The organism is Sphingobium sp. TomTYG74 (genome assembly GCF_055393875.1).
The window spans coordinates 1,956,854-2,370,000 of sequence record NZ_AP027341.1 but is presented as its reverse complement, the minus strand read 5'-3'; the positions used below and the strand labels follow the sequence as shown (position 1 = coordinate 2,370,000).

The following is a 413,147-nucleotide window of genomic DNA, read 5'->3' as shown; positions in this document are numbered from 1 at the left end:
GGCATCATGCTGCTGCTGAACGGCGGACTGGCGCTGGCGCAGTTGCTGATCGCGCCCTGGGCGGCGGACTATTATGACCAACCCATGGTCGGGGATCTGCTGCGGGTACAGGCGCTGCTCTATCTATCGACGCCGTTCATATCGATTCCCGAAGCGCTGATGGGGCGGGCACTGGATTTCAGGCGACCAGCGCTGGTCAATCTGGTGGCGGCGATAGCGTCGGCAGCCGTGGCGCTGGCGGGCGCGCTATCGGGATGGGGCGTGTGGACGTTGGTATTTGCACCGATGGCGGGATTTTGGGTGAAGGCGGTGGGCTATATATTCGCCACCGGCTTCCGGCCGATTCCCAGCTTCGATTTTAGGGGCACAGGGGCAATGGTCGCTTATGGCGCATCTCTGCTGGGCGGCCAGCTCTTCTGGATCGTGCAGAGCCAGGCGGACATTTTCATCGGAGGCCGCGTGCTCAACGCGCACCGGCTTGGCCTCTATGCCGAAGCCCTGTTCCTGACGCAGATTTTCGTGTCGAAATTCATTCCACCCCTCAATGACGTCGCCTTTCCCGCCTATGCGCGCATGCAGAAAGATCCGGGGCGAATCGCCTGGTCCTTCTGCAAGGCGGTACGGCTGCTGCTGCTCATTTCCTGCCCGGTTTATCTGGGGATGGCGGTCACTGCCGAGCCCCTGGTGGAAACGCTTTTCGGAACGAAGTGGCTGGAGATGGCGCCCTTCGTTTCGGTCTTGGCGCTCGCCATGCCGTTCATGACGTTGCAAGTCATGTTCGCGCCGGTCAGCAATGCGTTGGGACGGCCCGGCACGACCGCGCGAATCGCTGCGGTGGGCGCGGTTCTGATGCCTGCGGCGTTTCTGATCGGCATTCAGTTCGGAGCAATTGGCCTGGCGTGGGCGTGGCTGGGCGCCTTCCCCATCCTGACGATCGTTACAGCGCGCCTCGCCGGGGGGCCGATGGGGCTCCGACTGTCCGACCTGATTCGGGCGGCGGCTCCGGGGCTGGGTTGTTCTATCCTGATGGCGGGCGCGGTCATGGCTATCGATTCGCAACTGCCCCCTATGGCGGCGCTGGCGCGGCTGAGCTTACTGGTCCCGGCGGGCGGCCTCGCTTTTCTGGCCGCGCTGATGCTGTGTGCACGCGGGACGCTGATGGAGCTGGTCAGCCTGGTGATTCGGCGAGCGCCACCCCTGCCCGCTGCCGAATGAATCAGGCCGACTGGATATAGTCGCGCAAAGCCGCCGCTTCCGATTCGATGCTGTCGATCCGGAACTTGACCAGGTCGCCTATGGAAACGAGTCCGATAAGGGCTCCATCAACGACGACAGGCAGGTGTCGCACCCGCTTCTTCGTCATCAGCGACAGACAGTGAATCACCGGCGTCTTGTCGTCCGTGGTGATGGCAGGCGCCGTCATCACCTCACTCACTTTGCGTTGCAGCACGGCCGCCCCGTCCCGCGCGATTTGATGGACGAGGTCGCGTTCCGAAAATATGCCCAGCACTTCCCCGTCACCAACAACAGGGACGCAGCCGATCCGCCGTTCGGACAATAATTGAACCACGGAAAGAACGCTGTCGTCGGGCCGGACCTGAGTGACTTCGCGTCCCTTTCCCTGCAGAATCGCGGTGATCGTCATGCCCCGTCTCCTTGCCGTTCAGACATTATGCCTCAGTCCCTTGATGATCCCACTTTCGCTCCCCAAAGAAAAGAGATGAGAAACAAACAGGGCCTCGATGATCCTCTGATTGCCGCGACCGCATGGGGACGGTTCCGCCGCATCATGTTATGGATGGCGGTTGGTGGCGCGCTGTGCGTCGGCGTTGCACTTGTCTGCTTGCGGATATGGGCTGGACCTATGCCCTTCCACATGATCCTTGCCACCATCATCGGGGTTTGGTTGACCTTCATGCTGGGGACCGGATTGATGGCGCTCGTGTTCCTGTCGAGCGGGACAGGACACGACGATCAGGTCATGGACCCGCTGATGGACGAGGTATCGATCGATGACTGAAAAAAGGGGCGAACTGGTTCTGCGGGTGGTTCCCGGCATCACCCAGATCAATACCAACGGCCATATCTTTGGTGGATGGATATTAAGCCAGATGGATATCGCGGGCGGCATCGTGGCGGGCCGACTGGCCGAAGGAGCGGTGGCGACGGTCGCGATCGATGGAATGAAATTCATATCGCCGATGCTGCTGGGCGATATCGTGACGGTCTATGCGCATGAGGAACGCCGCGGGCGGACCTCGATGGGCATTCGTGTCGATGTGGTGGCGACGCGCGGCGCGGATCAGCAGCAGATCGACCTTACCAGCGGCCTCTTCACCTTCGTCGCGCTGGACGACCAGCATCGGCCCCGCGTTTTGCCCACGCGCTGAATTGCCGCTGGTCGAATATGAAAAAGGGAGCGGCGCTAACGCCACTCCCTTTAATTCTATCCCGCCGCTTGTCCGAGGCAGAACGCTAGATCATTCCGCCGCTTCGGCAGCCGGGCGCGCGCGACGAGTGCGCTTGCGCGGCGCTTCCTCTGCGGCTGGCTCGCTGTCATTGTCGGCACGAGCAATCGATGGCGGCAGGACGGAGAGATCCAGTCCTTCGCTGCCCTCCGACTTCGCCGTATCGGCCTTGCGGGGACGGCCCCGGCGGGCGCGGGGCGCTTCGGGCGCTGCCGCAACTTCCGCTTCGGGCTGAGGCTCGGGCGAGCGTTCCGCCACAGGCGCGGGAGCTTCCGGCGCTTCCATTTCCTGTCGCTCGGCGGCTTCATAGGCAGGGCGGTCCCGGCGAGGCCGATCCCGACGATTCCGGTCGCGATTATCCTGCTGGTCGCGCGGCTGATCCCGGCGACGATCGCCTTCATAGCCACGTTCGAAATGCTGCTGCTGCGGCTCGCCACGATTATCATCGCCCGCATATTCCGGAGCGTCGAAATCATCGCCTTCATAATCGCCATTATCTTCCGGACGGCGGTAGCGCTGCTGCTGCTCCTCCTGCCGGGCGCGATTGTCGGCCAGCACGCGGAAATAATGATCCGCGAACTGCAGATAATATTCCGCATTCACCCGGTCGCCCGCCATCTGGGCGTCACGAGCCATATTCTTGTATTTTTCCAGAAGCTGGACCGCGTTGCCGCGTGCGCGGCTATCAATCCGGTTGCCGCTATCGCCACCGCCCCGGTTACCGCCGCTGGGACGTCCGTTATTGTTGTTCCGGCCGCGATTCCGGCGACCGGCCTGCCTGTTGTTGATCAAGACCTGGTCCTTGCGTTCACTTTGCCATCATTCACTGAAATCATCGGTCAGTCGCTATCCTAAAGCACGGCCTGCTTATCAGGCCGGGTAGGGCTCCGCCGGACAGGGACTGCGCGACAGCCCTTGCCCTTACGCTGCCAGAGGCGCCTGCGCAGCAGCGCCATCGTGACTTTGAAGGAGCGGGAAAACGGCCTTTTCTCAGCTAAGCCCCACAGGGCAGATCCTCAGGATAATGCCGTCCCTGCACCTCATGTAGTGTCTTTGGCGGGATAAACCAAGCGAATTTCACTTGCGCCCGAGCAATTCCGGCGCGTTCGGTTCGTAGGCTGATCAGCACGGGGATCGGCGGCGCTCAAAGCTGCGAAGGAGGAGTAGCGACAAGGCAACGATCATGCCCCGCCATGTCCTTGCGCACGGCCACGCCAAGTCCCTGTTCCTGAAGCAGGGCGGAGACGCTTTCTCTCTGGTCATAACCAATCTCGATCGCCGCCATGCCGCACTCGGCCAACAGCCGCGCGATCATGGGCGCGATACGCCGATAGTCGTCCAGGCCGTCGGCACCGGCGAAGAGGGCGCTTGCCGGTTCATGCAACACGTCGCCCGCAAGGTCGGCATCGCTTTCAATATAAGGCGGGTTAGCCAGGATGAGATCGAACCGTTCAGCTATCCCCTCAGCCCAGTCGCCCAGTTGAAAGGTTGCGCGCCCGGCAAGCCCAAGATGTTCGGCATTGGCCCGGGCAACGGCGAGCGCAGCGGCGGAGCTGTCCACACCGATGCCGGTCGCCTGCGGCCAATGATCCAAGGCCGCGAGCAGCAGCGCGCCCGATCCGGTGCCTAGGTCCAGAATTCGTGCCGGTGCGCGCCCCTGGAGATGGTCAATCGCGGCCTCGATCAGCGTTTCGGTGTCCGGACGCGGGATCAGGACATCGGGCGTCACCCGCAGGCTGATCGTCCAGAAATCGCGCACGCCGGTGATGTAGGCGATGGGTTCGCCTTCGACCCGTCGGTCAACCAGCGCGCTAAAGCCGGAAGGCACCGTGAGGTCTTGCTGGCGAAGCAGCAACTCATTGCGACTGATGCCCAGCGCGTGGGCGAGCAACAGTTCCGCGTCGAGACGCGCTGTATCACTGACATTTTGAAGCAAGGCAGCCGCATCGCGAAGCGCCTGGGCGATGCTCACCCGATGCCGTCCAGTTGAGCGAGGCGCGCGGCCTCATCCTCGGCGATCAACGCGTCGATGATTTCAGCGAGCCCCGGCCCTTCCAATATTTCAGGCAGCCGGTGCAAGGTCAGGTTGATGCGGTGATCCGTCACGCGGCCCTGCGGGAAATTATAGGTGCGAATGCGTTCGGACCTGTCGCCCGACCCGACCATCGCCTTGCGCGCGCCCGCCTGCTCGCTTTGCGTGCGTTCCCGCTCCGCTTCGTAAAGCCGGGCGCGCAGCACCTGCATGGCCTTGGCCTTGTTCTTGTGCTGCGATCGTTCGTCCTGCTGCGTCACCACGATGCCGCTCGGCAAGTGCGTGATGCGCACGGCGCTGTCGGTCGTGTTCACATGCTGTCCGCCTGCGCCCGATGCCCGGTAGATGTCGATCTTGAGGTCGCCGTCGGCGATCTGCACATCGACCTCCTCGGGCTCGGGCAACACCGCCACGGTCGCGGCAGAGGTATGGATACGCCCACCGCTTTCGGTGACAGGCACGCGCTGCACACGATGGACGCCGCTTTCGAACTTGAGCTTGGCAAAGACGCCGATGCCGGTGATGCTGGCGACGACTTCCTTGAAGCCGCCAACTTCGGCAGCATTGGCGGAGATCATCTCCATCTTCCAACCCTGTGCGTCGGCATAGCGCTGATACATGCGGAAAAGGTCACCGGCGAAGAGCGCGGCTTCATCCCCACCTGTCCCGGCACGGATTTCCAGCATGGCCGGACGCGCATCGGCCGCATCGCGCGGCAGCAATTGCAGGGCGAGCGCCCGTTCGGCGCCCGGCAGCTGGCTCTTGATCAGCTGCATTTCCTCCTGCGCCATCTCGCGCATCCCGGCGTCAGCATCGGCATTGTCGCCGCCCGCCATATATTCGAGTGCCTGAAGCTCCTGCCGAAGACGCCGCACCTCATGCGCGGCGCGGGCCACCGGCTCAATCTCGGCATATTCCTTCGACAGCCGCACGAACTCCTCGGGCGCGAGGTCCGCGCGCGTCATCGACGCCTGCACCTCGTCCCGGCGCGCCTCGATCTGCGCGATGCGTTCGGCGGAGATTTGCATTAGAGAGGACGATCAGCCCAAAGAGTCACTGGTTTGCGCTCTATCTGCAAATCGTAGCATGCTCCAAAGAGAGATCTAAGCGCTTCGTCCGATGGCATCTCTATTTGAGGATACTTCGCATAATAGCGTACTCGGAGACTAGGCCGACCTTCCATTCCCGGAGACAAGGAAAGCGCAAGATCGGGATTTTTGAACTTGGTTGCCTTTTCCCAACGCTTCTTTGGCGAACCGGTCGAAGTTATCTCGCAGGACAATCCTGATCGCCAAATCTTGCTAGCCACGTCAAAGCTACATGAGATCAAATCGTCTGATTCCACGATAACTGCTACGTTGATCTTGGCCTGCTCCGGCGCATCCACCAGCATCGCCAGCCGCTCTATCCCCGCGGCCCAGCCGACGGCCGGGGTCGAGGGACCACCGAGATTTTCGATCAGCCCATCATAGCGCCCACCGCCCAACACTGTGCCCTGCGCACCCAGCCGATCGGTGATGAATTCGAAAGCGGTGTGACGGTAATAATCAAGGCCGCGCACCAGACGCGCATCGCGTTCCCACGCCACACCTGCCGCATCAAGGCCCGCCGTCACCTTGCCGAAGAAGTCGCGCGCTTCATCGGTCAGATAGGCGTCGATATCCGGCGCGCTGTCCGCCACCGGGCGGTCGCGCGGGTCCTTGCTGTCGAGGATACGCAGCGGATTGCGATGCAGACGGTCGAGACTGTCCTCCGACAGCTGATCGCGATGCGCTTCGAAATGGGCGACCAGTGCGGCGCGCCACGCGTCACGGCTGGCCGCGTCCCCCAGCGTATTGAGGTTCAGCGTGACGCCTTCAGATACGCCAAGCTCGCGCAGCAACTGGTCGGCAAAGACCAGCAGTTCAATATCCGCCCCCGGCTCGCCCGCGCCGATGATCTCGGCGTCCAGCTGGTGGAACTGGCGGAAACGGCCCTTCTGGGGGCGCTCATAGCGGAAAAGCGGACCGTGGGTCGCGACCTTCAGCGGCGAATATTGTTGCCAGCCTTCAGTGATATAGGCGCGCGCGATCCCAGCGGTGAACTCGGGACGCAGGGTTATACTGTCGCCGCCACGATCATCGAACGTGTACATTTCCTTGGAAACGACGTCGGTGCTTTCGCCAAGCGACCGGGCGAACACCGCCGTTGCTTCGAAGACCGGCACTTCAACGCGATGAAAGCCATAGAGCCTGCGGACCCGGTCAAAGGTCGCGACCACATGCGCGAAACGTTCCTGGAACGCCTCCGCCGTACCCCCCAGCATGTCTTGCGTGCCGCGCACCGGGCGCGGGGTTTCAATTTTCGCCATGGGGATGCGCCTTTAACGGCAAAGAAGGCTCAAGGAAACGCGCTTTTTTTGTCAGATAATTTCGTCGCTGTTCTTCGCGGTGGACGCATAGATTTTGGTTCGTCATGCTGAGTTCATGAGGCAATTCCTGCCACGTCTTTCACGGAGACAGCCATGATCCGCAGCCTTGCTGCCGCCTTCCTGCTTTCCACAGCCATCATCAGCCCGCTCGCCGCTCAGGATGCCGTAAGGTCAAGGCCGACCGCCCTGCGGGTGAATGACGCCAGCCCCGCGCCGCGCGACATCCCCTACCCCGGCGGGACAATCCGGCTGGAGGTGGACGCGACCGACACGACTCAGCGAATCCTCCGGGTGAAGGAGCATATCCCCGTCGCGTCGAGCGGGCCAATGACGCTGCTGGTGCCCGAATGGCTGCCGGGCAACCATGCGCCGCGTGGCCAGATCGAGAAGATCAGCGGCCTCACCTTCACCGCCGATGGCAAGCCGATCGGCTGGAAGCGCGATCCGCTCAACGTCTACGGATTCGTCGTCGACGTTCCGCAGGGCACGCGGGAAATCACCGCTTCCTTCCAGTTCCTGTCGGCAACGCAGTCCAGTCAGGGGCGCGTCGTCGTCACGCCCAAGATGCTGAACATCCAGTGGGAGTCGGTCTCGCTCTATCCCGCAGGCTATTATACTCGGCAGATTCCGGTTCAGGCCACGGTGACCTATCCCGATGGCTGGCAGGCGGCCACCGCGCTGCGTGGGCAGAAGACCGGATCGACCGTCGCTTATGAGACGATCGACTATGAAGCTTTGCAGGATTCGCCGGTATTCGCCGGACGCTATTTCAGGCCGGTGGACCTGGGCCATAATGTCACGCTGAATATCATCGCCGACGATGCCGACGAGTTGGAGGCCAAGCCCGACCAGATCGCCAAGCACAAGAAGCTGGTGGATGAAGCTGGCGCGCTCTTCGGCACTTATCATTTCGATCATTATGACTTCCTGTTCGCCATCACCGACGAGATGGGTGGCATCGGCCTCGAACATCATCGCTCGTCCGAGAATCAGGTCGAGCCGGGCTATTTCAAGAAGTGGGGCGATGGCGAGGCGCTGTTGGACCGCAACCTGCTGCCGCATGAGTTCACCCATAGCTGGGACGGCAAGTTCCGCCGCCCGGACCTGCTCTGGACGCCCGACTTCAACGTGCCGATGCAAGACAATCTGCTGTGGGTCTATGAAGGGCAGACGCAATTTTGGGGCTATGTGCTGGGCGCGCGGTCTGGCCTGTTCAGCAAGCAGGAGACGCTGGACGCCTACGCCCATATCGCGGCCAAGCTGGACACGACGCGCGGCCGCGAGTGGCGGCCGATGGAAGATACCACCCACGACCCGATCATTTCCGCTCGCCGTCCCAAGGGGTGGACAAGCTGGCAGCGGTCGGAGGACTATTATAATGAAGGGCTGATGATCTGGCTGGAAGCAGACGCGATCATCCGCAAGCAGACACGCGGGGCAAAGGGCCTCGACGATTTCGCCAAGGCTTTCTTTGGTATCAATCCCGGCGATTGGGGTCAGGTCGTCTATAATCGCGACGATGTCATCAAGACGCTGAACGGAGTTGCGCCCTATGACTGGGCCGGATTCTTCGCGCGATATGTCGATAGCACGACGCGCGAGACGCCCAAGGGCGGCTTTGCCATGGGTGGCTACAGGCTGGTCTATGGCGACACGCCCAACGCCTTCACCAAGGCGGCCGAGGGCAAGAATATCGACCAGAGCTTCGGCGTTGGCCTGATCGTGAAGGGGGACGGCGAAATCTCCAACGTCGTCTGGGACAGTGCCGCTTTCAAGGCAGGGCTGGCAGTCGGCACGAAGATCGTCGCGATCAACGGAGACGAATATTCCGGCGAAGTGTTCAAGGCTGCGCTGAAGGCTGCCAAGCCGATGCAGATCATCGTCAAGCAGGACCGATATTACCGCACTTTGACGCTCGCTTATTCCGGCGGCCTGCGCTATCCGCGCCTCGAAAAATCAGGAGAGGGTGAAGGCAGCCTCGATCGGCTGCTCAAACCAAGGACATAATCACCCGCAACGCCAATTTGCATCAAAAGGCTTAGTCCCATGAATATCGAACTGATCCCGGTCGGCGACGATCCGCCCAACAGCCTGAACGTCATCATCGAAGTGCCGATTGGCGGCGAGCCTGTGAAATATGAATTCGACAAGGCGTCGGGCGCGCTGTTCGTCGATCGCATCCTGCACACGCCAATGCGTTATCCGGCCAATTACGGCTTCGTGCCGCACACCCTGTCGCCCGATGGCGATCCGCTAGACGCGCTGGTCATCGCCCGTTCGCCCTTCGTGCCGGGATCGGTCGTGCGCGCTCGTCCGATCGCCGTGCTCAACCTGGAAGATGAAGCGGGTGGCGACGAAAAGCTGGTCTGCGTTCCCGACAACAAGACCTTTCCCTATTATAGCGACGTCGATGAAAAGGACGATCTGCCCGGCATCGTGATGGAGCAGATCGAACATTTCTTCACCCACTATAAGGATCTGGAAAAGCAGAAGTGGGTGCGCATCGGCACTTGGGGCGGCGCGGAAGACGCCCGCCGCATCACGCTGGAAGCGATCGAGCGCTATCAGGCTGACAAGAAGGCCGCGTAAGCGCCGTAGAGAGAGATAAGGGGTCGCGCGGGAGATGTCCTGCGCGGCCTTTTTTTTGTTCATCCCTCAACAGCAAAGCCGTCATGCCAGCGAACGCTGGCATCTCAGGAGGGGCGGGCGAGCTGGTCTGAGATCCAGCTTCCGCTGGGATGACGTTTCGAGCAGAGGGAGTCTGCCCCCCCCCCCCTTAAATCAGCCGATCCGCCTCCAGCGCCGCCGCCAGCGAATCGCGCCCGCGCGGCAGACGGGCGTGGAGCCGTGCATCCGCTTCCGCCAGCCGCTCCACCCCCACAGTCAGCTGCTCCTCAGGCAATGTGAAGGGCAGACGCAGGAAGCGCTCGAACGCGCCGCTCACGCCAAAACGCGGACCCGGCGCAACCCGCACGCCATGGCTTTCGGCAATCGCGGCTAGGGCAGTCGCTTCGGCGCGCGGTAGCTCGGCCCAGAGCGACAAACCTCCCGCAGGCGATTCGATACGCCAGTGCGGCAGATGCCTGTCGATCTCGCTGATCAGATGGTCCCGGCGGGCGCGCAGCAAGTCTGCCCGCGGCCCCAATCCCTCATCACTGTCGATCAACTGTGCGACGGCAAGCTGCTCCACCACCGGACTGGCCATATCCATTGTCGTGCGCAGGCGGCCGAGCGCCGCGATCGTCTGCGGATCGGCGCGAATCCAGCCGACGCGCAGTCCGCCCCAGAAGATCTTGCTCGCGGATCCCATGGTGATGACCTGACGCCCCGACGGATCATGAATCGCCACAGGGGGTGGGGCGAGAAAATCGAGCCCCATCGCCACCATGGTTTCATCGATAATCAATGGCGTGTGCGTACGCGTGGCCGCTGCGACCAAGGCGCGCCGGGTCGCCGGGTCCATGCTGCGGCCGGTCGGGTTGTGAAAATCCGCGATAACATAAGCAAAGCGCGGGCTGGTCTGGCGGAACGCCGCCTCCATGGCGTCAATGTCCCACCCTTGCGCGGGCAGGCCGACCGGCACGGGCACGACATGCGCGCGCTGCAACGCCTGAATGACATTATGATAGGTCGGATGGTCGATCACGGCCCGGTCCCCCGGCCCCGTCAGCCACTGCAGCAACAAGGCAAAGCCCTGCTGTGCGCCGTTGGTGACGATGATCTGGTCAGGGCTGGTGGGGCAGCCGCGCCGTTCGAACTGCGCGGCGATTGCGCGGCGCAGCGGCGGCAGGCCGAGCGGATCATAGCCAAGTTCGCCCAGAAAGGCCGGCAGGGCTTCGACCGCCGCCTGGCAGGCGCGCCCTACCCCCGGCGCGGCGGGCAGCGCGGCATGAGTCCAGTTGAGGATGTTCCCGCCAATGGGCAGGTCCAATTCAGGCGGTTCGGGATGTATCCGGCCGGGCGGCAGGCGCGTGACGCTGCCCGAACCCTGACGGCTTTCCAGATAGCCTTCATCACGCAACCGGTCGAACGCAGCCGCGATCGTCGTCCGGCTAAGGCTCAGCGCGGCGGCCAGTTCCCGTTCGCCCGGCAGGCGCACGTTCAGCCCTACCCGTCCATCCAGCACCAGCATCCGGAGCGCGTCGGCCAGTTGGCGATAGGCAGGTTCGGCACTCTCCGCGACCCGCCAAGCGCCCAGCAGTCGAAGCAGCGAGGGCGGACGAAGAGCAGAATTGGACATGGAACCGACTCTTTCTGATCAGAAACAGAAGTCCACTTAGAAACCACAGGCCACTTTGTAAAAGGCCAATGCAGCTTCAGTGCGTCAACCGGCCACCAACCGGATCGACGCGCTCGACACCCAGCCGCTAAGGCACGGCCCGGCATAGGCTTGCTTCCGATCGACCGGCTCGGACAGACCGCAGTCGGCCGACGGCTGCGGCACGACGACCACCCCAAGCCACTTTTGGTCCAGACTGCGGGTGCACACGAAGGCTCTCGCTCCTTCCGCCAGACGTCCGATTTCCTGCGCCTCGGCAAAAGGCGCGGCACGGATAGCCAGCCCTTGGGCGCCGACGCGAACCGCCTGCCCCATCGCGCCACAGGCATCCAGTCGCGGGCCATCCTCGCCAATGATCACGGGGCGCGTGATCTTCGCTTCCAGCCGGGTTTCAGGCATGTCGTCGCGCGGCGCTCCGGCGATGGAACTGTTGGGCAACTGCTCCAGCACGTCGCTGCTGTCGGAACAGGCGCCAAGCATCAGAAACAGGGGGACGATAGCGCGCATGCGTCCCTGATAGACCGGCCCATCCTCAAGCGGAAGCAGGCATGTTTCGCTTTAGTTTCTTTGGGGCTTTCCCTATATGCTCGGGCATGAGCGAGGAAAGTCAAAACAGCCCCAACAGCAACGCCTATGGCGCCGACAGCATCAAGGTCCTGAAAGGCCTGGACGCCGTACGCAAGCGGCCCGGCATGTATATCGGCGACACCGATGATGGCTCGGGCCTGCACCATATGGTGTTCGAGGTCAGCGACAATGCGATCGACGAGGCCCTGGCCGGACATTGCGACCGCATCCTGATCACGCTCAATCCCGATGGGTCGGTCAGCGTCGAGGATAATGGCCGGGGCATACCAACCGGCATCCACAAGGAAGAGGGCGTGTCGGCGGCCGAGGTCATCATGACCCAGCTGCACGCGGGCGGTAAGTTCGAAAATACCTCGGACGACAATGCCTACAAGGTATCGGGCGGTCTGCACGGCGTGGGCGTGTCGGTTGTGAACGCGCTCAGCGAATTTCTGGACCTCAACATCTGGCGGGACGGCAAGGAGCATTATATGCGCTTTGCCTATGGCGATGCCGTCGCGCCGCTCAAGGTCATCGGCGACGCGCCTGAAGGCAAGAAGGGCACGCGGGTCACTTTCCTCCCCTCGACCGAGAAGGTGCCCGGCGACGGTGGCACCTTCAAGAACCATACCGAGTTCGACTTTGAAAAGCTGGAACATCGCTACCGCGAACTGGCCTTCCTGAACTCCGGCGTGCGGCTGTTCCTGGTCGATGCCCGGCATGAGGAGAAGAAGGAAGTCGAACTATTTTATGAGGGCGGGATCGCGGCCTTCGTCAAATATCTTGATCGCAACAAGACGCCGCTGATGCCCGATCCGATCGCGATTTCGGGCAGCCGCGACGACGTGACCATCGACGTCGCGCTGGAGTGGAACGATTCTTATTATGAGAACGTCCTCTGCTTCACGAACAACATCCCGCAGCGGGATGGCGGCACGCACCTCGCCGCCTTCCGCGCGGCGCTGACCCGTACCCTCAACAATTATGCCGACAAGTCAGGCATGTTGAAGAAGGAGAAGGTGTCCCTGACCGGCGAGGACATGCGCGAAGGCTTGACCGCTATCGTGTCGGTCAAGCTGCCCGATCCCAAATTCTCATCGCAGACGAAGGACAAGCTGGTCTCCTCCGAAGTGCGTCAGCCCCTGGAAAGCCTGATGGCGGACAAGATGGCGGAATGGCTGGAAGAGAATCCGGGCCATGGCAAGATGATCATCCAGAAGGTGATCGACGCCGCCGCCGCCCGTGAAGCCGCGAAGAAGGCACGCGAACTCACCCGGCGCAAGGGGGTGATGGACATCGCCTCCCTTCCCGGCAAACTGGCCGATTGTCAGGAACGCGACCCCGCCAAGTCCGAACTCTTCCTGGTCGAGGGTGATTCGGCAGGTGGTTCGGCCAAGCAGGGGCGCAATCGGCACAATCAGGCGATCCTGCCTTTGAAGGGCAAGATCCTGAACGTCGAGCGCGCGCGTTTCGACCGGATGCTGTCGTCCAAGGAAGTCGGCACGCTCATCCAGGCCATGGGCACCGGCATCCGCGACGATTTCAATCTGGAAAAGCTGCGCTACCACAAGATCGTCATCATGACCGACGCCGACGTCGACGGCGCTCATATCCGCACGCTGTTGCTGACCTTCTTCTACCGCCAGATGCCGCAGATCATCGAGGCGGGGCACCTCTACATCGCCCAGCCGCCGCTCTATAAGGCGACACGCGGCAGGTCGGAGGTCTATCTCAAGAACGAAGCCGCGCTGGAGCAATATCTGGTCGACAATGGCGTCGATTCCATGGCGCTGGAAACGACCGGCGGCATGCGTTCGGGCGAAGACCTGCGTTCGCTGATCGAGCACGGCCGCCGGATGCGCGCGGTGATGCGCTATGTGCCGCGCCGCTACAATCCCGCCATCATCGAGGCGCTGGCCATCAACGGCGCGCTCGATCCTGAACTCGGCCATGAGCGCCAAGCGGAACGGCTGACGGCCACCGTCAAGTGGATGGACGCGCAGGATGACGAGGGCCGCTGGAGCGGCCGCATCGCCGAAGAAGGCGGCTTCCATTTCGAGCGGCTCTGGCGCGGCGTGACCGATCACCACATGATCGAACATGGCTTCATCGGCTCCGCCGAAGCGCGCAAGCTCCACTCCATCGCCGCCGAAGAAGCCGACAGCTATCGCACCACCAGCCGCCTTGTCACCGCAAAGGCTGCGGCCGCTGCCGAAGAGGCGGGGGAAGACGATCTGCCGGTGGTATCCAAGGGCGCGGTCGTCGTCACCCGGCCCAGCGAATTGCTGGAAGCGGTGCTGACGGCAGGTCGCAAGGGCCTCGCCATTCAGCGTTATAAGGGTCTGGGCGAGATGAATGCCGAGCAGTTGTGGGAAACCACGCTGGACCCCGACAACCGCTCAATGCTGCGCGTCGAGGTCGAGCAGGCGGACGTCGCCGACGAAATCTTCACCCGCCTGATGGGCGATGTCGTCGAACCCCGGCGCGAGTTCATTCAGGATAATGCCCTGAACGTCGCCAATCTGGACGTTTGATTCTGATAAGTTGAAGCGGCTCTTACAGCCGCTTCAACTTATCAGCCGGACAGCGGTCAACGACCATTTGGACGCTCCGCCCGGAGGGTCGCAGGTGTTCGTGATCGTCGCGTTTCCGCTGAAGGACAGCCGCAGCGCGACCATCTGAAAGCAGGTGAGCGACATGCCCGATGTGCCGTTGAAGGTCAGCGTATCGTTCGGGAAATAGAAGGCGCCACTGAGGGTCGAATTGGAATTGCCGTTGACTTGGCAGCACTGATTGCTCGCTGCCGCCCTGCTGTCCCGATAGATGGTGATGCCGCTATAGGTGCCGCTGGTGGATTGAGAAAGATCAACCTCCGCCCCACCGTTGATGTCCATCGTCGCGAAACTGTTCGCATTGTTGGGCGTGGTGCTGGTCAGCACGAACGTGCAGCCCGCACAGCTAAGATGCCCCTGAGCGCCGACCTGCAGGCCCGCATTGTTCGCCCCATTGGCCAGATAGTAGACGCCCGGCTTCAGCGTCAGGGTGCCTTGGACATTGATCGTTCCGTAGCAGCCCGGGGCGTAAGGACTTCCGCTGCTGCTATCGACTGTCGTCCCCGATGAAACATCAATGACGTTCCAGTTGCTGCCGTTCTTGCATTTCCCATTGGAAACGTCGTTGGTGCTAGGATCTAAGCTCATACCGGCAAACGGATCGGTCAGCGCCGCATGGTTGGGCATCAGCACGGTGCCGGGGGCGAAGGCGGTGGACGAGGGAATGCCGCCCATCGCGACGAGCGGCGAAACCTTGACCGTCGGCTGACCGTTCACGTTTATTGCATTATTGCTGGTCGAGTTGGTGCCCGCGCCACATCCCAGATCAAGTGTCGAGTTGCCTGCAAAGGTTATCCCGGTGTTGTTCCCATTCTCCTTGGCAAAGAAGCAGACCTTGCCATCGGAGACGACTGCCGCCCGGGCTTCGGCGGCCACGGTGGACGTGGACTTTCCAAACAATGCCATCAAGGCGGTAGGCTGGGTACTGACCAAGCGCACATACATTGCGGAGGTATAGGTAGTGCCACCGCTGGTCGTATAGGATCCCGGCGTGATCGTAGCGGTCGCGCCAGGGACGAGAGCGTTCTGCGTCAACGCCTTGTTCGCCTGGGCGGTGGCGGTGCTGTTCCCCTGACTCTGGTAAAGCGAATAGGCGCCTGCCATCGCCGCGGAGTCGGCCTCCCGTTGCAATTCCCGCTTCACATGCGAAAGCTGCATGGTGTGGACGCCAAGCCCCGCCGCTCCGATCATGACGGGAAGCGCCAGCGCCGTCAGCATGAGCGCATTGCCCCGCGCGTCGGACCAAAGCGTGCGAAGACGGGACAAGCAATTGAGGAATGGCATCGTCAGCTCCTCGGCTCTAGCTCGTGACATAGGCTCTGCGCGTTTCGGACAGCGCGATCGTCTTGCTGCCGAGCAGGAAGTTCACGGTGACATTGTAGCCCATCGTTATGGTGACATAGTTGGGCTTCGAGCTGGTCGTGAACGTGACGGTCGGCGTAACGATGTTGGCCGGGTTCATCCCAAACTGGTTCGACGCTATTCTCGCCTGTATGTCGGCCTCACTCGGCTTGGGCCAAGTGGTCGCATAACGCGCAGCATCCTCGACGGTGCTTCTGAGCCCAGCCTGCGCATAGAAGAGTATCCCCAGCGCCGGGATCCCGACCAGCATGCCCAACAGGACAGGCGCTACCAGCGCGAATTCGAGTACACCTGCGCCACGGCAATCGCACGCAAGCTGATGGAGAAGGCGAAAAAACCGTGTCATTGGATTCTCAGAACCCCCGTCGCGGAAATCGGCACGACGCCATTCGAGTTGGCCAGCATCTTCGCCAGCGACCCGAGCGCAAAGGATGGCGTGAAGGTTGTTGAAATCTGAATCTGCGTGTAGCGAGCTGTTTCGCCGGAGGCGCAGGGATTGGCATTGGCGGTCCAGGTAGTCGCCGTGCCCCCGCACTCAAGTGTCTGAGTGACTGTTACGGCACTGGTCGGCACATCCGCCTGCGCTGCCGCCTGCGCCTGAATGTCGGTTGCGACGACGTCCGTGCCGCCCATCCATGACATCTCCAGACCGCGATTGACGGCTTGTTGGATTTTCATCTTGGCCGCGCCGTAACGGGCCGCATCGACCGTGCCCATGAGGATGATGGCCAAGAATGGCGCAACCAGCGCCGTTTCAACAAGGGCGATGCCTGATGTCTCGGCCCCGAGTCCGGTCAACAACGCCCGGAGAGGCGCCCGATCGGCGGCAGACGTGAGACAACGCGGCGAATCGGCGCTCGCCTCGCTGCGCAACAATCGGCCAAACATAGAAGGACGCATTGAAAATCCCCTTCGCTCGGGGATTTTCTACTCAACACATGCTGTTCATTTGCCTAAACAACATGGTTAATCATCTGCTAAGATGCTGTTTATGCTTTGGTATATATCCGAGGGTATATTAATTAACGGTAAAGAGGCGAGGGACATATGAAGGCATGGCTGTTCGTTGCAGGCGCCCTTCTGCTCGCGGGTTGCGGCCGGAAGGAAGACATGGGTGAACATCGTGCGAAAGATACGCCAGTCGCGGAAACGCCCATTTTGAATCAGCAGGCGGGTCATGACGAACCCGTAACTTTCTCCGATGCGCCAGCTCCGCAACTTCCCCCAGAAAGAGTGAGCACCGAACCTCTCAGCGACCAGACACGCTATCGCGCTCTGGGGACCGAACCCTTTTGGGCGGTAACGGTCAAAGGATCGGTTGCCACGCTGGAGCGCCCGGACAAGGCGCCCGTTCATGTCTCGGTCAACCGGACGGATGACGGCCGCGCCGTACGGTATCTGGCGGACGGATTTTCGATGACGGTGACCGACGGACCATGCAACGACGGCATGAGCGACGCACATTGGGCCGACCGCGTCGCGCTGTCTTTTGGTGAAGGAACGTTGAAGGGCTGCGGCGGAGTGCGCGAGGACTTCTAGTCCGTCCGCATCGCCTCTGCCACAAGTGCCTCCGCTTCCATCAGCAAGGCATCCTCCGCCGCCGCCTGCGCCACCTGTTCTCGGCCGATCAAGATCAGCACCGGCACCGCCAGCGGGCTTACCCGATCCAGATCGATATGCAGCATGGTTGCCGATGCGCGATCGATCAGGTCGCCCAGCCGCCCGACATCGGTCATACGCGCGCGGGCGTCGGCCCAGGCCGCCTTCAACAGCAAATGATCCGGCTGATATTTGCGCAGCACGTCATAGATGAGGTCGGTTGAGAAAGTGACCTGTCGCCCGGTCTTTCGCTTGCCGGGATGCTGGCGTTCGATCAGGCCCGCGATAACGGCGACGTCCCGGAAGGCGCGTTTCAACAGGCTCGATTGTTCGACCCATTCGACAAATTCATGATCCAGAATGTCGGCGGAAAACAGGCTCTGCGGGTCCGTCACGGGTTTCAGCCCATAGACGGCGAGCGCGTAATCATTGGATACGAAACCCAGCGGCATCAAACCCTGCGCATCCATGCGGCGAGTGAGCAGCATGCCGAGCGATTGGTGCGCATTCCACCCCTCAAAACTGTAGCAGATCAGATAATGCCGCCCCTCATGCGGGAAGGTTTCGATCAGCAGCTGTCCCGGCTCAGGCAGGGCTGAGCGATATTTCTGCACCTCCAGCCACTCCCGCACATCGTCGGGGAAGCGGTGCCATTCTTCCGGCTCGGCCAGAAAGTGCCGCACCCGGTCGGCAAGCCGCGTGGACATCGCCATGCGCGTGCCGCCCCAAGCGGGCACCCGCGCCTGCTTCGACGTCGCGCGCACGACCAGGTCGGTGACATCCATACGCACCACTTCCAGCGCCATGCCGGAAAAGAAGAAGCTGTCACCGGGCCGCAGCGTCGCGGCGAAACCCTCCTCCACCGTCCCGAGCTTGCGGCCATTGGCAAACCGGACATCCAGCACCGGCTGGTCGACGATGATCCCGGCATTCATGCGGTGCTGCTGAATGAAGCGCGGGTGAGACACGCGCCATATCCCGTCCGCATCATGGGTCAGTCGCTTGAACCGGTCATACGCCCGCAGCGCATAGCCGCCCCCTTCGATAAAATGCAGGACGTTGGCGAACCCCTCATCGGTGAGCGCACTATAGGGGGTGGCTGATCGGATTTCCTCCAGCAACTCTTGTTCCGCGAACGGCGCGGCGCAGGCGAGCGCCATCACATGCTGCGCCAAAACGTCGAGGCTGCCGGTACGAAAGTCATCGGCATCCCGCTCCCCCGCCTCCACCGCGTCCAGGGCCGCGCGCGCCTCAAGATATTCAAAACGGTTGCCCGGAATGATGATGGCTTCGCTTGGCTGGTCCAGCCGGTGATTGGCTCGGCCGATGCGCTGGAGCAGGCGGGACGATCCCTTGGGCGCGCCCATCTGGATCACGCAATCGACATTGCCCCAATCGACGCCCAGGTCGAGGCTCGCCGTCGCGACGAGCGCGCGCAGCCTGCCATCGGCCATCGCATTTTCCACCTTGCGCCGGGCCTCCACCGACAGGCTGCCATGATGGATGCCGATCGGCAGGTTCGCCTCATTCGCGGTCCAAAGCTCCTGGAAGATGAGTTCCGCAAGTCCACGCGTGTTGCAGAAGACCAAAGTCGTCTGCCGCCGCTCGATTTCGGCCATGACTTGCTTTGCGGCATATTTGCCGGAATGCCCCGACCAAGGGATGCGCCCTTCCGGAATCAGAATCGCGACATCGGGATCAGCACCCTGCTCCCCCATGACCGGCGTCACGCTGTTGATGTCGCCATCGGGCGCGAGCCATGCGCGATACGCATCGACATCCGCCACCGTCGCGGACAGCGCGACACGGCGCAGCTCGGGATTGATCCTCTGCAACCGCGCAAGCGACAGGCTGAGCAGATCGCCGCGTTTTTGGGTGGCGAAGGCGTGGACCTCATCGATGATCACCGTCTTCAACTGCGCGAACATCAGGAAACTGTCGGGGTAGCTGAGCAGCAGCGAGAGCGATTCGGGCGTGGTCAGCAGTATCTGAGGCGGCCGCGCCCGCTGCCGCGCCTTGCGATCCGAAGGGGTGTCGCCCGTGCGCGTCTCGACCCGGATCGGAAGCTCCATCTCCTCGATCGGGGTGAGCAAATTGCGCCGCACATCGACCGCCAACGCCTTCAGCGGCGACACATAGAGGGTATGAAGACCCTCGGCCGGTTCTTCGATCAGGTCGGCAAGCGTCGGCAGGAACCCCGCCAATGTCTTCCCCGCCCCCGTGGGCGCAACGAGCAGGGCATGATCCCCTGCCCTTGCGGCTGCCAGCATATCGATCTGATGGCTGCGCGGCGACCATCCGCGCGCGGTGAACCATTGCTCCAGGGGTTCGGGAAGGCGTTGGTTCATATCGATGAATGTAGGAACGCGCGCCGCCCCTGTCACGATCCCGGCGCGATGTCATGACGATAACATAATTGCCGGAATGGCTGGTCTCTTTCCCTCCGAAAGGCGTTACACTCGAGGCATCATAAAAGGGCGGCAAAGGCCGCAAACGCAGGAGAAGCAGCGATGACCGGCGAGACAGAGGCCGACCTTTCAGGCGCCGAGCCCCCGCGCAAGCGCCGCCGTGCCAAGCCAGCCATCATGGAGATCAGCGGACGCAAGCTGAAGCCCGCGACGCTGATGATGGGCCATGGCTACGACCCGATGCTGTCGGAAGGATCGCTGAAGCCGCCCATCTTCCTCACCTCCACCTTCGCCTTTGAAAGCGCCGCCGCAGGCAAACGGCATTTTGAAGGCGTCACCGGGATCAGACCCGGCGGTGCGGAAGGGTTGGTCTATTCCCGCTTCAACGGCCCCAATCAGGAAATTGCCGAAGACCGGCTGGCGGTGTGGGAGGAAGCGGAAGACGCCCTGCTGTTTTCCAGTGGCATGTCGGCCATCGCGACCACGCTGCTCGCCCTCGTCCAGCCCGGCGATGTGATCGTCCATTCCGCGCCGCTTTATGCTGCCACCGAATCTCTGATCGGCCGCATCCTCGGCAAGTTCGGCGTGCAATGGCTCGATTTCCCCGCCGGTTCGACGGAGGAGGAAATCAGCGCGGTTATCGAACGGGCAAAGTCGCTCGGCCGCGTCGCGCTCATCTATCTGGAAAGCCCGGCCAACCCCACCAATGTGCTCGTGGATGTAGAGGCGGTCGTGGCTCGCCGCGACCATCTCTTCGCCGGAGAGGCGCATTTGCCCCCGGTCGCGATCGACAACACCTTCCTCGGCCCGCTCTGGCATCATCCGCTTGCCCATGGCGCGGACCTCGTCATCTACAGCCTCACCAAATATGCGGGCGGCCATAGCGACCTTGTAGCTGGAGGCGTGCTGGGACCAAAGGACCTCATCAACACGATCCGGCTGATGCGCAACACGATCGGCACGATCCTAGACCCGCACAGCGCCTGGATGCTGCTCCGCAGTCTCGAAACCCTCGAACTGCGGATGAGCCGGGCTGGGGAAAATGCGGCAAAGGTCTGCGCCTGGCTGAAAGACCAGCCGCAGGTGGAAAAGGTCGTCTATCTTGGCTTCCCCGAAACGGAACGACAAGCCGATATCTACCACCGCCACTGCACTGGCGCGGGATCGACCTTCTCGCTTTATCTGAAGGGTGGCGAGGCTGAGGCTTTCGCCTTCCTCGATGCGCTGAAGATCGCCAAGCTGGCCGTCAGCCTTGGCGGCACGGAGACGCTCGCAAGCCACCCGGCGGCGATGACGCACCTGTCCGTGCCCGCCGAGCGCAAGAAGGCTCTGGCGATAACCGACAATATGGTGCGCATCTCGATCGGCTGCGAGGATGCCGACGATCTGATCGCAGACTTCGCGCAGGCGCTGCGGGCCGTGGGATGAGCGGCAGTCGGCCTATCGTCCTGGTGGGACAGCCACTGCTGGGGCCGTTGCTGAAAATCCTTTCACCCTTCTATGACGCCCAACCGTTGTGGGAGGATGAAGGTACCCAGCGGCGAGCCGATGCCAAGGCCATAGTCTGGGCTGGCGAATTCCCGCTTTCCGTTGCTCTGCTCGACGCCATGCCACAGTTGGGGCTCATCGCCTGCTTCACCGTCGGCTATGACGGCATCGATCTGGAGGAAGCGGAAAGGCGCGGCATAGCCGTCACGCATGGCGCGGACGCCAATGCCGAGGACGTCGCCGACCATGCGATCGGCCTGATGCTCGCGCATCGCCGCGCGATCGTCGAAGGCGACCGGCAACTGCGCGCGGGCCTTTGGACAGCCGAATCGGACAGGCTTACCCGTTCCATGAATCAGACAAGACTTGGCATCGTGGGCATGGGCCATATCGGGCAAGCGGTCGCCCGGCGAGCGGAAGCGATGCGGATGCAGATCGGATGGTGGGGTCCACGCGACAAGCCGGGCTCGCCCTGGCAGCGATCCGAAAGTCTGAAGGCTCTGGCCCAGGACAGCGACATATTGCTGGTCGCCGCCCGCGCCGACAACAGCAATCGCGGGTTGATAGATGCTGACGTCATGGACGCGCTCGGTCCCGATGGACTGCTCGTCAATGTCGCGCGCGGGCAACTGGTGGATGAAGAGGCGTTGAGGCGGGCCTTGCGTCAGGGAAGACTGGGCGGAGTGGCGCTGGACGTGTTCCAGCAGGAACCTACCCCCGCCAACCTCTGGAAGGACGTCCCAAACTGCGTCCTGACGCCGCACATCGGCGGCGCCACGCGGGAAGCGGTGGCCCGCATGGCTGCGATGGTGTTGGCGAATCTGGAAGCCTTCTTCGGCGGAAAAGCTCTGCCGAACCGGGTCACTTCTCGCTGAACCGGGCCTACGCCCAGTCCACCCGCGTCCACCCGCGCTTCGCCGCCAGTCTGGCCAGCGGCTTATGCGGATTGGAAGCGAAAGGCATGTCGGCGAATTCCAGCATTGGCGCATCGGACACATGGTCGGAATAGGCGCGAATCTGGGCATGGTCGCGGTCGATCGCTTCCGCCGCCATCCACGCCTTGATCATCCGCAGCTTGCCGGTGTCGTAGCAATTCTCGCCCGCAATCTTGGCGCGCACATACCGCAGGTCCTGGCTCAGATGGTCGGTCGCGATCACCGCGTCGAACCCCAGCCTGCGGGCGATCGGTTCCACATAGAGGCGGTAGGATGCGGTGGCGAGCACCAGCCGGTATCCATCGGCCCTGTCCCGTGCGATCTGCTCAAGCGCCCCGGCGCGAACATTGGTCGCAACAACCTTGGCCGCATAGCTTTCGACGTGCGGCATCAGCCTGGCGCGCTCGACATTATAGCCGATCATCAGCGCCTGATTCAGCTCCTTAAGCCGCTGCCGACTGATGAGCCTCATCACATAGGCGAGCATCAGCAGGACGACGCAGGGCAGCAGCACCAGCCGCCATGGCGCCAAGCCTTTTGAAACATGTATCAGGAAGCCAGTATAGGTGCCCGAAAAGGTCACCGTGCGGTCCATATCGTATATTGCCAGACGGTGCGTCATGCCGTTTCCGAAACTTTTGCGCCTTGCTATCGTTCTACCGTGCGGATGGGCCGTTTCGGCTTGCCGTGCAACCGATAATGGACCACTAAACCGCCTTGATGAATAAAGCCGCCGATCTTGTCGAAGAAACGCGCGATGGCGGTGCTGTCATTCGGCTTCTGGGGCATCTTTCCATTGCATGCCTGCATGATCTGCCCGCCCGCCTTGATGCGGTGACAGGGCCGATCACTGCCATCGACCTGTCCGGCGTTGACCATATGGACACGATCGGCGCCTGGACCGTGTACCGCACCGTCAAAAGGCTGGGCTGCGACGTTAGCGGCGGCAACGAAGACGCCCGGCGCCTGATCGAGGCCGTGGGCAAGCTCGACGAACCGGTCAGCATCAGGCCCGATTATGTGCCTCCGCTACAGCGCGTGATCGGCCAGATCGGCGAAGCGGTGGTCAACGCCTTCACCACGCTTCTCGGACTCCTCGGCTTTTTCGGCGCGACCTTGGTGGCGAGCTGGAACGTGATCCGGCATCCCAGCAAGTTCCGCGTCAACGCCGTCGTGCAGCGGTTCGAGGTTGTCGGCGTCTCCGCGCTCGGCATCATCGGCCTCATGAGCTTCCTGATCGGCATCGTCATCGCCCAGCAGGGATCGGTGCAGCTGCGTCAGTTCGGCATGGAGATGCTGACGATCAACCTCGTCGGCCGCCTGACCTTCCGCGAACTCGGTGTGCTGATGACGGCGATCATGGTCGCGGGCCGATCCGGCTCAGCTTTCGCCGCGCAGCTCGGCACCATGAAGCTGACCGAGGAAGTGGACGCGATGCGCACCATCGGCGTGTCGCCCATGGAGGCGCTGGTCCTGCCCCGGACGCTGGCGGTTGTCATCATGATGCCGCTGCTTGGCTTCTATTCCTCCATCGTCGCGGTGATCGGCGGAGGGTTCCTCTGCGCCGTCTCACTAGACATCCCGCCGATCACCTTCATCCAGCGATTGCGAGAGGTGGTGCCGATCACAGACCTTTGGGTTGGCTTGCTCAAAGCCCCCGTATTCGGCATCATCATCGCGCTTTCCGGCTGCTTCCAGGGCATGCAGGTAAAGGGCAACGCCGAGGAAGTCGGGCTGCGGACCACCGCTGCCGTGGTCCAGGCGATCTTCCTGGTAATAGTGATCGACGCCTTTTTCGCGGTCTTTTTCACCTGGCTGGGGTGGAACTAATGGCCGAGGAAGAAGAAGCCGCTGCCGAAGAGGCGCGCGTCAACAAGGCTGTCGAGAAGAGCGACATCGCCATCTCAGTGCGCAACCTGAAGAACAGCTTCGGCGATCAGGTCGTGCATGAAAATCTCGACCTCGACGTGCGCAAGGGCGAGATATTGGGCGTCGTCGGCGGCTCGGGCACCGGCAAATCGGTATTGATGCGCTCGATCATCGGCCTCCAGACACCCGATGAAGGCGAAATCCACGTATTCGGCGAATCGATGATCGGGCGTCTGGATGACGAGGCGCTGGCCATCCGCAAGCGCTGGGGCGTTCTGTTCCAGGGTGGCGCCCTCTTCTCCACCCTTACGGTGGCCGAAAATGTCGAGGTGCCGATCCGCGAATATTATCCCAATATCGGGCCGCAACTGCGGGACGAGATTGCCGCCTACAAGATCCGGCTGACGGGTCTCCCCGCCGAAGCTGGTCCCAAATATCCCGCCGAACTTTCAGGCGGCATGAAGAAACGGGCGGGCCTGGCCCGCGCGCTGGCGCTCGACCCCGATCTGCTGTTTCTTGACGAACCGACTGCCGGGCTCGATCCGATCGGCGCAGCAGCTTTCGACGATCAAACGCGCAAGCTTCAACAGACGCTTGGCCTCACCGTCTTCCTCATTACCCATGACCTCGACACGCTATATTCCATCTGCGACCGCGTAGCGGTGCTGGCGGACAGAAAGGTCATCGCGGTCGGCACCATTGATGAGCTATTGGCGACCGATCACCCCTGGATTCAGGAATATTTCAACGGTCCTCGCGGCCGCGCCGCAACGGCGGCCGTGACCCGCGAACGGGAAAAGACGGCGGCACAGCCATCGGACGGAAGGCGATAATATAATGGAAACCCGCTCCAACCATGTGCTGGTGGGCACGGTCACATTGCTGCTGCTGGCGGCGATCATGGTCGCCGCCTTCTGGTTCTCGCGCCTCTCCGAAGGCGACAACATGGAATATGACATCTTCTTCAAACAGTCGGTGAATGGCCTCGCCAAAGGGTCGAGCGTCAATTATTCCGGCGTTCCGTCTGGTCAGGTCGAAAAGATCGAGCTTTGGAAACGCGACCCCAGCTTTGTAAAGGTGCGCATCTCCGTAAAGGAAGGCACGCCGGTACTTCAGGGCACGACGGCGACGATCGCGGGCGTCGGATTCACCGGCGTCAGCGAAATCGTGCTGGACGGTGCTGTAAAGGGTGCTCCACCCATCACCTGCCCCGAGGAAAATCCCCTGTCCGCCTGCCCCGACGGTATCCCGGTCATTCCGACCAAGCCAGGGGCGCTTGGTGAACTATTGAACAACGCGCCGCAACTGCTGGAGCGACTCTCGACGCTGACGGAGCGTTTGACCGAACTGCTGAACGACAAGAATCAGCAATCGATCGCGGGCATCCTCGCCAATGTCGAGCGCGTGTCGGGCGCCCTCGCCGATCGCAGCCCCGAAATTGCTGCCACCCTTGCGGAAGCACGCATCGCGGTCCAGCGCACGGGCATAGCGGCGGAACAGATCGGCAAGCTCGCCGCGACCACGGACTCGATGCTGACCGAAGAAGGCAAGCCGCTGATGGCCGACTTGCGCAAGAGCGTGCAGTCCGCCACCCGCAGCATCGAGACGCTCGACAAGACGATCGCCGAAGCACAGCCAGGCGTGCGCGCGTTCAGCAACCAGACCATGCCTGAAGTCAATCAACTGGTGCGTGATCTGCGCGAAATGTCGCGCGCCTTCCGCGGCGTTGCCGAAAAACTCGATCAACAGGGCGCGGGGTCGATCGTTGGATCGCCCAAACTGCCCGATTACAAGCGATGAGAGGGACCGCGATGACGTTCCACAAGAAACCTGCCGCCCTTCCCATCATGCTCGCGCTAGCCGCAGCGCTGTCAGGTTGCGTTTCCTTCGGCGGGAAGCCGCCCGAACGGCTGCTGTCACTCGACGCGGCGCAAAAGGTCGCTCCCGGTACGCTCCGCAGCGCCACCGCAGGGACAACCATCACGGTCGCCGATCCGGAGGCGCCCAAGCTCCTCGACACCGTACGCGTTCCGGTGCGCACATCGCCCACATCGCTCGCCTATGTCACGAAGGTGCAGTGGGCCGATACGCCGCGTCATCTGTTCCAGAAGCTGCTGTCCGAAACGATCGCCGCCAGCAGCAACCGCATCGTGCTCGATCCCGGTCAATATTCGGCCGATGCGGGCCAGCGCCTGATGGGTGAGCTGGTCGATTTCGGCGTAGATGAAGCAAGCAACAGCGCCGTGGTCACTTATGATGCTATCCTTGCGGGACCCGGCGGCACCGCGATCGCGCGGCAGCGGTTCACCTCCAGCACCCCCATAGGCGGCAAGATCGATGCGACCACCATCGGCGCTCCGCTTAACAGCGCCGCGAACAAGGTGGCGGCCGACGTCGCGACATGGCTGGCGGCCAGCGGGCGCTAAGGGACGATCCGCCATGCTGAGCCTGCATCAGCATGGCGCATTCCGCCTCAATTGAGGCTCTTGCTCACCTGCTCGGTGACATCCTTTGACAGGCCCGGCTGACCCAAGATTCGCTGCAATTCGCCGCGCATCAGGGCGGCCCTTCCCTCATCGAAGCGCCGCCACCGCCCCAGCGGCGGCACCAGCCGCGCGGCGGTCTGCGGATTGAGCTTGTCGAGCGCGATGATGCAGTCGGCAACAAGCCGATAGCCCTTGCCCGACCTATGATGGAACGCCCATTGGTTGCCAGCGAAGGCACCAAAAAGCGAACGGACCCGGTTGGGATTGGCCAGAGTGAAGTCCGGGTGCCGCCCCAGCTCCTCCACCAGATCGACGGTATCCGGGTGGGAAGCAAAAGCCTGCGTCTGGAACCATTTGTCCAGCGTCAGCGGATCATCCCGGTAGCGGTTATAGAAGATGTCAAGCGCCGCCTCCCGCTCGTCACTGCGGCCGTTGGCAAGGGTCGCAAGAGCCGATTGCCGCTCCGTCATGTTATCGGCTTCGTCAAATTGGGAGAAGGCCAGCGCCGCAGCGTCCGCCGCGCCTGAAGTGACCAGATAGACCAAGGCGCCGTTGCGCAGCTTGCGCGCGCCCTTCGCCGCCGAGGAAAGTGAAAAGCCGTTCGCCCTGTTTCGCGCATGCACGTCGCGCCAAAGGGGTTCCAACTCGCGGCCGATCCGGCGCTGCAACGCATCGCGAGCCTCATGGATGGCATCCGGATCGACCTGCGCCATCTGATCGCCCAGATAGGCTTCGCTCGGCAAGCGAATGGCTTCCGCGATGAACGCCCCATCAAGATTCGGGTCGGTGACGGTATCCCGGATCGCCGTGATGATTGCCGCCGCATCCAACGCCTGCCCGGCCACATGGCCGACCAGGGCATTGACCATCAACTGCTGCATCGCTTCATAGCGGGCGAACGGGTCGTCATCATGCGCGGACAGGAAAGCCAGATCGGCCTGACTCCTGTCTGTTTCGACGATCACCGGTGCTGAGAAGCCACGATTGATGGACAGAATCGGCGCAGCAGCAAAGCCCTTGAAGGTGAAGCGCTGCTGCTTCTCGGTCACCATCAACAGTGTCTCGCCCGCACTTCCGCCACTACCGCGATCGAACAAGGCTGTACGAAGCGGGAGGGCGAACGGAAGCTTTTCCGCCTGGCCCGGTGTCGGCGGCGTGTTCTGCTCCAACAACAGCTCAGCGGTCTGGGTGACGGGATCATGCGTCAGGCTGGCCCGGACATGGGGCGTCCCGGCCTGCTCATACCAGCGGCGGAACTGGGTAAGGTCCACCCCGCCCCCCTCTTCCATCGCCCGGACGAAATCCTCGCAAGTCGCCGCCTCGCCATCATGCCGCTCGAAATAAAGGTCGGTCGCGGCGCGGAAGCGGTCCGGCCCCAGCATCAGCGCGATCATCCTGATCAGTTCAGCGCCCTTGTTATAAATGGTCGCCGTATAGAAGTTGCTGATTTCCATGTAGGATTCTGGCCTGACCGGATGGGCGAGCGGGCCTGCGTCTTCCTGAAACTGCGCCGCGCGTAGCACCCGCACATCCTCAATGCGCTTGACCGCTTCGCTGCCCATGTCCGCCGAGAAGTTCTGATCGCGAAAGACGGTGAAACCCTCCTTCAATGAAAGCTGGAACCAGTCCCGGCAAGTGACGCGATTTCCCGACCAGTTGTGGAAATATTCATGCGCCACCACGCCTTCCACGCCGTCATAATCGGCATCCGTCGCGGTCTCAGGATCGGCGAGAATGTAGCGCGAATTGAAGATGTTAAGCCCCTTATTCTCCATCGCGCCAAAGTTGAAATCCGCCACGGCGACGATGTTGAAGACGTCCAAGTCATATTCGCGGCCATAGACGCGCTCGTCCCAAGCCATGCTGTTCTTCAACGCCTGCATGGCATGCCCCGTCCGCGGCAAGTCGGCTTCCTTCACCCAGATGCCCAGCTTCACCTCGCGCCCACTCATCGTCACGAAGCTGTCGCTGTTGCAGGCAAGGTCGCCCGCCACGAGCGCGAAGAGATAGCAGGGTTTGGGATATGGATCGGTCCATCGTGCCCAATGCCGCCCACCGGAAAGTTCGCCCTGCGCGACCGGATCACCATTGGAAAGCAGGATCGGATAGCGCGCCTTGTCCGCCTCCATTCGAACGGAATAGCGGGAGAGGATGTCCGGCCGATCCGGGAAGAAGGTGATCCGGCGGAATCCCTCCGCCTCACACTGGGTGCAAAGCAGCCCGCCGCTGGCATAAAGGCCCATCAGCTTGCTGTTATGCTCAGGAGCAAGCTCCACCAGCGTTTCCACCTGATGAACGCCGCCGGAAAGCGGGATGACCAAGGCGCCGCCATCCATCTTCCAATCACCCGAGCCAAGGGTACGGCCGTCCACCTTCACTTCGACGGGCGTCAATTCATCTCCGTCCAACCTCAGCCCGCGATCATGCTTACCATTGCGACTGACGCTCAGCCTTGCCCTTACCGTCGTACGCGCGGGGTCCAAAAGGAATTCCAGCTCGATCTCGGGGACGAGCCAGTCGGGCGGCCTATAGTCCTGACGTCGAACGACAATAGGCGCGGAAGCATTTGCGGATTGAATGTCAGCCATTCCGGCAATCTAGAGCATTTTCCGGGCAGGTGGTATCACCCGCTCGCCCGGAAAATGCGAAAAACAAGAGTTAAACCGAGCTTTTCCGGGCAGAGCGGCGGCGCCTGCTGACTTAGACAGCGCGCTAATGAAATGACGCACGATCCAAGGCAGCCTTTACCGGATCATATCCGGGCAAGGCTCCGTCAGATGCCAGCGGTGCGCGGCTGATCATGCCGCGCTTGATTTTTCAGATGCGCTCGCCGGACAGGCGCTGACACAGCATGTCAAGCTGGTCGAGGGTCGAATAACGCAACGACAGCGTGCCGCCCGCGCCCTCCCCATGTCCAATGTCGACTTTAACGCCCAATATATCCGCAAGATGCTGTTCAAGCGCCGCGATATCGGGGTCTTTGCTGACCGTTCCCGACGAGGCCCGGCCTCGGGGTGCCGCCCCTTCCCCCTTTTTTGAGCGGCGCACCAAGTCCTCGGTATCGCGCACCGACAAGCCCTTGGCCTCAACGGTCTTCGCCAGCGTCTCACAGTCCGGCGCGCCGATCAGTGCCCGGGCATGACCCATGGACAGCTTCTGCTCAACGACCTGTTGCTGCACAGAGGCCGGAAGATCGAGCAGCCGGATAAGATTGGCGATGTGGCTGCGCGACTTGCCAACGATACGCCCCAGCGCTTCCTGGCTGTGATTGAAGTCCGCGATCAGCTTGCGATAGGCTTCCGCTTCTTCGATCGGGTTCAGGTCTTCACGCTGGATATTCTCGACCAGCGCGATTTCCAGCGTTTCGGCTTCGTCAAAATCGCGGACAATCGCCGGAATACGGTGCAATTGCGCGCGCTGCGCCGCTCGCCACCGTCGCTCCCCCGCAACGATTTGAAATCCGCCACCATGGGGGCGCACGATGATCGGCTGAATAACGCCGCGCTTGCCGATGCTATCCGCCAGCTCCGCCAAGGCACCTTCGTCAAAATGACGGCGGGGCTGCTCCGGATGCGGCTGGATCAACGCGACTTCGATGCTCTGAATAGCCTTGGTCGAAGCGGAAACGGCCAGTGGTGCGACCGGCTCTTCTCTCGTTACGTCGCCCAGCAACGCTGAAAGGCCCCGTCCCAGTCCATGAGGACGCTTGATAACCTTCAGCTTTTCATCATTCTCGTTGCTCAAGCCGCAACCTCCTGTGGGGGCAGACGCGAAATCAATTCACGGGCGAGGCGCATATAGGCCTCCGATCCGGAACAGCGGAAGTCGTAGATGAGCGCCGGAACGCCATGGCTTGGCGCTTCCGAAAGCCGGACATTCCGGGGGATGACCGTTGAGAACACCAAGTCGCCCAGACAGGCGCGGACGTCATCCGCAACCTGATCTGTGAGGCGATTACGTCGGTCATACATGGTGAGCGCCACACCCATGATCGAAAGACCCGGGTTGAAACGGCCGCGAATGCGCTCCACCGTCTGCAATAGCTGGGACAGGCCTTCCAGCGCGAAGAATTCACACTGAAGCGGAACGAGCAAGGATTGGGCAGCCACCATGGCATTGATAGTCAGAAGGCCGAGCGAAGGTGGACAATCGATGAGGCAGATATCCCACCTGCCTGCCTGTGCTTCGCTAAGCACCCGCTCAAGTCGGTGGGTCCGTTCCTCATATTCGATCAGTTCGATCTCGGCCCCCGACAAATCTTGCGTCGCCGCAATGATGTCGAGTTTAGGCACGCGGGTCGGCAGGATCGCATCTTCGATCCCGCAATTCCCGACGAGCAGATCGTAACTGGACCAGGTGCGATCGGATTGATGAACCCCCAATCCTGTTGAAGCATTCCCTTGGGGATCGAGGTCGATCAACAACACCCTCAGGCCAGTAGCAGCAAGCCCGGTTGCCAAGTTGATCGCAGTCGTGGTCTTCCCCACCCCACCCTTTTGATTCGCAATGGCGATACGGATCATTTGCGACCTTTCTTGCCCCTTGGCGCTACCGACTGCGCTATGATGATTGCGCTTTCCGGGTCGGTGATGCTGCGTTCCACGTGAAACACACCTTGCCACGAGGATCGCGCCGCCTCCAGTTCATTCTGCGCATTACGCCCCTTTGGCAACACCCAAAGGGTTCGATTATCGGACAAATGGAGCGCCGAGGGGAAGAGGCGCTCCAACGGCGCATAAGCGCGCGCACTGATTACCGCCGCCGCCTTTGAGGAAGCACCTTCCACCCGCCCGCCGTAAACTTGAGCATTCCTAATGCCAACCCTGTCGACCACCTCATTTAGGAAATCTATTCTTTTACGCCGCGATTCTATCATCAGCACAGGTCGGTCGCTCAAGATGGCAACCACGATAGCCGGCAAACCCGCTCCCGATCCAAGGTCGATCCAAAGACCATCACTCGCGCTATCGGCCAATGTCAAAAGCTGAGCCGAATCCGCAATATGCCTCGCCCAGACATGATCACGCGTGGACTCCGCGATCAAATTCTGCTGATCCATCTCGGACAGCAACATTTGCACATAGTCGTCCAACTTCCCCCATGTTTCACGTGAAACGGGGAAGCGCTGCTCCAGCCATGCCTTCGCTTCATCCTCCGTCATGCGGCTTGACGCCGAACATGCACTAGCAACGCCGCCAACGCCGCCGGAGTGATCCCTCGAATCCTCCCCGCCGCCGCAAGCGTATCGGGGCGAGCCTTATCAAGCCTCTCGATCATCTCGCTCGACAGCCCGCCGATTGCCCGGAAATTAAAGTCGGCCGGGATCGATACCCGCTCGTCGCGTCGCAAGGCCGCAATCTCTGCCGCCTGGCGTTCGAGATAGGGAGCGTAATGGGCGTCCTCCAGAATTTCCTCCCGGAGGCTCTCGTCTACTGATGTAAGCGACGGCGCCAAGCCGAACAGCAATTCCCGCTGGACTTCCGGAAACCGCGCCCATTCAAACAAGGTTCTTCGCGAGCCGTCCTGTCGGACATTCGCACCGGAGCGTGCAAGCTGGGTAGCGCTCAGCTGCTGCCCCAACTCCTCATCCACGCTGGCGCGCTGCAAAGCCCGCCGATCATAATGCGCAAGCCGCTCCTCGCCCAATATACCATGCACCCGGCCAACCTCTTCCAGCCTGCTTCCGGCATTGTCCGCCCGAAGCCGCAACCGATATTCCGCCCGCGCGGTCAGCATGCGGTAAGGCTCAGTCACGCCTTGCAGCACCAGGTCATCGACCATGACGCCGATATAGCTGCTCGCCCGATCGAGGATCATCGGCGCATCGCCCTTGGCACGCGCAGCCGCATTCACACCGGCTACCAGCCCTTGGGCCGCCGCCTCCTCATATCCCGTCGTGCCATTTATCTGCCCCGCACAGAACAGGCCGGGCACGTCTCGCATCTCCAGACTGTGGTCCAACGCGCGCGGATCGATATGGTCATACTCCACCGCATAACCGGGCACCACAATCTCGGCGCGCTCCAGCCCAGCCATCGACCTCACCATCTGCTCCTGCACATCGGCAGGCAGGGAGGTGCTGATCCCATTGGGATAAACCAGATGGCTTCCCAGCCCTTCCGGTTCCAGAAAGATTTGATGCCCGTCACGATCGCCGAAGCGGATCACCTTGTCCTCGATGGAAGGGCAGTATCGAGGACCGCGCCCTTCGATCGCCCCGCTGAACAATGGCGAGCGCCCCAGCCCCCCACGGATGATCGCATGGGTCGCATCATTGGTACGCGTGATCGCGCAGCTCAACTGCGGCAGCTGCCGCCCTGCGGAGAGGGCAGACATCGTCCAATCCCCCGCATCAGATGGCTGCTCCTCCAGAACTCCCCAATTGATAGAGCGCCCATCCAGCCTTGGCGGCGTCCCGGTCTTCAGCCGCGCGATTGGCAGACCCAGCCCGCGAAGCTGAACACCCAATACCGTTGCCGCCCGCTCCCCGGTTCGACCGCCCGTCAGCGTCTCCTCGCCCCGGAACAATTTGCCGCCCAGAAACGTGCCCGTTGCCAACACAATGGCGGGCGCGGACAAGTGGCGTCCGTCTGCCAGCTCCAGCCCTTCGACCTCGCCATTCTCCAACAGCAGCGCGGCGGCCTCACCCTCGATGATTTCGATCCCGCGCTGGGCATCGATCATGCGGTGAATGGCGGCCCGATAATGGGATCGATCGGCCTGCACGCGCGGCCCCTGAACGGCCGCCCCCTTGCTGCTGTTCAACATCCGATAATGTATGGCAGCGGCATCGGCGGCACGCGCTATCAAGCCATCCAGCGCATCAACCTCCCGCACCAAATGACCTTTGCCTAAACCCCCGATCGCCGGGTTGCATGACATTGCTCCCACCGTTGCCTTTTCGAAGGTGAGGAGTGCGACCCGCGCACCTTTCCGAGCAGCCGCAGCCGCAGCCTCGCACCCGGCATGGCCACCGCCAACCACTATCACGTTAAATGTCTGCATGCCCGCGCCCATATCAGAGTTGTGGGCTTGCGGTCAAAACTGTTCCACGTGGAACAGTGCTCATTTTCCGATGCAAAATCCTGCAAAGAGCCGGTCGAGCATATGCTCAGTACTTGCCCGCCCCGTCAGCGCATCGATCGCCGCACGTGCATGACGAAGTTCTTCCGCGACAATGAGAAGGTCTGCTTGCGGCAAAGCATTTTCCAAATGACCGAGCAGCAGCGCAACGCCCTCCCGCTGCCTTTCATGCAAAGCATATTCGCTTGCGCCCGGCAGCAATGCAGCCGCTCGCTCCAGAAGCAAGGCGATGAGGGTATCCATTCCCTCGCCCGTCACCGCCGATATGGGCAAGCCATTTGTTACCGCATGCCGGTCACATTGGGCGCCCACAATTATTGCGTCGGCGCGCGGCGCTTCGTCCGGATCGCCAAGCCACAATATGATGTCGGCACTGTCCAGAGCCGCCCGAGCCCGGTCTATGCCGATCGCCTCAATAACGTCCGATGTCGCCTCTCTCAAGCCCGCAGTATCAGTGAACAGAAAAGCAGTGCCACCTAGCGCCGCGGGCACTTCGATGCGGTCGCGCGTCGTACCCGCGACATCGGACACGATCGCCGCCTCCCGCCCCACCAGCGCATTCAACAAAGTGGACTTCCCCGCATTGGGTGGCCCGGCCAGCACCACCCGGATGCCATCCCGCAAACGCTCGGCCGACGGCGCACTTAGCGCAGACCGCACCTCCTCGATGAGCGTAGCGATGCCGGAGCCGATGCGTTCCTCGGCCCCATGTTCAGGCACGTCATCCTCATCGGAAAAATCGAGCGCTGCCTCCGCCATGGCGGAAAGATCAAGCAAGCTCCTTTGCCACTGCTCAAGCCGATGGGAAAAATGCCCCTCGGACATGAGCAAAGCCGCGCGCCGTTGCTGCTGAGTTTCGGCGGCGAGAAGGTCGGCCAGCCCCTCGACCTCATTGAGATCCATGCGCCCATTCATAAAGGCCCGGCGGGTAAACTCACCCGGCTGGGCCTGCCGCACGCCTTCAAAGGACCTGAGCGCATCCTCCAGCCCCGCAACCACAGCCCGCCCGCCATGGCAATGCAGCTCCGCCAGGTCTTCGCCGGTCGCAGTGCCGGGGCCAGGAAACCAGAGGACAAGCGCGCGATCGAGAGGAGCCCCGTTGCGCGGGTCTTTCAGCAAAGCCAGCTGCGCCCGCCGAGGTTCGGGAAGATGCCCCGCAAGACCCTGCAGGGCGGCGGCGGCGGCGGAGCCACTTATCCGAATGACCCCGATCCCTGCCGGTGGCGCACCACTCGACAGGGCGAAAATCGTGTCCGCCATTAACGGCTCAGGACTTGTCGCCATTCTTCCCGGCAACGCCAGAAAGGCCGATGTCCATCATCTGCCGGAACAGACGCATCCCCGCATCCCCTAAGGGAGAGAAGCTTTTGAACATCGTTTCCATCTGTTCGGCGCTGGCGATGCCGTCAAAGCTGTCCAGCATCGTTTTCACATATTTGTCGTGAATGGGCGTGACATCGGGCAGGCCCAGAAAAGCCCGCGCCTCGGTTGGGGTGCAATCTACGTCGACCGTTACTTTCATCTTGCGCACCTTCAGTTGCGAGCCATCGTCGTCATGCCGCAACATGGCCCTCAAACGCAAATAATTTGGTCATAGTAGCGTTGGCGGTTCTTCAAAACCCGCTTATCCTTCAAACATAGTGCAGCGAACGAGAGGACATCAGCCATGGGATCATTTACGCCAATTTCGACCCTTGAGGGCGATGCGCAATTCGACACCTATGTCGCTCGACCCGGCGGCACGCCGCGCGGGGCGATTATCGTCATTCAGGAAATCTTCGGCGTAAATGAAGGCATTCGCCGCAAATGCGATAATTGGGCGAGCCAAGGCTATCTGGCCCTCGCGCCCGACCTGTTCTGGCGTGACACTCCGCACGTCGAACTGGACGCCGATGTTCCAGAGCAATTTCAGGCGGCAATCGGCCACATGCAAAAGCTGGATCAGGACCTCGCCATCTATGACATTGAATCGGCAATCAAATTCGCTCGGGCGGAACTGGGTGGCACCGGCAAGGTCGGCGTGGTCGGCTACTGCCTTGGCGGGCGGCTGACCTTCATGGCCGCCTGCCGGACGGATGGCGACGCCTTTGTCGGCTATTATGGCGTGGGCATCGACAATCTTCTGGGCGAGCAGCATGCTATCGGCAAACCCGTCTTGCTGCACATTCCCACCGCTGACGGCTTCGTGCCGCCGGAAGTGCAGAAGACCATGCATGACGGCCTGAAGGACAATCGCCACGTGACCCTTCACGATTATGAAGGGCTGGACCATGGCTTTGCCGCTGAAATGGGCGCGCGCCGGGTCGAGGATGCCGCGCAACTCGCCGATCAGCGCACAGCCGATTTCTTCGCCACGCATCTCTGATCGACGCGCCGCCCATGACACAAGCCTGGCGCATGATCGTCCGCGCGACCGGTGGTCCGGAGGTGATCGAGCGGGAGTATTTCGATCCCGCCCCTCCGGCCGAGGGTGAGGTGCTGATCGCTCAGGATGCAATCGGCCTGAACTTTATCGACACCTATCATCGGTCGGGCCTCTACGCAGCGTCGCTCCCCCTCACCCTCGGCGTTGAAGGAGCAGGCTATGTCGCGGCCTTGGGAGCGGGTGTCAGCGGGCTGGCGATCGGTGACAAGGTAGGCTCGGCGGGCGGCATGGGCGCCTATGCCACCCATCGCACGGTCGCCGCCGATCGCGTCATAAGGATCCCGGACGAGATCGGCACGGATGAAGCAGCCGCGATGATGTTGAAGGGCATGACCGCCTGCTTCCTTGCGGAGGATATACTGCCACTACGTCCCGGTCAGGTCGCTCTGGTCCATGCCGCCGCCGGTGGCGTAGGCTCCGTGCTCGTGCCCTGGCTTCGGGACAAGGGCGTCGTGGTCATCGCCCATAGCGGGTCGGCGGAAAAGGCTGCAACGGTGCAGGCCGACCACAGCCTGCACTGCCCGTTAGCCGACCTTTCCGATCAAGTGCGCGCCCTTACGCACGGACAGGGTGTAGACATCGTCTATGATGGCGTGGGGAAGGATAGCTGGAGCGCGTCGCTTGGCTCGCTCAGGCGCCGTGGCATGATGGTGAGCTATGGCAATGCGTCTGGCCCCGTACCGCCGGTCAGCCTGCTGGAACTCAGTCGCGCTGGGTCCCTCTATGTGACCCGTCCCACCCTGTTCGACTATATCGTGACGCAGGAGGAGCTGAAGCATGTCAGTGACCGCCTGTTCGATCGCATGCTGAGGGGCGTCGTTCGCGCCCATATCGGCCAGCGTTTCGCCCTTTCGCAGGCTGCGGACGCACATCGGGCGCTGGAAGGGCGGCAGACCGTCGGTAGCACCATCCTGGTGCCATAGACGCGCTGAAGAAGTCTGAAAACGGGTCGAGCAGGCGGCGGGCATCCAAGCCCGCCACCTGCTCGCCTCAATCACACAAAGAGGGTCAGAATGCCGACCTGATGGTCGATAACGCCCTCATAGATCATCTTGACGGCGACATAGATGATGACCGCCAGACCCAGATAAGCGATCCACCGGAAACGCTCGATATATTTGGCGATGATATTCGCCGCGATACCCATCAGGGCGACCGACAGGACAAGGCCGATGATCAGGATGCCAGGGTGATCACGCGCCGCACCCGCGACGGCCAGCACATTGTCCAGGCTCATCGATACGTCGGCTACCGCGACGGCCCAAGCGGCGGCTGCGAAGCTCTTCGCCGGGCGCAACCCGGATATGTCATCGTCGCTGGGGTCATCGGGCGTGTCCGCGCCCCGCTTCGGGTGCAGTTCACGCCACATCTTCCAGCTGACCCAAAGCAACAGCAAACCGCCTGCCAGGATCAGGCCAACGATCTGCATCAACTGCGTCACGACCAGAGCAAAACCAATACGCAGCACCAGTGCGGCGATGATGCCGATCATGATGACGCGCTGGCGCTGCTGCGGCGGCAAGCCTGCCGCAAGCGCGCCCACGACGATCGCATTGTCGCCTGCCAGCAGGATGTCGATCATCAACACCTGGCCAAAGGCTGCCAAGGCAGCCGGAGAACCAATATTGCTGAAATCGTTGACGATGTGCCCCCAAATATCGGCGGGCGAACCCAGTCCCTGCGCGGCGGCGGCGGCAGTTGTAAGAAGGTCGATCATAACGGCCTGATATAACTCCGCTTATTGGTTCATCGAATCGAAGAAATCTTCGTTGGTCTTGGAATCCTTCATCTTGTCGAGCAGGAATTCCATCGCATCGACCGTGCCCATCTGCATCAGGATACGGCGCAGCACCCACATCTTGGACAGCTTGGCCTTATCGACCAGCAATTCTTCCTTGCGGGTGCCCGATTTGCCAACGTCCAGCGCCGGGAAGATGCGCTTGTCCGCGACCTTGCGGTCCAGCACGATTTCCGAGTTGCCGGTGCCTTTGAACTCTTCGAAGATGACTTCGTCCATGCGGCTGCCGGTATCGATCAGCGCGGTGGCAATGATCGAGAGCGAACCACCTTCCTCGATATTACGCGCGGCGCCGAAGAAGCGCTTGGGACGCTGGAGCGCATTGGCGTCAACGCCGCCCGTCAGCACCTTGCCCGACGAAGGCACGACGGTGTTGTAGGCACGACCGAGGCGGGTGATCGAATCGAGCAGGATCACCACATCCTTCTTATGTTCCACGAGGCGCTTGGCCTTTTCGATCACCATTTCGGCGACCTGCACATGGCGCTGCGCCGGTTCGTCGAAGGTCGAAGACACAACCTCGCCCTTCACGCTGCGCTGCATGTCGGTGACTTCTTCCGGACGCTCATCGATCAGCAGGACGATCAAGAAGACCTCAGGGTGATTGTCGGTGATCGCCTTGGCGATGTTCTGCAGCAGAACCGTCTTACCCGTACGCGGCGGCGCGACGATCAGCGCGCGCTGCCCCTTGCCCTGTGGCGAAACGATGTCGATGACGCGGGCCGATTTGTCCTTGACCGTGGGGTCGAGCGTGTCGAGCACCAGCTTTTGCGTCGGATAGAGCGGCGTCAGGTTGTCGAAGTTGACGCGATGCCGGACGACATCCGGGTCATCGAAGTTGACGGAGATAAGCTTCGTCAGCGCGAAATAGCGCTCGCCATCCTTGGGCGCGCGGATTTCGCCTTCCACCGTATCGCCGGTGCGCAAGCCGAATTTGCGGACCTGGTTGGGCGACACATAGATATCGTCGGGACCGGCAAGGAAGTTCGCTTCAGGCGAGCGCAGGAAGCCAAAGCCGTCGGGCAGCACTTCGATCGTGCCCTCACCCATGATCTGCTCGCCATTTTCCGCCTCAGCCTTGAGGATCGCGAACATCAGGTCCTGTTTGCGCAGGGTCGATGCGCCTTCGACGCCCAGTTCTTCCGCCGTGGTGACCAGATCGGCGGGTGATTTCTTCTTGAGGTCTTTAAGGTGCATTCGACTTGAGTCCGATGACGAGAGATGAAGATTGGAAATACGAAAAAGGAGAGTCGCCCGGTATGGAAAACACGGGACTCCGGCGCTGGACGGCCGGGATAGACCGTCCGCGTTTAGCGATCAGCGCCCCCCAAAGTCAAGGTGTCGCTTGGCCCCGCCTAGCTGGAAATGCTGGCCCCCGCCGCCTTCATCGGCAAATGGTGCAGCAGTTGCGGCAATGGACCGGCCTTGGCGATCCATGCTATGACTTGGCGCTCTAGCTGAAGAGGCGAAGGGCGTGAAAAAGCCTTATCTCGTCCCTGCAATGGCCATGCTGCTGATCTGCCCGCCTGCCACCGGTCAGCCGGTCCCTGCGGCCGATCCGCCCGCCGTGGTCCGCACCCTCTCCACCAGTGACGACCGCGTATCCATCCCCATCCACATCGATGGACGCGGCCCCTGGAACTTCATCGTCGATACCGGATCGCAGCGCACGGTCATCTCCCGTGATCTGGCCGATCGCCTCGCCCTGCCCGCCCGCCGCCACGTTACTATCGTCAGCATGGCGGGTCGCCAGGAAACGCGCACCGTCGCCGTTCCGCGGCTCGGCTATGGCGCGGAAACGGTTGATGGCATCGAAGCGCCCGTGCTGGAGGGTGACCATCTCGGCGCGGCTGGGCTGCTCGGGCTCGACAGCCTGCATGCCAAGCGCCTCCTGCTCAATTTCCGCACCGGCCGAATGGAAATCGGCGCCAGCCGTCCCTCATGGCGTGACCCCAATGCCATCATCGTCGAGGCACGGCGCCGCAAGGGGCAACTGATCCTGCTGCATTCCGACGCCAATGGGTTGAAGGTCAACATCATCCTCGACACCGGCACCCATCTGAGCGTCGGCAATCTTGCCCTGCGCGACAAGCTGATCCGCAAGAAACGCGCCCCGGCGATGAGCCAGATCAGCCTGATAAGTGTGACGGGCGAGACTTTGACCGGTCAGCTTGGGCAGATCGGCAGGATTCGCATGGGATCCATCGTTCTTACCAATCTGCCCGTCATGTTCGCCGATGCTCAGCCATTCAGCGAACTTGGCCTGCAGGACAAGCCCACTTTGCTGCTCGGCATACAGGCTCTCAGGATGTTCGATCGTGTCGCCATCGACTTTGGCCGGGGCAAGGTCGATTTCATGATGCCGGATGTCGGCGCGTCTGATCCACGGCGCCTGGCCGCCGCACTTCGCCAGGCCGGTTAACGCGGCGGGGGCCGCTGCCGTTCACGGCCCAGCACCTGATCGATCCACTGCTGATCCAGCCGAGGTGGCGTCGTGCGGGCAGGAGGCGCCTGATCAACGGACTGATCGTCCTGTTCGCCTTCATCCTCTCGCTGCTGCGGGTCCTGGCCGATCGGCAATCCATTTTCATCGACCATCATGCCCCCGCCCGTTCCATTATCGGGCGCGCCATAATAGGCCTCGTCGTCGGGCTCCAACTGCCATTCCGGCAGCGTCACCTGCGTCTCGAACTGCTCGACCGGGCGGCGCGACACGGCGACCTTCATATAGTCGGCAAAGGCATGAGCGGGTGCGCGGCCGCCCTGCAAAACACTCACCGGCCGCGCATCGTCCCTGCCCATCCAGACGCCCGTAGTGATGCCGCTGGAAAAGCCCAGGAACCAGCCATCCTTGTTGCTGCTTGTGGTGCCGGTCTTGCCCGCAACCGGTCGGCCGATCTGCGCCGCCTTGCCCGTGCCCGTACTCACCGCCGTCTGCATCAGGTCCGTCATCCCCGCCGCTACCCAGGGCGCGACAAGCACGCGGCTGGTATCATCCTGATGCTGGTAGAGCAGCCGCCCGTCCGCCGTCGTCACCTTGGTAATGCCATAGGGCGTCACCGCCACTCCCTTGCGCGCGATGGAGGCGAAGGCGCGCGTCATGTCGATCAGGCGCACGTCTGACGTGCCCAAGACCATCGAGGGATGCGTATTGATCGGCGTCGTCACGCCAAAGCGCCGCGCCATGTCCGCCACAGTCGGAAAGCCCACCTCGACGCCCAACTGCGCGGCAACCGTGTTGATGGAGTAAGCGAAGGCCGTACGGACATCGATGTCGCCGGAAAAGCGCCCGGAACTGTTGCGCGGGCTCCAACCGTTGATCGTCACCGGCTTGTCCGTGACGCCGGTATCAGGCGTATAGCCCGCCTCCAGCGCCGCCATATAGACGAAAATCTTCCAGGCCGAGCCCGGCTGTCGCGTGGCGGTCGTCGCCCGATTATAGTTGGACGTCACATAGTCGAGCCCGCCGACCATCGCCCGCACCGCGCCATCGCGATCGAGCGAGACCAGCGCGCCCTGCGCACCCCCCGGCACATTGGCCTGGATCGCCGCCGTCGCCGCCTTCTGCATGCCCAGATCGATGGTCGTATAGACTTCCAGCGGCTCATTGGGCTCGTCCACCAGCACATCAAGTTGCGGCAGTGCCCAGTCGGTGAAGTAGCGCACGCTGTTTTGCGGAGGCTCGGGCGCCATCTTGACGTCGTTCAAGTCGATGCTCGCCCGCTGCGCCGCGCTGATCGCACCATTTTCCTGCATCAGTTCCAGCACGACGCCCGCACGGCCGATCGCCGCTTCGGCATCGGCGGTGGGCGAATAGCTCGACGGCGCCTTCACCAGCCCCGCGATGATCGCCGCTTCCGGCAGGCTGAGCGCAGCGGCGGGGTGGCCAAAGAATTTGCGGCTGGCAGCGTCGATGCCATAGGCTCCGCCGCCGAAATATACCTTGTTGAGGTACAGCTCCAAAATCTGCCGCTTGGAGAATTTCCGCTCTAGCGCCAGCGCCAGGATCATTTCCCGTACCTTGCGGCCCCAGCTATAGCTGTTGTTGAGGAAGATGTTGCGCGTCACCTGCTGGGTGATGGTCGACGCGCCCTGCCAGCGGCGGCCCTTGCCACGATTCTCCAGCGCGACCCAGGTCGCGCGCGCCATGCCTATCGGATCGACGCCGGGATGCAGATAATAGCGCTTGTCCTCGGTCGAAATCATCGCATCGACCATCACCGTCGGGATCTGGTCATAGGCCATCCACCGGCCAAAGCTCGGCCCCAACGACACGATCACGCTGCCGTCGGCGGCATGGACGCGGATCATCTGTCCGTTGGGCGATGATTTCAGCGATTCATAATCGGGCAGCGACTGGTAGGCGATCACCACCGCCACGACGATCGCGAACAAAGCGCCCACCGTCGCGACCAGCCCGAACTTGATGCCCCGGATCAGCCACCGCTTCGCGCCTCCGGGCGTGTCCTTGCTCTTGCCTGCTCGTGCCATCTACATCGCCCGGATACGCGCTAAGGGATCAAGCCACCAGCGCAAAAGGGGCGCTGACAACCTTGTGATCTTGGTTCTCAAGAGAAGCGACGCTTTACCGGCGATGAATGATTATTCAACCTCGTCGCGCGGCTTGAAGTCCAGCGACGCACTGTTCATGCAATAGCGCAGGCCGTTGACGCCCGGACCATCGGGAAAGACATGGCCCAAATGTCCGTCGCACTTGGCGCAACGCACTTCAGTGCGGATCATGCCGTGGCTGCTGTCGCGAATCTCCTCCACCGCGTCGATATCGACCGGCGCGGTAAAGCTCGGCCAGCCAGAGCCGCTGTCATATTTTTCCTCGGCATCGAACAGTTCAGCTCCACAACCGGCGCAAAAATAGACGCCGTCGGCCTTGTTACTGTTATATTTGCCGGTAAAGGCCCGCTCCGTCCCCGCCTCTCGCAACACATGAAATTGTTCGGCAGAAAGGCGCTCGCGCCATTCGGCGTCAGTCAGGTTGAGCTTGTCCATGGCCGCAATATGGCGACGGCACTTCCTGCGATCAAGCGCTTAGGACGCGCTACTAGAGAGCCACGTTATTGGCGTTCGTACATCTTATAGTTTTTTCTACGATCATCCGCGACAGTGAGCAACGGGTATCGTTCAACCCAACGCTTGGAGGAGATACGCTCTTGATAGACTAACAATCTCTGCGTGGCGAAAACAGGTGTCGGTCTTAATTTCAGACCAAATAGGTCGCTCAGTCCGAATGGCGAGTTAACTTCAATCTCGTCATCTCCGCCGAAGCGAGCCGCGACGGCGGTGGCGGTTTCGGGCCAATGCCCCATAGCATCAGCTACCGATCGGTAAGGACCATCTCCGTTGCGAAGATGCATTCGCGCCTGATTTTTCACTGACCACGTCAAGCAAGGCATATGAGAGCGAAGCGCATGCTCGATGCAATGGTCGGTTTCCTCATCGGACGGGTCGGAGGCAAACCACACAACATCGACGTCTCCACAGGGCGGACGTATCCCATAACCGTGAAGATAATCCCATATGGCATCACGGACAAGGCCTGCCCCGATCCAACAGTCAGGAAGCCTCAAGGCAGCAACCGCCTTCAATGCTTGCCGCCTCAGCCTATCGCTATTCAAAACTGTCTTGAAAACAGCGATCTGATCCATAGCGGCCATTTTTGACGGTGGATGCAGGCTTTGCAAGCTGTCCGCCCTACCGCTCCCGCGCCGCCTGTCGCGCGATGGCGAGCAATTCGTGCCGTACCATCAGGTCGCCAAGGCCCCTGCCCGACCGGCTCGCTCGCTCTGCCTGCGCCAGCCGCTGGATCACGCGGGCGATGCCATGCGCATCCCACAGCCGCACCTGCCGGGTGACGACGCCCTTTTCCTTCCAGAACACCTGCTTGCCCGCCGCTTCGACGGCTCCTTCCAGCCGTCCGCTATCATCGAAGGAGGCGCGGATATTGGCGAGCAGCATCGCGCGGGTCAGTAGTGGCCGCAGCACCGCCGCCATCGCGGTCCCTGCCTCAGCCAGACGCCCCAGTTCCCGATGCATGGCGCGCAAATCGCCTCCCAGCACGGCGTTGACCAGTGGCGCCGCGTCCGAATCGGGATTGTCGGCCGACAGGGCGTCCAGCGCTTCCGCCGTCGCCTCGGCTGGCCGATCCGGCGCGGCGTCCAGATAGAGGATCAGCTTCTCAATCTCGCCGCCCATCAACGCGCGGTCGCCATTGGTCAGGTCCACGATCCGCTTCGCCAGCTCGGCAGGCAGGCGCAGTCCGCCGTCCCGCGCGATCGCGACGGCAATCTGCTCTGCCTCCCGCGCATCGGGCTGATAAGAGGCGAACGCCATGGCCAGCGGACTGTCGAGCGCCAGCTTCAACAGCTTGGACGTACCCTTCAGCGCCCCTGCGGTTGCGATCACCGGGTTGCCTGCCGCCAGCGCTTCGAACAACGCCGTCACTGCGGGCAGCGACTCCTCGCCCATGCCGTTGACGCGTATCCAGCGCCGGCCACCGAACATGGAAAAGGACGCCGCCTCGTCCGCCAGCCGGGCGGGATCGTCCCGCAAAGTCGGCCCATCCAGATCGACGCGCTCAGCCTCCGGCCCCATCGCCCGCTCAAGCCGCTTGCCCAGCGCCGCGCTGCCCGCCTCATCGGGTCCGTAGAGCAGGAAGAAACGGATATCGGCCGGGGGTGCGTCCAGCGCCTTTTCAATCTGGCCGCGATTGGCCTTCAACGCTTCTGGTCCCTCGCTGCAAACAGCGCCAGCCGGGAGACGATCTGGTCCGCAATCGTCTGCGACAGCCGTTCCAGCGCGGTATCTTCCGCCGCGATGGTCGCATATTCGCTGGACGTGACGTCGATGCCCGCGTCCGATCCCGCCGTATCGTCGATCACCTGCGCGCCGGTGGCGGCATCGATCAGCTGATAGCGCGCCCGCAGCGTCCGCCGTTCGCGCGTAATCGCCTGGTCAGCGCGCAAGCCAAAGCCGCTGATCTGGTCATCCAGCTTCACCACCAGCCTGTAACTTGGACCGGCGCCACTCATCGGGGACAGGCGGTCATTGAGCGCATTGCGGACCAGCCAGCCGCCCTTGCCCTCGATCGGCGCGACCTCGACATTGCCCAGCTTCTGCGCGACCGCGCCATGACTGCCGCCACTATAGACGGGACGCAGACCACAAGCGGAGAGGATGACGGTGGCAGCGAGCAGGGGCAAAATGCGCTTCATGGGACACTCTCTACCCGTTCGGGCTGAGCCTGTCGAAGCCCTGTTCTTCTTTTGAAGAAAAGAGAGCCCTTCGACAAGCTCAGGGCGAACGGTTCGTTGTTAAATGACTAGGTTGACCAGCCTGTCAGGCACCACGATCACCTTCTTCGGGGTCGCCCCGTCCAGCGTCCGCGCCACATTGGGCGCTGCCAGGGCGAGCCGTTCCAGCTCATCCTTGCTCGTCCCCTTGGGCACGGTGATGGTGTCGCGCAGCTTGCCCATAACCTGGCAGGCAATCGTCACCTCATCCTCGACCAGCAGCGCCGGATCGACCTGCGGCCAGGCTGCGTCGGCAATCAAGCCTTCCTCGCCCATATCGGCCCATGCTTCCTCGGCCAGATGCGGCGTCATCGGCGCGACCAGCAGGGCCAGCGCCCGGATTGCTGCGCCACGGCTGGCCGAAGGCTTTGCCTTTTCGACCGCATTGGTCAGCTCGTAAATCTTCGCCACCGCCTTGTTGAAGGACAGCGCCTCGATATCCTTGGCGATGCCGTCGATCGTCTGGTGCAGCTTACGGTCCAGCGCCTTGTCCTCACCCTCGGCCGCCTTGTCCGCCTCTCCAAACAGCCTCCACAGCCGGTTGATGAAGCGCCACGACCCTTCGATGCCGCTCTCCGTCCACGGCAGGTCGCGCTCAGGCGGACTGTCGGACAGCATGAACCAGCGCACCGCGTCCGCGCCATATTGGGCGATGATGTCATCGGGATCGACGACATTCTTCTTGGACTTGGACATTTTGATCACACGGCCAACTTCGACCGGCGATCCGTCCGTTACCAACGTAGCCCCATCGGCCGTTCTGCGAACTTCGTTAGGCGAATAAAACTCGTCGATCGTCAGCATTTCAGCCGCGTTACCAGCAGCATTCGTAACGTCTACAAGCTTGGTGCGGTAATAAGTCTCGTGCGTCACCATCCCCTGCGTGAACAGGCCCGTGAACGGCTCGGCAAAGCCCAGCTGCCCCATATGCTGAAGCGCCCGCGTCCAGAACCGCGCATAGAGCAGGTGCAGGATCGCATGCTCCACGCCGCCAATATATTGTCCCACCGGCAGCCACTTCTCGACCGTCTCACGATCGAAGGGCTTGTCCTTGGGCTGGCTGGCGAAGCGGATGAAATACCAGCTGGAGTCCGCAAAAGTATCCAGCGTGTCCGTTTCACGCCGCGCCGCCTTGCCGCATTTCGGGCAATCGACATGCTTCCATGTCGGGTGACGATCCAGCGGATTGCCCGGAATGTCGAAGCTGACATCCTCCGGCAGCACCACAGGCAGCTGGTCCTTGGGCACGCCCACGACCCCGCAATCCTCGCAATGGATCACCGGAATCGGCGTCCCCCAATAACGCTGGCGCGACACGCCCCAGTCGCGCAGGCGGAACACGGTGGTGCCGTTGCCCCAACCCTCACCCTCGGCGCGGCGGATGACTTCAGCCTTCGCGTCCTCGACGCTCATGCCGTTGAGGAAATCGGAGTTCACCATGCGACCCGGCCCGGCATAGGCTTCCTCGCCAATGCCCTTGTCCTCATCCCCCTCGGCCGCGACCACGCGTTCCACGGGCAGCATATATTTGCGCGCGAAGTCGAGGTCGCGCTGGTCATGCCCCGGCACGGCCATGACGGCGCCCGTGCCATATTCCATCAGCACGAAATTCGCGACGAACAGCGGCAGCTTGGCACCAGTAAAGGGATGGATCACCGACAGGCCGGTGTCATACCCCTTCTTTTCCTGCGTCTCGATCTCGGCGGCGGCGGTGCCGCTATGACGGCATTCTTCGGCAAAGGCAGCGAGCCCGGCGTCCTTCGCCTCCAGCGCCAGCGCCAGCGGATGGTCCGCCGCGATCGCCGCAAAGCTCGCACCGAAGATCGTGTCCGGCCGGGTGGAGAAAACGTCCAGATCGCTGATCCCGTTCACCGCCTGATCCAGCTTAAAGCTGAACTGCAAACCGACTGACTTGCCGATCCAGTTCTCCTGCATCAACCGGACCTTTTCGGGCCACTGATCCAGCGTCTTGAGGCCGCTCAGCAGATCGTCCGCAAATTGCGTGATCTTCAAAAACCACTGGCTGAGTTTTCGCTTCTCAACCGGCGCACCGGAGCGCCAGCCCTTGCCATCGATCACCTGCTCATTGGCCAGCACGGTCATATCGACCGGGTCCCAATTGACCGCCGATTCCTTGCGATAGACGAGCCCCGCCTCCATCATGTCCAAGAACAGCGCCTGCTCCTGCCCATAATAGTCCGGCTCGCAGGTCGCCAGCTCGCGGCTCCAATCCAGCGCGAAGCCCAGCTTTTTCAGCTGCGCCCGCATCGTCGCGATATTGGACCGCGTCCAGTCGCCCGGATGCACCTTCTTTTCCATCGCCGCATTTTCGGCGGGCATGCCGAACGCGTCCCAACCCATCGGATGCAGCACCTCATGCCCCGTCATCCGGCGGAACCGCGCCAGCACGTCACCCATCGAATAGTTGCGCACATGGCCGATATGAATGCGCCCGGATGGATAGGGGAACATCTCCAGCACGTAGCTACGCGGCTTGTCGCTGGTATCCGACGCCTTGAACGTCTGCTTCTCGTCCCAAACGGCCTGCCAGCGGGCATCGGCCTCAAGCGGGTTGAAGCGCCTTTGCATTTACTCACGTCCCCAAAATGCATGCGGGCTGAGCTCTTCCAAGCCCAGCCCCCGGTTGCTTAAGAAATTGGATGAAAGGAAGGGCTTAGCCTGCGATCGCCATGCGGCGCAGGTCACGCGCCTTGGTCAGGATGATCTCTTCCAGCTTCTGGACCGTGGCAGCCTGCACCGGCGCATCGACCCACTGTCCGCCCTGATTGACCTGACGGCTGGCCGCAACGCGCAGCGCATCGGCGCGCAGATCCTGGTCCAGGATCGACACCGTCAGCTTCATCCGTTCATTGGGCGAATTCGGATTGGCGTACCAGTCCGTCACGATCACGCCGCCGTTGGAATCCGTCTGCACCATCGGCATGAAGGACAGCGTGTCCAGCGTCGCCCGCCACAGATAGCTGTTGACGCCGATCGTCGTCACCTTGGACGCGGCCAGATCGGCCTTGGGACGTTCCTTGGCCCCGCCGCCGCATGCAGCGAGCGGCAAAAGCGCGGCCAGCAGCAGACCGGCGGAAACAGAAACGGGTAGGCGGCGGACCATCAGGGCATGTCCCATATTGAAGAAAAACGCCCCGCTTCTATAGAGAAGCCGTGGCAATGGGCAAGGGGGCCGTGGCAGCAGTTGCAACGCTTGGCCGCCAGCCGCGTTTTGGACTCTGTGTGTTCCGTGCAACAGCCCGGACAAAAAGGTCATGACGTACTACCCATCGCGGCCCGACGGGTGTACAAGTTTTGAAAATAAGTCGGTGGGGAAGAGATTCGCGTTATGCGCATGAATAGGGGATATTTGGCATTGGCAAGCGCGGCAGTTGCCGTCGCTGGCTTTATGCTGTCTCCCGCTATTGGCGCCGCGACCGATCTCGCCCGGCTACGCGCCGACGTGCCCGTGTCCCTTGGCGCTCTGGGCAGCATTTCCTCCTTCACGCCGACGACCAAGGACCCGCGCCTGGCTGCTGCCTATGCCCGGATCGCAGCGTCGGCTGGCCGTCAGAATTTCCGCTTCACACCCACCAGCGGCTCGCTCAGCGGGCAGCGGTCGGTGACGGTGATGGTCCGCGCCGCCGATCTCAACGATCGCGTTACGGTCAGCCGCACGATCGACCCGGTCGGCATCGCCCCCGTCGCCTTCAGCCTGAACAATGCGCATAACTGGCGCAAATTCGCCCTGCCCGAAGCTGTGGGCCGCAAGGAGCTGGACCCGGTTTCGATCGAGCAGATGGCTGGCGCAAAGAATTTCTCGCTGGATCAGGGAGCCAAGAACCGCTTCAGCACCAAGGTGATGATCGAAAGCCGCCGCGATCCGGGCACGGCTGTGCGCCCCAATGCGGACAAGGATTATTCGCTGGATCTCGCCAGCTCCTACTCGCTGACGCGCAACCTGAACGTTACTGCGGGCCTCCGCTACAACAACAGCGTGATCGGTCGGCTGACCCCCATGACCGACGAGCGGCAGGATAATCAGGCCGTCTATCTGGGCACCGTGTTCAAGTTCTGATCTTGAGAGCTGATACGCAGCTTCTGTAAATCGCTATCCGGGTTAAGGCCATTTGGTCCTTCGACCGTGACTGCTTCCACAGATAGCTATTGCCACTCCTTCGTCATCCCAGCGGACGCTGGGATCTTGTGAGGCTGGGCCGAGCGCCCGCACCATTTGCAGGATAATCTTTTGTGCCTGATTGCGGCCTGTCCGCTTCGCTGGCACGTTTGCTCAAATGACGTGGTGATGGGAGGTACAGCTTTGAGTGATATTGATCCTTATGCTGCTGGACGCTCTCTCCTTGGTGAAATGCACCGTTTGTCTATGCCCACCGCAATCGACCTCAAGGTCAATTTCGAGTTGGGTGGCGCCCGGCAGTTTGTCGCCATCCGGGGCACTGATACCGCTAACCCGCTGATTCTGTTCATTCATGGCGGCCCGGCATCAACTGAGCTTCCAATTGCCTGGACATACCAACGGCCGTGGGAGGATTTTTTCACGGTAGCCCAATGGGATCAGCGGGGCGCCGGTCTTTCCTTTCCGCTCAATGAGCCGGAGACGCTCGGCCCGACATTGACGTTTGAACGTTACTGCGACGATGCAATTGAACTCATCGAGCTACTCTGTGCTCGCTATGAGAAGCAGAAGGTCATCATCGTTGGCCACAGTTGGGGGTCTGCCGTCGGACTTGCCGTTTCAATAAAGCGACCAGATCTCGTCCACGCTTATGTCGGCGTGGCACAGGTGATAGATTTCCTGAAAAACGAGCGGGAAGGATACGCTTGGACTTTGTCCGAAGCGGCCAGAACCAAAAACGCCGACGCGTTATCAGAATTGAATGCAATTTCACCATATCCACAAGAACATGCCCTTGATCTCGAAAAAACCAGGGTCGAGCGGAAGTGGGTCCGCAGCTTTGGCGGCTTCGCTGCATACAGAGATGACACCAACTTTCACTCGCATTCCTTCCTGCTTTCGCCAGCGCACAGCATTGCTGACGGCCAAGCCATCGGGGCAGGCTTTTCGTTCACCATGCCTCGCATGTGGCCGCAATTAGCAACGATTAGCTTTTCGGGCGTGAAGCATATTAAGGTTCCCATCCTGCTCTTCCTCGGACGCCACGATCGGGTGAGTTTTCCCCACATCGCGGAACAATGGCTTGCAGACTTGGATGCCCCATTCAAGGAATTGGTGTGGTTCGAGCGGTCTGCTCATCTTCCAATGTTCGAAGAACCCGGCAAATTCTTGGCCGCGCTGGTGGAGCGCGTAGGCCCGCTAACCACGTAAGCTCGCGGTAGGGCACTCGCGAATGCATTCAGCCGACATCATCCCAGCACGCATCCCCCCCCCCCCGTCAAACCATCAATCGCCGCCCACCCCGAAGCACCCAGTCCTTTCAATATCCGCCGATGCCCCGCGCAAACGCCTCCCAAGGCAACGACCGGCATCCCCGCCCTATGCGCCAACGCCGCGAATCCCACCCGTCCCAGCACCCTTCCCCCCGGATGCGACCGCGTGGCAAAGAGCGGCGACAGGAAGATAAGATCCGCCCCCGCCCGCTCGGCTACCCGCAACTCCCGCGCATTGTGAACGGCCAAGCTGCGCAACAAAGGCCGTGCAGCCCACCCGGCGCCTCGCCCATGCCAGCCATCAGCACCCCAGGCCGCCGCCTCCCGCGCCGGTCCCGCCAACAGCAGCTTCAAGCGCCGCCGCCGTGCGATCTCCGCCACCCGATCAAACAGCGCCCGCCGTTCACGCGGCCCCGTGCGATAGTGCCGGAACAGGATTCCCCCCCGCCCCTTCGGCAACCGGGCGGCACTTGCCAGCAGCACCTCGGACGAAACGCGCTCGTCCGTCACCAGCCAGACAGAGGGCATATTTTTAGCGTAGCGGGCTCTCATCGCCCTCGCCTATAGCAGCGCCCATGACGACCGACAGCATCGAAGCCGCGAACCGCCTGAACGCCGTGCGTGAAACCATGGGCCGCGCCGCTCGCCTCACTGGCCGCACCGCCGATGACATCACCCTCATCGCTGTTTCCAAGACACAGGATGCTGCCGCCATTCAGCCGCTGATCGCTGCCGGGCAACGCGTCTTTGGCGAGAACCGAGTTCAGGAAGCGCAAACCAAATGGCCTGCCCTCCGTGCGGAAACGCCGGACATCGCCCTGCACCTCGTCGGCCAGCTTCAATCCAACAAGGCCGCCGACGCCGTCGCCCTGTTCGATGCCATCCATTCGCTGGACCGCCCTTCCCTGCTAACCGCGCTCGCCAAGGCGATGGACGCAGCGGGCAAGCAAGTCCCCTGTTTCATTCAGGTCAATATAGGCGCGGAAGAGCAGAAGGGCGGCTGCCCGATCCCGGAAACTCCGTCCCTGATCCGCGCCGCGCGCGATGCCGATGTTCCGGTCGCAGGCCTGATGTGCGTGCCCCCCGCCGATGTGGAGCCCGCCCCCTATTTCGCACTCCTCGCAAAGATCGCCCGCGATGAAGGTATCGATCAGCTGTCCATGGGCATGTCAGGCGATTTCGAAACGGCGATCATGCTGGGCGCGACCCACATCCGCGTGGGCACCGCCTTGTTCGGCGAAAGGCCCTCCCCCGCCCGCCCTGTTCCGGCGAGCGGGAGAGGCATGATCAGAAACTCCCGCGAAGCGTGATGCCGTAGGTGCGGGGTTCAGCCAGATAGGCCGAGATCAGCTGGTTCGCCATCGGCGCGCCAAGGGCGAACTGCCCAGTCGTTGAAGTCGCCGGGCTGCTCGATTGCAGCGGGCTGCTGAACGCCACTTGGGTATAGTCCTGGTTGAAGATATTCTGGCCCCAGAATTCCACCGCCCAGCGCTGCTGCGGCCCACGGATACCAACACGCGCGTTGAACACCGCATAGCCATCCTGCCGCTTTTCCGGAAACAGGTCCGACCCTGTGTTGAAGTCGCTCGTCATGCGCCCATCGACGTAGAATAGCGCCGACAGACCCGTAGAGCCGATCTCCGGCGTCCAGGACGCGCTGACGGTCGTCACTATTTCGGGCGCCTGACTGTTGATCGATCCGGGCAACAGGAACAGCGCCGGATCAAGCGGCACTGATCCATCGCCGCTGCCGACCAGCCGGTTCGCAAACTTCGCCCGCGCATAGGTCAACCCACCCGCCAGACGCACATTGCGCACCGGCGATGCCGCCAGTTCCAGCTCGACGCCCTGGCTGATCAACCCCGGCCCCACATCGCCGCTGTCGCAGGCGCCCGCTGACAGCGAACCGTCGCAGCCATTGATAGTCTGGACCACAAAGCTGGTGCCGTTGAAGGTGTTCAGCTGGAAATTCTTGAACTCCTGCCGGAACGCCGCGATGTTCACGCTCCACTTGGGCTGGGTATATTTCAGGCCCACTTCGAACGCGTCGACCTTCTCCGCGGCAAAGCGAAGGCTCGTCACATCGGCATTGCTGCGCGGTGAGAAGACGGCGGGAACCGGGTTGAGCCCGGTCGATCCCAACTGGAACCGATCAAGGTTGTAGCCCCCGGCCTTATAGCCCTTCGAATAGCTGCCATAGACCAGCATCTCGTCTACCGGCTTCCACGACAGCACCGCCGTCCCGGAAAATTCACCATCGCTGATCCGATCATTCAGGTTCAGCGCGTTGAGCCCGGTCGAACCGTTGCCAAGGCAACCCAGCGTCAGGATGCCGCCTGCCAGCGCCGCTGCCTGGCCAAGGGCTGGTGTGGTCGCCAGCGTGGGCAGGCTCGTCCCCTGCAATGCCGCGCAAATTGCGTTGTTATTGTCGAAATCGGCCGAAAAACGCTTGCTTTCATGCGTGTAACGCAGGCCCAGCGTCAGATCGATCTGCTTGGTGATGTGGATGATATTATGCGTGAAGAGCGCCCAATTCTCGCTCTTCTGACGGTAGACCGAAGCAACATCGCCGGTCCCTGCCGGAATGGCCGCGAGCGCGCGTAGCCCATTGCCCAACCCGGTGGAAATCGCCCCGGCCTGCCCTGCTCCGACCGCTGGTGTCAGCGCCGCATTCAGCTGCGCCTGCGTACCGGTGATCAGCGCCTGCGTCGCAAGGCCACTGCCGCACGCCGCCAATTGCTGCGCCGTCAGGTTGCTGTTGACCCCCGCCCCCGCCATCAGGCGGCACGCGGCAAAGCGGCCATAGTCCGCGCCGAAGACAATATTGTCCTCCAGCGTCAGCTTCTCATGCGCATAATAGCCGCCAACCAGCCAGTCGAGCACCTCGCCAAAGGAAGAACCCTGCGCCCGCAATTCCTGCGTGAAGGTGCGGAACTGACGATAGGTATTGGGATCGCGGTACAGCAGGTCCGCCCCGCTATAATCATAATCGCCATAATCCTGGCTCTTATAATTGCGATAGGCGGTGATGCTGGTCAGCTTCGTGCCGCCCAGATCATAATTGACCTCACCCGACAGCCCCCAATCCTTGACCTTGCTGACATAGTCGCGCCCGGGCGTGATCGTCAGTTCGCGGTCATAGGGATCGGCCGCGAACACGCTGCCCTGCCCCGCCAGGATCGCCGCGATGCGGTTGAACGGCGCGGTGCTGTATCCGCCCCCCGCGACCGGCTGCCGCTCACGCGTTTCGATATAGGCCGCGCCGCAGCAGCTCTCGTCGCGGTTGGTATAATCGCCGATCAAGCGGATCGACAGCGCGTCATTGGGCTCGAACAGCGCCTGTCCGCGCAGAAAATAGCGATCGCGATCGTTCGTATCGCCGACCTTGTCGCCGCTTGCATCCACAAGGTCATAAAAGCCATCGCGCTTCGACCACACGCCATCCAGGCTTAGCGCCAGCTTGTCGCTGACCGGCCCGGTGATGCGCCCAGCAAGCCGCCAATAATCATAATTGCCGTATGTGACCTCGGCCTTGCCACCCAGTTTGAATTCGGGCGACTTGCTGATGACATTGATCATACCCGCCGAAGCGTTGCGCCCGAACAGCGTACCCTGCGGCCCGCGCAGCACTTCAACCCGCTCGATCTCGCCAAGCTCGTTAAGCCCCGCACCCGTGCGGGAACGGTAGACGCCATCGATGAACAGCGCGACCGAGCTTTCAAGGCCCGGATTGTCACCGACCGTACCGATGCCGCGAATACGGGCGGACGCATTGGCTTCCGACCCCGTCGATGACACCAGCAGCGATGGCGCAAGTTGGTTGAGCGCGCGGATGTCGCTCGCGCCGCTATTCTGCATCGCCTGCGCTGATACGGCAGATACCGCGATGGGCACGTCGGACAAGGGGCTGGGGCGGCGCGTCGCGGTGACGATGATGATGCCTTCATCCTCTACCGCAGTGCCCTGTGGAGGAGCATCCTGCGCCTGCGCATGAGACATCGATCCGGCCAGCGCGATCATGCCAGCGGACAACAGCCAGAGATTCTTCTTGTTCATGAGACCCTTTCCTCTCCTGCGGCGCATGATTTTCCCATGTCGACTTCAGGAGTGCGATTATGCGGACACAGCAGGCCGAAGGCAAGGCAAGCCAGCCTTTCCAACCTTTTGCGCCCGGCGTTTGACCTTATTACAGGCCACTGTGGTTTAGCAGCAACAGCTTAACACCGCGTTTCCGTAGCGTGACTAGCCAAGCGGAAAGCGCAGCATTCTGTCCGCGACCGGCACCATCGCCATGGCGCCCGGACCCACCGCGCGGCGGATTTCACCATGGCTCGCATCCAGTCCCCCGGTCAGCGCACCCAGCGCTGGCAGGATCAACTTTGACGATGATCCCACGAAGCAGCGCCGCGATACCCTTCGGCCGCGCACCGACAGCCGCAATTTGGGGTGGAAATGCCCTGAAATCTCAGGTCGCGGATCAACCGGATCAGCCTCATGCCGAAGCCAGATGCCATCGACCTCGGCCTCCACCAGGCGCCGCCCGCCCGGCGTCGCATCCATGCCCGCATCGTGATTCCCGGTGATCCACAACCAGTCGAGCCGCGCCGTCAGCGCCTCCAGCCGCTCACGCGCCCTGGACGGCAGCCGCGTCGCCCCATCGGCATCGTGAAAGCTGTCACCCAGCGACCAGATGGCCTTTGCCCCCGTCCGCGCCACCAGCGCCTCGATCACGTCCAGCGTCGCCTGACTATCATGCGGCGGCAGGAACTGGCCGAACCGGCTGAACCAGCTCGCTTTCTCAAAATGCAGGTCCGCGACCAGCAACGCCGATCGCGCGGGCCAGAACAGCGCCGCTTCAGGCAAAGCCAGAAACTCGTGACCCGCGAACGAAAAGGGAACCATCGCCCGCCTATGCGCGCTCGCGCCCGCCCTTTCAAGAGGGCCGCGAAGTGGCTATGGCGCCCGCCATGGCTCCGCCCTTCACCATCGCCGCGCTCTACCGCTTCGCCAGCTTCGCCGATCCGCAAGCACTGGGGGCACAGCTGCGCGACCTCTGCGCGCAGCTTGGCACATGCGGCACGCTGATCCTCGCCCGCGAAGGTATCAACGGCACCGTCGCGGGCAGCGAGCAGGCAATCGATGCCCTCCTCTCCCATATCCGCACCCTTCCGGGCTGCGCCGATCTGGACGTCAAATTCGCGACGGCGGACGAACCGCCCTTCGCCCGCATGAAGGTGAAAGTGAAGGCGGAGATCGTGACTCTGGGCGCAGGCGATCTCGACCCCGCCTCACAAGCCGGGCGCTATCTTGACCCCGCCGAATGGAACGCTTTGATCGCTGACCCCGACACGATCGTCATCGACACCCGCAACGCCTATGAGGTGGCGGTCGGCAGCTTCGAGAGCGCGATCGATCCCGGCACGCGATCCTTCCGCGAATTCCCCGCCTGGTTCGACCGCTTCGCAGAGCAGCTCCGGGAAGAAGGTCGCGAACCCCGCATCGCCATGTTCTGCACCGGCGGCATCCGCTGCGAAAAGTCCACGGCGCTTGTCCGCTCACGCGGCTTTGAGGATGTCTATCATCTGCGCGGCGGCATCCTGCGTTATCTGGAAGAAATGCCGGAAGAACAAAGCCGCTGGCAGGGCGACTGCTACGTCTTTGACGAGCGAGTGTCGGTCGGCCACGGCCTCACCCCCGGCAATCATATCATCTGCCGCGACTGCGGCCTCGCCCATCAACCTGATGCCGCGCATATATGCCCGGCGGGTGACGCCGCACCCTAAACCGTATAGCGGTGCAGCCCCGCCCCATGCTCCCGTAACCACGCACGGGCAGGCTTGGGGTCCTCCCCCAATATCCGCGCATGGGCGGCATGGAACGCCGGGCTGTGATTCATGTGCAGCAGATGCGCGAGTTCATGCGCCACCGTCGCGCGCCGAACATGCGGCGGACACAGGATCAGCCGCCAGCTATAGCGGATCGCCCCGCTCGACGCGCAACTCGCCCAGCGGCTGCGCGGATCGCCAATGCCGACCGAAGCCACGATCAACCCGTGATCGCCCGCCATCGCATGGCTCTCCTCTTCCAGCACCGCCTTCGCCCGCGCCTTCAGCCAGCGGAGCACACGCGGCCCGACCGACTCGCGCACGCCCCCCAGCATCAGCCGATCACCCTCAATGCGCACGGTACGCGAAGCCTCCGCCATCCAGCAGATCCGCACCTCCCGCCCTTCCAGCGGAAAGCATGTCCCATCCTCCAACCGCACCGTTGCAGGCAGCGCCGCCATCTGCGACCGGACCCAGCCCTCATGCCCCTGCGCCCATCCCAGCGCCCGGTTGAGATTGGCCCGCATCGGCAGTGACAGCCGCAATTCCCCGCGCGCATGATCCAGCGACAGGCGGTAGGCCTTCGCCCGCGCTGAACGGCGGATTCTAACCGGAACGGCAATGCCATCGACAGTGATGCTGCTGTCAGAGTTCCCGGTCGACAAGATGATTTTCCCAGTCGCCCGCATCCGCCTCAGCGATCGTCCAGCCGCGCACGGACTCCTTGGCGCGGTGCACCGCCTCCCGGTCGCCGCTGATCAGATAGTGCCAGGACGGCAACGGCTTGCCCTCACCCCGCAGCCGATAGGCACAAGTGCGCGGAAGCCAGCTGATCGTCTTCACCTTTTGCGGGGTCAGCCGAACGCAATCAGGCACGAAGCGCCGCCGTTCGCTATAATTGCTGCACTGTCCGCTATGCCGGTCGAGCAGGCGACAGGCGACGTTGGTCGGATAGACGCGCCCGGTATCCTCATCCTCCGCCTTGTGCAGGCAGCATTTGCCGCAGCCATCGCACAGCGCTTCCCACTCCGCGCGGTCCAGCTTGTCGAGGGGCTTTTCCCAGAAGTTCAAACCGTCACTTGACCCATTTTTCCAGGAAGGCGCGCACATTGTCTCGCCCTCCCTCATCTTGGTCCGGGGTCCCCGGATCGTCCACCGGAACCAGCGCCACCGGCTGGCCGTCCGGCCCAAACAAATAGGGCGTGCGAGTGTGACTGACCAGATACTCGCTGTCGCCCTTCACTTGTTCCTTATTAGCGATGACGACGAAATCCTTCGCCACCTTCGCGATCTCCTCCGGCGTCCCGGTGAGGCCGATCAGCTTGGGGGGAAAGGCCGCGACATAGGTCTTCAGAACGGCGGGCGTGTCACGCTCCGGATCGACGCTGATGAAGATCGGCTGCACTTTCGCCGCCCGCTCTGCATCCGCCTTCTCGAACTGCGAAAAGCCCTGCGTGATATGCTGCAGGTCCAGCGGGCAGACGTCGGGGCAATAGCTGTAGCCGAAATAGACCAGCCGGTACTTGCCCTTGAAATCGTCCCAGCGCACCTTCTTCCCGTCCTGGTCGGTCAGGGTAAAAGGCGCGCCGATACGTGCCCCGGCCAGATCGCCGCGCGTGCTCTCGGCCTCGCTTGATGCATTGCCGCCCGCACCCATATTACAGGCGGCCAGCAGGGCGGTGAGCGGCAGGATGAAGGATCGGATCGCTTTGTTCATGGCGCCGCCAGCCATGCCCTGCTATGGGCGCTATTGCAAATGCCAACGGGGCTTAATGACGATGATGAAGGCTTTTCCGGCTTGGATCGGCGCGGCGCGCGCAGCAGCTCTGGCGCTGACATTGCTCTCGCCAGTCGCGGCCCAGGCGCAATTTTCGGACAGCTATAATTTCCTGAAGGCAGTCAAGGACGCCGACGGGCAAAAGGTCACCGACCTTATCCAGAAGCCGGGATCGACCGTCATCAACAGCCGCGATGTGACCAGCGGCGAAACCGCGCTGCACCTCGTCATCGCCCGTCGCGACAATACCTGGCTGTCCTTCCTGCTCGCCAAGGGTGCCAATCCCAACCTTGCCGACAATCGTGGCAATACCCCGCTCATGAACGCGGTGCAGGCGCGGTTCGAGGATGGGGTCCGCACCCTGCTCGCGGGCGGTGCGCAAATCGACAAGACGAATGGCAGCGGCGAAACCCCACTGATCCGCGCCGTCCAGCTGCGTGACGTAGGGCTCGTCCGCCTGCTCGTCGCGCAGGGAGCGAATGCGGACAAGCGTGACACGATCGCAGGCATGTCCGCGCGCGACTATGCGGAACGGGACGCGCGCACCTCCGGGATTGTCGAAGTGTTGGCGGCATCAAAGCCAAAGGCCGCGCCTTCGGGGCCGGTGCAGGGTCCGACTTTTTAAGAGCATATCTCTCCCAGCCCCATTCAATTGAGCCGGTTTTAGAGAATCGTGCCCTGTAACAGGCTTACCTAACCCCGTTCGCCCTGAGCCTGTCGAGCCGAAGGCCGGCGAAGCCAACGGCTCTACTTCTTTTTAGGAAGAGTCAGCCCGAACGGGGTGGGGTGCTTCAGATAAAGGCACGATGCTCCACCCCCCTCGCCCGACACACCTTGTCTCACGCCCTCCACCTTCCCATCTCCTCTCCATCATCCTGAGCCCGGAGAGGCGACCATGGAGCGCAAGAACGACATCGAGAAAGCCTGGGAACAGGCCCTCGGCAATATCTTCCAGCCCTATACGCATGCGCCGCATGAAACGAAGAAGGCGCTGGAGTCATTCCATAGCGGCCTCACCAACAGCAGCTATGACATACGCCGCCACATGGCGCGGACAGCAGCGCGGCAGGGATCGACGGCGCTCCACCGCTTCCTGGCCGATGAATATTGGGGCACGCACCCACGCTGACGCCTATGATGGACGACCTTACGTCACCATCCCAGTTCGGCGGCATGATCGGGATCAGCCAGTGCGGTCAGCCGCCGCGCCGCCCGCCTTGCAAAACGCAGAGTCTCCGCTTTCCGCCGCGCCGCCGCCAGCGGTTCCACCGGCGCAGGCCGCAGCAGTTCGGCATCATATTGATCCGCGACGATCAGGCCCGTGCGCGCTGGCCATAAAGCCTCGCTATCAAACAGCGACAGGTCAAAGCCGGAAGGCACCGCCCAGAAAAAGCGATCGCAATAGTCGAGATAATCCGGCCATTTCATGTCACCCAGCAGGTCGGCACGGCTGCACTTGATCTCGACGATGCTGATCCGCCCCGCGCTGTCCAGCGCCATGATGTCGGCGCGGCGGCCATTGGGCAACGGCACTTCCAATATCCCGCTCATGTCGTGGCGGAAGAACAGCCGCAACGTGCCACGCGCCACGGCCAGCGCCGTGCCATCGGTCAGGGGAGAGCAGTCCCGATCAGGGGCGGGCATGGAAGAAACCGGACTCATGTCCATATCTTAGAACAAGAAGGGAACAAAAGAAAAGGCCGATTCAGTTTCCTGAACCGGCCCGCTGTCCTTGTGATGTGCGACCCGAGGATCAGCGATAAAAAATATGATTGTCGATCGAGGCCAGCTGGCGCTTGCCCCAGCCTGGGGAAACACGGCGGGCATGGAAAAACAGGGCGCCTTCGGCCTTGCTGTTCCAGCTGTCCTGCATCGCGATCTGCGCGATCGCGACAGCAGCACGCCAGCTTTCGCTGGCCATCGGGATGGTCGGCATGCCACGGCCACGGACGAAGCTGAACTGGCCTGGCTGATAGACGACGCCACACATGCTGTTGGCGAAACGCCCCGACTTCACGCGGTTGATGATGACACGGGCAACGGCCAACTGGCCTTCCAGGCTCTCGCCCTTCGCTTCGAAATAGACAGCGCCGGCGAGGCACTTCATGTCGCTATCCAGCTCCTCGGCTTCGCCATGCGCATCGACCAATGCGGCCAAATTGTCGGCGCGCACATCGGCGCTATCGGAAAGATTGGCCAGCGGCTGGGCGACTTCGCGCGGCGCGGCGAAAATAACAGCGGGCTTGGAAGCCGCCGGAGCTGTATTCAGCTCTTCATTCCCCGGAAGGGATACGACCGACGGAGCGACTTCACTAGCGCTCGACATATCGGCCGCTGTAACCGCGACGGTGGCGGTCAGGGCAAATGCCGCGGCAGTCGCGGCCTTCAAACGAAAACTCATTACAACTCAGAAACATGCGGTTCTTGGCCAGGGACGTCGGGAAAAACCCCATCACATAATCGACGTCAGGCCGCCCCCCGTCTGCGTGTTTACCTCCCCCGCCCCCCACGGGCGAATTTGGCAACCTGCGCGTTAAGCGTTGGGTGGGGCCAGTGCCTTTGCACCCGTTCAGAGTCAATGATTAACAGATCGTTTCAGCGGCGAACCGTTCCGCATCCGCGATATCGAGTTCCACGACCCACAGATCGGGGTCTGATCTCCGACGTCTCGCTATATATTGATTGAGGGAATCACTTCCCTCCTCCGGCGCGGGTCCGCAACGCTCCAGCCTATATCCACCGGCAAAGTCGGAAACCCGTTCGAACAGGCCCATAGCCTGCCCTCTTTCAGCGGTTTCGATAAGGATTGCGCCGCTAATCTCATCGCCCTTGACCAGCACCGTGGCAAAGCCCCCCAACCCGGCCGCGCGCCTTACCAGCACGCCGACCAGCATCGCGCTGGTCAGCCGGTCAGCCTGCATAGCCCGGCAGCGAAGACAGTGGAAATTGCGACCGCATGAAGGTGCCCGTTCCCCGGCCCACCTCTTCGCCGTCCATATCGATCAGGCTCGCTTCGGCGACGAACACCCGCCGCTTGCCGCTGATCCACCGCCCTTCGGCACGGATCCGGCCCGGCCCGATCGGGCGGGTGAACAGCAGGTTGAAGGCGGTCGTCAGCAGGAATCGATCGCTGACGAGGCTGTTCGCCGCATAAAAGGCGGCATCGTCCATCATCTTGAAATAGACGGTGCCATGAACCGCGCCCGCCGCGTGGAATTGTTCTTCATCGACATCGAACTCGATGATCGACCGGCCCGCCTCGGGAATCGTCAGCTCCGACCGGAACATCCGGTTGATCGGCGCGGAACGGTAGAGATTTTCCAGCGCACGGAAATGCGCCGCCTCGCCGCTCGGCGCGCCGTCCACCTCAGGCGGCGTCACGCGCTTCGCCACCGGCTAGCAACGCGTGCAGCGCCTCGGCCGACTTCGCCCCGCGCAGCCGCGCAACATGCCCCTCATCGCGCAGGTAGCGCGACACGCGGGCCAGCGTCTTCAGATGTTCCGCGCCGCTGTCGACCGGTGAAAGCAGGGCGAAAACGACGTCGACCGGCGCCTCATCGACCGCGTCAAAGCCAATTGGCGGATCGAGCAGCACGACGACGCCTCTCATCCGGTCCAGGCCAGGAATCTTGGCATGCGGGATGGCGACTCCGCCGCCAAAGCCGGTCGATCCCAGTCGTTCGCGCTCGAACAGCGCTTCCGATACGGCGTTCGCGTCTAGACCATAGGCGGACGCCGCCAGTTGTGCGATTTTCTGGAACAGCGGCTTCTTGCCGTTTGTCGAGACGTCCGTTGCAAGTGCATGCGGCGCGACGATGTCGTTGAAATGAACCATGACCAACCTGGAACAGCCGGAAGCGCGCTGCCCCTTAAAAACCGCGCTTGTCCGGGGATATAAAGCCCGGCCCCATAGGCTGCCTGCCGCTCTGGGTCAATGGCAGCCCGGGGCCGGACCCCTGTGTCAGGCACCTGTCAGGCGCGCGCTTCCAACCGCGGTTCCACCCATCCGATCGTTCCATCATGACGGCGATAGACCATGTTATAGGCGGATGTTCCGGCATTCAGGAACAGCAGCGCGTTGGTATTGCGCAGATCCAGCATCATCACCGCGTCAGATACGCTGGCTTCAGGAATATCGACCCGCGTTTCCGCCACGATCAGCGGCGCGTCGGCCGGTTCCTCCTCCTCCGGCGACGAAGCAAAGATGGTATAGCCCGCGCCGTCCAGCCCATTCAGCTCATATCCATTGGCCCGCTGAGCCTCTGCCGCCGCGGCTTGGGGGTGACGGTCCTTCAGACGGCGCATATACCGCCGCAGCTGCCGTTCGATCTTTTCCGCAGCCTGGTCGAACGCCGGATGCGCTTCCTGCGCTTCACCGGACCCTTTCAGGATCAGGCCGGTCATCACATGGCAGACGATATCGCAATGGAAGGCGCCGTGCGGCGCGGGCCGGAACGTGACATGAGCGGAAATCGTGCGCGAAAAATATTTCTCGGCCATGGCCTCCAGCCGGGTCGCAACATGCTCCTTAAGAGCGTCGCCCGTATCGACCTGATGCCCGGAAACACGAATATCCATATGCCTTCTCCTTGTTCTTGCCGGGCTGCAGGAGGCAGTCCGGGTGGGCGAAGCGTGAAGGGCAGTATGTCAGCCAGCCTTCAAGCCTCCTCCAGCCAGAGCGGCTTTTCCAGCGTCGCGACAAACGCTGCATGCCTCTCCAGCTCCATCGCGCTGGCCGCAAAGACCCGCGCGGGACGAACAGGGCGAACCGCGATACCGCTCGCAAGTTCCACCCGAATGGCGTCTTTATCCTCCTCTTGTGCAAGACCGAGGCCGATCTGACGGCCGCCGGTCAGTTCGATATACAGCTGCGCCAGCAATTCGGCGTCCAGCAAAGCGCCATGCTTTATGCGATGACTGCGATCGATGCCGTACCGGGTGCACAGCGCGTCCAGGCTATGCTTGGCGCCCGGATGCATCTGCCGCGCGATCGCGACCGTATCGATCATCCGGTGCATGCCGACTTCGGGCAGGCCGCACAGCTTCAGCTCATGGTTGAGGAAGCCGAAGTCGAACCGCGCATTGTGCGCGACCAGATGGCTGTCCTCCAGAAAATCCAGCAGCTCCTCCACCCCATGGGCGAAAAGCGGCTTGTCCTTCAGGAATATGTCCGACAGCCCATGAATCGCCTCGGCGGCGGCGGGCATCGCCCGCTGGGGATTATAATAAGCATGGAAGGTGCGGCCGGAAGGCACCCGGTTCACGAGTTCGATGCAACCGATTTCCACGAGCCGGTCGCCCGATACAGGGTCAAATCCGGTCGTTTCGGTGTCGAAAATAATCTCGCGCATGGACCTCTTCACACCGACTCTGCCGGGTTTTTCCTTATCGGCCTGTCTTTGATCCAAGGCAAGCCGCCAAGCGCCTCACCTGTGCCCGTGTGGCGGCAAATGTGGTGCCTGTATGGACGATATAGTCAGCCCGCCGCCGTTTTTCAGCATCGGGAGTCTGCAAGTGCAGGATTCTGCGAAATTTCGCCACCGTCATGCCCTTGCGCGCCAACACACGCTTGCGCTGCTTCCAGGCAGGCGCCGTCACGACGATGACTCCTGCCAAAGTCCGCTCCATATGGCTTTCGAACAGCAGCGGAATATCCAGCACGACAAAGGCGCGCGAGCGGTGGCGGCGCAGGAAAGCCATCCGCTCTTCCTTGACCGCCGGATGGACGATCGCTTCCAACGCCTTCAATTCTTGCGGATGTCCGAACACCGCCGCGCCCAGCTTCCCGCGATCCACACCCTCCGGCCCCGTCGTTCCGGGAAAACGCGCCTCGATGGCGGGCAACAGCCTTCCGCCAGGTCCCTGCAAACGATGCACCTCGGCGTCCGCATCGAACAGTGGCACCCCTTCCCGCCGCAGCATGGCGGCGACGGTCGACTTCCCCATGCCGATCGATCCGGTCAGCCCATAGATCTTCATGGCCTTCAGGCTGCCAGCAGCAGCGCGCGCAATTCATCGTCCCGGTCGCGTGGCGCCTGCGCATCGAAGAAAATATCGAACGCCAGCGCGGCCTGCCCGATCAGCATCTCCAGCCCATCCAACGCTTTCAAACCTTGCGCCCGCGCCGCCTTGAGCAGCTCGGTCTCCAGTGGCGCATAGACGATGTCATAAACCGTCGCATCGCGGGCCAGCGGCGACAGATCAAGATCAAGCACCGGTTGCCCCACCATGCCGAGCGAACTGGTGTTGACCAGCAGATCGGCCGCCGGAAGCGGATCGCCCATGCCGATCACCCGTCCCTTGACCTTCGCCCGGTCCAGCAACGCCTGCCCCTTGGCCGCATCACGCACCATGACGCTGATGTCCTCCACCCCCAGACTCGTCAGCGCAAACAGGATCGCCCGCGCCGCACCGCCCGCGCCGACCAGCACGGCGCTTGTCCCCGTCCACTTGTCGCGCAGCAGCGGCTGAAGGAATCCGCCCGCATCAGTATTGGTGCCGATCAACGGCCCGCCGGTCTCGCTGGCGATCGTGTTCATCGCCCCGATCCGCTCCCGAACGCCGCCCGGATCGTCGGTATAATCCATCACCGCGATCTTGTGCGGGATGGTGACATTGCACCCCAGCCAGTCCGGATCAGCCCGCCGCTCCAGGAAATAAGCGGACAGCCCCTCCGCCGTCACATGGGTCTTGCGATATTCCGCCTCAATCCCCAGGCAATCGAGCCAGAAATTATGGATGAGCGGCGATTTGCTGTGCGCGATCGGATCGCCGATCACTTCTGCATAGGGGAGATTGTCGGTCATGCTGGCAGAACGCCCCGCACACGCAGAAAGTCAAGCAGCGGCAGCAAGGGAAGCCCCTGAATCGCAAACTGGCTACCCTCAACCTTGCTGAACAGTTGGACGCCAGGCCCTTCGATCCGGTAATTGCCGACACACCAGCGGCAATGCTCCCATTCCTCGTCTAAATACTTAGCTATGAAACTATCTGACAACGTCCTTACCGTCATCCGCACCCGCTCGACGTGCCGCCAGATCGGTTCGCCATTCAATGCGATCACCGCCGCGCTATGCAAATGATGCACCCGCCCCGACAAGGACCGCAAGATTTGCTCCGCATCAGCGCGATCCACCGCCTTGTCGATCATGCTGCCATCATCCAGGCTCAACGTCTGGTCGCAGCCTAATATCAACCCGCCCGGCACCCGGCGCGACACCCGCAACGCCTTCAATTCCGCCAACGCATCAGCCAGAGCGCGCGCATCCAGTCCATCACCGCGCAGCGCTTCCTTCGCCGCCTCTTCATCGACACCGGGCGACATGGCCTCGAACGGCACACCCGCCGCCTGCAACAACGCCCGACGGCTCGCGCTTTGCGACGCCAGCACGATCATAGGTCACTCCCCTCCGCCAATACGCGGTCGTTGAACAGGTTGATGATCGCCGCCGCCGCTTCCTCGATCGATCGCCGCGTCATGTCGATGACCGGCCAGCCATTGTCCGCGAACATCCGCCGGGCAAAAGCCAATTCCTCCTGCACCTTATCCAGATCGACATAGCTGGTTTCCGGCGCCTGATTCAGCGACAGCAGCCGATTACGGCGTATCTGCACCAACCGCTCGGGACTGACCGTCAGCCCCACAACCATCGGATGCTTCAACCCATAAAGGCTACGCGGTGGCGGCGACTGCACCACCAGCGGAATGTTGGCCGTTTTGTACCCGCGATTGGCCAGATAGATGGAGGTCGGCGTCTTGGACGCGCGCGACACGCCCGCCAGAACGATGTCGGCCTCCTCCCAATTTTCATGCCCCACGCCATCGTCATGGGCGATGGTGAACTGGATCGCCTCGATCCGCGCGAAATAGGCTTCGTCTAGGATATGCTTACGCCCCGGCCGATTGCGCGTTTCCTGTCCCAAAATGTTGGAAAGCGCGTCCGTCACGCTGTCCAGCGCCGCAACATGCGGCAGGCCCAGCGCCCGGCAACGCGTCTCCAGCCGCCGCCGCAGCTGATGATTGGACAATGTGAAAAGCACCAACCCCGGATTAGCGGAAATCTCCTCCATGATCCGGTCGAGATGGACATCCGACCGCACCATCGGCCAGAAATGGCGCACCGCTTCCACATTTTCGAACGCGCCGATCGCGGCCTTGGCGATATTTTCCAGCGTCTCGCCGGTGGAGTCAGACAACAAATGCAGATGGATACGGGACATGACGCATATCTCTGTGGGGAGCCTGTGGATAAAGCAAGGGATAGGTTGCGGGCAAAACTACCCCTTTTGGGTAGTACCCATTGGCCGGAATCTTATCCACATGCCCTCAACAGGCCCTCATTTTCATCCACAGCCTGTGGATAGCGTGGATGACCCACACTGACTCGGTCCCGAATCCTTAGCGCTGGAGAGTCAAGCTGTTGGCAAATCCGGGCGCTGCGCATAAACCCCGCTACCAACTGCCCTACTATCTCCATCATCCTTTTAAGAATCTAAATAAGAGAGTTTATGACGGGACCAGATATCGGCCTTTCCGCTGGGCCTTCCAAGCCGCTGCTTTCCGTCCTTAAGGGGGAATGCCTTAGCCCACCGCCCATGTGGCTGATGCGCCAGGCGGGCCGCTACCTGCCCGAATATCGCGCCTTGCGGGCTGAAAAGGGTGGATTCCTCGAACTGGTCTATGACAGCCCCACCGCCGCCGAAGTCACGCTTCAGCCGCTGCACCGTTTCGGATTCGACGGCGCGATCCTCTTTTCCGACATTCTGATCGTGCCCTATGCCATGGGCCAGGATCTCTGGTTCGAGACGGGAGAGGGGCCACGCCTCGCCCCGATCCTCAGCGAAACCGATCTCCCATCACTCAAACCTGCTCTGAACCGCTACGAGGCCATCTATGAGACCGTCCGGCAGGTAAAGGCGGCGCTGGACCCGTCTGTCACTTTCCTCGGCTTTGCGGGCAGCCCCTGGACCATCTCGACCTATATGGTCGCCGGGCAGGGCAGTAAGGATCAGGGCGCGGCTCGACGCCTCGCCTATCAGGACCCTGAACGCTTCGGTGCGATCATCGACGCGATCATTGAATCTACCGTCACCTATCTCTCCGGCCAGATCGAGGCAGGGGTAGAGGCGGTGCAACTGTTCGACAGCTGGGCAGGCAGCCTCGCGCCGCTCCAGTTCGAACGCTGGGTGATCGAACCCAACCGGCGGATCGTGGAAAAGCTCAAAAGCCTTCATCCCAATATCCCCGTCATCGGCTTTCCCAAGGGCGCGGGCGCCAAACTCGCCGATTATGCGGCGGGTACGGGCGTCGATGCGATCGGCGTTGATGAAACCATCGATCCGCACTGGGCCAATCGCGTCCTGCCACAGGGCTTGCCGGTACAGGGCAATCTCGATCCGCTGGCGCTGATCGCCGGGGGCAGGGCGGTCGAACAATCGATCGACAATATCCGCGCGGCTTTTGCAGACCGTCCGCATATCCTCAACCTTGGCCATGGGATTCTTCCCGACACGCCCATCGCCCATGTCGAAGCGTTGATCGCCTATGTCCGGCAAGGAAAGAGAAGCTGATGCCCTATCTCGGAGCCGCCTATCTGTGGGTGAAGGCTGCCCATGTCATCTTCGTCATCTTCCTGATGGCCGGATTGTTCATGATGCCGCGCTTCTTCGTCTACCATCACCAATGCCCGGTGGGATCGGACGAGGACCGCAAATGGATCGATCGCGAGCGGCGCCTGCTCAAGATCATCCTCAACCCCTCGCTGATCCTCGTCTGGATCTTCGGCCTCATGCTGATGGTCGAAATCGGCGCTTGGCATTTTGGCTGGTTCCACCTGAAACTGCTCTTCGTCCTTGGGCTTTCCGCCTATCATGGTTGGATCGCAGGCTATGCGAAGAAGCTCGCCAGGGGTGAGCGCCCCTTGCCGGAGGGGAAGCTCCGTCTCATCAACGAAGTCCCCGGCATCGCCGCCGCGGTGATCGTCGTCGCGGTGATCGTCAAACCCTTCTGACACAAACTCCAACGCCGTCATGCCAGCGCAGCCCTGATCACGGGCAATCACCCCGCCCGTTCGGGCTGAGCTTGTCGAAGCCCTTTTCTTCTCTTGAAAGCAGGCCCAACGCGCACCGCATCTAACTAATTTCGCATGTCTACCGACATATTGTCCTGACGAAAGCCGCCGCTTATTTCCCTCGCCAAAGAATAAGGAGAGAGGGTCGTGACCAGCTTCGTTTTGCGGGCTTTTGGCGTGTTCAGCCGCCGCCGCTATATTCGCCAGCGCCTTGAAGAGATCAGACGGGAAAATGCAGGCTCAGGCGCCAGCAGCTTCACCGTGACCATGTAGGGAAGGGGACGGACGTCCCTACCGTTCAGGCCGGATCGACCGCGATATTGTCGATCAGCCGCGTCCGCCCCAATTTCGCCGCGCCCAACAGCCGCGCCGGACGATCCAGCACATTCATTGGCTCCAGCGTCACCGCATCGCACAGCGTCACATAATCAATGGGATCAAAGCCATGTGCGGCCAGCATCGTGATCGCCTTGGCAATCGCCGCCTCGACGCTCGCGCCCTTCTCCATCTGCCGCGCCGCTTCACCCAGCGCGCGGGGCAGGGCGAGCGCGTCCTTGCGTTCATCCTCGGTCAGATAGGCGTTGCGCGATGACAGAGCGAGGCCGTCCTCGGCCCGCTGCGTCGGTACGCCGATGATCTCGATCCGCATATCAAGGTCGCGCACCATCTGCCGGATCGTCGCGAGCTGCTGATAATCCTTCTCGCCGAACAGCGCGACATCGGGCTGCACCTGATTGAACAGCTTGGTGACCACCGTCGCCACCCCGTCAAAATGCCCCGGCCGAGCCGCGCCATCGAGTCCCTCGGTGACACCCGAGACAGAAATATTGGTCGCATAGCCCGCCGGATACATGACCTCGGCCGTCGGCGCCCACAGCGCATCGACTCCTGCCGCCTGGCACATCTGCGCATCCTTGGCTTCCCGGCGCGGATAAGCGTCCAGATCCTCATTGATCCCGAACTGCCGCGGGTTGACGAAGATCGACACCACCACATGCCCCGCATGCCGACGCGCTTCCTCGACCAGCGCCATATGGCCTTCATGCAGCGCGCCCATGGTCGGCACCAGAGCAACAGGCCGCCCATCGCTTTTCATCGCATCAATCGCGGATCGCAGGGAAGGAAGGTCACGCAGGGTTTGCACGGGACGAGGGGCTCCGATATGGCAGGGGTACGGGGACTATCCTGCTAAAGGCACGGCCCGGCAAGTGGGTCAAGAATCGTTGCGGCAATAAACGGGGTTATCAATGGGTCCGAACACCCAAACGCATCATATCGTCTTCGCCAATGAAAAGGGTGGGACCGGCAAATCGACCACCGCCGTGCATACCGCGATCGCCTTGACCGCGCTCGGCTACAAGGTCGGTATGATCGACCTCGATCCGCGCCAGCGCACTGTCACGCGCTACATGGAAAACCGCGCGGAAACGGCCCGCCGCCGCAACATCGACCTGCCCGCGCCTGACTTCGCGGTGTTGAAGGGCGACACGGTCGAGGCGCTGGAGGAAGAATCCGCCGCCGTCGCCGAGGGCAAGGATTTCCTCGTCGTCGACACCCCCGGCCGCGATGACCTGTTCGCCCGCCACATGGCCGCCCGCGCGAATACGCTGGTGACGCCGATGAACGACAGCTTCGTCGATTTCGACCTGATCGGCCAGGTTGACGCGGAAACCTTCAAGGTCCGCCGCCTGTCCTTCTATTCCGAACTCATCTTCGAAGCGCGCAAGACCCGCGCGAAGGCGGATGGCGTATCGATCGACTGGGTCGTGCTGCGCAATCGTGTCCAGCATCATGACGCCCGCAACAAGAAGCGCGTGGGCGACGCCCTCATGGAACTGTCCCGCCGCGTCGGATTCCGCGTGATCCCCGGCCTGTCGGAACGCGTCATCTTCCGCGAACTCTTCCCCTCCGGCCTTACCCTGCTCGACAAGGGCCATCTCGGCGACCTCGGCGTCAGCCACATCGCCGCCCGCCAGGAATTGCGCGAGATGGTGTCCGGCCTCGCCCTCCCCGCCCGTGAGGAAAATTCGCCGGTCGATCTTCTCGGCGCGGCCTGATGGGCCTTTTCGCCTTTCTTCTTCTCGGGCTGGCCGCCTGGCTCATCTGGACGGGACGTTTGCAGCGCATGAGTGTGAAGGATGGCATGGTTTTGGGCGGCGCGCTCGTCGGCGCGGTCATGGCGGCCAAAGGCAAGCCGCTCGCCGGAGCGCCCCTGCTCCTCGGCGCGGCGCTTTTCTTCCTGAACCAGTCGCAGCAGAAGAAAAAGCGATCCGCCGCTCCCAAAACAGCCCCCGACGCCCCCAGCATAGCAAGAGCGCGCGCCCTGCTCGGCGTGCCCGAAGATGCCGATGAGACCATGATCCGTACAGCCCACCGGCGTCTGATCGCCTCGGTCCATCCCGATCGCGGCGGCACCGAAGCCCTTGCGGCGGAAATCAACGCAGCCCGCGACCTGCTACTCGCCGAGCCCGAGAAAAAAGAAGCCGCCCGCCGCCGCTAAGGCTGTAGAACAGAACCCATGGCCCACCGCTTCCATCCCTCGCTGCTGCGCGAATATGACATGCGCGGCATCGTCGGCAAAACCATGGGAGTGGAAGACGCCTACGCGCTGGGCCGCAGCTTCGGCACGATCGTCAGGCGCAAAGGGGGATCATCGGTCGCGGTCGGCTATGACGGCCGCCTCAGCTCACCGATGCTGGAATCGGCCGTGGTCGATGGCCTTACCGACAGCGGGATCGACGCGCTGCGTATCGGCCTCGGCCCCACGCCAATGCTCTATTATGCCGAAGCGACGCTCGATGTTGATGGCGGCATCCAGATAACCGGCAGCCATAATCCCGCCGATCACAATGGCTTCAAGCTGGTACTTGCGCATGAAGCCTTTTTTGGTGCGGACATCACCAAAGTTGGCGCCATCGCGGCTGCGGGCGATTGGGAACAGGGCAGCGGCAGCCGCTCCACCATCGACATCATGGACCGCTATGTCGCCCGCCTGATGGAAGGGTTCGACGGCGGCGCGCTCCGCATCGGCTGGGACGCAGGCAATGGCGCCGCAGGCCCCGTCGTGGACAAGCTCGTCCAGCTGCTCCCGGGTGAGCATCACACGCTTTTCACCGAAATAGACGGCAATTTTCCCCATCATCACCCCGACCCGACAATCGAGGCGAATCTGGACGATCTGCGCGCCCTTGTCCTTGCCAACAACCTCCATTTCGGACTGGCATTCGACGGGGACGGCGACCGGATCGGCGTGGTCGATGGGCAGGGGCGCACAATCTGGGGCGACCAGCTGCTCTCCTTGTTCGCCGAACCCGTGCTGCTGGACAGGCCCGGCGCCACCATCGTCGCCGATGTGAAATCAAGCCAGGCTCTGTTCGATCGCGTGGCGGCGCTGGGCGGCACGCCGCTGATGTGGAAGACCGGCCACAGCCTCATCAAATCGAAGATGAAGGAAATCGGCAGCCCGCTGGGTGGCGAGATGACCGGCCATATCTTCTTCGCCGACGATTATTATGGCTTCGACGATGGCCTTTACGCGGCCGTGCGCCTGATCCGGCTGGTGAGTCGCCTTGGCAAGAGCGTGACCGCTCTTCATGACGCGCTGCCGCCGCTGGTAAACACACCCGAATTGCGGTTCCCGGTCGATGAAGACCAAAAATTCGCGATAGTCGCAGAGATCGTCTCGCACTTGCGGGCGGAAGGTGCGAGCGTCAACGCCATTGATGGTGCCCGGGTCACGACCGAAGATGGCTGGTGGCTGCTGCGCGCATCCAACACGCAGTCGGAACTGGTGGCGAGAATCGAATCGACGAATCAGCAAGGGCTCGATCGTCTGCGAGCCGATCTTTTCAGCCACTTGTCCAAATCAGTGCCAGATTTTCCGGGTTGAACCGCGGCGCCAAATGCGACCATTCCCGAATATCCGCCCAATCGGCTTTCAGCTTTCCGCTACGGATTCTACCCAAATTTTAACAGTTGCAATAAACGCAACCGTATACTTGTTTTTCGCAGTTGCGAAAGAAATCGTCGCACCGCAAAAGGAACGGGCCTTTCAGGCATCCTCTCCTAAAACTTTCCAAGCCGTCCTTCGGGGCGGCTTTTTTTTTCGTCAGACATGCCAGAGTGCTTGGCGAACGGGAAATTAACCATATTGCTGCCATAGAGCGCGATGATATTGCGTGCCCGGCGCCGCAACGGGGTTAAAAAAAGGGGGAATTGCATGTTTTCAGGCCGCCGCACTGCTGCCACCACTTTATTGTTTGCGGGGTTTCTGGCTCTTCCCATGCCCGCACTCGCCGGCGGCTTCTACCTTCAGGAACAATCGCCCAAGGAAACGGGCCGGGCCTTGTCCGGGGCTGGCGCGGCGGCGGACGATCCGTCCGCACTCTATTTCAATCCCGCCGCGATCACCGAACTTCCGGGCGTGCAATTATCGACAGGTGTGATCGCGCTATTCCCTACCGCACAGCAATCAAACCAGGGGAGCGACCGCACCGTGCCGGGCCAGTCCGGCGTAAACGTTCCGGTAACGGGCAATTCGGGCGGCAATCCGTTTCATAAGGTGATTCCGGTGCCCAGCTTCTATGTCACGGGTCAGGTAACGGACCGGCTGTGGCTCGGTGTCGGCGTCAACGCCCCGTTCGGGCTGAAGCTCGATTATGATGACGGCTTTTTCGGCCGCTATGACTCGCTGCACACCGACCTTAAGACTTACAATCTTCAAACGTCTGCCGCCTACAAGCTCGATGATCACTTCTCGATCGGCGGCGGGGTGGACGTCCAATATGTGAAGGTCACACTGACTAACGCCCTGCCGCAGCTTTCCCCGTTGATCCCCACGGACGGCTTGGCCACCGCCAAGGGCAATGACTGGAGCATTGGTTGGAATGCGGGGCTTTTCTACACCGATGGCAGGACCAATTTAGGGCTCTCCTATCATTCGGGTATCGGCCACGATATCACGGGCACGCAGACCCTTTCAGGCCTTCAGAGCCTGTTGGCATCCCAGAATGGCAGCAGCGACCTCACCGCGCCGCTTGAACTTCCCGATATCGTGACGGTCGGCTTCATGCATCGGCTGACGCCCAGCCTTCGCGCCATGATCAGCGCGCGCTGGTATAATTGGTCGGTCTTCAAATCGATCGCGATCACGGCGGCTGGCCGCACCTCCGTCAAGGAACTGGATTACAAGGACAGCTATAGCGTCAGCCTGGGCGGCGAATATGACATCAGCCCGGCCCTTACCCTGCGCGCGGGCACGATGTTCGATCGCTCGCCCACCAATCCTCAGCATTTGACGACGCGGGTCCCCGATGGCGATCGGACCTGGTTGTCGGCTGGTGCGACCTATAATATCTCGCCCGCCCTTTCGCTGAACCTCAGCTATGCGCATAATTTCGTGGAAGAGGCGACGGTCAATCGTCCCGACGTCTATTATGCCGGGACTGCGGCGGCGACCACCGTCACCACCCGGTCTCGTACCAGCGGCAATGCCGACCAGATCGCCGCATCGGTGACGGCGCGCTTCTAACTTGGCTCGTGAATCACTATAGGGGCTCCATCAGCACGGAGCCCCTAATTCATGTCCGACCATAATCCCGGCCTGCGTCCCTGGCGCGACATCGCCCGTCGCCCATGCCGCCAGATCATGGTGGGCAATGTGCCCGTCGGCGGTGGCGCGCCCGTCAGTGTGCAGACGATGACCAACACGCTGACGCATGACGTCAAGGCGACGATCGACCAGATCCGCCGCTGCGAGGATGCAGGCGTGGACATCATCCGCGTATCCTGCCCGGACGAGGAATCCACCGCAGCGCTCAAGCAGATCGTGCGTGCCGCCCGCGTACCGATCGTCGCCGACATCCATTTCCACTATAAGCGCGCGCTCGAAGCCGCTGACGCAGGCGCGGCTTGCCTCCGCATCAATCCCGGCAACATCGGGTCGGAAGCGCGCGTCAAGGAAGTGGTCGATGCCGCCAAGTCCAATGGCTGCGCGATCCGCATCGGCGTCAATGCGGGCAGCCTCGAAAAGGACCTGCTCGAAAAATATGGCGAACCCTGCCCGGAAGCACTGGTCGAAAGCGCGCTCGATCATATCAAGCTGCTCCAGGACCAGGACTTCCACGAATATAAGGTGGCGGTAAAGGCGAGCGACGTCTTCCTCGCCGTCGCCGCCTATATGCAGCTCGCCGACGCCGTCGACTGCCCGCTCCATCTTGGCATCACCGAAGCGGGCGGCCTGATCGGCGGCACGGTCAAAAGCGCGATCGGCATCGGCAATCTCCTCTGGGCCGGGATCGGTGACACGATCCGCGTCTCCCTCTCCGCAGAACCGGAAGAGGAAGTGCGCGTCGGCTATGAAATCCTCAAATCCCTTGGCATCCGCACGCGCGGGGTCAAGGTCATCTCCTGCCCCAGCTGCGCGCGTCAGGGTTTCGACGTCATCCGCACCGTGCAGGCGCTGGAGGAACGGCTCCAGCATATCCACACGCCACTATCGCTCTCGGTGCTGGGCTGCGTCGTCAACGGCCCCGGCGAAGCGCGTGAAACCGACATCGGCCTCACCGGCGGCGGCGCGGGCAAGCATATGGTCTATCTCTCTGGCCTCACCGACCACACCATTCAGGACGAAGGCATGATCGACCATATCGTTGGGCTGGTCGAAGCCAAGGCGGCGGAGATCGAAGCGGCCAAGCTCGAGGCGGAAGCGACCGACGCAGGCCGGGCAGAAGCGGCGGAATAGGGCAGGGGGCATCCCGCCGCACCTAGCCCACTCGCCGCCGTCACCTTTATGGGTAAGGCACGGTCCTTCAAGCCACCCCACCCTCCCGTTCGGGCTGAGCCTGTCGAAGCCCTTTCCTTCTTCTCTTTCCCCCGCTCGAAAGTGCCGAGCGCCATGACCGTCACCCCCATGCCATGAACCCATGACCCAACCCCGCTCCCTCGCCATCCCCTTCGCGGTCTGCTGTGTCGCCGTCCTGCTTTTCGCCATCATGGACGCGGCGATGAAGGGATTGAGCCTCTCCATCGGCCTCTTCAACGCCCTGTTCTGGCGCGCGCTAGCCGGAACGCTGCTCGGCCTTGCGATCATGCTGCCGGGCCGCCACCGTTGGCCAACCAAGCCGGTCCTGCGCCTGCATATCCTGCGCGGCTGTGTCGTAACGCTGATGGCCAGCCTCTTTTTCTTCGCGCTGATGCGCATGCCGCTCGCCGAAGCCATCGCGCTGTCCTTCATCGCGCCGCTCATCGCCCTTTATCTTGCCGCGCTGCTGCTGGGCGAACGGATCGGTAAGCGCGCCATCAGCGCCTCTCTCCTCGGGCTCGTCGGCGTCGCGGTGATCCTGTCGGGCCGAATGCAAGACAGCTATAACTGGGACGCCCTGCTTGGCGCCGCCGCCGTGCTGATTTCGGCGGTCCTTTTCGCCTGGAACCTCATCATCCAGCGGCAGCAGGCGCAGCTTTCCTCCCCCGTCGAAGTCGCCTTCTTCCAGCATTGCGTCATGCTCATCCTCTTTGGCCTGTGCGCGGCAGCCGCATGGGCCGCGCCGACTCTCGTGCCGCTGCAACTTGACCTGCCCCGGCCGGGTTCCTCTTTGCTGATCGTCGCCTGCGCGGGTTTCGCCTTCACCTCGCTCGCCGCCTTCGCCTGGGCCTATGCGCGGGCAGAGGCGCAGCACCTCATCCCGGTCGAATATACCGCCTTCATCTGGGCAGCGATCATCGGCTGGCTCGCCTTCGGCGAACGGCTGACCCTCACCACCCTCGCGGGCGCGGCGCTGATCGTCGCAGGCTGCCTCCTCGCCCTGCGCGCATCTCCGCCAGCGCAAATGCATGAAGGAATCACATGATTCGTGTTTCGGCGGGAATCGCGTTTTTGTCGCCACTTCATTCATGACTTTCCCACGACCAGCCGAAACGCCGGACTCTTGACGCGGACTCCCCGCTCGGCGCATTGTGCCGGAACGGAACATTTGGGGGACATTCAAAAGCCATGGCTGTCAGCCGCGGAGCCAAGCGCACGCCGGAATGGCGCGAAATGCTGAAACGCAGCCTCATCCGCAGCGGCGCGCTGATCAGCGCGATCGCGCTGATGCTGGCGACCCTGTTCCTTGCGCTCGCGCTGCTCAGCTTCCGCCTGAGCGACCCGTCGATGATGACCGTCGCCGACAATCAGGTGCAGAATATCATGGGTTGGCCCGGCGCCTGGGTCTCCGCCTTTCTCTTCACCCTGCTCGGCGTACCCGTTGCGCTCGTCCTGCCGCTGCTCGCAATCACTGCCCGCCGCCTTTGGGGTGATCAGGACATGACCGGCTGGAAAGGGCAGTTCGGCAAATGCTTCCTCGGGATCATCCTCATCGGCATCGCGCTCGCGATGTTCCAACCTGACTCGCTCATCGATCTCCCGTCGGGCTGGGGCGGGCTCATCGGCCTCGCGACCGCCAACGGAGTCCGCAGCCTGACGTCCGCCGCGCCCGCCGCACAAGGTTGGATCACCGGCATCCTCGTCGTCCTGATGCTGCTTGCGGGCTTCTTCACCTGGTATCGCAGCCTTGCGCTGGAAAAGCCGATCCTCGCCTTGCGTCGCCCAACCCTACCGCGTCTCAACCTTCCCAAACCGGCGCTCGCTTTCGCGGGCGGCGGGAGCGTTACTGCCGACGCGCAAGATGACGATGACGAAGCGGGAGAACGCGTCATCGCTCCCCGTCGCGCGGTGTCGAACGAGCCCAAGCCGCCAATCACCATCCAGACTCCCAAACCCGCGCCCGCCCAAAGGCAAATGGCGCCCGTTTCTCAGGATGACCTGTTCGGCAATAGCTCGCTGCCCTCGCCCGACCTGCTTAATCCGATACCCGCAAGCCAGTCGCAGAAGATCGACAAGGCTGCTCTGGAGCGCAATGCCCGCTTGCTCGAATCCGTCCTCGACGACTTCCATGTGAAGGGCAACATCGTCGAGGTGCGCCCCGGCCCGGTCGTCACCATGTACGAACTGGAGCCCGCGCCCGGCATCAAGGCGAGCCGCGTCATTGCTCTTGCCGACGATATCGCCCGCAACATGTCCGCGCTCTCGGCCCGCGTCGCGACCATCCCGGGCCGCACCGTCATCGGCATCGAACTGCCCAACGCCAATCGCGAGGGCGTGTCTTTCCGCGAGCTTATCACCTCCGAACAGTTCGTGCAGGACGCGACTCTGCCGATCATTCTCGGCAAGAATATCTCCGGCGAACCGATCATCGCGGATTTGGCCCCCATGCCCCACCTGCTGATCGCGGGCACCACCGGCTCGGGTAAATCGGTGGGCCTCAATGCCATGATCCTGTCGCTGCTCTACCGCATGACGCCGGACCAGCTGCGCCTGATCATGATCGATCCCAAGATGCTGGAACTGTCGACCTATGACGACATCCCGCATCTGCTGTCCCCGGTCGTGACCGAGCCTGCCAAGGCGATCCGCGCCCTCAAATGGGCGGTGGAGCAGATGGAAGACCGCTATCGCATGATGGCCTCCATTTCTGTCCGCAACCTCGCCAATTATAATGAGAAGGTCCGGGCCGCGAAAGCCAAGGGCAAGCCGCTCGGCCGCCGGGTGCAGACGGGTTACGATCCCGAAACCGGCAAGCCGATTTATGAGGAAGAACAGCTCGACTTCCAGCCGCTGCCGCAGATCGTGGTGGTGGTCGACGAACTCGCAGACCTGATGATGACGGCGGGCAAGGAAGTCGAATTCCTGATCCAGCGCCTGGCGCAAAAGGCGCGCGCGGCTGGTATCCACCTGATCCTCGCGACGCAGCGCCCATCCGTTGATGTCATCACCGGCGTCATCAAGGCGAACCTTCCGACCCGGATCAGCTTCTTCGTGACGTCAAAAATCGACAGCCGTACGATCCTGGGCGAACAGGGTGCCGAACAGCTGTTGGGTAAGGGCGACATGCTCTACATGCACGGCGGCAAGGGCCTGATGCGTGTCCATGGCCCCTTCGTGTCCGACGACGAGGTGCGCGTGGTGGCTGACCATTGGCGCGCGCAAGGACAGCCGGATTATATCTCGGCCGTGACCGAAGAACCGGAAGAAGGCAGCTTCGCGCTCGACGGCGTGGATCTGGGCGATGACAGCCCCGACGCGCAGCTGTTCCGCAAGGCATGCCAGCTGGTGTTTGAAAATCAGAAGGCTTCGACGAGTTGGCTGCAGCGTCAGCTCCGCGTCGGCTATAATTCGGCTGCGCGCCTCATTGAGCGGATGGAAGAAGAAGGGCTGGTCGGCCCTCCGAACCATGTCGGCCGACGTGAGGTGCTGCGCGATGAAAATGGCAATCCGCTATGACGATTGCGTCAAACGCAATCGAACTGGCCGTCTATGCATTTGCGAAAAAGACCAGCGCCGTTCAATAAGATCGGGCCTTTCAGGCATCCTCTCCTAAAAACTTTCCGGCTGGTCTTCGGACCAGCCTTTTTTTTGTTCGCCGGGCGAGCTACCCCACGACTGCAAGTGGCCCTGCAGGGTTCGGAGATCAGGAACGCATCAGTTCACAATGGGTTCAACGCCTGATCGCTACTCCTTGACCTCTCAACAAAGCGGAGAAGAATGCATGAAGCGCTTGTTTGCGCCACTCGCCCTGGCCCTGGCCGCCGCACCGTTGTTCGTTCCAGCCGCGCCCAGTGCCGCGCAGCAGTCGCCGGACGGCATGGACCGGGTGAATGCCTATATTCGCGGCGTCACCACGATGACCGCCGATTTCGTGCAGACCGACCGCGCCGGTCAAACCCTGACGGGCAAACTGACAATCAAGCAGCCCGGCAAGGTGCGGTTCCAGTATCAAAAGGGTGTACCCTTGCTGATCGTCGGCGACGGCAAGGCCTTGACCATGATCGACTATGAAGTCCGTCAGGTACAGCGCTGGCCCATCGGCAGCTCGCCTTTGGGCGCCTTGCTCGATCCGAAAAAAGACCTGTCACGTTATGGCAAGCTGATCCAGACCGGCGATCCGAAGGTGATCAGCGTTCAGGCACGCGATCCCAAGCGGCCGGAATTCGGGACTATCACGATGATCTTCGAACGGGATTCGGCCGGGCCTGCGGGTCTTCAGCTTTACGGATGGGTAGCGCTCGATTCCCAGAATAACCGCACTAGCGTGCGCTTGTCGAACCAGCGTTATGGCGTCCCGGTTGCGAATTCCGCCTTTCGTTGGACAGACCCGCGCCCGAAGGGTCGCGTAGCCGGGGGGTGAAACGGGCCTGGCATGAGATGGATCGTGCTCACCTGAATCTTGTTCATCTTCGGCTCATATCCGGAACCCTAATAAGAACTCCACGGCGCGAGACGAAGTCCGGGATTTCCCCCCTGTTACTCGGAACGCAGCTCTCGCCGCAAAGCGCTTCAAGGGCGCGATCGAGACCCCCGTTCCATGCCCCCGGAGCGGGGGTCTTACTTTGCCAGCGGCAGGTCGGCGCAGAGCCAAGCTTGCGAAGCCGTTCGCAGGCCCTTAGGGGATCAGCATGCCGAAAACACTGAGCATTGCATCCTGGAACATCAACAGCGTCCGCGCCCGGATCGACATCGTCGAACGTTTCCTGACCGAAGAAGCACCAGACCTTCTTTGCCTTCAGGAAACGAAGGTGGTGAATGAGATATTTCCCACCGACATGTTCAGGCGTCTGGGCTATGTTCATCAGGTGCTGAATGGCCAGCGCATGCATCATGGCGTGGCGATCATGAGTAAGGTGCCCATTCATGAGGATGACCGGCTCGATTGGCAGGCCAATGGCGAAGCGCGTCATGTCGGCGTCCGCCTGGACAACGGCGTTCGCATCGAAAATGTCTATGTTCCCGCCGGAGGCGATATTCCCGACCGAACAGTCAATCCGAAGTTCGGTCAGAAACTCGATTTCATTGAGCGCATGATTCAATGGTCCTCCCAACTTGAGGACAAGCCGACGATCCTCACCGGTGACTTCAACATCGCGCCCATGGAATGCGATGTGTGGAGCCATAAGCAACTGCTCAATGTCGTCAGCCATACGGCGATCGAATGCGAACTGTTGGCCCGGTTGCAGGAATCGAACAATTGGATCGATATCGGCCGCCAATTCTTTCCCGCTCCGGAGCGGCTTTATACCTGGTGGAGCTATCGCGCGCGGGATTGGGCGGAATCGGATCGTGGGCGCCGACTGGATCATATGTGGATGACGCAGGATGTTGCCGCAAAGGCGATCGGGCACCGTGTTGTCGAACCGGCGCGCAGTTGGACCAAGCCATCGGATCATGTCCCGATCATCACGGAGTTCGCGTTCTGATGGACCGTCTGCCATGAACGGGCGCGCCGCTGCCCGCGCGATTGACGCTCTGCGCCGTGGTTGGGCGGTTACCGTTCGTGCGACTGACGGCGCCATACGCGTCATGGCGGTCGAGGGCGCGGATTCGGTGACGCTGAAGACTTTCGATCCTGCGGGCAAAGCGGACATATTGATAGCAGCTGCCCGGGGCGAGACATTGAAGCTCGCCAACCAGCTGGCAGCGGCTGATCCCGACATGCCCGTGCTGATCGCCCGCGCGCCATGGATCGATGGCGATGTTGCTACCGCGATCGCTGACCCGGTACTCGACCTCGCATCACCTTTGAAGGGACCTTTTGCGGCCAAGCCCCTTGCCGCGCCGCTGGCGGCTAAGGCGACGCTCAAGCTCGCCCGGCTGGCGGGTATCCTGCCTGCCTTCTTTTTGGGACAGGAAGGAGAGACCGAGGCCGAGGTCAGTGCCGATGACATAGACGCTTATGATGACGCTGCTCATCTTGCCATAGCGACGCGCGCGCGGCTGCCGGTGTCAGCCAGCGAGACCGCCGAGATCATTGCCTTTCGCAGTCCGGACGAGCCACGAGAGCATGTCGCCCTGATCGTTGGGACGCGCGACTCCTCGCCGCCGGTCATCAGGCTGCACAGCGAATGTCTGACGGGGGACGTGCTGGGCAGCCTCAAATGCGACTGCGGGCCTCAATTGCATGAGGCGCTACACCGGATCGCCGACTCCCGCTGGGGCGTGCTGCTCTATCTGCGGCAGGAAGGGCGCGGGATCGGCCTCATCAACAAGTTGCGCGCTTATGCCTTGCAGGATCAGGGGTTCGATACCGTCGATGCCAATGTCCGCCTTGGCTTTGCCATCGACGCGCGTGATTTCTCGGTCGCGGCGCGCATGCTCAAGCTGCTGGGCATCGAAGAGGTGCGGCTGCTCACCAACAATCCCAAGAAGGTCGAGGGGCTGGAAGGCGCGGGCATCAAGGTGGCCGAACGCCTGCCCATCATCTTGCCCGCCAACCCGCACAATGAACAATATCTGGCGACCAAGCGCGATCGTACCGGGCATCAACTGTGACCACGATCCATGTGAACAGCGCCGCCGGGCGGTTTCGGTTCGGCACGCTGGACATCCCATGCACGCTGGGCCGGAGCGGCGTGTGCCCGGCGACCACTAAGCGGGAGGGGGACGGCTACACGCCGCTGGGTGTCTGGCCGCTGCGAGGCGTTCTGCTGCGGCCGGGAAAGGCGGAGCCTGCCGCAATCCGGCTTCCCTGGCGCTGGGTGAGGGAAGGTGATGGCTGGTCTGACGATCCTGCTGATCCCGCCTACAATCGGCCAGTGCATCTGCCACGAGCATTTTCGGCGGAATCGCTCCTCCGCGGCGATGATGCCTATGATGTGATCGTGGTGCTGGGGCATAATGACGCGCCGCCGGTGCCGGGGCAGGGCAGTGCGATCTTTCTTCACCTGTCCGAAGGGCGTCCTACGGCGGGCTGCATCGCCATTGATCGCGACGATATGCTGAAACTGCTGCCGTTGCTGGCTCCGGGCGACGTTATGGAGATCATCTAAGGCAGGTCAGGCCTGCTCCAGAGCCTCGCCAATCTCACCGCCAGCCGATTCGAGCAACCGCCGCTCCAGGGTCTGGATACGTGCCTTGCTCTCGATCTTGCCACCCAGAAGGTCGGTCACATAAAATGTATCGACCGCGCGTTCGCCATAGGTGGCGACATGGGCGCTATGCACAGTGACCTTCGACTGGAACAATGCGTTGGCAAGGCTGAACAGCAGGGCCGGGCGATCGCGGGCATTGACCTCGATCACCGTAAAGCGGTTGGACGCCTTGTTGTCGATCAGCACATTGGGTTCGATCCGGAATGCTTCGGCGCGGGTGCGGGGCAGGGGGCGCGCTTCCAGCTTCGTGATCATGCGGTGGCGGTTCGCCAGCGAATCCTCGATCGCATTGCGGATGCGGGTCAGCTGTTCCGGGCTATGGAAAGCGCCGCCCAACGGGTCTTGCACAAGGAAGTTGTCGATGGCGACGCCGTCACGCGTGGTATGGATGCGCGCGTCGATGATATTGCCGCCCGCCAAATGGATCGCGCCGGCGACCCGGTAGAATAGGCCCGGATGGTCAGCGGCATATACGGTGACCAGCGTGGCGCCGCGCTGCGGATAATATTGCGCGGCAATCGACAAGGGCGAATCCCCGGACGCCAGGATATGCTGCGCATTGTGGATCAGTATGTCGTCAGGCTCGGCAATCCAATAGGATTCGGGCAGGCGCTTGCTCAGCTTCTGGAAGTCGGCCTTCGACATGCCGAGCGCTTGGCGCAGCGATTCCTGCTTGGCGGTGACGCGTTCGCCGCGACCCTTTTGCTTGTGGCCAAGCCGCAGCACTTCCTCGGCGGCTTCATAAAGGTCGCCCAGCAGCTGGCGTTTCCAGCTATTCCATACGCCGGGACCCACGGCGCGGATGTCCACGACAGTGAGGCAGAGCAGCAGGCGCAGGCGCTCTGGGCTTTGCACCACCTCGACGAAATCGAGGATCGTCTTGTAATCGGCCAGATCACGCTTGAAGGCCGTTGCCGACATCAGCAGGTGATGGCGCACCAGCCAGGCGACGGTTTCCGTTTCGGCCGGCGTCAGGCCAAGGCGCGGGCAGAGATGGTCGGCTACTTCAGCGCCGAGCACGCTATGGTCGCCGCCACGGCCCTTCGCGATGTCATGCAGCAGAACCGCAACATAGAGCACCCGGCGCGACACCAATTTGCCCATGATCTCGGTGGACAGCGGGTGGTCTTCCACCAGATCGCCCTTCTCCACGCGGGCCAGAAGCCCAACTGCGCGGATGGTATGCTCGTCGACCGTGTAATGGTGATACATATCGAACTGCATCTGCGCCACGACGCGGCGAAAATCGGGAATGAACCGGCCAAACACCGTCGATTCATTCATCCAGCGCAGCACCGTTTCCGGATCGCGGGTCGATGTCAGCACGTCCATGAAAGCGGCGTTGGCGCGAGCATCGCGGCGGATTTTTGCCGTGATCAGACCTGCGTCCCGGCTGGCGGTGCGCATGGCGCTTGGGTGGATGCCCAGCTCATGGCGATCAGCCACCGCGAAGATTTCGAGCAACCGCGCCGGGTCCTGCTGGAAAAAGTCGTCGCTTGGCAGCGCGAGCCGACCACGGTCCAGCACGAAACCATCCAGCTTCTTGGGACGACGGAATATGGACGGAATATAGCGCCGCCCCTTCGCCGCCAACTGGTCGTCCAGATGCGCAAGGAACACGGCCGTAAGGTCGCCCACGATTTTTGCATTCAGGAAATAATAGCGCATGAAGCGCTCCACGCCAGAGCGGCCCTGCCGCCCCGTGAAGTGCATCCGCGTGGCGGTTTCCAGCTGCAGATCGAACGTCAGGCGATCTTCGGCCCGCCCCGTGATCATGTGCAGATGGCATCGGACAGCCCAGAGAAAATCCTCGGCCTTCTGGAATTGCCGCAGTTCCAGATCGGTCAGCAGGCCCACATCCACCAGTTCGGCGACGGACTTCACCCGATTCACATATTTGCCAATCCAGAACAGGGTGTGGAGGTCGCGCAGCCCTCCCTTGCCTTCCTTGACATTGGGTTCAACGACATACCGGCTATCGCCCATGCGTTTGTGCCGCTCGTCCCGCTCTTCCAGCTTTTCGGTGACGAAGGCGCGTGCCGTCCCCTGCATCACCTCAGCGTCGAACCGCTTGGCGGTGTCCTCGTACAGCGCCCGGTCGCCCCAGACATAACGCGCTTCGAGCAGTGCCGTGCGCACGGTCAGATCTGCCTTGGCCATGCGCATCGTCTCATCGATCGACCGGCTCGAATGCCCGACCTTTAGGCCCAAGTCCCAGAGCGAATAGAGCATGGACTCGATAACCTGCTCGGTCCAGCCGGTGGGCTTCCAGGGTGTGATGAAGGCGATATCGACGTCGCTATGCGGCGCCATCTCGCCACGGCCATAGCCGCCGACGGCCATCAGGGTAATGCGCTCGCCCGTGCTGCGATTGCTGGCGGGATAAAGATGATGCGTCGTTGCATCGTAGAGCAGGCGCAGAATCTGGTCGATCAGGAACGCAAAGGCGGTCACGGCCTCGCGTCCGCGCGTGGGTTTTGCCTCCAACCGCTTCGCGACATCGACGCGTCCGGCGTCCAGCGCGGTCTTCAGTTCGCGGACCACCAACCCCCGCAGTTTCGCGGGATCGCCCCGATGCTCTTGCGCCAGCGTGTTAATGCTGTCGGAAATCGCGCGCCGGTCGATGATGGAACGGCGAGAGCCAAGGGAGGGGAACTGCATGACCATGGGCTCAATCTAGTGTCCGCTGCTGGCGGCGGCCAGTTGTTTCAGTCGATAAAGCTGCTCCAGCGCCTCACGGGGAGAAAGAGCATCGGCATCGATTAGGTCGAGCGCGGCGCGCAGGGCATCGACCGCTTCCTCTTCCTGCGCCGCAGCGGCGGCGAAGAGGGGAAGGTCGTCCAGGCCCGCTGCGATGCCGCCGGTCTTCGCCCGGCCCGCTTCCAGCCGGGTCAGCACATCCTTGGCCCGCTTGAGAACAGCGGGCGGAAGTCCCGCAAGCCGCGCGACGGCGAGGCCATAGCTGCGGTCGGCTGGTCCCTCCGCGACCTCATGAAGCAGAATGAGATCGCCTTTCCACTCGCGGGCACGCACATGATGAAGCGATAGCGACGAGAGAGTCTCGGCCAGCCGTGTCAGTTCATGATAGTGCGTCGCGAACAGGCACCGGCAGCGGTTGACCTCATGCACCGCCTCGACGACCGCCCAGGCGAGGGCCAGCCCATCATAGGTGGATGTGCCGCGCCCAACTTCATCCAGAATGACGAAGCTGCGTTCGGTCGCCTGCGAAAGGATAGCGGCGGTTTCCACCATCTCGACCATGAAGGTCGATCGCCCGCGTGCAAGGTTGTCCGATGCCCCTACGCGACTGAACAACCGATCGACCAATGTCAGCGTCGCCGACTGAGCAGGCACATAGCTGCCAGCCTGCGCAAGAATCACGATCAGCGCATTCTGCCGCAGGAAGGTGGATTTGCCGCCCATATTGGGGCCAGTCACCAGCCAGAGCCGGTCTTCGGCCCCTAGACAGCAATCGTTGGCGACGAAGGGCTGCCCTTCCTTCCGCAGCGCGTCCTCGACCACCGGATGTCGGCCGCCAATGATCTCAAGGCACGGTTCGCCGCCCTCCTGGGGTAGAAAATGCGGCCGCTGCCAGCCCCCTTCGGCGGCGCGCTCCGCCAGCGCTGCGGCAACGTCGAGCCGGGCAAGCGCATCAGCGGCCAGCGCGATCTCCGCCTTGCGAGCCAGGGCGGTCTCGACAAGATCCTCCAGATGCGCGGCCTCGGCCACCAGCGCATGGGCACCCGCCTGCGCGACCCGCCCGGCCTGTTCATGCAGGTCGACCGAATTGAAACGCACCACGCCCGCCAGCGTCTGGCGATGCGTGAAGCCGCTGTCCGGCTGCATCAGTGGATCGGCGGCGCGTGCGGGCACTTCGACATGATAGCCAAGCACGCCATTGTGCCGAATTTTCAGCGATGCGATGCCGGTGCGCTCGCGATAGCTTGCCTCCAGAGCAGCGATCGCCCGCCGTCCGTCGCCTGCCATCCGCCGCAGTTCGTCCAGAGCCGGATCGTAGCCGTCAGCAATATATCCGCCGTTGGCCGTCTCGGTCGGCGGGCTGGGGACCAGTGCCCGCGAGAGGCTGTCCACCAGTGCTCCGTGGCCATCGAGGGCTGGCAACAGTTGCTGGAGCAGCGGCGGTTGATCCGGCAATCGCCCAAGTCTTTCGCGCAGCATGCGCGCTTCATTGAGCCCGTCGCGCAGCTGTCCCAGATCGCGTGGACTGCCCCGGCCCACGGCGATGCGCCCCAGCGCACGCCCTACGTCGGGAAGCGCTCTTAGCGCGACACGCAGCTGGTCGCGCAGCAGCGGGTCGTCATGGAGGAGCTGTACCAGACCCAGCCTCGCCTCGATCAGGCCTTGATCCATCAACGGCGCCGACAGGTCCTGCGCCAGCAGCCGGGCGCCTGCGCCCGTGACCGTTCGATCCACCGCGCCCAACAGGCTGCCCGCGCGCGCGCCGCTCATCGTCGCGCTGATCTCCAGGCTTTCCCGGGTGGCCGCGTCGATCGCCACATGGGCGCCGCTCGCCTTGCGCACGGGGGGCGCCAGAAAGGGCAGGGTGCCCTTGCCCGCATGATCGAGATAGGAGACAAGCCCGCCCATCGCGGCCAGCTCCGCCCGGCTGAACTGGCCGAATCCGTCGAGGGTAGCCACACCGAACAGCCGCTTGAGTGCTGACTCCGCCCGATTGCTGGAAAAGGCCGCACGATCGAACGGGTGAGCTTCGGGTAGATCGAGGGCGAGGCCGTCGGGCACGACGATCTCGCTCGGCCGCAGCCGCGCCAGTTCGGCGGACAGATCGCTGGTCCGCAGCGTCAACGTTTCAAAACGCCCGGTGGAAATGTCGGCTGCGGCTATCCCGATCTCGCCTGCGCCATCGCCGCCCGTCTGGGCCAGCGCCACCAGCATATTGTCGCGCCTGGAATCGAGCAGCGTTTCCTCGGTCAGCGTTCCCGCCGTGACGTAGCGCACGATGGCGCGGGTCACGAGAGCCTTACTGCCCCGCGCCTTGGCCTCTGCTGGCGTTTCGGTTTGTTCGGCGATGGCCACCCGATGCCCCGCCTTGATCAGCCGGGCCAGATAATTTTCGGCGCTGTGCACGGGCACGCCGCACATGGGGATCGGCGCGCCGCCATGTTCGCCCCGGCTGGTGAGCGCGATGTCCAGCGTCGCCGCGGCGGCCTTTGCGTCGTCGAAGAACAGCTCGAAGAAGTCGCCCATGCGGTAGAAGAGCAGGCAATCCTGCGCCTCAGCCTTCAGCGCCAGATATTGCGCCATCATCGGCGTCGGCTGGGTCGCGGCGTTTTCCTTGGGGCTGTGCATGACCGTCAGGCGATAGCCGCAAGCGGCAGTTCAGGAAAGGGCGTGAAAAAACGTGCCGCTCGCGCTTGCCGACAGGTCGGGCTTGCCGCTAGGGCCTGTTTACTGGGTAAAGAGGGGCGGATGCGTCATGGCTGATAAGTCGAGTGTGGAATTTTCCGAGCGCGAGGCGCTGTTCTTCCATTCGACTGGCAGGCCCGGCAAGATCGAGATCATCGCGTCGAAGCCGATGGCGACGCAGCGTGACCTCAGCCTTGCCTATTCTCCCGGCGTCGCCGTGCCGGTACGCGCCATCGCCGCCGATCCGCAGACCGCCTATGACTATACGGCAAAGGGCAATCTGGTCGCGGTCATTTCCAATGGCACGGCTATCCTCGGCCTTGGCAATCTGGGCGCGTTGGCATCAAAGCCGGTGATGGAAGGTAAGGCGGTCCTGTTCAAGCGTTTTGCCGACGTGGATTCGATCGATATCGAACTCAAGACCGAGGACGTCGACAAGTTCATCGATGCGGTGGAGCTGATGGAGCCGAGCTTCGGCGGCATCAACCTTGAGGATATCAAGGCGCCTGAATGCTTCATCATCGAACAGACTCTGAAAGAGCGGATGAACATCCCGGTCTTCCACGACGACCAGCATGGCACCGCCATTATCGCCGCCGCTGGCGTCATCAATGCCGCGATGCTGACCGGGCGCGACCTTAAGGACATGAAGGTCGTGGTGAATGGCGCGGGCGCGGCCTCCATTTCATGCACCGAACTGATCAAGGCGATCGGAGTTTCGCACGACAATGTCATCATGTGCGATAGCAAGGGCGTGATCTACCAGGGCCGTACCGAAGGCATGAACCAGTGGAAGTCGGCGCATGCGGTGAAGACCGACGCTCGCACGCTGGGGGAAGCGATCAAGGGCGCTGACGTGTTCCTCGGCCTGTCCGTCGCGGGCGCGGTATCGCAGGAGATGGTGAAGGCAATGGCGGAAAAGCCGATCATCTTCGCCATGGCCAATCCCGATCCGGAAATCGCGCCTCCCGAGGTTCTGGAAGTTCGCCCGGACGCGATCGTCGCTACCGGCCGGTCGGATTATCCGAACCAGGTCAACAATGTGCTGGGCTTCCCTTTCATTTTCCGGGGCGCTCTGGACGTGCGCGCGACGGGCATCAACGAACCGATGAAGGTAGCAGCGGCGCATGCCATTGCCGAGCTGGCTCGCGAACAGGTGCCGGAGGAAGTCGCCAAGGCTTACGGCCGTTCGCACAGCTTCGGTCCCGATTATATCATCCCGGCGCCCTTCGACCCGCGTCTGATGGAGGTTGTTCCGGTAGCGGTCGCGCAGGCGGCGATGGAAAGCGGCGTCGCGCAAAAGCCAATTTCCGACATGGCCGCCTATCGCCAGTCGCTCAAAGGCCGATTGAATCCGACCACTTCGGTCCTCACCACGGCCTATGAGGTCGCCAAGGCCAATCCCAAGCGCGTCGTGTTTGCCGAAGCGGAAGAGGAAGTGGTGCTGCGCGCCGCCATCCAGTTCCGTGACCTTGGCTATGGCATCCCCGTTCTGGTCGGCCGGAACGAAGTCTATGACAAGCTGAAGGCGCTCGGCGTCCGCGATCCTGAGAGTTTTGAACTGCATAACAGCGTTAATTCGCCTCTGGTGCCCGAGATGGTGGATACGCTCTACAGCCGGTTGCAGCGGCGCGGCCATCTTCGGCGCGACTGCGAACGTATGGTCAATCGTGATCGCAACATCTTCGGCACCTTGCTTGTCAGCATGGGTCATGCCGATGCGATGATCACGGGCGTGACTCGGCCCTTCGCCCAGACTCTGCGCGAGGTGAAGCGCGTCATGGACCCGGTGGTGGGGCGCACCGCTTTCGGCATCCATATCATGGTGTCGAAAGACAAGACGGTGTTCCTGGCCGATACGACCGTTAATGAGCGGCCATCCGCCAGCGAACTGGCCGACATCGCGGAGGGCACTGTCGCGGTCGCACGGCGCATGGGTCATGACCCGCGTGTCGCCTTCCTCTCCTACTCCAATTTCGGCAACCCACCGGGCGGCCATCTGGAAAATGTCCGCGATGCGCTGACGGTTCTCGACGGCCGAAATGTCGACTTCGAATATGAAGGCGAAATGACCGCTGATGCGGCGCTTAATCCCGCGGTCATGAAAAATTATCCCTTCAGCCGTTTGTCTGGCCCAGCCAATATCCTTGTCATGCCCGGCCTGCAGTCAGCCAACATCTCCGCGAAACTGTTGCGCGAACTGGGCGGCACGACGATGATCGGCCCGATGCTCGTGGGCATGGAGAAATCCGTGCAGATCGCGACCATGGCGTCCAACGCATCCGAACTGCTGACGCTGGCGGTACTGGCTTCGGCAGGGGTGGCTCTCTAAAAGTGGGTCAGGGGGGGCTCAGCCCTGCCGCCAGGGGCTAGTGTGCTGGCGCGACTGCCCCTCCCCAAGTGGATAGCCGCTCTATCGCCATAGCCAGGGGGCTTACGGCTCCTTAACATGGGTGGGGTAGGGGATTGGCGATGACTGTCCTGCTGATCACCGTCGATACAGAATTATCCTCACTGTTCCATGAGCGGGGCATGAGCCTGGACGACAATATCCGCTTGTCCATCCAGGCGGAGTCGCAGGGGCGGGCCTATGGCATCGGCTGGCAGATGGCCGAACTGGAAAGGCATGGCCTCAAAGGCGTGTTCTTCGTCGATCCGATGCCCGCGCTGGTTTATGGAACCGAGTTTTTGAAGCCCATCGTCAACTCGATTGTGGATCGGGGGCATGAGGTGCAACTGCACGTTCACAGTGAATGGCTCCGCTGGGCGCGCCACTCCCCTGTCGAAGGGAGGGTTGGTCGCAATATCGGTGACTTTTCGATGGCAGATCAGGTCACATTGCTACGCTTGGGCAGGCAATGGCTGGAGCAAGCCGGAGCGCCTTGCGTCACCGCGTTTCGGGCGGGCAATTTTGGGGCCAATGACGATACGCTGCGCGCCCTCGCTCAGGCTGGCATGCTATGGGACAGCAGCGTGAATCCTGCCTATCATCGCTATGGCTGCCGCATCAGCGGCGCTCGCGACCAGATCGCTCCCACACGCAGCTTCGGCGTCAATGAACTTCCCGTTTCGGGCATCACCGACCGGCCCGGCAGCTTTCGCCCCGCGCAAATCTGCGCGATGTCGGCGACAGAGATGCGTACAGGGATGCGTCACGCATTGCGCGAGCAACATGCGGCTTTCGTCGTCGTGACCCACAGCTTCGAAATGCTGACACGCGACCGCCAACGTCCCAATCACGCGGTGATGCGCCGTTTCACCGCTCTCTGCGCCGAGGCCGCCAAACTGACCAGCCTACACGTTTCCGGCTTCCGTGGTCTGTCGCTCAGCCTGGCAACAGAAACGAACTCTTCGCACAATCTTGCTCCATCCGATCGTCTTCGTACCACGAGCCGGATGGTGCAGCAGTTGTGGGCCAGCTGGCGCTACGAACGCCGCTTCATACCGGCCTGAATCCTGCTCGGATTAATGGATTATATGGCCGACAGTTATGGCGGAGACGGAGTCCGCAGTCCGCCATACTCTACCATTCTCAAACATTATCAAAGTCGCTATTTAATAATGACTTATCTAAATTCTGTTCTCGGGCATTCTCTTTCCAGATCGCCCATTCCCAAAAAATATGTGGGGCGTTATGTAGGGCGCAAATGTTGGACGGAATGTTGGTTTTATGAGCGGATTCAAACCTGCGGGGATGCATCGAGAAAAGCGGCTTACCGCCGCCACCGTTCGGACTGTTACAAAGGCTGGCCTTCATGCGGACGGCAACGGGCTCTACCTTAAAGTTGACCCCGGTGGTTCGAAGCGTTGGATCCAGCGCCTCGTCATAAACGGGAAGCGCCGCGATATAGGGCTAGGCTCTGCTGCCCTTGTAAGCCTATCAGAGGCCCGAGAGGCAGCCATTGAGAATAGAAAGAGCGCTAGGGCAGGAGAAGACCCTCTAGCGGCTAAAAGGCTCTCACAGGCCATCTTAACGTTCAAGGAAGCTGCCGAACAGGTCCACGCGCTTAACAAGCCCACTTGGCGCAATGACAAACACGGCGACCAGTGGATCAATACCTTGGAGAAGTTCGTCTATCCCTTCATTGGCGGCAAGCGTATCAGCGCGATCACCAGCGCCGATGTATTATCTGCGCTGTCTCCTATCTGGAACACCCATCCAGAGACAGCGAGGCGCGTAAAACAGCGTATCGGAACCGTGATGAAGTGGGCCATGGCAAAAGGCTGGCGCAGCGACAATCCCGCCGATGCGGTATCGCAGGGGCTATCTAAACATGATCGCTCCAAGGTTCAGCATCGCAAGGCTTTGCCCTACGATAAGGTAGCAGACGCGATTGATATCGTCCGCGCCAGTGATGCCGGGGTAACCACGAAACTAGCCTTTGAGTTTTTGGTCCTGACAGCGACCCGGTCGGTCGAAACCCGCGAAGCCCGGTGGAGCGAAGTCGATCTTGAAAAGAAGCTCTGGACGATACCGGGCAACCGTATGAAGGCGAAGAAGGAGCATCGCGTCCCCCTCACTGATCGCTGCCTTACGATATTGAAGCAAGCGAAGTCCCTGAAACAGTCCAATTCCGACCTGATATTTCCGGGAACGAGAGAAGATAAGCCACTTTCCGATATGACCCTGTCGAAGCTGATGAAGGAGCTGGCGATACCCGCCGTACCACATGGCTTCCGTTCATCGTTCCGGGATTGGGCCGGTGAAACGACCGCCCACCCGAGAGAGGTTATCGAACTAGCTATGGCCCACCGTATTAAAGACAAAGCCGAGGCTGCCTATGCCCGATCCGACCTGTTGGAAAAGCGCCGTGCACTGATGGATGACTGGTCAACGTACGTTTCGACGTCTTCAAAGCACACCAATTAATTCCATTTCTAAAAGCCGCGTTTTTAGATTTGACATTAAGTAACGCATTGATATTAGACAATTTTCCTCGTTGACGCGACGCGATTCGCGATGCATAGACGCGCTCATCAAAGATGATGAGGCAAACGATGGATGATGATCGATATATAAGGCGACCAGAGGTTGAAGCCCTTACCGGGCTATCGCGGGCGTCCATTTACAGGATGATGGCCGAAGGGGCGTTTGTGCGGCCCTACCGCATTGGAAAGCAGGCTGTGCGATGGCGCTATTCCGAAGTTCGAACGTGGCTAGCACAACGTCCGCAAACCGGCGGTGGTTGGCTTTTAGGCTAACGCCCTCTTCACTGGTGCCAATATGCAGGACAGAAATTACTTTGGCGAACGCATTAAACGTGACCGCTATGCCAAGTAGGTTAAACTTAGAAATGTGCTGGCAGAGCGACTGATTGATATATCCCGGCCTCCTTCAAGGCCGTCAGGGCGATGTATACCTTCATTTTAAATGAACAGCATTTGCTTAGTTCGGCTAACGATCGCATTAGAACAGTAATAGATTCTCTGACGCCGTAAAGTTATTTGAGATTTAAAGCCTATTCTAGCATTTATTGGATATTTTGGCTACTTGGGTAGCCAAGTCCTTCAAATCGCGCTCTAAGGGCCTTCTACGGGCAAAATAGAGCATGTTTGTCCGGTAGGCTGGCGTCCGCGAAGGGCGGTTAGTGAACGGTCGGTTTAGGTGCTGGATAACCCGCATCCGGTTCACCGGGCCTGCGCTAACTTATTTCGATGCTTCGCTTCCACGCGAACTCCGCGAATGCCCAAGCGTCCTGAACACCGAAGAATAGAGCTAATGCAATGACGGCTAGCATAGCAAACGCAAATGGAGTTAAAAAGACCAAGTAGGCCGTCATAGACCACCATGCGTGACGCTTCACCTGCCTAGGGTTGCGGCGCACCATTTTCTTAGTCTTTTCATTTTTATAGGGGCGCTTGGCAACGCTTAAGAGAAATCTAAGTGTTCGCTGGTTAGATTTCATGGGTAGCATTGCACTACCTTGAAATGTTGCCTCTACAAAGTTCCAAAAGTGATAAAGGAACACTAAGGAAATTCCGCCTCGTATTACAGCGACGTCTTTTATCACCACTTTCAGCCCCCCGGCATCAAATTCCGAAGGCTTGATTTCCAATAAATGCGAAAGAAGCAAAACTAGTCCAAAGAAGAGAGCTCTCGTTTGAAGACGTATTGATTCTTTCCTGTATTCGGCCCCTACGGTAGAATAATGATCGACTGCCATGTATTCACGCTCCCCCAGCGCCCGATGTTGTGCTAATTTTTTTGATGAAATTCAATCGCTATATAGCCCTAGGTGAGCTTCGGAATTCCTTCCTCGAATTGCTGATCCACCAGCCGTACCAACCTTCCTAATTGGTTTTGTAATGGCTGTTTTGCGTGAGTTCTCAATCCGGCCCTTGTTAAGTTTTAACTTAGCCACACATTCATTTTCGGAATTTTAACCCGGATATTAATTCTGCGCCTAAATATAGGTGTAACTTACCTAAACAAAATCCCTCCTTACCCGGCCTGCCGAGGCACCGGACTTACAGCGGGGAATGGTTTCGATCTTAAAGGCAACGCCTTCGGCACTTCGTTCACCGGAGATTTCATTTGGAGAGGTATAACGTAGGAAAAATGGCATAAAATGATAATTACTTTACCCATCCCATAATATATTTAAATAAATATTGTAAAAAAATGCAATAAAAATTTGCACTAATCCTTTACTGAAAATCAGATTCCTTTAATTTCCGATCATCTAAGGAAATTTAGGTGTTTTTCCATTATATATATGGATTTTCACCTAGATTTTGATTTTGAAAAGGAAATTTATGGTTCTTAATGATTTTTGTTCTGGTTTAAGTATTTCTGATTCTGAAAGTTCTTCTTCATGGCTTTCCCTATCTCCAAAACCATTCCCGGCTAAGCCTTTTTCAAAGGCATTCGCTGCCCTGCAAGAGGTCATGGAAGAGTGTCTTCATTCCCGGTGTAAGACCGGCTTCCATGTGTTCTCCGGTGATCCCGGCAGCGGGAAAACGACAGCCGTTCATGGCTTTGTTAGCCGATGGAAACAGGCAGGCTTTCCCGGCGGTGGCAGTATCATCGTCATGCTTGGCACCTTCGATGAAATAGACAGCTACCGGCGCGGGTGTGGCCTGGGCGATTTCGATTTTGCCTGTGTGTCGGCGGATGCAAAATATAACGCCTTTGGGCTTGGTCGGGATCGTGCTGGCGAGGCGCGGGTGTTGTTCACCACGCATGAACAGGTCCGGCGGCGCATGTTCGAATTTGATGGTTTTGAAGGGATTGATCTATTTCATTATCAGGGCAGGCCCAGAAGTCTACGGTTCTGGGATGAAGGCTTGAACGCTGCGCTTCCTGTGTCTTTTAGCCTTGAAGCTGTCGATGCTCTTCCTGCCTTCTTAAAGGGGGTAAAGGGTAGCGCGGACCTGATCGATGCCGTGCGTCTGTTCAGGTTAAACGCTGCACTGCGGAAGGCAGGTGATATCATTTCCATACATGCCGATGTGGGCGACCTTGCCCGGAATATGGTATTGGCATTGAAGGACGTGAACGTTCCCGCCGATATTCTTAGAGCCTTGGAAGGGCTGTCCCATTTAGCAGGGCAACAGGCTGTGTTGCGGCGCGCGAACTTTCATAAGAACGGTGACCTTGATGGGCTGGTGATCGTCGGCGCAGGCCAGCGGCTGCCCGATGATCTGGCACCCCTGATAATTTTGGACGGTTCTGCACGGCTTCGTCCATCCTATCGACATTGGGCTGACCGATGCAGCAGCGTCACCTTCCTCCCCAAGGCGCTGGCTGACTATTCTTCCATGCAACTGCACTGGTGGAACAAGGGCGCGGGTAAGACCTTGCTGGCTGATCCGGTGGAACGGGAAAAAATCGTAAATGTTGCCGTCGATCTGTTGAACGGTAGCGGCGAGGAATGGTTGGTCGTCCACCAGAAGAAGGTTGATCCCTATCTGACCAATCCCGGATTCGGTGTCGCGGACGAAATCAGGGCCAAGCTGGACGATGAAGTTAAGGTGCGCTTTGTCCATTGGGGTAAGCATCTGGCTAGCAATGCCTACCAGCATATCAGGAATGTCCTGATCATCGGCGGCAACGATTATGCACATGAAAGCTACGAGGCCATCTACATAGCGGCGACCGGCAAGCTGACGGACATAGATAACGGCTCGGTGCGGACCATTGGTGCCCATGAGTTCGCCCACCATGTCTATCAGGCTGCTTGCCGGTCAAACCTGCGCAATATGGATCATGAGACTGCTGGTGCAGCAAAGGTCTATCTGATCGCCGCGAACAGGAGTGCACGCCAAGAAGCCCTTGAAGAAGCCTTTAAAGGCTGCGCCATGCATGACTGGCTTCCGGTCACGAAGAAGCCGACCAAGAAGGACAAGGCCGTTATCGATGCCATATTGGCGCTGTTCGAAGATGGACGCGACCATATCAGCACCAAAGAAATCTGGATGGCCTGCGGGGCTAAGGATGCCAGCTATCTAACGGGCATTTGGAAGAAGCCTGTCGTCGTCCAGTTCATGGCTAACAATGATATTAGCAAGATCGGTAACAGGTTGAAGAAGGCAGCCAAACTGGAACACACCCTTCATTGAAGGAGAGGTGTGAGGACAGGTTTTTCGGGTTCCCGACTGTGAATCGATAGGGAAAAGGGGTGTGTTGGTCCAGTAGGACATCACCCCTTTTCATTCTTAGTGATCTATACCTTCGCGCTTTGAATGCGATACCACCAATCATCAGCAAAGCGCGGCGGATCGAATTGGATCTTGAGGCGAGGCATGTTGATATCCTTCAACCCTAGGACGAGCAGAGGATCACCCTTCACGACCACTGTTTCTTGTCGCTCCACCCTTCGATACTCGATCTTGTCCTTGCCGTTGAGGCCGCTCGCTGCGCCAACTGCTGCACCAACTGGTCCTAGTAGGACTCCGCCAACAACAGCACGGCCAACGGTGGAACGTTTCTGTTTGGTGGCTACGGGCACCTTATCATGATGGGTGATTGTCTTGGTCGTATCCGGCGTCACGATATCGAACGACAGGATCGAACTAACCTCAAAGTTCTTTTCAAGTAGGGGAGATATACCGTTCTCCTCACGCTTGTACGTCGCGTAACGTATGGAGAGGCCGTCATCTGACATAGCGATGAACCCATGGTCGCCGTTAAGCTTGGCTGGCGTATAATCCCATCCCCTCATGTGCGTAGCGGCGAAGGCTTTAATCTGTTCGTCCTGCTCTTGCTGTTTTCGTTCTTCCTCTTCGCGCGCTCGCCTTTCCCTTGGGGCTGCCCATAAATAAAGCGAGAAGCTAATCGCTGCCACGAACAAGCCCGCTTTGATAATAAATAGAAGGATAGCTTCCATGTCGCCTTACCCCCTGACCATAAAGGTGGCGCTATCATCGGAGCCATCGGAGTAGCGCTGGTGGATGGTTACGTTGTCGCCGTCGAGGTTGTAGGTGATCACTTCATCATCAGGATGATTGCGCCAGCGTCCCGGACCTGAACCGGCGAAAGCATCGACCGCCCTCCACATGACCCGTTGCCCTTCCAATCGGCAATCGTCCTTCCAGATGGTTCCATCGTCGGGGCGCTTGTACTGAATGCGAACCATACCACCATTGTTGCTCTTCACCTTCATGATAGCAGGGTCTTTACCCATCATGTGGGCCACGGCGGCACGACAGATACGGGCAAGATCGGAAGAGGAAACCGCTTGTGATGCAGGTTGTCCGTCCGTCATTGCTAAAGTTGCATCAGCGTCTGCTAAGGTTGCCTGTGCATTGGTATTGGCTGCTTCGGCGGCGGCTATAGCCGCATCGACCGAGTTGTCCGTGCTGGTATCGGAGCAGCCAGTCGCGGTCATCGTGATGGCAATGCTCAAGCAATGTAGGATTCTCATCTATGCCCCCGTTCGATCTTGGAGGCGTTAACCCGACCGCAGCCGGGTGTTGGAATCCCTGTAGGTCACAAGGCCCTGCGCTTTTAGGCAGAACCTTGGACAGCACGCAGGCACCCGGCCAAGAATGCTTGACCGGTTGACCTAACGAGGGGATTCCACGCCCCACAGTCGGGACTCACCGACTGCGCTATCCTGATGACGTAACAAGCCGTTGGCGTAAATACCTGTTCTTTCTGCTTACCGCTTCCAAACCCTGGCAGCCCTAACCAACGCCGCGACGCTGGTGATGATCGCGCCTATGCAAGTTGAGCTTAACCTTAGCAAGCAATAGAAGTTACAGCTTACAGAGCATGCACAAAGCCAAGCCAAGTGAGCCGAGCTACAATCACTAAAATATAAATCGCACACAATATAGCTAGTAGAATGAATCTATTATGAGCAATTGCTACAAAATTTATGCTTTCTACGTTAAACGAGCCGCGACGCGTCACCCTTTGAATAACAGACGTCTTATTAATTCTGTTACAAGACATTGCTGAAAGTATGTCCTGATGCTTTGTCTCAAGCGCGATCGTAATCTTTGACCTAGCAGGCATTCTTTTTATATCAACTTGGCAGTGGCTAATCTCATCGATGCGAGCGGATGAGGCAACGCCTCCATCGTAATGTATAATTTGCAGCGAAGTTATCTCGTTGCTCGATTTTAGGGGGTAGATGTGGAGGCGCAATTCTTCATAGACATCGCGCCTCGCCGATAAATTAATGAGCCACCGTTTGGATCGCCCGCTGGCGCTGGATGACCGCGTCATGAACTGTACGTCGAGAATGGACCTCGGATCAGGTATCGCGGAAAGGCCTACAAACGAGAAAATAACAGCTAAGACGCTGGCGAGCGCCTGAATCCAGTCGGGAATGCCTACGAATGAAGAAGGACCGGGAATTAACGCCGAGAGCGCCTGATTAAGCGTATCGGTTATCTCTGGGTACCGGTTGTTTATGAGCGCGAGTGCCACTACCAGCAAAACCGCGCAGCCTACCGCTTTGAATAACGTTCGTCCCCGCATCCAAGCACTTAATTCTAGTCAGCCGAGAATGGCAATTCCTTCCTCGGAGAATAGATGGCTCACAAGCTCTAACCTGTCGGCCCCATCCGTAAACCTGTCCTTCCTAAGCTTACAACATACCCTCTTGCTATCTGCGCCATAGCTCATAATGTAACGGTATCTTATGAGCGAGTCGAAGAGGGCGCAATGAGCAAGCTGGCATATTATCGGGTATCCACCGGCGACCAGTCGATTGAAGGCCAGCGGAATTCCCTTGCCGGTCCTTTCGACAAAGAATTTTCTGATGAAGGTGTGTCAGGTGCTATCCCTGCCGCTGATCGTCCGGGGTTTGCTGCGCTGCTTAATTATATCCGGGAAGGCGATACCCTTCATATTGCTGCTATTGACCGTTTAGGTCGCGACGCGCTCGATATCCAAGCCACTATAAGGAAGCTGATCGAAAAGGGTGTAACGGTTGAAGTGCTTGGCCTTGGACCCATTGCTAAGGGCGTTGGGGAATTGGTGGTGGCAGTTCTGGCGCAAATTGCAGATATGGAGCGCAACAGGATCAAGGAACGCTGTGACGCCGGTAGAGAGGCTGCAAGGGCTGCTCTAGCAGCTACAGGGCGCACTCATAGGGGCAAGATCAGCCTTGGGCGTCCTTTTTCTGCGGATGCTGCCCATGTGGTGCAGTGGCGCAAAGACAACAGCGCCAGCATCAAAGGAACCGCAAAGCATTTTAGTTTGTCGGAGGCAACGGTGAAGCGTTACTGCGCAGCCGCCACATAAATGATCATGCGGATGCAATCTTAGCCGATCTATTGACCTTTTCTTGCAATCTACAAAAATGAACAGAAAGCTTCAACACTAACATATAAAAGCCAGTGTTATTTAAAGTAAATAACTTTTCTCTGCCTTCGCTTTCATTATGCGTATTCCAAGGTATTGAATGCGCTTCATCAAATCTCGCTATGTAATCGTCCGTGAGCGGTCCACCAGACGGCAAGAAGAAAATAGTAGTTATCTTCTGCGCCCTAATCGCTGACATTTTTTCCTTAATGATATTATCTTTAAGACCGTTCTTTCTTAAAACGCTCTCAAACGTCGATAATTTCACTAAAGGAACAAAAGTTATTCTAGTTGGTGTGTCTCGCCTGTTATTAGGGTCTATATCGCATGAGTTCGAGAGGACCAATCCTGAGATAGATTGCAGATCATTTTTATCGAAACGATATATTTTAAATCCGCGCCATCCATCCCCTTGAAGCATGTCAGCAGCGAATTCATTATTGTGATCACTCAAAAAGTAGTTTGCTTCACCGCCCTTAGAAATGATCCTAAGTTCTTCGACGAGAATCTTCTGATCCTCAGCCGTGAGATAGTGAGGTATTTGTTGTTTAAGGCTGTCTATATCGAAGCTCATGCCGGGCTTTAGGACTCATAAAGCTCGTCAATGTTGGCATCCCAGATCGCCTCTATATCGCTTCCCAACGCCTGCTGTCCTAGGAGCAATTCTGCATATATAGAAGCGATCTCTTTCGAGAATATATTGCGACTGGCCTCTATTCTGTTCTTAATGTCGCCCATGAATGGACTATAGGAGGGCATGTTCTGCACCATAGTGTAAGGCGCATTATGATGCTCCGGCCAAGCTACGTGACCAATTGCGAGTGCCGCACTAACCGCTAAGATTCTAGTGACGGTTTCCGTTGGCGAGGTGCCAGAGCTAACAATATTATTCATAGATCGGCCCCATAGCGTTCACTGCTTCATCTGTAAGGCAATCGAAGAACTGAATTTTGTTCGCTTTTCTGAGTTCGTCTACACTTTGTTCAACGATATCAGCAAAAGCACCAAAATCCGGGAAGCTAACATTCCTTATCGAGTCAACATCGACAACAACGCCAAACAATGACTTTCCATCTGCTAGAACAGCCTGCGCGCCAGTCGCAATAGAAATTAAATGAAGAAGTCCATTTTCTTCATTTCTCTCTATTCTAAGATTTATATTGTCATCCAGCTTTTCGGACGACCCGAGTTGCAAAGAGATATTAATCTTAGAAAGCTGCTCAGAAAGCGTGGGAGCTTCAATAATATTGACGTATTTAATGGAGTAACGCTCTACACCTCCCGGTATAGCAAATGATGCTACCTGCTTCGTGATCTCAACAATCTTGTCTTTAAAGGCAGGCCATTTAGGATAGGGCAGCTTGCAGCTAATAGTGAAGCTGCGATCACTGACGGAGATAAGATACTGCCCCAGGTCCAAGCGGGACACTGGCATGAATTGAAGGTTCGGATCAGCAGCGCGCATCGGATGCGGGAATTCTGCGGCAGGTAGCCGCTGAATCACTGGCTTGGGATCAATCACGCCGAACAGCGCACCCGGCAGAATGTCTGCGAGGGGAGGCGTTCCGTTAAGGCGAACCTCAAAGATAGCATCGACTAACGGTTCGCGTTCCAGAACCTTTGGTAGCCGTAGCATTAGGGGGGCCTTCTCCGCTTTGCATCGCAACTCTAACGAGACAACGAATCGACCGCAAGAGTCTTGCGAGAATCGGAATCGCTAGAGAGTCAATATCCCTGAGATTATTGAAAACAGGTTTATGAGCGCGGCCTCTATCATGGAGGAGAATCCGTGTCACCTGTCATCCCGATACAAAAACTACGGGGACTAACGCTTGGACTCCCCTGTCCTTGATTCGGAAAAAGGCAGTTAAACGCAATTTGTTGGGCGCTATGTGGGGTGAGTTTTCAGCGAGGCACAAAAATCCATTAAAAACAACACTTTAATGGAAAAGGTGGCGGAGACGGAGGGATTCGAACCCTCGGTACCGTATTCACAGTACGACGGTTTAGCAAACCGTTGGTTTCAGCCACTCACCCACGTCTCCAAACATGGCCTGAACACCCGCTTGGGGCGGGACAGCGGCTAGGCGAGAAGCGCTATAACGGCGGCTTTCACGCAAGGCAACGGGTGTATGCCAGGAAATTCTACAAACTTGTCCGCAGGATTCGTTCCAGCCCGGAATCGACTCGGGTCGCCGTTCGTTCATTGTCGTTTCAGCTTGCTTTCCGATAATCTGATAGTTGGTCGAAGAGCGGAAAATTCGGGGAGTAGCGGGCATGATCGGGATTTTAAGGCGTGCGGCGGCTCGCAATGTGCGGCGCGGTGCGATGGCATTCGCCGCTGCGGGTATGGTGTTCAGTCCCATTGTTGCGTCGGCGCAGGTGCGCACGGTCGATCCCAACACTGCGATCGACGCGGACCTCGCGCCCGTTCCGCCCGCGAACAGCACCCCGACCGACCCCGGCGTCGATCACAGCGTTCCGCCCCCCAGCAATACGGCGCCGGATTATGCCCCGCCTGCGGCGAACAGCACCGCCACCGGCGCGCCGGTAACGTCCAACTCGCCCCCTGCCGCCTTGAGCCCGAGCGAATCCTATCAGGAAGATGACCTGATCGGAGCGGCCGAGGGCGTCTTTGGCAAGGGGGCCGAAGGGCTTGCCGGCATGATCGAGAAGATCCTGAAGGATCAGGGCCGTCCCAACGCCTATATTGCCGGGCGGGAAGCATCCGGCGCCTTTGTTGTTGGCCTGCGCTATGGATCCGGCACGCTCAACCATAAGGTGGAAGGCAAGCGGGAGGTCTATTGGACGGGGCCGTCGATAGGCTTCGACGTGGGCGGCAACGCAGCCAACACGTTCGTCCTGGTCTATAATCTCTACGACACGCAGGACCTTTACCACCGCTTCCCCGCAGCCGAAGGCACGGCCTATCTCGTCGGCGGCTTCACAGCCAGCTACCTGCGTTGGGGCAGCGTCGTGCTGATCCCGATCCGCCTGGGCGTGGGTTATCGGCTGGGCATCAACGCTGGCTACATGAAGTTCACGGAAAAGCGGAACTGGCTCCCCTTCTGATTGGGTTCAAAGAACAAAGCTGAGCTGCTGGCCTCCCTCGACCGGCTCTTCGGCGTCGAGATTATGCACGCCAAGACCCAGCAGCCGAGCCCCCATGGGTAGCGGCAGCTGGGCAAGCAGCAGGGCACGCGCTGTTTCCGCAAGGAGGTCAGGCGACCGAACTGGGGCGCTCATGCTTTTCGACCGTGTGATGATCCGGAAATCGGCGAATTTGATCTTCAGGACGATGGTGCGGCCATAGGCGCCGCTCTTCTCGATCCTGCCCCATAGGCTTTGCGAGATACGGTCTATTTCGACGACCAGCGCGTCCTGCGTTATCAGGTCGTCGAAAAATGTATCCTCGACACTGACGGATTTTCTTTCCTGCCGTTCATGGACCGGCCGGTCGTCCTCTCCCCGCGCGGCACGATAATAGAAGGACGCAGCGCTGCCGAAATGCTGCTGCAGGAAAGGCAGGTCCCGCGCGCGAAGGTCGGCGCCGGTCTCAATCCCCAACGCCTGCATCCGCCGCGCCGTCACCGGCCCCACGCCATGGATGCGCCGAACAGGCATCTCCGCCATGAAGCCTGCTCCTTCGCCGGGCCGAACGACGCAAATGCCATCGGGTTTGTTCTGATCTGAAGCGAGTTTGGCTATCAACTTGTTGTAGGAGACGCCCGCCGAGGCGGTAAGACCCGTTTCTTCTCGGATCATGCGCCGGATTTCCTGGGCGATGACGGTTGCAGAGGCCAGGCCCGGCTTGTTCACCGTCACATCCAGATAGGCCTCATCAAGCGAAAGCGGCTGAATGATGTCGGTGAAGCGGATAAAAATCTCCCGCACCTGAGCCGAGACGGCGCGATACACCTCGAACCGGGGCTTCACGAACAGAAGGTCCGGACAGAGCCGCCGCGCCCGCGCGCCGGGCATGGCCGATTTCACGCCAAATGTGCGAGCCTCGTAGCTGGCGGTGGCAACGACCCCTCGGGGGCCGCCCCCACCCACGGCGATCGGCTTGCCCCGCAACGCCGGGTCATCCCGCTGTTCAACCGACGCATAAAAGGCATCCATGTCGATATGGATGATCTTGCGCGGCTCGGAATCCATGGCAGGGGTTTATGCCACAGCAGGAACGAAAGCGAAACGCGGAAGGCGTCGTCAGGTCAGGACTTCTTGTCCTTCAGGGACTGGAGGACAGCGAAAGGACTGGCCTGTTCTTCCGACAGGACGCCCGCTTCCCGCAGATAGGAGTCCGCGTCGGCAGAACGGGGATAGGGCGTCATGGCCAAGGCCATGGTTTCGGCGACCGCTTCCCCCATGTCGATCGTTTGCCCATCAAAGCCGATGACGTCGCAATCCTCCGAATCTATCTCCAGCTCTTCGTCATCGCCTTCATCGCCGCGCTCCGCGACGAAGCGCAGCAGGAATTCGGTGTCGATCTTCTCGGGCACGGCGACGCCGGTAGCGACACAGGGCTGGGCCAGCTCCGCCCGCACGCGCCCGCGTGCCTCGATGCCGCTATCCTTTTCGCTCAGTGCATAATCGGCTTCAAGGCGGCTGAGCGATAGCAGATTGAATCGCTTCGCCAGTGCCTCTCGCTCGTGGGCGTCGGCGGTGATGGTAACCCCTTGCGCATGTCGCGCGATCTGATCGGCGCGCACTGGGCGAGAGAATTCGGGTGCCGGGTTGCTCATCCAAGATCTCCGGTCAGCAAAGCGTCCAGCGGCAACGCGGAAAGCCGAACCCAGCGCGATCGCAAGCGAGATTCGACATGGGTCAAAGCGTCACCACCCGGCGTCGCGCCACGATACAGGTTGCGCTCCAGCGCTTCCCGCAACTCCGCCTCGCCCAGTAGTGCCGCCTTATAGGCTGACAGCCTGCCGCCCAGCGCGCTCACCATCCGGCCGATATGCTTGCCCACCACGACGTCGCCCACGCCTTCCTGACGCAGCTGGCCATCCATGTCGTCGACGAACAATTCGGTCAGCCAGACGCTTTCCTGCGCCGCGCCGAGTGCTTCCATCCGCATCAGCACCTCGGCGAGGATGGCAACGATCATGTCGAACCGCCCGTCCATCGTGTCGGGCACCTGGCCTTCCATGTACCAGTGCGGCTGACGGCCCTCATTGACGATCGCCTGATAGAGCGGCTGTATCGCGTCCTTGGGATCGGTTCGCGCGAACAGGCGCTGAAAGAGGTTTGGCATGTCGAAGCAGTTTCCTGGCTGAGCTGAGCGGAGGCCCCCTTGCCGGGGGTCGCGCATTTCCATATTGATCGGCGGGCCGCGCGATGCAATGGCGGCTTTGGTTTTCGCGTTTTCCCGGGACCTGTCCCGGCAGGAGAAGTTCATGCGTCAGTTCAGCCGACATCTGTTGCTCGCCGTCGGCCTTGGCGCGCTTGTCCTCGGTACGTCCGCCTGCACCCGCATCCGGACGCACCAGGGTTATCAGGTGGACAAGCTGCTGGTCGATTCGATCCAGCCGGGCATCGACAACCGCGCCTCCGTGGAAGGAATGCTGGGCCGACCCAGCTTCACCGCGCAATTCGGTGATCAGGATTGGTATTATGTGTCGCGCGACATGCGGGCACTGGCCTTCTCCAATCCAAAGCCGGTGGCCCAGACCGTATTGCATGTCCGTTTCGACCCCGCAGGCAACGTGATCGCCGTGGATCGCATGGGTCTTGAGCAGGTCGCCAAAATATCGCCTGCGGGCGACAAGACGCCGACCCTTGGCCGTCATCGCAGCCTGTTCGATGAGATTTTCGGGAACATCGGCGCGGTGGGCGCCGGTGGCATGGGCGGCGGCGGCGGTGGCAGCAATACCGGCGGCGGTCCTAACGGTTCCTAAGGACAGGATAGCAAGGCTGTCCGGGGGCAACGCTCCCTTTTAGCGAAGCCTTATTACCGGATTCCCCCTAACGGCAGTGGCAAGAAAGCCTCGCCTTCGCGAGTCTCGAGCAGGCTTGCGTGCCAGTGTCGGTGACATCGGAAAATTCCGGCGATCCAAGTCATTGGACTCGTTTGAAAACATGGTTAATTTTTCGCGTTAACAAATAGAGACTCGCAACGGCGACGGCTCAGGCATATGCTCGATTAGTATCGTCCGCCGTAAGACTAAAGTAGTATATCTCGCGCTGCACGTACGGCATACTACATAAGGTTAAAGTCAGAATATAACGCATTAACAGTTTGTTAGCGAATTCTGGCACTAACCCCAAATTTCCGCGAGCAGTTCAGGACTCTGGCCGCGCAAATATGCTAGTCATAACTCGTTGAAACGAAAAGAAAGGGTCGCACTGCAGGCATTTGGAAACTGGTCTTTCACGCTTCGTTTGGGGCCTGCTAACGAAGGTGGAAGGGATCATGAGGGGAATACCCAATGGCTTACCCAGTCAATGTGCGTCTGTTGTGCGGTAATGCAATTGTTAGAGAAGGGCTTAGCCGGATTCTCACTGAACGAGATTTCCGGGTTAACCAATATCCCAATATTGCCGCTGCACTCCAGAAGGCGGAGGTGCCGGAAGAAGATACCGGGCCGTCGCTGCTCCTGGTCGATAATGGAACCGAAGAACTTGATGCGGACAGCGTTGCCGTCCTTCAACGGCGATTCCCCTCTTCCTATCTGGTGGTTCTGTCCGACCGGTTCGATTTTCAGACGATGCTGAAGGCCTTCCGGCTTGGTGCAATGGGCTATATCATCAAGGAAATCAGCTGCGACCGCCTGGTGGCGACGCTGCATCTGGTGGCGATGGGCGAACGGGTGCTCCCACCGCAACTCGCCGATGAATTACAGTCGCGGCCGACACTCACGGACGCGTTGGAGGTTGAACGGCCAGTCGATGCCGCCAGCCTGTCGGATCGCGAGCTGGAAATCCTGCGCTGGCTGATCATGGGATGCCCCAACAAGGTGATCTCCAAGAGAATGGAGATCAGCGAGGCGACGGTGAAGGTCCATGTGAAGGCGGTGCTGCGCAAGCTGCGCGTGAAGAATCGCACGCAGGCTGCGATCTGGGCAGCCAATCATGGAATGCGTGGACGGGTGCCGGAGGTAGAGCCGGTAGTGCCAGTGGAGGTGACGATCCCCCATCCCGCACAGCTGCCGCCGCTTGAATTGGCTGCCATGCCGCTCAGCCGTGCCTGAACTGGACCGTGGCCCGAAAAGGGCTGCGGTCAACCCCCTCATGAATTCTGATGAGGCTCCTGCGCGCAAACGCAGGAGCCCTCAGAAGCCCGAGGCAGGGCAGGGCTTCGGCCTGTTGAACAATAGCAAAAGCTGCTATGCTGACCCCGTCCAAGACTCAAGGCGGGAGAGGCCCCATGGCTACGCGCTGGACCATCATGGGCAAGGAATTTGTCCACTGCAATTGCGCCTATGGTTGTCCCTGCCAGTTCAATGCGCTGCCGACGCATGGACATTGTCAGGCCGTTGCCGCGATCGACATCGAACAGGGTCATCATGACGACACCGACCTGTCCGGCCTGCGCATCGGCTTGATCGTCGCCTGGCCGGGACCGATCCATGAAGGTCGGGGCGAAGCCGTCCCGATCGTCGATGAACGGGCGGACGCCGCCCAGAGGGAAGCGTTGCTGCGCATCATGAGCGGGCTGGACACGGTGCCCGGCGCCACCTTCTTCCAGGTTTTTGCCACGACCTACACCAAGGTGCACGATCCCGTATACGCGCCCATCGACCTGCGGGTGGACATTGACGGCCGATCCGCCCGGCTGGCTGTTCCGGGCTGGATCGATGCCCGTGGCGAGCCGATCGTCAACCCAGTGACGGGAGAAGCCCATCGCGCGCGCATCAACCTGCCGCAGGGTTTTGAATATGATGTGTGCGAGGTCGGTCGCGGTTGGGCGCAAACCCAGGGGCCGGTCGATGTGCAGCTCAGCGATTCCCATGCGCAGTTCGCCGAGCTTCACCTGACCGAGAGTGGCGTTGTCCATTAGGTCGGTGCCTCCATCAGATGGCGGCCCTTCCGTTGTCCATCAACTATTGTCGCGAAATAGCCTGATCGTCGGAGCGGCGCTGTTGCTGCTGGTGGTGATGGCCTGGATGTGGCTGCTCTCCACGCCGGACGCCTCCATGGCGGACATGGCGGGGGCAGGGATGGCGGACATGCCGATGGGCGCGATGCCCATGGCCATTCAGCCCTTGTCGCCCAGCTATTTTCTCGCCGCCTTCGCCATGTGGTCGATCATGATGGTCGCCATGATGCTTCCTTCCGCCGCGCCCATGATATTGCTGCATGCGCGGATCGATCGAGCGACCAGTCACCATGCGCGTTTGCTGCACAGCCTTATGGTCATGGGCTCTTATCTGCTCATATGGATAAGTTTTTCAGCGATCGCGGCTGGTGCACAGGCCCTGCTGCTGCATGGTGGCTATTTGTCCGCCGCGACCTTGTCTCTGGGTGGTCGCCTAGGCGCTGCTGGCCTGTTGCTGGTGGCGGCTCTCTATGAATTGACGCCCGCCAAGCATCGCTGCCTGGAAAACTGTCAGTCGCCGCTCATCTTCATTCATCGCTACTGGTGCCCCGGTGCAGGCGGCGCGTTCCGGATCGGCATGCGGCATGGACTTTATTGTCTGGGCTGCTGCTGGGCGCTGATGCTGCTGCTGTTTGTGGGTGGCGTCATGAATCTCGCCTGGATCGCATTTTTCACATGCCTGGTCGCAGCCCAGAAGATGGCGCCGCCGCGCTGGCGGTTGGATCGGTGGACCGCTGCATTCCTGTTTTTCGCGGCACTGTTTGTCGCGCTTCGCTGACGACGGGTGAGCCGCGCGGCAACGGGGCCGGACCGGAGCAACCGCTGCGTCGCGCAGCAGTTGCTCCGATGCGGGACTGTCAGCCGATGGTTTCTTCGAAAATAGCCATCGTGCGTTCGAACCGGGCGAACAACTCGTCAAGCTCTTCGGCGGTGATGATAAGCGGCGGGCAGAAGACGATCGTATCGCCCAGCGCCCGTACGATCAGGCCCTGCGTCAGCCCGATTTCGACCAAGCGCGCCCCGGCCTTTACTGCGGGATCGAAGCTGGTCCCGTTTTCAGGATCGGCATAAAGCTCGATCGCGGCAACGAGGCCTACGCCACGCACTTCACCGACATATTTACGGCCTTCATAACTGCGCAGCGCCTTCCAGAATTGCGGCATCAATGACTGCACATGGCCGACGACATTATCTTCTTCGTAGATTTTGAGCGTTTCCAGCGCGATGGCGCAACTCACCGGATGGCCCGAATAGGTGAAGCCGTGGCCGAAGGTGCCGATGGTGCCGCTGTTCCGGGCGATGGGCGCATAGACCTTCTCATTCACCATCACGGCGGAGATCGGTGCATAGCCGGATGACAGTCCTTTCGCCGTGGTGAGGATATCGGGCTTCATGCCGAAAGTGGTCGAACCGAACATCTCACCCGTCCGGCCATAGCCGCACACCACTTCGTCCGCGACGAGCAGCACGTCATACTTCGCCAGTACCTTCTGGACCTTTTCGAAATAGGTCGCTGGCGGAACGAGCACCCCGCCCGCGCCCATGACCGGTTCGGCGAAGAAGGCGGCGACCGTCTCCGGCCCTTCCTCCAGGATCAGCTTTTCAAGATTGTCGGCGAGGCGGGTCGCGAAATCTTCCTCGCTTTCGCCAGGTTCGGCATAGCGGAAGTAATGCGGGCAATCGGTATGCAGAATATTATGGATGGGCAGGTCGAAATCGCGATGATTGGTGACAAGCCCGCTCAGGCTGGCCGACGCCACGGTAACGCCGTGATAGGCGTTGCGTCGGGCGATGATCTTCTTCTTCTCCGGCTTGCCGATGGCATTATGATAATACCAGATCAGCTTCACAGCAGAATCGTTTGCTTCAGATCCGCTGTTGGCAAAAAACACCTTCGACATCGGCACGGGCGCGATCGACAGCAGCTTGTTGGCCAGCGCGATCACGGCCGGATTGGAACGTCCGGTGAAGGTGTGGTAATAGGGTAATCCACGCAGCGCTTCGCAGCCCGCCTTGGCCAGACGCTCGTTGCTGAAGCCCAGGGAGGCGCACCACAGCGCTGATACAGCTTCAAGATAGCGGTTCCCCCGATCGTCTTCCACGAAGACGCCATCGCCCTTGGTTATAACGAGGGGGCCGACCTCGGGATGGGTCGCCAAGTTCGTGAAGGAGTGGAAGTGAGCTGCAATATCAGCTGCAGCATTTTCGCTGGGATCGTACATTATCTTCGTGCTTCCGATCGTTTAGAAACTGACATTTCGGCCGTCTCCGAGATGGATATGCGCCCGACGACCATTACGCGCAGAATGTGGGGATCGACTTACCCTCATCCATGCAGGGAAGTAGCGTGCCCGTCGGATGCATAAGAATTTTGTGGACACTTATCAACACATGATCAGGGGACGGGGCGGTTTGTCTGCGATTTCCGTCGATTGAAGGCAGCGAACAAGTCCAGATAGAGCGATTTTCCAGCTTTTCGCCGACCGGGATGCTGAATTGGGTCGATCCATCCATATATGCGATTCTCAGGCCCAATGATGGAGGGTAGTTGGAGTTGCCATGACCCGACGCGTGCCCTTCCAAGGCTTTGCGCCGCCCATACGCCCTCAGGCACCGCTTCGGCGAGCGATCACCGCCGCCTACCGGCGGGAAGAACCCGCGTGCATCGCGCCGCTGCTGGAAGCCGCGACTCTTGAGCCATCGGATCGCGAAGCGATCAGAAAAGTCGCCCGTCAGCTCGTGACCATGCTCCGCGCCAACCACAGGGGTAATGGCGTGGAAGGGCTGATCCAGGAATATTCACTTTCCAGTGAAGAGGGCGTGGCGCTGATGTGCCTCGCCGAAGCGTTGCTGCGTATCCCCGATCAGACGACACGCGACGCATTGATCCGCGACAAGCTTTCTAATGGCGATTGGGGATCGCATCTGGGCGGCGGCAAATCACTGTTCGTCAACGCAGCGACATGGGGCCTGGTCGTGACCGGCAAGCTGGTCGGCAGCGTCGATGATGATGGGCTGGGCGCCGCGCTGACGCGGCTGGTGGCGCGCGCGGGGGAGCCGGTGATCCGTCGCGGCGTCGATCTCGCCATGCGGATGATGGGCGAACAGTTCGTCACGGGCGAGACGATCGAGCAGGCACTGAAGCGCGCCCGGAGTATGGAAGCGAAGGGCTTCCGCTACAGCTACGACATGCTGGGTGAGGCGGCGACGACCGGGGCCGATGCCGACCGTTATCACGCCGATTATGAGCGTGCCATTCACGCGATCGGAAAGGCGGCGCGCGGACGCGGCGTGTATGAAGGCCCCAGCATCTCGATCAAGCTTTCGGCGCTACATCCCCGCTATGCCCGCTCTCAGGCGGGTCGGGTGATGGGGGAATTGCTGCCCCGCGTGCGGCAATTGGCCCTGCTCGCCAAAAGCTATGATATCGGCCTCAACATAGATGCCGAGGAGATGGACCGGCTCGAACTCTCTCTCGACCTTCTCGAAAGTCTGGCGACAGACGCGGAATTGGCAGGATGGGATGGCCTGGGGTTCGTCATTCAAGCCTATGGCAAGCGCTGCCCCTTCGTCATCGACTGGATCATCGATCTTGCCCGGCGTTCAGGACGCCGCATGATGGTCCGTCTGGTGAAGGGCGCCTATTGGGACGCGGAGATCAAGCGCGCTCAGGTGGACGGCCTTGCCGACTTCCCGGTCTACACGCGCAAGGTGCACACCGATGTCGCCTATATCGCCTGCGCAAAAAAGCTGCTTGCGGCGCCCGATGCGATCTTTCCGCAATTTGCGACCCATAATGCGCAGACCCTCGCGACCATCTACCACATTGCCGGGCCTGATTTCAGCGTCGGCCAATATGAGTTTCAGTGCCTGCATGGCATGGGAGAGCCGCTTTACGAACAGGTCGTGGGGAAGGAAAATCTCGATCGCCCGTGCCGCATATATGCGCCGGTTGGCACGCATGAGACGCTGCTCGCCTATCTGGTCCGCCGCTTGCTTGAGAATGGCGCCAACTCTTCCTTCGTCCATCGTATCGCGGACCCGGCGGTTTCGGTCGAGAATCTGATCGCTGACCCGGCCGAGGTGGTCCGTGCCATGCCCAATTCCGGCGCGAAGCATGACCAGATTGCCCTGCCTGCCGATCTGTATCCCGATCGCCGCAATTCAACCGGCTTCGACCTTAGCGATGAAGCCACACTCGACGCCCTGTCGCAGGCCCTTCGCGATAGCGCCGCGATCGAATGGAGAGCGGCCCCGACCTTCGGTTCGGGCGAAAAGCGCGCTATACTCAATCCGGCCGATCATCGGGACATGGTTGGCACGGTGGTGGAACTGGCGGCCGGGGACGCCTCTGCCCTCGTGTCTCGTGCCGCGACATCCGATTGGGGCGGCAGGTCCGTGGAGGAGCGCGCAGCTATTCTGGAACGCGCTGCCGACGCGATGCAGGCGCGTATGCCGATCCTGCTTGGCCTATTGATCCGCGAAGCCGGAAAATCTCTTCCCAACGCGATCGGGGAGGTTCGCGAGGCGGTCGATTTCCTCCGCTATTATGCGGCGCAGGCACGGGCCAATCTCGGCGCCGGGCAGGAGCCTCTGGGGCCGATCCTGTGCATCAGTCCGTGGAATTTTCCCCTCGCAATCTTCACTGGTCAGGTCGCTGCCGCTTTGGTTGCAGGTAATCCGGTGCTGGCAAAACCTGCGGTCCAGACGCCACTGATCGCGGCAGAGGCCGTGCGCTTGCTGCACGAGGCGGGCGTTCCCCCGCATGCTCTTCAGCTGGCGCCGGGCGATGGCGCCTTGGGCAGCGCTCTGGTAGCGGCGCCGGAAACCGCAGGCGTGATGTTCACGGGATCGACCGCCGTCGCGCGACTGATCCAGGGCCAGCTTGCCAAAAGGCTTTCACCCGCAGGCCACCCTATTCCGTTTATCGCCGAAACGGGCGGACAGAACGCGATGATCGTGGACTCGTCTGCTCTCGCCGAACAGGTGGTGGCGGACGTGCTGGTCTCCGCATTCGACAGTGCGGGCCAGCGCTGCTCCGCGCTGCGCATACTCTGCCTGCAGGAAGAGGTCGCGGATCGCATTCTCCTGATGCTCAAGGGCGCGTTACGGGAAATGCGCGTTGGCAGCACAGATGCGCTGAGGACGGATATCGGGCCGGTGATCACGTCGGCAGCGAAGATGGCGATCGATCAGCACATTGCCAGAATGCGCGAGCGCGGAAAAGGGGTTGATCAACTCACCCTGCCTGCCGAGGCGGCGCTCGGCACCTTCGTTGCGCCGACGATTATCGAGATCGACGATATAGCCGAACTGGAGCGGGAGGTTTTCGGCCCGGTCCTGCATGTCGTGCGTTTCCGGCGGGAGCGGTTGGGCGCGCTGATCGATTCGATCAACGCCACTGGCTATGGGCTGACCTTCGGCCTTCACACCCGGCTCGATGAAACCATCTCCTATGTCACATCGCGGGTGAGGGCGGGCAACCTTTACGTGAACCGCAACATGATCGGTGCGGTTGTCGGTGTCCAGCCGTTCGGGGGCTGTGGGCTTTCTGGAACGGGACCCAAGGCTGGCGGGCCGCTTTATCTTAACCGGCTGGTGACGCGGCCATTCGCGTGTGGATGGAAGTCGCGGCATCCGGCTTCACCCATCCATGATTTCGCGAACTGGCTGGAAGCAAAGGGAGAAATGGGCAGCGCGTCGAAAGCCCACGACTATGCCGCCGCTCCTGCCTTGGGAGTGGAACGCGCGCTCGCCGGACCAGTAGGGGAACGTAATCTTTACAGCCTGCATCCCCGTGGTCAGGTGCTGATGAAGCCGCAGAGCCGGGATGGCTTGTTCGAACAGATGGCCGCCATCCTTGCGACCGGAAACCGGGGCGTGGCTGCGGAGGCGCTTCCCGACGATCTGCCCTCCAATGTCGCCGCTGCATTTGCGGCCCTGCCTGACGGGCCTTATGCAGTTGCGCTGGTGGAAGGAGACGAGGCAGCCGTTGCCCGAGCCGTGGCGGAAGTCGCGGCTATGCCGGGGCCGATCATTTCCGTTCACGCAGCCGAGCAGGACCAACCCCTTGCCTATCATTGCGATTGGTTGCTTGAAGAAGTGTCGATTTCCATCAACACGACCGCTGCCGGAGGTAATGCCAGCCTGATGATGATCGGATAAGCGCTTACGCCGACGCTTCCATAGCCGATCCCTTCACAAATTGCGCTACAGCAGCTTCAACCGGATGTTGCGGAATTCCACCTTCATTGGCGGACCTACGTGCGCCTGCATCCCGATCTCGCCCTTGCGCCGAGGATCCGCCGACTCATCCATCGCCGCCGCCATCAATTGGCCGTTCAACAGATGATAGATGGCCGGACCCTTGGCGATGATATGGGCTTCGTTCCATTCAGCTTTGATCGCTGCTTTCAGAGGGCCGGGCTCACCAATGGAACTGATTATTTGCGACGGCGGTGACGTTGTTCGCGCAAACTGACCACGGCGCGCGATAAAGCCGCGCCCCCGCTCCTCGTAGACCATGGCCGTGAAGAGATTCCGGCCATCGATATCGAACTGTAGTCCTGACATGGCGAAGCGATTGGTAGGCGTGATCTCGTCTTTGACAACGGTGCTGCGGTAGTTGACCCCGCTATTGCCTTCAGGGTTGATCCGATATTCCGCCTTCAATTCGAAATCCTCAGGCTTTCCGCCTTCCCAGATCAGGAAAGTGTTGCTCCGAAGCAGGGTGTCCGGCGTCACTTCGCCAACTATGCAGTTATCTTCCACGCGCCAGTATCGCGGATCACCGCGCCAGCCCGCCAGGGTGTGGCCGTCAAACAAGGATTTGAACCCTGGCCCGTCGCCGTCAACCGGCCGGGGCATCAGGGGCATGGCTTTTGGCGCAAGTGCCTCTGACCGTTGCGCCGCCACGGCCAAGCGAGGGAACAGCGTCAATGTGGTCGCTGCGGCGATGAATGTCCGACGTCCGGTCCTTTGATCCATGTTGCTCTCCAGTGTCGACACGCTGGTTCGACGATTAACAGCATGGTCGCGAAAAGTCCTGTACCGCCCACACCGCCGGAAGGATCATCCAGAGCGATATATTGCTGGCGACGGTAATTGGGTCTCGTAGGACAGCGTCCGGCGATTTTCTGTCGAAAGCGCTGTAAAATCAGTCGCTCGCTTGGCGCCTTTAGCGTCCAAAAATGGTGCCCAGAAGAGGACTCGAACCTCCACGACCTTGCGATCGCCAGCACCTGAAGCTGGTGCGTCTACCAATTCCGCCATCTGGGCACGGGGTAGGACGGCGCGATTAGCCGTTGGTCTGCGCACTGTCAATTCCGTGGCGGGCATTATTTTTCTTCCTTTCTGGTTTTCTGCGCGTCAGCGTCTATTGCATCAGGCAGGACGCATTGATCGCCAGTGGAGACAGCCGATAGCCCCCTTCCAAGCCGCGCCGCTGGCGCTGTTCGCCCGTCCCGATGGGGTCCGGCTCGCATACCGGCATCGTGCGGGTGCCGGGCCGACGATCGTCTTTCTGCCGGGCTACATGTCCGACATGGAGGGCGGCAAGGCGGTGGCGATCGATGCCTGGGCGGCGGAGACGGGACGGGCGATGCTGCGGCTGGACTATGGCGGTAACGGCGCCAGCGAAGGCCGTTTTGAGGATGGCACGCTCGCCAGCTGGCGCGACGATGCGCTGTTGCTGATCGATGCCCTGACGGAAGGACCGCTGCTGTTGGTGGGGTCGTCCATGGGCGGCTGGATTGCCCTGCTGATCGCGCTGGCTCGCCCTGACCGCGTTGTCGGGCTGGTCGGCATCGCGGCCGCGCCGGATTTCACCGAATGGGGCTTTAGCGACGCGGACAAGGCCTTGCTGGCCACCCAGGGGCGCCTGACCGAACCCACGCCCTATGGCGATCAACCGCTGGTGACGACGCTTGCCTTCTGGCAGTCGGGCCAAGCGCTACGCCTGTTGAACGGTCCTGTCGCCATTGATTGCCCCGTCCGGCTGCTTCAAGGGCAGGAGGACCGCGACGTTCCGTGGCAGACCGCGCTGCGGCTGGCCCAGCGCCTGCATTCATATGACGTGCAGACGCTGCTGATTAAGGATGGCGACCACCGCCTGTCGCGCGATGGCGACATTGCATTGCTGATCCACACTCTCGGCAGTCTTTTGGACAATCTTTGATGAGCTTTTTTCTCCCGCTTCTGCTTTTGACGCCGCAAGCCTATGATCCGGAAATAGAGGCCGTGATGAACCGGCCCAAGAAGGAGGAGCAGGCGCCCGTACCAAGCCCCGCTGCTGACGGCCGCATTCCCGTTCCGGAAAAATATGCCAAGCCCTTCCAGGCATGTCTCGACGAGGCGATTCAGTCGCCCGAGCAGGGCGTCGCATTCGCGCAGAAATGGCGCTTGGAAGGGGGCAGCTTCTACGCCCGCCATTGCATGGGTTTCGCCTATGCCCGTGCGGAGCGGTGGGCGCCTGCGATCGTGTCTTTCGAACAGGCCGCTGATGAGGCCGAGCGCGGCGGTGAAATGGCGCAGAGCGCGCGCTTATGGGCGCAGGCCGGTAATGCCGCGCTGGCGGCGGGCGATCCCGCCAAGGCGCGCACCAGTTTCGATGCGGCACTGGCGCGCGGCCTGCCCGACGGCGTGGAAAAGGGGGAAACGCATCTGGATCGCGCCCGCGCCCTCGTCGCGCTGGCCGAAGTCAAGGAAGCACGCGATTCGCTCGATGTGGCGCTTGCCCAAGTGCCGCAGGACCCGCTGGCGTGGCTGCTCTCGGCCACGCTCGCCCGCCGCGCGGGGGAGTTGAAGCTGGCGCAGGCGCATATCGCGCGGGCGGTGCAGCTCTCTCCCGATGACGCATCGGTGGCTTTGGAAGAGGGCAATATCGCTGTCCTGACCGACCATGCCGACATCGCCCGCGCGGCTTGGCAAAGAGCAGTCAAGCTCGCGCCGCAATCGCCCGCGGGCAAGGCGGCCGCCGATAACCTGACCCGGCTGCCGCCCGCCTGAACCCGCCTATTTAAGGTAGAAGTCGACCGTCGTGACCACGCGGACCTTCTTATAGGGCGTGTCGCTCGATCCGTCCGCCTCGCCATCGCGCGGATCGATAGAAAAATAGCCTTGGGTGGCGCTCTTAATCCCGCCGACGCTCGCGCCGCTGTCACGCGCGAACTGTTCGGCCGCCGCGCGTGCATCCCGGGTCGCGGCAGCCACCATCGGCGGCTTGACGTCGTTGAGCTTTGTGAAGCTGTAGCGCATGCCGGAACCTTCCTGCAACGTGACGCCCCGGCGGACCAGATCGAACTGCTGCGCGACCGCGCGCTGCGCACGTGCGATGTCGGTCGTGCGCAACAACATGCGCTGCGTGATGGTGATCGTGTTGACGCCATTGTTGATATATTGGTTCACGCCTGCGCCCGTGGGGGTCAGCGCCTCCGGCTTGAAGCCGAGGCTTGCGAAATAGGCCTTCAGCTCTCGCGTATTATTGTCGATCTCGGCTCGCACGGCGGGCAGGTCGAAGCCGGTTGCGGCATAGCTGATCGACCATGTCGCAAGGTCGGCCGTGACATTGCGCTCCGCCAGGCCCCTCACTGTGACTGACCGATCCGCTGCCTTTGCGCGCTTCAGCCCGTCACCCAACAGATAGCCGCCACTGACCAACCCAAGCGCGAGCAACCCAGCACAGCCCAGCAGCACTTTTTCGCGATACTCGATTGCCATTCGCGTCTCCTCTTCCATCGGTGCCTGCGCCGCCCTATCTTGGGATCATTCCTGCCATTGCCGAGATGAACCGTTGCTTGCTGGCGACGAACGGAGCGACCGCTTGACCAAATATCTGCATACGATGATCCGCGTAACTGACGTTGACCGCACGGTCGCCTTTTTCAAGCTGTTGGGGCTTGAGGAGCAGAAACGCTTCGACAATGAAAATGGGCGCTACACGCTCGTCTTTCTCGCCGCGCCGGGGGATGAGGATGCTCAGGTGGAGTTGACCTACAACTGGCCGTCAGAAGATGGCAAGCCGACGGAAAGCTATGGCGAGGGCCGGAATTTCGGCCATCTCGCCTATCGCGTCGATAATATCTACGCGGTGTGCCAGCGGCTGATGGATGCAGGCATCACCATCAACCGCCCCCCGCGCGACGGGCATATGGCCTTTGTCCGCACGCCCGACAATATCTCGATAGAATTGTTGCAGGACGGCTATCTCGATCCGGCTGAACCCTGGGTCTCCATGCCCAACACGGGCGTCTGGTAAGGTCATGTTGAGCGTGGTCCGAATCCCGGTGCTGTCCGATAATTATGTCTGGCTGTTGCACGATGATGCCAGTGGCGAGACCGTGGTGGTCGATCCGGCGGTGGGGGACCCCGTGCTGACGGCGGCGGCCGAGCGGGGCTGGACCATCACCCAGATCTGGAACACGCATTGGCATGGCGATCATGTGGGCGGCAATGCGGCGATAAAGGCGGCGACTGGCTGTCTGATCACCGGGCCGACCGCAGAGGCAGCCAAGATTGGCTCGCTCGACCGCCAAGTGGGGGAAGGGGACAAGGTGCGCATCGGCGAGCATGTCGCCACCGTGATGGAGGTGCCCGCCCATACGGCGGGTCATATCGCCTATCATCTGGCTGACGATCACATCATTTTCGTGGGCGATACGTTGTTCGCCATGGGCTGCGGGCGGCTGTTCGAAGGGACGGCGGATCAGATGTTCGCCAACATGGCCCGCCTCGCGGCGCTGCCGGACGACACGATGGTCTATTGCGCCCACGAATATACGCAGGGCAATGGCCGTTTTGGCCTGACGATCGAGCCGGACAATGAAGCGCTCGCCGACCGCATGGCGCAGGTCGATGCGGCCCGCGCACGCGGCGAAGCCACCGTGCCCACGACTATAGGGCTGGAGCGCGCGACCAATATCTTTATGCGCGCGAGCGATGCGGATGAGCTGGCTCGCCGCCGCAAGGCCAAGGATACCGCCTGACGGTTCGGGCGTTACGCCGCCGTCTCCATTTATGGAGAGATATGCAGGAGGATTGCCATGCGTGCATTGATATGTCTGGCGCCACTGATGCTGGCAGCGTGCGCAGGCGGCAGCGAGCCGCCGCGCCTTACGGAGAAACAAGCGGCCCGGCTTGAGACAGCACTGGACGGCAAAATCGTGGGCGAGCCAGTCAACTGCGTGACCCGCTATCCCGGCGCCAGCCTGACCGCTATCAGCGAAAGCGTGTTGTTGTACCGGGTGAGCGGCCGACTGATCTATCGCAACGACCTGATCGGCGGTTGCACTGGGCTGGGCCGGGGCGACACACTCATCATCAAGCCGACGGGTTCGCAATATTGCCGGGGCGACATCGCGCGGAGCGCTGATCTCGCCATCGGGTCGATCACCGGCGGTTGCGCGCTTGGGTCGTTCACGCCCTATCGCACCCCCGGCCGTTGACCGTCAGCCCTTGTAGAGTGCGTCCAGCCGTTCCTGATAGCGCGCCTTGATGACGTGGCGGCGGATTTTCATCGATGGCGTCATCTCGCCATTTTCGATGGTGAAGGGTTCGTCCGCCAGGATGATGCGCCGGACCCGTTCGGTGACGGACAATTCCTCGTTCACCCGATCGACCGCCGCCCTTAATGCTGCCTGATAGGCGGCGTTGGATGCGGTGTCGTTCGCGTCAAGGCCGTGCGCCCCCGCCCATTCACGCGTCCACTCGGCATCGGGTACCAGCAGCCCGACCAGATGTGGTCGCCGGTCGCCATAGACCATGGCCTGACCGATCTCTGGCTGTAGCGTCAACATGCCCTCGACCTTCTGCGGCGACACATTGTCGCCCTTATCATTGACGATCAGGTCCTTCTTGCGGTCGGTGATGCGAATACGCCCCTTGGCGTCGATCTCGCCAATGTCTCCGGTATGCAGCCAGCCCTCTTTCAGCGCCTTTTCGGTTTCGGCGGCATTGCGCCAATAGCCCTGCATCACCAATTCGCCGCGTACCAATATCTCGCCATCCTCGGCGATCTTGACCTCCACCCCATCAAGCGGCGGGCCGACCGTGTCCATGGCGATGCCCGCGCTCGGTCGGTTGCAGCTGACCACCGGCCCCGCCTCCGTCTGGCCATAGCCCTGCAGCAGCGTCAGCCCCATGGCGTCGAAGAACAGGCCGACATCCGGATTGAGCGGCGCGCCACCCGACACCAGCGCCTTCATCCGCCCGCCAAAGCGCTTGGCGATCTTGGGCTTCAGCGTCCGGTTCAGCAGCAGCTTCATCGGCAGGTCGGCGATCGATATGTTGCCGTTCTGCTCCTTCGCGGCGATCCGCAAAGCTTGCGTCAGCAGCCAGGTGGGGAACTTGCCCTGCTTCTCGATCGACTTGATGATCCGGGCGCGCAGCACCTCGAACAGGCGAGGCACGACGACCATGATCGTCGGGCGCGCTTCCTCTATGTTGCTGGCGAGCTTTTCCAGCCCTTCGGCATAATAGATTTGCCCACCCAGCATGATCGGCAGGAATTGCCCGCCGCTATGCTCATAAGCGTGGCTGAGCGGCAGGAAGGACAGGAACACCTCATCCCCCCAGCCGAAATCCTCCGCCACCAGCCTGCCCGCGCCTTCGATATTGCACAGGATCGCGCCGTGATGCTGCATGACGCCGCGCGGCGCACCACCCGTGCCGCTGGTGTAGATGATGCAGGCCAGGTCATCCCGCCCGGCGGTCTGTTCAGCGGCGCAGGCGTCGGGATCGGCGATGCGGGACGCGACCATGTCGGCCCACAGATGGCAGGACAGATCGCCCTGCGCGCCCCGTAGCGGTTCCATGCCGATGATGAAACTCGCCTGCGATCGCAACACGGCGGGCATCAGCGTCTGTGCGAGCTTAGCCGTCGATACGATCACCGCACGGGCGCCGCTGTCCGTCAGGATATGCTGATGATCGCGGGTGGTGTTGGTGGTGTAGGTCGGCACCGTCACGCATCCCGCCGCCATGATGGCAAGGTCGGCGATGCAGAATTCGGGGCGGTTCTCACTCACCAGCATGACCGGGTCGCCGGGCTTCAGCCCTTGCGCCTTGAGCGCGGCGGCTAGGCCCGCGACCTGCAACGCCACCTCGGTCCAACTGAGCGATTGCCAGCCGCCGACCGTCTTGCGCCACAGGAAGGGAAGGTCGCCCATTTCCTTCGCCCGCGCGAAGAACATGGTCACCAGATTGGGATACTGTTCGATCGCCCGCAAAGCAGCGCAACTCCTTGATTCTAGAGCGCGTCTGATGCGCGCATCCGCTCCTTGCCGACGCTATAGCCGCGCCTTGCCGTAGCGGTCACGCATTTTTCAGTCGAACAGCCCGTCCTGCAACCCGGCGGGCGGATTGAGCCCCAGATGCTTCCAGCCCGGCCCGTTCAGGCAGCGGCCCCGCGCGGTGCGAGCGATCAGGCCAAGCTGGATAAGATAGGGTTCGATCACCTCTTCGATCGTGTCGCGCGGCTCCGACAAGCCTGCCGCCAGCGTCTCCACGCCCACCGGCCCGCCGCGATAGATGTCGGCGATCATCATCAGGTAGCGCCGGTCCATCAGGTCGAGACCCAGCTGATCGACCTCCAGTCGGCTCAGCGCCGCATCCGCCGCCTTGGCGTCCACTGCTTTGACCCCCGCGACATTGGCGAAATCGCGCACCCGCCGCAGCAGCCGTCCGGCGATGCGGGGCGTTCCGCGTGACCGCCGGGCAATCTCGATCGCCCCGTCCGAAGTGATGCCTAGGTCGAGCAACCGCGCCGCGCGCCGCACCACCAGTTCCAGTTCCTCGACCGTGTAGAATTGCAGCCGCACCGGAATGCCGAAGCGGTCGCGCAGCGGCGTCGTCAGCAACCCCTGCCGTGTCGTCGCGCCCACCAGCGTAAAGCGCGGCAGATCAATCCGCACCGACCGGGCCGACGGACCCTCGCCGATCATCAGGTCGAGCGCGCGGTCCTCCATCGCCGGATAAAGTACTTCTTCGACCGCCGGGTTGAGCCTGTGGATCTCATCCACGAACAGGACGTCGCCCTCATCCAGATTGGTGAGCAGCGCCGCCAGATCCCCGGACTTCGCGATCACCGGTCCCGACGTCGCGCGGAAGCCGACGCCCATCTCCTTCGCCACGATCTGCGCCAGCGTCGTCTTGCCGAGGCCCGGCGGGCCAAAGAACAGCACATGGTCCAGCGCGTCGCCACGCTGTTTCGCCGCCTCGATAAAAACCCGCAAATTGCCGCGCGCTGCCTCTTGCCCGATAAACTCGGTCAGGGATTTGGGCCGCAGGGCAGCATCCACATCCTCCGCCCGGCGCGTGGAGGCTATCAACCGTTCCTCGCTCACTTGGCCGCCTTCCGCAGCGCCAGCCGCACCAGCGCATCCAGGGTCGCGCTATCGCCCAACTCTTCCTCCGCAGCAGCGACGGCGCTGCTCGCCTCGGCAGGCTTGAAGCCGAGATTCTGCAGGGCGGAAATCGCATCCGCTCCCAATCCTCCGGCCATGACGGGCGCGATGCCCGCGCCCAGCACGCCGCCAGCGCCCGGCGCCGCGCCGATCTTGTCCTTCAATTCGTTGACGATCCGCAGCGCCAGCTTCGGCCCCACGCCATTGGCGCGCGCCACCATCGCCTTGTCCCCGGTCGCCACCGCGCGATGCAGTTCGGCCGGTTCGAGCGCCGACAATATCGCGAGCGCCACGCGCGATCCCACGCCCTGCACGCCGATCAGCAGGCGGAACCAGTCGCGTTCCTCGCCGCGTGCAAAGCCGACCAGCCGGATCGAATCCTCCGACACCAGCATTTCGGTATGCACCGTCACCGCTTCGCCTACCGGCCCCAGCGCCGACAAGGTGCGCGACGATGCGCCAACGAGATAGCCCACGCCCCCCACATCGATGATCGCATGGTCAGTGCCCGTGCTGTCCAGCCGCCCTTTGAGTTTCGCGATCATGCCCCGCACCCTTTGGTCATGATCTGTTCTTTACAGGCTCCCAAGGATAGCGCCAGTCAAAAGCGCGCCTGCCGTGGCACCAATTCCCGCGCCGGACGTAGTGCAGCCCATCCCTAGTCTATCAGGAACCCATTGATGTCGATGCAAGCGCCCTTGCTCTCACCCCAGGACTTCGCCTGTCCCGCCATCCGCCTGTCCGGTCCCGTCGACCAGTCCATGTATCTGTACTTCAAGGAGGCGCTGGCGGCGGCGCCCTCCGACGGGCTGGTGGTGACAGAAATTTCTACGCTTGGCGGCGACCCGGAAATCGCGCGGATGATGGGGGAGGATATCCGTTTCCATTCGGAACTCAGCGCCGCGCGGCGGCTGGTGTTTCTGGGAAAGACCGCCGTCTATTCGGCGGGCGCGACCTTCATGGGCTTTTTCGCCAAGGAAAACCGCTACCTCACGCGTGGCACGCGGGTGATGATCCATGAACGGCTGATCACCAAGGACATCCACCTTCAAGGCCCGCTGTCCACCTGCATCGCACCGCTAAGGGCCGCCCTGAACGAGATCGAGGCATCGATCGCCATCCAGAATGAAGGCTTTTCCAACCTGATCCTGGGCTCCAGCATCTCGCTCGACGAAGTGCTGAAGCGGGCACCGGAAAACTGGTATCTCGAAGCGAATGACGCCGCGACGCTGGGTCTGGTGGCGGCGGTGCTCTGACGGCCGCTTGCCAGCATCGTCCTTTTGCGGCTTTCTGGGCGGATGAAGCCTTCTTCCGCCCGCTCCCTGGTTTTTCCCTGGCGCTACGGCATGTTCCTGGCGTTGCTGGCGACCACCTTGCCATTCGGCTGGTTGATGCCCTGGCATCAGGCGGTGATGGCCGGGTTCGATTGTGCCTCTCTTGCCTTCATCGCTGTGGCCGCACCGCTTCTGCGAGCCGACCCCGACCGCATGCGTCGCACCGCCCAGGAAAATGATGCCAATCGCCGCCTGATGCTGCTCCTGACCGGCATCGTGTCGCTGGTGGTGCTGGTCGCGGTGGGTGCAGCCGTCAGCCAGCATGGCGGCCCCAATGCAGCCGCCATCGCGCTGTTGCTTGTGACGCTGGCGCTTGCCTGGCTCTTTTCCAACCTCGTCTATGCGATGCATTATGCGCATCTCTTCTATCTGGCCGATCGGCATGGGAAGGATCAGCAGGGCCTCGACTTCCCCGGTACGAAGGAGCCCGGTTACAGCGATTTTCTCTATTTTGCCTTTACCCTCGGCATGACCTTCCAGACGTCCGATGTCAGGGTGACCGGCACATCCATGCGTCAGGTGGTGACCGCGCATTGCCTCGCGGCATTCCTGTTCAACCTTGGCATCCTGGCCTTTACCATCAATGTGCTGGGCGGCGTCTGAGGTAGCTTCACGGCTTGCTTACCATTTCCCGGCATAAGCCGGGCATGTCTTCCGCTACCGATCCTTGTCCGCCCTCTGCCGTCAGCCATGGCGTAGGCTTCGCAGGACTGGCCGGTCTCGCGCTTTGGGCGGTGGTGGCGCGGCATTATGGGATGAACGGCCCCAATGCGGGCTTCGCGGCGGTGATCGCCTGCGGGCTGCCGATGATCTTGTGGTCGCTGCTGGTCGACAAGGTTCATCGCAACCCATCGACCGGTATCGACTGGCAAGCGCCCCCTCGACCGTTGCGTGCCGTCCTCGACGTCAGTCTCGTCAAGATCGCTGGCCTCTGGGCGACATGGCTGGCGATCGCGATCTTCTACTGTTTGGCCCGCTGGTACTGGAGCGGGAATTATCATTATTCCATGAACCTGTTCATGGACGCGGCCCCTTGGCTTGTGCTGTTCTCCGTTCCCTATGTCGTCTGGCTGGACCGGCGATTGGTCGAACCCTGCGACGCCACCCATGCCTTCGGGCAATGGGTCATCGGCGGAGCAGCGGGCGCGCCGGACATGGCGCAGGTCGCCAATCATGCCCGCGCATGGGCGGTCAAAGGCTTTTTCCTAGCCTTCATGCTCTCCATCGTGCCGGGCAATTTCGCCAGCGTGGTGGACTGGCGGTTGGATCATGCCTTCGCCAATCCGGTGAACCTTGCCGCCTTCCTGATCGCGGTCATGTTCATGATCGACGTCTGCATGGCAACGGTTGGCTATCTGCTGACGATGAAACCGCTCGATTCCCACATACGATCGGCTAATCCGTTGCTGACCGGTTGGGTGGCGGCGCTGATCTGCTACCCGCCCTTCGTGCTGATGGGGTCAGGGGGACCGCTCGACTATCATGCAGGCGGCGCGGAATGGGACGTCTGGACGCAGGGGCATACGACCTTGCAATGGATTTTAGGCGGTTGGCTCGTCCTGCTCACCGCCATCTATGCCTGGGCGACGGTGGTGTTCGGCATCCGCTTTTCCAACCTCACCCATCGCGGCATCCTGACCCATGGGCCTTATCGCTGGACCCGCCATCCGGCTTATTTGTCGAAGAATCTCTTCTGGTGGTTTTCGGCGCTGCCCTTCCTCACGGTATCGGGAAGCCTCACTGACATGGTGCGCAACTGCGCGATGCTGGCGGCGACCAACGCCGTCTATTATTGGCGCGCCCGGACGGAAGAAGCGCATCTTTCCACGGATCCCGCCTATCGCGCCTATAGCGAATGGATGGAGCGCAATGCGCTCGTTCCCCGCTTCTTCGCCTGGGCCATGGGTAGCCGACGCAAGGGTCAAACAGCCCTGACGCCAGCGGAATAGTTCAGAAGCTTTCCTCATCATAGACGCGGGAAAGGTCGCCCGCCCATTCGCCATGATAACGGTCGAGCAGTTCTTCGGCATGCGTCCGCCCAGCCGCCACGATCTCGTCCAGCGGTGCCAGATAGGCGGTTTCATTGTCGCCGATATCGTTCAACCGTGCCCGCGCTCTGAGCCCGCTACGGCTGATGTCCAGCACCTGCGCCGCGATGTCGCGCAGCTTGCGCCCGCCCGGTAACGGAGCATCCAGCGCCAGCTTCGGTGCCGCATCGCGTAGCGTCTGCCGGTCCTCCATGGTCCAGTCCTTTACCAGATCCCAGGCCGCATCGAGCGCGTCCTGATCATAGAGCAGGCCAACCCAGAAAGCGGGCAGGGCGGTGATGCGATCCGCTCGTCCGCCATCGGCCCCGCGCATTTCAAGGAAGCTCTTCAACCGCACTTCCGGGAAGGCGGTGGACAGATGATCCTCCCAATCCTTCTCGGTCGGCTTCTCACCGGGCAGAATGGAAAGCTTGCCGTCCAAGAAGTCGCGGAAACTCAGCCCCGCCGCATCGATATAGCGACCGTCGCGATAGACGAAGTACATCGGCACATCGAGCGCATAGTCGGCGTATCGCTCATAGCCAAAGCCGTCCTCGAACACAAAGGGCAGCATGCCCGTGCGGTGCGGGTCGGTGTCCGACCAGATATGGCTGCGATAGGACAGGAAGCCGTTGGGCTTGCCTTCGGTGAAGGGCGAATTGGCGAACAGCGCGGTTGCGAGAGGTTGCAGGGCGAGGCCAACGCGGAACTTCTGCACCATGTCCGCCTCGCTGCCATAGTCGAGGTTCGTCTGGATGGTGCAGGTCCGCAGCATCATGTCGAGGCCCATCGTCCCCACGCGGGGCATGTGCCGCAGCATGATGTCATAGCGCCCCTTGGGCATCACGGGCAGTTCGTCGCGTGTCTTGTCGGGCCACATGCCCAGGCTCAGGAACCCCAGGCCCAGCATGTCGCCAACATATTTGACCTGTTCCAGATGCCGCTGCGTCTCCGCGCAGGTCTGGTGAAGATTTTCCAGCGGCGCACCGGACAGTTCCAGCTGACCCGCCGGTTCCAGGCTCACCGTTCCATCGGCGCCGGACAGGGCGATGATGTTGTCACCCTCGAACACCGGGCTCCAGCCATAGCGCGTCAGGCCGATCAGCAGCGTGTGGATGCCGCCCTGCTCGCTGTAGGACGGCGCATGATGATCCGCCCTGGAATAGACGAACTTCTCATGCTCGGTGCCGATACGCCAGCGATCCTTGGGCTTTGCGCCCTTGGAAAAGGCCACGATCAGCTGGTCGCGGCTTTCGATGACGGGATCGATGCCCCCTGAGTCGGTTCTCGTGCTCATGCCCCGCCTTAGCCTGTCCCCCTTGCGCGTCAATTGACAGCGCGCGGGGGACAAATAGGTTGCGTCCACCGGGGCTGCAATCCCATTTCGGATTGCAACTGGAACAGCAATCCTATCGCCAGTCGCCGTTCAGCGTCATCCACGCCGACGTCGCGGCGATCGCCGCCGTCTCCGCGCGCAGGATGCGAGGGCCAAGGGACACGGGCACGGCCTTTGCCACGGCACGGATCGCCTCCCGCTCTGCCGGGTCGAAGCCGCCCTCCGGCCCGATCAGGAACGCCGCTGGCCCCTGATGCGCGCGCAGCGTCTCGTGCAGCGGCTCGCCGCCGCTTTCATCGGCAAAAAACAGCCAGCGATCCTCCGGCCAGTCGCGCAGCAACGCGTCCAGCTTCACCATGCCGCTGAGGTCAGGCAGCGCGGTGCGGCCGCATTGTTCGGCCGCCTCGACCAGATGCGCATGAAGCCGGTCGAGGTTGAGCTTGTCCACCACCGCGCGCCGCGTCAGTACCGGTTGCAGCTTCGCAACGCCCAGTTCGCACGCTTTTTCCGCGATCAGGTCGATGCGGCCTTTCTTGATCGGCGCGCAGCATAGCCAGAGATCGGGCACCTCCTCCGGTGCCTTGGTCTGGCTGACGCATTCCAGCACCAGATCGCGCTTGCGTATGTCCCGCACCCGCGCGGCCCATTCGCCGGACCTGCCGTCGAACAGCAGGACGATGTCGTCCGGCTTCACCCGCATGACGCTGATCAGATAATGGGCCGGGTTGCCATCGACCGGCACGGCCACGCCGTCGCCTAACTGCGTCTCGACATGCAGGCGCGGCGCGCTCTGCGGCGGCCATGCAGGGGTTGCGGTCATATTCCAATGCTCCGTTCGGGCTGAGCCCTTCGACAGGCTCAGGACAGGCTTGTTGAAGCCCTTTACTTCTCTAAAGAGGAAGAACGGCCCTTCGACAAGCGAGCGTGACGTTGAGTGACACCATAGTCCCAGACAGCGAGGCCCGCGGCCTGCTCGCCCGCCTGCCCGCGACGCCCCGCGCGCTCGCGCTACTGGCTCGGCTCGATCGTCCGATCGGCTGGTGGCTGCTCTTCTGGCCGGGGGCCTGGGCCGTGGTTCTGGCGGGCGGGGCAGGGGAGCGCTGGCCGCTGATCCTCTGGCTGTTGCTCGGCAGCATCGCCATGCGCGGCGCGGGCTGCGTGTTCAACGACATCGTCGATCGCGATCTCGATCGGAAAGTCGCTCGCACCGCAGCCCGCCCGCTCGCCAGTGGCGCGGTTGGACTGAAGACAGCATGGGCGTGGCTCATCCTTCTCTGTCTCGTCGGGCTGCTGGTCCTGCTGCAACTGCGCCCTTATGCACAGCTCGTCTCGCTCGGCAGTCTCGCGTTGGTCGCTGCCTATCCCTTCATGAAGCGGATCACCGGCTGGCCGCAGCTTTGGCTTGGCCTTGTTTTTTCCTGGGCAGCGCTGGTCGGCTGGAGCGAGGTCGCAGGGGCGCTTACCTTGCCCGGGCTGTTGCTTTACGCAGGCACCATCTGCTGGGTCGTGGGTTATGACACCATCTATGCGTTGCAGGACCGGGAGGATGATGCGTTGATCGGTATCGGGTCGAGCGCCTTGTCGATGGGCCGCTATGTGCGCGGCGGCGTAATGCTCTGCTACCTGCTCGCGCTTTCCCTTTGGGCGGCGGCCCTTTGGCAGGTGCGGCCGCAATGGCTTGTTCTCGCTGCCTTGCTGCCGATGGCGGTTCATCTTTTCTGGCAGGTAGGAACGCTCAAGGAGGATGGAGCCGATCCCCTCACCAAGTTCCGCTCCAACCGTTTCGCGGGGTTCCTGATGTTCCTTGGCTGCCTCGTCGTGGGGAGTGCATGAACATGCCGCAAGAGGGTGAGGATTGCTGGCGCATCGCCCGCGCCGCCAAGGCCAGCGTGATTATTGATGCGGAAGCCTATTTCCGCCACGCCCGCGCCGCCATGCTGAAGGCGAAACGCCGGATCATGCTCATCGGTTGGGATTTCGACGCCGCGATCAGCCTGATCCGCGAGGACGAAGCCAAGGATGAAGCGCCCGTCATCATCGGTGAGTTCATTAGCTGGCTCGTCGCGGAGAAGCCGGAGCTGGAAATCTTCCTGTTGCGCTGGGACGTTGGCGCGATGAAGTCGATGGTGCAGCCCGCCAACCTCTTTACCACCGTCAAATGGATGGCGCACAAGCGCATACAGGTGAAGCTGGACAGCCATCATCCCCCTGGGGCTTCGCACCATCAGAAGATCGTCGTGATCGATGATTGTTTTGCCTTTTGCGGCGGCATCGACATGACCAGCGACCGGTGGGACACACGCCATCATCGCGACGAGGACCCCGGCCGTCACCACCCGGACGGTTCCGCCTATGGGCCTTGGCATGATGCGACCACCGCCTTGCAGGGCGATGTCGCGATGGTGTTGGGGGATCATGCCCGCGCCCGTTGGAAGGGGACCGGCGGCGGCGATCTGGAACCGATCTTCGGCGAACATGATTGCTGGCCCGACGCACTGCCGGTGCAGTTCGAAAATGTCGATATCGCCATTTCCCGTTCCGCGCCGGAAATGGAAGATCAGCAGCCACTTCAGGAAATTGAGAAGCTCTATCTGAACCAGATCGCGTCTGCGAAGCGATCCATCTACGCCGAAAGCCAGTACTTCGCATCCCGCCGCATCGCCGAGGCGATCGCCGCGCGGCTGGGTGATCCCGATGGGCCGGAAATCGTCATCATCAATCCGGAACAAGCCGATGGCTGGTTGGAACAGCAGGCCATGGACACTGCCCGCGCTCGCTTGGTCGAAGCCCTGCGCGCCCGTGACGCCTATGGCAAGCTGCGCATCTACCATCCTTTCACGGTGCGTGGTGAGCCGATCTACGTCCATGCCAAGATCTTGATCGTCGATGACCGGACCTTGCGCGTGGGCTCGTCCAATATGAACAACCGCTCGATGCGGCTCGATACCGAATGTGATGTCACGATCGACGGGACCCTTCCCGCCAATGCCGGGCATGAAGCGACCGTGCTCGGCATTCGTGATGACCTGATCGCCGAACATCTGGATCTGCCCGTCGAACGGGTATCCGCCGTCATTGCAGAGCGCGGGCTGATTGCCGGGATCGAGGAACTGCGTGACAAGCTTGGCCGAACCCTGCGCCCTTATGTGACGCCCAACCTCAACGATGTGCAGGCCTGGCTGGCCGAAAATGAGGTGCTCGATCCGGAAGGGCCTGAAGAGATGTTCGAACCGGTCACCGACCGCAGCCTGTTCCGTCGCATGCGCAAGCCGCGCTGAAGCCTCGCCGCTTTTCTATTCCGCCGCTAGCAGCGCTTCCGCGCCGCCCAGATTGACGGAAACGAGGCGGCTCACTCCGCGCTCCACCATCGTCACGCCGAACAGCCGGTGCATGCGCGCCATGGTCACCGCGTTATGGCTGACGATCAGGTAGCGCGTGTCGGTCTGCCCGACCATGACATCGAGCAGGTCGCAGAAACGCTCGACGTTGGCATCGTCCAATGGTGCATCGACCTCATCCAACACGCAGATCGGCGCCGGATTGGTCAGGAACAGGCCGAAGATCAGAGCGACGGCCGTCAGCGCCTGCTCTCCGCCAGATAACAGCGTCAGCGCAGCGAGCTTCTTGCCAGGTGGCTGCGCCATGATTTCCAGCCCCGCCTCCAGCGGATCGTCGCTGTCGATGAGTTCCAGATGCGCCTGTCCGCCATTGAACAGCGTCGTGAACAGCCGCCGGAAATGCCCATCGACCGCCTCGAACGCCGCCAGCAGCCGCTGCCGACCTTCGCGATTGAGACTGCCGATTGACCCGCGCAGCCGGTTGATCGCCTGGGCAAGTTCCTCGCTCTCGGCCCGGCTCGCCGCCTGCGTTGCCTCCAGCTCCTCCAATTCCTGTGCAGCCACCAGATTGACCGGCCCGATCCGCTCGCGTTCGGCGGAAAGGCGGTCATGTTCACCTTGTTCGGTCTGCGCGATCCGGATGTCGGCACTGGCAAAGCCCAGCTTCTCGGGCAGCACCGGCGGCGGACATTCAAAGCGTTCGCCCGAAAGACGGTTGGTTTCCACCCGCTTCTCTTCCGCTGCCTCCGCTCGCGCGGCAGCAGTCGCCCGCCGTTCGCGCGCCTGAGCCAGCGCTTCACCCGTCTGCGCGGCCCGTTCCTCGGCAACCCGCAGCGCCGCTTCGGCCTCGCTCTCCGCCCGCCGCGCCGCTTCCGCCGCGTCCGCCAGCCCCGCGCCCTGCTCAGACAAGGCGGCGATCGCCGTCGCCAGCCTGTCGGGCTGCTGTGCCAGCCCATCGCGCTCGGATGCAATCGCCTCGCCGCGCTCTACCATGGCGGCGATCCGCTTCGCCGCCTCGCCTGCCCGTGCGCGCCAGCCCTTGGCTTCCGCGTCAGCCGCAGCCATGCGTTCACGATCGCTCGCCAAAGCCCGGTCGGCCAGGGCCTGATCCGCCTGCAACTGGCTGACAGTCATGCGCGCCTTCTCGCTCGCTTGCGAAAGCGATGCCACCAGCGTCCGCGTCCCGGCCCCGTCCGGCACCGCCGCGCGCGCAGCGTCCATCTTGTCATATTCGGCCCGGGCTGCGCCCAGATCAGCGCGCGCTTCGGCCAGTCGCTCCTCGACTGCTTCCCGCCGCCCGGACAGCCGTTCCAGCGCCGTAGCCGCTTCATCGGCAGCACGAAGCGCCGCGCGCAACCCCTGGTCGGCCGCGCCAAGCTGCGTCCGCGCAGCCCCCAGCGCCTCGGCCGCCGCCCGTTCTTCACCAGCAGCGCTATCCTGCGCCGCGCGTGCCGCCTCGACCTCAGCATCCGCCGCCGGTCGCGCCGCAGCAATCGCCTCCAGCCGATTGAGCCGGATCAGCCGCTCGGCCGCCGCCGCGCCGCCCTCGGCCGCGACATAGCCGTCCCAGCGCCGCAGCTGACCATCCTTGGTCACCAGCCGCTGTCCCACCGCCAGCGCCTGTCCATCATCCGTCTCGGCGACCGCGACCTGCGCCAACCGCCGCGCCAGTTCCGCAGGCGCGCGCACATGATCTGCCAGGGAAGCGCATCCAGCGGGCAGGGCCGGATCGCTCTCCAGCGCCGCCGCCCCAGTCCAACGCCGCGTGCCCTGCGCGCCGACCGGCGCCTCCAGGTCATCGCCCAGCGCGGCGGCCAGCGCCCGCTCAAAGCCCGGTGCGGCCTTCAACTGATCCAGCGCCCGTTCGCGCCCGCTTCCGCTCTCGATCGCTCGCTTGAGCGCCGCCGCCTCGCTATCCAGCGCCGCCAGTCCCGCCCGTGCGGATGATAGCGCCGCTTCGGCCGCCGCGCGCGCCTCGGCCGCCGCCTGCCGCGCCGTTTCAGCTTGCCCGATCGCCGCCTCGGCCGCATCGCGATCCGATCCAGCCGTTGCCTGTGCCGCCAGCGCCTCGCTTCGCTTCGCCTCTAGCGGCGCCGCATCGGGCAGGGCGCCCGTTTCCGCCTCCAGGCGCGCCGCCTCGCGCTCCGCCCGCTCCAGACGGCTGCGCGCCGCCGCCAACGCCGCCTCGGCTACGCGCAGTTCGGCCTGCTCGCCCGCCTGTCGCGCCATCGCCTTGGCGAGGTCCAACTCGGCATCGCGCGCAGCATCCTCCGCCCGCGCGATCCGCCCGGCGAAATCGGGCCGCATCGTCTCGGTGTCGGCGATCCGTCTCTTCAATACGGAAATCTCGGCCGTAAGCCGGGCAATCGCCTCGGCCGCATCGTTGGCCAGCGTCCCCTCGCGCGCCCGGTCCTCTTCCAGCCGCTCGGCCTGCTGCGCCAGATCATGCAGCCGCCGCACCACCCCATCGCGCTCAGTCCTGAGCGCCGCGAGCCGATGCCCCGCCTCGTTCGCCTCGTCTCGCGCCGCCTGTGACGCCACCCGCCGCCGGGCGAGCGCATCCACTGCCGCATTGGCATGAACCGCCGCCGCCGCCTGAGCCTCCTGCGCGGCGGTGACGGCGCTTTCGGCCTCCACCGCCTCCTTCCGCGCGGCATCCGCGCTCGCCGCAGCTTCGCGCCAACGGGCGAAGATCACGCGTCCTTCGGCGACCCTGATCTGCTCGGACAGCTTGATATAGCGCTCGGCCGCCTTGGCCTGCCGCCGCAGGCTGCTGGCCCGCGCTTCCATGTCGGTCAGTATCTCGTCCAGCCGCACCAGATTGGCCTCGGCTGCGCGCAGCTTCTGCTCGGCATCCTTGCGCCGGACATGCAGCCCGGAAATGCCTGCCGCTTCCTCCAGCATCGCGCGCCGTTCCTGCGGCCGCGCGGCGATGACCGCGGCGATCCGCCCCTGGCTCACCAGTGCCGGGCTGTGCGGCCCCGTCGCGGCGTCGGCGAAGACCAGCGCGACATCCTTCGCCCGCACGTCGCGGCCATTGGCCCTGTAGGCGCTGCCCGCCCCGCGCTCGATGCGGCGAGTAACTTCCAGTTCGCCGTCCGCGCCCACTTCGACCGCGTTGAACAGCTCACCCTGTTCCTGCACCGTTTGCAGCGACACTTCGGCAAAGTCCCGTTGCGGCCGGGTGGATGTGCCCGCGAAGATCACATCTTCCATGCCGCCGCCGCGCATCGACTTGGCGCTGGATTCGCCCATCACCCAGCGGATCGCTTCCAGCAGGTTGGACTTGCCGCAGCCATTTGGCCCGACAATCCCGGTCAGGCCGGGTTCGATGCGCAGCTCCGTCGGATCGACGAAGCTTTTGAAACCGGAAAGCTTGAGGCGCTTTATCTGCATGGCCACCCGCCGGGCCAATTGCCGGGGCAGCGTGATGCTGCCCCGCCTTCAGCGGGCAAACTCATCGCAAATGTCTGCCCCCCTTGAGCCAATCAGATACCCGCTTCCTTGAGCTTGGGCTGCAATGTCGCCCAGGTTGCGACATTGTCGATCTTCACATCATTCAGGATGAAGGTCGGCGTGCCCTCAATCTTATATTGATTGTTTGCCGCCTCGACGCCCTTGGCCAGCTTTTCGGCGGCGGCGGTATCGGCCAGGCACTGCTTAGCCTTATCCTCGGCAATCCCACGCTGCTTGGCGAAATCGACCAATCCGACAGCCTCGGCCAAATTACCGAAACGCTGCGCAGGCGGCGCGCTCATCAGTTGCTGATATTTGGCGTCGCCCAAGGCCTGCGCCTTTTCGAACATCGCATTCTGATTGGCGAAGAACTGATCGCTCAGCGGATAGAAAACATCCTTGCCGCCGCAGCGGGCCAGCAGGGATGTCGAGATATCGATCGGGTCGCGCACGAAATTGCGCAGCTCGTAGCTCATCTTGCCGCTATCGACGATCTTCCGGATTTCCTCCGATGCTTCGGCCGCAAAATCGCGGCAATGGCTGCAGGTGTAGCTCGCATATTCGATCAACTTCACCTTCGCCTGGGGATTGCCCATGACGAAATTGCCATCGGTGGTCTGGGTGACCGTGTTTGACCAGCTCGTGCCTGCGGGCGCGGCGACGGGGGCGATTGGTTCGGCGGACGTCGTGCTGGTGGCGTCCTTGTCTCCGCAGGCGGAAACGGTCATCGACAGGGCGATAAGGGCAAGTCCGGTAATGGCTTTCACTGCGTGCAGGCTCCGTTGCTCGGGCGTCAGGATCAAGGGTTTAGTTTACTGTGCGGCGGCGGGCAATGCATCGCGCAAGCTGGTCCAGCTTGACCCGCCAACCAGCCTGCCGTTGATGGTGAAGGCAGGCGTGCCGCCAATCTTCACCTTGTTCCACGCCTCGTCGGTCATCGCCAATATCTGCTTCATCGCCGCTGGATTGGCGATGCAGGCGTCAAGCTGAGCAGGCGTGAAGCCGCGTTTGCCCATCAATGTGTAAAGGCCCGTATTACGCCCGATGTCGCGCAACAAGGCGATCTGCTCGGATGGCTTGGCCGCGCCACGGTCATAGGCCTGCAACTGTTCCATCCAGGCGTCCTGATTGGCAAACAGCGCCTCATGATTGCCAAAGAAGCGTTTAGGCCCGCCGCATCGCGCCAGCAGCGCCGCCGTCAGGTCATATTTGTCCCGCACCGCATTGCGCGCTTCCACGCTGACCTTTCCGCCCTTCACATAGTCGGCTTTCAGCGGCGCGCTCGCCTCACCCACGAAATGGGCGCAGTGCGAGCAGGTATAGCTCACATATTCGACCAGCTTCGTCGGAGCGGCCGGATTGCCCATCACATGTCCCCCAATGGGCGACAGCGCGACCCGTGTCGTCCAGTTGATGGCGGGCGCGGCGATCAGCGCGCCGGGGAGGGTGATCAATGCGAGGAGGCCAAGGATTAGCAAGCGCGATTTCGTCATGCGTTCTTCCAATGAAGGGCCGCCCCTGTACGGCAATTGAATGATTCAGCTGATTTTCGGCAAACCATTGGAATTGACAAGCCCCTGCGCGAGAGACTCCAGAACGGCGCGCAATTCGGGGTCGCCAATGTCGCGCAGCGAATCGCCAAGTTCCACCGGCACCGGCCTTAAATTACGCGGCGGCGGGCGTCGTTCGGGCGTGGAACCGCGCACCTCCCCCTGCTTCATTGCGACCTTCGCCACGGCGGCATAGCCAAAGAAGCGGTTCACCCGATCGATGATGTCGGGCAGCACATGCTGGATCATCGGCGCATGACCGCTCATCACCGTCAGTTGCAGCGTCCCGCCTGCCTTCTTCCCCACCGGAAAGCGGATCGATTCGGGGGCGGAAATCTCCGCATAATGCTGCCCCACAATCTCGGCCCAGCGCGTGACGATGCTCGACTGGACAAAGCCGAACTTGCGGAAAGCGGCAGCGCCGATCTGCGGCATCAGATCGGCAATCTGGCGCGGGCCGCCGACGCGAGGTCGCTCGGCCGCTGCCTGGGCACGGCTTTTCAATTTGGGTGTCGCGGGCCGTTCCGTCATGCTCCGCTTAATGGCATAGGGCGGCCATGGACGTCGAGCGGAACCTCATGAAAATCGCAGCGGATCTGCTCGGACATTATGATGTCCATGCCCGTCGCCTGCCCTGGCGAGCGCCACCGGGTGCCAATGCGGCAGACCCCTATCGCGTCTGGCTGTCCGAAGTCATGCTCCAGCAGACGACGGTCGCCGCCGTCGGCCCCTATTTCGCGAAGTTCACCGATCGCTGGCCGACCGTGGAGGCGCTTGCCGGGGCGGAGGATGCCGACGTCATGGCTGCATGGGCGGGCCTTGGCTATTATGCCCGCGCCCGCAACCTGCTCGCCTGCGCCCGCGCAGTGACGGACCGGCATGGCGGCACTTTCCCCGACAATGAAGACGGCCTGCGCGCCCTGCCCGGCGTCGGTGCCTATACCGCCGCCGCCGTCGCCGCCATCGCCTTCGGCCGCCGCGCGGTGGTGGTGGATGCCAATGTGGAGCGCGTCGTCGCGCGCCTGTTCGCCATCGACACGCCGCTGCCCGCTGCCCGTCCCGCCATCCGCGCCGCTGCGGACAGCATCACCCCCGATGCCCGCGCTGGCGATTTCGCGCAGGCGATGATGGACCTTGGCGCGACCATCTGCACATCTCGCAACCCCCTCTGCGGCATCTGCCCACTGCGGCAGGATTGCGCGGCCTTTCGCACGGCCGATCCCGCCGCCTTCCCGGTCAAGGCCGCGAAGAAGGCGAAGCCGCACCGTCTCGGCCATAGCTGGTGGATCGAGCGGGCGGACGGTCATGTCTGGTTGATCCGCCGCCCGGCCAAGGGCCTGCTCGGCGGCATGCGCGCGCTTCCCTCTTCGGACTGGAGCGCTGCTCCTGACGCGACGCCGCCGCTCGCGGCGTCTTGGGAAACGCTATCGGAACCCGTTGCCCATGTGTTCACCCATTTCTCACTGGCCCTGACCGTTCATGTCGCTCAAGTGGCAAAGGAAAGCCTGCCTGTCGAAGACGGCGAATGGTGGCCGCTCTCTCGAATAGACGAGGCGGGTCTGCCCACCCTGTTCCGCCGCGCGGCGCAAGCGGCGATGAAAGGAGAATGAAGCCTATGTCCCTTGACCAGCTCGGTTACGCAGGCGGTCGTCTGGACCGCGCCGATCAAATCCGCGCCAACCCTGGCCTTGCGGCGCAGGCGTTCGCCAATCCCGATGCCCGCTGCATTGTCCTCGACGGGCTCGATCCGGTCACGCAGGACGGTCATCTGCGGATGGAGCCGCTGGCTTCCGACGCTCGAGCCGAAGATTACCTCCTCCTTGGCCTCGACGAAGCGCAACGCCCGGTGTTCGTCCACCTCGCCGAGGAAAAGGGCGACAATTTCGTCCCCAGCGCCCGCAGCCGCTCCATCGTCACCGAAGTACCCGCCGACGAAGTCGCCCTCTACGGCGCAGCGCGCAGCCTCGTCCACTGGCACGGCCGCCATCCCTTCTGCTCTGTCTGTGGATCGCGTACCCGTCCGGAAAAGGCGGGCTGGGCGCGCCGCTGCGGCGCCTGCGATGCGGAACATTTTCCCCGCGTCGATCCGGTCGTCATCATGCTCGCTGAGCATGACGGGCGGGTGCTGGTCGGTCGGCAGCATAGCTGGCCGCAGGGCTTCTATTCCGCGCTTGCCGGTTTCGTGGAGCCGGGGGAAACCATCGAGGAAGCTGTCGTGCGCGAAATCAAGGAGGAGGCAGGCGTCACCGTCCACTCCGTCCGCTATGTGATGAGCCAGCCGTGGCCCTTCCCATCATCGCTCATGATCGCCTGTGTCGCCCAAGCCGACGACGATGCGCTGACGCTGGACGAGACCGAGATTCAGCATGCATTCTGGTGCGACGCAACCGGAGTCCGCGCCGCATTGGCAGGGGATTCAGACGCGCCTTTCACCTCGCCTCCGCCAATGGCTGTCGCTTACCATCTCCTCAAATATTGGGCCGATGCGCAGGTTGCTCAGCCGGGTCCAAGCGCGTAAGGCCCATGACCTGACGCCTCACCCTTCAGCAGGAATGCCCCGCACCCATGCTCAGCCTCGAAGAAGCCCAGTCCCGCGCGCAGGATCTGGTGACGGCGGCACGCAGGGCCGGGGCTGACGCGGCCGACGCCATCTACGCCTGCAATGCCTCGACCACGGTCGCGGTGCGCCTTGGCGCGCTGGAGGATATGGAGCGATCGGAGGGCGAAGAAATCGGCCTGCGTGTCTTCGTCGGCCAGCGCTCCGCCAGCATCGCCGCGTCGGACATGAATCCCGCGACCTTGAGCACATTGGTCGATCGTTCCATCGCCATGGCGCGGGAGGCGCCGGAAGATCCCTATGCGGGCCTCGCGCCTGAAGACAGGCTGCTGCGTGGCGCCTTGCCCGCACTGGACCTTGCCGATCCGAGCGAGCCCGAACCCGCGAAACTGCGCGAGCGCGCCCTCGCTGTCGAGGAAGCCGCCCGCGCCGTCAGCGGCGTCACCAATAGCGAAGGGGGCGGCGCATCCAACGGCCGCAGCCAGGTCGCGCTCGCCACCAGCCACGGCTTTGCCGGTGCCTATGCGGGCACCAGCCATTCGACCTGGGCCAGCGTCCTTGCGGGCACCGGCGCGGACATGCAGCGGGACCATGCCAGCCACAGCGTCCGCCATCTGGTTGATCTGGATGATGCCGCGACGATCGGCGCCCGCGCGGGGGAGCGCGCCGTCGCCCGCCTCAACCCCGCCAAACTCGAAAGCGGCGTCCTTCCCATCCTGTTCGACCCGCGCATTGGCTCCAGCCTGCTCGGCCATCTGATCGGCGGCATCGTCGGCCCCGCCATCGCCCGTCGGTCGAGCTTCCTGCTCGATTCCCTCGGGGAGAAGCTGTTCGACAGCGCCATCACCATCATCGACGATCCGCTCCGCCTGCGCGGAATGCGCTCGCGCCCCTTCGACGGTGAGGGACTGCCGGTCGCCCGTCGTGCCCTGATTGATGCAGGCGTGCTGACCGGCTGGCTGATGGAAAGCGCCTCCGCCCGCCAGCTTGGCCTCCAACCCACCGGCCATGCCAGCCGGGGCGGCAGCGGTGCGCCCGGCGCAGGCGTCACCAATGTGCATATGGAACCGGGCGACATCTCTCCCGCCGCCCTGATGGCGGACATCAAGCGCGGCCTCTATGTCACCGAACTAATCGGCATGGGCGTGAACGGGGTCACTGGCGATTATAGCCGTGGCGCTGCGGGCTTCCTGATCGAGGATGGCGTGATCACCCGTCCGGTCTCGGAAATCACGATCGCCAGCCATCTTAAAGACATGTTCCGCGCCCTCGTCCCCGCGAACGACCTTGTATTCCGCTACGGCATGAACGTGCCCACTATCCGCATCGACGGGATGACCGTTGCCGGGGGCTGAAATCGATCTGCGCGCGCTTGTCGGCGCGGTATCGGACGCGGCCGACCGGGCGCTCACCCTCTGGGCGGGCGGCCAGACGCAGGTGCGCCAGTGGGAGAAAGTCCCTGGCCATCCTGTGTGCGAGGCGGACCTCGAAATTGACGAGATGCTCCGCCAGAGCCTCAGCATCATCGACCCCACCGCTGGATGGCTGTCCGAAGAAACCGCCGACACCGTCCATCGCCTCGACCTTGCCCGCGTATGGGTGGTCGATCCCATCGACGGCACCCGCGACTATCTGCGCGGTCGTCCGGGCTGGTCCGTGTCGGTTGCGCTGGTCGAACATGGCGCGGTGCGCATCGGCATCCTCGCCGCGCCCGCCCGCAACGAATTGTGGATCGCGCGGGCTGGGGAGGGCGCCACCCGCAACGGCCGCATCCTTTCCGCAGGGTCCCGCATGATCCTGCCCGGCGCTCGCGTCCCCGCCGACCAACTTCCCCGCTACGACCGCGACCTCGTTACTGTCCACAAGCCCAACAGCATAGCCCTGCGCATGGCTATGGTCGCCGCCGATGAGGCCGACCTTGTCGCCACTGTCCGCTGGGGCAATGAATGGGATGTCGCCGCCGCCGCGCTGATCGCGCAGGAAGCGGGGGCAACCGTCACCGACGCGCTCGGCGTCCCCCTGTCCTTTAACCGCCCGGATCCCACCGCCTTCGGCCTCCTCTGCACAGCCCCCGGCATCCATGAAGCCGCAACCCAGCGCCTAGCCCCCCGTGCCCGCGAACTGCTAGGGCAAGGCTGAAAGAGCGCGTTACGTGGTCCGATCGCCTCTCGTTTTTTCCTGAGCCGAAGCTAACACCGGCGCTCGCTACGCCCTAAAGCTTGCCGTATTTCGCTTCGAACCCGGCAGTATCGCCAGCCGCCAGATATTTCGCCTGATCAACCCATTGGTCTCGCACCGGCCGACCCTTGAAACTACCAAGCTTCGTATCGATCGCCGCAATGTCGGCGTCGCTCCAACTGGCGATCTGCGCATAGCGGGTCACGCCCAGTTCGATCAGCAACTGGTTGAGCTTGGGGCCGACCCCCTTCAACGTCAGCAGATTGTCATGCGCATCCGACGCTGGCGCTACTGCCGGAGCAGCCGCAACCGGCGACGCAGGCGCAATTACAGGCTGAGGCTCAGCCGCGATCGTCGTGGGCGGAACGATCGCCGGCTCTGCGGCGGCGGGCGCTACCGGCGGCTCTTGCCGTTCCACCACCGGGGCACGCTCGGCCGGGGCGTTGTCGACGGGCGTCTTGCGCCCCGACAGCAGGAACACGACGCCGATCAGGACCAGCAAGCCGATCAGCAGCCACAGGCCAAAGTCCATGAAAAATTCCTGCATCACGCTCCCTCTTGTTTTCAGGCCCTTATCTAAGGGCGCTGGCGCACAATCGGCAAGAGCCCGTATTGAACGGTCTCAGCGCCCCTCGCGCTCCACTTCGCGCCAGCCAATGTCGCGACGGCAAAATCCGGTCGGAAAGTCGATGGCATCCACCGCCCGATAGGCTGCTGCCTGCGCCTCGCCCACGCTGCCGCCGCTCGCCGTGACGTTCAGGACCCGCCCGCCATTGGCGACCAGCACGCCATCCTTGTCCGCCGTTCCTGCATGGAAAACCCGCGCGCCGCCCGCTTCGGACGCGTCTATGCCGCCGATCGCGCCGCCCTTTTCCGGCGTGCCCGGATAGCCATTCGCCGCCATCACCACCGTCAAAGCAGTGCGATCCGCCAACGTAACCGGCCCCTGTTCCGCCAGCCGTTCCTGCGCCACCGCCAGCAACAGTTCGACCAGATCGCCGTCGAAGCGCATCATCAGCACCTGGCATTCCGGGTCGCCGAAACGCGCATTATATTCGATCAGCTTAGGCCCCTCATCGGTCAGCATCAGCCCCGCATAAAGCACGCCCGAATAAGGCGTCCCCTCTGCGGCCAACGTTTCAACGGTGGGCCGGATGATCTTCTCGATCACTTCGGCTTCCAGCTCGGACGTCAGCACCCGTGCCGGGCTATAAGCCCCCATGCCGCCGGTATTGGGTCCGGTATCGCCGTCGCCCACCCGCTTATGGTCCTGCGCGGAGCCGAAGGGCAGGATGGCGCTGCCGTCGGTGAGTGCGAAGAAGCTCGCCTCCTCGCCCGTCATAAATTCTTCCAAGACTACTTCCGCGCCAGCCGCGCCGAACGCGCCGGAGAACATGTCCTCGATCGCTTCGACAGCCTGATCGCGCGTCTCCGCAATAATCACGCCCTTGCCCGCCGCCAGGCCATCGGCCTTGATCACCACCGGCAGGCCGAAATCGCCAAGCGCCGCGATCGCGCCATCCTTGCTGTGGGTGCGCTCATAGGCGGCAGTCGGAATGTTCGCGCGCTTGCACAGATCCTTGGTGAAGCCCTTGGACCCTTCCAGCTGCGCCGCCTTCTTGCCCGGCCCGAACACCGGATAGCCCTTGACCCGCAGATTGTCGGCCAGCCCATCGACCAGCGGCGCTTCCGGTCCGATCACCACCAGCCCGATCGCATGGCGCAGGCAGAAATCGACCACCGCGCGATGATCCGTGGCATCCAGGTCGACCAACGTCGCATGCTGGGCTATGCCGGGGTTGCCGGGCGCTGCATAAAGGGTCGTGAGGCTGGGCGATTGCGCCAGCTTCCAGGCCAAAGCATGTTCGCGGCCGCCGCTGCCCAACAGAAGGATGTTCATTTCGCCCATGTCCCCGGAATATGAAGCTGGTTTGGATGCATCGGGCCGCCTGTTAGCCGAGGAACGGGCGGGGGACAACGCACCGCCGCTTTCGGTGAGCGAATTGTCGGCGATCTTGAAGCGCACGGTTGAGGATCGCTTCGGCCATGTCCGCCTGCGCGGCGAGATTTCCGGATTCAAGCGCGCCGCGTCGGGGCACCTCTATCTGTGCCTCAAGGATGACAATGCGGTCATCGACGGCGTGATGTGGAAGGGCGGGGCGCAACGGCTGCCCTTCGCGCCACAGGACGGGGTGGAGGTGATCGCCACCGGCAAGCTCACTACCTATCCCGGCCGCTCCAAATATCAGATCGTGATCGAGCGGATGGAGCTGGCGGGCGAGGGCGCGCTGATGGCCCTACTCGAAAAGTTGAAGCAGAAGCTCGCGGCCGAGGGCCTGTTCGACCGCTCCGCCAAACGCCCGCTCCCCTTCATGCCGCGCACCATCGGCGTCGTCACCTCGCCCACCGGCGCCGTGATCCGCGACATTCTCCACCGCCTCGAAGATCGCTGCCCGACCAATGTCCTGCTCTGGCCGGTGCTGGTGCAGGGACAGGGCGCGGCCGAGCAGGTGGCCCGCGCCGTACGCGGCTTTTCGGCCATGCAGCCCGGCGGGTCGGTTCCCCGTCCCGACCTCGTCATCGTCGCGCGCGGCGGTGGATCGGTTGAGGATCTATGGAGCTTCAACGAGGAAATCGTCGTCCGTGCCGTGGCCGAATGTTCGATCCCGATCATCTCCGCCGTCGGACATGAAACCGACACGACGCTTTGCGACTATGCCGCCGACATGCGCGCGCCCACGCCGACCGCAGCTGCCGAAATGGCGGTGCCGGTACGCGCCGACCTCATGGCGATGCTGACCGAACAGGGCCTGCGCATGAACCGTGCGGTGCGTCGCGGTGCTGCGCAGGCGCGCGAGCGGCTGGAGGTGCAGGCCCGGCTCATGCCCACGCCCGACATGCTGCTTGCGCCTCAGCGTCAGCGGCTCGACCAGCTGTCGGGTGATCTTGGCAATGGCCTGCGCCACCGGGTCGCGGACGCGCGCGCGCATCTGGGGCAAGCTGGCGGTGCGCTCCGTCCCGCGCTCCTGCACCAGCATCTGAGCCGCGCGAAGGAACGGCTCGATCGTCAGCGCCTGCGCCCTGACTATCTCACCCGCGTTTTTAACGACCGCGCCACCGCCTTCGACCGCCTGTCGCGCCTGTTCCTCTCGGTCAATCCCGACCTGCCGCTCAAGCGCGGCTTCGCCCGCGTCATGGCGGGGGACCGGCTCGTCAAAACAGTCGATGAAGCCCGTGCGGCAGGTACGGTGTCGCTCCATTTCGACGATGGTGCGGTCGCGGCGACGGTGGAAGGCGGCCCGTCATCGCCAGCCCTTGAGAAGGCGCCGCCGCAAGCTATATCCCCTTCATCCCGCCCTTCCCGCAAATCGCAGGAAGGCGGCGAAACCCGCCAGCAGGACCTGTTCTCCTGATGTGCATGAATGTGAAGAAGGCCGCCTGATCCCATGCTGATGTCCAACCGCGATCGTCCGGCCCGCCTCCATTATATGGCCTACAGCTTCCGTGTGCTTCAGGCAGGTGACCATGTTGTTTGCGCCGTCACCGGCCAGCAGATACCTCTCGACGACCTGCGCTATTGGAGCATCGCCCGGCAGGAGCCCTATGCCAGCGCCGAAGCCTCGGCCCAGGCCGAGTTGAAGGCGCGCCGCCTGCGATGAAATGCTGGGCAGCCGCGCTTCTGCTGATGACCGGCAGTGTGGGCGCAGCGAGTAATCCGGCTCCCATCCCCGCCGCTGGCATCACCCTTCAAGGCACCGCGCAGCAGGGCGGCACGCTCACCGGCATAGCGCCACCCGCGACGGCGGAATTGCGCCTCGACAATCAACTCGTCCGCGTCGATCCCGATGGCCGTTTCCTCATCGCTTTCGACCGTGACGCCGGGCCGCAGGCACAGCTCACCGCCCGCCTCTCCGACGGTCGCATCATCAACCAGCCCATCAGCATCGCCCCACGCGCCTGGCGGATCGAGCGCGTCAACACGCCCCTCCGCCCAGTGCGCGACAATGAAGCCTTCCTCGCGCTGCGCCGCCCGGAACTGGCGCAAATCGCCGCCGCCCGCGCGCAGGAAACCGGCGCCCAAGGCTGGCGCCAGCGCTTCCTCTGGCCGCGCGTCGGCCGTATCTCCGGCCTGTTCGGATCGCAGCGCGTCTATCAGGGCATCCCCGGCGCCTATCATGGCGGCATCGATATCGCTGCGGTCACCGGCGATCCCGTTCTGGCGCCTGCTGACGGAGTGGTGACGCTGGCGGCCGATCATCCCTTCACGCTGGAGGGCAATCTGCTGATCATCGACCACGGCCAAGGCCTCAGCAGCGCTTTCCTCCATCTGTCGCGCATCGACGTGCAGCTTGGCCAAGCCGTCCGCCAAGGTCAGCGCATCGGCGCGGTTGGTGCGACTGGCCGCGCGACAGGCCCGCATCTTCACTGGGGTTTGCGCTGGAATGAAGCGCGGATCGACCCGCTTCTGCTCACCGGACCAATGCCAGCCAACTGATCTGAGATGCATTTGCGCAACTTAGTGTAACCTGTGGCAATGGCAGAGCATCAAAGTTCCGTCTGCCATGAATGACGCCAAATAAGTTGTTAAACGAACGTAAAACCGCGCTTATCGCCTATGTGGCAAATTTACGACAGTGAAACAGCAAAGTGCGCTAATGCCAGCAGCATTGCTTTACACGCATAAAACGACTGCGCAGACTATCCCGAGCACGGATGAAGAGGGGTTTGCTGTCGGGCTCCAAGGCCCCCCTTCATGCGTCAAAATCAAGGGCGCAGGTTTGCTTGCGTCGCTCCAGAGCAAGGGACTGGACTGTGAAGAAAATCTCGAACAATGCGTGGCTGCGCAATAGCGCAGCGCTGCAGGCGCTCGCATGCGCGGGCGCCGGTTTCGCGGCGCTCGCCGCTCCTGCCTTTGCGCAGGATACTCCGGCTGGCACCGTGGCCGAAGAACCTCAAGCGACCATCGTGGTCACCGGCTCCATCCTGCGGCAGGACGTGAACAACACGCCTTCGCCGATCTCGGTCCTGACGTCCGAGTCGCTTGACCAGCGCGGCATCCAGAGCACGCAGGAAGCGCTTCAGCGCATATCGTCCAACAATGGTGCCGCGCTCACCAACAGCTTTTCGGCAAACGGAGCCTTCGCGGCGGGTGCGTCGGCCGTGTCTCTGCGTGGCCTCACCACCAGTTCGACCCTGGTCCTGTTCGATGGCCAGCGCGCGGCTTATTATCCGCTGGCGGATGACGCGACGCGCAACTTCGTCGATCTGAACACCATTCCAGACGACATCGTCGATCGCGTCGAAGTGCTGCGCGACGGCGCTTCCTCCACCTATGGCGCGGATGCAATCGCGGGCGTCATCAACGTCATCACGAAAAAGCAGTTCAAGGGCGTAGGCGGCCGCATTGAAGGCGGCCTCACCGAGCGCGGCGATGGTGAAAACTACCGCATCACATTGACGGCGGGCACCGGCGACCTCAACCGCGATGGCTACAATATCTACGCCAGCGGCTTCTGGTATCGTCAGAACGCCCTCTATAACCGTGACCGCCCCTATCCCTACAACTCGCAGGATTTGTCGGGCATTTGCCGCGACGGCGTGTGTGGCCCTCAGGTCGGCCCCAATGGCGGCTCGATCAACCCGTCCAGCACCGGCTATGTGGGCTGGGACGATGCTACGTCCTCAAGCGATCGCCGCTCCTTCGCCACCACATTCTTCGTCGCACCCACGGATTCGTTGAGCGCGCTGGATGATCCGCTCGGCCGCTACCAGTTCCTCAACCCGGCAGCAGGCTGTATCGCGGGCGAAACGCCATATACGCTCACTCCGGGGGAACTGGCCGACACCAGTCAAAACGCCTTTGCTCCCACCACAGTCTGCCAGGGCGATCTGGTGCGCCAATATGGCGTCATTTCGCCCCGGATCGAGCGTTTCGGCGGTGCCCTCAAGGCCACCGTTGCCGTCACAGACGATATCGAAGCGTCCTTCACAGCCAACTATCTGCAAAGCAAGGTCAGCTATACCGGTGAACCGGCGACCATCCGCGCCAATGGCCCGGCAGGCATCGCGTTCCCCCGCTTCAGCACCTATAATAGCGGCCTACCCAACGCTCCGGGCTCGTTCGCCCTGGCGTTGCCGGTCTATATCTGCCCCCTGGTCAACGGCGTCCCCCAGGCTACTTGCGATGCCAGCAACGGCACGCTCAATCCGAACAATCCCTTCGCGGCACAGGGCCAACTGGCGCGCATCCTTGGCCGCATTCCCAACCTGCAGGAATATAATGAGACGCTGAGCCGCACCTATCGCGGCGCCTTCTCCATTTCGGGTCCGATTACCGACAATTGGAACTTCGCGGCGGACATCGTCGGCATGCGCACAGACCTTACGCGCACGTCAAAGGGCTATGTCTACATCCAGCGTCTGCTCAACGTCGTGGCCGATGGCAGCTATAATTTCGTCAATCCGCTGTCCAACAGTCAATCAGTGCTCGATTATCTGTCGCCGGACAATGTTACCAAGTCAACATCCGAACTCTACGCCGCGCAGGTGAGCTTCAATGGCACGCTGTTCGAACTGCCAGCAGGTCCGGTGCAACTCGGCTTTGGCGGCCAGATCCGGCTTGAGGCAATCAATGCTCCCAGCGCCAACGACGACTTTGCCGGTCCCACGGAACGCTATTTCGTTCTGAATGCTTTCGGCACCAAGGGTGAGCGCGTGGTCCGATCGGGCTTCGTCGAACTGAGCGTGCCCGCTTTCGAAGGCTTCGAAGTCAACGCGTCGGGCCGCTATGACAATTACAACAGCGGCCAGGACGCCTTCTCTCCGAAGGTGGGATTCCGCTACAAGCCGATCGACGCCCTGACGCTGCGTGGCACCTGGTCGAAGGGGTTCCGTATCCCAAGCTTTGCTGAAGCAAATGCGCTGCCGACGACGGGTTTCGTCAACAACACCGCATCAACCTTCCCAGAATCCTACCTGGCGCAATTTGGTTGTACGAGGGCGACCTTCACCAGCTGCCCGACCTATCTCAGTTCCAGCAGCTACGGTCAGACCCAGCTTGCCAGCCCCGATCTGAAACCCGAAAAATCGACCAGCTGGACGGCGGGCGTGATCTTCGAACCGATGCGGAACGTCCGCCTCAGCGTCGACTATTACAATATCAAGAAGAAGGGCGCGATCATCCCGGCCCCGTTCGGCCCCGCACTTGCGGCCTATTATTCAGGCCAGGCGATCCCGGCGGGCTATAACATCATCCAGGATTCGCCCGATCCACAAAATCCAACGGCGCTGCCGCGCGTCGCCTATGTCCAGGCGCCGCTGATCAACGCCACCACGATCCGTTCGGAAGGTCTGGATTTTGCCGCAACGGGGCGTTTCGACCTCGGCGATGTTCGTTTCACCAGCTCGATAGAGGCGACCTACATTATCAATCTTGATACGACCTTCGCCGACGGCAGCCGTGAAAGCTATGAAGGCACCATCGGCAATTACAGCCTGACTGCCGGTTCGGGTACGCCCGAATGGCACGGCAGCTGGACCAACACGCTGGAATGGAAGCGGCTCACCCTCTCTGCCACGGCTGAATTCTTCGGCGGTTATAATCTGTCGGCCGAAGATGTCGAAGGGCCAGGCGCTTCGGGCGGTTGCGGCATGCTTTCTCCGAAGTTCGTGCCGTGCAATGTCGACGATTATATCACCGTCGATCTCACCACCAGCTATAAGCTCAACGACAATTTCACGGTCTATCTGAACGTGCTCAATGTCTTTGACGATCTGCCGCCGATCGATCCGGTCACCTATGGCGCCAACAACTACAACCCGGTCCAGGGTGGTACCGGCATCTACGGTCGCGCCTACCGACTTGGCGTGAAGGCCAACTTCTAAGGCCTGATCGAACTAAAAAGGGGAGGGGGCGCCAGCGATGGCGCTCCCTTTTTATGCCTCTCGATCGTAGATGGAGAGGGGGACCATGCGAAGCATGGTGGAGGGGAATGAGCGCGACTTGAGCCTTCTTCCCCTACCATCGTTACGCGGCAATCCCTCCCAATGCGGCACGGGGAGGATTAAGCCATCCTCAACTGCAACGCCCCATCCCCCTCATCGACCTTCACCGTGGAGCCATCCGGCACCTCGCCGCGCAGGATCAGGTCCGCCAGCGGATCCTGCAAATATCTCTGCACCGCCCGCTTCAACGGCCGCGCGCCATAGACCGGATCATAACCGACCCGGCCCAGCCACGCCCGCGCACCGTCGGTCAGGTCCAGCACCACCTTGCGGTCCTTCAGCAGCTTGCCGATCCGCGCGACCTGAATGTCCACGATCGGCGCCATATGGCTCGCGCCCAGCCGGTGGAACAGGATCACCTCGTCCAGCCGATTGAGGAACTCCGGCCGGAAGTGACCCCGGACGATTTCCATCACCTGATCCTCGACCTTTTCGACAGGCTCGTCATCGGCCAGCGAAGCGATGAACTGGCTGCCCAGGTTCGACGTCAGCACGATGATCGTGTTGGTGAAGTCCACCGTGCGTCCCTGCCCATCGGTCAGGCGGCCATCGTCCAGCACTTGCAGCAGCACGTTGAACACATCGCTGTGCGCCTTCTCGACCTCGTCGAACAGCACGACCTGATAGGGCCGCCGCCGCACCGCTTCGGTCAGCACGCCGCCTTCCTCATAGCCGACATAGCCCGGAGGTGCGCCGATCAGCCGGGCGACCGAATGCTTCTCCATGAACTCGCTCATGTCGATCCGCACCATTGCGCTGTCGTCGTCGAACAGGAATCCGGCGAGCGCCTTGGTCAGCTCGGTCTTGCCGACGCCCGTGGGGCCGAGGAACAGGAACGAGCCAAGCGGCCTGTTCGGGTCCTGCAAGCCCGCGCGCGACCGGCGTACGGCGGTCGATACGGCCTTGACCGCATCGGCCTGTCCGATGACGCGCTTGCCAAGCTCTTCCTCCATGGCGAGCAGCTTTTCCCGCTCGCCCTCCATCATCTTGTCGACAGGAATGCCGGTCCAGCGCGACACGACAGAGGCGATGTCCTCCGGCGTCACTTCCTCGCGCAGCATCGCGCCTTCGGTCGCGCCCTCGGCCTCGGCGATCTTGCGCTCAAGCTCCGGAATGCGCCCATAGGCCAGCTCGCCCGCCTTCGCGAGGTCACCCGCCCGCTGCGCCTGCTCCAGCTCGACGCGCGCGGCCTCCAGCTGTTCCTTCAGCTTGCTGTCGCCCGCAATCTTGTCCTTCTCCGCCTGCCAGCGCTGCGTCAGCGCCGCCGACTGTTCCTCAAGATTAGCGAGGTCCTCTTCCAGCGCGTCGAGCCGGTCCTTGGATGCCTTGTCCGTCTCCTTCTTCAGCGCCTCGCGCTCGATCTTGAGCTGGATGATCCGCCGATCGAGATTTTCGATCTCCTCCGGCTTGCTCTCCACCTCCATGCGCAGGCGAGAAGCTGCCTCGTCCATCAGGTCGATGGCCTTGTCGGGTAGGAAGCGGTCGGTGATGTAGCGGTTAGAGAGCGTCGCAGCCGAAACCAGCGCGCCATCGGTGATCCGCACGCCATGGTGCAGCTCATATTTTTCCTTCAGGCCGCGCAGGATGGAGATGGTGTCCTCCACCGTCGGTTCGCCCACGAACACCGGCTGGAAGCGCCGCTGGAGCGCCGGGTCCTTCTCAACATATTTGCGATACTCATCGAGCGTCGTCGCGCCGATGCAGTGCAGTTCGCCGCGTGCGAGCGCAGGCTTCAACAGATTGCCCGCGTCCATCGCGCCTTCCGACTTGCCCGCGCCGATCAGCGTGTGCATCTCGTCGATGAACAGCACGATCTGGCCTTCCGCGCCCTTCACTTCGTCCAGAACACCCTTCAGCCGTTCCTCGAACTCGCCGCGATATTTCGCGCCCGCGATCAGGCTGCCCATGTCGAGCGCCATCAGCGTGCGGTCTTTGAGCGTGTCGGGCACGTCGCCATTGGCGATGCGGAGTGCCAGTCCCTCCGCAATCGCAGTCTTGCCCACGCCCGGGTCGCCGATCAGCACGGGATTATTCTTGGTCCGCCGCGCCAAAATCTGGATTGTCCGTCGGATTTCCTCGTCCCGCCCGATGACAGGGTCCAACTTGCCCTCGCGCGCCGCTTCGGTCAGGTCGCGCGCGAACTTCTTCAGCGCATCATAGCGATCTTCCGCGCCCGCTGTGTCCGCCGTGCGGCCGCCGCGCAGATTGTTGATCGCGGCGTTCAATCCTTCCGCCTTCACGCCCGCTGCCGCCAGCGCCTTGCCCGCCGCCGAGGTGGTCGCGAGGGTAAGCGCAAGCAGCAGCCGCTCGACCGTAACAAAGCTATCGCCCGCCTTGGCCGCGACCTGCTCGGCGCTGTCCAGCACCCGTACCGCGTCATTATCAAGCCCCGGCGTCTGCTGCGCACCGCTACCCGACACCGCAGGCACCTTGGCCAACGCCGCGTCGGTCTCGCGCAGCGCCACGCCCGCGTCGCCGCCCGCCGCCTTGATCAGGCCGGACGCCATGCCCTGATTGTCTTCCAGCAGCGCTTTCAGCAGATGCTCAGGACTGATCCGCTGATGGCTCATGCGGATCGCGACAGTCTGCGCCGATTGCAGGAAGCCCTTGGCGCGGTCAGTGAATTTTTCGAGGTTCATAGGAAGCCCTTCGTGAAACTTGCCACGATGTAATGTTGCATAAATGACACACAAGAGGCGCTACGCAATTATCCTTAGCATCGCTCGGCCTCTCGGCGCAAACCTGCCCATATTAGAGGAAGATAGCCCCCGATCCCGACGTGCCGTCCATCCAATGCATATTGCGCCGTCCCCATGCGCCGCTATGCTGCGGCCACCCATTGCCGCCTCCCCGGCGATGATCTCCAGCTTCGATGAGGGCGCCCATGATTTTTTCCTCCACCTCGCGTCGTCTGGCTCTGTCGCTTGGCCTGTCTTCATTGAGCCTGTCGATCATCGCCTTTCCAGTCCCGGTCGCCCTCGCTGCACCAGCGGCTCAGACGGCTCCAGCCCCGCTCGCCAGCCTCGTTTCCGCCGTCGATATTCCCTATGAGCAGTTCACGCTGAAAAACGGCCTGCGCGTCATCGTCCATACCGATCGCAAGGCTCCCGTGGTGGCGGTGTCGGTTTGGTATCATGTCGGCTCCCGCTTCGAGCCTGCGGGCAAGACCGGCTTTGCTCATCTGTTCGAACATCTGATGTTCTACGGTTCTGAAAATGCCGATGGGCCTTTCTTCGGACGGCTGGAGGATATCGGCGCGACCGACTGGAACGGCACGACCTGGTTCGATCGCACCAATTATTTCGAAACGGTGCCGACCGGTGCGCTAGACCGGGCATTGTTCCTGGAATCCGATCGCATGGGTCACCTGCTCGGCGCGGTGACGCAAACCAAGCTCGATGCCCAGCGCAGCGTCGTGCAGAATGAAAAGCGGATGGGCGAGAATGAGCCCTATGGTCTGGTCGAATATGCCCAGCTCGCCGCCATGCTGCCCGAAGGCCACCCCTATCGCCACTCGACCATCGGATCGATGGCGGACCTGAATGCCGCCAGCCTTGCCGATGTGCAGAACTGGTTCAAGACCCACTACGGCCCGAACAATGCCGTGTTGGTGCTGGCAGGGGATATCGACGTACCCACCGCCAGGGCGAAGGTCGAAAAATGGTTCGGCAACATCCCGGCCGGTCCTGCGCCAAAGGATGTGGACGCCACCGTGCCAACGCTCGACAGGCCAGTCGAAAAGCTGATGCACGACAATGTCGCTGCGACCCGGCTCTACCGCAACTGGATCGTGCCGGGCGTCAATTCGGCTGACCTCCCACAACTCGACCTCGCGATGGCGGTATTCGGCGGCCTCAAATCCTCTCGCCTCGACAATATATTGGTGCGCGACGAGAAAGTGGCCGTCGGCGTCAAGGCCAGCATCCAGGCGTTCGAAAAGCTGTCGATCGCGGAAATCACCGTCGATGTGAAGCCGGGACAGGACGCCGTCGCCGTCGGCAGACGCCTCGACCAATTGTTGGCCGATTACTTGGCCAAGGGTCCCACCGCCGACGAGGTCCAACGCGCGGCGACACGTCAGCTTTCCGGCACGATCGGCGGGCTGGAAAAGGTCGGCGGCTTCAGCGGCAAGGCGGTGACCCTGGCCGAAGGCGCAGTTTATTCCAATGACCCCGGCAAATATAAGAAGGACCTTGCCCTCTATGCCGCCGCCACGCCGCAGTCGGTGGGCGACACCGTCCGCAAATGGCTGGGGCGGCCGATATTCCGGTTGACCGTGGCGCCCGGTGAACGGACGGCCGAGGATAATGCGCTCGCGGGCAACGCCACGCACCACCCCGCCTATTTCCGCGATCCCAAAAAGCCCGCGCCGGTAGCCGCCACGCCGCCGCCACCCACTCGGGTCGCGGAACCGCCAATCGAGCCGGTCAAGGATCTGGATTTCCCCGCTGTGGAAGAGGGGAAGCTCAAGAACGGGATTCCCGTTGTCTTCGCCCGGCGCGCAACCGTTCCCGTCGTGCGGGTGTCGGTATCCTTCGACGCGGGCAATGCCGCCGATGACAAGACAAAACTGGGCACGGCGGCGTTGACGACGGCCCTGTTGGATGAGGGCACGAAAACGCGCAGTTCAGTGCAGATCGCGGAAGAACAGGAACGGCTGGGCGCGTCGATCGGCGCGAGCAACGGCATGGATAGCACAAATGTCGGCCTCTATGCGCTCAAGCCCAATCTCGACGCGTCGCTCGGACTGCTCGTCGACGTGATCCGCAATCCGGCTTTCGCTCCGACCGAGGTCGAACGCATCCGGGGCCAATTACTGACCCGCATCGCTGCCGAGAAAACCGCGCCGATGCCGATCGCCCAGCGCCTTTTGCCGCCCTTGCTCTATGGCGCTGCGCATCCCTACGGCATCCCCTTTACCGGGTCGGGCACGGAAAGCGGCGTCAAGGCGGCCACCCGCGCCGATCTTGTTGCCTTCCACGACAAATGGATGCGGCCTGACAATGCCACCATCTTCGTCACCGGCGACACCAGTCTGGCCGAAATCATGCCGCTGCTCGAAAGACGCTTCGGCGACTGGAAAGCGCCTGCGGTGGCTAAGGGTAAAAAGCTCTTCCGCATGGACCGGATGGCGCGCCCGGCGCGGATCATCCTGGTCGACAAGCCGCAAAGCCCCCAATCGATGATCCTGGCGGGCCTGCTGACGGGCAAGCAAGGCACCGACAATCCGCTGACGCTGCAGACCGCCAACGAAGTTCTGGGTGGCAGCTCTACCTCGCGGCTGATCATGGACCTGCGCGAAACGAAGGGTTGGGCCTATTCCGCTGGCACGAGCCTGCCCGGCGTCAAGGAAACCATCCCCCTGCTGGTCTACGCCCCTGTCCAGACCGACAAGACCGGCGCGTCCATCGCGGCTGCGCGCCAGGACATAGCCGACTTTCTGACTGCCAAGGGCACGACGGAGGCTGAACGTAACCAGACCATCAACAGCCAGATCCTGTCGCTGCCGGGCAGTTTCGAAACATCGTCAGACCTGATGGGGGCGATGATGCGCAACCGTCTGCTGGGCCGACCGGACGATTTTTATGAAACGCTGCCGGGACTCTACCGCGCCATGACCGCCGCCGACCTGGACAAGGCCGCGCGCGAGGCGATCGATCCCGCGCGGCTGATCTGGGTCGTCGTGGGCGATGCAAAACTCGTCCGGCCGCAGCTTGACGCGCTGGGCCTGCCCGTCGAAATGGGAACCCTTGCCGATTGAGGCTGCTTTGAGGAGATGAAGTGATGGCGAATGTCGATGGCGCTTATGACTGCGTGGCAAAGACGCCGCTGGGCGATCAGAAGGGCGTATTCACCGTCATCAGCAACGGCACCAGCTTCCACGGCACCTTCGCTGGCATGATGGGGTCGCTGGACGTCGCCGAGGGCAAGGTCGACGGCGACAAGCTCAACTGGAAGATGAACATGACGATGCCCATGCCCATCACGATGGAATGCGAAGCGGTCGTGGAAGGCGATGCGATCAACGGCACCATGCAACTGGGCGCGTTCGGGGCGGCGGGCTTTTCCGGTACGCGGCGCGTTTAAGCGGGCGTTTCCGCCAATGATCGGCCGCGCCACCGTGGGATTATCCTGATGTCTAGTTCCGGTCTGACGGAGGGGTTGGTGCAACAGTTCCCGCTGGTCGCGCGCGGCTGGCGGCATCTGGCCGACGAAGCGCTGGCGGAATTGCGCGTGTCCTCCAGCGCGGGCTGGTGCCTGGTGCATCTCGCCCGACTGGGACCCGACGTAAGGCAGGCCGACCTTGCCGATCAGCTGGGCATTACCCAGCCGTCACTGGTGCGGACGCTGGATGGGCTGGCGGCGATGGGATTGATCGAGCGCCTGCCGCATCCGGAAGACAAGCGATCGAACCGGGTGGAGTTCACCGATGCAGGTCGCGACCTTGCCGCCCGGATCGAAGCACGACTGGATGACCTGTCGCAACAGCTGTTCGAGGGCGTTCCCGAAGCCGCGGTCGAGATCACCGTCAACATGATGCAACTCCTCACTCGTCGCATCGCTGAACGGCGCAAGCAGGCTTAGGACGCGCCGCCATTCGTGAGCGCTCCCCAAGCGGAGCCGCTCACCCTCAGCGCTTGCTGCCAACATTCTCATATAGAAAAGTCCGCCGGTTGGGACCGGCGGACTTCCTGAAAGCCTGGTGCGACCCGAAGGCTTTTTAATATTGAACAGTCACCGTCACCGCGCGGCGGTTCTGTGCCCAGGCGGATTCATCCGAACCCAGCGCCGCCGGGCGTTCCTTGCCATAGCTGACCGTGTTGATGCGGCTGGGGTCGATGCCCAGCGACGCGAGATAGTTTTTCGCGGCGTTGGCCCGGCGTTCACCCAGCGCGATATTGTAGTCGCGGGTGCCGCGCTCGTCCGCATGGCCTTCGATCGTGACGCGAACATTGGGATTCTGCTGCAACCATGCCGCCTGGCTCTGCAAAGTCTGCTGGTCCTGCACATCGACATCATATTGATCGGTGTCGAAGAAGATGCGGTCGGATGAGACCGATGCGACGAAATCTTCCTGGCTGCCCTTGACCGGGCCAGTGGTCGTGCCGGTCCCGGTGCCAGTCTGGGCGCTGTTGTCGGTCGCGGGCGGAGGCGGCAAGTCCTTGGGCGCCTTCTTGCCGCAAGCAGCGAGAGCCAGGACCGAGACGGCGATAAGCAGGGGGCGGTTGAGTTTCATGGGAGGCTCCTCAAAAAGTCCATGTGGTCGTTACGCTTGCGCGATGATGTGGTTCCCTATCAGGGCAGCAGCGGACCCCATGCAGGGTCAGAGCCGCTGAGCGGCGTGGGAATGCGGCGTTCGTTGACGCCGGTCAGGTCGACCTGCCAGACTTGGCTGGCGCCGTCGCGACCGGGGCTCGTGCGGAAATATTGCAGCACGCGGCCGTTGGGCGACCAGGTCGGCTGCTCATCCTGCCAGCCGTTGGTGAGGATGCGTTCATTGCCACCCTCCGGCGTCATGACGGCGATCTTAATGTCGCCGCTGATCTTGGTGAAGGCGATCAGGTCGCCGCGAGGGCTCCATTCGGGCGTCGCATAGCGGCCGCCGCCATGGCTTATGCGGCGCTGGGCCGAGCCATCGGCGTTCATGACATAGACCTGCTGACTGCCCGAACGATCGCTTTCGAACACGATCCGGGTGCCATCGGGGGAATAGCTGCCGCCGACATCGATACCGGGCGCGGTGGTGAGGCGAACCGGCTGACCGCCCTGCGCCGACACGCGATAGATGTCGGTGTTACCCGCAACCGCCATCGAAAAGAGGATGTTGCGGCCATCGGGCGACCAGCGCGGCGCGAAGGTCGCATTGTTGCTTTCGGTGACGAGGCGCTGGCGGCCGGTGCCGATGTCATAGACATAGATGCGTACCCGGCTGCCCAGATAGCTCACATAGACGATCGACTTGTAGTCTGGCGAAAAGCGCGGGGTGAGGGCGATCGACTGGCCATTGGTGATGAAGCGGTGGTTCGCGCCATCGCTATCCATGATGGCGAGGCGCTTGGTGCGGTTCCCCTTCGGCCCGCTTTCCGCGATATAGGCAATGCGGCTGTCGAAGAAGGGGCTCTCGCCGGAAAGGCGCGCATAGATGGCGTCGGCGCATTTATGCGCGGCGCGGCGCCAATCGCGCGGGGCGACGACATAGCCCTGGCGCGTCAGTTCCTGCTTGAGCGCCACGTCATAGAGATAGCAGCCAACCGTGATGTCCGCCTCTCCACCTGTGGTGCGGACGAAGCCTTGCACCAGCGCCTGATAGGCGCCCCACTTGTCATAGGCGGGGTTGGTGACTTCGGGGAAACCGATGGCAGGGATGCCGCCCGGACCGGACGGATCAAACAAGCCCGAGCCCTTGAGGTCGGAGGCGATTACCTCGGCGATCTTGCGGCCAAGTTCGCTGGACGAACCGGCAGGCGTGGAAACTTCGGCCTGCGGGGGCAGGGCGGGCACGACGATCTTGAGGTTGCTGTCGATGTCGCCGGTCACATCGACCGACAACTGGGCCATCGCAGGGCTGGTAAAGGCTGCGCAAAGGGCGAGCAGTGCGGTTATTCCAAAGCTTCTCATCGCGCTTTCCTTGCGTAGACTCTCAAGGGTTTGAGCCATTTCCACTGTTCATAATATTCGTCGGGCAGCCCTTGAAAAGGGGAAGCCTGCATGACCGCCTGCACGGCGCGTTCCTTGTAGATCGAGACTTGCGGCTTGTTGCTGGCGGTCTGACCCTGCACATCGATCACCTCGGGCCTGCCGATCACCCGGCCGTTGCGGTCGATCTTCACCTCCAGAAAGGCCACCAACTGCTCGACATCCGCGCCGGAGGGAAGCTTCAAATGCCGGTAGATCTGATCGCCGATCAGACGGTCGAGCGCAGCCTTCTGCGCGGGACCCATGGTCGCAGCGGGCGGCGGTGCGGCCTTGCGCGGGGCGTCGGCTTCGGTGTTGATGCCCTTCAGGAAATCCTTGCCGAGCAGCGAGCCGCGCGGCTTTTCGGCCTTGCCCTGGCCGGACGCCCGGGCAGGAGCGTTTGGCTTGGGCTTTGCGGCAGGCTTTTGGGTAGCCTTGGTCGCCGCAGGGGCAGGTTTCGCCTTTGAGGGCGTCTGCTTCGCTGCGGGCTTTTCAGGTGCGGGCTTGGGTTTTGGCTGAACCTTCGCCACGTCCCTTTTGGCCGGAGCAGGCTTTGGCGGCGGCGGCGCCGGTGTTGGTTGGGGCTCAGGAATGGGGGCCGGTTCCGGCACAGGCGCGGGCGCCGCATCCTCGGTCGGGCCTTCTTCCGGCGCGACGCTGGGCGGGGGCGGCTGGGTCGAGATCTGCGGCGCGGCGGATTGCAGCGCCGCTTCGTCCACCAAGCTGACGTCCATGGGCGGCGAGTTCAGCTTGAGCGGATTGGGCGTTGCCAGGAATCCGACCGACAGCAAGCCGAACAGCAGGACATGTCCCGCCGTCGCAACGCCAAGGCCGATCTTCTCCGCACGTTCCATGCCCGAGTCCTATGGCCCCTATTCTGAACCGCCGGTGACGGCGCCGTCTTCACCGCCGGTGCTGACCAGCGCCACCTTGTTGAGACCCGCCCGATTGAGTTCGCCCATGACACGCATCACCCGGCCATAGTCTAGTCCTGTATCTGCGCGCAGGAATATCTGCGGCGGCTCGGCTTTGCCTGCGTTGGCCGAGACGATCTCGGCCAGGCGATCGGCCAAATCGGCGTCGCTGATCTGCGTCTCGTCGATGTAGAGGCCCCCGTCGCGATCGATCGAGACCACGGTCGGCTTGTCGTCCTGATCAAGACCCTTGGCGCGCGTTTCGGGCAGGTTAACAGGCACGCCGGTGACGAGCAGCGGGGCGGTCACCATGAAGATGATGAGCAGCACCAGCATGACATCGACCAGCGGCGTGACGTTGATGTCCGCCATCGGCGCGCGACCCCGGCCACGGCGGTGGGAGGGTGGGCCGGACATGGCCATTAGCGGCGACCTCCGGCCAAGTGGGTTGCTCTATCCTCCGTTCGCCCTGAGCTTGTCGAAGGGCTTTTCTTCTCTTCAAGTGAAGTGAAGGGCTTCGACAGGCTCAGCCCGAACGGGGGGAGGAGGCTGTGAATAAGGCACGAGATCCCAGCGTTCGCTGGGATGACGGGGTGGAGGAGGAGCGGGCACACGCTCACCGCTGCGCCTCCAGCTCCCGGCTCAGTGTCGAATAGAAGCCGTCGGCGAAGCGGGTGAGCTTGGATTCCATGCGGTTGATGCCGTGGCTGAAGCGGTTGTAGGCGATGACCGCCGGGATCGCCGCGAACAGGCCGATGGCGGTGGCGAAGAGCGCCTCTGCGATACCCGGCGCAACGACGGCGAGCGAGCTGTTCTGCTCCTTCGCGATCGCGGTGAAGGCGCGCATGATGCCCCAGACGGTGCCGAACAGGCCGACAAAAGGCGCGACCGAGCCGATGGTGGCGAGGATGTTCAGGCGGTCCGAGAGGCGATCGACTTCTGACGCGATCATGCTGGACATGGCGGTCGAGAGGCGGTCGCGGGTGCCGTCGCGGTCGATGACCTTCTGCGCGGTCGAGCGGCGCCATTCGGTGACGCCTGCGGCCATCACCTTGGCAGCGGGGAAGTCGGACGACTTGCCGCGCGCTTCATAGAAGCGGTCGATATCCTCTGCCTTCCAGAAATCATCTTCGAACGCGCTGCTCTGGCGGCTGGCCTTGCGCAGGGTGAAGCTGAAGCCGATGATCATCGCCCAGGTCCAGATGCTGGCGAGCACGAGGCCCAGCATCACCACCTTCACGACAATGTCGGCCTGCAGGAACAGGGCGAGCGGCGAAATGGTCGCAGCTTGGGTGGCGGCGCCGACAGCGGCGCCAACGTCGGGCATCGAAAGGCTCATGGGTTGATGTCTTCCCCTCTCATCAAACGGCTGAAAATGTCGATCCAGGGCTTTGGCTGCCGCGTGGGGCGGCCCTGGTTTGTCAGGAAGGCGACAGAGACCTCGCCGTCCGTCAGTATTTCATCGCCGCACCTGACTCTTTGATGAATGGTGCAGGCAACGGGGCGAATGGCGGTCACGCGGCTTTCGACGAGCAGGGCGTCGTCGAGCCGTGCGGGGCGCTTATAGGCGATCTGGAGATTCGTCACGGCATAGACGCCGGTGCCATCTTCCTGCGCGGCGCGCTGATCGATCCCGGCGACGCGCAGCATGTCGGATCGCGCGCGCTCCATGTAACGCAGGTAATTGGCGTGGTAGACGAGCCCGGACAGGTCCGTATCCTCAAAATAGACGCGCAGGGGAAAGTGATGCACGGCGGCAATGAACCTTCCGGTCGCCGGCTCGGGCATGGACGCTGAAACGGACATGCGCGGCCTTTTAACCATCAAGCAGGCAGCAGGCAAAGGCGGAAATGAACAGGGTCGACGCGGCCTGCCGGGCAGCAGGGGCTATCCGTCCCATAAATAAGGCGCGCTCAGCCCCGATTAACACAGCGTCCGTTGTGATTGATGTTCGAAAGCGCTGGCCCCCCGCTTGCCATATCGCTACTGGGCGGCAAATTGATTTTGCGAGGACATTAGCATGACCGACATTCAGACCGTGGGCGTCATCGGCGCTGGTCAGATGGGCGCGGGGATTGCGCAGGTCAGCGCGCAGGCTGGCTATGATGTGATCCTGTGCGACGTCGATCTGGCACGCGCGCAAAAGGGGCTTCAGGGCATTTCAAAGCAGCTTGCCCGTGCGGTCGAAAAGGGCAAGCTGAGCCAGGAAGATTCCGAGGCCGCCTTTGCCCGCATCCGCCCGAGCGGTGATCTGGCTCCGCTGGCCGAAGCGCAACTGGTGATCGAGGCCGCGACCGAGCGGGAGGAGATCAAGCGCAGCATCTTCGCCAATGTGAGCGCGGTGATCACGCCCGGCACGATCCTGGCGACCAATACCTCGTCCATCCCCATCACCCGGCTGGCGCAGGTGGTGCCCGATCCGGCGCTGTTCGTGGGCATCCACTTCTTCAACCCCGTACAGGTCATGGCGTTGATCGAGTTGATCCGTGGGCTGGCAACATCGGACGAAACGGTCGCGACGATCGAAGCCTATACCAAGCGGCTGGGCAAGCACGTCGTGCAGGCGTTCGATTCCCCCGGTTTCGTCGTCAATCGTATCCTGCTGCCGATGATCAACGAATCCATCTTCGCGTTGGGCGAAGGGGTTTCCCACATTCGCGACATCGACACGGGCGTACGACTGGGGCTGAACCATCCCATGGGTCCGCTGACGCTGGCGGACTTCGTTGGGCTCGACACCTGCCTTGAGATTTTGAACGTGCTGCGGTCCACGACCGGCGATTCCAAATATCGCCCGGCGCCGCTGCTGGTGAAATATGTCGAGGCGGGCTGGCTGGGGCGCAAGACCGGCAAGGGCTTTTATGATTATTCGGGGCCGGAGCCTGTGCCTACGCGATAAGCGGGGCGCGGGTCAGCCTGATCCAAGGCGATGCTTTTTCAGGCAATGGCGCAGCTGGTCATAGCTTAGGCCGAGAGCCTTGGCGGTTGCCCGCTGATTGTAGCGGTGGCATTCCAGCGTTGACTGCACGATCGCGGCTTCATGGGCGTCCACGGCGGCGCGCAGGTCGCTGACGGGGGTGAGACTGGTGGCGGGAGCGGGCCGCGACTCCTCTTCAGTGGCCACTTGTGCTTGCGGCTTCCAAGGGGAAGCGAAGGGATCGAAGACGATTCGTGCGATCGCGCGGGCAGGCTCGGCCCAGCGATAGACGGCGCGCTCCACCACATTGCGCAGTTCGCGCACATTGCCGGGCCAGGGATGGGCGTCCAGATCGGCCATGCAGGCGGGGGAAAAGCCCGGCCATTCGGGCCAGCCCAGTTCAGCGGCCATGCGGCGTCCGAAATGATCGGCCAGCACCGCCACATCGCCTTCGCGTGCGCGCAGTGGCGGAAGGGTGATGACTTCAAAGCTCAGGCGATCCAGCAGGTCGGCGCGGAAGCGGCCTGAATCGGCAAGGGCGGGCAGGTCTTCGTTGGTCGCGGCTATGATGCGGACGTCTACCGTCATGGCGCGCGAGGCGCCGATGCGGGTGACTTCGCCATATTCGATGACCCGCAGCAGCCGTTCCTGCGCGGCCATGGAGAGTGTCGCCAATTCGTCAAGGAAGAGCGTGCCGCCATCGGCTTCCTCGAACCGCCCGGCGCGGGCGCGGGTGGCGCCGGTGAAAGCGCCCTGTTCATGGCCGAACAGCTCGGCCTCGATCAAAGTTTCGGGTAGCGCGGCGCAGTTCATGACGATGAGCGGCTCGCCCCAGCGCGGGGAGAGGCGATGGAGGCGTTCGGCGACGAGTTCCTTACCGGTGCCGCGTTCGCCGACGACAAGGACCGGGCGATCAAGTTCGGCCGCGCGCCCGGCCTGCTCGACTGCATCGAGGAAGGGTAGCGACTGGCCGATGAACTGGCTGTTTCGTTCCATAACCAGATTATGGTGAAAATTACCACTTATTGGCAAGATACATTGGAACCAGCGGGGATAAACCCAGAAAATCCGTCTTTTCACGAATTGGCACGGCTCCTGCAAAGCAGGCGGTCAAACCGTCAGACGGAAGGATTGCAGTTCCGATGGGTATTTTTTCTCGCACGCGCGACATCATCGCCGCCAATGTCACCGACCTGCTCGACCGGGCGGAAGACCCCGCGAAGATGATCCGCATGATCATCCTGGAAATGGAGGAAACGCTGGTCGAGGTGCGTGCGTCCGCAGCGCGGACCATCGCTGATCAGAAGGAGATGCGCCGCCATATCGGCAAGCTGCAGGGCCTGCAGGACAGCTGGACCGAAAAGGCGCAACTGGCGCTGAGCAAGGATCGCGAGGACCTGGCCAAGGCGGCGCTGGTCGAAAAGCAGAAGGCGGCCGACATGGCGGAGAAGCTCTCCCATGAAATTGAAGTGCTGGACGAGGCGCTGAAGGCTTCGGAGGAGGACATCGCCAAGCTGCAAGGGAAGCTGCGCGAGGCGCGGACCCGGCAGAACAGTCTGGTCACGCGGATGGAAAGCGCGCAAAATCGTGTGCGCATGCGCGAAGCCTATGCTGGGGAAAAGGTGAATGAGGCCTTCGCCCGCTTCGAGATATTGGAGCGCCGGGTCGACATGGCCGAGGGGCGCGCGGATGCGCTGAATCTCGGTCAGGGTCAGAAGACTCTGGAGGAAGAAATCGCAGAGTTGCAGTCGACTGATAAGGTGGACGCCGAACTCGCGGCGCTCAAGGCAAGAATGAACCGGCCCGTCTGAACAGGCCGTTTGAACAGGGAGCGTGACGCATGGAGGATGTGTTTTTACCGATCATGATCTGCGGCATGCTGTTCATCGGCATGCCCTGGCTAATCCTGCACTATACGACCAAGTGGAAGCAGGCGCCCAAGATCACCGATGAGGATGAGCGGTTGCTGGACGAATTGCACCTGCTCGCGCGGCGGCTGGAAGACCGGCTGCAGACGGTCGAGCGGATCGTCGCCGCCGACAATCCCGATTTCCGTCCGTCTCGCCCCACGCCTGACGACGCTTATGATCTCGACCGCCAAGATTTCGGCAGGAGGAACTGACATGGCTGCGCGCCGTACGAAATTCTACCTCGACAAGCAGAATGGCAAATGGATGGGCGTATGCGCGGGCATCGCCGACTATACCGGGATCGACGTGACCTGGGTGCGCGTGGGCGCCGTGCTGGTGACTCTGATGGGGGCCTTTCCCTGGTCGCTGATCGCCTATTTCGCTGTGGCCTATTTTGGCGAGAACAAGCCGCTGGGCCTCTATGCCGACCGCGATGACGAGAAATTCTGGCAGGGCGTGCGGACCAATCCGGCCCGATCCGCGCGGGACGTGCGGTCGAAGTTCCGCGACATCGACCGGCGGCTGGCGGACATCGAGACCTTTTATACGAGCCGCAACACGCGTCTGGCGGACGAGATCGACAGCCTGCGTTGAGCAAGGCGTTCGGAGGACGGCATGCAGGACATGGCTTTTACCCTGACCGTCGCGGCGAGCTGCATTACCGCACTGTTGATCGTCGCGGCGACCACTTTGCACGGCTGGAACGGCTGGTTGGCACTGAAGCGTGCGGAACTGGCTCGGCCCGTTCCGGATGCTTCTCCCTTCGCGAGCGCGCGGATCGAACTCGCCGACCTCAAGGAACGCGTCCGCAAGCTGGAGGCGATCGCGGCGGGCGTCGATCTGTAAGGAAAAGCGGCTTTCGCGGGCCGCTTTTCCCCCTATATGCAGGGTATGACCGATGTGCCTGCCCTTGCCGATCTTCAGGAAGAATATGAGTTTCTGGACGCCGATGACCGTTATCGGCTGCTGATCGACCTTGGGCGCGCTTTGGAGGCGATGCCCGACGCGCTCAAAACCGATGCGACGCTGGTGCGCGGCTGTTCAGCGGCGGTCTGGGTCTACCCGACGGTGCGCGACGATGGGCGGCTGCATTTCCTGGCGGACAGCAATGCGGCGATCACCAAGGGGATCATCGCGCTGGTCTTGCTGACGGTGCAGGACCAGATGCCCGCGCAGATCGGGGCGGCCGACATCGAAGGCGCACTGGCGCCGTTCGACCTCAAGAATCAGCTCAGCTCCAACCGGACACAGGGCATCCCTAACATGATCGCGCTTATCCGGCAGACTGCGGAGCGCTACAGCTAGGGCGGGAAACCTGCGGACGCCCGGGCGTTCTCCTTGCGTGATCGAAACGGAAGTTGAGGAGATGCGCGATGCGAAGCCTGTGGGCATTGGCGGCAATCGGCCTGCTGGCGGGTTGCTCTGACGGCGAAAAAGAAGGCCCGACGCAACGCGAGCAGATCGGCCAAACGTGGAAATATGAAGGCGGCGAGGCGGGTAAACCCAAGGTCGCTTATATCGGTAGCGCCAACAGCGTGCAGACCATGACCGCTGAAGACACATTTTCGGTGCTGCTGGTGCAGCCAATACCCGAAGGCGGCGCGGACGTGACGGTGAAGCTGGTGGGCGCACCCTTCAGCTGCGACCTATCCGACTGCCGCGTCACGGCGGTGACAGATGATGGCAAGAGCCACGACTGGCGCGGGCGGATGACGGAAAACAAGGACGGGATAGAGGTGCTGCCCGCCGCCAAGGCCGATGAGGCGATCAAGGAAACGAAGGTGCTGAAGGTTAATTTGGTTGTGGGGCCGAAGGACAAGACCTTCCCGTTTGAGTTTAAGGTCGCGGGGCTAGATTTGAAGAAGTGAGGGTCGCCGCAGACGTTCGTCATCCCAGCTTTCGCTGGGATGACGGGTTTTGGACGCTTATTCCTGAAGCGAAACGCCGGGGCTTCTGGGATCGGCCACACCCCGCCAGTGCCCATCGGGCGCGCGCTCCGCCGCATTCGCTTTTAAACCCATCGGAGCGATCGTGACCTTGTGGCCCCAGGCTTCGAGCGGGGCTTTCATGGCTTCGAGCGAGGTGCCCTGTTCCAGGACGAGGCCGTTGGCGTCGAAAAATTCCAGCCCCAGCGCGATGGAATCCTGCGCGGACAGGCCCCAGTCGAAATGGGCGATCAGCGCCTTCGTAACCTGCATGATGATGGTCCGGCCGCCAGCCGCGCCGACGGTGAAGACAGGCGTTCCCCGGCCGTCATAGACGATCGTGGGCGACATGGAGGACAGAGGCCGCTTGCCGGGTTCCACACGGTTGGCCACAGGCGCGCCGCTCTTTGCGGGCGTAAAGCTGAAATCGGTCAGTTCATTGTTGAGGATGACGCCATCGGCGATCAGCTGACTGCCGAAGAAGCTTTCGATGGTCGACGTCCATGCCGCGATATCGCCATCCCGGTCGATTGCGACGAAATGGCTGGTGCCGCTTTCCGGCTGTGGCAGGGCTGCGGTCCGTGCCTCGGCCCCCGGCGGGCTGCCCGGGCGATAGTCGTTGAGGGTGCGGCCAAGCGCGATGAGCGCCGAACGCTTCTTGAGATAGGCCGGGTCGATCAGTCCCGCGATCGGCACGGACACGAATTCGGGATCACCCAGCCATGTGTCCCGATCGGCATAGGCGAGGCGCATGGCTTCGCCGATGACATGCCAGGAACGGGGATCATCCTTCCCCCATTGGGCTAGCGGGAAACGTTCGACCATGCCCAGGATTTGCAGGACGGTGATGCCGCCTGACGAAGCCGGACCCATCCCGCAGATGCTGTAGCCGCGATACGGGCCGCAGACCGGCTTGCGCGCCTTCACCTGATAGGCGGCGATGTCGGCCTCCGTCATCGGCACGGGATTTTTGGGCGCGTTGGTGACCGTTCTGGCGATCGCCCGTGCGGTCTCGCCCTTGTAAAAGGCGTCTGGCCCTTCCGCCGCAATCCGCCGGAACAGCGCAGCGAGCGGAGGGTTTATCAGGGTCGTGCCGATGGGCGCGGGGGCGCCGTCTATCCAGAAGAATTTCTGTATCTCGGGAAAGTCGGCCCATATGGGGGCGACTGCCTTCATCGCGGCGTCGAGCCGCTGGCGGACCTCAAAGCCATCCTCAGCCAATCGGATCGCAGGCGCAAATAATGCCGCCCATGGAAGCTTCCCCCATTTGCGATGCGCTTCCCCGGCGAGGCGGAGATTGCCCGGCACGCCGACCGAATAGCCACCGGGCCAGGCGGAGCGGAAGGAAAGGGGCTGCCCGTCCACTCCCATGAAGCGATCCGGCCGGGCAGCCGCAGGCGCGGTTTCGCGCCCGTCGATCGACTCTAGCACCCCTGTTTCGCCATCATGATGCATCAGGAAGCCGCCGCCGCCGATGCCGCTATTATGCGGTTCGACGACGTTGAGGGTCAGCATCATGGCGATCGCGGCGTCGGTCGCGCTGCCGCCCTGGCGAAGCATCTCCTGCCCCGCCGCCGCCGCGCGCGGATCGGCGGCGGAAACCGTGGCATTGAGCGAGACAGGCTCGCGCGCCGCGACAGGGGCGGCATATAGGAAAGCGAGGGCAACAGGGGCCAACAGGCTGGCGAGGCGAGGCGTCATGCCCCGCACCCTATCGTCCGGCTGGCCCGCCGCAAGTCCCTGAGATCAGCCGTCAAGATCAGCTGTCGATGCCGATGACCTCGCTGATATGGGTGAAGCCATCCCGTGCCATCAGCTTTTTCAGCCCCGCATTGATGCGCCGGGCGAGATACGGCCCTTCATAGACAAGAGCACTATACAGCTGGATCAGGCTGGCCCCCGCGCGGAGCCGGGCATAGGCCTGTTCCGCATTGCCGATGCCCCCAACGCCGATCAAGGGCAGGCGCGCACCCAATATCCGGCGGAAATCGCGCAGCCGCTGAAGTGACAGATCGGTGAGCGGCGCGCCCGACAAGCCGCCGCTTTCATTGGCATGGACCGACTGGAGCGGGGGCCGCGAAATGGTGGTGTTGGACACGATCAACGCGTCCACCGCATGGTCCAGGCAAGCGGCGGCGATATCCTCGACATCCTCGGGCTCCAGATCGGGCGCGACCTTCAAGAAGACGGGCGGTAGGTGCCCCCCGTCTTGGCCCCCGGTAACGCGGCGCGCGGCCATGACGGCGCCCAGCAACTGGTCCAGCGCTGCCCTGTCCTGCAAGGCGCGCAATCCCGGCGTGTTGGGGGATGAGATGTTGACCGTCAGATAATCGGCAAGCGGCGCCATGCAGGTGACGCCGGTGACATAATCGGCGATGCGGTCGGTCGCGTCCTTGTTCGCGCCGATATTGATGCCGACGATCGGTGCGGACCCCTCGCCTACAGGACGGCGGCGCTTGGCAACGCGCTCTGCCGCCGCCGCTAGCCCGCCATTGTTGAAACCCATGCGGTTGATGACCGCGCGATCTTCGACCAGGCGGAACAGTCGAGGCTTGGGATTACCCGCCTGCGGCATCGGGGTGAGCGTTCCGAGTTCGGTAAACCCAAAGCCCAATCCATGCATCTTGTGCGCCACCAGCCCTTCCTTGTCATAGCCGGCAGCCAGTCCGACCGGATTGGGAAAGCGGATGCCCGCCACCGTTTGGGCCAGCGCGGCGTCCGGTGCGGGTGGAGGGGAAGCGGGCATCAAGCGGAGCAGCATGACCGAAAGATGATGCGCGCGTTCTGCATCGAGCGCGAAGAAAAGCGGGCGGACAAGGCGGTAGGACATGGGGCGCCTATGCCATTGCCGCAGGCCGCCGTCGAGTCGCTGTGACAATAGCGCAACAGTTGATCGATAACGATAATTTCTGCTGCAAAATCATTCATATTAGTCCCGATTCAAGTCGCGAGATGTCCGATCCATCCAATCAACCGAGTCCGATTCGGACTTATGAAAGTGCTGCGACCCGAAGGCTCTTGGCCATTATTGGCTGACGAGACCTTTTACTGACCCGGCGGGTAAAACCGCCGGGTCATTTTTTTCGAAGCGGTTCGAAAAAAATGACCCGGGCCTCAGTATCTCTCTTGCGCGGGAACAAAGAAGCTTCATAGTACACCTACGGGGTGATTATGGGGCCGCATCGCGACAGTGCGTCCGGGGGGATGCCGGATGGAAGGGAAAAGGTCGGAGACCTGCCGCTTTCCTATATGGTGGAAGCGGCTCAAGGCCCGGTTCGGCTAAGCTATTTCGCGCCGCCCGAACATCTGCGGGCCTATTTCGGGTCGGTTTACCTCTTCACCGAAAGCGCGGAGCGCTATCTGGACGTTACGCGTGCCGATGTTCCCCAGTTACGGTTCATGTTGCAGGGGGCGGGCAGCTATCATTTCCATGACGGAACAGTGGCCCCCACGCCGGAGATATGTCTGTTAGGCCCGACGCTGGGCGCGACACGGTTCGAACTGGATGGACCGTCTTGCGTCGTGGGCGTGTCGCTGCTCCCGGCCGGTTGGGTCAGCCTGGATGGCGGCGATGCCAGTGCGCTTGCCGACGGCGTGCGGGACATGACCCCTGAGAAAAAGGGAGCAATGGCCGCGCTTCATGCCAGCCTGGCCGACATGCACGACCCGGAAACCATAGCTGCCCATTGCTGGTCGGTTCTGGAACAATGGGTAAAACCCCTGCCGGTTACGACCTGGCAATTGCTGGAGGCAGTGGACACGTGGCTGATGGGGGAAGGATCGCCCCGGATCGAAGCGCTGGTGGAGCGAACCGGATTGTCACCGCGCCAACTCGCCCGGTTGACCAATCGTTATTATGGCTGCCCGCCCAAGCTGCTGGCGCGAAAATATCGGGCGCTGCGATGCAGTGCGCGCATCGCGCTGGACCAGCATAGCTGGCAGGAATTGTGCGAGGATGGCCGCTTCTACGACCAGTCGCACTTCATCCGCGAGATCAAGCATTTCATCGGCTTGACCCCGCACCAGTTGCAAACGGAACCTACGGCCGTGGCGCAGCTTACCCTGCTGCGGCGCTCGCTGGGTGGGGACGTGGCGGTGCTGAACCGTTTCAGCTGAGACGAGCAGACTCATAGAAATGGCTTGATTCCACGCGCCCGCGCGACCACATGCGCAATCGGATTGATTCGATCCGATTTGAGAATGGTTCGCAACCGGGACGCTTGGCAAGAATGAGGCTTTCTAGTTTCGCAGATTATGCCGTGGTGCTGATGTCGGCCGCTGCGCGTCATTGCGGAGCGGGAGCTGGGCTTGACCCTGCGACCAACAAAAATGTGAAGATGAATGCCACGACGCTTGCCAGCGAAACCGGCATCCCGCTGCCCACCGCGCAAAAACTGGTGAGCCGTCTCTCGGCTGCGGGGCTGCTGGAATCGAGTCGCGGAACGGGCGGCGGCGTGCGGCTTGCGCGCCCTGCGGCGGCAATCACCTTGGTGGATGTCGTGGAAGCGGTGGAAGGTCCGATCGCCATGACCGCCTGTGCCGAACAGGGCGCCCATGATTGCACGCTGGAACATGGCTGCCGCGTGCGACCGCACATGAATGTCGCGAACAATGCGATACGATCGGCCTTGGCCGGGGTGACGATCGCCAGTTTGACCCGAGAAATGGCATGACTGAAGAAGCTACGACCATCCGCAACCTTGAAGCACATGAGGCCGCCGAGCGCGCCTCTGCCTACGAGCATGGCTGGTCATCCGCCATCGAGCAGGACTTCGCGCCCAAGGGGCTTAACGAAGATACTGTCCGCTTCATTTCCGCCAAGAAGAAGGAGCCGGAATGGCTGCTGGAATGGCGGCTGAAGGCCTTTGCCATGTGGCAGAAGATGGAATCCCCGGATTGGGCCAAGCTCAATATCCCGCCGATCGACTATCAGGACGCCTATTATTACGCCGAGCCGAAAAAGAAGGCGGAGCTGGACTCGCTGGACCAGGTCGATCCGGAGATCCTCGCCACTTATGAAAAGCTGGGCATCCCCATCGCCGAGCAGGAGATGCTGGCTGGAGTAAAGGGTAGCCGCAAGGTCGCGGTCGACGCCGTGTTCGACTCCGTGTCCGTCGCCACCACCTTCCGCAAGGAACTGGAGGAAGCGGGCGTCATCTTCCGCTCGATCAGCGAAGCGGTGCGCGAATATCCCGACCTCGTGAAGAAGTGGCTCGGCAAGGTCGTGCCGATGCACGATAATTATTTCTCGACGCTCAACTGTGCGGTCTTCTCCGACGGCACCTTCGTCTACATCCCCAAGGGGGTGCGCTGCCCGATGGAGCTTTCCACCTATTTCCGCATCAACGCGGAGAATACAGGGCAGTTCGAACGCACGCTGATCGTCGCGGACGAGGGCAGTTATGTGAGCTATCTCGAAGGCTGCACCGCGCCGATGCGGGACGAGAATCAGCTTCACGCCGCTGTGGTCGAGTTGGTCGCGTTGGACGATGCGGAGATCAAGTACAGCACCGTCCAGAACTGGTATCCCGGTGACGAGAATGGCAAGGGCGGCATCTATAATTTCGTGACCAAGCGGGCGCTCTGTCAGGGGCGGAATTCGAAAGTCAGCTGGACGCAGGTGGAAACCGGCTCCGCCATCACCTGGAAATATCCCAGCTGCGTGCTGAATGGTGAGAATAGCGTCGGTGAGTTCTACTCGGTGGCGCTGACCAACAACATGCAGCAGGCCGATACCGGCACCAAGATGATCCATAATGGCAAGGGGTCGCGCTCGACCATCGTGTCGAAGGGGATTTCGGCGGGTCGCTCGAACAATACCTATCGTGGACTGGTGCGCGTCGCGCCGGGCGCGGAGGGCGTGCGCAACTTCACCCAGTGCGACAGCCTGCTGCTCGGCGACCAGTGCGGCGCGCATACCGTGCCCTATATCGAGGTGCGCAATCCCTCGGCACAGATCGAGCATGAGGCTACGACCAGCAAGATCAGCGACGACCAGCTATTCTACGCAATGCAGCGCGGACTGGATCAGGAAAGCGCCGTGTCGTTGATCGTGAACGGCTTCGCTAAAGAGGTGCTGCAACAGCTGCCGATGGAGTTTGCGGTTGAGGCGCAGAAGTTGCTGGGGATCAGCCTGGAAGGCAGCGTGGGGTGATTGATCGCGTGGCGCTCTCCCTCGCTTCGTTGGGGTTGGTTACCGGCTGTGCCTCCGGTGCTGACCGTTGGCGAGCTTTATCGACGAAGGGGCTGCTCACAGATTGGGCCGCCTGTATGGCAGGTCCGGGATATGACGCTTGGTCGCATGCTGGCATGGAAGCTGCTGTTGCTCGTCAGGAGGGCGCTACCCCGTACAGCGACGGCACGCTCCTGAACATGGCCATGGCGACATGCGAGCCGCATGGCGGGACTGCGCTGGCGGCACTTTCCGCTGCCGATCGCAAGAAATTAAATGAGGACACGGAGCAATATCTGGGCAGCCGTCTAACGGCGGAAAGTCGGGCGCGCTGATACAGCTGCCCTGCCACGCTACTTATTAGAGGACTGAAACTTGAGCGACGAAGACGATATTCAGGATGCCCTCGCCGATTTCGCGGAGGATGTCGGCAATGGTCAGGCATGGACCGCAGCGATCCGGATCCTGACTGAAGATTATGAGCTGGAAGAGGGCGAGCTTCAGACCCGCGCCGCCAAGGATTTCGGCGACCTTGACGCCTATCAGGCCGAATGCCGCGCCGCGCTGGAGAAGGGCGACGTCGCCTTCACCGAGAAGCTGAGGACCGACAAGGCATTTCACAAAGCGAAGGCCCCCAACCTCGCCCGCATGGGTCCGGTGACAGAGTTCGTGACCGGACTGTTGGAAAAGGGTTCGCCCGAGCCGGGCGCCGACTGGTGGCCCTATATGCCGATCAAGCGCCATATCGACACGCTGTTTCCCGCGCCGGGCGATGTGCGCGACATGGCCTTCTGGACCGCGCGGACGCTTCAGCGCACGCACAAGGGATAACCAATGCTGACGATTGAGAATCTGACCAACGAAATCGACGGCAAAGCGATCTTGAAGGGCCTCTCGCTTTCCATCAAGGCGGGCGAAATCCATGCGATCATGGGGCCGAACGGCGCGGGCAAATCCACGCTGGCCTACACGCTCGGCGGCCGTCCGAACTATGAAGTGACCGGCGGCACGGCCTCTCTGGACGGTGTGAACTTGTTCAGCATGGACCCGCATGAGCGCGCCGCTGCTGGCCTGTTCCTGGGCTTCCAGTACCCCGTCGAAATTCCCGGCGTGTCCAACCTCCAGTTCCTGCGCGAAAGCCTCAATTCGCAGCGCCGCGCGCGCGGGGAGAAGGAATTGAACGGCGGCGAGTTCATCAAGCTCGCCAAGGAAAAGGCGGCGCTGCTCGGCCTTGATATGGAGATGCTGAAGCGTCCGGTGAATGTCGGCTTTTCGGGCGGCGAGAAGAAGCGCGCGGAAATGGTGCAGATGGGTATCCTCGATCCCAAGCTGGCGATCCTCGACGAAACGGACTCCGGCCTCGACATCGACGCACTCAAGATCGTGGGCGCGGGCATCAACGCCATCATGCGCAAGCCTGACAAGGCGGTGCTGCTGATCACCCACTATCAGCGCCTGCTCGATTATGTGAAGCCGGACTATGTCCATGTGTTGGCTGGCGGCCGGATCGTAAAGTCGGGCGGCCCCGAACTCGCGCTGGAACTGGAGCGCGAAGGCTATGCGGAGGTGGTTGCGGCGTGACGACGCTCACCCTTCCCACGCGCAAGGCGGAAGAATGGCGCTACAGCGATCTGGAAGCTGTGGCCACCATCTGGCCGACGCCCGCGCCGACGCGGATCGATGTCGCGACCGGACAAACGTCGCGCCACCATCTGTTGCAGGATGCGGGCGAGGGCGCGGCGGCCGTGCATGATTTTGTCATCACCATCGCGGACGGCGCGCGCTGCGATTTCCATGTGCTCAACATCGGCGGGAAGCTCGGCCGCGTGACCTTCGCGGTGACGCTGGGCAAGGGGAGCCATTTCGAACTGAACGGCGCGATCATCGGCGGCGGGGATCAGGTGCTGGAGATCATCACCAAGGTCACTCATGCAGAGCCGGACGCGACCAGCGGGCAGACGATCCGCTCGATCCTCGGCCAACGCGCAACGGGCAGCTATCTCGGCTCCATCAACGTCGCGCGTGATGCACAGCGGACGGACGCTTTCCAGTCGGTAAAGGCCATGTTGCTCGACCGCACCGCCACGGCCAATGCCAAGCCGGAACTCGAAATCTACGCCGACGACGTGAAATGCGCCCATGGCGCGACCGTGGGCGAGTTGGATCGCCAGGCGCTGTTCTATATGGCGAGTCGCGGCATGGACCCGGCAACGGCCAAAACGCTGCTGTTGAAGGCGTTCGTCGCTGGCGTGTTCGACGACGTGGCTGATGAGGCGGTCAAGGACAGCCTCGAAGCCGCTGCGCTCGCCAAGCTGGAGACGCTGGTATGACCGACCAGACCCAACAGCCGAACGGCGTTTTGCGGTTGCGGGATGACTTCCCCGGTGTCGGCAACTGGCACTATCTGGACAGCGCCGCCACCGCGCAGAAGCCCAACGCCGTAATCGACGCCATCGCGCGTGCCTATGGCCCCGACTATGCGACTGTCCATCGCGGCGTCTATGAGCGCTCCGCCAACATGACGCTCGCCTATGAAGCCGCCCGCCGCAAGGTCGCTCAGTTCATCGGCGCCGCGTCCGACAGCGAGATCATCTACGTTCGTGGCGCGACCGAGGGCATCAATCTTGTCGCGCATAGCTGGGCAGGCACGCAGCTGAAGGCGGGCGACCGCATCCTGCTCTCCATGCTGGAGCATCACAGCAACATCGTGCCTTGGCAGATCGTCGCCGAACGCGTCGGTGCGCAGATCGACGTCGTGCCGCTCACCGCCGACGGCCAGATCGACCTCGACGCCATGCAGGCGATGATCACGCCCGCGCACAAGATGGTCGCGCTCGCCCATGTGTCGAACGTCCTGGGCAGCGTCCTCGACGTCCGCCGTGCGGTTGACATCGCGCACAGCGTTGGCGCCAAAATCCTGATCGACGGCTGCCAGGCCGTGCCGCGCCTTGCCGTGGATGTGCAGGCGCTCGGTTGTGATTTCTACGTCTTTTCCGCGCACAAGCTCTACGGCCCGACCGGCATCGGCGTGCTGTGGGGCCGCAAGGAATTGCTCGACGCCATGCCGCCCTATCAGGGTGGCGGGTCGATGATCGACAAGGTGACGTTCGAGAAGACCACCTACGCCCCTGCGCCAACCCGGTTCGAAGCGGGGACGCCGCATATCACCGGCGTGGTCGGACTGTCCGCCGCAATCGACTATGTGCAGGCGATCGGGCTCGACGCGATCCACGCCCATGAATGCATGCTGGTGGCCAAGGCGCGGGCGGCGCTGGAGAGCCTGAACAGCGTGCGCGTTTTTGGCCCGGAGGACAGCGCGGGCATCCTCTCCTTCGAAGTCGAGGGGGTGCATCCGCATGATGTCGGCACCATATTGGACGAAACGGGTGTTGCGATCCGCGCCGGGCATCATTGTGCTCAGCCGCTGATGCGCCATTTGGGCGTCGAAGCGACGGCGCGGGCCAGCTTCGGCATCTATAGCGACGAAGGCGACGTGGACGCGCTGGTCAAAGGCATTGAGCGAGTGAGGAAGATCTTCGGATGAGCGAAGAGCGGAAGATATTGGTGGAAGAAGTCGAAGCGGTGGATACGCCGCCCAAGGCGCGCGTGGATGATGAGCCTCGCCAGCGCGACTATCTCGACGGCTTCCTCGCACAGAAGCCCGCCCAAACGCCTGTCGGTGAGCCGGGCGGCAGCCTCTATGACGGCGTCATCGATGCGCTGAAGGAAATTTACGACCCGGAAATTCCGGTGAACATCTATGACCTCGGCCTGATCTACGGCGTCGATGTCACCGAGGACGGCCATGTCGTCGTCACGATGACGCTCACCACGCCGCATTGTCCGGTGGCCGAATCCATGCCGGGTGAAGTCGAACTGCGCGTCGGCGCGGTGCCGGGCGTGGGTGATGCGCAGGTCAATCTGGTCTGGGACCCGCCATGGGACCCGCAGAAGATGAGCGACGAGGCCAAGCTCGAACTAGGGATGCTCTAACCATCTCCCCTCCCGCAGGCGGGAGGAGAGAAGAGGAACAACATGACCGAGACGACCACCAAGACCCGCGCTCGTCCCGTCGCCGTCATCCTGACGCCGAACGCGGAAGCGCGCATCGCCGATTTGATGCATCAGGCGCCCGAGGGAGCGATCGGCGTCAAGCTTTCGACCCCGCGCCGGGGCTGCTCGGGCCTCGCCTATTCGGTCGATTATGTGACCGAGGAAGCCAAGTTCGACGAAAAGATCGAGACGCCGGGCGGCACCTTCTACATCGATGGCGCGTCGGTTCTGTATCTCGTCGGATCGACGATGGATTGGGTGGAGGACGACTTCACCGCCGGGTTCGTCTTCAACAATCCTAACGCCAAGGGTAGCTGCGGCTGCGGCGAAAGCTTCACGGTCTAGTTCCGGAGGGTCCCCGCCATCCCCCACATGCTGATCCTTGGCATGGGCTACACCGCCTCCCGCCTCGCCGCTCGCCTGCGCCACGAGGGCTGGGAGGTGACAGGCGTCCGCCGGGCCGCCGATGCCGATTCACTCGCCTTCGATGACGACGATGCCGTGCGCGCCAGCATCGGCAACGCGACCCACATTCTCTCCTCTGTCCCGCCGGAAGGGGAGGCCGACCCGGTCCTCACCCGCTACGGCACGGCCATCGTCGGCGCCCCGGCCCTCTGGAGCGGTTATTTATCCTCGACCGGTGTCTATGGCGACGCTGCGGGCGCTTGGGTGGACGAAGCGAGCCCCATCGGCTCGGGCCGCCGCGCGGCGCGAGTGCAAGCGGACAGCGACTGGCGCGCCCTTCGCGAGGACATGCGCTGTTTCCGCCTGCCCGGCATCTATGGTCCCGGCCGTTCCGCGATCGAGCGCGTGCGCGAAGGCAAGGCGCACCGCATAGACCTGCCCGATCAGATTTTCAGCCGCGCCCATGTCGATGACATTGTGAGCGGCATCATCGCTTCGTTCGACGGACCGCCGGGCACCTATAATCTGGCCGACGACCTGCCGTGCGCGCAGAATCGGCTGATCGAAGCGGCCTGCGCCATGCTGGACGCACCGCTGCCGCCGCTGCTGACGCTGGAGGAAGCGCGGCTGTCCCCCATGGCACTATCCTTCTATGCGGAAAATCGGCGGGTGGCGAACGGTCGGGCCAAGCGGCTGCTGAGCTGGGCGCCGCGCTACCCCACCTATCGCGAAGGCCTTGCCGCCTGCCTTGCCGGGGCGGAATGACTCGGGTCGCCGCATCGCTTACGCGGCGTTAACCAAAGAGCCCCATGGATGGTCCCACAGCTTACGCCAAGGACTTCTCGCCATGGAACGGATCGACCGCAACTTCGCCGCACTCAGCCAGCGCATGAGCCGCCTGGCGATGCCCGAAGTCACAACGCCCGCGCCCCAATCGCTCGCCAGCCTGATCGACCGGGTAAATGCGGCGAAGCGTCATTATGAACCGGGGTTTCGCCGTTAAGGAGACGATCGGGAAGCAAGCATCGCTTCCCTCCCATTCCCGTTCACCCTGAGCCTGTCGAAGGGTTCAACTTGTTCTTGGGGAAGGGAAGGGCTTGGACAGGCTCAGCCCAAACGGTTGGGGTGGTAAAAACGGCCCTACGCCGTCTTCGCCCGCAGCGCGATGACCATGCCAGCCACCGCCAGCACTGCGCCTGCGACACTCAGCGTAGACCAGCGATAATCCTCGAACAGCGTGGAAATCAGCATCGCGATGACAGGGATAAGCACGCTGCTATAAGCGGCCCGCCCTGGCCCCACCCGCTGGATAAGCTGGAAATAGAGCGGGAAGGTCACAACCGACCCCGCAATGCCCAGCCAAGCTATGCCGAACAGATAGCCCGCGCGCCACTCGATCACAGGCGGCCCCACGGTTGCCCACGCATAGGCCGCATCGACCACGCTGCCGATCAGCATCCCCCAGGTGAGCACCGCCGCCATCGGCAGGCGTCGGGCGATCTGCATTCCCTGCATGACATTCGCCGTGGACGCGCTGAGCAATCCAGCGACGCTGAGCGCGATGCCGGCCAGTACAGCTTCAGCAGACACCGGCGCCGCGCGATATTCGCGCAGCAGCAGCAACATGATCCCCGCAATCGCCACCAGCGACCCCAGGACGAAGGCGCGGCTGACCGGCTGGCGAAAGGCGAACCACGCAAGGATGCTGTTGGGGATCAGCAGCAGCGCATAAACCGTCGCCACGACGCCGGAGGTCAGATAATGTTCTGCCCGATAGACGAAATTAAAGTTTAGCACGAACTGCGCGACGCCCAATGCGCCCGCAAAGGCGATCCCCGCCGGTGGCAGACGCAATGGCACTCGGCGGATCATCGCGAACAACGCCATGCCCGCCGCGCCCAGCAGAAATCGGTAGCAGACCGACCAACTCGGCGGCACCGCGCCCAGCTGATCGCGGATGACGATCCAGGTGGAACTCCAGATCAGCGTGACGAGCAGGAAGGGCAGGATGACGCCGCCCCGCGCCTCCCACGATCCGCTCATGCGAGAGCCTTAAGAGCGTTGGCAAGTGGCTGGACCGCCGCAGCATCCTGCGCCCAGTTGGTAACGAGGCGCGCGGCCCCTTCGTCCCAGTCGTAAAAATCGAAGCCTTCCGCGCGCAAGCTTGTAGCCTCGGCAGGGGAGAGGCGGATGAACAGCTCATTGGCCTCCACGGGATGGAGCAGCCGGTCGGGCGCAGCCTGCGCCAGCGCGATGGCGGTGGCATTGGCGGCGCGGGCGTTGGTCAGCCACAGGTCATTTTCCAGCATCGCCAATATCTGCGCGGCAAGGTAGCGGCCTTTGGACAGCAGATGACCGCCCCGCTTGCGCCAGCGCGCCGCTTCGGTCGCGCGCGTATCCGCCTGCGGACCAAAGAAGAGCAGCGCTTCACCCACCATACCGCCATTCTTGACGCAGCCGAATGTCAGGACATCGACGCCCGCGCGCCAGGACACATCGCCCGGATGGCAACCCAAGTGCGCCACGGCATTGGCAAAGCGGGCGCCGTCCATGTGCAGGCCAAGATCATGGCCCCGCGCCACATCCCCGATCGCGGCGACCTCCTCCGGCGTATAGACGCGGCCATATTCGCTCGCCTGAGTGATGCTGATCGCCCGGGCGGGGATTTGGTGCACATCTGGCCGGATCGACTGCAACCGTTCGATCAGCATTTGGGGGGAGAGCTTCGCGCCGTCTCCGGGCAAGCTCATCAGGCTGGCGCCATGGGTGTAAAAGCCCGGCGCCCCGCATTCATCGACCATGATATGCGATTCTTCATGACACAGGATGCCGCCATAGGGTGGGCAGAGGCAGGCAAGCGCGATGCTGTTTGCCGCCGTCCCTGTTGCCACCCACAGCGCGCGGACAGGCGTACCGAACAGGTCCGAAAAGGCGCCATCCATCCGCGCGCTCAACGCGTCGCCATCATAGCCGTGGTCAGCCAGATCCGCCGCCGCCATTGCAGCCATCACCTGTGGGCAGACCGGTGTCGCATTGTCCGAAAAGAAGTGCATGCTTGAGGGCATAAGCGCGCCGCAGCCCGCCGCCAAGATGCCAGCAGGTGGCGAGCGGCCCTTTCGAAACCGGAACAAATTGGTCAGTAATCATGACCCATTGTTTCGGCCAGCCGTTTGTGACATAGGCGGCCGGTCCTACTAGAGGAGCATTGATCATGGACGTCCAGCAGAAGTCGCGCTTTACCGTCAACCCCAGCAGCAAGGCTGTGGCGGCTGACCAGCGCGCGGTATTGCTGGAGGATCCGGGTTTCGGCCGCTTGTTCACCGATCATATGGTGACAATCCGCTACACCGAAGGGCATGGGTGGCACAGCCATACGGTCGGCCCGCGTGAGCCGTTTCAGCTCGATCCTGCCTGCGCCGTGCTGCATTATGCGCAGGAAATCTTCGAAGGCATGAAGGCTTACCGGCTTGAGGATGGCAGCATCGCCATGTTCCGGCCGGAGGAAAATGCCCGCCGCTTCGCCGAGTCGGCCGAACGCATGGCGATGCCCGTGCTGCCCGAAGACATTTTCATGGAGGCTGTCGAGGCACTGGTGAAGATCGACGCCGCGTGGATACCCGGCGGCGAAGGCAGCCTCTATCTGCGCCCCTTCATGTTCGCGAGCGAAAGCTTCTTGGGCGTTCGTCCGGCGGCGGAATATATCTTCTGCGTCATTGCCTCGCCCGCAGGCGCCTATTTCAAGGGCGGCAAGAAAGCGGTCACGCTCTGGGTGTCGGAACATTATACCCGCGCGGCGAAGGGCGGCACGGGCGCGGCCAAGTGCGGCGGCAATTATGCCGCGAGCCTGGTCGCCCAGTCCGAGGCGACCAGGCATGGCTGCGATCAGGTCGTTTTCCTTGACGCCGCCGAGCATAAGTGGGTCGAGGAACTGGGCGGCATGAACGTCTTTTTCGTGATGGATGACGGATCGATCGTCACCCCCCCGCTGTCGGGCACGATCCTGCCCGGCATCACTCGCAACAGCATCATCACCCTGGCCCGCGCCAAGGGGCATGATGTGCGCGAGGAACCCTATAGCTTTGCACAGTGGCGCGACGATGCGGCCAGCGGCAAGCTGCGCGAGGCCTTCGCCTGCGGCACGGCGGCGGTCGTGACGGCGATCGGCACGGTGAAGAGCGTCGATGGCGACTTCACGATCGGCAATGGCGATGGCGGCATCGTTACCGAAGCCCTGCGCGCCGAGCTGACCGGCATCCAGCGCGGAACGGTTGCGGATCCCGCTGGTTGGGTGCGCAAGCTCTAAGGCGGCGAACCTCTCACTGCCGACCGGGGATGTGGAAAGATTATTCGCGCAGAGGCGCAGAGATCGCAGAGAAAGATCTTCTGCGTCCTCTGCGCCTCTGCGCGAACCAAAATAATCGGCACTCTTGGTGCGGTTCGTCACGCTTCCCATTCCCCCGCCAAGCGCCTAGATAGCTTGCATGCAACGTTTTGACGTCGTCATCTTGGGTGGGGGCCTTGTCGGGCTGACCCTGGGCATCGCGCTTTCCGGTCATGGGGTGCGCTGCGCCGTCATCGACCCTGCTGATCCGGTCGAAACCAGCGCCGTCGGTTTCGACGGGCGCGTGTCCGCCATTTCCTCGACCAGCTATGCGATGCTGTCCGCGATCGGTGTGGCGGCATTGCTGGAAGGGAAGGGCTGCCCCATCGACCGCATCTGGGTCAGCGATGGACTGGAGCCCGGCGCGCTCGACTTCGCGCCTGATGCTGACGATGGGGTCATGGGGATCATGTTCCCCAATCGCGACCTGCGCATCGCTCTGGCGCAGGCGGCGGAGAAGGCGGAGAATCTCACCCGCTTCCAGCCAGACCGCGCCATCCATGTCGATCGCAATGCCGATGGCGTCAGCCTGACGCTCGCCAGTGGGCAGGTTCTGCACGGCGCGCTTCTGGTGGCCGCCGAGGGCCGGAGCAGCCCGACGCGTGAAGCAGCGGGCATTCGCACCACGCGCTGGCAATATAAGCATACCGCCATGGTGACGGCGATCGATCATGAGGTGCCGCACGCCAACACGGCGTACGAGATTTTCTATCCCGGCGGCCCCTTCGCGCTGCTGCCGATGCTGCCGGGCACGCGATCGGCAATCGTGTGGACCGTGCCGACCGAACAGGCGCCGGTAATGCTGAAACTATCCGAGCGGGCGTGGCTCGCCGAAGCGCAGAAGCGCATGGGCGGCTTCCTGGGCGAGATATCGCTCGCCGGGCCGCGTTCCAGCTATCCGCTTGGCTTCCACCACGCCGCGCGCATCACCGACACCCGGCTGGCGCTGGTCGGCGACAGTGCCCATGCGATACACCCGATCGCCGGGCAGGGCCTCAACCTCGGCTTCCGCGATGTCGCTGCGCTGGTGGAAGTTCTGGTCGATGGCATGCGCCTCGGCCTTGATCCGGGCGACGCGCAGCTGATGGCGCGCTACCAGCGCTGGCGCGGGCTGGACGCGATGTCCGTCAGCGTCGCCATGGACGGACTTGTCCGGTTGTTCGACGTTCCCGGCCGCATCCCGTCCGCCGTCCGCCGCTTCGGGCTCGCCGCCGTCCAGCGCACGCCGATGCTCAAGAACCGCTTCATGGCGGAGGCACGCGGCGAATCCGGCGCGCTACCCAAGCTGCTGATTGGGGAATTGGTCTAGGTTCTCCCGTCATGCCAGCGAAAGCTGGCATGTAGACCCCGGCTTTGGCTGGGGTCACGCCTGGGTGGCCGCTACCCCAACATCCGCCGCATCACTTCATCCTTCAGGATGAAGTGATGGCGCAGCGTCGCCGCGACATGCAGGGCGAGGAGCGCGATCCAGGCAAAGGCGAGTATCTCATGCGCCTCCGCAGAAAAGCCAACGATCGCGTCATCCTTCGTCACCGCAAATTTCGGCACATCGAACAGGAAGAACCAGTTGAGCGGCCATTTTCCGGCCGAACTCATGATCCAGCCGGTCAGCGGCACCAGCAGCATGAAGGCATAGAAGATGTAGTGTGTGACCTTCGCGGCCAGCCTTTCCCAAGCGGGCAGTCCCTCGGGCAAGGGTGTCTGCCGGTGGATCAGGCGCCAGAACAGCCGAAGGATCGCCAGCGCCAACACGGTCAGTCCAACCGATTTATGCACTGGCATGACCTGCCAATCGCGCGGCAGGGACTCGTGCGCCAGCCCCAGCCACAGGTTGAACAGGATCAGGATCGCCATGATCCAGTGCAACGCTCGGGCAACCAAACTGTATCGTTCCACCGGCGTCTCCTGATCCTTGGGCGTTTTATCCGTGACGGTTGGCGACCAGATTATCCACCACCGAGGGATCGGCAAGGGTGCTGGTGTCGCCCAGAGCCTGTGTCGATACTTCGCCCTCCGCGATCTTGCGGAGGATTCGGCGCATGATCTTGCCCGACCGGGTCTTGGGCAGGCCGGGGGCGAACTGGATCACGTCGGGCGTAGCGATCGGACCGATCTCGGTGCGGACCCAGGCGACCAGCGTCTTGCGCAATTCCTCGCTCGGCTCTTCGCCGCTGTTCAGCGTGACATAGGCATAGATGCCTTGCCCCTTGATGTCATGAGGCATGCCCACCACCGCCGCTTCCGCGACTGCTTCGTGCAGGACCAGCGCGCTTTCGACCTCGGCCGTGCCCATGCGGTGGCCCGACACATTGATCACGTCATCGACGCGGCCGGTGATCCAATAATAGCCGTCGGCATCGCGGCGGGCGCCATCGCCGGTCGTATATTTGCCGGGGAAGGTGGTGAAATAGGTCTGGAAAAAGCGCTCATGATCGCCCCAAACGGTGCGCATCTGTCCCGGCCAGCTTCCGGCGATGACCAGATTGCCCTCCGCCGCGCCATCCTGAACCTTGCCTTCGCTATCGACGATCTGGGGGATCACGCCCGGCATCGGCAGCGTCGCCGAACCCGGCTTCAGGTCCGTCGCACCCGGCATCGGCGCGATCATCGCCGAGCCGGTTTCCGTCTGCCACCAGGTGTCGATGATCGGGCAGCGATCCTCGCCCACGACATGATGATACCAGCGCCACGCTTCGGGATTGATCGGCTCGCCCACGGTACCGAGCAGGCGCAGCGACTTGCGGCTGGTCGAGTGGACGAATGCATCACCTTCCTTCATCAGCGCGCGGAGAGCTGTGGGTGCGGTGAAGATCGTCTGCACCTGATGCCGATCCACCACTTCCCAGATGCGGCTGGGGGTCGGATAGTTGGGCACGCCCTCATACATCAGCGTCGTCGCGCCGTTCGCCAGTGGGCCATAGACGATATAGCTATGCCCCGTGACCCAGCCGATGTCTGCCGCGCACCAGTAGATGTCACCGGGGCGATAATCGAAGCACAGCTCATGGGTAAGGCTCGCCCACAGCAGATAGCCGCCCGTCGTGTGCAGCACGCCCTTGGGCTTGCCGGTCGAACCCGACGTATAGAGGATGAACAGCGGGTCTTCCGCGTTCATCGGCTCAGGGGCGCACTCGGCTGACACCTTCCCGGCTTCCTCATGCAGCCACAGGTCGCGGCCTTCCTGCATGGCGATGGCGCCGCCGGTCGCTTGCACCACGACGACCTTTTTGACGCTCGGGCAATCCTTGAGCGCGGCATCAACATTGGCCTTGAGCGGCACCTTTTTGCCCGCGCGGCAGCCTTCGTCGGCGGTGATGACGATGTTGGAATCGCAATCGATGATCCGCCCCGCCAGCGCCTCGGGCGAGAAGCCGCCAAAGACAACCGAATGGATCGCCCCGATCCGCGCACAGGCGAGCAGGGCAAACGCCGCCTCCGGGATCATCGGCAGATAGACGGTAACGCGGTCACCCTTCCTCGTGCCAGCGGCTTTCAGCACATTGGCGAAGCGGCAGACTTCCTCATGCACCTGGGCATAGGTGTAGCGGCGCGGCTCGGCATCCGGCGAGTCCGGCTCCCAGATGATCGCGGTCTGGTCGCCCCGTTCGGCAAGATGCCGGTCGATGCAGTTGGCGCTGACGTTGAGCACACCGTCGGCAAACCATTTCACGCCGAAATCCGCTTCGTTGAAGCTGCTTTCGTCCGTCTTGCTGGGGAAAGTCAGCCAATCCAGGCGCTTTGCGCGCTCCAGCCAGTAGGATTCCGGCTCGTTGATCGACCGCTGATAATCTGCCTCACGCCCATCCCGGTCGAGCAGCGCCGAAGCGGCCCATTCCTTAGATACCGGGAAAAAATCGTCAGACATCGAGTATCCTTTCCTGTGCGTTGCCTGCCCCTCTAGAGGGTAGAGGCGATCATCGGAAGCCCGGATCGTTCCGTTGCCGCCAAAGTTCTACCATTACCCCTCACATTAAAGCAGGAGCCACCCATTTTGCCGCTTTTCGCAGGCGCCGCCTCCGCTTAACAGGAAGCCATGTGGCAGCTCTTCCAATTCCCGCTTTGTCCCTTCTCCCGCAAGGTGCGCCTGCTGCTTGGCGAAAAGGGGATAGGCTATGACCTTGTGCGCGAATCGCCCTGGGAAGCGCGCGACGAGTTTCTCGATCTCAACCCCGCCGGAACGACGCCCGTCATGGTCGATCAGGAAAAGGGATCGACGCTGATCGACAGCCAGGCGATCTGCGAATATTTTGAGGAAACGGTCGAGAAATTCCCGCTAATCTCCGGCACGGCTGCGGGCAGGGCGGAGGTGCGGCGGCTCGTCGCCTTCTTCGACCAGAATTTCTATGGCGACGTCGTCGGCCCACTGCTGCATGAGCGGATGAAGAAGCGGCTGATCGAACGCGCCCCTCCCGATGCGCGGGTGCTGCGCGAGGCGATGAAGCGCGCCAATGTCCACATGGATTATATGGATTATCTGCTCGATCACCGTAGCTGGATGGCGGGCGGCACGATGAGCCTTGCGGACATTGCGGCGGCAGCGCATCTATCGGTTGCCGATTATCTGGGCGGCATAGACTGGGCCGGGCATGAGACGGTGAAGCGCTGGTATGCAGGCTTCAAGTCGCGCCCGTCGTTCCGGCCTTTGCTGTCGGAGCGGATGGAGGTCATCACCCCCCCGCCCCATTATGAAAAGCCGGATTTTTGAGCTGAGGTCAGGAAAATTCCGGGGCGGCCATAGGAAGGCGAGATGCCGTGGACGTTCATTCGCCTTCGACCGCCAGATAAACGCGGTTCCGGCCATGCTCCTTGGCCAGATATAAGGCCCGGTCGGCCGCCTTCAGCGCCGCGCGCGGATCGTCATGGGCCAGCACATTGGCGACGCCCGCCGAAAAGCTCACCCGTTCCATGCGCTCGCCATTGGTGCGGTTAACCAGGCTGCGCGTGGCAAGGTCCCGCCGGACATCGTCCACCGCCTCGCACGCTTCCGCCGCCGTCTTGCCGCGGAACAACATGACGAATTCCTCGCCGCCGTGACGCGCGACATGGCACTGGTCGTTGCTTGCCTTGGCCAGCAGCCCCGCGACGAATTTCAGGACGCGGTCGCCCGTGTCATGGCCGTGCGTATCGTTGATCACCTTGAAATGATCGATGTCGCAGAATGCGACGGCCAGCGGCTGGCCTTCCTTCTGGGCCATTGCCACCTCTTCGCGCAATGTGCCTTCAAAAGCGCGCCGGTTGGGCAGGCCCGTCAGATGGTCATGCTCGGCCGCTCGCCGCGCATTGGCGAGGCTGGAGCGCAGCGCATGGTTCTGCTTCTGGTTCTGGCGTAGTTGGCCTTCGACCTGTCTGGTCTTTTCGACCATGGACCGCGTAAGGGCCACCAGCCGCGCAAGGACGGGCTCATTTTTCGCGCCAGCGGTAAGGCCCTTCACCTCTTCCTGCAGCGCCGCGCCATAATCCTTCGCGGAATTGCGTGATTCGGTCATCAAGCCGGTAAATTCGGACAGATTCTCTTCGACTTTCGCCAGCATCATGGACAGCGCCTCGGGCGTCACCTCATCTCCACGCTGCTCCGCCACGATTTCTTCGACCCAGCTGTTGCTGATCTTGCCACGCTCCGCCAGCACCGCCCTGATCGCCTTTTCCACGCCGATCTGCGACCCGGTCAGATAATCATGCGCGACGCCGAAATTCAGCGGCGTCAGGTCAAGGTCGTGCGCGAACAGGAAATTGCCGATCTCGTCATACAGCTTGCGCCGCCGATTGATCTCGCGATGCGCGGTGCTGCCAGAACGGGCGCGCTGGGGTTCAGCTTCGCCCGCCTCTTCCTCTGCGTCGGGCTTGCCGGACAGGCCGCGAGCCCATCGAGTCAGACGATCGGCCAGGCCGTGCTGCGCGTTTGCGGATGATGATGCCCCAGTCATGCCGGTAATAACGGATCGAACTGACTAAGGTTAAGAGCGCGGGAATCAAAAAAAGCCCAGCCCCCGATTCACCGACAATATTGGCGTCGATCAGATATCCGCCGCGATCAGCCAGTCACGGAAAATGCGCACCGCGCGTGTCTGCAAGGCGCGGGGCCGACAGACGAAATAATAGCGATAGGGGCTCTCCACCCGCGTTTCGGGGAACAGACGAACGAGCCGTGCGTCGTCCGCTTCCTTGAAGTGGCTCGCATGCATGACCGCAACGCCCAAGCCCTGTGCCGCCGCCTCCAGCATCAACTGGCCCGAATCATAATTGTCGATCGCCAGCGGCTGCAGGTCCGGCAATCCCACCGCTTCCTTCCACGCATCGAAGGACAGGTTCATGTCGCGGTGAAGCAGGATGGTGTGCTCCGCCAGGTCCGCGGGAGTCGCGATCTTCTGCGGCGATTCGAGCAGCGCCTTGCGACCGATCAGATAAACTTCGTCATGGTCCAGCTCATGGGCATAAAGCGCCGGGTCGATATCCTTCGCAAGCACGATCGCCGCGTCCAGCCCTTCGCCCAGCCGCGCCACGGCATGCGGCGTCGTTTCGATGTCGATGTGCAATTGCGGATGCTTCTGCCGCAACGCGCCCAGATGGGGGAACAGCCGCTGCGTCGCGAACAGCGGCATCACCGCTAGGCGCAGGCGAAGCTGGTTGCCGCCGCTCTGAATATTCTCCAGCGCCTGGCTCAGCGAATCCAGCGCGGGCGCGATGTCGTCGAGCAGCTTCTGGCCATCGGCATTGATTTCCAACGCCTGATGCTTGCGGTCGAACAGCGGGCGACCGATGAATCGTTCCAACGCCTGAACCCGGCGGCTGAGCGCGGGCGTGGACAGCGCCAGTTCTTCAGCCGCAGCCTTGACCGAGCCAAGACGGGCTACCTGAACAAAGGCCTCTAGGGCGGTAAGGGGCGGCAGTCTGCGCATAATCGATCTGTAGTTAAGCCATAACTCTGTTGCGACGCGACATCGATGCGCGTCGAAGGGTGATCGGCCTATCCCAAGTCATCCTCTTTTCACCAGCATGAAAAAGCGTCAACCGGTAAGATGCAAATTTTGCAACTGTCTCGTTCTTTTCGCAATTGCAAAATGTCATGCTGCACCGCACATAGGAAAGGCCTTTCAGGCATCCTCTCCTAAAACTTTTCGGGCTGGCCTTCGGGTCGGCCCTTTTTTTGTTCCGGCCCGTCATGAACGCTGGCCCCTTTCCTTGGCGACCGGCGTTTCCTATCTCGTTACGCAGTGACAAGAATGGGGATGGCAATGGCCGAACAGGAAAGCGCGGAACGCCGAATTCAGGTAGCGAATGCGCGACCCGAAGACGCAGGACGCGGGCTTGCGCGCATTCCGCTGGCGGTAATGGCGGAACTTCATCTGGCCGAGGGCGACGTGATCGAGATCGCGGGGAAGCGGTCGACGCCTGCCCGCGTGGTCCGGCCCTATAAGGAAGATGAAGGGCTTGACGTTCTTCGGCTCGATGGGTTGCAGCGCGCCAATGCCGGCGTCGGGTCCGGCGATTTCGTGCATATAACCAAGATCGAGCCTCGCCCGGCGCAACGGGTCGTTTTCGCACCTGCACAAAATAACCTGCGGCTCCAGGGCAATCCGGACGCGTTGAAACGGGTCTTCTTTCAGCGCCCGCTCGGCGCTGGCGACGTCGTTGCAACGGCAGGCCAACAACAGGTTCCACCAAGCGACATGCCCCCGCAGCTGCGCCAGATGCTCGCGGCACCCGCCTATGCGCTGCAGGAAATCCGGCTGATCGTGGTATCGACCATGCCCAAGGGCTTCGTGCAGATCGACGCTGATACCGAAATCGACCTGCGCGCCGAATATGAGGAGCCAAAGGAGTCCCGGCGTGCCGATGTCACTTATGATGATGTCGGCGGCATGGCCGAAGCGATCGACCAGCTGCGCGAAATGGTGGAGCTGCCGCTACGCTACCCCGAATTGTTCGAACGGCTGGGCGTCGATCCGCCCAAGGGCGTGCTGCTCCATGGCCCGCCGGGCACGGGCAAGACGCGCCTCGCCCGCGCCGTCGCCAATGAATCGGAGGCTGAGTTCTTCCTGATCAACGGGCCGGAGATCATGGGCTCGGCCTATGGCGAATCGGAAAAGCAGCTGCGCGAGATATTCGAGGCAGCGGCCAAGTCCTCGCCATCGATCCTGTTCATAGACGAGATCGATTCGATCGCGCCCAAGCGCGGCAGCGTGACGGGCGAGACCGAAAAGCGGCTTGTCGCGCAGTTGCTAACGCTGATGGACGGGCTGGAGCCGCGCACCAATCTGGTCGTCATCGCCGCCACCAACAGGCCCGAGGCGATTGACGAGGCACTGCGCCGCCCCGGCCGCTTCGACCGCGAGATCATCGTCGGCGTTCCCGACGAGCGCGGGCGTCGTGAGATCATGGGCATCCACACCCGCGGCATGCCGCTGGCCGAGGGCGTTGATCTGGGCGAACTCGCGCGTATGACCTATGGCTTTGTCGGCGCGGACCTGGCGGCGCTCACGCGGGAGGCGGCGATCGAGACGGTCCGCCGTTTCATGCCGCGCCTCAATCTGGAGGAAGGGATCATCCCGCCCGACGTGCTGGAGGAATTGTCCGTCACGCGCGAAGACTTCATGGCGGCGATCAAGCGGGTGCAGCCTTCGGCGATGCGCGAAGTGATGGTGCAGGCGCCCAATATCGGCTGGTCCGATATCGGCGGTCTGGACGAAGCGCAGATGCGCTTGAAGGAAGGGGTCGAGCTGCCGCTGAAAGACCCTGACGCCTTCCGCCGTATCGGCATCCGTCCGGCCAAGGGCTTCCTGCTCTACGGTCCTCCGGGTACGGGCAAGACGCTGCTGGCCAAGGCGGTCGCACGGGAGGCGCAGGCGAACTTCATCGCAACCAAGTCCAGCGATCTGCTGTCCAAATGGTATGGCGAAAGCGAGCAGCAGATCGCGCGCCTGTTCGCCCGCGCGCGGCAGGTGGCGCCTACGGTTATCTTCATCGATGAGCTGGACAGCCTTGTCCCCGCGCGTGGCGGTGGCCTTGGCGAACCAGCGGTGACGGAGCGGGTGGTGAACACAATCCTCTCCGAGATGGATGGGCTGGAAGAACTGCAATCGGTCGTCGTCATCGGCGCAACCAACCGGCCGACGCTGATCGACCCGGCGCTGCTGCGCCCGGGCCGTTTCGACGAGCTCATCTATGTTCCCGTGCCCGACAAGGCAGGGCGCAGGCGCATCCTGGCGATCCATACCGGCAAGATGCCGCTGGGCGAGGATGTCGATCTGGATGATCTGGCGGAACGAACCGAGCGGTTCACCGGCGCGGACCTGGAAGATCTGGTCCGCCGCGCCGGTCTGATCGCACTGCGCCAATCCCTCTCGGTGGAGCGGGTCGAGCAGGCGCATTTCAATGAGGCGCTTGAGGAAACCCGCGCGTCGGTGACGCCAGAAATGGAGCATGAATATGAAAAGATTCAGTCCCAGCTGAAGCAGAGCGCCATGCGGGTCGATCCCATCGGCTTTGTGACGCCGGGGATGCTCCGATCCCGCGAATCGCAGTCTTAACAAGGGCTAGCGGATTGCGGATTGAACCCATCCGCAGTCCGCGCGTTCGCTTACCCATGGCCGGGCATTATGCCCGACAGCATGCAAAGCGGCTTGCCAGGCTTGCCGATATTTGCAAGGCCCAGACGTGAAGGCAAACAGGCGAGTATTGATGGCCTCCATTCCCTTGAAGAAAAAAGCAGATCCGGCGTCATTTCTGGGTCAGTGGAGCATGTTTTTCCGCCAGTTCATGAAGCATCCCGGGATGATCGGTTCCGTGATCCCCTCTTCGGCTGCGCTGGTGGACAGCATGCTGGATCGGGTGGATTGGCAGCGCACGCGCCTGTTCGTGGAATATGGGCCGGGCGTCGGCACCTTCACCCGGCCGATCCTGGAACGCATGCACCCAGACGCGAAACTGGTGGCGATCGATCTTAACCTGGATTTCGTCGCCTGGCTGGAGGCGCAGATCGATGATCCCCGCCTGCGGGTCGTACACGGGTCGGCTGCGGACGTGCGTCGCTTCATTGTTGAAGCCGGGCATCGGCAGGCTGATTATATCCTCTCGGGCATTCCCTTCTCCACGTTGCCGGATGGCGTCGGCGAGTTGATCTGCGCGGAAACGCAGCGCGCGCTGCGGCCGGGCGGCGAATTTCTGGTCTATCAATATTCGGCATATGTCCGTCGGCTGCTTGCTGGGCAATTCAACGAGATCGCCGAGCGGGTCGAATGGCGCAACATTCCGCCATGCCGCACCTTCCGCGCGCTGAAGGCGGAAAGTCTGGCGCAGGCCGCCTGAAATATAACCCCATCCCGTTCGCCCTGAGCCTGTCGAAGGGCCTTTCTTCTCTTCAAGTAGGTGGAGGGCTTCGGCAAGTTCAGCCCGGCATATTGGTTGGATCGAGATGCGCTCCGTAATGCTATAGCGGAGCCAAAACCCGTCCAGCGCCTTTCGCCCCGCGACGCTTTCATGCTAAGGGCGCGGGCGAAAGGCTCGACCAGATGAATGACCTGACCCAGACTCCCGAAATGCTGATTGCCGCGATGGGCGCGCGCGCCCGTGCCGCTGCCGCGACGCTGGCCAGCGCAAGTGACGCGCAGAAGATCGACGCACTGCGCCGTGCCGCGCAGGCGCTTCGGGATCAGGCGCCGCAAATCCTTGCCGCAAACGCGCGCGACGTGGAAAACGCCGCCGCCAATGGTCTCTCGCCAGCTATGCTCGACCGTCTGCGCCTTGACGAAGCCCGCGTGGCGGCAACGGCTGCTGGCGTCGATCAGGTCGCGAGCCTCGACAATCCGCTCGGCAGCGTCATCGACAAGCAGGTCCGGCCCAACGGCATGGAGCTTTCGCGCGTCCGCGTACCCCTGGGCGTCATCGGCATCATCTATGAAAGCCGCCCCAATGTGACCGCCGACGCCGCTGCGCTCTGCCTGCGCGCGGGCAACGCCGTCATCCTGCGCGGCGGCAGCGAAGCGAAGGAGAGCAATCGCGCCATCCACGCCGCGATGGCCGAAGGCATAGCCGCTGCGGGCCTCCCCGCCGACGCGGTACAATTGGTGCCGACGACGGATCGCGCCGTCGTGGGCGCATTGCTCAAGGCTTCGGACTTCATCGACCTCATCGTCCCGCGCGGGGGCAAGAGCCTGGTCGCGCGCGTGCAGGAGGAAGCGCGCGTGCCCGTGCTCGCGCATCTCGACGGCATCAACCACAGCTATGTCGATGGCGCGGCCGATCCGGACATGGCCGCCAAGTTGATCGTCAACGCCAAGATGCGCCGGACGGGCATCTGCGGCGCGACCGAGACGGTGCTGATCGACAAGGCTTTCGGTGCCGCGCCCGCCATCGTGAAAGCGCTGCTCGATGCCAGGTGCGAAGTGCGCGGCGATGCAGCGGTGCAGGCGATGGACGCGCGCGTGATCCCTGCATCGGACGAGGATTGGGATACCGAATATCTCGACGCGATCGTTTCCGTGCGGCTGGTCGACGGGCTGAACGAAGCGCTCGCTCATATCGCCGCCCACGCCAGCCATCACACCGACGCGATCATCACCGAAGATGCGGAGAAAGCCGAGCGCTTCCTAAACGCGGTCGACAGCGCCATCGTGATGTGGAACGCGTCCACCCAGTTTGCCGACGGCGGCGAGTTCGGCCTTGGCGCGGAGATCGGCATCTCAACCGGCCGCCTCCACGCGCGCGGCCCGGTGGCACTGGAAGGCCTCACCACCTACAAATGGCTGGTGCGCGGAACGGGTCAAACGCGGCCGTAAGTTCAATTTGCGTCTATCGCAATTACTCCACCCCGTTCGCCCTGAGCCTGTCGAAGGGCTTTACTTCTTTAAGAAGGAAGAGGCTTCGACAAGCTCAGCCTGAACGGGGTAGATTTTAATGTACGGGATCGGCTTCTTTAGCCCTTCACCGCCTCATCGATAGCCTTCAACTTCGCCAGCAGCGGCCCCATCCACTCCAACGGCAGCATGACAGGCCCATCCGAAGGCGCCCGATCCGGATCATCATGCGCCTCGGCAAACACCGCCGCGACGCCCGTCGCCACCGCACTGCGCGCCAGCACCGGCGCAAATTCCCGCTGACCACCCGAAGCTGACCCCAGCCCACCCGGCTGCTGCACCGAATGGGTGGCATCGAACACCACCGGATAGCCGGTCTCTCCCATCACCGGCAGCGACCGCATATCGCTGACCAGCGTATTGTAGCCAAAGCTCGCCCCGCGCTCCGTCAGCAATATGCGCTCATTGCCGGTGGAGGCGACCTTCTGCGCCACCGCCGCCATGTCCCAGGGAGCAAGGAACTGCCCCTTCTTCACATTCACCACAGCGCCCGTCCGCCCGGCCGCCAGCAGCAGGTCCGTCTGGCGACATAAAAAGGCCGGGATTTGCAAAATATCGACCGCCTGCGCCGCCGCCTCCACTTGCCCCGCCTCATGCACGTCGGTCAGTACCGGACAGCCCAACTGCGTCTTCACCTCAGCCAGGACCGCCAGCCCCGCATCGATCCCCACACCACGCTGACCCGACACCGAAGTCCGGTTCGCCTTGTCGAAGGAGGATTTGAAGATGAACGGCACGCCCGACTTGCGCGCGACCCCCGCCAGCCGCTCGGCCATCATCATCGCATGATCGCGGCTCTCAATCTGGCAGGGGCCGGAAATCAGGACGAAGGGCAGATCGTTGCCGATCGTCACCGGCCCGATCGAAACATGGCGTTGCTGTGTCATGCCGCTCACTTCGGCGCTTTCGTAAAACGGCGCAAGAGCTGTCCCCGCCACAGCCCCTTGCCCGGATGATAGTTCCAGCAGAACCAGCCGAACATCAGGCAGGCGAGCAGCGCAGGCAGTGCCATCGGATCGCCATTGCCGCGCATATGCCGGTAAAAGACGAAATCCGCCCGCCACCGGTCCCGCTCGCTGCCGCCGCCATTGATGCCATAGGCATTGTCATGGCGACGACAGCCGATGTTTCGGTTGTATTTGCGGTGATCTATGAAATAGCAGTAATCGCGTTCGGGTGTCGTCATGGCCCGATGTGGAACAGGGCCGTGCAAAAGTTCAAGCGTAAAGTCTTCTACCTTGGCGGTTTCGATCCGCGCGGGGTACGTTTTTATCACCAACTCTATCGTGAGCAGGTGGAGCGCTATGCGCGCCTCTCGGGCGAGCAGGTGGAGGTAAGCGCGCGCCGCTCTGGCCCGGCCTCCTCCGCGATCTGGACCGTTAGCAACCACAGCGCCGGGGTCGAAACCGATTATGAATTCCTCCGGTGGGAGGATCTGGTCGGCAAGGTGTGGATCCGCAATCCGCTGCTTCTCGCATGGCGATCGATCGCCACCTACTTCGCCCATGCACGGCACATGCAGTTCCTGCGCATGCGCAAGCTGCGGCCCGGCCCCGTCATCACCATCCTCTACCCGCCGCTGCTCGCTATCCTGATCCCGCTCGTGTTGGCGCTGGTCCCGGCGTTACTGCTGTCGCTGTTCATGCCTTTCTGGGCGGCAGCTTTGATCGGCATCGGCGCCAGCACCCTGCTTTCGGGCCGATTGCTTAACAAACTAATCGTACCCTGGCTGCTGCGCTTCATGTATTACAACCACAGCGTCGCCGCGCGTGGTCCCGGCGAGGAAATGGACGCCCGCCTCGACCAGTTCGCCGCCCGCATCGTGCAGGAAATCGACGGCCCATGGGACGAAGTCATCTTCGCCTCCCACAGCAACGGCACCATCTACGCGATGAGCGTCCTTCGCCGCATACTGGAACTGCGCGAGGGCAGACCGCTACCGGACAACTTCACCGCCTTGACGCTCGGCCAAGTCGTCCCCGTCATCGCGCTGCGCAAGGACGCGCGCTGGTATCATGCCGACCTGAAGGCGCTGGACGAGGGGCAGTTCCGCCTCGTCGATTTCTCCGCGCCCCCGGATGGCGCCGCCTATCATGACGTCCACCCGATCCGCCTCGTGTCGGATCGCTGCGCCGCGAGCGTTGATCTGCTCTCGCCGCGCTTCCACCTCTTCTACGATCCAGAAAATTATCACAGCGGCTGGTCGAACAAATATGAAGCGCATTTCGACTATCTGCGCGTCGGCGACCGCCTCTCGCCGGTCGACTATGTCAGCCTGACCGCAGGCCGCCGCACCATCAACGAAGCCATCGCCGCATTCAGGGCCATCCCGTGACCGAACCCTTCACGCCTCCCTATCCGCAGCCACCCCGGACCAAGCGCGGCCTGATGAAGCGCTTCCTGCGCGGTTGGCACAGCTGGATTCATGTGCTGTTCGAAAAAAGCTACACGATGAAGCTGGGCGAAATCCGCATGCCCGGCCAGATCATGTATATCGCGAACGAACTGCCGCTGGTGGACAAGATCCTGCGCGGCGGCACCGCCTTCCCCAAGCACCGCGAACTGGTGCGCAACCTTTCGCCCCTGATCGGCAACAGCGTCTTTTCCGCCAATGGCGAGGATTGGGAAAGCCAGCGCGCCATGGTGAACCCGGCCTTCGCCCATACCGCGCTGCACCGATCCATGCCGCTGATGGTCGCCGCCGCCGACGATCTGCTCGCCCGCATCGATGCCGCTGATCGGACGAAGCCCGTCGATATCGACCCGATGATGACCCATGTCGCCGCCGACATCATCTTCCGCACGCTCTTTTCCGAAGCGCTGGACGAGCATCGTTCCAACATCATCCACAACGCATTCGGCAAGTTCCAGCGCTACGCCCACAGCGCATCGATGCTGCGTCTCTACGGCTTCCCCGCGCGCTGGTTCGAGCAGCGGTCGCTAAAGCCCGCCAAAGCGATCCACGATGTGTTCCGCCCGATCGTAGAAGCCCGCTATCAGGGCTTCCATGGGCGCGGCGAGTCACCGCACAAGGATATCCTCCAGTCGCTGATCGAAGCGAAGCATCCCGAAACCGGCGATCCCTTCACCCTGCAACAGGTGATGGATCAGGTATCCACCGTCTTCCTCGCGGGCCATGAAACATCTGCCAGCACCATGACCTGGGCGCTCTACATGCTGGCGGAATGCGCGCATATCCAGGACGCCGCGCGTGCCGAAGTGGTGGCGCTGGCTGGCGATGCCCCACTCACCGCCGCGATGCTCAAGGACATGGGCCACGTCCGCAACATCTTCCGCGAAACGCTGCGCCTCTATCCCCCCGTCGCCTTCTTCCCGCGCGAAGTGCCTTGCCCGATGCCCATGCGCGACAAGAATCTTGAGGAAGGCGCGATGCTGGTCGTCGCGCCATGGCTCACCCAGCGCAACAAGGATAATTGGGGCTGCCCGCACAGCTTTGATCCCGATCGCTTCGACGATCCCGCCAATGCGGAGATGGTGAAACAGGCCTGGTTCCCCTTCGGCCGCGGCCCCCGCGTCTGTGTCGGCGCGGGTTTCGCCCAGCAGGAGGTGATGACCGTGATCGCCAGCGTCCTGCGCCGCTATCGGTTATCCGTGCCGGAAGGGTTCAAGCCCGAACCGATCAGCCGCCTGACGATAAGGCCGAGAACCGGCATGAAGCTGATGTTCGAAGCCTAACTCATTCCCCCTCCCGCAAACGGGAGGGGAGAACAGGTCTGTTAACCCCTAACCCGCTCCACCATCACCTGTCCCGCCGCACGCTCCCGCACATAGCGCCGCTTCAGCACCACGCTCGCCACCAGCAACGGCACGCCGACAATCACGCAAATCGCCCCCAACATCGGCGGCCACAGCCCGAACAGGCTATGCACATTCAGCGCGGATGGAGTCAGCACCAGCAGGAACCCAGCCGTCAGCAGCCACAATCCCCACCGCCTCGGCCGCACGGCCACCATACGCAGTTCATGCCGGTGCGCCTTGCGCCCTTCTTTCGTGGACAGATCATGATGCTTCATCGCCTGCCATAAAAGCGGCAAAGCCCGTCCCATGTCCAGCGCAATGGGCTGGCGTCGCCTGCACATTTCGGCTATCGCCACCCAATCCCCGGGGGACCGCTCACAAGCGGTTGAGAGGCGGCTGATGTGGCTGCGACCCGCTGAACCTGATCCGGATAAGACCGGCGTAGGGAGGGACGGCTTGTCACCGGCATGTCCGCCCTCCTTCCGCCCAGTGAAGAAGAGGAGGATGGAACTGCCATGGACACAATCTCCATCCTCACCCTGCGTCTTTCCGAGGCGATCGGATTATACATGATCGTCGTCGGCATCGGCGGCTTTGCCGCGCCGTCTCGCTGGCGCGCGATGATGGACGATCTGGAACGCTCGCCCGGCCTTGTCATGGCGCTCGGCTTCCCCGTCTTCGCGGTCGGCGCTGCCCTCGTCCTCATCCACAGCATCTGGACCGATCCGCTTGCCGTCATCGTCAGCCTGATCGGCTATGTCGCGCTGGTTGAAGGTGCGCTGCTGCTAGCCACGCCCGCGCCGCTTCTCCGCATCGGCCGCTCAGCGGTCCAATTTACCCGCGCCTGGGCAGTGATCTCGATCCTGCTCGGCATCTTGCTCTTCCTCGCTGGCCTGACGGGCCGCGCCACTATCACCGCCTGAAAGGACGAAACCTATGGCAGATGTTCCCGCCCGCACCGAAATGCGCGTCACCACCGGCCCCATTCGCGGCAGCCGCAAGATCCATGTCGGTCCGCTGAAGGTCGCCATGCGCGAGATCGACCTCGAACCCGGCAGTGGCGAGCCGCCCGTCCGGGTCTACGACACCTCCGGTCCCTACACCGATCCCAATGCCCGCATTGACATCATGGCGGGCCTGCCCACGCTGCGCCGCGACTGGATCATCGGCCGGGGCGATGTGGAAGAATATGACGCCCGCGCCATCCAGCCGGAAGACAATGGCCTCAAAGGCCCCGACCGCAGCGGCGGCGTCCAGCCCTTCCCCCATGTCGTCAAGCGCCCCTTGCGCGCCAAGCCGGGCATGAACGTCTCCCAGATGCACTATGCCCGTCGCGGCATCATCACGCCAGAGATGGAATATGTCGCCGAGCGCGAGAATCTCGGTCGTGCCCGCCTCGCCGAATATGTCCGCGACGGTCAGGATTGGGGCGCAGAAATCCCCGACTATGTGACGCCGGAATTTGTGCGCGATGAGGTCGCCCGTGGTCGCGCCATCATCCCGTCGAACATCAATCACGCGGAAAGCGAGCCGATGGCGATCGGCCGCAACTTCCTGGTGAAGATCAACGCCAATATCGGCAATTCGGCCGTCGCCTCCGACGTGGCAAGTGAGGTCGATAAGCTGGTCTGGTCGATCCGCTGGGGCGCGGACACGGTGATGGACCTGTCGACCGGCCGCAACATCCACGACACCCGCGAATGGATCATGCGCAACTCGCCCGTGCCCATCGGCACCGTGCCCATCTATCAGGCGCTGGAAAAGGTCGGCGGCATCGCCGAGGAACTGACCTGGGACATTTTCCGCGACACGCTGATCGAGCAGGCCGAACAGGGCGTCGACTATTTCACCATCCATGCGGGCGTGCGCCTGCCCTATATCCCGATGACCGCCAAGCGCGTCACCGGCATCGTCTCGCGCGGCGGGTCGATCATGGCGAAATGGTGCCTTGCCCATCACAAGGAAAGCTTCCTCTACGAGCATTTCGATGAGATCACGCAGATCATGAAGGCCTACGACATCGCCTATTCGCTGGGCGACGGCCTGCGCCCAGGTTCGATCGCCGACGCCAATGACGAAGCGCAGTTCGCCGAGCTGTACACGCTGGGTGAGCTGACGAAGCGCGCCTGGGAACAGGATGTGCAGGTGATGATCGAAGGGCCGGGCCATGTGCCCATGCACAAGATCAAGCAGAATATGGAAAAGCAGCTCGAAGCCTGCGGCGAGGCGCCCTTCTACACATTGGGGCCGCTAACCACCGACATCGCACCGGGCTATGACCATATCACCAGCGGCATCGGCGCGGCGATGATCGGCTGGTACGGCACCGCGATGCTCTGCTACGTCACGCCCAAGGAGCATCTGGGCCTGCCCGACCGCGATGACGTCAAGGTCGGCGTCGTCACCTACAAACTCGCCGCCCATGCGGCTGACCTTGCTAAGGGCCACCCCGCCGCAAAGGTCCGCGACGACGCGCTCTCCCGCGCGCGCTTCGAATTCCGCTGGCGCGACCAGTTCAACCTGTCGCTCGATCCCGACACGGCCGAGAAATATCATGACCAGACCCTGCCCGCCGAAGGCGCGAAGACCGCGCATTTCTGCTCCATGTGCGGGCCAAAGTTCTGCTCGATGAAGATCACGCAGGAGGTCAGGGACTTCGCAGCGAAGCAAAACCAACCCGCCGACTCATTCATCGCGGCCGAAGATGCGGAAAAAGGCATGGCCGAAATGAGCGAGACTTTTAAGACCAAGGGGGGCGAGATTTACCTGCCAGCTCCGGACTGATCCAACCAAGCCTATGAAATATCATAGGCTGTAGAGAGCGGGCGGGGTTATACCTTCTGATATACCCCGCCATAGCAGTGCGGTCGGCCCGACCCAGGTGGTAGCTTGCCTCAACCCTGAAAAAGAGGAGGCTACCTTGGCTGAGGAACCCACCATTCTGGCTGCGGCCGAAGATCGCCGCCGCTTTCTGAAAACCTGTGGTCGCTTCGCGGCGACCGTTCCCCCAGCGATGACGATCATGTTATCGACCTCCCTGTCGTCACAGGCGATTGCGGCATCGGGCGGCGGCGGCGGCGGCGGCCCCAAGGGCAATAATGGTGTCGGCAACGGCCCCGATCCCCAGCCCCCGGGCAACCCACCGATCAATGACGGCCCCGGCACCGGCCCCGGCAATCCGGGCAACAGGCCCTGAACGCCAAGGTTCAGCTGATTGATGGCGAACGGGCGGAGCGCCCTGACGGGGCGGAACTGATGCTGCGCCTTACACCCGGGACTTCGATGACCTTTATCGGCAATCAGCCGGTGATCGTTTCGCAGTCCCGGCACGCCATTTATGAACTGAACCAGATAGCAGGCTATATCGGATGCCGCCTTGAGGACGGCGTGTCCTTGTCGCAACTCTCGCAGGAAGTTGCCGACCGGGGCGTCGATCATGCCGCATCCATGCTCGACACCGTGCTGGCGGAATGGTCCCACTCCGGGCTGGTCCAGGCCACTGTCCGACCGCCCGCATCCGCCCCCATCCTGACGCAATCCATATCGCTTGGCGGTCGCGCGCTCATGCTGCGCTATCATGACGAGGCGCTGGTACGGCACGTGGCACCGCTTTTCGTCCATCTCCAAACGGAAGCCGCCCCAGCGCCGTCCTGCACCCTCTATCATCTCTGGCAAAGTAACGGGCTTTGCCTCTTCAGCCGTGATGCGGGCAATGCCTCCGTCCTTCAACGCCATCAGGCGGCGACCCTGGTCAAGGCGCAGATCATCCAGGACATCATCGATGATCCCTGCTGGAACCTGGCGCTGCATGCGGGCTGCGTCAGCCGCAATGGAAAGGCGCTCCTGCTGACCGGGCCTCCGGGGGCGGGGAAGACGACCCTGACCTCGTGGCTGATCGGCAGCGGCTTTGCCTATCATGGCGACGACATCAGCATGCTGGGATCCGACGGTCACGTGCTCGGCCTTCCCTTTCTGCCAACCGTCAAATCGGGCGCCTGGCCGATGATGGCCGCGCGTTACCCGGGGCAGCTTCAGCCGCTGATCCATTGGCGGCCCGATGGGCGGCGGGTGCGTTACCTCGCCTTGTCACCGCCATCCGGGCAAGCGCCCCTGCCGGTGGGCTGGATATTGAAGCTGCGGCGGACGAAGGGCGCGCCCGCGCGCCTGATCCCGCAACATCCCACGGCACTGGTCAAGCATCTGCTCTCCGAAGCCGCCTCTTGCAGTGGAGAGGCCAGCCGCCCCGCGATCGACAGCCTGATCCGCGCCGTCGGCGGCGCCCAGACCTGCGAACTGGAATATGACGATTTGGATGAAGCGGCCGCGCTGCTGGGGGTGTTTTGTGATCCGGCTTGATCATCTCAATGGCCTGTTGTCCTGCCTGCGCGGCCAAACACCCTCGCATGCCGATTGGCCCCGCATCATTGCCCTCGCCAACAAGACCTTGTGCAGCCCCGCCGTGGCCGCGCGGCTTAGAAAAGCCGGACGCTTTCCCGCACTGCCATCGGATGTCGCGACATTTTTCGCCGAGATGGAAAGGCGCAATGGCGACCGTAACGATCGCATCATGGCGCAACTGGACGAAGCCGCCGCGACGATGAACGCGGCCGGTGTGTCGCCGATCCTGCTGAAGGGCACGGCATGGCTGGCCCATGCGCCACCGGAGGAGCGTGCCGCCCGGATGCTGGCGGACATCGACCTGATGGTGCCCGCCGATCGTTTCCTGCCCATGATCGATCAGCTGCGCGGCATCGGTTACTGCCCCGACACGTCCGATCCCCAACCCGGAGTGCCCGCTGTCCTCTCGCGCCCGCAGGATACGGCGACGATCGATCTTCACCCCGATTATGGCAGTATCAACTCGCTCTCCTATAGCTTTGACGATCTCGCGCAGAATGCCGCCCTGCTGGAACTGGCGGGCGGGATCGTCCTGCTGCCATCGCCGGTTGCATGCACCGCGATATTGCTGCTGCATGACCAGTTGAAGGGGAGGGACTATTTGCGCGGCCGGATCGACCTGCGCCACTTGCTCGACATGCAGTCCTTCGCCAGCCGTTTCCAGCAGGATGATTGGGATGAGCTGAACCGGCATTTCCAGTCCGGCTATGCCCGCAACGCGATGCGCACCCAATTGCTCACGGCGCGCAAATTGCTCGGCATGGAAGTGCCACGCGCCCTGACGTGGGGCATCCGTGCGCGGCTCCAATATATACGACGCCTCGCCCAGTTACGCTGGCCCGGCCTGGCGCCCTTTCTGACTTTCCTGTCGCTCCTCGATCCCAGTTATATCCTCGCCCGCCGCGCCGCCCGGAGGACGCTGCTCGACGGCGAGCTGATCGCGGCCTCTGGAATGCCCCGCCGCGAAAGTCTGGAACGGCTGTTTATCCGCAACGAACTGGGGAAAATATAGGAAAGGCCCTGCTGCGCGGGCGCCGCGCCGCTTCAGCCAAAGGCACTTTCCGATCAACGACCGGGCGTTCCGCTTCTCTTGAGAGAAGAATGGTGCGCGACGCAGTCCCGAGCGAACCTGCGTCTGGCGGCTGCCATTTTCGAGGCGAAAATGCGATTCAGGGCGAAGTGGAAATCTACAACATGCTCGCCCGACACCATTTATATTGCGATGGCGGCGTGCACGATTTACGCCCCCTTAGTCACCGTTGGCATCAACCATGAAAACCGTGGGCTTGCCACGGGACGCAGGATCCCATCCTGCCGATAATGCTGCCCGCACCCCTCGCGAAGCAATCGCATCGTTGATATGCAAGCGCCCTTTCGGCAATCCTCTCATCAGCCGCTTGGGTGCCGGAAATTCCAACACGGCTTCGCGCGGCATGTCTCTCTGACGTAGGGAGACAGTCATTCCCTTCCAGCCATCGGAAGAAGACAACTGAGGTTCGCTCAGGAGTTCCCAATCATATTTGAAACCGTCGATCTCTACAGTGCCGCTGCGGCCGGGTGCTTGAAACATCTCATACCCCTAGCATGTCAACAGCGGTACTTCACCCCTGGTGTCGCAGGGTTTTCTCGACGCCCTCCGTCGCCACTCTGATCGAACAGGATCACATGATCGAGTCCATCGCTAACTGGCGCATAGGCACAATCGTCTGGAGCACGGCCACCGAACGTGAAACCGTGTTGCAAAAATCCACGTGATACAATTTGTTTGCACACTGAAGCGCGGCAATTCTCTCCTCCGGAAGGAGAGGGGACGAGGGTTTATTTTAATCGCCCAACCAACCGGATATAATCTCGCCCCTATGCCCTTCGGGCGCCAGCGCGGCGCGCAAAGCCTCCAACAGTGGCGGCAGCGTCTGTGTGAAGGCGTAGGGCGGATTGACGATATAGAGGCCCGCGCCGTTATAGATTCCGGGTTGCTCGCTATCGTATAGCCAATGCTCCACCAGCAGCAATTTCGGGATGCCGAGCTTGCGTAACTGCTGCTTCCACCGCCAATGCGTGGCGCTGTCTTTCAGCGGATACCAGATCACCGTCACGCCATGCGCCCATTTGCGGTAAGCGGCGGCGAGGGTGGCGGTGATACGCGCGCGTTCGTCCGGCTGCTCGTAGGGCGGGTCGATCGCCACTACGCCGCGCGCGGTGCGGGGCGGAACCATAGCCAGCCAAAGTTCGTAGGCGTCGCGTTCATGCACGGCTGCGCTGGTGCCCCGCATCGCGCCGCGCAGGGCGTAAGCGTCTTCCGGGTGCTTTTCGTTGAGGATCAGGAAATCCTGCGGGCGCAAAAGCTGGGCCAGAAATCGCGGTGAGCCGGGGTAAAGCTGCGGTTCGTCACCCACATTCACCGCCCGTACGGCGGCACGGTAGTCGTCCAGCAACGGGTTCGGATCGGCAAAGGCCCGCAGCACGCCCTGCGTGGCTTCGCCGGTGCGTTGGGCTTCGTCGCCGCCAAGGTCGTACAGCCCGCAGCCGGCATGGGTGTCGATCAGGGTCAGCGGGCCAGGCTTGTGCTGCAAGGCCCGCACCAGGGCGATCAGCAGGCTGTGCTTTACGACATCGGCGCTATTGCCAGCATGGAAGGAATGGCGATAATTCATTGTGATGCAAAATCCTGACGGCCTGCCTTTAGACGAGCTGCCGGACCTTCTGCAAAGCGAAGTTATGGCCGTGCCGCTATTGTTGGGCGCACAAACCGAGCGCGAGGCGATTGAAGCAACCAATCCGGTGCTCGCATAGGGTCGGGCGGAAACCTCCAAAGCGCTTTAGCACAAGGCTCCAAGCCCACGTTAGTGATCGTCACCGGAGGCGGAGACCGACCTTTGTGGCCGTACAGCCGCCCCTTTTTCCGTGCCGAAATACGGTCCGTCTGCCTCGCTCGGCTGCTCGATCGGTCCTAGCCCGACCATGTCCATCCCGAGGTGCGGCAGACATTTGAAGCCGTAAGTCCCGGCGCGTTGAAGCGCACGACCACTTCTTCGTTGATCTTGCCCTTGAATGTAGATTAAACGTACTATACCGTTCAATTAACTTGCCAAGGCTGTTCGCCGATGGCATTAAGCAATCTCGACGTGGCCAAAGGTCGCGCAAATGGGAAGAGGAGTGCAATGGAGCGCGTACGCTATGGCATGATCGGCGGCGGCATCGGTGCGTTCATTGGTGGCGTCCATAGGACTGCTGCGGCGATTGCTGGCAACTGGGAGCTTGTCGCTGGTGCGTTTTCGTCGAACGCGAGCGTCTCACGCGCATCCGGTCAGGAGATCGGTGTCGATCCGGCGCGGACCTATGATTCATGGGAGCAGATGCTCGCTGCCGAGGCTGCGCTGCCCCCGGCCGAGCGGATCGAAGCCGTGGCGATAGTGACCCCCAATCACATGCATGCTGAGCCGGCAATTGCCGCGCTGAAGGCAGGGTTCGACGTCATCATCGACAAGCCGTTGGCGGACAGTCTGGAAGCGGCGCAGGCGATCGCGGACACGGCGCAGCGTACCGGGCGCCGGATCGCGGTGACCCACACATATACCGGATATCCGCTCGTCAAGCAGGCACGCCGGATGGTTGCCTCCGGCACATTAGGCAAAGTTCGCCGGGTATCTGTCAAATATATGCAGGATTGGCTGTCGCGCCCGGAAGACCTGATCGGCAACAAGCAGGCCGAGTGGCGGGTCGATCCCGCGCGATCGGGGCAGGCGGGCGCGTTCGGAGATATCGGCACCCACGCCGCGAACCTTGTTGAATTTATTACCGGGGAACGGATTTCAGCGATTTGCGCCGATCTCACAATGCTGCCCGGTCGACGCATTGACGACGACGGGGCCGCGCTGTTCCGACTGGCCGGGGGAGGGCGTGGCACCTTGACCGCGAGCCAGGTTTGCGTGGGCGACATCAACGACCTAGCCATCGATATTTACTGCGACGAGGCCGGGCTGCACTGGCGTCAGGAAGAGCCGAATACGCTGCGCATCGGCTACCGCGACAAGCCAACCGAAATCTGGAATGCGGGGGCGAACCGTACCTATCTCGCCCCAGATATCCTCGCCATTCAACGCACGCCCGCGGGGCATCCCGAGGGTTATCTGGAAGCCTTTGCGAATATCTACGCCGCATTCGGCCGAGCGATCCGCGGCGAGCCCAGCCCTGACGACGAACCCGGTTTCGCGACGATGGCGGACGCGCTTTCCGGCATGAAGTTCATCGACGCCAGCTTGAAGTCCAGCCGCGCAGGCGCGGTCTGGACCGACCTTTGACAGGACATGACATGAAGGGTCCCGCAATCTTCCTCGCCCAATTCGCAGGGGATGAAGCGCCGTTCAACTCACTGGACGCGATCACCCGCTATATGGGTGGCCTCGGCTATAAGGGCGTGCAAATCCCGACCTGGGATCGCAGGTTGTTCGATCTGGAAAAAGCCGCTGATAGCCAGGATTATGTCGATGAAGTCAAAGGCATCTGTGCAGCGAACGGGGTCGAAGTCACTGAATTATCGACCCATCTTCAAGGCCAGTTGATCGCCACTAACCCCGCTTATGACCGCCTGTTCGATGTTTTCGCGCCCGCGCACCTGCATGGCAATGCGGCAGCTCGTTCGGAGTGGGCGGTCGAGCAGTTGAAGCTCGGCGCGAAAGCGAGTCAGCGCTTTGGTTGCACTGCGCATGCAACCTTCTCGGGGGCGCTCCTTTGGCATACCATTTATCCCTGGCCACAGCGTCCTGCCGGACTTGTCGAAGAGGGGTTTGCCGAACTGGCGCGTCGCTGGTCGCCGCTTCTCGACGTCTTTGAAGATCATGGCGTCGATGTGTGTTTCGAACTTCATCCCGGTGAGGACCTGCATGATGGGGTGACATTCGAACGATTTCTGGACGCAGTCGGCAATCATTCGCGCGCCAACATCCTGTACGATCCAAGTCATTTCCTGCTTCAGCAGATGGATTACTTGGCCTTCATCGACATCTATCATGAACGGATTAAGGCGTTCCATGTCAAGGACGCCGAATTTCGTCCTAATGGGCGCGCCGGGGTCTATGGTTCCTACTCAGGATGGGCGGAACGTCCGGGGCGGTTCCGGTCGCTGGGCGATGGGCAGATCGATTTCACCGGCATATTCAGCAAGCTGACGCACTATGGCTATCAGGGTTGGGCGGTGCTGGAATGGGAATGCGCGTACAAGCATCCCGAACAGGGTGCGGTCGAGGGCGCGCCGTTCATCGCTCGCCACATGATCCGCAAAGCCGACAGGGCATTTGATGACTTCGCCGGGGGAACGGCGGACAAGGCGCTGCTCAACGCGGTTCTGGGGATTGGGCAAGACATATAAAGACAAGGCAGGGGATGACCATGGAAGAACGGCTTTACGATCGGCGCGCGTTATTCTGGATCTGTGTTCTTTCGCTGTTCGTCGCGGCAATGTCCAATTCGATCCGGGCGGGCGCGGCGGGCGCCATCAAGACTGCCTTGCTCGATCCCATCGATGCGCAGCATTCGGGCGAGATGATCGGCACTGTGCTCGGAAGCTCGTTCCTCGGCTTCGCGCTGAGCCTTTTGGTGATCAGCCCATTGCTGGATCGGATCGGGGCCAAGCGGTGCATCCTGTTGGCATCGGCCTGCTTTGTCGTTGGGCCGTTGCTTGTCCTGTCGTGTCCGCTCTTGGGCACTTCGTCCTATGTGATGCTCAACGTGGCGATGGTCGTCTGGGGCCTGGGATGGGGCGCCAGCGAGGCGACTATCAACCCCGTTACGACGACGCTCTACGCCGATGACAAGACGGGGAAGCTGAACCATCTGCATGCCTGGTGGCCCGCCGGGATTGTAGTGGGCGGCCTTCTGAGCGTCCTTTTCTTCAAGATACTCGACCTCCCCTGGCAAGCATTGATCGCCCTGCCGATCGTGCCCGGGGCGCTACTGGGCATTTGGGCGGCACGGCACCGCTTTCCCCAAACCGAGAGCACCGCGCAGGGTGTCCCCTTCCGTGACATGATGATGGAGCCGTTCCGTCGCCCGACATTCTGGATTTTCTTCGCGATCATGTTCCTGACCGCCTCGGCCGAGCTCGCGCCCGGCGCGTGGGTCGATATTGCCCTGACGCAGACCGTCAAGATGCCGGGCATCCTGGTTCTGGCCTATGTGTCCGCGATCATGTTCGTCATGCGGCACTTTGCGGGGCCGCTCGACAAGCGATTTTCCGACATGGGCCTGCTTCTCATGTCGACCATTCCTGCCGCGGCTGGCCTTTACCTGCTCAGCACGGCCAATTCTCCGTTCACCGCTATCGTCGCTGCGACGCTTTGGGCCATCGGCGTCTGCTTCATGTGGCCGACGATGATGGCTGCGGTTTCGCGGCGCTATTTCCGCAGCGGCGCCTGGGGTATCGGCCTGATCGGCTTTGCGGGAGCCATGGCGATCTATTTCGTATTGCCCGAACTTGGCGCCATTTACGATCGGGCCAAGCTGTCCAAAGCGGGCGGGGCCGAAGCCTTTGCCGCATTGCAGCCGAGCTCGCCGGAATATGGTCAGGTCATGGCCTATGCCGCCGAGACTTCGTTCAAAACCATCGCCATTATCCCAGTCGTGCTTTTCTTCATCTTCGCTGGCGTGTGGCTGGTGGAGCGCCGCAAACGCGCGGCCGGATTGAAGGCAAGTGAGATGAGCGCGGTATGAAGATCGGCATGAATCTGCTGCTCTGGACCGGGCATGTGACCGATCAGCATGTCCCGGTGCTGGAGGCACTAAAGGCGACCGGATACGATGGCGTCGAGGTCCCCGTGTTCGATCCATCCGATCCGGGTCACTATCGCGCGCTTGGCCGTCGGCTCGACGATATGGGGCTTCAACGCACAGCTGTCACCATAATCCCCAATGCCGCGCATTCGCCGATCTCCCCGGATGCGGCAGCACGCCAGGCGGGCATCGATCACCTGATGAAGGTCATCGATTGTTGCGCGGAGCTTGGCGCAGAGCTTCTGGCAGGTCCCTGGTTCCAGGCGCTTGGCGATTTCACCGGGCAGGGACCCACGGAAGCGGAACTCGACCATTGCGCCGAAGTCCATCGCCGGATCGCCAAGTCCGCGCGGGATGCTGGCTTGATCTGTTCGTTAGAGCCGCTGAACCGTTTCGAATGCCATTTGCTCAACACTTGCGAACAAACCAGCGCCTATCTCGCGCGACTGAGCGAAGATGGCTTTGGGATGCTTTTTGACACTTTTCACGCGAATATCGAGGAAAAGGATCCGGTTGCTGCGCTCCTCAAGGCTTATGACCGGGGTGACGTCAACCACGTCCATATTAGCGAGAATGACCGCGGGACGCCCGGCAGCGGCCACGCTCCGATTGCCGAAACCATCGCTGCGCTGAAGACGCGCGGTTATCAGGGCTGGTTGACGATCGAAGCCTTTGGAAAAGGCTTGCCGGAGCTTGCTGCTGCGACCCGCGTCTGGCGCGACTTCTTTCCCGATCCGCGAGACGTTTATGAAAATGGCTATCGTTACATCCAGCATTGCTGGGCGCAGGCTTGAGAGGAGCCTGACTGATGCAGTCAGACATTTTCGATATCAATCGCCGAGATATGCTCGGCCGGGCCATGTTTCTTCTTGGTGCCGCCACCTTGCCGCTGGACGGTCTTTTTGCCGCGACAGCTGAGGGAAGCACTCTGTTTCTGTCAGCGCCGCGTTTCGCCTTGCTGGGCGCGGCGGCCGACACGATCGTCCCGCGGACGGACACTCCGGGTGCAACGGATGTGGGCGTACCGGCACTTTTCGACGGCATGCTGCGGGATTGGGCCGGTCCTGACCACAGAAACGCGCTGATCGAAGCGCTTGATAGGATCGATGCGCTTGCCCGTACGCAACATGGTCGGCCTTTCGTCGCTCTCGATCCTCAAAACCGCACCACATTGTTGGCGGCGCACGACATAGCCGCTCTCAAGCCCGCCGCCGCAACTGCCGCGCCACCGGCCGCCGCCAGCCCACCTGTCGTGGTCGATCCCAATCATGGACGTCCGCGCCAGGAGCCTGTGCAAACTCCGGTTCAGGGCCAAGCTCCAGCAAAAGCCGAAAAAACGGGCGAGAGTGCAGCATCCATTCTTGGGCCAGTCGTTGTCGATCCAGGATACCGCGCGATGATCGAGGCCGCCGGCGGCTATGTGGTAGCGAAGATGGATGAGCTCGGCCCTCCGGGTCTCGGAATTCACGAGATGGGGACTGCTTGCATGGGCAAGGATCCGAAGAAATCCGTGCTGAACCGCTACAATCAGGCACATGACGTCCCCAACCTGTTTATCACCGACGGGTCGGCCATGGCGTCGAGCGGCTGCCAGAACCCATCGCTCACATATATGGCCTTGTCTGCGCGCGCGGCCCACCATGCGGCGCAGTTCCTCAAAGAAGGCAAAATCTAGAGCATGTTCGCGGCAGATGGCATCACCTGCCGACTCGGAAAATGCGGAAAACTAAGAATAAATAGAGCGTAATCCGATCTTACTGGATCTGATCATGATCTAGCCTCCGGCCCCAATCCAGGATGATTACCCGATGAAGATGATCTCGACATTATTGGCTTCGGTGCTTGCCGTCATGGCTACGCAGGCGGCGGCTCAGGGATCCAAGCCGGTGACCGATTGCATGCCATTTTCGGCTGCGACGCCCATGATCGATATCCTGCTCAGCAACCAGGCGAAAGCTGCGGTGGAGCAAGTCGTCCCCGGTCGCATATCCAAATTGCCTGCGGAATTCATGGGGACACGTGCGCCAACCTTCGCCGCGATCATGGATCTGAACGCTGCTGCAAGCCTGCTCCGTTTCACCCCGGAGCAAGTGGCTGAAATGGACCGTCGCCTACGTCAGGTCCCCGTCACGGCGGCTGACAAGGTTGCCCGCTGCGCCCGGTACGACAATGAGCGCGCGGCTTTGCCCTTCACCAAAGGCAAGACCAACATCCTGGTATTCGACAAGGTCAATGGCTTCTACCACAAAGAAGCCATTCCAGCCGCGCGCAAAGCCATGCAGGCATTGGCCGACAGCAAAGGCTGGTCGGTTGCCTTCACCGACAAGGGCGGGTCGATCAATCCGGCGACCTTGCGCCAATTCGACGCAATTGTCTGGAGCAACGTCAGCGGCGATGTGCTCACCCTCTCGCAACGGCGCGCGCTTGAGCAATATGTCAAAAGGGGCGGCGGCTTCGTTGCGCTCCATGGCTCGGGTGGCGACAGCACATATTTCTGGAAGTGGTACGCGGATGAGTTGATTGGGGCTTATTTCACCGGCCATCCGACAACCCAGCAGTTCCAGGATGCGCGCCTGGTCGTCACCAACTATCAACATCCTGTGGCCGCGGGGCTCCCTAGCGAGTGGAACATGAAGGATGAGTGGTATTCGTTCCGCGAAAGCCCCCGCAAGACCGGTGCGAATGTCGTCGTCACAATCGACGAATCGACTTACAAACCGATCGGACTGGGCAACCAGGATTTGAGGATGGGTTCCGATCATCCGATCGCCTGGTCAAAGTGCGTGGGTCGCGGTCGTGCATTCTACTCCGCCCTCGGCCATCGTGCGGAGTCTTATATGCAGCCCCAGGTCGTTCAGATGCTGGGATCGGTAGTTTCCTGGGCAGCTGATCGTAAAGCCGTCTGCGCGCAGCGGTAGGACGGTCTCCTATCGCCAGGATGAGTTTGTCTCACAAGCATAGCCTTCGGAAGAACGGCCTTCGATTCCGGTGAAGCTTTTGTGCAGGATGAGGGGGCCGCCACCGCAGAGCTGCCCGGTGCTTCACAGCGATAGTGGAGAGCTTTTCCATGTCACCAAATCTCGGGCATTCTTTATTTCTGAACTGCCCGGCAAACCTGATCTTGTGTTCCGTCGGCGGAAGCGCGTGATCTTCGTTCACGGCTGCTTTTGGCATCGACATCCCGACCCCTCCTGCAAAATCGCGCGCCTGCCGAAATCACGGGAGGAATTCTGGCTCGTGAAGCTTACCCGCAATCGGGAACGCGACGACGCCCAGATCGAAGCTCTGGAAAACATGGGATGGAGGGTCTTGACGATCTGGGAATGTCAGTTGAAAGAGGCTTCGGAACTAAAAGAGAACATTCGGCGGTTCTTGGAGGCGGGCTAACATGCGGTCGATTGAGCTTTTTGCGGGTGCCGGTGGACTGGGCATGGGCCTTTGCCAATCGGGTTTTCAGCCCGCGAAGGTCGTCGAATGGGATCGGTGGTGCTGCGATACCATTCGCGAGAACAAGCGTGCCAAGGTCGCGCCCGTGAATCGATGGCCGGAGCCTATTGAAGGCGATGTCCGCCACGTCGATTTCCGTCAATTTGAAGGTAAGGTCGAACTCGTTAGCGGTGGTCCGCCCTGCCAGCCCTTCTCGCTAGGTGGCAAGCATCGGGCACAGGCCGATCATCGCGACATGTGGGGAGAAGCGGTGCGGGTGGTGCGGGAAACCAAGCCGCCAGCGTTTGTGTTCGAGAACGTCAAGGGCCTGACTCGTGCCACCTTCGCCACCTACCTCGCATACATCGTCCATCAACTCACGTACCCGGAACTGGTGCGGAAGCGGGACGAGGAATGGCAGTCGCACCTGATGCGCCTAGAAGCGCACCATACTTCGGGACGGGAAACCGGCCTCAAATACAATGTAGTGTATAGGGTGCTGAATGCCGCCGACTATGGCGTGCCACAGCGCCGGGAGCGCGTGGTGTTTGTCGGCTTCCGTGACGATCTCGGCATCGAATGGTCATTCCCGAAGGAAACCCACTCGCTGGATGCGCTCCTGTGGGAGCAGTTCCGCAGCGAGGAATATGGCGGTCGCCACAAGGTGCGTCTGGCCGAGCTCACCGATCCCAAGTTGCGCGCCCGAGCACTGCGTCTTTATGGGCGGCCCGAGACAAATGCCTGGCGCACAGTCCGGGATGCGATCGGCGATCTTCCCGATCCCGAGCACCGGGCAACGGAAGCCCGCCGCGTCCACAACCACCGCTTCCAGCCCGGCGCTCGCAGCTATCCGGGTCATACCGGCAGTCCACTCGATCTACCCGCGAAGACGCTTAAGGCTGGCGTTCATGGCGTACCCGGTGGCGAGAATATGCTGCTCCGGCCCGATGGCTCAGTACGGTATTTTACCGTGCGGGAAAGTGCTCGCTTGCAGACCTTCCCAGACAGCTACCGCTTACATGGCTCCTGGACAGAATCCATGCGCCAGCTTGGCAATGCCGTGCCAGTTGAATTAGCTCGCGTGATTGGGGACGGTGTTGCGTCCCGACTTGCGGAGAATGCATGAATAATTCCGATACAGTTGGCGTACTGCGCGCAAGCCTCGAACGACTCACTGCCGAAGCCAGCCAACCGTCCTTGTCTGGCCACAAGCGGCGTAAGCTTGAAGCGCAAATCAAGGAAGCCATCGACGATCTTATGACGTTGCTGGCGCGGCTCGATCCCATCGCGCAGCCGACCTCGGTATTCGATCCGAGCAACCCCAAGGTTGTGGGGCGCTTTGTAGCTTTGGCGCTCGTGGCGCAAGAGCGCCATCCGCTCTCGGAGATTCCGAGGTTCTATGGCTCCGGCGTTTACGCCATCTACTACAAAGGTGCCTTTCCGGCCTATCAAGCGATCAGCGGCACCGAGACCCCTATCTACGTTGGTCAGGCCGCGCCCGGCGTGAGCAACGCTCGCACACCGCTGGAGCAAGGCGCGAGGCTCTGTGGTCGCCTTAGCGATCACCGCAAGAACATTGGCAAGGCGTCGAGCACCTTGGAACTATCGGATTTCGAGTTCCGCTCGCTCGTGGTGCAAAGCGGCTGGGAGACAGCCGCCGAGGACTATCTCATCCAGCTGTTCCGGCCAATCTGGAACAGCGAAACCAGCATCCTTTACGGCCTCGGCAAGCATGGCGATTCCGCCACGACCCGAGCGAACAAGCGTTCGCCGTGGGACACGCTGCATCCTGGGCGCGCGTGGGCCGTCGCAACCACTGAAGACGCCAAGTCGGTCCAACAGATCGATGCCGAATTGGCGGCCCATTTCCGAGAGCACCCCGCCTATCCCGATTTGGAAGCCGTGCTGGCCAGCTTTATCGACGAACTGCGTCAAGGGTGAGGGCCAAACGGGCTGCACATAGGTGCGCATAACAGCCCGCCACAACGCATGATTTGAGGTGGCCTGGAGGGTGGGCTGGTTTTGGAACCTGCCACTAATACCTTGAATTTCTTCGATGAATTCAAGGGAATGGTGCGGTCGAGAAGACTCGAACTTCCACGGCCTTTCGGCCACAACGACCTCAACGTTGCGCGTCTACCAATTCCGCCACGACCGCACATCTGAAGGGAAACCGGCGGTGCCGGTGCCTTGGTAGGAGGCGGCCCTTAGCAAAGGCCTTGGACCCATGCAACAACCGATCTTCATGTGCGTTTCTTTTACCGGGTGCTGGCGATGACGCAGGCGAGCGCGGAAGAGGAGAAGGTCGCATGTCCCCCCGTTTCTGGTTGTTCAGCCTGGCGAGCGCGGGGGCCGCGTTGGTCAGCGGGCTAGGCCTTGGCCTCTACGCGACGACTCCGCCACGGCTATCCTTCAGCGACGCACAATCCTCTTCTTACTCCGCATCGCCTATCTCGATCGCGCAATCAGAAGGCAGCCCCGATCTGACGGGGCCGGATGAGATTAATTGCAAGGGCTGCGGCCCGACCCTCGCGGACCGGCAAATGGCAAGCATGACGGCGGGCTGGAGCGGCTATGACGATCCGGTTGTGCAGCATTATGAAGCGCAGGATGAGCAAGCCGACAATTGGCAACCGCTTGAGGACGCCCCGCCATCGCCGATGCACCGCCTACCAGCCAACATAGACCGGTTCGCGAACGGCGACGATGCACAGCTGCAGCCGACGCAACTGGCGCAGGGCAACGGCGCGAAATTCGATTCTGCGCCTGCCGTTTCACCCGTCTCCTACTAGCCAAAGCCGCGCAGCAGCCCCAGGCACGGACTGTCCCAAGAAAAAGGGGGAGGAAAGCCCTCAGCCTTCCCCCCTCATCCTATTCCGCAGCCACCACCTCGGCGCTTGCATCGCTCAACGGATGGGTCAACCGATGCACCATCTCCTTGGGACACACCTGCCAGAAGTGACGCCGCCAACGGTCCCAATCATCCAGGATCGTGTTCGACCATTTGCTGTCCGTCGTCACCGCATGCTCCGCGATCAGCGCTTTGAGCTGCGCTTCCCAATGGGCGCTTTCCAGCCGCTGCCACACGATATTTTCCGGGTTGGCGCGCCGTTCGAAGCTGCCATCCTCGTCCAGGATGAAGGCCATGCCGCCGGTCATCCCAGCGCCGAAGTTCGCGCCCGTGCGCCCCAGGATCACCGCCGTGCCGCCGGTCATATATTCGCAGCCATTGGCGCCACAGCCCTCGACCACCACCTGCGCGCCCGAGTTGCGGACGGCAAAGCGCTCGCCTGCCTGTCCCGCCGCGAACAGCTTGCCCGCCGTCGCGCCGTACAGGACGGTATTGCCGATGATCGTGTTGTCCTTGCTCGTCAACGGCGAGGAAACTGTCGTGCGGACGACGATCGTGCCGCCCGACAGACCCTTGCCCACATAGTCGTTCGCATCGCCAAAGACTTCCAGCGTGATGCCCTTGCACAGGAACGCGCCCAGCGACTGACCCGCGCTCCCCCGCAGCCGCACGGTCAGATGCCCGTCCGCTAGGGCAGACATGCCGAACCGCTCGGTCACCGCCGCCGACAATCGGGTGCCGACCGCGCGATGCGTGTTGCGCACCGTATAGGTCAGCTGCATCTTCTCGCCGCGCTCGAACACCGCCTTGGCATCGCGCATCATCTGCGCGTCCAGACTATCGGGCACCTCATTGCGCCAAGCCGTCAGGCTGAAACGACGCTGGTCATCAGGCGCGTCCACCTTGGCGAGGATGGGGTTCAAATCGAGGTCGTCCAGATGCTCGGCACCACGATTGACCTGCTTCAGCAGCTCCGTGCGCCCGATCACCTCATCCAGGCTGCGATAGCCCAGACGCGCCAGCACCTCGCGCACTTCCTCGGCGATGAAGGTCATGAGGTTGATGACCTTCTCCGGCGTGCCGGTGAACTTCTCGCGCAGCTTCTCATCCTGCACGCACACGCCGACGGGGCAGGTGTTGCTGTGGCACTGCCGCACCATGATGCAGCCCATCGCGACGAGGCTCAGCGTACCGATGCCGAACTCTTCCGCGCCCAGGATCGCCGCGATCACGATGTCGCGCCCGGTCTTGAGGCCCCCGTCGGTGCGCAGCTTCACCCGATGGCGCAGGCCATTGAGCGTCAGCACCTGATTGGCTTCAGACAGCCCCATTTCCCATGGCGTGCCCGCATATTTGATCGACGTCTGGGGTGAAGCACCGGTGCCGCCGACATGGCCCGCGATCAGGATGACGTCCGCATGCGCCTTCGCCACGCCCGCCGCCACCGTGCCGATACCCGCCTGACTGACCAGCTTAACGCACACCCGCGCGCGCGGGTTGATCTGCTTGCAGTCGTAGATAAGCTGCGCCAGATCCTCGATTGAGTATATGTCATGGTGCGGCGGCGGAGAGATGAGCGTCACGCCGGGCGTCGAATGGCGCAGCTTCGCGATGAACTCGGTCACCTTGAAACCGGGCAGCTGGCCGCCTTCGCCGGGCTTGGCGCCCTGCGCGACCTTGATCTCGATCTCCTCGGCGGACCCTAAATATTCGGCATGAACGCCAAAGCGGCCAGACGCGATCTGCTTGATCACGCTGTTCGCATTGTCGCCATTCTCATAGGGCTTGAACCGGGCCGCATCCTCGCCGCCTTCGCCCGACACGGCCTTGGCGCCGATGCGGTTCATCGCGATCGCCAGCGTCTCATGCGCTTCGGGCGACAGCGCCCCCAGCGACATGCCCGGCGTCACGAAGCGCTTGCGGATTTCCGTAGTCGCCTCGACCTCGTCGATCGGCACCGCCTCCCGCGCGAAGTTGAACTCCAACAGGTCGCGCAGATAGACCGGCGGCAAATCCCGCACCCCGCGCGAAAATTGCAGATAGGTCGAATAGCTGTCCGTCCCCACCGCCGTCTGCAACAGATGCATCAACTGCGCCGAATAGGCATGGCTCTCCCCACCGTTACGCTGACGGTAGAAGCCGCCGACCGGCAGGCGCACCACCGCGCTGTCATAGGCCGCCTCATGCCGCAGCACGGCATTATGATGCAGCGACGCATAGCCTTCGCCTGAAATCTTTGCAGGCATGCCGGGGAACAAGTCGTTGACCAGCGCGCGGGACAGGCCCACGGCTTCGAAATTATAGCCGCCGCGATAGCTGCTGATGACCGCAATGCCCATCTTGGACATGATCTTCAGCAGGCCTTCGTTGATCGCGGTGCGGAACCGTTCGAAGCATTCTTCCAGCGCCAGGTCGCCGAACAGGCCGCGCGCATGGCGATCGGCAATGCTGGCTTCGGCAAGATAAGCGTTCACCGTGGTCGCACCGACGCCGATCAGCACCGCGAAATAATGGGTGTCGAGCGCTTCGGCGCAACGAACGTTGATCGACGCGTAGCTGCGCAGCCCCTTGCGGACCAGATGCGTATGCACCGCCGCCGCCGCGAGTACGCCCGCAATAGCGACCTTCTCCGCGTTAACATGCTCGTCGGTTAGGAAGATTTCGGTGCGGCCTTCCCGAACGGCCTGCTCCGCTTCCTCCCGGATGCGGGCGATCGCGGAGCGCAGCTGCTCCTGCCCGCCTTCCGCTGGGAAGGTGCAGTCGATTTCCGCCACAGCCGGGCCGAAATGCGCCTTCAACCGCGCCCATTCGGACGAGACCAGAACCGGCGATTCCAGCACCAGCACATGGCTGTTCTGCGTATCCTGCTCCAGGATATTGTGCAGGTTGGAAAAGCGCGTGCGCAGGCTCATCACATGCCGTTCGCGCAGGGAATCGATCGGCGGGTTCGTGACCTGACTGAAATTCTGGCGGAAGAAGTGACTGACGGTGCGCGGCTTGTCGGAAATGACGGCGAGCGGCGTGTCATCACCCATTGAGCCAACGGCTTCCTTCGCATCCTCGACCATCGGGGCCAGGATCAGCTCCATGTCCTCCAGCGTCAGGTTGGCGGCCACCTGACGGCGTGTCAGCTCCGCCTTGTCCCATGCGGGCAGGGCGCTTTGCGCCTCGGGCAGATCGCCGACCTTCATGAAGTCCTTGATCAGCTCGGCATAGGGCCGCTCGCCCGCAATCTGGTCCTTGATCGCGCGGTCGTCGTAGATTGCGCCTTCCTGCAGATCGACGGCAATCATCTGTCCGGGACCCATGCGGCCCTTCTTGACGATGGTGGTTTCAGGCACGACGACCATGCCGGTTTCCGACCCCACGATCAGCAGATTATCACCCGTCAGCGTGTAGCGCAGCGGACGCAGCGCGTTGCGATCCACACCCGCGACGACCCAGCGCCCATCCGTCATCGCCAGCGCGGCCGGACCATCCCACGGCTCCATGACGGAGGCGAGATATTCATACATATCGACATGCGCCTGCGGCGTTTCCCCCGCAGCCGCCTGCCACGCCTCGGGCACCAGCATCAGCTTCGCCGTCGGCGCATCGCGGCCAGACCGGCAGATCGCCTCGAACACGGCATCGAGCGCGGCGGTGTCCGACGCACCAGCCGGGATCACCGGCTTGATGTCCTCCGAATGATCCCCGAACGCCAGCGAGGCCATCTTGATCTCGTGGCTCTTCATCCAGTTCTTGTTGCCGCGGATCGTATTGATCTCACCATTATGCGCGAGCGTGCGGAACGGCTGGGCCAGCCACCATTGCGGGAAGGTGTTGGTCGAATAGCGCTGGTGGAATATCGCGACACGGCTCTCAAACCGCTCATCGCGCAGGTCCGGGTAAAAGACCGACAGCGATTCCGCGAGAAACAGGCCCTTGTAGATGATCGAGCGGCACGACAGGCTACAGATGTAGAAATCCTGTATCTGCGCCGCGATCACCTTCTTCTCGATCCGGCGGCGGATGAGGTAGAGGTCCTTTTCAAACTCGACCTGATCGCGCTCCTCCGGCATCGGCCCGGCGATCATGATCTGCTCGATCTCCGGACGGGTGCGCTGCGCCTTCTCGCCGATGACGGACACGTCAACGGGCACCTGACGCCAGCCATAGATGGTGTAGCCCGCTTCGATGATCTCGGATTCAACGATCGTGCGGCAAGTTTCCTGCGCGCTCAAATCCGTGCGCGGCAGGAAGATCATGCCCACGGCCAACCGGTTGGGCAGCGGCTTGTGCCCCGAATCCGCGATCGCATCGTCAAAGAAGCGCACTGGCAGATCGACATGGATGCCCGCGCCGTCGCCGGTCTTGCCATCCGCATCGACCGCGCCACGGTGCCAAACCGCCTTCAGCGCGTCGATCGCCGAAGCAACGACGCGGCGGCTCGCCCGGCCGTCCGTCGCGGCGACAAGGCCGACACCGCAGGCATCGCCCTCCATCTCCGGGTGATACATGCCCTCGGCGGCAAGGCGCGCGCGCTCTTCGGGGCTCGCCATATATGGGGTCTGGTCGGTCATCACTTCGTTCCTTCGTCACTCATGGCGCCGCCGTCCTTCAGGTCGCTCGCCTTGACACCCAACAGCTTCGCCAGTCTGCCGCGCTCCTCCTGCGACAGGTCGGCGATCTTGCGCGGCGGCGGCAGGCTCTTGGTCGCCGCCTCCGCCTTCGCGGCCATTTCGGGCATCTTCTTCATCATTTCAGGCATCAAAGCCTGCATCTCGCCCATGATCTCCGGGTTCATGAACATCATCATGGACTCGCGGGCATAAAGGTCGCCGGTCGGCGTCTTGAAGAATCTCTCCAGCTCGCCCAGCTGCTTGCCATCGAACTTGCGGGCATAGGCGCGGGTCAGCGCCCCGCGCACCTTGGGCTCGAAGCCATCCATCATGTCGATCATCGATCCCATCATCGCATCCATGCCCAGCTTCGTGCGCTGACGAAAATGGGGATCGACGATCGCGCTGATCTGCTCCATCGAGCTTTGGTCCAGCCCCGCGAGCTTCTCCTCTGGCACGCCGCCAATGCGGGCGAGCTGCGCGATCGGCATCTTCATGACGCCGTCCATCATGCTGTCCATCATCTTGGGCAGGGTTCCGTCCATCATCCGGCGATAGGTGCCAACAGGGAAAATCTTGTCCACGACAGGCCGCGCCGCCGTCACCCGCGCGGCGTCAGGCACGCTCTGCGCATGCGCAACCGGAGCGGCCAGCAGGGCCAGCCCGATCAAGGAAGAGCGGAAAGCCTGCCTCATGCCACTTGCCTCTCGGCCGCCGCAGCCTTGGCCTTCGCCTTCAGGTAACGGTGCATATGCTCGGTCACATCGCGCCCGTCGCGGATCGCCCAGACCACCAGCGAAGCGCCGCGCACGATGTCGCCAGCGGCAAACACGCCGTCCATGCTGGTCATCATCGTCTTGTGATCGACGCGCAGCGTGCCCCAGCGGGTGACCGACAGATCCTCCGCGCCGAACAGCTTGGGCAGCTCTTCGGGGTCATAGCCCAAAGCCTTGATGACCAGATCGGCTTCCAGCGTGTGCTCGGTGCCCGGATCAGCCTCCGGCGCGCGACGGCCCGAAGCGTCAGGCTGGCCAAGGCGCATCTTCGTCACCTTGACGCCAGTCACATGTTCCGTGCCCTCGAACGCGATCGGCGCGGACAGCCACACGAACTCGACGCCTTCTTCTTCCGCATTCTGCACCTCGCGCTGCGATCCCGGCATATTCTCCCGGTCGCGGCGATAGAGGCACTTCACCGAAGTCGCACCCTGACGCACAGCGGTGCGGACGCAGTCCATCGCCGTGTCGCCACCGCCGATGACGACGACCTTCTTGCCATTGGCATGCAGCGAGCCGTCCTCATGTTCCGGCACTGCGTCACCGAACCCGGCCCTGTTGGAGGCGATCAGGAAGTCGAGCGCCTTGACCACGCCCGGCGCGCCCACGCCCGGCGCCTTGATGTCGCGCGGCTTGTAGACGCCGGTCGCGATCAGGATGGCGTCATGGCGGCTGCGCAATTCTTCCATCGACGCATCGCGGCCGACCTCAAACCCTTCATGGAAGACGATGCCGCCATCCTTCAGGCGCTGGACCCGGCGCATGACGACATCCTTCTCCAGCTTGAAGCCGGGAATGCCATAGGTCAGCAATCCGCCCGCGCGGTCGTGCCGGTCATAGACATGCACTTCATAGCCCGCGACGCGCAGATATTCCGCCGTAGTAAGCCCCGCCGGACCCGCGCCAATGACGCCCACCGACTGGCCGATCGGCTTGCCGGGCGCCAGCGGCTCGACCCAGCCTTCCTTCCAAGCCGTGTCAGTGATGAACTTTTCGACAGAGCCAATCGTGACCGCGCCGTGGCCCGAAAATTCGATGACGCAATTGCCTTCGCACAGCCGGTCCTGCGGGCAGATGCGGCCGCAAATCTCCGGCATCGTGCTGGTGAGATTGCTCAGCTCATAGGCCTCGCGCAACCGCCCTTCCGCCGTCAGGCGCAGCCAATCGGGGATATGGTTGTGCAAAGGACAATGGGTCGAGCAATAAGGCACACCGCATTGCGAGCAACGCGCCGCCTGCTCTTCCGCACGCTCCAGCAGGAAACTGCTGCTGATCTCCAGAAAATCGTCGGCACGATCATCGGCCGACCGCTTCTCGGGATAGGCTTGGCCTGTTCCCACGAATTTCAGCATCGGATTGTCAGCCATGATGAGTCCCTAAAATCTGTTCAGGGCTCACATAGCAGAAAAACCGCCAAAGTCACGCGGATTCGACCATAAAGGTCATATTAACTGACCTAAACTGAGACTATTTCCAACACGCTTGATCGAACGGGCGATCGATAAGGCTAAATCAAGGACCGACTCGGACCTACCTTAACCACAACCATATGAGCGCGCCCGTCCCGGCGAGGATCCGATACCAGGCAAAGGGGACAAAACCCTGCCGAGAAACCAGGCCGACGAACCACCGAATAACCAGCAGCGCGACGATGAACGACACGACAAAACCGAGAGCGATGCTGCCCCAGCCGACCGTGGCGGAGGTGACGTCGCTACCCTTTTTCAGCAGCTCCAGCGTCGAAGCACCCAACATGGTCGGCACGGCCAGAAAGAAGCTGAACTCCGCCGCCGTCCGTCGCTCGACCCCCAGCGCCAGCGCGCCCATGATCGTCGCGCCCGACCGGCTGACCCCCGGGATCATGGAGATGCACTGGATAAACCCGATGCCGATCACCCGCGCCAGCGGGATGTCGGCAATGCCGTGAAACCGGTTATCCTTCGCCATCCGCTCGATCGCCAATATGGCAATGCCACCGATGATCAGCGCCCAGGCAACGACCTGCGGCGCGCCCAGCAGCACCTCGATATAATCATGCATGGCGAGGCCGATCACGACGGACGGCAGGAATGCGACCAGCAGGTTGCGCACAAAGCGCCAGCTCATGGGTTCCTTGCGCAGCAGCCCCGTCGCCACCGCCCAGAATGTCCGCCAGTAGAGCACGACCACCGCCAGGATCGCGCCCAGCTGGATGACGACGTTGAACATTGCCCAGGTCGCCGCGTCATAACCCAGCAACTCGCTCGCCAATATCAGGTGCCCGGTGGAGGACACCGGCAGGAATTCGGTCAGCCCCTCGACGATGCCAAGCAGGATGACCGTCAGATAATGGAGGTCCATGGGCGGCTCTGGTCCTTGAACTGGAAGGGGAAATCCGCACGGAATTCGGCGGAGGAAAGATCGCGCTTATTGTGCAGATGCGTGGCGCGCGCGCAATGCACGGCGATGCTCATCGCCGCGCCATCCCGTCATTCCATCGACAGTTGGACAGGCGGCGATGGCTCGCGCGCTCAGGTCAGGCTTTGACGCGCCCGGCAAAGCGCCCGTGGCGGCGGTAGCGGACCAGCCATGTGTCGGCGATCGCCTGCATCGGCGTCGGTGCAACGCCCAGGTCAGCAAGCCCCGGCATGCCAGGCGACACGATATTGTCCTTCTGCAACATCGCATATTGATCCCGCGTGATCGGCGCGCCCGGCAGCCAGCCAAAGCTCGCAATGGTCGATGCGATCGGCGCAGGCACTGCGATCAGGCTGCGATTGCGGCCAATCGCCTTGGCGATCCAGCTGTTCAGTTCCATCATGCTGAGCTGTCGCGGCCCGCCCAGTTCGAATGTCTTGCCGCCATGAAGCCCGGGGTCCGCCGCCGCATTGACGATCGCCTGCGCAACGTCGGCGACATAGACCGGCTGGAACTTTGTATCGGCGCCGATCACCGGAACCACCGGCAGGCGGCTGATCAGGTCGGCGAAACGGTTGAGGAACTGATCTTCCGGCCCGAAGATGATCGACGGACGAATGATGGTCGCGGCAGGGAAAGCTGCCCGAACCGCCGCCTCGCCCGCAGCCTTGGACCGGCCATAGGCCGACGGGCTCTCTGCATCCGCGCCGATGGCCGACACATGGACCAGCGCCTTGGCCCCGGCCTCCGCCGCAGCCTTCGCCACATTGGCCGCGCCGTCATGATGCGATCCTTCCAGGTCGCCGCTCAGCACGCCGACCAGATTGATGACAATATCGCTCCCCGCGATCGCCCGTGCGACGCTCTGCGCATTCCGGATATCGGCCGCGACGAGCTGCTTCTGCCCCAGCGCACCCAGAGGCTGGATGCGAAAGGCGCTCGCCAGGTCGCGCTGGGCTATGCGCACCCGGGCTCCACGCTCCATCAGGGCCTGCGCGACCTGACGGCCAAGGAAGCCGCCGCCGCCGAACACCGTAACCAGACTGTCCTTCATCACGCGTTCCATGCCTGTCCTGCTTGGGGAAAATGACTTAACTCCCCTTGCAACAGCCGCCGCTCGCTGACAACAGCCGGGCGGCGGTCCCTGTTCCTTTTTTAACCGATCCAGCCCTGCAAGTCGGCGATCATCCACAACCCAAGGGCGAGGAACAGCAGCGCCGCGCCGATCTGCAACGCGCGCATCGGCACCTTCTTCGCCAGCGCTTCGCCAAACAGCACGGCAGGCACATTGGCGATCATCATGCCCAGCGTCGTGCCCGCCGTCACCGCCAGCACATTGTCGAACTGCGCGCCCAGCACCACTGTCGCGACCTGCGTCTTGTCGCCCATCTCCACCAGGAAGAAAGCGATCAGCGTCGTCACGAACACGCCTGCCTTCGACGGCGCCTTCAGCGGCTCATCGTCATCGAACGTGTCGGGGATCAGCGTCCATGCCGCCATCGCGATGAAGCTTGCCGCCACGGCATAGCGGAACCAGGGCTGCGTCAGCACGCCCGCGATGGAATGGCCGACCAGCGCCGCGAGAAAATGATTGGCCATCGTAGCAAACAGGATGCCAAAAATAATCGGCACCGGCTTTCGAAAGCGGGTGGCGAGCAGCATCGCCAGCAACTGCGTCTTGTCGCCCATCTCGGCGAGCGCGACCAATGCGGTAGAGGTGAAGAGAGCGTCCATCGACAATATATCCGGGGCCGGGCGAAGGGTTGAAGACGCAATGCCACCGCCTCTTCCCGCCCGGCCGGACAGGGAAGAACCGATGCCATTGGTCTCGCCCGATACGGCCCGCTCAAGGCGCTCGCCTTGGCTTCCCATATCCCGCATGCCACGGCCTCTCGGCCAAATATGTTGACATACGGCCCGTCCGACCAAGCGAACGGCTGGCTACTCCCCAGATGACGGCCTGCCTTTAGGAGAGATTGGTGGTGTATGCAATGGAGCGAAGGGCAGGGGAGGGCTTCACATCATCGCCGCTCTCAAAAGGCCGCCCAGCCCAGCGAGCGCGGCGACGGTCAGGGCGACCACCCATGCCGTAACAGTCCGGGGCTTGTCCTGATATTCCTGCGTTTCCGCGAGGCTGGAGCCCGCCAGCACCTGACGATGCGCATAATCCAGAAACTCGTCGAGATTGCTCCACCCGTCGCGGTTCGCATCTTCCCAGGCGTCGTTTCTGGTCGCGTCGGTGCCGTTCGCCTTTTCCCATTGGTCGGACATGCCGTCTCCGTCGGAATCCGCATAAGGCGTTCCATCGGCTATCTCGGGGAGGATGCCGGGCTCATGGCGGATCTTGCCAGTGCCCTGTCTCACCTCCTTCACGATCCGTGTGTCCACAGTATCGCGGGGAAAGGCCCCGGCCGTCGTCAGCGCGCGATGATAGGCCTGCCTGGCGTCGATGACCGGGGCGCCGATGGGACATGACGGCGTCTGCACCATCGCCTCGCGCACATAGGGCGGCGGCTCCCGGACGATCCTGCCATCAATATAGTTGCCCGCCTCATATATCTGCGCGCGGCCGGTCGAATTCACCGACTGGCGAGCGATAATGTATCGTCCGGGCACCATATTGGGTCCGGCCTTGAAATAGTTTCCCACGATATTGACGGGACTTCCGCCATGCTGTTCCCAAACTTCGACAAAATCGGATCGCGCATTGTAGATAAGGTTGTTGACCACATCGACGCAGGAGCCGGGGAAGAAGTTGACGTCGGGATTCCTGTCGCCGTTATGGGCGCAGATATTGCCGATGAACGTCAATTTCTGGCTGGATTTGGCATCGCTGCTCAAAAGCGCGCATTTGTCATGCTTGCGCAGACCTTCAGCAAGGATGGAATTGGATATCGTTATATTGTCGTTCTGCCCCTGACCGCCGACGGTTTCATCCTCCGACCATGACACGCTGACATGGTCGATGATGACGTTGCTGCTTTTTTCGAAGATGATCCCGCTGTCGGACGCGCGCGTGTCCCCCCGATTGTCCAACCGCACCCTTATGTGGCGAATGATGACATCATGCGTGTTCTTGGCGACGATGGGGGTCAGGCCATATCGGCCGCCCGCATGGGTGATCAGGATGCCACCGCCGGGCGCCGTCTGTCCCGCGATGGTGATATAGGGATTGCGGATCACCGGACGCTCGGTCGTCCAGCGGATGATTCCGCCGACCCGGAAAACGCATGTGCGCGGCCCGCGCGCATCGATGCAGGCGCGCAATGTTCCCGGCCCGCTATCGGCCAGGCTCGTCACCGCTATGATCGCGCCACCTCGCCCGCCCTGGGTGAACCGACCATAGCCGACCGCTCCGGGAAAGGCCTCCAATGTCCTGGCCTCGGCAGCAACCGGCGAGATCGTCAGTAAGAGCGCAACCGCCTTCGGCAGGCCCCAGGCGCGCATCGACGGCTCCCCGCCCGCAGGCAAGGGATGCTGCCTGATGTGCCCGGCGGGGACCATTTCCCCGGCCATGCCTGTTTTCCGCGCCGACTTCATGCCCCGATGATCACCAAAGCGCCGCAAATCGAAACAACTATTCCGGACCTATCCGGGGAGGAAAAGCGATCCCCCCAAGGAGTGGCCCTTGTCCGAAATCGCAAGTGTGGACCCAGTGGGGCTCCTGTAGAAAATCGGGATGGATCAAAGCCATGGGAAAGTTTCGTGACCGTCCGCTGTGCCCTGCGCGCCATCACGATCAACCTGTCCCGGCCGATGATCTCCACGGCGGCGCTGAACTGAGGGATGGTGGGGGATGGCCTTGGAAATGCACTCTAAGGAACTGCGCGGCGGAACCTACCTCGCGCCCATATTCATGGCCACCATGCTCGTGGCGCTCGTCCTGCCGATGTTCTTCGAGGTCTATCGAACCGTCTATTATGGCACGATGTCCTATGATGACTATTCGCGCTATCTTCTGTGGGTGCTGGGCGAGCCGGGCGGAAAGATTCCACCCAGCCCGCACGTATACCGCATCGGTTCGGTAATCCTGGCGGCACCCTTTTACCAGCTGCCGGTCATCCTGTTTTCGGGGCAGGGCATTCACCACGCGCCCGTCGTGATGCAGCCGGAATATGTAAGGGCCTTGCAGGCGATGTGCGCGGCCAATGCGGCCTATGCGGCGGTATCCGCCTGCCTCGTCGGCCTCTATCTCGCCTTCTGGCGCAATGTTTCGGTGGGCTGGGCCTTTTGCGCCACCCTCATCTTCCTCTTGCTGACACGCTATCTCGGCATGGGCTCCGCCGACGGCATAGCGACGCTGCCGCTCGTAATCGCGGCCATCGCGATGATCGAGCGCAGGATCGCCATCTTCGCCGCCGCCGTCATCCTGGGGACCATCGTCAATGAAAAGGTGGCCCTGATTGCCCTCTTCGCTACGGGTCTCCGGATGCTGTTCGTGGTGGAGCATCGCAAGGTCTATTTCGTCATGGCATGCGTCGCCGCCGTCGCGCTGGCAGCCTATGCGGCGACCGTCCTCACCCTCGCCATGCCGGGCCTCGACAATCAACGGGACCCCGGCACCTATGTTTCGGGGATGGCCCGTTCGATCCGCCATCTTTTCGGGCTGAAGGGCGCCTATCAGAATCTTTGGCCCCCGATCGTCGTGATCATCCTGTGGTGGACCGCGATTCGGCCGAGCCGTGACCCCATGGTCTATCTTTGCGACATCGGCGGCGTCATCGCCTTGTTCCTGTTCGCCCTGGCGCTGGACGTCCAATATAATGTTGGCCGGATAGTGATGTTCTCGATGCCGCTGTTCCTGCTGGGCGCTGTGGAAAGCATGGCGCGTTCGCGACTGGGCGTGGCATCAGATACCCCGAACCGTCCGGCGCGTGGTGCGGCAAAATCCTCCGCCCCGATCGCGGCATTTCCCGAACATTCGTAAGGCATCAGCGGCGGCGAAAAGGAAAAGCGATTTATGGCAAAGGCAATGCTCCTGGGACTGGTTCTGGCAAGCGTCTTCCTGTCTGCGGCAGCGCAGTTGATCCTGAAGCTCGGCATGTCGAGCGCGGCGGTGCAGAGCGCTCTGGCCCAGCCGGACCAATCGCTGTTCCGCACGGCGATGGTGATCGCGACCTCGCGTCTGGTCATCCTCGGGCTCAGCTGCTTTGTGCTAAGCGCGCTCATATGGCTGCTGGTTCTCGCGCGCGTCGACCTCTCCACCGCCTACCCATTCATCGGGCTGGGCCTCGTCATCACGGTGGCGTCGAGCTATTTCATCCTTGGTGAACCCATATCGACCACCAAGCTTGTCGGCGTTGCGTCTATCGTCTTCGGCGTAATGCTGATCGGCCTCTCCGTCTCCCCGACGGACAAACCGGAACAGCTTTCCGGCACGCTGGAACCGGCGTCCCGTCTCTGACTCCCGGTCCCCACGAGGGGACCATCATCACGCCATTTTCATGAGCAGCGGCTGAAACATCGCGTCGGCGAAGGATCGGAACCGCTCGACCTCGCCTGACGCGCCCCGCGACAGGATCAGCGCGCGCATGTTCAACCGCGCGGCCACCGCCCAATCCCGCTCTACCCGATCGCCGATCAGCACCGCGCGGTCGGCTGCGACACCCGACAAGCGCAACAGCTTCTCAAGGCCTGCCGGATCGGGTTTGGGGCGGCCAACGTCGGGATCAGTGGCCGCCACGATATAATCGGCGGTCAGGTCCAACGCTGCAAGCTTCGCAACCGCCGGATAATCCGAAAAGATCGCGATCCGTTTGCCCTCGCGCGCTATCGCCTGGAACAGCTGCTGGATACCCGGACGGCGGCAGGCAGCAAGCATGGACAGCGGCCGCTCTTCCATCCATTGGGCGACCAGCCCGCGCACCTCTTCTGCGGTGCATCCGCGCTCGGCCGCCGGAATGCTATACTGATCGGCCAGGAAATCCTGCGACCCTTCGGCCAGCGCCTCGCGACAACGGCGAAAGGAACGCAGCGTCAGCAGCGTGTCCAGACTTCGCCGGGCGACGGCGTCTCGCAGCAGAGCGGCCAGCATCCGCGCGCGCAGCCGCCTTTGATCATAGAGCGTGCCATCCATGTCGAAGATGACGAGGTCGATCGCGCTCCAATCGATCGGGATGGACTGCGCCGCCATGCCGCGCCCGATCAGCCGACCTTGATGAGATAGGGCTGCGAAAGCGAACTTAGCCACGGCAGGTCGACAAAGGTGGCGAGCACCACCGCCAGCACGGCAAGGCCGGTCGCGGCCAGCAGGCGGCGCGAACGGAACAGCCGTTCCGGCCGCTGCGCCACCGATCCCTGCCGCAACGCCAGCCACATATAGATGGCGAACAGACCCGCGATGAAGGGAAAGGCGATGATATATTCAAGGCGATATTTGATCAGGAACACCGCAATGAAAAAGGCCGACAGCATGGCATAGAGAAAGCAGGATACGGTCAGGTTCTCGCTGGTATAGCTGCGGAACGACTTGCGATAGCGGTGCAGCATCTCGACGCCCTGATCCGCGACGACATCGCGATATTCGCTCAGCCGTTTGGCGCCCATCAGGAATGCCCCCCCCGCCCAATAGGCGATGAAAAGGCTGGCCGGGGGCAGGGCGGTCGGGTCCACCATGGCCCAGCCGAGCAACAGGCGGATCGGATTGTTCACCGACTCGCTGATGACATCCAGATAGACCTTGTCCTTCGTCCGGATCGGCTCGACATTATAGGTGATGCCCGACAGCCCGAACGCCACCGAAGCGACGAAGAACAGCTGCCCCAGCTGGTAGCCCAGCAACAGCCCGAGCAGCAGCAAGGCGAGATATTCCGCATAGACCAGCGTCGGCGAAAGCGCCTGATGAACCGCTGTGCGCTGAGACTTGACCGGATGAAAGGCGTCAAAGTCGCGATCCAGCCATTCGTTGATCACATAATTGGCCGACGCGATCAGGATGGCGCTCGCAAACCCCAATAGCAGGCGATCGATCGACAGATGCGCCGCGCCGTGGTGGACAGCATAGGCCAGCACAATGCCCGGAATGATGAAGACATGCTTCGTCATATGGTCGAAGCGCGCGATCGCCAGATAATCGCGCAGCGACGCCTGGGATGTAATGGCGCCACGGGCGGTGGCGTCAGACTGGTTGATCATCACTTACTGCTCCTTCGGGGCATGCAGATAAGCTCATCCCGTTCGCGGCATTGGGCGGTGAAACGGGCGTTACTTGCTGTCCATTATCGTCCACGATGTTGCCGATATTATTGCCATAGGGACCTGGGTCAGGCCAGTGGCGCCCCCGGTTCAAAGGGGGCAGAAGCGCGACGCATTTGGATACGGATCAGAGGCATTCTGTCCCGAAAGAGCCTTGCCCCATATGGCAATTCCGGGCGGCAAGATGGCCGACCCCCTGGCTCTGACAATGGGCATCGCTTCAGCCTGGATTTCTGGCGAGCAAGTTAGAACATCGTGCCTTAATCTAACGCCCAACCCCGTTCGGGCTGTCCTAACGAGTCACTTGCCTCGTTCGAATGTCGAAGCCCTACTCCTTCTAAAAAGAAGCAGAACCCTTCGACAGGCTCAGGGCAAACGCTATTAGTAGGGGTGGCGCCGAGCGTCAGCAAAGCTGGCTAATCGCCCTCAGCCAGTTTGCCCACCCCTTGTCAGCCGACGGGCGTTTCTTGCTCACGATAACCGGAACCAACAGGCCCCGGCCGACAAACCTCACTCCGCCGCGTCGGCTACAGCTTCGGGCAATGCCCGTACCGCCTCGGGCGAAGCAGGCTCGCGCACCAGCGCCTCGACCGGCTCCAGGGCCTCCAGTTCGCGCCCGCCCGTCTCGATATTGAGGTCGCGCAGCTTTCGCCCGGTCACCAATACCCGGCCCTCGAAGCTGCCGACGAAGCTATTATAATCGCTCACCGCGCCGGTCAGGCGATTGCCCAGCTTCTTGAGTGACCCCGCCGCGCCCGCCAGCCGTTCATACAGCTCCTTGCCCAGCGCGCCGATCCGCTTGGCTTCGTCGGCCATCTTCTCCTGCCGCCACACCGCCGCGACCGTGCGGGCGATGGCGATGAGGTTGGTGGGCGTCGCCAGCAGCACCCGCTTGCCAAAGGCGTGATCCCACAGCTGCGGATCATGCTCCAGCGCGGCCGATAGGAAATGCTCGCCCGGCACGAACATGATGACATAGTCCGGCGCTTCGTCGAACTGGTCGGCATAGCTTTTCCGCCCCAGCGTCTCGACATGCGCGCGCATCGCGGCGGCATGGGCGGACAGCAGCCGCTTGCGCTCCTCCTCGCCCTCCGCGCCATAGGCATCCTGATAGGCGTTCAAAGACACCTTGGCGTCGATCACCAAAGCGCGGCCGCCCGGAATGCGCACGATCGCGTCGGGCCGTAACCGTCCATCCTCACCCTCGACGCTCACCTCGGTGCGGAAATCGACATGCTCCGAAAGCCCGCACGTCTCCAGCACGTTGCGCAACTGCTGCTCGCCCCAACGGCCCCGCGCCTTGGGCGCATGGCGCAGCGAATCGACCAGCCGCTGGGCTTCGGCGCGCACCGCCTCCTGCCCCGACTTCATCGATTCGATCTCGCCGCGCAATATGCCGTAAGCCTCGGTGCGCTGCTGCTCGATCTGGCTGATCTTCTGGTCGTACCGCTGGATCGTCTCATTGACCGGATGTAGTAATTGCTTGAGCTGCGCCTCGCTCTTCTCATGCGCCTGCGCCAGCCGCTGGTCCGCGCGCTCCAGGAAATGGCTCTGCGCCTGATGGAGCAACTTGCCGCCAATCTCGCTGAACTGCGCTGACAGTTGTTCCTTCGCGTCCTTCAGCGCCACGATCTGCGCCTCGAAAGCCTCGGCCCGTGCCTGCGCGTCGGATTGCAGCGCCGCCAGCTCCCGCTCGGCCAGGCCCCGCGCCGCCCGCTCATCCTCCAGCCGCTGCGCCAGCACGCCCGCTTGGCCCGCCCGTTCCTGCGCCACGACCAGTTCCTGCAATGCGCCGTTACGCTGCGCTTCCGCCTGCGCCAGCTTCGCAACAAGCTCGGCCTTTTCCGTCACCAGCGGTGCCATTGCCTTCCCACGCAACAGCCAGCCCAGCGCCAACCCCGCGATCAGGGCGGCCAGACTGAGGATGATGGCAAGGCTGTCCATTAATGATCCCCCTGTGGAACGAAAGGTGAACTTAGCGGCCGCCACGCGGTGCCGCAAGCGCTAGTTGCGCCTCACCCGAGCATAAGGCGAAAACGGCCAAGCCGCGCGACCGCTTCATCGATCACCGCATCGCTTTTGGAAAAGCAAAGCCGCACCAGATGCGTGACCGCCGCGTCCGGATAAAATGCCGATATCGGGATGGCCGCCACGCCCGCTTCCTCGATGATTCGCTCGCAAAAGCCGACATCGTCAAGCGCGATCCCGGAAGCAGCCAGATCGACCGTCACGAACCACGTGCCCGCACTAGCCTGCACGTCATAGCCCGCCAGCCGCAACGCCTCGACCAGCCGATCGCGCGACGCCTGATAGCCCGCCCGCATGTCCGCAAACCAGGCATCCGGCTTGGCCAGCCCCTCCGCCACGGCCCATTGCAGATTGGGCGGGCTGGTGAAGGTCAGAAACTGGTGCGCTCGTCCCAACAGCCTCGCCACCGGCGGCGCCGCGCACATCCAGCCGATCTTCCAGCCGGTGACCGAAAAGATCTTCCCCGCCGATCCGATCTTCACCGTCCGCTCGGCCATGGCGGGAAAGCGCATCAACGGCTGATGGACCCGGCCATCGAATGTCACATGCTCCCACACCTCGTCGCAAATGGCGATCAGGTCATGCTCCACGCAAAAGGCCGCCAGCATGGCCAATTGCGCCTCGTCCATCACGCTGCCGCTGGGATTGAGCGGGTTGTTGAGGATCAACAGGCGCGTGAGTGGCCCCACCGCCGCCTCCAGCGCCTCCCGCTTCACGCGCCAGTCAGGCGGCGTCAGCCTGATCACCCGCGCCACTCCGCCCGCGCGCTCCACCAGCGGCAGATAGGCGTCATAAAGCGGTGCCAACAGCAGCACCTCGTCCCCCGGCTGCACCAGCGCGAACAGGCTGGCGGCGATCGCCTCGGTCGCGCCGGAGGTGACGATCACGTCCTCTGGCTTCAACGCCAGCCCCTGATGCCGCCCATAATGCGCCGCCACCGCCGCCCGCAATTCCGGTAGGCCGCCGCTCGGTGGATATTGGTTGGACCGGGTCATCAGCGCATCGGCGGCGGCGCGCAAAATATCCTCCGGCCCCTGCGCATCGGGGAAGCCCTGGCCGAGGTTGATCGCCCCCGTCTCCCGCGCGCGGGCCGACATTTTCTCGAAGATCGTGGCGGGCATGTCCCGATAGACGGGATGGCCGAGGGGCGCGCTGGTCATGAGGACAGAGCTAGTGGGTCTCAGGGCCAGAGTATAGCGTCAGCGGTTTCATAGCCCGTGTTCCTGCGCAGGCAGGAACCCGGTTCGAACCGCAGGACTAGGTTCCTGCCTGCGCAGGAACACATCACCGCGTGGCACCCAGAACCGCCCCAGCGGCACCTTGCGGTGCCGAATGACGCGGGCAGGCATCCCCCGGATGACTGCTATTTCCGCGTCATTCCCACTCAATCGTGCCGGGAGGCTTGGACGTAAAGTCATAGCATACGCGGTTAATGCCCTTGACCTCATTGATGATCCGGGTCGCAACCCGGCTGAGGAACGCCGCATCGAACGGATAAATATCCGCCGTCATACCGTCGGTCGATGTCACCGCCCGCAGCGCGCAGACGCTGTCATAGGTCCGATGGTCGCCCATCACGCCCACTGTGCGCACCGGCAGCAGCACGGCAAAGGCTTGCCAGATCGCATCATAGAGGCCCGCATTGCGGATCTCCTCCAGATAGACCGCGTCCGCCTTGCGCAGGATATCGCAACGCTCCTTGTTCACCTCGCCGGGAATGCGGATGGCAAGACCGGGGCCGGGGAAGGGGTGGCGGCCGACGAAAATCTCGGGCAGCCCCAATTCACGGCCCAGCGCGCGCACCTCGTCCTTGAACAGTTCGCGCAGCGGCTCGACCAGCTTCATGTTCATGCGATCAGGCAGACCGCCGACATTATGGTGGCTCTTGATCGTCACCGAAGGCCCGCCTGTGAAGCTTACGCTCTCGATGACGTCGGGATAGAGCGTCCCCTGCGCCAGGAACGCCGCGCCGCCGATCTTCTTCGCCTCATCCTCGAACACGTCGATGAAGGTCTTGCCGATGAACTTGCGCTTGGCTTCGGGATCGGTAACGCCCTCCAGCCCCTTCATGAACAGCGTCTCCGCATTCACATGAACCAGCGGGATATTATAGCTGCCCCGGAACAGCGACACGACCTGCTCGGCCTCGCCGCTGCGCATCAGGCCATGATCGACGAACACGCAGGTCAGCTGGTCGCCGATCGCTTCGTGGATCAGCACCGCCGCGACCGCGCTATCGACGCCGCCGGACAGGCCGCAGATCACCTTGCCGTCGCCGACCTGCTCGCGAATTTCGGCGATCTTGGTCGCGCGGAATTCCGCCATCGTCCAATCGCCCTTCAGGCCGCAGACATGGCGCGCGAAATTGGCGATCAGCTTGCCGCCGTCGGGCGTGTGCACGACTTCGGGGTGGAATTGCGTCGCGTAGAAACGCTTTTCCTCATTTGCCGTCATGGCGAAGGGCGCGCCCTCGCTCACCGCCACCACTTCAAAGCCCGGAGCCAGCTGCGTCACCTTGTCGCCATGGCTCATCCACACCTGATGCCGCTCGCCCTCGGCCCACAGGCCATCGAACAGCGCGCAACGCTTCTTGATCTCAATAAAGGCGCGGCCAAACTCGCCGCTTTCCCCGCCTTCGACATTGCCGCCCATCTGCTGCATCATCGTCTGCTGGCCATAGCAGATGCCCAGGATCGGAATGCCCGCGTCAAAGAAGCTCTGCGGCGCGCGCGGGCTGTCCTCCCACATCACCGAAGAAGGGCCGCCCGACAGGATGATGCCCTTGGGCTGCATCCGCTTGAACGCCGCATCGGCGCTGTTGAAGGGCGCGATCTCGGAATAGACGCCCGCCTCGCGCACGCGACGCGCGATCAGCTGCGTCACCTGGCTGCCGAAGTCCACGATAAGGATGGAATCCTGAAGGGGCAGCGTCATCGAATCGCCTTTATGAGCCGAGAGAAATGGGATGGGGCGCGGTTAGTGCGCTTGGCCCCGCTTGTCCAGCGAAGGGACGTCCTGCGCCCGCCCCGCCGCCCAACCCAGCAACGCCGCGCCAGCCAGGACCGCCCCGGCGATCAGGAACGCACTGCCGATGAAGGGCAGCACCGGCCGCTCGCCAACCGACAAGCTATAGACAGCACCAAAGAAGATCGGCGAGAGAACCCCAGCAATCGACCCAACGCTGTTGTTCGCGCCCTGCAACTGCCCCTGCTCGGATTCGGACACGCGCTGGGTCATCAGCGACTGGATGGTCGGCATCGCCAGCCCCCAGAACGCATTGGGGAACACAGCCGCGATGAACAACCCCTCCGTGGACGCCAGGCCCATGGCCGCCAATCCCAGCGCGCCAAAGGAAAGTCCGATAATCATCGTCCGCCGGTCGCCCAGCTGCTTGGCCATTGGCCCGACGATCAGGCCCTGCACGCTCATGTCGAGCGCACCGACGAGCGCGAACAATATACCCACCTGCCAAGGACCCCAGCCATAGCGGTCGCCCGCATAGAGCACGAACACCGCTGAAAACAGGTGATGCGCGAAATGGAGCAGAAAGTTGACGGTGGCGAGGCTCGACAGCTCCGGATGCGACCTGAGCAGCTTCAGCGCCCCGAACGGATTGGCCCGCTTCCACGAAAAGGCCATCCGCTTCTCCGGCGCCAGCGACTCAGGCAGGATGACAAGGCCATAGAGGAAGGCGAGGGCGGAAAAGCCCGCCGCCGCCCAGAAGGGCGCCCGTACCGAGATCTCCCCCAGCATGCCGCCCAGCAGCGGCCCGGCGACGAACCCCCCGCTGAACGCCGCGCCGATCAGGCCATATCCCCGCGCCCTTTTTTCCGGCGGCAGGATATCGGCCATATAGGCGAAGGTGGACGTGAAGCTGGACGAGGTGACGCCCGCCAATATCCGCCCCAGCGCCAGCCACCACAGGTTGGGCGCCAGAGCCATCAGCAGGAAATCGAGCGCCAGCCCAGCGACCGAAATCAGGATCACCGGCCGCCGTCCGAAGCGATCCGACAGCGATCCAATGATCGGCGAACACAGGAACTGCATCACCGCCCACAGCGCCACGAGCAGGCCGTTCCACAAGCCCGTGCCCGTGGTCGATCCGGTCAGCTCCTCGATCAGCTGCGGCACGACCGGAATGACGATCCCCATCGACATCACGTCGAGCATCGCCGTCAAAAGAATGAACGCGATGGCGGCTGTACGAGGCGGGACGGGCGGCGGGGACATGACGGCTCCTTGCGCTGCGACGGCCTTAAGCCTTCAAAAGCAGATGACATCACCTGCTCAGCGCATGCATTAAAGCATTTTCGAAGCAGATGGTATCATCTGCTGGCTCGGAAAATGCGGGAAACAAAAGACAAATAATGCATGATCCGATCCAGTCAGATCGGATCATGCATTAGATCGGGGACGCTCCTGACGCGGCTTGGTTCAATCACGCCATGACGAAGCCCGACCCCTAGCGGTTTCGCCGCCCGAAAAAAAGGGGTTCGCTCCGCCCCGGCTATCGCGCCGCCGGGTTCCGGGGAAACTGGAGATTGGCGATCCGGCCATTCTGCACCGAACAGGTGAAATGGAGCGTCCGGCCGTCCTCCGACCGCCAGCTGGAACGGGCGTCGATGTCGCCCTCGACCTGATAGCGCCCGCGCGTCTCCACGGGCTCCTGCACCTGCCGTACCTCGGCAAAGCCGCCGTCCCGCTCTGCCTCGTCACGGGCCGCAACCGCGCATTCGGTGATCGCCTCCTCGCGTTCCCGGTCGACCCGCGCGTCTTCAGTTCGCTCGTCCGGACGGGCATAAGCTTGATTGCGCGGCGGGGACCCGGCCTGCGCATCCACCCCGCCGGTCACATCGGAAAAATCATCATCAGCCCGCTGCTGCGCCTGGGGCGGGCTTCCCCGATCCTCGCCGCCGGTCACATCGTCATCCGCATAAGGATCATCTTGCGCCTGCCGGTCGCTCGCGCTGGGATAGCCATAATCCGGTTGCGTCTGTGCATGGACCATGCCGCCGGGCACCAGCGCCGCCACGCCCAGCATCGCTCCCGTCATCCAACCCGCCTTGCCGGTCATCCCATCACTCTTTGTCAGCTGCGGGACGTGTCTAGGCTTGACCGGCTGTCGCACGGCTGAACGCGGCCGGGGTATCGTCGAGGCAAAGGTAGGCAGCGCAAAACAAAACAGGCCGCAGCTCCATCGAGCCGCAGCCTGTTTCGATTTATCCGGCCGCCCCTAAAAGGAGCGCCTTGCCCTTGATCAGGCCGCTTCCAGCTCGTCCGCGTCGGCGTTCTGGACTGGCCCCGAATCCTTGCCCTTCGCATCGACGTCGCGGTCGACCAGCTCGATGATCGAGATCGGCGCCGCGTCCGAAGCGCGGATACCGGCCTTGATCACGCGGGTGTAGCCGCCGTTGCGATCCTTGTAACGCTCGGCCAGAACTTCGAACAGCTTGATCAGCTGCGTGTCGTCCTGCAGGCGGGCGTGCGCCAGACGACGGTTCGACAGGCCACCCTTCTTGGCGAGGGTGATCAGCTTTTCGACGTAGGGGCGTAGTTCCTTCGCCTTGGGCGTGGTCGTCAGGATCTGCTCATGCTTGATGAGCGAAGCCGCGAGGTTGCGGAGCAGCGAGTTACGATGCCCGGCGCTGCGCTGCAGCTTACGATGACCAACCTTATGACGCATATGTCTTTCCTTCCGTTCGTTAAGGGGCCGTTTGAGGTACCCCAGACCAGGCAACCGTTAGAGGTCGTCGCCCATTCCACCTTTAATCCTCCCCATCGTGAGATGGGGAGGGGGACCATTCGCGCAGCGAATGGTGGAGGGGGCGACGGTGAAACCGTCGCTTGCGCGACGGCCCCTCCACCGGCTTCGCCGGTCCCCCTCCCCCCACTTCGTGCGGGGAGGAACTTTTAGCCCAGCAGCTCTTGTTCGAGCTTCTTGGCCATTTCCTCGATATTTTCCGGCGGCCAGCCGGGGATGTCCATGCCCAGACGTAGGCCCATGGACGACAGCACTTCCTTGATTTCGTTCAGCGACTTGCGGCCGAAATTGGGGGTGCGCAGCATCTCGGCTTCGGTCTTCTGGACCAGATCGCCGATATAGATGATGTTGTCGTTCTTGAGGCAGTTTGCCGAACGCACCGACAGTTCCAGCTCGTCCACCTTCTTGAGCAGGTAGCGGTTGATCTGGTTCGTGTCGCTCTCGCCCTCGGCAGCGGCAGCCGCAGCGGTGCCAGCAGCCGGAGCGGCCACGGGCAGCGCGTCTTCGAAGTGAACGAACAGCTGGAGCTGGTCCTGCAGGATGCGGGCGGCATAGGCCACCGCGTCTTCCGGCGTGACGGTGCCGTCGGTTTCGACGGTCAGCGACAGCTTGTCATAGTCCAGTTCCTGGCCGACGCGGGTATTGTCGACCTTGTAGGCGACCTGACGGACGGGCGAGTAGAGCGCGTCGATCGGGATCAGGCCGATCGGCGCATCGGCCGGACGGTTGGCGACGGCGGGGACATAGCCCTTGCCGACGTCAGCGGTCAGTTCCATGTTCAGCGTCGCACCCTGGTCCAGATGGCAGATCACCAGGTCGGGGTTCATCACTTCGATGTCGCCGACGGTGGTGATGTCACCGGCGCGGACTTCGCCCGGACCAGTCGCGGACAGCTGCAGGCGGCGGGGACCGTCGCCTTCCATGCGGAGCGCGACTTGCTTGATGTTCAGGACGATGTCCGTCACATCTTCACGCACGCCGGCCAGCGACGAAAATTCGTGGAGCACGTTCTCGATCTTGATCGAGGTGACCGCCGCGCCCTGGAGCGAGGACAGAAGAACCCGGCGCAGCGCGTTGCCGAGCGTCAGGCCGAAACCGCGCTCCAACGGTTCGGCAACGAAAGTCGCCTTCCGCTTGCCGTCGCCCGCTGCCTTGATCTCAAGGCTGTTGGGCTTCTTCAATTCCTGCCAGTTCTTCATGTTGACAGTCATGTATTTCCCCTGGGGATAGGCCGGAACGTTTGAAATCCTGAACCCGACAGGACCGACCGGCGATGTAGATGGGTTAGCGGGCGGCGCGTCCGCCGCCCGGAAAACTCAAGCGCAGCGGTTAGACGCGGCGGCGCTTGGAAGGACGCACGCCGTTGTGCGGGATCGGCGTCACGTCGCGGATCGAGGTGATGTGGAAACCGACGGCCTGCAGGGCGCGCAGAGCCGATTCACGGCCCGAACCCGGACCCTTCACTTCGACTTCCAGAGTGCGCACGCCATGTTCGGCGGCTTTGCGGCCCGCGTCTTCGGCGCAAACCTGCGCGGCGTACGGGGTCGACTTGCGGCTGCCCTTGAAGCCCATCATGCCGGCCGAGGACCAGCTGATCGCATTGCCCTGGGCATCGGTGATGGTGACCATCGTGTTGTTGAAGCTGGCGTTGACGTGCGCGACGCCGGCCGAGATGTTCTTGCGTTCGCGGCGCTTAATGCGCTGGGGTTCGCGTGCCATGTTGCTCTAATCCTACTGAAATCGTTAAAAGCGGAAGTGACCGGAGGGCCGAGCCGAAGGGGCCGACCCTCAACGATTACTTCTTCTTGCCAGCGATCGGCTTAGCCTTGCCCTTGCGAGTGCGCGCATTGGTATGCGTGCGCTGGCCGCGAACCGGCAGGCCCTTGCGGTGACGCAGGCCGCGATAGCAGGCCAGATCCATCAGGCGCTTGATGTTCATCGCGGTTTCACGACGCAGGTCACCTTCAACGGTGAGGTCGGCGTCAATGGCTTCGCGAATCTGCAGGACTTCGGCGTCCGACAGGTCCTGAACGCGGCGGCTGTGGTCGATGCCCAGCTTGTCGGCGAGGTCGACTGCGGTCTTGCGGCCGATGCCGTGGATGTAGGTGAGCGCGATGATAACGCGCTTGTTGGTCGGGATGTTAACACCCGCAATACGTGCCATGGTAATCTGTACTCCTGCTCCACGGGGCGGTTGGCGCCACCCCATCTCAAAGCGTCCGGGCCGAGCCCTAGAAGGACTTCAGCCGATTCGATAGCCCCCGAGACGCAAAAAAGACGGCCAGTGCCATGCACTGCCGCTCACCAGCGTGTCCGGGATGCGTCCGCCCCTAGCGATTCGGCGGGAAACTGTCAATTGGCGAGGGGTGCTTAGCGCTGCGTTCTTGGGAAGCGCACTCCTGCTCCCCCTCCCGCAGGCGTTCAAACGAGGCACGTGACTCGTTTGAAGGGGCCGGGGGGTGGGCCAGCGCAACGCCGATGTGACAAAAAGAAGCGGCTCTGCTCGCGTCCTCCTTCCGGAGAGGGGCGTATATCGCCACCCGCCAGCCCAAAAAATCCTTTTCCAGTTGAACCCGTCCCGCCCCCTCGGGCATTGAATGGCGCATGCGCATATTCCCCGCCTCCGCCATCCTCGCGTCCCTGCTGCTCCTCCCTGCCTGCGTCGGCGCGCCAGAGGCGCCCCCCCAGCCGCCAGCACCGCGCCCCGCACCCGCGCCCTCGGCGACGCCACCTCTGCCAGCTCCCGGGCCGGTCGAATGGCAATATCGTCCCGCGACGCCGGGCAACTGGAGCTACCGCGCGGAAGGATCGGGCTCCGTCGCCTCCTTCGCCAGCCCCGCATCCGGGACGCTGCTCTCCTTGCGATGCGATCCCGCCGCAGGCCGGATCAGTCTTCTGCGCGCCGGGGCAGTGAAGGGGAGCGTCACGCTTCGCACCAGCTATGGCGCGGTCAGCTGGCCCGCCACGCCGAACGGTTCGGGAACCCTCGCAGTCCGCGCCGCCAGCGACGCGGCGCTTGATCAGATCGCCTACAGCCGGGGCCATTTCGCCGTGGAGGTGCAGGGGCTCGAAACCCTGATCCTGCCCGCCTGGGCAGAGGTTGGCCGGGTCATAGAGGACTGCCGCCGCTAAAAGGGCCATTTCCGGCCGCTTGCCGCACATCTTGTGGGAGGATCGACTTAAAAAGCACCAGATCGGCTTTTCAAGCGGACGCGCCATTATGATTCGAAAAAAGAATTTTACAAGTCTTGATCATGCTTCCCGTCTGATTCACAGTCCATGTCGTGGCCAGGTCAAAAACGGTTTTCCAGGGCGGGCTGCGCGGGCTTTAACAAGCGAAAGGAGGTGATCCGATGTCTCATGGTTCAGCAGTGAGGTCGGTCAAGTCCATTCGGGAAACGCGCCGCTGAGCGACGTCATAACGTCGGTTTTTACAGACATTGAAACAGCCTCTGCCGCGACCAGTCGCGAACGGGCGTTCCTTGCCTGCAAAGATAGCGCGATCAACGTTTCCGTTTGGCGGCACTTCCGGCCGCTGTGACCATGTCAATGATGGGCCGCTGGGACTTATCTACCCAGCGGCCCCTCTCATTTTGTGGCCTAAGCGCAAACCGATATGGGGCTGAAGTGCAACCCAGTTCCCTCTCTCCTTTAGGGGTCGCAGGGAGGCGCGTGACTCCCTGCGAGGTTAGGGAGAGGGGCTGCAACGCTTAAGAGGCTGCCGCCGTCCCGATCGACTCCGTTTTCCTGGGCAAGCTTATCGCCATGCTGGGCATGAGCTTCGTTGGCATCGGCTTCTGGGGGGCGGGGGTCGTCCTGGGCGTCCGGATTTTCGCGGGGCCGGACATTGCGCCGCCTACCCCTGCCGTCGGATGGCCCATGTTCCTGCTGCTTGGCGGCGTCTATTTCACCATGGCCTATGCCTTGCTGGGCTCCCTATTCCTGGGCATCGGCGCGCAGGCCGCAACCGTGCGGGAGGTGCAGACGCTCAACATGCCGGTCACCATGGCGCAGATGGGCGTCTTCTTCTTCGCGACCTACGCAGTCGATCATATGGGCTCCGCTCCAGAGATTGCCGCGATCATCTTCCCCTTCTCATCGCCATTCGCAATGATCGCACGGGCGGCTCAGGACACGGCGCTGTGGCCCCATATTCTTGCTATCATCTGGCAGGCGATTTGGGTTGCCGCCATCATCCGTCTGGGCGTCTGGCTGTTCCGCCGACATGTGCTTAAATCAGGTCAGGGCAGCAGCCGGAAATGGTTCAGGCGGCGCTCAGCCTCGATCGGCTAGGCAGATGGAATGACCCGGCGGGACCTTTTCAGAAGCAGCGCCTGTGCGGCGGCCGCTCTCGCCTTCTGGCGATTGGGCATGGAAGAGGCTGCCGCCGCTTATCCCTTTGCTCTGACCGATGCTGAGTGGCGCAAGCGCCTAAGCCCACTTGCCTATAAGGTGCTGCGCAAGCATGCCACTGAACATCCCTTCACCAGTCCGCTGAACAAGGAACATCGCGCCGGAATCTTCAAATGCGCTGGGTGCGGCCAGGCCTTGTTCAGTTCAAAGACCAAATTCGACAGCGGCACGGGCTGGCCGAGCTTTTGGGCGCCCTTGCCCCGTGCGATCGGTACATCGCGGGACATGTCTCTGCTCTATCCAAGGATTGAGGTTCATTGTGCCAGATGCGGTGGCCATCTGGGCCATGTGTTCGACGATGGACCGCCGCCTACCGGGAAACGCTATTGCATGAACGGCGTGGCGCTCAGTTTTTCGGCGGCATGATCCTGTAGACACGCAAGGACGTCATCCCCTGAAGCCTGACCGGCTTCAGCCAGGCGGGATGTCCACCCTTGTCCAAAATCATTGCCAGGCTGCCCGGATGCTCCTGAGCATAATGTCTGAACTCATTTAGGCTGGGACAGGTCACCAGATAGTCTGGCCCCTTGCCATTATTCAAAGCCGTCAGAATAGCCCGCGCCTTCGCTGGCGAGGCCGTAAAGCCCTCGACCACCGCCGTGATCCCGGCCGCATTCCGGTGATGGGCCGTGCCGATGACGTTGTGGGGGGTGCGGATCAAAATGTCGGGGCCGATATCCAGTGGAGCAAACAGCGTCGATCGGGGCAACTGCCGCAATGGGCTCAACGCCGCGGCAGTGCGGCATTCACCCGCAGGCGTGGGCGATTTATCCTCTTTCTCAGCGCCTGCCGTCGCTGCGATCCAGAGCGCGCACAAGGCCGCTGGTGTGAGCAAGGCGACCGCCGAGGATGCGAACACCCTTGGGATAGTCGCGGTTTTCCGCTGCGCCCGCTGGAAGAGCCGTAACATCAACCAGGCGATCCCCGGCAGCGCCAGCACATGAGCGACCGACATCGCCCGCATCACAAGCATGGCGACCAGCGTCGATCCGGTCAAAAGGAACGCCACGGTCAGCCAGCGGTCGCGCGTCTCGGCCGTATCGGCCATTCGCGCCGCCATGATCGACCCGGCCAGTCCTGCGATCGGGGGCAGCAGGATGAGCCCCATCATCGAGCGACCCTGTTCCCAGATCGGGCGGCCCTCCATGACCTGCAAATACCAGAGTTTATAGGCGACCGGCCCCAACGACTGGAAAGGATCGCCGGTCAGGCAAGAGTTGCCGGTTATGATGAACAGCGCGGCGGCAGCCAGTGCGCCCGTTCCAGCGGCGGCGCACCGTCCTGTCGCCGAAACAGGCGCGGCGATACGGAAAACAATCGGCGTAACGACCGCAAAGGCGATCAATGGCCAGATATAGGCCGCTGAAAGGGCATCACATTGCGCGTGCGCCAGCGGCGCCATGCCGCGCAGGACAGCCAGCAACAGCAATGCGGCAGTGCCCAAGGTCAGCGCATAGGCTACAAAACGGGGCGTCTCATCCCGATCTCGCCACTGCCGCAACGCCAATACAGCTGCGAACAGGGCGGCATAGGGCAGTCCTTCGCTCGAAATCTGTAGCCACACGGCCATGGCCGCGCCTGCGACCACGCCGCCGCGCCCTGGCCGCGAATCCATGATACCGGCAAGGGCGATCGTCGCCATTAATATCTGCCAGCCATGGTGATCGATCCGCAACGCCCCGAACTGCACGAGGATGGTCGGCGTCGTCAGCAGCAATATCGGCGCAAGTATCGCCGCCGGTTTGCCAGCAATGCGAACAACAGCAACATGCAGTGTCCATGCCAACGCGCCCAGCAACAGCAGTGGAACCGTCGAGCAGGCGATCACTTCGGCCAGGTGGCTGCCCAGGATCGGCCGCAGCATTAAGATTATCGCCGCGATCGGCATATCGACGATACGCGACCAATGCATAGGTCCGCCAAAGGGCGGGTTCACGCGATGCTGACTGACATCGAGAAAGGCTTGGCCGTCGAGCCAGTCGCGCACCTGCTGAAGGCGCATTGCGTCATCCGGATCACGAAAGCCCAAAATGCCCAGCTGGTCGCGCGCCAGCCACAACAAGATGATGGAACAGCAAATCCAGGCAAGGACGAGCCAGCGGGCACGGGGGGTGGCTGCCCCCCCAATGTCGCGGGTGAACCCCGTGCGGATCTTAGCGAGCGGCGAAGACGCCATATTTCCGGATCGCATATACCGATAGAAAACTTGCGGGGATGGCGAACAGCTTGGCAAGCGCCGGAGCCATTCCGGCGGCTCCCAGAACGCTGATCAGGCCGGATGTCACGGCGATGCCGACCACCGCGCTGACGGCAAAGCCCAGACGCTGCCGGTTCGTCGGGCCGACAGCCGAAGGAAAAACGAACCTAACACTGATCAGCCAATGCAGCAGCAGGCCCGATGCATAGCCGATGGCGCCCGCCATGGTGGGCGGCACATCGAACCGCAGCAACGCCAGGAACAGCAGCATGTCGCCGCAAAGCGCGCACAGGCTGGCCAGCAGATAACGGACTATGGTGAAGCGGACGGTTAAGGCGCTGGTCAGATGGCCAAGGTTCATCAATGCCATGACTGCCGGTTTACGCGGCCTTCAGGCGGCCGGGCACCCGCCGCACGCTCCCCAGAGCCGCATTCTGCCCGATTGCTTCTTCGCCTTCCTCGCCGGCTTCATGATATTCGGCGTCCTCATTGACCGCCCAGATGTCGAACTGTCGCTCGCCAGCTTCGATGTTCCGCACCGTCAGCATGGCGGTCATCATCGCATGATCCTGATTATTGTAGCGGTGCATCCCGTTGCGGCCGACCAGATGCAGCGTCGGGTAGAGCTGCTCAAGTTCCGTCCGCATCTTCAGCACATTGGCGGCATAATCATCATCATAGACGGGATAGGCTTTTTCCTGACGGACGACCGCTCCCCCGACCACATCGGCAGGATCGCACAGCCCCAGCATTGCCATTTCGCGCTTGGCGAGTTCGACCAGAGCATCGTCGCTGGACGACCACAGCCCGTCGCCCTCGAAACAGAAATATTCCAACCCGACGCAGGCCAGCGACGGATCGGGCACCATTTCCGGAGACCAGCTGCGGAAATTCTGGATGCGGCCGACCTGAACCTTCGAATCATGGATGTAGATCCAATTGTCGGGAAACAGGTCCTCCGACTTGATCATCAGTGCCACGGTCAGGAAATCGCGATACTTAAGCTCCATCGCATTGCCGAGCGTCGCGGGCAAAGGATGAATTCGGCCCGCCAGCTCACGCATCGGCGCGGAACTGATGACATGACGCGCCTTCAGCAGCACCTCACCCTCGGGACCCTGAGCAACCATCTGCCACCGGCCGGTGCTTTGGTCGTGCGATAGCTGCTTGAGGCTATGCGCCATCAGCACCCGGTTTCCCCGGCCGACGACGAAATCCCGTGCCGCTTCCCACATCATGCCGGGGCCAAGCCGTGGATAGCGGAAGCTTTCCAGCAAGGTCTTGGTCGCCATGCCATCATTGGGCCGCTTGTTAAGGCCCAGCGAGCGCTTCAGCCCATCCTTTACCGCGCCCCAAAGCGAAAGGCCCTTGATCCGCTGCGCCGCCCAGTCAGCCGACATCTCGTTGCAGGGCATGCCCCAGACCTTTTCGGTATAGGTCTTGAAGAAGATGGAGAACAGCTTGTGTCCGAAGGCATTCACCGTCCAATCCTGAAAGGATCGGACATTGCGGTTCGGTCGCAGCCTGGCCTTCGCGAAGCTCGCCATGCATAGCGTCGATCGCCAGACGCCCAGGTTCCACAGCGCCTCAAAGGCACGCAGCGGATAGCTGTAGAATTTGCCCTCATAATAGATGCGGCTCATCCGGGGGCGCTGGATGAAATCATTGGGCAGAATCTCGTTCCAGAGATCGACCACCTCCTTCGACTTCGAAAAGAAGCGGTGGCCGCCAATGTCGAAGCGGAATCCGTTCAGTTCAACGGTACGGCTGATCCCGCCGACATAGCGGGGGTCCTTCTCGATAACGGTAACCGAATAGCCCTTTTTGGTGAGCAGATAGGCTGCAGTCAGGCCTGCCGGACCCGCGCCGATGATGGCGACATCCACATTCTGGTCGATTTCCGGCATGCAATGCCCCCCGATAGGCTAACTTCTATCATCGGAATTGGCGGAAATCATCTAAGGAATGGTTAACGATCAGGTAAGCATGGCGGGGCAGGTGGGCCGCCCCGCCAACCTGTCTTAGTGGCGGAAGTGCCGCATGCCGGTGAAGACCATGGCGAGGCCCGCTTCATCGGCAGCCGCGATGACTTCCTCGTCACGGATCGATCCGCCCGGCTGGATCACCGCCGTCGCGCCCGCCTCGACGGCGGCGAGAAGGCCGTCGGCGAAGGGGAAGAAGGCATCGGACGCGACCGCCGAGCCGATGGTGCGGGCTTCGCTCCAGCCTGCCTTTTCAGCGGCGTCCTTGGCCTTCCACGCCGCGATGCGCGCGGATTCGAGGCGGTTCATCTGCCCCGCGCCGATGCCTGCGGTGCTGTTGCCCTTGGCATAGACGATGGCATTGGACTTCACATGCTTCGCGACGGTCCAGGCGAACAGGCAGTCGTTCAGCTCCTGATCGGTCGGCGCGCGCTTGGTCACGACTTTCAGCTGATCGCGCGAGATGTGGCCATTGTCGCGGCTCTGCACCAGCATGCCGCCAGCGATGCTCTTCATCATCAGGCCGGTGCGGCCGGGATCGGGCAGTTCGCCCGTCAGCAACAGGCGGAGGTTCTTCTTCTTCGCAAAGATCGCCTTCGCATCGTCATCGGCGTCGGGCGCGGCGACGACTTCAGTGAAGATACCGCTGATCGCCTCGGCGGTCGGGCCGTCGAGCGGGCGGTTGACGGCGATGATGCCGCCAAAGGCCGAAACGCTGTCACAGGCGAGAGCCGCTTCATAGGCCTCTATCAGCGTGTTGCCGGTGGCCACGCCGCAGGGATTGGCGTGCTTGACGATCACCACGGTGGGCGGGCCATCGCGGAACTCGCTGACCAGCTCCAGCGCGGCGTCGGCGTCGTTATAATTATTGTAGCTCAGTTCCTTGCCCTGAATCTGCTTCGCCTGGGCAATGCCGTTGGCCGAAGGACCGAGGGGCAGATAGAGCGCCGCCGATTGGTGCGGATTCTCACCATAGCGCAGCGTCGCGCCGAGCTTGCTCGACACGGCCAGCGTTTCGGGAAAGTCGACGCCCTGATCGGCGAAAGCGAACCAGCTGGCGATCATCGAGTCATAGGCGGCGGTCGCCGCATAGGCCTTGGCCGCGAGCATCCGGCGGAAGTCATAGCTGGTCGCGCCGCCCTTTTCTGCCATCTCCGCGATCAGGCGGGCATAGTCGGCCGGATCGGTGACAATAGCGACGCTTTCATGATTCTTCGCGGCCGAACGGACCATGGAGGGGCCGCCAATATCGATATTCTCGATGATCTCCTCGCGCTCGGCACCCTTCGCGACCGTGGCGGCAAAGGGGTAGAGGTTGACGACGACAAGGTCGATGGCGCCGATTTCATGCTCGTTCATCGACGCAACATGGTCGGGATTATCACGCACGGCGAGCAGGCCACCATGGACCTTGGGGTGCAGCGTCTTGACGCGGCCGTCCATCATTTCCGGGAAGCCGGTGAGGTCGGAAATATCCTTCACGTCCAGCCCGGCATCGCGCAGCGCCTTGGCCGTGCCGCCGGTGGAAACCAGTTCAACGCCATGTTTGCCCAGCGCCTGACCCAGTTCGACGAGGCCGGATTTGTCCGACACGGAAAGGAGGGCGCGTTTGATGGTGACGTCTGACATGATGCTTCCTGCTGTTCGAAGTGCCGCTCAGGCTTGCCGCAGCCCTCTAGTCCTGCCGGGCCGATGCGGCAAGGACAGGATTCGGAGTAAGGGCCTTAGCTCATCCGCTTGAAGAGCCAGCCGATGGTCGACCCGCCGGGCAGCGCTTCGGCGGTGACGACCAGTTGGCGGGTCTCATGCGGGCGGCCTTCTCCATCCACCCAGAGGCTTTCCTCGATGGCGAGCTTCCCGGCATTGGCGCGGAACTGCCAGATAGGCCCCATCTCGATGCGCAGCAGCGCGCCCATGCCGTCTGCCGTGGCGGTCGGCTCGACTCCGGGCGCGAGGTGGAAGCGGAGTTCGGCGGGCAGCTTTACCGGCCTGCGGCGGCGCGCGGCGGGCGTCAGCATGTCTTCGCCCCGGATTTCGCGGCCATCGATGCTGACGAGCAGCAGGCGCCGATGGACATAGCCCATGCGGCGCACATAGCCGTCATGGCTGATCTCAATCCGGCTGCCGCTTTCCTGTTCCTGCCGGTGAAATTCGACTTCGGTCACGCCGCGCCCTAGCGTGCCGTCGGGGAGCAGGGCGGTAGAGTTGCTGTTGTTCAGCACCAGCGTGCTGTGCGCCGCCGTGGTGCGCAGGCCCTGTGCGAGGCCGCCGGGCATCCAGGCGCCCTCAAGCGCGGCGCCGCCGCAATTGACGATCAGACGCTGCGGCCCGTCGCTGATCTCGATCGCGGTGGTGGAGGCGCACCCCGCCTCGGCCAGTCGGGCGACCGGAGGCGGCGCAGCATCGATCTGGACGATGGTCGTGCCCGCGACGAGCCGCTGATAGCCCCAATCGCTCGCCTGCCGTAGCGGACGTGCCCGCACGCGGCTCGCCCGGATCACAGCTTCTATGATGGCGGGGTCGATTGCGCCCGTGCCCTGCCAACTGCCAAGCCCGCCATCGCCATGAGTGAGGCCCAGCAGCGCGGGAACCATGCGCCCCTGCGCTTCGGCGAGGAAAGGCGGCACCTGTTCGCGGCGAACGTCATAGACCGCCCGCACCATCGCCAGCAGCATGATGGCGTCCAGTTGGTCACTGGGCGATCGCGAGATAATGCCGCCATCGTCATGAACCGTGTTTTCGATGGCGCGCTTGAGACCGGCCTCACCGAAAATCTTGCGTGCCGCGCCGCCTGGCAGCAGCATCGAAGCCGCGACGATCCCGCCCCAGGCCACCAGACGTGGGAGGCCAAGCGGCGCCTTGTCCGCGCCGCGATCCAGATGCCGCGCCGTCCGCGCGATGCAGTTCAGCACCAGCGAGCGATAGACCAGATCGCTGGACGACAGGATAAGGGGCGCATGGGCCGACCAGAAGAGCAGCCGCCAGCCTGCATTGTCGGCACGCCATGCCGGTTCGCTTGGCGTTTCGGCATGCACGTCCAGCCATTTGCGCAGAACTGCTTCGGCAATGGGCGCGCCCTGTTCCCGCGTCGCCGCCGATGACAGGTCGCGCAGCCATGCAAAGCTGTGCAGATAATCGGCGAAAGCGGGGATGACGGTCAGACGGTCAAAATCCAGCGTGTTGACCGGTTGCTTCAGCCCGCGAAAAAGAAAATAACCGGCCCGGATCGCCTGACCAGCCTTCGCATCGCCCGCAATCTCGTCATCGGGCACCGCGAGCAATTTGAGCGGATATTTGCCCTTCAGCCGCCGTCCGTGGATCGGCGTTTTCCAGCTCATCAGGTAAAAGCGGTTGGCGACCCGTTGGGCCAGCGACAGGCCCTTGTCATCCGCGACGCGGATGAGGCGCTTGCCCTGTTCGATTCCGTTTTCGGCTGGTTCTGATTCCGCCGTATCCGCAAGCGATGGGCTGGGGATGCGCCGCCTGTCGCTCACCCGCCTTTGAGCTTCCGGATATTGTCGGCATAGGCCGAAGGCCCGCCACGGAAGGTGGCGGTGCCAGCGACCAGCACGTCCGCGCCAGCTTCGATGGCGCGCGGGGCAGTGTTGAAATCGATGCCGCCATCGACCTGCAGGCGAATGTCGCGCCCGCTCTTGTCGATCATCTTGCGGATCGCCTCGATCTTGCGCAGCTGATTTGCGATGAAACTCTGCCCACCGAAACCGGGATTGACGCTCATCACCAGGATCAGATCGACGTCATCGATCAGATAATCGAGCATCTTGGCCGGGGTGCCGGGGTTCAGCACTATGCCCGCCTGTACGCCCAGCGACTTGATATACTGGATGGAGCGGTGAATGTGCGGCCCGGCTTCCGGATGGACGGTCAGGATGTCCGCCCCCGCCTGCGCGAAGGCGTCCAGATATTGATCCACTGGAGAGATCATCAGGTGGACGTCAAACGGCTTCTTGCTGTGTGGGCGGAGCGCCTTCACCACCGCCGGACCGATCGTGATGTTCGGCACGAAATGCCCGTCCATCACGTCGATATGAATCCAGTCGCAACCCGCCTCGTCAATCGCGCGCACCTCCTCGCCCAGACGGGCAAAGTCGGCGGACAGGATGGAGGGCGAGATAAGGATAGGGCTGGTCATCAACAGTCGGCTCTAGCCGCGCCTTGGGTCAAGGGCAACGACGCAGTTCGACCTTATCCACAGCCTTTTTCGGCCGTCATGGGCGGGCGGTTCAGGGCAGGCTGAAAATAGTTGGATCCAGGCCGCGTGATGCCATCGATCCGCGCGGCAAAAACTGCTTCACGCCGTGGAGCGCGACGACATGTGCACCCTCCAATATCGGGGCGGCGATGAGGCGCATGGTGCACTCGCCGCCGTCCCGTGGCCGTATATCGACGTCCACGGTGAAGCCGCGGCGATGGCGAATGGCGTAGGCGCGCAGCTGCTCCATCGCCTCGCGAGAATCGGGCTGGTAAAGCGATGTGGCGAGCGGGCGCGGAACCGTCATGCCCCGCTCCAGACCAAACAGGTCATAGACGCCGCCGGTCCAGCACAGGCTATTGTCGTCGAGATTGCAGTGCCACAGGCCAATGCCCCGCTCCGCCAGTGCTTGATCATCACGCGCGGTACGATCGTCGAGCGACACCGAAGCGAGATGCCGGTGCAGGTCGTAGAGCGGCCAGCTATGGTGCAGGGCAAGGGGCTCGGTCGGGCGCAAGCGATGCCTTTCTGACGTTGCCAGATCGCAGTTCTTCTGGGCCTGATCTTAATTCATTGTGGCGCGCGGGCAAGCCGGGCAACGAAAAAGCCATCCGTTCCGCCTTGGTCGGCCAGCGTATTGGGCAGGGTGCGCAGCCAACCCTCCGGATGGGGGGATATGCCCTGCGGCAGTTCGGCCGCCCTCGCGCTCTGGATGCTGAAATCAGGATGGGTGCGCAGAAAGCTTTCCAGCTGATCTTCGCCCTCTGCCTTTTCGAGCGAGCAGGTGGCGTAGATCATGGTGCCGCCGGGCTTTAGCCACTGGGCTGCGCGGCTGAGCAACTCCGTCTGCAACTCGGCAAGTTCGGCGATCTGGCGGCCCCCAATGCGGTGGAGCACGTCGGGATGGCGGCGATAGATGCCGGTCGCGGTGCAGGGGGCGTCGAGCAGAATGGCGTCAGCGGGAGCGGCGGGCTCCCACTGGCGCAGGTCGGCCTGAACGATCGTGGCGGAAAGGCCGGTGCGCAAAAGGTTTTCGCTCAGCCGTTCCAGCCGCTTCTTCGACTGGTCGATGGCCGTCACCCGCCATCCTGCGGCGGCAAGTTGCATCGTCTTGCCACCCGGGGCCGCGCAGAGGTCCAGCACCGTGCGGCCCTCGCCTTGGCCAAGAAGGCGCGCGGGGCAGGAGGCGGCGATGTCCTGCACCCACCATGCGCCCTCGGTGAAGCCGGGCAGTTCCGTCACCGATCCATGATCGGGCAGGCGGACATGGCCGGGCGCGAAACTTTCGCCACCCAGCTTTTCGGCCCAGCTGGTGGTCTCTGCCGGGTCGCGCAGGGTGACATCGACAGGCGGGCGCACGGCATAGGCGCGCGCGGCGGCGGCGGGCATGTCGCCGCCCCACTGGCTTTCCCAGCGCGCCACGACTTCGTCTGGCAATGTGGGTGGATCGGGGAGGGTGGGTGTGGCGCGGGTGACAGTGCCAAAGACGCCATGAACCAGCTTGCGCGGGCCGCCATCGACCAGAGGCAGCGCGGTCGCAATGGCTGCATGGGGCGCTGTGCCGAGCGCCAGCACCTGAATAAGGGCGATGCGCAGGACCATGCGCGCCTTGGCATCCGGGGGCAGCGGCTGGCGGGTAGCGCCGTCGATCAGCGCGTCGAGATCGGGGAGGTGGCGCAGCGTCTCGGCTGCGATGGCATGGACGAGCGCCCGGTCGGGAGCGGGCAGGCCCTGCGCGGCACCATGCAGCGCCAGCTCCAGCGGATCGCCTCGGCGCAGGACCGCGTCGAGCAGGCGCAAGGCGGCGCGACGGGCGGGGAGGCCGGGAATATCCGTGGGTCGGGGAGGTTTCGCCATCGCCTGCGCCTAGGCTAATTGGCGGGAAAAGTAATCACCGTTTGGCACCCGCCACAACATTCGTCGTCCCCGCCAGATCCGTCATCCCAGCGCAGGCTGGCATGACGGCAGAAGGCGGATCTCAGTCCCGGCCCAAAGGATCAAGCGCACTCGACCGCCGACGCGCTGGCGCCGCTACCGGGCTCAACGCCGAGGCCCGCGCCACGGCAGCCACCGGCATGCCCACATCTCCCGCCATCTCCTCCAGCGCGGCGATGCGCTTTTCCGTCGCGGGATGGGTGGAGAAGAGTTCGCTCACATGTACGGGGACGATATAGAGTTGGGCGGCGGCGGGATTGCGCTCGGCCACATGGTTCGGGATCATCTCTGCCTTGCCGGAAATCTTGGCGAGTGCGGATGCGAGTGCGCGGGGATTGCCGCTGATCTGCGCTCCGGCGGCGTCGGCGCCATATTCGCGGGTGCGGCTGATCGCCATCTGCACAATCATCGCGGCAAAGGGCGCGACGATGATCGCCATGAGCGTGGCGAGGATATTGCCATGGCCATTTTCTTCATTGCCGCCACGGAAGAAGAGGCCAAAGTTGGCGAGCATCGAGATGGCGCCAGCGATCGTCGCGACCATAGTCATGATCAGCGTGTCACGATTCTTCACATGGGCAAGTTCATGCGCCATCACGCCTGCAACCTCATCGCGGGTCAGCATGGACAGCAGGCCCGTCGTCGCGGCTACGGCGGCATGTTCGGGATTGCGGCCCGTGGCAAAGGCGTTGGGATGCGGCTGGTCGATCAGGTAAACGCGCGGCATCGGAAGGCCCGCCCGCTGCGCCAGATCGCGCACAAGCCCATAAAATTCGGGTGCGCTCCGAGCATCCACCTCCTGCGCGTTATGCATCGATAGAACGATCTTGTCGGCGTTCCAGAAAGTAAACAGGTTCATGCCCGCCGCCACCAGCAGCGCGATCATCGCTCCGCCGCTGCCACCGAGCGTATAGCCCAGCGCCATGAACAGCGCCGTCATCGCCGACAACAGCATCACCGTCTTGAAACCGCTCACTTGTCTTCCACTCCTTTGCAGCCCAGATAGCGGGGCATGGATGAATATGGGGTTGCCGGTGCGGCGCCACAATCGAAAGGCTTTGGATATGGGAACATATAACGGCAAGCGTCCCGCGCATGTGAATCCCCCCGCGCATCTGTCGAAGAGCCCGCCGGTGCCTGCGCCCGACCCGATCGACACCCCCTCGCGCCATGAGGAAGAATTGAGCCCCGTCCGCTACGGAGACTGGGAACGCAAGGGAATCGCTATCGATTTTTGATTGTCAGCGCCTGCCCCTCGATCAGTTCATCGCTGATTATGCACGTCTTCCGCTGGCCTGTGCCCTCGCTGCGAGCGGCGCGGCGCGTCCCTCTAGCCTTCGCTACCTGCTTCCGTGCAGGATTCAGCGGGGCAAAGGAAGAAAACAAGCCGGGGGTGGGTCGTGAATCATATAGCCGAGATAAAGGTGAGGGCGGTGTCTGAATATGCGCCGGAAGATGCGGCGCTTCTCTGTGCCGTGGGTCGTCTGGTCTGTGCCTGGACGATGCTGGAACAGAGTCTGGAGGCGAAAATCGCCATGATGCGGGAAGCTATGGGCGACGTGCGAACTGTCGGCACCCGGATGCGCCCCAGTATGGCGAAACTGATGACCGAGCTTCGGACAATGGTGGCGATGCGTGACAAGCGCAATGCCAGCGCCTTGACCGAGATTTCGGATATCGAGCGACACATGCAGAGGATCGATCGCTTCCGATCGCTCATCATCGGCGGCTTTCAGCAGCCCGCGCCCGGCGGCTTCACCTGCCGCGATGCCCGGAACAATCACACGCATGTCTCGCTTGATCATCTCGATGCGGAGATTTCTTCGCTCGAAACGGTGGCACAGCGCCTGCTGGCCGTCTGACCGGGTGAGGTAATCCTCCCGCTATGCTTGACCTTTGACGCGTGGGGGGCGAAGCCTCTCCCCCGCGTCTAGCGAGAATGGAATATCATGCCCTACAAGCCTATCCGCAAAGCCGTGTTTCCTGTCGCAGGCCTCGGCACGCGCTTCCTGCCAGCTACCAAGTCGGTGCCCAAGGAACTGTTGCCGGTCGTTGACCGTCCACTGATCCAATATGCTGTCGATGAGGCGCGCGAAGCCGGGATCGAACAGATGATCTTCATCACCGGCCGCGGCAAAGGCGCGATCGAAGATTATTTCGACATGGCCTACGAGGCCGAGGCGACGCAGCGTGAGCGCGGCAAGGACCTGTCAGCCCTGGACGGCACGCGCCTTGCGCCCGGTAACGCGGTGTTCCTGCGCCAGCAGGAACCGCTGGGCCTGGGCCACGCGATCTGGTGCGCGCGCGACATCGTCGGGGACGAGCCCTTCGCTATTCTGCTGCCCGACGAATTCATGAAGGGTGCGCCGGGACGGGGCTGCCTCAAGCAGATGGTCGATGCTTATAATCAGGTGGGCGGCAATCTGGTCTGCGCGCTTGAAGTGCCGATGGCCGATACGCCCAGCTATGGCGTGATCGATCCCGGCGAGCGCAACGGCCCGCTCACCCAGGTAAAGGGCCTTGTCGAAAAGCCAGCGCCCGGCACCGCGCCCTCCAACCTCATTCTGCCGGGCCGTTACATCCTGCAACCTGAGGTCATGAAGATTCTCGCGACCCAGGAAAAGGGCGCGGGCGGCGAGATCCAGCTGACGGACGCCATGGCATCGATGATCGGACAGCAACCCTTCCACGGCGTGACCTTCGACGGCCGACGCTTCGACTGCGGGTCAAAGGCTGGCTATATCGAAGCGAACTTGGCGTTGGCTTTGGAACGCGAAGATCTGGGCGAGCATATCCGCAAGTTTGCGCTGGCGGAATTGGGCGCAGCAACGATCGCTGCCGCTGCCTGAGGGCAAACCCCTTCCTTTATCTCCCCTCCCGCAAGCGGGAGGGGCCGGGGGTGGGCCAGCGCAACATCTATGTAGTGTCGGAACGACGGTGGCAGGAGCTCGCTCCGCTCGCGCCCACCCCTAACCCCTCCCGCCTGCGGGAGGGGAATGTTTCACGAAGCCGTCCTTCACACGTCCCCAGCAGCACCTCAAAACGGCACTTCATCGTCCAGATCGTTGTCGAAATTCGGCCCGCCAGCGCCGCCCCGGCCACCACCGGACGACCGCCCACCGCTGCCACCGCCAAAGCCGCCGCCACCGCTGCCACCGCCAAAATCATCATAATCGCCGCCAAAGCCGCCCGAACTCGCGCCCCAATCACTGCCGCCGCCCTGCGAGCGACCGCCGCCCTGGCCACCGCCAGGCGCGCCGTCGAGCATGGTCAGCACCGCGCCCGGACCCTGCAAAACCACTTCGGTGGTGTAGCGGTCGTTACCCGACTGGTCCTGCCATTTACGGGTACGAAGCTGGCCCTCGACATAGACCTTCGACCCCTTGCGCAGGAACCGCTCGGCGACGCCCGCCAGACCTTCGGAAAAGATCGAAACGCTATGCCATTCGGTGCGCTCCTTGCGCTCGCCTGAATTGCGGTCCTTCCAGCTTTCGGAAGTGGCGATGCGAAGATTGCACACCTTGCCGCCATTCTGGAAGCTCTTCACTTCCGGGTCAGCGCCCAGATTGCCTACCAGAATGACCTTGTTGACCGAACCCGCCATGTTTCCTCCGATGCTTTGGAGGCTCTTATAGTCGGCTGGCCTGCGGGCGCTACCCTAAACCGATGGCCGTTGCGGTCCAGAAAGTCACCCCAGCAGCCGCATAAGCGAGCGCGAACAGGTAGCCGATCATGAAGAGCGGCCATTTCCAGCCATTGGTTTCCCGCTTCGTCACGGCAATGGTGGAGATGCACTGCGGCGCGAACACGAACCAGGCGAGGAAGGCGAGCGCAGTGGGCAGCGGCCAATTATCCTTCAACCGATCGCCCAGGCTCCGCTCCAACTTGGTCTCATCTTGATCCGCATCGAGCGAATAGACGGTCGCGAGCGCCGACACCGCCACTTCGCGCGCAGCCATCGCTGGGATCAGAGCGAGGGAGATGTCGCGGTTGAAGCCGATCGGCTCCAGCACGACGTTGAGCCCATTGGCGATCCGTCCGGCGACCGAATAATTGACCTGGCTGACGCTGCTGTTCTCCGGCGCCTTGGGGAAGCTGAGCAGAACCCACAGGATCACGGTCGATGTGAAGATGATGGTGCCCGCGCGCTTCAGGAAGATGACGGCGCGCTGCCACAATCCCAGCAATATATCCTGCGGGCGCGGCCATTGATATTTGGGCATTTCCATCAGGAAGCTGCCACTCGCGCCCTTGGTGACGGTGGCGCGCAGGATCAGCGCGACCAGCATCGCCCCGACGATCCCGGCGATGTAGAGGCAGAAGAGCACGAGTCCCTGGAGGCCGATGCCCAGCCCCACGTTGCGCGCCGGGATGAAGGCGCCGATGATCACCGCATAGACGGGAAGGCGCGCCGAGCAGGTCATGAGGGGCGCGATCAATATGGTGGTCAGCCGGTCTTTCGGATCGGCGATGGTGCGCGTCGCCATGATTCCCGGAACGGCGCAGGCGAAGGAGGAAAGCAACGGGATGAAGGCGCGGCCCGACAGGCCGACGCGGGCCATCAGCCCGTCCATCAGGAAGGCGGCGCGCACCATATAGCCGGTCGCTTCCAACATCAGGATGAAGAAGAAGAGGATGAGGATCTGCGGCAGGAAAACAACGACCGACCCCACGCCGTTGATGACCCCGTCCACCAGGAAGGATCGTAGCAGCCCATCCGGCAAGGCGTCGGTGACGACCCTGCTTGCCATTTCGGCCAGCCCCTCGATCATGGCGATCGGCGCTGCCGACCAGGCATAGACCGCCTGGAACATGATGAAGAGCAGCGCGAGCAGCAGCAGCAGACCTGCGACCGGGTGCAACGCCACCCGGTCGACCGCAGCGGTCAGGCGGCGCGAGGGCGTTTCGCGAACCACCGCCGCGCGTGCGATCCTGCGCGCTTCGCTGCGCAGGGCATCGAAGCCGAGCGGAGCCGCGGAAGGTCGTGCCTTGGCGCTGCCGTCGAACAGCGTGTCCAGTTCGGTGCGGAGATGGTCGAGCCCGCGCTTCCGAACCGCGACGGTCGAAATGACCGGCACGCCCAGCTCGCGCGAGAGGATATTCGCGTCCAGCTCCAGCCCGTCACGGGTGGCAAGATCGACCATGTTGAGCGCCACCACGGTCGGCAGGCCAAGGGCGATCAGTTCAAGGGCAAAGCGAAGGTGATTGTCGAGATTGGAGGCATCGACCACCACCACCAGCGCGTCCGGCAGCCGCTCGCCATGCTGCTTGCCGAGGACCACGTCGCGGGTCACCTGCTCGTCGGGGCTGGTGGGATTAAGGCTGTACGTGCCGGGCAGGTCGACCAGTTCGAGCGGGCGGCCATCGGATAGCGACAGTCTTCCTGCCTTACGTTCTACCGTCACGCCGGGATAGTTGCCCAGCTTCTGTCGAGCGCCAGTCAGGGCGTTGAACAGCGCGCTCTTGCCGGCATTGGGATTGCCGACCAGCGCGACCAGAGGCAGGCCACTCATGCCGCCTCCGCCGGACCCGTGCGGACGGTAATCGCGGCGGCGTGGTTGCGCCGCATCGCAATAGTCATACGCCCGACCTTGCAGGCGATCGGACCCCGGCCGAGGAAACCGCCATGATGCAGCGCTTCGACGCTGGCCCCTTCGCACAGACCGAATTCACGCAGGCGCTGACCGTCCGACGCAGAAAGCGCGTCCCAATCGATCAGGTCCACATAGGCTGGCTGGCGCAACGGCAGTTCGGACAGGCGCAAGGAAGAAAAACTCGCTGAAATCACCTGCGAGTGACTATCAATATAGATAGGAAAAGGCCAGCCGGAATCGCGGCCCTTCGCGGGCAGTCAGATTGCGGGGTAGCGGAGCCTACCGATGAAGCGAGCAAGGCTCAGCCGCTCGCCGCCGCCAATGCCTTTCCACTTTGCCTTGGCCCGTTCGAACCGCATCACACCCTCGATCCGGCGGTCGAGAAAGGCGCGGCTGTCCGCCCAATCTTCGCTGTCATCGTCCACGAACACCAGCAGCGTTGCGGCATAGACCGCCGCCAGCGTCAGCCGCTTGCTATAATGATTGAGGTCGGTCGTGCTGTCGCCAGCCGCGCGCCACATCACATCGGCCGATCGCCAGCCGAGCTTCGCTGCGCGGACGCTATTCTGCGGCAGGGCCATGATAGCGAGCGCGCGGCGCAAGGCTTCCCGGTCGCGCGCCAGCAGTGTCAGCCGTGCCGTGACCAGCGCGATGATGCGCTGGCGGATCGACATGGTGACGAGCTTCTCTGGCGTCAGCGCCTCCAGCATGCGCGAGTCGATGCTGGCGAACCAGGCATCGATCATGTCCATGGCGCCCGCCGAAAAGGCGAGATGCGCGATGTCGGCATCCACCCGGCCTTCCGACGCGGCCATCGTGACTGCTTCGGCGCGCCAGCCGTCAAATGCGGCATGACGCGGCAGGATCGGCGCGAGAAACGCCCGCACTTCATCGAGGGTCGGGTCTTCGGGCAGTACAGTCATGCCCTTATGGTACGGCGCGGCACGCCATCACACAAGCGCATGACTTCGATCTAAACATGATGTTGCAACATATCATAAGATATGATGTAACATCATGTCTGTGACGAGCAGAAGCTCGCGCGGATTTAGGATGGAGGATGCGATGGCAGTAATGGCAATGCATGCAACGAGCGGCGACAGACGACCTGGCTATAGCGGCGGAGGCGGATCGCCCGTCGCGATCGGAGCAACCATCGCCGTCCACGCGCTGGTGGTGGGCGCTTTCATCCTTATACCCAAGGAGGTGATCGCCCCCTATGTGCCGCAGATCCTGATCGGCAAGCAGATCCCGATCGACCCGCCGCCTCCGCCTGAGGCGCAGCCTCAGCCGCCCGAAAGCAAGCTGCCGGTACGCCCGGCGACCGACCCGACCCCGGCAAGTCCCGATGATTTGGTAAAGCTGCCTGACAGTGGAACGGGGCCAATCGTGCCCGCCGGTGGCACTGGTACTGAAACGGGCGGGGGCGCCATCCTGCCGCCGATCGACCTGCCGCGCGACCCCGTTCTCGTCGAACCCGGCATCGACCCCCGCGCGAAGTCCGCTTTCCAGCCGGACTATCCCGGATCGATGATCCGCCAGGGTTTGGAGGGATCGGTCACCGTCCGCGCCAGCATCGGCGCGGATGGCAAGGTGACGGCCATCGAACGGCTGTCCGCCACGGACGAAGCCTTCTGGATCGCGACCCAGCGGCACGCCATGCGCAAATGGCGCTTCCGCCCCGCGACTCGGGACGGCGTGCCCGTGCCCGGCATCAAGGTGTTGACCGTCCATTTCAAGCTGACCGACCGTTGAATGCCATCATGCCGGATGCAAGCCCCGGCTTTGCATCCGGCGGCGCCCTATCCTATATAGCGGCGATGGCGATCTTCCCCCGTCCAGTCTCTCCCAGAAGCGCGCTTGGCGACATGTGGAGCTATTTTCGCGAGAATCGGCCGCATAAATGGCCTCTGCTCGGGCTGTCGATGGCGATCACCTGGGTCATCATCTGGGTGTTCATGGTCGATGCCAACACCAACACGATGCCGACCCGCAACAAGATTATCTACATCCAGAGCTGGGACGCGAGCCGGTCGGACGCGGCGATTATCCTTCAGCAAAAGATCGACCTCGCAAAGAGTGAGGCTGCCTTGCAGAAGCGGCAGAAGCAGATGCAGGGATGGGCCGACGCATTCGGCATCGACTGGCGCATCGAAGAAGCCCGCAACAGTGCCCGCCGCAAGGAAGCGTTGAAGCAGATCAACGCCCAGCTCGATTCGCGACTGGCCAAGGCGGAGGCGGCGGAAAAGGCCGCGCCCCAGACCGGCCAGAATTGATTTTCCCGATGGCCGACCCTGCCGAGGACCGCCGTTTCATGGCAGCGGCGATCGCCCTGTCCGAGCGCGGCCGGGGTCTGTCCACGCCCAATCCCAATGTCGGATGCCTGATCGTCCGCGACGGTGCTGTTGTCGGTCGCGGCTGGACACAGAAGGGCGGCCGACCCCATGCCGAAGCGCAGGCGCTCGATGAAGCAAAGGATCAGGCGCGCGGCGCGACCGCTTATGTGACGCTGGAACCCTGCTTCCACCTCTCAGCCCGTGGCCCGCGCTGTGCCGACCTGATGGCGCGCGCGGGCGTCGCGCGGGTGGTAATCGCGCTGCGTGACCCCGATCCGCGCACCGATGGGCAAGGCGCGGGACATCTGCGCGCGCGGGGCATAGAGGTCGAAATGGGCCTGATGGCCTCCGAAGCTGCTGCAGCCATGCGCGGCTTCGTCCTGCGGCAGACGCTGGGCCGCCCGGCCGTCACCCTGAAGCTTGGCCTGTCGCTGGACGGCTGCATCGCGCTCAAGGACGGGTCGAGCCGCTGGATCACGGGAGAGGCCGCGCGCGCCCATGCGCATCTGGAGCGGGCGCGGCATGACGCCATTCTTGTCGGCGGCGGCACGTTGCGCGCCGACGCCCCGCGCCTCGATGTCCGGCTACCGGGACTGGAGGATCGCTCACCCCGCCGCCTGCTGCTGACGCGCGGCCGGGCACCCAAGGGGTGGGAAGCCATCGCGCAGCCCGAGGATATCGCCGCGCTCGATCATGTGGACCATCTGCTGGTGGAGGGCGGCGCGGCGGCGGCAGCGGCCTTCCTGCGCGCCGATCTGGTCGATCGCCTTCTACTCTACCGCGCGCCCATCATCATCGGTGGCGGCCTTCCGGGGATCGGCGACATCGGCCTCACCGATCTTGGCCGGGCGCATCACCGCTGGACCCTGACTGACGAACGACGGCTGGGCGAGGACCGGCTGGAGGTTTACGAACGGCGGCGCGGCGCTTAGGAGCGTCACGGAACCAGCAGGATCGCACACCCATGTTCACCGGCATCATCACCGACATCGGCACCATCCGCTCCGCCGAGCAGCGCGGAGACCTGCGCCTCGTCATCGGGACCGCCTATGACATGGAAGGCGTTGCGATCGGCGCTTCGATCGCCTGTTCGGGCGCGTGCCTGACCGTGGTCGAAAAGGGCGCAGACTGGTTCGCCGTCGATCTGTCGGCCGAAACGGTGGAGCGAACCGCGCCCGGCCTGTGGAAGCAGGGCGGCAGGCTGAACCTTGAACGCGCGCTCAAGGTCGGGGATGAACTGGGCGGGCACATCGTGACCGGCCATGTCGATGGCGTGGGCACATTGGTGTCGATCACGCCGGAAGGGGATTCCACTCGGCTGATAATTGCCGCGCCCCCCGCGCTGGCGTCCGCACTCGCCGCCAAGGGGTCTGTCACGGTCGATGGCATCTCTCTGACCGTGAACAGCGTTGAGGATCAGCCGGACGGGTCTGTTCAGTTCGGTCTGAACATCATTCCGCATACGGCTGCGGCTACCACGCTGGACGATCTGGCGACCGGCCGGACGTTCAATCTGGAGATCGACGTGCTGGCCCGTTATCTCGATCGTATGCAGAGCCTTCGCGGCTCAATGTGATTCGCGCTTGAAATAATCACATCATGATGTGATAACTGCGTCCCGAGGCCGATCTGGTCAAGGAGTCGCTATCATGTCTTCCGCGCTTATCGATACCATTCGCACGCTGGTCAACGAAGGTGGCATGTCCCGCTCGGGCCTCGCGCGCGCTGCGGGTCTTCATGCCAATTCCCTGCGGAAGCTGGGCGAAACGGACTGGAACCCCACCGCCGAAACGCTGGGCAAGCTCGAAAATTATCTGGCGCGGCGCGAAGGTGGCACTGCTCTTGCCTCCCCGGAAGAGATCATCAACGAAGCTCGTAACGGCCGCATGTTCATCCTGGTCGATGATGAAGATCGGGAGAATGAAGGCGATCTGGTGATCCCGGCGCAGATGGCGACACCTGACGCGATCAACTTCATGGCGACGCATGGCCGGGGCCTCATCTGCCTCGCGATGACCAAGGATCGGGTCGATCATCTGGGCATTGACCTTATGAGCCGCAACAACGGCACGCGCCATGAAACCGCCTTCACCGTGTCGATCGAGGCGCGCGAGGGCGTGACTACCGGCATCAGCGCCGCCGACCGCGCGCGCACCATTTCCGTGGCGATTGACGGCTCCAAGGGCCGCGATGACATCGTGACCCCCGGCCACGTCTTCCCTCTCGTCGCCAAGGATGGCGGCGTGCTGGTGCGCACCGGCCATACCGAGGCCGCCGTCGATGTGGCGCGTCTCGCCGGGCTCAACCCGTCGGGCGTGATCTGCGAAGTGATGAAGGACGACGGCACCATGGCGCGCCTCGACGACCTCATCCCCTTCGCGCAGAAGCACAAGATGAAGATCGGCACGATCCGCGACCTCATCGCCTATCGCCGCCGTCATGATCATATGGTTGAGCGCCGCGCCGAAACCGTCTTCAACAGCAAGTGGGGCGGCGATTGGAAGGCGATCAGCTTCTATAACAAGGCGACGCAAAGCGAACAGCTGGTGCTGCAAAAAGGGCATGTTTCGCCCGACGAGCCGACGCTGGTGCGCGTGCATCAGCTCTCGCTGCTTGACGACGTCTATGGCGCCAGCGGCCCCCGCTGCGAAATCCTGCGCAAGTCGATGGAGATCATCGCCAAGGAAGGCGCGGGCCTTATCGTCGTCCTGACCAGCAACTCGCCGGCGGATTTCCTGACCCGTATCCTGCGCCATCATGCCGGCCAGCCTGGCAGCGGCATGGACGAATTGCGCGACTATGGCGTGGGGGCGCAAATCCTCGCGGAACTCGGCGTGCACGACATGATCCTGCTCACCAATTCCAGCCACAGCCTGATCGCGCTTGACGGCTATGACCTTGCCGTGGTTGGGCATCGACCCGTCGAGCTATAAAAAAGGATATCGGCCGTGGCGAAATTCCTGATCGTTGAAGCCCGCTTCTACGAACATCTCAATGACTTGCTGATCGAAGGCGCGGTAGCCGCGCTGGAGGCGGAAGGGCATAAATATGAAGTCGTGACGGTGCCCGGCGCGCTGGAGATCCCCGGCGCGGTTGCGCTGGCGGCGGAATCCGGACGCTATGACGGCTTCGTGGCGATCGGCGTGGTGATCCGCGGCGAAACCTATCATTTCGAAGTGGTGTCGAACGAAAGCGCACGCGGCCTGATGGCGCTCAGCATGGATGGCATAGCCATCGGCAATGGCATCCTGACCGTCGAGAATGAGGCGCAGGCGCTGACCCGCGCCAAGCCGGATGAGAAGGACAAGGGCGGCGAAGCGGCCAAGGCGGCGATCGCCATGCTGGGCCTGCGTGAGAAATTCGGCGCCTAGGAGCTTCGGGCTTTAAAAGGGCATCGCCTTTTAATCCCGTTCGCCCTGAGCTTGTCGAAGGGCTTCATTTCTTTTTTGGAGAAAGGGCCGACCCTCGCAGCGGCCCTTTTCCATCCAGGCTCAGCCCGCCTTGGCGAGAACCGGATAATCCACATAGCCCTCCCGGCCCTGCGTGTAGAGCGTATCGATGCTCAAGGGGTTCAGCGGAGCCCCTAGAGACAGGCGATCCGGCAGGTCCGGATTGGCTATGAACGGACGGCCAAAGCTGATCGCCTGGGCAAGGCCGCTGTCCAGATCCTCCTGCGCTCGCCCTGCGTCATAATCACTGTTCAGGACGAGCGGGCCGCTGAAATGGCGGCGGACGAGCGGCGACTGACGCGGAACGTCGCTCGCGCCCCGGCTGCCGTCCGGACGCAGCTCGCGCATCTCCAGAAAGGCGATGCCGATCGGGTCCAGCGCCTTGGCAATGGCGATGGCCAGGCTGGCGGGATCGCTGTCGTCCGTACCCTGCGAGGCGCCATTGATCGAAATCCGCACCGCCGTCCGGTCGGCGCCAACGGCGTCCGCCACGGCCTGCGTGATCTCGCGCAGCAGCCGGACGCGGTTTTCGGGGCTGCCGCCATAGATGTCCCGCCGCTGGTTGACGCCATCGCGAAGAAATTCGTCGAGCAGATAGCCGTTGGCGGCGTGAACCTGAACCCCGTCAAATCCGGCTTCGCGGGCATTGCGCGCGGCTGTGACATAGGTGGCGATCAGGGCCGGGATTTCCTCTGCGTCCAACGCGCGGGGCTGCTCATAGGGCTTGTTGCCCTCATAGCTATGGGCGTGGCCGGGCGCGGCGATGGGGCTGGAAGATACGGGCTGCTGCCCGCTGACGCTCGAATGGACGAGGCGACCCATGTGCCAAAGCTGCGCGAAGATACGGCCGCCGACTTCATGCACGGCCTGGGTAATCGGCTTCCAGGCCTCCGTCTGCTCGGCCGTCCAGATGCCCGGTGCGAAGGGCCAGCCTAGTCCCTGACGCGACACGCCTATGCCTTCGCTGATGATGAGGCCCGCCGAAGCGCGCTGGCGATAATAGTCCGCCATGATCGGCGTCGGCACATGATCGCGGCTGGCGCGGGCGCGGGTGAGCGGTGCCATCAATATGCGATTGCGGGCCTTGATGGCGCCCAACTGAACAGGATCGAAGAGGCTGGTCATGAAAATCCCCTTATTACGGTTGCAATTTGCAACGCATAAGCTTGCCGACGCCAGCTAGGGATCGGTGGTCAGCCTTTCAAGCCTGTTCGCGGCAAGATGTCAAAACAGTGTGTCGACCGCATGAATGGCCAATCCTACAAGGCCACCGACCAAAGTACCGTTGATCCGGATATATTGAAGGTCGCGGCCGACCGCGCTTTCCAGACGGCTGGTCACCGTTCCTGCGTCCCAGCCGCGCACGGTCTCGCTCACCAGCTTGACGATAGAATCTCCATAGGCGGCCGTCGCGCCCACCGCCGCGCGACGCACGAAACGGTTGATCAGCAGGCGAAGGCGGGCATCGTCCTGCAGCGTGGTGCCCAGTTGGCGCAGCGCCTCGCCCAGCCGCCCCGCCATGGCCTTGCCGGGATCACGCACGGCGCGCAGCAGGCCGGATCGCGCCTGTTCCCAAAGGCCATCGATCCACCGCTGCATCGCAGGATTTTCAACGATTTCGTCGCGGATGCGAGCTACGCGTTCCTGCATCGCGGCATCGAATTGCAGGTCGCTTGCCAGCTTCGCCATGCCCTCTTCGGCCTTCAGGCGCAGGCTATGGGCCGGATCGGCCGCCATTTCGGCGAGCAGGCGCCGCAATCCGTCGATGATGGCGTTGGACAGATTTTCATCCAGGCCCGTCCAGCGCAAAATCTTGCCTGCCCGGTCATGCACCATCTGGCGGATAAGGTGGTCATTGGCCTCCAGCGTCCGATCGGCCCAATGAATGATGCCGTCCATCACCGGCGCATGGCGGCCGTCGCGCATCGCCGCCTCGATCGCTTGGCCGATCAGCGGCGCGATGTTCATGCCCCGCAGCCGTTGCGCGATCGCGCCTTTGACCATGCCGCCCAGCCGCTCCTGATCCAGCGCCTCCAGCATATCCGCCACCAGCCGCGACGCGCCTTCGCGCAGGCGGCCATCGCCCCCTGACGGGCTGGCCAGGAAGCGTCCGGCGGCGGCGGCTACGTCCAGCCGCTGCATTCTGCGCGCAACGACCGCGGGCGTCAGGAAATTGTCCCGCAGGAAGAAGGCGAGCGTATCGCCGATTCGGTCCTTGTTGCGCGGGATGATCGCCGTGTGCGGGATGGGCAGGCCGAGTGGATGCCGGAACAATGCGGTGACGGCGAACCAGTCGGCAAGGCCACCCACCATCGCGGCTTCCGCAAAGGCCTGAACGAAGCCGATAGCGGGGTGAAGATGGACGGTAGATCGCGCGGCGAGGAACAGCAGCGCCATCGCGATCAACATGCCCGTCGCAACCACCCGCATGTCGCGCGGCGACCGGACAGGCACGTCGGCGGCGATCGGGGGAACGGGAAACTGCTTCATCGTCCGTCCAACGGTTACGCCGCCGTTTCGTTCAGCCATGCGCTTCTTTCAGTCGAGTTGACTGCCATCATTCCGCCGGTTGTGCAGTTCCCTCATGCTTTACATCGTCCCCCGGCTTGTATGTGAGCAAACGGCGGCTGAGGCGCGGACCTGCCCATCCTTCGATCTGTAGAGCCAGGCTGAATGTCGCGGGCACGATCACAAGGGTGAGGAGGGTGGAGAGCAGCAAACCGCCGATCACCGTTATGCCCATGGGCGCGCGCCATGCGCTGTCGCCTCCCAGCGAGATGGCGGTGGGGACCATGCCCGCAACCATCGCGACGGTAGTCATGACGATGGGCTGGGCGCGCTTGTGCCCCGCATCGATGATCGCGTCGAACCGGGGCACGCCCTTCTGAATCTCCTCCAGCGCAAAGTCGATCACCAGAATGGAGTTCTTCGCAACGATCCCGAGCAGCATCAATATGCCGATCATCACCGGCATCGAGATCGGGTGCCCGGTAAGATGCAGCGCCAATGCCCCGCCGAGCGGTGCCAGCAGCAGCGATCCCAGATTGACGAACGGCGGCATCAACCGCTTGTAAAGCAGTGTCAGCACCGCGAGCACGAGCAGGATGCCGGAAATAACCGCGACGGCGAAGTTCTTCAGCATTTCCGCCTGCCATTTCGACTCACCGGTGTTGATCTTCTGAATGCCGGGGATGCGACCTTCGTTGATCTCCTTCATCGTGGGCAGGGCACTGATCTTCTTCATCGCCTGACTGCTGACGATGCCGGGCGCGAAGTCGGCATCGACGACGATCCGGCGGATCTGGTTATAGCGACGGATTTGCGTTGGCCCGGCACCGAATTCGATATCGGCGACGACCTTCAACGGGACCGAACCGCCGCCGACGGTCGGCACGGGCATATTCTCGATCGTCGCTATGTCGCTGCGGCTGTCCTCCGCCATCGCGACCCGGATGGGAATTTGCCGGTCGGCAAGCGAGAATTTGGCGGTATTCTGGTCAATGTCGCCGATCGTGGCTACGCGGATAGTCTGGCTGAGCGCGGCGGTCGTTACCCCCAGGCTCGCGGCCAGGTCGAAGCGCGGTTTGATGACGATCTCGGGCCTATTCATGTCGCCCTGGACGCGGGGCGCCCGGACTTCCTTCACGCCGATCATTTCGGAAACCAGCTTGTTGGCGGTCTGATCCAGCAAAGCGGCATTGTCGCTGCCGAGCATGATCGTAACGTCACGGCCCATGCCCCCACCCGCCTGCGACTGGAAGTTTACACGGGCATCCGCGATCTGCTGGAATCGGGGCGCCATGCTGCGTTCCCACTCGACAGAGGAAGCGGGCCGGTCTTTCTTCAAGGTGAGATAGATGTTGGCGCTGGTCGGCTGGATGTCGGCAAAGGCCGCATCGACGAATTTCGTGTCAGCCGTCAACATGTCCGCCACGCGCCGCGCGACTGTGGTGGTTTGCTGCAGCGTGCTGCCGGGCACGGTTTCGATCTTCACCTGGCTGTAATCGGTGTTCATCGATGGCTGGAACGCCATCGGCAGCGTCCCGAAGGCGAGCAGCGTGGCCATGAAGGCCAGCCCCCCGATGCCGACGGTCCAGATACGGTGATCGCGAAGCCAGGCGCCAATGCGGGGCCGCCTGCCGCGCGCGCGGTATGCTTTGGCCCGGCTTTCATCGAGCGACCAGTGCAGCACACGCATATAGACGTCCATCAGCCAGCCTTCACCATGGCTTTCCTGGCCGTGCGCCTTGAGGAAATAGGCCGCGATCATCGGCGTGATGAGGCGAGCGACCGCCAGGCTGAGCAGTACCGCGACCACGACGGTCATGCCGAACTGGATGAAGAACTGGCCCGAAACTCCGGGCATCAGCGCAACTGGCAGGAATACGGCGACAATAGCCATCGTCGTCGCCAGCACGGCCAGGCCAATCTCGTCGGCCGCGTCGATCGATGCCTGATAGGCTGTCTTGCCCATGCGCATGTGGCGCACGATATTTTCGATCTCCACGATGGCATCATCGACCAGCACGCCCGCGACCAGGCTGAGCGCTAGCAAGGAGGTCACGTTGAGCGTGAAGCCCATCATGTCCATGAACCAGAATGTCGGGATGGCCGACAGCGGGATTGCCGTGGCGGCGATGATTGTCGCCCGCCAGTCACGCAGGAACAGGAACACAACGACGACCGCCAGCACCGCGCCTTCGATCATGGACTGCATCGCCGCATGATATTGGCTCTTGGTATAATCGACGCTGTTGAAGAGTTCCTTGTAACGGATCTTCGGATTTTCTTTCTTAAGCTGGTCCAGCACCTTCATCGCATTGTCGAACACGGTGACGTCGGATGACCCCTTCGCCTTTTCCAGGCTGAAGCTCGTCACCTGCATGCCATTCATCAGGGAAAGCGATCGTTGTTCGGCATACATGTCGCGCACATCGGCAAGGTCGGACAGCTTGACGGTGCGGCCGCCCGAAATCGCGATCTGCGTTTGGCCCAGGGCATAGGCGTCCTGCGCATTGCCCAGCACGCGGATCGCCTGCTCGGCTCCTGCGATTTCGGTGCGCCCACCCGCCGCGTTCAGGTTGACCTGCTGCAACTGCTGATTGACCTGCGAAGCGGTTACGCCGTGCGACTGCAACTTGGCGGGGTCGAGGATGACGCGAATTTCACGGCTAACACCGCCGCCCCGCCTGACCGCCGCCATGCCTGGCACGGCCAGCAGCCGCTTGGCGACCGTATTGTCGACATACCATGACAATTGTTCGAGCGTCATGTCGGTCGCTTCGGCACTGAAATAGGCGATCGGAGGGTCTGCCTCAAGTCGGGTAACCTGCGGCTCCAATATGCCTTCGGGCAGTTCGCTGCGGATCTGGTCGATAGCGTTCTTGACGTCATTGACGCCCCGATCAATCGGCGTTCCGATCTGGAACTGCACGATCGTCATCGAATTGCCTTCGGAGACGGTCGAGGTGATCTCGTCAACGCCGCTGATGCCGCGCACGGCGGCCTCGACACGCTGCGTCACCTGGGTTTCCAGTTCCGGCGGCGCGGCGCCTGGCTGCAATACCAGCACTTGAGCGATGGGGAAGGTGATATCGGGCTGCTGGTTGATGTCCATGCGGCCAAAGCTGACCATGCCCGCAAGAAGCAGGGCGACGAACAGCACGAGCGGGGACACCGGGTTGCGGATGGCCCAGGCCGACATATTACGAAAACTCATGACGGCTTCCTCGCCTGCGCGGGCTTACCCGGCCTTTTGAACTTGCGGCCGCACCTTCTGCCCGGGCCGCAGAAAGGCGCCTGCCGATGCGACAATGCGTTCGCCGCCATTCAGGCCGCGCGTAACCGCAACGCCCTTCGGGGAGACCTGTCCGACCTCGACACCGCGCCGTTCGGTCTCGTCCCGCGCGTTGACGATGTAGACAAATTGTCCCTTGGCATCGGTCTGCACCGCAGATTCCGGCAGCAGCGGGGCCGTTGCCGTGCCGCTGACGATGCGGGCGGCGGCAAATCCGCCGGGGCGGATCGCCTTGTTATAGGGTATGGAGATGCGCGCGATGCCCTGCCGCGTCTGTGGATCGACGACGGGTGAAACCTGCCAAATGCGTCCGGTGAATTCCGTCTGGCCACCGACAGGGGTCACCGTCGCGCTGTTGCCCGGCCGCAACGTGGCGAGATCGCTCTCGCTCAGTTGGGCCAGAAGTTCCATCTCGCCATCCTTGGCCATGCGGAAAAGCACGCCGCTGCCCGAGCCGACAATCTGACCCGGTTCGACATCGCGGGTCAGGATCAGCCCGGATGCAGGGGCGCGAATATCAAGCCGTCCCGTCCGGGCGCGCTGTTCGGCTAATTGTGCGACCGCGACATTCACGCGGGCGTTGGCGGCATCACGCGTTGCGGTGCGCTGATCGATATCGGCCCGGCTGATGAAGCCGCGCTTCACAAGGGCCTGGGCACGGTCGAGTTGCGCCTGCGCCAGCTTCGCATCGGCGCGATTTACCTCTACCTGCGCGGCAAGCGAGCGAATCTGCTCGGTCTGGACCGACCGCTCAATCACCGCAAGCACCTGCCCGACCCGAACCCAATCACCCGGTTGCACCAGTACGCGCGTAACCTGCCCGCCTTCGCCGACGACTCCGACAGGCATTTCCACACGCGCGGCCAGTGATCCCGTGCCGCTGACGGTGCGGGGCACGACGGACTGGCCCGGCACCAGGACGGTGACGACCGGCGCCTCTTCCGCAGGGGCCGCCCCGCCTCCGCTCTTGCCATGCATGCTGATCCAGGCTGCAACGGCAATCAGGATGATCGCAATGACCGCGCCAATCGTCAGCGCCCGCCGCCTTGAAGGGCGCGGTTCTTCGCCAAAGACGCGCGCCGGAACATCTCCGGCCACCTGAGTTTCGTAATTCATCCTGATTCCATCATTCGGCCGACGGGCCGACCGGCACTGTGTTATATAAATACATCACCCGGCTCAACCCTCAATACACTTTGCGCATCGGCGGAGCAACGCGGGCGAGCCGCCTTTGCTTGCCAAATTCATGCGCCTGTGGCGCTATGCGGCATGAAGTGGATGGGAGGCTAGGATGGAATTACTAGGTTGGATCATCGTCGGCCTGTTCGCAGGAGCGATTGCCCGGTTCGTGATGCCGGGCAGAAATCCCGGTGGATGCGTGGTTACGATCCTGTTGGGAATAGCTGGGGCGTTATTCTCCGCTTATGTCGGTCGATTATTGGGTGTCTATGAAGCGGATGAACAGGCGAGCTTCCTTGCGGCCGTATTGGGTTCGATAGCCGTTCTGGCCATCTATCGCTGGTTTGCGGGGCGCGGTTGAACGGCCAAAAGGGCCGCGTCGAAACGCAGCCCTTCATACCCGCCAGCATACCTTCCGGGGTGGTTAACGCATTGATCCGCGACGGACCAAGTTGACGATGGCAAGCAGCACGATCGCACCCACAAGGGACACGAGGAAGCTGTACAGCGTCAGACCATCATTGATCGAACCGCCACTGAAGATCAGGCCGCCGATAAAGGCGCCGACTATGCCCACCACGATGTTTAGAAGGATGCCCTGCTGCGCATCGGTGCGCATGACCATGCTGGCAAGCCAGCCGATGATACCGCCGACAACAAGCCACAAAATGATACCCATTTCACACTCTCCTTGGACCACCGCCCCCAGCGGGTTGGCTGATGTATTTAACGGCGAAGTCGGCTTCGCGTTCCCTGGGAAATGTTTCTGGCTTGACAATGGCGGGTGAATCGGTGCGCGCGCCAAGCGAAAGGGCCGCCGGATTTGCATCCGGCGGCCCTTGATGTGCCTGCTCCCTCGCTATCCGGCTTTGAGCCGGAAAAAAGGATCAGTATTTCTGCTGCCGTTCGTAGAGCGACTTGTAATATTGGATCCGCGTAACACGCAGGCCATGCATGCCCGATCGATCGACAGCGCGCTGCCAGCCCGCAAATTCCTCAAGAGTCAGCGAATAGCGCGCGCAGGCTTCATCGACGGTCAACAAACCACCGTTGACGGCGGCGACCACCTCGGCCTTGCGACGGACGACCCAACGCGTCGTATTCGCGGGAGGCAAGCTCTCCAGAGTTAAGGGTTCCCCGAGCGGCCCGACGACCTGAGCAGGTCGGATTTTTTGATTTTCTATCATTCTCACCCTCAAAAAGCGGCACTGGCGTTGCCGAATTCAGCAGCGGCAACCGATATGCGCGTCAGCCCTGAAGATCAGCTAAAGCGCCACGGTAAACGCCCCCTTCATCATCCTTGTCCCACTCTTAAATGCTGTGCGATCAACGGGTTGAAGCTTCCCGTTGGGCGTGCGGCCTCGATCATGCCGCCCGGACGTGGCGCGAACACTTCGGCCAAATCCTGGATCCAGTCGCTCGTCTCATCCTGCCCCCGCAGGACCCCGGCCACCGCCCGCGCGGTCGGGCTGGCCGCCTGCTCCGCCGCCGAAGCGGCGCGCAGCAGCGGCCAGACCGGCGCATGCGGCCGACTGACGGGTCTGGCATTGGCGGGTTTGAGCCCGCCTGCCCGAAGGAAACCAAAATCCATGTGAAGGGAGGTAGCGAAAAAAGGATAAGGTCCGGTAAACTCGCGGGGGTGAAACGACGCTTTGCAGCGCCAGGCGTGGAATCCCGCTGGAATGCAGCGGCGCGGACGATTATATGCGCGGCCATGCAGCCCCAGTTCCAGTTGCCCGAACCGCTTGCAAAGCGGCGAATCGTTGTTGCCATGTCTGGCGGCGTCGATTCGAGCGTCGTCGCCGCCCTTGCCGCGCGTACGGGTGCCGAAACCATCGGCGTCACGCTACAGCTTTACGATCATGGCGCCGCTGTCGGCCGCACTGGCAGCTGCTGCGCGGGGCAGGATATACGCGACGCCCGCGCTGTCGCTGACCGTATCGGCATCGCCCATTATGTCTTCGATTATGAAAGCCGTTTCCGGGAATCTGTCATCGCCGACTTTGCCGACGAATATATGGCGGGGCGGACGCCCATCCCCTGCGTCAAATGTAACATGGGCGTGAAGTTCACCGACCTGTTCCAGATCGCGCGCGACCTGGGCGCCGATTGTCTGGCAACCGGCCATTATGTCCGCCGCGTCGAAGGAGCGCAGGGCGCCGAACTGCACCGGGCAGCGGACCCTGCGCGAGACCAGAGCTATTTCCTCTTTGCCACGACGCAGGCGCAGCTTGACTATCTGCGCTTTCCGCTGGGCGGCCTCCCCAAGCCGCAGGTGCGGGAAATTGCCGCAGAACTTGGCCTGTCGGTGGCGCTGAAGCCGGACAGCCAGGACATCTGCTTCGTGCCCGATGGCGATTATGCTGGCGTGGTTCGCAAGCTGCGCCCGGACGCTGATGAAGGTGGCGACATCGTCCATCTCGACGGCCGCATCATGGGCACGCACAAGGGGCTCATCCATTACACCGTAGGCCAGCGTAAAGGACTGGAGATCGGTGGACAGGCCGAACCGCTCTATGTCGTCCGTCTGGACGCCGATTCTCGGCGGGTGATCGTCGGCCCCAAAGCGGCGCTCGCGGTGTCAGCGGCTCGGCTGAGCGACATCAACTGGCTTGGCGGCGACTTCAGCGGGCCGCTGACCGCCAAGGTGCGGTCGATGGCAAAGCCTGTTCCGGCAAGGCTGGAGGGTGATCGCCTGATGTTTGACGCCCCGGAATATGGCGTGGCGCCGGGTCAGGCCGCCGTGCTCTACGCGGGCGACCGGGTGCTGGGCGGCGGCTGGATCGAGGCCACCGAGGCTGCGCTGGCGCAAGCTGCATGAATATTGTCCTTTGTGGCGCGCACGGCTAAGGCCCGCCGGTCATGACTCGCCCACTCACCCTCGCCATCCCCAAAGGCCGCATCCTTGATGAAGCGCTGCCGATGCTCGCGCGCGTCGGCATAGAGCCGGAGGCGGAATTTCATGACAAGAAGAGCCGGGCGCTCCGCTTCGCCACCAATCGCCCTGATATTTCGATCATCCGCGTGCGCGCTTTCGACGTCGCGACCTTCGTCGCCCATGGTGCGGCGCAGATCGGTATAGTCGGGTCGGACGTTGTCGATGAGTTCGACTATTCCGAACTCTACGCGCCGGTCGATCTCGATATAGGTCATTGCCGCCTGTCGGTCGCAGAACCGGTCGACCTTGCGGGCGAGGATGAGGCCGCGATGAGCCATGTGCGGGTTGCCACCAAATATCCTTACCTCACGCGTCGCTATTATGAGGCGCGCGGCATCCAGGCGGAATGCGTGAAGCTGAACGGCGCGATGGAACTCGCGCCCTCGCTCGGCCTGTCGCGCCGGATCGTCGATCTCGTGTCATCAGGCGCGACGCTCAAGGCAAACGGGCTGGTCGAAACCCATGTCATCATGCAGGTGTCGGCGCGGCTGGTCGTCAATCGCGCTGCCTACAAGATGCGCTCGGCCGAACTGGCGCCGCTGGTGGAAAGCTTCCGCAAGGCCGTGGGGAAGCGCGATGCCGCTTAGGCTCGACAGCCGCGACGCTGATTTCGCAGCCGCCTTCACCACTTTGGTCGATGCCCGGCGCGAAGCGGACGAAGATGTGTCGCGCGACGTCGCGGCAATCCTGAAGCGCGTCCGCGCCGAAGGCGACGCCGCGCTGGCCGATTACACCAGCCGGTTCGACCGACACGATCTGGAGGCAAGCGGCTGGGCGGTTACCCCCGCCGAGTGCCGCGCGGCGCTGGAAGGCATCACGCCTGAGTTGCGCGATGCGCTGGAACTCGCCGCCGCACGGATCACCGCCTATCACGAAAAGCAGCGGCCGCAGGACAGCGACGGCACCGACAGCGCTGGCGTGCGCCTTGGCGCGCGCTGGCGGGCAGTCGATGCGGCGGGGCTTTATGTACCCGGCGGACGCGCAGCCTATCCCAGTTCGCTGCTAATGAACGTCATCCCGGCCAAGGTTGCCGGCGTGTCGCGCATCGCGATGGTGACGCCCACGCCCAATGGCGTGATCAACCCGCTTGTCCTCGCCGCCGCCAGCATTGCCGGCATTGAGGAAATCTGGCGCGTCGGCGGCGCGCAGGCCGTGGCTGCGCTCGCCTATGGCACGGATCGGATCAAGCCGGTCGATGTCATCACAGGCCCCGGTAATGCCTGGGTCGCCGAAGCCAAGCGTCAGCTTTATGGCGTAGTCGGCATCGATATGGTCGCAGGGCCGTCGGAAATCGTCGTCGTCGCCGACGGTAAAAATGATCCGGACTGGATTGCCGCTGATCTGCTGAGCCAGTCGGAGCATGATCCGACCAGCCAGTCGATCCTTTTCACGGACGATGCCGTTTTTGCCGATACCGTGGCGTCGGCGGTCGAAAAGCGACTGCCAAACTTATCAACGCAGGCAGTCGCCACGACGAGCTGGGCGGCCAACGGCGCAATCATCCTGGTGCGTGATCTGGAAGAAGCGATGCCGCTGGTAAACCGTCTCGCGGCCGAGCATCTCGAACTGGCGGTGGATGATCCCGATGCCCTGTTCGCGCAGGTTCGCCATGCCGGATCGGTCTTTTTGGGCCGCATGACCCCCGAAGCCGTAGGCGATTACGTCGCAGGCCCCAACCATGTACTGCCTACGGGTCGCCGTGCACGTTTTTCCTCGGGGCTTTCGGTACTCGACTTCATGAAACGCACCAGCTTTCTCAGCCTTGATCAGGCTGCGATCGATGCGATCGGCCCGGCGGCGGTCGCGCTGGCGGAAGCGGAGGGGTTGCCTGCCCATGCCGCCTCGGTGGCGGTGCGGCTCAAATAACTTCCGTTCGCCCCAAGCTTGTCGAGGGGCAGTATTTTCTTCAAAAAGGGCAGGGCTTCGACAGGCCCAGCCCGCACGGCTATATGGAATCCCGATGACCGAACGCTCCAAATCCCGCTCCGCAGCCCGGCTTGCCGCTGTGCAGGCGCTGTACCAGCTGGACATGGAAGGGACGCCCCTCGCCACCCTGCTGCATGAATTTCATCAGCACCGGCTGGGCGCGACCATCGAAGACGTGACCTATGCCGATGCGGAAGAGAGCTTTTTCGACGATGTCGTGACCGGCGTGGACAAGCGGCGCGGCGAAATTGACGCCATGATCACCGCCCGCCTGTCCAAGGGCTGGAGCCTTGAGCGGCTCGACAAGCCGATGCGCCAGATCTTGCGGGCAGGTGCCTATGAACTGATCGCGCGCAAGGATGTACCGACCGGCACGGTCATCAGCGAATATGTCGATGTCGCTCATGCCTTTTACGACAAGCGCGAGGCGGGTTTCGTCAATGGCCTGCTGGACGGCGTGGCCAAGGATGTACGGAAATAGGCGCCTGTCCTGATGTCGCATCCCCTGTCGAACGGGTGACGGGCTTTTTGGAAAAGGGTTAGGTTAGGGCATGTCCGCTGAATCCCGTTTCCTGACCTTGCTGCGGTTGCTGGCGAACGATCCGGCAGCGCGCGGCCTTCAGGACGATGTGGCGGTGCTGGATGTGGGCGGCGCGCGCCTGATCCTCACCAGCGACACGATGGTGGAGGGGGTGCATTATCTCCCCGGCGATCCCCCTGCGGACATCGGCTGGAAACTTGCCGCCGTGAACCTCTCCGACCTGGCCGCCAAGGGCGCGCGGCCTGTGGGTTGCCTGCTCAATTACGCGCTGTCGGGCGACGATGGCTGGGACGCGGCGTTTCTTGAGGGGCTGGGCGAGGCGCTCAGCCGTCATGCCATGCCGCTATTGGGCGGCGACACGGTGCAGATGCCGCAGGGCAGTCCGCGCAGCTACAGCCTGACGGCGATTGGCGAGGCAAGCGGCCCCGTGCCCGCCCGTAGCGGCGCGCGGGCGGGTGATCGTCTCTATCTGACAGGTCCCGTTGGCGATGCCGGAGCGGGGCTTGAACTGCTCCGCGCGAACGCCGCAGCATCCGGGCCGCTGGTGGAGGCTTATCGCCGCCCCCGGCCCCGGCTCACCGAGGGCGCGCTGCTTGCGGGCGAAGTCCATGCGATGATGGATGTATCTGACGGCTTGCTGATCGATGCCGCCCGCATGGCGCAGGCTAGCGGATTGGCTGTCACCATCGATCATGTTCCGCTTTCCCCGGCGCTGGAGGCAGTGAGCGGCGGCAGCACCGCCGCTCAGGTCGCAGCGGCGCGGGCAGGCGATGACTATGAACTGCTGTTCGCACTGCCGCCCACGACAAAGCCGCCAGTACGAGCCATTCCGGTGGGTCGTTTTTCACCGGGATCGGGGCTGAAGCTGATCATTGACGGCGCAGAGATGCCGTTGCCCGCCCGGCTTGGCTGGGAACATGGCTGAACCGGGACCCGCCAAGACCCTGATTCGGATGCGTTTCGTAACGGCTTGACGCCACCCGTCCTGTCTGTAGCTTCCGTCCATCCTTTTCTCAGCCCGGTTGGACGCCCATGACGCGCGTAACCTTGATGCTGATTGATGCGGTGCCTGATGCCGGATGCGTGAATTCCGGCCGCCCGCGCTTATGCCTTTCGCCCGCCCGTTTTTCCCTGCGGAGCGGCCGATGACAGCAAAAACAGGGGGAGAGGAACATCCATGCAGATTGTCTATATCGCCATAGGGTGCGGGCTATTAGCCCTGCTCTACGGCCTGATAACCAGTCGTCAGGTACTGGCGGCCTCCGCCGGCAATGAAACCATGCAAACGATCGCGGGGGCGATCCAGGAAGGGGCAAAGGCCTATCTCAGCCGCCAATATATGACCATCGGCATGGTCGGGGTTGTGGTTGCGGCGATCGTCTTCTTCTTCCTGGGCGCGACATCGGCAATCGGTTTTCTGATTGGCGCCATCCTGTCCGGCGCGGCAGGCTTCATCGGCATGAACATTTCCGTGCGCGCCAATGTCCGCACCGCCGAAGCGGCCCGCACTACGTTGCAGAGCGGCCTGACCGTCGCTTTCCGCGCTGGCGCGATCACCGGCATGCTGGTGGCGGGCTTGGCGCTGCTCGCGATCAGCGTCTTCTTCTGGTTTCTGACCGGACCCGCAGGGCATGCGCCTGATGACCGTCTGGTGATCGATTCTCTGGTCGCACTGGCTTTCGGCGCCAGCCTCATCTCGATCTTCGCGCGTCTGGGCGGTGGCATCTTTACCAAGGCGGCGGATGTGGGTGCCGACCTCGTGGGCAAGGTGGAAGCGGGCATTCCGGAGGATGACCCACGCAATCCCGCCGTCATCGCCGACAATGTGGGCGACAATGTGGGCGACTGCGCCGGTATGGCGGCCGACCTGTTCGAAACCTACGTCGTCACCGTTGGTGCGACCATGGTGCTGACGGCGCTGCTGGTGAGCGGGGTCGACAATGCCTTCCTGCAACGGCTGATGGCATTGCCTCTGATCGTCGGCGGTGTGTGCATCATCACGTCGATCATAGGCACCTATATGGTGCGCCTTGGCTCCAATCAGTCGATCATGGGGGCGCTCTACAAAGGCTTTTGGACAACTGCGATCCTGTCGATCCCGGCGCTGTATTTCGTTACGCAATTCACGCTGGGTGACCTCAACGTGCGCTTTGGCACCGACCTTGACGGCGCGGGCGGTTACACCGGCATGGCGCTGTTCTGGTCGATGATGGTGGGCCTTGCCGTTACCGGCCTGATCGTCTGGATCACCGAATATTATACCGGCACCAACTACCGTCCGGTTCGCAGCATCGCTCGCGCGTCCGAAACCGGTCATGGCACCAACGTGATCCAGGGGCTGGCCGTCAGTCTGGAAGCAACCGCGCTGCCGACGCTGGTGATCGTCGCCGGTATCATCGTCGCGCATCAGCTGGCGGGCCTGATCGGCATTGCCTTTGCGGCTACCGCGATGCTGGCGCTGGCGGGCATGGTCGTGGCGCTCGATGCCTATGGCCCCGTCACCGACAATGCGGGCGGCATCGCGGAGATGGCGCATCTCGACGACAGCGTGCGGGGCAAGACCGATGCGCTGGACGCCGTGGGCAATACGACCAAGGCGGTGACGAAAGGCTATGCCATCGGATCGGCGGGCCTCGCCGCGCTGGTCCTGTTCGGCGCTTATACCGAGGATCTGAAATTCTATAACTCGGCGCTGGGCTTGACCGAGCCGGTCGATTTCAGCCTGTCCAACCCCTATGTCATCGTCGGCCTGCTGCTCGGCGCATTGCTGCCCTATCTGTTCGGCGCAATGGGCATGACGGCAGTGGGCCGCGCGGCGGGCGACGTGGTGAAGGACGTTCGCGACCAGTTCGCCACCAACAAGGGGATCATGGAAGGGACGTCACGGCCCGACTATGCCCGCACTGTCGACCTTGTCACCCGCGCGGCGATCAAGGAGATGATCATCCCCAGCCTGCTGCCGGTGCTGGCGCCGATCGTCGTCTATTTCGCAATCTCTGCCGTTGCCGGAACGCCCAATGGCTTTGCGGCGCTGGGTGCATTGCTTCTGGGCGTGATCGTGTCGGGCCTGTTTGTCGCCCTTTCCATGACATCGGGTGGCGGCGCCTGGGACAATGCCAAGAAATATATCGAAGATGGCAACCATGGCGGCAAAGGCTCTGAGGCGCACAAGGCTGCGGTGACCGGCGATACCGTGGGTGATCCTTACAAGGACACCGCGGGGCCTGCGGTCAACCCGATGATCAAGATTACGAATATCGTCGCCTTGCTCTTGCTCGCCGCTCTGGCGCACGGCGTCTGACCGCATTTCGCAACGAAAAGGATATGACCCCGCCCTATCATGGGGCGGGTCATTTTTTTTGTGCGGAAGGCGGATTTGACGGCTGCCGCTATCAGTCACGCTGTAGAAACAATCGTCATAAATGTTACATAAAAGAGAAATGACGTTGTCACATAAAGGTCATAGTCGCGCCCCGACGCCATGGGGCGGAGGGAGACTATGATGCGACCGATTTTGAAACTGGCACCTGCGCTGGTGGCTCTGGCCATTCCGGCCGTGGCGCATGCCACGGAGGATGACCAGCTCTGGACCGGCGTTAGCGCCACTGTGAAACTGAGCGACAAATGGCGCTTCTCGCAGGAGGTCATCGCCCGGTTCAGCGATGATCGCGACGGTCTGTACGAGGTCGAGATGAACTCGATGATCGGCTACAAGGTTAACAAGAAGGTGACGGTTTGGGCGGGTTATACCCATGATCCGAATTACAATGCGGGTGACTTCTCGGTGATGGAACATCGGGGCCGCCAGCAGGTGACGTTCGACAATATCGTGAAGATCGGCCCCGGTCAGCTTAGTGCCCGCCTGCGCCTTGAGGAGCGCTGGCGCGAAGGCGTCGATGGCACGGCCTGGCGCTTCCGCCCCTATGTCAAATATGTGCTGCCCTTCAAGGAAGGCGGCAAGACAGCGCTGGTGCTGAGCCATGAAAGCTTCATCGACCTCAACACTACCAATTTTCAGCGGGTCGAGGGCGAGGAGCGGATGCGTAACCTGATCGCCATCACGACCCCGATCGCGAAGAATGTGAATGCGGAAATCGGCTATCTGCATCAGCATGGCTTTCGTCCGAATGCCGACGATGCCAACGACAATGTGGCGTCGCTATCGCTGAGCTTTTCCTTCTGATTTTCGGCACGGGAGCGGGGGAGGTCGGTGCCTTTCCCCGCCCGGCGGATGAAGCGGCGGCGCTCCAGCTTGCCCCTCTACCCCTCGCGGGCCTATAGGGCGCGCCATGACCAGCGAACCCTTCCGATCGCAGCTCGCGGCTCTTGAAAAGCGCGGCCGCCTGCGCCGTCTGGTGCCGCGTGCCGGGCGCGACTTTGCCTCCAACGACTATCTGGGCCTGGCGTCCGATCCGTTGATCGGACAGGCAGTGGCGGACGCGGTGGCGCGGGGCGTACCCGTCGGATCGGGCGGGTCCCGCCTGCTGCGCGGCAATGCGCCCGAACATGAAGGACTGGAGGCGAAGGCGGCTGCCTTCTTCCGGACGCAGGCGGCGCTGTTCCTCGCCAATGGCTTTGCGGCCAACTGCGCCTTGTTTTCGACATTGCCGCAGCGCGGCGACCTGATCGTCGCGGACGAGCTGATCCACGCCAGCGTCCATGACGGCATCCGCCTGTCGAAGGCCGCCACCGTCTTTGCCCGGCATAATGACGTGCAGAGCTTCGCCGACCTGATCACCGCCTGGCGCCAGGAAGGCGGGAAGGGCCGCATCTGGATCGCGGTCGAGACGCTTTATTCGATGGACGGCGACACGGCGCCGCTCGCTGACCTTGCAAAACTGGCGGCGCAGCATGACGCGATGCTGATTCTGGACGAAGCGCATGGTACAGGCGTGTTCGGCCCCAGCGGCCGGGGTCTGTCCGCCGGGTTGGACGGGCTGCATAATGTCGTGACGCTTCACACCTGCGGCAAAGCCATGGGCGTGGAAGGCGCGCTGATTTGCGGGCCGCAGATCATCATCGACTATCTGATCAACCGAGCGCGTCCCTTCATCTTCTCGACAGCGCCCTCGCCGCTGATGGCGGTGGCGGCTTCGGCCGCGCTCGACCGGATCGAGCAGGCGGATGACCTGCGCGCGCGGCTGAAGACCCTGTGCGTCGATGCCGCCGAAGTCATCTGCGCGCCACTTGGCTTGCCCGCGCCGCGCACCCACATCGTCCCCGTGCTGCTGGGTGAAGACCGGCGCACCATGGCCGCCGCCGCCGCGCTTCAGGAGGCAGGCTTCGACGTGCGCGGCATCCGACCCCCGACGGTGCCGCCGGGCACCAGCCGCCTGCGCATCTCCCTGACATTGAATGTCGGCCGCGCCGATGTGGCGGCTCTTGGCGAGGAACTGCAAAGGGTGGTGGCATGACGCGCGTCGTCGTCACCGGGACCGATACGGACATCGGCAAGACGGTCTTCGCCGCAGGCCTCGCGGGAGCCCTTGGCGCTTATTATTGGAAGCCGATACAGGCGGGCGTCGATCCCGAAGGCGACAAGGAAACGGTCGCACGGCTTGGCAACATCCCCCAAACGCAAATTCTGCCGGAAGCCTACCGCCTCACGACGCCCGCTTCGCCCCATCTGGCGGCGCGGATCGATGGGGTTGAAGTGCGCCTCGACAAGCTCTCCCTACCGCAAGTGGATGGCCCGCTGGTCGTGGAAGGCGCAGGCGGCGTGCTGGTGCCCGTCAGCGAGACGCTGCTGATGGCCGATCTCTTCGCCCATTGGCAGCTGCCGGTCATCCTTTGCGCGCGCACGGGCCTCGGCACGATCAACCACAGTCTGCTCAGCATCGAAGCGCTGCGTAGCCGGGGCGTGCCGCTGGCGGGTATCGCCTTCATCGGCGATCCCCATGAGGAAAATGAGCGGATCATCCCACAGCTCGCCAAGGTGCCAAGCCTCGGCCGCCTCCCGCGCCTCGACCCGCTGGATGCCACCAGCCTTAAGGCTGCTTTCGCCGAGAATATCCGCCTGCCCTGAAGAGGGCCGCAGCCGCTTTTGAACGACTTTCGACAATTGCCATGGACTCGTCGCCCTGCGCCGGGTCAATTGCCATGATCGGATCAAGCAAGGGATGCTTCGATGAAAAATCTTCTGATGAGCGCCGCGATTGGCGCTCTGCTGCTCGCGACCAACGCCGCACAGGCGGACCAGGCACCACCTGCCAAGCCGACCTATGGCAGCTACGGCTTCGACAGCAAGGGCATGGACCCGGCCGTCAAGCCGGGGGATGACTTCTACCTTCACGCCAATGGCGGCTGGGCCAGGGCCACGCCGATCCCGGCCGACAAGTCCAATTATGGCGCGTTCAACGTGCTTGACGATCTGTCGCGCGAACGCACCCGGGGCATATTGGAGGAGGCAAGGAAAGACCCCGCCAGCCGTATCGGGATCGCCTATGCCAGCTATCTGGACGCCCCTACCGTCGAAGCGAAGGGCCTGACCCCCATCAAGCCCTGGCTCGCGAAGATCGCGGCGGTAAAGGACAAGGCCGGATACGCCCGGCTGGCGGCAGAGGCTGCGCGAGCCGGTATCGCCGGACCATTCACCTTTTATGTGGGACAGGATGACAAGGCGCCCGACACTTACATCCTGAACCTGCGCCAATCCGGCCTCGGCCTACCGGATCGTGACTTCTATCTGCAACCTGACGAGAAGATGGCGGCCGTCCGTACCGCTTATGCTGCGCATCTCGAACAGATGCTGGCACTGGCGGGCGCGAGCGACGCAAAGACGCGCGCCGCCGCCCTGATGGCGTTCGAAACGGAAGTGGCAAAGGTCCACTGGACCCAGGTCGATAGCCGGGACGCGGACAAGACCTACAACCGCATGACGCTCGCCGAATTGCAGAAAGCCGCGCCCGGCTTCGACTTCCCGGCCTATTTCGCCGCCAACCGTCTGAAACCGCAGGTGCTGATCGTCGCACAGCCGACGGCGATCGCGGGCGAAGCAGCACTGATCGCGCGAACCCCGATAGGCGTGTTGAAGGACGCCCTGTTGCTGCGCAGCCTCCACAGCTACGCCACTTACCTCCCCGATCGGATCGCCGACGCCGACTTCGCTTTCTACGGTACCACCCTGTCCGGCACGCCGCAGCGCGAAGATCGGTGGAAGCGCGCAGTCAGCTTCGTGAAAGGGGCGATGGGCGAGGAAGTCGGCAAAATCTATGTCGCCCGCTATTTCCCACCGGAAACCAAGGCGGCAATGGACCAACTCGTCAAAAATGTGATCGCCGCCATGGGCCGCCGCATCGATGGCCTCAGTTGGATGAGCGATGGCGCGAAGGCGAGGGCGCACAAGAAGCTCGCGGCCTTCACGCCAAAGATCGGCTATCCCGACAAATGGCGGGATTATAGCGGGCTTCCGATGACGGCGGGCGACCTGTTCGGCAACGCGCTGCGATCGAACCAATATGAATTCGACTATCAGATGGGGAAGCTAGGCAAGCCTATCTACCGATGGGAATGGCAGATGACGCCGATGGAGATCAACGCCTATGCGGACTTCTCCATGGTGGAGATCGTCTTCCCGGCGGCCATCCTCCAGCCGCCCTTCTTCGACCCCCATGCCGACCCGGCGGTGAACTATGGTGGCATCGGTGCGGTGATCGGCCATGAACTCAGTCATCATTTCGACGATCAAGGCGCCAAATATGATGAGACCGGCAAGCTCAATCAGTGGTGGAGCGACGCTGATGTCGCTGCCTTCAAGGCCCTGACCGGCAAGCTCGTGAAACAATATGACGCTTACGAACCTTTCCCCGGCGCGCATGTGAAGGGCGACTTTACCCTGGGCGAGAATATCGGCGATCTGGCAGGCGTCGCGGTGGCGCTCGACGCCTATCATGCGTCGCTCGGCGGCAAGCCCGCGCCGGTGATCGACGGCACTACCGGCGACCAGCGCTTCTTCCTCGGCTGGGCGCAAGTATGGCGGCGCAATTATCGCGAGCCCAACCTGCGGCAGCGGCTAGTCACCGACCCGCATTCGCCGTCACAATATCGGGCAGATACGGTGCGGAACTTTGATCAATGGTACGCCGCCTTCAACCCTGCGCCCGGCAGCAAGCTCTATCTCGCGCCTCAGGATCGGGTGAGAATCTGGTGAAAAGATGAGCATCAGTAACGATTCTGCCCTGCGATGAACCGTGATGATGCGAGGGATGAGCTGCGCCGCGTCCGACCGTCGTCCCTCAAATCTCACGTTTCGCCGGAACACTCTTTAAACCTCGTGCGCTCTTCCACAGCTTTGAGACATCAAATCGCAAGGAGAAGCATGTTGACGGGTTTTCGTTCATCACTGGTTTTGAAGACGGCAATGGCATCGGTCGCTCTGTTGGCAGCTGCCCCAGTTCTGGCTCAGGGCACAGCCGCCCCGGCTACGCCCGCGACGCCTGCCACTCCGGCGGCCCCTTCGGCTGCTGCGGGCAAATTTAGCGAAGCTGACATCAAGCTGTTTGCGGCTGCTGCGGTCGAAGTGACCAAGATCCAGTCCGACACCAGCATCGCTGACGCGGAAAAGCAGCCCAAGATGCTCGCCGCGTTGCAGGCATCGGGCATCGCGCCGGAAAAATTCAATGAGATCGGCCAGGCTGCCGCCGCCGACCCGGCGTTGCAGCAGCGTATCCAGGCCGCCGCTCCCACGGCACCGGCGACGCCGGCCGCCCCTGCCAAGTAAGCGGGAGGGGCATAATATAGGGGAGGGTGCTTGGCCTGACGCTTGGGCTATTCTAAGCGTCTCGCCATGACCTCCCCTATATGGCACCCCTTTACCCAGCACGGCCTCAACGAAGCCATCCCGCATGTCGTTCGTGCGGAAGGTGCCTTGTTGCACCTGGCAGACGGCGGCACGTTGATAGACGCCATCTCCAGCTGGTGGGTTACGACCCACGGCCATTGCCATCCCCGCATCGCCCAGGCGATCGCTCAGCAGGCCGGGCAGCTCGACCAGCTTATCTTCGCAAATTACACGCATGAGCCCGCTGAAGAGGTTGCGCGTGGCCTGATCGAGCTCGCCCCCCGTGCGGAAGGGCGCGACCCGCTCGCCCATGTCTTCTTTTCCGACAGCGGATCGACCTCCGTCGAAGTCGCGCTGAAAATGGCGCTCGGCTACTGGCACAATCGCGCGTTGGATGGTTTGTCCGCGCCCCGGCATCGCATCCTCGTTCTTGAACATGGCTATCATGGCGACACGATCGGCACGATGTCGGTCGGCGAGCGCGGCGTGTACAACGCCGCATGGACGCCTTTGCTGTTCGACGTCGGCACCATCCCCTTTCCCGCGCCGGGTGCGGAGCAACAGACGCTCGACGCGCTGGAAGCGGCTTGCAAGGAGCATCCGGCGGCGTTCATCGTCGAACCTTTGGTCTTGGGTGCTGGCGGAATGCTGATCTACCCGCCAGTCATTTTGCGGCAGATGGCGGAAATCTGCGCGCGGCACGACGTCCTGTTCATCGCTGACGAAGTGATGACCGGCTGGGGTCGCACCGGCACAGTCTTCGCTTGCGAGCAGGCGGGCGTCGTGCCGGACATCATGGCTGTTGCAAAGGGTATTACCGGCGGCTCCGTCCCGCTCGCGGCGACGCTCGCCACGGCGCGCATATTCGACGCGCACAAGTCGCAGGACCGGGCGCGGCTTTTCTACCATTCGTCCAGCTACACAGCGAATGCCATCTCCTGCGCGGCCGCTGCCGCGAACCTTGCCATCTGGCGCGAAGAGGATGTGCTCGGCCGCATCGCCGCGCTCGAACAGAATATGGCGGAGCGACTCGGAAAACTGGCGCTTCATCCCGCCTTCGAAAATGCCCGGCAGCTTGGCACGATCGTGGCGATTGACCTGATCGCGCCGGACGCAGGTTATCTGTCCGACCTTGCGCCGCGCCTGCGCGCCTTCTTCCTTGATCGGGGCATTTTGCTGCGTCCTTTGGGCAACAGCATCTACCTGATGCCGCCCTTTTGTACGGATGTGGATCAGCTTGATCACATCTTTGCGGTCTTGTCTGACGCGGGCGATATATTTGGCGTGTCAGCCTGACTTTCATTTTCCGCATTTTGCCGCTATGGCGGCGCGATTTTTGGTTTCCCCAGGATATTATGGCAAAAGAAGAACTGCTTGAAATGCGCGGACAGGTTGTGGAGCTTCTCCCCAACGCCATGTTCCGCGTCCGGCTTGAAAATGATCACGAGATCCTTGGCCACACGGCTGGCAAGATGCGGAAAAACCGCATTCGCGTGCTGGTGGGCGATGAAGTGCTGGTCGAATTGACCCCCTACGACCTGACCAAGGGTCGGATCACTTACCGCTTCAAATAAGCCGCTTAACGCATGCGGCTCATCCTTGCTTCGGCTTCTCCCAGACGGTGTGAACTTCTGGGTCAGATCGGCGTGCGTCCCGACGCTGTGGATCCCGCCGATCTTGATGAAACCCCTTTGAAAGGCGAATTGCCAGCCGCCTATGCCGCCCGAGTGGCCGCTGAAAAGGCTGCGTTGGTGGCTGCCCGTCATCCCGGCGCGCTGGTGCTGTCAGGTGATACCGTGGTTGCAGCAGGCCGCCGCATCCTGCCCAAGGCAGAGACGGCGGACGAGGCGCGCGCCTGTCTCTCCCTGCTCTCCGGCCGCCGCCACCGCGTACTGAGCGCCATCACGCTCATCGATGGCGAAGGCAGGGCAAGGCACCGCCTTTCCACCAACATCGTCACCTTCAAACGCTTGGAGAAGGCCGAAATCGAGGCCTATATCGCCAGCGAAGAATGGCACGGCAAGGCAGGCGGCTATGCGATTCAGGGCCGTGCCGCCGGGCTGATCCGCGCGATACAAGGCAGCCATAGCGCGATCATGGGCCTGCCCCTTTACGAAACCCGCGCGCTGCTGAAGGCAGCGGGCTACCCATTGGACTAGAGGGATGGCAAGGGAAATGGCACACTTTCCGGCTCGGCAATCCCGACCAACAGGAACATATTGATGGCCGAATGGCTCTATGAAGAAGGGATTGGCGAGGCCCGCGCCGCGCTGATCGAAAAGGGCCGGTTGGTCGAGGCACAGATCGAGCGTGAGGGCGATGGTGCCCGAGCCGGTGCGGTCATGCAGGGCAAGCTCGTCCGGACCATCATCCCCAAAAAGCGCGGTATCGCCCGCCTGATCTCGGGCGAGGAAGTGCTGGTCGAACCCATCCCACCCAAGACCGCAGAGGGCGCGACCGTCCTCCTCGAAATCCTGCGCGAAGCCATCCCGGAGGAAGGCCGCCCGAAGCTCGCCAAGGCCCGCATCGCCCAGCCGGGCTCCAAGGTGCATCCTGCCCCCAGCCTCCTCCAGCGCCTCCGCACAACGGGCATTCCCGTCGTCCCATGCCCCGCGCATGAGGAAGATCGCTTTGAAGCCCATGGCTGGAGCGAACTGATGGAAGAGGCGATGTCCGGTGACATCGGCACAGAGGAAGCGGCGCTCCGCATCTTCCCGACGCCCGCGATGATCCTGATCGACGTAGACGGATCGCTGCCGCCCGCGAAGCTCGGCCCCAAGGGCGCGAAACTGGCGGCGCAGGCGATCCGTCGCATGGGGCTGACCGGATCGATCGGCGTCGATCTGCCCACCATGAACAACAAGGATGAGCGCGCTGTCGCTTCCGCGCAAATCGACAAATATCTACCGCTTCCTTTCGAACGAACGGCGGTGAACGGCTTCGGCTTCGTGCAGGTTATCCGCCGCCGCGAGCGGATGAACCTCATGGAGTTATTGCGGGCTGATCCGATCGAAACGGCGGCTCTCGCCTTGCTCCGCCGTGCCGAACGGGAAGGCAATGGCGGGCCGGTCACGATCACCGCCGCGCCCCCCATCATCGACCGCCTGTACAAGGCGGCCGACTGGCTGGAGCAGCTCGCCCGCCGTCGTGGCGGCGTCGTCAGCTTGAAGGCGGACCCGGCCCTTGCCATATCGGCGGGCCATGTCGCCTAAATCATCCTCCTGCCCGATCTGCGGCCAGCCAGCCCATCCCGACACGCGGCCCTTCTGCGGAAAGGCCTGCCGTGACCGTGACCTGCTGCAATGGCTGGGCGAAGGCTATCGCGTCCCCGGAACCCCCGCCGCCGACGAGATGAAAAAAAGCGACGATGATGGGGTGGACAACCCCCCGGATTGATGCCTATAGGCACGCCTCTCAACGCCGCCGGTGGTCCTCCCCGGCGCCCGTGCCCGGGTAGCTCAGTTGGTAGAGCATGCGACTGAAAATCGCAGTGTCGGCGGTTCGACTCCGTCCCCGGGCACCACTAACTCTCTGAAAAATAAAGATTTTTCTGCTGCTGAGAGAGTGGCGCGTTCTTCCCTGTGTAATTGGATCAGATTGGCAGTGCTATACGCTGTTCAAGGTTGTCCAGGGCGGTATCATTATGCTCGCCCTTCGTATGGTCATCACCCTAGCTGATTTGCTGACACTGTTCGGGAACAAAGGCGAACTCCTTTTTGACGTCAAAGCCTCGCGCAAAATGAGCATAATTAGCAAAATTCAATTTTGTCGTTGGCTTAGTCACATGCTGATCCGATACTTGCCAACTTAGCCGCACCGCAATCAGGCTGCGTCAATCAGGTTCAATTGACCGAATGACAGGAAGTAGGCTCGCATTGTCTCGCGCAACAATAGGACTATCTCTGAAGGCACGCGGCAAGAAGCCAATGTCGGGCCTTCATTCGCTCTTCATGGAGCAAATCAATGCTGCACCTAGGCTCTATTTGATCAAGCGCATCGAACAGTTGATCGTTGAAAAGACCCCCAAGGCTCCGAAGCCTTTTGTCAGGGAATATGCGAAACATATCGCTACGACGCCTGCCGAGCCGTTTGAATGGGCCGACGAACGTGAAGAGGGTACCGACATTGAGCTTACACTGTCGGCTGAAGAGATCATTCCCCTTATCGAAGAGGCCCAGAAATTCATAGAAAACGAACTGCCTGCGATCCTTCCCAAGATTGTTAAGAGTTCAGCAAAGGTAATCCTCAAATCGCTCAAGGCGGATTGGTCGGCCCAGCGCGCTTACGATGAAGCGCGGATGATCCAATTTCGGGAAAATCTGCTGCTGCGCTGGCAAGATGCCTTCGATACGCTTCGAATGATTTACACCATCTCGCTGGAGGTCGGCGGCGAGATGGTGAAATCGCGCAGGCGGTCGCGGTCGAAAAAGAACAGAGTTTTGAATGATACGTTGATTCGACTGCATGCGCGCGCCTGCCAAGTGACGTTTGAGGTCATGACCCTAATGGAAAACGGCTTGGCCGATGGCGCTATGGCGCGTTGGAGAACGCTGCATGAAATTGTCGTAGTGGCAGAACTGCTGGTCAAGCATGGAGAGGAACTGGCAGTCAGGTATCGCGCGCACGAGTTTGTAGAGGCCAAGCGCGCAATGGACAGATTCGTCCTATTCCATGAACAGTTGGGGTACGCCCCGCCGTCAAAGCGGGACGTGGCCGAGACGGAAAAGGGCTACGAGGCCGCACTCAAGCTTTATGGCGACCGCTTCGGCTCTGAATATGGCTGGGCTGCTGAGCATCTCAAGATCAAGAAGCCGAGAATGGTCGATCTAGAAGCCGCAGCGGGACAAGCAGCGATGCAATCTTACTACCGCATGGCGAGCTATAATGTTCACGCCAGTTCAAAGGGTATAGCGTTTCGCCTTGGGTTGCTGGACAGCGAGGAGTCGCCCGTAATGCTCGCAGGTCCCAGCAACGCTGGTTTCGTAGAGCCTGCACGGAATACCGCTGCTGATCTTGTCCATATCACCTGTCTTTTGGCCCACGGAACAGCGCGATTCGACCGGATGGTCGAATGGCAAATTCTCATTCAGCTCCGAGACGAACTATTTCCGAAATTGGATAGGGCGCATCGAGACCTAGAGAAATCGCATAAGGCGCGGGTGAAATTTGAAGCTGAGCGGCGCAAGATGAGGGGGAAATGAGATAGCGACTCAGATGGCTGGTATCAGATTGGGCCTGTGCAACTGGCGCTACCGAATGACGAGCGTCGAAGAGCGCTTATAGTATGGTCGATCCGCTTAGAGGATAGGTAGGACATCGCTCGTCGCGTGGCGACATGGTGGCGACACAGACTGAGGGCGCAAATTCGCCTCGCCATAAGGCGACTATCCCGTTGATTCATGGAGCGGGCGAAGGGATTCGAACCCTCGACCCCAACCTTGGCAAGGTTGTGCTCTACCCCTGAGCTACGCCCGCTCTGGCGGCCGGAGGAAGTCCCTCTCGGCGGGTGAGGCGGGCAACTAGCAGCGGTTGGGGAGGTCGGCAAGGGAGAATTTGGCCTCGCCTCAAATTTATCCGGCTGGCGGACTTTCCTGCCCCGGAGGAAGGACTGCGCTTGGCTGCGGAAGGCGCGCGCCCTATCTGAGCGACGCCGCATCTTTTCTGACCATGGCGGATCATCCGGGAATATGCTTCGTATTGGCTACGGCAGGAGGAAGGACGATATGGCGCCAGACGATCTGACTCGCCGTGCCGTGCTGCAAGGCGGGGGCGCGGCGATGGCGGTTCCGGTCGTGGCCGACGCGAAAACCGGGGCGATGCGAGTGCCCGAATTTAACGAGGGAAGACACATGACGACCGTTGAGCTGACAGTGAACGGCCGTCAGGTGCATCTGCAACTCGATCCGCGCACGACATTGCTGGACGCCCTGCGTGAGCATCTGCACCTCACCGGGACCAAGAAGGGCTGCGACCATGGTCAGTGCGGCGCCTGCACGGTGATTGTCGAGGGCCAGCGGATCAATAGCTGCCTGACGCTGGCCGTCATGCATGAGGGCGAAACCGTAACGACGATCGAGGGGCTCGGCACGCCGGAAAAGCTCCATCCCATGCAGCGGGCCTTCATCACGCATGACGGATATCAATGCGGTTACTGCACGCCCGGACAAATCTGTTCCGCTGTCGCCGTGCTGGGCGAGATCAAGGCGGGTATCCCGAGCCACGTGACCGATGATCTGGAGCAGGTCGCCTTCTCGGACGCGGAATTGCGCGAGCGGATGAGCGGCAATATCTGCCGCTGCGCCGCCTATCCCAACATCATCGCCGCTATTCGTGATGTCGCCGGGGAGGAAAAGGCATGAGGCCCTTCACCTACAGCCGGGCCGCCAGCGTCGAAGATGCCGTGAAAGCCGCCGCGCGCACGCCGGACACGCGCTTCATCGCAGGGGGCACCAATTTGCTCGACCTCATGAAGTTGCAGATCGAAACGCCCGCGAATCTGATCGACGTCAACCATCTCGGCCTCGACCGGATCGAGCGGACGGCCGAGGGCGGCTTGCGGATCGGGGCAATGGTTCGCAACACGGCACTTGCGGCGGACAAAATGGTACGGCGCGACTATGCAGTGCTCAGCCGCGCGCTGCTTGCGGGGGCATCGGGCCAATTGCGCAACAAGGCAACGACCGCCGGAAACCTGCTTCAGCGCACCCGCTGCCCCTATTTTTACGACATCCGCATGCCCTGCAACAAGAGGAAGCCGGGCAGCGGATGCGGCGCGTTGAAGGGGATCAGCCGCAGTCTGGCGATCATCGGCACCAGCGACGCCTGCATCGCGCAGCATCCTTCCGACATGGCCGTGGCGATGCGCGTGCTGGATGCGACGGTGGATACAGTGGCCTCGGACGGGACGCGCCGTTCCATTCCCGTAGCTGATTTCCACCTGCTGCCGGGGGATACGCCGCATGTCGAACATGCGCTGCAACCGGGCGAACTCATAACGTCCGTAACGCTGCCCCGGCCGATTGGCGGCACCCATATCTATCGCAAGGTGCGGGATCGCCATTCCTACGCCTTTGCCCTTGTTTCCGTGGCGGCAGTGTTCGACGAGAATGGCGGCGCCCGCTTCGCCTTTGGCGGCATCGCGCCCAAGCCTTGGCGCATCCCGGCTGCTGATGCGGCGGCCAAGGCTGGCCCCGCTGCGGTCGCGGAAGCCGCGTTGGCAGGCGCCCGGCCCACTGATCAGAACGCGTTCAAGCAGCAGCTGACCGCCAGGACGCTAGCATCCCTCTTCCGCCAGAAGGAGGCGCGGCCATGAAGTTCGACAAGCCCGCCACGACAAATCCCATCGATCGCGGTCGCGTAGTCGGAGTTGCGCATGATCGCATCGACGGAGCGGCAAAGGTCACCGGCACCGCGCCCTATGCCTATGAACGGCATGATGCCGCGCCCCATGCCGCCTATGGCTGGATTGTCGGATCGGCAATCGCAAAGGGCAAGATCGACGCCATGGACCTGCGCGCTGCTCAAGCCGCACCGGGCGTTCTGGCCATCGTCACGCATCAAAATGCCGGGCCGCTGGCAAAGGGCGGGAAGAATACCGCTCACCTGCTGGGCGGACCCCTGATCGAACATTATGATCAGGCGGTGGCGTTGATCGTCGCTGACACGTTTGAAAATGCCCGCGACGCCGCCCGGCTGCTGCGCATCGACTACAGCCCGGAAACCGGCCGTTACGATCTCGCCGCCGAACGCCGGAATGCGATCGTGCCGGAAGAGGGGTTTGGCGGCCTTGCCGACACGCGCGCGGGGGATTTCGACGCGGGTTTCGCCAACGCGGCGGTAAAGATCGACCAGACCTACACGACGCCCGACCAAAGCCACGCAATGATGGAACCGCATGCGACCACGGCTGCATGGAATGGTGATCAGCTGACCTTGTGGACATCCAATCAGATGGTCGCCTGGACCGTCGAGGACATGGCGGTCACGCTGAAGATCCCGAAGGAAAACATTCGGGTCATCTCGCCCTACATCGGCGGTGGCTTCGGCGCAAAGCTGTTCCTGCGCGCCGACGCGCTGCTGGCGGCTCTGGGTGCACGGATGGTGGGTCGGCCGGTCAAGGTGGCCCTGGCCCGGCCGCAGGTGCCCAACAACACCACCCACCGCGCAGCGACCATTCAACGCATCCGCATCGGCGCGGACAAGGATGGCGTCATCGACGCGATCGCCCATGAAGTCTGGTCCGGCGATTTGCCCGGCGGTGGTCCGGAGGTCGCGGCGCAACAGACGCGGCTGCTTTATCGCGGTGCAAATCGGCTGACCGCGCATCGGCTGGCGGTACTGGACCTGCCCGAAGCCAATGCGATGCGCGCTCCGGGCGAAGCCGTGGGCCTGCTGGCGCTGGAAGTCGCCATGGATGAACTGGCCGAAGCCTGCGACATCGACCCGGTCGAGCTGCGCATCCGCAACGATGTGCAATATGATCCGGAAGCAGGACCGCAGCTCCCCTTTTCCAGCCGCAAGTTCGTCGAATGCCTGCGTCAGGGCGCGGAGCGGTTCGGATGGGAAAAGCGTCATCCGAAGCCCGGCCAGGTTCGGGACGGCCGCTGGCTGATCGGCATGGGCATGGCTGCCGCTTTCCGCAACAATCTCGTCGTGCCCTCCGGCGCACGCGTCGGCGTGGACCAGCGCGGCCAGGTCGTCGTGGAAACCGACATGACGGATATCGGCACCGGCACCTACACCATCCTCGCTCAGACGGCGGCGGAAATGCTGGGCGTGCCGATCGAAGCGGTTACGGTGCGTCTGGGCGACAGTCGCTTCCCTGCGTCGTCCGGATCAGGAGGCCAGTTCGGCGCAAACAGCTCCACCGCGGGCCTCTATGCCGCCTGCGTCGCCTTGCGGTCCAAGCTGGCCGCCAAGGCTGGCTTCCCGGCGGACGACGCCATTTTCGAAGACGGGCTTGTGCGTTTTGGCAATCAGTCGCACCCCATCGGCAGTCTCGCGGAAGAGGGCGGCCTGTGGGCGGAGGACCGGATCACATTCGGCAAACTGACCAGGAATTATGCGCAGGCGACCTTTGGCGCGCATTTCTGCGAAGTCGGGGTAGACGTCGACACGGCGGAAGTTCGGGTCAGGCGTATGGGCGGCGCATTCGCGGCTGGCCGCATCCTCAATCCGAAATCGGCCCGCAGCCAGGTCATCGGCGCCATGACAATGGGCGTGGGCGCCGCATTGATGGAGGCGTTGCATGTCGACACGCGCTTTGGCTTCTTCGTCAATCATGACATGGCGGAATATGTGGTCCCCGTGCATGCCGACATTCCCGATCAGGATGTGCTCTTCATTGATGAACTGGACGACAAATCGTCTCCGATGAAGGCCAAGGGCGTGGGCGAACTGGGCATCTGCGGTGCTGGCGCAGCGGTTGCCAATGCCATCTATAACGCCACGGGAATCCGCCTGCGCGACTATCCGCTCACCATCGACAAGCTGCTGGCCGGGCGGGCGGGGTCGGCGCTGGCCTGACGCGGCAGGCCGCGCGGCGTCGTTGTCAGGGGGAGGGCGCACCGCTATCAGCGACGCCGTGAAAGTCGCATCCCTTTGCCTGTTGCCTGCATTGCTACCCTCTGCCGCGCTCGCCCAACCGGCGGCGTCTGACAATACGCAGGCACGCATCGTTATTACGGGAGCGGGCTTGCCCCTGCCGCCGGGTATGCCTGCCTATGGGTCGGTGGAGATCAAACGGCAACGCCTGCTAAACAGCGCCTCAGGCAGGATCGAAAGCATCCTGACAGACGTAGCCGGGTTCCAGCAGTTTCGCCGATCCGACAGCCGGTCGGCAAACCCCTCGGCCCAGGGGGCGAGCTTGCGCGCCTTGGGCGGCAATGCGTCCAGCCGTACTCTGGTCTTGCTGGATGGGGTGCCGATGGCCGACCCCTTTTTCGGCTACATCCCTTTCAGCGCGCTGGTGCCGGATCGGCTTTCCGGCGTCCGGGTGACGCGTGGGGGCGGTGTCGGCGCTTTTGGATCGGGCGCGGTCGCAGGGACGATCGAGCTGGCGAGCGCCACGCGCGAACAATTGCCCACTCTGGCCGCCAGCGCCCTTTATGGCAGTCGCGACGCGACCGAACTGTCCGCCAGCCTCACGCCTGATCTTGGCGGCGGCTTCGTCTCCCTCTCCGGCCGTTGGGACAGGGGAGATGGATTTTACACGACGCCATCGGAGCAGCGCGTGTCAGCGACCGTTCCCGCCGCCTATGACAGTTGGTCGGCCAATCTGCGCGCCGTGGTTCCGGTTTCCGCCAACGAGGAGCTGCAATTCCGCACGACATTGTTCCACGACGATCGAACGCTTCGCTTTCGTGGCGCGGACAGTGTGAGCGAAGGACAGGATGCAAGCATCCGCTATGTGTCGCGCGGCCGGTGGCAGGTCGATGCCCTTGCCTATGTCCAGGCGCGTAACTTTTCGAACATCGTCATTTCCTCCAATCTGCCTTTCCGCAAGACGCTGGATCAGCGGAACACGCCTTCCACTGGCCTTGGCGGCAAAGTTGAACTGCGGCCACCGGTTGGCTCGGATCATCTGTTGCGCGTGGGCGTGGACAGCCGCTTCGCCAGCGGCGACATGTTCGAGGACGCTTTCAGCGGGGCCACCGGATTGGTGACTGCCCGCCGCCATGCGGGGGGACGGCAGCTGACTGTGGGCATGTTCGCCGAAGATGACTGGACGCTGGGTCGCCTTGTCCTGACGGGAGGGGTGCGAGCCGACCGCTGGACGATATCCGACGGATTCTTCCGCGCTGCGGGTGTTGGCGTGACCGACCGGGAATTTGAGAACCGCTCCGACTGGCAGATGTCGGGCCGGGCCGGGGTACTATGGCATGCCGGTGAGGGGATTGCCCTGCGTGGCGCGGCCTATACCGGCTTCCGCTTGCCTACGCTGAATGAGCTTTACCGGCCTTTCGTCGTCTTTCCGGTCACGACGCAGGCCAACGACGCTCTGGCGCCAGAGAAGCTGAAGGGGATCGAGGCCGGGATCGACATCAGCCCAGTCAAAGGCATGACCTTGTCGGCAACCGCCTTCTATAACCGGCTGGACGACGCCATCGCCAACGTCACGAAAGACACCAATCTGCGCAAGCGGGAAAATGTCGATGCCATCGTGGCCAAGGGGGTCGAACTGACCGCCGTCGGCCAGTTAGGCCCGCTATCCCTGTCCGCTTCCTATGCCTATAGCCACAGCGTCGTTCATGCGCCGGGCAGCCTTTTCGACGGCCTTTCCCCTGCTCAGACGCCCCGCCACGCCGCCAGCACGACATTGGCCTGGCAGCCGCGGCGCGGACCCAGCCTGTCCGCCACCTTGCGCTATATCTCCGCCCAGTATGAAGACGACCTTCATGTCGATCGCCTGCCGGGCGCAGTGACGGCCGACGCCGTCGCCCGCTTGCCGATCGGGCATGGCGTCCAATTGATCCTGCGCGGCGAAAATCTGTTCGATGAAGATGTCGTCACTCGACGCGTCACCACCGCCACAGGCGTGTCGGAGGACCTCGGCGCGCCCCGCACATTATGGATCGGATTGACGCTGAACCGCTGAATCTCGCGCTTCTTGCTCCACTTTAAAGAGGGCAGGCGCAGGCTCTGCTCGATCGGCCGCACTTCTGCCGAATGCCGCCTCGCCGATTTTCTGGTTCACCTGCATAGCCGCTTGAATGTCGTTCAACCCGGCACCGGGCCGCGTTTCGATCATTCGCTGACGCAGGAGCAGATCGGCGACGTCATCGGCCTCACCGTCGTCCATGTGAACCGCGTCTTCCGCACGCTGGGGGACAAGGGACTCATCCTGCGGGACGGCCACAGGATCGAACTGCTCGACATTCCGGCCCTGCGCAAACTCAGCGGCGTACCGTCCCGTACGCTCGCGCAGGATTTGAGTTGGCTGCCGAAGCCGCTGCCATGACCTGCGTTCGTCACTTCGGGAAGAGACGGGGACGCGGCAGCACAGCCGGTCATGCCAACAGGATCAGGTTCCGTCCCTGCGCCTTGGCCCGGTATAACGCAGCATCGGCGTCATTGAGCGCACCTGCCCATTCCGCACCCTCGTTGACCAGAGCAACGCCCGCCGAAAAGGTGATGGCTCCCATCGGCTCATCCGTGTCGCGCAGCTTGAAGGCTCGTTGGCCCAGGTCGCGCCGGGCTGTATCCAGCAACTCCACGGCCTGCTCTGGCGCCAATCCCTGCACGATCACCAGGAATTCCTCGCCGCCCCAGCGTCCCACCAGTTGCCCGCCGCAGCTTTCTACCAGGGAAGTTGCGACCATCTTCAGCACCCGGTCGCCAACCGAATGGCCATATCGGTCGTTAACGCGCTTGAAATGATCGACGTCGCAGATCGCGACGACAAAGGAGCACTTTCCGCCTTTCAGCCGGTCCATCGCCGTTTCCAGCGCCCGCCGGTTGAGCAGGCCCGTCAACGCGTCCAGATTGGCGTCATGGCGCGCGGTGTCGAGTTCCTGCCTCAGGACCTCCACCTCCCTTGCTGCCGCGGCGAGATCCTGCTCGGCCCGCAATGAACGTTCGATCATGTCGGAAATGACCAGGCCGATGCCAGCGCCGTCCTTGTCCGCCAGCTTTTCATAACCGATGTTGAGGTCCCGGTTGAAATCCCCGGTCCGTTCGGCCGCGCTGTTCGCGACTTCGGCCAGCCGCAGGAGCTGATGCCGGGTCTGGTTTCTCAGGGCGTCGGCGTTATGGGCTCCACCCTGACCGCCAAAACTGCCGAGACAGCGCACGAAGATATCGTCCGCCTGCTGCTGGCTCATCCTGATGCCGCCGTCGGTGGCATCGTTGACGGCTTTCGACAACGGCTCGTTCGTACCGCTTTTCAGCACGTAGCCCATTGCGTAATTCTGCGGCGTAGGCGCGAGGCTTTGACGCTGTAAAAACGTCAAGACCTCGTGCGCAACGGCTTGTTGCTCGCGCACCTTGATTCCCCCCGGATTCCCGATTCCCCGCAGGCGAAATAATCTGAATTAAATTGCGTAACAATAATCAATAATAGGAAAGCAGGCGAGCATGACTGCTCCAGCCTGTCGGGAAATGGTGCTGCCGGCGAGGATTGAACTCGCGACCTCAGCCTTACCAAGGATGCGCTCTACCACTGAGCTACGGCAGCACTTTCACCATCTCGCAAACCCTTTCGGGCTGCGGAGCCGGGCCTATGGCCGCGTGCGTCCTGCTTGTCAAGGCGGGTTGCGGCCGATGCCCCAATTTGCTTATGGCGCGGCGATGACCAGTGGACAGGACGATCGCAAGGCACGGTTGGCGCAGGCGCTGCGCGACAATTTGCGCCGCCGCAAGGCGCAGGCGCGGGAGGAGGCGGGTCGCGCCACGCCGTCACCAGCCAACCAGAAAGATCAGGCCGACGAATAAGGGCGCGGCGCGGTCACAAGGGCGCGCAAACCTGCTTCAGCCATGAAAGGGCGTCGCCATCCAGCTGCGGTCCGACAATCTCCATCACCTTGGCATGATAGGCATCGACCCACGCCCGTTCGTCCGCCGTCAGTAGTTCCACCGCGATGGCGTTGCGATCGATCGGCGCGAAGGTCAGCGTTTCAAAGCCTAGCATCTCCCGCTCGGCTCCGGGCACATCGCGCCGATTGACCAGCACCAGATTTTCGATGCGGATGCCATATTCGCCGGTCTTGTAGTATCCGGGCTCATTGGACAGGATCATGCCCGGTTGCAGCGGTTCGTCGCCGCCGCCGAACGTGGCGATGCGCTGGGGCCCTTCATGCACCGACAGGAAGCTGCCGACGCCATGCCCGGTGCCATGGGCATAATCGAGCCCCTCTGCCCAAAGAAACTGGCGCGCCAGGACATCCAGCTGGCTACCGCGCGTTCCCGCCGGAAACAGCGCGCGGCCAAGCGCGATATGGCCCTTCAGCACCAGCGTGAAGCGCCGCTTCATCTCTTCCGTCGGCGTGCCGATCGCGATCGTCCGCGTCACATCGGTGGTGCCGTCGCGATACTGGCCGCCCGAATCGACCAGATAGAAAGATCCCGGCTCGATCGCCCGGTTGGTCTTCTGCTCGACCCTGTAATGCACGACCGCGCCATTGGGGCCAGCGCCACTGATCGTGTCGAAGGATAGGTCCTCCAGCAGCCCGGTCTCCTTGCGGAACCCCTCCAGTCGGGCGGCGGCGGCAAGTTCATCTACCCCGCCCTTGGGCGTTTCGACGGCGATCCAGTGCAGGAAACGTGACAGGGCAGCACCGTCGCGTGCCTGCGCCGCCTTATGCCCGGCGATCTCCACCGGGTTCTTGATCGCCTTGGGCAGCACGGCCGGATCGCGGAGCGGCAATATCGTCGCACCGCCCGCGTCCAGCGCTTCGAAGATTGCCGCCACGGCGCGCTCCGGGTCCGCTGCAACCGTCTTGCCCGCAAACCCTGCCAGCGTCCCGGCAAAGTCCGCGCGCGGATGCACCCGCACCGCATTGCCCAGATGCTGCACGACCGCCTCGTCCATCTTCTCGGGCGCGACATAGAGGTCCGCCGTCGCATCGGCATGCACGATGGCATAGGCCAGCGCGACAGGCGTGCGGGACACATCCTTGCCCCGGATGTTGAAGGTCCAGGCGATGGAATCCAGCGCCGACAGCACCACCGCGTCCGACTTCTTCGACGTCAACCAGTCGGCCATTGCTTGCCGCTTCTCAGCAGCGCTCTGCCCGGCATAGCGATCCTCATGGACCACCAGCCGCGCATCACTCGGTGCTGGGCGATCGGGCCAGACCGCATCCACCGGATTGGTCTCCACCGCCACCAGTTCCGCTCCGCGCCCAGCCAGCGCTTCGCTCGCTGCCTTCACCCATGCGCGGGTGTGCAGCCAGGGATCATAGCCGATCCGCCCGCCCTCGGGCGCATGGGTGCCGAGCCAGGCCGCGACCGAGGTCTGCGGCACGCTTTCATATTGCCAATGCGCGGCATCGACCTGCTCGCGCACTTGCAGCGTATAGCGCCCATCGACGAAGATCGCGGCTTCTTCTGGCAGCACCACCGCGCTCCCCGCCGACCCCTGAAAGCCCGTCAGCCAGGCGAGGCGCTGCGCATATTCGCCAACATATTCGCTCATATGCTCATCGGTCAGCGGCACGACAAAACCGTCCAGCCGCTCGCGCACCAGCTGTTCGCGCAGGGCTTTCAGACGGTCTTCATGGGTCGACATCGCATTTCCTTGATCGAGAACCCTTGCGCAGGGCAGGCTGCCGCCAACATAAGCAGGCCCAGCCGCTTATGCCAGCGCGCCTCCTATACGAGAATCAGGATACTGAATGACCGCCGACAGCACGCCTCCTTCCGCCGCCCGCCGCCCGCACAGCTTCGCCCACCACGGCATCACGGTGGAAGATCCCTGGGCATGGCTGCGCGATCCGGGTTATCCGGACGTGAAGGACAAGGATGTCCTGTCCTATCTTGAGGCGGAAAACGCCTTTTTCGAAAAGGCGATGCAGCCGCACAAGGGGCTGACCGACGCGCTCTTTGCGGAGATGAAGGGCCGCATCAAGGAAGATGACAGCTCCATTCCGCAAAAGGACGGCGATTATGTCTATTGGCGGGCGTTCGAAACCGGCGCGCAATATCGCAAATGGTATCGCCGCCCGGTCGCTGGCGGCGAGGATCAACTGATCCTGGATGAGCCTGCGCTGGCGGAGGGGCATGAATATTTCCGCCTCGGTGCATTGTCCGTCAGCCCGGACGGCCGCTACCTTGCCTACGCCATTGACAATAATGGTTCGGAACGGTTCGAGGCGCGGATCAAGGACCTGTTCACCGGAGAAATCCTGCCCGAAGTCATCCCCGACACGCTGTCCTCGCTCGTCTGGACCAGCGACAGCAAGGGCCTGCTCTACGGCATCGCCAACGATCAGTGGCGCACCGACAATACGCGCCTCCACTGGCTGGGCCAGCCGGTGGAAAGCGATGTCGAGCTTTTCCATGAGGATGATGAGGGCTTCCGCGTGTCGGTCGGCCTCACCTCCTCGGAAAAATGGATCGTGATCGCGACAGGCGACCATGTCACCACCGAAAGCTGGCTGCTGCCCGCTGACAATCCCTTGGCTCAGCCGTTGCTGGTGTCCGCGCGCAAGCCGGGGCGCGAATATGATGTCGATGAGCATGAAGACACGCTCTACATCCGCACCAACGACACCCATCCCAATTTCCGGCTGGTGAAAGCCTCGCTGGATGCTCCGGACGAATGGTCGGAAGTGATCGCCGCCGATCCGCACTTCTACCTGACTGACTTCACCCTCTTCAAAAACTTCTACGTCACGGAAGGGCGGCAGGACGGGCTCGACCAGATCGAACTGCGCGATTACGCGACCCATTCGGCCAAGCGCCTGCCCTTCCCGGAGGCGAGCTATTCCGCCTCGCTTGACGACAACCCCGAATATGACGTGACGAAGCTGCGCATCGGCTATGAATCCATGGTCACGCCGGACACCATCTACGACTACCACCTCGCCACCGGCGAGATGGAGGTCCTGAAGGTCCAGGAAATCCCGTCGGGCTACGACGCGACCCGCTACGCAACCGAACGGCTGACCATCCCCGCGCGTGACGGCACGCCGATCCCGGTCTCCATCGTATATCCCAAGGACCACCCCCGCGATGGCAGCGCGCCGCTCCACCTCTACGGCTATGGCGCCTATGGCATTGCGATGGAACCGGGTTTTTCGACCAGCCGCCTGTCGCTGCTCGACCGGGGCTTTGTGTTCGCTCTCGCCCATATCCGGGGCGGCGATGACCTTGGCCAGCAATGGTATCTGGACGGCAAGCTCGACAAGCGCACCAACACCTTCAACGACTTTGTCGATGTGGCGAAGGGGCTGATCGAGCGCGGCTACACGTCAAAGGGCCGGATCAGCATCTCCGGCGGCTCGGCGGGCGGCGAGTTGATGGGGGCGGTGATCAATTCCGATCCTGACCTCTGGGGCGCCGTCGTCGCGCATGTCCCCTTCGTCGATGTCCTCAACACGATGCTGGACGAAAGCCTGCCCCTGACGCCCGGCGAATGGCCCGAATGGGGCAATCCGATCGAGGACAAGGCGGCGTTCGAGACGATCCTGTCCTACGATCCCTACAATAATGTGAGGGCGCAATCCTACCCGCCGCTGCTCGTCACCGCCGGTCTCAACGACCCGCGCGTCACCTATTGGGAACCGGCCAAATGGGTGGCAAAGCTGCGCGCGACCAAAACGGATAACAATGTCCTGCTGCTCAAAACCAATATGGGCGCAGGTCATGGCGGTAAATCGGGCCGCTTCGAAAGCCTTCAGGAAACGGCCGAGGAATTCGCCTTCATCCTTTGGCAGTTGGGTGCTGATGAGGCATGAGCGTGCTCGTCTCTCCTCCGTTCGCCCTGAGCCTGTCGAAGGGCTCTTCTTTTCTTTGGAGAGAAGTGATGGGCTTCGACATTGGAACGAGACAGGCGGCTCGTTCAAACAGCCCGAACGGAGAGAGGGGGTAATGTCCTCCACCTACACCACCCAGATCACCGCAGGCCCTGAGCATATCGACATGCTCGGCCATGTGAACAACGCGGTCTGGGTGCAATGGATGGAGCAGGTCGCGACCGAACATTGGACCCGCGACGCAGCGCCGGAGCATCTGGACGCCTATCTCTGGGTCGTGACCCGGCACGAGATCGACTATCGCAGCAATGTGCGGGAGGGGGAGGTGGTCACCGTCCGCACCTGGATAGCAGAAGGCCCACGTGGTGCGCGGTTCGACCGGCACATGGAGTTCATGGGACCGGACGGCAAGGTCAAGGTCAGCGCCAAATCCACCTGGGCGATCATCGACCGGACACGCGGCCGCATCCTGCGTGTGCCAGCCGATGTTGCCGCGCTTTTTCTGCCAGACTGACGGCAGCCCGTCCCTCTCCAGCAACCGCGCATCCGGAACCCGGTTCATTCCGGCACGTTACCCGGCTCTCAACATTTACAGGAGAGAATATGCGTAAATCCGGTTATTCCCTACGCGCTCTTGCGGCCGCTTCGGCACTCTTCCTCGCGAGCGGTCCCGCGCTCGCAGGCGATGAAGAACAGGCGCTCAAGGCCCTCGCGCAGGCGCAGGGCAAGATCGATGCCGCCGCGAAGCTACAGGCAGGCCAGTTCGACCCGGCTGTTCTCGCGCAGGCACAGGCTTCGCTCCGTCTCGCTCAGGAAAGGCTGAAGAGTGGCAAGGAGCAGGACGCCATCAAAGCCGCTGTGGAGGCCCAGGGCTTTGCCGACACCGCCATTGGCCAAACCCAGGCGAGCATCAGGACCGATGCACAGGTTCAGGCCTCCACCGCCGCGCCGTCGACGGTGATCGAAAAGACGACGACGACCGTCACAAAGCGCTAACCGCTGAGGGAAGCGGCCTCGCGTCCGGACCGGGGCCGCTGCTCAACTTCAGGAGAAGATGCCCACCGCGCCTTCCGCCCACAGCAGCATGACGATCATCAATATGGCACCGGCCAACAGGAACCGTTGCCCACGCCTGCTCACGAACCGCCCGCTAAGTTGATAGACTAGGAGGGCGCCGGAGAGCAGCGCGCCCGCCGCAAGGAAATCATGGCCGGTCCAGCGCACCTCGTCGGTGAACTGCATCGCGACCAACGGTACCATCAGAATGATCGCAATCGCCGCCCATGGTGTCAATCGCCAGCCACGACGGGGGTCCGTTATCTGCCGCATTCTCAAGCCGTCCTCATCGAGGCTTCCCTGACAGCGATTCCGTCATCGATCACCGGATCTGAGGGCATTTCCTCCCGCTCTGTTGCCTGACGCGTCCACATCGCGGCATAGAGCCCATCGGCCCGCACCAGATCAGCATGGCGTCCACGTTCCACGATCCGTCCCTGATCCAGCACGATGATCTCGTCCGCGTCCACCACGGTGGACAGGCGATGCGCCACTACCAAAGTCGTTCGCTTTCGAGAGATGTTGCGCAACACATCCTGAATTTCCGTTTCCGTGCGGCTGTCGAGCGCGCTTGTCGCTTCGTCCAGCACCAGGACAGGTGGGTCCTTCAACAAGGTGCGGGCAATCGCCACGCGCTGCTTCTCGCCACCGGAGAGCTTCAGCCCCCGCTCGCCCACGCGCGTCTCATAGCCTTGGGGAAGGCGCATGATGAAGTCGTGGATGGAAGCTGCCTTCGCCGCCGCTTCGATCTCCGCCTGCGTCGCGCCCGCCCGGCCATAGCCGATATTATAGCCTACCGTGTCGTTGAACAGCACCATGTCCTGCGGCACGATGCCGATCGCCGCGCGCAGGGATGCCTGCGTGACCTGCGCAATGTCCTGCCCATCGATCAGGATGCGGCCGCCCTGAATGTCATAGAAACGGAACAGCGTACGCGCGATGGTGGACTTACCCGCTCCTGAAGGCCCCACGATCGCCAGCGTCCGTCCAGCGGGCACAGCGAAGCTCACATCATGCAATATCTCGCGATCGGGATCATAGCCGAAGCGCACATGATCGAAGCGCACTTCGCCCGCCCGGACGTTCAGCGCCGGGGCGTTCGGCGCATCGGCGATCTCCGCCTCCGTATCGATCAGCTTGTACATCGCCTCCATGTCGATCACGCCCTGCCGGATCGTCCGGTAAACCATACCCAGCAGATCGAGCGGCCTGAATAGTTGGCTAAGCAACGTGTTAACCAGCACGACGTCGCCAGTGGTGAAGCTGCCCTTGCTCCATCCCCAAACGGTGTAGCCCATCGCGCCCGCCATCATCAGGTTGGTGATCAGCGATTGGCCGATATTCAGCCAGGCAAGGCTGTTTTCCGATTTGACGGCGGCATCGGCGTAACGCCGCATTGCCGTGGAATAGCGCGCCGCCTCGCGACTTTCCGCGCCGAAATATTTGACGGTCTCGAAATTCAGAAGGCTGTCCACCGCATGGGCGACCGCGTTGGTATCCATGTCCACCATGTCGCGGCGCAACTGGTTGCGCCATTCGGTGATGGTGCGGGTAAACCAGATGTAGAGGCCGACCATCGCCAATGTCGCGATGACGAGGCCCGGCCCGAACTTGACGAAGAAGATGACGCAGACCGCCGCCAGTTCCAGCACCGTCGGCGCAATGTTGAACAGCAGGAAATACAGCATCGTGTCGATGCTCTTGGTCCCGCGCTCCACGATCTTGGTGACCGCGCCCGTGCGCCGATCGAGGTGAAAGCGCAGCGACAGGCGGTGAAGATGTTTGAAGACATCATCGGACAGCCGCCGCCCGGCTTCCTGCCCAACCCGCTCGAACACCGCATTGCGCAGATTGTCGAACAGCACGCTCCCAAACCGCGCGCCCGCATAGGCGACGACCAGGGCTACGGCGAGCGCCACGCCCGGTTCCAGACCCGGCGCCATGCGGTCGATCGCGGCCTTGTAGGCGAAGGGCATGGCCAGGCTGATGACCTTTGCCAGCACCACCAGCAACATGGCGATGGCCACGCGCCGCCGTAGCGCCGGGGCGTCGGCAGGCCAAAGATAAGGAAGAAACCGCCGCAGCGTCGCCCAGACGGGCGGGAGGGGGGTGTTGTCGGGCGTCGATGGCGGCATGGGGGCTATGTAGGAGAGCCAAGCCCTGAATGCCACTTATAAGCCCCTCCCTTTCAAGTTCAAACGAGGCACGTGACTCGTTTGAAGGGGAAGGGGTGGGTGCGAGCGCAGCGAGCCTGCACCCTATCCCAGAGGGCGGCACGATTGCTGGCGCAATCGCGGCCCACCCCCGGCCCCTCCCGCCTGCGGGAGGGGGCAGTGTCGCTTAATCCCGCAGCAGCTCGTTGATCCCGGTCTTGGACCGCGTCTGCGCATCCACGCGTTTCACGATCACCGCGCAATACAGGCTCGGCCCCGGCGTGCCATCGGGCAGCGGCTTGCCCGGCAAGGACCCCGGCACGATCACCGAATAGGGCGGCACTTCGCCCATGAAGACTTCGCCCGTAGCGCGATCCACGATCTTGGTCGACTGGCCGATGAACACGCCCATCGACAGCACCGAACCCTTGCCGATGCGCACGCCCTCAACGACTTCCGACCGCGCGCCGATGAAGCAGTCATCCTCGATGATCACCGGATCGGCCTGCAACGGCTCCAGCACACCGCCAATGCCAACGCCACCCGACAGGTGGACATTCTTGCCGATCTGGGCGCAGCTGCCCACCGTCACCCAGGCATCGACCATCGTGCCTTCATCGACGAAGGCGCCGATGTTGACGAAGCTCGGCATCAGGATGACATTTTTGGCGATGTGCGATCCGGCGCGAGCGAAGCTGCCCGGCACCGCGCGCAGCCCGGCAGCGCGAAACGCCCCTTCGTCCCAGCCTGCGAACTTGCTGGGCACCTTGTCCCACCAATGGCCAGCGCCCGGACCATTATCGATCATGACATTGTCGTTGAGGCGGAAGGAAAGAAGAACCGCCTTCTTCGCCCACTGATTGACCTGCCAGCCCTCCGCCGTGGGCTCGGCAACGCGCAGCTCACCCTTGTCCAGCATCGCCAGCGCCTTGTCGACCGCCTGGCGGACTTCGCCCTGCGTGGTCAGGCTCACATTGGCCCGGTCCTCCCAGGCGGCGTCGATGGTGGCGATCAGGTCTTGGCTCATGGTCTTGTCCCCAGAATGTCGGCCAAAAATGGCGTCAGATGGTCAGTTTCGAAATCGATAAAGTCCGGATGATGCTCATGATTGCCCGCTTCGGAGCCATTATTCACCCAGATGGTGGACATGCCGATTGCCTTGGCGGGCCGCAGGTTGCGCGCCATATCCTCGAAGAAAGCGGCGCGGCGGGGATCGACCTCATGCACCCGGCACAGCTCGGCATAGCCTGACGGATCGGGCTTGGGCACATATTGGCAGGCATGGATGTCGTGGATCAGCTCGAAAGCCTGGCCAAGACCCAGTCTGTCCAGCACGCGCTGCGCATAATCCGCATCGCCATTGGTGAAGATCAGCCGCCTGCCGGGTAGGGCCGCGATATGCGCGTTCAGCGCCTCGTCAACCTCCAGCCGATCCATCGAAATATCGTGGACATAGTCGAGGAAGGCGCGCGGCTCGATTCCATGATGGTGCATCAACCCCGATAGCGTCGTGCCATGCTCCATGAAGTAGCGCTTTTGCGTGGCCTTTGCGACGTCCGGGTCACAGCCCAGCAGCCCCTGGATGAACTCGCCCATCTTCACGTCGATCAGCGCGAACAGGTCCGCCTTCGCCGGGTACAGCGTATTGTCCAGATCGAAAATCCAGCAATCGACATGATCAAGCTCGGCACGCATGGCCGCGCCCTAGTCCTCCGGGATGGCAAGGGCAAGCCACTAACCCTTCTCCCCTCGGGGAGAAGGATGCGAAGCCTTGGCCCGTAAGGGCTTAGGCGAAGTTGGAAGAGGGGGAGGGCTGGGCACTTCCTAAACCCCCTCTCCAGCTACGACTAGGCGCTGCGCGCCAAATCTCCACATCCTCTCCCCTAAAGTAGAGGGGAAAGTCACCCACAGCCCGGCACTTCACTATCCTGATAAAAACTCTGCACAGCCTTCCAGGCATCCTCGGCCGTCTCCACCCAAGTCAGCAGGTTCAAGTCCGAAGGCGAAATCACGCCCTCATCCGCCAGCGCGTCGAAATCCACCACCCGCGTCCAGAATTCCCGCCCGAACAGCAATATCGGGATGGGCTTCATCTTCCCCGTCTGGATCAGCGTCAGCAGCTCAAACATTTCGTCAAACGTGCCAAACCCGCCCGGAAACACAGCCAAAGCCCGCGCCCGCAGCAGGAAGTGCATCTTTCTGAGCGCGAAATAGTGGAACTGAAAGCTCAACTCCGGCGTCACGAATCGATTGGGCGCCTGCTCATGCGGCAGCACGATATTCATGCCGATCGTCTGCGCGCCCACATCCGCCGCGCCGCGATTGGCCGCCTCCATGATCGAAGGGCCGCCGCCCGAACACACCACGAAATGGCGGCATCCCGCCTCATTCACCGGATATTGCGCGGCCATACGCGCCAGCTTGCGCGCTTCTTCATAATAGCGCGCCTTCTTCCCCAGATTCTCCGCGATCCGCCGCTGGTCCGGCGTCGTGGCAGCGTCGATCCGCGCCTGCACCTGTTCGGGCTCCGGGATGCGGGCCGATCCATAAAAGACGAAAGTGGATTCGATTCCCGCTTCGTCCATCAGCAACTGCGGCTTCAGCAATTCCAACTGGAACCGCACGGGACGCAAATCCTCGCGGAGCAGGAACTCTGTATCCTGAAAGGCCAGACGGTAGGCGGCGCTGGTGGTTTGCGGGGTGTCCACGCCTTTCTGGGCATCGGCGGCTTCCTGCCGGGCGGGACGGAATTTGCGTTCTTCGATTTCTTTTCTTGTCATTCAACCCAACTTAGGAAGGTCAGCGGCAAAAGCCACCCGCCTTTTTTTGCACTCAGCGGCAAAAGCCACCTCTTCCCCCCATATCGAAATGAAAATGATCATGGTGCGCGACATTATAGTCGGGGCTCAATACCGTGCGGAACCGCTTGCAGGCGCTCGCGCGTACCACCTCCAGAAATTGCCGCGTCTGCCGGTCGCCGTTCCATCCCTGCTCGACGGTAATGCGCCGCCCGTCTGACAGGACAAAGGCTGATACATCTACCGCATTGCTGTGCGCATGTTCGGACAGCCTCCCGCTGCCAGCGATCGGCCGACAATTATAGGTGCCGAACGTCTCGATCCGCTCGATCTCCGCGCCCAGGATCAACCGCGCGGCCGGCTGCACCCCATAGCGCGCCCAGGCCGCGAAATTCGCTGCCAGCCCGCACGTCATCGCGCCCAGATTGGTGGCAGGCACGCCGATGTCGAGTAGCTTGACGCTGCCCATCGCCGAACAGCCGCCGCCGAAATTCTGATCGGGCAGAGGCGTGAACAGCACCGATTGCGATTGCAGCTTCACCAGGCATTGCCGCAATTCCATCGGCGGAGGTGTGGAGGGACGGGCGTTCTTCACCGGCTTGGACGGACGCTCAACCCGCCCGCGCGGGACGAGGTCGCCGCCGCAGGACGCCAGCGCAAAGGACAGCGCCAGCAGGGCCGCCTGACCCAAGCCGCGCTTCGCTACATTCCCCCTTTCCCGCTCTTTCATGATCAACCATTTACCATGTCAATCCGACGCGAGGGTTAACGGCGGCAACGGTTCGTCGCATTCAGACATTCAGCTTGACTCTTCCCCTGCGATCTTTAGGGCGGCGAGCGGGCCACGCGGTCCCAACGCCGCGCGAGCTCTCTGCAAGGAGAAGCGTACATGACTGATGTGACTGCCGCCGACGCCACCATTGCGCCCGTCGCGGCCAAGCCGACCACCAAACCGGCTCGCCCCTATTTCTCTTCCGGTCCCTGCGCCAAGCCCCCGGGCTGGAGCGCCGACAAGCTGAGCGCTGAATCCCTCGGCCGCTCGCACCGCGCCAAGATTGGCAAGACACGTCTTGGCTACTGCATCGACCTGATGCGCGAGCTGCTGAACCTGCCCGACACCCACCGCATCGGCATCGTGCCGGGCTCCGACACCGGCGCTTTCGAAATGGCGATGTGGACGATGCTGGGCGCCCGCCCGGTGACGACGCTCGCCTGGGAAAGCTTCGGTGAAGGCTGGGTGACGGACGCCGCCAAGCAGTTGAAACTCGATCCCACGATCATCCGCGCCGACTATGGCCAGATTCCGGACCTATCCACCGTCGATTTCTCGACCGACGTGCTCTTCACCTGGAACGGCACCACCTCCGGCGTGCGCGTGCCGAACGCCGACTGGATTCCGGCGGATCGTGAAGGTCTGACCTTCGCCGACGCCACCAGCGCGGTCTTCGCCTATGAGATCGACTGGACCAAAATCGACGTCGCCACCTTCTCCTGGCAGAAGGTTCTGGGCGGCGAGGGCGGCCATGGCGTGCTGATCCTCGGCCCCCGCGCGGTCGAGCGCCTGGAAAACCACACCCCCGCCTGGCCGCTGCCGAAGGTCTTCCGCCTGATGGCAAAGGGCAAGCTTGCTGAAGGCATCTTCAAGGGCGAGACGATCAACACCCCCTCCATGCTGGCGGTCGAAGACGCGATCTTCGCGCTGGAATGGGGCAAGTCCTTGGGCGGCCTTCAGGGCCTGATCGCGCGCAGCAACGCCAATGCGGCGGCGCTGAACAAGATCGTCGAGGAACGCTCCTGGCTCGGCCATCTCGCCGCTGACGAAGCGACCCGCTCGACCACCAGCGTCTGCCTGACCGTCGAAGGCGCGGACGAAGCCTTCATCAAGAGCATGGCTGGCCTGCTCGAAAAGGAAGGCGCTGCCTATGACGTCGCGGGTTATCGCGACGCCCCGGCTGGCCTGCGCATCTGGTGCGGCGCGACGGTAGAGACCGCCGACATCGAAGCGCTTGGGGCCTGGCTCGACTGGGCCTACGCGACCGCCAAGGCTGCTTAAACCCTATTAAAGTCGTCATTCCCGCGAAAGCGGGAACCCATCTCCCGACCGTCCCGCCTGACGCTTCTTATGGGAGATGGGTCCCCGCCTCCGCGGGGATGACGGACATATTTTCCAAAGGAAACTCAGATGCCCAAGGTACTTATTTCCGACAAAATGGACCCCCGCGCCGCCGCGATCTTCCGCGAACGTGGCTTGGAAGTCGACGTAATCACCGGCAAGACCCCGGACGAACTGAAGGCGATCATCGGCCAATATGACGGCCTCGCCATCCGCAGCTCGACCAAGGTCACCAAGGAAATCCTGGACGCCGCGCCCAACCTCAAGGTCATCGGCCGCGCAGGTATCGGCGTCGATAACGTCGATATCCCGGCCGCCTCGGCCAAGGGCGTGATCGTCATGAACACCCCGTTCGGCAACTCCATCACCACCGCCGAACACGCCATTGCCCTCATGTTCGCGCTCGCCCGCCAGCTGCCCGAAGCCAACGCCCAGACGCAGCAGGGCCTGTGGCCGAAGAACGGCTTCATGGGCGTGGAAGTCACCGGCAAGACGCTCGGCCTCATCGGCGCGGGCAATATCGGCTCGATCGTCGCCAGCCGTGCGCTCGGCCTCAAGATGAAGGTCGTCGCCTTCGATCCCTTCCTCACCCCCGAACGCGCCGTTGAAATGGGCGTGGAAAAGGCCGATCTCGACACGCTGCTGGCGAAGGCTGACTTCATCACGCTGCACACGCCGCTGACCGACCAGACCCGCAATATCCTGAGCAAGGAAAATATCGCCAAGACCAAGAAGGGCGTGCGCATCATCAACTGCGCCCGTGGCGGTCTGGTCGATGAAGCCGCGCTTAAGGAAGCGATGGATTCGGGCCATGTCGCGGGCGCCGCGCTCGACGTGTTCGTGCAGGAACCGGCGAAGGAATCGCCGCTGTTCGGCACGCCCAACTTCATCTGCACTCCGCACCTCGGCGCATCGACCGACGAAGCGCAGGTGAACGTCGCGCTTCAGGTCGCCGAACAGCTCAGCGACTATCTGCTCGACGGCGGCATCACCAATGCGCTGAACGTCCCGTCGCTGTCGGCCGAGGAAGCCCCCAAGCTCAAGCCCTATATGGCGCTGGCGGAAGAACTGGGCAGCCTCGTCGGCCAGCTGGAAGGCGACCGCATCCAGGGCGTTTCGGTCGAGGTCGAAGGCCATGCCGCCGAACTGAACCAGAAGCCGATCACCGCAGCGGTACTGGCCGGGCTGATGCGCGTCTATTCGGACACCGTGAACATGGTCAACGCACCCTTCCTCGCGAAGGAACGTGGCCTCGACGTCCGCGAAGTGCGCCACGACCGCGAGGGCGACTATCAGACCCTCGTTCGCGTCACGGTGAAGACGGAAAGCGGCGACAAGTCGGTCGCTGGCACCCTTTTCGGCCACGGCAGCCCACGCCTTGTCGAGCTGTTCGGCATCAAGGTCGAAGCCGACCTCGAAGGTCACATGCTTTACATCGTCAACCAGGACGCACCCGGCTTTATCGGCCGCCTGGGTTCGACGCTGGGCGAAGCAGGCGTCAACATCGGCACCTTCCACCTCGGCCGTCGCAGCCAGGGCGGTGAAGCCGTCCTGCTGCTGTCGGTCGACGGCGCGGTGAACGACGATGTGCTGAAGGCCATCTGCAACCTCGCAGGCGTGAAGACCGTGAAGCTGCTGAAGTTCGCCTGAGCTGAACCAAGCTCCGTTCGTTTCGAGCGAAGTCGAGAAACGGTGTCATGCCGCTTCTCGCCAAGCTCGAACCGAACGGAGGCTGGATAATCTGGCCGATCTTGCTAAAGGCCAGCCCCATGTCCACGACAAGCGCCACCATCCCACCCGGCCTCCTTCCCGAAGGACTCTCCGACCGCCTGCCGCCACAGGCCGAAGCCTCCGCGCGCCTCGCGCGCCGCGTGCTCGATACGGTGGCGTCGCACGGCTATGAGCGCGTCATGCCGCCGCTCGCCGAGTTTGAGGAAACGCTGGTCAGCCGCCTTAAATCCATGCGCGCGCAGGACCTCGTCCGTGCCGTCGACCCGGTGTCGCAGCGCAGCCTCGCACTACGCCCCGACATGACCGCCCAGGTCGGCCGCATCGCCGCCACTCGCCTCGCCAGCGCCCCGCGACCGCTCCGCTTGTCCTATGGCGGCCCCGTGATCCGACTGAAGGCCAACCAGCTCCGCCCCGAACGGGAACGGCTGCAAGTCGGCGCCGAACTCATCGGCAGCGATAGTGTCGCCGCCGCCGTCGAGATCGTCAACGTGGCGATCGAGGCGCTCCAGGCCGCAGGCGTCACCGGCATCACGATCGACTTCACCCTGCCGGACCTTATCGACAGCCTCGCCGCCGGTTCGCTCCCCCTCGCTCCCGAAGAGATCGAAGCCGTCCGCGCCGAACTCGACGCCAAGGACGCGGGCGCGCTCGCCGCGATCAGCCCGGCCGCTGCCGCCTACCTCCCGCTCATGGAAGCAACCGGCCCCTTCCACCCCGCGATGGAAAAGCTGGAGGCATTGAACGCCCAACTCGGCGGCGCCGTCGATAGCCGGATCGCAGGCCTGCGCGCCATCGCCAAGCCAATCGGCTGGGACATCACGTTGACCCTCGACCCCACCGAGCGCCACGGTTTTGAATATCAAAACTGGTTCGGCTTCTCGATCTTCGCGGAAGGCTTCATCGGAGAGATCGGCCGGGGCGGCAGCTACGCCATCACCCGCGCGGATGGCTCTGAAGAACCGGCAGTGGGCTTCTCGCTCTACCCCGATCCGCTCATCGATGCGGGCTTCGGCGCGGGCAGCCCCAAGCGCCTCTTCCTTCCCCTCCACCACGACCAAAGTCGCGCCGCGCAACTTCGCGGGGAAGGCTGGCAGACCGTCGCCGCACTCACGGCACAGGAAAATGGCGAGGCGCTGCGCTGCACCCATTGGCTGGACGGCGAGACCCCAAGCGCCTACTGACTTGACCCGAAGGTGACGCGCGGCTAACGCGCGCCCCGCATAGGGCGGAAACGCCCGCTTGATCCCACCGGCATGCCGAGTCCCGTCGAAGGGCATGGCCGGTCACCGTGGCGGGCGGAAGGACTTTATCCATGGCAAATGTGACCGTGATCGGCGCCCAATGGGGCGACGAAGGCAAGGGCAAGATCGTCGACTGGCTGTCGGAACGCGCCGACGTCGTCGCCCGCTTCCAGGGCGGCCACAACGCCGGCCACACGCTGGTCGTGGGCGAGAAGGTCTATAAGCTCTCGCTGCTCCCCTCCGGCATTGTGCGCGGCACCTTGAGCGTCATCGGCAATGGCGTCGTCCTCGACCCCTGGCACTTCCGCGATGAGGTCGCCAAGCTCAAGGGGCAGGGCGTCGAAATCACGCCCGAAAATCTCCAGATCGCCGAAACCTGCCCGCTGATCCTGCCCTTCCACCGCGACCTCGACGGTCTGCGCGAAGACGCGAGCGGCGCGGGCAAGATCGGCACCACCCGCCGCGGCATCGGCCCGGCCTATGAGGACAAGGTCGGCCGCCGCGCCATCCGCGTCTGCGACCTCGCCCATCTCGACGATCTAGGCCCGCAGCTCGATCGCCTGACCGCCCACCACGACGCCCTGCGCGCAGGCTTCAACGAGGAGCCGATCGACCGCGACGCGCTGATGGCGGAATTGCGTGACATCGCCAGCTTCATCCTCCCTTTCGTGAAGCCCGTCTGGCTGACGCTCAACAAGGCGAAGGCGGCGGGCCAGCGCATCCTGTTCGAAGGCGCGCAGGGCACCCTGCTCGACATCGACCACGGCACCTATCCCTTCGTCACCTCCTCCAACACCGTCGCGGGCACGGCGGCGAGCGGCACCGGCCTTGGCCCCAATGGCGCGGGCTTCGTGCTCGGCATCGTCAAGGCCTACACCACCCGCGTCGGCTCCGGCCCTTTCCCGACCGAGCTAGAGGACGAAACCGGCCAGCGCCTCGGCGAACGCGGCCATGAGTTCGGCACCGTCACCGGCCGCAAGCGCCGTTGCGGCTGGTTCGACGCCGTGCTTGTGCGCCAGTCGGTCGCGGTTTCGGGCGTCACCGGCATCGCGCTCACTAAGCTCGACGTGCTGGACGGCTTCGACACGCTGAAGATCTGCGTCGGCTACAAGATTGGCGACCAGAGCTTCGATTACCTCCCCGCCCATGCCCAGGACCAGGCCAAGGCCGAGCCGATCTACGAAGATATCGAAGGCTGGCAGGACACGACCGCCGGTGCCCGCAGCTGGGCCGACCTGCCCGCACAGGCGATCAAATATATCCGCCGCATCGAGGAACTGATCGGCTGCCCGGTCACGCTCGTCTCCACCAGCCCCGAGCGCGAGGACACCATCCTCGTGCGCGATCCCTTCGCGGATTGATCCGATGGCAGGCGATCGCTTCGAGCGGCACAAGCAACCCTGGACAGCGGACGAGCTGCAAAAGCTCCACACGCTGGCGAAAAAGGGCATGGCGCTGAAAGCGATCGCCAAGGCCCTGACCCGCAGCGAGGAATCGGTAAAAGCCCGCGCCAAGCAGGACGGGCTTTCCATCGCGAAGCTGCGCTGAGTCGCTGTTAAGGTGGTAATGCGACGCTCCCCTCCCGCAAGCGGGAGGGGCAGCGAGACTTGATGAGCGAAGCGAATTTAGTCGCAGCGGGGTGGGCAGTTGTTCCTGCGCCGCGCTAAGCCCGCCTAAAGCGGGCGTCTCGGGCCACTGTGTCGCGCCGATCCTGAGATGCTAGCTTCCGCTGGCATGACGATGAGATGATAGGGTGGACGTTCCCCTATGCCAATGCGACAATCCCCTGAACAGCAAGGGATTGCGCCATGCCACTCAACATCCTCGTCCTTTACGGCTCCTACCGCCGTGGCCGCATGGGCATCCGCCTCGCCGATTACCTGATCGACGGCTTTAAGCGGCTTGGCCACAAGGCGGAACTGATCGATGCCATGGCGATAAATCTGCCCATGCTCGACCAGCGTTACAGCGACTATCCCCCCGGTGAAGCACCCGCAGCCATAAGCGCGCTGGCTGACCGCCTCACTGCCGCCGATGCCTTCGTCTTTGTCGCAGGAGAATATAATCGCGGGGTCCAGCCGGGCCTCAAAAACCTCGTTGATCATTATCTGAAAGAATTCGACCGCCGCCCCGCTGCTATCGCCAGCTATTCGGCGGGCCGCTATGCCGGGGTCAACAGCCACGCCAACTGGACGGTCACCCTGTCCGCCATGGGCATGGCGGTCATCCCCGAACGCCTCAGCGTCGGCCAAATCGGCCAGACGCTCGATGAACAGGGTCAGCCGCAGGGCGACGGCGGCGCCGCGCTCGAACGTGGGTTCACCACTTTCGCCGGCAGTCTCATCTGGTGGGCGGAAGTGGCGAAGGCGGCGCGCTGACCTCCTCGGGAGGCTCGCTTGACGCGATAACCGTCGCCGCCACCAGATCGCCCGTAACGTTCAACGTCGTGCGGCACATGTCGAGGAAGCGGTCGACGCCCAGTACCAGACCGATCCCTTCGGGCGGTACGCCGACCATGCCCAGGATCAACGCGACCACCGGCAGAGAACCGGCCGGAACGCCCGCCGTCCCGACGCCGCCAAGAATGCACACCAGCATCACCATCAGCTGTTGCGTCCAATCCAGCTCGATGCCGAAGAACTGCGCCAGAAACAGGACAGTGATGCCTTCGAACATCGCGGTGCCGTTCTGGTTCGCGGTCGCCCCGATCGTCAGCACGAAACGGGCGATGCGTCCGGGCAGGTGCAACCGTTCCTCGGCCACGCGAATAGCGGTGGGCAATGTCGCGTTGGACGATGCGGTGGCGAAAGCCATCACCATCGCTTCCTGCGCGCCTGCGAAAAATGCGATCGGCGAACGCCGCGCGATGAACGCCAGCAGCAGCGAATAGACCACTACCATCTGCACCAACAGCGCCAGCAGCACGACCGCCACATAGGCCGACAGGCGTTCCAGCAATTCCCATCCGAACTGCGCGGCCAGGTTGAACATGAAGCAGGCGATGGCGATCGGCGCCAGCCGAATGACCAGCCCCATCAGCCGCATCGCGACCTGGAACAGCCCCTCCATCGCCGACAGCAGCAGCCGGGTCTGCTCCGTCTGCACCAGCATCAGGCCGATGCCGAAAAACAGGGCAAAGACCATGACGGCCAATATGTCGTTATTGGCCATCGCCTTGATGATGTTGTCCGGCACCATCGCGATCAGGGCGTCCATGCCCTGCGGCGCGTCGCCGCCCCGCGCCAATATCGCCCGTGCTCCCGAACCGGCCTGATCCAGCATCGCCTGCGCCTGCGCCGGATCGACTCCGTCTCCGGGGCGCAGCAGGTTGACGGCGACCAGGCTGATCGCGACCGCAATGCTCGACACCAGCAGCGTATAGATGAGGGTTTTCAACCCCACTCGCCGGAGCGCGCGCATTTCGCCCATTTCCGCAATGCCGATGATCAGCGCCGACACCAGCAGGGGGATTACCAGCATGAATAATAGCCGCAGGAAAACCTGCCCGACGGGGCCTGTGCCATAGGTCGTGACCTGATCGACCCAGGCCGCGTCCCGCGCGGTCGCGTGGACTATCAGGCCCAGAATCAAGCCCACGAGGAAGCCCGCCAGCATCTGCCATTGCAGCGACAAGGCCGTCTTGCCGAGCCGGGTCATGATGTGCTTGCCGGTATGCGCATCTCCCTCAAACCGTTAAGCGTGCGTAATGTTGCAGCGCGAGCGGATTATGGCGGCGGTCAGCGTCTGCGATCCTCCTCCACCATGTCCGCCGCCAATTCCAGCCCCGCGCGGCCATGCGCGGGTGTATGTGCTGGCGCCTTGGGGTGTGGCACATAATCGGGCTCCTCGACCTCCAGCATGCCTTCCCATTTGGTGATGACCGACGTGGCGATGGCGTTGCCCAGCACGTTGGTGGCGGTGCGGCCCATGTCCATGAAATGGTCGACCGCCAGGATGAATGCGATGCCCTCGACCGGCAGGTCGAACTGCCCCAGCGTCGCCGCAACGACGACGAGAGAGGCGCGCGGCACGGCGGCGATGCCCTTGCTCGTCACCATCAGGACAAGCAATATGGTGATCTGCGTCGCGATCGGCAGGTCGATGCCATAGGCCTGCGCGATGAAGATCGTTGCGAAGGTCGAATACATCATCGACCCGTCCAGATTGAACGAATAGCCAAGCGGCAGCACGAAGCTGTAGATGCGCCGGGGCACGCCGAACCGATCGAGCTGCTCCAGCATCTTGGGGTAAGCGGCCTCCGACGATGCTGTGGAAAAGGCGATCAGCAACGGCTCGCGCACATATCTGAGCAGCTTGATCATCCGCCGCCCCAGGAAGATCGCACCCGCGCCACAGAGCAGCAGCCATAGCGCGAGGAGCGACAGATAGAATTCGCCGACCAGCTCGCCAAAGGTCTTGAGGACACCCAGCCCCTCTGTCGTGATCGCCGATGCCAGCGCCCCGAACACGGCAAGGGGGGCAACACGCATCACATAGCCCGTCACCTGCAGCATCAATTCGACCATCGCCTCGATCACGGTGACGATCGGCTTGCCCTTCTCGCCAATGGCGGTCAGCGCGACGCCCACGAACAGCGAAAAGACGACGATCTGAAGGATCGAATTTTCCGCCATCGCGCCCACCATGGAGGTGGGGAAGACGTGCAGGACGAAATCCCTGAAATTGAGCGCTTCAGTATTCACGCCGGAGTCCGCGCCCGACCGGACCAGATTCAATCCGTCACCGGGCGCGAAGAAATTGACGAAGATAAGGCCCAGCGTCAGCGAGATCAGGCTGGCGACGATGAACCAGGCCAGCGCCCGCCCGCCGATCCGCCCTAACGCCGCGCTGTCCCCCATATGCGCGATCCCCGCGACCAGCGTGGAAAAAACCAGCGGTGCAATGATCATCTTGATGAGGTGCAGGAAGATGTCGGCCAGCAGGTGGAAATATCCTGCCACATCCTTGGCAAGGGCCTTGTCGGATCCGACCCACAAATTGGCCGCAAAGCCGGTGAGAACGCCCAGGATCATGCCAGCAAGGATGAAGGCCGTCAGTCGATTCCGCATGCAACCCCTCTTTGCTGTGCTGGCCGCACATCTATCAGGCGCTTCGGTAGCCGCCTATCACAAATCCTCCCTGCGCCGGAGGCGTGGGGAGGGGGACCGCCGCGCAGCGGTGGTGGAGGGGAAATGAGCTGACGGTGCGCATTTCCCCTCCACCAGCCTTCGGCTGGTCCCCCTCCCCATCTCCCGATGGGGGGGATTCTCAGGGATAAAGCAGCCCCTCGCGCCAACCATCGCCATCCCGCTCGAACAGCCGCCGTTCATGCAGCCGATGCTCACGGTCCTGCCAGAATTCGATCCTCTGCGGCACGACGCGAAATCCCGACCAGTGCGGCGGGCGAGGCACCTGTCCGCCCTCGAACCGTGCGACGGCGTCGGCGTAACGGCTCATGAAAACATCCCGGGACGGCAGGGGCCGCGACTGGTCGGATGCCCATGCGCCCAGCTGGCTGTCGCGGCTGCGCGTCGCGAAATAGGCGTCGGCGGTCGCTTCATCGACCGTCTCGACCGGCCCTTCGATGCGAATCTGGCGCCGCAGCGATTTCCAGTGAAACAGCAGTGCGGCATGCGGATTGGCGAGCAAATCCTCGGCCTTCCGCCCCTCGAAGTTGGTATAGAAAATAAAGCCGTCCGGCCCATGCCCTTTCAGCAGCACCATTCGCACCGACGGCCGCCCGCGCGCGTCGGCGGTTGCCAGCGCCATCGCGTTGCTGTCGTTGATCTCGGCGTCGCGCGCTTCGCCATACCATTGGTCGAACAGGGGGAAGGGGTTGGTCATGCTGCTGATCTACGGCTGGTTTCCGTTCATGTCGATGCCCGCGCCGCTTGAACGATCGTGACTATTTCGCCACATAAGGTGCAAATCAGCTTTCACGAACAAGGATAGACACTCGGCAATGGCGGATCCCTACTCCATACTGGGCGTCGCGCGCGGCGCGAGCGAGGCAGAGATCAAGTCGGCCTACCGCAAGCTCGCCAAGGAGCTTCACCCCGACCGGAATCAGGATAATCCGAAAGCAGCCGAGCGCTTCTCGGCGGTTTCCAGCGCCTATGAGCTGCTGTCGGACAAGGATAAGCGCGCGCGTTTCGACCGGGGAGAGATTGACGGCGACGGCAATCCTACCGCCCCCTTCGGATTTGGCGGCGCTGGCGGCGGCGGCTTTCGCGGGCGTCCGGGTGGCGGCGGCGGCTTTGAATTCAACGAAGGCGCCGATTTCGGCGATATCTTCGAAGGATTGTTCAGCGGCGGCGGCGCCCGGCGCGGAGGCGGTGGTTTCGGCGGCTTCGGCCGTGGAGCCCCGCCGCAGAAGGGCGCCAATGTGTCCTACCGTCTCGCCGTTGCGTTCGTCGATGCGGCCACCCTCGCGCCGCAGCGCATCACCTTGCAGGACGGCAAGAGCATCGACCTAAAGCTCCCCCCTGGCGTCGAAACCGGCACGCAGATGCGGCTGTCGGGGAAGGGGCAGGCAGGGCCAGCCGGGGCAGGGGATGCGATCGTCACCATTGAGGTGAAACCGCACCCATTTTTCACCCGCGACGGTGACAATGTGCTGCTCGACCTCCCCATCACCCTCGACGAGGCGGTGAAGGGCGGCAAGGTAAAGGTGCCCACCGTCGATGGCCCGGTGATGCTCGGCGTCCCCGCCGGGACCACATCGGGCAAGACGCTGCGCCTGCGCGGCAAGGGCTTCACGCACAAGGCGGGAGAACGGGGCGATCAGCTCGTCCGGCTGCTCCTCGACATTCCCGGCGACGATCCGGCGATCAAGTCGCTGGTGGAAAGCTGGCAGGACAGTCGGGCCGTTCGCGCCCATCTGGGCGTCTAGGACGTTAGGAGGGCATGCCGCAGCCTTCACCCTATTCACCCGAATCCCGCCGCAAACGGATCGCGGACGACGCTCGTGCGCACCTCAACCGCAGCATAGCCCGCGTTCGACCCGGTAGTCACGCCTTCGAAATCATGAAGCGTGTGGCTGTCGGCACCTATAGCGATGGCTTCATCCACGCGGGAAACCTCGCCTATCTTTCGCTGATGACGCTCTTCCCCTTCTTCATCGTGGCGGCGGCGGTGGCCAGCATCTTTGGCCGGTCGCAGGATGGGCTGGCGGCGGTGGGCGCCTTCCTCGAAACCGTGCCGCCGGGCGTCGCCAGCGTGGTGAAGCAGCCCATCATCGATGTCCTCACCGCGCGCACCGGCCCGCTGCTTTGGCTCGGCGGCCTCGTGGGCCTCTGGACCGTAGGCAGCCTCATCGAAACCATCCGCGACATCCTCCGCCGCGCCTATGGCACCAAAAGCACGCGGCCCTTCTGGCACTACCGCCTGACCGCCATCGGCATCACGTTGGTCAGCGTGTTCGCCGTGATGTTCGCTTTTTCCCTCCAGGTCGTCATAACGGGCATCGACCAGTTCCTGCACCAGCTGCTGCCCTTCGCCGACCAGGCGATGCAGATCGTCACCCTGACGCGCGCGCTGCCGATGCTGATCCTCTGCGTCGCCCTTTATTATCTCTATTTCTCGCTGACACCCAGCGCCTACAAGGACAGCCGCTTTCCCAAATGGCCCGGCGCGGTCGCCACGTCCCTTTGGTGGTATGGCGTCACCATGCTGCTGCCACCCACGCTCTCGCTGCTTGGCGGCTATGATCGCACCTATGGCAGTTTGGCGGGCGTCATGATCACGCTCATTTTTTTCTTCCTCGTCGGGCTCGGCGTGGTAATTGGCGCGGAACTCAATGCGGCGCTTGCCGAATTTCCCGAAGAGGAAGTCGAGCGTGGCATGGAGGATCGTAAAGGGAACGGGACGGTAGAATGACGGGCTTGATGGCGGGAAAACGGGGTCTCATCATGGGCCTGGCGAATGACAAGTCGCTCGCATGGGGCATTTCCAAGGCATTGCGCGCACAAGGGGCAGAACTCGCCTTCTCCTATCAGGGTGAGGCGCTCGCCAAGCGCGTGCGCCCGCTTGCCGAGGAACTGGGATCGGACTTCCTGCTCGATTGCGACGTGTCCGACATGGAAAAGCTCGACGCGGCCTTCGACGAAGTGAAAGCACGCTGGGGCAAGCTCGATTTCGTGGTCCACGCGATCGGCTTTTCCGACAAGAATGAGCTGCGCGGCAAATATGTCGATACCAGCCTCGAAAACTTCCTGATGACGATGAACATCTCGGCCTACAGCTTCGTCGCCGTCGCCAAGCGCGCCCGCGCGCTGATGGCTGAGGGCGGCAGCCTGCTGACCCTATCCTATTATGGCGCCGAAAAGGTCATCCCCCATTACAACGTCATGGGCGTGGCCAAGGCCGCTTTGGAAACCAGCGTCAAATATCTGGCGATGGACTTGGGGCCTGAAAATATCCGCGTCAACGCCATCTCGGCAGGCCCCATCAAGACGCTGGCGGCGAGCGGCATCGGCGACTTCCGCTACATCATGAAGTGGAATGAGCTGAACAGCCCGCTTCGCCGCAACGTGACGATCGAAGATGTCGGCGGCGCTGCCCTCTATCTCCTGTCGGATCTGGCATCGGGCGTCACCGGCGAAGTCCATCATGTCGATGCGGGCTACAATGTCATCGGCATGAAGGCCGAAGACGCCCCCGACATCGCGCTCGACAAGGGCTGATCCGGGCTAGGAACGGAACATGAGCTTCAACACCTTCGGCCGCGTATTTCGCTTCACCACCTGGGGCGAAAGCCATGGTCCGGCCATCGGCGCGGTCGTCGATGGCTGCCCTCCCGGCCTGCCGATCAGCGAAGCCGACATCCAGCCTTTCCTGGACAAGCGAAAGCCCGGCACATCGAAATTCACGACCCAACGCCGCGAACCGGATGAGGTCCGCATCCTGTCGGGCGTGTTCGAAGGCAAGACCACCGGCACCCCGATCAGCCTGATGATCGAGAATACCGATCAGCGGTCCAAGGATTATTCCGACGTCGCCAAGGCCTATCGGCCGGGCCACGCCGACTACGCCTATGACGCCAAATACGGCTTTCGCGACTATCGCGGCGGTGGCCGTTCGTCGGCGCGCGAAACTGCCAGCCGCGTGGCTGCGGGCGCGGTTGCACGCCTCGTCCTGCCGGAAGTCGATATCTTCGCCTATGTCAGTGAGATAGGCGGCGATGCGATCAACTATGCGCGCTTTGATGCGGCAGAGATCGACAACAATCCCTTCTTCTGCCCCGACCCTGAAGCCGCCAAGCGCTGGGAGCAGCTGGTCGATAGCGCGCGCAAGGACGGTTCGTCCCTCGGCGCCGTGGTTGAGTGCGTCGCGTCCGGGGTGCCTGCCGGTTGGGGCGCGCCGCTCTATGCCAAGCTCGACAGCGAACTCGCCGCCGCGATGATGAGCATCAACGCGGTCAAGGGCGTGGAAATCGGCGACGGTTTCGCCGCCGCTCGCCTGCGTGGCGAGGAAAATGCCGATCCCATGCGGCCCGGCGAAGCAGGGCCGACCTTTCTTGCCAATCACGCAGGGGGCATCGCAGGCGGCATCTCCACCGGCCAGCCTGTAAAGCTGCGCGTCGCCTTCAAACCGACCAGTTCGATCCTGATCCCGGTCGAAACCGTCACGCGCGAAGGCGATGCATCGGACATCATCACCAAGGGCCGCCACGATCCCTGCGTCGGCATTCGCGGCGTTCCCGTGGTCGAAGCGATGATGGCCTTGGTCCTTGCCGACCAGAAATTGCTCCACCGCGCCCAATGCGGCGGCGAATAACGGGCCGAAACGAGCCGATCAGCCGGTAAATGCGCGATTTGGGCGAGACGACTCGCCCAATCTAGGTTAGTATCCACCCCATAGATCGCCCGCGGGAGGGCGAGCGGCAGTGCGTAAGCCTGGGGAGCGTCATTCCTCATCGGCCTTCGGGCCTAAATTGGATTGACGGTCAAAACGTCCCCTCAAGCCGCGAACACGGGCCAGCCATTTCATATGGCTGGCCCATTTCGTTTCCCCACCCACGTCATGCCAGCGCAAGCTGGCATCTCAGGCCCCTGCATCGAACGCCAGATCACTCTCCCCCTCGACGCACATCCAGACCAATGTCTCCTCGCTGGCCCTATCGCCCGGCGTGACCGCGCGTCATCATCGGCCTCACCAGCCAGCGGAAACCCAATCCATGACCAGCCTTCCCTTCACTCAGGTTGACGCATTCGCCGACGCGCCCTTCACCGGAAATCCAGCCGCCGTGATACCGCTCGGCCGCTGGCTTGACGATGCGACCCTCCAAGCGATCGCGGCTGAAAACAACCTGTCGGAAACCGCCTTCACCGTCCCCGCCCCCGATGATCCCGACGCCGATTATGCGCTGCGCTGGTTCACGCCGACGGTTGAGGTGAAGCTGTGCGGCCATGCCACGCTCGCCAGCGGCCATGTGCTGATGGGCGGCCGCACCGCGCTGCGCTTCCGCACCCGTGACGCGGGCGTGCTGATGGTTATGCGTGACCGGGATGGCTACGCCCTTTCGCTTCCCGCATGGCATATGGAACCGCGCGCGCTGCCCGATCTTGCGGCCGGGCTCGGTGGGGAGCCGCTTGAGTCCCATTGGCGCGACGGCGGATACAGCCTGTTCCTCTTCCCTGACGCCGCCGCCGTTCGCGCGCTCCGGCCTGACTTTGCGGCATTGCGAGCGCTCGGCGACATCATGCTGATAGCCACGGCGCCCGGCGAAGACAGCGACATCCTCAGCCGCGTCTTCGTGCCCGGCGGCGGCGTGGACGAGGACCCGGTGACAGGCTCCGCTCATTGCCTGCTCACCCCCTTCTGGGCGTCCCGGCTCGACAGGGTAAAGCTCAGCGCCGTGCAGGCATCTGCGCGCGGCGGTCGCCTCGGCTGCCGTCTGGACGGCGATCGGGTCATCCTGACCGGCGCCTGCCGCACGGTGATAGAGGGGCAGTTCCTGCTTTAGGCTGTAGTGACATTTTAGGGATTCACGCGAGCGTAGATTTCTTCTGTGGTTGCCGCCCGTGGCGCAAGAAGTTTCTGATCCGATGCGCGAGTGATCGAGTGCGGTCTTCTGTAAGGCCTTTGAGATGCGGCATTCAGAAGCCGCTGGCCGGTATGGTGATCTGCGGATCAGGTCCAAAACTGATTCTCGAGCTCGAGGACTCATAGAAATCAACTGGTTTTCCGGATCCAGATCTGTTCGATCATTTTGCCCATTCGGGTCGTCGCCTTCTTTCACCTCCCGTTATCCGACATGACGGATTTGTGACATGTGGGTCACGCCGCCACCTATGCCGGAACTCGATAATCCTCATTCTTCGTCAGCATGGCCCAGATTGTGCGTGCCATCTTGTTGGCCAAAGCGATCGCTACGATCATCCTGGGTTTGCGCATGGATATGCGCGCCAGCCAGGAACCTTCAGGAATCGATTTGCGGCCCATCCAGTTCAGGCGCGACATCGCCCCGATAATCAGCAGCTTGCGGATGTCGGATTGTCCGGCCTTGGAAATGCGTCCGAGCCGCTCCTTGCCGCCGGATGAGAACTGACGTGGGACGAGGCCGAGCCAAGCCGCGAAGTCGCGACCGCACCGGAAGTTTTCCATAGGCGGAGCAAAGGCCTCGACAGCCAGGGCGGTCAAAGGTCCTACGCCGGGGATTGTCTGCAAGCGCCGCGCGGTGTCGGCTTGCGCCGCCAACGCTTTGATCTTGCCAGTGCGGACATTGATCCGGACCGTCTTCTCGGCAATCTGCTCCAGCAAATCCCGGCATTCCTCGCGCATCAAATTGGGCAAGTCGCTGTTCGGTGCGTCTAGGATCTCTTCGATCCGCTTGATCTGGTGAATCCCCTGAGGAACGACATGGCCATACTCATAGAGGTAAGCCCGGAGGGCGTTGACCAGTTCGGTCCGCTGGTGGACGAGCCGCTCTCGAGCCCGAAACAAAATAGCTCGGCTCTGCTGCTCAACAGATTTTGGTTCGACAAAGCGCATTTCGGGCCGCTGGGCCGCTATTACAATCGCCTCCGCATCTGCCGCATCATTCTTCTGCCGCTTTACAAACGGCCGCACATAATGAGGCGCAATCAGCTTCACGTCATGACCAAGCTTGGTCACTTCACGGGCCCAATAATGCGCGCTGCCGCAGGCTTCCATCACGACCACCGCTGGAGGCTGCCCTGCAATGAATTTGTAAAAGCCTTGCCGCGATAGCTTCTTACGGAACTGCATCTGCCCCGTCATCGACGCGCCGTGCAACTGAAAGACGCTCTTTGCCAAATCCACCCCGATCATCGTATCCTTTGTCACGGTTGCCGTCCTTTCCGCTCAGTGGCCTCAACACCACATCTTGGCACATTGCGATGCCGTCTGGGGAGGGCGGCAACCACCCCATCTGATTCAACACTGGCTTTTGGAGGCTGGTGTGGAAGGCGAGGTTTTACGGGACGATCAGTGGGAGCGACTGCGCGAGTTTGTGCCGGGCGGACGAAAGGGCAAGCGTGGTCCACGCAGCGATGGCCGCCGGTTTCTTGATGCGCTGCTGTGGCTGGCGCGTTCGGGCGGACGCTGGCGTGATTTGCCCGAGCGTTTTGGCCCCTATCAGACGGCTAAGCGGCCCATATTACCTCTATGGACGGCTCTCCCTTTGCAAGCGGCATTGAAACGTTCTGCGTGGATCAGTTGCAAACATCTATCCGGCGTCAGCTGGTTTCCCAGAGCGCCCAAATGGGGAATCCGCACACGCGCACCTCTACAGCTGGTAGGCCTCACAGGCCTCGATAATAGTCAGGTTCGTCGCGCGTCGGCTCGATCAGTGCAGTCCATTTCTCCGTCTACTCGCAAACTGGTTCCGATCTTCAGGCGGCGGCGCGGTAGTGATCGCCCGTTCGAAGCACGGCCCAGATTATCCGTGCGTTCTTGTTGGCGATGGCAACCGTCGCGCGGTTGAAGCCGCGTCGCTCCCGAAGCTGGTTGGCCCATTGGCTCATGGGATCGTTCTTGTTGGTTGCCGTTCTCACGACGGCGCGAGCGCCATGCACCAACAAGCTGCGCAGATGCTGGCTGCCTCGCTTGGAGATGCCCATGAGTACGGCCTTGTCGCCGCTCGAAAACTGGCGCGGTACCAATCCCAGCCAGGCTGCCATGTGGCGCCCATTTCTGAAGTCCGAAGCGTCGCCGACTGCCGCCACGATGGCTGTCGCCGTTTTGGGTCCAACGCCTTTGATTCTGGCGACGCGCTGACAGGGCTCACTCGCCTTGAAGACCGCTTCGATTTTCTTGTCGAAATGTTCGATGCGGCGATCGAGATCGCAGAAGAAATCCCAGAGCTCGGCAATGGTCTCGCGCGCCATAGTCGAAAGACCGGATTCGGCACGCGCCAGGATTTCCGGGATCATGCGTCTCGCCCGGGTGATCGACTTGGCAAAGGCAATGCCGCGATCAAGCAACAGTCCGCGCATCTGGCTGACCAGGGCGGTTCGATGATTGACTAGGCGCTGGCGGGCGCGGTGGAGCGCCTGGATATCCTGCTGTTCCACGCTCTTTTTGGGCACCAGCGGGATGTGGGGTTGGCGCACGGCCGTGCAGATCGCCTCGGCATCGTTGCCATCGTTCTTCTGCCTGCGGACGAACGGCTTCACATATTGCGGGCTGACGATCTTTACCCTGTGGCCAAGTGCTTCAAACTGGCGCGCCCAGCAAAAGGCACCCGTGCAGGCCTCGATGGCGATCGTGCATGGCTCGATACCGGCGAGCACAGATAATAGCTGATCGCGCATGACCCTGCGTTTGAAAACCGCATTGCCTTTGCGATCCACGCCATGAAGCTGAAACACGTTCTTCGCCAGGTCGATACCGAGGACATCAATGGTCATCACTTCTCTCCTTGCACGTCCGGTCGCACAACGTTGCTCCGGAGTGGGAGAGCCGTCCATCCCATTAGGTGGGTCGAGCAAGGGGTGATTGACCGGATATTCGCGGCGGTATCGGACGATCCCGACATCGAATGGCTTGCGATCGACGCCACCGTGATCCGCGCCCAGGCTCAAGCGGCCGGAGCGCGGGTAAAAAGGGGGGCGTTCAAGCCCAGGCTCTCGGCCGCTCCCGAGGCGGGTTCGGCACTAAAATCCACGCCGTAGTCGATGCCCTTGGTCTGCCGGTGCGCTTCATGCTCGGTCCCGGACAACAGAACGACATGGCGCCTGCTTGCGACCTGATCCGAGGACTGCCCGCAAAGCAGGTTCTTGCCGATCGCGCCTATGATGCCGATAGCCTGTGCGATCTGATCCGTGCCCAAGGCGGTGAGGCCGTCATCCCGCCACGCCGCCATCGCAGCATCCGCCGACCATATGATGTCATCGCCTACAAACAGCGATGGGGCATCGAAGGCTTCTTCGCTCGCCTCAAGCAATGGCGCCGCATCCCTACCCGCTACGACAAAATCGCCGCCAACTTCCTCGGCTTCATCAAGCTCGCAAGCATCATGCTATGGCTCAAATGATTAAATCGTCACTACAGCCTAGTGCTTCGTGCTCTAAATCGGCTCCATCTACTAATGCCGTTCGCCCTGAGCTTGTCGAAGGGCCTTCCTTCTTTTTAGGAAGAGGAAGGCTTCGACAAGCTCAGCCCGAACGGGCTTGGGTGATTCAGATTAAAGGCACGATGCTCTAGGCGAGCGATATCAGCTTTGCAGTGACCGGGCCGGTCAGACCTCAAGCCTCGTCGCCGAGCATCCCGATGATCGGGAAGATATGCCGGACCTTGCTGCGGTGAATGGACGCGGTCACCCGGTCCTTATACTGGGTCAGGCCGATCAGGTTGCGGTCCCGCGCGCTCAGCCTGCCGATCGTCCAAAGCGACCGTTCCTCTTCGTCGCGCAGTTGCACGATTACGTCGGTATCGATGGACGCGGGCTTGATCCTGTCCAATATCACCCGCTCGCCTGCCCGGAACCTCGGCTCCATCGCTTCGCTGGGGATGTAGATCGCGAAATAGCGGCTGGCGTCGGCACGGCCGAATGGCGCGGGGATAAAGGCGGCCGGCTGGGTGAAGTCGCCCTCCCACATCTCCAGGTCGTTGGCCAGCGATATGCTGTCCTCGTCTGGGAACAGCAGCGACGCGGCATAGACCGGGATGGTCCTTTCACTCGGCATAGCAAAGGGCAGGGGCCGCTCCTTCACCAGATGGGTGGGAGCCGGTGAAGGGGTGGCGGTGATCCCCCTTGCCTCGCACATGGCGAATGGCTCAGGAAATGCTTGCTTGAGCTTGGATATGCTCCGGGCCGAAAGGGAATAGCCGACCGAAGGTGTCGGATAAATCCGGGTCAGCGTCGATGGGGCCAGCCCTGATCGGCGCGCTACTTCCGTCGCCGAAAGGCCGGTTTCCTCAATCAGGCAGCTGATTAGCCCCCGCGCTTTCTGCTGATCCCACTCATAATCAAAAGACATGTTTTTCTGCGCCTGTTCTTGGCACAACCGTGCGACCACCTGGAGAAACGACGATCGCAAATCTTGCGTCGCCTCTTGTTTATCGTCGTTTCTAGAAGCGTTCACACCACTGCCGCAAACCTGCCAAGTGCATATTGAACAACCATACAATTTGCGCACTCGAAAATCCAGAATTTTCATAAAAACGGCTGAAATGCAGCTGAAATTCCGTCAAATCTCGCAGCAATGTGCGCACATGAATGCGTCGCCGCAAAAAGCGATTGCGAACCAATGCGATTGCGCATAGGAGATTTGCGCAAGTTGCGCACACGCACGTGAAGTGCGTCTAGCAATGTGCAGGGGGTGAAGGGGATTTCACCGCGCATATTAGATGCGGCAGGTCGGGTGGTGTCGTCCCGGCCCGGATGTCCCCTTGCGCCGTCTGGCTTTGCGGCTTTGCACGATGACTAGGGGAATAAAGAATGAGAAATAACTCGAAACTGCATCGGATGCTGCTCTTGTCAGCCTCGATGCCGGCGATGGCGCTCCTCGCCAACGCCAGTGGAGCCTCAGCCGCTCCCGCAACTGTGAACGTGCCCACCGGCGCGGGTACAAGCGCCGCGGTGAACGCCAGCATCGATGCCGCGATCACCACTCCTGCAAACCCTGACCTTACGGTAATGATTGCCTCCGGTGCGGACATCAGCGGCGGCAGCGTCGGCTATGATTTCGTCGCGGGCGGCTATGCGGCTGGCGAGGGCGATGGCGCTGTTTCACTGACCAACGATGGTCGGGTCACCGGCATCGCCTTTGGCGGCGTCGGCAGCACGGCCGCCGCGAACAACTTCACCGCCACCAACAATGGCGAAGTCACGGGCGGCATCAGCACAACGGACTTCGGCGGCACGGCTTCGGTCACCAATAACGGTTCGGTGGGCGGCAGCGTCTTCGGCTCCGCCTATGGTGATGTTGCGCTCGTCAACGGTCCCGCAGGCGAAGTCGGCGGCAGCCTGATCGGCTCAGCCCTTGACGCCGCGAACGTCTCCGTCACCAACGCCGGTTCCGTCGATGGCGACCTTGTCGGCACGGCAACGTCCGGCTCCGTCACCCTGGCCAATAGCGGCTCGGTCGGCGGCAGCGCCTTGGCCTCGACCACCGATGGCGCCATCTCGATCACCAATGCGGCCGCTGGCCGTATCAGCGGCGACGTCGATGCCGATTCGGACACCGGCGCGATCACCATCGCAAACAATGGCCAGGTCCTCGGCCAGACCGCTGCGGCGAGCGGCAGCACGGTATCGACCAGCACTGGTCCCACGGTCACCGTATCGGGGACGACCACGACCACGCAGTCGAGCAGCTCGAGCGAAACCGTCGGCGGAGACGTCACCGGCACCTATGCGGGCATCAACGGCTCGCTGAACTTCGGCACCGGCAATGACGGCAGCGTCAGCCAGTTCTCCGCCGCCAACAGCACTGCGACCGTCAGCGGCAGCGTATATGGCAATGTGTCGTCCACCGCGCAGGGCGTATCGCAAGCCGATGCAAGCACGGATGTTGCAACCGACTCGCGTGATGGCGCGGGCACCGGCACGGTCGTCGCCACCAGCGTCGATACGATCGATGTCGCGTCCACCGGCGGCACCAGCACTGTCAACGTCAGCGGAACGGTTGCCCCCGGCGATTCCGGCCTCAATGGCGATGTGTTCTCCTCCGGTAACGCAGGCAGCGCGGTCAACGTCAACGGCGGCCAGATCTCCGGCAACGTCAGCTCGACGAGCCAGGGTTTCGCCATCAATGTGACGACGAACTCGGAAAGCACCGACACCTATGACGCTGGCGTCCTGCAGGGAACCGTCTCGTCCAACAACCAGCAGTTCACCCAGAGCCAGACCGGCGGCGCAGCTTCGGTCGCACTTCAGGGCGCTGCGAATGTAGGCGGCAACGTCAACGTTGCAGGCACCGCTTCGGCCTCCGCCGACATCGGCGCGGATGCAGCAGTGGGCGGCAACGTGTCTGTCAGCACCACGCAGGTCGGCCCGTTCGCCTTCACGCCCGCTGACGTGGCATTCGCCAGCTCCGCAACGCGTACGGTTGACGCCGCTGGAGATGGCACGGCTGTTGTCACCTCGTCCTCGACCCAAGCCGCTCCGGCTGTTGCTGGCAACGCCACGCTCAACAATGCCGGACGCATCGACGGCGACGGCAGCGTCACCTCGGCCTTCGGCAACGCCAGCGCCAACATCACCGGCTCGGTCGGCGGATCGGTCTTCGCCTCGTCGGGCACCGACCTGTTCAACAGCGAGAGCGTTGACAATTACAGCGTCACCGGCGGCATCGACACGCTGACGACCAGCACGCAAACCAACAGCTTCACCTCCGCAGGTGGTCAGGCTTCGGTTGTCGTGGACGCTCCGTCGCAGCAGGGCGTGCCCAGCGTAGCAGGCAGCGTCTTCGCTTCCGGCGTAGGCGGTGCGTCGATCACCATCGGCGAAGGCAGCGTCATCGGCGATGCCAACTTCGGCACCGGCGGCAACCTGTTCGCGGGCAGCCTTGGCTTCGACAGCAGCGAAGAAACCGTCACCACCTATGCGGCCGACGGCTTCACCCCCGTCAGCGTCGTGACGACGCTCACCGGTCAGCCTGTCGGCGGCGCGGCTTCGGTCACGAACAACGGCACTGTCCTTGGCGATGTCGAAGTTGAAGGCCTGGCCTCTGCCTCGCTCGTCAACAACGGTTCGCTCGGCACCCTGTCCGCAGGCAATGTCTTCAGCGTCTCGGCGCTGGATGCAGGCGGCACCGCGACGATCACCGATACCAACCCGACCAATGCCGGCACCCGCACGATCGCGGCAAGCGTCACCGCGGCGCCGGTTGGCGGCAACGCCAGCTTCACCAACAACGGCATCGCTTTCGGCGACGTCGAGCTGGAAGGTGTCACCGGCGCAGTCACGAACAACGGCATCCTGACGGGCAACACGACGCTCGGCGGATCGGTGTTCAGCGGCACGGCCACTGTCGATGCGACGGTCAACACGACCGCCGTCATCGTCACGGCTGCTCCGGCCGCGCAGACCTACACGGTCGATCAGAACGGCATCTCGCGCGGTTTCACCGTGACGGGTGCGGTATCGACGCAGGCCGAAGTAGCCTCCGAACTGGCTTCGCTGGTTTCCGGATCGGGCGTCCCGCTGAACGCATCGCAGGTTGATCCTGCCGCGTTCAACCTCAGCGTGGGTGGCGAAGCTGCCGTCAAGACAGCCGACATCAAGGCGACGATCAACCTCAACAACGGGTCGATCACGCTCGGCGACATCGACGCACAGCGCGACGATAGCGGTGCCTATCTGACCGACACGACCGTCAATCTGAACGGCGGCGGTTTCCTGGGCGCCAGCGAGCTCAAGATTGCCGGATCGACCGCAACGTCGAACTTCACGCCGGTCGCGACCCTGCCGGAAGAAGCGGAAGGGTTGTTCAACCCGACGGCGGTTCGCGTGCTGGGCGTCAACACCGTCAACAAGACGGGCGCTGGCACCTTCGTGGTGACGGGCGACGAATATGTTCCGGCTGAAGGCTCCTCGCCTGCAAACTGGACAATGGATGTCGGCAACCTCAACGTGCAGGCTGGCGAACTCCAACTGGACGTGGCCGACGACGCGGTCTTCGGGATCAAGGGCAACATCAACAATGATGCGACCCTCGTCCTCGGCCGCCGCGCGCCCACCTTCATCCGGTCGGTCGGCAACAGCATCGTCACGCCGGGTCCTGAAGCCATTAAGGGCATCGAAGTCTATCAGCAGGGCAACTACACCCAGACTGCCAACGGCACGACGGTTGTGGGCGTCAACCCCTCGCTGGTCCGCTTCGGCAGCCTGAACGTCAACGATGGCGGTTCGGCTCCGGAAATCCTGGGTCCGATCACCGGCGGCGTCGGCATTCCCTACTTCACCACTCCCGAAAATGCCGGTGTCTTCTCGACCCCGTCATCCGTCACGGTGGATGGGAACCTGAACTTGGGCGGCAAGGTCGCGGTGACCGTGTCGAAGGACAGCCTCTATTCCACGGGCGACGGCTACACGCTGTTCACCTACACCGGAACGGGCGATGTCACGGCAACTGCAACGCCTTCGCTTAGCTCGCAGTTCGTCACCTTCGGCCTGAAGCATGACACGACCGCCAAGACCGTGTCGATCGAAGCAACCCGCAGCAGCTATGCTGTCGGCGCGACCAACCGCAACGCGGCTGCTGCGGCTGTGGGTCTGGACAGCGCTCTGGCTGACGTCATCGCTCGGGTGAAGACGGACGCTGCTGGTGGCAATGGCTTTGCTTCGGTCACGGAGATCGCCAACGCTCAGGACATCGCCAACATCGCGGCCGGTCTCGACTGGCGCCTGAACAGCGCACAAGCAGCGCAGGTCTTCAACGAGCTTTCCTCGGCGGAGATCTACGGTTCGCTTGCTGCGGTGGATCAGAACGCGGTCTTCAACACCACGGTCAACCGTCTGGCGGCTCGTCGCGGCTATGGAGAGACTCTGGGTACCCGGCTCTGGTTCAACCCCTCGGCTAACTTCGCCAAGACGGGCGGCACCCGCTCGGGCGCGTCGAAGATCAAGACCAACAGCTATGGTGGCGCCTTCGGTATCGACGTCGCTTACCAGGAAGACGGCGCCTTCGGCATCGGCTTCGGCTATGGTCAGCATGACGTGTCGGCCAAGGGTTCGCCGGAAGAAGCGCAGGTCCGTACCTACACCATCGGTGCCTACGCGACCCAGGGCTTCGGTCCTTTCTACGGCAGCTTCCAGTTTGCCTACGGCTTCTCGAAGTTTGAAGTCGAACGCGACCTGACCCTGCTTGCCCGCACGATTGAAGGCAACTTCAAGGGTTCTCAGTGGGATGCCAGCCTGGAACTGGGCTATGACTTCGCGGCCGGTAACGGTCTCGTCGTAACGCCCTTCGGTAAGCTGGCCCTTCGCCGCTGGTCGATGAACGGCTTCACCGAAAAGGGTGGCGCAGGCATCGGTCTCAACGTCGATGACGCGTCGAAGTCGGTCTTCTCGCCGGTCATCGGTGTGAAGGCAGGCGCTCTGCTGGGTGATGTCGATGGTGTGGCTTACCGCCCCTATGCCAAGGTGCAGTACAGCTTCCAGGGCAACATCGGCAGCGATCGCACCGTCCAATATGTGGGCGGCGGCAATGCCTTCAACCTGAAGGGTGTCGATCCCGATGGTCATGGCCTGATCGAACTGGGCATCGACACTTCGGTGAACAAGCGCGTCAACCTGTTCCTGTCCGGCGGCTACGGCTTCGGTGGGCACAACAGCCTGGCTCAGGTCCGCGGCGGCATCAGCTTCGGTTTCTGATCCAACCCTCCTCATGCACTGGGCGCGTCGATTTCGACGCGCCCTTTTTTTGCTCCAGCCACCGTGCTGGCAGAACATGACATTCCAGGATTGGAACGACGGGCATGAATATGAAATGGGAACATTATGTCGCTGACATGCTGATCGAGCGGCTAAGGCAACATCATGTCGAGCTTCTGACGGGCGAACAGGAAACGATATGCTTCTTCGTCGATCCAACGTCCCCGTCCACTCGCCGCTGGACGGTCAGCGATTATGACAAGGGCGTGGTCGATGGCGCCATTCGCGAACTGCAACACCTCATCCACTCGTCCCCGCTGCTCAAACGTGCCATATTCGATCGACTGTCGGCGTCAGGCAGCGCCGAAGGGGCGGGCCGCCAACGGGTTCGAGGGTAAGCCGCGATGCCCAAAGGTGCATGGCATGTGGAAACCGGAATATTGCGTGCCCGCCAATGGGGATACGCACTGGAGAGACATGACGGCGGCATGTGGCAACTCGACGTGCCAGGATCGGCGCGGCGCTATCTCGGCATGCGCGTGACGGTCGAGGGAAGGCGGTCGGGCTTCGACATGCTGGACGTGCATCGCATTTGGCAGGTCGATGAGCTGGGAAAACGCCCGCTTCGTGGCTGGTCGGCACTATTTCGGCGCTTCAGCCTCGGCTGACGTGGCGGCCTCTAACGGGCGGGTGCAGACCTGGAGAGTTCGCCATCATGCAACAGGAACATCATCAGCACGGCCCCACCATCCGTTCGCCCTGAGCCTGTCGAAGGGTTCTACTTCTTAAAAGGAAGGATAGGGGTCCGACACCAGTTCGAACGGCCAAGCGCAATGTCCTGGTCGCCGTTAAGCCGAAGCTTCGGTCCGATCACCGGAACATATTAACATCCGGCCGAAATCGCCCTCAGGCAGGGAACAACCGCATCAATCGCGCAAGCCCTTGCTTCACGGCCGTTCGCTGCTCCTTTTCCGGCGACGCACCGATCCGCACGACCGTCAGCGCCTGACCCGGCGACACCAATATATATTGCCCCCCATGTCCCACACAGCCGAACAGGCTGCGCGGCGCGTCTCCGGGCATCAGCACGCTTTCCTCGCTTTCGCGGTTCAGCCAGAGATGCGCGCCATAGGCCGCATTGCGCCCTGAAGGCGCACGCATGAAATCGACCCATTTTTCCGGCACGATCTGATGTCCGTTCGGCCCGCGCCCATGGTTGCGCAGCAGTTCGCCAAAACGCGCATAATCGCGCGCCATCATATGCAGGAAACTGCCGCCGATCATCGTGCCAGCGGCGTCATATTCCACCGTCAGGCTCTTGATCCCCGCTGGAATCTTTAGCCGTCCATCGATGAATGTCTGCATTGCCTGCCGCCGTGCATCCGGATCGCGATTGCTGGTCAGCATCCGCGCCATCAGGTCGCCCAGAATCAATGTATTGCCGGTCGAATAGGAAAAGCGCGACCCCGGCGCATGCGCCAGCGGCTTCGCTTCGGCAAAGGCGCTCATATCCTGCGCGCCGTCGGTGAACAGCATCCGCACCGTGTCCGCCTCGACCAGCGGCTCGTCATCCTCGACATGGTCCAGCCCTGACGTCATGGCGAGCAATTGCCGCAACGTAATCTTTCCGCGCGGATCGCCCGGCTGACCCCATGCCGCGACCGGCACCGGCGAATCCAGCGCCAGCCGCCCGTCAGCGACCATCAAGCCAACCAGCACCGCCGTCACGCTCTTGCCCATCGACCAGCCGAGCAGCTTGGTCTCCGGCCCGAATCCGGGCGCATAGCGTTCCGCGATGATCTCGCCGCGATGCATGACGATCAGCGCGCGCGTCTCGCCGACATCCTCGTCGCCATCGAACAGGGGATCGATCGCGGCGCGCAAATCCCCTTCATTCACGCCCATATCCGCCGACACGCGATAATCTGTCGCCGGATCGGCGGCGCGCACGGCGAGGCCCCCCGCCAGCGCCAGCAGCGACAAAATGGCAGCGCCTGCGCCAACAGCCTTTACGCTTTTCCGATCGAGCTTCATAAGCCGCGCCCTTAGCACGGCTCATCGGAAAGGGGAGCATGTCCGCACGCCCGAAATGGATTTATGCGCTCGCCGCGATCGTCGCGCTGCTCGTCCTGCTGCTGGCCTGGAACTGGAGCGCCCTGCGCGCCCGCGCCGCCGTGGGTGCGGGCTTCGGCGCGCGCGTCACCTGTTCCTGCCGCTATGTAGAGGGGCGGGCAATGGACAGCTGCAAGGGCGACAAGGAACCCGGCATGACCTTCGTCACCCTCTCCGACGACCCCGAATCGCGCAGCGTCGAAGCCAGCGTCCCCCTCCTTGCCTCTCGTACCGCGCATTACCGCAAGGGCTGGGGCTGCCTCCTCGACCCCATCGACTGATCCGGGTCGCGCTCAAGGCCTAAAGCAAAAGCGTCTGACCCTTCTCTGCAAACCCTCGGCGCCCTCTGCGCCTCCGCGTGAACCCAAAATATTGCCTCGCCAGCCGAACCCGCTACAGCCGCCCCATGCGCCCCGACATTCCAACGCTCCTCCACGACATCTTCGGCTTCCCCGGCTTCCGAGGTGTGCAGGAACAGGTTGTCGGACGCGTCATGGCGGGCCAGCCAACCCTCGCCATTATGCCCACCGGCGCAGGCAAGTCGCTCTGCTACCAGCTGCCCGCCGTCGCTCTCGATGGCTGCTGCGTCGTCATCTCGCCCCTCATCGCCCTGATGCACGACCAGCTTCGCGCGGCGCAGGCGGTCGGCATCCGCGCCGCCAGCCTGACCAGCGTCGATGCCGACTGGCGCGAAACCCAGGACCGGCTGCGGAGCGGCGATCTCGACCTACTCTACGTCGCCCCCGAACGCGCGAGCGGAGAGGGCTTCCGAAGCCTGCTCCGCTCGGCAAAGATCGCCCTTTTCGCCATAGACGAAGCCCATTGCGTCTCCGAATGGGGCCATGATTTCCGCCCCGACTACCGCCTGCTCCGCCCTTTGCTGGACGAGTTTTCCACCGTCCCGCGCCTAGCGCTCACCGCCACCGCCGATCACCACACCCGTGACGACATCCTCGTCCAGCTCGGCATCCCGCGCGAAGGCCTCATCATCGCCGGGTTCGACCGGCCCAACATCCGCTACGCCGTCCACCCCCGCGACGGCCTGCCTCGTCAGCTGTCCGACCTGATCGCCGCCAGCGAAGGCCCCGGCATCGTCTACGCCCCCACGCGCGCGGCCACCGAAAAGCTGGCCGAAACCCTTAGTAAAACCGGCCGCCCAACCCGCGCCTATCATGCCGGGCTCGACCCAGCCGTCCGCGCCGCCAACCAAGCCGCTTTCATCGCCAGTGAAGATATGGTCATGGTCGCGACCATCGCCTTCGGCATGGGCATCGACAAGCCCGACGTCCGCTTCGTCGCCCACGCCGCGCTGCCCAAGTCGATTGAGGGCTATTATCAGGAATCCGGCCGCGCAGGCCGTGACGGCGAACCGGCCGAAGCGCACCTCTTCTGGGGCGCCGACGACTTCGCCCGTGCGCGACAACGCATCACCGAACTGGACCCCACCCGCCAGCAGGGGGAACGCACCCGCATCACCGCTCTGGGCGGCCTCGTTGAAACCGGCACCTGCCGCCGCGCCATCCTGCTCCGCCATTTCGGCGAGCACCCGCCTGCCAGCTGCGGCAATTGCGACAATTGCCTCAATCCTCCGCCCAGCATCGACGCGACCGAAACCGCGCGCAAATATCTGTCCGCCGTCTATCGCACCGGGCAGAGCTTCGGCACTGGCCATATCGAGCAAGTCCTGACCGGCGCCGTCACAGACCGCATCCGCGAGCGCGGCCATGACAAAATTTCCGTCTACGGCATCGTCTTAGGAGAAGAAACAGCGCTGCTCCGCCCCGTATCCCGCGCCCTGCTCGTAAAAGATGCTTTGCAAACTAACGAACATGGCGGCCTCGAACTCGGCCCTGCGGCCCGCCCGATCCTGCGCGGCGAAGAGGAGGTCAGCCTGATCCTCCCCCCACGCCGCGAACGCCGCCGCCGCAGCGCCCGCAACGGCAATCCGGAAAACCCCGTCGGCGATCCGCTGTTCGACGCCCTGCGCACCTGCCGCCGCGAACTCGCGCAGGAACAGGGCGTGCCCCCCTATGTGATCTTCCACGATTCCACCCTGCGCGAAATGGCAGAGCAGCGCCCCGCGAGCCTTGCCGAACTCGGCCACATCAGCGGCATCGGTCAGCGCAAGCTAGACGCATATGGCGACGCCTTCCTGGCCGCGATCCGCCCCTTCCTCTAACTTCCTCGCCCCTTCAGGGGAGAGGATAGGGAGCCTTGCTGCTTTTAAGCAGCTAGGCGAACTTGGAGAGGGGGAGGGGCGGAGTTCTCTCCTCCACACGCTTCCGCCCACCCCAAAACCCCTTGAATCCCTCCCCCCACAAGCGCATGGCTCCCCCACAGAAGGAGTCCCGCCCCATGTTCCGTCAGATCACCCCCAACCTCTACGTCTCCCCCCAGATCAGCGTCGATCAGGTCGAGGAAGCCAAGTCCCTGGGCGTGACCATCATCATCAACAACCGCCCCGATGACGAGGAACCGGGCCAGACCAACGGCGCGGAAATCGAAGCCGCCGCAAAAGCCGCAGGCCTCGCCTACGCCGCTGTCCCCGTCGCCCACGGCGGCTTTGCCCCCTGGCAGCTGGACGGCATGGCCGCCGCACTCGGCGAAGCAGGCGATGGCAAGGTCCTCGCTTATTGCCGATCCGGTACCCGCAGCACGCTCCTTTGGGCACTCACCCGCGCCCGCGCCGGTGATCACCCCGCAGCGCTCAGCGAAAAGGCTGAAGCGGCAGGCTATGACCTCACCCCCATCCGCCAGATCATGGACGCGCTCTCCGCAGGCTGATCTTGTCGACCACAGCCGATCAGTTTGACGCCATCGTCCTCGGCGCTGGCGGAGCGGGCCTCATGTGCGCGGCGGCGGCCGGGCAGCGCGGTAAGCGCCTCCTCGTCCTCGATCACGCCGACCAGCCCGGCAAGAAGATCCTGATCTCCGGCGGCGGCCGCTGCAATTTCACCAACATCCACACCGCGCCAGACCGCTATCTCTCGGCCAACCCCCATTTCGCCAAGTCTGCGCTGGGCCGCTACACGCCTTCGGACTTCCTCGCGCTGGTCGAACGTCACGGCATCGCCTGGCATGAAAAGACGCTGGGCCAGCTTTTCTGCGACCAGTCCGCGCGCCAGATCGTCGCGATGCTACTCGCCGAATGTGAGGCAGGCGGCGTCACCCTCGGCCTCGGCCACCAGCTTGGCCCCATCACCCACGCGGATGGCCGGTTCAGCGTCACTCACGGGGACAAGACCGCACAGGCCCCGGCGCTGGTGATCGCCACCGGCGGCCCGTCCATCCCGCAATTGGGCGCGACCGGCTTCGCCTATGACCTCGCCCGGCAGTTCGGCCTCAAGGTGGTGGAGCCGCGCCCCGCGCTCGTCCCGCTCACCCTCGGCGGCGAAGACATGCTGTTCCGCGAACTTTCCGGCGTTTCGACGCCCGTGATCGCCCGCCACGCCAAGACGGCTTTCCGCGAAGCCGCGCTTCTCACCCATCGCGGCCTGTCTGGACCCGCGATCCTGCAAATATCATCCTACTGGCGTCATGGCGACACGATCGCCCTCGACTTCCTGCCCGACATGCCCGCCAACTGGCTGACGGAAGCCAAACGCCAAAAGCCCCGCACATCGCTGACCGCGCTGCTGCGCGCACAACTCCCCGACCGACTCGCCGACGCCTTGGCCGAACGCCTCGCGCTCGCTGGCGACCTTGGCAACATCGCCGACCGTAAGCTGGAAGAAGCGCAGCGCCGCCTTGCCGCCTGGTCTTTCACCCCAAACGGCACAGAAGGCTTCGCGAAAGCGGAAGTCACGGTCGGCGGCATCTCCACCGCCGAACTTTCCTCGCGCACCATGGAGGCGCGCCGCGTCCCCGGCCTCTACGCCATCGGCGAAGCCGTCGACGTCACCGGCTGGTTAGGCGGCTATAATTTCCAATGGGCATGGGCCAGCGGCTGGGCAGCGGGGCAGGCGATCGCCGAAGGCTAGTTAAATCCGCAACACCTCAATACCGTTCGCCCCTGTCCTGAGCCTGTCGAAAGGCTAGCCCGAACGGGACTGAGTGCTTCAGTTTAAAGGCACTCTACTCTGACCGCCGACCCGCACCTCATCAATAATTCCACTGCACCTGCGTGCGGATCAAATCACCCGTCGCCCGACCCGTGCGGCGTTCATCTGCTTCGGCCCGCTTCATCCGCGCATAGGCCAGCGTGATCTCCAGCGCCTTCCACGGCTGCCATTCCAGCCCCAATTCAAACTCGTCGGTTTCCAGGCGAGGCGCGTTGGTCCCGGCCTTCCACCCGCCACGATAATGCTGCCACCGTCCGTAAGGCATTAGCACCCCGATCGTATCCGTGGGCAGGCGGTACATCATCTGGACATAGCCGCCATTCAGCTTCTTCTTTTCGATCGACTGGCTTACCCGGTCGAACTCCGGCCCCTTGCCCCAATTCCATTCCGCCTGAATGCCGAAGGGCTGGGGATAGAGCATCGCATGGATGCCGACACGATCATCGTCATAGGACTGCTCACTGATAGCGACCGCCGATCCGTTGCGCACTTCCGGCTGGTAGTCGTTCATCATCGCCGATCCGCCGATTTCGAACACCTGATCCTCGAACATGCCGCCCAGACTATCCAGTTCGAACGGCCATGTCGCAAAGGCGACCTTCATCAGCCCGCGATTCTGCTCTGTCTTGTTGATCCCCTGACCATTGAAGACGCCCAGACCGAACGCGCCATAATTGCCGAACAGCTTCTGCCCGTCATGCCCCAGCCGGTCCCAGATCTTCTGGACCGAAGGTGGCGTGAAATAGCCGACGATCCCCAGATCACGCTCGCCCGGCACCGCGCTGTTGATCGCGTCGCTGCGATCGAGCGTCAGGCGATTGGAGGACGACTGCATATTCTCCCAGCCATAGGGCACCTTGGACTGGCCCAGGCGCACGCGGAATGTCTTGGCCTTGTCCAGGAAGATGTCGGCATAGGCGTCGCGCAGTTGCACAAAACCCTCCCGACGCTCGCTGCCAGCCTGATTGTTGACGGCAGCGGAGAAATCGGACTGAAGGTAGAGCGACACGCGATCGGAAATGTCACCCTGAACGACAAGGCGCGTCCGGCGCAGCGAGAAGCTGCTCTTGTCGGAAATTCCGCTGTCATGGACCGAACGCAGCCGCGACTGGCCAGCGGGCGCCGTATCATCGCCCGACAGGAACGCATTATAGCGCATCTGGGTATAGCCGCGCAGCGACAGCCGCTCATACCAGGCCTTCTTCTGTCCGGATGACGATGCCTGGGTGACGACCGGCTGAGTGGGAGCTGCGGCAACAGCTACAGGAGCCGACCCTGCGGCTGGGGCAGGGGCGGCCGAAGTCGGCGCGGACGACGCGTTGCTGGCGGTTTCGGCATTTGTCTTGCTTGCGGCCAATGCGCTGGTCAGTGCTTGCACCTGCGCCTTCAACTCGTCGATCTGCCGCTGCAACGCTTCATTGCTCTGCGCCTGCGCCACTTCCGGCATCAACGCCAGCAGGCTCACCGCCAGAGCCATGTTTTTCATCTTGGAACCTGTCACGGAAGAATCCCCTGTCTCGATCGACGCGGGGGCTATGTCTTTTCGGTGACAATTTAGTGACAGATATCTTTCGCTTACATGACAACGAGCCACTGACGTATTTTTTAACCGTCATCCTAGCGAAGGCTGGTATCTCGTGTCCCAAAGCCGAACAGCGGTGCCCCGGACGAGGAGCGGCGTATCACTCCAGCACCGCATATCATCTTACCGGCGATCGCGGCGTTTCACCCGCACTCGACCGTGACATGCTCCATCCTTGGTAGCGCGCGCACCCGCTGGCGCACTGCGGTGACATCGCCGCCCGGCGCTAGGCTGATGATCGCGGCATGGGCATGCGGCCCGATCCGCCAGACATGCAGGTCATGGATGATCGCGCCCTCTGTCTCCACCAGCGCCTTGATCCGCTTCGTCAACGCCGGTTCGGCGGTATCGAGCAAGATGGCCGATGTGTCCTTCATCAACCCCCAGGCCCAGCGCGCGATCACCACCGCGCCCAATATGCCCACCGCCGGGTCGAGCCACCACCAGCCCATATAGCGCCCGGCCAGCAACGCCGCGATCGCCAGCACGGATGTCAGCGCGTCGGTCAGCACATGCACATAGGCGGCGCGCAGATTATTGTCGGCATGACCCTTTTTATGATCATGTCCATGATCGTGATCCGCAGCATGCTCATGGCCATCATCATGATCATGGCCATGATGATCATGGCTATGGTCATGTCCCAGCAGTAGCGCGCTGATCAGGTTGATGGCCAGGCCAATGACCGCGACCAATGTCGCTTCGCCAAACTTCACAGATACCGGCTCGAAGAAGCGCAGCACCGATTCGACCAGGATGAACAGCGCCGTGACGCCCAGCAGCAGGGCGGATGCAAAGCCCGAAAGGTCGCCGACCTTCCCCGTGCCGAAAGTAAAGCGCGGGTTGCGGGCATGGCGCCGCGCATAGCCATAGGCCGCCGCTGCCACGGCCAGCGCGCCCGCATGGGTCGCCATGTGGAACCCATCGGCCAGCAGGGCCATCGATCCGGTGATCCAGCCAAAGACGATCTCGACCACCATCGTCGCCGCCGTCAGCCACACGACCCACATCGTCCGCCGGGCATTCTGGTCATGGCCCGCGCTCAGGTAGATATGATCGAAATAATGGCTTTCTTCCTCATCCCCGTTTGCGGGGAAGGGGGGCAGCGCCTCGCTTTGGGCCTTTGCTGCGTCATGATCGTGGCTGTGGCCGTGCATCGTCATTTCCCGTACCGCCGGATCAGCTCCAGCATTTCTTCCGCCGCCGCCTGCCGCTCTTCATCGGTCAGGCCGGGGCGAGCGACATGGTCGCGCATATGCTGCTCGATCAGCTCTTCCATCAGGCTGCCGACCGCGCCGCGCACCGAAGCGACCAGCTGCAACGTCTCCGAACAGCCCGCATCTCCTCCCAGCTGCCGCTCGATCGCGCCGACCTGCCCCGCAATGCGCCGCACCCGCGCCAGCAGCTTGTCCCTGTTCTCAACCACATGCATAGGATACCCCCCTATCCTATAGGGGCATTTTCGTCAAACGCTGTCTTTTCGCCAATTGCTTCATTAATTCGCCCTCCCTAACAGGACAGCATGGCCAAGACGTTCGACTGCGACCTAGCGATTCTGGGCGGCGGCCTCTCCGGCGCTCTGACCGCACTAGCTTTCGCCCGCCTTCGCCCCGACGTCGATCTGCTGCTGATCGAACGCGGCCAATCGCTGGGCGGAAACCATCTCTGGTCCTTCTTCGACGGCGATGTCCGCCCCGCCGATCGCTGGCTGGTCGATCCGCTCATCACCCATCGCTGGCCCCAAGGCCATGAGGTTCGCTTTCCCGCCTATCAGCGTCGCCTCGACACCGCCTATAACAGCATCGCCTCCGTTCAGCTTGACGCCCACGCCAACCAGTTGCTCGGCGATCGCGTCCTACTCAACGCCGACGTCACCCACATCACGCCCACCAGCGTCACCCTTGGCGACGGCCGCGATATCCAGGCTCGCGCTGTCCTAGATACTCGCGGCGGCGGCGATATGTCGGCGCTGGAGTGCGGCTGGCAGAAGTTCGTCGGACAGGCCCTTCGCCTAGGCCATCCACACGGCCTGGAGCGCCCCGTGATCATGGACGCGACCGTCGCCCAGATCGACGGCTACCGCTTCATCTATCTCCTCCCTTTCGATGAACGGACCATCTTCGTCGAGGACACCTATTATAGCGACGACCCCGTGCTCGATCTCCCAGCGCTCACCGGCCGGATTGCCGCCTACACGAAAGATCATGGCTGGCAGGTCGAAAAGGTCATCCATCAGGAAAGCGGCGTTCTTCCCGTGGTCCATGGTGGCGACTTGGATCGTTTCTGGCCAGCCGAGGATGAGATTGCCCGCGCAGGCGTTCGCGCCGCATTGTTCCATCCGATGACCGGCTATTCGCTCCCCGATGCGGTCGCCACCGCGCTCTGGCTTGCCGATCAGCCGCTCGAAGACCTTGCTACCACAACCCGCGCCCGCGCGGCGGCGCACTGGCGCGTTGGCGGCTATTACCGGCTGCTCGGCAAGATGCTCTTTCGCGCGGCCCGGCCGGACCAGCGATGGCGCGTGTTCGAGCGCTTCTATCGGCTCAATCCCCATCTGGTCGGCCGCTTCTATGCGGGCCGTTCGACCTGGGCCGATCGCATCCGCATCTTGTGTGGACGCCCGCCGGTGCCCATAAGGAGCGCCATGCGAGCACTGTTGACCCCCTCCGCCTGATGAACCGCAAAGCGATAATCATAGGGGCGGGCTTTGGTGGCCTCGCTCTTGCCATCCGCCTGCAATCGGCGGGCATCGACACCACATTGGTGGAAGCGCGGGACCGTCCGGGCGGACGCGCCTATATGTGGGAGAAGGACGGCTTCGTCTTCGACGCAGGCCCGACCGTCATCACCGATCCCGATTGCCTTGCAGAGCTCTGGCGCCTGTCCGGCCATGACATGGCGGAAGATGTCAGCCTGGTCCCGGTCACCCCCTTTTACCGGCTCAACTGGCGCGACGGCACGAACTTCGATTATTCCAACGACGAAAATAGCCTGCGAGCGCAGATCGCGAAGCTGAACCCACAGGATGTCGCCGGGTATCAGCGGTTTCTCGACTATGCTGACGGCGTGTATGAGGAAGGCTATCGCAAGCTCGGCTCGGTGGCTTTCCTCGACTTCGCCTCCATGATCCGCGCTGCCCCAGCACTGGCAAAGCATCAAGCATGGCGTTCGGTCTATTCGATCGTCTCTTCCTATGTGAAGGACGAAAGGCTGCGCCAGGCGCTTTCCTTCCACACGCTTCTGGTCGGCGGCAATCCGATGCAGACCAGCGCGATCTATGCGCTGATCCACAAGCTGGAAAAGGATGGCGGCGTCTGGTTCGCCAAGGGCGGCACGAACCGCCTGGTGCAAGGCATGGCAACGCATTTCGAGCGGCTCGGCGGTACGCTGCGCCTCGCCGACCCGGTCGTGCGCATCGAGACGCATGGCGATCGCGCGGTCGCTGTCTCAACCGCCTCGGGATGGCGGGGGGAGGCCGATGCGGTCGCCACGAACGGCGACCTCATGCATAGCTATCGGGACCTTCTCGGCCATCACCCAAGGGGGCAGAAACAGGCGGAGAGCCTCGCGAGAAAGCGCTGGTCCCCCAGCCTGTTCGTGCTGCATTTTGGCATCAAGGGCAGTTGGCCCGGCATCCCCCACCATATGATCCTGTTCGGTCCGCGCTATGAAGGGTTGCTGACTGACATCTATGATCACGGCGTGCTGCCGCAGGATTTCTCGCTCTACCTGCACCACCCGACCGTCACCGATCCGTCGATGGCGCCGGACGGTCATTCAACCTTTTACGCTCTCGCGCCCGTGCCGCACATGGGCAAGCTGCCGATCGATTGGAAGCAGTTTGGCCCCGTCTATGCGGAGCGCATCCTTGACGAGATCGAACATCGCCTGATCCCCGACATCCGGTCTCGCATCGTCACGCAATTCCACTATGCGCCGCCCGATTTCCAGAACGACCTGGCCGCGCATCTCGGCAGCGCCTTCAGCCTTGAGCCGTTGTTGACGCAAAGCGCCTGGTTCCGTGCCCATAATCGTGATGACGTGATCCCGAACCTGTATCTCACTGGCGCGGGGACCCATCCGGGGGCGGGCATCCCTGGCGTCGTCGGTAGCGCCAAGGCGACCGCCGCCCTGATGCTCGAAGACCTGCTATGAAGCGGCTGGCCGTCTATTGTGGATCGGCTTTACCTGCTGATCCGGTCTATGTGGAATCCGCTCGCCAAGTCGGCCGCACGCTTGCTGGGCGGGGCATTGGGGTCGTCTATGGCGGCGGACGGCTGGGTTTAATGGGCGCGGTGGCCGATGCCGCGCTCGAGGCCGGGGGCGAGGTGATCGGCGTCATCCCGGAAGCTCTGGTACGGGCGGAGGTCGCGCATCAGGGCTGCACCGAGCTTCATGTCGTCCAGACCATGCATCAGCGCAAGGCACTCTTCACGGATCTGTCTGACGGCTTCATCACGCTGCCCGGCGGCGTTGGCACCATGGACGAGTTATGGGAGGCGATCAGCTGGGCGCAACTGGGTTATCATGCCAAGCCCGTTGGCCTGTTGAATGTGTCGAGCTTCTATGACCAGCTCATCGCCTTCAACCGGCATATGATCGACACCGGCTTCATCCGGCCGCAACATGCTGACATCCTGGTCCATGCCGACTCGATTGAGGCGTTGCTCGATAAAATGGCAGCCTATCAGGCGCACGAGCCGATCTTTTCGATGACGGCCGACAGGCTCTAATTCGTGCCACGCTTGCGGAGGCCATCGGCGCGAGGCATGGCCGCAATGTGAACATCCTCGATCGCACCGCCCTCGTCACCCATGCCCGCGAAAGTATCGCGCGGGGCTCCAAATCCTTCGCCTTGGCATCGAAGCTGTTTGACCGGCAAACGCGTGAGCGCGCCTGGCTTCTCTACGCATGGTGCCGCAAGTGCGACGATATCGCCGACGGGCAGGATCATGGTGGCGTAATGAGAGGCGTGGCCGATGGAGAGGCCCGTCTTGCCAGCATGCGCGCGCTGACCGATGCCGTCCTGCGCGGAGAGTTCACGGGCGATCCCGCCTTCGACGGCTTTGGCGTGGTGATGCGTGAATGCGCAATTCCGGCACGCTATGCGCATGACCTGATCGCAGGGTTCGCGCTTGATGCTGAAGATTGGCGGCCTCAGAGCGAAGCGGACATGCTGCGCTATTGCTATCATGTCGCCGGAGCCGTCGGTTGCATGATGGCGGTGCTGATGGGGGTTGACCCGGCGGATGAAGCGACGCTGGATCGTGCGTGTGATCTGGGCTTGGCGTTCCAGCTCGCCAACATTGCGCGCGACATTGGTGAGGATCAGGCGGCGGGACGCTGCTACCTGCCCCAGCAATGGCTGGCGGAGATGCACATTCCTTCGGGCAGGCATATGGAGCCAGGCTTCCGTCCGCAGCTAGTGATATTGGCGCGGCGTCTCGCCGGGCTGGCCGCGGATTATGAGGCGAGCGCGCGGCATGGCACCGGCGCCTTGCCGAGCCGCTCCGCCTGGGCGGTTCTGGCCGCAGCGGGCATTTATGGCGATATCGCTCGCGAAGTGGATCGACGGGGCGGTCATGCCTGGGACGATCGCGTGGTGACGCCGAAGAGTGAAAAGCTGGGCTGGGTGTTCCGGGCGGGGTTGCAGGTCGTGGCCCGATCCCGCCGCTGGCCTTTATCGATGCCCCGACCGCCACATCTCTGGACTCGGCCAAAGGGCTGACATCCAAAAAAAGGACCGATACTTTCGTACCGGTCCCGAGGCGTGTTCGCAGGAGGAACATCGTGTGGCGGGCGGGCCGTTCTTTCCGGCCCGCCCTGCCTAAAGAGTGATCAGGCGTTGTAGGCGCGTTCGCCATGCTCCCCGAGGTCGAGACCTTCCTGTTCGACTTCGCGGCTGACACGCAGGCCGGTCACGGCCTTGGCGATGAAGATGGCGATCGCAGTACCGATCGACGCCCAGACGATGGTGGTGGCAGTAGCGAGAAGCTGCGTCACAAGCTGGCTGCTCATCGAGAAGTCAGCGCCGCCGGGGCCGCCCAGCGACGGCGAGTAGACGATGCCGGTGCCGATCGCGCCGATCATGCCGCCGATGCCGTGGATGCCGAACGCATCAAGCGAGTCGTCATAGCCGAGCTTCGGCTTGAGGACGGTCACCATGTAGAAGCAGACGATCGAAGCCACTGCGCCGAGCACGATGGCGCCGAACGGGCCAGCATTGCCAGCGGCGGGGGTGACGGCGACGAGGCCAGCGATGATGCCCGAGCAGAAGCCGAGGGCCGAACCCTTGTGGCCGTTGACGCGCTCGGCGATCATCCAGAACAGGCCGCCCGCAGCGGTGGCGACGAAGGTGTTGATCATCGCCAGTGCAGCCGAACCATTGGCTTCCAGCGCCGAACCTGCGTTGAAACCAAACCAGCCAACCCACAGCAGGCCAGTGCCAACACCAGTCAGCGTCAGCGAGTGTGGCGGCATGGGTTCCTTGGGGAAGCCCATGCGCTTGCCCAGGATGAGGCAGGCGACGAGCGCAGACACGCCAGCGTTGATGTGCACCACGGTGCCGCCAGCGAAGTCCAGTGCGCCCATTTCGAAGAACAGGCCGCCCGCTGCCCAAACCATGTGGGCGATCGGGAAATAGACGATCGTCAGCCAGACCGCTGCGAACACCATGACCGCAGAGAACTTGATGCGCTCGACGACCGAACCCAGCACCAGCGCAACGGTAATCGCGGCGAAGGTCATCTGGAAGCTGACGAACACATATTCAGGGATGACGACGCCGTCAGTGAAGGTCGCCGCTGTCGAATCCGGCGTAATGCCCTTCAGGAACACCTTCGACAGGTCGGAGATGAAACCGTTGCTGGGACCCGCGAACGCCAGACTGTAGCCGTAGGTCACCCAGATCAGCATCGCGAGGCACGCGACCGCGCCGATCTGCGTCATGACGGACAGCATGTTCTTCGTGCGGACCAGGCCGCCGTAGAAGAGAGCCAGGCCCGGCAAGATCATGGCCAGCACCAGGACGGTGGAGGTCATCATCCAGGCGGTGTCGCCCTTGTCAGGTGTCGGCGCGACGGCCGCTGCCACCTCTTGTGCCCAAGCGGGCAGCGCGGCGAACAGGGAGAGCCCGGTCGCCCCCATTACGCCGCAGAATTTCTTGGAAAAGGTCATCATTCCCCCCTTCTTACAGCGCGGTTTCGCCGGTCTCGCCGGTGCGGATGCGCACGGCCTGACCGACATCAAGGACGAAGATCTTACCATCGCCGATTGCGCCGGAATTGGCCGCGGTCTGGACCGCTTCGACTACGCGCGGTGCGAGATCGTCATCGCAGACGACCTCGATCTTGATTTTCGGAACCATGTTCGTGGAATATTCGGCGCCCCGGTAGATTTCGGTTTGCCCCTTCTGGCGGCCGAAGCCCTTCACCTCGGACACCGTCATGCCGGCGATGCCTAGCGAGGAGAGTGCCTCGCGGACATCGTCAAGCTTGAACGGCTTGATGATAGCCATGACAAGTTTCATGTCGCCCCCTGTTAATGGTGTGCGGCGACATTCCAGCAAGAGGCGTGCCAATTGATCAGCGCCGTTCAAAAGCGGGCTTTTTAGATGGGCCTTAAGCACTGTCCGCCAAAAAAATGGGCAGTCTGCCTGCGCTGCCCAAAAATTGGGCAGCCCTTGACTACCAGTCGGCCGTCATGCGGACGGTGTCTTCTTCCTCCGGCAAAGTGGGCCGCCCGAGCGCAGCGTTTCGATGCGGGAACCGGCCGAAACGGGCAATAACGTCGTGATGCTGACGGGCATATTCCAAGGACCGCGCATCGCCTGCTGCCTCGAACAGGCTGAGTGACAGCTTCTGATCTTCGATATCCTCGCTATGCTGGAACGGCATGTAGAAAAACCTGCGGCCCCCGCCGCCAATCTGGATGTCATAACCATGGGCAATTGCGCCGCGCGCAACGGTTCGAGCGAGTTCGTCAGTTTTAAAAGCCTCGGCGGTGCCGCGGAACATATTACGCGGCAATTGATCGAATAGCAGGACTGCCGCCAATGCGTCGTCAGCCCGATCAAGGAATGTTTCCGCACCTAAAGCCCGCTTTTCTTCCCACAGCTGACAAAAGCGCGCCGCGCACTGTTGGTCCAGCTTTGGATCATGCTTCCACCAGTCCTCTTCCCCCACCTGATTGAACCAAAAGTCCAGCAGGGCAGCTGCCCAATCGGCGGTCACGGCATCATGGCTGTCCGTAAGCATGTTCATACAAGGAAAAAGAAGCAGTGGGCCGCAGGTTCCGCAGCCCATGGCGCCAGTATATCAGGTCGCCGTGCCGCCGACCGTCAGCCCTTCGATCAGTAGGGTCGGCTGCCCGACGCCCGCCGGAACGCTCTGTCCACCCTTACCGCACATGCCGATGCCTTCATCCAGAGCCCAGTCGTTGCCGATGCCGACCACCTTGGTCAGGGCTGTTGGTCCATCGCCTATCAGTGTCGCACCCTTGATTGGGTCGCCCAGCTTTCCATTCTCGACCTTGTAGGCCTCGGTGCAGGAAAAGACGAATTTGCCTGAGACGATATCGACCTGGCCTCCGCCAAAACTCTTGGCGAAGATGCCGGAACCCATGCGGGACAGCAATTCCTCCGGATCATCATGGCCGCCTTTGATGAATGTGTTGGTCATGCGCGGCATCGGCGCATGGGCATAGCTTTCGCGACGCCCGTTGCCCGTGGGCTGCACGCCCATAAGCCGGGCGTTGAGGCGATCCTGCATATAGCCTTTAAGGATGCCATCCTCGATGAGCACATTCTCTCGTGTGGGCGTGCCTTCGTCATCGATCGAGAGCGATCCACGGCGGCTGAGGATCGATCCGTCATCCACCACCGTGACGCCGGGAGCCGCGACACGCTCACCGATCCGGCCGGAAAAGGCGCTCGTACCCTTGCGGTTGAAATCGCCTTCAAGCCCGTGGCCGATCGCCTCATGCACCAGTACGCCCGGCCAGCCCGGCCCCAGCAGCACCGTCATTTCGCCCGCAGGCGCAGCGACCGACCGCATGTTAACTTGCGCCTGCGCCAGCGCCTCGTCGATGGCACGGTTCCAGATCGCGGAATCCATCACCTGATCGTAGAGATAACGTCCGCCGATACCGAAACTGCCGGTTTCGCGGCGGCCATTTTCTTCCAGGATCAGGGACACGTTCAACCGCACCAGTGGCCGGATGTCGGTGGCGGTAAAGCCATCGGCACGGACGATTTCCACGACCGACCAGCTCCCGGCCAGACTGACCGAAACCTGCGCAACACGGGGATCGCGCGCACGCGCCGCCGCATCAATGGTAGCGCACAGCGTCACCTTCTCAGCGAACGGGACGATGTCCAGAGGGTTGGCGTCTGTATAGAGATGCCTGTTGGTCCGCTGTGGCGGCGGAGCGGGCTGGCCCTTGGCCGGGTCCAATAAGGTCAGTGTTTCGGCCGCCCGGCGGATCGCCGCTTCGCTGATATCATTGGCATGGGCAAAGCCGGTCATCTCGCCCGACACGCCGCGCAGGCCAAAGCCCGCATCGGTCGAATAGTCGGCGGTTTTCAGCCTTCCATCGTCGAACCCGAAACTCTCGCTGGCCCGATATTGCAGATAGAGCTCGCCATCATCACAATTGGCGAGCGCCTGCGCCGTCAGCCGCTGCGCGCCATCGGGATCAAGCAAGCCCGGCCGGTAGAGAAGGCCGCGCGCGTCGGTGAACTGGGAAGAGATGTCAGTCATGCCGCCCGATATAGGAGCGACACAGCCCAAGCCCAATCAAATTCGAAGGGCGCTTCTTTAGATGCTCGCGCCGGACGAAATGTCGGGCAGGCCCGCAACTTCCGGTGTATCCGCAGGACCGCCAATCAGGACGAAGCGCTTGTCGCAATAACCGCAATCGACATAGCCATGTTCGTCAATCTCGAGGAACACGCGCGGGTGGCCCAGAGCAGCGGGAATGTCGCCCGACCCGTCGCACGCAACGCGGGGCTTGGTGACTCGAAGAATTTCAGGCGGCTGTATCATGATGGCGTCGATTAGCAGCGGCTCCATCGCACCGCAATATCCGGCATGGCTTTCTGGCAGCATAAGGGGTGGTGGGCGATGACGGGCTCGAACCGCCGACATTCTCGGTGTAAACGAGACGCTCTACCAACTGAGCTAATCGCCCGATACCGCATCCATGCCGGTGCAGCCGGAGCGCGCTATCTAGGCCAATCAGCGCGCGGGTCAAGCGTTGATGATCAACGAGTCACGCACAAAGAAAACGGCGGCTTGCCATGAACCAGCGTGTCAGGGCTTGGGCCGTCTCTTCCGCAAGGGCGATGAAGACACGGCGGCCATCATGCGGATCCGCCTGGCGATGCACGATGCCCTTGTCTGTCAACGTTCGAATCCAGCGCAGCGCTGTGGTGGGCGGCACTGCCGACGCGATGCACAGGCTGGAAACGGAGACGCGCTCTTGCTCCAGACGCGCGGCCAGCAGATCCAGCAGCATGTCCCATGCCGGATCGGCAAACAGTTCGCCGGGCAGGAAATCCTCGCGCAGCCGCCGCGCACGCAGCATGTCCCGCACCTGCGCGGCACCCAGTGCTACTTCGTCGGTGGCGGTTGGCTGACCACCCATCGGCTCGACGGTGGGCATGCCGATATAATCGCTTGCCCGATCGGAAATGCGGGGGCCCAGTGCGAAGGAGGGGGTCGCATGGCGCGGCCGTGATGTCAGCGCCTCCAGCGTCCGCGCAAGGCGGCTGACCTCTTCGCTCAGCTGTTGCAGGCGGACGCCCTCGCTTTCCTGATTGACCTCATGAACCGTGCGCTGCGGCGTCGCTCCACCCACAGTCAGCAAAGCGGCGGCGAGGTCGGTGTGATCCGGCGTGCAGAGCAGTTGTGTACGATCGCTCCGCATGCAGGCGAAGGCAAGGTCGACCGTGTCGAGACCGGCAACCAGGATGACGGACATGTCATTCTGAACCGCCAGCGTCTCTACCTGCACCAGCAATCTCTCGAGCAATGCGGACGGGTTTGTGCAGAAGAGCAGGATGACGTCGCACCCGATCTGCATGTCGAGCCGCAGCATCGCCTGATCCAGCGGCACGGTATCGAGGAGCCGAAACTGGGCGGCCTCTGCCAGTCCTGCGACATCGTCCAGAAAGACATCGTCAGCCAGAATGAGGAGCCCCGCGCGAGGGTCTCTTATCCCATAAATTTCCTCGCTGCTGGATCCAAATTCAGTCCGGGGGCGATCCATTTCCACCTGTTACTCCTGTCCCTGCTTTGTTCCGACCCTATCGCAATATCGCGGCGGCGCGCCTGCTCTTTCCTCCGGATTGGACATGCCAGCTCCCCTTCATTGACCGATAATCCTGCTGACCCGCCCCATTTCACGAGGCTCGGCTCTCGCTGCCGCCAAAATGGTTTGGCTTTTCGCCGAAATGGCGGGAGGCGATGGAGGAGAGGCGGCACATCCAAAATGGATGTTGTTATCCTTAGTTGCTGCTTCAGACTGCCGTCCGGCGCGCAAAATCGATGTAGAGCTGGCGTAGCCGGGTGGCGACCGGGCCGGGAGTGCCATCGCCGATCTTGGTCCCATCGATACGCACGACCGCTTGGCAGAGCGTCGATGCACTTGTGATGAAGGCTTCGCGGGCTTCCTTCGCTTCCGCCACGGAAAAGGCGCGGTGGACGACGCTGAGGCCACTCTCCTCGGCTAGCGCAGTGAGTGCGGCGCCGGTGCATCCGGCAAGCACGGCCTGTGAATAGGGGCGGGTGATGATGCCTTCATCCGTAACCAGAAAGGCCGTGGAAGAGGCGCCTTCGGTGATGAAGCCGTCCTCCACCATCCAGGCTTCCTGTGCGCCCGCCTCGGCTGCGATCTGTTTTGCCATGGCTTGGGCCAACAGACCAACACTCTTGATATCGCGCCGCGCCCACCGCAGGTCGGGCGTCGTGACAACCGCAATGCCGTTCTGCACAGCGGGGGACTCAAGAAAGCGCTTGGCCTGCGTGAACATGACAAGCGTTGGCTGCAAAGCCGACGATGGCAGGAAGTCGCGCCCTGCGTCAGCGCCCCCCGTCAGTTGCAGATAGATCAAGCCCTCATCAAGGCCATTGCGCGCCGCCAATTCCTTCTGCACCGTTTCAATCTCGGCAAGCGGGACGGGAAGGCTTAGCCCGATCGCCGCCGCCGAACGTTCAAGCCGGATTAAATGCGACGCGCTGTCGATCAGTCTGCCATCAAGGACGGCCGTCACCTCGTAAACGGCCTCGGCGAACAGAAAGCCGCGATCAAGCACCGAGACCCGCGCTTCGGCGAGCGGCAGGAACTGGCCATTGTGATAGGCGATGGACATGAAGCGCTGAATCCTCCGGCGTGAACATCCGCGATGTTGCCGGGGCAGGATCGTCGGTCAAGCAATGATCATCGGCTTAGCGTCTTTACCCGCTCTCCTATCTCTCGCAAATCTTCGACGAAGCGCGCTCGCTCGGCCGCCTTTCGCGCTTCATCGGGTAGGCGCAGCAGGAAACTGGGGTGCACGGTTACCCAAGCCTCGGTGCCATTCTCAAGCGGAATCGGCGCACCTCGTGTCCGGCTGATCGTCACGGTTTTGCCCAATATAGCGCGTGCGGCAGTTGCGCCCAGAGCGACGACGACGCGCGGGCGAACGAGGTCTAGTTCCTGATCCAGCCACCAGCGGCAGGCAGTAATCTCAGGCGTGTCCGGCGTCTGGTGGATGCGCCTCTTGCCCCGCCGCTCATGCTTGAAATGCTTGACGGCGTTCGTGACATAGACGCTCGCGCGATCGATCCGGGCTTCCTCTAACGCCTGGTCGAGCAACTGGCCTGCGGGACCCACGAAGGGGCGTCCGGCAATATCTTCCTGATCGCCCGGCTGTTCTCCCACGAAAACGAGAGGCGCATCAATCGGGCCTTCGCCGAACACAGTCTGGGTGGCGTCGCGATAAAGGGGGCAGCGGGTGCAGCCCATCGCCTCCTCGCGCAATCTGGTCCAGGCAGCAGTCGCGTTGCTGGCGCGGGCAGGGATTTTGGGAGGAGTGGCGATCATGGCCGCTTCCCGTGCCTGCGCCCCGGCAACAAGGTCGGGAATAAGGGCCGCCTCCGGCAGGTTGCGCCAGTATTTCTTGGGCATCTCGGACAGCATGGCCCGCTGTTTAAGCCGGGCGGGGTTGAATGTCGCAGCATAATAGCTTTTCCAGATTTCCTCGACCGGGTCGCCGTCCGGCGCATCTGCCCTTGAAGCGCCGGGACTTTCTTCCAACCTTTCGCCATCCCAATGGATACTAAGCTCGGGCGTCAGGATCGACCAGTGCATCGAGGCGAAACGTCGCACGAAAAACCCCGCATTTGCGCGGACGATATGATGATCAGGCTCGAACCAGGCGACGAAACGGGCTCCGTCATCATCCTGCATTTCGCGGAATCGGACAAAGGCGCGCATCTTATGCATGTCGCGCCGAACCGCTTTTGCCAGCATCTCGACGCGGCGGACCAGGGGATCGGCTTTATCTTCCAGGCGTGCAGGGAATTGCCGCACCTCGATCAAAAGGGCGTAGAGCAAGGCAAAGCGCTCTTCATCCTGATGCAGTATTGCGCTCTCGGCCAATTCCAGAAAGGCGCGCGGCACTGAAAATGCTCCGCCGCTATTTTCCGAAGGCGGCGGATCGAAGGCCAGCAGCGACCCGCCTTCTCCTTCGACCCGCCAATCAATGTCCTGAGCAGGCACGCCAGCCAAAGCGAAGCGACGGGCGGCATCGCGCCACCCGTCGAAATCATCCGGCCTGCTCAGCAGCACCTGATACATGAGAGATCAATCCGACGATTCCGCTCGCTCCAGTTCGGCGGGCTTGCGCCGGGCGAAGGTGGCGGCGAGTTTCAGTTCCTCCTCATCGGTCAGTTCCGCTGCCGCATCGGGAAACATCTCCTCCTCCTCCTCGATATGGTGGAGATAACGCTTCTTCAGCGTGGCGAAGGTTTCCCGCCATTCAGAGCCGTTGAATGGCTGCTCCTGCAGCTCCTCCAGATAATCGTCGATTTCCTTATGCTCGGCTACGCTATGCTGTGCATCTTTGCGCAGGTCAGGACGGGCGAGCATCGTTGCATAGAGCGTCTCTTCCTCCGCCGCCGCATGAGCAGTGACTTCCACACGGAACTGCTCGAACAGCTTCTCCAGCCGATCATTATCGTCCCTCGCGTCAGCCATTTTCTTAAACAGCTGGCGATGGGCGTCATGATCTTGCTTCAGTTTGTCGAAAATCGTGGCATTGGCCATGATGTACTCCTCTGATTTAGAGGGCACAACGAAAGGCGAGGAGCTTTGGGTCCGCTGGTTCAGCCGAACAGGAAATGGAAGATGATGGCGACGGGAATCCATAGCAGGCTGCTGGCGATGCTGGTCAGCCACACCTGTGCCACATCCCTGCGAAAGCGGAGGTCCAGGCCTGACATCGACAGGCCGCTTTCATCCAGTAATTCCCACCGGCGTTCCATGTCCCTCGCCACCATTGCAAAGCCGCCGATTGCGATGATCAGGGCAAGGTGCAACACCAGTGAGCCGCCCATCCTGGCGACGATACCGATCTGAAGAAGGCAGAAAACAACAAGCGCAATGGCCAGATGGCTGCTCATGCGCTTGGCATAGCGGCTGCCATGAGATCGTGCAGAATCATCGTTGAATGCCGTTGCCACCAGCGCCTTCCCCTCGACTTTTATTAAATCTCAAGAAATCACGAAGTGCCGCACTTATCAATAAGGAAAACTACCGTCAGTCGAAAAGCTCCAGTTGCGAAGGGGGAGGGGTGAGCTGCCGTTGAAGGTCGGCCTTGTCGGTCAGGTGAACCGGCCTCCAATCGCTGGCGACCAAAAAGGGCCGCAGCTTGGCAATCGAATTTGTCACCCGCGCGACATCGTCCAGCCGAAGGCGGCGGACCCTGCGGCTCGCCAATATGCGATCGACGGCTTTTACGCCAAGGCCCGGCACCCGCAGCAACATCTCACGCGGGGCGCGGTTCACATCTACCGGGAATATGGTCCGGTGCCGCAAGGCCCAAGCCAGCTTGGGATCAATGTCGAGCGGAAGAAGCCCTGTGACGGGATCTGTCGCCTGCTCAAGATCATCCACTGAAAAGCCATAAAAGCGCATCATCCAGTCCGACTGATACAGGCGGTGTTCGCGCAACAGTGGGGCGCGCTTTAATGGAAGGACGCTGCTTGGCGAGGGAATGGGCGAAAAGGCGCTGTAATAGACGCGCCGTAGAGCATGGCGGTCATATAGAGATCGCGCACGCCGGATGATGGCCCGGTCATCTGCTCCGTCGGCGCCTATAATCATCTGCGTGGATTGTCCCGCGGGGGCAAATCGGGGCGCGTGGTGGTAGTGCTTTCGGGCATCGCGCGTATCTTCGATGGTTGTGCGCAGCCCGCTCATCGCATCTTCGATCCGTATAGCATCCTTTTCGGGCGCCAGTCGCCGAAGCCCCTGCTCGGTTGGCATCTCCACGTTGATCGACAGCCGGTCAGCGAAAAGACCCGCTTGATGCGTCAGTTCCGGATCGGCATCCGGGATCGTCTTGAGGTGAATATACCCGCGAAAATCATGTTCTTCCCGCAGTGCCCGGGCGACGCCGACCAGCTGTTCCATCGTATAGTCGGGCGATCGGATGATGCCGGAGGACAGGAAAAGTCCCTCAATATAATTGCGGCGGTAAAAACTAAGGGTCAGTTCGACCACTTCGCCCACGGTGAAGCGCGCCCGGCGAACGTCGCTCGACCGGCGATTGATGCAATAGTGGCAATCAAAGATGCAGCTGTTGGTCAGCAAAATCTTGAGCAGCGATATGCATCGCCCGTCAGGTGCGTAGGCATGGCAGATGCCCATGCCTTCGGTTGAACCCAAGCCGCCCTTCTGTCCTGACACGCTATCGCGCTTCTTCGTTCCGGAGGATGCGCATGATGCATCATATTTGGCTGCGTCGGCGAGGATTTTCAGCTTTTGCGGAATAGAAAGGGCGGTCATTAGTTCATGTTATGTTCTTATTCTCCACTTGTCTTTGATCCAGATTGCGAATCGCGTTGAGCCGACCATCAGTTTTTCCATCCTGGATCGATCCGATCGATCAACCGAACCATCGCCTCAAAATCAGGAACGCCCGGACCTGCCGGTAACTGAACGCCGCTGATATCACGCTGATGCACGGCTATTACTTCGTCCGGAATGTCGATGGGTGTGCCCGCAGAACCTGTCGCCACCTGTATTTCGCAGGCGCGCTGAAGCATCCAGTGCATGAGGAAGGCTTTGGGAAGGGTATCAGCCATGACCAGGGTGCCGTGGTTGCGCAGCATCATCAACCGCCGGTCACCGAGATTGGCGATCAGTCTTTCGCCTTCCTCGGGCCGCAGCGTGATGCCCTCAAAATCGTGATAGGCGATTCGCCCGGCAAAGGCGGCGGCATAGAAGTTGGTTGGACGTAGGCCCTCCTTCGTCGCGCTGACCGCCATGGCTGCGGTGGTGTGCGTATGGATGACGCAATGAGCATCGGGCAGGTGGCGGTGGAAGACGCTGTGCTGGGTGAAGCCGGCGCGGTTCACTGGATAGGGGCTGCCGTCCAGTATGTGTCCATCAATGTCGATCTTGACGAGGTTGGACGCCGTCACCTCGGAATAGAGCAAGCCGAACGGGTTGATCAGGAACGCGCTGTCGTCGCCGGGCACGCGCAGGGTGATATGATTGTAGATAAGTTCCGACCATCCCATGTGGTCGAATATGCGGTAGCATGCAGCCAGTTGCCGACGCGCTTTCCATTCTTCACTGGGCATGTCATCAGCGGAAGCGGCGGTTGCCATGGTGGTCCTCCTTTACCCTGTCGTCGTAACTATCGTCCCCGGCGGCGCTGCTGTCGAGCGAAACGGCTTTGGGGTTGAATTTGGCCGACTCTGCTGGTAGGGCGCGCCCCACACGGCGCAGGCTGCCCTGCGACGACTCATTGCTATTACTTTCGGTAGGCCCGTCGGGAAGGGTTTGTTTCCTGACGAACCGCCCGTTTTCGACTGGAGTTTGACTGGATTATGCAAATCATCGTTCGCGACAACAATGTCGACCAGGCCTTGCGCGCGCTCAAGAAGAAGCTGCAGCGTGAGGGCGTGTATCGCGAGATGAAGCTGCGCCGTCACTACGAAAAGCCCTCGGAGAAGCGCGCCCGCGAAAAGGCCGCTGCGGTTCGCCGCGCGCGCAAGCTGGAGCGCAAGCGCGCTGAGCGTGACGGCGTTCGTTAAGACGCCCATCTCCTAAGGGGCGGCGGTTTCTCCGCCTCTTTCTGCTGATCATCCGCATCGCGAGGTTTAGGTCCATGTCCACGACCGCTGTTCCCCTTCGTCCCATCGCCAAGGGGTCGCTGACGCGCCTCTGGATCGGCGTTGCCGCCGTGGCGATTGCCGCAGGCGGCTTGGCTTGGGCTGGGCAGCGCGGGGTCGAGCCTTCGCCTGCCAGCTACTTCGCCCGCAATGCTGGGGAGGAAGGTGTGGTCACGACCGAATCGGGCCTCCAGTACAAGGTTCTGGAAGAGGGCACTGGTCCCAGCCCCACCGCAGCGGACGTGGCGCTGGTGGGATATAAGGGCACTTTGCTCGACGGCACCGTCTTCGACGAAAATGCCCAGACCGCGATGCCGGTCGATGGCGTTGTGCCGGGCTTTTCCGAAGGTCTGCAGAAGATGAAGAAGGGCGGCAAGTACCGTCTCTGGATTCCGCCGCAGCTCGGCTATGGCGAACAGGCGGCTGGACCTATCCCCGCCAATTCCGTGCTGGTCTTCGATGTTCAACTGCACGATTTCAAATCGAAGGCCGACATTATGCGGATGCAGCAGATGATGCAGCAGGGCGCGGCTCCTGCGCCCCTTCCCGGCCGCTGATCGCATCGCCGAAAGGTAAGAGAATAGAAAAGGGTCCGGTTTTCGGACCCTTTTCTATTCGGTGACGACAATCCCCTTTGATTCGGGATCATCACTGATCGCCTTGGACCGTTCCTCGAGATAGACCTTGATCATCGCCACGATCGGGTCGGCCAGGAACAGGCCCATTATTCCAAACAGCGCGCCGAACAATATCTGCGCAGCCAGGACCAGCGCGGGGGCAAGGTCGGTTGCCCGCTTCGCCACCATGGGAACGATCAGGTAACCATCGACGATCTGCACTACGAGATACACGAAAAAGGCATAGATTCCGGCATCGACCCCCGCCGAAAATCCGACGAGTACGATCAATACGCCCGATATGATCGACCCGATGTTCGGCAGAAAAGCGAACAGCCCGGTCAGGATTCCGAGCAGGCCAGCCATTGGGACGCCCCCCGCGAGCAACAGCAGCCAAGTTCCAACGCCCTCGACCGCCATGCCAATCAGACGGCCGAACATCAAACGGCGCAGCGTCCACCCCATCCTGTCGACGACATTATAGAAGCTTAAGCGGGTGCTCATGGGCAGCATCCATGCGACGCCTCGCTCATAAAGGCGCGGCTCCACCGCAATGAAAATCGCCAGCACCAGCATCATTACGCCGCTTGTGACGGCGCCCATGACGGTGCCGACCGCCGCAGTGACCCGACCGATAGAATTGAAAGCCTGCGTAGCGAGGCTCTTGAAATCATTGGGTGTCGTCGTCACGCCCAGTTGCTGCATCCAGCCACCGATGCGGGTGGCCTGTGTCTCTATGATCGTCCGCATCGCCTGCGCCTGCGCAGCCAAACTCGCCCCTGTCAGGTAAAATGTATAAGCTAGAAACAGCAGTATGGAGAGGAGCACGATCGTCAGGCGCCAACCTCGGCCGACCGGCAATATGCGGCCGAGCAGCCGAGTGCCGCCGTCCATCATGGTGGCCAGGACCAAGGCTCCAAGGATGAGCATGATCGGCTGCGCAAGCAAGGCTAGCAGTGCGACGGCGACCGCCATGGCGATCCACACACCCGCGCGTTTTATCTCATGTTGAACGAGCGGGCTGCGCAGTTCGCTCGGACCCGGTTGCTCAATGTGCACGTGTTTGCCGCTCAATCACCAGCCCCTTTGCAGATGTATTATTTCGGGGGTGGAACGCTCTCCGGGCGTAAGCGGTTCCCCGCCCGGCCACTACGCAGCGCGTGAATCCAGGTCACGGGATTCCAGCTGGAATTGCCGTCGAGTGAAAAAGTAATGAATTCGGCCCGTCCGCCAATCGCCTCCCAAGGAACAGGCCCCCCAAGGCCATTCTCCTCAAGCGGCGCGCGGCTGTCGGCGCTATTGTCCCTGTTGTCACCCATCAGGAAGACATGGTCGCGGGGAATGCGCACCGGACCATACCAATCCAGCGCGCTCGGCCCCATGTCGATCGTCACATAGCTTTTGCCATTGGGCAGGATTTCCCGCCGGACAGGCAACTGACAATATTCCCGCCCGTCCACCCCCGTGATGCGGGCGCCAGGGAACTGGGTGGGGGAACAGGGGGCGTTGCCATCGATCGGGATCAGGACCGGCTTGATCGCCTTCTGGGGAACAGCGGTGCCATTCAGGATGACCTGTCCGCCCCGAACCTCGATGATGTCGCCCGGCAGGCCGATAACCCGCTTGATATAGTCTTCCCGCCGGTTATGCGGTGACACGATGACGATGTCGCCCCGTTCGGGCAGGCGGCCGAAAATGCGGCCCTTCAGAAAGGGCAGGGGGTGGAAACTCGGCGAAACATAGGACCAGCCATAAGGGAATTTGCTGACCACCAGTCGGTCGCCCTTCAGCAACACCGGCATCATGGACTCGCTCGGAATGTAGAAGGGTTTGGCGACGAAGCTGTGAAAGGCCAGGACCGCCAGAATCAGAAGCGCGATGCTCTTCACCTCATGCCACCAGTCGATCGCACTCTTGTCCGTTCGGGCTGGCGATGCCGCCGCCGGTTCTTCTGTGGAAAGCGGGTCGTTCTCGCTCATGTCGGCTGCCGTCATGGATGGCTTCTCGGATGCTGGTGGTGCCGTGGTCACTGGGGCAAGGCCTCAATGATGACAAATGCCTGCGCCCATGGATGATCATCGGTTAGCGTGACGTGAATGACCGCCTTGTGTCCATCGGGTAGCATAGTTTGAAGCTGTGCGAGCGCGCCGCCAGTCAGTTCCAGCGTCGGTGCGCCGCCGGGGCGATTGACGACGCCGATGTCCTTCATGAACACCCCACGATTAAAGCCCGTCCCTACGGCTTTGGAAAAGGCTTCCTTGGCGGCGAAACGCTTGGCGAGCGTCCCTGCCTTGGTGAACGGGCGGCGGTTTGCCTTGGCGCGCTCGACCTCGGTAAAAACGCGCTGCTCGAACCGCTCACCAAAGCGATCGAGCGAATTTTGGATCCGCTCGATGTTGCATAGGTCGGATCCGAGGCCGATGATCAACGCGCCAGGTCCATCTGCCGCCGCATTTCGCGGATGCTGCTTTCCAACCCGCTGAAAATGGCCTCGCCAATCAGGAAGTGGCCGATGTTGAGTTCGGCCACCTGCGGAATTGCCGCCACCGGGCCTACATTGTCGAAGGTCAGGCCATGACCAGCATGGGGTTCGATACCATTTTTGGCCGCAAGCGCCGCAGCATCGGAGATGCGCCGCAACTCCTCAGCGCGCGCTGAGCCGGAAATATGCGCATAGCGCCCGGTGTGAAACTCCACCACCGGCGCGCCCAGGCGCATCGCTGCCTCGATTTGCGCCGGATCAGGTTCGATGAAAAGGCTGACGCGGATCCCTGCGTCCCCCAGTGCGCCGACGATCGGTCGTAGCGCCTCGATCTGCCCGGCGGCATCCAGACCGCCCTCGGTCGTCCGCTCCTCGCGTTTTTCAGGCACGATGCATGCCGCATGCGGTCGATGCTTCAATGCGATGTCCAGCATCTCCCGCGTCGCGGCCATTTCCAGGTTCAGCGGAACGGTAAGAGCCGCCATCAGCGTGGCGATATCCTCGTCCCGGATGTGCCGCCGATCCTCGCGCAGGTGCGCGGTGATGCCATCGGCTCCCGCCTTCACGGCCAGCAACGCCGCCTTGACGGGATCAGGATGTTCTCCCCCCCGCGCATTCCGGATGGTGGCAACATGGTCGATGTTGACACCCAGGCGCAGGTGGGCGGGAGGTTGCTGCATGATGCCTATTGTTTCCGGCTTCCGGGTTTGATGGCGGGGATGGCCGCTAGTTCCGGCGGGACATCGTCTGCTTCATATACCGGGAAGTTGATGCTGACGAGCGGGTAGAAAGGGACGCCCAGATCTACTTCGCCTGCGGATCGATCGACCAGCGCTACTTCGGCGACAACGATGCCGCCTTCAGCCTCCACGGCTTCGATTGCCTGGCGCGACGACAGGCCAGTCGTAACGACGTCTTCGACCATCAGCACTTTTTGGCCTGGCGTTATCGCGAAGCCGCGCCGCAGCTCGAATTTTCCCTCGGGCCGTTCCAGGAAGACGGCATCCTTGTCGAGAGCGCGCCCGACTTCATGGCCGATGATAAGGCCGCCCATGGCGGGCGAGACGACAAGGTCGATGTCCTGCCGCAGTTCGCGGGGCAGCTTCTGCACGACTGCACGCGCGAGGCCGCCTGCGCGTTCGGCGTTCATCAATACCCGCGCGCATTGCAGGTAATTGGCGCTACGGCGGCCTGAGGACAGAATGAAATGCCCCTCCAGCAGCGCCCCTGCGGCCCTGAATTCTGCCAGTACTTCCTCGTCAGTCATCCGGTTCTTCGATCCATCAGTACATGCCCCAGGCCTATTTCGAAGCCATCCGGCACATCAACTTTAATATGGGTAATGCCCACGAACGCGCCCCTGCGCGCGAGGTGCGAGATAGGCGGACGACCGGGGCGTTGCAACAGCGAAGAAAATCTGCTCCTGCCCGCTTGAGGCAGGAAAAAAGCATGCCTATAAGCCGCGGCAGACCGACCGGGCGGAGGGGGATGCGCATGCGCGCGCCTTCGTTGCAGCGGCGCCAAGGGGTTACGGGGTAAGAAGACGCTTATGAAAATGGTGAAATCGCTCGTTCTCGCCGGGTTGCTGGCCTTTGCGCCAGCTGCGGTGTTGAACAGTCAGGCGCTGGCGCAGGACAATGCCGCCGTCGCAGCCGCCGCTGCGGGCAATGCCGCCGCACCGGCCGACTCGGGCGCCAATGCGGCCGCTCCTGCTGCCGAGGCTGCGCCTGCGGCCAAGGTTGCCGCGCCGCCCCGGATGAAGCCGACTGAGGGCATCGGCATGCCGCGCCCCGGCGAAATCACCTTGCAGGAACAGTTCAGCCCCACGGGTCATACCGCGCGCTGGCTGCACGATGTGCTGCTCCTGCCGCTTATCACGATCATCTCGGTCTTCGTGCTTCTTTTGATGCTCTATGTGATGGTCCGCTTCCGCCGTAGCGCCAATCCGGTGCCCTCGAAGACGTCGCATAATACGCTGATCGAAGTGATCTGGACTGTGGTTCCGGTGGTGATTCTCCTCGTGATCGCGGTGCCTTCGATCGGCCTGCTGGCAGACCAGTACAAGCCTGCGCCCAAGGATGCGTTGACCGTGAAGGTTACCGGCTATCAGTGGTACTGGGGCTATGAATATCCCGACAACGGCATTCCTGAATATGTCTCGAACATGCTTCCCAAGGAAAAGGCCGAGGCAAATGGCGAGCCTTATCTGCTCGCGCCTGACAATCGCATGGTTCTTCCCGCTGGCCGCCCGATCAAGCTTATCATCACTGGGGCTGACGTGATTCACGCCTTTGCGATACCCTCGCTCTGGGTGAAGATGGACGCGGTTCCTGGCCGTCTCAATGAGAAGACATTCACCATCGAGAAGCCGGGTGTCTATTACGGGCAATGTTCCGAACTGTGTGGCGCGCGCCACGCTTTCATGCCGATCGCGATCGAGGCGCTGCCTCCAGCCCAGTTCGACCAGTGGGTTCTCTCGCAGGGCGGCAAGCTTCAGGGCGCTGACGCAGCAGCTACGGCTGCTGCTCCCGCAGCGCCTGCCGCCGCCCCCGCCGAAAAGCTTTGATGTAAGGGCATAACGCCATGACCACCATTACCGCAGATCATCACGGCGATCATGCTCATGATCATCATGACGCCGATCACAAGCCAGCCTTCTTCCAGCGCTGGTTCATGTCGACGAACCACAAGGACATCGGCACTCTTTATCTGATCTTCGCGATCCTTGCTGGAGTGATCGGCGGCGCGATTTCGGGTCTGATGCGCGCTGAGCTGGCGCAGCCTGGCATTCAGTACCTCCACACCTGGGCGCAGATGACGGATGGCCCCTCGGCCACGCTCGATCAGGCCTATCATCTCTGGAACGTGCTGATCACCGCGCACGGTCTGATCATGGTCTTTTTCATGGTCATGCCCGCCATCATCGGTGGCTTTGGTAACTGGTTCGTGCCGATCATGATCGGTGCACCGGACATGGCCTTCCCGCGCATGAACAATATCAGCTTCTGGCTGTTGATCCCCGCTTTTGCTCTGCTGCTCGGTTCGACCTTCGTTCCTGGTGGTACGGGTAATGGCGCGGGCACGGGCTGGACGGTCTATGCTCCGCTCTCGACCAGCGGTTCTGCGGGGCCAGCAGTGGATATGGCTATCCTGTCGCTCCACATCGCGGGTGCCAGCTCCATCCTGGGCGCCGTCAACTTCATCACCACCATTTTGAACATGCGCGCGCCGGGCATGACCCTGCACAAGATGCCGTTGTTCGTCTGGTCGGTGCTGGTCACTGCCTTCTTGCTGCTGCTCGCGCTGCCGGTTCTTGCCGCCGCGATCACCATGCTGCTGACCGATCGTAACTTCGGCACCACTTTCTACGATGCCGCCGGGGGTGGCGATCCGGAGCTTTACCAGCATCTTTTCTGGTTCTTCGGGCACCCTGAAGTGTACATCATGATCCTGCCTGGTTTTGGTATCGTCAGCCAGATCATCTCTACCTTCAGCCGTAAGCCAGTATTCGGCTATCTCGGCATGGCATATGCCATGGTCGCGATTGGCGTCGTCGGGTTCGTCGTCTGGGCGCACCATATGTTCACCACTGGCATGTCGGTGAACGTGAAGATGTACTTCACGGCCGCGACGATGGTCATTGCCGTTCCGACCGGCATCAAGATTTTCTCTTGGATCGCGACGATTTGGGGCGGCTCGATCAGCTACAAGACCCCCATGGTCTGGGCGCTGGGCTTCATCTTCCTGTTCACCGTGGGCGGTGTCACCGGCGTGGTCCTGGCAAATGGCGGCGTCGATGACGTGCTGCACGACACCTATTATGTTGTCGCCCACTTCCACTATGTGTTGTCGCTGGGCGCCGTTTTCGGTCTCTTCGCGGGCTTTTACTATTGGTTCCCGAAGATGTCGGGCCGCATGTACAGCGAATTCCTCGGCCACCTGCACTTCTGGGTGTTCTTCGTGGGCGTGAACCTGCTGTTCTTCCCGATGCACTTCCTCGGTCTGTCGGGCATGCCGCGCCGCTACCCTGACTATCCGGAAGCCTTCGCATACTGGAACAGCGTGGCCAGCCATGGATATGAGATCATGGCCGTGGGCGTGTTGATCTTCTTCATCAACGTCTTCTGGTCGCTCGCTGCGGGTAAGAAGGCCGAAGGTAATCCGTGGGGTGAAGGTGCAACGACGCTGGAATGGACGCTGCCCAGCCCGCCGCCGTTCCACCAGTTCGAAACATTGCCGGTCATCGACTGACGACCGGCGAGAAAGAAAGCATCTCGCAGGGTGCCGGGTGGCGACCAACAGCGCGAACCCGCAATTAGCAGTCCCGGCGTCCGTGATGGCGCCGGGCTGCCGCACGAGGAGCATATGGCAAGTTCGCCGTTCATGACCGGGAGCGCCGCTCCCACAATTCCCGCGCACTGGCGCGACTTTGTCGCGTTAACCAAGCCGCGCGTGATGACATTGGTCGTCTTCACGGGTCTTTGCGGGCTGCTCGCTGCGCCCGGTCAAATCCATCCCGTGCTCGCCTTCACCGCCATCCTGTGCATAGCGCTGGGCGCTGGCGCAGCCGCAGCGCTCAACCAATGGTATGAGGCGGATATTGACTCAAAGATGAAGCGGACCGCTAACCGTCCGCTGCCCGCTGGCCGGATGGACCGGCAGTCGGCGCTTCATTTCGGCGTCGGCCTTTCCTTCTTCTCGGTCCTGCTGATGGGCGTGGCGACGAACTGGCTCGCCTCTGCCATCCTGGCGGTGTCGATTCTTTTCTATGTTTTCATTTACACTATTTGGCTCAAGCCTCGGACAACACAGAACATCGTCATTGGCGGTGCTGCGGGGGCTTTCCCCCCCGTTATCGGTTGGGCTGCAGTCACGGGTGACGTCGGCGCTCTCCCGGTGGCGCTTTTCATGCTCACCTTTTTTTGGACGCCGCCTCATTTCTGGGCGCTCGCGCTGTTCGTGAAGACCGATTATGCTGCGGCAAACATTCCGATGCTGCCAGTGGTATCTGGTGAAGTCGCTACACGCCGTCAGATATGGTTCTACACGGCGATCATGGCTGCCGCAGCAATGGCACCCGTGCTGCTTCGTCTTACCGGTCTGATTTACGGCCTCACAGCCTTGCTCGGGACGGGCCTGTTCGTGATCTTTGCTTTTCAGGTCTTCCGGCGGCGCGAAATGGATCCCAGCCGCATGGGTCCGGAACGCCGGCTGTTCAAATATTCGATCCTTTATCTTTTCCTTCTGTTTGGAGCGGTTGTCATCGACCGTTGGCTGCTGGCATGACACCCGAGGAAGAGGAGCAGGTACGCGGTCGGCAGAAGTCGCGCGCCATTATCACCGGGCTGCTGCTCGGGGCGCTCGTCATTCTCTTTTACGCGATCACGATCGCGAAGATCGGTGCGGGACAATAATGGCTAGTCTGCCGCCGTCGCCCTTTGACCGGGATCGCCGGAACCGCCGCACGCTCATGACAATGACGGCGGTAGGGTTGGCTATGCTCGGGCTCGGTTTCGCATCGGTTCCGCTCTACCGAATCTTCTGCGAGCAGACGGGATTTGGCGGCACGACGCAGCGCGCTGCTGCCGACGTCAAGTTGCAGCCAGCGGTCGGACATACAATGTCGATCCGGTTCGATTCCAATGTTCAACCTGGCATGCCTTGGCAATTCTATCCCGAGCACCGGACGGATACGGTGACCGTTGGCACGCGCGACATGGCGATCTTCATTGCCAAGAATATGTCGGACAAGCCGGTGACCGGCACCGCCAGCTTCAACGTGACGCCTACGCAGGCTGGGGCTTATTTCGCCAAAATCCAGTGTTTCTGCTTCACCGAGCAGACATTGCAGCCCGGCGAGCAGGTTCGCATGCCGGTGATTTATTATGTTGATCCCAAAATACTGAATGATCCCGACAATAGGGACACTCAGCAAATTACGCTAAGCTACACCTTCTATCCTGTTGAGCAGGACAAGAAGCCGAGCTAAGGCAATCCACGATAACGCGAACGCGAACAGGGAAGAGTACGTCATGGCAGGCGCCAAGCAGCACGATTATCACATTCTACCGCCCAGCATCTGGCCGTTATTCGGGTCCATGTCGGCGCTGGTAATGGCGATGGGCGCGATCATGTGGATGCACCCTGATGCCATGCCTGCCGGTGGTGGCTGGGTATTTCTGATCGGCGTCGCGGGCGTGCTGTTCACCATGTACAGCTGGTGGGCAAACGTCATCGCAGAGGCGCATGCGGGCGATCATACGCCTGTTGTGCAGTTGCATCTGCGCTACGGCATGATCCTGTTCATCGCTTCGGAAGTCATGTTCTTCGTTGGCTGGTTCTGGGCGTTCTTCGACTTCTCGCTTTTCCCGAGCCAGCTTGCTCCGATCGAAGGTCTGTTCCCGTCCAAGGGTATCGAGGTGATGAACGCGTTTGAGCTGCCGCTGCTCAACACGCTGATCCTGCTCTGCTCGGGCACGACCGTCACCTGGGCGCACCACGCTCTAATTCATGGAGATCGTGAGAGTCTGAAAACCGGCCTGTGGTTGACGGTGATCCTCGGCCTGCTCTTCTCTTCGATCCAGGCCTATGAATATATGCACGCGCCGTTCCCGTTCGGCGGCAGCCCCTACAGCTCGGCCTTCTACATGGCGACGGGCTTCCACGGCTTCCACGTTCTGATCGGCACGATCTTCCTGATCGTCAATCTGGTGCGCGTCTATAAGGGGCACTTCACTCCTCGCCAGCATTTCGGCTTTGAGGCCGCTGCCTGGTACTGGCACTTTGTCGACGTCGTCTGGTTGTTCCTGTTCGTCGCCATCTATGTGTGGGGCGGCTGGGGCGCTCCGATGCACGGCGGCTAAGGACTAGGCCTTATCCATCAAGAAAACGGCCGGTAATAACCGGCCGTTTTCTTTTAGACGGAAGATAATTATGCCTGCCGTCATGCTTCTTTTCACACCAGCGCTCTTCCAGCCGCCCTGCGTCTCTCTGCCCGGCGTCCGGCCGTCGAATATGAGCGCCGCGCCTGCCTTCCGGCAGTTCGGCCCGTCCGCTTTGGCCGGGGCGACGATATCGTCGGCGGTCAAGCTATGACCGCGCGTCGCGTCCCTCTTTTTGCCAGCATTATCGTGGCAGGCGCCGTGCTGGTCATGATCGCCCTTGGCATCTGGCAGTTGCAACGCCGCAGCGAGAAGGAGGCGATGCTGGCCCTTGCGTCGGCCAATCCAGCCAAGCCGACTGTCAGCTTCCCGCAAATGCCACCTGTTCCGCCCGTGCTGCTGTTCAGGCGCTCCTCCATCCATTGCCTGAATGTCGTTGGCTGGCAGACGGAAGCGGGACGGGCCGCCGATGGATCGGTCGGCTACCGCTATATCGCGCAATGCGCTACCGGGGCAGAAGGGCCTGGCGCGCTCGTTGCTTTGGGCGTCGCCAAGCAGCCGGACCTGAAGCCAAATTGGAAAGGTGGGCAGGTCACCGGCTGGATATCCGAAGAGCCTGATCACCGGACGTTGTTGTCGCGGTTCACGGCTAATGTTCTTCCGCTGCGGCCGATGCTGATCGCGGAGCGCGCACCGGAAGGGTTGAAACCGGTTGCCCCGCCGAGCGTCAACGACGTTCCGAACAACCACCTCGCTTACGCCATCCAGTGGTTCTTCTTCGCTGCGGTGGCCGTGGTCATTTACGTCCTTGCGCTTCGCAAGCGGGTGCCTCCACGGGCCGATCCGTCGTAAAGGCTTGCTCCAACGCTCCAGCCTCGTTACCGCGCTTCCCCATCATGCAATATGTGAGCACCAGGGGAAGCGCGCCTGCGCTGGGTTTCGAGGATGTGACGCTGGCAGGGCTGGCGTCCGATGGCGGCCTCTATGTTCCGGAAAGCTGGCCGCGCTTTTCGGAGGCGGACATACGCGCGCTCGCCGGGCTTTCCTACGTGGAAACCGCCGTTCGCGTCATGGCCCCCTATGTCGCGGGCTCACTTAGCGAAGACGAACTGCGCGAGCTGTGTACTGCCGCCTATGGCCGGTTCAGCCACAACGCGGTGACGCCGCTGGTGCAGCTGGACCACCAGCACTGGCTGCTTGAACTTTTCCATGGCCCGACCCTCGCGTTCAAGGATGTCGCGCTGCAATTGTTGGGGCAGCTGTTCGAGCGGTTCCTGTCTCGCCGTGACGATCATCTGACGATTGTCGGTGCGACGTCGGGCGACACGGGGTCGGCAGCCATCGACGCCGTTGCGGGACGCGAGAAGATCGACATCTTCATGCTGCACCCCGAAGGCCGCGTGTCCGACGTACAACGGCGCCAGATGACCACGGTGCGCGCGCCCAACGTCCATAATATCGCGATCGAGGGCAGCTTCGACGATGCGCAGGCGCTCGTGAAGGCGATGTTCAACGACCCTGCCTTTTCGAAGAAGTTCAATCTGTCGGCGGTGAACAGCATCAACTGGGCGCGGTTGATGGCGCAGGTGGTCTATTATTTCTACGCCGCCGTAAGGCTTGGCGCACCGGAGCGGCAGGTCGCTTTTTCGGTCCCCACAGGTAATTTCGGCGACGTGTTCGCTGGTTATGTCGCGGCGCAGATGGGGCTTCCGGTTGCGAAGCTGATGGTCGCGACCAACGTCAACGACATTCTGCACCGCGCGCTGGCGGACGGTGACTATAGCCAGGGCCAGGTCGTTCAGACTTCCACGCCCAGCATGGATATCCAGATCAGTTCGAATTTCGAACGACTGCTGTTCGACGCGGGTGGCCGTGGCGGCCCGGCGCTAGCTGAACAGATGAAGGGGTTCGAAACAAGCCGCGCGATGCGCCTCACCAATGCGCAGCGGGCTGGCGCGGCGAAGTTGCTCGCTTCGGCGCGTGTCGATGGCGACGCAATGAACATGGCGATTCGCTGGGCCTTTGACGGAGCCGGTCAGGTCATTGACCCCCATACCGCCGTGGGCCTTGCCGCCGCGCGCGAGATGGAGGTTGAGGCGGGCGTGCCGATCGTTACGCTGGCGACGGCGCATCCGGCCAAGTTCCGCGAGGCCGTGGAGCGCGCCACCGGGCTTCGTCCGCCTCTGCCTGCCCGCATGGGTGACCTGTTCGCCCGTGAGGAAGCCTATGCCAAGCTGCCCGCGACCTTTGAGGCGATCACCGCCTATGTCGCGGAGCGCGCTACGCCGCGAGCATGAAGCTCGACACGCTCATCGGTGAGCCGTGGGCCGACTATGGCCTGCTCGATTCGGGTCACGGCCGCAAGCTGGAACGCTATGGCCGTTATCGCTTCATCCGGCCCGAGCCGCAGGCGATGTGGGCGCCAGCAAACGCGGATTGGCAAGCCGATGGCGAATTCGTGCCCGGTTCGGACGAAGAGGGCGGTGGGCGCTGGTTCTATGATCGCCCGGTGCCTGCCGAAGGCTGGCCGCTCAGCTGGAACGAGGTGACGTTCCAAGCAAGTTGCACGCCTTTCCGGCATCTCGGCTTCTTTCCTGACATGGCGCCGGTGTGGAACTGGATGCGGGAGCAGACGGCCGGGCTGGAGCAGCCGCAGATCATGAACCTGTTCGGCTATACCGGCGTCGGCACATTGGCGATGTCGGCTACCGGCGCGCAGATGGTGCATGTTGATGCGTCGAAGAAGTCGGTGGCGCAGGCGCGGGCCAATGCCGCGGCGTCGGGGATGGAAGACCGCCCGGTTCGCTGGATCGTTGACGATGCCGCGAAGTTCGTAGCTCGCGAGGTCCGGCGAGAGCGGCGCTATGACGGCATATTGCTCGACCCGCCCAAATATGGCCGTGGGCCGGACGGTGAAATCTGGAGGCTGGAAGAGGATCTGCCTCGGCTCATTGCGGATTGCCGCCGCCTGCTGGATGCCGACAGTCGCTTCCTGTTCCTGACCGTCTATGCCGTCCGCATGTCCGCGCTGGCGATTGGGCAATTGCTGCAGCAGGCCTTCGCCGACCTTCCGGGCACGGTCGAAGCGGGCGAATTGGCCGTGCGCGAGGAAGCAAGAGGGCTGGAGTTGCCGACGGCCATCTGGGCGCGCTGGCGGCGCTAGAGCGCGCTGCGTTGAATCGGACGCAGATCGCGCGCTCTAGTTTTTTGTTGTCGCATCGTTCTAAGCGCCAAACCGGTTCCCACTTTTGCGCACGATGCTCTAGCGCTTTCAGCCTAGCCCGACCAACGGCACGATATCGACCGGACGGCCATTGCGACGCAGTTCGATCGTGATGGTCGGACGCCCGCTTCCGGCGTTGCCCAGCGGATCGCCCTGTCGCACATCATCGCCCACGGCGGCGGAAAGCCGATGTAATCCGGTGATCAACGTGGTCCAGCCGCCGCCATGATCCAGGATCATGATCTGGCCGTAGCCGCGATAAGGCCCTGCGAAGACGACGCGCCCCGCCGTAGGCGCGACGGCGAGCGCGCCCGACTGGGTGACGATAGTGAGGCCCCGCGACCGGACGCCGCTTTCCGACAATTCGCCCATGCCGGTGACCAACTGGCCCATCACCGGCAAGCGATAGGGTGGAGGTCCGCCCGCACTGCGCTGCCTTGCCTGTGCGGGCGCCATGGCGAGGTCGGGGCGCGCTGGCCTGAGCAGCGGGCCGGGGAGCGCTGCGAGTTCTTCGCGTAGATCACCTGCCGCCTGGAGGCGATCCATCAGATCGACGATGTCGCGGGCTCTTTCGCCCAGGGCGAGAGCGCGGTCACTCTCCAGATTGGCGTTGGAGCGATAGTCCCTCTCCGCCAGCCGCTTTTGCGTTTCCAAGCTGCGTAAAGCGGCTTGGCTATTACGGAGGTCAGCCTGGCTTTGCGCGAGTGAAGCGGCCGCCTGCTCGGCGGTCTCACGCAAGGCCCGGCTACGCTCCAGTTCAGCGCGCAAACCAGCTGTGCGCTCCTGAATGACGGGCAATATCTGTCCCAGCACGGCGCGCATGTGGACGGCATCGCTCAGCGACCCCGGCTGCACCAGCGCCAAGGCCAGAGGTCGCCGCGCCATCATCTGGAGAGCGGCGGTCAAGCGGACAACCGGCTCCTGCTTGGCCGCCAGCCGTGCTGCTTGCGAACGCTGCATGCGGGCTATGATCGCGATACGCGCTTGGGCCGCTTGAATGTCAGCCTCGGCCTGCTGGATACGGGCAGCCATGGCGGCGGCGCGGCGGCGCGCCTGTTCGGCCTCGTCCCGCGCGGCCGTTGCCTGCTGTTCCAACCGCTGGGAGCGTTCGCGCGCTTGTTCGGACTGGATGCGGGCCGCCTTCAGCGCAGCCTGTTCCTGACGCAGGCTGGTTTCCCCCGTGCCGCCCAGGATGATGCCTGCTTGAGGAGCCGCCGCCAGGCGCGCGGCGGCGATGACCGCTGCGCCGCCGATGATCGCCGCGAAGGCTGTTGACCTTTTCACCCCTTGCCCCCTGCCGGTCCTGCTGGCGACCGGCGATATCTGACTAGGCGCAAACGACCATCCATGTCGAGCGGTGGCGGTATCAGCCTTCGCGATGATAGGGGTGGCCGGAAAGGATGGAACAGGCGCGCCATAATTGTTCGGCCAGCATGGCGCGGGCCATCATGTGGGGCCAGGTCATCGCGCCAAAAGCGATCAGCAGGTCAGCCCCGGCGCGGGCTTCGTCGTCGAAGCCATCGGCCGCGCCGATCAGGAAGCGGCATTCGCGCGCGCCCTGGTCTCGCCAGCCTTCGAGCCGCTTGGCGAAGTCCATGGAGCTGAGCTGGCGGCCTTTCTCGTCGAGCATCACGGTGATCGTGCCAGTCGGAGCGGGCGGCAGCTTGCCGCCACGGTCTGGCAGTTCGGTGATCCTGTGCGGCATGGTCAGCCGCTTCACATAGCGTTCGACCAGTTCCGCTTCGGCCGAACGTCCGATCTTGCCGCGCGCGATGATGTGGAGGAGCATGGATCACGCTCCTAACGGGTCAGTGCGCGCTTGTCGAAGGTCTGCATGCATCGGCGAGTGAGGCCGATGCGGTAAGAGCCTTCAGGCCGTGCCCGCCACCGGCGCGTCGACAAAGCCCCACATCCGTTCCAGATTGTAGAAGCTGCGCACTTCGGGCCGGAACAGGTGGACGATCACGTCGCCTGCATCGATCAGCACCCAGTCGGCGACCGGCAACCCCTCGACCCGCGCGGAGCGGCCGGTGGCCTGCTTGATACGCTCGGCAAGCTTCTGCGCCATCGACGCGACCTGACGCGATGAACGCCCGCTGGCGATCACCATATGGTCGGCAATGCTGCTCTTGCCTTCAAGCGGGATGGAGATGGTTTCCTGCGCCTGGTCATCGTCGAGCGATTTCAGGACAAGGTCGTGCAGGGCGGCAACGCTGTCGGCATCAGCCGGGTCGTTGGCAGGATGTGGTCTGGTCAAAAATGCTCCATTCTAGACAATCAACCGGCGCGTGAGCGGATCGCGCACGCGTGCATGTTCATATTCGCGATGCCAGAGGGGTTTCGCCTGCCGCAGCAGGGTCGCCGATCTTGGATCAGGGCGAAAGCGCAAAAGCACAAGCGCCGGCGGTCTCCAATCCGTCCAGTCTGCACTCTGGCGCGCGGGCCGGACGAAACGCCGCAGCCAGGCCATGGCCCCAGAGCCACGGGCAACTCCATCATAGCCGGGCCGGGCGATTACGGCAATGGGCATCTGTCGCGCGATGCCGCGCCAATCTTTCCACTGGCCGAACTGGGCGAGATTGTCCGCCCCCATCAGCCAGATGAACTGATTACGGGGGAAGCGGTGCCTGATCCCTTTTAGCGAATCGGCGGTGTATCGGGTGCCCAGCGCGTGCTCGATCGCGGTGGGCCGAATCGCCGCGCGTCGAGCAATATGGCGCGCATGGGCGAGGCGTACGGGAAGGGATGCCATGCCGACACGGGGCTTGAGCGGATTGCCCGGCGAGACCAGCCACCAGACTTCGTCCAGCCGCAGCTCCTTCGCAGCGAACAGCGAGATGGCGCGATGGCCGCCATGCGCCGGATTGAAGGAGCCGCCCAGCAGGCCGATGCGTGCCATTCAGCTTGCCGCCGTCGCTGCCAAAGGGCCAGAAATGAACCGATTGGTCACTCTGCTTCCATGAGCCCGCGTGCCTTCCGCACGCCCTTCCGCCGATGCCCCTGCGCCAGTTGCCTTTTCAGCTCCTCCGGCCGCGGCGCGACCAGGAAGCCGAAGCTGACGCAGCCCTCGCGCGTCTCGACCGCATGATGCAGCCGATGCGCCTGAACGATCCGCTTCATATAGGGAGAACGGGAAACATGGCGGTGGGTGATCCGCTGATGGACCAGGATATCGTGAAAGCCGAGATAGATGAGGCCGTAAGCTGCGATCCCTGCGCCGCAGGCTGTTGCCCAATCGCCCCAGCCCCATTGCACGCCGCCCAGCAGCAGCAGGATCGAGGGGAGGGCGAAGATCACGAAATAGAGGTCGTTCGCTTCCCACATGCCGTTGCGGGGGCGATGATGGCTGGCATGCAGGAACCAGCCCGGCCCATGCATCACCCAGCGGTGCATGACATAGGCAAAGCCCTCCATCGCGGTGACGGTGGCGGCGAAGATCAGGAACAGCAGGAAGGCGGACATGGCCCTCTGTATAAACGGGCGAATGAAGGTGCGCGACCCCGTATAATTCCGGACACGAAAAAGGCCGCGATCATCGAGATCGCGGCCCTCTTCATTCTGTAGTCGAAGAAATCAGAAGGAGGCGGTGATCGAACCCACTACGCCAGCCTTGCTGATGTTACGGCCGCTGGGGCTGTAGATCGACTTGTCGGTGTCCACATAGCTGACGCCGAAGGTCAGGTGGCTCCAGGTGTAGGTCGCACCGATGTTCCAGTCGGTATATTCCTTGCCGATGGTCAGGTAGCTGGGGCCGAAGCTGTGACCCAGATGCGCCGAAACGCCCAGCGGCGTGTTGGGAATGCTGGCCGACAGGTCGCCCGTAACATAGAGATTGTCTTCGCGGGTCAGGCCGCCATCGACGGAAAGGGCGCGCGACTTGGGCGCATAGGCGGCGCCGAGCTTAGCCGTCGCCGGGCCGAAGGTGCCCTTGATCGAAGCATAGGGCTCAACGAAGTCGGTGTTCGCACCGCCCGAACCGGGGAAGTAATAATAGAGCACGCCGACATCGACGGTCGCGGCGCCGATGGTCTTGGAGTAGCCTGCGATCAGGTCGAGTTCCTGGTCGCTGCCAGCGGCCACATAGTCATCGATCGACGAGCCCCAGGTCGAGACATAGAAGCCCGATTCATGGGTGACGGTGATGCCGCCCTGCAGCGCGAAACGCTTGTCGGTCTGCGAAATGCCACGGAAACGATAGTCGCTGACTACGGCAGCGTTGCCGGTGACGGTGAGCGCGGGCGTAGCCTCGTCCTGGGCGAGTGCCGGGACGGACAGAGCAGCGAGAGCGACGGCCGAGAGGCCGAGAATGGACTTACGCATTGGATTCCCCTTGGTGGTTTTCTGCGATGGTCCCGCCTGCGTCAGGATTCCGCATTCTCTATTCCCACAAAGGGCCGGATCGGATGACCTGAACAGGCACGACATGCCGACGCATGCCGCGCTGCACAAGAAATTATTGCTATTGGTTGTCTTTTACGTCCGTAATGTTGCTACTCTGCAACAAAAGGCCGGGCGCTCGGCGCAGCCTGATGCACCACCCGCTGTGGATAGGGGATCGTGATTCCATGCTCGCGAAACAACAGCCAGAGGCGGTTCAGCACGTCCGATTTGACACTTCCGACGCCGCCTTCCGGGTCGCTGATCCACACCAATATGTCATGTTCGACGCGGTTTTCGCCAAAGCCCGTCAACCAGACATTGGGCTTGGGATTGCGCAGGACGCGTGGGCTTTCCTGCGCGGCGCGTAGCATCAGTTCCTGCGCGAGCTTGAGGTCGCAGTCGTAACCGATGCCCACTGGAATGCGGATGCGGACATTGCGGTCGGAATAGGACCAGTTCTCCACCTCCTGCGTCATCAGATTTTCGTTCGGGATCAGATGTTCCTTGCCGTCTCGGGTCAGGACGGAGACGGCGCGAACACCGATCTTGTTCACCCAGCCAAAGCTGTCGCCGACAACGATGACGTCGCCCGGCTTGATCGAGCGGTCCATGAGTAGGATGATCCCGGCGAACAGATTGCCGAAGGTTTTTTGCAGGCCGAAGCCGACGGCCAGGCCCAGCGCGCCGGAAAAGACGGCAAAAGCAGTAAGGTCGACGCCGAGCAGATCGACGCCGATGAAGAAGGCGGCGACGACGGCGGCGATGGCGGCGAGCTTTTGGGCGAGCAGCTTTTGCGTAGGGTCGAGCCCTTTGGCACGGTCGATGCTGCGGGCGAACAGGCGGTTAGCGAGCCGCACCAGCGCAAAGAGCAGGACGCAGATCGCGGCGGTGCTGACAAGGCCAAGCAAGGTGATCCGCCGTTTGCCAAGGTCTATGCCGATGCCGTCCAGCATGTCCGCAACGGGCGCGAAGCCGCCGCTGCTGCCGGAAAGGATCATGACGAACAGCAACAAGGCCAGCGGAACGACAGCCCAACGCGGAATGGCGAGGCTGCGCAGTATATGGATGCCGAGCAAGGCGACGGAGAGCGCGAAGGCTCCGCCAAGGATGAGGTGGGCGAGCGCGTCGACCGGCCAAAGCATGACAGCCAGGGCGAAAAGACCGCTTCCCAGGCTGTGGCGAAGGATGGGTCGGAAATGTCCGGCCAATGCCTCCCCTAATGGTCGCGCCCGGCGGCGCAGGCGCGGGGCGGCGATATGGGCAATTCCATCGGCGATCAGGAACAGAAGCGCCGCTATCGTGAGCGCCACAAGGGGGTGAATGATCGCCGGATTTCCGGGCAGCAGGGCCAGGAGGTTGGGGAAACCCCGGCTCATCCCCGTACCTTGCGGAAACGGGCGAGGCCGACATCAAGATCGGCGATGAGGTCGGCGGGATCTTCCAAGCCGATCTGTAGCCGGACGAGAGGACCTTCCGCCTGCCATATGGTGGCGGTGCGGTAGCGTGCTGGATCGACGGGCAAGGCCAGGCTTTCGAAACCGCCCCAGCTATAGCCTATGCCGAAATGTTCTAGGCCGTCGATCAACGCGGCGCGGGCTTCTTCGCTGCCGCCCTTGAGGACAAAGCTGAAGAGGCCGCTGGAACCGGAAAAGTCGCGCGCCCATTTTTCGTGGCCGGGGCAGCTTGGCAGCGCGGGGTGGAGGACGCGGGCGACCTCGGGCTGTTCGGCGAGCCAGCGGGCGACCTGGAGCGCGCTGTCCTGATGCTGGTTCAGGCGGACGCCGAGGGTGCGGAGGCCGCGACTGGCGAGCCAGGCGTCGTCGGGGCTGACCATTTGGCCGAGGAGATAGGCGGTCTGGCGGAGCTTCGGGAAATGCTCAGGCTTCGCGGTGACGGAGCCGAGCATGACGTCGCTGTGGCCCACTATATATTTGGTGCAGGCCAGGATGGTGATGTCGACGCCGTGGGCGAGGGCGGGGAAGAAGAAGGGCGTGGCCCAGGTATTGTCGAGGAGAGTGACAATGCCCTTTTCCCGCGCGAGGGCGGTGATGGCGGGGATGTCCTGCACTTCGAAAGTCAGGCTGCCGGGGCTTTCCAGGAAAATGGCGCGGGTGTTTTCATTAAGGAGATGGCGAATTGAAACGGAATCGGCGAGGGGGTCGTAGTAGACCGTTTCGATACCGTAACCTCTTAGCATCTGTTCGCAGAAGTTGCGGGTGGGGTCGTAGGCGCTGTCGACCATGAGCAGCTGGTCGCCGGGTTTGAGTACCGACAGCAGCGCACAGGCGATCGCGGCGACGCCGGAGGGGAAGAGCATCGTCCCTTCCGCGCCGGGCTCCATTTCCGTCAGCGCGTCGGCGAGGCTCCAGGCTGTGGGCGTGCCCTTGCGGCCGTAGAAGAGGCGTTCGTGCGTGCTGCTGCGCGCGGTGCTGCGCAGATGGGCGACATCGTCATAGAGGATGGTCGAGGCGCGCCAGACCGGCGGGTTGACGATCGCGCCGGGTTGACCGGGCATGCCGGTCCATTCCGCTTTGCGCCCGGCCTGCGCCAATTGGGTGAGCGGCTTGCGGTCCTTGCTCATGCGGCTGGCCCCGTCGCCTTTGGCGTTGAGGGATCTAGCCCCCATTCCGACCAGCTGCCGTCATAGAGTGTGACGTCCGTCTTGCCGAGCAGCTCAAGCCCCGCGAGCAGGATGGCGGCCGTCACGCCACTGCCGCAGCTGGTGATGATGGGGCGGGCGAAGTCGGCGCCCGCGTCGAGGAACAGTTGCCGCAGTTCCTCGCCCTTCTTCATGCTGTTGTCGGCGTTGAAGAGGGAGGCGGACGGGACGTTGCGCGAGCCGGGGATATGGCCGGACGCCATGCCGGGGCGGGGCTCCTTCTCCTCGCCGGTGAAGCGGGCGGCGCCGCGTGCGTCGAGGACCTGCGCGGCATGGCTGTCGAGATTGGTGAGCAGGTCGTCCTTGGTGCGGACCTGGCTCTGCGCGCGTCGGGCGGTGACGTCTCCGCGCGGGATCACGGGCCAGCCGCTTTCCGTCGGGCGCCCTTCGGCGATCCACTTTGGCAGGCCGCCGTCGAGGATCGCGGCGGACTTGCCCACGCCATAGAGGCGCATCATCCACCATGCACGGGCAGCGCTGTGCGTGGGGCTGTTGTCGTAGAGGATGACGCGGCTGTCGGCGTTGATGCCGAGCGCGCGGCAGCGTTCGGTCATGAAGGCGTCGGTCGGCAACATGCCGGGGCGCGGGTCGTCTGCATCGGAAAGGCTGGGGAGGTCGAGATAGGCGGCGCCGGGGATGTGGGCGGCTTCGAACTCGGCGCGGGCATCGCGTGGCGTGCCGGGGAGGAAGAGGCTGGCGTCGAGTGTCTTGAGGTCGTCCTTGCCCAGTTCTGCTGCGAGCCTGTCCGTGGAGATGAGGATGTCCATGCCGCCTCTTTTGTTGGTGCGTGGCGACCTTTTTAGGCGGGTGATGGGGGTGTGGGAAGGGTGTTGGGCTATTCGTCTCCCCCTATTGTTAGGTCGTCATTCCAGCGGAAGCTGGAATCTCGGGAGGGGTGGCGTGAACTGGCCTGAGATCCCAGCCTGCGCTGGGATAACGAGGTGTGTAGGGGGCTTTGGGGATACTCAGCTCGCCAGTTCGAGCGCGGTGGCGCGGCTGCCGGGGGTGCGGAACTGGCGTGGCCCCTGATCGACGCGGAAGGGGGCGAGGCGATCGGCGGGCGGGGTTTTTTCCTGTCCGACGATGAAGGCGCGGCCGGTGCGGCCTGATCCGACAGGAGCGCCATCCGGTTCGTCGGACCAGCGATATTGCGCGTCGAAGGCGACGAGCGGGATGAGCAGCGCGCGATCGCCCATCTGCAGGGGGGTGATCTGGTCGGGCAGGAGGCGTAGCTCGCCTGTCAGGCTGTAGCTCTGTCCTGGGGCAAGCGAGACGGCGGAATGAGCGGGCAGGCCCACGGTTCCGGCGAAGAACTGCTGTAGCTGCGCCTGCTGGTTGGCGTCCGCATTGGCCATGAAGGTGCGGATCAGAATGTCGTCCGCGCTGCGTTTGCCGCGATTGTGGAGGGTCAGAGCGTAGCCGATGGTGGCGCCCATCAACGACAGACGGGCGCTGCGGACTTCCAGCGTCAGGTCGATCCATGGCCGCTCGGCGGTTGCCGCGGCGGGTGCGGGAGGTGGCGCCTTGGGCTTTGGCGCGGGGGGTACAGGAACTGGCTTTGTGGTTGCTGGCTTGGCCACGGGAGGCGGAGGCGTTGGCGCGGCCTCCGGCGCTTCATACGGTTGCGGCTCTTCTTCGGGACGGCGGCGCAGGAAGAGCCAGGCGACGGCGAGCGCTGCGGCGAGGAGCGCGATGGCGCCAGCGATCCAACCCCAGGAAGAGGCGTCGGCAGGCGCGCGGAGCGGGGGTTCGGCGGCGGGAGTGGCGGGCGCTGCGGGAGGGGCGGCTTGCGGTGCGGGCTCTGATGGCGCGAGCTGCGGTGCCGGGGACTGGGGTGCCGGGGATTGCGGAGCCGAAGGCTGGGGCGCGGCGCTGCTGCCTTCAGGCTCGCGGGCGGGGGCGGTAGGTTCAGCGGGGGCCGGGCGTGGCGCTGTTGTGGCGGGGCGCTGCGGCTGGACTGGGGCTGCGGGTTGGGGCTGCGGCTGCGCGACGACTGGTGGAGGCGGAGTGATGACAGGCGTGCTGGCTGGCGGCGTCACCGGCGCCCCGCGAAATACGTCCAGTTCCGGGCCTTGTCTGCTGGGATCGGCAGGCGGCTGGGACGTGCGCGGCAGGGTGAAGACGGGATCACTGCCGCCTTGTTCCTGCGCGAGCGAAGGCGTGGCCAGGAGCAGCGGCAAGGCGATCAAGATGGCAGGACGCATCCCCATGGCATGCAGCCAAGGCAATGATGACGCTGAACGGGAGGTGAATGGCATGGCGGGATCAGGTTGCGGTGACATTAGGCGTGCAATGGCGTAGATGGCCGGTCATGACCGATATACCCCAAAGCATGACGCCGATCCATCTGGGGCAGAGCAGTGCGCTGCCTGCGAGCCCAGAGGAGGCGGTTCTCGATTATGTGCCTAACCCTCGTCCGGGGAAGCCCTATCTGGTGCGCTTTACGGCGCCGGAATTTACCTCGCTCTGCCCGGTGACGGGGCAGCCCGACTTCGCCCATCTGGTGATCGACTATGCGCCCGCCGCGACGATCGTCGAATCGAAGTCGTTGAAGCTGTTTCTGGGGGCGTTTCGCAACCATGCTGCTTTCCATGAGGATTGCACGGTGGGGATTGGCGAGCGGCTGTTTGCCGAGATGCAGCCTTTGTGGTTGCGGATTGGCGGATATTGGTATCCGCGCGGGGGGATTCCGATCGATGTGTTCTGGCAGTCGGGTGAGCCGCCTGCCGGGCTTTGGCTGCCTGCGCAGGATGTGCCGGGGTATCGGGGGCGGGGTTGAGGTTGCTCTCATCCACCCTCATCCAACTTCGCCTAGCCGACTTTGTCGGCAAGGCTGCGTATCCTTCTCCCGCCAGCGGGAGAAGGAGGTGAAAGCCCTCTCCCGCTGGCGGGAGAGGGTTGGGTGAGGGTGGGGCGAGCTATGGGGGTACGGCGCACCAATCCCAATGCATCGACGCTGCGGCGGAATGCGACGGAGTGTGAGAAGAGACTCTGGGCCGCTTTGCGCAATCGACAGTTGGACGGGTTCAAGTTCCGTCGGCAGGCAACGATCGGTCGCTACATCGTTGATCTGCTTTGTGCAGAGCATCGCCTGATCGTGGAAGTCGATGGAGGCCAGCACGGCGATGAGGCTGACCTGTCGCGTACGCGCTTTCTGGAGGGACAGGGTTACTCGGTGATCCGCTTCTGGAATCATGAGGTCATCGAGAATCTCGATGGTGTGTTCGAGAGCATCCGGCAAGCCCTCCCTGTTAAACAAACGAACAACAAAAATCAGCCAACCGCTTGACCGCAGGCGAGAAAGGTTCGATCCCGCAGCTGTCGTGGCAATGGCCGTCCGGGCCGTGCCGTTCTCAACGTGTCGGAGTTGCGAACCTGATGTCCTTTTCCAAGCTATCGTCCCTGTTGCTGGCGGCTGCGCCGCTTGCCCTTGTTCAGCCCGCCGTGGCCCAAACGCCCGCCGGGCCTGCGCCGGGGATCACGACGCAGTTGCCGCGGGGTGCGGCGCCCAGCCATTATGCCATCGAAGTGGTGCCGGATGCGGCGAACCTGAAGTTCACGGGCAAGGTCACGGTCGACCTGAATGTCGCGCAGGCGATGCCGGTCCTGGTGTTGAATGCGGCTGACCTTAGCATTGGCAGTGTCACGCTGACGCCTGTCCAGGGCAAGGCGATGGTGGGTGCCGCGAAGATCGATGCGAATGCGCAGACGGTGACGCTGGATTTTGGCAAGCCGGTGCATCCGGGCGCCTACAAGCTGGACATTGCCTATGGCGGCGTCATCAACACGCAGGCGAACGGGATGTTCGCGCTGGATTACAAGGACAATGCGGGCGCGCAGAAGCGCGCGCTGTTCACCCAGTTCGAGGCGCCCGATGCGCGGCGGTTCGTGCCGAGCTTTGACGAGCCGAGCTATAAGGCGACGTTCGATCTTTCCGCGATCGTGCCGACCGGGCAGCTGGCGGTCAGCAACATGCCGGTCAAGGCGTCGCAGGATCTGGGCGGTGGCAGGACGCGGGTGACGTTCGGCACTTCGCCGAAAATGTCATCCTATCTGCTGTTCTTTGGCCTCGGCGAGTTGGAGCGCGCGACGAAGATGGCGGGCGCCACCGAGGTGGGCGTCATCACCGGCAAGGGCAATACGGGCAAGGCGCAGCTGGCGCTGGATGCGTCGGCGGCGATCCTGCCCTGGTATAACGACTATTTCGGCGTGCCTTTTCCGCTGCCCAAGCTGGATAATGTCGCGGGGCCGGGACAGAGCCAGTTCTTCTCCGCGATGGAGAATTGGGGGGCGATCTTCACCTTTGAGCGGGCGCTGCTGGTCGATCCGAAATTCACGTCGGAAGGGACGAAGCGGACCATTTACTCGATCGTCGCGCATGAAATGGCGCATCAATGGTTTGGCGATCTCGTCACCATGGCCTGGTGGGACGATCTGTGGCTGAATGAGGGCTTTGCCAGCTGGATGGCGACCAAGGTCACGGATAAGTTGCAACCGGATTGGGAAATGCTGCTGACGCGTGTCGGCGGGCGCGAGCGGGCGATGGCGCTTGACGCGCTGGCGACGACCCATCCGGTGGTGCAGAAGATCCGCACCGTGGAGGAGGTCAACCAGGCGTTCGACGACATTACCTATGAAAAGGGTGAGGCGGTCATCACCATGCTGGAAGGCTATGCGGGCGAGGATGTGTGGCGCGAGGGGATTCGCGGCTACATGAAGGCGCATGCCTATGGGAACACCGTGACCGACGATCTGTGGAAGGCCGTCGAGGGCGCGGGGGCCAAGGGGCTGGTCGGCATCGCGCATGACTTTACCAGTCAGCCGGGCATTCCGCTGGTGAAGGTGGAGAGCGCGCAGTGCCAGGGCGGATCGACCGTGCTTGCGCTGTCGCAGGGCGAGTTCAGCCGGGATCGCAAGGACAAGGCGCCGCTCCGCTGGAATGTGCCGGTGATGGCGCAGACGATTGGCGGGGCGCCGCAGCGGTTGATTTTGAATGGCACGGCTTCGGTCACGCTGCCGGGGTGCGGAGCCTATGTGATCAATGCGGGGCAGACGGGCTATTATCGCTCGCTTTATCCGCAGGCGAATGTGAAGGCGCTGGCGGCGGGCTTTACCCGGCTGTCGTCGATGGACCAGATCGGACTGATGGCGGATAATTTCCAGCTGGGGCTGGGCGGTTATCAGCCGATCGGGCTGGCGCTGGACATGGTGGACGCGGTGCCCGCCAAGGCGAGTCCGGCGGTGCTGGCGGAGGTGCCGGACTATATCGACAGCGCTTACACGATGCTGGAGGGCGACCGGGCAGCGCAGGCGCGGGTTGCGGCCTATGCCTCGCGCAAGCTGGGGCCGGTGCTGAAAAGCGTTGGCATTGACGCGAAACCCGGCGAGGGCGCACAGGTGCCGGTGCTGCGGTCGGCGCTTGTTTCGACGCTGGGCAAGATGGGGGACAAGGCGGTGCTGGCGGAGGCGCGGCGGCGCTTTGCCGAGCCTGCGTTGATGGAAGGGCCGCTGCGCAATGTGTGGCTGCGCATCATCGCGCAGAATGCCGATGCGGCGACATGGAACAAGTTGCGGGCGATGGCCAACGGTGCGACGAGCGCGCTGGACCGGAGCACGCTGTTCGCGCTGCTGGGCGCGGCGAAGGATGAGGCGTTGGGGCGCAAGGCGCTCGACCTTGCCATGACGGATGAGCCGGGCAAGACGACCAGCGCGGCGATCATCTCCTCCGTGGGTGGGGAGCATCCGATGCTGGCGGTGGATTATGTGTTGGCGCATCGGCAGCAATATGAGGCGCTGATCGATGTGTCGGCACGGTCCCAGGCGATCGCGCGGTTGGGCGGCGGGTCGGCTGATCCGGCGATGGCGGCGAAGCTGGACGCCTATGCGAACCAGTATCTGACGCCGGAATCGCGCAAGGTGGTGGATCGGTCGATCTCCGCCATCAGGACGCGGATCGAGACGCGGGCTCGGTTGAAGCCTGCGCTGACGGCCTGGTTTGCCAAGAGGTGATTGGAGGGGCGGTGGAGTGATTTGCCGCCCCTTTTCATTGCTTGTGGGCTGGAGGGCGGCGGCCGTTTTGGGTAGAAGGCGGTCATTCCCCCTCCCGTAGGCGGGAGGGGGTTAGGGGGTGGGCTAGCGCAACTTTAGTGAAGTTCATTCCAAGGCTTGCCCGGAAGCTCGCTCCGCTCGCGCCCACCCCTAGCCCCTCCCGCCTGCGGGAGGGGAACGTCTGATTTTGGTCGAAATAGTTCACCCTCACCTTCAACCAAGCGGTGCGCTCGCCCAGTGCCGCAGTCGCGCATAGAGTGCCGCGATCACCGCCGCGAAGATCAGCAGCGCGAGCGGCACGGCGAACGCATTCTCCGCCACCAGCGCGAGTGGGGCGTCGCTGTTCGTCGCCGCCACGATGCCTGCGAAGGCGACGCCGAACAGGCTTTCGCCCACGATGAAGCCGGTCGCCATCAGCACGCCCATGCGCTCGGCGAAGTCGGGGTTGGATTGGCGGCGCGCCCAGCGATTGTAGAGGTGGCCGATCACCGCGCCGACCGGGATCAGCAGGGTGAGCGCCATCGGCAGGTAGATGCCCATGCCGACCGCGAGCGGGGGCAGGCGGAGCTTGCCTGCCTTGCCGAGCAGTTCGTCGATGGCGACGACCACGGCGCCGATCAGCGCGCCTGTGCCGATCAAGCCCCAGTCGAGATCGCCGCCCAGCACGCCTTTTGCCAGTGCCGAGATGAGCGCAGCCTGGGGTGCGGGCAGGGCGGTCGCCTTGGCTCCCGGAGCGCCTGCGAAGCCGAAGGCGCTGTTGAGGAGATCGAGCACTGGCGGAATGACGAGGGCGCCGAAGATGACGCCGAGTACAAGGGCGAACTGCTGCTTCCAGGGGGTCGCGCCGACCAGTTGGCCGGTCTTGAGGTCCTGAAGATTGTCGTTGGAAATGGTGGCGATGCCGAACACGATGGCGGTGACGAACAGGGCGTAGGCGATGAGGGCTTGAGACTGTTTCGGATCGCCGCCCGAGCCGTAGATGGCGGCGAGGATCAGGGAAGCGCCCAGCACGGCGAGGATGCCGACGCCGGAGATCGGGCTGTTCGACGCGCCGATCAGGCCCGCCATATAACCGCAGACCGACGCGATGACGATGCCCGCGACGAGGATATAGGCGAGCGTCAGGATGAGGATGGGCACGGGGTTGAGGGCGATCGGGCCGCCTTGCGCGAAGTACCAGAGCAGCACGGCTATGGGCGCGAGCGAGGCGAGGATGGTGCCGCCGACGATGCCGATCGGCAGGTCGCGCTCGGTAAGTTCGAGCAGGGCGCCGTCGCCAGCCTTGCGCCGCTGTGCTGCCGCGATGGCGGAGCGGATGCCGCTGATGATTGGCCCCAATATCTTGAGGAGGGTCCAGATCGCCGCGACGCCGATCGTGCCCGCGCCGATGAAGCGCGCTTTCATGCGGAAGGTGGTGCCGACGACTTCGGCAATGTCGGCTCCGGCTGGCAGGGGCGCGGTGAGCCAGGGGACGAGGCCGACCCAACTGATCAGCAGGCCGACGAACATCGCGACGCCGACCGACAGGCCGACCAGATGGCCGACGCCGATCAGCGCCATGGAAAAGCTGGTTGAGACAGATGTGGCGCCTGCGCCGAATTTGAAGAAGGTGGCGGCCTCTTCGGCGATCAGCTTCGTCTTGGCGGTGACGGAGAAGGCGGCGGCGGCGAGGGCGCTGATGAGGATGGCAGAGAGGCCGCGCTTGTTTTCCTCCAGTCCTTCGCGGGAGCCTGCGCCGACCTTCAACACTTCGGCGGCGGCGACGCCCTCGGGGTAGGGGAGGTCGGAGCCGGTGACGAGCGCGCGGCGGAGCGGCACGGAATACATGACGCCCAATATGCCGCCGAGCGCGATGGTGAAAACGGACAGCCAGTAGGGAAAACCCTGCCACCAGCCAATGATGACAAGGCCGGGAAGCACGAAGATGATCGCCGACAGCGTGCCCGCCGCCGACGCGATGGTCTGGACAATGTTGTTTTCAAGGATGGTGCCGGTCGCGAACAGGCGCAGCACCGCCATGGAGATGACGGCGGCGGGGATGGAGGTCGCGAAGGTAAGGCCGATCTTCAGCCCCAGATAGACGTTGGCCGCCGTGAACAGCAGAGTGATGAGCGCACCCAATATGACGCCGCGAAGCGTCAGTTCCGCCATGGGAGCGGGCATGGGCAGGGCCTTGGCCGAATCAGTGGTCACCAGCATCGTCCCCCTTTGGGTGTGTTTTACAGATGTATGGTAATAATGTTGCTTGGCCGTGGATCAATTGGAAAGTGATGCCGAACGCGATGCCGGTGCTGCCGCCATCTCCGTCCGGTCGAGCCAACCATCGACCAACTTGTTCCAGTGGCTGTACCCGCGCGGGTTCATGTGCAGCCCGTCCGAACCGAACAGTGACGCGTCGGGCAGGCCGTCATGGGCGAGCAGGCTGCTACCGACATCGAGATATTCAAAACCGCTGACCCGGCTGCGCGCCGCCACGGTCATGTTGACCGCCGCCATTTTCGGCCAGAGCGTCCATCGGATGGGCGAGGGTTTGAGCGACAGATAGGCGATGCGCGCCTTGGGATAATCGGCGCGCAACTTCTTCAGCAGCGTCAATATGTTGCGCGCGACGGTGTCGGGGGTGGCTCCGGCTGCAAGGTCATTCTCGCCGATATAGACGAGTAGCGATCGGGGCGCGGCCTTGGGGAAGAGCCGGGCATAGTGATGCAGGACATCGGGCGTCGTCGCTCCGCCGAAACCGCGATTGACGGTGCTTCTGTCGGGGAAGCCTGCGTGTGTATCCCACAGCCGGATGCTGGAGCTGCCGAGGAAGAGGATGGCACCGGGGGCGCCGCTGTCCCTATCATTCGCCTTGGCGAAGGCGGCGACTTCATTGGCGAAGGGAAAAGTGGGATCGGCGTTGATCCGGGGCTCTTGCGCGGAGCGCTCGGTCGGTGCCTGCGCAGCCGCGATTCCGGCGAGGCCGGGCAGCAGCGCGAGGGCGGCGGCGACCCGCCACCATGCCCGTGCGCGGGACGGCGCCTTAATGGCGATGGAGCGGGCGCAGTTGATATTTGCCGTTGGCATAGGTCCCGAACATCCCCGCGATCGCCGGATGATCCACCGGCTCCCCGCTGTCGTCGGCCATCAGATTCTGCTGGCTGACATAAGCGACATAGCTGGTTTCGCCATTTTCGGCGAGCAGATGGTAGAAGGGCTGATGCTTGTCCGGCCGGGATTGTTCGGGAATCGCCTGATACCATTCCTCGCTGTTGGCGAAGACGGGATCGATGTCGAACACCACGCCACGGAAGGCGAAAAGGCGATGCTTTACGACATCGCCGATGCTGAAATGCGCGTGGACAACAGGTGGCGCGCTGACATCGGCGCCGAAGATTGCAGTGGTGTCGGTCATGAAAAGCAATTTAGGGTGCGCGGCGAGTGTTACAAGAAAAATACGGTGCGGGCCGCTTGGCAAGCCGGTCATCATTCGCTAATGGCCGCCGCTCGACCGGGACGGCACATGCTGGACCTTCTGCGGAGAGGTGGCAGAGTGGTCGAATGCACCGCACTCGAAATGCGGCGTGCCGGAAACGGTACCGAGGGTTCGAATCCCTCCCTCTCCGCCAACACTCTTTCCCCTTATCGCCACTTGCGCCCATAACGCCCGGATTTCCGGGCTTTTCGCGCGTGCAGTTCGTCCACTACGGTCCTCGTTTGTTCTCATGCAGCCTGTCTGGCATATGGCTTGTTCTATGGTATGCGATTCGGGGAATATGGTATGGGCGCGCTGACGGACGCGAAGGTGCGGAACGCGCGGGCGGAAGCGAAAGCCTACAAGCTGACGGATGGCGGCCAGCTTTACCTGCATGTTTCGACCGCCGGTGGCCGCACATGGCGGATGAATTACCAGTTCGGGCGCAATGCCCAGGGCAATCCGGTGCAGAAGACGCTGACGATCGGCAGCTATCCGGCGATCTCATTGAAGGATGCGCGTGACGCGCGCGACGTCGCCAAAGCGCTGCTGGCAAAGGGCAGCGAGCCGAGGCCAGAAGATCTGTTTCAACGAGCCGCCCCGGCGGAAGACCCGAGGCCGACTTTTGAGGCCATCGGGCGAGAGTGGCACGATCTGCAAAAGGGGCGATGGTCGAAGGTCCATGCGAAGGACGTGCTGGACAATCTGGTAAATGAGGTTTTCGCCCAGATCGGGCCGATGCCGATCGTCACGATTGACGCGCCGCGAGTGTTTCAGCTGCTGCGCGGCATCGCCGAGCGCGGGGCCGTCGAGACGGCGCACCGGACGCGACAGCGGATCAGCGCCATATTCGTCTATGCCATCGCCACAGGGCGGGCGTCAGCGGACCCTGCGGCCAGCCTGTCCATAGCATTGCCCAAGAAGCCGAAGGCGAAGCCACAGCCAGCAGTCACCACGCTGATCGACCTTCGCCAGCTGATCATCAACTGCGATGCGGAGCGCTGCCGCGCGCCGACCAAACTGGCATTGCGGCTGATCGCCCTGACGGCTGTTCGCCCGAACGAACTGCACAATGCGCGCTGGATGGAGTTCGAGGATCTGGATGGGCCGGACCCGCTTTGGCGCATCCCGGCGCATCGGATGAAAGGCGACAAGGATCGGAAGGCTGAGACGGAGGGGGACCATCTTGTGCCGCTCGCGCCGCAGGCCGTGGCGGTCATCAATGCGATGCGTCCCCTGACCGGAGATTTAGAGCTGGTGTTTCCAACTGACCGGCATCCGCATAAGCCGATGAGCGAAAACACGCTGCGCGCGCTGCTGATCAGGGCGGGCTATCATCAGCGTCATGTGCCCCACGGGTTTCGATCCGCATTCTCCACCATCATGAATGAGCGTGTGGAGCGGCAATGGCGGGAGAGCGGACACACCGGCGCTTCCCCTGATCGGGCGATCATCGACCTGATGCTTGCCCATGTGCCGCAGGGGGTATCAGGATCCGAGGGCGACTATAACCGGGCCGCCTATATGCCCCGGCGGCGGGAGTTGGCCTGTGAGTGGGCGGATATTCTGCTGGCGGACATGTGGCCGCCTCAAATCCACATCGGACAGCCGATCCGATGGGCTGCAACCGGGCCGGGGAGGCCCGGTTGAGAGGGTTAGGCGCGCTTGGCGATCCACGCATCCACTTCGCTTTCGATCCATCGGGAACAGCGCGGACCGAGATTTCTCGGCGCAGGGAAGTCATTGCGACCGATCAAGACATAGATGTAGGAGCGGGAAAGCGCCGTGCGGGCGATGACGTCGCCTATCCTCAGAAATCGTTCATGGTGCTGGGCGATCATGCCGCCAGTTTCCTTTCCGCTGTGCCCGCGATCTTCTCGCGGGGTGGTATCCAGAAGGTCGGGGCGAATGGCCGACCTTGGAAGTCAGTCATGGGGGCGCGGCGCTTGTCCCACACCACCCACATATAGTCGATCTTCCCGTGCTTGTAGGCTCGATCGAGCATCTCTGCGACCTGGTCGCCGGGGGGCATAGAAGGCCGCTCCGTCAGGATCCACACGCCGATCGGCGTCTCGTCCGTGAAAAGCCGGTACCGCCCTTCGCTGGCGAGCCATTTCAGGGGCAGCAGGGCGCAGACCTTGTGCGTGGCGATCGACAGGGCGCGGCGGATGCACTTTTCCGCCAGCCCCCGCACAAGGCGGCCATTCTGGAAAGAGAAGGGCGGATTGAAGATGATCGACAGGCCGCCGCCCGCTTCCAGCAGATGGCGCTGGTCGCCGAGCAGGTCATGTTCGCCCATGAACAGCCTGTGCCCGGCGGCGCGGTCGAATAGGTCCGTGCCATAGGCGTTGAAGCCGCGTTCGGCCAGCGCCTCCGGGATATGCAGCTGGCCGCAGCAGGGATCCAGATAGGTGACGTCCGATTCCAGGGCGATCATGTCGAGCAGGCGGTGCGTCACCCACTTTTCCTCCACATACCAATCCCAAGGATGGCGGGTGCTGCCCTTCGGGCGCGCTGTCAGTTCGCCGCTCATGCCGCAGATTCCCCGCCGGAAAACAGGTCAGCGATCACTGGAGGCGGCGACGGGTGCAGGACTTCGTCTATGAAGTCGTGAAGGGTGGTGAATTTGTCGAACCACGCCACGTCATCGCAGACCTGACCATCGATAATCTTTTGCTGAATAGCCTCCAGTGCGCGACGAAAGCGGGCCGTCGTGTCATCAGCCTGATCAGCCGCGCGCAGCCGCTTCCATTCCCGTAGCAGAGCTTGGGCGGCGTCGCCCGCGTCGGCAAAGATCAGTTCGCCGCCGTGAGTGATGCGCAACGCTTCCTTGCCCGATCCCGGAAAGACAAGGTTGAAGGGCGGATTTTGGATTGCCGAATAGGTGAGTTCCTGCATCATGCGGCGTTCCTTTGTTGGATGTTCCCGGCGCGGAGTTCGATCAGGGGGATTGCCCAGACCTGCACGTAAAGGTGCGCCCAGCGCCAAATGGCGTAGAGGTTGCGGTAGTGCGGGGTGCCATCGACGGCCTTGTCGAGCGCGCGGCGCGCGGTGGCGACGATGCCAAGCCAGCCTTCCCGATCGGTCGGATTGGGTGGCCGCCCGACGCCGGTCAGTTCCTCGCGGATCAGCGTCGGGATCCCCAGCTTGCGGGCGATCAGCACGGCGAGGATATGCCACTGCGCCATGTCGGCGTTGCGGGCCTCGGTAAGGCGCCAGCGTTTGTCGCCATTGCCCGCCTTGCGGATCTCTTCGGCCCATGACGCGTCGCGGCTTTCGCAAACCGCGACGATCGCCGCCCAATGCTCATCCGTGGTCATGGCCCACGGCGCGGCTGTCATGGCTGCACCGCTTTCCTGCCCGCCTCGGTGATGGACCAGCTGGTGTGATGGCCCATCACCTTGTTTCGAGCGATCAGGCCCCAGCGTTCGAGGCGGCGCAGCATGTTGCGCGCTTGCGGAAGGCACCGGCCCCCGGCGATCAGGCCGCAGGCGTTGGCGATCGGCCACGTCATCGCGCGCGCGCCTTCTGCCAAGAAGGTCAGGGCCGTATGTTCGTCCAGTGTCAACCTGCTGGGCGGCACGGGCTGCGGCGGATGCATGTTGGTCATGAAGTCCGTCATGCGATCATGCTGGGCCTGATCGGCGCTGGCGGCGCAGTCGGGGCAGCGGACGAAGGGCGCACCGGAACAGTCCATGGCGACCAAAGCCCAGCCCTTGGGGATTTCCTGTGTCATGCTGTTGTGCTGGGTGCCGCAGTCGGCACAGATGAAGGTGAAGCGGGCGAAGGTAGGGATCATGTTCAACGGTTTTCTCCCTTGGCGCTGGCCAATGCGTGGGCGATGATGAAGGGGATGGCGAACAGGGCCGCGATCAGGAAAAGCGCGCGGATTGCGCCCTTGATCGCCAGTCCGGTGCGGCGGTTGCTGGATCCACCGGGGGCGCAGGAATCACAGCTGCAGCCGATGGGATGGATGGACGGAGACCGGCGGCCCATCAGTCGAGCCCCAGCGCGGTCTTGTAGGTTTCGAAGATCGCCTCTTCTTCCATCAGCACGTCGCGGCTTTTCTTCCGGCGATCGAGGATGGCCTTCATTCCCTTGGCGTCGAAGCCGAGCGACTTGCCCTCAAGGAAAACGTCGCGGCGATCTTCCTGCATGCCAAGAATCTCGGCGTCGATGCCCTCGATCCGCTCGATCAGCTGGCGCAGCTGCTGGGCGGCGGCGTCGGGATTGGCCTTGATCGGATCGGGAACGTGCCGCTTTTTCTTGCCCTTGCGGACCGGCTCTGCGGCGGCGGGAACTAGCTTGTGGACGACGCCGCCCTTGCCATCGGGCACGGCGGCCATGCGCATCAGGGGCGCGTGGGATTCTACAGATTGAGCCTGCATGATTGCCTTCCTGTTCATGCGGTGGGGGTGTTGTCGGGCCGGTTGAAGACCCAGCAGTTGACGGTCTTTCCGGTGCGGGAATTGACCGGCTTGTGAGCGATGAACTTCCGCGCCTTGCTGGATTTCAGCAGCCGCTTGAGTTCATTCATCGGGGGGAGAGACAGCCGCAGATCGCCGCATTTCTGCTCGAACTGGACAAGGTTGATCGCGAAGACGTCATTGGTGCGGCTGTGATCAATGGGCCGGTCCGTCGTGTCGGATTCCTGCGCCGCGATCCAATCGAAGCGCTCCCAGAATAGCTCGACATGGGGATGATCATGTTCGACCAGGCGCTGCCGTTCGGTCAGCATTTCCCGGATGAAATCGTGCGTGGCATCAGCCGCGGATCTCGGCACGTTGCGCACCACGATCTGCATGGCGTCGAACATGGCGGCCAGCTGCGCATGGTTCTTTGCCAAGCGGTCGTTGCGGACGCCGGGCTGCTTGAGCATCGCCTCATAATGCTGGGCGAAGCGCTCCCGGTAGCATTCAAGGATCTTTGCTTCGTTGCGGACGATGTGGACGATGAAGCCAGACACGTCGTCGCGCTCGAACCGGCTGATCTTCTCGGCAGCGGTGCGGGTGTGCGCCCCCCAATTCGACTTGTCGATCGTCAGGCCCATGATGCGTTCGCGCATGGCCGGGGATGCCTCGACCGGATCATTCTGCACGATGGCGATGGCCCCCCGGAAAGGCGGCTCGAATGTCTCCATGCCGCCGTTGGCGATGGCGCGGGTGCGGACTGCGCGCCCGTTATAGGCGGTCTTGAGTTCGTCCCACTCGAACCGGCGGCTGTGCGGGGTGTCTTGCGTGCGGTCGCCTTCGATCAGCACGACAGGCAGGTTGCCGACCTGCCCCAGCGTGCGGGCGATACCGGCATTTGTCGCCTTGGTCGGATCGAAGCCTTCATAGTTGCCGACGCGGCCCATCAGCTTCCACAGGAATGCGATCAGGGTGGTCTTGCCGGTGCCGGGAGGGCCGGTCACTTCAAGGAAGCCCAGCGATTCCTGCATGGCGCGGACCTGCTCGGCGAACAGGGACAGCACCCAGAATGTCAGTGTGACATAGCCCTTTGGACCCCAGGCCTCATAAACCGGCTGCACCCAATCGAGATTGAGGCGGTCCGCGTCATAGTTGATCTTGAGCAGCCGATCCGCTGTGCGCAGCTTCACCGCCTTGCGCGAGAAGACGAAATAGTCGTCCTTGTTGACCTTCTCGACCTTGCCGTTGCTGACGCCGATGTCGCCCAGCAGATAGGCTTCATGGTCGATGGAATAGCCGGTGAACTGGATCGCCTCGACCATGCGGATGGTTGCCCATTGCCGCTGCATCAGCTTGTCCAGATGGCCGGTCGCGCCAGTCCACTGCGCGCCGGGGGCGACCGACGACAGGCGCTTTTTGAACTCGGCACCGGCGGACAGGTTCGCGCCAGAAAAGGTGGCCTTCACGGGCTCGCGGCGCGGCTGTCCCTTCATGCGGGGGAAGTCGATGCGGAGGAAATAGGCCCCTTCCTCCAGATAGGCGTCCTTCTGGAAATAGAGGGTGCGGAAGGTGCAATTCGCCAGTTCGGTGATGTCGGCGGCCTGTCGGGCGGCCTTTTCCCATTGTTCCTCATAGGGAAGGTCGCGGATCGACGGATCCGTCTCGCGCAGCCCTTCAAGGATACTTTCGATCCGCTCCAGCGAGAATGACGCCCACAGCTGGCGCTGGTTGAAGATCAGGGGGAATGATGCGGTCTTGAACCGCTTGTAGATCAGGAACGCCTTTTCGTCGGCTGTGGCGGCGATCGTTACGTCGCCCGCCCAGCGATATTCCTCTATGTGCTGGGGCTTGAGCCGATCGGCTTGGTGCAGGTCGTTCCAGTCCCGCTTTTCGCCCTCGCCATCCATTTTGACCTGCGCCGCGCCCGCGATCCAGCCAGCCTTGCGGGCCTCGGCAACGTGCGAAATCGTATATTCGACACCGGCGGCCCCCTGATCATAGGCGAAGATCAGGCGCGGCCCGGCCCCGGCTTCTGGATCGTCGCCGATAGCTTTGCGCAGATCAGCCAGGAACTGCTTGGGGAAGTTGTTGCAGGACATGGCCGACACAGCCACTATGTCATTCTGACGCAGGGCGATGGCGTCGAATATGCCTTCCGCGATCCAGATTTCCTTCGCGCGGGCCAGCGTCTCGATGGTGTCGCCGGGGTAGGTCCAAACCTGCCCGCGATAGCCGCCGCCATAGGAAAAGGTGGCCTTCTTGTCGCCGAAGCGATGGGGCTGATCTATCAGGCGCTGCCAATAGCCGCCGCCGGGCATCGGGAAACGCACGGTGGCCGACCCGATGTTCAGATCCTCATCGTGATAGCGCTCCTGCGTATAGGCGCCCTTGAGCGGGGCGATATCGAGGCCGCGCGCGGCGATCAGATAGGCGTCCGCCGCAGCGTTCGGCTTTTCTGGCGACCGCTTGTAGCGCTTCGACCAGTCATCGAAAATTTCCGGGTAGAGCGACTTGGTTTCACCCTCCCATCCGCATTTCTCGACGCGGCCACAGCGAAGCACCCAAGGATGGCCTGCTGGCGTCCACAGCGCCTTTTTGTCGTTGCATTGGGGGCACTTCCCCTCGCGCAGGAAGCCGCCACGCTCGCGGAGATTATAGTCTTTGATCAGGCGGGCTGTGACTTCGCGCAGTATGTCTTCACGCATGGGGACAGGTTCTCAGGCAATAAGGGACCGTTCCCGGCGATGGGGTGCGCCGGGGCTGGGTTCTGTTCGTCGGGATCGTGTCGGCTAGGCCGAGCGGCTAAGTCTGGGTGGCTACGGCATCGGCAGGCTCGCTCGGCGGACCGTTATCATTATCGGCGCGGTCGTTCGCGGCGGCGTGCCATGTGGTCATTGGCAGCACGGCCAGCGGGCTGGGAAAGCGGCTCGCCTTCGTGCTGCGCACCGCAACCATCTCGACAACAAATTCATGCCCGCAGGCGTCAGGATTGCGGCAGCGATAATAAAGCTCCCGAAAGAGCGTGCTAATCTTGCCCACAGCCCGAGAATGGGCACGGCCCCCGCAGGCCGGACAAGTGACATGTGGCAGACCCGACATTCAGCTTTCCCCCAGTTTACCCTGCGCGGCACTATTGCCAGGCAGGAATGACCTGAGACGGGTCAGCAGCCGGTTCATCGACCCGCTCGCTTCCTCGGTCTCCTTGATGGCGTGATGGATCTCTGTGGGAGACGCGCCGGGCTGCATCGCGTGGATGCTGCTGCTGATCGCGTCCGCCGTCTCCAGCGATGCCTGGGCGATGTCGTCGGCCAACGCCTGCCGACAGGCCATGGTGTTCGACAGCGCAACGTCCAGCTGCCGCGCGTAACTTTCGAGGATCGGGGGATAAGCCCCACCGGCCTCCATGAACGCATGATCGAGGGCGATGGCCTGATCGAGGGTCGGCATGCTGGCCTTGTCGCTCTCGCTCCAATAGCGGACCGCCCGCTTGGAACGGCGCGTGATCTTGGCGGCCTGATCCCAACCAATGAGGCCGATGGCCGTCGTGATGGCGAGGGAGAAGGTCAGAGGGGCGCGGACCTTGGTCATGCTGCCGCCTCGATCTTAAAATGGCGCTTGAGATCGTCCGGGATGTAATCCTCGGGATACCACACCTGTTGAAGTCGCAGTAGGATCGGCAGCAGGCGGGCGACTTCATGAGCCGTTATGTCAGGCTGCGGCAGATATTCGACCTTGGCCGGTTGCCGGATCGAATAGCTGCTGATCGTTGTGCCTAAGACGGGAGCGGGGTCTTGGGCTTGCTGCTCGGTCATGCCTGCGCACTCCCGTTCTCCCCGAGGGGATCGCCAACGATATGGGTGCAGCGGCGGCCTACCCGCTGGCGGTAGCCGCGCACGAAAGCATGGGTCATCATGATGCTGCCGGTGCCATGGCAATAGCGGCAGGACTGCGCGTCCATCTTTTGGCCGGGTCGAAGGTTCATGCTCCCGGCCTCCCGACAGCACACATGGCGAACAGCGTTGAGAAGCTGATGATGAGGAACGCGGCGGCGCTATACCAACGCGGCAGCTGCGGCGCCGGGGCCGGTTCGTCGCGCATGGTCAGGCCTTCTGGCACCACAAAGGTATGGCGCGCGGCGAAGCGGCCCCGGAGCGAATAGGTTGGTGCGGCGTTGTCGGCGCAAAGGGATGATGAACCTTTGCCCGAATGTTCGGAGCGCAGTGTGTCGGCTATCCCGTTTTCGGGGCGGTCTGCGCGATCAGACTGCGATGGCGCATTGCGCCCGATCGCCTGTGTCTCGAAGGAAAGCATTCCGTTTGGTCCTTTCAAGCGGATCGGTTGGGCGGGGGTGCGAGCCTCGCCCAACCAATTTCAGGTCAGGCGGCGACTGCCGCCGGGTGCGCTGCCCGGCCTGCTGCGATAGCGGCGCGGGCTGCTGCGGTGAGTTCGAGGGGTTGGCCCTTCCGCACATTGCCAAGCACTGCCTGGGCGCGAACTGCGGACCAAAGATCGCGGCGCGTGACGCGCAGCTGGGTTTCCAATTCCGTGACGCTCATCGGGTGAGCGGCGTCGTAAAGCGCGTTCAGCAGGCGGGCCTGCAATTTCTTAGCGAAGGACATCAGGCGACATCCTTCCGTTGCGTTTTCGGCTTCCGATCGCAAGCGACGCCCTTCTTTATTCCCGATAGAATAGGCCCACATTCCTCGCCGGGCTCTGGGGCTCCGGGACCATCGGGGACAGGGTAGAGGTCAGGGCGAAGAAGATGGCGAGACACGTGGGTGGCGGCCTCAACGGCCAGAACATAGTCGGCGGGGAGCCGCTTACCTGATTGGAGCCACTTAGACACGGCGGGTTGCCGAACGCCGCAAATCATCGCGAACTTGGTCTGTGACCCGGCATTGTCGAGCGCCATTTGCAGCGCTTCATAAGGGGTTAGTGCGTTTGCCATACCCCTGCCTATTCCAATTGGAATAACATCGTCAATAGCAAATCGAAGGTATCGGAATATTCCTGATGGAATATCTAAGCGGGATGCGCACAGGTGAACGTATTGCCGCGAGAAGGGCGGAATTGGGGCTATCTCAGTCCGAGCTCGCGCGGCAGGCAGGGATATCGCAAGCGACGATCGGCAAATTGGAATCCGGGATTAGCTCTGGATCCTCACAGATGCACAAGATCGCCCGCGCCCTTCAAACGACGTCTGATTTTTTGACGGGTGAAACCGATGATCCGTCTTTGGGCGCGGCACCTGCTCCGACGCCCCAGATGATCGCCGAGCAGCTTGGGATGACGCTTATCCCAGAGGTTGACTTAAGTTTCGCATTGGGCGGCGGCAACTATGTCGATGGGCCGGTAGCGTCGACGCTTGTGCCGTATCGAACGGATTGGCTGGAGCGCATCACGAGAGGTGCCCAAGCCGACGTGATCCTAACACGCGGCGACGGCGATTCCATGATGCCGACGATCCTTGATGACGATGATGTCATTGTGAACCGATCGGATCGCATCATCACCAAGCAGGATCGCATTTGGGCGCTGGGCTATGGCGACTTGGTTGCGATCAAGCGCGTTCGCCGCCTCGCCAGCGGCATTTTTCAGCTTCTTAGCGACAATCCCAACGTTTCGCCGATCGAGGCATATGAGGATGAGCTTCGGGTGATAGGCCGCGTCATCTGGATCGGTCGGAGAATGTAGCGGTGGCACTACCGTCGATGTCGCTGGCGGTTGTCGGCGTAGCACACAAAAATGCAGATGGTTCTGATCGGCGCATTGAGATCGATGAGTGCATGCCCGGCGAGCCGGTAGATTTGGTACCGGAGCCGGAGAACGAATTCGACGTACATGCGGTCGCGGTCTATTCCTGCCGCGAAGTGCAGATCGGTTATGTGAAGGCAGATAGATCGCCACGAATTCGGTCGCTTCTTTCAAGCACGGAAGTTCGGGCCGTCTTCCAACGCTCGGCCCAGTTCGGTGCCTGGGTGCGGGTGGCATTCGATGGTGAGGATCCGGTGCTGACCGAGGCAATGCTTGAAGATCATGATGAAAATGTGGATCGCGGTAGTCCTACAGAGCCGGATTTCTATCCTGATGAGATCTGGCCTGACGATTAAGTGATCCAAACGGGGGGTGGTATGGCGGTATTGTTGAAGGTGCTGGCTTGGGCATGGTGTTTGATGCTCGTGCCGATGGCTATTGGGGCTGCAAGTCAGGGGGCCATCGTTGCACTGGTCCTGATCTTGGCGGCGCTTGCAGCAGTTGTCCCGATCAATTGGGCACGGCAGAAGCGATCTGAATTGGGGCTGACGGGCAAGCGGGCTTTCTGGACCGGCACAGTCATATCCGTCGTTGCCTTTGGTGCGTTCGGTGCGTCGATGCCCGAAACGGCAGAACAGAAAGCCATTAGACTGAAGCGGGAGGCGGCGGCGAATGTCGAAGCCAAGGCCGACGCGGAGCGGTCCCAGAAGGAAGCCATAGCCGAGGAGAAGCGTCAGGCGATCATCGCATCAGAAGCGGCTCAGAAGAAGGCTGCGGAGCGGGCGTCGGGCCTGCACTGCCTTAGTTCATGGGATGGATCGAACCGGAGCATGGTTACGGAGGTTGAAAGCCGCCTGCGCGATCCGGACAGCTTCAAGCATTACGAGACCCGGATCGGTAAAATTGACAAGAAGGGCGAGCACTTGCTCATCATGGAATATGGCGCTCGCAATGGTTTCGGCGGCATGAACAGGCAAGTAGCGATGGGGGTGGTCAATGGCGAAACCTGCGATGCGCGGGTTACGTCACTTGGTGAGTGACCAAGCGACCTGTCACCAGTTATGAAGCCGCTCCTGCGCCTGTTGTCCCGCCTCTGGAACTATCGAAGCGACAACTTGTGGATCTGGGTGCCGCTGTGGGCTTTAGCGGCGCTGCTGTTCGGCGGCTTCCTGATCTGATCAAGGAGCCGTCTCCATCTTCACATCGGTGGTGAAGCCGCCCGACTTGTCGAGCCGGTGCGTCACTTCCGAAATCAGCCATGTGGTGGCGTCGATTTCATCCTTGTAGCCGCTGACCGTCACGCGCGCTTCCGGGATAGCATCGGCGCGGCCCAGCGCCAGCTTCATATCAAAGGTGGCCGGTGCCCGCTTGAGCCTGTCCCGTTCTGCTATGGCCGCGCGCTTCGCCGATGCCTCGTCGGGATAGACCTTGCGCAGCTTCTTCGCGCCGTCTTCCTTCCCCACGGTGAAGGTTTTACGCTTCGCGCCCTTTTTGTCGTGCCAGCTGGCCGTCACGCCTTCCTGACCGTCCCGCTTCTGCCGCTGCCAGTTATGGCGGTCGCCATCGGATCGGTGTATCGTCAGCGTCGGCATGGCCTTGCCGCTGGTGGTTGTGCCCGCGCCTTTGCGCGCGAAAATCAGATGCTTGTCCTTGATGGTCGCCACGGCATCATGCTCGCGGCCAAGGCGCTTGAGGAAGGCGATGTCGCTTTCCCGGCTCTGGCTGATCGAGGGCAGCGCGATCGAGGAAAGGTCCGATGCGACTTTCAGGGTCAGCCCATTGCGACCCGCAACGTCTTTCAGCACCGCGCCCAGCGTCGTGTTCTTCCAGCTCTGCTCGCGCCGGTTGCGGATCTTGCTGGTGAAGTCGGCGGCGCGCGCCTTGATTGTGATCTGATCGGGCGGGCCGCTGTGCGACACGTCGTCCACCTTGAAACTGCCCTTATCGATCAGGCCGGTCGTAACGTCCGCACCCTGTTTCCAGCCCAGCTGCACCTTCAGCACAGCGCCTTCCTTCGGGATCCCCAGCATGCCGTCCGTGTCGTTGAGCACAATATCCAGCTGGTCGGCTTCATCGCCGCGCTTTTCCGACAGAGAGAGGGAGACGAGGCGCGGGCGCAGCCGGTCCGACAGATCCTTGCCGTCGAGTGTCACGCGCCAATCCGCGATGTTGTTGATCTTCTCGCTCATGCCGATGCCTGGGCGTTGTTGGCGGCTGCTGGATCGTCCACGCGCAGCAGATCTATGCCGAAGTCGATCCGCCGCGCGCGGCCATCGGCCATGAGGAAGGCGTGACGCTCATCGAGCGCGGCGATGACGAAATTGCCATAGACGGTCCCACTGCCATCGACCAGCGGCAGCGCCTCACCATCGTTCGCCATGGTGCGCAGATCATCGAGCGAAACGCGCCCGTCCGCGATCTCCGCATAGACCTTGCCCGACAGGCTGATTGTTTCATCGCCGGGGCCGACATATTGCGTCGCGTCCCGCGCGCCGACGCGGGCGGAGCGGGCATGTTGCCAGTCAGTTTTCCGCTGCATTTCGTCATAAGCCAGCGTCCCGATCTCGAACAGGAACATGCCCAGAGCCATCAAGTGCATATCGCCCCCTCTATTCGTCGCCAAAGCCGCGCCCGCGCCGCTCGCGCTCTATCTGCTCGATCGCCTCGCGGACCTGATCGGCGATGTCCTGCCCGCTCCCGCCATTGGCGTTGATGGTGATATTGTAGGTCGCCTGCTGGACCGGCGCGGATGCCGCCCCTGCCCCCCCCGGCGCGCTGGCGGGGACTTGAGCAGCCAAGGGCGAGGCGGTGACAATCGCCACGCCGCCCGCGCCCACGGCCAGCGCGCGGGTCATCTGGCCCGACAGATCCGTGATGCGCGAAAGCGGGCCGGATGCGTTGGCCGCCAGCCCCTGATCCAGACCCGCCATGACGAAGCCGCCCAGACCGGCAAAGACGCGGGATGGCGAATGGATTCCCAGCTTTTCCTTGAACCAATTGGCGACGGAACTGGCGGCGTTGACGATGGTCGATTTCAGCGCACCCAACATGCCGGTTATGCCGTTGATCAGCCCTTGGATCATGTAGCTGCCGACTTGCGACAGTCGGGCGGGCACCGAAAAGCCGAGCCAGTTCAGCAGCGCGGCGATGCCGCCATAGAGCAGGCCCATCGGCGAAAAGTTGACAAGAAACGCGGTGATTCCAGCAATCCCGCCCGAAAAATAGCCGGTGATCTCCGACCAGACGCCGCCCAGCCAAGCGGAGATTGCGCCCCATTTGGAGTAGATCAGATAGGCTCCTGCCGCCAATGCACCGATGCCGATGACGACGCCCGCAGCAATGCCGATCAGCGGCAGCAGGCCCACGCCCAGAAGGGTCGCCGCAGCGGATAGCGCGGCGAACGGCGCGACAAGGGCGGCCAGCACGATAGCGCCACCGCCCACGACGATGAACAGCGCGGCCAGCACCCCAGCGGCGACGGCGGCGGCCCGCGTCAGGTTCGGGTGCCGTTCCGCGACGGCGGCAATGCTAGAGCCCCATTTTGAGAAGCGGTCCGAAATATCGCCCACCAAGGGCCGCAGTTGGTCGCCCACGGTGGTTGAAAGATTCTTGGTCTGGATCTGGAGCCGCTTCACCTTTTCCGCGTCGTCGTTCATGCGATCGGCGAAATCAGTGTTGACGGTGCCATTGGCGGCCAGCGCTTCGCTGCGGATCGACTGATATTCGGAGAAGGCCGACATAAGCGGGCGCAATGCTTGTTGGACCTGCATGTCACCGAACAGGCTGGACAGCTTGGCCTGATCGCCGCCGGTCGCCTTCTGGGTCAGTCGCACGATCTCCTCGATCGGGCTGCGCCCTTCCTTGGCCGCTTTCTTCATCGCGGCGGGAACGTCGATGCCGAACTTCTGGAAATTCTTGATCGTGTCGCCCGCGTTGATCTTCGACAGCAGATTTTGGAGGTTGGTCGCTGCGCCAGCAGCGTCGCCAGCGCCCTTGCGCGTGATCTGGAGCGCGGCGGCCAGATCCGCGACCGCCGGAATGCCCTTCGAACCGAGGCTCTGCATATTGGCCGTCAGTTCGGGGAAATATTGCGCCATATCCTTGACTTCGAACGCGCCGCTCTTGCCTGCCTGCGCCATGACGTCCAGCGCCTTAGCGGTCTGGTCGATCGGCACTTTCAGATTGTCATGTGCCGAGAAGGTCGCCTTGCCCAGATCGTCAATCTCAGCCTTGTATGACGTTGCCGCGCGGCCGATCGGCGTCATCATATCGACGGCGTCCCGCGCGCCGAGGCCGAAGCCCGTCAGGGTATCGACGCCCTTTTGCAGATCCGCAGGGAACTGATTGACCTGTAGCGCGGCTTTGCGCAGTTCGAGGCCCATCAGGCGGCCCGCCTCGCGGCTCTGGTTCACCTTCTGATTGATGTCGGTCATGACCGACTGGAATTCCATGGAGCCTTCCACGGCGACCGTCAGCGGTGCCGTGATGGCCATGCCGGTGCCGATCGACGCCATGCCGCCCGCCGCGAGGCCCGTTGCCGTGCCCTGCAATCGCGAGAATTTGCCCTGCGCCTCCGAAAAGCGCCGGGCGCGATCCGTCACCTGCTGTAGCCGCCTCTCCTGCGCGCGCAGCTGATCGGTGGTTTCCGCCACTTCCGACCGCAGCCGCCGTTCCCCGGCGACAAGATCCCGCGTCGAGACGCCCGCAGCTGAGAGACGGCCCCTCAGTTCCTGCAATCGGGCGGACTGCTGCTGATGCTCGGTCGAGAGGTTGGCCGATTCCCGGCGTGCGCGTTCAAATTCGGTGCGCAGCTTCTTGGTGGGATTTTCCGTCTGCGCCAGTTCCCGGCCCAAGCGCGTGGTCCGTGCCTGCGCTTCGGCCATTTTCCGCTCTGTTTCGGACAGGCCGGTTTTCAGCTGACGGAAATCGCCGATCGACGCCTGTGCCGCCTCCAGATCCTTGAGCCGGTCGCGGGTCGCTTTCAGTGCCTGGGCGAGACGGCTGCTACCGGCGGCGGCTTCGCGCATCGGGCGGGTCAGCCGGTCCGCGCCTTCCATCAGCACACGAATTCGAAGGTTTCTGTCGGACATCAGCGTTTCCCGCGCTTGCCGGTGCTTTCAGGGGGACGGGAGCGCTTTTCGGCCATCGCGCGCCAGCCCATCAATTCAGAGAGAGACATGCTGTCCATGGCGGGTGGCTGCCAGTGAAACACGACCGCCAGATCCGCCATGACTTCCTCTACCCGTTCGGGGAGAGCGCCGCCTTTGCCGCCTTCGGCAGCAAAAAATCCATGACCTCGCTGCCCAGCTGGATCAGGTCGGACGGATGGAGCGCGGCGACTTCCGGCTTCGTCAGCGGCGGAATCGTGATGCGCGGCAACAGGGTTTCGAGTGCGCCATATTCGAGGTTGAGCAACGCGGACAGCGACAGGCCGCGCAGTTCGCCGCCATGGGGCATCCTGACCTGCACAGTGTCGATAGACTGCTCGCCGCGCGCGATCGGCGCGTCGAGGGTCACAGAGCGGAGTTCTGCTTCGTTCATGATCGTTTCCAATGGTCAAAGGGAAAAAGGGCGGCCCGGCGGCGAGGCCGGGCCGATTGTGATTAGAACATGCCGATCGAGGCGCGCAGCTCGGCGCTGCGATCCACGCCGCCAACGATCTCGACCATGTTGATCGGGTCGATCTCGATTTCCGTGCGCCCGTTCCAGACCAGCTTGTAATAGGCCAGCGCCATGGTGATCTTCGATTCACCGACCTCGCCCACTTCCTGATCGCCCATTTCGATCTCGGAATAGCGACCGCGCACGATGACCTCGATCGTATCGACCGCGCTGCTGTCGTCCGTCTGGTAGGAGCCGGAGAAGCGGAGATAGACGCCGTCCACCGTGGGGGTGCCCCACTGGCGCAAAACGTCGCGGACCGGACCGCCGAAGGTGGCGGTCAGTTCCATGGCCTCCATGCCCATGTCGATCTGGACCGGCCCGCCCATGCCGCCGCCACGATATTCCTCCATCTTGCGGGTTAGGGTGGGAAGCGTGACGGTCTTGGCCTCGCCGCCATAGGCGAAGCCTTCGTTATAGAAATTCATGTTCTTGAGGATGCGGGGCAGTCCCATCGCTGGCTCCTATGATTGAAGGGATGAAGGGGGCGGGATCAGACCGTCTCGGCCAGCTGGCTCGCAAAATCGGCGAAGTAGCTGTCCGTGATGCGCTGGTTGAAGCCCAGATCTTCCAGCGGCGGCGGCACGGTGTAGTCATAGTCGATGCGCAGCTTGCCCGCCTTGAGGCTGGCCGTGCTGTTGTTCGCCTCATCGAACCATGCGTTTGCGCCGAGGATGATCCCCTGCGCCTTCAACTGGCGGAAGAAGCCGTTGATGGTTTCGATGATGTCCTTGGCCAGCGCCGGGGTCAGCGGCTTGTCGATCGCCCACATCATGCCGCTGACGATGGTGTCGGCGAGCAGCTGGGCGACGCGCACTGTGCTTTCGAAGGCGAACAGGCTTTCCGCCTCTGCCGTGGTGCGGTTGCCCCAGAAGCGATAGCCGGTGTCCGTGCGGACAAGGGCGGTCACTTCCGCAGCATTGAGCAGCCCGGCCTCGCTCGCCATGTCCTCGATATCCCAATGAATATCTTTGGTCAGGCCAACGACGCCCTGCACAGCGACGTTCGACAGCGTCTTGTGCGGGCCGGTCTGGGTGTCGATCAGGGCGCGCAGGCCCATCGCGCGGGCGGCGGCATAGCTGGTGACGTTGGCGCTGGTGACCGTGTCCCAGGCGAGGAAATCAGGCAGCAGCAGCATGAGTTCGCGCGCGCTGAAATTGGCACGGTAGAGGACGGCGTCAGCGACGGTCTCGCCGATCGCGCGAGCATAGGCAAAGCCACGCAGCTTCTGCGCCACCACGGCCAGTGCCGCCGTTACCGCCTGCGTCTCAAGACCGGGGGTGCCGAGGATCTTCGGCTTGACGCCCAGCTGCGCCTGCGCGGCCAGCAGCGCCTGCATACCGGTCTTCTGGCCGTCGGCATCGGTAGTGCCGATAACATTGCTGGCGGTCTCGGCAGCATCCGCGCCTTCCTCGACGCGCACGACGACGATGATCGGGCGGGTCTGATCGGCGATGGCGCGCAGGGACTTCGCCAACGTGCCCAGCACACCAGCATCGCCGATGGCGGTTTCAACGTCCGTGATCAGTGCGGGGCGATCGAGCGGGAACACGGCGGCATCAGCGTCGGAAGCGGTGGCGACCAAGCCGATGATGGCGGTGGAGACGGCAGTCAGCGTGCGAGCGCCGCTTTCGATCTCGGTAACGGTGATACCATGTTTGAAGGTCATGACAGGCTCCTTGGGTTACAGACTGAGGGGCAGGACGAGGCGAGTGCGGGCGTTCGCGGCGGCGGTGTCGGTCCGGTCGCCGTCGATGATGATGGTGGCGGCTCCGGGGCGCTCCCCGGCGGCGAGGCTGACCCGGCGCAGGCGCAGCCGGTCTTCGTTGCGGGAGATGGCCACCGCCGACGCCGCATAGATCCGCAGGATGTTTGCCGGGGTCATGGGCTGGTCGATCAGTTCGGGTAGCAGCGAGCCATAATTGCGGCGACCAGCCCGCGTGCCGATCGGCGTCGAGAGAATATCCGCAACCGACTGCTTGATATGTTCGAGGCCATCCAGCACCGCCCCGGAAGATCGCGCCATGCCCGCCATCAGGCCGGCGCTCCGGTCTGGGCAGCGCCTGCCTGCACCCCGCCGTGCTTGTGGCTCTTGAGGCTCTTCCCCCCGCCAACGACGTCATCCGAGGCAGTAAGCTTGCCTTCGACGTCGATGTCGCCGGTCCACGATGTCCCGCCGGGGGCATCCACGGTCATCGTGCCGCCTGCAGGCAGCGTTATGGCGAGGGCGTGCGTTGCATGGTTGTAACTGAACGACGCGCCATCGGGCATGCTGATCTGGATGACGTCAGGATCGTTGGAAGGCGGCGGGTTGGCGTCGGAATAGAGGCCAACCACGACAAGCCCGTTTTCCAGATCGCCTTCGGGGGCAAGGACGACGCACTGTTCCCCGACAGAGGGCGGCGACCAGATGCGCGCTGCGCCCGCACGCTGCGCCACCCACGGCAATTCGCCGGTGGTCAGGTCGCCCAGCGTGACGGTGCAGGTGGCATTGGCATAATCGACCGACGCAATGACGCCATACTGGATCGCCTCGCCGACCTGCTGTTCGGGATCTTGGGTGTTCGCCATGCGCGGACCATGACGCGCGCGCTTCGTCCTTTCGCGGCCCTGCATTTGGATAGAAAGCTATCCAAATGCAGGGCGTTGCCCGTCAGGCGTCGTTCGCGGGCAGGGGGAAATTGCTGATCAGGACTTCGCCAGCCTTGGTCGGCTTGCCGCCGACGCTGTATGTCGTGTCGATCGCGGCAATGGTGAAGCGAGAAAAGGTGGCCCGCACGCCCTCATTGTCGTTGAGCGACATGAGGAAGCGGCCTTTGATCCCGGCCAGCTGGTCAGCCAGGGCGGTGAAGTCGGCACGGCTGAAAACATCGGCACCATAGTCACGCTCGCACGCCCAATAGGGTGGATCGAGGTAGAAAAGCGCGCCCTCCCGGTCATAGCGGCGGATGAAGTCAGCGAAGGGCAAGCGCTCGATCACGACGGATTGCAGCCGTTCATGCACGTCGGCGAGCATCGGTTCGATCTTGCTCACGTCGAAGCGGGCGGGCGCGGACGCATCCACACCGAAGTTACGGCCCGACACCTTGCCACCGAAGGCGAGGCGCTGGACGTAAAGGAACCGGACGGCGCGCTGCAGGTCGGTCAGCCGGTCAGGATCCTGCCCCAGCAGCCGCTCGAACTCGGCGCGGCTCGCCACGCGGAATCGCAGCATGTCGATCAGATAGGGATAATGCTCGGCAAGGCATCGAAACAGCGTCACGACGTCGCCGGAAATGTCATTGATCGCTTCGGCGCGCGGGCGGCGCGAACGGCGCAGGAAGATGCCGCCCATGCCGACGAACGGTTCAGCGTAACTGCTGTGGGGGGTGGCGTCGATGATGGCGCATATCCGCCGGGAAAGATTGCGCTTTCCGCCGATGTAACCGGCGACAGGCGAAACGGGGCGAACGAGAACAAAAGGGGTAGACATGTTGGAGATCCTGCACGATGTCCCTCCATGGCTCGGCCACGGAGGGAACTCGAAAGGGGCAGGCGCGCTGCCCTGAGAGTGCGAGTGCAGGCTCGCGGCTTTGAGGATGTGGGGACATCCAAAGCCCCCTCCGTAAAGGGGGAACGGCGGCGTTCATAGCCGCCGCGCGCATTATTCGGCGGTCGATTCACCCGGCGTCGGCAGTTCTGGCGCTGGCGGCGGGTTGGTGATGACGCCCAGCTTGATCTTATGCTCGACGCCCTGCGCAACTTCATCGACGCGGGCCTTGGTCCCTGCCTTGTCATAGCTGCCATCGTCTTTCAGCACGGCATTGACGGTGCGCTCATGCTTGATGTCGCCGCTGGTGAAAGTGACAGGCACGGTGCGGGTGTCAGCGTCGAGTTTTCCGATACGAATATCCATGGGGCACTCCTTTAATCGTCGAGGAACTGGTAATGGCGGAAAGCGCGCAGGCAGTGGTTCGGCTTGTCGCCGAGCCGCATGGCACACCAATCAATCACGGCGGCTGCGCGCACGGCCCAGCGATGGCCGTTGAACTGCGCCTCACCCACATAGCTGCTGACCATTTCGCGGCCTGACGGGCGCGCGGCCAGGCCGAAGGGATAGAGGCAGCACAGCCAGATCGTGCAGGCGAGAATGTCCAGCGAACGCAGCAGCGGGAAAACGCAATGGCCGAGGCGGCGGATCATGCGGGCCAGCCTTCCTCAATGTCGATGGCTTCCAGATCCGCGATGGTTTCGGCGGCGGCTATCAGCAGGCCGAGCGCCTGACTGCGCGCATGGCAGGTCGAGACATGCGCCAGCACGGTCTGGCCGACCATGATCATCTGATCGGCGTCCAGTTCGGCAAGGCTGTTGTTGGCCAGCTTCCAGTTCACGGCAAAGGGTGCGCCTGCGGACTTCGCCATGAAGGCTCCTGTGACAGCACCATTGATGTTCGACCGGCTCAGCACGTCCGTGTCGAAGCGGCCAATGCCTGGAACGTCGCAGCCGCCGTCAATGCGCCAGTCGCGGTTCTGCTTTACCTCATGCCAGCGCAGATCCTTGAGGCCGTCGAGCGTGAGTAGCGATCTGGGATCGACCGACTGCGGATAGCCCTGATTGTCCCCGACGATGACCATGCCTTCGCACTGGCTGTCGAGCAGCTGGCGATGCACTTCCGCCGAGATCTCCACGACGTCAGCCGGGAGAATGTCATGGATGGCATCATCAAAGAAGCCGCCGCGCGCTTTAGAATAATAAATCATGGGCTGTCCTCAGTTGCCGATCGCAATCCAGTTGAAACGGTTCTGCCCTGCGACACTGCAGCGGAACAGGAAGCGGGTAAGATTGGGCGCGGTGGTATAGTTGACGCTGACCACCGAATTGATCTGCGCCTGTGCGTCCGCCCCCGCGCCCGTGACGTTCAGGATGTTGTTGGGAAAGGCGATCGGATAGTTGACCTGAATATCCGTGTTGGCCGTGTAAGTGCCCGCAGCGGTGCCCCATTGAATGATGAGGCCATTCGACAGCTTGATATAGCCCTGCGATGACTGGCTCGCGCCAATGTCGCGCAGGAAGGCGGCCGCCTGAAAACCATCGACTGTGTCCGCATCCAGCCCCGACCCGCTGCCATCGTTCGACGCGCGCCACACATCGGTGATGTGATTGTCGAAGACCACATTGCCGAGATCGGTGCTATCGACCGTCACTTTCAGGCGCGCCCCGACGGACCAGCCTATCCTGACGGTGTTTGAAGACTGCCCGGTGCCGGTGCCCTGTTGAACAGGGGTGTAGCCGAGGCGAGCGGTAATAGCCGTGTAGTAGCTGCCCTGCTGACCATCGAGCAGGTCAGCATCGAGACCAGATCCAGCACCATCATTTCCAGCGTGCCATACCGCGCCGCCATCCCACAGCAAGGTGCTGCCCAAGGTGAGGTTGAGTGAGCCGGGATTGATCATCAGACGGGTATTGGCGCCCGACGTGCTGTCCTCGCGGATGCTGATCGTATTTCCGTCAGCGATCAGGTGCCATTTCTTCGCCGTGTCGGTTTCGGAAAACTCGATCCATGGCACCGCTGTTTCCAGCGTCACCTTGCCGGTGATGGTGTCGCCGCTCTTGTTTACCGGCGTGTAACCAAGGCGGGCAGTGATTGCCGTGTAGTAACTGCCCTGCTGTCCATCGAGCAAATCTGCGTCGAGGCCAGAGCCGGAACCATCGTTTCCGCCATGATATGCTGTCCCGCCATTAATCGTGACAAGCCCGCCATTAGGGTTCAAATTGAGACCGGAGGCCGCCCCGTCACTCCTCGCCTGGATATCGTTCTGATCGGCAATGAGGTTGAGCCCCGCGTCAGGGCCGATCTGAAAAGCGTGGCCTGTGCTGACGAGGGAAGCACCCGTGCCAGTCGTGAGACGCACGCGGGCGCTCGTGAGGGTGCCTATGCCGTCATAGTCGCCAGAAATTCTTGCGTTGGGCAGAGTGCCGGTCGAATTCGCCAGGTCCCGGTAGTAGCTGCCCTGCTGGCCGTCGAGCAGGTCAGCATCAAGGCCGGAACCAGAGCCATCATTGGTCGATCGCCAAACCGTGGGTGTGTCGCTATCAAAGACAAAATTCCCTAAATCTACGGCATCGACGGAACACTTTAGCTTCCCGGCAACACTCCACCCAATCTTGACGCTGTTCGCGGTCAGCTGACCATTGCCGGTGCCTTGCTGGACGGGCGTGAAGCCGAGGCGGGCGGGTATGTTGGAATAGTAGCTGCCCTGCTGGCCGTCGAGCAGATCGGCGTCGAGGCCAGATCCGCTGCCATCATTGCCGGGATGCCAGACCCCCGCATTGCTCACCCCGAAACGGCTGTCCAGCCACGACGTGACGGCATCCTTGATCATCTTCGCCGCCGGAACGCGCGTGGTGTCGATGCCCGCGATTGCCTCCGCGAGCGTCGCCAGCTCCACAACGCCGATCTGTTCGGTAGTGGCAGGCGGATTGAGGAAATTGGCGTCGCCGAAGGTGATATCGGTCGCGTCGATATCCTCGAAACGGACGTCAATGCCGAGCAGCATCATCGCCTGCGCAGACTTCTCGATCAGGACAGCGGCCTGCCCATAGATGCCGAACAGCGTTCCATCGCCCAGATAGAGGGCGAGGCTGCGCACGGTGAAGACGTCCGTACTTTCGTCGCGCACGATCACATGGATAGTGTCATCGTCCACCACGTCGCCCGACAGGGTGGCGAGCCGCTTGAATTCGCCGGGCAGCGCCACGGCGGTGGCAAGGGGCGTCAACGCCGTCGCCGACAATCCGACCTGAGCGATCGTGACAGGCGCGGTGCCGGTGTTGGCGGCATTCACAAGCGCGGCGCGGCCCGCATTGGTGACGATGAGGGTAAGGGCCATGATTCCTCCGGTCAGGCCGCCGGTGCCGTGCAGGACAGGCGGGCGTAGATGGTCGGGCGAACCGCTGCGATCAGGCCGACATCGGCCTTGGCGGTGATGCCTTGGGTGAAGGTGAAGTGGCTGCGCACCGGCTTTGCCCGGCTGACTTCGGCGATGACCTGATCGACAAAGGCCGCCGACGCGGGCGCGCCGTTCTGATCAAGGTTCAGGACGAGGCTGAAGGTGTGCGGGTCCGCCTTCGGCTCCTGCTGCCACCATTCACGAATGGCGACCGATCCCCCGAAACTCTCCACGACGGCGCGCACGGACGCGGCGGTGCCCTTCTGACGTGCGATAGGGATGGCCTTGCGGACGCGGGCGCGCTTGATCGCTTCAGTCCAATCCGATGACCAGTTGTCGAGCGACAGGCCCCATGCGAGCCACGGCAGCAATTCGATCGGGCAATCGTTGGGCGACCAGACCGCGCGGACCGGCGTCGGGAAATCGAGCAGACCTGCAGCGACCTGCTCCAGCGCCTTTTCAAGCGCGGTCGATGCCGGGGGCAGAATGGACGGATAGATCATTCGCCCGTGCCTGCGTAATTGACCGTAATGCCGGTGCAGTGCGGTGCCTGGACGCGCGAAACGACGACGTCGGCAGCAGGCGACGTCAGGACGACATTCTGCACTCCCTCGACATGGAGGGCGGCGAACAATCCCGATCGGGTGATATCGCGGCCAAGCCGGTGGCTCGCCTCAACATAGGCGGCAAGGCTCGCCTGCGCGGTCGCAAGCACAACGCTACCGTCCGGACCGCTGAACGTGGTGAGCGTCGCATCGACCGCATATTCAATGATCTCTGCCGACTGCACCGTGACGAAATCAGTCAGCGGGCGGCGCGTCTCGTCGGACACGAAAGCATCGACCGCCGCGAGCAGTTCGGGGGCTGCTTCGCCCGATCCTGTGCGCGAAAGCACTGACACCAGAACTTCGCCCGGCGCGGGGCTGATCGCGCTGGCGTCCAGCACGTCCTCATCTGCCGAGAGCGCGTGAAAGACATAGGCCCCTTCCGGCCCGGCGACGGAATAGCCTTCGGGAGCCAGCACCATGCGGCGGCGGAAATCCGCGTCGCTTTCCATGACCGCCGGGATCCCCAGCACTTCGTCCGCCGGAACGAGGGTGAAACGGGTAATGCCGAACAGGGCCGCGATGTTGTCGAGGTCAGCGCCGGTTGCGTAGGCGGGCATGACCGCGCGCGCCGCGTCATTCACGCGCTGGCGCAGCAGCTGGGCGAAATAGCTGAAGGCTTGCAGCAGCTTCGTCGCTGGGTCGCTATCGCGGCTCTCGAATTCAGGCATGAGTGCCTGCATGCGCGCGACGGCATCGGCTAGGATCGTCTCGAAATCCAAAGCCTCAATGACATCCGGCGCAGGAAGGCGCGACAGATCAACGGCGGTGAAGGTTGCATCGGCCATGGCGGCCATGTCGGGGCAGGCGTAGGGGGTGCGCCATGCCCCTGTATTTGGACAGGCGGCTATCCAAATGCCGTCGCCCTCTATCGCGTTGCCTCACCCCGCACCTTTATGCCGATGCCGGAATGATCTAAGGGGTTCTGATGTGGACGCCTCCCCAAGCGACGATAGTTGCTGCCCTCATCGCTGCGATCGTGGCGCTCCTATCGTTGATAATCGCCAAAGAAAACAAAACGTCCGAGTTCAGACAGGCTTGGATCGATGCGCTTAGAAGCGAAATAGGAGATGCGATCTCGTCAGCATCTGCGCTGTTCATCCTGCTTGATGCAGGGAAGAAAGATGCGCCCGACAATATCTTCATGGATACTTGGTCAAAGACCACCGCCACGTTGGCACGCATTGACCTTCGCTTAAACTTGAATGAGCCGGATCATCAGAAACTGGCTGGGCTTCTACGTCACGCCGAGCAAATGCTGCGTGATGCCGACGACGGAAAGCCGTCTACGCGCGAACAGAGAGAGCAACTTCAAGACGATGTGGTCGAGATCTCTCGTTCAATTCTTAAGCGGGAATGGGATCGCGTGAAGGAAGGGGAAATCGCTTTCCGTCTACTAAAGGTTGCGTCCGCAGGCACCGCCATCGTCGCGGGCACCATACTCTTTTTTCACCATTATTTCGGATATTGACCGCCTGATCGGCACATGGCCGGTTCACGCTTCAGCAATGTGAGAATATAGCAGATCGAGCAGCTGCTCGCGGCCTGCCGCCGTCGCGCCAAGCAGTTCGCGCTTGGGATAGGGCACAGCCCTGGCGCGCAGGGACGGCTTGTCCCGCAGGCCATATTGGTGGACGCCCGCGATCTGCGATACCTTGCCGGAAAAGCCGACCCAGAAGCCCTGATCATCCGCCCCGGTGCGCAGGAATCGCCCGCTCGCCAAGCGCCGGAACATCGCGCGTCGGCGCTGGCCACCACGGCGGCGCAGGCTGCTGCCGCCTGCATTGCGGTGCTCTTCGGGCACCGGGAGCCATTTCACAACCTTGTCGAACTCGAATGAGCGGATACCGCCAGCCTCAATGTCGAAGCCTGTCATCATGCGCCCCGTCGTCCAGGCGAAGGATTTCATGATGACCTTGCGCGGCTCGCCGCCGCCGCCAGACGGATAGAGGAAGCATGTCGCGCCCCGGCCCGACACCGGCGGGGCCTTCTCCTTGCGTGCCTCGAATTTGGAGCCGTCAGGCTGGCGCTGGGCAGCGATGCGCTCGCGCTGGCTCTGGGCCATGGTGCGGGCCATGCGGCGCATGAGGGTGCGGCGCTGGCCCGACGACAGGCTGCGGATCAGCGCCCCGGCAATGCGCTCGATCTCGGCAAGGTCTTCGCTCATGCGTCGGGCGGAATCGCCGGGGTCAGATCAGCGTCGGGATCGGCGGTCTCAACCAGCAGTTCAGCATTGCCGAAGCCCTGCAGGAAGGAGGCCGTGACGCCGTCGAAGGCGTCGGCGAAGTTCGGTTCCGCCGGATGCTGGACGTCATAGCCGCTGCCATCGGCGCGGGGCAGGACAAGGACGGTTTCGGTCAGATCGATCGAGATCAGGATGTCGGACGCTTCGCTGTCGAGCAGTTCGGCTTCGAAGGTGAAGGGCTGGGCGTCGGAGCGGCGTAGCAGCTGGGGTTGTTCCTTCTCGATCCATGCCAGCATCGGCACCATGATTGTGTCCGCATCGCCCGCAAAATCCCAGATTCCGACCTTGAGCGTATAGGCGTAGGCGAAGGACGGCGTGCGGGACTGCCGCGTGCTGATCTGCCCGCCCTCGACATAGATTTGCAGGCGGTCGGGATGGGTTTTCAGATCGGGCAGGAAGGCGGTGAGCCACTGCCGCAGGCTGTCGGCCTTGCGCATCGTCAATCCGCCTGTGCGTTCGCCATGCGGGCCTGCGCCTGCAGTTCGATCAGGGTGGCGCGGATCTGGCCCGCGACGTCATAGATGCTGGTCAAGCTGCCGTGGCACTGCGCCCCGGTCATCTCGCCAGTTTCAGTCCGCTGGACCTTCGGCAATGGGGCGGGTGTCGCCAGCAATGCCCCAGAGATCTTCGCTGTTGGCCGTGGCGGCTGCGCGGTCGAGCAGGCCGACGCCATCAGCATCGACGCAGACGCTGCGATAAACCGGACGCTCAACGACTTTTTGGCTTTCATGGTAGATTTCCCTGACGCTGCCCTGCCGGGCATATTCTTTGGCCTGTGCAGCTTCGGACGAGGCGTCCAGCTTGCCCTGCAGCTTCTTGCGCTCGGCCTCCCGCGCATCGTCGGCGCGCTTCTGCGCCGCCTGTTCCTTGGCGACGCCGACGCTCGTGCCGTAGAAGAAGCCACCGATGCCTGCGGTGCATGCGGCCAACGCGGCGGCCATGGCGAGGTGCGATTTCCCGATCATGCCAGCAGCCCCTTGAAATAGGACCGGCGGGAATAGGTCAGCACATCCTTGCGCAGTCGCCCTTCCCGATAGCTGACGTGGATCCAGCCACTGTTGGGCTGGCCGCGCGTGTAGTTTTCAAGGATCAGCTGGTCGAAGGCCATATGATCGCGGATGAAGGTGGCGACCGTCACATTGTCGACGCCGCTGATCTCGAAATCGGCGGCCTCGCCCTGCGCGTGCTGGCTGCTGGACGATGATCCAACCGCCAAGCACAGCTTGACCGAGCGGAAGCCGGACGTGACGCGGACAGGCTTGCCGAAATGAGCGCGCAGCGGCTCCAGCACCTTGGCGCAGAGCAGCTGCATCGCGGCGATCTGGCGTGCGCCGGGGACGTTGGCTATGCCCTGCGCCGACGCGGTCGCGGACGCGGTGAATTCGGCCAGGCT

The 413,147-nt window shown here is 62.5% G+C and carries 409 protein-coding genes, 8 tRNA genes, 6 pseudogenes and 2 riboswitches (2 of these 425 running past the window's edge); of the genes and pseudogenes, 200 read left to right on the top strand and 223 right to left on the bottom strand.

The window, feature by feature from the left end:
* Nucleotides 1-1,215, top strand: the 3' portion of a protein-coding gene (locus tag ACZ5TB_RS11945) for a lipopolysaccharide biosynthesis protein (protein ID WP_464791395.1). 273 nt of this gene lie to the left of the window's left edge; the window shows 1,215 of its 1,488 coding nt (coding positions 274-1,488); the start codon falls outside the window, past its left edge; the stop codon is at nucleotides 1,213-1,215.
* A gap of 1 nt (nucleotide 1,216) precedes the next feature.
* Here the strand turns inward: ACZ5TB_RS11945 and ACZ5TB_RS11940 are convergent, their stop codons facing one another.
* Nucleotides 1,217-1,645, bottom strand: coding sequence for a CBS domain-containing protein (locus tag ACZ5TB_RS11940; RefSeq protein WP_464778447.1), 429 nt, complete (start codon nucleotides 1,643-1,645; stop codon nucleotides 1,217-1,219).
* Between the two features lie 75 nt (nucleotides 1,646-1,720).
* Between ACZ5TB_RS11940 and ACZ5TB_RS11935 the strand changes: the two genes are divergently transcribed.
* Together ACZ5TB_RS11935 and ACZ5TB_RS11930 are read left to right on the top strand one after the other, a co-directional pair.
* Nucleotides 1,721-2,020, top strand: coding sequence for a hypothetical protein (locus ACZ5TB_RS11935; RefSeq protein WP_464778448.1), 300 nt, complete (start codon nucleotides 1,721-1,723; stop codon nucleotides 2,018-2,020).
* Entirely contained in the window at nucleotides 2,013-2,390 is a 378-nt protein-coding gene (locus ACZ5TB_RS11930; RefSeq protein WP_449474480.1) for an acyl-CoA thioesterase, read from the top strand. The genes ACZ5TB_RS11935 and ACZ5TB_RS11930 overlap by 8 nt, the downstream gene beginning before the upstream one ends.
* A 90-nt stretch (nucleotides 2,391-2,480) precedes the next feature.
* On the opposite strand, the gene ACZ5TB_RS11925 is transcribed toward ACZ5TB_RS11930, so the two are convergent.
* The 4 genes from ACZ5TB_RS11925 to hisS form a co-directional block, all read right to left on the bottom strand.
* Nucleotides 2,481-3,260 carry a DUF4167 domain-containing protein gene (locus tag ACZ5TB_RS11925; RefSeq protein WP_464778449.1) on the bottom strand — a complete coding sequence of 260 codons (780 nt, stop codon included), beginning with the start codon at nucleotides 3,258-3,260 and terminating at the stop codon, nucleotides 2,481-2,483.
* A gap of 352 nt (nucleotides 3,261-3,612) precedes the next feature.
* Entirely contained in the window at nucleotides 3,613-4,440 is an 828-nt protein-coding gene (gene prmC / locus ACZ5TB_RS11920; protein ID WP_464778450.1) for a peptide chain release factor N(5)-glutamine methyltransferase, read from the bottom strand.
* Entirely contained in the window at nucleotides 4,437-5,528 is a 1,092-nt protein-coding gene (gene prfA, locus ACZ5TB_RS11915; protein ID WP_464778451.1) for a peptide chain release factor 1, read from the bottom strand. The genes prmC and prfA overlap by 4 nt, the downstream gene beginning before the upstream one ends.
* The gene (gene hisS, locus ACZ5TB_RS11910) at nucleotides 5,528-6,850 is read right to left on the bottom strand and encodes a histidine--tRNA ligase (RefSeq protein WP_464778452.1); all 1,323 of its coding nucleotides are present in this window, start codon (nucleotides 6,848-6,850) and stop codon (nucleotides 5,528-5,530) included. The genes prfA and hisS overlap by 1 nt, the downstream gene beginning before the upstream one ends.
* A 153-nt stretch (nucleotides 6,851-7,003) precedes the next feature.
* Here hisS and ACZ5TB_RS11905 point away from each other — a divergent pair, with 153 nt between their 5' ends.
* A complete protein-coding gene (locus ACZ5TB_RS11905) occupies nucleotides 7,004-8,917 on the top strand; it encodes a M61 family metallopeptidase (protein WP_464791394.1) in 1,914 nt (637 codons plus the stop codon).
* 39 nt (nucleotides 8,918-8,956) lie between these two features.
* A complete protein-coding gene (gene ppa / locus ACZ5TB_RS11900; protein ID WP_449474486.1) occupies nucleotides 8,957-9,499 on the top strand; it encodes an inorganic diphosphatase in 543 nt (180 codons plus the stop codon).
* Nucleotides 9,500-9,686: 187 nt separating this feature from the next.
* On the opposite strand, the gene yczR is transcribed toward ppa, so the two are convergent.
* Together yczR and ACZ5TB_RS11890 are read right to left on the bottom strand one after the other, a co-directional pair.
* Nucleotides 9,687-11,150, bottom strand: coding sequence for a MocR-like transcription factor YczR (yczR, locus tag ACZ5TB_RS11895; RefSeq protein ID WP_464791393.1), 1,464 nt, complete (start codon nucleotides 11,148-11,150; stop codon nucleotides 9,687-9,689).
* Nucleotides 11,151-11,234: 84 nt separating this feature from the next.
* A complete protein-coding gene (locus ACZ5TB_RS11890) occupies nucleotides 11,235-11,696 on the bottom strand; it encodes a hypothetical protein (RefSeq protein ID WP_464791392.1) in 462 nt (153 codons plus the stop codon).
* Between the two features lie 86 nt (nucleotides 11,697-11,782).
* Here ACZ5TB_RS11890 and gyrB point away from each other — a divergent pair, with 86 nt between their 5' ends.
* A complete protein-coding gene (gyrB, locus tag ACZ5TB_RS11885) occupies nucleotides 11,783-14,290 on the top strand; it encodes a DNA topoisomerase (ATP-hydrolyzing) subunit B (protein ID WP_464778457.1) in 2,508 nt (835 codons plus the stop codon).
* 33 nt (nucleotides 14,291-14,323) lie between these two features.
* Here gyrB and ACZ5TB_RS11880 read toward each other — a convergent pair whose 3' ends face one another.
* Genes ACZ5TB_RS11880 through ACZ5TB_RS11870 form a run of 3 tightly spaced genes read right to left on the bottom strand, consistent with a single transcriptional unit; the run spans nucleotide 14,324 to nucleotide 16,630 of the window.
* Nucleotides 14,324-15,652 carry a pilus assembly protein TadG-related protein gene (locus ACZ5TB_RS11880; protein ID WP_464791391.1) on the bottom strand — a complete coding sequence of 443 codons (1,329 nt, stop codon included), beginning with the start codon at nucleotides 15,650-15,652 and terminating at the stop codon, nucleotides 14,324-14,326.
* Between the two features lie 16 nt (nucleotides 15,653-15,668).
* Nucleotides 15,669-16,076, bottom strand: coding sequence for a TadE/TadG family type IV pilus assembly protein (locus ACZ5TB_RS11875; protein ID WP_464791390.1), 408 nt, complete (start codon nucleotides 16,074-16,076; stop codon nucleotides 15,669-15,671).
* Nucleotides 16,073-16,630: a TadE/TadG family type IV pilus assembly protein gene (locus ACZ5TB_RS11870; protein WP_464791389.1), complete on the bottom strand. Its 558-nt coding sequence runs from the start codon at nucleotides 16,628-16,630 to the stop codon at nucleotides 16,073-16,075. Before ACZ5TB_RS11870 ends, ACZ5TB_RS11875 begins: the two co-directional genes overlap by 4 nt.
* 147 nt (nucleotides 16,631-16,777) lie before the next feature.
* Here ACZ5TB_RS11870 and ACZ5TB_RS11865 point away from each other — a divergent pair, with 147 nt between their 5' ends.
* Entirely contained in the window at nucleotides 16,778-17,269 is a 492-nt protein-coding gene (locus tag ACZ5TB_RS11865) for a membrane-like protein (RefSeq protein ID WP_464791388.1), read from the top strand.
* On the opposite strand, the gene ACZ5TB_RS11860 is transcribed toward ACZ5TB_RS11865, so the two are convergent.
* Nucleotides 17,266-19,677: a ligase-associated DNA damage response DEXH box helicase gene (locus tag ACZ5TB_RS11860; RefSeq protein WP_464791387.1), complete on the bottom strand. Its 2,412-nt coding sequence runs from the start codon at nucleotides 19,675-19,677 to the stop codon at nucleotides 17,266-17,268. The genes ACZ5TB_RS11865 and ACZ5TB_RS11860 overlap by 4 nt on opposite strands.
* Nucleotides 19,678-19,839: 162 nt before the next feature.
* On the opposite strand from ACZ5TB_RS11860, the gene ACZ5TB_RS11855 reads away from it, so the two are divergent.
* Together ACZ5TB_RS11855 and ACZ5TB_RS11850 are read left to right on the top strand one after the other, a co-directional pair.
* Nucleotides 19,840-21,165, top strand: a complete 1,326-nt coding sequence (locus tag ACZ5TB_RS11855; RefSeq protein ID WP_464791386.1) for a cystathionine gamma-synthase family protein — start codon at nucleotides 19,840-19,842, stop codon at nucleotides 21,163-21,165.
* The gene (locus ACZ5TB_RS11850) at nucleotides 21,162-22,100 is read left to right on the top strand and encodes a 2-hydroxyacid dehydrogenase (RefSeq protein WP_464791385.1); all 939 of its coding nucleotides are present in this window, start codon (nucleotides 21,162-21,164) and stop codon (nucleotides 22,098-22,100) included. Before ACZ5TB_RS11855 ends, ACZ5TB_RS11850 begins: the two co-directional genes overlap by 4 nt.
* A gap of 7 nt (nucleotides 22,101-22,107) precedes the next feature.
* On the opposite strand, the gene ACZ5TB_RS11845 is transcribed toward ACZ5TB_RS11850, so the two are convergent.
* Nucleotides 22,108-22,782 carry an HAD family hydrolase gene (locus ACZ5TB_RS11845; protein WP_464791384.1) on the bottom strand — a complete coding sequence of 225 codons (675 nt, stop codon included), beginning with the start codon at nucleotides 22,780-22,782 and terminating at the stop codon, nucleotides 22,108-22,110.
* A gap of 98 nt (nucleotides 22,783-22,880) precedes the next feature.
* Between ACZ5TB_RS11845 and ACZ5TB_RS11840 the strand changes: the two genes are divergently transcribed.
* The 4 genes from ACZ5TB_RS11840 to ACZ5TB_RS11825 are packed head-to-tail and all read left to right on the top strand — an operon-like array spanning nucleotide 22,881 to nucleotide 26,455.
* Complete coding sequence (locus ACZ5TB_RS11840) at nucleotides 22,881-23,990, top strand: MlaE family lipid ABC transporter permease subunit (protein WP_464792547.1); 1,110 nt, start codon at nucleotides 22,881-22,883, stop codon at nucleotides 23,988-23,990.
* On the top strand, nucleotides 23,990-24,862 hold the full coding sequence (locus ACZ5TB_RS11835) for an ABC transporter ATP-binding protein (protein WP_464791383.1): 873 nt from the start codon (nucleotides 23,990-23,992) through the stop codon (nucleotides 24,860-24,862). Before ACZ5TB_RS11840 ends, ACZ5TB_RS11835 begins: the two co-directional genes overlap by 1 nt.
* Nucleotides 24,863-24,866: 4 nt before the next feature.
* Entirely contained in the window at nucleotides 24,867-25,829 is a 963-nt protein-coding gene (locus tag ACZ5TB_RS11830) for an MlaD family protein (RefSeq protein WP_464791382.1), read from the top strand.
* Between the two features lie 11 nt (nucleotides 25,830-25,840).
* Complete coding sequence (locus ACZ5TB_RS11825) at nucleotides 25,841-26,455, top strand: ABC-type transport auxiliary lipoprotein family protein (protein ID WP_464791381.1); 615 nt, start codon at nucleotides 25,841-25,843, stop codon at nucleotides 26,453-26,455.
* A 47-nt stretch (nucleotides 26,456-26,502) separates the two neighbouring features.
* Here the strand turns inward: ACZ5TB_RS11825 and pepN are convergent, their stop codons facing one another.
* The 7 genes from pepN to ACZ5TB_RS11790 form a co-directional block, all read right to left on the bottom strand.
* Nucleotides 26,503-29,103 carry an aminopeptidase N gene (pepN, locus tag ACZ5TB_RS11820; protein WP_464791380.1) on the bottom strand — a complete coding sequence of 867 codons (2,601 nt, stop codon included), beginning with the start codon at nucleotides 29,101-29,103 and terminating at the stop codon, nucleotides 26,503-26,505.
* A 229-nt stretch (nucleotides 29,104-29,332) separates the two neighbouring features.
* On the bottom strand, nucleotides 29,333-30,259 hold the full coding sequence (locus ACZ5TB_RS11815; protein ID WP_464791379.1) for a ParB/RepB/Spo0J family partition protein: 927 nt from the start codon (nucleotides 30,257-30,259) through the stop codon (nucleotides 29,333-29,335).
* Entirely contained in the window at nucleotides 30,256-31,038 is a 783-nt protein-coding gene (locus tag ACZ5TB_RS11810) for a ParA family protein (protein WP_464787738.1), read from the bottom strand. Before ACZ5TB_RS11810 ends, ACZ5TB_RS11815 begins: the two co-directional genes overlap by 4 nt.
* Nucleotides 31,035-31,676, bottom strand: coding sequence for a 16S rRNA (guanine(527)-N(7))-methyltransferase RsmG (rsmG, locus tag ACZ5TB_RS11805; RefSeq protein ID WP_464791378.1), 642 nt, complete (start codon nucleotides 31,674-31,676; stop codon nucleotides 31,035-31,037). The genes ACZ5TB_RS11810 and rsmG overlap by 4 nt, the downstream gene beginning before the upstream one ends.
* A complete protein-coding gene (gene mnmG, locus ACZ5TB_RS11800) occupies nucleotides 31,673-33,520 on the bottom strand; it encodes a tRNA uridine-5-carboxymethylaminomethyl(34) synthesis enzyme MnmG (protein WP_464791377.1) in 1,848 nt (615 codons plus the stop codon). The genes rsmG and mnmG overlap by 4 nt, the downstream gene beginning before the upstream one ends.
* Before the next feature lie 60 nt (nucleotides 33,521-33,580).
* On the bottom strand, nucleotides 33,581-34,858 hold the full coding sequence (gene mnmE, locus ACZ5TB_RS11795) for a tRNA uridine-5-carboxymethylaminomethyl(34) synthesis GTPase MnmE (protein ID WP_464791376.1): 1,278 nt from the start codon (nucleotides 34,856-34,858) through the stop codon (nucleotides 33,581-33,583).
* Between the two features lie 7 nt (nucleotides 34,859-34,865).
* Entirely contained in the window at nucleotides 34,866-35,120 is a 255-nt protein-coding gene (locus ACZ5TB_RS11790; protein ID WP_196226641.1) for a DUF6489 family protein, read from the bottom strand.
* 144 nt (nucleotides 35,121-35,264) lie between these two features.
* On the opposite strand from ACZ5TB_RS11790, the gene ACZ5TB_RS11785 reads away from it, so the two are divergent.
* On the top strand, nucleotides 35,265-35,963 hold the full coding sequence (locus ACZ5TB_RS11785) for a dienelactone hydrolase family protein (RefSeq protein WP_464791375.1): 699 nt from the start codon (nucleotides 35,265-35,267) through the stop codon (nucleotides 35,961-35,963).
* Nucleotides 35,964-35,977: 14 nt separating this feature from the next.
* Nucleotides 35,978-36,946 carry a quinone oxidoreductase family protein gene (locus ACZ5TB_RS11780; protein ID WP_464791374.1) on the top strand — a complete coding sequence of 323 codons (969 nt, stop codon included), beginning with the start codon at nucleotides 35,978-35,980 and terminating at the stop codon, nucleotides 36,944-36,946.
* Between the two features lie 71 nt (nucleotides 36,947-37,017).
* Here the strand turns inward: ACZ5TB_RS11780 and ACZ5TB_RS11775 are convergent, their stop codons facing one another.
* Together ACZ5TB_RS11775 and rho are read right to left on the bottom strand one after the other, a co-directional pair.
* The gene (locus ACZ5TB_RS11775) at nucleotides 37,018-37,740 is read right to left on the bottom strand and encodes a YjbE family putative metal transport protein (RefSeq protein WP_464778477.1); all 723 of its coding nucleotides are present in this window, start codon (nucleotides 37,738-37,740) and stop codon (nucleotides 37,018-37,020) included.
* 21 nt (nucleotides 37,741-37,761) lie between these two features.
* The gene (rho, locus tag ACZ5TB_RS11770) at nucleotides 37,762-39,018 is read right to left on the bottom strand and encodes a transcription termination factor Rho (RefSeq protein WP_196224894.1); all 1,257 of its coding nucleotides are present in this window, start codon (nucleotides 39,016-39,018) and stop codon (nucleotides 37,762-37,764) included.
* Nucleotides 39,019-39,322: 304 nt separating this feature from the next.
* On the opposite strand from rho, the gene ACZ5TB_RS11765 reads away from it, so the two are divergent.
* Nucleotides 39,323-40,243: a retroviral-like aspartic protease family protein gene (locus ACZ5TB_RS11765; protein WP_464792546.1), complete on the top strand. Its 921-nt coding sequence runs from the start codon at nucleotides 39,323-39,325 to the stop codon at nucleotides 40,241-40,243.
* On the opposite strand, the gene ACZ5TB_RS11760 is transcribed toward ACZ5TB_RS11765, so the two are convergent.
* The 7 genes from ACZ5TB_RS11760 to ACZ5TB_RS11730 form a co-directional block, all read right to left on the bottom strand.
* Nucleotides 40,240-42,312: a transglycosylase domain-containing protein gene (locus tag ACZ5TB_RS11760; RefSeq protein WP_464791373.1), complete on the bottom strand. Its 2,073-nt coding sequence runs from the start codon at nucleotides 42,310-42,312 to the stop codon at nucleotides 40,240-40,242. The genes ACZ5TB_RS11765 and ACZ5TB_RS11760 overlap by 4 nt on opposite strands.
* A 111-nt stretch (nucleotides 42,313-42,423) precedes the next feature.
* The gene (gene msrB, locus ACZ5TB_RS11755; protein WP_464791372.1) at nucleotides 42,424-42,828 is read right to left on the bottom strand and encodes a peptide-methionine (R)-S-oxide reductase MsrB; all 405 of its coding nucleotides are present in this window, start codon (nucleotides 42,826-42,828) and stop codon (nucleotides 42,424-42,426) included.
* A gap of 65 nt (nucleotides 42,829-42,893) precedes the next feature.
* Nucleotides 42,894-43,484, bottom strand: a complete 591-nt coding sequence (locus tag ACZ5TB_RS11750) for a nucleotidyltransferase family protein (RefSeq protein WP_464791371.1) — start codon at nucleotides 43,482-43,484, stop codon at nucleotides 42,894-42,896.
* A 46-nt stretch (nucleotides 43,485-43,530) separates the two neighbouring features.
* Nucleotides 43,531-44,556 carry a DNA polymerase III subunit delta gene (gene holA, locus ACZ5TB_RS11745; RefSeq protein WP_464791370.1) on the bottom strand — a complete coding sequence of 342 codons (1,026 nt, stop codon included), beginning with the start codon at nucleotides 44,554-44,556 and terminating at the stop codon, nucleotides 43,531-43,533.
* Nucleotides 44,553-45,050 carry an LPS assembly lipoprotein LptE gene (lptE, locus tag ACZ5TB_RS11740; RefSeq protein WP_464791369.1) on the bottom strand — a complete coding sequence of 166 codons (498 nt, stop codon included), beginning with the start codon at nucleotides 45,048-45,050 and terminating at the stop codon, nucleotides 44,553-44,555. Before lptE ends, holA begins: the two co-directional genes overlap by 4 nt.
* Nucleotides 45,051-45,149: 99 nt before the next feature.
* On the bottom strand, nucleotides 45,150-47,717 hold the full coding sequence (leuS, locus tag ACZ5TB_RS11735) for a leucine--tRNA ligase (protein WP_464791368.1): 2,568 nt from the start codon (nucleotides 47,715-47,717) through the stop codon (nucleotides 45,150-45,152).
* An 85-nt stretch (nucleotides 47,718-47,802) separates the two neighbouring features.
* A complete protein-coding gene (locus ACZ5TB_RS11730) occupies nucleotides 47,803-48,252 on the bottom strand; it encodes a DUF3576 domain-containing protein (protein ID WP_464792545.1) in 450 nt (149 codons plus the stop codon).
* A 225-nt stretch (nucleotides 48,253-48,477) separates the two neighbouring features.
* On the opposite strand from ACZ5TB_RS11730, the gene ACZ5TB_RS11725 reads away from it, so the two are divergent.
* Together ACZ5TB_RS11725 and ACZ5TB_RS11720 are read left to right on the top strand one after the other, a co-directional pair.
* A complete protein-coding gene (locus tag ACZ5TB_RS11725; protein WP_464791367.1) occupies nucleotides 48,478-49,206 on the top strand; it encodes a hypothetical protein in 729 nt (242 codons plus the stop codon).
* A 156-nt stretch (nucleotides 49,207-49,362) separates the two neighbouring features.
* Nucleotides 49,363-50,475, top strand: a complete 1,113-nt coding sequence (locus tag ACZ5TB_RS11720; RefSeq protein ID WP_464791366.1) for an alpha/beta fold hydrolase — start codon at nucleotides 49,363-49,365, stop codon at nucleotides 50,473-50,475.
* A gap of 38 nt (nucleotides 50,476-50,513) precedes the next feature.
* Here the strand turns inward: ACZ5TB_RS11720 and ACZ5TB_RS11715 are convergent, their stop codons facing one another.
* Nucleotides 50,514-51,065, bottom strand: a complete 552-nt coding sequence (locus ACZ5TB_RS11715; RefSeq protein WP_464791365.1) for a thiamine phosphate synthase — start codon at nucleotides 51,063-51,065, stop codon at nucleotides 50,514-50,516.
* 47 nt (nucleotides 51,066-51,112) lie between these two features.
* Here ACZ5TB_RS11715 and ACZ5TB_RS11710 point away from each other — a divergent pair, with 47 nt between their 5' ends.
* Nucleotides 51,113-51,847: a YggS family pyridoxal phosphate-dependent enzyme gene (locus ACZ5TB_RS11710; protein ID WP_464791364.1), complete on the top strand. Its 735-nt coding sequence runs from the start codon at nucleotides 51,113-51,115 to the stop codon at nucleotides 51,845-51,847.
* Here the strand turns inward: ACZ5TB_RS11710 and ACZ5TB_RS11705 are convergent.
* Together ACZ5TB_RS11705 and pdeM are read right to left on the bottom strand one after the other, a co-directional pair.
* Nucleotides 51,825-54,593, bottom strand: a complete 2,769-nt coding sequence (locus tag ACZ5TB_RS11705) for a TonB-dependent receptor (protein ID WP_464791363.1) — start codon at nucleotides 54,591-54,593, stop codon at nucleotides 51,825-51,827. The genes ACZ5TB_RS11710 and ACZ5TB_RS11705 overlap by 23 nt on opposite strands.
* A gap of 186 nt (nucleotides 54,594-54,779) precedes the next feature.
* Complete coding sequence (pdeM, locus tag ACZ5TB_RS11700) at nucleotides 54,780-55,439, bottom strand: ligase-associated DNA damage response endonuclease PdeM (protein ID WP_464791362.1); 660 nt, start codon at nucleotides 55,437-55,439, stop codon at nucleotides 54,780-54,782.
* A gap of 65 nt (nucleotides 55,440-55,504) precedes the next feature.
* Here pdeM and trhO point away from each other — a divergent pair, with 65 nt between their 5' ends.
* Nucleotides 55,505-56,320, top strand: coding sequence for an oxygen-dependent tRNA uridine(34) hydroxylase TrhO (gene trhO / locus ACZ5TB_RS11695; RefSeq protein WP_464791361.1), 816 nt, complete (start codon nucleotides 55,505-55,507; stop codon nucleotides 56,318-56,320).
* Here trhO and ACZ5TB_RS11690 read toward each other — a convergent pair.
* The 3 genes from ACZ5TB_RS11690 to ACZ5TB_RS11680 are packed head-to-tail and all read right to left on the bottom strand — an operon-like array spanning nucleotide 56,317 to nucleotide 58,094.
* The gene (locus ACZ5TB_RS11690; RefSeq protein WP_464791360.1) at nucleotides 56,317-57,051 is read right to left on the bottom strand and encodes a M48 family metallopeptidase; all 735 of its coding nucleotides are present in this window, start codon (nucleotides 57,049-57,051) and stop codon (nucleotides 56,317-56,319) included. The genes trhO and ACZ5TB_RS11690 overlap by 4 nt on opposite strands.
* Entirely contained in the window at nucleotides 57,008-57,433 is a 426-nt protein-coding gene (locus tag ACZ5TB_RS11685) for a YcgN family cysteine cluster protein (protein ID WP_230463201.1), read from the bottom strand. The genes ACZ5TB_RS11690 and ACZ5TB_RS11685 overlap by 44 nt, the downstream gene beginning before the upstream one ends.
* 4 nt (nucleotides 57,434-57,437) lie before the next feature.
* Nucleotides 57,438-58,094, bottom strand: coding sequence for an SCO family protein (locus ACZ5TB_RS11680; protein ID WP_464791359.1), 657 nt, complete (start codon nucleotides 58,092-58,094; stop codon nucleotides 57,438-57,440).
* Nucleotides 58,095-58,140: 46 nt separating this feature from the next.
* On the opposite strand from ACZ5TB_RS11680, the gene ACZ5TB_RS11675 reads away from it, so the two are divergent.
* Nucleotides 58,141-58,764 (top strand): ankyrin repeat domain-containing protein, encoded by a 624-nt coding sequence (locus ACZ5TB_RS11675; RefSeq protein ID WP_464792544.1) that lies wholly within the window; start codon nucleotides 58,141-58,143, stop codon nucleotides 58,762-58,764.
* Nucleotides 58,765-59,034: 270 nt separating this feature from the next.
* Nucleotides 59,035-59,268, top strand: coding sequence for a hypothetical protein (locus tag ACZ5TB_RS11670; protein ID WP_464778494.1), 234 nt, complete (start codon nucleotides 59,035-59,037; stop codon nucleotides 59,266-59,268).
* Between the two features lie 23 nt (nucleotides 59,269-59,291).
* On the opposite strand, the gene ACZ5TB_RS11665 is transcribed toward ACZ5TB_RS11670, so the two are convergent.
* From ACZ5TB_RS11665 to ACZ5TB_RS11615, 11 genes are all read right to left on the bottom strand, one after another.
* Nucleotides 59,292-59,801, bottom strand: coding sequence for an MmcB family DNA repair protein (locus tag ACZ5TB_RS11665; protein WP_449474528.1), 510 nt, complete (start codon nucleotides 59,799-59,801; stop codon nucleotides 59,292-59,294).
* Nucleotides 59,802-59,892: 91 nt separating this feature from the next.
* The gene (locus ACZ5TB_RS11660) at nucleotides 59,893-60,540 is read right to left on the bottom strand and encodes a cell wall hydrolase (RefSeq protein WP_464791358.1); all 648 of its coding nucleotides are present in this window, start codon (nucleotides 60,538-60,540) and stop codon (nucleotides 59,893-59,895) included.
* A 181-nt stretch (nucleotides 60,541-60,721) separates the two neighbouring features.
* Nucleotides 60,722-61,060, bottom strand: a complete 339-nt coding sequence (locus ACZ5TB_RS11655) for a DUF1491 family protein (protein ID WP_464791357.1) — start codon at nucleotides 61,058-61,060, stop codon at nucleotides 60,722-60,724.
* A complete protein-coding gene (locus ACZ5TB_RS11650) occupies nucleotides 61,050-61,532 on the bottom strand; it encodes a PaaI family thioesterase (RefSeq protein ID WP_464778497.1) in 483 nt (160 codons plus the stop codon). Before ACZ5TB_RS11650 ends, ACZ5TB_RS11655 begins: the two co-directional genes overlap by 11 nt.
* Nucleotides 61,507-61,974 carry a PTS sugar transporter subunit IIA gene (locus ACZ5TB_RS11645; protein WP_464778498.1) on the bottom strand — a complete coding sequence of 156 codons (468 nt, stop codon included), beginning with the start codon at nucleotides 61,972-61,974 and terminating at the stop codon, nucleotides 61,507-61,509. Before ACZ5TB_RS11645 ends, ACZ5TB_RS11650 begins: the two co-directional genes overlap by 26 nt.
* Nucleotides 61,975-62,111: 137 nt before the next feature.
* The gene (gene hpf, locus ACZ5TB_RS11640; RefSeq protein ID WP_464778499.1) at nucleotides 62,112-62,717 is read right to left on the bottom strand and encodes a ribosome hibernation-promoting factor, HPF/YfiA family; all 606 of its coding nucleotides are present in this window, start codon (nucleotides 62,715-62,717) and stop codon (nucleotides 62,112-62,114) included.
* 80 nt (nucleotides 62,718-62,797) lie between these two features.
* Nucleotides 62,798-63,490: a DNA polymerase III subunit epsilon gene (gene dnaQ / locus ACZ5TB_RS11635; protein ID WP_464791356.1), complete on the bottom strand. Its 693-nt coding sequence runs from the start codon at nucleotides 63,488-63,490 to the stop codon at nucleotides 62,798-62,800.
* 34 nt (nucleotides 63,491-63,524) lie between these two features.
* Entirely contained in the window at nucleotides 63,525-64,118 is a 594-nt protein-coding gene (gene coaE, locus ACZ5TB_RS11630; RefSeq protein ID WP_464778501.1) for a dephospho-CoA kinase, read from the bottom strand.
* Between the two features lie 5 nt (nucleotides 64,119-64,123).
* Nucleotides 64,124-64,945 (bottom strand): shikimate dehydrogenase, encoded by an 822-nt coding sequence (gene aroE, locus ACZ5TB_RS11625; protein WP_464778502.1) that lies wholly within the window; start codon nucleotides 64,943-64,945, stop codon nucleotides 64,124-64,126.
* The gene (locus tag ACZ5TB_RS11620) at nucleotides 64,942-65,535 is read right to left on the bottom strand and encodes a Maf family protein (RefSeq protein WP_449474537.1); all 594 of its coding nucleotides are present in this window, start codon (nucleotides 65,533-65,535) and stop codon (nucleotides 64,942-64,944) included. The genes aroE and ACZ5TB_RS11620 overlap by 4 nt, the downstream gene beginning before the upstream one ends.
* Nucleotides 65,532-66,359 carry a pyruvate, water dikinase regulatory protein gene (locus ACZ5TB_RS11615; protein ID WP_196224922.1) on the bottom strand — a complete coding sequence of 276 codons (828 nt, stop codon included), beginning with the start codon at nucleotides 66,357-66,359 and terminating at the stop codon, nucleotides 65,532-65,534. Before ACZ5TB_RS11615 ends, ACZ5TB_RS11620 begins: the two co-directional genes overlap by 4 nt.
* Before the next feature lie 288 nt (nucleotides 66,360-66,647).
* Here ACZ5TB_RS11615 and hemE point away from each other — a divergent pair, with 288 nt between their 5' ends.
* The 3 genes from hemE (at nucleotide 66,648) to ACZ5TB_RS11600 (ending at nucleotide 68,482) form a co-directional block, all read left to right on the top strand.
* On the top strand, nucleotides 66,648-67,709 hold the full coding sequence (gene hemE / locus ACZ5TB_RS11610; protein WP_464791355.1) for a uroporphyrinogen decarboxylase: 1,062 nt from the start codon (nucleotides 66,648-66,650) through the stop codon (nucleotides 67,707-67,709).
* Nucleotides 67,709-68,149, top strand: a complete 441-nt coding sequence (locus tag ACZ5TB_RS11605) for a CopD family protein (RefSeq protein WP_464791354.1) — start codon at nucleotides 67,709-67,711, stop codon at nucleotides 68,147-68,149. The genes hemE and ACZ5TB_RS11605 overlap by 1 nt, the downstream gene beginning before the upstream one ends.
* Nucleotides 68,150-68,356: 207 nt before the next feature.
* Nucleotides 68,357-68,482 carry a hypothetical protein gene (locus ACZ5TB_RS11600; RefSeq protein ID WP_464791353.1) on the top strand — a complete coding sequence of 42 codons (126 nt, stop codon included), beginning with the start codon at nucleotides 68,357-68,359 and terminating at the stop codon, nucleotides 68,480-68,482.
* Nucleotides 68,483-68,507: 25 nt separating this feature from the next.
* On the opposite strand, the gene panC is transcribed toward ACZ5TB_RS11600, so the two are convergent.
* Complete coding sequence (gene panC / locus ACZ5TB_RS11595) at nucleotides 68,508-69,353, bottom strand: pantoate--beta-alanine ligase (protein ID WP_464791352.1); 846 nt, start codon at nucleotides 69,351-69,353, stop codon at nucleotides 68,508-68,510.
* 103 nt (nucleotides 69,354-69,456) lie between these two features.
* Here panC and ACZ5TB_RS11590 point away from each other — a divergent pair, with 103 nt between their 5' ends.
* The 11 genes from ACZ5TB_RS11590 to ACZ5TB_RS11540 all read left to right on the top strand — a co-directional run bounded on the left by ACZ5TB_RS11590 (nucleotide 69,457) and on the right by ACZ5TB_RS11540 (nucleotide 82,066).
* Entirely contained in the window at nucleotides 69,457-70,266 is an 810-nt protein-coding gene (locus tag ACZ5TB_RS11590) for a division plane positioning ATPase MipZ (protein WP_449474542.1), read from the top strand.
* Complete coding sequence (locus ACZ5TB_RS11585; protein WP_464778508.1) at nucleotides 70,266-70,709, top strand: J domain-containing protein; 444 nt, start codon at nucleotides 70,266-70,268, stop codon at nucleotides 70,707-70,709. Before ACZ5TB_RS11590 ends, ACZ5TB_RS11585 begins: the two co-directional genes overlap by 1 nt.
* Nucleotides 70,710-70,727: 18 nt before the next feature.
* The gene (gene pgmG / locus ACZ5TB_RS11580) at nucleotides 70,728-72,098 is read left to right on the top strand and encodes a phosphoglucomutase/phosphomannomutase PgmG (RefSeq protein WP_464791351.1); all 1,371 of its coding nucleotides are present in this window, start codon (nucleotides 70,728-70,730) and stop codon (nucleotides 72,096-72,098) included.
* A 393-nt stretch (nucleotides 72,099-72,491) separates the two neighbouring features.
* Nucleotides 72,492-73,739, top strand: a complete 1,248-nt coding sequence (locus tag ACZ5TB_RS11575) for an OmpP1/FadL family transporter (RefSeq protein WP_464791350.1) — start codon at nucleotides 72,492-72,494, stop codon at nucleotides 73,737-73,739.
* A 51-nt stretch (nucleotides 73,740-73,790) separates the two neighbouring features.
* Nucleotides 73,791-74,951 (top strand): flavodoxin-dependent (E)-4-hydroxy-3-methylbut-2-enyl-diphosphate synthase, encoded by a 1,161-nt coding sequence (gene ispG, locus ACZ5TB_RS11570; protein ID WP_464791349.1) that lies wholly within the window; start codon nucleotides 73,791-73,793, stop codon nucleotides 74,949-74,951.
* 181 nt (nucleotides 74,952-75,132) lie between these two features.
* On the top strand, nucleotides 75,133-76,056 hold the full coding sequence (locus ACZ5TB_RS11565; RefSeq protein ID WP_464791348.1) for a DMT family transporter: 924 nt from the start codon (nucleotides 75,133-75,135) through the stop codon (nucleotides 76,054-76,056).
* A gap of 143 nt (nucleotides 76,057-76,199) precedes the next feature.
* A complete protein-coding gene (locus ACZ5TB_RS11560; protein ID WP_464791347.1) occupies nucleotides 76,200-78,527 on the top strand; it encodes an FtsK/SpoIIIE family DNA translocase in 2,328 nt (775 codons plus the stop codon).
* 265 nt (nucleotides 78,528-78,792) lie between these two features.
* Nucleotides 78,793-79,431, top strand: a complete 639-nt coding sequence (locus ACZ5TB_RS11555) for a LolA family protein (protein WP_464791346.1) — start codon at nucleotides 78,793-78,795, stop codon at nucleotides 79,429-79,431.
* Nucleotides 79,432-79,699: 268 nt separating this feature from the next.
* Nucleotides 79,700-80,497, top strand: a complete 798-nt coding sequence (locus tag ACZ5TB_RS11550) for an exodeoxyribonuclease III (RefSeq protein ID WP_464791345.1) — start codon at nucleotides 79,700-79,702, stop codon at nucleotides 80,495-80,497.
* Between the two features lie 13 nt (nucleotides 80,498-80,510).
* Nucleotides 80,511-81,569 carry a GTP cyclohydrolase II gene (gene ribA / locus ACZ5TB_RS11545; RefSeq protein WP_464791344.1) on the top strand — a complete coding sequence of 353 codons (1,059 nt, stop codon included), beginning with the start codon at nucleotides 80,511-80,513 and terminating at the stop codon, nucleotides 81,567-81,569.
* Nucleotides 81,566-82,066 (top strand): L,D-transpeptidase family protein, encoded by a 501-nt coding sequence (locus ACZ5TB_RS11540; protein WP_464791343.1) that lies wholly within the window; start codon nucleotides 81,566-81,568, stop codon nucleotides 82,064-82,066. Before ribA ends, ACZ5TB_RS11540 begins: the two co-directional genes overlap by 4 nt.
* A gap of 6 nt (nucleotides 82,067-82,072) precedes the next feature.
* Here the strand turns inward: ACZ5TB_RS11540 and ACZ5TB_RS11535 are convergent, their stop codons facing one another.
* Nucleotides 82,073-84,835 (bottom strand): [protein-PII] uridylyltransferase, encoded by a 2,763-nt coding sequence (locus tag ACZ5TB_RS11535; RefSeq protein WP_464791342.1) that lies wholly within the window; start codon nucleotides 84,833-84,835, stop codon nucleotides 82,073-82,075.
* Between the two features lie 9 nt (nucleotides 84,836-84,844).
* The gene (gene mutS, locus ACZ5TB_RS11530) at nucleotides 84,845-87,496 is read right to left on the bottom strand and encodes a DNA mismatch repair protein MutS (RefSeq protein WP_464791341.1); all 2,652 of its coding nucleotides are present in this window, start codon (nucleotides 87,494-87,496) and stop codon (nucleotides 84,845-84,847) included.
* 127 nt (nucleotides 87,497-87,623) lie between these two features.
* Here mutS and ACZ5TB_RS11525 point away from each other — a divergent pair, with 127 nt between their 5' ends.
* The 4 genes from ACZ5TB_RS11525 to ACZ5TB_RS11510 all read left to right on the top strand — a co-directional run bounded on the left by ACZ5TB_RS11525 (nucleotide 87,624) and on the right by ACZ5TB_RS11510 (nucleotide 92,755).
* Nucleotides 87,624-89,885: an NADP-dependent malic enzyme gene (locus ACZ5TB_RS11525; RefSeq protein ID WP_464791340.1), complete on the top strand. Its 2,262-nt coding sequence runs from the start codon at nucleotides 87,624-87,626 to the stop codon at nucleotides 89,883-89,885.
* Nucleotides 89,886-90,025: 140 nt separating this feature from the next.
* Nucleotides 90,026-91,006: a polysaccharide deacetylase family protein gene (locus tag ACZ5TB_RS11520; protein ID WP_464791339.1), complete on the top strand. Its 981-nt coding sequence runs from the start codon at nucleotides 90,026-90,028 to the stop codon at nucleotides 91,004-91,006.
* A gap of 217 nt (nucleotides 91,007-91,223) precedes the next feature.
* Complete coding sequence (locus ACZ5TB_RS11515) at nucleotides 91,224-92,423, top strand: tyrosine-type recombinase/integrase (RefSeq protein WP_464791338.1); 1,200 nt, start codon at nucleotides 91,224-91,226, stop codon at nucleotides 92,421-92,423.
* 113 nt (nucleotides 92,424-92,536) lie between these two features.
* Nucleotides 92,537-92,755: a helix-turn-helix transcriptional regulator gene (locus tag ACZ5TB_RS11510; RefSeq protein WP_464791337.1), complete on the top strand. Its 219-nt coding sequence runs from the start codon at nucleotides 92,537-92,539 to the stop codon at nucleotides 92,753-92,755.
* 440 nt (nucleotides 92,756-93,195) lie between these two features.
* Here the strand turns inward: ACZ5TB_RS11510 and ACZ5TB_RS11505 are convergent, their stop codons facing one another.
* Nucleotides 93,196-93,717 (bottom strand): hypothetical protein, encoded by a 522-nt coding sequence (locus ACZ5TB_RS11505; RefSeq protein ID WP_464791336.1) that lies wholly within the window; start codon nucleotides 93,715-93,717, stop codon nucleotides 93,196-93,198.
* A 592-nt stretch (nucleotides 93,718-94,309) separates the two neighbouring features.
* Here ACZ5TB_RS11505 and ACZ5TB_RS11500 point away from each other — a divergent pair.
* Complete coding sequence (locus tag ACZ5TB_RS11500; RefSeq protein WP_464791335.1) at nucleotides 94,310-96,115, top strand: hypothetical protein; 1,806 nt, start codon at nucleotides 94,310-94,312, stop codon at nucleotides 96,113-96,115.
* 104 nt (nucleotides 96,116-96,219) lie between these two features.
* Here ACZ5TB_RS11500 and ACZ5TB_RS11495 read toward each other — a convergent pair whose 3' ends face one another.
* Both ACZ5TB_RS11495 and ACZ5TB_RS11490 read right to left on the bottom strand, forming a co-directional pair.
* Entirely contained in the window at nucleotides 96,220-96,882 is a 663-nt protein-coding gene (locus tag ACZ5TB_RS11495; protein WP_464791334.1) for a hypothetical protein, read from the bottom strand.
* A 6-nt stretch (nucleotides 96,883-96,888) separates the two neighbouring features.
* Complete coding sequence (locus ACZ5TB_RS11490; RefSeq protein WP_464791333.1) at nucleotides 96,889-97,401, bottom strand: hypothetical protein; 513 nt, start codon at nucleotides 97,399-97,401, stop codon at nucleotides 96,889-96,891.
* Between the two features lie 1,268 nt (nucleotides 97,402-98,669).
* Here ACZ5TB_RS11490 and ACZ5TB_RS11485 point away from each other — a divergent pair.
* A complete protein-coding gene (locus ACZ5TB_RS11485) occupies nucleotides 98,670-99,251 on the top strand; it encodes a recombinase family protein (RefSeq protein WP_464791332.1) in 582 nt (193 codons plus the stop codon).
* A gap of 4 nt (nucleotides 99,252-99,255) precedes the next feature.
* Here ACZ5TB_RS11485 and ACZ5TB_RS11480 read toward each other — a convergent pair whose 3' ends face one another.
* The 4 genes from ACZ5TB_RS11480 to ACZ5TB_RS11465 form a co-directional block, all read right to left on the bottom strand.
* A complete protein-coding gene (locus ACZ5TB_RS11480; protein ID WP_464791331.1) occupies nucleotides 99,256-99,885 on the bottom strand; it encodes a hypothetical protein in 630 nt (209 codons plus the stop codon).
* A gap of 8 nt (nucleotides 99,886-99,893) precedes the next feature.
* The gene (locus ACZ5TB_RS11475) at nucleotides 99,894-100,205 is read right to left on the bottom strand and encodes a hypothetical protein (protein ID WP_464791330.1); all 312 of its coding nucleotides are present in this window, start codon (nucleotides 100,203-100,205) and stop codon (nucleotides 99,894-99,896) included.
* On the bottom strand, nucleotides 100,198-100,947 hold the full coding sequence (locus ACZ5TB_RS11470; protein WP_464791329.1) for a TIGR04255 family protein: 750 nt from the start codon (nucleotides 100,945-100,947) through the stop codon (nucleotides 100,198-100,200). Before ACZ5TB_RS11470 ends, ACZ5TB_RS11475 begins: the two co-directional genes overlap by 8 nt.
* 317 nt (nucleotides 100,948-101,264) lie before the next feature.
* Nucleotides 101,265-101,356: transfer RNA gene (locus ACZ5TB_RS11465), tRNA-Ser, on the bottom strand.
* A 232-nt stretch (nucleotides 101,357-101,588) separates the two neighbouring features.
* On the opposite strand from ACZ5TB_RS11465, the gene ACZ5TB_RS11460 reads away from it, so the two are divergent.
* Nucleotides 101,589-102,383, top strand: a complete 795-nt coding sequence (locus ACZ5TB_RS11460) for a DUF1134 domain-containing protein (protein WP_464791328.1) — start codon at nucleotides 101,589-101,591, stop codon at nucleotides 102,381-102,383.
* A 6-nt stretch (nucleotides 102,384-102,389) separates the two neighbouring features.
* Here the strand turns inward: ACZ5TB_RS11460 and dinB are convergent, their stop codons facing one another.
* From dinB to ACZ5TB_RS11445, 3 genes are read right to left on the bottom strand one after another with little or no spacing between them, the layout of a single operon-like run.
* Nucleotides 102,390-103,469, bottom strand: coding sequence for a DNA polymerase IV (dinB, locus tag ACZ5TB_RS11455; RefSeq protein ID WP_464791327.1), 1,080 nt, complete (start codon nucleotides 103,467-103,469; stop codon nucleotides 102,390-102,392).
* A 56-nt stretch (nucleotides 103,470-103,525) separates the two neighbouring features.
* Nucleotides 103,526-104,056, bottom strand: a complete 531-nt coding sequence (locus tag ACZ5TB_RS11450; RefSeq protein WP_464791326.1) for a YceD family protein — start codon at nucleotides 104,054-104,056, stop codon at nucleotides 103,526-103,528.
* Complete coding sequence (locus tag ACZ5TB_RS11445; RefSeq protein WP_464791325.1) at nucleotides 104,053-104,568, bottom strand: ubiquinol-cytochrome C chaperone family protein; 516 nt, start codon at nucleotides 104,566-104,568, stop codon at nucleotides 104,053-104,055. Before ACZ5TB_RS11445 ends, ACZ5TB_RS11450 begins: the two co-directional genes overlap by 4 nt.
* 88 nt (nucleotides 104,569-104,656) lie before the next feature.
* Between ACZ5TB_RS11445 and ACZ5TB_RS11440 the strand changes: the two genes are divergently transcribed.
* The 4 genes from ACZ5TB_RS11440 (at nucleotide 104,657) to ACZ5TB_RS11425 (ending at nucleotide 108,130) form a co-directional block, all read left to right on the top strand.
* Nucleotides 104,657-105,211, top strand: a complete 555-nt coding sequence (locus ACZ5TB_RS11440; protein ID WP_464791324.1) for an outer membrane protein assembly factor BamE — start codon at nucleotides 104,657-104,659, stop codon at nucleotides 105,209-105,211.
* Nucleotides 105,212-105,742: 531 nt separating this feature from the next.
* Complete coding sequence (locus ACZ5TB_RS11435) at nucleotides 105,743-106,504, top strand: LuxR C-terminal-related transcriptional regulator (RefSeq protein WP_464791323.1); 762 nt, start codon at nucleotides 105,743-105,745, stop codon at nucleotides 106,502-106,504.
* 176 nt (nucleotides 106,505-106,680) lie between these two features.
* A complete protein-coding gene (locus ACZ5TB_RS11430; protein ID WP_464791322.1) occupies nucleotides 106,681-107,313 on the top strand; it encodes a DUF1326 domain-containing protein in 633 nt (210 codons plus the stop codon).
* A gap of 46 nt (nucleotides 107,314-107,359) precedes the next feature.
* Nucleotides 107,360-108,130 carry a DUF2182 domain-containing protein gene (locus ACZ5TB_RS11425; protein ID WP_464791321.1) on the top strand — a complete coding sequence of 257 codons (771 nt, stop codon included), beginning with the start codon at nucleotides 107,360-107,362 and terminating at the stop codon, nucleotides 108,128-108,130.
* A 79-nt stretch (nucleotides 108,131-108,209) separates the two neighbouring features.
* On the opposite strand, the gene ACZ5TB_RS11420 is transcribed toward ACZ5TB_RS11425, so the two are convergent.
* Nucleotides 108,210-109,511: an aminotransferase gene (locus ACZ5TB_RS11420; protein ID WP_464791320.1), complete on the bottom strand. Its 1,302-nt coding sequence runs from the start codon at nucleotides 109,509-109,511 to the stop codon at nucleotides 108,210-108,212.
* A 400-nt stretch (nucleotides 109,512-109,911) separates the two neighbouring features.
* Here ACZ5TB_RS11420 and putA point away from each other — a divergent pair, with 400 nt between their 5' ends.
* A complete protein-coding gene (gene putA, locus ACZ5TB_RS11415; protein ID WP_464791319.1) occupies nucleotides 109,912-113,517 on the top strand; it encodes a trifunctional transcriptional regulator/proline dehydrogenase/L-glutamate gamma-semialdehyde dehydrogenase in 3,606 nt (1,201 codons plus the stop codon).
* Nucleotides 113,518-113,562: 45 nt separating this feature from the next.
* On the opposite strand, the gene ACZ5TB_RS11410 is transcribed toward putA, so the two are convergent.
* The gene (locus tag ACZ5TB_RS11410; RefSeq protein WP_464791318.1) at nucleotides 113,563-114,339 is read right to left on the bottom strand and encodes a 3-keto-disaccharide hydrolase; all 777 of its coding nucleotides are present in this window, start codon (nucleotides 114,337-114,339) and stop codon (nucleotides 113,563-113,565) included.
* Between the two features lie 204 nt (nucleotides 114,340-114,543).
* Nucleotides 114,544-114,630: transfer RNA gene (locus ACZ5TB_RS11405), tRNA-Leu, on the bottom strand.
* A 142-nt stretch (nucleotides 114,631-114,772) separates the two neighbouring features.
* On the opposite strand from ACZ5TB_RS11405, the gene ACZ5TB_RS11400 reads away from it, so the two are divergent.
* Together ACZ5TB_RS11400 and ACZ5TB_RS11395 are read left to right on the top strand one after the other, a co-directional pair.
* Nucleotides 114,773-115,528: an alpha/beta fold hydrolase gene (locus ACZ5TB_RS11400; protein ID WP_464792543.1), complete on the top strand. Its 756-nt coding sequence runs from the start codon at nucleotides 114,773-114,775 to the stop codon at nucleotides 115,526-115,528.
* Nucleotides 115,528-116,358: a tetratricopeptide repeat protein gene (locus tag ACZ5TB_RS11395; protein WP_464791317.1), complete on the top strand. Its 831-nt coding sequence runs from the start codon at nucleotides 115,528-115,530 to the stop codon at nucleotides 116,356-116,358. Before ACZ5TB_RS11400 ends, ACZ5TB_RS11395 begins: the two co-directional genes overlap by 1 nt.
* A gap of 6 nt (nucleotides 116,359-116,364) precedes the next feature.
* Here ACZ5TB_RS11395 and ACZ5TB_RS11390 read toward each other — a convergent pair whose 3' ends face one another.
* Nucleotides 116,365-117,069 carry an SIMPL domain-containing protein gene (locus ACZ5TB_RS11390; protein ID WP_464791316.1) on the bottom strand — a complete coding sequence of 235 codons (705 nt, stop codon included), beginning with the start codon at nucleotides 117,067-117,069 and terminating at the stop codon, nucleotides 116,365-116,367.
* Nucleotides 117,070-117,172: 103 nt separating this feature from the next.
* Between ACZ5TB_RS11390 and ACZ5TB_RS11385 the strand changes: the two genes are divergently transcribed.
* Genes ACZ5TB_RS11385 through ACZ5TB_RS11375 form a run of 3 tightly spaced genes read left to right on the top strand, consistent with a single transcriptional unit; the run spans nucleotide 117,173 to nucleotide 118,793 of the window.
* Complete coding sequence (locus tag ACZ5TB_RS11385) at nucleotides 117,173-117,607, top strand: VOC family protein (protein WP_464791315.1); 435 nt, start codon at nucleotides 117,173-117,175, stop codon at nucleotides 117,605-117,607.
* A gap of 4 nt (nucleotides 117,608-117,611) precedes the next feature.
* Nucleotides 117,612-118,334 (top strand): hydroxyacylglutathione hydrolase, encoded by a 723-nt coding sequence (gene gloB / locus ACZ5TB_RS11380; protein WP_464791314.1) that lies wholly within the window; start codon nucleotides 117,612-117,614, stop codon nucleotides 118,332-118,334.
* 57 nt (nucleotides 118,335-118,391) lie between these two features.
* A complete protein-coding gene (locus ACZ5TB_RS11375; protein WP_464791313.1) occupies nucleotides 118,392-118,793 on the top strand; it encodes a hypothetical protein in 402 nt (133 codons plus the stop codon).
* A gap of 3 nt (nucleotides 118,794-118,796) precedes the next feature.
* Here ACZ5TB_RS11375 and ACZ5TB_RS11370 read toward each other — a convergent pair whose 3' ends face one another.
* The 3 genes from ACZ5TB_RS11370 to ruvA form a co-directional block, all read right to left on the bottom strand.
* Nucleotides 118,797-120,539, bottom strand: a complete 1,743-nt coding sequence (locus ACZ5TB_RS11370; RefSeq protein ID WP_464792542.1) for an AMP-dependent synthetase/ligase — start codon at nucleotides 120,537-120,539, stop codon at nucleotides 118,797-118,799.
* A 132-nt stretch (nucleotides 120,540-120,671) separates the two neighbouring features.
* Nucleotides 120,672-121,691, bottom strand: a complete 1,020-nt coding sequence (gene ruvB, locus ACZ5TB_RS11365; protein ID WP_464791312.1) for a Holliday junction branch migration DNA helicase RuvB — start codon at nucleotides 121,689-121,691, stop codon at nucleotides 120,672-120,674.
* Nucleotides 121,688-122,296, bottom strand: a complete 609-nt coding sequence (ruvA, locus tag ACZ5TB_RS11360; RefSeq protein ID WP_464778572.1) for a Holliday junction branch migration protein RuvA — start codon at nucleotides 122,294-122,296, stop codon at nucleotides 121,688-121,690. The genes ruvB and ruvA overlap by 4 nt, the downstream gene beginning before the upstream one ends.
* A gap of 135 nt (nucleotides 122,297-122,431) precedes the next feature.
* Between ruvA and ACZ5TB_RS11355 the strand changes: the two genes are divergently transcribed.
* The 3 genes from ACZ5TB_RS11355 to ACZ5TB_RS11345 are packed head-to-tail and all read left to right on the top strand — an operon-like array spanning nucleotide 122,432 to nucleotide 125,034.
* Complete coding sequence (locus ACZ5TB_RS11355) at nucleotides 122,432-123,007, top strand: peptidase S14 (RefSeq protein ID WP_464791311.1); 576 nt, start codon at nucleotides 122,432-122,434, stop codon at nucleotides 123,005-123,007.
* Nucleotides 123,008-123,049: 42 nt separating this feature from the next.
* Nucleotides 123,050-123,688, top strand: a complete 639-nt coding sequence (locus tag ACZ5TB_RS11350) for a DUF1345 domain-containing protein (RefSeq protein WP_464791310.1) — start codon at nucleotides 123,050-123,052, stop codon at nucleotides 123,686-123,688.
* A 44-nt stretch (nucleotides 123,689-123,732) separates the two neighbouring features.
* Nucleotides 123,733-125,034, top strand: coding sequence for a methyltransferase family protein (locus tag ACZ5TB_RS11345; protein ID WP_464791309.1), 1,302 nt, complete (start codon nucleotides 123,733-123,735; stop codon nucleotides 125,032-125,034).
* A gap of 1 nt (nucleotide 125,035) precedes the next feature.
* Here ACZ5TB_RS11345 and ACZ5TB_RS11340 read toward each other — a convergent pair whose 3' ends face one another.
* Entirely contained in the window at nucleotides 125,036-126,409 is a 1,374-nt protein-coding gene (locus tag ACZ5TB_RS11340; protein WP_464791308.1) for a glutamate--cysteine ligase, read from the bottom strand.
* Nucleotides 126,410-126,521: 112 nt separating this feature from the next.
* Nucleotides 126,522-127,268, bottom strand: coding sequence for a 16S rRNA (uracil(1498)-N(3))-methyltransferase (locus ACZ5TB_RS11335; protein ID WP_464791307.1), 747 nt, complete (start codon nucleotides 127,266-127,268; stop codon nucleotides 126,522-126,524).
* A gap of 110 nt (nucleotides 127,269-127,378) precedes the next feature.
* On the opposite strand from ACZ5TB_RS11335, the gene ubiA reads away from it, so the two are divergent.
* Nucleotides 127,379-128,281 carry a 4-hydroxybenzoate octaprenyltransferase gene (ubiA, locus tag ACZ5TB_RS11330; RefSeq protein ID WP_464791306.1) on the top strand — a complete coding sequence of 301 codons (903 nt, stop codon included), beginning with the start codon at nucleotides 127,379-127,381 and terminating at the stop codon, nucleotides 128,279-128,281.
* A complete protein-coding gene (locus ACZ5TB_RS11325; RefSeq protein WP_464791305.1) occupies nucleotides 128,278-129,726 on the top strand; it encodes a phospholipase D-like domain-containing protein in 1,449 nt (482 codons plus the stop codon). The genes ubiA and ACZ5TB_RS11325 overlap by 4 nt, the downstream gene beginning before the upstream one ends.
* 15 nt (nucleotides 129,727-129,741) lie before the next feature.
* On the opposite strand, the gene smc is transcribed toward ACZ5TB_RS11325, so the two are convergent.
* The 4 genes from smc to ACZ5TB_RS11305 all read right to left on the bottom strand — a co-directional run bounded on the left by smc (nucleotide 129,742) and on the right by ACZ5TB_RS11305 (nucleotide 135,323).
* On the bottom strand, nucleotides 129,742-133,182 hold the full coding sequence (gene smc, locus ACZ5TB_RS11320) for a chromosome segregation protein SMC (RefSeq protein WP_464792541.1): 3,441 nt from the start codon (nucleotides 133,180-133,182) through the stop codon (nucleotides 129,742-129,744).
* Nucleotides 133,183-133,274: 92 nt separating this feature from the next.
* Complete coding sequence (locus ACZ5TB_RS11315; protein ID WP_464791304.1) at nucleotides 133,275-134,009, bottom strand: thioredoxin domain-containing protein; 735 nt, start codon at nucleotides 134,007-134,009, stop codon at nucleotides 133,275-133,277.
* A gap of 45 nt (nucleotides 134,010-134,054) precedes the next feature.
* Nucleotides 134,055-134,735, bottom strand: coding sequence for a thioredoxin domain-containing protein (locus ACZ5TB_RS11310; RefSeq protein ID WP_464791303.1), 681 nt, complete (start codon nucleotides 134,733-134,735; stop codon nucleotides 134,055-134,057).
* A 45-nt stretch (nucleotides 134,736-134,780) separates the two neighbouring features.
* The gene (locus tag ACZ5TB_RS11305) at nucleotides 134,781-135,323 is read right to left on the bottom strand and encodes a DUF721 domain-containing protein (RefSeq protein ID WP_196224990.1); all 543 of its coding nucleotides are present in this window, start codon (nucleotides 135,321-135,323) and stop codon (nucleotides 134,781-134,783) included.
* Between the two features lie 26 nt (nucleotides 135,324-135,349).
* Between ACZ5TB_RS11305 and mutY the strand changes: the two genes are divergently transcribed.
* The 4 genes from mutY to ACZ5TB_RS11285 are packed head-to-tail and all read left to right on the top strand — an operon-like array spanning nucleotide 135,350 to nucleotide 139,488.
* Nucleotides 135,350-136,402 carry an A/G-specific adenine glycosylase gene (mutY, locus tag ACZ5TB_RS11300; RefSeq protein WP_464791302.1) on the top strand — a complete coding sequence of 351 codons (1,053 nt, stop codon included), beginning with the start codon at nucleotides 135,350-135,352 and terminating at the stop codon, nucleotides 136,400-136,402.
* A 5-nt stretch (nucleotides 136,403-136,407) separates the two neighbouring features.
* A complete protein-coding gene (gene nudC, locus ACZ5TB_RS11295) occupies nucleotides 136,408-137,310 on the top strand; it encodes an NAD(+) diphosphatase (protein WP_464791301.1) in 903 nt (300 codons plus the stop codon).
* Nucleotides 137,311-137,357: 47 nt separating this feature from the next.
* On the top strand, nucleotides 137,358-138,704 hold the full coding sequence (locus ACZ5TB_RS11290; protein WP_464791300.1) for a TldD/PmbA family protein: 1,347 nt from the start codon (nucleotides 137,358-137,360) through the stop codon (nucleotides 138,702-138,704).
* Nucleotides 138,691-139,488, top strand: coding sequence for an inositol monophosphatase family protein (locus ACZ5TB_RS11285; RefSeq protein WP_464791299.1), 798 nt, complete (start codon nucleotides 138,691-138,693; stop codon nucleotides 139,486-139,488). Before ACZ5TB_RS11290 ends, ACZ5TB_RS11285 begins: the two co-directional genes overlap by 14 nt.
* 73 nt (nucleotides 139,489-139,561) lie before the next feature.
* Here the strand turns inward: ACZ5TB_RS11285 and ACZ5TB_RS11280 are convergent, their stop codons facing one another.
* Together ACZ5TB_RS11280 and purD are read right to left on the bottom strand one after the other, a co-directional pair.
* Nucleotides 139,562-140,074 carry a hypothetical protein gene (locus ACZ5TB_RS11280; RefSeq protein ID WP_464791298.1) on the bottom strand — a complete coding sequence of 171 codons (513 nt, stop codon included), beginning with the start codon at nucleotides 140,072-140,074 and terminating at the stop codon, nucleotides 139,562-139,564.
* A 75-nt stretch (nucleotides 140,075-140,149) separates the two neighbouring features.
* The gene (gene purD, locus ACZ5TB_RS11275; RefSeq protein WP_464791297.1) at nucleotides 140,150-141,427 is read right to left on the bottom strand and encodes a phosphoribosylamine--glycine ligase; all 1,278 of its coding nucleotides are present in this window, start codon (nucleotides 141,425-141,427) and stop codon (nucleotides 140,150-140,152) included.
* Nucleotides 141,428-141,434: 7 nt separating this feature from the next.
* Between purD and xseA the strand changes: the two genes are divergently transcribed.
* The 4 genes from xseA to ACZ5TB_RS11255 all read left to right on the top strand — a co-directional run bounded on the left by xseA (nucleotide 141,435) and on the right by ACZ5TB_RS11255 (nucleotide 147,411).
* A complete protein-coding gene (gene xseA / locus ACZ5TB_RS11270; RefSeq protein WP_464791296.1) occupies nucleotides 141,435-142,940 on the top strand; it encodes an exodeoxyribonuclease VII large subunit in 1,506 nt (501 codons plus the stop codon).
* Nucleotides 142,941-142,973: 33 nt separating this feature from the next.
* Nucleotides 142,974-143,186, top strand: coding sequence for a DUF2093 domain-containing protein (locus ACZ5TB_RS11265; RefSeq protein ID WP_464791295.1), 213 nt, complete (start codon nucleotides 142,974-142,976; stop codon nucleotides 143,184-143,186).
* Nucleotides 143,183-144,022 carry a M23 family metallopeptidase gene (locus ACZ5TB_RS11260; RefSeq protein ID WP_464791294.1) on the top strand — a complete coding sequence of 280 codons (840 nt, stop codon included), beginning with the start codon at nucleotides 143,183-143,185 and terminating at the stop codon, nucleotides 144,020-144,022. Before ACZ5TB_RS11265 ends, ACZ5TB_RS11260 begins: the two co-directional genes overlap by 4 nt.
* Nucleotides 144,023-144,339: 317 nt before the next feature.
* Nucleotides 144,340-147,411: a TonB-dependent receptor plug domain-containing protein gene (locus ACZ5TB_RS11255; protein WP_464791293.1), complete on the top strand. Its 3,072-nt coding sequence runs from the start codon at nucleotides 144,340-144,342 to the stop codon at nucleotides 147,409-147,411.
* Between the two features lie 179 nt (nucleotides 147,412-147,590).
* On the opposite strand, the gene clpB is transcribed toward ACZ5TB_RS11255, so the two are convergent.
* Together clpB and ACZ5TB_RS11245 are read right to left on the bottom strand one after the other, a co-directional pair.
* Nucleotides 147,591-150,170, bottom strand: coding sequence for an ATP-dependent chaperone ClpB (gene clpB / locus ACZ5TB_RS11250; RefSeq protein ID WP_464791292.1), 2,580 nt, complete (start codon nucleotides 150,168-150,170; stop codon nucleotides 147,591-147,593).
* Nucleotides 150,171-150,282: 112 nt separating this feature from the next.
* Entirely contained in the window at nucleotides 150,283-150,417 is a 135-nt protein-coding gene (locus ACZ5TB_RS11245) for a hypothetical protein (RefSeq protein ID WP_464791291.1), read from the bottom strand.
* On the opposite strand from ACZ5TB_RS11245, the gene ACZ5TB_RS11240 reads away from it, so the two are divergent.
* Genes ACZ5TB_RS11240 through ACZ5TB_RS11230 form a run of 3 tightly spaced genes read left to right on the top strand, consistent with a single transcriptional unit; the run spans nucleotide 150,416 to nucleotide 154,116 of the window.
* Entirely contained in the window at nucleotides 150,416-153,292 is a 2,877-nt protein-coding gene (locus ACZ5TB_RS11240) for a M16 family metallopeptidase (RefSeq protein ID WP_464791290.1), read from the top strand. The genes ACZ5TB_RS11245 and ACZ5TB_RS11240 overlap by 2 nt on opposite strands.
* A 23-nt stretch (nucleotides 153,293-153,315) precedes the next feature.
* Complete coding sequence (locus ACZ5TB_RS11235; RefSeq protein ID WP_449470669.1) at nucleotides 153,316-153,618, top strand: hypothetical protein; 303 nt, start codon at nucleotides 153,316-153,318, stop codon at nucleotides 153,616-153,618.
* 48 nt (nucleotides 153,619-153,666) lie between these two features.
* Nucleotides 153,667-154,116, top strand: a complete 450-nt coding sequence (locus ACZ5TB_RS11230) for a MarR family winged helix-turn-helix transcriptional regulator (protein ID WP_464791289.1) — start codon at nucleotides 153,667-153,669, stop codon at nucleotides 154,114-154,116.
* A 136-nt stretch (nucleotides 154,117-154,252) separates the two neighbouring features.
* Here ACZ5TB_RS11230 and pal read toward each other — a convergent pair whose 3' ends face one another.
* The 6 genes from pal to ybgC all read right to left on the bottom strand — a co-directional run bounded on the left by pal (nucleotide 154,253) and on the right by ybgC (nucleotide 158,927).
* Nucleotides 154,253-154,768 carry a peptidoglycan-associated lipoprotein Pal gene (pal, locus tag ACZ5TB_RS11225; RefSeq protein WP_464791288.1) on the bottom strand — a complete coding sequence of 172 codons (516 nt, stop codon included), beginning with the start codon at nucleotides 154,766-154,768 and terminating at the stop codon, nucleotides 154,253-154,255.
* Between the two features lie 59 nt (nucleotides 154,769-154,827).
* Complete coding sequence (gene tolB, locus ACZ5TB_RS11220) at nucleotides 154,828-156,150, bottom strand: Tol-Pal system beta propeller repeat protein TolB (RefSeq protein WP_464791287.1); 1,323 nt, start codon at nucleotides 156,148-156,150, stop codon at nucleotides 154,828-154,830.
* Nucleotides 156,147-157,061 carry a cell envelope biogenesis protein TolA gene (locus ACZ5TB_RS11215; RefSeq protein WP_464791286.1) on the bottom strand — a complete coding sequence of 305 codons (915 nt, stop codon included), beginning with the start codon at nucleotides 157,059-157,061 and terminating at the stop codon, nucleotides 156,147-156,149. Before ACZ5TB_RS11215 ends, tolB begins: the two co-directional genes overlap by 4 nt.
* A gap of 18 nt (nucleotides 157,062-157,079) precedes the next feature.
* Complete coding sequence (gene tolR, locus ACZ5TB_RS11210; protein WP_464791285.1) at nucleotides 157,080-157,544, bottom strand: protein TolR; 465 nt, start codon at nucleotides 157,542-157,544, stop codon at nucleotides 157,080-157,082.
* A gap of 193 nt (nucleotides 157,545-157,737) precedes the next feature.
* Entirely contained in the window at nucleotides 157,738-158,460 is a 723-nt protein-coding gene (gene tolQ, locus ACZ5TB_RS11205; RefSeq protein WP_464791284.1) for a protein TolQ, read from the bottom strand.
* On the bottom strand, nucleotides 158,457-158,927 hold the full coding sequence (ybgC, locus tag ACZ5TB_RS11200) for a tol-pal system-associated acyl-CoA thioesterase (protein ID WP_464791283.1): 471 nt from the start codon (nucleotides 158,925-158,927) through the stop codon (nucleotides 158,457-158,459). Before ybgC ends, tolQ begins: the two co-directional genes overlap by 4 nt.
* Before the next feature lie 214 nt (nucleotides 158,928-159,141).
* Between ybgC and ACZ5TB_RS11195 the strand changes: the two genes are divergently transcribed.
* The gene (locus tag ACZ5TB_RS11195; RefSeq protein ID WP_464791282.1) at nucleotides 159,142-160,020 is read left to right on the top strand and encodes a 3-hydroxybutyryl-CoA dehydrogenase; all 879 of its coding nucleotides are present in this window, start codon (nucleotides 159,142-159,144) and stop codon (nucleotides 160,018-160,020) included.
* Nucleotides 160,021-160,032: 12 nt separating this feature from the next.
* Here ACZ5TB_RS11195 and pspF read toward each other — a convergent pair whose 3' ends face one another.
* On the bottom strand, nucleotides 160,033-161,034 hold the full coding sequence (gene pspF, locus ACZ5TB_RS11190) for a phage shock protein operon transcriptional activator (RefSeq protein WP_464791281.1): 1,002 nt from the start codon (nucleotides 161,032-161,034) through the stop codon (nucleotides 160,033-160,035).
* A gap of 146 nt (nucleotides 161,035-161,180) precedes the next feature.
* Between pspF and pspA the strand changes: the two genes are divergently transcribed.
* From pspA to ACZ5TB_RS11160, 6 genes are all read left to right on the top strand, one after another.
* Entirely contained in the window at nucleotides 161,181-161,849 is a 669-nt protein-coding gene (gene pspA / locus ACZ5TB_RS11185) for a phage shock protein PspA (protein ID WP_464791280.1), read from the top strand.
* A 29-nt stretch (nucleotides 161,850-161,878) separates the two neighbouring features.
* Nucleotides 161,879-162,160 (top strand): envelope stress response membrane protein PspB, encoded by a 282-nt coding sequence (pspB, locus tag ACZ5TB_RS11180; protein ID WP_464791279.1) that lies wholly within the window; start codon nucleotides 161,879-161,881, stop codon nucleotides 162,158-162,160.
* Between the two features lies 1 nt (nucleotide 162,161).
* Complete coding sequence (gene pspC, locus ACZ5TB_RS11175; RefSeq protein ID WP_464791278.1) at nucleotides 162,162-162,542, top strand: envelope stress response membrane protein PspC; 381 nt, start codon at nucleotides 162,162-162,164, stop codon at nucleotides 162,540-162,542.
* Nucleotides 162,543-162,563: 21 nt separating this feature from the next.
* Nucleotides 162,564-162,794, top strand: a complete 231-nt coding sequence (locus ACZ5TB_RS11170) for a hypothetical protein (RefSeq protein WP_464791277.1) — start codon at nucleotides 162,564-162,566, stop codon at nucleotides 162,792-162,794.
* A 36-nt stretch (nucleotides 162,795-162,830) separates the two neighbouring features.
* Nucleotides 162,831-163,253, top strand: a complete 423-nt coding sequence (locus ACZ5TB_RS11165) for a SufE family protein (RefSeq protein WP_464778609.1) — start codon at nucleotides 162,831-162,833, stop codon at nucleotides 163,251-163,253.
* A gap of 68 nt (nucleotides 163,254-163,321) precedes the next feature.
* Entirely contained in the window at nucleotides 163,322-163,816 is a 495-nt protein-coding gene (locus ACZ5TB_RS11160) for a hypothetical protein (protein ID WP_464791276.1), read from the top strand.
* Nucleotides 163,817-163,873: 57 nt separating this feature from the next.
* On the opposite strand, the gene ggt is transcribed toward ACZ5TB_RS11160, so the two are convergent.
* Together ggt and ACZ5TB_RS11150 are read right to left on the bottom strand one after the other, a co-directional pair.
* Nucleotides 163,874-165,574 (bottom strand): gamma-glutamyltransferase, encoded by a 1,701-nt coding sequence (ggt, locus tag ACZ5TB_RS11155; RefSeq protein WP_464791275.1) that lies wholly within the window; start codon nucleotides 165,572-165,574, stop codon nucleotides 163,874-163,876.
* 58 nt (nucleotides 165,575-165,632) lie between these two features.
* Nucleotides 165,633-166,703, bottom strand: a complete 1,071-nt coding sequence (locus tag ACZ5TB_RS11150; RefSeq protein WP_464791274.1) for a quinone-dependent dihydroorotate dehydrogenase — start codon at nucleotides 166,701-166,703, stop codon at nucleotides 165,633-165,635.
* Between the two features lie 341 nt (nucleotides 166,704-167,044).
* Between ACZ5TB_RS11150 and ACZ5TB_RS11145 the strand changes: the two genes are divergently transcribed.
* The 12 genes from ACZ5TB_RS11145 to ACZ5TB_RS11090 all read left to right on the top strand — a co-directional run bounded on the left by ACZ5TB_RS11145 (nucleotide 167,045) and on the right by ACZ5TB_RS11090 (nucleotide 175,506).
* Entirely contained in the window at nucleotides 167,045-167,989 is a 945-nt protein-coding gene (locus ACZ5TB_RS11145) for a helix-turn-helix domain-containing protein (protein ID WP_464791273.1), read from the top strand.
* Nucleotides 167,990-168,102: 113 nt separating this feature from the next.
* A complete protein-coding gene (locus ACZ5TB_RS11140; RefSeq protein ID WP_464791272.1) occupies nucleotides 168,103-168,546 on the top strand; it encodes an RrF2 family transcriptional regulator in 444 nt (147 codons plus the stop codon).
* Nucleotides 168,543-170,027: a Fe-S cluster assembly protein SufB gene (gene sufB, locus ACZ5TB_RS11135; protein WP_464791271.1), complete on the top strand. Its 1,485-nt coding sequence runs from the start codon at nucleotides 168,543-168,545 to the stop codon at nucleotides 170,025-170,027. Before ACZ5TB_RS11140 ends, sufB begins: the two co-directional genes overlap by 4 nt.
* A gap of 116 nt (nucleotides 170,028-170,143) precedes the next feature.
* Nucleotides 170,144-170,380, top strand: coding sequence for a hypothetical protein (locus ACZ5TB_RS11130; RefSeq protein WP_464778616.1), 237 nt, complete (start codon nucleotides 170,144-170,146; stop codon nucleotides 170,378-170,380).
* Nucleotides 170,381-170,420: 40 nt separating this feature from the next.
* Entirely contained in the window at nucleotides 170,421-170,876 is a 456-nt protein-coding gene (locus ACZ5TB_RS11125) for a hypothetical protein (RefSeq protein ID WP_464778617.1), read from the top strand.
* A 3-nt stretch (nucleotides 170,877-170,879) separates the two neighbouring features.
* Nucleotides 170,880-171,626, top strand: coding sequence for a Fe-S cluster assembly ATPase SufC (sufC, locus tag ACZ5TB_RS11120; protein ID WP_196225023.1), 747 nt, complete (start codon nucleotides 170,880-170,882; stop codon nucleotides 171,624-171,626).
* Nucleotides 171,623-172,375: a SufD family Fe-S cluster assembly protein gene (locus ACZ5TB_RS11115; RefSeq protein ID WP_464791270.1), complete on the top strand. Its 753-nt coding sequence runs from the start codon at nucleotides 171,623-171,625 to the stop codon at nucleotides 172,373-172,375. The genes sufC and ACZ5TB_RS11115 overlap by 4 nt, the downstream gene beginning before the upstream one ends.
* Entirely contained in the window at nucleotides 172,372-173,589 is a 1,218-nt protein-coding gene (locus tag ACZ5TB_RS11110; RefSeq protein ID WP_464778619.1) for an aminotransferase class V-fold PLP-dependent enzyme, read from the top strand. Before ACZ5TB_RS11115 ends, ACZ5TB_RS11110 begins: the two co-directional genes overlap by 4 nt.
* Nucleotides 173,586-174,038 carry an SUF system Fe-S cluster assembly protein gene (locus tag ACZ5TB_RS11105; RefSeq protein WP_464778620.1) on the top strand — a complete coding sequence of 151 codons (453 nt, stop codon included), beginning with the start codon at nucleotides 173,586-173,588 and terminating at the stop codon, nucleotides 174,036-174,038. Before ACZ5TB_RS11110 ends, ACZ5TB_RS11105 begins: the two co-directional genes overlap by 4 nt.
* A gap of 42 nt (nucleotides 174,039-174,080) precedes the next feature.
* On the top strand, nucleotides 174,081-174,443 hold the full coding sequence (locus tag ACZ5TB_RS11100; RefSeq protein WP_464778621.1) for a HesB/IscA family protein: 363 nt from the start codon (nucleotides 174,081-174,083) through the stop codon (nucleotides 174,441-174,443).
* An 18-nt stretch (nucleotides 174,444-174,461) separates the two neighbouring features.
* The gene (locus tag ACZ5TB_RS11095; protein WP_464780041.1) at nucleotides 174,462-175,268 is read left to right on the top strand and encodes a Rossmann-fold NAD(P)-binding domain-containing protein; all 807 of its coding nucleotides are present in this window, start codon (nucleotides 174,462-174,464) and stop codon (nucleotides 175,266-175,268) included.
* Nucleotides 175,269-175,350: 82 nt separating this feature from the next.
* Nucleotides 175,351-175,506, top strand: a complete 156-nt coding sequence (locus ACZ5TB_RS11090; RefSeq protein ID WP_464791269.1) for a hypothetical protein — start codon at nucleotides 175,351-175,353, stop codon at nucleotides 175,504-175,506.
* A gap of 137 nt (nucleotides 175,507-175,643) precedes the next feature.
* On the opposite strand, the gene ACZ5TB_RS11085 is transcribed toward ACZ5TB_RS11090, so the two are convergent.
* Together ACZ5TB_RS11085 and ACZ5TB_RS11080 are read right to left on the bottom strand one after the other, a co-directional pair.
* Nucleotides 175,644-176,546, bottom strand: coding sequence for a DMT family transporter (locus ACZ5TB_RS11085; RefSeq protein WP_464791268.1), 903 nt, complete (start codon nucleotides 176,544-176,546; stop codon nucleotides 175,644-175,646).
* Entirely contained in the window at nucleotides 176,543-177,556 is a 1,014-nt protein-coding gene (locus ACZ5TB_RS11080; protein ID WP_464791267.1) for a threonine aldolase family protein, read from the bottom strand. Before ACZ5TB_RS11080 ends, ACZ5TB_RS11085 begins: the two co-directional genes overlap by 4 nt.
* A 158-nt stretch (nucleotides 177,557-177,714) precedes the next feature.
* On the opposite strand from ACZ5TB_RS11080, the gene ACZ5TB_RS11075 reads away from it, so the two are divergent.
* Nucleotides 177,715-178,806, top strand: a complete 1,092-nt coding sequence (locus ACZ5TB_RS11075; RefSeq protein ID WP_464791266.1) for a branched-chain amino acid aminotransferase — start codon at nucleotides 177,715-177,717, stop codon at nucleotides 178,804-178,806.
* 178 nt (nucleotides 178,807-178,984) lie between these two features.
* On the top strand, nucleotides 178,985-180,193 hold the full coding sequence (locus ACZ5TB_RS11070; protein WP_464791265.1) for an FAD-dependent monooxygenase: 1,209 nt from the start codon (nucleotides 178,985-178,987) through the stop codon (nucleotides 180,191-180,193).
* A gap of 71 nt (nucleotides 180,194-180,264) precedes the next feature.
* On the opposite strand, the gene ACZ5TB_RS11065 is transcribed toward ACZ5TB_RS11070, so the two are convergent.
* Both ACZ5TB_RS11065 and acs read right to left on the bottom strand, forming a co-directional pair.
* Entirely contained in the window at nucleotides 180,265-180,780 is a 516-nt protein-coding gene (locus ACZ5TB_RS11065) for a cytochrome b (protein ID WP_464791264.1), read from the bottom strand.
* 25 nt (nucleotides 180,781-180,805) lie between these two features.
* Complete coding sequence (gene acs / locus ACZ5TB_RS11060) at nucleotides 180,806-182,749, bottom strand: acetate--CoA ligase (RefSeq protein ID WP_464791263.1); 1,944 nt, start codon at nucleotides 182,747-182,749, stop codon at nucleotides 180,806-180,808.
* A gap of 168 nt (nucleotides 182,750-182,917) precedes the next feature.
* Between acs and ACZ5TB_RS11055 the strand changes: the two genes are divergently transcribed.
* The gene (locus tag ACZ5TB_RS11055; protein WP_196225035.1) at nucleotides 182,918-183,589 is read left to right on the top strand and encodes a glutathione S-transferase family protein; all 672 of its coding nucleotides are present in this window, start codon (nucleotides 182,918-182,920) and stop codon (nucleotides 183,587-183,589) included.
* Between the two features lie 55 nt (nucleotides 183,590-183,644).
* Here the strand turns inward: ACZ5TB_RS11055 and ACZ5TB_RS11050 are convergent, their stop codons facing one another.
* On the bottom strand, nucleotides 183,645-184,808 hold the full coding sequence (locus tag ACZ5TB_RS11050; RefSeq protein ID WP_464791262.1) for a GGDEF domain-containing protein: 1,164 nt from the start codon (nucleotides 184,806-184,808) through the stop codon (nucleotides 183,645-183,647).
* A 90-nt stretch (nucleotides 184,809-184,898) separates the two neighbouring features.
* Nucleotides 184,899-185,780: a LysR substrate-binding domain-containing protein gene (locus tag ACZ5TB_RS11045; RefSeq protein ID WP_196225037.1), complete on the bottom strand. Its 882-nt coding sequence runs from the start codon at nucleotides 185,778-185,780 to the stop codon at nucleotides 184,899-184,901.
* 336 nt (nucleotides 185,781-186,116) lie between these two features.
* Here ACZ5TB_RS11045 and ACZ5TB_RS11040 point away from each other — a divergent pair, with 336 nt between their 5' ends.
* The 3 genes from ACZ5TB_RS11040 (at nucleotide 186,117) to ACZ5TB_RS11030 (ending at nucleotide 190,658) form a co-directional block, all read left to right on the top strand.
* Nucleotides 186,117-188,411, top strand: a complete 2,295-nt coding sequence (locus ACZ5TB_RS11040; protein WP_464791261.1) for a CDC48 family AAA ATPase — start codon at nucleotides 186,117-186,119, stop codon at nucleotides 188,409-188,411.
* A 151-nt stretch (nucleotides 188,412-188,562) separates the two neighbouring features.
* The gene (locus tag ACZ5TB_RS11035) at nucleotides 188,563-189,189 is read left to right on the top strand and encodes a class I SAM-dependent methyltransferase (RefSeq protein WP_464791260.1); all 627 of its coding nucleotides are present in this window, start codon (nucleotides 188,563-188,565) and stop codon (nucleotides 189,187-189,189) included.
* Nucleotides 189,190-189,392: 203 nt separating this feature from the next.
* On the top strand, nucleotides 189,393-190,658 hold the full coding sequence (locus ACZ5TB_RS11030) for a glutamate-5-semialdehyde dehydrogenase (RefSeq protein ID WP_464791259.1): 1,266 nt from the start codon (nucleotides 189,393-189,395) through the stop codon (nucleotides 190,656-190,658).
* Nucleotides 190,659-190,795: 137 nt separating this feature from the next.
* Here the strand turns inward: ACZ5TB_RS11030 and kdsA are convergent, their stop codons facing one another.
* Nucleotides 190,796-191,623, bottom strand: a complete 828-nt coding sequence (gene kdsA / locus ACZ5TB_RS11025) for a 3-deoxy-8-phosphooctulonate synthase (RefSeq protein ID WP_464791258.1) — start codon at nucleotides 191,621-191,623, stop codon at nucleotides 190,796-190,798.
* A gap of 5 nt (nucleotides 191,624-191,628) precedes the next feature.
* Entirely contained in the window at nucleotides 191,629-191,922 is a 294-nt protein-coding gene (locus ACZ5TB_RS11020; RefSeq protein ID WP_464791257.1) for a hypothetical protein, read from the bottom strand.
* Nucleotides 191,923-191,943: 21 nt separating this feature from the next.
* On the opposite strand from ACZ5TB_RS11020, the gene ACZ5TB_RS11015 reads away from it, so the two are divergent.
* On the top strand, nucleotides 191,944-193,071 hold the full coding sequence (locus tag ACZ5TB_RS11015; protein ID WP_464791256.1) for a tudor domain-containing protein: 1,128 nt from the start codon (nucleotides 191,944-191,946) through the stop codon (nucleotides 193,069-193,071).
* Nucleotides 193,068-194,432: a cytochrome P450 gene (locus tag ACZ5TB_RS11010; RefSeq protein ID WP_464791255.1), complete on the top strand. Its 1,365-nt coding sequence runs from the start codon at nucleotides 193,068-193,070 to the stop codon at nucleotides 194,430-194,432. Before ACZ5TB_RS11015 ends, ACZ5TB_RS11010 begins: the two co-directional genes overlap by 4 nt.
* Nucleotides 194,433-194,473: 41 nt before the next feature.
* On the opposite strand, the gene ACZ5TB_RS11005 is transcribed toward ACZ5TB_RS11010, so the two are convergent.
* Complete coding sequence (locus ACZ5TB_RS11005; protein ID WP_464792540.1) at nucleotides 194,474-194,770, bottom strand: hypothetical protein; 297 nt, start codon at nucleotides 194,768-194,770, stop codon at nucleotides 194,474-194,476.
* Nucleotides 194,771-194,849: 79 nt separating this feature from the next.
* Nucleotides 194,850-194,960, top strand: a riboswitch (TPP riboswitch).
* Between the two features lie 50 nt (nucleotides 194,961-195,010).
* On the opposite strand from ACZ5TB_RS11005, the gene ACZ5TB_RS11000 reads away from it, so the two are divergent.
* From ACZ5TB_RS11000 to ACZ5TB_RS10980, 5 genes are all read left to right on the top strand, one after another.
* The gene (locus tag ACZ5TB_RS11000) at nucleotides 195,011-195,418 is read left to right on the top strand and encodes a DUF2065 domain-containing protein (protein WP_464778637.1); all 408 of its coding nucleotides are present in this window, start codon (nucleotides 195,011-195,013) and stop codon (nucleotides 195,416-195,418) included.
* Between the two features lie 13 nt (nucleotides 195,419-195,431).
* On the top strand, nucleotides 195,432-197,279 hold the full coding sequence (gene thiC, locus ACZ5TB_RS10995) for a phosphomethylpyrimidine synthase ThiC (RefSeq protein ID WP_464791254.1): 1,848 nt from the start codon (nucleotides 195,432-195,434) through the stop codon (nucleotides 197,277-197,279).
* Nucleotides 197,280-197,415: 136 nt separating this feature from the next.
* On the top strand, nucleotides 197,416-197,691 hold the full coding sequence (locus ACZ5TB_RS10990; RefSeq protein ID WP_464791253.1) for a hypothetical protein: 276 nt from the start codon (nucleotides 197,416-197,418) through the stop codon (nucleotides 197,689-197,691).
* A 59-nt stretch (nucleotides 197,692-197,750) separates the two neighbouring features.
* On the top strand, nucleotides 197,751-198,851 hold the full coding sequence (locus tag ACZ5TB_RS10985) for a hypothetical protein (protein WP_464791252.1): 1,101 nt from the start codon (nucleotides 197,751-197,753) through the stop codon (nucleotides 198,849-198,851).
* Nucleotides 198,838-199,905 (top strand): nucleotidyltransferase family protein, encoded by a 1,068-nt coding sequence (locus ACZ5TB_RS10980; protein WP_464791251.1) that lies wholly within the window; start codon nucleotides 198,838-198,840, stop codon nucleotides 199,903-199,905. Before ACZ5TB_RS10985 ends, ACZ5TB_RS10980 begins: the two co-directional genes overlap by 14 nt.
* Nucleotides 199,906-200,142: 237 nt before the next feature.
* On the opposite strand, the gene ACZ5TB_RS10975 is transcribed toward ACZ5TB_RS10980, so the two are convergent.
* Together ACZ5TB_RS10975 and ACZ5TB_RS10970 are read right to left on the bottom strand one after the other, a co-directional pair.
* A complete protein-coding gene (locus ACZ5TB_RS10975) occupies nucleotides 200,143-200,463 on the bottom strand; it encodes a hypothetical protein (protein WP_464778642.1) in 321 nt (106 codons plus the stop codon).
* A 253-nt stretch (nucleotides 200,464-200,716) separates the two neighbouring features.
* Entirely contained in the window at nucleotides 200,717-201,547 is an 831-nt protein-coding gene (locus ACZ5TB_RS10970; RefSeq protein ID WP_464791250.1) for a 23S rRNA (adenine(2030)-N(6))-methyltransferase RlmJ, read from the bottom strand.
* A gap of 4 nt (nucleotides 201,548-201,551) precedes the next feature.
* Here ACZ5TB_RS10970 and ACZ5TB_RS10965 point away from each other — a divergent pair, with 4 nt between their 5' ends.
* The 11 genes and pseudogenes from ACZ5TB_RS10965 to ACZ5TB_RS10915 all read left to right on the top strand — a co-directional run bounded on the left by ACZ5TB_RS10965 (nucleotide 201,552) and on the right by ACZ5TB_RS10915 (nucleotide 211,028).
* Nucleotides 201,552-201,686, top strand: coding sequence for a hypothetical protein (locus tag ACZ5TB_RS10965; protein WP_464778644.1), 135 nt, complete (start codon nucleotides 201,552-201,554; stop codon nucleotides 201,684-201,686).
* A gap of 368 nt (nucleotides 201,687-202,054) precedes the next feature.
* Nucleotides 202,055-203,194, top strand: coding sequence for a Gfo/Idh/MocA family protein (locus ACZ5TB_RS10960; RefSeq protein ID WP_464791249.1), 1,140 nt, complete (start codon nucleotides 202,055-202,057; stop codon nucleotides 203,192-203,194).
* Between the two features lie 11 nt (nucleotides 203,195-203,205).
* Nucleotides 203,206-204,261 carry a sugar phosphate isomerase/epimerase family protein gene (locus ACZ5TB_RS10955; protein WP_464791248.1) on the top strand — a complete coding sequence of 352 codons (1,056 nt, stop codon included), beginning with the start codon at nucleotides 203,206-203,208 and terminating at the stop codon, nucleotides 204,259-204,261.
* 20 nt (nucleotides 204,262-204,281) lie between these two features.
* Complete coding sequence (locus ACZ5TB_RS10950; RefSeq protein ID WP_464791247.1) at nucleotides 204,282-205,601, top strand: MFS transporter; 1,320 nt, start codon at nucleotides 204,282-204,284, stop codon at nucleotides 205,599-205,601.
* Nucleotides 205,598-206,455 (top strand): sugar phosphate isomerase/epimerase family protein, encoded by an 858-nt coding sequence (locus ACZ5TB_RS10945; RefSeq protein WP_464791246.1) that lies wholly within the window; start codon nucleotides 205,598-205,600, stop codon nucleotides 206,453-206,455. Before ACZ5TB_RS10950 ends, ACZ5TB_RS10945 begins: the two co-directional genes overlap by 4 nt.
* Before the next feature lie 14 nt (nucleotides 206,456-206,469).
* Nucleotides 206,470-206,802 (top strand): annotated as a pseudogene (locus ACZ5TB_RS10940) (gluconate 2-dehydrogenase subunit 3 family protein); the annotation flags it as partial.
* A gap of 252 nt (nucleotides 206,803-207,054) precedes the next feature.
* Nucleotides 207,055-207,336, top strand: a pseudogene (locus ACZ5TB_RS10935) (GMC family oxidoreductase); the annotation flags it as partial.
* 247 nt (nucleotides 207,337-207,583) lie between these two features.
* Nucleotides 207,584-208,579 (top strand): ThuA domain-containing protein, encoded by a 996-nt coding sequence (locus ACZ5TB_RS10930; RefSeq protein WP_464791245.1) that lies wholly within the window; start codon nucleotides 207,584-207,586, stop codon nucleotides 208,577-208,579.
* 118 nt (nucleotides 208,580-208,697) lie between these two features.
* A complete protein-coding gene (locus ACZ5TB_RS10925; protein ID WP_464791244.1) occupies nucleotides 208,698-209,048 on the top strand; it encodes a very short patch repair endonuclease in 351 nt (116 codons plus the stop codon).
* A gap of 1 nt (nucleotide 209,049) precedes the next feature.
* The gene (locus tag ACZ5TB_RS10920; protein ID WP_464791243.1) at nucleotides 209,050-210,213 is read left to right on the top strand and encodes a DNA cytosine methyltransferase; all 1,164 of its coding nucleotides are present in this window, start codon (nucleotides 209,050-209,052) and stop codon (nucleotides 210,211-210,213) included.
* Nucleotides 210,210-211,028 (top strand): Eco29kI family restriction endonuclease, encoded by an 819-nt coding sequence (locus ACZ5TB_RS10915; RefSeq protein WP_464791242.1) that lies wholly within the window; start codon nucleotides 210,210-210,212, stop codon nucleotides 211,026-211,028. The genes ACZ5TB_RS10920 and ACZ5TB_RS10915 overlap by 4 nt, the downstream gene beginning before the upstream one ends.
* A 130-nt stretch (nucleotides 211,029-211,158) precedes the next feature.
* On the opposite strand, the gene ACZ5TB_RS10910 is transcribed toward ACZ5TB_RS10915, so the two are convergent.
* Nucleotides 211,159-211,245: transfer RNA gene (locus ACZ5TB_RS10910), tRNA-Leu, on the bottom strand.
* A gap of 151 nt (nucleotides 211,246-211,396) precedes the next feature.
* Between ACZ5TB_RS10910 and ACZ5TB_RS10905 the strand changes: the two genes are divergently transcribed.
* Complete coding sequence (locus ACZ5TB_RS10905) at nucleotides 211,397-211,879, top strand: hypothetical protein (protein WP_464778655.1); 483 nt, start codon at nucleotides 211,397-211,399, stop codon at nucleotides 211,877-211,879.
* Nucleotides 211,880-211,958: 79 nt separating this feature from the next.
* Here the strand turns inward: ACZ5TB_RS10905 and gltB are convergent, their stop codons facing one another.
* The 8 genes from gltB to ACZ5TB_RS10865 form a co-directional block, all read right to left on the bottom strand.
* Nucleotides 211,959-216,500 (bottom strand): glutamate synthase large subunit, encoded by a 4,542-nt coding sequence (gene gltB, locus ACZ5TB_RS10900; RefSeq protein ID WP_464791241.1) that lies wholly within the window; start codon nucleotides 216,498-216,500, stop codon nucleotides 211,959-211,961.
* Nucleotides 216,500-217,234, bottom strand: a complete 735-nt coding sequence (locus tag ACZ5TB_RS10895; RefSeq protein ID WP_464791240.1) for a DUF2059 domain-containing protein — start codon at nucleotides 217,232-217,234, stop codon at nucleotides 216,500-216,502. The genes gltB and ACZ5TB_RS10895 overlap by 1 nt, the downstream gene beginning before the upstream one ends.
* Nucleotides 217,231-218,682 (bottom strand): NAD(P)-dependent oxidoreductase, encoded by a 1,452-nt coding sequence (locus ACZ5TB_RS10890; RefSeq protein ID WP_464791239.1) that lies wholly within the window; start codon nucleotides 218,680-218,682, stop codon nucleotides 217,231-217,233. The genes ACZ5TB_RS10895 and ACZ5TB_RS10890 overlap by 4 nt, the downstream gene beginning before the upstream one ends.
* A gap of 163 nt (nucleotides 218,683-218,845) precedes the next feature.
* A complete protein-coding gene (locus tag ACZ5TB_RS10885) occupies nucleotides 218,846-219,655 on the bottom strand; it encodes an undecaprenyl-diphosphate phosphatase (protein WP_464791238.1) in 810 nt (269 codons plus the stop codon).
* Nucleotides 219,637-219,768 carry a hypothetical protein gene (locus ACZ5TB_RS10880; RefSeq protein WP_464778660.1) on the bottom strand — a complete coding sequence of 44 codons (132 nt, stop codon included), beginning with the start codon at nucleotides 219,766-219,768 and terminating at the stop codon, nucleotides 219,637-219,639. Before ACZ5TB_RS10880 ends, ACZ5TB_RS10885 begins: the two co-directional genes overlap by 19 nt.
* Nucleotides 219,769-219,830: 62 nt before the next feature.
* Nucleotides 219,831-220,766 carry a complex I NDUFA9 subunit family protein gene (locus ACZ5TB_RS10875; RefSeq protein WP_464791237.1) on the bottom strand — a complete coding sequence of 312 codons (936 nt, stop codon included), beginning with the start codon at nucleotides 220,764-220,766 and terminating at the stop codon, nucleotides 219,831-219,833.
* A gap of 101 nt (nucleotides 220,767-220,867) precedes the next feature.
* Nucleotides 220,868-221,446, bottom strand: a complete 579-nt coding sequence (locus ACZ5TB_RS10870) for a TMEM165/GDT1 family protein (RefSeq protein WP_464792539.1) — start codon at nucleotides 221,444-221,446, stop codon at nucleotides 220,868-220,870.
* A gap of 100 nt (nucleotides 221,447-221,546) precedes the next feature.
* Nucleotides 221,547-221,675: riboswitch (yybP-ykoY riboswitch) on the bottom strand.
* A gap of 53 nt (nucleotides 221,676-221,728) precedes the next feature.
* On the bottom strand, nucleotides 221,729-223,228 hold the full coding sequence (locus tag ACZ5TB_RS10865; RefSeq protein WP_464791236.1) for a pectate lyase family protein: 1,500 nt from the start codon (nucleotides 223,226-223,228) through the stop codon (nucleotides 221,729-221,731).
* Between the two features lie 286 nt (nucleotides 223,229-223,514).
* Here ACZ5TB_RS10865 and ACZ5TB_RS10860 point away from each other — a divergent pair, with 286 nt between their 5' ends.
* Both ACZ5TB_RS10860 and ACZ5TB_RS10855 read left to right on the top strand, forming a co-directional pair.
* Nucleotides 223,515-224,639 carry a hypothetical protein gene (locus ACZ5TB_RS10860; protein WP_464791235.1) on the top strand — a complete coding sequence of 375 codons (1,125 nt, stop codon included), beginning with the start codon at nucleotides 223,515-223,517 and terminating at the stop codon, nucleotides 224,637-224,639.
* A 33-nt stretch (nucleotides 224,640-224,672) separates the two neighbouring features.
* Nucleotides 224,673-225,116, top strand: coding sequence for a DMT family transporter (locus ACZ5TB_RS10855; protein ID WP_464791234.1), 444 nt, complete (start codon nucleotides 224,673-224,675; stop codon nucleotides 225,114-225,116).
* A gap of 27 nt (nucleotides 225,117-225,143) precedes the next feature.
* On the opposite strand, the gene ACZ5TB_RS10850 is transcribed toward ACZ5TB_RS10855, so the two are convergent.
* The 12 genes from ACZ5TB_RS10850 to rpsM all read right to left on the bottom strand — a co-directional run bounded on the left by ACZ5TB_RS10850 (nucleotide 225,144) and on the right by rpsM (nucleotide 236,859).
* Nucleotides 225,144-225,902, bottom strand: a complete 759-nt coding sequence (locus ACZ5TB_RS10850; protein WP_464791233.1) for an HAD family hydrolase — start codon at nucleotides 225,900-225,902, stop codon at nucleotides 225,144-225,146.
* Nucleotides 225,857-226,846, bottom strand: coding sequence for a UbiA family prenyltransferase (locus ACZ5TB_RS10845; RefSeq protein ID WP_464791232.1), 990 nt, complete (start codon nucleotides 226,844-226,846; stop codon nucleotides 225,857-225,859). The genes ACZ5TB_RS10850 and ACZ5TB_RS10845 overlap by 46 nt, the downstream gene beginning before the upstream one ends.
* 570 nt (nucleotides 226,847-227,416) lie before the next feature.
* The gene (locus ACZ5TB_RS10840; protein ID WP_464791231.1) at nucleotides 227,417-228,850 is read right to left on the bottom strand and encodes a DNA recombination protein RmuC; all 1,434 of its coding nucleotides are present in this window, start codon (nucleotides 228,848-228,850) and stop codon (nucleotides 227,417-227,419) included.
* Between the two features lie 71 nt (nucleotides 228,851-228,921).
* Complete coding sequence (locus ACZ5TB_RS10835; RefSeq protein ID WP_464791230.1) at nucleotides 228,922-230,094, bottom strand: aminotransferase; 1,173 nt, start codon at nucleotides 230,092-230,094, stop codon at nucleotides 228,922-228,924.
* 48 nt (nucleotides 230,095-230,142) lie between these two features.
* Nucleotides 230,143-230,322, bottom strand: a complete 180-nt coding sequence (locus ACZ5TB_RS10830; RefSeq protein ID WP_464791229.1) for a hypothetical protein — start codon at nucleotides 230,320-230,322, stop codon at nucleotides 230,143-230,145.
* Complete coding sequence (gene guaA, locus ACZ5TB_RS10825) at nucleotides 230,309-231,868, bottom strand: glutamine-hydrolyzing GMP synthase (protein WP_460987176.1); 1,560 nt, start codon at nucleotides 231,866-231,868, stop codon at nucleotides 230,309-230,311. The genes ACZ5TB_RS10830 and guaA overlap by 14 nt, the downstream gene beginning before the upstream one ends.
* A 42-nt stretch (nucleotides 231,869-231,910) precedes the next feature.
* Nucleotides 231,911-233,164: a TCR/Tet family MFS transporter gene (locus ACZ5TB_RS10820; protein WP_464791228.1), complete on the bottom strand. Its 1,254-nt coding sequence runs from the start codon at nucleotides 233,162-233,164 to the stop codon at nucleotides 231,911-231,913.
* A gap of 277 nt (nucleotides 233,165-233,441) precedes the next feature.
* Complete coding sequence (locus ACZ5TB_RS10815; RefSeq protein WP_464791227.1) at nucleotides 233,442-234,008, bottom strand: hypothetical protein; 567 nt, start codon at nucleotides 234,006-234,008, stop codon at nucleotides 233,442-233,444.
* 183 nt (nucleotides 234,009-234,191) lie between these two features.
* On the bottom strand, nucleotides 234,192-234,617 hold the full coding sequence (gene rplQ, locus ACZ5TB_RS10810) for a 50S ribosomal protein L17 (RefSeq protein WP_449470786.1): 426 nt from the start codon (nucleotides 234,615-234,617) through the stop codon (nucleotides 234,192-234,194).
* 227 nt (nucleotides 234,618-234,844) lie between these two features.
* Nucleotides 234,845-235,906 carry a DNA-directed RNA polymerase subunit alpha gene (locus ACZ5TB_RS10805; protein ID WP_196225075.1) on the bottom strand — a complete coding sequence of 354 codons (1,062 nt, stop codon included), beginning with the start codon at nucleotides 235,904-235,906 and terminating at the stop codon, nucleotides 234,845-234,847.
* A 118-nt stretch (nucleotides 235,907-236,024) separates the two neighbouring features.
* Nucleotides 236,025-236,414: a 30S ribosomal protein S11 gene (gene rpsK, locus ACZ5TB_RS10800; RefSeq protein ID WP_004208752.1), complete on the bottom strand. Its 390-nt coding sequence runs from the start codon at nucleotides 236,412-236,414 to the stop codon at nucleotides 236,025-236,027.
* Nucleotides 236,415-236,490: 76 nt separating this feature from the next.
* Nucleotides 236,491-236,859: a 30S ribosomal protein S13 gene (gene rpsM / locus ACZ5TB_RS10795; protein ID WP_007707977.1), complete on the bottom strand. Its 369-nt coding sequence runs from the start codon at nucleotides 236,857-236,859 to the stop codon at nucleotides 236,491-236,493.
* Between the two features lie 440 nt (nucleotides 236,860-237,299).
* Here rpsM and ACZ5TB_RS10790 point away from each other — a divergent pair, with 440 nt between their 5' ends.
* The 3 genes and pseudogenes from ACZ5TB_RS10790 to msrB (ACZ5TB_RS10780) all read left to right on the top strand — a co-directional run bounded on the left by ACZ5TB_RS10790 (nucleotide 237,300) and on the right by msrB (ACZ5TB_RS10780) (nucleotide 239,474).
* A complete protein-coding gene (locus ACZ5TB_RS10790; RefSeq protein WP_464791226.1) occupies nucleotides 237,300-237,827 on the top strand; it encodes a hypothetical protein in 528 nt (175 codons plus the stop codon).
* 585 nt (nucleotides 237,828-238,412) lie between these two features.
* Nucleotides 238,413-238,988, top strand: a pseudogene (locus tag ACZ5TB_RS10785) (ABC transporter permease); the annotation flags it as partial.
* A gap of 9 nt (nucleotides 238,989-238,997) precedes the next feature.
* A complete protein-coding gene (gene msrB, locus ACZ5TB_RS10780) occupies nucleotides 238,998-239,474 on the top strand; it encodes a peptide-methionine (R)-S-oxide reductase MsrB (protein WP_464791225.1) in 477 nt (158 codons plus the stop codon).
* On the opposite strand, the gene ACZ5TB_RS10775 is transcribed toward msrB (ACZ5TB_RS10780), so the two are convergent.
* The 9 genes from ACZ5TB_RS10775 to htpX form a co-directional block, all read right to left on the bottom strand.
* Nucleotides 239,455-241,299 (bottom strand): hypothetical protein, encoded by a 1,845-nt coding sequence (locus ACZ5TB_RS10775; RefSeq protein ID WP_464791224.1) that lies wholly within the window; start codon nucleotides 241,297-241,299, stop codon nucleotides 239,455-239,457. The genes msrB (ACZ5TB_RS10780) and ACZ5TB_RS10775 overlap by 20 nt on opposite strands.
* Nucleotides 241,262-241,675 (bottom strand): GtrA family protein, encoded by a 414-nt coding sequence (locus ACZ5TB_RS10770; RefSeq protein ID WP_464778385.1) that lies wholly within the window; start codon nucleotides 241,673-241,675, stop codon nucleotides 241,262-241,264. Before ACZ5TB_RS10770 ends, ACZ5TB_RS10775 begins: the two co-directional genes overlap by 38 nt.
* A gap of 10 nt (nucleotides 241,676-241,685) precedes the next feature.
* The gene (locus ACZ5TB_RS10765) at nucleotides 241,686-243,212 is read right to left on the bottom strand and encodes an NAD(P)/FAD-dependent oxidoreductase (protein WP_464791223.1); all 1,527 of its coding nucleotides are present in this window, start codon (nucleotides 243,210-243,212) and stop codon (nucleotides 241,686-241,688) included.
* A 114-nt stretch (nucleotides 243,213-243,326) separates the two neighbouring features.
* Entirely contained in the window at nucleotides 243,327-244,916 is a 1,590-nt protein-coding gene (purH, locus tag ACZ5TB_RS10760; protein ID WP_464791222.1) for a bifunctional phosphoribosylaminoimidazolecarboxamide formyltransferase/IMP cyclohydrolase, read from the bottom strand.
* 95 nt (nucleotides 244,917-245,011) lie between these two features.
* Nucleotides 245,012-246,781, bottom strand: a complete 1,770-nt coding sequence (locus ACZ5TB_RS10755; RefSeq protein ID WP_464791221.1) for a heparinase II/III family protein — start codon at nucleotides 246,779-246,781, stop codon at nucleotides 245,012-245,014.
* A complete protein-coding gene (gene rpe / locus ACZ5TB_RS10750) occupies nucleotides 246,778-247,440 on the bottom strand; it encodes a ribulose-phosphate 3-epimerase (protein ID WP_464791220.1) in 663 nt (220 codons plus the stop codon). The genes ACZ5TB_RS10755 and rpe overlap by 4 nt, the downstream gene beginning before the upstream one ends.
* Nucleotides 247,441-247,531: 91 nt before the next feature.
* Nucleotides 247,532-248,017 carry a diguanylate cyclase gene (locus ACZ5TB_RS10745; protein ID WP_464791219.1) on the bottom strand — a complete coding sequence of 162 codons (486 nt, stop codon included), beginning with the start codon at nucleotides 248,015-248,017 and terminating at the stop codon, nucleotides 247,532-247,534.
* A gap of 53 nt (nucleotides 248,018-248,070) precedes the next feature.
* Complete coding sequence (locus ACZ5TB_RS10740; RefSeq protein WP_464791218.1) at nucleotides 248,071-249,357, bottom strand: RsmB/NOP family class I SAM-dependent RNA methyltransferase; 1,287 nt, start codon at nucleotides 249,355-249,357, stop codon at nucleotides 248,071-248,073.
* 121 nt (nucleotides 249,358-249,478) lie between these two features.
* Nucleotides 249,479-250,411 carry a zinc metalloprotease HtpX gene (gene htpX, locus ACZ5TB_RS10735; RefSeq protein ID WP_464778377.1) on the bottom strand — a complete coding sequence of 311 codons (933 nt, stop codon included), beginning with the start codon at nucleotides 250,409-250,411 and terminating at the stop codon, nucleotides 249,479-249,481.
* Between the two features lie 88 nt (nucleotides 250,412-250,499).
* On the opposite strand from htpX, the gene ACZ5TB_RS10730 reads away from it, so the two are divergent.
* From ACZ5TB_RS10730 to ACZ5TB_RS10720, 3 genes are all read left to right on the top strand, one after another.
* On the top strand, nucleotides 250,500-250,673 hold the full coding sequence (locus ACZ5TB_RS10730; protein ID WP_464791217.1) for a DUF1674 domain-containing protein: 174 nt from the start codon (nucleotides 250,500-250,502) through the stop codon (nucleotides 250,671-250,673).
* 195 nt (nucleotides 250,674-250,868) lie between these two features.
* Nucleotides 250,869-251,297 carry a hypothetical protein gene (locus ACZ5TB_RS10725; protein WP_464780033.1) on the top strand — a complete coding sequence of 143 codons (429 nt, stop codon included), beginning with the start codon at nucleotides 250,869-250,871 and terminating at the stop codon, nucleotides 251,295-251,297.
* Between the two features lie 87 nt (nucleotides 251,298-251,384).
* The gene (locus ACZ5TB_RS10720; protein ID WP_464778376.1) at nucleotides 251,385-252,284 is read left to right on the top strand and encodes a UTP--glucose-1-phosphate uridylyltransferase; all 900 of its coding nucleotides are present in this window, start codon (nucleotides 251,385-251,387) and stop codon (nucleotides 252,282-252,284) included.
* A 188-nt stretch (nucleotides 252,285-252,472) separates the two neighbouring features.
* Here the strand turns inward: ACZ5TB_RS10720 and ssb are convergent, their stop codons facing one another.
* The 4 genes from ssb to ACZ5TB_RS10700 form a co-directional block, all read right to left on the bottom strand.
* A complete protein-coding gene (ssb, locus tag ACZ5TB_RS10715; protein WP_464791216.1) occupies nucleotides 252,473-253,039 on the bottom strand; it encodes a single-stranded DNA-binding protein in 567 nt (188 codons plus the stop codon).
* Nucleotides 253,040-253,088: 49 nt separating this feature from the next.
* Nucleotides 253,089-254,948 (bottom strand): ferrous iron transporter B, encoded by a 1,860-nt coding sequence (gene feoB, locus ACZ5TB_RS10710; RefSeq protein WP_464791215.1) that lies wholly within the window; start codon nucleotides 254,946-254,948, stop codon nucleotides 253,089-253,091.
* On the bottom strand, nucleotides 254,945-255,199 hold the full coding sequence (locus ACZ5TB_RS10705; protein WP_464792538.1) for a FeoA family protein: 255 nt from the start codon (nucleotides 255,197-255,199) through the stop codon (nucleotides 254,945-254,947). The genes feoB and ACZ5TB_RS10705 overlap by 4 nt, the downstream gene beginning before the upstream one ends.
* Before the next feature lie 87 nt (nucleotides 255,200-255,286).
* Entirely contained in the window at nucleotides 255,287-255,952 is a 666-nt protein-coding gene (locus tag ACZ5TB_RS10700) for a COQ9 family protein (RefSeq protein ID WP_464791214.1), read from the bottom strand.
* Between the two features lie 151 nt (nucleotides 255,953-256,103).
* Between ACZ5TB_RS10700 and ACZ5TB_RS10695 the strand changes: the two genes are divergently transcribed.
* The 6 genes from ACZ5TB_RS10695 (at nucleotide 256,104) to ribH (ending at nucleotide 260,736) form a co-directional block, all read left to right on the top strand.
* Nucleotides 256,104-256,784: an energy transducer TonB gene (locus tag ACZ5TB_RS10695; protein ID WP_464791213.1), complete on the top strand. Its 681-nt coding sequence runs from the start codon at nucleotides 256,104-256,106 to the stop codon at nucleotides 256,782-256,784.
* A gap of 8 nt (nucleotides 256,785-256,792) precedes the next feature.
* Entirely contained in the window at nucleotides 256,793-257,305 is a 513-nt protein-coding gene (locus ACZ5TB_RS10690) for a hypothetical protein (protein WP_464791212.1), read from the top strand.
* 38 nt (nucleotides 257,306-257,343) lie between these two features.
* Nucleotides 257,344-258,297, top strand: coding sequence for a bifunctional diaminohydroxyphosphoribosylaminopyrimidine deaminase/5-amino-6-(5-phosphoribosylamino)uracil reductase RibD (gene ribD, locus ACZ5TB_RS10685; RefSeq protein ID WP_464780032.1), 954 nt, complete (start codon nucleotides 257,344-257,346; stop codon nucleotides 258,295-258,297).
* A gap of 32 nt (nucleotides 258,298-258,329) precedes the next feature.
* Nucleotides 258,330-258,941, top strand: a complete 612-nt coding sequence (locus tag ACZ5TB_RS10680) for a riboflavin synthase (protein ID WP_464791211.1) — start codon at nucleotides 258,330-258,332, stop codon at nucleotides 258,939-258,941.
* Between the two features lie 73 nt (nucleotides 258,942-259,014).
* On the top strand, nucleotides 259,015-260,298 hold the full coding sequence (ribB, locus tag ACZ5TB_RS10675; RefSeq protein ID WP_449474399.1) for a 3,4-dihydroxy-2-butanone-4-phosphate synthase: 1,284 nt from the start codon (nucleotides 259,015-259,017) through the stop codon (nucleotides 260,296-260,298).
* Between the two features lie 15 nt (nucleotides 260,299-260,313).
* Nucleotides 260,314-260,736: a 6,7-dimethyl-8-ribityllumazine synthase gene (ribH, locus tag ACZ5TB_RS10670; RefSeq protein WP_464778367.1), complete on the top strand. Its 423-nt coding sequence runs from the start codon at nucleotides 260,314-260,316 to the stop codon at nucleotides 260,734-260,736.
* Nucleotides 260,737-260,856: 120 nt separating this feature from the next.
* Here the strand turns inward: ribH and ACZ5TB_RS10665 are convergent, their stop codons facing one another.
* The 4 genes from ACZ5TB_RS10665 to ACZ5TB_RS10650 all read right to left on the bottom strand — a co-directional run bounded on the left by ACZ5TB_RS10665 (nucleotide 260,857) and on the right by ACZ5TB_RS10650 (nucleotide 267,727).
* Entirely contained in the window at nucleotides 260,857-261,939 is a 1,083-nt protein-coding gene (locus ACZ5TB_RS10665; protein ID WP_464791210.1) for an alkene reductase, read from the bottom strand.
* A 99-nt stretch (nucleotides 261,940-262,038) separates the two neighbouring features.
* Complete coding sequence (locus tag ACZ5TB_RS10660) at nucleotides 262,039-263,304, bottom strand: DUF445 domain-containing protein (protein WP_464792537.1); 1,266 nt, start codon at nucleotides 263,302-263,304, stop codon at nucleotides 262,039-262,041.
* A 67-nt stretch (nucleotides 263,305-263,371) separates the two neighbouring features.
* Entirely contained in the window at nucleotides 263,372-266,533 is a 3,162-nt protein-coding gene (locus ACZ5TB_RS10655; protein WP_464791209.1) for an efflux RND transporter permease subunit, read from the bottom strand.
* 24 nt (nucleotides 266,534-266,557) lie between these two features.
* Nucleotides 266,558-267,727, bottom strand: a complete 1,170-nt coding sequence (locus ACZ5TB_RS10650) for an efflux RND transporter periplasmic adaptor subunit (RefSeq protein WP_464791208.1) — start codon at nucleotides 267,725-267,727, stop codon at nucleotides 266,558-266,560.
* A gap of 175 nt (nucleotides 267,728-267,902) precedes the next feature.
* On the opposite strand from ACZ5TB_RS10650, the gene ACZ5TB_RS10645 reads away from it, so the two are divergent.
* On the top strand, nucleotides 267,903-268,151 hold the full coding sequence (locus tag ACZ5TB_RS10645; RefSeq protein ID WP_464791207.1) for a GlsB/YeaQ/YmgE family stress response membrane protein: 249 nt from the start codon (nucleotides 267,903-267,905) through the stop codon (nucleotides 268,149-268,151).
* A gap of 63 nt (nucleotides 268,152-268,214) precedes the next feature.
* Here the strand turns inward: ACZ5TB_RS10645 and ACZ5TB_RS10640 are convergent, their stop codons facing one another.
* From ACZ5TB_RS10640 to ACZ5TB_RS10630, 3 genes are all read right to left on the bottom strand, one after another.
* Entirely contained in the window at nucleotides 268,215-268,469 is a 255-nt protein-coding gene (locus tag ACZ5TB_RS10640) for a GlsB/YeaQ/YmgE family stress response membrane protein (protein WP_167304188.1), read from the bottom strand.
* Between the two features lie 208 nt (nucleotides 268,470-268,677).
* On the bottom strand, nucleotides 268,678-268,977 hold the full coding sequence (gene sciP / locus ACZ5TB_RS10635; protein WP_097092542.1) for a CtrA inhibitor SciP: 300 nt from the start codon (nucleotides 268,975-268,977) through the stop codon (nucleotides 268,678-268,680).
* Between the two features lie 107 nt (nucleotides 268,978-269,084).
* Nucleotides 269,085-269,381, bottom strand: coding sequence for a hypothetical protein (locus tag ACZ5TB_RS10630; protein WP_196224785.1), 297 nt, complete (start codon nucleotides 269,379-269,381; stop codon nucleotides 269,085-269,087).
* 123 nt (nucleotides 269,382-269,504) lie between these two features.
* Between ACZ5TB_RS10630 and mnmA the strand changes: the two genes are divergently transcribed.
* From mnmA to ACZ5TB_RS10540, 18 genes are all read left to right on the top strand, one after another.
* On the top strand, nucleotides 269,505-270,611 hold the full coding sequence (gene mnmA / locus ACZ5TB_RS10625; protein ID WP_464791206.1) for a tRNA 2-thiouridine(34) synthase MnmA: 1,107 nt from the start codon (nucleotides 269,505-269,507) through the stop codon (nucleotides 270,609-270,611).
* Nucleotides 270,612-270,652: 41 nt separating this feature from the next.
* Nucleotides 270,653-271,315 carry an ATP phosphoribosyltransferase gene (gene hisG / locus ACZ5TB_RS10620; RefSeq protein ID WP_449474392.1) on the top strand — a complete coding sequence of 221 codons (663 nt, stop codon included), beginning with the start codon at nucleotides 270,653-270,655 and terminating at the stop codon, nucleotides 271,313-271,315.
* The gene (gene hisD / locus ACZ5TB_RS10615; RefSeq protein ID WP_464791205.1) at nucleotides 271,305-272,594 is read left to right on the top strand and encodes a histidinol dehydrogenase; all 1,290 of its coding nucleotides are present in this window, start codon (nucleotides 271,305-271,307) and stop codon (nucleotides 272,592-272,594) included. The genes hisG and hisD overlap by 11 nt, the downstream gene beginning before the upstream one ends.
* A 94-nt stretch (nucleotides 272,595-272,688) precedes the next feature.
* Nucleotides 272,689-273,135, top strand: coding sequence for a transcription antitermination factor NusB (gene nusB / locus ACZ5TB_RS10610; protein ID WP_464778360.1), 447 nt, complete (start codon nucleotides 272,689-272,691; stop codon nucleotides 273,133-273,135).
* Nucleotides 273,136-273,205: 70 nt separating this feature from the next.
* Nucleotides 273,206-274,120 carry a thiamine-phosphate kinase gene (gene thiL, locus ACZ5TB_RS10605; RefSeq protein ID WP_464778359.1) on the top strand — a complete coding sequence of 305 codons (915 nt, stop codon included), beginning with the start codon at nucleotides 273,206-273,208 and terminating at the stop codon, nucleotides 274,118-274,120.
* A gap of 252 nt (nucleotides 274,121-274,372) precedes the next feature.
* Nucleotides 274,373-276,496 (top strand): sodium-translocating pyrophosphatase, encoded by a 2,124-nt coding sequence (locus tag ACZ5TB_RS10600; protein WP_464778358.1) that lies wholly within the window; start codon nucleotides 274,373-274,375, stop codon nucleotides 276,494-276,496.
* A gap of 201 nt (nucleotides 276,497-276,697) precedes the next feature.
* Nucleotides 276,698-277,378 (top strand): DUF2490 domain-containing protein, encoded by a 681-nt coding sequence (locus ACZ5TB_RS10595; RefSeq protein ID WP_464792536.1) that lies wholly within the window; start codon nucleotides 276,698-276,700, stop codon nucleotides 277,376-277,378.
* Nucleotides 277,379-277,484: 106 nt separating this feature from the next.
* Nucleotides 277,485-278,609, top strand: coding sequence for an 8-amino-7-oxononanoate synthase (locus tag ACZ5TB_RS10590; protein WP_464791204.1), 1,125 nt, complete (start codon nucleotides 277,485-277,487; stop codon nucleotides 278,607-278,609).
* Nucleotides 278,606-279,220 (top strand): dethiobiotin synthase, encoded by a 615-nt coding sequence (bioD, locus tag ACZ5TB_RS10585; protein ID WP_464791203.1) that lies wholly within the window; start codon nucleotides 278,606-278,608, stop codon nucleotides 279,218-279,220. The genes ACZ5TB_RS10590 and bioD overlap by 4 nt, the downstream gene beginning before the upstream one ends.
* Before the next feature lie 102 nt (nucleotides 279,221-279,322).
* Nucleotides 279,323-281,344, top strand: coding sequence for a M13 family metallopeptidase (locus ACZ5TB_RS10580; protein WP_464791202.1), 2,022 nt, complete (start codon nucleotides 279,323-279,325; stop codon nucleotides 281,342-281,344).
* Nucleotides 281,345-281,554: 210 nt separating this feature from the next.
* A complete protein-coding gene (locus ACZ5TB_RS10575) occupies nucleotides 281,555-281,914 on the top strand; it encodes a DUF4168 domain-containing protein (RefSeq protein WP_464791201.1) in 360 nt (119 codons plus the stop codon).
* Between the two features lie 66 nt (nucleotides 281,915-281,980).
* Nucleotides 281,981-283,270, top strand: a complete 1,290-nt coding sequence (locus ACZ5TB_RS10570) for an adenosylmethionine--8-amino-7-oxononanoate transaminase (RefSeq protein WP_464791200.1) — start codon at nucleotides 281,981-281,983, stop codon at nucleotides 283,268-283,270.
* 59 nt (nucleotides 283,271-283,329) lie between these two features.
* Nucleotides 283,330-283,548 (top strand): translation initiation factor IF-1, encoded by a 219-nt coding sequence (infA, locus tag ACZ5TB_RS10565; RefSeq protein ID WP_003049127.1) that lies wholly within the window; start codon nucleotides 283,330-283,332, stop codon nucleotides 283,546-283,548.
* 12 nt (nucleotides 283,549-283,560) lie between these two features.
* A complete protein-coding gene (locus tag ACZ5TB_RS10560; protein ID WP_464791199.1) occupies nucleotides 283,561-284,133 on the top strand; it encodes a Maf family protein in 573 nt (190 codons plus the stop codon).
* A 63-nt stretch (nucleotides 284,134-284,196) separates the two neighbouring features.
* Complete coding sequence (locus ACZ5TB_RS10555) at nucleotides 284,197-285,186, top strand: ribonuclease (RefSeq protein WP_464791198.1); 990 nt, start codon at nucleotides 284,197-284,199, stop codon at nucleotides 285,184-285,186.
* Entirely contained in the window at nucleotides 285,176-285,370 is a 195-nt protein-coding gene (locus ACZ5TB_RS10550) for a DNA gyrase inhibitor YacG (RefSeq protein ID WP_464771456.1), read from the top strand. The genes ACZ5TB_RS10555 and ACZ5TB_RS10550 overlap by 11 nt, the downstream gene beginning before the upstream one ends.
* A 51-nt stretch (nucleotides 285,371-285,421) precedes the next feature.
* A tRNA-Phe gene (locus ACZ5TB_RS10545) sits at nucleotides 285,422-285,497 on the top strand.
* 403 nt (nucleotides 285,498-285,900) lie between these two features.
* Nucleotides 285,901-287,175, top strand: a complete 1,275-nt coding sequence (locus ACZ5TB_RS10540; protein ID WP_464778350.1) for a DUF5677 domain-containing protein — start codon at nucleotides 285,901-285,903, stop codon at nucleotides 287,173-287,175.
* A 199-nt stretch (nucleotides 287,176-287,374) separates the two neighbouring features.
* Here the strand turns inward: ACZ5TB_RS10540 and ACZ5TB_RS10535 are convergent.
* Nucleotides 287,375-287,449, bottom strand: a tRNA-Gly gene (locus tag ACZ5TB_RS10535).
* A 248-nt stretch (nucleotides 287,450-287,697) separates the two neighbouring features.
* Between ACZ5TB_RS10535 and paoA the strand changes: the two genes are divergently transcribed.
* Genes paoA through ACZ5TB_RS10510 form a run of 5 tightly spaced genes read left to right on the top strand, consistent with a single transcriptional unit; the run spans nucleotide 287,698 to nucleotide 293,933 of the window.
* Entirely contained in the window at nucleotides 287,698-288,333 is a 636-nt protein-coding gene (gene paoA / locus ACZ5TB_RS10530) for an aldehyde dehydrogenase iron-sulfur subunit PaoA (protein WP_464778336.1), read from the top strand.
* Nucleotides 288,330-289,286 (top strand): FAD binding domain-containing protein, encoded by a 957-nt coding sequence (locus ACZ5TB_RS10525; protein ID WP_464791197.1) that lies wholly within the window; start codon nucleotides 288,330-288,332, stop codon nucleotides 289,284-289,286. The genes paoA and ACZ5TB_RS10525 overlap by 4 nt, the downstream gene beginning before the upstream one ends.
* On the top strand, nucleotides 289,283-291,499 hold the full coding sequence (gene paoC / locus ACZ5TB_RS10520) for an aldehyde oxidoreductase molybdenum-binding subunit PaoC (RefSeq protein WP_464791196.1): 2,217 nt from the start codon (nucleotides 289,283-289,285) through the stop codon (nucleotides 291,497-291,499). The genes ACZ5TB_RS10525 and paoC overlap by 4 nt, the downstream gene beginning before the upstream one ends.
* 58 nt (nucleotides 291,500-291,557) lie before the next feature.
* Complete coding sequence (locus tag ACZ5TB_RS10515) at nucleotides 291,558-293,570, top strand: TonB-dependent receptor (protein ID WP_464791195.1); 2,013 nt, start codon at nucleotides 291,558-291,560, stop codon at nucleotides 293,568-293,570.
* Between the two features lie 12 nt (nucleotides 293,571-293,582).
* Entirely contained in the window at nucleotides 293,583-293,933 is a 351-nt protein-coding gene (locus tag ACZ5TB_RS10510) for a Crp/Fnr family transcriptional regulator (protein ID WP_464791194.1), read from the top strand.
* Between the two features lie 49 nt (nucleotides 293,934-293,982).
* Here the strand turns inward: ACZ5TB_RS10510 and ACZ5TB_RS10505 are convergent, their stop codons facing one another.
* Together ACZ5TB_RS10505 and ACZ5TB_RS10500 are read right to left on the bottom strand one after the other, a co-directional pair.
* Entirely contained in the window at nucleotides 293,983-294,957 is a 975-nt protein-coding gene (locus ACZ5TB_RS10505) for a GGDEF domain-containing protein (RefSeq protein WP_464791193.1), read from the bottom strand.
* Nucleotides 294,958-295,073: 116 nt separating this feature from the next.
* A tRNA-Thr gene (locus ACZ5TB_RS10500) sits at nucleotides 295,074-295,148 on the bottom strand.
* Nucleotides 295,149-295,234: 86 nt separating this feature from the next.
* Here ACZ5TB_RS10500 and ACZ5TB_RS10495 point away from each other — a divergent pair.
* Entirely contained in the window at nucleotides 295,235-295,405 is a 171-nt protein-coding gene (locus tag ACZ5TB_RS10495) for a hypothetical protein (RefSeq protein WP_449474368.1), read from the top strand.
* Between the two features lie 13 nt (nucleotides 295,406-295,418).
* On the opposite strand, the gene ACZ5TB_RS10490 is transcribed toward ACZ5TB_RS10495, so the two are convergent.
* Nucleotides 295,419-297,200 carry an aminopeptidase P family protein gene (locus ACZ5TB_RS10490; RefSeq protein ID WP_464791192.1) on the bottom strand — a complete coding sequence of 594 codons (1,782 nt, stop codon included), beginning with the start codon at nucleotides 297,198-297,200 and terminating at the stop codon, nucleotides 295,419-295,421.
* Nucleotides 297,201-297,306: 106 nt separating this feature from the next.
* Here ACZ5TB_RS10490 and ACZ5TB_RS10485 point away from each other — a divergent pair, with 106 nt between their 5' ends.
* The 3 genes from ACZ5TB_RS10485 to ACZ5TB_RS10475 all read left to right on the top strand — a co-directional run bounded on the left by ACZ5TB_RS10485 (nucleotide 297,307) and on the right by ACZ5TB_RS10475 (nucleotide 300,384).
* A complete protein-coding gene (locus ACZ5TB_RS10485) occupies nucleotides 297,307-299,370 on the top strand; it encodes a S9 family peptidase (RefSeq protein WP_464791191.1) in 2,064 nt (687 codons plus the stop codon).
* Between the two features lie 133 nt (nucleotides 299,371-299,503).
* A complete protein-coding gene (locus ACZ5TB_RS10480) occupies nucleotides 299,504-299,902 on the top strand; it encodes an acyl-CoA thioesterase (protein ID WP_464791190.1) in 399 nt (132 codons plus the stop codon).
* An 89-nt stretch (nucleotides 299,903-299,991) separates the two neighbouring features.
* Nucleotides 299,992-300,384, top strand: a complete 393-nt coding sequence (locus ACZ5TB_RS10475) for a hypothetical protein (RefSeq protein WP_464791189.1) — start codon at nucleotides 299,992-299,994, stop codon at nucleotides 300,382-300,384.
* 48 nt (nucleotides 300,385-300,432) lie between these two features.
* Here ACZ5TB_RS10475 and ACZ5TB_RS10470 read toward each other — a convergent pair whose 3' ends face one another.
* From ACZ5TB_RS10470 to ACZ5TB_RS10445, 6 genes are all read right to left on the bottom strand, one after another.
* On the bottom strand, nucleotides 300,433-300,717 hold the full coding sequence (locus tag ACZ5TB_RS10470) for a hypothetical protein (protein WP_464791188.1): 285 nt from the start codon (nucleotides 300,715-300,717) through the stop codon (nucleotides 300,433-300,435).
* Nucleotides 300,718-300,719: 2 nt separating this feature from the next.
* On the bottom strand, nucleotides 300,720-302,579 hold the full coding sequence (locus ACZ5TB_RS10465) for an ABCB family ABC transporter ATP-binding protein/permease (protein WP_464792535.1): 1,860 nt from the start codon (nucleotides 302,577-302,579) through the stop codon (nucleotides 300,720-300,722).
* Between the two features lie 205 nt (nucleotides 302,580-302,784).
* Nucleotides 302,785-303,624 carry a 2,3,4,5-tetrahydropyridine-2,6-dicarboxylate N-succinyltransferase gene (dapD, locus tag ACZ5TB_RS10460; protein WP_196224746.1) on the bottom strand — a complete coding sequence of 280 codons (840 nt, stop codon included), beginning with the start codon at nucleotides 303,622-303,624 and terminating at the stop codon, nucleotides 302,785-302,787.
* A complete protein-coding gene (locus ACZ5TB_RS10455) occupies nucleotides 303,621-304,292 on the bottom strand; it encodes a pyrimidine 5'-nucleotidase (protein ID WP_464791187.1) in 672 nt (223 codons plus the stop codon). Before ACZ5TB_RS10455 ends, dapD begins: the two co-directional genes overlap by 4 nt.
* Nucleotides 304,293-304,498: 206 nt before the next feature.
* The gene (locus tag ACZ5TB_RS10450) at nucleotides 304,499-305,377 is read right to left on the bottom strand and encodes an LOG family protein (protein WP_464791186.1); all 879 of its coding nucleotides are present in this window, start codon (nucleotides 305,375-305,377) and stop codon (nucleotides 304,499-304,501) included.
* A 52-nt stretch (nucleotides 305,378-305,429) separates the two neighbouring features.
* Nucleotides 305,430-306,125, bottom strand: a complete 696-nt coding sequence (locus ACZ5TB_RS10445) for an extensin family protein (protein ID WP_464778323.1) — start codon at nucleotides 306,123-306,125, stop codon at nucleotides 305,430-305,432.
* 159 nt (nucleotides 306,126-306,284) lie between these two features.
* Here ACZ5TB_RS10445 and ACZ5TB_RS10440 point away from each other — a divergent pair, with 159 nt between their 5' ends.
* From ACZ5TB_RS10440 to ACZ5TB_RS10415, 6 genes are all read left to right on the top strand, one after another.
* The gene (locus tag ACZ5TB_RS10440) at nucleotides 306,285-307,448 is read left to right on the top strand and encodes a phosphoserine transaminase (RefSeq protein WP_464791185.1); all 1,164 of its coding nucleotides are present in this window, start codon (nucleotides 306,285-306,287) and stop codon (nucleotides 307,446-307,448) included.
* A 129-nt stretch (nucleotides 307,449-307,577) separates the two neighbouring features.
* Nucleotides 307,578-309,158 carry a phosphoglycerate dehydrogenase gene (gene serA, locus ACZ5TB_RS10435; RefSeq protein WP_464791184.1) on the top strand — a complete coding sequence of 527 codons (1,581 nt, stop codon included), beginning with the start codon at nucleotides 307,578-307,580 and terminating at the stop codon, nucleotides 309,156-309,158.
* A gap of 119 nt (nucleotides 309,159-309,277) precedes the next feature.
* On the top strand, nucleotides 309,278-310,420 hold the full coding sequence (locus tag ACZ5TB_RS10430) for an ATP phosphoribosyltransferase regulatory subunit (RefSeq protein WP_464791183.1): 1,143 nt from the start codon (nucleotides 309,278-309,280) through the stop codon (nucleotides 310,418-310,420).
* 131 nt (nucleotides 310,421-310,551) lie between these two features.
* Nucleotides 310,552-311,841 (top strand): adenylosuccinate synthase, encoded by a 1,290-nt coding sequence (locus ACZ5TB_RS10425; RefSeq protein WP_464791182.1) that lies wholly within the window; start codon nucleotides 310,552-310,554, stop codon nucleotides 311,839-311,841.
* A 4-nt stretch (nucleotides 311,842-311,845) separates the two neighbouring features.
* The gene (locus ACZ5TB_RS10420; protein WP_021245469.1) at nucleotides 311,846-312,028 is read left to right on the top strand and encodes a hypothetical protein; all 183 of its coding nucleotides are present in this window, start codon (nucleotides 311,846-311,848) and stop codon (nucleotides 312,026-312,028) included.
* Nucleotides 312,029-312,288: 260 nt separating this feature from the next.
* Entirely contained in the window at nucleotides 312,289-312,858 is a 570-nt protein-coding gene (locus ACZ5TB_RS10415; RefSeq protein WP_464791181.1) for an NADPH-dependent FMN reductase, read from the top strand.
* Here ACZ5TB_RS10415 and ACZ5TB_RS10410 read toward each other — a convergent pair.
* From ACZ5TB_RS10410 to pdxH, 3 genes are all read right to left on the bottom strand, one after another.
* Entirely contained in the window at nucleotides 312,821-314,137 is a 1,317-nt protein-coding gene (locus ACZ5TB_RS10410; protein WP_464791180.1) for a dicarboxylate/amino acid:cation symporter, read from the bottom strand. The genes ACZ5TB_RS10415 and ACZ5TB_RS10410 overlap by 38 nt on opposite strands.
* 80 nt (nucleotides 314,138-314,217) lie before the next feature.
* Nucleotides 314,218-315,549, bottom strand: coding sequence for a dicarboxylate/amino acid:cation symporter (locus ACZ5TB_RS10405; protein WP_464791179.1), 1,332 nt, complete (start codon nucleotides 315,547-315,549; stop codon nucleotides 314,218-314,220).
* A 199-nt stretch (nucleotides 315,550-315,748) separates the two neighbouring features.
* Entirely contained in the window at nucleotides 315,749-316,324 is a 576-nt protein-coding gene (pdxH, locus tag ACZ5TB_RS10400) for a pyridoxamine 5'-phosphate oxidase (RefSeq protein ID WP_464791178.1), read from the bottom strand.
* Nucleotides 316,325-316,442: 118 nt separating this feature from the next.
* Between pdxH and ACZ5TB_RS10395 the strand changes: the two genes are divergently transcribed.
* From ACZ5TB_RS10395 to ACZ5TB_RS10375, 5 genes are all read left to right on the top strand, one after another.
* A complete protein-coding gene (locus ACZ5TB_RS10395; RefSeq protein WP_464791177.1) occupies nucleotides 316,443-317,372 on the top strand; it encodes a DnaJ C-terminal domain-containing protein in 930 nt (309 codons plus the stop codon).
* 14 nt (nucleotides 317,373-317,386) lie between these two features.
* A complete protein-coding gene (locus tag ACZ5TB_RS10390; RefSeq protein ID WP_464791176.1) occupies nucleotides 317,387-318,358 on the top strand; it encodes a YihY/virulence factor BrkB family protein in 972 nt (323 codons plus the stop codon).
* Nucleotides 318,355-319,164, top strand: coding sequence for an enoyl-ACP reductase FabI (gene fabI / locus ACZ5TB_RS10385; protein ID WP_464791175.1), 810 nt, complete (start codon nucleotides 318,355-318,357; stop codon nucleotides 319,162-319,164). Before ACZ5TB_RS10390 ends, fabI begins: the two co-directional genes overlap by 4 nt.
* Before the next feature lie 19 nt (nucleotides 319,165-319,183).
* Entirely contained in the window at nucleotides 319,184-320,257 is a 1,074-nt protein-coding gene (gene aroC / locus ACZ5TB_RS10380) for a chorismate synthase (protein ID WP_464791174.1), read from the top strand.
* Between the two features lie 400 nt (nucleotides 320,258-320,657).
* Complete coding sequence (locus ACZ5TB_RS10375; protein ID WP_464791173.1) at nucleotides 320,658-321,446, top strand: PhzF family phenazine biosynthesis protein; 789 nt, start codon at nucleotides 320,658-320,660, stop codon at nucleotides 321,444-321,446.
* A gap of 326 nt (nucleotides 321,447-321,772) precedes the next feature.
* On the opposite strand, the gene ACZ5TB_RS10370 is transcribed toward ACZ5TB_RS10375, so the two are convergent.
* Complete coding sequence (locus tag ACZ5TB_RS10370) at nucleotides 321,773-322,789, bottom strand: IS110 family RNA-guided transposase (RefSeq protein WP_464791172.1); 1,017 nt, start codon at nucleotides 322,787-322,789, stop codon at nucleotides 321,773-321,775.
* Between the two features lie 115 nt (nucleotides 322,790-322,904).
* Between ACZ5TB_RS10370 and ACZ5TB_RS10365 the strand changes: the two are divergent.
* Nucleotides 322,905-323,096 (top strand): annotated as a pseudogene (locus tag ACZ5TB_RS10365) (transposase); the annotation flags it as partial.
* 241 nt (nucleotides 323,097-323,337) lie between these two features.
* Here the strand turns inward: ACZ5TB_RS10365 and ACZ5TB_RS10360 are convergent.
* Entirely contained in the window at nucleotides 323,338-324,354 is a 1,017-nt protein-coding gene (locus ACZ5TB_RS10360; RefSeq protein ID WP_464792501.1) for an IS110 family RNA-guided transposase, read from the bottom strand.
* A 66-nt stretch (nucleotides 324,355-324,420) separates the two neighbouring features.
* Between ACZ5TB_RS10360 and ACZ5TB_RS10355 the strand changes: the two are divergent.
* Nucleotides 324,421-324,980 (top strand): annotated as a pseudogene (locus ACZ5TB_RS10355) (IS5 family transposase); the annotation flags it as partial.
* Nucleotides 324,981-325,191: 211 nt separating this feature from the next.
* On the opposite strand, the gene ACZ5TB_RS10350 reads toward ACZ5TB_RS10355, so the two are convergent.
* Entirely contained in the window at nucleotides 325,192-325,926 is a 735-nt protein-coding gene (locus tag ACZ5TB_RS10350; protein WP_464791171.1) for a hypothetical protein, read from the bottom strand.
* Nucleotides 325,927-326,435: 509 nt separating this feature from the next.
* On the opposite strand from ACZ5TB_RS10350, the gene ACZ5TB_RS10345 reads away from it, so the two are divergent.
* The 3 genes from ACZ5TB_RS10345 to ACZ5TB_RS10335 all read left to right on the top strand — a co-directional run bounded on the left by ACZ5TB_RS10345 (nucleotide 326,436) and on the right by ACZ5TB_RS10335 (nucleotide 331,936).
* On the top strand, nucleotides 326,436-331,268 hold the full coding sequence (locus tag ACZ5TB_RS10345) for an autotransporter domain-containing protein (protein WP_464791170.1): 4,833 nt from the start codon (nucleotides 326,436-326,438) through the stop codon (nucleotides 331,266-331,268).
* A 104-nt stretch (nucleotides 331,269-331,372) separates the two neighbouring features.
* Nucleotides 331,373-331,666 (top strand): hypothetical protein, encoded by a 294-nt coding sequence (locus ACZ5TB_RS10340; protein ID WP_464791169.1) that lies wholly within the window; start codon nucleotides 331,373-331,375, stop codon nucleotides 331,664-331,666.
* 6 nt (nucleotides 331,667-331,672) lie between these two features.
* The gene (locus tag ACZ5TB_RS10335) at nucleotides 331,673-331,936 is read left to right on the top strand and encodes a DUF5818 domain-containing protein (RefSeq protein WP_464791168.1); all 264 of its coding nucleotides are present in this window, start codon (nucleotides 331,673-331,675) and stop codon (nucleotides 331,934-331,936) included.
* A gap of 238 nt (nucleotides 331,937-332,174) precedes the next feature.
* Here the strand turns inward: ACZ5TB_RS10335 and ACZ5TB_RS10330 are convergent, their stop codons facing one another.
* Nucleotides 332,175-333,302, bottom strand: a complete 1,128-nt coding sequence (locus ACZ5TB_RS10330; RefSeq protein ID WP_464791167.1) for a serine hydrolase domain-containing protein — start codon at nucleotides 333,300-333,302, stop codon at nucleotides 332,175-332,177.
* A gap of 38 nt (nucleotides 333,303-333,340) precedes the next feature.
* Here ACZ5TB_RS10330 and ACZ5TB_RS10325 point away from each other — a divergent pair, with 38 nt between their 5' ends.
* The 4 genes from ACZ5TB_RS10325 (at nucleotide 333,341) to ACZ5TB_RS10310 (ending at nucleotide 337,360) form a co-directional block, all read left to right on the top strand.
* Nucleotides 333,341-333,661, top strand: a complete 321-nt coding sequence (locus ACZ5TB_RS10325; RefSeq protein ID WP_464791166.1) for a hypothetical protein — start codon at nucleotides 333,341-333,343, stop codon at nucleotides 333,659-333,661.
* A 125-nt stretch (nucleotides 333,662-333,786) separates the two neighbouring features.
* Nucleotides 333,787-335,559: a DNA helicase RecQ gene (gene recQ / locus ACZ5TB_RS10320; RefSeq protein WP_464791165.1), complete on the top strand. Its 1,773-nt coding sequence runs from the start codon at nucleotides 333,787-333,789 to the stop codon at nucleotides 335,557-335,559.
* A gap of 176 nt (nucleotides 335,560-335,735) precedes the next feature.
* Nucleotides 335,736-336,164, top strand: coding sequence for a protein tyrosine phosphatase family protein (locus ACZ5TB_RS10315; protein WP_464791164.1), 429 nt, complete (start codon nucleotides 335,736-335,738; stop codon nucleotides 336,162-336,164).
* A 62-nt stretch (nucleotides 336,165-336,226) separates the two neighbouring features.
* Nucleotides 336,227-337,360, top strand: coding sequence for a BaiN/RdsA family NAD(P)/FAD-dependent oxidoreductase (locus ACZ5TB_RS10310; RefSeq protein WP_464792534.1), 1,134 nt, complete (start codon nucleotides 336,227-336,229; stop codon nucleotides 337,358-337,360).
* A 121-nt stretch (nucleotides 337,361-337,481) separates the two neighbouring features.
* Here the strand turns inward: ACZ5TB_RS10310 and ACZ5TB_RS10305 are convergent, their stop codons facing one another.
* The 3 genes from ACZ5TB_RS10305 to ACZ5TB_RS10295 all read right to left on the bottom strand — a co-directional run bounded on the left by ACZ5TB_RS10305 (nucleotide 337,482) and on the right by ACZ5TB_RS10295 (nucleotide 340,455).
* Nucleotides 337,482-338,918 carry a porin gene (locus ACZ5TB_RS10305; RefSeq protein ID WP_464792533.1) on the bottom strand — a complete coding sequence of 479 codons (1,437 nt, stop codon included), beginning with the start codon at nucleotides 338,916-338,918 and terminating at the stop codon, nucleotides 337,482-337,484.
* A gap of 248 nt (nucleotides 338,919-339,166) precedes the next feature.
* Nucleotides 339,167-340,186: a CDF family Co(II)/Ni(II) efflux transporter DmeF gene (gene dmeF, locus ACZ5TB_RS10300; RefSeq protein ID WP_464778302.1), complete on the bottom strand. Its 1,020-nt coding sequence runs from the start codon at nucleotides 340,184-340,186 to the stop codon at nucleotides 339,167-339,169.
* Nucleotides 340,183-340,455: a metal/formaldehyde-sensitive transcriptional repressor gene (locus ACZ5TB_RS10295; RefSeq protein WP_464778301.1), complete on the bottom strand. Its 273-nt coding sequence runs from the start codon at nucleotides 340,453-340,455 to the stop codon at nucleotides 340,183-340,185. Before ACZ5TB_RS10295 ends, dmeF begins: the two co-directional genes overlap by 4 nt.
* A gap of 90 nt (nucleotides 340,456-340,545) precedes the next feature.
* On the opposite strand from ACZ5TB_RS10295, the gene crtY reads away from it, so the two are divergent.
* The 4 genes from crtY to ACZ5TB_RS10275 all read left to right on the top strand — a co-directional run bounded on the left by crtY (nucleotide 340,546) and on the right by ACZ5TB_RS10275 (nucleotide 344,751).
* The gene (crtY, locus tag ACZ5TB_RS10290) at nucleotides 340,546-341,697 is read left to right on the top strand and encodes a lycopene beta-cyclase CrtY (RefSeq protein ID WP_464778300.1); all 1,152 of its coding nucleotides are present in this window, start codon (nucleotides 340,546-340,548) and stop codon (nucleotides 341,695-341,697) included.
* Nucleotides 341,697-343,178, top strand: a complete 1,482-nt coding sequence (locus ACZ5TB_RS10285) for a phytoene desaturase (RefSeq protein WP_464791163.1) — start codon at nucleotides 341,697-341,699, stop codon at nucleotides 343,176-343,178. Before crtY ends, ACZ5TB_RS10285 begins: the two co-directional genes overlap by 1 nt.
* Entirely contained in the window at nucleotides 343,175-343,756 is a 582-nt protein-coding gene (locus ACZ5TB_RS10280) for an LOG family protein (RefSeq protein WP_464791162.1), read from the top strand. The genes ACZ5TB_RS10285 and ACZ5TB_RS10280 overlap by 4 nt, the downstream gene beginning before the upstream one ends.
* Nucleotides 343,757-343,878: 122 nt before the next feature.
* A complete protein-coding gene (locus tag ACZ5TB_RS10275; RefSeq protein WP_464792532.1) occupies nucleotides 343,879-344,751 on the top strand; it encodes a phytoene/squalene synthase family protein in 873 nt (290 codons plus the stop codon).
* Nucleotides 344,752-344,861: 110 nt separating this feature from the next.
* Here ACZ5TB_RS10275 and ACZ5TB_RS10270 read toward each other — a convergent pair whose 3' ends face one another.
* The 13 genes from ACZ5TB_RS10270 to ACZ5TB_RS10210 form a co-directional block, all read right to left on the bottom strand.
* Nucleotides 344,862-346,199, bottom strand: a complete 1,338-nt coding sequence (locus tag ACZ5TB_RS10270; protein WP_464792531.1) for an ammonium transporter — start codon at nucleotides 346,197-346,199, stop codon at nucleotides 344,862-344,864.
* 13 nt (nucleotides 346,200-346,212) lie between these two features.
* On the bottom strand, nucleotides 346,213-346,551 hold the full coding sequence (locus tag ACZ5TB_RS10265; RefSeq protein WP_097092464.1) for a P-II family nitrogen regulator: 339 nt from the start codon (nucleotides 346,549-346,551) through the stop codon (nucleotides 346,213-346,215).
* Between the two features lie 157 nt (nucleotides 346,552-346,708).
* The gene (locus ACZ5TB_RS10260) at nucleotides 346,709-347,284 is read right to left on the bottom strand and encodes a DUF924 family protein (protein WP_464791161.1); all 576 of its coding nucleotides are present in this window, start codon (nucleotides 347,282-347,284) and stop codon (nucleotides 346,709-346,711) included.
* 54 nt (nucleotides 347,285-347,338) lie between these two features.
* Nucleotides 347,339-348,781 (bottom strand): metalloprotease TldD, encoded by a 1,443-nt coding sequence (gene tldD, locus ACZ5TB_RS10255; protein ID WP_464791160.1) that lies wholly within the window; start codon nucleotides 348,779-348,781, stop codon nucleotides 347,339-347,341.
* 57 nt (nucleotides 348,782-348,838) lie between these two features.
* On the bottom strand, nucleotides 348,839-349,066 hold the full coding sequence (locus tag ACZ5TB_RS10250) for a zinc-finger domain-containing protein (RefSeq protein WP_464792530.1): 228 nt from the start codon (nucleotides 349,064-349,066) through the stop codon (nucleotides 348,839-348,841).
* Nucleotides 349,067-349,135: 69 nt separating this feature from the next.
* Nucleotides 349,136-349,211: transfer RNA gene (locus ACZ5TB_RS10245), tRNA-Val, on the bottom strand.
* 81 nt (nucleotides 349,212-349,292) lie between these two features.
* Nucleotides 349,293-350,291: a MarR family transcriptional regulator gene (locus tag ACZ5TB_RS10240; RefSeq protein WP_464791159.1), complete on the bottom strand. Its 999-nt coding sequence runs from the start codon at nucleotides 350,289-350,291 to the stop codon at nucleotides 349,293-349,295.
* A 250-nt stretch (nucleotides 350,292-350,541) separates the two neighbouring features.
* Entirely contained in the window at nucleotides 350,542-351,393 is an 852-nt protein-coding gene (locus ACZ5TB_RS10235) for a D-amino-acid transaminase (RefSeq protein WP_464791158.1), read from the bottom strand.
* Nucleotides 351,394-351,461: 68 nt separating this feature from the next.
* A complete protein-coding gene (locus ACZ5TB_RS10230; protein ID WP_464791157.1) occupies nucleotides 351,462-352,862 on the bottom strand; it encodes a UdgX family uracil-DNA binding protein in 1,401 nt (466 codons plus the stop codon).
* Nucleotides 352,863-352,868: 6 nt separating this feature from the next.
* Nucleotides 352,869-353,330 carry a hemerythrin domain-containing protein gene (locus ACZ5TB_RS10225; protein ID WP_464791156.1) on the bottom strand — a complete coding sequence of 154 codons (462 nt, stop codon included), beginning with the start codon at nucleotides 353,328-353,330 and terminating at the stop codon, nucleotides 352,869-352,871.
* Nucleotides 353,331-353,389: 59 nt separating this feature from the next.
* A complete protein-coding gene (locus ACZ5TB_RS10220) occupies nucleotides 353,390-353,746 on the bottom strand; it encodes a hypothetical protein (RefSeq protein ID WP_464791155.1) in 357 nt (118 codons plus the stop codon).
* Between the two features lie 76 nt (nucleotides 353,747-353,822).
* The gene (locus ACZ5TB_RS10215) at nucleotides 353,823-355,073 is read right to left on the bottom strand and encodes a putative DNA modification/repair radical SAM protein (RefSeq protein ID WP_464791154.1); all 1,251 of its coding nucleotides are present in this window, start codon (nucleotides 355,071-355,073) and stop codon (nucleotides 353,823-353,825) included.
* A gap of 68 nt (nucleotides 355,074-355,141) precedes the next feature.
* On the bottom strand, nucleotides 355,142-355,900 hold the full coding sequence (locus ACZ5TB_RS10210; RefSeq protein ID WP_464791153.1) for a class II aldolase/adducin family protein: 759 nt from the start codon (nucleotides 355,898-355,900) through the stop codon (nucleotides 355,142-355,144).
* 222 nt (nucleotides 355,901-356,122) lie between these two features.
* On the opposite strand from ACZ5TB_RS10210, the gene rpsU reads away from it, so the two are divergent.
* Complete coding sequence (gene rpsU / locus ACZ5TB_RS10205) at nucleotides 356,123-356,329, top strand: 30S ribosomal protein S21 (RefSeq protein WP_004208618.1); 207 nt, start codon at nucleotides 356,123-356,125, stop codon at nucleotides 356,327-356,329.
* Between the two features lie 74 nt (nucleotides 356,330-356,403).
* Nucleotides 356,404-356,964, top strand: a complete 561-nt coding sequence (locus ACZ5TB_RS10200; RefSeq protein WP_464778290.1) for an FKBP-type peptidyl-prolyl cis-trans isomerase — start codon at nucleotides 356,404-356,406, stop codon at nucleotides 356,962-356,964.
* A gap of 54 nt (nucleotides 356,965-357,018) precedes the next feature.
* Here the strand turns inward: ACZ5TB_RS10200 and ACZ5TB_RS10195 are convergent, their stop codons facing one another.
* Genes ACZ5TB_RS10195 through pyrE form a run of 5 tightly spaced genes read right to left on the bottom strand, consistent with a single transcriptional unit; the run spans nucleotide 357,019 to nucleotide 360,773 of the window.
* Nucleotides 357,019-358,098: an AI-2E family transporter gene (locus tag ACZ5TB_RS10195; protein ID WP_464778289.1), complete on the bottom strand. Its 1,080-nt coding sequence runs from the start codon at nucleotides 358,096-358,098 to the stop codon at nucleotides 357,019-357,021.
* 23 nt (nucleotides 358,099-358,121) lie between these two features.
* Nucleotides 358,122-359,018, bottom strand: coding sequence for a signal peptidase I (lepB, locus tag ACZ5TB_RS10190; RefSeq protein WP_464778288.1), 897 nt, complete (start codon nucleotides 359,016-359,018; stop codon nucleotides 358,122-358,124).
* Between the two features lie 32 nt (nucleotides 359,019-359,050).
* Complete coding sequence (acpS, locus tag ACZ5TB_RS10185; RefSeq protein ID WP_464778287.1) at nucleotides 359,051-359,452, bottom strand: holo-ACP synthase; 402 nt, start codon at nucleotides 359,450-359,452, stop codon at nucleotides 359,051-359,053.
* Nucleotides 359,449-360,186, bottom strand: a complete 738-nt coding sequence (locus ACZ5TB_RS10180) for a pyridoxine 5'-phosphate synthase (protein WP_464791152.1) — start codon at nucleotides 360,184-360,186, stop codon at nucleotides 359,449-359,451. Before ACZ5TB_RS10180 ends, acpS begins: the two co-directional genes overlap by 4 nt.
* A gap of 5 nt (nucleotides 360,187-360,191) precedes the next feature.
* Entirely contained in the window at nucleotides 360,192-360,773 is a 582-nt protein-coding gene (gene pyrE, locus ACZ5TB_RS10175; protein WP_449474318.1) for an orotate phosphoribosyltransferase, read from the bottom strand.
* Between the two features lie 282 nt (nucleotides 360,774-361,055).
* On the opposite strand from pyrE, the gene coxB reads away from it, so the two are divergent.
* From coxB to ACZ5TB_RS10145, 6 genes are all read left to right on the top strand, one after another.
* A complete protein-coding gene (gene coxB / locus ACZ5TB_RS10170; protein WP_464791151.1) occupies nucleotides 361,056-362,072 on the top strand; it encodes a cytochrome c oxidase subunit II in 1,017 nt (338 codons plus the stop codon).
* A 17-nt stretch (nucleotides 362,073-362,089) separates the two neighbouring features.
* On the top strand, nucleotides 362,090-363,757 hold the full coding sequence (gene ctaD / locus ACZ5TB_RS10165) for a cytochrome c oxidase subunit I (protein ID WP_464778284.1): 1,668 nt from the start codon (nucleotides 362,090-362,092) through the stop codon (nucleotides 363,755-363,757).
* A 114-nt stretch (nucleotides 363,758-363,871) separates the two neighbouring features.
* The gene (locus ACZ5TB_RS10160) at nucleotides 363,872-364,792 is read left to right on the top strand and encodes a heme o synthase (protein WP_464791150.1); all 921 of its coding nucleotides are present in this window, start codon (nucleotides 363,872-363,874) and stop codon (nucleotides 364,790-364,792) included.
* Nucleotides 364,789-364,920 carry a hypothetical protein gene (locus ACZ5TB_RS10155; RefSeq protein ID WP_464778282.1) on the top strand — a complete coding sequence of 44 codons (132 nt, stop codon included), beginning with the start codon at nucleotides 364,789-364,791 and terminating at the stop codon, nucleotides 364,918-364,920. Before ACZ5TB_RS10160 ends, ACZ5TB_RS10155 begins: the two co-directional genes overlap by 4 nt.
* Complete coding sequence (locus ACZ5TB_RS10150) at nucleotides 364,920-365,495, top strand: cytochrome c oxidase assembly protein (RefSeq protein WP_464791149.1); 576 nt, start codon at nucleotides 364,920-364,922, stop codon at nucleotides 365,493-365,495. The genes ACZ5TB_RS10155 and ACZ5TB_RS10150 overlap by 1 nt, the downstream gene beginning before the upstream one ends.
* A gap of 43 nt (nucleotides 365,496-365,538) precedes the next feature.
* Entirely contained in the window at nucleotides 365,539-366,369 is an 831-nt protein-coding gene (locus tag ACZ5TB_RS10145) for a cytochrome c oxidase subunit 3 (RefSeq protein WP_464791148.1), read from the top strand.
* A gap of 3 nt (nucleotides 366,370-366,372) precedes the next feature.
* Here the strand turns inward: ACZ5TB_RS10145 and ACZ5TB_RS10140 are convergent, their stop codons facing one another.
* The gene (locus ACZ5TB_RS10140) at nucleotides 366,373-366,594 is read right to left on the bottom strand and encodes a hypothetical protein (protein ID WP_464791147.1); all 222 of its coding nucleotides are present in this window, start codon (nucleotides 366,592-366,594) and stop codon (nucleotides 366,373-366,375) included.
* A 3-nt stretch (nucleotides 366,595-366,597) separates the two neighbouring features.
* Here ACZ5TB_RS10140 and ACZ5TB_RS10135 point away from each other — a divergent pair, with 3 nt between their 5' ends.
* Genes ACZ5TB_RS10135 through ACZ5TB_RS10125 form a run of 3 tightly spaced genes read left to right on the top strand, consistent with a single transcriptional unit; the run spans nucleotide 366,598 to nucleotide 369,550 of the window.
* Nucleotides 366,598-367,239 (top strand): SURF1 family protein, encoded by a 642-nt coding sequence (locus ACZ5TB_RS10135; RefSeq protein WP_464791146.1) that lies wholly within the window; start codon nucleotides 366,598-366,600, stop codon nucleotides 367,237-367,239.
* 44 nt (nucleotides 367,240-367,283) lie between these two features.
* Entirely contained in the window at nucleotides 367,284-368,684 is a 1,401-nt protein-coding gene (gene thrC / locus ACZ5TB_RS10130) for a threonine synthase (RefSeq protein WP_464791145.1), read from the top strand.
* Nucleotides 368,681-369,550 carry a class I SAM-dependent methyltransferase gene (locus ACZ5TB_RS10125; RefSeq protein ID WP_464791144.1) on the top strand — a complete coding sequence of 290 codons (870 nt, stop codon included), beginning with the start codon at nucleotides 368,681-368,683 and terminating at the stop codon, nucleotides 369,548-369,550. Before thrC ends, ACZ5TB_RS10125 begins: the two co-directional genes overlap by 4 nt.
* A 108-nt stretch (nucleotides 369,551-369,658) precedes the next feature.
* Here ACZ5TB_RS10125 and ACZ5TB_RS10120 read toward each other — a convergent pair whose 3' ends face one another.
* The 10 genes from ACZ5TB_RS10120 to ACZ5TB_RS10075 all read right to left on the bottom strand — a co-directional run bounded on the left by ACZ5TB_RS10120 (nucleotide 369,659) and on the right by ACZ5TB_RS10075 (nucleotide 378,907).
* Nucleotides 369,659-370,894 carry a murein hydrolase activator EnvC family protein gene (locus ACZ5TB_RS10120; protein WP_460986866.1) on the bottom strand — a complete coding sequence of 412 codons (1,236 nt, stop codon included), beginning with the start codon at nucleotides 370,892-370,894 and terminating at the stop codon, nucleotides 369,659-369,661.
* An 82-nt stretch (nucleotides 370,895-370,976) separates the two neighbouring features.
* Nucleotides 370,977-371,399 (bottom strand): 23S rRNA (pseudouridine(1915)-N(3))-methyltransferase RlmH, encoded by a 423-nt coding sequence (locus ACZ5TB_RS10115; protein WP_196224688.1) that lies wholly within the window; start codon nucleotides 371,397-371,399, stop codon nucleotides 370,977-370,979.
* Between the two features lie 81 nt (nucleotides 371,400-371,480).
* Nucleotides 371,481-371,867 (bottom strand): ribosome silencing factor, encoded by a 387-nt coding sequence (gene rsfS, locus ACZ5TB_RS10110; RefSeq protein ID WP_449474303.1) that lies wholly within the window; start codon nucleotides 371,865-371,867, stop codon nucleotides 371,481-371,483.
* A gap of 12 nt (nucleotides 371,868-371,879) precedes the next feature.
* Nucleotides 371,880-372,509, bottom strand: coding sequence for a nicotinate-nucleotide adenylyltransferase (locus ACZ5TB_RS10105; RefSeq protein WP_464791143.1), 630 nt, complete (start codon nucleotides 372,507-372,509; stop codon nucleotides 371,880-371,882).
* A 47-nt stretch (nucleotides 372,510-372,556) separates the two neighbouring features.
* On the bottom strand, nucleotides 372,557-373,072 hold the full coding sequence (locus tag ACZ5TB_RS10100) for a sterol desaturase family protein (RefSeq protein WP_464791142.1): 516 nt from the start codon (nucleotides 373,070-373,072) through the stop codon (nucleotides 372,557-372,559).
* Nucleotides 373,073-373,183: 111 nt separating this feature from the next.
* Nucleotides 373,184-373,930, bottom strand: a complete 747-nt coding sequence (locus tag ACZ5TB_RS10095) for a TorF family putative porin (RefSeq protein ID WP_464791141.1) — start codon at nucleotides 373,928-373,930, stop codon at nucleotides 373,184-373,186.
* Nucleotides 373,931-374,100: 170 nt separating this feature from the next.
* On the bottom strand, nucleotides 374,101-375,366 hold the full coding sequence (locus ACZ5TB_RS10090; protein WP_464791140.1) for a mechanosensitive ion channel family protein: 1,266 nt from the start codon (nucleotides 375,364-375,366) through the stop codon (nucleotides 374,101-374,103).
* Entirely contained in the window at nucleotides 375,363-376,571 is a 1,209-nt protein-coding gene (metC, locus tag ACZ5TB_RS10085; RefSeq protein WP_464791139.1) for a cystathionine beta-lyase, read from the bottom strand. Before metC ends, ACZ5TB_RS10090 begins: the two co-directional genes overlap by 4 nt.
* Nucleotides 376,568-377,416, bottom strand: a complete 849-nt coding sequence (gene sseA / locus ACZ5TB_RS10080; RefSeq protein ID WP_464791138.1) for a 3-mercaptopyruvate sulfurtransferase — start codon at nucleotides 377,414-377,416, stop codon at nucleotides 376,568-376,570. The genes metC and sseA overlap by 4 nt, the downstream gene beginning before the upstream one ends.
* A gap of 198 nt (nucleotides 377,417-377,614) precedes the next feature.
* The gene (locus ACZ5TB_RS10075; protein ID WP_464791137.1) at nucleotides 377,615-378,907 is read right to left on the bottom strand and encodes a hypothetical protein; all 1,293 of its coding nucleotides are present in this window, start codon (nucleotides 378,905-378,907) and stop codon (nucleotides 377,615-377,617) included.
* Nucleotides 378,908-378,960: 53 nt separating this feature from the next.
* On the opposite strand from ACZ5TB_RS10075, the gene queF reads away from it, so the two are divergent.
* The 3 genes from queF (at nucleotide 378,961) to ACZ5TB_RS10060 (ending at nucleotide 382,658) form a co-directional block, all read left to right on the top strand.
* Entirely contained in the window at nucleotides 378,961-379,428 is a 468-nt protein-coding gene (queF, locus tag ACZ5TB_RS10070; RefSeq protein ID WP_464778267.1) for a preQ(1) synthase, read from the top strand.
* Between the two features lie 141 nt (nucleotides 379,429-379,569).
* Entirely contained in the window at nucleotides 379,570-379,938 is a 369-nt protein-coding gene (locus tag ACZ5TB_RS10065) for an endonuclease domain-containing protein (protein ID WP_464791136.1), read from the top strand.
* Nucleotides 379,939-380,027: 89 nt separating this feature from the next.
* On the top strand, nucleotides 380,028-382,658 hold the full coding sequence (locus ACZ5TB_RS10060) for a M1 family metallopeptidase (RefSeq protein ID WP_464791135.1): 2,631 nt from the start codon (nucleotides 380,028-380,030) through the stop codon (nucleotides 382,656-382,658).
* A gap of 252 nt (nucleotides 382,659-382,910) precedes the next feature.
* Here the strand turns inward: ACZ5TB_RS10060 and ACZ5TB_RS10055 are convergent, their stop codons facing one another.
* The 3 genes from ACZ5TB_RS10055 to hspQ form a co-directional block, all read right to left on the bottom strand.
* Nucleotides 382,911-384,848 (bottom strand): OPT family oligopeptide transporter, encoded by a 1,938-nt coding sequence (locus tag ACZ5TB_RS10055; RefSeq protein ID WP_464792529.1) that lies wholly within the window; start codon nucleotides 384,846-384,848, stop codon nucleotides 382,911-382,913.
* A gap of 105 nt (nucleotides 384,849-384,953) precedes the next feature.
* Nucleotides 384,954-385,763, bottom strand: coding sequence for a GDSL-type esterase/lipase family protein (locus ACZ5TB_RS10050; RefSeq protein ID WP_464791134.1), 810 nt, complete (start codon nucleotides 385,761-385,763; stop codon nucleotides 384,954-384,956).
* Nucleotides 385,720-386,091 carry a heat shock protein HspQ gene (gene hspQ / locus ACZ5TB_RS10045; RefSeq protein ID WP_196224676.1) on the bottom strand — a complete coding sequence of 124 codons (372 nt, stop codon included), beginning with the start codon at nucleotides 386,089-386,091 and terminating at the stop codon, nucleotides 385,720-385,722. The genes ACZ5TB_RS10050 and hspQ overlap by 44 nt, the downstream gene beginning before the upstream one ends.
* Before the next feature lie 124 nt (nucleotides 386,092-386,215).
* On the opposite strand from hspQ, the gene ACZ5TB_RS10040 reads away from it, so the two are divergent.
* Together ACZ5TB_RS10040 and ACZ5TB_RS10035 are read left to right on the top strand one after the other, a co-directional pair.
* Nucleotides 386,216-386,305: transfer RNA gene (locus ACZ5TB_RS10040), tRNA-Ser, on the top strand.
* Between the two features lie 131 nt (nucleotides 386,306-386,436).
* Nucleotides 386,437-387,801, top strand: a complete 1,365-nt coding sequence (locus ACZ5TB_RS10035; RefSeq protein WP_464791133.1) for a tyrosine-type recombinase/integrase — start codon at nucleotides 386,437-386,439, stop codon at nucleotides 387,799-387,801.
* A 5-nt stretch (nucleotides 387,802-387,806) separates the two neighbouring features.
* On the opposite strand, the gene ACZ5TB_RS10030 is transcribed toward ACZ5TB_RS10035, so the two are convergent.
* The 15 genes from ACZ5TB_RS10030 to ACZ5TB_RS09960 all read right to left on the bottom strand — a co-directional run bounded on the left by ACZ5TB_RS10030 (nucleotide 387,807) and on the right by ACZ5TB_RS09960 (nucleotide 395,508).
* A complete protein-coding gene (locus ACZ5TB_RS10030; RefSeq protein ID WP_464791132.1) occupies nucleotides 387,807-387,992 on the bottom strand; it encodes a helix-turn-helix transcriptional regulator in 186 nt (61 codons plus the stop codon).
* A complete protein-coding gene (locus tag ACZ5TB_RS10025; protein ID WP_464791131.1) occupies nucleotides 387,989-388,684 on the bottom strand; it encodes a hypothetical protein in 696 nt (231 codons plus the stop codon). The genes ACZ5TB_RS10030 and ACZ5TB_RS10025 overlap by 4 nt, the downstream gene beginning before the upstream one ends.
* Complete coding sequence (locus tag ACZ5TB_RS10020) at nucleotides 388,681-389,052, bottom strand: hypothetical protein (protein WP_464791130.1); 372 nt, start codon at nucleotides 389,050-389,052, stop codon at nucleotides 388,681-388,683. Before ACZ5TB_RS10020 ends, ACZ5TB_RS10025 begins: the two co-directional genes overlap by 4 nt.
* On the bottom strand, nucleotides 389,049-389,492 hold the full coding sequence (locus ACZ5TB_RS10015; RefSeq protein ID WP_464791129.1) for a hypothetical protein: 444 nt from the start codon (nucleotides 389,490-389,492) through the stop codon (nucleotides 389,049-389,051). The genes ACZ5TB_RS10020 and ACZ5TB_RS10015 overlap by 4 nt, the downstream gene beginning before the upstream one ends.
* A complete protein-coding gene (locus tag ACZ5TB_RS10010) occupies nucleotides 389,489-389,956 on the bottom strand; it encodes a hypothetical protein (RefSeq protein WP_464791128.1) in 468 nt (155 codons plus the stop codon). Before ACZ5TB_RS10010 ends, ACZ5TB_RS10015 begins: the two co-directional genes overlap by 4 nt.
* Nucleotides 389,953-390,147, bottom strand: a complete 195-nt coding sequence (locus ACZ5TB_RS10005) for a hypothetical protein (protein WP_464791127.1) — start codon at nucleotides 390,145-390,147, stop codon at nucleotides 389,953-389,955. The genes ACZ5TB_RS10010 and ACZ5TB_RS10005 overlap by 4 nt, the downstream gene beginning before the upstream one ends.
* Nucleotides 390,147-390,539: a DUF2312 domain-containing protein gene (locus ACZ5TB_RS10000; RefSeq protein ID WP_464791126.1), complete on the bottom strand. Its 393-nt coding sequence runs from the start codon at nucleotides 390,537-390,539 to the stop codon at nucleotides 390,147-390,149. The genes ACZ5TB_RS10005 and ACZ5TB_RS10000 overlap by 1 nt, the downstream gene beginning before the upstream one ends.
* A gap of 14 nt (nucleotides 390,540-390,553) precedes the next feature.
* Nucleotides 390,554-393,265 carry a toprim domain-containing protein gene (locus tag ACZ5TB_RS09995; protein ID WP_464791125.1) on the bottom strand — a complete coding sequence of 904 codons (2,712 nt, stop codon included), beginning with the start codon at nucleotides 393,263-393,265 and terminating at the stop codon, nucleotides 390,554-390,556.
* Nucleotides 393,266-393,362: 97 nt separating this feature from the next.
* Nucleotides 393,363-393,599, bottom strand: a complete 237-nt coding sequence (locus ACZ5TB_RS09990) for an ogr/Delta-like zinc finger family protein (protein WP_464791124.1) — start codon at nucleotides 393,597-393,599, stop codon at nucleotides 393,363-393,365.
* A gap of 60 nt (nucleotides 393,600-393,659) precedes the next feature.
* Entirely contained in the window at nucleotides 393,660-394,148 is a 489-nt protein-coding gene (locus tag ACZ5TB_RS09985) for a hypothetical protein (RefSeq protein ID WP_464791123.1), read from the bottom strand.
* Nucleotides 394,145-394,372 (bottom strand): hypothetical protein, encoded by a 228-nt coding sequence (locus ACZ5TB_RS09980; protein WP_464791122.1) that lies wholly within the window; start codon nucleotides 394,370-394,372, stop codon nucleotides 394,145-394,147. Before ACZ5TB_RS09980 ends, ACZ5TB_RS09985 begins: the two co-directional genes overlap by 4 nt.
* Nucleotides 394,369-394,542, bottom strand: coding sequence for a hypothetical protein (locus ACZ5TB_RS09975; protein WP_464791121.1), 174 nt, complete (start codon nucleotides 394,540-394,542; stop codon nucleotides 394,369-394,371). The genes ACZ5TB_RS09980 and ACZ5TB_RS09975 overlap by 4 nt, the downstream gene beginning before the upstream one ends.
* On the bottom strand, nucleotides 394,539-394,871 hold the full coding sequence (locus tag ACZ5TB_RS09970) for a hypothetical protein (RefSeq protein WP_464791120.1): 333 nt from the start codon (nucleotides 394,869-394,871) through the stop codon (nucleotides 394,539-394,541). Before ACZ5TB_RS09970 ends, ACZ5TB_RS09975 begins: the two co-directional genes overlap by 4 nt.
* A 65-nt stretch (nucleotides 394,872-394,936) precedes the next feature.
* Nucleotides 394,937-395,179, bottom strand: coding sequence for a hypothetical protein (locus tag ACZ5TB_RS09965; RefSeq protein ID WP_464791119.1), 243 nt, complete (start codon nucleotides 395,177-395,179; stop codon nucleotides 394,937-394,939).
* Nucleotides 395,179-395,508, bottom strand: a complete 330-nt coding sequence (locus ACZ5TB_RS09960) for a YdaS family helix-turn-helix protein (RefSeq protein WP_464791118.1) — start codon at nucleotides 395,506-395,508, stop codon at nucleotides 395,179-395,181. Before ACZ5TB_RS09960 ends, ACZ5TB_RS09965 begins: the two co-directional genes overlap by 1 nt.
* A gap of 65 nt (nucleotides 395,509-395,573) precedes the next feature.
* On the opposite strand from ACZ5TB_RS09960, the pseudogene ACZ5TB_RS09955 reads away from it, so the two are divergent.
* From ACZ5TB_RS09955 to ACZ5TB_RS09940, 4 genes and pseudogenes are all read left to right on the top strand, one after another.
* Nucleotides 395,574-395,711: pseudogene (locus ACZ5TB_RS09955) on the top strand (helix-turn-helix transcriptional regulator); the annotation flags it as partial.
* Between the two features lie 15 nt (nucleotides 395,712-395,726).
* The gene (locus ACZ5TB_RS09950) at nucleotides 395,727-396,254 is read left to right on the top strand and encodes a S24 family peptidase (RefSeq protein ID WP_464792528.1); all 528 of its coding nucleotides are present in this window, start codon (nucleotides 395,727-395,729) and stop codon (nucleotides 396,252-396,254) included.
* A gap of 17 nt (nucleotides 396,255-396,271) precedes the next feature.
* The gene (locus ACZ5TB_RS09945; RefSeq protein WP_464791117.1) at nucleotides 396,272-396,670 is read left to right on the top strand and encodes an HIRAN domain-containing protein; all 399 of its coding nucleotides are present in this window, start codon (nucleotides 396,272-396,274) and stop codon (nucleotides 396,668-396,670) included.
* A gap of 21 nt (nucleotides 396,671-396,691) precedes the next feature.
* Nucleotides 396,692-397,354 (top strand): cell envelope integrity TolA family protein, encoded by a 663-nt coding sequence (locus ACZ5TB_RS09940; RefSeq protein WP_464791116.1) that lies wholly within the window; start codon nucleotides 396,692-396,694, stop codon nucleotides 397,352-397,354.
* A 138-nt stretch (nucleotides 397,355-397,492) separates the two neighbouring features.
* Here the strand turns inward: ACZ5TB_RS09940 and ACZ5TB_RS09935 are convergent, their stop codons facing one another.
* The 16 genes from ACZ5TB_RS09935 to ACZ5TB_RS09860 form a co-directional block, all read right to left on the bottom strand.
* The gene (locus tag ACZ5TB_RS09935) at nucleotides 397,493-398,503 is read right to left on the bottom strand and encodes a contractile injection system protein, VgrG/Pvc8 family (RefSeq protein ID WP_464791115.1); all 1,011 of its coding nucleotides are present in this window, start codon (nucleotides 398,501-398,503) and stop codon (nucleotides 397,493-397,495) included.
* Nucleotides 398,500-398,913, bottom strand: coding sequence for a phage tail protein (locus ACZ5TB_RS09930; protein ID WP_464791114.1), 414 nt, complete (start codon nucleotides 398,911-398,913; stop codon nucleotides 398,500-398,502). The genes ACZ5TB_RS09935 and ACZ5TB_RS09930 overlap by 4 nt, the downstream gene beginning before the upstream one ends.
* 10 nt (nucleotides 398,914-398,923) lie before the next feature.
* On the bottom strand, nucleotides 398,924-401,404 hold the full coding sequence (locus ACZ5TB_RS09925) for a phage tail tape measure protein (protein ID WP_464791113.1): 2,481 nt from the start codon (nucleotides 401,402-401,404) through the stop codon (nucleotides 398,924-398,926).
* Nucleotides 401,404-401,544, bottom strand: a complete 141-nt coding sequence (locus tag ACZ5TB_RS09920; protein ID WP_464791112.1) for a GpE family phage tail protein — start codon at nucleotides 401,542-401,544, stop codon at nucleotides 401,404-401,406. The genes ACZ5TB_RS09925 and ACZ5TB_RS09920 overlap by 1 nt, the downstream gene beginning before the upstream one ends.
* 8 nt (nucleotides 401,545-401,552) lie before the next feature.
* A complete protein-coding gene (locus ACZ5TB_RS09915) occupies nucleotides 401,553-401,855 on the bottom strand; it encodes a phage tail assembly protein (RefSeq protein WP_464791111.1) in 303 nt (100 codons plus the stop codon).
* Nucleotides 401,856-401,917: 62 nt separating this feature from the next.
* Nucleotides 401,918-402,430, bottom strand: a complete 513-nt coding sequence (locus ACZ5TB_RS09910) for a phage major tail tube protein (protein WP_464791110.1) — start codon at nucleotides 402,428-402,430, stop codon at nucleotides 401,918-401,920.
* A 38-nt stretch (nucleotides 402,431-402,468) separates the two neighbouring features.
* Nucleotides 402,469-403,644, bottom strand: a complete 1,176-nt coding sequence (locus ACZ5TB_RS09905; protein WP_464791109.1) for a phage tail sheath subtilisin-like domain-containing protein — start codon at nucleotides 403,642-403,644, stop codon at nucleotides 402,469-402,471.
* Nucleotides 403,645-403,659: 15 nt separating this feature from the next.
* Nucleotides 403,660-404,001, bottom strand: a complete 342-nt coding sequence (locus ACZ5TB_RS09900; protein ID WP_464791108.1) for a GPW/gp25 family protein — start codon at nucleotides 403,999-404,001, stop codon at nucleotides 403,660-403,662.
* A gap of 8 nt (nucleotides 404,002-404,009) precedes the next feature.
* Nucleotides 404,010-404,546, bottom strand: coding sequence for a phage baseplate assembly protein V (locus ACZ5TB_RS09895; protein WP_464791107.1), 537 nt, complete (start codon nucleotides 404,544-404,546; stop codon nucleotides 404,010-404,012).
* An 82-nt stretch (nucleotides 404,547-404,628) separates the two neighbouring features.
* Nucleotides 404,629-405,447: a DNA adenine methylase gene (locus ACZ5TB_RS09890; RefSeq protein ID WP_464791106.1), complete on the bottom strand. Its 819-nt coding sequence runs from the start codon at nucleotides 405,445-405,447 to the stop codon at nucleotides 404,629-404,631.
* 171 nt (nucleotides 405,448-405,618) lie between these two features.
* Nucleotides 405,619-405,870: a hypothetical protein gene (locus ACZ5TB_RS09885; protein ID WP_464791105.1), complete on the bottom strand. Its 252-nt coding sequence runs from the start codon at nucleotides 405,868-405,870 to the stop codon at nucleotides 405,619-405,621.
* A gap of 11 nt (nucleotides 405,871-405,881) precedes the next feature.
* Nucleotides 405,882-406,157 carry a hypothetical protein gene (locus tag ACZ5TB_RS09880; protein WP_464791104.1) on the bottom strand — a complete coding sequence of 92 codons (276 nt, stop codon included), beginning with the start codon at nucleotides 406,155-406,157 and terminating at the stop codon, nucleotides 405,882-405,884.
* Nucleotides 406,154-406,714: a DUF4376 domain-containing protein gene (locus ACZ5TB_RS09875; RefSeq protein ID WP_464791103.1), complete on the bottom strand. Its 561-nt coding sequence runs from the start codon at nucleotides 406,712-406,714 to the stop codon at nucleotides 406,154-406,156. The genes ACZ5TB_RS09880 and ACZ5TB_RS09875 overlap by 4 nt, the downstream gene beginning before the upstream one ends.
* 9 nt (nucleotides 406,715-406,723) lie before the next feature.
* The gene (locus ACZ5TB_RS09870; RefSeq protein ID WP_464791102.1) at nucleotides 406,724-408,844 is read right to left on the bottom strand and encodes a gp53-like domain-containing protein; all 2,121 of its coding nucleotides are present in this window, start codon (nucleotides 408,842-408,844) and stop codon (nucleotides 406,724-406,726) included.
* Between the two features lie 11 nt (nucleotides 408,845-408,855).
* A complete protein-coding gene (locus ACZ5TB_RS09865) occupies nucleotides 408,856-409,407 on the bottom strand; it encodes a phage tail protein I (RefSeq protein WP_460986689.1) in 552 nt (183 codons plus the stop codon).
* Complete coding sequence (locus ACZ5TB_RS09860) at nucleotides 409,404-410,297, bottom strand: baseplate assembly protein (protein WP_464791101.1); 894 nt, start codon at nucleotides 410,295-410,297, stop codon at nucleotides 409,404-409,406. The genes ACZ5TB_RS09865 and ACZ5TB_RS09860 overlap by 4 nt, the downstream gene beginning before the upstream one ends.
* Before the next feature lie 140 nt (nucleotides 410,298-410,437).
* Between ACZ5TB_RS09860 and ACZ5TB_RS09855 the strand changes: the two genes are divergently transcribed.
* Nucleotides 410,438-410,980 carry a hypothetical protein gene (locus tag ACZ5TB_RS09855; protein ID WP_464791100.1) on the top strand — a complete coding sequence of 181 codons (543 nt, stop codon included), beginning with the start codon at nucleotides 410,438-410,440 and terminating at the stop codon, nucleotides 410,978-410,980.
* Between the two features lie 24 nt (nucleotides 410,981-411,004).
* On the opposite strand, the gene ACZ5TB_RS09850 is transcribed toward ACZ5TB_RS09855, so the two are convergent.
* From ACZ5TB_RS09850 to ACZ5TB_RS09835, 4 genes are all read right to left on the bottom strand, one after another.
* Nucleotides 411,005-411,676, bottom strand: coding sequence for a phage virion morphogenesis protein (locus ACZ5TB_RS09850; protein ID WP_464791099.1), 672 nt, complete (start codon nucleotides 411,674-411,676; stop codon nucleotides 411,005-411,007).
* Nucleotides 411,673-412,191 (bottom strand): phage tail protein, encoded by a 519-nt coding sequence (locus ACZ5TB_RS09845; protein WP_464791098.1) that lies wholly within the window; start codon nucleotides 412,189-412,191, stop codon nucleotides 411,673-411,675. The genes ACZ5TB_RS09850 and ACZ5TB_RS09845 overlap by 4 nt, the downstream gene beginning before the upstream one ends.
* A gap of 132 nt (nucleotides 412,192-412,323) precedes the next feature.
* Nucleotides 412,324-412,719 (bottom strand): hypothetical protein, encoded by a 396-nt coding sequence (locus ACZ5TB_RS09840; protein WP_464791097.1) that lies wholly within the window; start codon nucleotides 412,717-412,719, stop codon nucleotides 412,324-412,326.
* Nucleotides 412,716-413,147: the 3' portion of a D-Ala-D-Ala carboxypeptidase family metallohydrolase gene (locus ACZ5TB_RS09835; RefSeq protein WP_464791096.1), read on the bottom strand. 21 nt of this gene lie beyond the right edge of the window; 432 of the gene's 453 nt are visible here — the last part of the coding sequence; its start codon lies off the right edge, out of view — the gene reads right to left on this strand; it ends in the stop codon at nucleotides 412,716-412,718. The genes ACZ5TB_RS09840 and ACZ5TB_RS09835 overlap by 4 nt, the downstream gene beginning before the upstream one ends.

Excerpts from the sequence above, each read along its gene's own strand:
- ACZ5TB_RS11940 (WP_464778447.1), bottom strand. The coding sequence starts at position 1,645 with ATGACGATCACCGCGATTCTGCAGGGAAAGGGACGCGAAGTCACTCAG.
- ACZ5TB_RS11935 (WP_464778448.1), top strand. The coding sequence starts at position 1,721 with ATGAGAAACAAACAGGGCCTCGATGATCCTCTGATTGCCGCGACCGCA.
- ACZ5TB_RS11930 (WP_449474480.1), top strand. The coding sequence starts at position 2,013 with ATGACTGAAAAAAGGGGCGAACTGGTTCTGCGGGTGGTTCCCGGCATC.
- prfA (WP_464778451.1), bottom strand. The coding sequence starts at position 5,528 with ATGCAAATCTCCGCCGAACGCATCGCGCAGATCGAGGCGCGCCGGGAC.
- hisS (WP_464778452.1), bottom strand. The coding sequence starts at position 6,850 with ATGGCGAAAATTGAAACCCCGCGCCCGGTGCGCGGCACGCAAGACATG.
- ACZ5TB_RS11905 (WP_464791394.1), top strand. The coding sequence starts at position 7,004 with ATGATCCGCAGCCTTGCTGCCGCCTTCCTGCTTTCCACAGCCATCATC.
- ppa (WP_449474486.1), top strand. The coding sequence starts at position 8,957 with ATGAATATCGAACTGATCCCGGTCGGCGACGATCCGCCCAACAGCCTG.
- yczR (WP_464791393.1), bottom strand. The coding sequence starts at position 11,150 with ATGTCCAATTCTGCTCTTCGTCCGCCCTCGCTGCTTCGACTGCTGGGC.
- ACZ5TB_RS11890 (WP_464791392.1), bottom strand. The coding sequence starts at position 11,696 with ATGCGCGCTATCGTCCCCCTGTTTCTGATGCTTGGCGCCTGTTCCGAC.
- gyrB (WP_464778457.1), top strand. The coding sequence starts at position 11,783 with ATGAGCGAGGAAAGTCAAAACAGCCCCAACAGCAACGCCTATGGCGCC.
- ACZ5TB_RS11880 (WP_464791391.1), bottom strand. The coding sequence starts at position 15,652 with ATGCCATTCCTCAATTGCTTGTCCCGTCTTCGCACGCTTTGGTCCGAC.
- ACZ5TB_RS11875 (WP_464791390.1), bottom strand. The coding sequence starts at position 16,076 with ATGACACGGTTTTTTCGCCTTCTCCATCAGCTTGCGTGCGATTGCCGT.
- ACZ5TB_RS11870 (WP_464791389.1), bottom strand. The coding sequence starts at position 16,630 with ATGCGTCCTTCTATGTTTGGCCGATTGTTGCGCAGCGAGGCGAGCGCC.
- ACZ5TB_RS11865 (WP_464791388.1), top strand. The coding sequence starts at position 16,778 with ATGAAGGCATGGCTGTTCGTTGCAGGCGCCCTTCTGCTCGCGGGTTGC.
- ACZ5TB_RS11860 (WP_464791387.1), bottom strand. The coding sequence starts at position 19,677 with ATGAACCAACGCCTTCCCGAACCCCTGGAGCAATGGTTCACCGCGCGC.
- ACZ5TB_RS11855 (WP_464791386.1), top strand. The coding sequence starts at position 19,840 with ATGACCGGCGAGACAGAGGCCGACCTTTCAGGCGCCGAGCCCCCGCGC.
- ACZ5TB_RS11850 (WP_464791385.1), top strand. The coding sequence starts at position 21,162 with ATGAGCGGCAGTCGGCCTATCGTCCTGGTGGGACAGCCACTGCTGGGG.
- ACZ5TB_RS11845 (WP_464791384.1), bottom strand. The coding sequence starts at position 22,782 with ATGACGCACCGTCTGGCAATATACGATATGGACCGCACGGTGACCTTT.
- ACZ5TB_RS11840 (WP_464792547.1), top strand. The coding sequence starts at position 22,881 with ATGAATAAAGCCGCCGATCTTGTCGAAGAAACGCGCGATGGCGGTGCT.
- ACZ5TB_RS11835 (WP_464791383.1), top strand. The coding sequence starts at position 23,990 with ATGGCCGAGGAAGAAGAAGCCGCTGCCGAAGAGGCGCGCGTCAACAAG.
- ACZ5TB_RS11830 (WP_464791382.1), top strand. The coding sequence starts at position 24,867 with ATGGAAACCCGCTCCAACCATGTGCTGGTGGGCACGGTCACATTGCTG.
- ACZ5TB_RS11825 (WP_464791381.1), top strand. The coding sequence starts at position 25,841 with ATGACGTTCCACAAGAAACCTGCCGCCCTTCCCATCATGCTCGCGCTA.
- pepN (WP_464791380.1), bottom strand. The coding sequence starts at position 29,103 with ATGGCTGACATTCAATCCGCAAATGCTTCCGCGCCTATTGTCGTTCGA.
- ACZ5TB_RS11810 (WP_464787738.1), bottom strand. The coding sequence starts at position 31,038 with ATGATCCGTATCGCCATTGCGAATCAAAAGGGTGGGGTGGGGAAGACC.
- rsmG (WP_464791378.1), bottom strand. The coding sequence starts at position 31,676 with ATGACGGAGGATGAAGCGAAGGCATGGCTGGAGCAGCGCTTCCCCGTT.
- mnmG (WP_464791377.1), bottom strand. The coding sequence starts at position 33,520 with ATGCAGACATTTAACGTGATAGTGGTTGGCGGTGGCCATGCCGGGTGC.
- mnmE (WP_464791376.1), bottom strand. The coding sequence starts at position 34,858 with ATGGCGGACACGATTTTCGCCCTGTCGAGTGGTGCGCCACCGGCAGGG.
- ACZ5TB_RS11790 (WP_196226641.1), bottom strand. The coding sequence starts at position 35,120 with ATGAAAGTAACGGTCGACGTAGATTGCACCCCAACCGAGGCGCGGGCT.
- ACZ5TB_RS11785 (WP_464791375.1), top strand. The coding sequence starts at position 35,265 with ATGGGATCATTTACGCCAATTTCGACCCTTGAGGGCGATGCGCAATTC.
- ACZ5TB_RS11780 (WP_464791374.1), top strand. The coding sequence starts at position 35,978 with ATGACACAAGCCTGGCGCATGATCGTCCGCGCGACCGGTGGTCCGGAG.
- ACZ5TB_RS11775 (WP_464778477.1), bottom strand. The coding sequence starts at position 37,740 with ATGATCGACCTTCTTACAACTGCCGCCGCCGCCGCGCAGGGACTGGGT.
- rho (WP_196224894.1), bottom strand. The coding sequence starts at position 39,018 with ATGCACCTTAAAGACCTCAAGAAGAAATCACCCGCCGATCTGGTCACC.
- ACZ5TB_RS11765 (WP_464792546.1), top strand. The coding sequence starts at position 39,323 with ATGGCCATGCTGCTGATCTGCCCGCCTGCCACCGGTCAGCCGGTCCCT.
- ACZ5TB_RS11760 (WP_464791373.1), bottom strand. The coding sequence starts at position 42,312 with ATGGCACGAGCAGGCAAGAGCAAGGACACGCCCGGAGGCGCGAAGCGG.
- msrB (WP_464791372.1), bottom strand. The coding sequence starts at position 42,828 with ATGGACAAGCTCAACCTGACTGACGCCGAATGGCGCGAGCGCCTTTCT.
- ACZ5TB_RS11750 (WP_464791371.1), bottom strand. The coding sequence starts at position 43,484 with ATGGATCAGATCGCTGTTTTCAAGACAGTTTTGAATAGCGATAGGCTG.
- lptE (WP_464791369.1), bottom strand. The coding sequence starts at position 45,050 with ATGAAGCGCATTTTGCCCCTGCTCGCTGCCACCGTCATCCTCTCCGCT.
- leuS (WP_464791368.1), bottom strand. The coding sequence starts at position 47,717 with ATGCAAAGGCGCTTCAACCCGCTTGAGGCCGATGCCCGCTGGCAGGCC.
- ACZ5TB_RS11730 (WP_464792545.1), bottom strand. The coding sequence starts at position 48,252 with ATGGTCCGCCGCCTACCCGTTTCTGTTTCCGCCGGTCTGCTGCTGGCC.
- ACZ5TB_RS11725 (WP_464791367.1), top strand. The coding sequence starts at position 48,478 with ATGCGCATGAATAGGGGATATTTGGCATTGGCAAGCGCGGCAGTTGCC.
- ACZ5TB_RS11715 (WP_464791365.1), bottom strand. The coding sequence starts at position 51,065 with ATGCCCTCTGTCTGGCTGGTGACGGACGAGCGCGTTTCGTCCGAGGTG.
- ACZ5TB_RS11710 (WP_464791364.1), top strand. The coding sequence starts at position 51,113 with ATGACGACCGACAGCATCGAAGCCGCGAACCGCCTGAACGCCGTGCGT.
- ACZ5TB_RS11705 (WP_464791363.1), bottom strand. The coding sequence starts at position 54,593 with ATGAACAAGAAGAATCTCTGGCTGTTGTCCGCTGGCATGATCGCGCTG.
- pdeM (WP_464791362.1), bottom strand. The coding sequence starts at position 55,439 with ATGGTTCCCTTTTCGTTCGCGGGTCACGAGTTTCTGGCTTTGCCTGAA.
- trhO (WP_464791361.1), top strand. The coding sequence starts at position 55,505 with ATGGCTCCGCCCTTCACCATCGCCGCGCTCTACCGCTTCGCCAGCTTC.
- ACZ5TB_RS11690 (WP_464791360.1), bottom strand. The coding sequence starts at position 57,051 with ATGCGGGCGACTGGGAAAATCATCTTGTCGACCGGGAACTCTGACAGC.
- ACZ5TB_RS11680 (WP_464791359.1), bottom strand. The coding sequence starts at position 58,094 with ATGGCTGGCGGCGCCATGAACAAAGCGATCCGATCCTTCATCCTGCCG.
- ACZ5TB_RS11675 (WP_464792544.1), top strand. The coding sequence starts at position 58,141 with ATGATGAAGGCTTTTCCGGCTTGGATCGGCGCGGCGCGCGCAGCAGCT.
- ACZ5TB_RS11670 (WP_464778494.1), top strand. The coding sequence starts at position 59,035 with ATGGAGCGCAAGAACGACATCGAGAAAGCCTGGGAACAGGCCCTCGGC.
- ACZ5TB_RS11665 (WP_449474528.1), bottom strand. The coding sequence starts at position 59,801 with ATGAGTCCGGTTTCTTCCATGCCCGCCCCTGATCGGGACTGCTCTCCC.
- ACZ5TB_RS11660 (WP_464791358.1), bottom strand. The coding sequence starts at position 60,540 with ATGAGTTTTCGTTTGAAGGCCGCGACTGCCGCGGCATTTGCCCTGACC.
- ACZ5TB_RS11655 (WP_464791357.1), bottom strand. The coding sequence starts at position 61,060 with ATGCAGGCTGACCGGCTGACCAGCGCGATGCTGGTCGGCGTGCTGGTA.
- ACZ5TB_RS11645 (WP_464778498.1), bottom strand. The coding sequence starts at position 61,974 with ATGGTTCATTTCAACGACATCGTCGCGCCGCATGCACTTGCAACGGAC.
- hpf (WP_464778499.1), bottom strand. The coding sequence starts at position 62,717 with ATGGATATTCGTGTTTCCGGGCATCAGGTCGATACGGGCGACGCTCTT.
- dnaQ (WP_464791356.1), bottom strand. The coding sequence starts at position 63,490 with ATGCGCGAGATTATTTTCGACACCGAAACGACCGGATTTGACCCTGTA.
- coaE (WP_464778501.1), bottom strand. The coding sequence starts at position 64,118 with ATGAAGATCTATGGGCTGACCGGATCGATCGGCATGGGGAAGTCGACC.
- aroE (WP_464778502.1), bottom strand. The coding sequence starts at position 64,945 with ATGACCGACAATCTCCCCTATGCAGAAGTGATCGGCGATCCGATCGCG.
- ACZ5TB_RS11620 (WP_449474537.1), bottom strand. The coding sequence starts at position 65,535 with ATGATCGTGCTGGCGTCGCAAAGCGCGAGCCGTCGGGCGTTGTTGCAG.
- ACZ5TB_RS11615 (WP_196224922.1), bottom strand. The coding sequence starts at position 66,359 with ATGTCCCGTATCCATCTGCATTTGTTGTCTGACTCCACCGGCGAGACG.
- hemE (WP_464791355.1), top strand. The coding sequence starts at position 66,648 with ATGACGGGACCAGATATCGGCCTTTCCGCTGGGCCTTCCAAGCCGCTG.
- ACZ5TB_RS11605 (WP_464791354.1), top strand. The coding sequence starts at position 67,709 with ATGCCCTATCTCGGAGCCGCCTATCTGTGGGTGAAGGCTGCCCATGTC.
- ACZ5TB_RS11590 (WP_449474542.1), top strand. The coding sequence starts at position 69,457 with ATGGGTCCGAACACCCAAACGCATCATATCGTCTTCGCCAATGAAAAG.
- ACZ5TB_RS11585 (WP_464778508.1), top strand. The coding sequence starts at position 70,266 with ATGGGCCTTTTCGCCTTTCTTCTTCTCGGGCTGGCCGCCTGGCTCATC.
- pgmG (WP_464791351.1), top strand. The coding sequence starts at position 70,728 with ATGGCCCACCGCTTCCATCCCTCGCTGCTGCGCGAATATGACATGCGC.
- ACZ5TB_RS11575 (WP_464791350.1), top strand. The coding sequence starts at position 72,492 with ATGCCCGCACTCGCCGGCGGCTTCTACCTTCAGGAACAATCGCCCAAG.
- ispG (WP_464791349.1), top strand. The coding sequence starts at position 73,791 with ATGTCCGACCATAATCCCGGCCTGCGTCCCTGGCGCGACATCGCCCGT.
- ACZ5TB_RS11565 (WP_464791348.1), top strand. The coding sequence starts at position 75,133 with ATGACCCAACCCCGCTCCCTCGCCATCCCCTTCGCGGTCTGCTGTGTC.
- ACZ5TB_RS11560 (WP_464791347.1), top strand. The coding sequence starts at position 76,200 with ATGGCTGTCAGCCGCGGAGCCAAGCGCACGCCGGAATGGCGCGAAATG.
- ACZ5TB_RS11555 (WP_464791346.1), top strand. The coding sequence starts at position 78,793 with ATGAAGCGCTTGTTTGCGCCACTCGCCCTGGCCCTGGCCGCCGCACCG.
- ACZ5TB_RS11550 (WP_464791345.1), top strand. The coding sequence starts at position 79,700 with ATGCCGAAAACACTGAGCATTGCATCCTGGAACATCAACAGCGTCCGC.
- ribA (WP_464791344.1), top strand. The coding sequence starts at position 80,511 with ATGAACGGGCGCGCCGCTGCCCGCGCGATTGACGCTCTGCGCCGTGGT.
- ACZ5TB_RS11535 (WP_464791342.1), bottom strand. The coding sequence starts at position 84,835 with ATGGTCATGCAGTTCCCCTCCCTTGGCTCTCGCCGTTCCATCATCGAC.
- mutS (WP_464791341.1), bottom strand. The coding sequence starts at position 87,496 with ATGCACAGCCCCAAGGAAAACGCCGCGACCCAGCCGACGCCGATGATG.
- ACZ5TB_RS11525 (WP_464791340.1), top strand. The coding sequence starts at position 87,624 with ATGGCTGATAAGTCGAGTGTGGAATTTTCCGAGCGCGAGGCGCTGTTC.
- ACZ5TB_RS11520 (WP_464791339.1), top strand. The coding sequence starts at position 90,026 with ATGACTGTCCTGCTGATCACCGTCGATACAGAATTATCCTCACTGTTC.
- ACZ5TB_RS11515 (WP_464791338.1), top strand. The coding sequence starts at position 91,224 with ATGAGCGGATTCAAACCTGCGGGGATGCATCGAGAAAAGCGGCTTACC.
- ACZ5TB_RS11510 (WP_464791337.1), top strand. The coding sequence starts at position 92,537 with ATGATGAGGCAAACGATGGATGATGATCGATATATAAGGCGACCAGAG.
- ACZ5TB_RS11505 (WP_464791336.1), bottom strand. The coding sequence starts at position 93,717 with ATGGCAGTCGATCATTATTCTACCGTAGGGGCCGAATACAGGAAAGAA.
- ACZ5TB_RS11500 (WP_464791335.1), top strand. The coding sequence starts at position 94,310 with ATGGTTCTTAATGATTTTTGTTCTGGTTTAAGTATTTCTGATTCTGAA.
- ACZ5TB_RS11495 (WP_464791334.1), bottom strand. The coding sequence starts at position 96,882 with ATGGAAGCTATCCTTCTATTTATTATCAAAGCGGGCTTGTTCGTGGCA.
- ACZ5TB_RS11485 (WP_464791332.1), top strand. The coding sequence starts at position 98,670 with ATGAGCAAGCTGGCATATTATCGGGTATCCACCGGCGACCAGTCGATT.
- ACZ5TB_RS11480 (WP_464791331.1), bottom strand. The coding sequence starts at position 99,885 with ATGAGCTTCGATATAGACAGCCTTAAACAACAAATACCTCACTATCTC.
- ACZ5TB_RS11475 (WP_464791330.1), bottom strand. The coding sequence starts at position 100,205 with ATGAATAATATTGTTAGCTCTGGCACCTCGCCAACGGAAACCGTCACT.
- ACZ5TB_RS11470 (WP_464791329.1), bottom strand. The coding sequence starts at position 100,947 with ATGCTACGGCTACCAAAGGTTCTGGAACGCGAACCGTTAGTCGATGCT.
- ACZ5TB_RS11460 (WP_464791328.1), top strand. The coding sequence starts at position 101,589 with ATGATCGGGATTTTAAGGCGTGCGGCGGCTCGCAATGTGCGGCGCGGT.
- dinB (WP_464791327.1), bottom strand. The coding sequence starts at position 103,469 with ATGGATTCCGAGCCGCGCAAGATCATCCATATCGACATGGATGCCTTT.
- ACZ5TB_RS11450 (WP_464791326.1), bottom strand. The coding sequence starts at position 104,056 with ATGAGCAACCCGGCACCCGAATTCTCTCGCCCAGTGCGCGCCGATCAG.
- ACZ5TB_RS11445 (WP_464791325.1), bottom strand. The coding sequence starts at position 104,568 with ATGCCAAACCTCTTTCAGCGCCTGTTCGCGCGAACCGATCCCAAGGAC.
- ACZ5TB_RS11440 (WP_464791324.1), top strand. The coding sequence starts at position 104,657 with ATGGCGGCTTTGGTTTTCGCGTTTTCCCGGGACCTGTCCCGGCAGGAG.
- ACZ5TB_RS11435 (WP_464791323.1), top strand. The coding sequence starts at position 105,743 with ATGGCTTACCCAGTCAATGTGCGTCTGTTGTGCGGTAATGCAATTGTT.
- ACZ5TB_RS11430 (WP_464791322.1), top strand. The coding sequence starts at position 106,681 with ATGGCTACGCGCTGGACCATCATGGGCAAGGAATTTGTCCACTGCAAT.
- putA (WP_464791319.1), top strand. The coding sequence starts at position 109,912 with ATGACCCGACGCGTGCCCTTCCAAGGCTTTGCGCCGCCCATACGCCCT.
- ACZ5TB_RS11410 (WP_464791318.1), bottom strand. The coding sequence starts at position 114,339 with ATGGATCAAAGGACCGGACGTCGGACATTCATCGCCGCAGCGACCACA.
- ACZ5TB_RS11395 (WP_464791317.1), top strand. The coding sequence starts at position 115,528 with ATGAGCTTTTTTCTCCCGCTTCTGCTTTTGACGCCGCAAGCCTATGAT.
- ACZ5TB_RS11390 (WP_464791316.1), bottom strand. The coding sequence starts at position 117,069 with ATGGCAATCGAGTATCGCGAAAAAGTGCTGCTGGGCTGTGCTGGGTTG.
- gloB (WP_464791314.1), top strand. The coding sequence starts at position 117,612 with ATGTTGAGCGTGGTCCGAATCCCGGTGCTGTCCGATAATTATGTCTGG.
- ACZ5TB_RS11375 (WP_464791313.1), top strand. The coding sequence starts at position 118,392 with ATGCGTGCATTGATATGTCTGGCGCCACTGATGCTGGCAGCGTGCGCA.
- ACZ5TB_RS11370 (WP_464792542.1), bottom strand. The coding sequence starts at position 120,539 with ATGTTCTTCGCGCGGGCGAAGGAAATGGGCGACCTTCCCTTCCTGTGG.
- ruvA (WP_464778572.1), bottom strand. The coding sequence starts at position 122,296 with ATGATCGCGAAACTCAAAGGGCGGCTGGACAGCACGGGCACTGACCAT.
- ACZ5TB_RS11355 (WP_464791311.1), top strand. The coding sequence starts at position 122,432 with ATGTCGATGCAAGCGCCCTTGCTCTCACCCCAGGACTTCGCCTGTCCC.
- ACZ5TB_RS11350 (WP_464791310.1), top strand. The coding sequence starts at position 123,050 with ATGAAGCCTTCTTCCGCCCGCTCCCTGGTTTTTCCCTGGCGCTACGGC.
- ACZ5TB_RS11345 (WP_464791309.1), top strand. The coding sequence starts at position 123,733 with ATGTCTTCCGCTACCGATCCTTGTCCGCCCTCTGCCGTCAGCCATGGC.
- ACZ5TB_RS11340 (WP_464791308.1), bottom strand. The coding sequence starts at position 126,409 with ATGAGCACGAGAACCGACTCAGGGGGCATCGATCCCGTCATCGAAAGC.
- ACZ5TB_RS11335 (WP_464791307.1), bottom strand. The coding sequence starts at position 127,268 with ATGACCGCAACCCCTGCATGGCCGCCGCAGAGCGCGCCGCGCCTGCAT.
- ACZ5TB_RS11325 (WP_464791305.1), top strand. The coding sequence starts at position 128,278 with ATGAACATGCCGCAAGAGGGTGAGGATTGCTGGCGCATCGCCCGCGCC.
- smc (WP_464792541.1), bottom strand. The coding sequence starts at position 133,182 with ATGCAGATAAAGCGCCTCAAGCTTTCCGGTTTCAAAAGCTTCGTCGAT.
- ACZ5TB_RS11310 (WP_464791303.1), bottom strand. The coding sequence starts at position 134,735 with ATGACGAAATCGCGCTTGCTAATCCTTGGCCTCCTCGCATTGATCACC.
- ACZ5TB_RS11305 (WP_196224990.1), bottom strand. The coding sequence starts at position 135,323 with ATGACGGAACGGCCCGCGACACCCAAATTGAAAAGCCGTGCCCAGGCA.
- mutY (WP_464791302.1), top strand. The coding sequence starts at position 135,350 with ATGGACGTCGAGCGGAACCTCATGAAAATCGCAGCGGATCTGCTCGGA.
- nudC (WP_464791301.1), top strand. The coding sequence starts at position 136,408 with ATGTCCCTTGACCAGCTCGGTTACGCAGGCGGTCGTCTGGACCGCGCC.
- ACZ5TB_RS11290 (WP_464791300.1), top strand. The coding sequence starts at position 137,358 with ATGCTCAGCCTCGAAGAAGCCCAGTCCCGCGCGCAGGATCTGGTGACG.
- ACZ5TB_RS11280 (WP_464791298.1), bottom strand. The coding sequence starts at position 140,074 with ATGCAGGAATTTTTCATGGACTTTGGCCTGTGGCTGCTGATCGGCTTG.
- purD (WP_464791297.1), bottom strand. The coding sequence starts at position 141,427 with ATGAACATCCTTCTGTTGGGCAGCGGCGGCCGCGAACATGCTTTGGCC.
- xseA (WP_464791296.1), top strand. The coding sequence starts at position 141,435 with ATGTCCCCGGAATATGAAGCTGGTTTGGATGCATCGGGCCGCCTGTTA.
- ACZ5TB_RS11265 (WP_464791295.1), top strand. The coding sequence starts at position 142,974 with ATGCTGATGTCCAACCGCGATCGTCCGGCCCGCCTCCATTATATGGCC.
- ACZ5TB_RS11260 (WP_464791294.1), top strand. The coding sequence starts at position 143,183 with ATGAAATGCTGGGCAGCCGCGCTTCTGCTGATGACCGGCAGTGTGGGC.
- clpB (WP_464791292.1), bottom strand. The coding sequence starts at position 150,170 with ATGAACCTCGAAAAATTCACTGACCGCGCCAAGGGCTTCCTGCAATCG.
- ACZ5TB_RS11240 (WP_464791290.1), top strand. The coding sequence starts at position 150,416 with ATGATTTTTTCCTCCACCTCGCGTCGTCTGGCTCTGTCGCTTGGCCTG.
- ACZ5TB_RS11245 (WP_464791291.1), bottom strand. The coding sequence starts at position 150,417 with ATGGGCGCCCTCATCGAAGCTGGAGATCATCGCCGGGGAGGCGGCAAT.
- ACZ5TB_RS11235 (WP_449470669.1), top strand. The coding sequence starts at position 153,316 with ATGGCGAATGTCGATGGCGCTTATGACTGCGTGGCAAAGACGCCGCTG.
- ACZ5TB_RS11230 (WP_464791289.1), top strand. The coding sequence starts at position 153,667 with ATGTCTAGTTCCGGTCTGACGGAGGGGTTGGTGCAACAGTTCCCGCTG.
- pal (WP_464791288.1), bottom strand. The coding sequence starts at position 154,768 with ATGAAACTCAACCGCCCCCTGCTTATCGCCGTCTCGGTCCTGGCTCTC.
- tolB (WP_464791287.1), bottom strand. The coding sequence starts at position 156,150 with ATGAGAAGCTTTGGAATAACCGCACTGCTCGCCCTTTGCGCAGCCTTT.
- ACZ5TB_RS11215 (WP_464791286.1), bottom strand. The coding sequence starts at position 157,061 with ATGGAACGTGCGGAGAAGATCGGCCTTGGCGTTGCGACGGCGGGACAT.
- tolR (WP_464791285.1), bottom strand. The coding sequence starts at position 157,544 with ATGGCCATGTCCGGCCCACCCTCCCACCGCCGTGGCCGGGGTCGCGCG.
- tolQ (WP_464791284.1), bottom strand. The coding sequence starts at position 158,460 with ATGAGCCTTTCGATGCCCGACGTTGGCGCCGCTGTCGGCGCCGCCACC.
- ybgC (WP_464791283.1), bottom strand. The coding sequence starts at position 158,927 with ATGTCCGTTTCAGCGTCCATGCCCGAGCCGGCGACCGGAAGGTTCATT.
- ACZ5TB_RS11195 (WP_464791282.1), top strand. The coding sequence starts at position 159,142 with ATGACCGACATTCAGACCGTGGGCGTCATCGGCGCTGGTCAGATGGGC.
- pspF (WP_464791281.1), bottom strand. The coding sequence starts at position 161,034 with ATGGAACGAAACAGCCAGTTCATCGGCCAGTCGCTACCCTTCCTCGAT.
- pspA (WP_464791280.1), top strand. The coding sequence starts at position 161,181 with ATGGGTATTTTTTCTCGCACGCGCGACATCATCGCCGCCAATGTCACC.
- pspB (WP_464791279.1), top strand. The coding sequence starts at position 161,879 with ATGGAGGATGTGTTTTTACCGATCATGATCTGCGGCATGCTGTTCATC.
- pspC (WP_464791278.1), top strand. The coding sequence starts at position 162,162 with ATGGCTGCGCGCCGTACGAAATTCTACCTCGACAAGCAGAATGGCAAA.
- ACZ5TB_RS11170 (WP_464791277.1), top strand. The coding sequence starts at position 162,564 with ATGCAGGACATGGCTTTTACCCTGACCGTCGCGGCGAGCTGCATTACC.
- ACZ5TB_RS11165 (WP_464778609.1), top strand. The coding sequence starts at position 162,831 with ATGCAGGGTATGACCGATGTGCCTGCCCTTGCCGATCTTCAGGAAGAA.
- ACZ5TB_RS11160 (WP_464791276.1), top strand. The coding sequence starts at position 163,322 with ATGCGAAGCCTGTGGGCATTGGCGGCAATCGGCCTGCTGGCGGGTTGC.
- ggt (WP_464791275.1), bottom strand. The coding sequence starts at position 165,574 with ATGACGCCTCGCCTCGCCAGCCTGTTGGCCCCTGTTGCCCTCGCTTTC.
- ACZ5TB_RS11150 (WP_464791274.1), bottom strand. The coding sequence starts at position 166,703 with ATGTCCTACCGCCTTGTCCGCCCGCTTTTCTTCGCGCTCGATGCAGAA.
- ACZ5TB_RS11145 (WP_464791273.1), top strand. The coding sequence starts at position 167,045 with ATGGGGCCGCATCGCGACAGTGCGTCCGGGGGGATGCCGGATGGAAGG.
- ACZ5TB_RS11140 (WP_464791272.1), top strand. The coding sequence starts at position 168,103 with ATGAGGCTTTCTAGTTTCGCAGATTATGCCGTGGTGCTGATGTCGGCC.
- sufB (WP_464791271.1), top strand. The coding sequence starts at position 168,543 with ATGACTGAAGAAGCTACGACCATCCGCAACCTTGAAGCACATGAGGCC.
- ACZ5TB_RS11130 (WP_464778616.1), top strand. The coding sequence starts at position 170,144 with ATGGCAGGTCCGGGATATGACGCTTGGTCGCATGCTGGCATGGAAGCT.
- sufC (WP_196225023.1), top strand. The coding sequence starts at position 170,880 with ATGCTGACGATTGAGAATCTGACCAACGAAATCGACGGCAAAGCGATC.
- ACZ5TB_RS11110 (WP_464778619.1), top strand. The coding sequence starts at position 172,372 with ATGACCGACCAGACCCAACAGCCGAACGGCGTTTTGCGGTTGCGGGAT.
- ACZ5TB_RS11105 (WP_464778620.1), top strand. The coding sequence starts at position 173,586 with ATGAGCGAAGAGCGGAAGATATTGGTGGAAGAAGTCGAAGCGGTGGAT.
- ACZ5TB_RS11100 (WP_464778621.1), top strand. The coding sequence starts at position 174,081 with ATGACCGAGACGACCACCAAGACCCGCGCTCGTCCCGTCGCCGTCATC.
- ACZ5TB_RS11090 (WP_464791269.1), top strand. The coding sequence starts at position 175,351 with ATGGAACGGATCGACCGCAACTTCGCCGCACTCAGCCAGCGCATGAGC.
- ACZ5TB_RS11085 (WP_464791268.1), bottom strand. The coding sequence starts at position 176,546 with ATGAGCGGATCGTGGGAGGCGCGGGGCGGCGTCATCCTGCCCTTCCTG.
- ACZ5TB_RS11080 (WP_464791267.1), bottom strand. The coding sequence starts at position 177,556 with ATGCACTTCTTTTCGGACAATGCGACACCGGTCTGCCCACAGGTGATG.
- ACZ5TB_RS11075 (WP_464791266.1), top strand. The coding sequence starts at position 177,715 with ATGGACGTCCAGCAGAAGTCGCGCTTTACCGTCAACCCCAGCAGCAAG.
- ACZ5TB_RS11070 (WP_464791265.1), top strand. The coding sequence starts at position 178,985 with ATGCAACGTTTTGACGTCGTCATCTTGGGTGGGGGCCTTGTCGGGCTG.
- acs (WP_464791263.1), bottom strand. The coding sequence starts at position 182,749 with ATGTCTGACGATTTTTTCCCGGTATCTAAGGAATGGGCCGCTTCGGCG.
- ACZ5TB_RS11055 (WP_196225035.1), top strand. The coding sequence starts at position 182,918 with ATGTGGCAGCTCTTCCAATTCCCGCTTTGTCCCTTCTCCCGCAAGGTG.
- ACZ5TB_RS11050 (WP_464791262.1), bottom strand. The coding sequence starts at position 184,808 with ATGACTGGGGCATCATCATCCGCAAACGCGCAGCACGGCCTGGCCGAT.
- ACZ5TB_RS11045 (WP_196225037.1), bottom strand. The coding sequence starts at position 185,780 with ATGCGCAGACTGCCGCCCCTTACCGCCCTAGAGGCCTTTGTTCAGGTA.
- ACZ5TB_RS11040 (WP_464791261.1), top strand. The coding sequence starts at position 186,117 with ATGGCCGAACAGGAAAGCGCGGAACGCCGAATTCAGGTAGCGAATGCG.
- ACZ5TB_RS11035 (WP_464791260.1), top strand. The coding sequence starts at position 188,563 with ATGGCCTCCATTCCCTTGAAGAAAAAAGCAGATCCGGCGTCATTTCTG.
- ACZ5TB_RS11030 (WP_464791259.1), top strand. The coding sequence starts at position 189,393 with ATGAATGACCTGACCCAGACTCCCGAAATGCTGATTGCCGCGATGGGC.
- kdsA (WP_464791258.1), bottom strand. The coding sequence starts at position 191,623 with ATGACACAGCAACGCCATGTTTCGATCGGGCCGGTGACGATCGGCAAC.
- ACZ5TB_RS11020 (WP_464791257.1), bottom strand. The coding sequence starts at position 191,922 with ATGACGACACCCGAACGCGATTACTGCTATTTCATAGATCACCGCAAA.
- ACZ5TB_RS11005 (WP_464792540.1), bottom strand. The coding sequence starts at position 194,770 with ATGAAGCATCATGATCTGTCCACGAAAGAAGGGCGCAAGGCGCACCGG.
- ACZ5TB_RS11000 (WP_464778637.1), top strand. The coding sequence starts at position 195,011 with ATGGACACAATCTCCATCCTCACCCTGCGTCTTTCCGAGGCGATCGGA.
- thiC (WP_464791254.1), top strand. The coding sequence starts at position 195,432 with ATGGCAGATGTTCCCGCCCGCACCGAAATGCGCGTCACCACCGGCCCC.
- ACZ5TB_RS10985 (WP_464791252.1), top strand. The coding sequence starts at position 197,751 with ATGCTGCGCCTTACACCCGGGACTTCGATGACCTTTATCGGCAATCAG.
- ACZ5TB_RS10975 (WP_464778642.1), bottom strand. The coding sequence starts at position 200,463 with ATGTTTCAAGCACCCGGCCGCAGCGGCACTGTAGAGATCGACGGTTTC.
- ACZ5TB_RS10970 (WP_464791250.1), bottom strand. The coding sequence starts at position 201,547 with ATGAATTATCGCCATTCCTTCCATGCTGGCAATAGCGCCGATGTCGTA.
- ACZ5TB_RS10965 (WP_464778644.1), top strand. The coding sequence starts at position 201,552 with ATGCAAAATCCTGACGGCCTGCCTTTAGACGAGCTGCCGGACCTTCTG.
- ACZ5TB_RS10960 (WP_464791249.1), top strand. The coding sequence starts at position 202,055 with ATGGAGCGCGTACGCTATGGCATGATCGGCGGCGGCATCGGTGCGTTC.
- ACZ5TB_RS10955 (WP_464791248.1), top strand. The coding sequence starts at position 203,206 with ATGAAGGGTCCCGCAATCTTCCTCGCCCAATTCGCAGGGGATGAAGCG.
- ACZ5TB_RS10950 (WP_464791247.1), top strand. The coding sequence starts at position 204,282 with ATGGAAGAACGGCTTTACGATCGGCGCGCGTTATTCTGGATCTGTGTT.
- ACZ5TB_RS10945 (WP_464791246.1), top strand. The coding sequence starts at position 205,598 with ATGAAGATCGGCATGAATCTGCTGCTCTGGACCGGGCATGTGACCGAT.
- ACZ5TB_RS10930 (WP_464791245.1), top strand. The coding sequence starts at position 207,584 with ATGATCGATATCCTGCTCAGCAACCAGGCGAAAGCTGCGGTGGAGCAA.
- ACZ5TB_RS10920 (WP_464791243.1), top strand. The coding sequence starts at position 209,050 with ATGCGGTCGATTGAGCTTTTTGCGGGTGCCGGTGGACTGGGCATGGGC.
- ACZ5TB_RS10915 (WP_464791242.1), top strand. The coding sequence starts at position 210,210 with ATGAATAATTCCGATACAGTTGGCGTACTGCGCGCAAGCCTCGAACGA.
- ACZ5TB_RS10905 (WP_464778655.1), top strand. The coding sequence starts at position 211,397 with ATGTCCCCCCGTTTCTGGTTGTTCAGCCTGGCGAGCGCGGGGGCCGCG.
- gltB (WP_464791241.1), bottom strand. The coding sequence starts at position 216,500 with ATGACCGACCAGACCCCATATATGGCGAGCCCCGAAGAGCGCGCGCGC.
- ACZ5TB_RS10895 (WP_464791240.1), bottom strand. The coding sequence starts at position 217,234 with ATGAGGCAGGCTTTCCGCTCTTCCTTGATCGGGCTGGCCCTGCTGGCC.
- ACZ5TB_RS10890 (WP_464791239.1), bottom strand. The coding sequence starts at position 218,682 with ATGGCTGACAATCCGATGCTGAAATTCGTGGGAACAGGCCAAGCCTAT.
- ACZ5TB_RS10885 (WP_464791238.1), bottom strand. The coding sequence starts at position 219,655 with ATGGACCTCCATTATCTGACGGTCATCCTGCTTGGCATCGTCGAGGGG.
- ACZ5TB_RS10880 (WP_464778660.1), bottom strand. The coding sequence starts at position 219,768 with ATGAGCATCGCCGTGCATTGCGCGCGCGCCACGCATCTGCACAATAAG.
- ACZ5TB_RS10875 (WP_464791237.1), bottom strand. The coding sequence starts at position 220,766 with ATGAAGGACAGTCTGGTTACGGTGTTCGGCGGCGGCGGCTTCCTTGGC.
- ACZ5TB_RS10870 (WP_464792539.1), bottom strand. The coding sequence starts at position 221,446 with ATGGACGCTCTCTTCACCTCTACCGCATTGGTCGCGCTCGCCGAGATG.
- ACZ5TB_RS10865 (WP_464791236.1), bottom strand. The coding sequence starts at position 223,228 with ATGGCCGGGGAAATGGTCCCCGCCGGGCACATCAGGCAGCATCCCTTG.
- ACZ5TB_RS10855 (WP_464791234.1), top strand. The coding sequence starts at position 224,673 with ATGGCAAAGGCAATGCTCCTGGGACTGGTTCTGGCAAGCGTCTTCCTG.
- ACZ5TB_RS10845 (WP_464791232.1), bottom strand. The coding sequence starts at position 226,846 with ATGATCAACCAGTCTGACGCCACCGCCCGTGGCGCCATTACATCCCAG.
- ACZ5TB_RS10840 (WP_464791231.1), bottom strand. The coding sequence starts at position 228,850 with ATGGACAGCCTTGCCATCATCCTCAGTCTGGCCGCCCTGATCGCGGGG.
- ACZ5TB_RS10835 (WP_464791230.1), bottom strand. The coding sequence starts at position 230,094 with ATGACCAGCGCGCCCCTCGGCCATCCCGTCTATCGGGACATGCCCGCC.
- guaA (WP_460987176.1), bottom strand. The coding sequence starts at position 231,868 with ATGACGCTGCCCCTTCAGGATTCCATCCTTATCGTGGACTTCGGCAGC.
- ACZ5TB_RS10820 (WP_464791228.1), bottom strand. The coding sequence starts at position 233,164 with ATGTCCCCGCCGCCCGTCCCGCCTCGTACAGCCGCCATCGCGTTCATT.
- ACZ5TB_RS10815 (WP_464791227.1), bottom strand. The coding sequence starts at position 234,008 with ATGACCGGCAAGGCGGGTTGGATGACGGGAGCGATGCTGGGCGTGGCG.
- rplQ (WP_449470786.1), bottom strand. The coding sequence starts at position 234,617 with ATGCGTCATAAGGTTGGTCATCGTAAGCTGCAGCGCAGCGCCGGGCAT.
- ACZ5TB_RS10805 (WP_196225075.1), bottom strand. The coding sequence starts at position 235,906 with ATGACTGTCAACATGAAGAACTGGCAGGAATTGAAGAAGCCCAACAGC.
- rpsK (WP_004208752.1), bottom strand. The coding sequence starts at position 236,414 with ATGGCACGCGAACCCCAGCGCATTAAGCGCCGCGAACGCAAGAACATC.
- rpsM (WP_007707977.1), bottom strand. The coding sequence starts at position 236,859 with ATGGCACGTATTGCGGGTGTTAACATCCCGACCAACAAGCGCGTTATC.
- ACZ5TB_RS10790 (WP_464791226.1), top strand. The coding sequence starts at position 237,300 with ATGCGCATATTCCCCGCCTCCGCCATCCTCGCGTCCCTGCTGCTCCTC.
- msrB (WP_464791225.1), top strand. The coding sequence starts at position 238,998 with ATGACCCGGCGGGACCTTTTCAGAAGCAGCGCCTGTGCGGCGGCCGCT.
- ACZ5TB_RS10775 (WP_464791224.1), bottom strand. The coding sequence starts at position 241,299 with ATGCGATCCGGAAATATGGCGTCTTCGCCGCTCGCTAAGATCCGCACG.
- ACZ5TB_RS10770 (WP_464778385.1), bottom strand. The coding sequence starts at position 241,675 with ATGGCATTGATGAACCTTGGCCATCTGACCAGCGCCTTAACCGTCCGC.
- ACZ5TB_RS10765 (WP_464791223.1), bottom strand. The coding sequence starts at position 243,212 with ATGCCGGAAATCGACCAGAATGTGGATGTCGCCATCATCGGCGCGGGT.
- purH (WP_464791222.1), bottom strand. The coding sequence starts at position 244,916 with ATGTCAGACGTCACCATCAAACGCGCCCTCCTTTCCGTGTCGGACAAA.
- rpe (WP_464791220.1), bottom strand. The coding sequence starts at position 247,440 with ATGACCAGCCCTATCCTTATCTCGCCCTCCATCCTGTCCGCCGACTTT.
- ACZ5TB_RS10740 (WP_464791218.1), bottom strand. The coding sequence starts at position 249,357 with ATGGCGAAACCTCCCCGACCCACGGATATTCCCGGCCTCCCCGCCCGT.
- ACZ5TB_RS10730 (WP_464791217.1), top strand. The coding sequence starts at position 250,500 with ATGGGAACATATAACGGCAAGCGTCCCGCGCATGTGAATCCCCCCGCG.
- ACZ5TB_RS10720 (WP_464778376.1), top strand. The coding sequence starts at position 251,385 with ATGCCCTACAAGCCTATCCGCAAAGCCGTGTTTCCTGTCGCAGGCCTC.
- ssb (WP_464791216.1), bottom strand. The coding sequence starts at position 253,039 with ATGGCGGGTTCGGTCAACAAGGTCATTCTGGTAGGCAATCTGGGCGCT.
- feoB (WP_464791215.1), bottom strand. The coding sequence starts at position 254,948 with ATGAGTGGCCTGCCTCTGGTCGCGCTGGTCGGCAATCCCAATGCCGGC.
- ACZ5TB_RS10700 (WP_464791214.1), bottom strand. The coding sequence starts at position 255,952 with ATGACTGTACTGCCCGAAGACCCGACCCTCGATGAAGTGCGGGCGTTT.
- ACZ5TB_RS10695 (WP_464791213.1), top strand. The coding sequence starts at position 256,104 with ATGGCAATGCATGCAACGAGCGGCGACAGACGACCTGGCTATAGCGGC.
- ACZ5TB_RS10690 (WP_464791212.1), top strand. The coding sequence starts at position 256,793 with ATGCCGGATGCAAGCCCCGGCTTTGCATCCGGCGGCGCCCTATCCTAT.
- ribD (WP_464780032.1), top strand. The coding sequence starts at position 257,344 with ATGGCAGCGGCGATCGCCCTGTCCGAGCGCGGCCGGGGTCTGTCCACG.
- ACZ5TB_RS10680 (WP_464791211.1), top strand. The coding sequence starts at position 258,330 with ATGTTCACCGGCATCATCACCGACATCGGCACCATCCGCTCCGCCGAG.
- ribB (WP_449474399.1), top strand. The coding sequence starts at position 259,015 with ATGTCTTCCGCGCTTATCGATACCATTCGCACGCTGGTCAACGAAGGT.
- ACZ5TB_RS10665 (WP_464791210.1), bottom strand. The coding sequence starts at position 261,939 with ATGACCAGCCTCTTCGATCCTGTTCAGTTGGGCGCCATCAAGGCCCGC.
- ACZ5TB_RS10660 (WP_464792537.1), bottom strand. The coding sequence starts at position 263,304 with ATGAAGCAGTTTCCCGTTCCCCCGATCGCCGCCGACGTGCCTGTCCGG.
- ACZ5TB_RS10655 (WP_464791209.1), bottom strand. The coding sequence starts at position 266,533 with ATGAGTTTTCGTAATATGTCGGCCTGGGCCATCCGCAACCCGGTGTCC.
- ACZ5TB_RS10650 (WP_464791208.1), bottom strand. The coding sequence starts at position 267,727 with ATGAATTACGAAACTCAGGTGGCCGGAGATGTTCCGGCGCGCGTCTTT.
- ACZ5TB_RS10645 (WP_464791207.1), top strand. The coding sequence starts at position 267,903 with ATGGAATTACTAGGTTGGATCATCGTCGGCCTGTTCGCAGGAGCGATT.
- ACZ5TB_RS10640 (WP_167304188.1), bottom strand. The coding sequence starts at position 268,469 with ATGGGTATCATTTTGTGGCTTGTTGTCGGCGGTATCATCGGCTGGCTT.
- sciP (WP_097092542.1), bottom strand. The coding sequence starts at position 268,977 with ATGATAGAAAATCAAAAAATCCGACCTGCTCAGGTCGTCGGGCCGCTC.
- ACZ5TB_RS10630 (WP_196224785.1), bottom strand. The coding sequence starts at position 269,381 with ATGGATTTTGGTTTCCTTCGGGCAGGCGGGCTCAAACCCGCCAATGCC.
- mnmA (WP_464791206.1), top strand. The coding sequence starts at position 269,505 with ATGCAGCCCCAGTTCCAGTTGCCCGAACCGCTTGCAAAGCGGCGAATC.
- hisG (WP_449474392.1), top strand. The coding sequence starts at position 270,653 with ATGACTCGCCCACTCACCCTCGCCATCCCCAAAGGCCGCATCCTTGAT.
- hisD (WP_464791205.1), top strand. The coding sequence starts at position 271,305 with ATGCCGCTTAGGCTCGACAGCCGCGACGCTGATTTCGCAGCCGCCTTC.
- nusB (WP_464778360.1), top strand. The coding sequence starts at position 272,689 with ATGACCGAACGCTCCAAATCCCGCTCCGCAGCCCGGCTTGCCGCTGTG.
- thiL (WP_464778359.1), top strand. The coding sequence starts at position 273,206 with ATGTCCGCTGAATCCCGTTTCCTGACCTTGCTGCGGTTGCTGGCGAAC.
- ACZ5TB_RS10600 (WP_464778358.1), top strand. The coding sequence starts at position 274,373 with ATGCAGATTGTCTATATCGCCATAGGGTGCGGGCTATTAGCCCTGCTC.
- ACZ5TB_RS10595 (WP_464792536.1), top strand. The coding sequence starts at position 276,698 with ATGCGACCGATTTTGAAACTGGCACCTGCGCTGGTGGCTCTGGCCATT.
- ACZ5TB_RS10590 (WP_464791204.1), top strand. The coding sequence starts at position 277,485 with ATGACCAGCGAACCCTTCCGATCGCAGCTCGCGGCTCTTGAAAAGCGC.
- bioD (WP_464791203.1), top strand. The coding sequence starts at position 278,606 with ATGACGCGCGTCGTCGTCACCGGGACCGATACGGACATCGGCAAGACG.
- ACZ5TB_RS10580 (WP_464791202.1), top strand. The coding sequence starts at position 279,323 with ATGAAAAATCTTCTGATGAGCGCCGCGATTGGCGCTCTGCTGCTCGCG.
- ACZ5TB_RS10575 (WP_464791201.1), top strand. The coding sequence starts at position 281,555 with ATGGCATCGGTCGCTCTGTTGGCAGCTGCCCCAGTTCTGGCTCAGGGC.
- ACZ5TB_RS10570 (WP_464791200.1), top strand. The coding sequence starts at position 281,981 with ATGACCTCCCCTATATGGCACCCCTTTACCCAGCACGGCCTCAACGAA.
- infA (WP_003049127.1), top strand. The coding sequence starts at position 283,330 with ATGGCAAAAGAAGAACTGCTTGAAATGCGCGGACAGGTTGTGGAGCTT.
- ACZ5TB_RS10560 (WP_464791199.1), top strand. The coding sequence starts at position 283,561 with ATGCGGCTCATCCTTGCTTCGGCTTCTCCCAGACGGTGTGAACTTCTG.
- ACZ5TB_RS10555 (WP_464791198.1), top strand. The coding sequence starts at position 284,197 with ATGGCCGAATGGCTCTATGAAGAAGGGATTGGCGAGGCCCGCGCCGCG.
- ACZ5TB_RS10550 (WP_464771456.1), top strand. The coding sequence starts at position 285,176 with ATGTCGCCTAAATCATCCTCCTGCCCGATCTGCGGCCAGCCAGCCCAT.
- ACZ5TB_RS10540 (WP_464778350.1), top strand. The coding sequence starts at position 285,901 with ATGTCGGGCCTTCATTCGCTCTTCATGGAGCAAATCAATGCTGCACCT.
- paoA (WP_464778336.1), top strand. The coding sequence starts at position 287,698 with ATGGCGCCAGACGATCTGACTCGCCGTGCCGTGCTGCAAGGCGGGGGC.
- ACZ5TB_RS10525 (WP_464791197.1), top strand. The coding sequence starts at position 288,330 with ATGAGGCCCTTCACCTACAGCCGGGCCGCCAGCGTCGAAGATGCCGTG.
- paoC (WP_464791196.1), top strand. The coding sequence starts at position 289,283 with ATGAAGTTCGACAAGCCCGCCACGACAAATCCCATCGATCGCGGTCGC.
- ACZ5TB_RS10495 (WP_449474368.1), top strand. The coding sequence starts at position 295,235 with ATGCCCCAATTTGCTTATGGCGCGGCGATGACCAGTGGACAGGACGAT.
- ACZ5TB_RS10490 (WP_464791192.1), bottom strand. The coding sequence starts at position 297,200 with ATGTCGACCCATGAAGACCGTCTGAAAGCCCTGCGCGAACAGCTGGTG.
- ACZ5TB_RS10485 (WP_464791191.1), top strand. The coding sequence starts at position 297,307 with ATGACCGCCGACAGCACGCCTCCTTCCGCCGCCCGCCGCCCGCACAGC.
- ACZ5TB_RS10480 (WP_464791190.1), top strand. The coding sequence starts at position 299,504 with ATGTCCTCCACCTACACCACCCAGATCACCGCAGGCCCTGAGCATATC.
- ACZ5TB_RS10475 (WP_464791189.1), top strand. The coding sequence starts at position 299,992 with ATGCGTAAATCCGGTTATTCCCTACGCGCTCTTGCGGCCGCTTCGGCA.
- ACZ5TB_RS10470 (WP_464791188.1), bottom strand. The coding sequence starts at position 300,717 with ATGCGGCAGATAACGGACCCCCGTCGTGGCTGGCGATTGACACCATGG.
- ACZ5TB_RS10465 (WP_464792535.1), bottom strand. The coding sequence starts at position 302,579 with ATGCCGCCATCGACGCCCGACAACACCCCCCTCCCGCCCGTCTGGGCG.
- dapD (WP_196224746.1), bottom strand. The coding sequence starts at position 303,624 with ATGAGCCAAGACCTGATCGCCACCATCGACGCCGCCTGGGAGGACCGG.
- ACZ5TB_RS10455 (WP_464791187.1), bottom strand. The coding sequence starts at position 304,292 with ATGCGTGCCGAGCTTGATCATGTCGATTGCTGGATTTTCGATCTGGAC.
- ACZ5TB_RS10450 (WP_464791186.1), bottom strand. The coding sequence starts at position 305,377 with ATGACAAGAAAAGAAATCGAAGAACGCAAATTCCGTCCCGCCCGGCAG.
- ACZ5TB_RS10445 (WP_464778323.1), bottom strand. The coding sequence starts at position 306,125 with ATGAAAGAGCGGGAAAGGGGGAATGTAGCGAAGCGCGGCTTGGGTCAG.
- ACZ5TB_RS10440 (WP_464791185.1), top strand. The coding sequence starts at position 306,285 with ATGACTGATGTGACTGCCGCCGACGCCACCATTGCGCCCGTCGCGGCC.
- serA (WP_464791184.1), top strand. The coding sequence starts at position 307,578 with ATGCCCAAGGTACTTATTTCCGACAAAATGGACCCCCGCGCCGCCGCG.
- ACZ5TB_RS10430 (WP_464791183.1), top strand. The coding sequence starts at position 309,278 with ATGTCCACGACAAGCGCCACCATCCCACCCGGCCTCCTTCCCGAAGGA.
- ACZ5TB_RS10425 (WP_464791182.1), top strand. The coding sequence starts at position 310,552 with ATGGCAAATGTGACCGTGATCGGCGCCCAATGGGGCGACGAAGGCAAG.
- ACZ5TB_RS10420 (WP_021245469.1), top strand. The coding sequence starts at position 311,846 with ATGGCAGGCGATCGCTTCGAGCGGCACAAGCAACCCTGGACAGCGGAC.
- ACZ5TB_RS10415 (WP_464791181.1), top strand. The coding sequence starts at position 312,289 with ATGCCACTCAACATCCTCGTCCTTTACGGCTCCTACCGCCGTGGCCGC.
- ACZ5TB_RS10410 (WP_464791180.1), bottom strand. The coding sequence starts at position 314,137 with ATGACCCGGCTCGGCAAGACGGCCTTGTCGCTGCAATGGCAGATGCTG.
- ACZ5TB_RS10405 (WP_464791179.1), bottom strand. The coding sequence starts at position 315,549 with ATGCGGAATCGACTGACGGCCTTCATCCTTGCTGGCATGATCCTGGGC.
- pdxH (WP_464791178.1), bottom strand. The coding sequence starts at position 316,324 with ATGACCAACCCCTTCCCCCTGTTCGACCAATGGTATGGCGAAGCGCGC.
- ACZ5TB_RS10395 (WP_464791177.1), top strand. The coding sequence starts at position 316,443 with ATGGCGGATCCCTACTCCATACTGGGCGTCGCGCGCGGCGCGAGCGAG.
- ACZ5TB_RS10390 (WP_464791176.1), top strand. The coding sequence starts at position 317,387 with ATGCCGCAGCCTTCACCCTATTCACCCGAATCCCGCCGCAAACGGATC.
- fabI (WP_464791175.1), top strand. The coding sequence starts at position 318,355 with ATGACGGGCTTGATGGCGGGAAAACGGGGTCTCATCATGGGCCTGGCG.
- aroC (WP_464791174.1), top strand. The coding sequence starts at position 319,184 with ATGAGCTTCAACACCTTCGGCCGCGTATTTCGCTTCACCACCTGGGGC.
- ACZ5TB_RS10375 (WP_464791173.1), top strand. The coding sequence starts at position 320,658 with ATGACCAGCCTTCCCTTCACTCAGGTTGACGCATTCGCCGACGCGCCC.
- ACZ5TB_RS10360 (WP_464792501.1), bottom strand. The coding sequence starts at position 324,354 with ATGACCATTGATGTCCTCGGTATCGACCTGGCGAAGAACGTGTTTCAG.
- ACZ5TB_RS10350 (WP_464791171.1), bottom strand. The coding sequence starts at position 325,926 with ATGTCTTTTGATTATGAGTGGGATCAGCAGAAAGCGCGGGGGCTAATC.
- ACZ5TB_RS10345 (WP_464791170.1), top strand. The coding sequence starts at position 326,436 with ATGCCGGCGATGGCGCTCCTCGCCAACGCCAGTGGAGCCTCAGCCGCT.
- ACZ5TB_RS10340 (WP_464791169.1), top strand. The coding sequence starts at position 331,373 with ATGAATATGAAATGGGAACATTATGTCGCTGACATGCTGATCGAGCGG.
- ACZ5TB_RS10335 (WP_464791168.1), top strand. The coding sequence starts at position 331,673 with ATGCCCAAAGGTGCATGGCATGTGGAAACCGGAATATTGCGTGCCCGC.
- ACZ5TB_RS10330 (WP_464791167.1), bottom strand. The coding sequence starts at position 333,302 with ATGAAGCTCGATCGGAAAAGCGTAAAGGCTGTTGGCGCAGGCGCTGCC.
- ACZ5TB_RS10325 (WP_464791166.1), top strand. The coding sequence starts at position 333,341 with ATGTCCGCACGCCCGAAATGGATTTATGCGCTCGCCGCGATCGTCGCG.
- recQ (WP_464791165.1), top strand. The coding sequence starts at position 333,787 with ATGCGCCCCGACATTCCAACGCTCCTCCACGACATCTTCGGCTTCCCC.
- ACZ5TB_RS10315 (WP_464791164.1), top strand. The coding sequence starts at position 335,736 with ATGTTCCGTCAGATCACCCCCAACCTCTACGTCTCCCCCCAGATCAGC.
- ACZ5TB_RS10310 (WP_464792534.1), top strand. The coding sequence starts at position 336,227 with ATGTGCGCGGCGGCGGCCGGGCAGCGCGGTAAGCGCCTCCTCGTCCTC.
- ACZ5TB_RS10305 (WP_464792533.1), bottom strand. The coding sequence starts at position 338,918 with ATGGCTCTGGCGGTGAGCCTGCTGGCGTTGATGCCGGAAGTGGCGCAG.
- dmeF (WP_464778302.1), bottom strand. The coding sequence starts at position 340,186 with ATGACGATGCACGGCCACAGCCACGATCATGACGCAGCAAAGGCCCAA.
- ACZ5TB_RS10295 (WP_464778301.1), bottom strand. The coding sequence starts at position 340,455 with ATGCATGTGGTTGAGAACAGGGACAAGCTGCTGGCGCGGGTGCGGCGC.
- crtY (WP_464778300.1), top strand. The coding sequence starts at position 340,546 with ATGGCCAAGACGTTCGACTGCGACCTAGCGATTCTGGGCGGCGGCCTC.
- ACZ5TB_RS10285 (WP_464791163.1), top strand. The coding sequence starts at position 341,697 with ATGAACCGCAAAGCGATAATCATAGGGGCGGGCTTTGGTGGCCTCGCT.
- ACZ5TB_RS10280 (WP_464791162.1), top strand. The coding sequence starts at position 343,175 with ATGAAGCGGCTGGCCGTCTATTGTGGATCGGCTTTACCTGCTGATCCG.
- ACZ5TB_RS10270 (WP_464792531.1), bottom strand. The coding sequence starts at position 346,199 with ATGACCTTTTCCAAGAAATTCTGCGGCGTAATGGGGGCGACCGGGCTC.
- ACZ5TB_RS10265 (WP_097092464.1), bottom strand. The coding sequence starts at position 346,551 with ATGAAACTTGTCATGGCTATCATCAAGCCGTTCAAGCTTGACGATGTC.
- ACZ5TB_RS10260 (WP_464791161.1), bottom strand. The coding sequence starts at position 347,284 with ATGAACATGCTTACGGACAGCCATGATGCCGTGACCGCCGATTGGGCA.
- tldD (WP_464791160.1), bottom strand. The coding sequence starts at position 348,781 with ATGACTGACATCTCTTCCCAGTTCACCGACGCGCGCGGCCTTCTCTAC.
- ACZ5TB_RS10250 (WP_464792530.1), bottom strand. The coding sequence starts at position 349,066 with ATGATACAGCCGCCTGAAATTCTTCGAGTCACCAAGCCCCGCGTTGCG.
- ACZ5TB_RS10240 (WP_464791159.1), bottom strand. The coding sequence starts at position 350,291 with ATGGATCGCCCCCGGACTGAATTTGGATCCAGCAGCGAGGAAATTTAT.
- ACZ5TB_RS10235 (WP_464791158.1), bottom strand. The coding sequence starts at position 351,393 with ATGTCCATCGCCTATCACAATGGCCAGTTCCTGCCGCTCGCCGAAGCG.
- ACZ5TB_RS10230 (WP_464791157.1), bottom strand. The coding sequence starts at position 352,862 with ATGTATCAGGTGCTGCTGAGCAGGCCGGATGATTTCGACGGGTGGCGC.
- ACZ5TB_RS10225 (WP_464791156.1), bottom strand. The coding sequence starts at position 353,330 with ATGGCCAATGCCACGATTTTCGACAAACTGAAGCAAGATCATGACGCC.
- ACZ5TB_RS10215 (WP_464791154.1), bottom strand. The coding sequence starts at position 355,073 with ATGACCGCCCTTTCTATTCCGCAAAAGCTGAAAATCCTCGCCGACGCA.
- ACZ5TB_RS10210 (WP_464791153.1), bottom strand. The coding sequence starts at position 355,900 with ATGGCAACCGCCGCTTCCGCTGATGACATGCCCAGTGAAGAATGGAAA.
- rpsU (WP_004208618.1), top strand. The coding sequence starts at position 356,123 with ATGCAAATCATCGTTCGCGACAACAATGTCGACCAGGCCTTGCGCGCG.
- ACZ5TB_RS10200 (WP_464778290.1), top strand. The coding sequence starts at position 356,404 with ATGTCCACGACCGCTGTTCCCCTTCGTCCCATCGCCAAGGGGTCGCTG.
- lepB (WP_464778288.1), bottom strand. The coding sequence starts at position 359,018 with ATGACGGCAGCCGACATGAGCGAGAACGACCCGCTTTCCACAGAAGAA.
- ACZ5TB_RS10180 (WP_464791152.1), bottom strand. The coding sequence starts at position 360,186 with ATGCAGCAACCTCCCGCCCACCTGCGCCTGGGTGTCAACATCGACCAT.
- pyrE (WP_449474318.1), bottom strand. The coding sequence starts at position 360,773 with ATGACTGACGAGGAAGTACTGGCAGAATTCAGGGCCGCAGGGGCGCTG.
- coxB (WP_464791151.1), top strand. The coding sequence starts at position 361,056 with ATGAAAATGGTGAAATCGCTCGTTCTCGCCGGGTTGCTGGCCTTTGCG.
- ctaD (WP_464778284.1), top strand. The coding sequence starts at position 362,090 with ATGACCACCATTACCGCAGATCATCACGGCGATCATGCTCATGATCAT.
- ACZ5TB_RS10160 (WP_464791150.1), top strand. The coding sequence starts at position 363,872 with ATGGCAAGTTCGCCGTTCATGACCGGGAGCGCCGCTCCCACAATTCCC.
- ACZ5TB_RS10155 (WP_464778282.1), top strand. The coding sequence starts at position 364,789 with ATGACACCCGAGGAAGAGGAGCAGGTACGCGGTCGGCAGAAGTCGCGC.
- ACZ5TB_RS10150 (WP_464791149.1), top strand. The coding sequence starts at position 364,920 with ATGGCTAGTCTGCCGCCGTCGCCCTTTGACCGGGATCGCCGGAACCGC.
- ACZ5TB_RS10145 (WP_464791148.1), top strand. The coding sequence starts at position 365,539 with ATGGCAGGCGCCAAGCAGCACGATTATCACATTCTACCGCCCAGCATC.
- ACZ5TB_RS10135 (WP_464791146.1), top strand. The coding sequence starts at position 366,598 with ATGACCGCGCGTCGCGTCCCTCTTTTTGCCAGCATTATCGTGGCAGGC.
- thrC (WP_464791145.1), top strand. The coding sequence starts at position 367,284 with ATGCAATATGTGAGCACCAGGGGAAGCGCGCCTGCGCTGGGTTTCGAG.
- ACZ5TB_RS10125 (WP_464791144.1), top strand. The coding sequence starts at position 368,681 with ATGAAGCTCGACACGCTCATCGGTGAGCCGTGGGCCGACTATGGCCTG.
- ACZ5TB_RS10115 (WP_196224688.1), bottom strand. The coding sequence starts at position 371,399 with ATGCTCCTCCACATCATCGCGCGCGGCAAGATCGGACGTTCGGCCGAA.
- ACZ5TB_RS10105 (WP_464791143.1), bottom strand. The coding sequence starts at position 372,509 with ATGGCACGCATCGGCCTGCTGGGCGGCTCCTTCAATCCGGCGCATGGC.
- ACZ5TB_RS10100 (WP_464791142.1), bottom strand. The coding sequence starts at position 373,072 with ATGTCCGCCTTCCTGCTGTTCCTGATCTTCGCCGCCACCGTCACCGCG.
- ACZ5TB_RS10095 (WP_464791141.1), bottom strand. The coding sequence starts at position 373,930 with ATGCGTAAGTCCATTCTCGGCCTCTCGGCCGTCGCTCTCGCTGCTCTG.
- ACZ5TB_RS10090 (WP_464791140.1), bottom strand. The coding sequence starts at position 375,366 with ATGAGCCGGGGTTTCCCCAACCTCCTGGCCCTGCTGCCCGGAAATCCG.
- metC (WP_464791139.1), bottom strand. The coding sequence starts at position 376,571 with ATGAGCAAGGACCGCAAGCCGCTCACCCAATTGGCGCAGGCCGGGCGC.
- sseA (WP_464791138.1), bottom strand. The coding sequence starts at position 377,416 with ATGGACATCCTCATCTCCACGGACAGGCTCGCAGCAGAACTGGGCAAG.
- ACZ5TB_RS10075 (WP_464791137.1), bottom strand. The coding sequence starts at position 378,907 with ATGCCATTCACCTCCCGTTCAGCGTCATCATTGCCTTGGCTGCATGCC.
- queF (WP_464778267.1), top strand. The coding sequence starts at position 378,961 with ATGACCGATATACCCCAAAGCATGACGCCGATCCATCTGGGGCAGAGC.
- ACZ5TB_RS10065 (WP_464791136.1), top strand. The coding sequence starts at position 379,570 with ATGGGGGTACGGCGCACCAATCCCAATGCATCGACGCTGCGGCGGAAT.
- ACZ5TB_RS10060 (WP_464791135.1), top strand. The coding sequence starts at position 380,028 with ATGTCCTTTTCCAAGCTATCGTCCCTGTTGCTGGCGGCTGCGCCGCTT.
- ACZ5TB_RS10055 (WP_464792529.1), bottom strand. The coding sequence starts at position 384,848 with ATGGCGGAACTGACGCTTCGCGGCGTCATATTGGGTGCGCTCATCACT.
- ACZ5TB_RS10050 (WP_464791134.1), bottom strand. The coding sequence starts at position 385,763 with ATGCCAACGGCAAATATCAACTGCGCCCGCTCCATCGCCATTAAGGCG.
- hspQ (WP_196224676.1), bottom strand. The coding sequence starts at position 386,091 with ATGACCGACACCACTGCAATCTTCGGCGCCGATGTCAGCGCGCCACCT.
- ACZ5TB_RS10035 (WP_464791133.1), top strand. The coding sequence starts at position 386,437 with ATGCGATTCGGGGAATATGGTATGGGCGCGCTGACGGACGCGAAGGTG.
- ACZ5TB_RS10030 (WP_464791132.1), bottom strand. The coding sequence starts at position 387,992 with ATGATCGCCCAGCACCATGAACGATTTCTGAGGATAGGCGACGTCATC.
- ACZ5TB_RS10025 (WP_464791131.1), bottom strand. The coding sequence starts at position 388,684 with ATGAGCGGCGAACTGACAGCGCGCCCGAAGGGCAGCACCCGCCATCCT.
- ACZ5TB_RS10020 (WP_464791130.1), bottom strand. The coding sequence starts at position 389,052 with ATGATGCAGGAACTCACCTATTCGGCAATCCAAAATCCGCCCTTCAAC.
- ACZ5TB_RS10015 (WP_464791129.1), bottom strand. The coding sequence starts at position 389,492 with ATGACAGCCGCGCCGTGGGCCATGACCACGGATGAGCATTGGGCGGCG.
- ACZ5TB_RS10005 (WP_464791127.1), bottom strand. The coding sequence starts at position 390,147 with ATGGGCCGCCGGTCTCCGTCCATCCATCCCATCGGCTGCAGCTGTGAT.
- ACZ5TB_RS10000 (WP_464791126.1), bottom strand. The coding sequence starts at position 390,539 with ATGCAGGCTCAATCTGTAGAATCCCACGCGCCCCTGATGCGCATGGCC.
- ACZ5TB_RS09995 (WP_464791125.1), bottom strand. The coding sequence starts at position 393,265 with ATGCGTGAAGACATACTGCGCGAAGTCACAGCCCGCCTGATCAAAGAC.
- ACZ5TB_RS09985 (WP_464791123.1), bottom strand. The coding sequence starts at position 394,148 with ATGACCAAGGTCCGCGCCCCTCTGACCTTCTCCCTCGCCATCACGACG.
- ACZ5TB_RS09980 (WP_464791122.1), bottom strand. The coding sequence starts at position 394,372 with ATGACCGAGCAGCAAGCCCAAGACCCCGCTCCCGTCTTAGGCACAACG.
- ACZ5TB_RS09975 (WP_464791121.1), bottom strand. The coding sequence starts at position 394,542 with ATGAACCTTCGACCCGGCCAAAAGATGGACGCGCAGTCCTGCCGCTAT.
- ACZ5TB_RS09970 (WP_464791120.1), bottom strand. The coding sequence starts at position 394,871 with ATGCTTTCCTTCGAGACACAGGCGATCGGGCGCAATGCGCCATCGCAG.
- ACZ5TB_RS09965 (WP_464791119.1), bottom strand. The coding sequence starts at position 395,179 with ATGTCCTTCGCTAAGAAATTGCAGGCCCGCCTGCTGAACGCGCTTTAC.
- ACZ5TB_RS09960 (WP_464791118.1), bottom strand. The coding sequence starts at position 395,508 with ATGGCAAACGCACTAACCCCTTATGAAGCGCTGCAAATGGCGCTCGAC.
- ACZ5TB_RS09950 (WP_464792528.1), top strand. The coding sequence starts at position 395,727 with ATGCACAAGATCGCCCGCGCCCTTCAAACGACGTCTGATTTTTTGACG.
- ACZ5TB_RS09945 (WP_464791117.1), top strand. The coding sequence starts at position 396,272 with ATGTCGCTGGCGGTTGTCGGCGTAGCACACAAAAATGCAGATGGTTCT.
- ACZ5TB_RS09940 (WP_464791116.1), top strand. The coding sequence starts at position 396,692 with ATGGCGGTATTGTTGAAGGTGCTGGCTTGGGCATGGTGTTTGATGCTC.
- ACZ5TB_RS09935 (WP_464791115.1), bottom strand. The coding sequence starts at position 398,503 with ATGAGCGAGAAGATCAACAACATCGCGGATTGGCGCGTGACACTCGAC.
- ACZ5TB_RS09930 (WP_464791114.1), bottom strand. The coding sequence starts at position 398,913 with ATGCACTTGATGGCTCTGGGCATGTTCCTGTTCGAGATCGGGACGCTG.
- ACZ5TB_RS09925 (WP_464791113.1), bottom strand. The coding sequence starts at position 401,404 with ATGTCCGACAGAAACCTTCGAATTCGTGTGCTGATGGAAGGCGCGGAC.
- ACZ5TB_RS09920 (WP_464791112.1), bottom strand. The coding sequence starts at position 401,544 with ATGGCGGATCTGGCGGTCGTGTTTCACTGGCAGCCACCCGCCATGGAC.
- ACZ5TB_RS09915 (WP_464791111.1), bottom strand. The coding sequence starts at position 401,855 with ATGAACGAAGCAGAACTCCGCTCTGTGACCCTCGACGCGCCGATCGCG.
- ACZ5TB_RS09910 (WP_464791110.1), bottom strand. The coding sequence starts at position 402,430 with ATGGGACTGCCCCGCATCCTCAAGAACATGAATTTCTATAACGAAGGC.
- ACZ5TB_RS09905 (WP_464791109.1), bottom strand. The coding sequence starts at position 403,644 with ATGACCTTCAAACATGGTATCACCGTTACCGAGATCGAAAGCGGCGCT.
- ACZ5TB_RS09900 (WP_464791108.1), bottom strand. The coding sequence starts at position 404,001 with ATGGCGCGATCTTCCGGGGCGGTGCTGGATGGCCTCGAACATATCAAG.
- ACZ5TB_RS09895 (WP_464791107.1), bottom strand. The coding sequence starts at position 404,546 with ATGGCGAACACCCAAGATCCCGAACAGCAGGTCGGCGAGGCGATCCAG.
- ACZ5TB_RS09890 (WP_464791106.1), bottom strand. The coding sequence starts at position 405,447 with ATGTCTACCCCTTTTGTTCTCGTTCGCCCCGTTTCGCCTGTCGCCGGT.
- ACZ5TB_RS09885 (WP_464791105.1), bottom strand. The coding sequence starts at position 405,870 with ATGGATATTCGTATCGGAAAACTCGACGCTGACACCCGCACCGTGCCT.
- ACZ5TB_RS09880 (WP_464791104.1), bottom strand. The coding sequence starts at position 406,157 with ATGATCCGCCGCCTCGGCCATTGCGTTTTCCCGCTGCTGCGTTCGCTG.
- ACZ5TB_RS09875 (WP_464791103.1), bottom strand. The coding sequence starts at position 406,714 with ATGATTTATTATTCTAAAGCGCGCGGCGGCTTCTTTGATGATGCCATC.
- ACZ5TB_RS09870 (WP_464791102.1), bottom strand. The coding sequence starts at position 408,844 with ATGGCCCTTACCCTCATCGTCACCAATGCGGGCCGCGCCGCGCTTGTG.
- ACZ5TB_RS09865 (WP_460986689.1), bottom strand. The coding sequence starts at position 409,407 with ATGATCTATCCGTCCATTCTGCCCCCGGCATCGACCGCGCTTGAAAAG.
- ACZ5TB_RS09860 (WP_464791101.1), bottom strand. The coding sequence starts at position 410,297 with ATGGCCGATGCAACCTTCACCGCCGTTGATCTGTCGCGCCTTCCTGCG.
- ACZ5TB_RS09855 (WP_464791100.1), top strand. The coding sequence starts at position 410,438 with ATGTGGACGCCTCCCCAAGCGACGATAGTTGCTGCCCTCATCGCTGCG.
- ACZ5TB_RS09850 (WP_464791099.1), bottom strand. The coding sequence starts at position 411,676 with ATGAGCGAAGACCTTGCCGAGATCGAGCGCATTGCCGGGGCGCTGATC.
- ACZ5TB_RS09845 (WP_464791098.1), bottom strand. The coding sequence starts at position 412,191 with ATGCGCAAGGCCGACAGCCTGCGGCAGTGGCTCACCGCCTTCCTGCCC.
- ACZ5TB_RS09840 (WP_464791097.1), bottom strand. The coding sequence starts at position 412,719 with ATGATCGGGAAATCGCACCTCGCCATGGCCGCCGCGTTGGCCGCATGC.